At 38.3% G+C, this 461,373-nt stretch carries 370 protein-coding genes, 3 tRNA genes, 4 pseudogenes and 2 riboswitches (1 of these 379 only partly in view); of the genes and pseudogenes, 183 read left to right on the top strand and 194 right to left on the bottom strand.

Annotated elements, in window-relative coordinates; translation table 11 throughout:
• Positions 1–847: 847 nt before the first annotated feature.
• From CXF85_RS04550 to CXF85_RS04590, 9 genes are all read left to right on the top strand, one after another.
• Positions 848–1,234, top strand: a complete 387-nt coding sequence (locus tag CXF85_RS04550; protein WP_101227347.1) for an ATP synthase subunit I — start codon at positions 848–850, stop codon at positions 1,232–1,234.
• A 43-nt stretch (positions 1,235–1,277) separates the two neighbouring features.
• Positions 1,278–2,063 carry a F0F1 ATP synthase subunit A gene (atpB, locus tag CXF85_RS04555; protein ID WP_101227348.1) on the top strand — a complete coding sequence of 262 codons (786 nt, stop codon included), beginning with the start codon at positions 1,278–1,280 and terminating at the stop codon, positions 2,061–2,063.
• A gap of 96 nt (positions 2,064–2,159) precedes the next feature.
• Positions 2,160–2,396, top strand: a complete 237-nt coding sequence (gene atpE / locus CXF85_RS04560) for a F0F1 ATP synthase subunit C (RefSeq protein WP_011040932.1) — start codon at positions 2,160–2,162, stop codon at positions 2,394–2,396.
• 47 nt (positions 2,397–2,443) lie between these two features.
• Positions 2,444–2,914 (top strand): F0F1 ATP synthase subunit B, encoded by a 471-nt coding sequence (atpF, locus tag CXF85_RS04565; protein WP_101227349.1) that lies wholly within the window; start codon positions 2,444–2,446, stop codon positions 2,912–2,914.
• A gap of 12 nt (positions 2,915–2,926) precedes the next feature.
• Positions 2,927–3,460, top strand: coding sequence for a F0F1 ATP synthase subunit delta (atpH, locus tag CXF85_RS04570; RefSeq protein WP_101227350.1), 534 nt, complete (start codon positions 2,927–2,929; stop codon positions 3,458–3,460).
• Between the two features lie 15 nt (positions 3,461–3,475).
• Positions 3,476–5,017 carry a F0F1 ATP synthase subunit alpha gene (gene atpA / locus CXF85_RS04575; RefSeq protein WP_101227351.1) on the top strand — a complete coding sequence of 514 codons (1,542 nt, stop codon included), beginning with the start codon at positions 3,476–3,478 and terminating at the stop codon, positions 5,015–5,017.
• A 38-nt stretch (positions 5,018–5,055) separates the two neighbouring features.
• Positions 5,056–5,919 (top strand): F0F1 ATP synthase subunit gamma, encoded by an 864-nt coding sequence (gene atpG / locus CXF85_RS04580; protein ID WP_101227352.1) that lies wholly within the window; start codon positions 5,056–5,058, stop codon positions 5,917–5,919.
• 101 nt (positions 5,920–6,020) lie between these two features.
• Entirely contained in the window at positions 6,021–7,406 is a 1,386-nt protein-coding gene (gene atpD, locus CXF85_RS04585; RefSeq protein WP_033080509.1) for a F0F1 ATP synthase subunit beta, read from the top strand.
• 58 nt (positions 7,407–7,464) lie between these two features.
• Complete coding sequence (locus CXF85_RS04590; protein WP_101227353.1) at positions 7,465–7,887, top strand: F0F1 ATP synthase subunit epsilon; 423 nt, start codon at positions 7,465–7,467, stop codon at positions 7,885–7,887.
• A gap of 217 nt (positions 7,888–8,104) precedes the next feature.
• On the opposite strand, the gene CXF85_RS04595 is transcribed toward CXF85_RS04590, so the two are convergent.
• From CXF85_RS04595 to CXF85_RS04610, 4 genes are all read right to left on the bottom strand, one after another.
• Positions 8,105–9,016: a phosphotransferase gene (locus CXF85_RS04595; protein WP_101227354.1), complete on the bottom strand. Its 912-nt coding sequence runs from the start codon at positions 9,014–9,016 to the stop codon at positions 8,105–8,107.
• 13 nt (positions 9,017–9,029) lie between these two features.
• Entirely contained in the window at positions 9,030–9,674 is a 645-nt protein-coding gene (gene pnuC / locus CXF85_RS04600; protein ID WP_101227355.1) for a nicotinamide riboside transporter PnuC, read from the bottom strand.
• A complete protein-coding gene (locus tag CXF85_RS04605) occupies positions 9,674–9,940 on the bottom strand; it encodes a hypothetical protein (protein ID WP_101227356.1) in 267 nt (88 codons plus the stop codon). The genes pnuC and CXF85_RS04605 overlap by 1 nt, the downstream gene beginning before the upstream one ends.
• Before the next feature lie 63 nt (positions 9,941–10,003).
• Positions 10,004–12,163 carry a TonB-dependent receptor gene (locus CXF85_RS04610; RefSeq protein ID WP_101227357.1) on the bottom strand — a complete coding sequence of 720 codons (2,160 nt, stop codon included), beginning with the start codon at positions 12,161–12,163 and terminating at the stop codon, positions 10,004–10,006.
• 350 nt (positions 12,164–12,513) lie between these two features.
• On the opposite strand from CXF85_RS04610, the gene CXF85_RS04615 reads away from it, so the two are divergent.
• The 3 genes from CXF85_RS04615 (at position 12,514) to CXF85_RS04625 (ending at position 17,933) form a co-directional block, all read left to right on the top strand.
• Positions 12,514–15,996, top strand: coding sequence for a hybrid sensor histidine kinase/response regulator (locus CXF85_RS04615; protein ID WP_101227358.1), 3,483 nt, complete (start codon positions 12,514–12,516; stop codon positions 15,994–15,996).
• Positions 15,997–16,164: 168 nt separating this feature from the next.
• Complete coding sequence (locus tag CXF85_RS04620) at positions 16,165–17,691, top strand: FG-GAP repeat domain-containing protein (protein ID WP_101227359.1); 1,527 nt, start codon at positions 16,165–16,167, stop codon at positions 17,689–17,691.
• 35 nt (positions 17,692–17,726) lie between these two features.
• Positions 17,727–17,933 carry a DUF3565 domain-containing protein gene (locus CXF85_RS04625; RefSeq protein ID WP_101227360.1) on the top strand — a complete coding sequence of 69 codons (207 nt, stop codon included), beginning with the start codon at positions 17,727–17,729 and terminating at the stop codon, positions 17,931–17,933.
• A gap of 51 nt (positions 17,934–17,984) precedes the next feature.
• Here the strand turns inward: CXF85_RS04625 and CXF85_RS04630 are convergent, their stop codons facing one another.
• Genes CXF85_RS04630 through cyaY form a run of 5 tightly spaced genes read right to left on the bottom strand, consistent with a single transcriptional unit; the run spans position 17,985 to position 22,721 of the window.
• Complete coding sequence (locus CXF85_RS04630; RefSeq protein WP_101227361.1) at positions 17,985–19,196, bottom strand: heme biosynthesis protein HemY; 1,212 nt, start codon at positions 19,194–19,196, stop codon at positions 17,985–17,987.
• Positions 19,193–20,563 carry a uroporphyrinogen-III C-methyltransferase gene (locus CXF85_RS04635; protein ID WP_101227362.1) on the bottom strand — a complete coding sequence of 457 codons (1,371 nt, stop codon included), beginning with the start codon at positions 20,561–20,563 and terminating at the stop codon, positions 19,193–19,195. The genes CXF85_RS04630 and CXF85_RS04635 overlap by 4 nt, the downstream gene beginning before the upstream one ends.
• Before the next feature lie 24 nt (positions 20,564–20,587).
• Complete coding sequence (locus CXF85_RS04640) at positions 20,588–21,442, bottom strand: uroporphyrinogen-III synthase (RefSeq protein ID WP_101227363.1); 855 nt, start codon at positions 21,440–21,442, stop codon at positions 20,588–20,590.
• On the bottom strand, positions 21,423–22,376 hold the full coding sequence (gene hemC, locus CXF85_RS04645; protein WP_101227364.1) for a hydroxymethylbilane synthase: 954 nt from the start codon (positions 22,374–22,376) through the stop codon (positions 21,423–21,425). Before hemC ends, CXF85_RS04640 begins: the two co-directional genes overlap by 20 nt.
• Before the next feature lie 24 nt (positions 22,377–22,400).
• Complete coding sequence (gene cyaY / locus CXF85_RS04650; protein WP_101227365.1) at positions 22,401–22,721, bottom strand: iron donor protein CyaY; 321 nt, start codon at positions 22,719–22,721, stop codon at positions 22,401–22,403.
• A gap of 156 nt (positions 22,722–22,877) precedes the next feature.
• Here cyaY and lptM point away from each other — a divergent pair, with 156 nt between their 5' ends.
• The 6 genes from lptM (at position 22,878) to CXF85_RS04680 (ending at position 29,274) form a co-directional block, all read left to right on the top strand.
• Positions 22,878–23,219: an LPS translocon maturation chaperone LptM gene (lptM, locus tag CXF85_RS04655; RefSeq protein ID WP_101227366.1), complete on the top strand. Its 342-nt coding sequence runs from the start codon at positions 22,878–22,880 to the stop codon at positions 23,217–23,219.
• The gene (gene dapF, locus CXF85_RS04660; RefSeq protein ID WP_101227367.1) at positions 23,219–24,049 is read left to right on the top strand and encodes a diaminopimelate epimerase; all 831 of its coding nucleotides are present in this window, start codon (positions 23,219–23,221) and stop codon (positions 24,047–24,049) included. Before lptM ends, dapF begins: the two co-directional genes overlap by 1 nt.
• A 39-nt stretch (positions 24,050–24,088) precedes the next feature.
• Positions 24,089–24,802: a DUF484 family protein gene (locus tag CXF85_RS04665; RefSeq protein WP_232771078.1), complete on the top strand. Its 714-nt coding sequence runs from the start codon at positions 24,089–24,091 to the stop codon at positions 24,800–24,802.
• Positions 24,803–24,841: 39 nt separating this feature from the next.
• Positions 24,842–25,609, top strand: coding sequence for an HAD-IA family hydrolase (locus CXF85_RS04670; protein WP_101227369.1), 768 nt, complete (start codon positions 24,842–24,844; stop codon positions 25,607–25,609).
• Positions 25,610–25,773: 164 nt separating this feature from the next.
• Positions 25,774–27,948 carry a DNA helicase II gene (gene uvrD / locus CXF85_RS04675; protein WP_101227370.1) on the top strand — a complete coding sequence of 725 codons (2,175 nt, stop codon included), beginning with the start codon at positions 25,774–25,776 and terminating at the stop codon, positions 27,946–27,948.
• 66 nt (positions 27,949–28,014) lie between these two features.
• Positions 28,015–29,274 carry a diguanylate cyclase gene (locus CXF85_RS04680; protein ID WP_101227371.1) on the top strand — a complete coding sequence of 420 codons (1,260 nt, stop codon included), beginning with the start codon at positions 28,015–28,017 and terminating at the stop codon, positions 29,272–29,274.
• 68 nt (positions 29,275–29,342) lie between these two features.
• On the opposite strand, the gene rarD is transcribed toward CXF85_RS04680, so the two are convergent.
• Positions 29,343–30,245, bottom strand: a complete 903-nt coding sequence (gene rarD, locus CXF85_RS04685) for an EamA family transporter RarD (protein WP_101227372.1) — start codon at positions 30,243–30,245, stop codon at positions 29,343–29,345.
• Between the two features lie 251 nt (positions 30,246–30,496).
• On the opposite strand from rarD, the gene recQ reads away from it, so the two are divergent.
• On the top strand, positions 30,497–32,344 hold the full coding sequence (gene recQ / locus CXF85_RS04690) for a DNA helicase RecQ (RefSeq protein WP_101227373.1): 1,848 nt from the start codon (positions 30,497–30,499) through the stop codon (positions 32,342–32,344).
• 340 nt (positions 32,345–32,684) lie between these two features.
• On the opposite strand, the gene CXF85_RS04695 is transcribed toward recQ, so the two are convergent.
• The 5 genes from CXF85_RS04695 to CXF85_RS04715 all read right to left on the bottom strand — a co-directional run bounded on the left by CXF85_RS04695 (position 32,685) and on the right by CXF85_RS04715 (position 39,375).
• Entirely contained in the window at positions 32,685–34,856 is a 2,172-nt protein-coding gene (locus CXF85_RS04695; protein WP_101227374.1) for a prolyl oligopeptidase family serine peptidase, read from the bottom strand.
• Positions 34,857–35,053: 197 nt separating this feature from the next.
• Positions 35,054–37,441: a fatty acid cis/trans isomerase gene (locus CXF85_RS04700; protein WP_101227375.1), complete on the bottom strand. Its 2,388-nt coding sequence runs from the start codon at positions 37,439–37,441 to the stop codon at positions 35,054–35,056.
• A 126-nt stretch (positions 37,442–37,567) separates the two neighbouring features.
• Complete coding sequence (locus CXF85_RS04705; RefSeq protein ID WP_101227376.1) at positions 37,568–37,984, bottom strand: VOC family protein; 417 nt, start codon at positions 37,982–37,984, stop codon at positions 37,568–37,570.
• 316 nt (positions 37,985–38,300) lie between these two features.
• On the bottom strand, positions 38,301–38,696 hold the full coding sequence (locus CXF85_RS04710; protein WP_101227377.1) for a VOC family protein: 396 nt from the start codon (positions 38,694–38,696) through the stop codon (positions 38,301–38,303).
• A gap of 46 nt (positions 38,697–38,742) precedes the next feature.
• Complete coding sequence (locus CXF85_RS04715; RefSeq protein WP_101227378.1) at positions 38,743–39,375, bottom strand: NAD(P)H-dependent oxidoreductase; 633 nt, start codon at positions 39,373–39,375, stop codon at positions 38,743–38,745.
• A gap of 180 nt (positions 39,376–39,555) precedes the next feature.
• Here CXF85_RS04715 and CXF85_RS04720 point away from each other — a divergent pair, with 180 nt between their 5' ends.
• A complete protein-coding gene (locus tag CXF85_RS04720) occupies positions 39,556–40,173 on the top strand; it encodes a helix-turn-helix transcriptional regulator (RefSeq protein WP_101227379.1) in 618 nt (205 codons plus the stop codon).
• A gap of 97 nt (positions 40,174–40,270) precedes the next feature.
• On the opposite strand, the gene CXF85_RS04725 is transcribed toward CXF85_RS04720, so the two are convergent.
• The 4 genes from CXF85_RS04725 to CXF85_RS04740 form a co-directional block, all read right to left on the bottom strand.
• Entirely contained in the window at positions 40,271–41,293 is a 1,023-nt protein-coding gene (locus CXF85_RS04725; RefSeq protein WP_101227380.1) for a Gfo/Idh/MocA family protein, read from the bottom strand.
• Positions 41,294–41,405: 112 nt separating this feature from the next.
• On the bottom strand, positions 41,406–43,187 hold the full coding sequence (nrdD, locus tag CXF85_RS04730; protein WP_101227381.1) for an anaerobic ribonucleoside-triphosphate reductase: 1,782 nt from the start codon (positions 43,185–43,187) through the stop codon (positions 41,406–41,408).
• Positions 43,174–43,677 carry an anaerobic ribonucleoside-triphosphate reductase activating protein gene (gene nrdG / locus CXF85_RS04735; RefSeq protein WP_101227382.1) on the bottom strand — a complete coding sequence of 168 codons (504 nt, stop codon included), beginning with the start codon at positions 43,675–43,677 and terminating at the stop codon, positions 43,174–43,176. Before nrdG ends, nrdD begins: the two co-directional genes overlap by 14 nt.
• A 241-nt stretch (positions 43,678–43,918) precedes the next feature.
• Positions 43,919–45,256: a GAF domain-containing sensor histidine kinase gene (locus CXF85_RS04740; RefSeq protein WP_157829020.1), complete on the bottom strand. Its 1,338-nt coding sequence runs from the start codon at positions 45,254–45,256 to the stop codon at positions 43,919–43,921.
• A 162-nt stretch (positions 45,257–45,418) separates the two neighbouring features.
• On the opposite strand from CXF85_RS04740, the gene CXF85_RS04745 reads away from it, so the two are divergent.
• Positions 45,419–46,147, top strand: coding sequence for a GGDEF domain-containing protein (locus tag CXF85_RS04745; protein WP_101227384.1), 729 nt, complete (start codon positions 45,419–45,421; stop codon positions 46,145–46,147).
• A 57-nt stretch (positions 46,148–46,204) separates the two neighbouring features.
• Here the strand turns inward: CXF85_RS04745 and CXF85_RS04750 are convergent, their stop codons facing one another.
• The 6 genes from CXF85_RS04750 to CXF85_RS04775 form a co-directional block, all read right to left on the bottom strand.
• The gene (locus CXF85_RS04750) at positions 46,205–47,137 is read right to left on the bottom strand and encodes a mechanosensitive ion channel family protein (RefSeq protein WP_101227385.1); all 933 of its coding nucleotides are present in this window, start codon (positions 47,135–47,137) and stop codon (positions 46,205–46,207) included.
• Positions 47,138–47,295: 158 nt separating this feature from the next.
• Positions 47,296–47,961 (bottom strand): YceH family protein, encoded by a 666-nt coding sequence (locus tag CXF85_RS04755; protein ID WP_101227386.1) that lies wholly within the window; start codon positions 47,959–47,961, stop codon positions 47,296–47,298.
• 175 nt (positions 47,962–48,136) lie between these two features.
• Entirely contained in the window at positions 48,137–49,000 is an 864-nt protein-coding gene (locus tag CXF85_RS04760; protein WP_101227387.1) for a YicC/YloC family endoribonuclease, read from the bottom strand.
• Between the two features lie 100 nt (positions 49,001–49,100).
• The gene (locus CXF85_RS04765) at positions 49,101–50,822 is read right to left on the bottom strand and encodes a GMC family oxidoreductase (protein ID WP_101227388.1); all 1,722 of its coding nucleotides are present in this window, start codon (positions 50,820–50,822) and stop codon (positions 49,101–49,103) included.
• On the bottom strand, positions 50,819–51,583 hold the full coding sequence (locus CXF85_RS04770; protein ID WP_101227915.1) for a gluconate 2-dehydrogenase subunit 3 family protein: 765 nt from the start codon (positions 51,581–51,583) through the stop codon (positions 50,819–50,821). Before CXF85_RS04770 ends, CXF85_RS04765 begins: the two co-directional genes overlap by 4 nt.
• 87 nt (positions 51,584–51,670) lie before the next feature.
• Positions 51,671–52,210, bottom strand: a complete 540-nt coding sequence (locus CXF85_RS04775; protein ID WP_101227389.1) for a thioredoxin family protein — start codon at positions 52,208–52,210, stop codon at positions 51,671–51,673.
• 201 nt (positions 52,211–52,411) lie between these two features.
• On the opposite strand from CXF85_RS04775, the gene rph reads away from it, so the two are divergent.
• From rph to CXF85_RS04790, 3 genes are all read left to right on the top strand, one after another.
• Entirely contained in the window at positions 52,412–53,125 is a 714-nt protein-coding gene (gene rph, locus CXF85_RS04780; protein ID WP_101227390.1) for a ribonuclease PH, read from the top strand.
• Positions 53,126–53,143: 18 nt separating this feature from the next.
• Positions 53,144–53,797, top strand: a complete 654-nt coding sequence (gene pyrE / locus CXF85_RS04785; protein ID WP_101227391.1) for an orotate phosphoribosyltransferase — start codon at positions 53,144–53,146, stop codon at positions 53,795–53,797.
• Positions 53,798–54,115: 318 nt separating this feature from the next.
• Positions 54,116–55,504 (top strand): alpha/beta hydrolase, encoded by a 1,389-nt coding sequence (locus CXF85_RS04790; RefSeq protein WP_101227392.1) that lies wholly within the window; start codon positions 54,116–54,118, stop codon positions 55,502–55,504.
• 190 nt (positions 55,505–55,694) lie between these two features.
• Here the strand turns inward: CXF85_RS04790 and CXF85_RS04795 are convergent, their stop codons facing one another.
• Complete coding sequence (locus CXF85_RS04795; protein WP_157829021.1) at positions 55,695–56,015, bottom strand: hypothetical protein; 321 nt, start codon at positions 56,013–56,015, stop codon at positions 55,695–55,697.
• A gap of 500 nt (positions 56,016–56,515) precedes the next feature.
• Here CXF85_RS04795 and CXF85_RS04800 point away from each other — a divergent pair, with 500 nt between their 5' ends.
• The 6 genes from CXF85_RS04800 to CXF85_RS04825 all read left to right on the top strand — a co-directional run bounded on the left by CXF85_RS04800 (position 56,516) and on the right by CXF85_RS04825 (position 64,418).
• Positions 56,516–57,772, top strand: coding sequence for an efflux RND transporter periplasmic adaptor subunit (locus tag CXF85_RS04800; RefSeq protein ID WP_101227394.1), 1,257 nt, complete (start codon positions 56,516–56,518; stop codon positions 57,770–57,772).
• A gap of 115 nt (positions 57,773–57,887) precedes the next feature.
• Positions 57,888–58,604, top strand: coding sequence for an ABC transporter ATP-binding protein (locus tag CXF85_RS04805; protein ID WP_101227395.1), 717 nt, complete (start codon positions 57,888–57,890; stop codon positions 58,602–58,604).
• 9 nt (positions 58,605–58,613) lie between these two features.
• Complete coding sequence (locus CXF85_RS04810; RefSeq protein WP_157829022.1) at positions 58,614–61,043, top strand: ADOP family duplicated permease; 2,430 nt, start codon at positions 58,614–58,616, stop codon at positions 61,041–61,043.
• 136 nt (positions 61,044–61,179) lie between these two features.
• The gene (locus CXF85_RS04815) at positions 61,180–62,568 is read left to right on the top strand and encodes a sigma-54-dependent transcriptional regulator (RefSeq protein ID WP_101227397.1); all 1,389 of its coding nucleotides are present in this window, start codon (positions 61,180–61,182) and stop codon (positions 62,566–62,568) included.
• Between the two features lie 3 nt (positions 62,569–62,571).
• Entirely contained in the window at positions 62,572–63,876 is a 1,305-nt protein-coding gene (locus tag CXF85_RS04820) for a sensor histidine kinase (protein WP_101227398.1), read from the top strand.
• Positions 63,877–63,995: 119 nt separating this feature from the next.
• Positions 63,996–64,418, top strand: coding sequence for a hypothetical protein (locus tag CXF85_RS04825; RefSeq protein ID WP_101227399.1), 423 nt, complete (start codon positions 63,996–63,998; stop codon positions 64,416–64,418).
• 145 nt (positions 64,419–64,563) lie between these two features.
• Here CXF85_RS04825 and CXF85_RS04830 read toward each other — a convergent pair whose 3' ends face one another.
• Both CXF85_RS04830 and waaA read right to left on the bottom strand, forming a co-directional pair.
• Positions 64,564–65,328, bottom strand: a complete 765-nt coding sequence (locus CXF85_RS04830) for a 3-deoxy-D-manno-octulosonic acid kinase (protein ID WP_101227400.1) — start codon at positions 65,326–65,328, stop codon at positions 64,564–64,566.
• Complete coding sequence (waaA, locus tag CXF85_RS04835) at positions 65,325–66,680, bottom strand: lipid IV(A) 3-deoxy-D-manno-octulosonic acid transferase (RefSeq protein WP_101227401.1); 1,356 nt, start codon at positions 66,678–66,680, stop codon at positions 65,325–65,327. Before waaA ends, CXF85_RS04830 begins: the two co-directional genes overlap by 4 nt.
• A gap of 74 nt (positions 66,681–66,754) precedes the next feature.
• Here waaA and CXF85_RS04840 point away from each other — a divergent pair, with 74 nt between their 5' ends.
• Positions 66,755–67,657 (top strand): hypothetical protein, encoded by a 903-nt coding sequence (locus CXF85_RS04840; protein ID WP_101227402.1) that lies wholly within the window; start codon positions 66,755–66,757, stop codon positions 67,655–67,657.
• A gap of 151 nt (positions 67,658–67,808) precedes the next feature.
• Here the strand turns inward: CXF85_RS04840 and CXF85_RS04845 are convergent, their stop codons facing one another.
• Positions 67,809–68,237: an Lrp/AsnC family transcriptional regulator gene (locus CXF85_RS04845; protein WP_101227916.1), complete on the bottom strand. Its 429-nt coding sequence runs from the start codon at positions 68,235–68,237 to the stop codon at positions 67,809–67,811.
• A 443-nt stretch (positions 68,238–68,680) separates the two neighbouring features.
• On the opposite strand from CXF85_RS04845, the gene CXF85_RS04850 reads away from it, so the two are divergent.
• The 4 genes from CXF85_RS04850 (at position 68,681) to glpG (ending at position 72,337) form a co-directional block, all read left to right on the top strand.
• Positions 68,681–69,889: a glycine C-acetyltransferase gene (locus CXF85_RS04850; protein ID WP_101227403.1), complete on the top strand. Its 1,209-nt coding sequence runs from the start codon at positions 68,681–68,683 to the stop codon at positions 69,887–69,889.
• Positions 69,890–69,985: 96 nt separating this feature from the next.
• Positions 69,986–71,011: an L-threonine 3-dehydrogenase gene (tdh, locus tag CXF85_RS04855; RefSeq protein WP_101227404.1), complete on the top strand. Its 1,026-nt coding sequence runs from the start codon at positions 69,986–69,988 to the stop codon at positions 71,009–71,011.
• A gap of 63 nt (positions 71,012–71,074) precedes the next feature.
• Positions 71,075–71,437 (top strand): thiosulfate sulfurtransferase GlpE, encoded by a 363-nt coding sequence (gene glpE / locus CXF85_RS04860; protein WP_198555494.1) that lies wholly within the window; start codon positions 71,075–71,077, stop codon positions 71,435–71,437.
• 6 nt (positions 71,438–71,443) lie between these two features.
• Complete coding sequence (glpG, locus tag CXF85_RS04865; protein WP_101227406.1) at positions 71,444–72,337, top strand: rhomboid family intramembrane serine protease GlpG; 894 nt, start codon at positions 71,444–71,446, stop codon at positions 72,335–72,337.
• Positions 72,338–72,340: 3 nt separating this feature from the next.
• Here glpG and CXF85_RS04870 read toward each other — a convergent pair whose 3' ends face one another.
• Positions 72,341–72,730, bottom strand: a complete 390-nt coding sequence (locus tag CXF85_RS04870; RefSeq protein WP_101227407.1) for a flagellar basal body-associated protein FliL — start codon at positions 72,728–72,730, stop codon at positions 72,341–72,343.
• Positions 72,731–72,911: 181 nt separating this feature from the next.
• Between CXF85_RS04870 and CXF85_RS04875 the strand changes: the two genes are divergently transcribed.
• Together CXF85_RS04875 and ubiA are read left to right on the top strand one after the other, a co-directional pair.
• Positions 72,912–73,520, top strand: coding sequence for a chorismate--pyruvate lyase family protein (locus tag CXF85_RS04875; RefSeq protein ID WP_101227408.1), 609 nt, complete (start codon positions 72,912–72,914; stop codon positions 73,518–73,520).
• A 90-nt stretch (positions 73,521–73,610) separates the two neighbouring features.
• Complete coding sequence (gene ubiA, locus CXF85_RS04880) at positions 73,611–74,474, top strand: 4-hydroxybenzoate octaprenyltransferase (protein WP_101227917.1); 864 nt, start codon at positions 73,611–73,613, stop codon at positions 74,472–74,474.
• Between the two features lie 9 nt (positions 74,475–74,483).
• Here ubiA and CXF85_RS04885 read toward each other — a convergent pair whose 3' ends face one another.
• Together CXF85_RS04885 and CXF85_RS04890 are read right to left on the bottom strand one after the other, a co-directional pair.
• Positions 74,484–76,313 carry a putative bifunctional diguanylate cyclase/phosphodiesterase gene (locus CXF85_RS04885; RefSeq protein ID WP_101227409.1) on the bottom strand — a complete coding sequence of 610 codons (1,830 nt, stop codon included), beginning with the start codon at positions 76,311–76,313 and terminating at the stop codon, positions 74,484–74,486.
• 13 nt (positions 76,314–76,326) lie between these two features.
• Entirely contained in the window at positions 76,327–77,466 is a 1,140-nt protein-coding gene (locus CXF85_RS04890; RefSeq protein ID WP_198555496.1) for an FIST signal transduction protein, read from the bottom strand.
• A 281-nt stretch (positions 77,467–77,747) separates the two neighbouring features.
• On the opposite strand from CXF85_RS04890, the gene CXF85_RS04895 reads away from it, so the two are divergent.
• From CXF85_RS04895 to CXF85_RS04925, 7 genes are all read left to right on the top strand, one after another.
• A complete protein-coding gene (locus CXF85_RS04895; RefSeq protein ID WP_101227411.1) occupies positions 77,748–78,839 on the top strand; it encodes a TRAP transporter substrate-binding protein in 1,092 nt (363 codons plus the stop codon).
• Between the two features lie 142 nt (positions 78,840–78,981).
• Positions 78,982–79,503, top strand: coding sequence for a TRAP transporter small permease subunit (locus tag CXF85_RS04900; protein WP_101227412.1), 522 nt, complete (start codon positions 78,982–78,984; stop codon positions 79,501–79,503).
• Complete coding sequence (locus tag CXF85_RS04905; protein ID WP_101227413.1) at positions 79,503–80,783, top strand: TRAP transporter large permease; 1,281 nt, start codon at positions 79,503–79,505, stop codon at positions 80,781–80,783. Before CXF85_RS04900 ends, CXF85_RS04905 begins: the two co-directional genes overlap by 1 nt.
• A gap of 304 nt (positions 80,784–81,087) precedes the next feature.
• A complete protein-coding gene (locus CXF85_RS04910; protein WP_101227414.1) occupies positions 81,088–82,332 on the top strand; it encodes a hypothetical protein in 1,245 nt (414 codons plus the stop codon).
• Positions 82,332–82,766 carry a hypothetical protein gene (locus CXF85_RS04915; protein WP_101227415.1) on the top strand — a complete coding sequence of 145 codons (435 nt, stop codon included), beginning with the start codon at positions 82,332–82,334 and terminating at the stop codon, positions 82,764–82,766. The genes CXF85_RS04910 and CXF85_RS04915 overlap by 1 nt, the downstream gene beginning before the upstream one ends.
• Positions 82,759–84,351, top strand: a complete 1,593-nt coding sequence (locus CXF85_RS04920; RefSeq protein WP_101227416.1) for a sensor domain-containing diguanylate cyclase — start codon at positions 82,759–82,761, stop codon at positions 84,349–84,351. The genes CXF85_RS04915 and CXF85_RS04920 overlap by 8 nt, the downstream gene beginning before the upstream one ends.
• Positions 84,351–86,261, top strand: a complete 1,911-nt coding sequence (locus tag CXF85_RS04925) for a putative bifunctional diguanylate cyclase/phosphodiesterase (protein WP_101227417.1) — start codon at positions 84,351–84,353, stop codon at positions 86,259–86,261. The genes CXF85_RS04920 and CXF85_RS04925 overlap by 1 nt, the downstream gene beginning before the upstream one ends.
• Positions 86,262–86,281: 20 nt before the next feature.
• Here the strand turns inward: CXF85_RS04925 and CXF85_RS04930 are convergent, their stop codons facing one another.
• Together CXF85_RS04930 and plsB are read right to left on the bottom strand one after the other, a co-directional pair.
• Entirely contained in the window at positions 86,282–87,070 is a 789-nt protein-coding gene (locus CXF85_RS04930) for a hypothetical protein (RefSeq protein ID WP_101227418.1), read from the bottom strand.
• Between the two features lie 120 nt (positions 87,071–87,190).
• A complete protein-coding gene (gene plsB, locus CXF85_RS04935) occupies positions 87,191–89,626 on the bottom strand; it encodes a glycerol-3-phosphate 1-O-acyltransferase PlsB (protein WP_101227419.1) in 2,436 nt (811 codons plus the stop codon).
• Positions 89,627–89,991: 365 nt separating this feature from the next.
• On the opposite strand from plsB, the gene CXF85_RS04940 reads away from it, so the two are divergent.
• Entirely contained in the window at positions 89,992–90,465 is a 474-nt protein-coding gene (locus tag CXF85_RS04940) for an NYN domain-containing protein (protein ID WP_101227420.1), read from the top strand.
• Between the two features lie 37 nt (positions 90,466–90,502).
• Here the strand turns inward: CXF85_RS04940 and CXF85_RS04945 are convergent, their stop codons facing one another.
• The 3 genes from CXF85_RS04945 to CXF85_RS04955 form a co-directional block, all read right to left on the bottom strand.
• On the bottom strand, positions 90,503–91,168 hold the full coding sequence (locus CXF85_RS04945) for a TVP38/TMEM64 family protein (protein ID WP_232771080.1): 666 nt from the start codon (positions 91,166–91,168) through the stop codon (positions 90,503–90,505).
• Between the two features lie 100 nt (positions 91,169–91,268).
• On the bottom strand, positions 91,269–93,413 hold the full coding sequence (locus CXF85_RS04950; RefSeq protein WP_101227422.1) for an SHOCT domain-containing protein: 2,145 nt from the start codon (positions 93,411–93,413) through the stop codon (positions 91,269–91,271).
• A 68-nt stretch (positions 93,414–93,481) separates the two neighbouring features.
• Positions 93,482–94,180 (bottom strand): single-stranded DNA-binding protein, encoded by a 699-nt coding sequence (locus tag CXF85_RS04955; RefSeq protein WP_101227423.1) that lies wholly within the window; start codon positions 94,178–94,180, stop codon positions 93,482–93,484.
• A 341-nt stretch (positions 94,181–94,521) separates the two neighbouring features.
• Here CXF85_RS04955 and CXF85_RS04960 point away from each other — a divergent pair, with 341 nt between their 5' ends.
• Positions 94,522–95,334, top strand: a complete 813-nt coding sequence (locus tag CXF85_RS04960) for a class I SAM-dependent methyltransferase (protein WP_101227424.1) — start codon at positions 94,522–94,524, stop codon at positions 95,332–95,334.
• Positions 95,335–95,684: 350 nt separating this feature from the next.
• Here CXF85_RS04960 and CXF85_RS04965 read toward each other — a convergent pair whose 3' ends face one another.
• Positions 95,685–96,767 carry a TonB family protein gene (locus tag CXF85_RS04965; RefSeq protein WP_101227425.1) on the bottom strand — a complete coding sequence of 361 codons (1,083 nt, stop codon included), beginning with the start codon at positions 96,765–96,767 and terminating at the stop codon, positions 95,685–95,687.
• Between the two features lie 278 nt (positions 96,768–97,045).
• Between CXF85_RS04965 and CXF85_RS04970 the strand changes: the two genes are divergently transcribed.
• Positions 97,046–98,998 (top strand): methyl-accepting chemotaxis protein, encoded by a 1,953-nt coding sequence (locus CXF85_RS04970; protein ID WP_101227426.1) that lies wholly within the window; start codon positions 97,046–97,048, stop codon positions 98,996–98,998.
• A 27-nt stretch (positions 98,999–99,025) separates the two neighbouring features.
• Here the strand turns inward: CXF85_RS04970 and CXF85_RS04975 are convergent, their stop codons facing one another.
• On the bottom strand, positions 99,026–100,018 hold the full coding sequence (locus tag CXF85_RS04975; RefSeq protein ID WP_198555498.1) for a recombinase family protein: 993 nt from the start codon (positions 100,016–100,018) through the stop codon (positions 99,026–99,028).
• Between the two features lie 254 nt (positions 100,019–100,272).
• Here CXF85_RS04975 and CXF85_RS04980 point away from each other — a divergent pair, with 254 nt between their 5' ends.
• Both CXF85_RS04980 and ftnA read left to right on the top strand, forming a co-directional pair.
• Positions 100,273–100,746: a peroxiredoxin gene (locus CXF85_RS04980; RefSeq protein ID WP_101227428.1), complete on the top strand. Its 474-nt coding sequence runs from the start codon at positions 100,273–100,275 to the stop codon at positions 100,744–100,746.
• Between the two features lie 240 nt (positions 100,747–100,986).
• Positions 100,987–101,514 (top strand): non-heme ferritin, encoded by a 528-nt coding sequence (gene ftnA, locus CXF85_RS04985; RefSeq protein ID WP_101227429.1) that lies wholly within the window; start codon positions 100,987–100,989, stop codon positions 101,512–101,514.
• A 125-nt stretch (positions 101,515–101,639) separates the two neighbouring features.
• Here ftnA and CXF85_RS04990 read toward each other — a convergent pair whose 3' ends face one another.
• Entirely contained in the window at positions 101,640–101,969 is a 330-nt protein-coding gene (locus CXF85_RS04990) for a winged helix-turn-helix domain-containing protein (protein WP_101227430.1), read from the bottom strand.
• A gap of 5 nt (positions 101,970–101,974) precedes the next feature.
• A complete protein-coding gene (locus CXF85_RS04995; protein WP_101227431.1) occupies positions 101,975–103,498 on the bottom strand; it encodes a DUF4397 domain-containing protein in 1,524 nt (507 codons plus the stop codon).
• Between the two features lie 277 nt (positions 103,499–103,775).
• Between CXF85_RS04995 and CXF85_RS05000 the strand changes: the two genes are divergently transcribed.
• Complete coding sequence (locus CXF85_RS05000; protein ID WP_101227432.1) at positions 103,776–104,960, top strand: NAD(P)/FAD-dependent oxidoreductase; 1,185 nt, start codon at positions 103,776–103,778, stop codon at positions 104,958–104,960.
• 45 nt (positions 104,961–105,005) lie between these two features.
• Positions 105,006–106,538, top strand: coding sequence for a phospholipase D family protein (locus tag CXF85_RS05005; RefSeq protein ID WP_101227433.1), 1,533 nt, complete (start codon positions 105,006–105,008; stop codon positions 106,536–106,538).
• A 73-nt stretch (positions 106,539–106,611) separates the two neighbouring features.
• Here CXF85_RS05005 and CXF85_RS05010 read toward each other — a convergent pair whose 3' ends face one another.
• From CXF85_RS05010 to CXF85_RS05030, 5 genes are all read right to left on the bottom strand, one after another.
• The gene (locus tag CXF85_RS05010; RefSeq protein WP_101227434.1) at positions 106,612–107,550 is read right to left on the bottom strand and encodes a hypothetical protein; all 939 of its coding nucleotides are present in this window, start codon (positions 107,548–107,550) and stop codon (positions 106,612–106,614) included.
• Between the two features lie 279 nt (positions 107,551–107,829).
• Entirely contained in the window at positions 107,830–109,308 is a 1,479-nt protein-coding gene (locus CXF85_RS05015; RefSeq protein WP_157829023.1) for a serine hydrolase domain-containing protein, read from the bottom strand.
• A gap of 259 nt (positions 109,309–109,567) precedes the next feature.
• Positions 109,568–110,428, bottom strand: a complete 861-nt coding sequence (locus CXF85_RS05020; protein ID WP_101227436.1) for a hypothetical protein — start codon at positions 110,426–110,428, stop codon at positions 109,568–109,570.
• A 21-nt stretch (positions 110,429–110,449) separates the two neighbouring features.
• Positions 110,450–111,301 (bottom strand): HEAT repeat domain-containing protein, encoded by an 852-nt coding sequence (locus tag CXF85_RS05025; protein WP_101227437.1) that lies wholly within the window; start codon positions 111,299–111,301, stop codon positions 110,450–110,452.
• Positions 111,301–111,849: an RNA polymerase sigma factor gene (locus CXF85_RS05030; RefSeq protein WP_101227438.1), complete on the bottom strand. Its 549-nt coding sequence runs from the start codon at positions 111,847–111,849 to the stop codon at positions 111,301–111,303. Before CXF85_RS05030 ends, CXF85_RS05025 begins: the two co-directional genes overlap by 1 nt.
• 453 nt (positions 111,850–112,302) lie before the next feature.
• Between CXF85_RS05030 and yghU the strand changes: the two genes are divergently transcribed.
• A complete protein-coding gene (gene yghU / locus CXF85_RS05035; RefSeq protein WP_101227439.1) occupies positions 112,303–113,160 on the top strand; it encodes a glutathione-dependent disulfide-bond oxidoreductase in 858 nt (285 codons plus the stop codon).
• A gap of 38 nt (positions 113,161–113,198) precedes the next feature.
• Here the strand turns inward: yghU and CXF85_RS05040 are convergent, their stop codons facing one another.
• Positions 113,199–114,152, bottom strand: a complete 954-nt coding sequence (locus CXF85_RS05040; protein WP_101227440.1) for a sensor domain-containing diguanylate cyclase — start codon at positions 114,150–114,152, stop codon at positions 113,199–113,201.
• 381 nt (positions 114,153–114,533) lie between these two features.
• Between CXF85_RS05040 and CXF85_RS05045 the strand changes: the two genes are divergently transcribed.
• The 3 genes from CXF85_RS05045 to CXF85_RS05055 all read left to right on the top strand — a co-directional run bounded on the left by CXF85_RS05045 (position 114,534) and on the right by CXF85_RS05055 (position 117,046).
• Positions 114,534–114,956, top strand: coding sequence for an organic hydroperoxide resistance protein (locus CXF85_RS05045; RefSeq protein ID WP_101227441.1), 423 nt, complete (start codon positions 114,534–114,536; stop codon positions 114,954–114,956).
• A gap of 59 nt (positions 114,957–115,015) precedes the next feature.
• Entirely contained in the window at positions 115,016–115,945 is a 930-nt protein-coding gene (locus CXF85_RS05050; protein ID WP_101227442.1) for an NADP-dependent oxidoreductase, read from the top strand.
• Between the two features lie 213 nt (positions 115,946–116,158).
• On the top strand, positions 116,159–117,046 hold the full coding sequence (locus tag CXF85_RS05055) for an alpha/beta fold hydrolase (RefSeq protein ID WP_101227443.1): 888 nt from the start codon (positions 116,159–116,161) through the stop codon (positions 117,044–117,046).
• Positions 117,047–117,095: 49 nt separating this feature from the next.
• On the opposite strand, the gene CXF85_RS05060 is transcribed toward CXF85_RS05055, so the two are convergent.
• The 7 genes from CXF85_RS05060 to CXF85_RS05090 all read right to left on the bottom strand — a co-directional run bounded on the left by CXF85_RS05060 (position 117,096) and on the right by CXF85_RS05090 (position 129,865).
• The gene (locus CXF85_RS05060) at positions 117,096–117,695 is read right to left on the bottom strand and encodes a cold shock and DUF1294 domain-containing protein (RefSeq protein ID WP_101227444.1); all 600 of its coding nucleotides are present in this window, start codon (positions 117,693–117,695) and stop codon (positions 117,096–117,098) included.
• 29 nt (positions 117,696–117,724) lie between these two features.
• Complete coding sequence (locus CXF85_RS05065) at positions 117,725–118,999, bottom strand: leucine-rich repeat-containing protein kinase family protein (RefSeq protein WP_101227445.1); 1,275 nt, start codon at positions 118,997–118,999, stop codon at positions 117,725–117,727.
• Between the two features lie 275 nt (positions 119,000–119,274).
• A complete protein-coding gene (locus tag CXF85_RS05070) occupies positions 119,275–121,893 on the bottom strand; it encodes a glycosyl hydrolase family 18 protein (RefSeq protein WP_101227446.1) in 2,619 nt (872 codons plus the stop codon).
• 99 nt (positions 121,894–121,992) lie between these two features.
• Positions 121,993–123,585 (bottom strand): lytic polysaccharide monooxygenase, encoded by a 1,593-nt coding sequence (locus CXF85_RS05075; RefSeq protein WP_101227447.1) that lies wholly within the window; start codon positions 123,583–123,585, stop codon positions 121,993–121,995.
• A gap of 86 nt (positions 123,586–123,671) precedes the next feature.
• Entirely contained in the window at positions 123,672–126,830 is a 3,159-nt protein-coding gene (locus tag CXF85_RS05080; RefSeq protein ID WP_101227448.1) for a glycosyl hydrolase family 18 protein, read from the bottom strand.
• 582 nt (positions 126,831–127,412) lie between these two features.
• A complete protein-coding gene (locus tag CXF85_RS05085; RefSeq protein WP_232771081.1) occupies positions 127,413–128,936 on the bottom strand; it encodes an aspartate ammonia-lyase in 1,524 nt (507 codons plus the stop codon).
• A gap of 32 nt (positions 128,937–128,968) precedes the next feature.
• Complete coding sequence (locus CXF85_RS05090) at positions 128,969–129,865, bottom strand: LysR family transcriptional regulator (RefSeq protein ID WP_101227450.1); 897 nt, start codon at positions 129,863–129,865, stop codon at positions 128,969–128,971.
• A 401-nt stretch (positions 129,866–130,266) separates the two neighbouring features.
• Between CXF85_RS05090 and CXF85_RS05095 the strand changes: the two genes are divergently transcribed.
• Both CXF85_RS05095 and CXF85_RS05100 read left to right on the top strand, forming a co-directional pair.
• Positions 130,267–132,567 carry an Ig-like domain-containing protein gene (locus CXF85_RS05095; RefSeq protein WP_101227451.1) on the top strand — a complete coding sequence of 767 codons (2,301 nt, stop codon included), beginning with the start codon at positions 130,267–130,269 and terminating at the stop codon, positions 132,565–132,567.
• 245 nt (positions 132,568–132,812) lie between these two features.
• A complete protein-coding gene (locus CXF85_RS05100; protein WP_101227452.1) occupies positions 132,813–133,283 on the top strand; it encodes a hypothetical protein in 471 nt (156 codons plus the stop codon).
• A gap of 18 nt (positions 133,284–133,301) precedes the next feature.
• Here the strand turns inward: CXF85_RS05100 and CXF85_RS05105 are convergent, their stop codons facing one another.
• From CXF85_RS05105 to CXF85_RS05115, 3 genes are all read right to left on the bottom strand, one after another.
• Entirely contained in the window at positions 133,302–133,487 is a 186-nt protein-coding gene (locus tag CXF85_RS05105; protein ID WP_101227453.1) for a hypothetical protein, read from the bottom strand.
• 67 nt (positions 133,488–133,554) lie between these two features.
• Positions 133,555–135,483: an alpha/beta hydrolase family protein gene (locus tag CXF85_RS05110; RefSeq protein ID WP_101227454.1), complete on the bottom strand. Its 1,929-nt coding sequence runs from the start codon at positions 135,481–135,483 to the stop codon at positions 133,555–133,557.
• A 213-nt stretch (positions 135,484–135,696) separates the two neighbouring features.
• Entirely contained in the window at positions 135,697–137,880 is a 2,184-nt protein-coding gene (locus CXF85_RS05115) for a winged helix-turn-helix domain-containing protein (protein ID WP_101227455.1), read from the bottom strand.
• Positions 137,881–138,259: 379 nt separating this feature from the next.
• On the opposite strand from CXF85_RS05115, the gene CXF85_RS05120 reads away from it, so the two are divergent.
• Entirely contained in the window at positions 138,260–141,355 is a 3,096-nt protein-coding gene (locus tag CXF85_RS05120; RefSeq protein WP_101227456.1) for a TonB-dependent receptor plug domain-containing protein, read from the top strand.
• Between the two features lie 164 nt (positions 141,356–141,519).
• On the opposite strand, the gene CXF85_RS05125 is transcribed toward CXF85_RS05120, so the two are convergent.
• Complete coding sequence (locus tag CXF85_RS05125) at positions 141,520–141,822, bottom strand: hypothetical protein (RefSeq protein ID WP_232771082.1); 303 nt, start codon at positions 141,820–141,822, stop codon at positions 141,520–141,522.
• A gap of 166 nt (positions 141,823–141,988) precedes the next feature.
• Here CXF85_RS05125 and CXF85_RS05130 point away from each other — a divergent pair, with 166 nt between their 5' ends.
• From CXF85_RS05130 to CXF85_RS05145, 4 genes are all read left to right on the top strand, one after another.
• Positions 141,989–142,768 carry a SapC family protein gene (locus tag CXF85_RS05130; RefSeq protein WP_101227457.1) on the top strand — a complete coding sequence of 260 codons (780 nt, stop codon included), beginning with the start codon at positions 141,989–141,991 and terminating at the stop codon, positions 142,766–142,768.
• A 145-nt stretch (positions 142,769–142,913) separates the two neighbouring features.
• Complete coding sequence (locus CXF85_RS05135) at positions 142,914–144,725, top strand: hypothetical protein (protein WP_157829024.1); 1,812 nt, start codon at positions 142,914–142,916, stop codon at positions 144,723–144,725.
• Positions 144,726–145,334: 609 nt separating this feature from the next.
• Positions 145,335–145,970, top strand: coding sequence for a YjaG family protein (locus CXF85_RS05140; RefSeq protein WP_101227459.1), 636 nt, complete (start codon positions 145,335–145,337; stop codon positions 145,968–145,970).
• A 117-nt stretch (positions 145,971–146,087) separates the two neighbouring features.
• Positions 146,088–147,668: a serine hydrolase gene (locus CXF85_RS05145; protein WP_101227460.1), complete on the top strand. Its 1,581-nt coding sequence runs from the start codon at positions 146,088–146,090 to the stop codon at positions 147,666–147,668.
• Between the two features lie 119 nt (positions 147,669–147,787).
• Here CXF85_RS05145 and CXF85_RS05150 read toward each other — a convergent pair whose 3' ends face one another.
• Together CXF85_RS05150 and rsmD are read right to left on the bottom strand one after the other, a co-directional pair.
• On the bottom strand, positions 147,788–148,336 hold the full coding sequence (locus CXF85_RS05150; RefSeq protein ID WP_101227461.1) for a methylated-DNA--[protein]-cysteine S-methyltransferase: 549 nt from the start codon (positions 148,334–148,336) through the stop codon (positions 147,788–147,790).
• Positions 148,337–148,387: 51 nt separating this feature from the next.
• Complete coding sequence (gene rsmD / locus CXF85_RS05155; RefSeq protein ID WP_101227462.1) at positions 148,388–149,041, bottom strand: 16S rRNA (guanine(966)-N(2))-methyltransferase RsmD; 654 nt, start codon at positions 149,039–149,041, stop codon at positions 148,388–148,390.
• A 188-nt stretch (positions 149,042–149,229) separates the two neighbouring features.
• Between rsmD and ftsY the strand changes: the two genes are divergently transcribed.
• From ftsY to hemB, 12 genes are all read left to right on the top strand, one after another.
• Entirely contained in the window at positions 149,230–150,684 is a 1,455-nt protein-coding gene (gene ftsY, locus CXF85_RS05160; RefSeq protein ID WP_101227919.1) for a signal recognition particle-docking protein FtsY, read from the top strand.
• A 399-nt stretch (positions 150,685–151,083) separates the two neighbouring features.
• Positions 151,084–151,791 carry a cell division ATP-binding protein FtsE gene (gene ftsE, locus CXF85_RS05165; RefSeq protein ID WP_101227463.1) on the top strand — a complete coding sequence of 236 codons (708 nt, stop codon included), beginning with the start codon at positions 151,084–151,086 and terminating at the stop codon, positions 151,789–151,791.
• Complete coding sequence (gene ftsX, locus CXF85_RS05170) at positions 151,775–152,749, top strand: permease-like cell division protein FtsX (protein WP_101227464.1); 975 nt, start codon at positions 151,775–151,777, stop codon at positions 152,747–152,749. Before ftsE ends, ftsX begins: the two co-directional genes overlap by 17 nt.
• Before the next feature lie 225 nt (positions 152,750–152,974).
• Positions 152,975–153,832 (top strand): RNA polymerase sigma factor RpoH, encoded by an 858-nt coding sequence (rpoH, locus tag CXF85_RS05175; protein ID WP_101227465.1) that lies wholly within the window; start codon positions 152,975–152,977, stop codon positions 153,830–153,832.
• Positions 153,833–154,128: 296 nt separating this feature from the next.
• A complete protein-coding gene (locus CXF85_RS05180) occupies positions 154,129–156,588 on the top strand; it encodes a TonB-dependent receptor plug domain-containing protein (protein WP_101227466.1) in 2,460 nt (819 codons plus the stop codon).
• 286 nt (positions 156,589–156,874) lie between these two features.
• Positions 156,875–157,132: a twin-arginine translocase TatA/TatE family subunit gene (gene tatA / locus CXF85_RS05185; RefSeq protein WP_101227467.1), complete on the top strand. Its 258-nt coding sequence runs from the start codon at positions 156,875–156,877 to the stop codon at positions 157,130–157,132.
• A 3-nt stretch (positions 157,133–157,135) separates the two neighbouring features.
• Positions 157,136–157,600, top strand: coding sequence for a Sec-independent protein translocase protein TatB (gene tatB / locus CXF85_RS05190; RefSeq protein ID WP_101227468.1), 465 nt, complete (start codon positions 157,136–157,138; stop codon positions 157,598–157,600).
• Positions 157,597–158,364: a twin-arginine translocase subunit TatC gene (gene tatC, locus CXF85_RS05195; protein ID WP_101227469.1), complete on the top strand. Its 768-nt coding sequence runs from the start codon at positions 157,597–157,599 to the stop codon at positions 158,362–158,364. The genes tatB and tatC overlap by 4 nt, the downstream gene beginning before the upstream one ends.
• The gene (locus tag CXF85_RS05200; RefSeq protein ID WP_101227470.1) at positions 158,357–158,845 is read left to right on the top strand and encodes a hypothetical protein; all 489 of its coding nucleotides are present in this window, start codon (positions 158,357–158,359) and stop codon (positions 158,843–158,845) included. The genes tatC and CXF85_RS05200 overlap by 8 nt, the downstream gene beginning before the upstream one ends.
• A 41-nt stretch (positions 158,846–158,886) precedes the next feature.
• The gene (locus tag CXF85_RS05205; RefSeq protein ID WP_198555500.1) at positions 158,887–159,699 is read left to right on the top strand and encodes a TatD family hydrolase; all 813 of its coding nucleotides are present in this window, start codon (positions 158,887–158,889) and stop codon (positions 159,697–159,699) included.
• Complete coding sequence (locus CXF85_RS05210; RefSeq protein ID WP_232771083.1) at positions 159,700–160,581, top strand: GGDEF domain-containing protein; 882 nt, start codon at positions 159,700–159,702, stop codon at positions 160,579–160,581.
• Positions 160,582–160,611: 30 nt separating this feature from the next.
• Entirely contained in the window at positions 160,612–161,658 is a 1,047-nt protein-coding gene (gene hemB / locus CXF85_RS05215; RefSeq protein ID WP_101227472.1) for a porphobilinogen synthase, read from the top strand.
• 61 nt (positions 161,659–161,719) lie between these two features.
• Here hemB and CXF85_RS05220 read toward each other — a convergent pair whose 3' ends face one another.
• Positions 161,720–162,376, bottom strand: a complete 657-nt coding sequence (locus CXF85_RS05220; protein ID WP_101227473.1) for a glutathione S-transferase family protein — start codon at positions 162,374–162,376, stop codon at positions 161,720–161,722.
• Positions 162,377–162,521: 145 nt separating this feature from the next.
• Between CXF85_RS05220 and CXF85_RS05225 the strand changes: the two genes are divergently transcribed.
• Together CXF85_RS05225 and CXF85_RS05230 are read left to right on the top strand one after the other, a co-directional pair.
• Positions 162,522–163,091, top strand: a complete 570-nt coding sequence (locus tag CXF85_RS05225; protein ID WP_101227474.1) for a TetR/AcrR family transcriptional regulator — start codon at positions 162,522–162,524, stop codon at positions 163,089–163,091.
• Positions 163,081–163,374, top strand: coding sequence for a hypothetical protein (locus tag CXF85_RS05230; RefSeq protein ID WP_101227475.1), 294 nt, complete (start codon positions 163,081–163,083; stop codon positions 163,372–163,374). Before CXF85_RS05225 ends, CXF85_RS05230 begins: the two co-directional genes overlap by 11 nt.
• Before the next feature lie 23 nt (positions 163,375–163,397).
• On the opposite strand, the gene CXF85_RS05235 is transcribed toward CXF85_RS05230, so the two are convergent.
• Both CXF85_RS05235 and rhlB read right to left on the bottom strand, forming a co-directional pair.
• Complete coding sequence (locus CXF85_RS05235) at positions 163,398–164,378, bottom strand: Ppx/GppA phosphatase family protein (protein WP_101227476.1); 981 nt, start codon at positions 164,376–164,378, stop codon at positions 163,398–163,400.
• A 9-nt stretch (positions 164,379–164,387) separates the two neighbouring features.
• A complete protein-coding gene (rhlB, locus tag CXF85_RS05240) occupies positions 164,388–165,674 on the bottom strand; it encodes an ATP-dependent RNA helicase RhlB (RefSeq protein ID WP_101227477.1) in 1,287 nt (428 codons plus the stop codon).
• Positions 165,675–165,838: 164 nt separating this feature from the next.
• Between rhlB and trxA the strand changes: the two genes are divergently transcribed.
• The 4 genes from trxA to fre all read left to right on the top strand — a co-directional run bounded on the left by trxA (position 165,839) and on the right by fre (position 170,254).
• On the top strand, positions 165,839–166,165 hold the full coding sequence (gene trxA, locus CXF85_RS05245; RefSeq protein ID WP_101227478.1) for a thioredoxin TrxA: 327 nt from the start codon (positions 165,839–165,841) through the stop codon (positions 166,163–166,165).
• Between the two features lie 253 nt (positions 166,166–166,418).
• On the top strand, positions 166,419–167,678 hold the full coding sequence (rho, locus tag CXF85_RS05250; RefSeq protein ID WP_101227479.1) for a transcription termination factor Rho: 1,260 nt from the start codon (positions 166,419–166,421) through the stop codon (positions 167,676–167,678).
• An 89-nt stretch (positions 167,679–167,767) separates the two neighbouring features.
• Positions 167,768–169,249 (top strand): 4-hydroxy-3-polyprenylbenzoate decarboxylase, encoded by a 1,482-nt coding sequence (gene ubiD, locus CXF85_RS05255; protein ID WP_101227480.1) that lies wholly within the window; start codon positions 167,768–167,770, stop codon positions 169,247–169,249.
• Positions 169,250–169,534: 285 nt separating this feature from the next.
• A complete protein-coding gene (gene fre / locus CXF85_RS05260) occupies positions 169,535–170,254 on the top strand; it encodes an NAD(P)H-flavin reductase (RefSeq protein ID WP_101227481.1) in 720 nt (239 codons plus the stop codon).
• 220 nt (positions 170,255–170,474) lie between these two features.
• Here fre and CXF85_RS05265 read toward each other — a convergent pair whose 3' ends face one another.
• The 4 genes from CXF85_RS05265 to coaBC all read right to left on the bottom strand — a co-directional run bounded on the left by CXF85_RS05265 (position 170,475) and on the right by coaBC (position 174,832).
• Complete coding sequence (locus tag CXF85_RS05265; RefSeq protein WP_101227482.1) at positions 170,475–171,134, bottom strand: response regulator transcription factor; 660 nt, start codon at positions 171,132–171,134, stop codon at positions 170,475–170,477.
• Positions 171,135–171,401: 267 nt separating this feature from the next.
• Entirely contained in the window at positions 171,402–172,865 is a 1,464-nt protein-coding gene (locus tag CXF85_RS05270) for an aminoacyl-histidine dipeptidase (protein WP_101227483.1), read from the bottom strand.
• Between the two features lie 88 nt (positions 172,866–172,953).
• Positions 172,954–173,550: a nucleoid occlusion factor SlmA gene (gene slmA, locus CXF85_RS05275; RefSeq protein ID WP_101227484.1), complete on the bottom strand. Its 597-nt coding sequence runs from the start codon at positions 173,548–173,550 to the stop codon at positions 172,954–172,956.
• A 73-nt stretch (positions 173,551–173,623) separates the two neighbouring features.
• Entirely contained in the window at positions 173,624–174,832 is a 1,209-nt protein-coding gene (coaBC, locus tag CXF85_RS05280; RefSeq protein ID WP_101227485.1) for a bifunctional phosphopantothenoylcysteine decarboxylase/phosphopantothenate--cysteine ligase CoaBC, read from the bottom strand.
• 134 nt (positions 174,833–174,966) lie between these two features.
• Here coaBC and radC point away from each other — a divergent pair, with 134 nt between their 5' ends.
• From radC to mutM, 8 genes are all read left to right on the top strand, one after another.
• Positions 174,967–175,704, top strand: a complete 738-nt coding sequence (radC, locus tag CXF85_RS05285) for a RadC family protein (RefSeq protein WP_101227486.1) — start codon at positions 174,967–174,969, stop codon at positions 175,702–175,704.
• A gap of 96 nt (positions 175,705–175,800) precedes the next feature.
• Positions 175,801–176,112, top strand: coding sequence for a PilZ domain-containing protein (locus CXF85_RS05290; protein ID WP_101227487.1), 312 nt, complete (start codon positions 175,801–175,803; stop codon positions 176,110–176,112).
• Between the two features lie 108 nt (positions 176,113–176,220).
• Positions 176,221–176,889: an AAA family ATPase gene (locus tag CXF85_RS05295; RefSeq protein ID WP_101227488.1), complete on the top strand. Its 669-nt coding sequence runs from the start codon at positions 176,221–176,223 to the stop codon at positions 176,887–176,889.
• Complete coding sequence (locus tag CXF85_RS05300) at positions 176,876–177,313, top strand: hypothetical protein (RefSeq protein WP_101227489.1); 438 nt, start codon at positions 176,876–176,878, stop codon at positions 177,311–177,313. Before CXF85_RS05295 ends, CXF85_RS05300 begins: the two co-directional genes overlap by 14 nt.
• A gap of 258 nt (positions 177,314–177,571) precedes the next feature.
• Positions 177,572–177,808, top strand: coding sequence for a 50S ribosomal protein L28 (gene rpmB / locus CXF85_RS05305; RefSeq protein WP_011041083.1), 237 nt, complete (start codon positions 177,572–177,574; stop codon positions 177,806–177,808).
• 24 nt (positions 177,809–177,832) lie between these two features.
• Complete coding sequence (rpmG, locus tag CXF85_RS05310; RefSeq protein ID WP_011041084.1) at positions 177,833–177,988, top strand: 50S ribosomal protein L33; 156 nt, start codon at positions 177,833–177,835, stop codon at positions 177,986–177,988.
• Positions 177,989–178,182: 194 nt separating this feature from the next.
• Positions 178,183–178,683 carry a hypothetical protein gene (locus tag CXF85_RS05315; RefSeq protein ID WP_101227490.1) on the top strand — a complete coding sequence of 167 codons (501 nt, stop codon included), beginning with the start codon at positions 178,183–178,185 and terminating at the stop codon, positions 178,681–178,683.
• Positions 178,684–178,769: 86 nt separating this feature from the next.
• Positions 178,770–179,585 carry a bifunctional DNA-formamidopyrimidine glycosylase/DNA-(apurinic or apyrimidinic site) lyase gene (mutM, locus tag CXF85_RS05320; RefSeq protein WP_101227491.1) on the top strand — a complete coding sequence of 272 codons (816 nt, stop codon included), beginning with the start codon at positions 178,770–178,772 and terminating at the stop codon, positions 179,583–179,585.
• Here mutM and coaD read toward each other — a convergent pair.
• Positions 179,582–180,061: a pantetheine-phosphate adenylyltransferase gene (gene coaD / locus CXF85_RS05325; protein WP_101227492.1), complete on the bottom strand. Its 480-nt coding sequence runs from the start codon at positions 180,059–180,061 to the stop codon at positions 179,582–179,584. The two genes, mutM and coaD, sit on opposite strands and share 4 nt — an antisense overlap.
• A gap of 236 nt (positions 180,062–180,297) precedes the next feature.
• Here coaD and CXF85_RS05330 point away from each other — a divergent pair, with 236 nt between their 5' ends.
• The gene (locus CXF85_RS05330; RefSeq protein WP_101227493.1) at positions 180,298–180,954 is read left to right on the top strand and encodes a TetR/AcrR family transcriptional regulator; all 657 of its coding nucleotides are present in this window, start codon (positions 180,298–180,300) and stop codon (positions 180,952–180,954) included.
• Between the two features lie 6 nt (positions 180,955–180,960).
• Here the strand turns inward: CXF85_RS05330 and CXF85_RS05335 are convergent, their stop codons facing one another.
• The 3 genes from CXF85_RS05335 to bioH all read right to left on the bottom strand — a co-directional run bounded on the left by CXF85_RS05335 (position 180,961) and on the right by bioH (position 183,230).
• Positions 180,961–181,974, bottom strand: a complete 1,014-nt coding sequence (locus CXF85_RS05335) for a putative metalloprotease CJM1_0395 family protein (RefSeq protein ID WP_101227494.1) — start codon at positions 181,972–181,974, stop codon at positions 180,961–180,963.
• A 37-nt stretch (positions 181,975–182,011) separates the two neighbouring features.
• Positions 182,012–182,314, bottom strand: a complete 303-nt coding sequence (locus CXF85_RS05340; RefSeq protein ID WP_101227495.1) for a hypothetical protein — start codon at positions 182,312–182,314, stop codon at positions 182,012–182,014.
• Positions 182,315–182,408: 94 nt separating this feature from the next.
• Complete coding sequence (bioH, locus tag CXF85_RS05345; RefSeq protein ID WP_101227496.1) at positions 182,409–183,230, bottom strand: pimeloyl-ACP methyl ester esterase BioH; 822 nt, start codon at positions 183,228–183,230, stop codon at positions 182,409–182,411.
• Positions 183,231–183,301: 71 nt separating this feature from the next.
• On the opposite strand from bioH, the gene CXF85_RS05350 reads away from it, so the two are divergent.
• A complete protein-coding gene (locus CXF85_RS05350) occupies positions 183,302–184,114 on the top strand; it encodes a ComF family protein (RefSeq protein ID WP_101227497.1) in 813 nt (270 codons plus the stop codon).
• A gap of 154 nt (positions 184,115–184,268) precedes the next feature.
• Here the strand turns inward: CXF85_RS05350 and CXF85_RS05355 are convergent, their stop codons facing one another.
• The gene (locus CXF85_RS05355) at positions 184,269–186,881 is read right to left on the bottom strand and encodes a M14 family metallopeptidase (protein WP_101227498.1); all 2,613 of its coding nucleotides are present in this window, start codon (positions 186,879–186,881) and stop codon (positions 184,269–184,271) included.
• Positions 186,882–187,077: 196 nt separating this feature from the next.
• Here CXF85_RS05355 and nfuA point away from each other — a divergent pair, with 196 nt between their 5' ends.
• From nfuA to CXF85_RS05380, 5 genes are all read left to right on the top strand, one after another.
• Complete coding sequence (gene nfuA / locus CXF85_RS05360) at positions 187,078–187,656, top strand: Fe-S biogenesis protein NfuA (RefSeq protein ID WP_101227499.1); 579 nt, start codon at positions 187,078–187,080, stop codon at positions 187,654–187,656.
• Between the two features lie 39 nt (positions 187,657–187,695).
• A complete protein-coding gene (locus CXF85_RS05365) occupies positions 187,696–187,956 on the top strand; it encodes a hypothetical protein (RefSeq protein WP_101227500.1) in 261 nt (86 codons plus the stop codon).
• Entirely contained in the window at positions 187,953–188,315 is a 363-nt protein-coding gene (locus CXF85_RS05370; protein WP_101227501.1) for a VanZ family protein, read from the top strand. The genes CXF85_RS05365 and CXF85_RS05370 overlap by 4 nt, the downstream gene beginning before the upstream one ends.
• A 113-nt stretch (positions 188,316–188,428) precedes the next feature.
• On the top strand, positions 188,429–188,704 hold the full coding sequence (locus CXF85_RS05375; protein ID WP_101227502.1) for a hypothetical protein: 276 nt from the start codon (positions 188,429–188,431) through the stop codon (positions 188,702–188,704).
• A 158-nt stretch (positions 188,705–188,862) separates the two neighbouring features.
• The gene (locus CXF85_RS05380; RefSeq protein ID WP_101227503.1) at positions 188,863–189,936 is read left to right on the top strand and encodes a polysaccharide deacetylase family protein; all 1,074 of its coding nucleotides are present in this window, start codon (positions 188,863–188,865) and stop codon (positions 189,934–189,936) included.
• A gap of 39 nt (positions 189,937–189,975) precedes the next feature.
• On the opposite strand, the gene CXF85_RS05385 is transcribed toward CXF85_RS05380, so the two are convergent.
• The 10 genes from CXF85_RS05385 to lexA all read right to left on the bottom strand — a co-directional run bounded on the left by CXF85_RS05385 (position 189,976) and on the right by lexA (position 200,195).
• Positions 189,976–190,644: an SCO family protein gene (locus CXF85_RS05385; protein ID WP_101227504.1), complete on the bottom strand. Its 669-nt coding sequence runs from the start codon at positions 190,642–190,644 to the stop codon at positions 189,976–189,978.
• A gap of 96 nt (positions 190,645–190,740) precedes the next feature.
• Entirely contained in the window at positions 190,741–191,694 is a 954-nt protein-coding gene (cyoE, locus tag CXF85_RS05390; protein WP_232771084.1) for a heme o synthase, read from the bottom strand.
• Positions 191,687–192,748 carry a COX15/CtaA family protein gene (locus CXF85_RS05395; RefSeq protein WP_101227505.1) on the bottom strand — a complete coding sequence of 354 codons (1,062 nt, stop codon included), beginning with the start codon at positions 192,746–192,748 and terminating at the stop codon, positions 191,687–191,689. The genes cyoE and CXF85_RS05395 overlap by 8 nt, the downstream gene beginning before the upstream one ends.
• Positions 192,749–192,752: 4 nt before the next feature.
• Positions 192,753–193,400, bottom strand: a complete 648-nt coding sequence (locus CXF85_RS05400) for a hypothetical protein (protein WP_101227506.1) — start codon at positions 193,398–193,400, stop codon at positions 192,753–192,755.
• 57 nt (positions 193,401–193,457) lie between these two features.
• Positions 193,458–194,276 carry an SURF1 family protein gene (locus CXF85_RS05405; RefSeq protein ID WP_101227507.1) on the bottom strand — a complete coding sequence of 273 codons (819 nt, stop codon included), beginning with the start codon at positions 194,274–194,276 and terminating at the stop codon, positions 193,458–193,460.
• An 11-nt stretch (positions 194,277–194,287) separates the two neighbouring features.
• On the bottom strand, positions 194,288–195,172 hold the full coding sequence (locus tag CXF85_RS05410) for a cytochrome c oxidase subunit 3 (RefSeq protein ID WP_101227508.1): 885 nt from the start codon (positions 195,170–195,172) through the stop codon (positions 194,288–194,290).
• Between the two features lie 27 nt (positions 195,173–195,199).
• A complete protein-coding gene (locus CXF85_RS05415; protein WP_232771085.1) occupies positions 195,200–195,793 on the bottom strand; it encodes a cytochrome c oxidase assembly protein in 594 nt (197 codons plus the stop codon).
• Positions 195,794–195,798: 5 nt separating this feature from the next.
• Positions 195,799–197,364, bottom strand: a complete 1,566-nt coding sequence (ctaD, locus tag CXF85_RS05420) for a cytochrome c oxidase subunit I (RefSeq protein ID WP_232771115.1) — start codon at positions 197,362–197,364, stop codon at positions 195,799–195,801.
• Positions 197,365–197,438: 74 nt separating this feature from the next.
• Positions 197,439–198,938, bottom strand: coding sequence for a cytochrome c oxidase subunit II (gene coxB, locus CXF85_RS05425; RefSeq protein WP_198555534.1), 1,500 nt, complete (start codon positions 198,936–198,938; stop codon positions 197,439–197,441).
• Between the two features lie 642 nt (positions 198,939–199,580).
• Positions 199,581–200,195 carry a transcriptional repressor LexA gene (gene lexA / locus CXF85_RS05430; RefSeq protein WP_101227923.1) on the bottom strand — a complete coding sequence of 205 codons (615 nt, stop codon included), beginning with the start codon at positions 200,193–200,195 and terminating at the stop codon, positions 199,581–199,583.
• 885 nt (positions 200,196–201,080) lie between these two features.
• Here lexA and CXF85_RS05435 point away from each other — a divergent pair.
• From CXF85_RS05435 to CXF85_RS05475, 9 genes are all read left to right on the top strand, one after another.
• Positions 201,081–203,912: a TonB-dependent receptor gene (locus CXF85_RS05435; protein WP_101227924.1), complete on the top strand. Its 2,832-nt coding sequence runs from the start codon at positions 201,081–201,083 to the stop codon at positions 203,910–203,912.
• Between the two features lie 144 nt (positions 203,913–204,056).
• On the top strand, positions 204,057–205,646 hold the full coding sequence (locus CXF85_RS05440) for a tryptophan halogenase family protein (RefSeq protein ID WP_442871862.1): 1,590 nt from the start codon (positions 204,057–204,059) through the stop codon (positions 205,644–205,646).
• Positions 205,647–205,712: 66 nt separating this feature from the next.
• Positions 205,713–206,441, top strand: a complete 729-nt coding sequence (locus CXF85_RS05445; RefSeq protein ID WP_101227512.1) for a SapC family protein — start codon at positions 205,713–205,715, stop codon at positions 206,439–206,441.
• 39 nt (positions 206,442–206,480) lie between these two features.
• Positions 206,481–207,191, top strand: coding sequence for a DUF6445 family protein (locus tag CXF85_RS05450; RefSeq protein WP_101227513.1), 711 nt, complete (start codon positions 206,481–206,483; stop codon positions 207,189–207,191).
• A gap of 141 nt (positions 207,192–207,332) precedes the next feature.
• Positions 207,333–207,902 (top strand): RNA polymerase sigma factor, encoded by a 570-nt coding sequence (locus tag CXF85_RS05455; protein ID WP_101227514.1) that lies wholly within the window; start codon positions 207,333–207,335, stop codon positions 207,900–207,902.
• A complete protein-coding gene (locus tag CXF85_RS05460) occupies positions 207,902–208,951 on the top strand; it encodes a FecR family protein (protein WP_101227515.1) in 1,050 nt (349 codons plus the stop codon). The genes CXF85_RS05455 and CXF85_RS05460 overlap by 1 nt, the downstream gene beginning before the upstream one ends.
• Positions 208,952–209,140: 189 nt before the next feature.
• A complete protein-coding gene (locus tag CXF85_RS05465; RefSeq protein ID WP_232771086.1) occupies positions 209,141–210,577 on the top strand; it encodes a sugar porter family MFS transporter in 1,437 nt (478 codons plus the stop codon).
• A 124-nt stretch (positions 210,578–210,701) separates the two neighbouring features.
• Positions 210,702–211,679 carry a glucokinase gene (locus CXF85_RS05470; protein ID WP_101227516.1) on the top strand — a complete coding sequence of 326 codons (978 nt, stop codon included), beginning with the start codon at positions 210,702–210,704 and terminating at the stop codon, positions 211,677–211,679.
• 140 nt (positions 211,680–211,819) lie between these two features.
• Positions 211,820–212,725 carry a hypothetical protein gene (locus CXF85_RS05475; protein ID WP_101227517.1) on the top strand — a complete coding sequence of 302 codons (906 nt, stop codon included), beginning with the start codon at positions 211,820–211,822 and terminating at the stop codon, positions 212,723–212,725.
• A gap of 31 nt (positions 212,726–212,756) precedes the next feature.
• Here CXF85_RS05475 and CXF85_RS05480 read toward each other — a convergent pair whose 3' ends face one another.
• Positions 212,757–213,368 carry a HutD/Ves family protein gene (locus tag CXF85_RS05480; protein WP_101227926.1) on the bottom strand — a complete coding sequence of 204 codons (612 nt, stop codon included), beginning with the start codon at positions 213,366–213,368 and terminating at the stop codon, positions 212,757–212,759.
• Positions 213,369–213,751: 383 nt separating this feature from the next.
• Positions 213,752–213,849: riboswitch (TPP riboswitch) on the top strand.
• Between the two features lie 117 nt (positions 213,850–213,966).
• On the opposite strand from CXF85_RS05480, the gene thiC reads away from it, so the two are divergent.
• The 6 genes from thiC to CXF85_RS05510 all read left to right on the top strand — a co-directional run bounded on the left by thiC (position 213,967) and on the right by CXF85_RS05510 (position 220,677).
• A complete protein-coding gene (gene thiC / locus CXF85_RS05485) occupies positions 213,967–215,940 on the top strand; it encodes a phosphomethylpyrimidine synthase ThiC (protein WP_101227518.1) in 1,974 nt (657 codons plus the stop codon).
• A 16-nt stretch (positions 215,941–215,956) separates the two neighbouring features.
• Positions 215,957–217,207 carry an FAD-dependent oxidoreductase gene (locus CXF85_RS05490; RefSeq protein ID WP_101227519.1) on the top strand — a complete coding sequence of 417 codons (1,251 nt, stop codon included), beginning with the start codon at positions 215,957–215,959 and terminating at the stop codon, positions 217,205–217,207.
• Complete coding sequence (gene thiS / locus CXF85_RS05495; RefSeq protein ID WP_101227520.1) at positions 217,191–217,403, top strand: sulfur carrier protein ThiS; 213 nt, start codon at positions 217,191–217,193, stop codon at positions 217,401–217,403. The genes CXF85_RS05490 and thiS overlap by 17 nt, the downstream gene beginning before the upstream one ends.
• A gap of 5 nt (positions 217,404–217,408) precedes the next feature.
• Positions 217,409–218,203, top strand: a complete 795-nt coding sequence (locus tag CXF85_RS05500) for a thiazole synthase (protein ID WP_101227521.1) — start codon at positions 217,409–217,411, stop codon at positions 218,201–218,203.
• A gap of 408 nt (positions 218,204–218,611) precedes the next feature.
• On the top strand, positions 218,612–220,192 hold the full coding sequence (thiE, locus tag CXF85_RS05505) for a thiamine phosphate synthase (RefSeq protein ID WP_101227522.1): 1,581 nt from the start codon (positions 218,612–218,614) through the stop codon (positions 220,190–220,192).
• A gap of 20 nt (positions 220,193–220,212) precedes the next feature.
• Positions 220,213–220,677, top strand: coding sequence for a methyltransferase family protein (locus CXF85_RS05510; protein WP_232771087.1), 465 nt, complete (start codon positions 220,213–220,215; stop codon positions 220,675–220,677).
• A gap of 102 nt (positions 220,678–220,779) precedes the next feature.
• On the opposite strand, the gene CXF85_RS05515 is transcribed toward CXF85_RS05510, so the two are convergent.
• Positions 220,780–221,631, bottom strand: a complete 852-nt coding sequence (locus tag CXF85_RS05515) for a delta-class carbonic anhydrase (RefSeq protein ID WP_101227524.1) — start codon at positions 221,629–221,631, stop codon at positions 220,780–220,782.
• A gap of 494 nt (positions 221,632–222,125) precedes the next feature.
• On the opposite strand from CXF85_RS05515, the gene CXF85_RS05520 reads away from it, so the two are divergent.
• The gene (locus tag CXF85_RS05520; RefSeq protein ID WP_101227525.1) at positions 222,126–222,833 is read left to right on the top strand and encodes a lipoate--protein ligase family protein; all 708 of its coding nucleotides are present in this window, start codon (positions 222,126–222,128) and stop codon (positions 222,831–222,833) included.
• Between the two features lie 60 nt (positions 222,834–222,893).
• Here CXF85_RS05520 and CXF85_RS05525 read toward each other — a convergent pair whose 3' ends face one another.
• On the bottom strand, positions 222,894–223,481 hold the full coding sequence (locus CXF85_RS05525) for a peroxiredoxin family protein (RefSeq protein WP_101227526.1): 588 nt from the start codon (positions 223,479–223,481) through the stop codon (positions 222,894–222,896).
• Between the two features lie 119 nt (positions 223,482–223,600).
• Positions 223,601–226,414, bottom strand: a complete 2,814-nt coding sequence (gene prsT, locus CXF85_RS05530; RefSeq protein WP_101227527.1) for an XrtA/PEP-CTERM system TPR-repeat protein PrsT — start codon at positions 226,412–226,414, stop codon at positions 223,601–223,603.
• Between the two features lie 375 nt (positions 226,415–226,789).
• Between prsT and CXF85_RS05535 the strand changes: the two genes are divergently transcribed.
• From CXF85_RS05535 to CXF85_RS05545, 3 genes are all read left to right on the top strand, one after another.
• Positions 226,790–227,575: a PEP-CTERM sorting domain-containing protein gene (locus CXF85_RS05535; protein ID WP_101227528.1), complete on the top strand. Its 786-nt coding sequence runs from the start codon at positions 226,790–226,792 to the stop codon at positions 227,573–227,575.
• Positions 227,576–227,750: 175 nt separating this feature from the next.
• The gene (locus CXF85_RS05540) at positions 227,751–227,975 is read left to right on the top strand and encodes a cysteine-rich CWC family protein (protein ID WP_101227927.1); all 225 of its coding nucleotides are present in this window, start codon (positions 227,751–227,753) and stop codon (positions 227,973–227,975) included.
• Between the two features lie 123 nt (positions 227,976–228,098).
• The gene (locus CXF85_RS05545; RefSeq protein ID WP_101227529.1) at positions 228,099–229,571 is read left to right on the top strand and encodes an FAD-dependent oxidoreductase; all 1,473 of its coding nucleotides are present in this window, start codon (positions 228,099–228,101) and stop codon (positions 229,569–229,571) included.
• Positions 229,572–229,588: 17 nt separating this feature from the next.
• Here CXF85_RS05545 and CXF85_RS05550 read toward each other — a convergent pair whose 3' ends face one another.
• A complete protein-coding gene (locus CXF85_RS05550; RefSeq protein WP_101227530.1) occupies positions 229,589–230,269 on the bottom strand; it encodes a phosphoglycolate phosphatase in 681 nt (226 codons plus the stop codon).
• Positions 230,270–230,543: 274 nt separating this feature from the next.
• On the opposite strand from CXF85_RS05550, the gene CXF85_RS05555 reads away from it, so the two are divergent.
• Both CXF85_RS05555 and CXF85_RS05560 read left to right on the top strand, forming a co-directional pair.
• Positions 230,544–231,884, top strand: a complete 1,341-nt coding sequence (locus CXF85_RS05555) for a LysM peptidoglycan-binding domain-containing protein (protein WP_101227531.1) — start codon at positions 230,544–230,546, stop codon at positions 231,882–231,884.
• A gap of 260 nt (positions 231,885–232,144) precedes the next feature.
• Positions 232,145–232,798, top strand: coding sequence for an XRE family transcriptional regulator (locus CXF85_RS05560; RefSeq protein ID WP_101227532.1), 654 nt, complete (start codon positions 232,145–232,147; stop codon positions 232,796–232,798).
• A gap of 7 nt (positions 232,799–232,805) precedes the next feature.
• Here CXF85_RS05560 and CXF85_RS05565 read toward each other — a convergent pair.
• The 3 genes and pseudogenes from CXF85_RS05565 to CXF85_RS05575 all read right to left on the bottom strand — a co-directional run.
• Positions 232,806–233,903 (bottom strand): annotated as a pseudogene (locus CXF85_RS05565) (PepSY-associated TM helix domain-containing protein); the annotation flags it as partial.
• A 134-nt stretch (positions 233,904–234,037) separates the two neighbouring features.
• Positions 234,038–235,303, bottom strand: coding sequence for a DUF4374 domain-containing protein (locus CXF85_RS05570; RefSeq protein ID WP_101227534.1), 1,266 nt, complete (start codon positions 235,301–235,303; stop codon positions 234,038–234,040).
• Positions 235,304–235,320: 17 nt separating this feature from the next.
• Entirely contained in the window at positions 235,321–237,486 is a 2,166-nt protein-coding gene (locus CXF85_RS05575; protein WP_157829025.1) for a TonB-dependent receptor, read from the bottom strand.
• Between the two features lie 268 nt (positions 237,487–237,754).
• Between CXF85_RS05575 and CXF85_RS05580 the strand changes: the two genes are divergently transcribed.
• The 8 genes from CXF85_RS05580 (at position 237,755) to CXF85_RS05615 (ending at position 246,153) form a co-directional block, all read left to right on the top strand.
• Entirely contained in the window at positions 237,755–240,151 is a 2,397-nt protein-coding gene (locus CXF85_RS05580; RefSeq protein WP_101227536.1) for a TonB-dependent receptor, read from the top strand.
• Positions 240,152–240,198: 47 nt separating this feature from the next.
• Positions 240,199–241,488, top strand: a complete 1,290-nt coding sequence (locus CXF85_RS05585) for a hypothetical protein (RefSeq protein ID WP_101227537.1) — start codon at positions 240,199–240,201, stop codon at positions 241,486–241,488.
• A 315-nt stretch (positions 241,489–241,803) separates the two neighbouring features.
• On the top strand, positions 241,804–242,124 hold the full coding sequence (locus tag CXF85_RS05590; RefSeq protein WP_157829026.1) for a DUF3649 domain-containing protein: 321 nt from the start codon (positions 241,804–241,806) through the stop codon (positions 242,122–242,124).
• Positions 242,124–243,791 (top strand): PepSY-associated TM helix domain-containing protein, encoded by a 1,668-nt coding sequence (locus CXF85_RS05595; protein ID WP_101227538.1) that lies wholly within the window; start codon positions 242,124–242,126, stop codon positions 243,789–243,791. Before CXF85_RS05590 ends, CXF85_RS05595 begins: the two co-directional genes overlap by 1 nt.
• The gene (locus tag CXF85_RS05600; RefSeq protein ID WP_101227539.1) at positions 243,791–244,114 is read left to right on the top strand and encodes a DUF3325 domain-containing protein; all 324 of its coding nucleotides are present in this window, start codon (positions 243,791–243,793) and stop codon (positions 244,112–244,114) included. Before CXF85_RS05595 ends, CXF85_RS05600 begins: the two co-directional genes overlap by 1 nt.
• Before the next feature lie 104 nt (positions 244,115–244,218).
• Entirely contained in the window at positions 244,219–244,977 is a 759-nt protein-coding gene (locus CXF85_RS05605) for a TSUP family transporter (RefSeq protein WP_101227540.1), read from the top strand.
• A 253-nt stretch (positions 244,978–245,230) separates the two neighbouring features.
• Entirely contained in the window at positions 245,231–245,719 is a 489-nt protein-coding gene (locus tag CXF85_RS05610) for a hypothetical protein (RefSeq protein WP_157829027.1), read from the top strand.
• A gap of 188 nt (positions 245,720–245,907) precedes the next feature.
• Positions 245,908–246,153, top strand: coding sequence for a helix-turn-helix transcriptional regulator (locus CXF85_RS05615; RefSeq protein ID WP_101227542.1), 246 nt, complete (start codon positions 245,908–245,910; stop codon positions 246,151–246,153).
• Positions 246,154–246,183: 30 nt separating this feature from the next.
• Here CXF85_RS05615 and CXF85_RS05620 read toward each other — a convergent pair whose 3' ends face one another.
• The 5 genes from CXF85_RS05620 to CXF85_RS05640 form a co-directional block, all read right to left on the bottom strand.
• Positions 246,184–246,609 carry a CBS domain-containing protein gene (locus CXF85_RS05620; protein ID WP_101227543.1) on the bottom strand — a complete coding sequence of 142 codons (426 nt, stop codon included), beginning with the start codon at positions 246,607–246,609 and terminating at the stop codon, positions 246,184–246,186.
• 152 nt (positions 246,610–246,761) lie between these two features.
• A complete protein-coding gene (locus CXF85_RS05625) occupies positions 246,762–247,058 on the bottom strand; it encodes a cytochrome C oxidase subunit IV family protein (protein WP_101227544.1) in 297 nt (98 codons plus the stop codon).
• Between the two features lie 9 nt (positions 247,059–247,067).
• The gene (locus CXF85_RS05630; protein WP_101227545.1) at positions 247,068–247,688 is read right to left on the bottom strand and encodes a cytochrome c oxidase subunit 3 family protein; all 621 of its coding nucleotides are present in this window, start codon (positions 247,686–247,688) and stop codon (positions 247,068–247,070) included.
• An 89-nt stretch (positions 247,689–247,777) separates the two neighbouring features.
• Positions 247,778–249,184 (bottom strand): cytochrome c oxidase accessory protein CcoG, encoded by a 1,407-nt coding sequence (ccoG, locus tag CXF85_RS05635; protein WP_101227546.1) that lies wholly within the window; start codon positions 249,182–249,184, stop codon positions 247,778–247,780.
• A 169-nt stretch (positions 249,185–249,353) separates the two neighbouring features.
• Entirely contained in the window at positions 249,354–250,778 is a 1,425-nt protein-coding gene (locus CXF85_RS05640; RefSeq protein WP_101227547.1) for a sigma-54 interaction domain-containing protein, read from the bottom strand.
• 163 nt (positions 250,779–250,941) lie between these two features.
• Between CXF85_RS05640 and CXF85_RS05645 the strand changes: the two genes are divergently transcribed.
• The 3 genes from CXF85_RS05645 (at position 250,942) to CXF85_RS05655 (ending at position 253,963) form a co-directional block, all read left to right on the top strand.
• The gene (locus CXF85_RS05645; RefSeq protein ID WP_101227548.1) at positions 250,942–252,117 is read left to right on the top strand and encodes a winged helix-turn-helix domain-containing protein; all 1,176 of its coding nucleotides are present in this window, start codon (positions 250,942–250,944) and stop codon (positions 252,115–252,117) included.
• A gap of 219 nt (positions 252,118–252,336) precedes the next feature.
• Positions 252,337–253,197: a DsbC family protein gene (locus CXF85_RS05650; RefSeq protein WP_101227549.1), complete on the top strand. Its 861-nt coding sequence runs from the start codon at positions 252,337–252,339 to the stop codon at positions 253,195–253,197.
• Between the two features lie 109 nt (positions 253,198–253,306).
• Positions 253,307–253,963: a thiol:disulfide interchange protein DsbA/DsbL gene (locus CXF85_RS05655; protein WP_101227550.1), complete on the top strand. Its 657-nt coding sequence runs from the start codon at positions 253,307–253,309 to the stop codon at positions 253,961–253,963.
• 190 nt (positions 253,964–254,153) lie between these two features.
• Here CXF85_RS05655 and CXF85_RS05660 read toward each other — a convergent pair whose 3' ends face one another.
• Positions 254,154–255,128, bottom strand: coding sequence for a methylenetetrahydrofolate reductase (locus tag CXF85_RS05660; protein ID WP_101227551.1), 975 nt, complete (start codon positions 255,126–255,128; stop codon positions 254,154–254,156).
• A gap of 407 nt (positions 255,129–255,535) precedes the next feature.
• Here CXF85_RS05660 and CXF85_RS05665 point away from each other — a divergent pair, with 407 nt between their 5' ends.
• The gene (locus tag CXF85_RS05665) at positions 255,536–256,273 is read left to right on the top strand and encodes a helix-turn-helix domain-containing protein (protein ID WP_101227552.1); all 738 of its coding nucleotides are present in this window, start codon (positions 255,536–255,538) and stop codon (positions 256,271–256,273) included.
• A gap of 176 nt (positions 256,274–256,449) precedes the next feature.
• On the opposite strand, the gene CXF85_RS05670 is transcribed toward CXF85_RS05665, so the two are convergent.
• The 10 genes and pseudogenes from CXF85_RS05670 to CXF85_RS23400 form a co-directional block, all read right to left on the bottom strand.
• Complete coding sequence (locus CXF85_RS05670; protein WP_157829028.1) at positions 256,450–258,282, bottom strand: methyl-accepting chemotaxis protein; 1,833 nt, start codon at positions 258,280–258,282, stop codon at positions 256,450–256,452.
• Between the two features lie 194 nt (positions 258,283–258,476).
• Positions 258,477–260,729 carry a xanthine dehydrogenase family protein molybdopterin-binding subunit gene (locus CXF85_RS05675; protein ID WP_101227554.1) on the bottom strand — a complete coding sequence of 751 codons (2,253 nt, stop codon included), beginning with the start codon at positions 260,727–260,729 and terminating at the stop codon, positions 258,477–258,479.
• Between the two features lie 2 nt (positions 260,730–260,731).
• The gene (locus tag CXF85_RS05680; protein ID WP_101227555.1) at positions 260,732–261,280 is read right to left on the bottom strand and encodes a (2Fe-2S)-binding protein; all 549 of its coding nucleotides are present in this window, start codon (positions 261,278–261,280) and stop codon (positions 260,732–260,734) included.
• 34 nt (positions 261,281–261,314) lie between these two features.
• A complete protein-coding gene (locus CXF85_RS05685) occupies positions 261,315–261,965 on the bottom strand; it encodes a nucleotidyltransferase family protein (RefSeq protein ID WP_101227556.1) in 651 nt (216 codons plus the stop codon).
• Positions 261,955–262,974 (bottom strand): XdhC family protein, encoded by a 1,020-nt coding sequence (locus CXF85_RS05690; protein ID WP_101227557.1) that lies wholly within the window; start codon positions 262,972–262,974, stop codon positions 261,955–261,957. Before CXF85_RS05690 ends, CXF85_RS05685 begins: the two co-directional genes overlap by 11 nt.
• Before the next feature lie 103 nt (positions 262,975–263,077).
• Entirely contained in the window at positions 263,078–266,185 is a 3,108-nt protein-coding gene (locus CXF85_RS05695) for a PqiB family protein (protein ID WP_101227558.1), read from the bottom strand.
• 87 nt (positions 266,186–266,272) lie between these two features.
• Positions 266,273–266,878, bottom strand: a complete 606-nt coding sequence (locus CXF85_RS05700) for a paraquat-inducible protein A (RefSeq protein ID WP_157829029.1) — start codon at positions 266,876–266,878, stop codon at positions 266,273–266,275.
• A gap of 1 nt (position 266,879) precedes the next feature.
• Complete coding sequence (locus CXF85_RS05705; protein WP_101227560.1) at positions 266,880–267,515, bottom strand: paraquat-inducible protein A; 636 nt, start codon at positions 267,513–267,515, stop codon at positions 266,880–266,882.
• Between the two features lie 107 nt (positions 267,516–267,622).
• Positions 267,623–268,192 carry a c-type cytochrome gene (locus CXF85_RS23395; protein WP_442871864.1) on the bottom strand — a complete coding sequence of 190 codons (570 nt, stop codon included), beginning with the start codon at positions 268,190–268,192 and terminating at the stop codon, positions 267,623–267,625.
• Positions 268,193–268,306: 114 nt separating this feature from the next.
• A pseudogene (locus CXF85_RS23400) lies at positions 268,307–268,576 on the bottom strand (c-type cytochrome); the annotation flags it as partial.
• 245 nt (positions 268,577–268,821) lie between these two features.
• On the opposite strand from CXF85_RS23400, the gene yihA reads away from it, so the two are divergent.
• Positions 268,822–269,487, top strand: a complete 666-nt coding sequence (gene yihA / locus CXF85_RS05715) for a ribosome biogenesis GTP-binding protein YihA/YsxC (RefSeq protein WP_101227928.1) — start codon at positions 268,822–268,824, stop codon at positions 269,485–269,487.
• Between the two features lie 150 nt (positions 269,488–269,637).
• On the opposite strand, the gene CXF85_RS05720 is transcribed toward yihA, so the two are convergent.
• The 11 genes from CXF85_RS05720 to CXF85_RS05770 all read right to left on the bottom strand — a co-directional run bounded on the left by CXF85_RS05720 (position 269,638) and on the right by CXF85_RS05770 (position 289,008).
• Positions 269,638–271,455 carry an ABC transporter ATP-binding protein/permease gene (locus CXF85_RS05720; protein ID WP_101227562.1) on the bottom strand — a complete coding sequence of 606 codons (1,818 nt, stop codon included), beginning with the start codon at positions 271,453–271,455 and terminating at the stop codon, positions 269,638–269,640.
• A 584-nt stretch (positions 271,456–272,039) separates the two neighbouring features.
• Positions 272,040–273,194 (bottom strand): response regulator, encoded by a 1,155-nt coding sequence (locus tag CXF85_RS05725; RefSeq protein ID WP_101227563.1) that lies wholly within the window; start codon positions 273,192–273,194, stop codon positions 272,040–272,042.
• Entirely contained in the window at positions 273,191–273,646 is a 456-nt protein-coding gene (locus CXF85_RS05730; RefSeq protein ID WP_101227564.1) for a response regulator, read from the bottom strand. Before CXF85_RS05730 ends, CXF85_RS05725 begins: the two co-directional genes overlap by 4 nt.
• Positions 273,627–277,091 (bottom strand): hypothetical protein, encoded by a 3,465-nt coding sequence (locus CXF85_RS05735; protein WP_101227565.1) that lies wholly within the window; start codon positions 277,089–277,091, stop codon positions 273,627–273,629. The genes CXF85_RS05730 and CXF85_RS05735 overlap by 20 nt, the downstream gene beginning before the upstream one ends.
• A gap of 181 nt (positions 277,092–277,272) precedes the next feature.
• The gene (locus CXF85_RS05740; RefSeq protein ID WP_101227566.1) at positions 277,273–277,908 is read right to left on the bottom strand and encodes a nuclease-related domain-containing protein; all 636 of its coding nucleotides are present in this window, start codon (positions 277,906–277,908) and stop codon (positions 277,273–277,275) included.
• 33 nt (positions 277,909–277,941) lie between these two features.
• The gene (locus CXF85_RS05745) at positions 277,942–278,658 is read right to left on the bottom strand and encodes an NYN domain-containing protein (RefSeq protein ID WP_101227567.1); all 717 of its coding nucleotides are present in this window, start codon (positions 278,656–278,658) and stop codon (positions 277,942–277,944) included.
• Positions 278,659–279,149: 491 nt separating this feature from the next.
• On the bottom strand, positions 279,150–282,476 hold the full coding sequence (locus tag CXF85_RS05750) for a ligand-binding sensor domain-containing diguanylate cyclase (protein ID WP_232771088.1): 3,327 nt from the start codon (positions 282,474–282,476) through the stop codon (positions 279,150–279,152).
• A 306-nt stretch (positions 282,477–282,782) separates the two neighbouring features.
• Complete coding sequence (locus tag CXF85_RS05755) at positions 282,783–286,085, bottom strand: ligand-binding sensor domain-containing protein (protein ID WP_101227569.1); 3,303 nt, start codon at positions 286,083–286,085, stop codon at positions 282,783–282,785.
• 302 nt (positions 286,086–286,387) lie between these two features.
• Positions 286,388–287,239, bottom strand: a complete 852-nt coding sequence (gene fghA / locus CXF85_RS05760) for an S-formylglutathione hydrolase (RefSeq protein ID WP_101227570.1) — start codon at positions 287,237–287,239, stop codon at positions 286,388–286,390.
• Positions 287,240–287,336: 97 nt separating this feature from the next.
• Positions 287,337–288,467: an S-(hydroxymethyl)glutathione dehydrogenase/class III alcohol dehydrogenase gene (locus tag CXF85_RS05765; protein ID WP_101227571.1), complete on the bottom strand. Its 1,131-nt coding sequence runs from the start codon at positions 288,465–288,467 to the stop codon at positions 287,337–287,339.
• 214 nt (positions 288,468–288,681) lie between these two features.
• Positions 288,682–289,008, bottom strand: a complete 327-nt coding sequence (locus CXF85_RS05770) for a DMT family transporter (protein ID WP_101227572.1) — start codon at positions 289,006–289,008, stop codon at positions 288,682–288,684.
• A 171-nt stretch (positions 289,009–289,179) separates the two neighbouring features.
• Between CXF85_RS05770 and CXF85_RS05775 the strand changes: the two genes are divergently transcribed.
• Positions 289,180–290,046: a LysR family transcriptional regulator gene (locus CXF85_RS05775; RefSeq protein WP_101227573.1), complete on the top strand. Its 867-nt coding sequence runs from the start codon at positions 289,180–289,182 to the stop codon at positions 290,044–290,046.
• Positions 290,047–290,350: 304 nt separating this feature from the next.
• On the opposite strand, the gene CXF85_RS05780 is transcribed toward CXF85_RS05775, so the two are convergent.
• Positions 290,351–291,415, bottom strand: coding sequence for an SPFH domain-containing protein (locus CXF85_RS05780; protein WP_101227574.1), 1,065 nt, complete (start codon positions 291,413–291,415; stop codon positions 290,351–290,353).
• Between the two features lie 29 nt (positions 291,416–291,444).
• Positions 291,445–293,148, bottom strand: a complete 1,704-nt coding sequence (locus tag CXF85_RS05785) for a TIM44-like domain-containing protein (RefSeq protein WP_157829030.1) — start codon at positions 293,146–293,148, stop codon at positions 291,445–291,447.
• Positions 293,149–293,457: 309 nt separating this feature from the next.
• On the opposite strand from CXF85_RS05785, the gene CXF85_RS05790 reads away from it, so the two are divergent.
• Both CXF85_RS05790 and CXF85_RS05795 read left to right on the top strand, forming a co-directional pair.
• Complete coding sequence (locus CXF85_RS05790) at positions 293,458–293,859, top strand: hypothetical protein (RefSeq protein WP_101227576.1); 402 nt, start codon at positions 293,458–293,460, stop codon at positions 293,857–293,859.
• A gap of 668 nt (positions 293,860–294,527) precedes the next feature.
• On the top strand, positions 294,528–297,794 hold the full coding sequence (locus tag CXF85_RS05795; protein ID WP_198555501.1) for a collagenase: 3,267 nt from the start codon (positions 294,528–294,530) through the stop codon (positions 297,792–297,794).
• Between the two features lie 91 nt (positions 297,795–297,885).
• Here CXF85_RS05795 and CXF85_RS05800 read toward each other — a convergent pair whose 3' ends face one another.
• The gene (locus CXF85_RS05800; protein ID WP_101227578.1) at positions 297,886–298,647 is read right to left on the bottom strand and encodes an MBL fold metallo-hydrolase; all 762 of its coding nucleotides are present in this window, start codon (positions 298,645–298,647) and stop codon (positions 297,886–297,888) included.
• 187 nt (positions 298,648–298,834) lie between these two features.
• Between CXF85_RS05800 and CXF85_RS05805 the strand changes: the two genes are divergently transcribed.
• From CXF85_RS05805 to CXF85_RS05815, 3 genes are all read left to right on the top strand, one after another.
• Positions 298,835–299,926, top strand: coding sequence for an HDOD domain-containing protein (locus CXF85_RS05805; protein ID WP_101227579.1), 1,092 nt, complete (start codon positions 298,835–298,837; stop codon positions 299,924–299,926).
• A 305-nt stretch (positions 299,927–300,231) separates the two neighbouring features.
• A complete protein-coding gene (locus tag CXF85_RS05810) occupies positions 300,232–301,191 on the top strand; it encodes an ABC transporter substrate-binding protein (RefSeq protein WP_157829031.1) in 960 nt (319 codons plus the stop codon).
• Positions 301,192–301,198: 7 nt separating this feature from the next.
• Entirely contained in the window at positions 301,199–304,120 is a 2,922-nt protein-coding gene (locus CXF85_RS05815) for a response regulator (RefSeq protein ID WP_101227581.1), read from the top strand.
• A 494-nt stretch (positions 304,121–304,614) separates the two neighbouring features.
• Here the strand turns inward: CXF85_RS05815 and CXF85_RS05820 are convergent, their stop codons facing one another.
• The 8 genes from CXF85_RS05820 to CXF85_RS05855 all read right to left on the bottom strand — a co-directional run bounded on the left by CXF85_RS05820 (position 304,615) and on the right by CXF85_RS05855 (position 312,874).
• The gene (locus CXF85_RS05820) at positions 304,615–307,713 is read right to left on the bottom strand and encodes an efflux RND transporter permease subunit (protein ID WP_101227582.1); all 3,099 of its coding nucleotides are present in this window, start codon (positions 307,711–307,713) and stop codon (positions 304,615–304,617) included.
• 12 nt (positions 307,714–307,725) lie between these two features.
• Complete coding sequence (locus tag CXF85_RS05825) at positions 307,726–308,847, bottom strand: efflux RND transporter periplasmic adaptor subunit (protein ID WP_101227583.1); 1,122 nt, start codon at positions 308,845–308,847, stop codon at positions 307,726–307,728.
• Between the two features lie 126 nt (positions 308,848–308,973).
• On the bottom strand, positions 308,974–309,708 hold the full coding sequence (locus CXF85_RS05830) for a TetR/AcrR family transcriptional regulator (RefSeq protein ID WP_101227584.1): 735 nt from the start codon (positions 309,706–309,708) through the stop codon (positions 308,974–308,976).
• Between the two features lie 304 nt (positions 309,709–310,012).
• Positions 310,013–310,471, bottom strand: a complete 459-nt coding sequence (locus CXF85_RS05835; RefSeq protein WP_101227585.1) for a GNAT family N-acetyltransferase — start codon at positions 310,469–310,471, stop codon at positions 310,013–310,015.
• On the bottom strand, positions 310,471–310,863 hold the full coding sequence (locus CXF85_RS05840; protein WP_101227586.1) for a DUF2750 domain-containing protein: 393 nt from the start codon (positions 310,861–310,863) through the stop codon (positions 310,471–310,473). The genes CXF85_RS05835 and CXF85_RS05840 overlap by 1 nt, the downstream gene beginning before the upstream one ends.
• Before the next feature lie 132 nt (positions 310,864–310,995).
• The gene (locus CXF85_RS05845) at positions 310,996–311,700 is read right to left on the bottom strand and encodes an energy transducer TonB (protein ID WP_101227587.1); all 705 of its coding nucleotides are present in this window, start codon (positions 311,698–311,700) and stop codon (positions 310,996–310,998) included.
• Positions 311,697–312,257, bottom strand: a complete 561-nt coding sequence (locus CXF85_RS05850) for a sigma-70 family RNA polymerase sigma factor (RefSeq protein ID WP_232771089.1) — start codon at positions 312,255–312,257, stop codon at positions 311,697–311,699. Before CXF85_RS05850 ends, CXF85_RS05845 begins: the two co-directional genes overlap by 4 nt.
• An 8-nt stretch (positions 312,258–312,265) precedes the next feature.
• Entirely contained in the window at positions 312,266–312,874 is a 609-nt protein-coding gene (locus CXF85_RS05855) for an energy transducer TonB (RefSeq protein WP_101227588.1), read from the bottom strand.
• 533 nt (positions 312,875–313,407) lie between these two features.
• On the opposite strand from CXF85_RS05855, the gene ubiE reads away from it, so the two are divergent.
• From ubiE to ubiB, 3 genes are all read left to right on the top strand, one after another.
• On the top strand, positions 313,408–314,247 hold the full coding sequence (ubiE, locus tag CXF85_RS05860) for a bifunctional demethylmenaquinone methyltransferase/2-methoxy-6-polyprenyl-1,4-benzoquinol methylase UbiE (RefSeq protein WP_101227589.1): 840 nt from the start codon (positions 313,408–313,410) through the stop codon (positions 314,245–314,247).
• A 2-nt stretch (positions 314,248–314,249) separates the two neighbouring features.
• On the top strand, positions 314,250–314,918 hold the full coding sequence (locus CXF85_RS05865) for a ubiquinone biosynthesis accessory factor UbiJ (RefSeq protein ID WP_101227590.1): 669 nt from the start codon (positions 314,250–314,252) through the stop codon (positions 314,916–314,918).
• Positions 314,919–314,990: 72 nt separating this feature from the next.
• On the top strand, positions 314,991–316,559 hold the full coding sequence (ubiB, locus tag CXF85_RS05870; protein ID WP_101227591.1) for a ubiquinone biosynthesis regulatory protein kinase UbiB: 1,569 nt from the start codon (positions 314,991–314,993) through the stop codon (positions 316,557–316,559).
• 316 nt (positions 316,560–316,875) lie between these two features.
• Here the strand turns inward: ubiB and CXF85_RS05875 are convergent, their stop codons facing one another.
• Together CXF85_RS05875 and CXF85_RS05880 are read right to left on the bottom strand one after the other, a co-directional pair.
• A complete protein-coding gene (locus tag CXF85_RS05875; protein ID WP_101227592.1) occupies positions 316,876–317,082 on the bottom strand; it encodes a cold-shock protein in 207 nt (68 codons plus the stop codon).
• A 607-nt stretch (positions 317,083–317,689) separates the two neighbouring features.
• Entirely contained in the window at positions 317,690–318,169 is a 480-nt protein-coding gene (locus CXF85_RS05880; RefSeq protein ID WP_232771090.1) for a hypothetical protein, read from the bottom strand.
• A gap of 174 nt (positions 318,170–318,343) precedes the next feature.
• Here CXF85_RS05880 and CXF85_RS05885 point away from each other — a divergent pair, with 174 nt between their 5' ends.
• On the top strand, positions 318,344–319,330 hold the full coding sequence (locus CXF85_RS05885) for a WD40 repeat domain-containing protein (RefSeq protein WP_101227593.1): 987 nt from the start codon (positions 318,344–318,346) through the stop codon (positions 319,328–319,330).
• 147 nt (positions 319,331–319,477) lie between these two features.
• Here the strand turns inward: CXF85_RS05885 and CXF85_RS05890 are convergent, their stop codons facing one another.
• On the bottom strand, positions 319,478–320,890 hold the full coding sequence (locus CXF85_RS05890) for a sensor histidine kinase (RefSeq protein WP_101227594.1): 1,413 nt from the start codon (positions 320,888–320,890) through the stop codon (positions 319,478–319,480).
• Complete coding sequence (locus CXF85_RS05895) at positions 320,880–322,313, bottom strand: sigma-54-dependent transcriptional regulator (RefSeq protein WP_101227595.1); 1,434 nt, start codon at positions 322,311–322,313, stop codon at positions 320,880–320,882. Before CXF85_RS05895 ends, CXF85_RS05890 begins: the two co-directional genes overlap by 11 nt.
• Positions 322,314–322,578: 265 nt before the next feature.
• Here CXF85_RS05895 and CXF85_RS05900 point away from each other — a divergent pair, with 265 nt between their 5' ends.
• The 3 genes from CXF85_RS05900 to CXF85_RS05910 all read left to right on the top strand — a co-directional run bounded on the left by CXF85_RS05900 (position 322,579) and on the right by CXF85_RS05910 (position 327,264).
• Complete coding sequence (locus tag CXF85_RS05900; RefSeq protein WP_101227596.1) at positions 322,579–323,889, top strand: efflux RND transporter periplasmic adaptor subunit; 1,311 nt, start codon at positions 322,579–322,581, stop codon at positions 323,887–323,889.
• Positions 323,890–324,026: 137 nt separating this feature from the next.
• Entirely contained in the window at positions 324,027–324,719 is a 693-nt protein-coding gene (locus tag CXF85_RS05905) for an ABC transporter ATP-binding protein (protein ID WP_101227597.1), read from the top strand.
• Positions 324,720–324,753: 34 nt separating this feature from the next.
• Positions 324,754–327,264 carry an ABC transporter permease gene (locus tag CXF85_RS05910; protein ID WP_101227598.1) on the top strand — a complete coding sequence of 837 codons (2,511 nt, stop codon included), beginning with the start codon at positions 324,754–324,756 and terminating at the stop codon, positions 327,262–327,264.
• 139 nt (positions 327,265–327,403) lie between these two features.
• On the opposite strand, the gene CXF85_RS05915 is transcribed toward CXF85_RS05910, so the two are convergent.
• The gene (locus CXF85_RS05915; RefSeq protein ID WP_101227599.1) at positions 327,404–328,288 is read right to left on the bottom strand and encodes a LysR family transcriptional regulator; all 885 of its coding nucleotides are present in this window, start codon (positions 328,286–328,288) and stop codon (positions 327,404–327,406) included.
• Positions 328,289–328,518: 230 nt separating this feature from the next.
• Here CXF85_RS05915 and CXF85_RS05920 point away from each other — a divergent pair, with 230 nt between their 5' ends.
• From CXF85_RS05920 to CXF85_RS05940, 5 genes are all read left to right on the top strand, one after another.
• The gene (locus CXF85_RS05920; protein WP_101227600.1) at positions 328,519–329,526 is read left to right on the top strand and encodes a YeiH family protein; all 1,008 of its coding nucleotides are present in this window, start codon (positions 328,519–328,521) and stop codon (positions 329,524–329,526) included.
• A gap of 182 nt (positions 329,527–329,708) precedes the next feature.
• Entirely contained in the window at positions 329,709–330,491 is a 783-nt protein-coding gene (locus CXF85_RS05925; RefSeq protein ID WP_101227601.1) for a DUF4097 family beta strand repeat-containing protein, read from the top strand.
• 384 nt (positions 330,492–330,875) lie between these two features.
• Positions 330,876–334,040, top strand: a complete 3,165-nt coding sequence (locus CXF85_RS05930) for a two-component regulator propeller domain-containing protein (RefSeq protein ID WP_101227602.1) — start codon at positions 330,876–330,878, stop codon at positions 334,038–334,040.
• 316 nt (positions 334,041–334,356) lie between these two features.
• The gene (locus CXF85_RS05935) at positions 334,357–334,737 is read left to right on the top strand and encodes a hypothetical protein (protein WP_101227603.1); all 381 of its coding nucleotides are present in this window, start codon (positions 334,357–334,359) and stop codon (positions 334,735–334,737) included.
• A gap of 67 nt (positions 334,738–334,804) precedes the next feature.
• Positions 334,805–335,869, top strand: a complete 1,065-nt coding sequence (locus CXF85_RS05940) for an MBL fold metallo-hydrolase (RefSeq protein ID WP_101227604.1) — start codon at positions 334,805–334,807, stop codon at positions 335,867–335,869.
• Between the two features lie 23 nt (positions 335,870–335,892).
• Here CXF85_RS05940 and CXF85_RS05945 read toward each other — a convergent pair whose 3' ends face one another.
• The 10 genes from CXF85_RS05945 to CXF85_RS05985 form a co-directional block, all read right to left on the bottom strand.
• Positions 335,893–336,252, bottom strand: coding sequence for a hypothetical protein (locus CXF85_RS05945; RefSeq protein ID WP_198555503.1), 360 nt, complete (start codon positions 336,250–336,252; stop codon positions 335,893–335,895).
• Positions 336,253–336,677: 425 nt separating this feature from the next.
• Positions 336,678–338,228 carry a M56 family metallopeptidase gene (locus CXF85_RS05950; protein WP_101227605.1) on the bottom strand — a complete coding sequence of 517 codons (1,551 nt, stop codon included), beginning with the start codon at positions 338,226–338,228 and terminating at the stop codon, positions 336,678–336,680.
• A gap of 39 nt (positions 338,229–338,267) precedes the next feature.
• Positions 338,268–338,648 carry a BlaI/MecI/CopY family transcriptional regulator gene (locus CXF85_RS05955; RefSeq protein ID WP_101227606.1) on the bottom strand — a complete coding sequence of 127 codons (381 nt, stop codon included), beginning with the start codon at positions 338,646–338,648 and terminating at the stop codon, positions 338,268–338,270.
• Between the two features lie 315 nt (positions 338,649–338,963).
• Positions 338,964–339,128 (bottom strand): hypothetical protein, encoded by a 165-nt coding sequence (locus CXF85_RS22745; RefSeq protein WP_157829032.1) that lies wholly within the window; start codon positions 339,126–339,128, stop codon positions 338,964–338,966.
• Positions 339,129–339,254: 126 nt separating this feature from the next.
• Positions 339,255–339,911: a Qnr family pentapeptide repeat protein gene (locus CXF85_RS05960; protein ID WP_101227607.1), complete on the bottom strand. Its 657-nt coding sequence runs from the start codon at positions 339,909–339,911 to the stop codon at positions 339,255–339,257.
• A gap of 449 nt (positions 339,912–340,360) precedes the next feature.
• Complete coding sequence (locus tag CXF85_RS05965) at positions 340,361–341,716, bottom strand: sensor histidine kinase (RefSeq protein ID WP_101227608.1); 1,356 nt, start codon at positions 341,714–341,716, stop codon at positions 340,361–340,363.
• A gap of 111 nt (positions 341,717–341,827) precedes the next feature.
• Entirely contained in the window at positions 341,828–343,189 is a 1,362-nt protein-coding gene (locus CXF85_RS05970) for a sigma-54-dependent transcriptional regulator (protein ID WP_101227609.1), read from the bottom strand.
• A gap of 191 nt (positions 343,190–343,380) precedes the next feature.
• Positions 343,381–345,816: an ABC transporter permease gene (locus CXF85_RS05975; protein WP_101227610.1), complete on the bottom strand. Its 2,436-nt coding sequence runs from the start codon at positions 345,814–345,816 to the stop codon at positions 343,381–343,383.
• Positions 345,813–346,532 carry an ABC transporter ATP-binding protein gene (locus CXF85_RS05980; protein WP_101227611.1) on the bottom strand — a complete coding sequence of 240 codons (720 nt, stop codon included), beginning with the start codon at positions 346,530–346,532 and terminating at the stop codon, positions 345,813–345,815. Before CXF85_RS05980 ends, CXF85_RS05975 begins: the two co-directional genes overlap by 4 nt.
• Before the next feature lie 40 nt (positions 346,533–346,572).
• Positions 346,573–347,820, bottom strand: a complete 1,248-nt coding sequence (locus tag CXF85_RS05985; RefSeq protein ID WP_101227612.1) for an efflux RND transporter periplasmic adaptor subunit — start codon at positions 347,818–347,820, stop codon at positions 346,573–346,575.
• A 413-nt stretch (positions 347,821–348,233) separates the two neighbouring features.
• Here CXF85_RS05985 and CXF85_RS05990 point away from each other — a divergent pair, with 413 nt between their 5' ends.
• The gene (locus CXF85_RS05990) at positions 348,234–348,758 is read left to right on the top strand and encodes a GNAT family N-acetyltransferase (protein WP_101227613.1); all 525 of its coding nucleotides are present in this window, start codon (positions 348,234–348,236) and stop codon (positions 348,756–348,758) included.
• Between the two features lie 26 nt (positions 348,759–348,784).
• On the opposite strand, the gene CXF85_RS05995 is transcribed toward CXF85_RS05990, so the two are convergent.
• Positions 348,785–350,392, bottom strand: coding sequence for a GMC family oxidoreductase (locus tag CXF85_RS05995; RefSeq protein ID WP_101227614.1), 1,608 nt, complete (start codon positions 350,390–350,392; stop codon positions 348,785–348,787).
• 390 nt (positions 350,393–350,782) lie between these two features.
• Between CXF85_RS05995 and CXF85_RS06000 the strand changes: the two genes are divergently transcribed.
• On the top strand, positions 350,783–352,384 hold the full coding sequence (locus CXF85_RS06000; RefSeq protein WP_101227615.1) for a methyl-accepting chemotaxis protein: 1,602 nt from the start codon (positions 350,783–350,785) through the stop codon (positions 352,382–352,384).
• A gap of 105 nt (positions 352,385–352,489) precedes the next feature.
• Here the strand turns inward: CXF85_RS06000 and CXF85_RS06005 are convergent, their stop codons facing one another.
• Positions 352,490–355,261 carry a methyl-accepting chemotaxis protein gene (locus CXF85_RS06005; protein WP_101227616.1) on the bottom strand — a complete coding sequence of 924 codons (2,772 nt, stop codon included), beginning with the start codon at positions 355,259–355,261 and terminating at the stop codon, positions 352,490–352,492.
• 233 nt (positions 355,262–355,494) lie between these two features.
• On the bottom strand, positions 355,495–356,397 hold the full coding sequence (locus tag CXF85_RS06010) for a LysR family transcriptional regulator (RefSeq protein WP_101227617.1): 903 nt from the start codon (positions 356,395–356,397) through the stop codon (positions 355,495–355,497).
• Between the two features lie 122 nt (positions 356,398–356,519).
• Here CXF85_RS06010 and CXF85_RS06015 point away from each other — a divergent pair, with 122 nt between their 5' ends.
• The 8 genes from CXF85_RS06015 (at position 356,520) to CXF85_RS06050 (ending at position 366,966) form a co-directional block, all read left to right on the top strand.
• On the top strand, positions 356,520–358,247 hold the full coding sequence (locus tag CXF85_RS06015; protein ID WP_101227618.1) for an L-lactate permease: 1,728 nt from the start codon (positions 356,520–356,522) through the stop codon (positions 358,245–358,247).
• Between the two features lie 85 nt (positions 358,248–358,332).
• Entirely contained in the window at positions 358,333–359,142 is an 810-nt protein-coding gene (locus CXF85_RS06020) for a (Fe-S)-binding protein (RefSeq protein ID WP_198555505.1), read from the top strand.
• On the top strand, positions 359,139–360,632 hold the full coding sequence (locus CXF85_RS06025) for a LutB/LldF family L-lactate oxidation iron-sulfur protein (protein WP_101227619.1): 1,494 nt from the start codon (positions 359,139–359,141) through the stop codon (positions 360,630–360,632). The genes CXF85_RS06020 and CXF85_RS06025 overlap by 4 nt, the downstream gene beginning before the upstream one ends.
• A 16-nt stretch (positions 360,633–360,648) precedes the next feature.
• A complete protein-coding gene (locus CXF85_RS06030; RefSeq protein WP_101227620.1) occupies positions 360,649–361,350 on the top strand; it encodes a LutC/YkgG family protein in 702 nt (233 codons plus the stop codon).
• 13 nt (positions 361,351–361,363) lie between these two features.
• A complete protein-coding gene (locus CXF85_RS06035; RefSeq protein ID WP_101227621.1) occupies positions 361,364–364,195 on the top strand; it encodes an FAD-binding and (Fe-S)-binding domain-containing protein in 2,832 nt (943 codons plus the stop codon).
• Between the two features lie 397 nt (positions 364,196–364,592).
• Positions 364,593–365,048 carry a cytochrome C gene (locus tag CXF85_RS06040; protein WP_101227622.1) on the top strand — a complete coding sequence of 152 codons (456 nt, stop codon included), beginning with the start codon at positions 364,593–364,595 and terminating at the stop codon, positions 365,046–365,048.
• A 29-nt stretch (positions 365,049–365,077) separates the two neighbouring features.
• Positions 365,078–366,472, top strand: a complete 1,395-nt coding sequence (locus CXF85_RS06045) for an MBL fold metallo-hydrolase RNA specificity domain-containing protein (RefSeq protein WP_101227623.1) — start codon at positions 365,078–365,080, stop codon at positions 366,470–366,472.
• Between the two features lie 41 nt (positions 366,473–366,513).
• Positions 366,514–366,966: a universal stress protein gene (locus CXF85_RS06050; protein WP_101227624.1), complete on the top strand. Its 453-nt coding sequence runs from the start codon at positions 366,514–366,516 to the stop codon at positions 366,964–366,966.
• A gap of 41 nt (positions 366,967–367,007) precedes the next feature.
• Here CXF85_RS06050 and CXF85_RS06055 read toward each other — a convergent pair whose 3' ends face one another.
• The 7 genes and pseudogenes from CXF85_RS06055 to CXF85_RS06090 all read right to left on the bottom strand — a co-directional run bounded on the left by CXF85_RS06055 (position 367,008) and on the right by CXF85_RS06090 (position 375,768).
• On the bottom strand, positions 367,008–368,057 hold the full coding sequence (locus CXF85_RS06055; protein ID WP_232771091.1) for a GGDEF domain-containing protein: 1,050 nt from the start codon (positions 368,055–368,057) through the stop codon (positions 367,008–367,010).
• 444 nt (positions 368,058–368,501) lie between these two features.
• Positions 368,502–371,579: a ligand-binding sensor domain-containing diguanylate cyclase gene (locus tag CXF85_RS06065; RefSeq protein ID WP_101227932.1), complete on the bottom strand. Its 3,078-nt coding sequence runs from the start codon at positions 371,577–371,579 to the stop codon at positions 368,502–368,504.
• Between the two features lie 389 nt (positions 371,580–371,968).
• Entirely contained in the window at positions 371,969–372,952 is a 984-nt protein-coding gene (locus CXF85_RS06070) for a glutathione S-transferase family protein (protein WP_101227625.1), read from the bottom strand.
• Positions 372,953–373,006: 54 nt separating this feature from the next.
• Positions 373,007–373,341, bottom strand: a pseudogene (locus CXF85_RS06075) (DoxX family protein).
• A gap of 491 nt (positions 373,342–373,832) precedes the next feature.
• A pseudogene (locus CXF85_RS06080) lies at positions 373,833–374,446 on the bottom strand (sulfite exporter TauE/SafE family protein).
• A 106-nt stretch (positions 374,447–374,552) separates the two neighbouring features.
• A complete protein-coding gene (locus tag CXF85_RS06085; protein ID WP_101227627.1) occupies positions 374,553–375,248 on the bottom strand; it encodes a pirin family protein in 696 nt (231 codons plus the stop codon).
• Between the two features lie 73 nt (positions 375,249–375,321).
• Entirely contained in the window at positions 375,322–375,768 is a 447-nt protein-coding gene (locus CXF85_RS06090) for a DoxX family protein (RefSeq protein WP_101227628.1), read from the bottom strand.
• 107 nt (positions 375,769–375,875) lie between these two features.
• On the opposite strand from CXF85_RS06090, the gene CXF85_RS06095 reads away from it, so the two are divergent.
• A complete protein-coding gene (locus CXF85_RS06095; protein ID WP_101227629.1) occupies positions 375,876–376,775 on the top strand; it encodes a LysR substrate-binding domain-containing protein in 900 nt (299 codons plus the stop codon).
• 91 nt (positions 376,776–376,866) lie between these two features.
• Here the strand turns inward: CXF85_RS06095 and CXF85_RS06100 are convergent, their stop codons facing one another.
• Entirely contained in the window at positions 376,867–377,079 is a 213-nt protein-coding gene (locus tag CXF85_RS06100) for a hypothetical protein (protein ID WP_198555512.1), read from the bottom strand.
• Between the two features lie 352 nt (positions 377,080–377,431).
• On the opposite strand from CXF85_RS06100, the gene CXF85_RS06105 reads away from it, so the two are divergent.
• The 5 genes from CXF85_RS06105 to CXF85_RS06125 all read left to right on the top strand — a co-directional run bounded on the left by CXF85_RS06105 (position 377,432) and on the right by CXF85_RS06125 (position 384,864).
• The gene (locus CXF85_RS06105) at positions 377,432–378,688 is read left to right on the top strand and encodes an efflux RND transporter periplasmic adaptor subunit (RefSeq protein ID WP_157829033.1); all 1,257 of its coding nucleotides are present in this window, start codon (positions 377,432–377,434) and stop codon (positions 378,686–378,688) included.
• A gap of 75 nt (positions 378,689–378,763) precedes the next feature.
• Entirely contained in the window at positions 378,764–379,486 is a 723-nt protein-coding gene (locus CXF85_RS06110) for an ABC transporter ATP-binding protein (protein WP_101227631.1), read from the top strand.
• A 13-nt stretch (positions 379,487–379,499) separates the two neighbouring features.
• Complete coding sequence (locus CXF85_RS06115; RefSeq protein WP_232771092.1) at positions 379,500–381,917, top strand: ADOP family duplicated permease; 2,418 nt, start codon at positions 379,500–379,502, stop codon at positions 381,915–381,917.
• Positions 381,918–382,030: 113 nt separating this feature from the next.
• A complete protein-coding gene (locus tag CXF85_RS06120; RefSeq protein ID WP_101227632.1) occupies positions 382,031–383,416 on the top strand; it encodes a sigma-54-dependent transcriptional regulator in 1,386 nt (461 codons plus the stop codon).
• Between the two features lie 92 nt (positions 383,417–383,508).
• Positions 383,509–384,864, top strand: coding sequence for a sensor histidine kinase (locus CXF85_RS06125; RefSeq protein WP_101227633.1), 1,356 nt, complete (start codon positions 383,509–383,511; stop codon positions 384,862–384,864).
• A gap of 22 nt (positions 384,865–384,886) precedes the next feature.
• Here CXF85_RS06125 and CXF85_RS06130 read toward each other — a convergent pair whose 3' ends face one another.
• From CXF85_RS06130 to CXF85_RS06150, 5 genes are all read right to left on the bottom strand, one after another.
• Positions 384,887–385,579, bottom strand: coding sequence for a DUF2306 domain-containing protein (locus CXF85_RS06130; RefSeq protein ID WP_157829034.1), 693 nt, complete (start codon positions 385,577–385,579; stop codon positions 384,887–384,889).
• Positions 385,580–386,099: 520 nt separating this feature from the next.
• The gene (locus CXF85_RS06135; RefSeq protein ID WP_101227635.1) at positions 386,100–387,302 is read right to left on the bottom strand and encodes a GGDEF/EAL domain-containing response regulator; all 1,203 of its coding nucleotides are present in this window, start codon (positions 387,300–387,302) and stop codon (positions 386,100–386,102) included.
• A 262-nt stretch (positions 387,303–387,564) separates the two neighbouring features.
• Complete coding sequence (locus CXF85_RS06140; protein WP_198555514.1) at positions 387,565–389,829, bottom strand: ATP-binding protein; 2,265 nt, start codon at positions 389,827–389,829, stop codon at positions 387,565–387,567.
• 76 nt (positions 389,830–389,905) lie between these two features.
• On the bottom strand, positions 389,906–390,463 hold the full coding sequence (locus CXF85_RS06145) for a transporter substrate-binding domain-containing protein (protein ID WP_157829035.1): 558 nt from the start codon (positions 390,461–390,463) through the stop codon (positions 389,906–389,908).
• Positions 390,464–390,503: 40 nt separating this feature from the next.
• A complete protein-coding gene (locus CXF85_RS06150; RefSeq protein ID WP_101227638.1) occupies positions 390,504–390,836 on the bottom strand; it encodes a hypothetical protein in 333 nt (110 codons plus the stop codon).
• A 307-nt stretch (positions 390,837–391,143) separates the two neighbouring features.
• Here CXF85_RS06150 and CXF85_RS06155 point away from each other — a divergent pair, with 307 nt between their 5' ends.
• Both CXF85_RS06155 and CXF85_RS06160 read left to right on the top strand, forming a co-directional pair.
• On the top strand, positions 391,144–391,422 hold the full coding sequence (locus CXF85_RS06155) for a hypothetical protein (RefSeq protein ID WP_157829036.1): 279 nt from the start codon (positions 391,144–391,146) through the stop codon (positions 391,420–391,422).
• Between the two features lie 29 nt (positions 391,423–391,451).
• Positions 391,452–393,797 (top strand): TonB-dependent receptor plug domain-containing protein, encoded by a 2,346-nt coding sequence (locus tag CXF85_RS06160; protein WP_101227640.1) that lies wholly within the window; start codon positions 391,452–391,454, stop codon positions 393,795–393,797.
• Positions 393,798–394,093: 296 nt separating this feature from the next.
• On the opposite strand, the gene CXF85_RS06165 is transcribed toward CXF85_RS06160, so the two are convergent.
• The 12 genes from CXF85_RS06165 to CXF85_RS06220 all read right to left on the bottom strand — a co-directional run bounded on the left by CXF85_RS06165 (position 394,094) and on the right by CXF85_RS06220 (position 410,667).
• Positions 394,094–394,170 (bottom strand) — tRNA-Pro (locus CXF85_RS06165).
• Between the two features lie 234 nt (positions 394,171–394,404).
• Complete coding sequence (locus tag CXF85_RS06170) at positions 394,405–395,061, bottom strand: methyltransferase family protein (protein ID WP_101227641.1); 657 nt, start codon at positions 395,059–395,061, stop codon at positions 394,405–394,407.
• A gap of 3 nt (positions 395,062–395,064) precedes the next feature.
• On the bottom strand, positions 395,065–397,230 hold the full coding sequence (locus tag CXF85_RS06175; RefSeq protein WP_157829037.1) for an efflux RND transporter permease subunit: 2,166 nt from the start codon (positions 397,228–397,230) through the stop codon (positions 395,065–395,067).
• On the bottom strand, positions 397,169–398,239 hold the full coding sequence (locus CXF85_RS06180; protein WP_101227643.1) for an enolase C-terminal domain-like protein: 1,071 nt from the start codon (positions 398,237–398,239) through the stop codon (positions 397,169–397,171). The genes CXF85_RS06175 and CXF85_RS06180 overlap by 62 nt, the downstream gene beginning before the upstream one ends.
• Positions 398,229–400,676, bottom strand: coding sequence for a GH3 family domain-containing protein (locus tag CXF85_RS06185; RefSeq protein WP_157829038.1), 2,448 nt, complete (start codon positions 400,674–400,676; stop codon positions 398,229–398,231). The genes CXF85_RS06180 and CXF85_RS06185 overlap by 11 nt, the downstream gene beginning before the upstream one ends.
• Positions 400,677–401,038: 362 nt before the next feature.
• Positions 401,039–401,115: transfer RNA gene (locus CXF85_RS06190), tRNA-Pro, on the bottom strand.
• Positions 401,116–401,160: 45 nt separating this feature from the next.
• Positions 401,161–401,236, bottom strand: a tRNA-His gene (locus CXF85_RS06195).
• 251 nt (positions 401,237–401,487) lie between these two features.
• Positions 401,488–404,607, bottom strand: coding sequence for an efflux RND transporter permease subunit (locus CXF85_RS06200; RefSeq protein ID WP_101227645.1), 3,120 nt, complete (start codon positions 404,605–404,607; stop codon positions 401,488–401,490).
• Entirely contained in the window at positions 404,607–405,965 is a 1,359-nt protein-coding gene (locus CXF85_RS06205; protein WP_101227646.1) for an efflux RND transporter periplasmic adaptor subunit, read from the bottom strand. The genes CXF85_RS06200 and CXF85_RS06205 overlap by 1 nt, the downstream gene beginning before the upstream one ends.
• Before the next feature lie 2 nt (positions 405,966–405,967).
• Positions 405,968–407,386, bottom strand: a complete 1,419-nt coding sequence (locus tag CXF85_RS06210) for a TolC family protein (protein WP_101227647.1) — start codon at positions 407,384–407,386, stop codon at positions 405,968–405,970.
• A 178-nt stretch (positions 407,387–407,564) separates the two neighbouring features.
• Positions 407,565–408,215, bottom strand: a complete 651-nt coding sequence (locus tag CXF85_RS06215; protein ID WP_232771093.1) for a substrate-binding periplasmic protein — start codon at positions 408,213–408,215, stop codon at positions 407,565–407,567.
• Positions 408,216–408,516: 301 nt separating this feature from the next.
• Positions 408,517–410,667 (bottom strand): S9 family peptidase, encoded by a 2,151-nt coding sequence (locus tag CXF85_RS06220; protein ID WP_101227649.1) that lies wholly within the window; start codon positions 410,665–410,667, stop codon positions 408,517–408,519.
• A 193-nt stretch (positions 410,668–410,860) separates the two neighbouring features.
• Between CXF85_RS06220 and CXF85_RS06225 the strand changes: the two genes are divergently transcribed.
• On the top strand, positions 410,861–411,403 hold the full coding sequence (locus tag CXF85_RS06225) for a DUF1285 domain-containing protein (protein ID WP_101227650.1): 543 nt from the start codon (positions 410,861–410,863) through the stop codon (positions 411,401–411,403).
• A 31-nt stretch (positions 411,404–411,434) separates the two neighbouring features.
• Here the strand turns inward: CXF85_RS06225 and CXF85_RS06230 are convergent, their stop codons facing one another.
• The 10 genes from CXF85_RS06230 to moaA all read right to left on the bottom strand — a co-directional run bounded on the left by CXF85_RS06230 (position 411,435) and on the right by moaA (position 418,567).
• A complete protein-coding gene (locus tag CXF85_RS06230; protein WP_101227651.1) occupies positions 411,435–412,184 on the bottom strand; it encodes a HesA/MoeB/ThiF family protein in 750 nt (249 codons plus the stop codon).
• 28 nt (positions 412,185–412,212) lie between these two features.
• On the bottom strand, positions 412,213–413,382 hold the full coding sequence (modC, locus tag CXF85_RS06235; RefSeq protein WP_101227652.1) for a molybdenum ABC transporter ATP-binding protein: 1,170 nt from the start codon (positions 413,380–413,382) through the stop codon (positions 412,213–412,215).
• The gene (gene modB / locus CXF85_RS06240; protein ID WP_101227653.1) at positions 413,375–414,097 is read right to left on the bottom strand and encodes a molybdate ABC transporter permease subunit; all 723 of its coding nucleotides are present in this window, start codon (positions 414,095–414,097) and stop codon (positions 413,375–413,377) included. The genes modC and modB overlap by 8 nt, the downstream gene beginning before the upstream one ends.
• Entirely contained in the window at positions 414,094–415,023 is a 930-nt protein-coding gene (gene modA, locus CXF85_RS06245; RefSeq protein WP_101227654.1) for a molybdate ABC transporter substrate-binding protein, read from the bottom strand. The genes modB and modA overlap by 4 nt, the downstream gene beginning before the upstream one ends.
• A gap of 1 nt (position 415,024) precedes the next feature.
• Positions 415,025–415,507, bottom strand: coding sequence for a molybdopterin synthase catalytic subunit MoaE (moaE, locus tag CXF85_RS06250; protein WP_101227655.1), 483 nt, complete (start codon positions 415,505–415,507; stop codon positions 415,025–415,027).
• 3 nt (positions 415,508–415,510) lie between these two features.
• A complete protein-coding gene (gene moaD / locus CXF85_RS06255) occupies positions 415,511–415,759 on the bottom strand; it encodes a molybdopterin converting factor subunit 1 (RefSeq protein WP_101227656.1) in 249 nt (82 codons plus the stop codon).
• Positions 415,760–415,785: 26 nt separating this feature from the next.
• Entirely contained in the window at positions 415,786–416,280 is a 495-nt protein-coding gene (moaC, locus tag CXF85_RS06260; protein ID WP_101227657.1) for a cyclic pyranopterin monophosphate synthase MoaC, read from the bottom strand.
• Positions 416,280–416,822, bottom strand: a complete 543-nt coding sequence (moaB, locus tag CXF85_RS06265; protein ID WP_101227658.1) for a molybdenum cofactor biosynthesis protein B — start codon at positions 416,820–416,822, stop codon at positions 416,280–416,282. Before moaB ends, moaC begins: the two co-directional genes overlap by 1 nt.
• 90 nt (positions 416,823–416,912) lie before the next feature.
• Positions 416,913–417,593 carry a molybdenum cofactor guanylyltransferase gene (mobA, locus tag CXF85_RS06270; RefSeq protein WP_101227659.1) on the bottom strand — a complete coding sequence of 227 codons (681 nt, stop codon included), beginning with the start codon at positions 417,591–417,593 and terminating at the stop codon, positions 416,913–416,915.
• Positions 417,594–417,595: 2 nt separating this feature from the next.
• Positions 417,596–418,567, bottom strand: coding sequence for a GTP 3',8-cyclase MoaA (moaA, locus tag CXF85_RS06275; RefSeq protein ID WP_101227660.1), 972 nt, complete (start codon positions 418,565–418,567; stop codon positions 417,596–417,598).
• Positions 418,554–418,746: riboswitch (molybdenum cofactor riboswitch) on the bottom strand. (Overlaps the previous gene by 14 nt.)
• Positions 418,747–419,054: 308 nt before the next feature.
• Here moaA and moeA point away from each other — a divergent pair.
• Both moeA and CXF85_RS06285 read left to right on the top strand, forming a co-directional pair.
• On the top strand, positions 419,055–420,287 hold the full coding sequence (gene moeA, locus CXF85_RS06280; protein ID WP_101227661.1) for a molybdopterin molybdotransferase MoeA: 1,233 nt from the start codon (positions 419,055–419,057) through the stop codon (positions 420,285–420,287).
• A 100-nt stretch (positions 420,288–420,387) separates the two neighbouring features.
• Positions 420,388–420,789, top strand: coding sequence for a hypothetical protein (locus CXF85_RS06285; RefSeq protein ID WP_101227662.1), 402 nt, complete (start codon positions 420,388–420,390; stop codon positions 420,787–420,789).
• A 110-nt stretch (positions 420,790–420,899) separates the two neighbouring features.
• On the opposite strand, the gene hemL is transcribed toward CXF85_RS06285, so the two are convergent.
• From hemL to CXF85_RS06315, 6 genes are all read right to left on the bottom strand, one after another.
• Positions 420,900–422,183 (bottom strand): glutamate-1-semialdehyde 2,1-aminomutase, encoded by a 1,284-nt coding sequence (hemL, locus tag CXF85_RS06290; RefSeq protein ID WP_101227663.1) that lies wholly within the window; start codon positions 422,181–422,183, stop codon positions 420,900–420,902.
• Between the two features lie 316 nt (positions 422,184–422,499).
• A complete protein-coding gene (locus CXF85_RS06295) occupies positions 422,500–423,513 on the bottom strand; it encodes an aspartate carbamoyltransferase (RefSeq protein ID WP_198555515.1) in 1,014 nt (337 codons plus the stop codon).
• Positions 423,514–423,656: 143 nt separating this feature from the next.
• Positions 423,657–425,756, bottom strand: coding sequence for a trypsin-like serine protease (locus tag CXF85_RS06300; RefSeq protein ID WP_101227664.1), 2,100 nt, complete (start codon positions 425,754–425,756; stop codon positions 423,657–423,659).
• A gap of 114 nt (positions 425,757–425,870) precedes the next feature.
• Positions 425,871–426,248 (bottom strand): hypothetical protein, encoded by a 378-nt coding sequence (locus tag CXF85_RS06305; protein WP_101227665.1) that lies wholly within the window; start codon positions 426,246–426,248, stop codon positions 425,871–425,873.
• A gap of 32 nt (positions 426,249–426,280) precedes the next feature.
• Positions 426,281–426,727, bottom strand: coding sequence for a CopD family protein (locus CXF85_RS06310; RefSeq protein ID WP_198555517.1), 447 nt, complete (start codon positions 426,725–426,727; stop codon positions 426,281–426,283).
• Positions 426,727–428,451 carry a chloride channel protein gene (locus tag CXF85_RS06315; protein WP_101227666.1) on the bottom strand — a complete coding sequence of 575 codons (1,725 nt, stop codon included), beginning with the start codon at positions 428,449–428,451 and terminating at the stop codon, positions 426,727–426,729. Before CXF85_RS06315 ends, CXF85_RS06310 begins: the two co-directional genes overlap by 1 nt.
• A gap of 23 nt (positions 428,452–428,474) precedes the next feature.
• On the opposite strand from CXF85_RS06315, the gene CXF85_RS06320 reads away from it, so the two are divergent.
• From CXF85_RS06320 to CXF85_RS22945, 5 genes are all read left to right on the top strand, one after another.
• Positions 428,475–429,194 (top strand): DUF6776 family protein, encoded by a 720-nt coding sequence (locus tag CXF85_RS06320; RefSeq protein WP_101227667.1) that lies wholly within the window; start codon positions 428,475–428,477, stop codon positions 429,192–429,194.
• Between the two features lie 124 nt (positions 429,195–429,318).
• Complete coding sequence (erpA, locus tag CXF85_RS06325; protein ID WP_101227668.1) at positions 429,319–429,660, top strand: iron-sulfur cluster insertion protein ErpA; 342 nt, start codon at positions 429,319–429,321, stop codon at positions 429,658–429,660.
• A 197-nt stretch (positions 429,661–429,857) separates the two neighbouring features.
• Positions 429,858–431,018 (top strand): efflux RND transporter periplasmic adaptor subunit, encoded by a 1,161-nt coding sequence (locus tag CXF85_RS06330; protein WP_232771094.1) that lies wholly within the window; start codon positions 429,858–429,860, stop codon positions 431,016–431,018.
• Positions 431,019–431,026: 8 nt separating this feature from the next.
• Positions 431,027–434,194 (top strand): efflux RND transporter permease subunit, encoded by a 3,168-nt coding sequence (locus CXF85_RS06335; RefSeq protein WP_101227670.1) that lies wholly within the window; start codon positions 431,027–431,029, stop codon positions 434,192–434,194.
• Positions 434,195–434,582: 388 nt separating this feature from the next.
• The gene (locus tag CXF85_RS22945; RefSeq protein WP_198555519.1) at positions 434,583–438,380 is read left to right on the top strand and encodes a leucine-rich repeat domain-containing protein; all 3,798 of its coding nucleotides are present in this window, start codon (positions 434,583–434,585) and stop codon (positions 438,378–438,380) included.
• 256 nt (positions 438,381–438,636) lie between these two features.
• Here the strand turns inward: CXF85_RS22945 and CXF85_RS06345 are convergent, their stop codons facing one another.
• Complete coding sequence (locus CXF85_RS06345) at positions 438,637–439,806, bottom strand: HD-GYP domain-containing protein (protein ID WP_101227671.1); 1,170 nt, start codon at positions 439,804–439,806, stop codon at positions 438,637–438,639.
• 279 nt (positions 439,807–440,085) lie between these two features.
• Here CXF85_RS06345 and CXF85_RS06350 point away from each other — a divergent pair, with 279 nt between their 5' ends.
• The 3 genes from CXF85_RS06350 to rlmB all read left to right on the top strand — a co-directional run bounded on the left by CXF85_RS06350 (position 440,086) and on the right by rlmB (position 444,070).
• Positions 440,086–440,712: a tetratricopeptide repeat protein gene (locus CXF85_RS06350; RefSeq protein ID WP_101227672.1), complete on the top strand. Its 627-nt coding sequence runs from the start codon at positions 440,086–440,088 to the stop codon at positions 440,710–440,712.
• A 77-nt stretch (positions 440,713–440,789) separates the two neighbouring features.
• Positions 440,790–443,258, top strand: a complete 2,469-nt coding sequence (rnr, locus tag CXF85_RS06355; RefSeq protein ID WP_101227673.1) for a ribonuclease R — start codon at positions 440,790–440,792, stop codon at positions 443,256–443,258.
• Between the two features lie 56 nt (positions 443,259–443,314).
• Complete coding sequence (gene rlmB, locus CXF85_RS06360; protein WP_101227674.1) at positions 443,315–444,070, top strand: 23S rRNA (guanosine(2251)-2'-O)-methyltransferase RlmB; 756 nt, start codon at positions 443,315–443,317, stop codon at positions 444,068–444,070.
• 92 nt (positions 444,071–444,162) lie between these two features.
• Here the strand turns inward: rlmB and CXF85_RS06365 are convergent, their stop codons facing one another.
• Positions 444,163–445,131: a class 1 fructose-bisphosphatase gene (locus CXF85_RS06365; RefSeq protein ID WP_101227675.1), complete on the bottom strand. Its 969-nt coding sequence runs from the start codon at positions 445,129–445,131 to the stop codon at positions 444,163–444,165.
• A 516-nt stretch (positions 445,132–445,647) separates the two neighbouring features.
• Here CXF85_RS06365 and CXF85_RS06370 point away from each other — a divergent pair.
• Entirely contained in the window at positions 445,648–448,236 is a 2,589-nt protein-coding gene (locus CXF85_RS06370) for a zinc-dependent metalloprotease (RefSeq protein WP_101227676.1), read from the top strand.
• Between the two features lie 73 nt (positions 448,237–448,309).
• Here CXF85_RS06370 and CXF85_RS06375 read toward each other — a convergent pair whose 3' ends face one another.
• Positions 448,310–449,224, bottom strand: coding sequence for a DMT family transporter (locus CXF85_RS06375; RefSeq protein WP_101227677.1), 915 nt, complete (start codon positions 449,222–449,224; stop codon positions 448,310–448,312).
• Positions 449,225–449,356: 132 nt separating this feature from the next.
• Between CXF85_RS06375 and CXF85_RS06380 the strand changes: the two genes are divergently transcribed.
• Genes CXF85_RS06380 through CXF85_RS06395 form a run of 4 tightly spaced genes read left to right on the top strand, consistent with a single transcriptional unit; the run spans position 449,357 to position 454,859 of the window.
• Complete coding sequence (locus tag CXF85_RS06380) at positions 449,357–450,829, top strand: aminotransferase-like domain-containing protein (RefSeq protein ID WP_101227678.1); 1,473 nt, start codon at positions 449,357–449,359, stop codon at positions 450,827–450,829.
• Positions 450,829–452,145 (top strand): multidrug effflux MFS transporter, encoded by a 1,317-nt coding sequence (locus CXF85_RS06385; RefSeq protein ID WP_232771095.1) that lies wholly within the window; start codon positions 450,829–450,831, stop codon positions 452,143–452,145. The genes CXF85_RS06380 and CXF85_RS06385 overlap by 1 nt, the downstream gene beginning before the upstream one ends.
• 2 nt (positions 452,146–452,147) lie before the next feature.
• Positions 452,148–452,804, top strand: a complete 657-nt coding sequence (elbB, locus tag CXF85_RS06390; protein WP_101227679.1) for an isoprenoid biosynthesis glyoxalase ElbB — start codon at positions 452,148–452,150, stop codon at positions 452,802–452,804.
• A 12-nt stretch (positions 452,805–452,816) separates the two neighbouring features.
• Complete coding sequence (locus CXF85_RS06395) at positions 452,817–454,859, top strand: glycoside hydrolase family 3 protein (protein WP_232771096.1); 2,043 nt, start codon at positions 452,817–452,819, stop codon at positions 454,857–454,859.
• A 324-nt stretch (positions 454,860–455,183) separates the two neighbouring features.
• Here the strand turns inward: CXF85_RS06395 and CXF85_RS06400 are convergent, their stop codons facing one another.
• From CXF85_RS06400 to CXF85_RS06415, 4 genes are all read right to left on the bottom strand, one after another.
• Positions 455,184–455,909 (bottom strand): potassium channel family protein, encoded by a 726-nt coding sequence (locus tag CXF85_RS06400; protein ID WP_101227680.1) that lies wholly within the window; start codon positions 455,907–455,909, stop codon positions 455,184–455,186.
• An 85-nt stretch (positions 455,910–455,994) separates the two neighbouring features.
• Positions 455,995–456,243, bottom strand: coding sequence for a hypothetical protein (locus CXF85_RS06405; protein WP_101227681.1), 249 nt, complete (start codon positions 456,241–456,243; stop codon positions 455,995–455,997).
• Positions 456,243–457,091, bottom strand: a complete 849-nt coding sequence (locus CXF85_RS06410) for a VOC family protein (RefSeq protein WP_101227682.1) — start codon at positions 457,089–457,091, stop codon at positions 456,243–456,245. The genes CXF85_RS06405 and CXF85_RS06410 overlap by 1 nt, the downstream gene beginning before the upstream one ends.
• 74 nt (positions 457,092–457,165) lie before the next feature.
• Complete coding sequence (locus tag CXF85_RS06415; RefSeq protein ID WP_232771097.1) at positions 457,166–459,649, bottom strand: DUF748 domain-containing protein; 2,484 nt, start codon at positions 459,647–459,649, stop codon at positions 457,166–457,168.
• 244 nt (positions 459,650–459,893) lie between these two features.
• Here CXF85_RS06415 and CXF85_RS06420 point away from each other — a divergent pair, with 244 nt between their 5' ends.
• Positions 459,894–460,730: a mechanosensitive ion channel family protein gene (locus tag CXF85_RS06420; RefSeq protein WP_101227684.1), complete on the top strand. Its 837-nt coding sequence runs from the start codon at positions 459,894–459,896 to the stop codon at positions 460,728–460,730.
• A gap of 336 nt (positions 460,731–461,066) precedes the next feature.
• A protein-coding gene (locus CXF85_RS06425; protein ID WP_101227685.1) for an MFS transporter crosses the window boundary here: on the top strand, positions 461,067–461,373 show its 5' end (the start). Its footprint extends 971 nt past the window's final position; only the first 307 of its 1,278 coding nucleotides appear in the window; its start codon is at positions 461,067–461,069; its stop codon lies off the right edge, out of view.

A 461,373-nucleotide genomic window follows, 5' to 3' on the forward strand; every position in this document is an offset into this window, starting at 1 on the left:
TTGACGTTTAGTAAAAGCGGGAATACTTTCTTTGCAAAATAAGCCGCCTACCTATTGAGGACCCACTTAATTATAATCGTCTTCTTTGTCACTGTGCTTTAGAAGTGAAACGAAGTTGTGCCGGAGGTTGTGTGACTGATGTTAGCAAAGACCGTGTGAGAGTATGAAATTGCTTGTTTGTATTTAGAGAAGCCTGTTTTGAGTTTGATGTTGTTATGAATATAGATATTTGTAGCTGCAGAGTAAATACAGGCAAGGATTAGTGGCGTTTCTTTCAGATAACAGGAATCCACTTCGCCAAATTTATTTGTACTTAAGAACATTCCCGTTTAAATGATTAAGGCGTTATAACAGAAAAATGTACATTGTTTTTATTTGATAATGTAATTTCTACGTTTTTCGTTAATAGATTATCTAGTCATGTCGTATTAAATTCATCTATAGAGGCTAATAATAGTGCGCTGTAGAAATTGATGAGTTTAAAAGGCTATTTATTTGAGATAAGCAAGACACAAAGTTGTTATTTTTTGTAATTAGCCATGTGTTTGCTATGGATAGATTTTAAGGCTAAAAAATATCAATTAAGGCTAATACATTATTAACTAGTTTTAATCGCTAAATTTACTTCTACGAGGCTTATGTTGTATCTATTAAATTCTATTAATACAAATTACTATTTCTTCGGTGAATATGAAATATTCGCACAAATATAGTGCGTGTAACGCCCTTATATCTTGCAAAAAAAGACAAGTTAAGTATACTTGCGCAAACTTTTTAGACTTAAAGTTTTTACTTTAAAAAATCAGTGTGTCGTACGAATTATCTCGTATAAGAAACAAAAAAAACTATGAGAAATGAATTAACAAAGCCAGGGCGAAAATTTGCCTACAATCAAATTGCTTTAGTTACTGTAATTACCCTCATTTGTTCACTGATAATATATTTTATTTGGGGATTTGAATCCGCCAAATCAGCTGTGTTAGGCAGCGCGATTGGGATAATCCCTAATCTACTATTCGCATATAAAGCATTTAGATATGCTGGTGCGAGGTCGTCAAAGTTGGTTGTAGAATCATTCTTTAGTGGCGTGAAACTTAAAATGGCATTAATGGCGTTACTTCTTGGTATAACCGTTAAGTTTGTGGTGATAAGCCCGTTACCATTTTTTAGTATGTTTTGTTTAGTTATGGCTCTGCCAATAATAACTCCGTTTATTATTAAGCAGCAGCGGTAATTTACTTTTTTATTTTTTAAACTTTAATTATTGGGAAATTAATATGTCATCAGGCGCTGAGTTAACCAGCCAAGAATATATTACTCACCATCTAGCTAATTTGAAGGTAGGTGACGGTTTTATGGCCGTTCATCTAGATTCATTAGGATGGTCTGTATTCTTGGGTTTAGTATTTTTAACGATCTTCCGTTCCGTTGCTAAAAAAGCGACTCCTGGTGTGCCGGGTAAATTGCAATGTGCAGTTGAAATGGTAGTAGGTTTTGTTGATGATAGTGTTAAAAGCACTTTCCATGGTAAAAACGAGTTAATTGCACCACTAAGCTTAACTATTTTCGTATGGGTTCTATTGATGAACTCTATGGATTGGGTTCCAGTTGACCTTTTACCACATTTAATTCATTGGGCTACAGGTATGCCTTTAGGTGATATCTACATGAAGCCGGTACCAACAGCTGATCCAAACATCACTTTTGGTCTTGCGTTAGGTGTATTTATCTTAATTATTTTCTATTCAATCAAAGTGAAAGGTGTTGGTGGCTTCATGAAAGAGCTTACTACACAACCTTTTGGTCACTGGTCTTTATACCCAGTAAACTTTATCCTTGAAACGGTAACTATGCTAGCGCGTCCTTTATCACTAGCTTTACGTTTATTCGGTAACTTATATGCAGGTGAGTTGATCTTCTTACTTATCGCAACAATTGGTTTATTCCAATTACCAGTACACTTTTTATGGGCAGCCTTCCATTTGTTGGTAATCCCATTACAAGCGTTTATTTTCATGATGTTAACTATCGTATACCTTAGTTTAGCGCATGAAGATCACTAAATTTGTCGAAGAAAGTTACTAACCTAAATAGGTAAATAACTTTCTTCATCAAAAAAGAAATCTTTAAACTTTAACTTTAAACAATCGGAGATAAAAATGGAAAACTTTGGCTTAATGTATATTGCAGCGGCTTTACTAATTGGTTTGGGTGCTCTTGGTACTGCTATTGGTTTTGGTCTTTTAGGTGGTAAATTCTTAGAATCTGCTGCTCGTCAACCTGAACTAGCACCACAACTACAAGTTAAAATGTTCATCGTAGCTGGTCTAATCGATGCTATCGCTATGATCGGTGTTGCTATTGGTTTATACATCTTATTCGTTAAAATTGGTTAATTTTACCACTTTTTTTTTAAACGAATAATTGATAGGAGGTACGCACAATGGATATTAATATGACCCTAGTTGGCCAATTAATTGCGTTTGTCGTATTTGTAATATTCTGTATGAAGTATGTATGGCCACCAATTATTGGTGCTATAGAAGAACGTCAAGCAATTATTGCTGACGGTCTTGCTGCTTCAGACCGTGCTGCGAAAGATCTTGAGCTTGCTCAAGAGAAAGCGAAAACTCAGCTTAAAGACGCTAAAGTTCAAGCTGCATCTATTGTTGATGCTGCTAAAAAACTTGAAGCTAAAATTGTTGAAGAAACAGCCGGTAAAGCACAAGTTGAGAAAGATAGAATCTTAGCTACTGGTCATGCGGAAATAGAAACAGAACGTAACCGAGCTAGAGAAGATTTGCGCAAAGAAGTCGCTATTCTTGCTGTTGCCGGTGCCGAGAAAATTCTTGAGCGTTCAATTGATGCCGCTGCACACAGCGACATCTTAGATAAACTCGTCGCTGAACTTTAAGAGGAAAGAGCTATGTCTGAATTGACAACTGTCGCTCGTCCTTACGCTAAAGCAGCGTTCGATTTTGCTGTTGAAGCTAAAGCAATTGATAGCTGGTTAACCCAGCTGACATTTGCAGCTGAAGTAGCCAAAGATACAACTGTTAAAGGTTATATCTCTGGCGGAGCTTCAGCAGAGCAAGCACAAACATTATTTTTAAATGTTTGCGGTGAACAAGTAGATAGCAAATGTCAAAACTTTTTAAAAGTGATGGCAAGTAACGAACGTTTGTTGGTGCTACCACAGGTTCTTGAACAATTTATAGCGTTAAAAGCTGATTTTGATCAAGAAGTTTCTGTGGATGTAACCTCTGCTGTAGAAGTAACTGCAGAGCAAAAAATAACATTAAGCGCCGCGCTTGAAAAGCGCTTGGCACGTAAAGTAAAGCTTAATTGTTTTGTTGATGCGAGTATCGTTTCCGGTTTAGTAATTAAAGCTGGTGACATGGTAATAGATGGTTCTATCAAAGGTAAACTGAACCGCTTAGCAACAACACTACAATCTTAGATAAGGGAACAGAGCATGCAACTGAATTCCACTGAAATCGCTGAACTGATCAAGAATAGAATTGAACAGTTCGCCGTTGTCAGCGAAGCTCGTAACGAAGGTACTATCGTTTCTGTAACAGATGGTATCATTCGTATTAATGGCCTTGCCGATGTAATGCAAGGTGAAATGATCGAACTTCCTGGTGGCCGTTTTGCTATCGCGTTAAACCTTGACCGTGATTCGGTAGGTGCGGTAGTAATGGGTCCTTACGCTGATTTAGCGGAAGGCCAAAAAGTTAAAGGTACTGGTCGTATTTTAGAAGTACCAGTAGGACGTGGTTTATTAGGCCGCGTTGTAAACACTCTTGGTGAACCAATTGATGGCAAAGGCCCAGTTGATAACGATGGCTTCTCTCCTGTAGAAGTTGTTGCACCAGGTGTAATCGAACGTAAATCAGTAGACCAACCAGTTCAAACTGGTATTAAGTCTATTGACTCTATGATTCCAATTGGTCGTGGCCAGCGTGAATTAATCATTGGTGACCGTCAAATCGGTAAATCAGCGATTGCAGTTGACGCTATCATCAACCAAAAAGACACTGGTATTAAGTGTGTTTATGTTGCTATCGGTCAGAAAGCTTCTACTGTAGCGAACCTTGTTCGTAACTTAGAAGAGCATGGCGCGTTATCAAACACTATCGTAGTTGTTGCATCGGCTTCTGAAGCTGCAGCATTACAATACTTAGCACCATACGCTGGTTGTTCTATGGGTGAATACTTCCGTGACCGCGGTGAAGATGCACTAATCGTATATGATGATTTGTCTAAGCAAGCAGTTGCTTACCGTCAAATTTCATTACTTTTACGTCGTCCGCCAGGCCGTGAAGCATACCCAGGTGATGTTTTCTATCTTCATAGTCGTTTATTAGAACGTGCTGCTCGTGTAAACGAAGCATACGTTGAAAAATTCACGAAAGGTGAAGTTAAAGGTAAAACAGGTTCTTTAACTGCATTACCAATTATTGAAACGCAAGCGGGTGATGTATCAGCTTTCGTACCAACAAACGTAATCTCAATTACCGATGGTCAGATCTTCTTAGAATCTAACCTATTTAACTCAGGCATCCGTCCTGCAGTTAACGCTGGTATTTCAGTTTCTCGTGTTGGTGGTGCTGCGCAAACGAAGATCATCAAGAAACTTGGTGGCGGTATTCGTTTAGCTCTAGCCCAATATGCAGAATTAGCAGCATTTGCTCAATTTGCATCAGATTTAGATGACGCGACTCGTGCTCAATTAGAACATGGTCAACGCGTAACTGAATTGATGAAGCAAAAGCAATACAGCCCATTGTCAATCGCTGAAACAGCAGTGTCATTATTTGCCGCAGAAAAAGGCTATTTAACTGACGTTGCAATCAACAAAATTGTTGATTGTGAAGCGGCATTACATACTTATGTAAACAATGAGCATGCTGAGTTGATGGCTACTATCAACGAAAAGGGTGACTACAGTAAAGATATTGAAGCCAATTTGAACAAAGCACTTGAGTTATTCAAGTCAACTCAATCTTGGTAATCGAGTCTTTAATTAAGTAACGTTTTCGGAGAAGAGTCATGGCCGTTGGTAAAGAAATAAAAACCAAGATTGCGAGTGTTAAAGGCACTCAAAAGATCACAAGCGCTATGGAAATGGTTGCCGCTAGTAAGATGCGCAAAGCGCAAGATGGCATGGCAGCCTCTCGTCCATATGCGACAAATATACGAAATGTGATCGGTCATATCGCGCTTGGTAACTTAGAATATCGTCATCCTTATATGGAAGAACGTGAAGCTAAGCGTGTTGGCTACATTGTTGTCTCAAGTGACCGTGGTCTATGTGGTGGCTTAAATATTAATTTATTTAAGAAAGTACTTGCTGATGCTGCTGAAAAGCAAACATCAGGTGCTGAAGTTGAATTTTGTGTGATTGGCTCAAAAGCCGCATCATTTTTCAACAATATGGGCGCTAAAGTATCTGCAGAGATATCGGGCTTAGGTGATGCTCCTTCACTAACTGACTTAGTTGGTAGTGTAGCGGTAATGCTTAAAGCTTATGATAACGGTGAAATTGATAGGCTACACGTTGTGTATAACAAATTTGTTAATACTATGACGCAAGAGCCAACAATTGATCAATTGTTACCTTTACCTAAATCAGATGACGAAGCAATTAGTCATCGTTGGGATTATATTTACGAACCGGATGCTAACTCTTTGTTAGACCAATTGTTAGTTCGTTATATTGAATCTCAAGTATACCAAGGTGTTGTTGAAAACATTGCTTGTGAACAAGCATCTCGTATGGTTTCGATGAAAGCCGCAACAGATAATGCTGGTGACTTAATCGACGACCTACAATTGGTATACAACAAAGCGCGTCAAGCGGCAATCACTCAAGAATTGGGTGAGATTGTTGCTGGTGCAGCTGCGGTAGGGTAAATAGACTAGTTCGGTAACGAATTAATCTGATAACAATTTTCGTAATTTAACAAAAGTTAGCTATAGCGAAGCTTAGCTAACTTAAATTAAGAGGAATAAACATGAGTACAGGTAAAGTCGTCCAAATAATTGGCGCAGTTGTGGATGTTGAATTTCCACAAGATGCCGTACCTCAGGTATATGACGCAGTAAAAGTAACTGAAGGTGACCTTGAAGGTTTAGTACTTGAAGTTCAACAGCAGCTTGGTGGCGGCGTTGTACGTACTATCGCAATGGGTTCTTCAGACGGTTTGCGTCGTGGACTGAATGTAGAAAATACAGGTCAAGGTATCCAAGTACCTGTTGGTGTTGAGACTTTAGGTCGCATCATGAACGTACTTGGCGAACCAATTGACGAAGCTGGTCCTATTGGCGAAAAAGACCGTTGGTCTATTCACCGTGAAGCACCTGCTTATGCTGAACAATCAATGTCTAACGAATTGTTAGAGACTGGTATCAAAGTAATCGATTTAGTTTGTCCATTCGCTAAGGGTGGTAAAGTTGGTCTTTTCGGTGGTGCTGGTGTTGGTAAAACAGTAAACATGATGGAACTTATCCGTAACATCGCTATCGAACATAGTGGATACTCAGTATTCGCTGGTGTTGGTGAGCGTACACGTGAAGGTAACGATTTCTATCACGAAATGAACGATTCTAACGTACTTGATAAAGTATCGTTAGTATACGGTCAAATGAACGAGCCTCCAGGAAACCGTTTACGTGTTGCCTTTACTGGTTTAACTATGGCTGAAAAATTCCGTGACGAAGGTCGTGACGTATTATTCTTCGTAGATAACATTTACCGTTATACACTTGCAGGTACTGAAGTATCAGCACTACTTGGTCGTATGCCGTCAGCTGTTGGTTACCAACCAACGCTTGCTGAAGAAATGGGTATATTACAAGAACGTATTACTTCAACAAACAAAGGTTCAATCACTTCAATTCAAGCGGTATACGTACCAGCAGATGATTTGACGGATCCGAGCCCTGCAACTACTTTTGCTCACTTAGATGCAACTGTTGTATTAAGTCGTGATATTGCTTCGCAAGGTATTTACCCTGCGATTGACCCACTAGATTCATCTTCACGTCAACTAGATCCATTAGTAGTTGGTACTGAACATTATGAAACTGCTCGTGGCGTTCAAACTGTATTACAACGTTACAAAGAACTTAAAGATATCATCGCCATCTTAGGTATGGATGAGTTATCTGAAGAAGATAAGCAAACTGTATTCCGTGCACGTAAAATACAGCGTTACTTATCTCAGCCGTTCTTCGTTGCTGAAGTATTTACTGGTTCGCCAGGTAAATATGTATCATTAAAAGACACCATTGCTGGTTTTAAAGGCATTTTAGCTGGTGAATACGATGATATGCCTGAGCAAGCGTTCTACATGGTTGGTGGTATCGAAGAAGCTATCGAGAAAGCTGCTAAGATGTAATCAACTAGTAAGCACTTATGCTTTGCGTAAGTGCTTACAGTAATAGAGGTCGAGTCAAATGGCATTATTAACTGTTAATCTTAATGTAGTAAGTGCAGAAGAAAGCTTATTTTCTGGTAGCATTAAATCATTACAGATCACAGGTAGTGAAGGTGAGTTAGGCATTATGCCTGGTCACGCACCTTTACTGACCTCACTAAAACCTGGTATGGCATTAATCACCAAGGACGATGGTACTGAAGAAGTAATCTATCTTTCTGGTGGTATGTTAGAAGTTCAACCAAATAACGTTATCGTGTTAGCAGATGTTGCTACGCGTGCTGCGGACTTGGATGAGCAAGCAGCTCTTGAAGCGAAACAACGTGCAGAAGCAAACATGAACGCCAATGGCGTTGATGTTGACTATGCAGCTGTTTCTGCTGAATTAGCTCGTGCGGAAGCGCAATTACGCGTTATCCAAGCGACTAGCAAGAAAGCTTAATAACTCGCTATTTTAGTAACGAGTTATACCAACAGGTCTAGTGATTTCTGAGCTTTGTTTTACTTTTCTTTAAGAAGATAAGTGAAAAGAGTTAAGAAGTGAACACAGAACAGAATTAGAAAGCCGCTTTACTATTTAAGTACAGCGGCTTTTTTGTGTCTGGAATATTATTAATCTAAGTGTAGGAAAAGCTTTATAGAAATAAGTTAGATAATTACTAATATATTATCGGTAGTAGTTTGGGGAAGTCTACTACTTGCTTAATCGCGTAGCTATCGAATGCGGACCATTGCTCAATAGCCAGCGTCCGAAAATCGCAATCAGCTTTTGGATCATTGATATTATCTAAATACCATAAACCATTAATGAAGTAGCTATAGAGAACATAATAATTCAGTAGTTTATAATCTACACGGTAACTTGGAGCTAATGTACTATAAACACTTACTACTTTACTTAGTTGATTAGGGAGTATGTTATTAACCGCAGTAAACATCGCTAAGTCAAATTCCACAGGTGCCAAATGGGTACATTCGAAATCTATTAACCAAGGATTTTGGCTATTATCGATGAGGATATTAGTGAAATTGAGATCACCGTGGCAAACCACGTTAGGGATATCACAGTGAGCTATTTGAGCGTTAATATCATTAGTTAGCGTCTCTGTTACACTTATCAAATTAAGCCTTTCATGCTTGTTAAACGACGCTGGATTAGTGAATAAGCGATTAACAGACTTAGCCGTGTCTAAAGTAGGAAATGACTGATTATTCTGTGGAGGCTCTAACAGATGTATTCTTGCCATGAGCGTAAGTGCGGTTGATATTTGTGAACTACTCTGTAGTTCTGACTTTGCTAGCGAAGTACCAGTAATAAATACAGTCACTAACCATTCAGTATCATGATAAATAACGGTAGGGCTCAATCCACTAGCAGAGCAGGTAAGTGCACTAAATACTTCTGTATTAGCCGTGTCTTTATTAAGTTTCTTTGCTAAAAAGTCTTGTTCAACTGTGATTACTTTGACGCAGGTATGGCTCATGCCATCTGTCAACAAACGAACCTCTACAATGCCATTGAAGCAAGGTAGAGATTTAAGTGAGTTAAGGTCTGATTGAATAAGTGTCATTGAGCTTCACAGCTTAATTAATAGTAGAGGGTTGTAGGTTAAGCGATGCTTTCTTATATACTTTTAACCACTTAACATAACCATAGCAAGCTACAATCACAAAGACGACGAATAAGACTGTGGTTGGTATTAAGCCTTTCTCAATATACAAATAGATAGAAGCTAGATCAATCACAATCCAATACAGCCAATTTTCTAGTACTCTCTGTGCAACAAGATAGGTAGCAAATACCGCATAAACGGTGGTAAATGTGTCTAAATAAGGGAAGTGAGCAGGGGTAAAGTTATCCATAAGATAACCTAAACCAAGGACAAGTAATGCTAAAGCCAAACATACTTTTACGTGCCAATTAAGCTGCCAGCTAACTACAGTTAGTTCCGAAGTACTCTTATGACTTTTATCTGTTTTTTTAGACCACTGCCAGTAACCATAAACCGCCATAAGCAGATAATAAGCATTTAAAGCGCTGTCCATTAACAGTAAAACATCATAAAAAATAAACGTGTACAGCGCTGTACTAATGAATGCAGCCGGCCAACACCATAACGAGCCTTTAGCTGCTAAAATCACATAGGCCAGTGACAGCAGCATAGCAATGAGTTCAAGCCATGGTAGTTGTTGGAAGTAGACCAGTACACTGTTTAAAACTTCTGACATTAGGTTTCCGCTTCAACTTGTGAACGATCACCATTAATAAACTTACAGACAAATACAGCAGCACCAGTTGTTTGATGAACATGCTTGATTTCAGCCATTACATGACTAACTGCTAGGTCATAATCGCCGAATACTTGCGTGCTCATGCCATTAGTTATTACTTGTAAGCCTTCTACAGCTCTAAGTCTTTTTATAAAGGCCCAAATTTCAGTTTTGTACTGTTCTTCTGCTAGCGGATAAAAGCTCAGCTCAATGGATATTTTCATAATGTACCTTTCTAGTCTGTTCGGAAGAGGTACGAACTCCTCCGAATCTAATTTAAGCAGTGATTAAAATTGATAGTCTAAACTTGCACCAAATACTAATGGTTCAGATAGCTGAGTGTACTGTTTTGGGGTATAACCATCACGTGGGTCATTACCAAAGTAAAAGCCTCGGTTGGCGTAATCTTTGTTAGCCAGGTTACGACCCCATACTTTAAGCTGCCAATTATCTTGTAAATAACTGATAGAAGCATTTAACAATGCCACCGCTTCTGATTTGATATCATCTTCCGGAATTGGTTGGCCATCATAATAGCGAGTATCCGAGAAATAAAATTCATCTTTACCATCAACAGAGATATTAAATAACCATTGGTCAGTTGGTTGATAATTTATCCCTACATTAAATTGATAACTTGGCGCATGTGCCTGTTCTTCGCCTGTTAAGGAATGACCATCAGCATCAATAAAATCATTAAATTCAGTTTTAAGTAAACCTAATGAACCATAAATATTAACGGCATCATTTAACTGCCAGGCAGCTTCAATTTCAGCACCATAATTACTACCGGTTGCTGCATTACCTAAATAGCTAATAAATTCAGCACTGCCATCATCACGAACAATTGTTTTAGAGCTTTTAACTTGTACATCTTCACGATCCATATAAAACACAGAACTACGTACATAAGCACTATTATCAAGTAATGACACTTTATAACCAAGTTCATAATTCAATAAATACTCAGGCTCAAAGCTACGCAAATCAGCTGGTAAAGTACCATCGGTATTATGCCCGCCTGCCTTATAGCCTCGGTTGATTGAGCCATACCAAAAGCTATCATCAGTCTGCTGGTAACTAAGAACTAATTTACCACCAAACATAGTGTCAGAAATATCGTCATCAAAAAGATTTGAATTGGTATATTCAGCACTACGGTTTTCAATACGTAAGCCTGAAGTTAATGACCAACGTTCATTTAACTTAGAATTAAGTTGTCCGTATACGGCAATACTTGTGCTTTTGTTAACGGAAGTAAAGTCACTCTCTGCATAGGTGTATTGGCGTAAAAGGTCTTCGTCGTCTTGTTTAAAGAAGATTCCGGTAACCCATGAGGTAGTTCCATTGAAAATTTCTTGACCTTCATTAGATATCACACGTAATTCAGTTGTTAATACTGCTTTATCGCGATAATAATGATCGGTAGATGTGTATTCCCAGTAGGCATAATCAGGATTTTCGATAACGTCAGGGTCGGATATGCCGACGTAAGCCCAATCTTCATCATAGCCATAGGCTAAATCTGAGTCGGCATTGCTAACAATAGCAAGAACAGTAGCACTGTCAAAGCCTTGGTAAGTAAACTTGGCCGAGAAGGCTGCCGTTTTTTGTTGGTCAAAACCTGGTTCGTCGGAGTATGTCTCTCGAGTATTATCTAAAGAATATGCATCGTAGCCATTGTCGAAATCAAAATAGAAACCTGCAAGGTCAATAGTAAGATCATTACTTGCTTCAATAGCTAATTTTCCGCGTATGCTTAATTCATCTCGATTGTTAGTATCATCACGCTGTAAATGGATATTTTCTATATAGCCATCACTGTTGCTTTGATTAACGGCTAAACGGTAATTTACCGAGTCGCTGGCAGGGCCAGATAAAGCGACCCCTAAATCATAGGTATTATAATTGCTAACACCAAACTCTAATGCGCCCTCAAAGTCTTCGGTTGGCTCATTAGTGGTAATGTTTATCATACCAGCTATAGCATTGGCGCCAAAACGGGTACCTTGTGGACCACGAAATACTTCTGCTTGTTTAACATCAAAAAGTGAAGCAATACTACCGATACCGGTAAAATCGACGTCATCAATAATCATGCCTACTGACGGATTAATTGGCTCTTGGAACTGACTGCGTTCACCAATACCACGAATTTGATAATAACGCGCACGTTGAGAGCCACTAGCAAAGTTAACATTAGGGCTTACTGCAATTAACTCTTCTAGATGTTTAGCATTACGCTGCTTAATTTCGATATCGGTTAATACAGACATCGACACAGGGGCATTTTGTAAGTTCTGCTGGCGAAAGTCACTGTTAACCGTGATGGTTTCAATGTGGTCAGTATTGCTAGTGCCATTACTCACTTGCTCTTCAGCAAAAGCGGAAACGTTAAAGATACTTGTAGTGATCGCTAAACAGATAGCGGATTTGGAGAACGTCATAAAATCTCATCAAAAAAATAAAAGTAGGGGCGTGTACAAGTAGGATAATTTTGATGAATGTTACACCAGTGGCACTAATTTATTGCTAAGTGGTCAATTAATTAATGCTCTTGATAGTAATTTTATCTATAACCATCCCTATGCCAGAAAATTATTAAAGATAACTTCCTGCCCAGGTTCAAAGAGTATGTATCTCAGCGGCAAATCATATAAATGACAGCGCACCCCTTGGTTTGACACTATTCTAGCAAATAATTTCACGATAATCTTACTATTGTTGAGTAGCTTAGGTATATTGTTTAATCAACATTGTGTTGATTTCCTTATAAGAATTAAAGTAGTGAGTATTTATGTTTCCTAATTGGCAATTAGTGCTGTTAAGTTTGGCCTATATTGGCTTGTTATTTCTAATTGCGTTTTTGGGTGACCGATATAGACATCAGTTGGCGAAGAAAGGGCAGAGCATTATTTATGCGCTTACCTTAGGTGTTTACTGTACCTCTTGGAGTTTCTTAGGCACGACAGGGCAAGCATCAACCAGTTTACTGTCGCACCTACCTATTTATTTAGGTCCCATTTTACTCTTTGTTTTTGCATGGCCATTTATCCAACGCATTATCCGCGTTAGCTTAAAACTTCATTTAACTTCAATTGCTGACTTACTGGCAGCTAGGTTTGGTAAATCACACAATCTCGCTATTATGGTCACCATCGTTGCGCTAGTAGGTACCATGCCTTATATCGCATTACAGCTGAAAGCAATGGTGTATTCTTTTCAGCAACTTCAAATGGATCAAAGCTTAAATAGCTGGCACATAGGTTTAGTTGTCAGTCTCGTTTTAGCTGTGTTTACTGTCTTATTTGGGATTAGGCACATTGATGTTACTGAGCGTCATCCAGGTGTCATGCTAGCTATCGCCTTTGAATCATTAGTGAAGTTATTTGCTTTTTTAGCGGTAGGTATTTTTGTTTGTTTTGTATTGTATGATTCACCAGCAGATATCTGGCAACAAGCTAATGCTAATGAATTATTAGAGCAGCAACTGACGGTAGACAATGTAACGTCAATGTTTGCCATGCTCGTGATTGTTATGGCGGCGTTCCTGTCTTTGCCGAGACAATTTCAAGTAATGGTCGTTGAGCTTAAAGATCAAAAAGATACTTGGCTGAGTCGTCGAGTATTCCCGTTATATCTCTTAGTTTTTGCCTTTTTTGCTGCGCCTCTGGGTTTGGCTGGTCAAATGTTGCTTGGTAATACCGTACCATCGGATACTTACGTACTGTTTCTCCCTGATGTTACCGAACAAACGTGGTTGACCCTGTTTGCCTTTTTAGGTGCAGTCTCTGCGGCAAGCTCTATGGTTATTATTTCTGCCATTGCATTAAGTACCATGCTGAGTAATGAAATTGTTTTCCCACTACTTTATCGTCGTCAAAAAGTAGCACAAACAGATTATGACAATTTCCGCAAGCGGCTGTTAAATATTAGAAAGCTACTGGCGTTGTTTGTTATTCTGTTAGGTTATGGTGTGTTCATCATGGCTTCGCCTGATACGTTGTCTTCATTAGGTGAAGTAGCCTTTGGCGCTTTCGCACAATTAACTCCAGCCCTAATCGCTGCCTTTTATTGGCGTCGCGCCAGTTTAGTGGGGGTTTATGGGGGGATTTTAGTTGGCTTTATTCTGTGGCTTACGCTTAATTTTCTCCCTCAGTTTGGTTTATATGCCTCGCCTTTTGCTGAAGGCTTTTTACCGGTAAAAACCACAGCGACTTTATTTAGTTTAGGCGCTAATATTATTGTGATGTGGGCCTTGTCTCAAATAAGCAGACAAAGTGTACAAGAACGGGTACAAGCATCTTTGTTTTTAGAATGGAAGTCACCTAAGCTATTAAAAGTAGAGAAAAAAAGACAGCTCGATGTACGTGAGTTAGAGTTATTAGCTTCGCGTTTTGTTGGTTTAGAAAAAGCGCGCACCAACTTTAGTCGCTTTTTATCGTCACATGATAAAAAGGAGCTAGGCAATGTTATTTATAACCAGCAATTACTGCAACATACCGAAAACACCCTAGCAACGGTTATGGGATCATCTTCCGCTCGACTGGTGCTCTCTTCTGCATTGGATGGTCGTGATATTGCCCTTGATGAGCTGGCGGTACTCGTTGAAGATGCCTCGAGTCAGCGACAAGAATTTTCTCAAAACTTACTACAGAGTGCCATAGAAAATGCCAGCGAGGGCATTTCTATTGTCGATGATGAGTTGCGCTTAGTTGCTTGGAATAAAAAATACTTAGCCTTATTCGAGTATCCCTCGGAGTTGGTGTATGTGGGCAGTCCTATATCAGGGCTTATTCGTCATAATGTACAACGTGGCTTGTGTGGTTCCGGTGATATTGAATCGCAGGTCGATCGTCGATTAGATTTTTTACGTAAAGGCAGCCCGCATAGTTCAGAACGCCAACAAGCGAGTGGTCAAACTATTCGTATTGAAGGTAATCCGTTACCCGGTGGTGGCTTTGTTATGATGTTTTCTGATATCACCGCGTATCGACAGGCCGAACAAGTATTGAAAGAAGCAAACCTTGATCTTGAAACCCGTGTTTATGAACGAACCTTAACTTTAGCCAAAACTAATGAAGCGCTGGCGAAAGCACATGAAAAAGCAGAGCAAGCACATTTAAAGAAAAGTCAGTATTTAAACGCTTGTAGCCATGATTTGATGCAGCCACTTGAAGCAGCGAGATTATTTACTTCGGCATTATCAGAACAAAGCAATTTAACCACGGTTCAGCAAAGACAAGTAGAGAATATCGATCGTTCCCTGAAAGCGGCGAATGATTTATTAGGTGATTTAGCTGAAATTGCACGTTTAGAAAGTGGCAATATAAAAGCCAATGTTCAAGTCTTCGCCCTTAATGACTTATTTGAAGATTTAGCTCAAGAATTTGCGGCTCTTGCTATCGAGCAGTCAGTAGAATTTCGTTTGGTGGCGAGTAAAGTATGGGTTAAATCAGATAGGCACCTACTAAGGCGTATCATTCAAAATCTCGTTGGTAATGCCTTTAGATATGCCAGTCCAGGTAAGGTTTTATTAGGCGCTCGCGTATTTAATAACCAAGTAATCATTCAAATATTAGATAATGGCCCAGGTATTCCAGTTGAGAAGCAGGTGTTGGTGTTTGAGCAATTTACCCAGCTTAATACCCCAAATAACCATGCAGGCAGGGGGTTAGGTTTAGGGTTGAATATCACGCAAAGTTTGGCGCAGTTATTAGGGCATACCTTAAGTTTGCAATCAAAGGCTATGCAAGGTTGTAAATTTTCTGTGCAAGTCGAGCAAGTTGAAGCCCAAGTACAAAGTCGTATTGTTAATAACCCAGGTTTTGTTGTGGCGTTAAAAGATATTACCGTTTTATGTATTGATAATGATCCTGATGTACTCAGTGGTATGGTTGAGCTACTTTCTGCATGGCAATGTAATATCTTAGCGGCGGATTCTAGAGAAACAGCCTTGTCGGAGTTTGCCAACCACAGTAATGAAATTGATATATTGTTGGTCGATTATCAATTGGGTTACCGAACAGATAGCCAAACAGATGATCCGCAAATCAAGCAGGTTGATGGTTTAACGTTAATTAAAGATCTACGTAGCCAATGTCACCATTCATTACCGGCAATATTAATAACAGCGACAACTGAGTCTGGTATTGAGGAGAAGGCCAAAAGCTATGATGTTGGTTATATGAGAAAGCTTGTTAAACCAGCCGCTTTACGAGCAATGATGAGTGCAGCACTTGCTAAGAAACTTCAAGCTGATTACGTCGGTTATAGCTAGGTTTTCCTTAAAGAACGTATTGCGAGTGAAAAGCTGTTACATAATATGTAACAGCTTTTTTAATGCCCTTGCACCCAGCTATGTTATATATACTAGGGAACTCTAACTACTTTTAGTGTTCTACATTCATTCGAACATAGTTATTATTCACGATACGGACCTCACTACATGAAGACAACTTACAATAAAACCTTGTTTACCCTACTGGCTACATTAGGCTGTGCAACATCTTTAACGACGTTAGCGAGTAAATCTAGCGCTGTCGAGTTTAGTGAAGTTATTATTAGTGCTCCGTACAAGCTCAGCCAAGAAGTTATTGCCGCAGATATACTACCCACTAAAGGTAAAGAGCTCGTTACCTTTTCTGTCGATGAACAAAGTAACCGTTGGTTAATTATTTATCAGTTAGATCAGGAACAAAATCAGTATGTTGTCGCGGAAAAAACCATCATACCTAAACAATTTTATCGCTTTGATTTAAGTGAAGCGAAAGACGAACAAAAACAAAATCTCTATTTTCTTTCTACTGATTCCCTAAGCCTCTATCAAAATAAAAAATTTAAGTCGCTAGCAAAGATAGAGTCACTCTATATACAAGAGCAAGCCGACTTCCTTAGTCGAGGCGACTTTATTCAAGATCTAAATAATGATGCGTATGATGATGTCATTATTGCAGACTTCAATAAGACTCATGTTTTTATAGGGCAGGGAATGAACAGTTTTGCTAGGCAAACACTGCCGATAAAACCAGAGGTAAGTGTGTTATCGGCAGGCGCGAGTTACAGCCAAACTAAGTTGTATTATAGTGATGTTAACTTTGATGATAAAACAGATATTTTAGTGATCGGTGATGGTGAAATGATTATTTATCCACAATACGGAAATAGTCAGTTTACGCGTAAGCCAACACGCTTAGCGATTAATGAAGCCATCAGTGGCACTGATTGGTGGAATAAGCGTGATGAAAGCGGAGAGCAACTGGACCAAAGCGATTTGGAATATCGGAAAATAGAAGAATTACGCGATGTGAATGCCGACGGCATTATCGATATGGTAGTGCGTTATACCAAGGCTTCCGGTGTACTTGACCGTGTTAATGATTATGAAATATTTCTTGGACAGAAAAACAAAGACGTTTTAAGTTTTTCACCACAGGCTGACAGTGTTATTCATGCGGAAGGTACGTTAACGGGTTTAGAGTTTGTTGATATTGATAATGATGACAAACTGGAGGTATTACTTGCGGGTTTTGACATTGGTTTATCGCAAATTATTGGTGCTTTAGTTACTGGTGGTATTGATCAAGATGTTTACGTATTCAAAATGAGTGAACAAGATAAATTTCTAAGTAAGCCGGCGATTAAAAAAGGTGTAGAGCTGACTTTCAGCTTAAGTTCAGGGCAAAGTGGTAGTGCAGTTGTTAAATTAGCAGACTTAAATGGAGATGGTTTAAAAGAGCTGGTGTTGTCGGATGATGACGATGAGCTGAAAATATACCTAGGTAGAAAACCTAACAAGAAGAAAAAATCATTTAAAAAACGCAGTGTTAGTTACAGCACTGAGTTACCCAAAGATGGTAAATTGGTTATGGTGGAAGATTTAAATGGTGATGGTAAAGACGATTTGTTAATGAAATTTTCTCGTCTAGACGGTGAAGATAAAGCTAAAGAATTTAAAGTACTTTTTTCGCTGTAACATCAAACTAGCGATACTAACTTAGTGAATTAATAATGAAACAAGCGATTTGTGGTTATCATCAAGACGAAGAGCATCATTGGGTGGCACAGTTAGTCTGTGGTCACTTTCAGCATGTTAGACACAAACCACCTTTTATTAATCGGCCTTGGGTGATCTCACTAAGTGGACGTCAAGGTATGTTAGGTCAGCTATTAAAGTGTAAGAAGTGTGATGAAGGCGCACCAAAAGATATAGCCTAAACTGCTAGAAGGTTATTGCTATGCCAAGCAATAACCTTAGTAACCATTACCTTATGATGTACTCGCTTTAGACCACATAGCATCAGCTGCCTGATATTGTCCTTGCTGGCTGTGAACATGCGCTAATGCTTGTAAATCTTGACGGTCATATTGCTTACCATATTCAGCATCTTCTAGCTTTATTAAGCTACCAAAGGCTTTTTCAGCCATAGAGTATTGCTGACTCTTCAAGGCTAAATGACCTAAACAACTAAGCCATTTACCACTATGAACGTTCTTATGAAGCTGCTTCTGTACTATCGCAATTAACTCTTCAGCATGTTTGATAGGTAGGTCACGAATCTGCTTTAAAAAATCGCTACTTGGTGACTTCTTAAAAAGCGGTACCAATAATTTATTGAGTGGCTCGATGACTTCGTTTTCGGCTAATACTCTACAATAAGCAAATAATATCGCTTCTCGTTGTTTTATTTTACGGCTCAAACCATTCCAATTATCGTGTAAAGCTTTGCTATCATGCAGTTTGATACTTTCATTAAAGCTACCGTAATAGGCTAGTTGTTCCCAAGCTTGAACCGTGACATCTGTAATCGTTTTTTCTTTACGAGCAGCAGCTAAGTATTGTACTGCTTGGGCGAAACGTTGTTCAATGATGCATAAATCTATTTCAAGCGCCAACAAACGAGCGTCATGGCCAACTTGTTTGTGATTTTCATCAATTAACGCACGTGCTTTAGCGTAGGTTTCAGCCTTATCTTGATTCATCAACAGTTTAATATTAACAATGACACTTTCTAAACCAACGTCTTTCAGTTTAACTGTTTCTTTTTCAAGTAATGCTAAATAGTGATTAGTGTTACTGTTTAGATCTAACTTTGCCGATGCAGAAGCAGCAAGCAGGTAAGCGCTTTGTTTTCTTTTTGATGGTATTGCACTCTTGGCGAATAACTCTTCTGCTTGACTATAATCCTCGAGCATATAAGCAGCAAGACCTTTATTGAAATTGGCAATACCACGACGCTGTCCGGCGAAAGCAAGCTTGTTCCAAGTACCAAAGCTAAAATTTAAGCCGCCACGTAATAGCTTTAAGCTAATCACGAGCGCAATGAATAGCAGTGTTAACATGATACCAGCAGACAGCACGGTTAATTCTATGGTGGTATTACCCATCGCAATAAGAATGTAGCCTTTCTCATCTATCAAGAAAGGACTTATTGCCATCACGCAGAGAAATATGATTAAGGCGATGATAATGCGGATCATAACTGACCTCCACTCACTTTTTCGCTGTCAGCTTTAGGTTTGTCTTCTGTTGTTGGCGTTGATTCTGTTTTATTACTTTCTAACTGACTTGGTTCTAAAGGCTTATCATTTGGTTTGGCACTTTGCGTTTGTGTTCCTTGCTTTGTATTTTCAAGTAAACGTTTTATTGCGGCTAATGAACGTAAATCACTTGGGTAATCATAATAAATGGTCTGTTTTTTGAGTTGCTCTATCGAGTTATAAAAGCGCTTATTTTCCGGTAGGTTCATATCAAAAAATTCATTTAACCATTGCTGAATATCAAGTAAGGTTTGTTGGTAAACTTCTTCTTTTTGTTCGCTAGCAGCCCATTGCACAAGTTGTACTTTTAGACTTAAATTTTGCTTTAAATGTTGCTGTTGTTCAGGAGCCATTAAAGGCTCGACCATGCCTGTTCTTCGGCGAACGGTGATAAAGTCTTTAAGAAATTTATGCCAAGTTTTTGCTAAGTTTTCTTGCCAGTCACCGATATCATCTGACAAAACGAAGTCTTCTTTTGTTTTATCTAGTGCTTCAGTTAAATTAACACCCGCTAATGCTAAAGTTGGCACTTGTTTGTTAAGTGCCATTAAAGTCAAAATAGCTTCTTGATTTGTTAACGTAGGCATTAACGCTAAGTGTTCAATATCTTCATTAATTAATGCCCGTACAGGTAAAAATTTAGGATGGTCTAATTCTTTTAGGCGATTATCAGCATCACGTAATAAGTTGATAGCCGCTTTAGTATCTCGCTCTAACCACATGGTGCGCGCAGCTACGCGAACTAGGTATTCTGCTTCATGTATTAACCAATCACTAGGTTGGCGCTGACTTACTTGCTGATCTAACTGACTTATTTGTGTGGCTAATAGCTGTATTTGATCATCACTATCAAGATGTTTTTGCTTGGCGCTTTGTTGTGATTGACTTGTAGCTCTATGCTGTTGTTGCAGTTGTCGGTTAAATTCTGTCGTTAAGTCGCTTTTTAGCTGTATTTGACTCTGTTGTATTGCTTGATTATTTTGTTTGTTCAGTGTTAAAAGTTGCGCGCCAATTTGTTGCTGTTGCCAAATATAATGGCCAATAGAAGCGAAAATACTCATTGAAGCAATCACTAGTGCAATAGTCGCGGTTTTATTCGATGACTTTTCAACGGCTACACGCGTGCTTGACGGAGAAGGTTTATTCGCTACCGTTTTATTCACCTGAATGTTCTTGGCATTAGGTGTAGGGTTTGCTTTGGCATTACTACCTGATGAGTGTGTAGCGGCCTCTTTTTTCTCGGTGTCGCTATTATCCGATAGGTTGTTCTTAGAGACTTCGTTATCCGACATAATTCTATATTCCATCGTTATTTACTATTCTAAATAGGCTTACGAACAAGAGAGTGCTTGTAAGGTATTACAGAGTACTGTTGAGCTAGCGCTATGGGTATTTATTACCTGTGTTAAACCTAAGGCTTTGGCATTTTTCTCAATACGGTCACTGACCACTACCCATAGGCATTGTGATTGCCAATAATTATCTGTGTTATCAGTGTTATCAGTTATATGGGCTAGGTATTTTACTAATGTTACTAATATATCGTTACTGGTAACGACAATACAGTTTATTTGTTGTGCTCGCCATTGCTCAGCAATATTTATCGCTAATGTTCGCCATACACGTTGGTAACTTTCGACATAACTTACGTTAGCACCGCGTAAAGTTAAGCTATCGGCAATATGTTCTCGTCCACCATTACCGCGAAATATGACTACATTTCTCCCTGTTACTTTCGCCAGTTGTGGCAATTTAAGTAAACCTTCACTGTGTTCATGCTGGGGATCGGGCGATATAACACCAGTAATGCCAATAGCTTGTAATGCTTTTTTTGTGGCATTACCGACAGAAAAAATGGTTTGGGGTAAATTTTTTTGTAGTGGGTAGCTGGCGTGGGTAAATTCTACGGCTGCAACACTAACAAAGATAAGAATATCGGCGTGTTCTATCGCTATGGCGATATTGTCAGCGCTGGCGTTACTTTGGTAATCGAATAGGGTTTGACGAGTATTAGCTATGCCTTGTTGATCAAGTAACAAGGCAAGTTGCTGAGCTTTGGCTTTAGGCCGAGTAATTAGGACCTTAAGTGGTTTACCTAGAATAGGTAAAACCAACTCATTTATAGGAGTCTCAAGTGGTATCACTTGAGACGTTTTTTTGGCAGGTTTAGCTATTTTTGATATCATTTTCTGAATAAACTTGCTGTAAAATTTTATCTGCACCTCGGCTTAGTAATTCTTGCGCGAGTTTATTGCCGAGCGCTTCACCTTCTTCAACAGGACCGGTGATTTCACTTTCAATCATTTCACTACCATCGACAGCGCCAACTAAACCACGTAAGTGGATATTTTTACCATCAGCAGAAATAACACCGTAACTACCGATAGGAACCTGGCAACCGCCTTGTAATGCTCTATTCATCGCACGTTCTGCGAGCACACGAATACGAGTAGTTGCACATTCTAATGGTGCTAATAATGCTTTGATTTGTTCATCATCATTACGACACTCAATGCCAACAGCGCCTTGGCCATTTGCCGGAAGCATTTCTTCTGGTTCGATAAATTGTGCAATACGTTCACTCATCTCTAAGCGAATTAGGCCCGCAGCAGCTAAGATAATGGCGTCGTACTGACCTTCATCTAACTTTCTTAAGCGAGTATTTACATTGCCACGTAAATCACGAATGTCTAAATCAGGGCGACTTGCTTTTAATTGACACTGGCGACGTAGGCTTGATGTACCAACAATCGCACCTTTTGGTAAATCGCTTAATGATTTGATGGTATTAGAAACAAACGCATCACGGGGATCTTCACGAGGACAAATAACTTCTAATCCTAGACCCTCTGGAAAATCTACTGGAACATCTTTCATTGAATGAACAGCTATGTCAGCACGATCTTCAAGCATCGCTACTTCAAGTTCTTTAACAAATAAACCTTTACCACCGACTTTAGCTAAAGGTGTATCTAAAATGATATCGCCTTTCGTGGTCATAGGCACTAATTCAACGTTTATGCCGTCATGAAAATGCTCAAGTTGAGCTTTAACATATTCAGCTTGCCATAAGGCGAGGGCGCTTTTGCGCGTGGCAATTCGTACTGTCGTGTTAGTCATTCAATCTATCCAAATATATAAAGGTTACTGTGCTGAAAGTGTTAATTCAGTTTCAGCTTGAGTGCTAACAGCATTTGATAAAAACTGCCAAAATTCTTCACCGCTACGTTTATCTGTCCAACTATCGTTGTTCAAGACAAAATGGTGACCGTTGAATTTTGTTGCTACCCATATTTCATGCAAGGGTGCTTGCTTGTTTATAATCACTTTGCTGTTATTTTTAAAAGTTAGCGTTAATAATCCGCCAACTCCTTCGTAATCTATGTCGACACCAGAGTCTTCAATCGCCTCTTCTATAGTGAGAAGAAGCGCTTCGGCGATTAAGTTGTATTGGCTATCGTTCATTGCCTATCCTTTAAATATCATTATTTGTCTAAGTGAGTATTATTGTTGATAAGCATGTGAGTATAATAGCAATCAGACAAAATAAATATAGATATAGAGTGGTTAAGTTACGCTAAAAAGCTTGATTTAAACGACTTTCATGGCAAAAAAATCATCATGCGTACCAATAGACTTCATTACTTACATCAAATGCCAGATAGAAAATTAAATTTCAAATCGATTTTACTGGCTTTTATTACCGCTATTTTGTTATCTGCTTGTGGTATTAAAGGTGATTTATACCAAACACCAGAGCAAGCGGTTACTCCACAAGATAAAGTGGTAGAGCAGGGTGATGCGGCTCAAAAGACAACGATAAACAAAAGTGTTGAGCCACAAGACTCAGCAGTGATTCCAGTTGATGACTCAGAACAACAGCAAGCCATTCAGCAGCCAACTGAGCAAGCACCTACTCCACTAGTTAAACAGCCAACAGACCAAGTTAAAGAGCAACAATAATGCTAGTCAATTTTTCTAAAATGCATGGTTTAGGTAATGACTTTTTAGTGCTTGATAATGTCACGCAAAATGTTTTTTTATCGCCAGAATTAATCACTAAATTTGCCAACAGAAACTTCGGCGTGGGCTTTGACCAGCTGTTAGTAGTGGAGCCTCCTTATGATCCAGATTTAGATTTTCATTATCGCATTTATAATGCTGATGGTAGTGAAGTTGGCCAGTGCGGCAATGGCGCTCGTTGTTTCGCAAAATTTGTCCGTATGAAAGGCTTATGTAATAAACATAAGATTAAAGTTTCAACCAGCACAGGTAAAATGAATTTACACATCGAGCGTGATGGTAATATTTCAGTCACTATGCCAGTGCCACAATTTGAACCAAAAAAAATACCTTTTAGCGCACAAAAAATGGAAGGCACTTATATTCTGCGTAGTGAAAGCGAAACTGTTTTATGTGGCGTTGTCTCAATGGGTAATCCCCACTGTGTTGTTACCGTAGATAGTGTTGTTGAAGCGGACGTTGAATCGCTTGGGCAAGAATTATCGATACATGAACGTTTCCCTGAAGATGCTAATGTCGGTTTTATGGAAATAGTTAGCCCTAATTATATTAAATTAAGAGTGTATGAACGTGGCGCAGCAGAAACTTTAGCTTGTGGTAGCGGCGCCTGTGCTGCCGTTGTGATTGGTTATATGCAGAAAAAACTAGCCAAGCAAGTTACGGTAGAGCTGCCTGGTGGAAAACTACGTATATTTTGGCAAGGCCCGGGTCATCCAGTAAAAATGTCTGGTCCGGCAACGCACGTATTTGATGGTCAAATATCCATATAAACCGCTACTTTCCCAATCCCCTATTAGCGACGGCACCTAATGAAAAAAGAAATAAATAAGATGAATGATGTGCAACAAAGTATCAATAGTGACGATATTCCCTTAACGGATGAATTAGTGGTTAGTTACTTACAAGATAATCCTGAATTTTTTAATCGTAATAATAGCTTAATGACCAGCTTGCGCTTAGTTGATGAGCAACGTGGTACGGTTTCTTTAGTCGAGCGTCAACAGCAACAGCTTCGTCATAAAGTACATGGACTAGAAGATGAGATTACTCAGTTAATGTCGATTGCTACTCATAATGAGCAGTTATTTGTACTGTATAGTGACCTTTATCTACGCTTACTTGATTGTCAATCAGCAGAAGAGTTACTCGATTGTTTACATCAGGTGACCACTGAATTGTTATCTTTATCTTCATTTAAGTTGTGGTTAATTCCGGCAAATAATATTGAAGTTGCGCACCATAGCTTATCAACCAATGATTGTGCAGGTGTGATGCAAAACCGGTTAACGAATGATGAATACTATTTTGGTCGCTTGCAAGAAAGTGAACAAACATTGATTTTTTCTAAGCCATGTTCAGGATCAGTCGTCTTGATTAAGCTAACACATGATGAAAAACCCGTTGGCTTCTTAGCCATTAGTAGTGAAGATGCTCACCACTTTGACCCGCGTATGGATACTTTGTTACTTAATCAATTCAAACGTTTAGTTGCTAAGTTATTACATCAGCAACTAGCTCTGTAACAACAAGTATTATAAGTACTTTCAAGGTTATATAAGACTATGCAAATCTACCGACGTTTAAGCATGATTAAAGCCATCAGTTTTGATTTAGATGACACCTTATATAACAATCGTCCGGTAATGCTGGCGATTGAAAAAAAGATGGAGTGCTACTTTGTTGAAAAGTTTGCCATTCTATTACCGAAGTTACTATCTGAACCTAAGCTAGTTTTTAATCGACGTTTTTGGGCACCCTATCGCCAACAAGCGATCAAAGCACATCAGGATATTTCTCACGATGTGGTAAGGCTTCGTTTTGAGACTTATCGTTTAGGTTTGCTAGCGCATAATCTCTCATTTGATGAAGCAACGAAAGAGGCGCAGGCGGGTCTAGATTACTTTATTCACTTACGTAGTGACTTTACCGTACCAAAAGCAAGTCATGAACTTTTAGCGAGTTTAAGCAAAGTATTTCCGTTGGTAGCCATCAGTAACGGCAATGTCGATACCAAAGCATTGGGCCTTCATCACTATTTTCAACACATTTATCACGCTGGGTTTCAAACCAGTGAGGGTAATAATGAAAGTGAATATTTATTAAAGCAAAAGCCTGCGGCAGATATGTTTACTTTGGTGTGTGAACAGTTAGCTATTCCCGCAGAGCAGTTATTGCATGTCGGAGATTGTGGTGTTGCCGATATCCACGGAGCATTAAATGCCGGTTGCCAAACCGCTTGGTTACCACAATACGGAGTGGGTAAAAAGTTGCGACAAATCCCTCATATTGAACTAGCCCAAGTCAGTGACCTGTCACAACTATTACCCTAAAAAATTTAAGTGCCTCATTCAGTTATCTTAGCTAAACGGGGTACTGTAAAAATAAACAGCAAAGCACAACACCTATCTATAAATGGTGGTATACTTTTGCTTTTTGTTTAGCACTATTATCTGCCTAACCTAGCTAATGCCACCTCAATAAAGGTTTTAACCCTATGGACGTTTCAGAATTACTCGACTCTCTTAATGATAAACAGCGTGACGTTGTTGCTGCCCCAAAACAAAATATGCTGATTTTGGCAGGCGCAGGAAGTGGTAAAACTCGAGTATTAGTGCAGCGTATTGCCTGGTTAATGCAAGTTGAGGGTGTTTCTTCGCACAGTATATTGGCCGTTACCTTTACCAATAAAGCCGCAGCAGAAATGCGTGCTCGTGTAGAGCAAGTAACGAATGGCAATACTCACGGCATGTGGATAGGCACCTTTCATGGTTTAGCGCATCGTTTATTAAGAATGCATTTCCAAGAAGCCAATTTACCGCAAAGCTTTCAAGTACTTGATAGTGATGATCAACTACGCTTAATTAAACGTATTGTTCGTTCATTAGAGCTGGATGAAAAAAAATGGCCACCGAAACAATTTGTTTGGTACATCAATGGTAAAAAAGATGAAGGTCTTCGCCCACAACATATTGATTCTCAGTTCGATCCTACTGAAGAGTTATTTGTTAAAGTGTATAAAGCCTACCAAGAAACCTGTGATCGTTCAGGCTTAGTTGATTTCGCTGAGTTGTTATTGCGTGCTCATGAGTTGTGGTTAAAAAATCCGGCCTTATTAGATCACTATCAACAGCGTTTTGGTCATATTTTAGTGGATGAGTTTCAAGATACCAACGCGATTCAATATGCATGGCTTACTATGCTAGGTAAAGCCCGCAGCAAGGTGATGATTGTCGGCGATGACGACCAATCTATTTATGGCTGGCGTGGCGCAAAAATTGAAAACATCGAACGCTTTCTAAAAGAATATGATGATGCGAAAACCATTCGCCTTGAGCAAAATTACCGCTCAACTGCTAATATTTTGAAATCAGCTAACCAACTCATTTGCAACAATACTAACCGCATGGGTAAAGAGTTGTGGACCGATGGTGAAGCGGGCGAAAAAATATCAATTTATACTGCGTTTAATGAAATTGATGAAGCACGATTTATTGCGGGTCGTATAAAACAATGGCGTGATGATGGCGGTAAATTGGATGAAATCGCGATATTGTATCGTTCAAATGCGCAATCACGTTTACTTGAAGAAGCATTATTGCAAGGGCAGCTACCGTATCGTATTTATGGTGGACAACGATTCTTCGAGCGACAAGAGATAAAGGATGCGCTTGCCTATATGCGCCTTATGAATAATCGTGATGATGATGCGGCCTTTGAACGTGTTATCAATACGCCTACTCGTGGTATTGGTAATCAAACCTTAGCATTGGTAAGAGATGCTGCCCGAGGTATGGAAGTCACAATGTGGCAGGCTTGTAAGAACATGATCCAAGCTGAGCAACTAAAAGGTAGGGGTGCTAAAACGATTACAGCGTTTATGCAACTTATTGAACAATTAGAAGATGATACGGCTAACTTAGATTTAGACCAACAAGCCAACTTTATCATTAGTCATAGTGGCTTAAAGGCGATGTATCAAGCTGAAAAGGGTGAACGTGCCGCTCAGCGTATAGAAAACTTAAATGAATTAGTAACAGCTTGTCAAACGTTTGAAAGTGATCCCGAATTAGCTGAAGAACAAACACCGCTAACCGCATTTTTAACCCATGCAGCATTAGAGTCAGGTGAATCACAAGCTGATGAGTTTGAAGCTGCGGTTCAGTTAATGACAATGCATTCGGCTAAAGGCTTAGAGTTTCCTTTAGTCTTTATTGCAGGCCTTGAAGAAGGCATGTTCCCTTCACAACAATCGGTTGAAGAGATAGGCCGCTTAGAAGAAGAGCGCCGTTTATGTTATGTCGGCATGACAAGGGCAATGAGTAAGCTATACTTATGCCACGCTGAAAGTCGTCGCTTATATGGGCAAGAAAAATACCATAAAGCGAGCCGTTTTTTACGTGAATTACCTGAAGATTGTATCGAAGAAATTCGCATGCAGTCGCAAGTGAAACGACCGAGTAAAGTCGGTAAGTTCTCCAATACCTTTACACTTGAAACCTTTGAAAATACTGGTTTTAAGTTGGGGCAGCTGGTTAAGCATGCTAAGTTTGGGGAAGGTGTAGTACTTAACTATGAAGGCAGTGGTGCTCAATCACGTATTCAAGTGAATTTTTCCGATGTAGGTAGTAAATGGTTAGTGGTGGAATATGCTAACTTGCAAGCGGTTTAATAGAATATGTATTAGGTATGAAACGAACAGCCAGAAAATAGTCCATTTAAAATAAAAGGTGTTGTGATGTCTCAACGATTATTAGTAGTAGAAGACAGTAAACCTATAGCGACCGTTATCAAACAGATAGCCCGCTCGTTAAAGTTTGAGGTGGTTATTGCCACTGATTTAGCCCAGGTGGAAAATATTCTATCGTCAGATACTGATTTTTTTGCGGCGACTATTGATTACGCCTTGCCTGATGCACTAGATGGCGAGGCAATTGCTTGTGTGTTATCCCATGGTATTCCAAGCATAGTCATGACAGGTAAAATGGATGATGAAACTCGACAGAAAATTTTATCACAGCCAGTAATTGATTATATTCCGAAAGAAAATAGCCAAGCTTTTCTCTATTTAAAGCGTGTTTTACATTGGCAGCAAACTAATAGTCAAAATACTATCTTAGTGGTTGATGATTCATCTGCTGCACGAAACCATATTGTAGAATTATTAAAACGTCGTAATTTTAATGTAATAACGGCCAATAATGGTGTGCAAGCCCTAGAAAAAATTGCTCAACATAAAAATATTAAAATGGTTATCACCGATTTAGAAATGCCGGCAATGGATGGTATTGAGCTAACGAATGAAATTCGCCGTATGTATACCCGTGAGCAAGTTGCCGTGATAGGTATTTCAGGTGCAAGTAATGGCATTCACTCAGCACGTTTTATAAAAAATGGCGCCGATGACTTCTTGCGTAAACCTTTTTGTCCTGAAGAATTTTATTGTCGTATTACTCAAAACATTGAAAGTTTGAATAATATCGCCAAAATTCAGCATGCAGCTAATACTGATTATTTAACAGACCTTGCTAATCGCCGTTCTTTTTTTCGCAATGCTGAATTACGTGTTAAAGAATATATTAATAAAAAAGTACCTTATTGTTTAGCAATGATTGATATCGATTTCTTTAAGAAAGTAAATGACAGCTATGGTCATGATGTTGGTGACCAAGTCTTAAAGGTAGTGGCACTTTATATGCGTAAGCACTTTGGCACAGGCCTTACTGCACGATTGGGCGGGGAGGAGTTTGCGGTATTATTACACGGCATAGATCAAGACAACTTATACAATAAGTTAGATGATTTTAGACGAGAAATTTCCGTGTCGACTATCCCTGCAGGTGATGCGTCTATATCAATAACCCTGAGTGTCGGCGTAGTTTTTGATAGCCAAGACGAGTTCTCTACGCAAATGAATGAAGCGGATAACGCCTTATATCTAGCGAAAGAAAATGGTCGTAATCAGGTGGTCATCTTTGGCGCAGAATTAGAAGACTAGCTAGTTTCATTGCTAATAAAATAAAAATAGCGCTTTAAGCGCTATTTTTTTGAACTTAGATAAGTTATTTAAGCACGCTTTTTAAATGAGTCCAGACTATAAAGTACTAATGCAGCCCATATGAATACAAAGGTAATTAACTCAGCACTTTTCATGGTTTCTTGATAATAAAAGGTCGCCAATAAAAACATAATACTTGGGCCCAAGTATTGAAAGAATCCTAAGGTCGACAGTGCTAATCGTTTAGCTGCGATAGTAAAAAACAATAGCGGTGCTGTTGTCACTATGCCTGCCATGATCAAAGTAAAGTTCAAGCTAGCGGTATTTATTGCCATATTACTTGTACTGCTTTCGACAAAGAAATACCAATAAATGAGTGCTATAGGCAGCATTAACAGAGATTCAATAAATAATCCGATGAATGAATTAATAGGGAGTTTCTTTCTAAGTAATCCGTAAATTGCAAAGGTACTAGCTAAAGCAAGTGAGATGATGGGTAACGTACCTAAAGCAATGAGTTGTACCAATACACCAAGTAGGGCTAAACCAACCGCTATTAACTGGTTACGACGTAAGCGCTCATGAAAAAATATCATACCTAATATCACATTAAATAATGGATTAATGTAATAACCTAAACTGGCATCAAGCAAATGATTGTTGTTTACCGCCCAGATGAACAAGAACCAATTCACCGCAAGAAAGCTAGCCGATAAACACAATTGCAATAATACTTTAGGCTGTTTGAAAACCTCGACTAATTGCGACCACTTCTTCATGACAATGATCATCACCAACAAAAATACCGTTGACCAAATCACTCTATGCATCATTATTTCACCAGGTTCAATGGCGGTGAGTAATTTGAAGTATATTGGCGCAAAACCCCATAAGAGGTATGCACTTAATGCACTAAAAGCACCGTTACGGCTACTATTGGCTTCAAGTTGATTTGTGGCTGTTGCACTCATTATTTATTTGTTCAACTGTAATAGGGATGAAAGAGCGTGGATAATAACATGACATTAAGTGGTTAAAGAATTATAAAGCTCACGAATTATGATCAACACTGTAAACTTGTTAATACTGGTATTGTAACTTTAGTGATAAGTATCAAGGTAATTTAGTAGGGGTTAAAAATATATTTTTCTGTGCTAGGTTTTCCCTGTGTCGCTGAGTTAAAATAACAATATTATCCATAAGAAAATTAGTCGACACCTTCTTGAACTCCTCAGTAGCTAACGCCCAAAACAGTGCAGAAATCAGTACAGAAAATAGTACCGAAAATGATGCCTTATTGCTCGATACTTTAAAGCACCATTTCGGCTATGAAAGTTTTCGAGAGGGGCAAGCTAAAATTATTAATAGCTTGTTGCAAGGGCAAGATTCATTGGTGTTAATGCCTACGGGCGGCGGTAAATCATTATGTTATCAGTTACCCGCTGTAATATTACCCGGTGTGACTGTCGTTGTTTCGCCCTTGATTGCCTTAATGAAAGATCAAGTGGATGGTTTAACCCGGCAAGGCATATCAGCTGCATTTATTAATTCTAGTCTTGAGCAAAGCGAAATCAGCGATATCTTTGCTCGTTTAGGTCGAGGTGAAATTAAATTACTGTATGTTGCACCTGAGCGTTTAACCAATTATTACTTCTTGCAAAGCTTGAGCCAGTTGCAACTAAGCTTGTTTGCTATTGATGAAGCGCACTGTATTTCTCAGTGGGGTCATGATTTCAGACCCGCCTATACTAAGCTGCAATGTTTAAAACAAAATTTCCCCACAGTTCCGGTTATGGCATTAACGGCGACAGCTGATGTTACTACCCGTAAAGATATTTTGAATCAACTTGCGCTACCTAATCCTTATATTCATCTTGATAGTTTTGATCGACCTAATATTCGTTTTACCTTAGCTCCTAAATATAATGGCGAAAAACAGTTACTGGGTTATATCAAAAAGAAGGGTGAAGATAGCGGTATTATTTATTGTAATAGTCGTTGGCAAGTCGAGAAATTAGCTAAGTACTTAGCTGCAAGTGGTGTAAATTGTGCGGCTTACCATGCAGGACTAGAAAACGAAATTCGTTCACTAGTACAAGAGGGTTTTACCAAGGATAATATTCAAATAGTCATTGCTACCGTCGCTTTTGGCTTAGGTATCAATAAACCTAACGTGCGTTATGTTATACATTTTGAACCACCACGTACTCTAGAGTCTTATTATCAAGAAATTGGCCGTGCGGGTCGTGATGGCTTAAATGCAGAAGCCTTATTTCTAGTAGATGAAAAAGATGTCGCGCGTATTAAGAAGCGTATTAGTGAAGGTGATAATCCACAGCGAGTAAATGTTGAAATGCAACGCTTTGCTGCTATGGATGCCTTTATTGATGCACAAACCTGTCGTCGACAGGTAGTGTTAAATTATTTTGCTGAATATACCGAAAAAGGCTGTGGTAATTGCGATATTTGCTTAGACCCACCAAGTCAGTTTGATGGCACGATAGAAGCGCAAAAAGTATTGTCATGTGTCTATCGTATCGAACAACAAGGTGATATTAACCATGTAATTGCCGTTTTACGCGGCGAACTTACCGATAAAATTAAACAATCTGAGCACGATAAGGTCTCTACCTTCGGTATTGGCAAGGGTAAAACCGCCGGTTACTGGTTCTCGATTATTGGTCAGTTAATACATTTAGGTTATTTGCAGCAAGATATCGAGCAACAATCTATTTTATGCTTAACACAAGCATCGGGCGTGGTATTAAAAGCGCAAGAGCCTTTGATGTTAGCTAGCCCGCGTCTGCAAAAAGCCAGTTACTGGCAGGAAAAAGCACCACAAAAAAGCTATGATCGGGTGTTATTTGCAAAACTACGCGAACTTCGTAAAGCGATTGCTGATGGCGAAGACATTGCACCCTTTATTGTTTTTAATGATGCAACTTTATCTGAATTGGCGCGTGTACAACCGAAAACATCACGTGAAATGCTTAATATCAGTGGCATCGGAGATGTGAAGTTATCCCGTTATGGCCAACCGTTTCTCGCGTTGATTAAAGAGCATAAATAACTATTTCATTAATATAGATTTGCACAAAAAAAATGCCGATTAACTTTGATAGTTAATCGGCATTTGTACAAAGCACGCTTGATAGTGAGTAAATTACTCTTTCTCAGCTACTTCAGTTTGTTCTGTTGTTTTATCTTGAGCTTGTTCTTGCTCTTTTTTCTCATCATGACCTTCGCCACCGCAACCACCACAACAACCCATAAATCACTCCAAATATTTAAATTCATGTATTAAGACTTGTTGAAATAGTACCTGAGTAATTTACTCAAGTACTTGATCGAGATCAGCATTACTCATTTAAAATAAGCGTTAGCTAAAGTTTAGCTAACGCTGAAACCTATTACTTAGGTAATGCAGTAAAGCCCATGTTGAACAGGGTAAAGGAAAATAAATCTGCGTAGAGATCAATAGTTTTTGCTACTGGCGTACCAGCACCGTGACCACCGTTAGTTTCAATACGGATTAAAGTTGGTGCCACGCCCGCTTGCTTGGCTTGTAACTCAGCAGCAAACTTAAATGAATGTGCTGGAACAACACGGTCATCGTGATCGCCTGTCGTTACCATTGTTGCTGGGTAGCTAACACCGGCTTTAACATTGTGTACTGGTGAATAATTGTTTAAGTAAGTGAACATTGCTTCACTTTGCTCAGAAGTGCCGTAGTCATATGCCCAACCTGCACCAGACGTGAACGTGTGATATCTAAGCATGTCTAATACACCAACAGCTGGTAATGCAACTTTCATTAGATCAGGACGTTGTGTCATTACAGCGCCAACTAATAAACCACCATTTGAGCCACCTTGAACCGCAAGATAATCACTTGAAGTATAGCTTTGGTCAATAAGGTATTCACCTGCCGCAATAAAATCGTCAAATACATTTTGCTTGTTTAACTGTGTACCCGCGTCATGCCATTTCTTACCGTACTCACCACCGCCACGTAAGTTAGCTACAGCGTAAATACCGCCTTGCTCCATCCATACTGCGCGAGATACGCTAAATCGTGGTGTTAAGCTTACATTGAAACCGCCGTAAGCATATAAAAGCGTAGGGTTTTTACCGTTTAACTCAATACCTTTTTTGTAAGTGATGATCATCGGTACTTTAGTGCCATCTTTTGATGGGTAGAAAACTTGCTTAGACTCATAAGCATCGCTGTCAAACTTAGCGCCGGACTTACGGTAAACGTCACTTTCACCTTTATCTATGTTGTAGCTATAAATAGTGCCAGGTGTTTTGTAATTGCTAAAAGAGTAATACAATTTATTTGCATCTTTATCACCTGAAAGGGCGGTAGAGCTACCTACACCAGGTAAGGCAATTTCACGAATTTTATTACCTTGATAATCGTATTGGTAAACCTTCGAAATGGCATCAACCATGTATTCAGCGAAGAAGAAACCGCCACCCGTTGACGCGCTCAATACGTTTTGTGTTTCAGGGATTAAATCTTTCCAGTTTTCTTGTGCTGGCGCTTTAGCGCTAACCGTAACTATTTTTTTGTTTGGTGCATCAACGTTAGTGACTAAGAATAACTTGTCGCCTTCATTTTCAATAACGTAAGTATCACCAAGAAAATTATCAGCAATTGTTACCAATGGGCTGTTTGGCTTCGTTAAGTCTTTCAAGTAAAGGTTGTTACCAGATGTTGATACCGCACCAGAAATTAATAAGTAACGGTTATCTTCAGTTACATCACCACCAACATAGCGATGCTTCTCTTCAGCAGTAGCACCAAAAATAACTTTGTCGTCTTTTTGTGCTTGGCCTAGCGTATGGTAATAAAGTTTGTGTTGATCAGTTTTTGCTGAAAGCTCGCTACCTTTTGGCTTATCGTAGCTTGAGTAATAAAAGCCTTCATTTTTATACCAAGAAATGCCTGAAAACTTGACATCAATTAATGGTGTTTCTAATACGGCTTTAGTTTCAGCATCAATAATGATGATTTTACGCCAGTCACTGCCTGCTTCTGAAATAGCGTAAGCGGCAATTGAACCATCTTTAGAAAAACTTAATTGACCAAGAGACGTTGTGCCATCTGTGCTTAAAGTATTTGGATCTAAAAACACTTCAGCTTCACCACCATCTTTTTGACGATAAACGACATATTGGTTTTGTAGGCCGTCATTTTTGTAGAAGTAAGTGTAGTCACCCTCTTTAAAAGGAGCGCCAATTTTCTCATAGTTCCATAATTCAGCTAAACGAGACCTTAATTGGTCACGGTATGGAATTTGTGCCAAGTAATCGAAAGTCACTTTGTTTTCAGCTTTAACCCAAGCGCCTGTTTCTTCACTACGATCGTCTTCTAACCAACGGTATGGGTCAGCAACTTCAGTACCAAAGTAATTATCAACCACGTCACCTTTGTGGGTAACAGGGTAACTAATTTTTTGTGTTTGTTGCTGAGTTGAAGCAACAGTCTCTGATGCTTGTTCAACACTGTTACCAGTACAACCGGCTAATACGCTAGTGACCAATATACTGGTCAAGAAAAGGCTTTGTTTCTTCATTTGAGTCTCGCTTGTTGAAGTGAGTATTATGTTTGTTAATCCATCGGGACTGACAGTACAAATTCACATTTATTTTACAAATATTGGGGCAGTGTAGCAGAAGAGGCTTGAGCAAGACTATGGCTTACCTCATTGAGTATTGAGGTAAGCGGCAGTATTTTGTTACAGAGTATTACTAATCGCCTTTAGCTATAAATTTAGCGGTTTTCTAGACGATTAAAATCAAGCAAACCAGATGATTTAGGTTGGTTGGTTTTATACCAAACATGCAATTCGTCGGCAAACTTCCAAAAGTCTGGATTTGTTCGGCGAATGGCAAACTGATCTTTAAGCTGACTGTAATCTTGCTCTGTTCTTATTGCGATCAAGCGTTCAACAAATTCAGCGAGTTGTACTTGTTCTACTTTAAAAAAGGCATTGGGATAGGTACCTACTATACCCCGTAAAATCGCTAAATTATCTTCTGCAGGTAGACGTCGATTTTCTTCAGAAAATAAATGCGCAACATTACTGTGAGCAGAGTTATTAACCAAGCTATAGGCTTGTAGCTTATCGCCATTTGATACCATGACATAACTCACCTGTGGTAACAGAGCAACGCTATCATTAGGTATATTGCTTATATTTCCCATAAGCTTATCGGCTTTACTTCGTGCTAATGAAGAAATATTAAATTGGCTAACGTGCGTATTTTTTGTATGTTTAGCTACTTTTTTAAATAGTTCGTTTTGTGGCTTGGCAGTTTGGTATTTAATGCCTGTTTCAGGTAACTGATAAAAATCATCAGAAAAAATATAATCCTTAATGTCACTGTTGGTGCCTCGATACCAATATTCATGTATCGGCTTTCGCTGAGCTTTAGGCAGTAAACTAATAAAGTTACTTTCGGCTTCCATGCGCAGAAAATCCATATACAAACGTGTTTTTAATTGATGGCCAACATTGCCATAAACATCGAAACCAGCGACTAATAAATAATGAATACGCTCTAGTAATGGGTAACTAATTAACCAAGCTGTTTTAGGTGTAGGGCCAACAAAGCCTTGTAAAACAGAAGCACTATCATAATGCCTGAAGACAGTTAGGCTAGCATTGGGGTTGCCTTTACCGGACCAAATTAAATCTAAATTAAGCTCATTTGATTGTAAGTTAAGGTCCTTTATATAGGCTACTTTATTTTTTACATATTTTTGCTGACGTTTAGCATATTGTCGCCAATACAGTAATGACATCGTTTTATCACTGGTTGCCGCGGGAAGTTGTAAAAGGTCGGTATTGGCAGTAATGAAATCTTCACTAGGGTAATGATCAAAATTATCAGGGCTTAGGAAAAAAACCCAAAAATTATCTTCAATCACATTCAGTGCAATTTGACCTCGACACACAGGACCTTTGATAAAGTTCATAATAGAGAACTGCGCTTGGTCTAATAAAAATTGATAACGTGCTTTATCTGGAATTGCCTGAAATGTTTTAAAAGGATTAGAAGCGTTTATTAATTGGTAATCAGGTAGCGTAGTTACCGCGTAATTAGGTTGATAGAAAATCTCAGTGATGCGCGCTAATTTTTTCTCACCAAACGGATAGGGCATATGACGCTTAGCAATAATGGTATCGTTATGTTTAATCAGTCGGTAGTACACTTGTGGCTTATTGATAATGGCATTAACGCTGCCATCTGCATAAGGCGAATCAAAAGGGCGACGCGTATTAATCACCGCTACTTTTTCACCGCTAGCAGTGCTCGAACGCACGAGTTTAAAATAACTAGATCGTGTTTTATCAAAATATAAATTGGCTAGATATAAGTGTTCAAATAAATAGCGAGAAATCAGCTGTTCTTTAGCTGAACTGCCATTGAGTAAAGCTTCCCAGCGGGTGATCATTTTTTGCTCTTTCGCATTCGCTGGAATGGCATCAGGCATGATGGCACCCGATGCTAACCAACCGGTTAACTGAGTGTGCTCAGTTGTCGATAGGGCGGGTAGCGCATAAGGCATGCCGCCAAGAGGGAATTTATTTTTATATTGCTCAAATTCTTCTATTGTAGGACATTGCTGATTTCTATCGAGCGATACATCAAAATCATTACTCAATAGTGGCTCATTGGGTAATGGATGCTGTTGCTTTAACTGGATCATTTTATAGAACAAGCTGGCCTGAGTGTTAGCTTGCTCAGTTTGCTGGCGCTCATTAAGCACAGGGAAAAATCCTTGTTCACGCAGCGGCTGTAAACTCTCAGTTTTTAGTTCGGTTAACTTGCTTAGGCTTGCACTAATTTTTGCTGTAAGTAAGCGTTCACCATTATAAACCATGGCTTTATTCGCACCACGTTCAATACCAGCACGGCTTTCCATTTTTAATTGACAAGGGGCGTCGTAACAGCCGTGGCAAACGACACAACGGTTTTCAATAATTGGCTGTATATGTTCATTAAAATTAATGACTTGAGAAGTCGTGGCTTTAGGTTGCGCTAATCGATTATCAATATTGCTAGGGCCATAAAGTTTATCGAACTCCATTACGCCTAAAGTGGCACAACCCGAGAGAAATAGAAAAATAAATAGCCATTGAAACTTACGCATGGAAATCCTTAAATTGCTAAAATTAGCAGGTAGATTGCTGAGTTTAAGCGATGTTGATGAATACTGTAAAGTTACTCTGTATCCAGCAACATTGAATGGCTGATATAGTGAGGGCAAATAGTGAGACTAATAACGATTTCTTAGCTCTGGTACATCGGTATTGTATTGAACAAATTCTACTTCATAACCATCAGCATCTAGAAAATAGATATTTTCTCTATACTCATCAGGAGTACCCTCTTTATGAATGGGGAAGCCTGCTTGTGTGATACGCGCTATGGTGCCTTTGATATCGCTGGTGACATAAGCAAAATGCGCTAACCCCACTTGATGACCGGTTAAATCTCTATTGTCGCCAACGCCATTATCGGCCAAGGCAATATATTGATAATCATCACCAAAATGTAGCCAGTTTCTCGGCTTTCCTGACCATTCACCTTTATCGCCACCACGTACATGCCAATGAGGAAAAGCGGCCTGGTAAAAGGTTAAACTTTTTTCTATGTCAGAAACGACTAAGTTTATATGTTCTAAAGTAATCATAATTGCTCTCCGTTACGTTTGAAAACGTATTATATATACCCGTACCACTTGAAGATGCTCGTTTCAGGAAACCTGAGCGAATCATAATCGAGGTACATTTTTTGTTAATGGTTGTTCCCTTAAAAACAAATGTGACGACGAGTATGCTTTGCTCAGATTTCCCCCAAGGGCTGGTTTATAAACGCTTTATGCTACGTTATTGATTTCGACAATAGAATAACTATTCTATTCAATCAATGCCTTGCCTAAAGGCGTTTATAATTCCAGCTGAATCCTGCATCTTCAGGTGGAACGGGTATATATCTAGTGTAGTTGTTTATTCTGAGTATTTTCTTTCAACGCGCCATGGCGGATTTAAACGATTTTCACCTGCCCAATACAGTTTGATTTTATTACCGCTTGGGTCGCGTAAGATCGCTTCACGCCACAAGTAGGATTGTTCTATTGGTAACTGCTCAAATTGAATGCCTCGTTGTTGAATTTCAGCAACCCATGTATCTAGTTCCTCATATTCAAAGTAAATCACAGCACCATATTGATTGTTATCAGGTAAGTCTACTTCTAAGCTAAGTGAAAAGGTTGCACCTTCATCAGGGCAAGCAAAACGCGCGTAATGTGGTGTATCTACAATGTGTAAAAACCCTAAACGACGGTAGAAATCAGTACTCATTTCCATGTCTCTTACCGGTAATGTCACTTGATTTAAATTCATAATAACTCCTCGTTGTTTTAACTGATTTGTATTGTTTGTGCTTTATCTACATACCGTACGGGTATAAATGTTCGTTGTTATATACGTTACCTTGTAAGGTTTCGCGTAAACTTTTCATCGCTTGGCTGTAATGCAATAAGGTATGCAGGCTATAACCGATACGATGGCGGATACTTTTATCTCGGCGAGTTATAGCGCTATCTTCTGGCTGATTGTCCTCATTCATAGTATTGAGGATCTCTTCAACATTTCTAATAATTAGGTGATCGGGAATAGCTACCAGTTTGTTATTAGAAAAAGCATTCATCCGTAATTCTGCTATCGGGTAAGCGCCACTAATACCATTAACCACAGACACTAACAGTACTGGTTTATGACCGATATCAGCCGCTTCCGCCATCATCAATAAATTTTTCAATAAAGGAGAAGCTGTTCCTCCCCATTCCGGAGTGATAAGGATTAATGCATCCATGGTTTGTAATTGGGCATTAATATCTTGCCAATCACTGGCATCATTTTGTTTACTGCTATCCTCGCCATCCCATAGCGGTAGACGTTTTTTACACAGCTCAAGATGACTGACTTTACTAAATTGAATGCTGTTGTCTGCAAGATACCCAGCGACTTTTGCGCTTTGTGATTGTGTGCGTTGGCTGGCACTGATAATTAATAAATTCATCATTATTCTCTTCATTTTCTTTAGTAAAGCGTTTTATTTATTTAATAAGGTAAACACTTTACCAAAGAAGATCAAGTTAAATATAAACAAAAAACTTTACATAATATTGAGCTAGACGATGAAATTATGCAAAAAGTGCGTAATAATAGGGATATATCCCGTTTCTTGGCTGTAGATCTAATGAAAACGCATGAAAAAATAATTCAGTTACTGAAGACCCAAGGGCCTTTAACCGCAAAAATACTGGCAAGTGAATTGGGTCTGACTACTATGGGTGTTCGTCAGCATGTTCAAGGGTTAGAGGACTCTGGTGATGTGATTTTTAAGGATGAAAAAGCGGCTCGAGGCCGACCTACTCGTTATTGGTCATTAACAGATAAAGGCAATAGCCGTTTTGCTGATCGTCACGATGAATTAACGGTGCAGTTACTTGACTCAGTTATCACTATTTTTGGTGATGATGGCTTGGAAAAGCTTATCAGCCACCGAGAAGAAACGTCGATGGCCAACTATAGATTGGCCCTTGCTGATCGCTTTGGCGTAGAGGAAAAATTACAAACCTTAGCTAAACTGCGCAGTGATGAAGGTTATATGGCAACCATTGAAGAGCATGATGGTGTATTTTGGTTAATAGAAAATCATTGCCCCATTTGTGCTGCAGCAACTAAATGTGTCAACTTCTGCCGCTCAGAGTTGCAAATGTTTCAAGCGCTAATGGACGAAGTCGCTACAGTGAGCCGAGAAGAGCATATTGTTGAGGGGGCACGACGTTGTGCTTATAAAGTCTTGCCTGTCTAATAGCTAGCAAGAAAATTAATTAATTTACGATGCTTCGTTAGATAAAGCATCGCTATTTTTAGTAGTCGTTTTACCTGTTATCCTTCAAAGAAAGCTTTTAATTTTCTGCTGGTTTATCTGCCGAGTAAATAATACCTTGTTGCTTTCTTGCCTGTTCTATCACAGTTAATACTTGCTGAGACAGTTGCCAGCTATTCACAGAAGACTCATTGTTGCCACTCACTATTAAATCAATGAAATGGCTAAGTTCGTAAGTCATTCTATTATCGGTTTGCGTTAATGTTAACGTTTGGCAACTACCATCATTTAAATGCAAAGAAACTTCATTGAACAATGATGAATGTTGCCACATTAAATAACCATTCTCGCCCTGTATTTCACAAATATTACTGCCATTACTGAGTTTCGAATAACTTATATGTGCTTGTAAGTTAGCTTGGTTATTATCTGTAGCGGGCAAGTCGTACTTCAATAAAATATCGCCATAACCATCAACCCCCGTTGGTAACTTATAACATTGACCTGTTATCTCTGTTGGTAAGCCAAATAAATCTATGGCCAAATATAGGGGATAAATACCAATATCCATTAAAGCGCCGTTACCAAAATCTAAATTAAAGGTATTTGGATTTTTACCCTGCAAGTAAGCGGGATATCGAGATGATAATTGGCAAAATGAGGCACTATATTTACGGATGTTGCCCAGTGCTTTTAACTGCTTTTTTATTTGGTGATAGTTAGGCAGGAAAGTTACTAACATTGCTTCCATAAAAGTCACATTGTTGGCTTTAGCGGCAACAACCATTTTTGTAAGTTCAGCGCAGTTAATGGCCACTGGCTTTTCACAAAGCACATGTTTTCCGCCATTTAGCAGGGTAATACTTTGTTGTGCATGAAAATTGTTTGGTGAGGCAATATATACAGCATCAACAAGATCACTGTTGGCTAATAAAGCCAAATCAGTAAAACAATGGGTAATATTATGCTTATCGGCAAAGGCTTGTGCTGTTTGTTGATGGCGTGAATAAACCGCCACTAAATTAAAGCGAGCATCTTGCCTCGCGGCCTCAATAAAAGCATCTGTGATTTTACTGGTACCGATAACGGCAAAATTAGTCATAGTAAAGCAGCCTTCAAAAAATATTTATGGCTGAAAAGTATTACATGCAGTGGTTGCAGAGTCTATCAAGCCATCTTGCTTTTTATTAACAAGATGGCGTGGGCTGAGATTTTTAAGCGCTTTCTTTATGGTAATGGCGTAGGGCATGTTCTTTTTGTCGGCCCTGACTAAAGGAGGTAACACGTTTTAAATAGCCAATAACCCGCGTGCCGTGATCTACATTGTCACTGCCGCAACTCGAACAAAGCTGCAAAGTACGTTTATCTATTTTTTCACATTCATTACAAATAGTTATCTTCACATTGATGCAAAAATAATTACACCCCGTGCTGGCGGCTACATTAAAGAGCTTCAAATAAGCCTCGGTAGAGAGTGCTTCATCTAAATTTAAATGCAATGCGGAGCCTCCATCTAGGTATTGCGTCATTTCTTGACCGTGCATGACAAACTTATCAATATGATTTGTTTCTTCGTCCTCAACCACATAAAAGTAAGAGTTATAACATTCACGGTTTACCTGATAACCATCTTTTTTATCCCATTTTGCATTTTTAATACCGAGATTTTCCGCGGGTACAAACTCAGTATTAAACATATAACCAAACTCTTTTTTAGCTGCCTGATTCGCTTGATAAATAACTTTTAAGTGCTGACTAACAAATGCTTTATATTCATCATTATTGCCAACAGTAAGGTTGTAGAATTCAGCTGCTTCAGCCATACCATTGATACCTATGGTAAGAAACTGTTTGTCTAATGAGATAAAACCAGCGTCATAGACTGATAAAGCGCCTTGCTCTTTGTACTCTTCCATTAATTTTCGATAAGCCACTTGGTATTTTTGTATCTTTTCAATTTCTATTTTTAAATCTCGGCCATCTTGCACTAAGCGGTTCATGTTAATGGTAATGACGTTAATTGAACCAGTAGCGACACCACCAGCACCTAAGGTATAGGAAAAAGTATTATCTGATATTTCATTACGCAGGCGGCAACAAGAGGCTAGGGAGTCAGCACTGTCAGATAAGTAGATAAAAAATGAGTTTCCTTCAGCTTTTTGCTCAGCTAACTTACGGGCAAATTCTTGATCTTTACACTGGCCATTTTCAGTTAACATAGCAGCAGTAACAACCGGAAAAGTTAATACTGCTTGTTCACGTTCTTTATTGAGCCAACTTAGGAAAAAGTGCTGTAATTTGTTAACCGTCTGCCAATTGGGTTTACTAAAATCAGGGAAAACGAATTCACCAAACATTGAAGAAAAATAGTGCTGATCAAACAATGATACATTCCAAAAAACACTTTGATAACCTCGGGCCGCTGCCGGTTGATTGATTGCATAAACTACATGCTGTAAGTGATTCTCTATCTCAGATTTATGGGTGTTTATATAATCATTACCATATTCAAGACGAGCAAAATAATCAAAATAAGTCAGGAATTCAACGGTAGCTACCGCACCAGCAAACTGCGCAGAAATAGCAAAAATTAGATTCACAAAAGAGCCACAAAATGATTCTAAATGTTTGGGTGCTTTAGATTCACCACCCAGTTTAGTTAAACCATCAAGCAAGAACGGGTACATACTAATTGAAGTACAGTATGGCTTTAAGCTGGTTTCATCATGCACATAAATTTCATGATCTTCAATTTGACGCATGTACTCTTTGGCCAAGTCAGCATCAAAAGTATCGCGAATTTTGTCATGTACTAAAGCGCGGTTAATTTGCACGAAACAGTCTTTTAATAACTCGGCCTCTAAAGTGGCAATGTTTTTGTGGCTAACGTTGGCATTGGCATCCATTTTTGAGCCATCAGCAGCATTTTGTGCCGAAAAGTAGTCTTTAATGAAGTCTTTTTTATTAGTGATTTGTTCTTCGTTAAGCCGCAACATTGTTTGCTCCTTGAGTGTCGATATTATTTTTAGTGAATAAGTAATTTAGTTTTTCACCCGTAGTTAGATCACGAAAAACTTGGTTAGTTGTAATGCTATCTAAGCCACCTAACTCAGGTTGCCATTTACCTGTTTTTAAGAAATCTAACTGCTGAGTGATTCTAAGATCTATATGTTTATCACCTGACTCTTTACCAGAGTAAAGGCAGGTTTTAAGGCCAAAGTTTTTAGCGATAAGCAATTTTTCAATTAAAGCACTTGGTTGCCATTCACCACCAAAAAATACTACGCAGCTGATCAAACCTTGATACTTTTTAAGCCACTGTATGAAGTTTTGGTTTGTTAGCGCTAGACCGTTTTTTGCATGCCATAGTTCTGTGCTATGACAACCGTTACAGCCTACTTTACAGCCGGTAATGCTAAAGCACAGACTAATTTCATTAGGCACTTCTTGGAAGACAATACTGGGAACTATGCAGTTAAAAATCACTAGATGCCTATATATAGATGTTATTATTTTAATAGACACAATATATAGTATTTCATCGGTAGGGTTTGTTGATTTAGATCATGAAAACTTGCAGTGACAATAATATAGAACACAATATATAGTGCTGAATACTGTTTTAATCACTAAATGTAGTGATTTTGTAGGAGGCAAGCGAATTAATAATGCGCTAAATGGTTGGGGTATAGAAAATTAACTCGTATGATGGCAGCGATTTTACGGCTTAATGATTGCAGCTGTTAGCTTTGAATTTATAATGAAAACAGGCTCCTTTGCTAGTTTTTCCTAGCTCAATGGATCCTTTAAGTTTCTGATTTATTAAGTTAAATACAATCGACATGCCTAAGCCAATACCACCTTGCTTGCGAGCAGTAGTAAAAAAAGGGTCAAAAACATGTTGTTGGGCTTCAGCCGATAAACCACGACCATTGTCACTGTATATAATTTCAACTTCATCATGTCCGAGTGATTTAACCTCAATAGTTATTTTATTTTCTTGGCTAGGTAGGTCAGCATTTTCATCGCTATCATTTTTATTAGCAAAACCATGCTTAACACTATTACTGATCAAGTTAGTTAATATTTGCGCATGAATGCCTGGGTAAGTAGCTAGTAGTATTTTGTCTTTACATATTATTTCTAAACTAACGTTTTGTGGTTTTAAAATGGAACGTAAGGTAGAAATAACTCGTTGGTAGTATTGCCCTATATCGAGGGTTTCTATTTCTAATTGATGTTGGTCTGCTGCTGTTTTTTTAAAATTTTCAATGAGTTTTTTCGCGCGATTTAAATTCTCACCTTGCATTGTTAAAGCACTATCAGAAGTGGAACGAAATTTTTCCATATCTTTCATACTTAGACTCTGTGAATCAAGCTTATCTTTCAGCTTTTTTAATTCATCTGCCATGATACTGTGCGTAGTGATTGCGATACCTAAAGGCGTATTAACTTCATGGGAAACACCGGCCACTAAGTTACCTAAAGCAGCCATTTTTTCTGATTCGACTAATTGTCTTTGAGTTACTTGTAACGTATTTACTGTGTCGGAAAGTTCTTTAGCACGTTTGGTTATTTTATCTTCCAGGGATTGTTCGTAATCAATACGTTCAAGTTCGGCAGCGATTCGGCCTGAAAATAGCTGGAATAACGATGCTGTTTCATCTTCATCAGTTTGTTCCATTTCATACAGAGCTACTATCAAACCTATAACTTGTTTTTTAGAATCAACAAGAGGTGTGCCAATGTACGCCTGAATTTTCATATCAGCTAAAAGTTGATCTTCGGGGTAAAAAGTACAAACATCTTTAAGGTGGAAACAGACACTGTCATCGGCAACATTAGCGCACGGAGTATTTTTAAGTGAATATTCAAAGTTTTCAGCTATCTCACCCTTAGCCACCAAAACTTCAGTTTTACAGCTGAAATCCAGTACATTTATGCGCGCAATAAAGGTGTAATCAGCATCAATGATTTTATGAAGTGCTAGCGTTACTTTAGTAAAAAATTCATCGCCATAGCTATTTGAAACGGCTTCAATCACTTCTTTAATATGAATTAACATGCAGATTCCTGAATACTGAATTACCTTAACTATGGCATAAGGGTGGCTATTTTTCATGCAGAACAGATTTATTGACCTTTTGTCCTAACTTGAGTGAAAACTACTCGCATTTAACGGTGATTTAGTTGATTATAAAAAGGTCAGTTTTTCAAGGTATCAACTATGTTGCATTATAAATATTTGCATAGAAGCACTTTCATCAGAGACGGTTTGTGGTTACTTGCAATCAATGCACTCTTTTTTGTGTTTTTTGCTAACTACGACGTTTTAGAATTGGTCGTGGCTTTAGTAAAAAAGCATGAGCATTGGGAGCTTGATGAGTTCCTACCGTTAGGGGCTACTTTAACCCTTAGCCTCGTTATTTTTGTTTATCGACGTTTGGTAGAGTTAGGTCGAATAACACAAGCATTTGAAGAGCTTGCGAAACAAGATCCCCTAACTCATGCGCTGAATAGGCGGGCAGGCCAAGCAATATTGTATCGCCGCTATAATAAGGCAGAACAACAAGATCAGGGCTTTAGTTTGTTACAGTTAAATATTGACAATTTTAAACGTATTAATGACACGTATGGCCCGAGTATTGGCGATGAAATATTAATTAACTTAGTGAAAATAATTCAGAAAAACATCCCTAAAAAGGCGCGTCTTATTCATTGGCACAGTGATAATTTTCTTATAATTCTACCTGCCGATATTAGCGCTTTATTTCAATTTTCCAATAACCTTAGAGAAACAATTGAGCAACAGCTTTTTACTACGGACACCATTACTTGCAGTATGGGTTTAGCCTCATGGCAAAAAGGTCTTTCTTTGCAGGATATGTTGCACAATGTTGAAGATGCTTTACTTGATGCCAAAGCTGCAAACAAAAATACCGTTAAGGTCGCTTAACGGTATTTTGATAAAGGCGGTTTTTACTTAGCCCTATTTTTGCAATAAAAGTAAACGTTATTTGTTTTGCGCAAGCTTCTGCTGCTCAATAATATGTATATCTTGTTGAGGGAAAGGAATAGTAATTTTTTCTTGCTCAAACGCTAAGTAAATCGCTTTATAAGCGCTATATTTAGCCGCGTACAAGTTAGTTGTGGGTATCCAAAGTCTAATGCCAATGGTTATGGCGCTGTCTGCAAAGTCATCGATACCTACCTGCATACGTACTTCTTCAGTATATATATCAAGCTTCGCTAAAGTGCGTTCAATAAGTGCTATCACTTCGATGGGGTTATCTTGATAGGAGATACCAACAGAGAGCTGTAATAAGGTATCTTTTCTTGAGTTAAGTACCACTTCACCGACTATATGTTTATTGGGAATAGTGATCTCAGCTGAATCTTCATTGTGGATGATGGTATAAGCTAACTGAACTTCTTTAACTATGCCGGTTACGCCTTGTACTTCAATGGTATCACCGACAACAAAAGGACGAATAATGATTATGTTAAAACCGGCCGCGTAATTAGCTAATAAGCCTTGTAAAGCTAAACCAGCACCTAATGAAATTGCGCCTATGGCAGCAATAAACGGCGTAACACTAACACCAATTTTACTCAGTGCAATGATGCTTATCATCACCATCACTACCATTCTGGTAGTGCTTGCAAGAAAGCGACTTAAGGTAACGTCGAGCTTTTGTTTCTCACAAAGACGTAAAACCGTTTTAGCGATTTTACCCGCTACAGAATAACCTAATAAAAATATCAATAAGGCACCAACTAGCTGAAAACTATAGTTGGTAAAGAAGTCGATAACTATTTGATAAATTTGTGAAGCTTGTTCAATTTCACTACGTAACAGCGCAGCAGGAAGATCTACGGCTTGTTGTGCTGTTTCGGTAAGAGTGGTAGTTAGGTTTTCAGTGTTGTCGCTTTTTGGGTCTGACATTTTAATATCCATTGAAATATAGCTAGGGTGTTTTCATCGAGGATTTTATACTGTTCAACTTTATTAGCACAGAGTTAATTCCATAACCAGCGAGGTTACATTCACCTCTCGGACAACACTACTCGCTGCTTAAGTCTTTATTTAGTGTTATTTAATGATTAGTCATCATTTAACAACTCAGTTAAACAGGCCATTTGTTCTGTTAAGGAAGCTATTTGTTGTTCTAACTCATCAACTCTCTGTGTTAGTTGAGCTTGATTCGCCAATGGGGCTGCATCAGTTCGAGTATTTGAGGGTGGAGCAAAGCTGGCTTCATCAAACTCTGATAGTAAATGTACGTAGCGGCAATCACGTCTGCCGGGCTCTTTTTCGAGTTTTTGTACCAATGTTTGGCCATTTAAATCGAGCAACTGATTTAAAGTCGCTTCAACCTCATTAACATCGGCAAAGTCAGCTAAACGGTTTGTACGCGTTCTTAACTCTCCGGGTGTTTGAGGACCTCGCAGGAAAAGCACGCAAATAAGCGCTTTTTGCTGAGGGCTGAATTTCAAATTACCAAATTCGGTATCACAAAATCGATGAAAGTACTTATTAACGCGAGTAGACGCTTTTTGGTCGACCATTAGTTGATTCATTTGTACTAGTTCATCAACGATGTTTTGTACGTCACTTTCTGACAACGCCATTACCGGTTCACGGCTGCTTTTTTGATTGCAACCAGTAACAATTGCGTTTAAAGAAAGTGGGCATTGCTCTGGCGTGGTGGTTTCTTTTTCTAACATGACGCCGATAACGCGGCATTGTTCTGGGGAAAGTGTGATCATCTTGACGATATCCTTATAAAATGGCTACTGATGTTATACCAAGCAATATGCCTCATTACTATGTTGATGTGTTTAATAGTTCATATCATGGCTAATAATGTAAGCCATAAAAAAAGCCATAGTTAAGTGGTGACTTAGCTATGGCTTTTTAAATGAATTGATATTCGTTGTAGTATTATTCTATATTCGCGATCTGCTCACGCATTTGCTCAATGAGTACTTTTAACTCTACGGCACTTGCCGTTATGTCAGTATTAATTGATTTAGAGCCTAAGGTATTGGCTTCACGATTAAATTCTTGCATCATGAAATCTAAACGACGACCTTGGGCGCCACCTTTTTTCAATATTTTCTTCGTTTCAGTAACATGGCTGTTTAAGCGGTCAAGTTCTTCGGCAACATCCATTTTCTGCGCTAATAAAACTAATTCTTGCTCAACACGTCCTGAGTCTAAATCAATTTTAGCATCAGTGAATTTTTCAATGATGCGATTACGCTGCCAAGCAATAACGTCTGGCATATGAGTTTGAACTTTCTCTGCTTCGGCAGTGATTGCATCAAGGCGTTGCTCAATCATAACTTTAAGGTTTTCACCTTCGCTGGCGCGAGCGGCAACAAAATCAATTAATGCTTGATCAAAAGCAGCAAGTAATTCGGCTTGAATGGCAGACATATCGCTTTCAGGTGCTTCCATCACACCAGGCCAGCGCATAACTTCTAAAGGATTAACTTTACTGTTCAGTGTTTGATCATTAATCCAATTAGCATGCTGAATAAGTTGCAGAGCCAAGTTTTCATTAAGCGCTAATTCGCTTTTGTTTGTTGGATTGGCATTAAAGCGTAAGTGACATTCTACTTTTCCGCGATTGAGTTGTTTACGGAAACGCTCACGTAACACAGGCTCTATACCTCGAAACTGCTCAGGTAAGCGAAAATGTGTTTCTAGAAACCTTTGATTAACTGAGCGAATTTCCCAAACGGCGTTGCCCCAATCGCCTTTAATTTCAATGCGAGAGAATGCCGTCATGCTGTAGATCATGTTAAATCCTAATAATAATGTCACTTAATTATTTGAATTATGCCTGAGCTTGATACATCTAGCCAGCGGTTCAGCGTTAAATGAGAGTCCTTATTTTATGCTAGCTTTGTAGTGTTAACCAATGTGCTTTTATTTTATCGGCAACCCGAAAGGCGTTGGCATAAATAGTAAAAGTATAAGGCACGCTGCCTCCTGTAGGCATAAATGAACCATCCGTAACATACAAGTTATCGACTTCATGGGCTTGGCAGTTTTTATTGAGCACAGAGGTTTTAGGATCATTACCAAAACGACAACCACCAGCCATTAAATTTGTGGAAGGATAGCCACTCACAGAAGAAGACACATTTTTTGCACCTAAGGCTTCAAGCAGCTTTTCAGCTTTTTTCGATAAGTACTCGCCTACTTCCAAGTCGTGATCATGATAACCAATACGTACTTTGGCTACTGGGTCGCCCCATTGATCAGTCACTTCGTTATCTAAGCTGACAAAACAGTCGTCAGTAGGTAGCCAGTCATTAAACACTTCAAAGCGTAGTGTTTTATAACTGGTGAATTCTGTTTTTAAACTTTGCTTTAAGTCTTCACCCCACAGTAACTGCTCATCACCGCTCTTGGTTACTCCCCACTGTGTGCCACGTGCTCTAGCAATGGGGTTTTGGTGGAATAAAAAGTCTATGGTGCCACCTTTGGCTTGGCCTTTGTTATTAGCGCCAGTAAAGCTTTTATCTGCTATTTGATACCAATCTTGCAGGGCACGATTAATAAACGGACCCACTTGCTTTAACTCATTAACTTTTTGCTCGGATAAGTCGGAATAATTAAAATCACCTTGTCCGGTACCGCCACCACTAAACAATAAATTTCTACCGACTTGACCACTATTATTTGCTAATCCTTGTGGGAATTTTTCACCAGTGGATGCTAATAATAAACGCGAAGTTTCTACCGCTTGGCAAGCCACGACATAAATTTTTGCACTAACAGATTTTTTACGTCCGACTTGATCGTAATAATGCACCGCAGTAATTTTACCCTCTTTATCACTGGCAATTTTGTAGACTTTTGCATTAGCTTTTATGGTGCAATTACCAGATGCTACCGCATGGTTTAATAGTGCTGCTCGACCGCTACCTTTAGCGCCAGAGGCACAACCATAACTGCTGCAATATCCGGAATACTCGCAACTGCGCCTGCCCATAGCCGGCTCAGATAAAATAGCTCTAGGTACGGGAATAGCATGATAACCAATTTCTTTCGCGGCTTTATCTATCCATGACGACATGGGTAATTCGGCAATAGGAGGGTAGGGGAAGTCTGTTGAGCGAGGCTCTTGGTGTGGGTGTTCAACCACACGACCTGATACACCGACTTCGCGCTCTACTTTTGCATAATAAGGTTCGAGCTCATCGTAGCTTATTGGCCAATCTTCAATATTGGCACCTGGTATCGCGCCAAATTCAGATTTCAATCGAAAATCTATTGGTTTTAAACGATGGAAATAACCACTCATGAAATTTGATGAACCACCGACAACATTACCATTCCACCAGCTCCAGCCTGAATCACTGGTTTTTTCACCTTGCCAAAAAGGTTTGTCATTTTCATCAAGGTACTCTTCTTCTATAACGTGCTGTTCATCAGTTAACTTTGGATTGTAAGCATCATGAATACTGATGGTTAGTTCATCTTTGAAGAATTCTTTTTCAGTTAACCAAGGGCCTTTCTCAAGGACTAATACTTTAGCGCCCGCTTTTGCTAATTGATGGGCAATAGGGGAGGCGCCAGCACCGCTGCCGATGATGCAAATGTCATAACTCATGATTTTCTCGTTCCTTGGGGCGATTTCTTACGGCTCGTTGCGGTGTGCTTAGTGTCGTTAGCTATGCGTTTACTGTCACTATTTATTTGTATATTGCTATGGTCAACTCGACTGATCAAATCAATACGGGCTCTGGTCGGTAATTCAAAATAACGTTGACCTTTTTCAGGCAAGGGGAAACCTGCTTGATGCTCTAGCCATTGCCAACCAATGCCGTCAGGATTGCCACCATAACTGGCAGGCGAAAGCATGGCTTGAAAAATATAGCCGAGTAACGTATTTAACCAATTTTGACCTGCGCTTGATTGGCTAATGCCACGAAGCAACTGCTCTTTATCGGAAAAACTTAATTTTGCAAAGTCGGCTGATTTTTCGCTGTTGGCATAACCATTTAGCCAACCAACACCTTTGAAGATAAATTCTTTTTCGTCTTGCTCTGTCGGTTGTACCGTCATCACTTGGTATAAATAAGCGGTCGCTCTAATTTCACTCGCGCTAGGACCTGTTGGTGAACTTGGTAATAATTGATTTAGTGTTGCATCAAGTGTTAACCAAGGCTCAGTTTTAACTAACTCACTAAGCGATGTCTGTGCTTTAGCGCTAACACTAAACGTGGGTAAACTAGCTAATGCGCCCATACCCGCGGCTGATTTAAGGAAATGACGTCGACCCTGTTGCGCTTTTTTCTTTTTGTCTTTAATAAATTCAGGCGTTTGATGATTTTTATCAAAAAAAGACGTACATATATTTTTATTGTTCACTAACATGCTCCACTAACCTAGTCGATTTTCCATGAGAAGGTTTGATATTTTGGCTACTTGGAATGCGCTTACAGTTTGAGCAAGCAACTATTCTACTGAGATAGTCGTTGCTAACTTTGTTTGAGCTGCAGTAGTACTAACAGACCATTCAGTTAAAAAATTTAACCACTGTGATTTTGAGTAATTATTACCAGCCAATAATTCAGCGGTATCTTTAGATAAAATCATTTTCCCTTGCGCTGTTGAAACATACATATGCGGATAACCCAGCACTGGAGGCAGTGATTTCATAAAATCATGATTTTCATTACTGTCACTGACACTGATTTTTAGTAACACATATTGGCTATGCAATGCTTTATATACGTCGGGGTTTTTAGCAAGAAAACTGTCCATTTTGTGACACCAACTACACCAGCTGCCACCAATTTCAATAAGTACTTGGCGATTGCTTTCTTTCGCTAAGGCTAATGCTGCTGCCGCGTCTTTAAAAGGGTCACGTTGGTCATCGTATACTTTGCTGTATGTAGGTAAGTTTGCTGTGATCGAAGTAGATTCAGTATTCGCTGTGGCAATACTGCTTAGCAGTAAGCTTAAACTGATAACCAAGATGTTAAAAAATTTCATAAAATGCTCTGATAATATTTATAACTAAGACAACTACATGACCTTGTATTTGAGAACTATATTTCAAAAAAGTGTTTTATACCCGTTATCATTCAAAGAGTGCTTAGAAACCTACATCTTGATTGGTAACGGGTATAAGCATTATAATAGCCGGAATTAATTTATCAGTCTTAACTTATATTTATTATAAAGGAACACACCATGCGTCCAAGCGGCAGAACATTAGGGCAAATACGTCCAGTAACGATCACCCGTCAATTTACTACCCATGCAGAAGGCTCAGTACTTATTGAGTTTGGCGATACTAAAGTAATTTGTACTGCGACCGTTGAAGTTGGTGTACCACGTTTCTTAAAAGGCCAAGGTAAAGGTTGGGTTACTGCTGAATACGGAATGTTACCTCGTTCTACTCACACACGTATGCGTCGCGAAGCTGCTTCAGGTAAGCAAAGCGGTCGTACGTTAGAAATTTCTCGCTTAATTGCGCGTGCATTACGTGCGGCAGTTGATTTGAAAGCCTTAGGTGAAAATACTATCTCAGTTGATTGTGATGTTATTCAAGCTGATGGTGGTACTCGTACTGCTGCTATTACCGGTGCTTGTGTTGCGCTAGTTGATGCACTTAACTACATGCGTGCTAAAGACATCATTAAAACTAACCCACTTAAGCATATGATTGCTGCAGTGTCTGTTGGTATTTATAAAGGCGAAGCCGTTGCTGATTTAGATTACCCAGAAGATTCTGCTGCAGATACTGATATGAACGTTGTTATGACAGATACCGGTAAGCTTATTGAAGTACAAGGTACTGCTGAAGAAGCACCATTTAGCTTTGAAGAAATGCAAGCGATGCTTGAATTAGCTAAAAATGGTATCAACGAATTATTCGACCTACAAAAAGCAGCATTAAGCTAAGCGAACAGGAAATTAACTATGAAAGATTATCAACGCGAGTTTATTGAATTTGCGATAGAAAAACAGGTATTACGCTTTGGTGAGTTCACCTTAAAGTCTGGTCGAGTTAGCCCTTACTTTTTTAACGCGGGTATGTTTAAAACCGGCGGTGATTTAGCACGTTTAGGTCGTTTTTATGCGGCTACGTTAATGGATGCAAAAATCGATTTCGATTTGGTTTTTGGTCCAGCTTATAAAGGTATCCCAATTGCGACTACAACCACAGTTGCGTTGTTCGATCACCATAATATTGATGTGCCTTATTGCTTTAACCGTAAAGAAGCAAAAACGCATGGTGAAGGTGGTTCATTAGTGGGCGCTGATCTTGAAGGTAAAATCATGTTAGTTGATGATGTTATCACTGCCGGTACTGCTATCCGTGAATCAATGGAAATTATTAAAACACATGGCGCACAGCTTTCTGGTGTTTTGATTGCCCTTGACCGTCAAGAAAAAGGTCAAGGCGAACTTTCAGCAATTCAAGAAGTTGAACGTGATTTTGGTACACAAGTTGCGGCGATTGTTACTTTAGGTGATGTTGTAACCTTCCTTGAAGAACAAGTAGCGAGTAAACCTGAATTAGCAGAGAACTTAGCAAGCATTAAAAAATATCGTTTAAATTACGGTATCTAATGTACTAACAGTCTTTAGTGAATAAAGTTTAGTGACTTACCTTTAAATAATACCAATTCCGATAAGTTTCTGATCTTGTTGTACGAAGTAAAAATATTTCAGGGTAAGGCGCTTGATTGACCAATAGCTGGCTATTGGGATTGAAAGCAACGCCGTCATGGAGAATTTTAGCCAGTACAAGTGGTCAATAATTTAACGGAATTGGTATAATAACGCCTTTGAAGCAAAATGTTTCAAAGGCGTTATTTTTTTGCGTAGTATAAAGCTTGTTACCTAATAAGCAGTCTATCGCCAACTTTAAATTAACAGGAAATCATCATGCAAAATGCCAATAAGTATATGTTCTTACTATTATGGTTGGTCAGTACGCTGTCATTTGCCCAAGGGCAGCAAGATTGCCTGACCATTCAAGGTGATTATGTATTTCTCATAGAATCGGGTAAGTATCGCTTCTCTAATGAAGTAGCTAATGAAACATCAGCTAAGTCTCTAGCAGCGGTTAACTTTAAAAACTTACCAAGTTACCAGCAATACCTTGCAGATGCTTACCAGGTCATTAGTAATAAAAATCCTAGGGCTAATATGCCTTGTCCTATTATTACTGATACCTACCAACAATTAGCGAAACAAAATCAATGGTCAAAAACACCGACAATAAGTCAATTGGTTGCTCCGTTTGAGCTAACGCAAGATAATAACGACAAAGCTATTTTACTTATTCATGGTTTAACGGACTCTCCGTTTTCTTTTCATGATCTTAGCCAGTATTTCTACCAACAGGGTTTTACCGTACGTACTTTGTTATTGCCAGGGCATGGCATAGCACCTTCTGAATTGTTGAATACGGATTATGAAGCGTGGCAACAAGCAGCAAAATTTTCCATTGAAGAAACGTTAAGTGATTATCAGCAGGTGTACCTGGGTGGGCTATCTACTGGTGGCGCACTTATCTTTGATTACTTGATGCAACAAAAGCATGTAGATGAAAAAATTAAAGGCCTGTTTATGTGGTCGCCCGCTTCAAAAGCAAAAAGTGACTTAGCTTGGTTGGCACAATATATTGATGCTATCCCTTTTGTTGATTGGATTGATTTAGATGCAGATATTGATTTTGCTAAATATGAGTCATTTCCCTTTAACGCTGGCGCACAAGTGCACGCGATAATGAGCCTTGTTGTTGGCAGTGAAGTTTTAGCGAGTCGACAGCTGCATAATATTCCATTATTTGTTGTTGCCAGTGAACATGATCAAACCATAGATACAGAACATACCTTACAACTCGTTCAGGAGTGGCAGCTAGCATCCCCTAAAGAACAGATGAAAAAGAGTATGTTGATTTATTATGGAGATGAGAAAAAACTGCCAACGAAGTTAACCGATGTAATGGCCGTGATTGTGCCAGAGTGCTCAGTTGAAAGCTTATGCAGTGACATTTTCGATGTTTCTCATATTGCTACAACCAATTCCCCTGATAATCCACATTATGGCGTTAAAGGCCAATATAGAAACTGTGGTCACTATGTGAAAGATGTGGAACGTTATCAAGCGTGTAAGCAGAATAAACAGGTTATTAAAGGGGAGGTTACAGAAATGAACCTAACTCATGACTTGCCAATACAAAGACTGACTTATAATCCTTATTATCAAGAAATGCTTGGTGAAATGACAACGTTTTTAAAGGCTACCCAGCTGTCAGTTAGTGATTAACGCGGGTATTTCAATCACTGCTTAAAAATACACAGAAAAGCCATGGGGATTTAAAAATTAACGATTAAAAGCTGGATGCTCGATCAGAAACTTCGAGCATGACGATTCATCCTGTCTATAAACCCAATGACCAAGAAGTGCATGGTGAAATGACAACGTTTTTAAAGGCTACCCAGCTGTCAGTTAGTGATTAACGCGCGTACTTCAACCACAGCTTATAAAAAACAGCATTACATGTTGGATTGTCATCCATTTTTCCATCTCTATCACAATCTGAACCGGTCAACGATTTAGCCACTTGTTGACCGTATTCCTCTATATCTGCTTTAGTTGGCATTACCGTTATAGTCACCTTCGGTGATTGATCAATAAAGTCCGCCACATCTAAGTAGCCAGTAAATACTTCTTTAGTAATCAAATGACTAATATCACGTGCGACTGGATTTTTTGCACTTAAAGTTAGTGGTGTTAAAGCTAAACTTGCTGCCAGAAGCAGAATTATAAATTTCATTAAAGTCATCAATATATATACCCGTTATCAATCAAGATGCATGTTTCAGAGTGCTTGAGCAATTTCAATTCAAGGCGCTGTGATGAAGTAATGGTTATTCCCTTATAAGTCACAGCAACGATGAAATGATGTTGCTCAAGCACTTCTTCGATGGGTTTAAAATGACTTTATACTGTGTTAAATAATCAAACCATAGAGTGACTATGCTTAAATCATTTGCCTTGCCTAAAGTCATTTAAATTCCCACTGAAATCCTGCACTTTGAATGGTAATGGGTATATGAGTAAACAAAGTATACCCTACTCAAGTTATAAGCCCAGATAAGCATCTGCTATTGCATCCCTGATTTGGGATGTATTTTCATTTTCCTCATCCCAAAAGTGGGATGAGGTTATTTAATAATTCCACCACTAAATGTAACGTACTGTTTTATATGCTTAATTATTGTGGCACAACTTTCGCTTAGTTAAGCTTATATTAAAAAACAATTTAGGTCTGTTATGGACATCATTAAGCAAACTAAAAAGCCCATTTATAAAAATAAAAAATTCCTTACCGCTGCGGGCGTAATTACACTGGCGGGTTTATTGATTGCCAGCTCACAAATACGTTTTGCTGGATTTTCTGTGCAATCGAATTCGGTGATTACTGCCGTGGTTAAGCAAGGTGATTTTGATATTAAAATTTCAGGGCCAGGTATTTTAGCGCCTAGGGATGTACGTTGGGTTGCTAGTACTGTCGCTGGCAAGGTTGAACGTATTTTAGTAAAACCCGGTGCACATGTAACCAAAGGACAATTAATTGTTGAGTTGCTTAACCCTGAGTTAGACCAAAAAGTACAAGAGTTACACTGGGAAGTCGAAGCCATGCAAGCACAAACTCGTGCATTAAAGGTTGGTCAAGACACACAAGTACTTGATATGAAGGCTAGTACTTTAGATACACAAATGCGATATGAAAAAGCCAAAATGCGATTAGATGCTGAAGCGCAATTAATCAAAGTAGGTAATTCTACAGTGTCAAAATTGGATTTTGCTTCATCAAAGCTAACGGTTAATCAACTAGTCAAAACCATTGAAATTAATGAAATGAGAGCAAAGCAATTATTGCTTAATTTAGCCGCACAATTTGAAGCGCAAACTGCCTTACTTAATAAGTTAAAAAAGATGTATGAAAGAGCACAATTTCAATTGGCCTCACTTAATGTTAAAGCCCCTTTAGCTGGAGTATTACAAGCGATGCCACTTGAATTAGGCCAACGTGTTGCGATTGGTGGCAATATTGCTAAGTTTGCTAAAAAAGGTGATTTAATTGCTGAATTAAAAGTACCAGAGCTTAATGCCGGCGATATCATTATCGGACAAAAAGTTAGCGTTGATACACGTTTCAATCAAATTCAAGGCAAGGTCATTCGTATAGACCCTGCGGTAGTGAATGGCACAGTACAAGTGGATGTTGAGCTTACCTCGATACTACCGGATGAAGCTAGACCTGACCTGTCCATTGATGGTGAAATATTTATTACCCAGAAGAAAAATAGCATTTTTGTTAGGCGTCCTGCTTTTTCTCAAGCAAACCGAACTATGTCCATATATTTACTTAATAGCGAGCAAAGCAGTGCTAGGCAAACAGAGGTGCAATTTGGCTTATCGTCGAGTATTGATATCGAAGTGACTAGCGGCTTAAAAGCGGGAGACCGAATTATTGTCTCAGAGCAAAGTAGTTTTGAACGCCATAAACAAGTTGCGCTGAATTAATAAGACAGTCAGTTCAAGTCAATAATTAATTGAATAACGAACTAACCAAGAACGAATATAAAAAATAATAAAACAATTAAAACTAACAACATCAAGATTAATAAAGGAATAACCAATGAAGACATTAATTAAATTAGCCAATCTAAAAAAAGTATTCTCTACCGATGAAGTAGAAACACATGCGCTGAGTGATATTAATTTAGAGGTTAAGCAAGGAGAGTACTTATCTATTGCTGGCCCTTCGGGTTGTGGTAAGTCGACATTATTGTCGTTATTAGGGCTACTCGATACCAGTTCTGGTGGCTGTTATACCTTAAATGGTCATGATGTTGTTGATATTAATCACAAGCAAAGAGCGGCAATACGTAATAAAGAAATCGGCTTTGTTTTTCAGTCGTTCAACTTAATTAGTGAATTAACGGTTGCCGAAAATGTGGCCCTGCCATTAACGTACCGTAAAGACTTAAGTAAAACTGAGCGTACTGACTTAGTAAAAGCAGCCCTTGAAAAAGTAGATATGGGACATCGCACCAAACACTACCCTTCACAATTATCTGGTGGTCAACAACAACGTGTAGCGGTAGCTCGTGCTATTGCTGGCAACCCGTCAATTATCTTAGCGGATGAACCAACGGGTAACCTTGATTCGAAAAATGCGGAATTGGTAATGGCCTTACTTGATAAATTACATGCAGAAGGCGCGACCATTTGTATGGTGACTCATGATCCAAGAGGGGCTAAGCGTGCCGATCGTATTATTGAAATTTTTGATGGCCGTATTGTCTCAGACTCGCCAACCTCAGAAGCTCATATTGAAGAAGCCGTTGCTTAAGGATTGATGATGAATATTTTATCAGATATAAATTTCACCTTGCGAACCTTGATTAAAAACCCTAGGTTTACCGCGTTAACGGTTTTTGTAATGACCACTGGCTTAACATTATGTATTTACATGTTTAGCTTTATCCATGGTTCATTAGTTGCACCACTGCCTTTTGAAAAGGGTGAGCGTATTAGGTCCGTGAGTACGATTTACAACGGTATGCAATATAATGGTGCTAGCTTTAGAGTACATGATTTTGAAGATATAAAAAAACGTGTACAAAGCTATGAAATGTTTGATGCTTATACTATAGGTACCGTTAATCTTAGTACCAGTGACCGCGCAGTTAAATATACCGGACATTATGTACAAGAAAGCTTTTTTGAAATATCTGAAGCCAAGCCACTATTAGGTCGTTTAATAACCAATGAAGATGGGTTATCAGGTGCCGAGCCAGTAACGCTTATTAGCCATACACTTTGGCAAAATATGTTTGCTGGCGATAAGGATGTTTTAGGAAAGAAGCTAAGAATAAATACTAAACCAACCACTATTGTGGGTGTTATGCCTGATAGTTATCAATTCCCGAGTGCAGGTCGAATTTGGTTACCTTATACCACCACGGCTAAAGGTGTTGCGCGTAAAGATGGTAAATATGTCGCTGTATATGGTGTGTTAAAGCCAGGTGTTAGTGATGAACAAGCGAATGTTGAATTACGCGGGTTAATGGCTGAATTAGAAGAAACTTATCCTAAACTTAACTCTAATACCTCGGCACATGTTTGGACATTACAAGCAGAGGCGATGGGCAGTGGCACACCTACTATCATACTTGCCATGGAGCTAGCGGTTGGCTTTATTCTATTACTTGCCTGTATCAATGTAGGTAACTTATTGTTTTCTCGTGCAACAGAAAAAGGTAAAGAAACAGCTATCCGTACCGCCTTAGGTGCGCCGAGATCAAGATTAATCATGCAAATGATGTGGGAATCTACGCTTATTTGTACTATATCAGGTGTTTTAGCGGTACTTTTTGCTGGTTTGTGGTTAGAAATCGCCAATAAAGATTTATTGTCTTCATTCCCTTTTGACGCACCTTTTTGGTGGAATATTCATATTACGCAAACCTCCATTATAGCGGCGATAGTAATCACTTTAGTCACTGCATTTATTACCGGCATATTACCTGCCTTTAAGGCAACATCAGGCGACTTTAATGCCACTTTAAGAGATGGTACTCGTGGCGCGCAAAGTAAAGCCTCGGGGAGATTAAGCAAAGTTATTGTGATTTCTGAAGTTGTATTATCTTGTGCTTTATTATTACTTTCAACAGGTATGGTCTATTCGGTAAATCAGCAAAATAATATTGATTATGGTACCAGTGTTGAGAATATATTTACTGCGCGTGTTGGCTTACCTGAAGCTGAATATAAAAGTGATGAAAAAAGATTACAATATTACCAAAACTTAAAGGCTGCTTTAATATCCGAGCCTGCAATTTCAGCGGTAAGTTTCACTAGAACAATACCGGGTAATGGTGCTAGCTATCAAAACATCTCACTTGATGGTGTTGATTACGGTAAAAAACCGCAATACCCAAGTTCAAGCTCTGTTGGGGTTGATCATAATTATTTCTCAGTCATGACTATGAACTTACGCGAAGGTCGACTTTTCGACTCAAGAGATAAGATTGGCAGCCCTTTAACGGCAGTAGTTACGGATAACTTTGTCAATAAATTCTTCCAAGACGGCGTAGCTTTGGGTAAGCGTTTTAAATTCATTGAAACAGATAAAGATTGGTATACCGTTATTGGTGTTGTTAATGATGTTATTCATGGTCAGCCGATGTCATTTAATATTGAAAAACCAACCGCGTTTATCTCTATAAAGCAAACCCCTAAGCGTTTTATGTCAGTGGTTATTAAAACAGTTGTAAGCGATGCGAAAAACGTGCCTGATTTAGCTAAAACAGTTGCCGATAGCATTCAAAAAATCGAACGAGATGCTCCTGCTTATGATGTTAAAACCTTGCGTGATTCTATTACGGGTCGTAATGCGGGTATGAACTTTGTTAGTGAGCTATTTCTTGTGTTTGCAGCTGCGTCTATGGTGTTAGCGTTTAGTGGTATTTATGGCGTGATGTCGAATACCATCATACAAAAAACCCAAGAAATTGGCATTAGAAGAGCGTTGGGTGCAGATAACAGTGATATTTATAAGCACTTCATTAAGCAAGGCTTAAAGCAGCTGGTGATAGGTTTGTGTATTGGTGTTCCAATGGGCGTAGTGTTAGTGACTATGTTAGAAGAATCTTCAATAGCGCAAGGCTCGCTTATGCTTTATGTAGGTGTACCGACATTTATCAGCTTGGTTATTTTACTGGCGGTGTATTATCCGGTAAGTCGAGCACTGAAGATGGAACCCTGTGCTGCGTTAAGGCATGAATAACATCATTTTCAACCAAGCGTACTTTAACTAAATTTTAAAAAGCCTTTTCTTAGAAAAGGCTTTTTGTCATAGTGTTTTCTCACTTATCAGAAAACCGTTAAGCAGAATTCAATTTACCTAATAACAGGAAGTTTTTGTGTCCCATATTCTTATTGCTGATGACGATGCCAGTATAGTTGCCGCTTTGCGTTTATTTTTAAAAAGCGAAGGTTTTCAGGTAACAACGGCTACCAGTCCTGCTGAAGTTGAATTTTTAATAAAATCTAAAGAAATTGATTTAGCGTTAATCGATCTCAATTATCAGCTAGATACTACCTCAGGTATAGAAGGGGTAGAGCTTACTCAAAAGCTGAAAAATTATGATGCGGACTTAGCGGTAGTTTGTATGACCGGGTGGGCTACCGTGGAAATTGCTGTACAGGTCATGCAGTCTGGCGCTGGCGATTTCATTCAAAAACCTTGGGAAAATGATCGGTTATTATCTGTTATTAATAACCAACTGGCGTTAAGACAGCAAACTAAAAATAATTTAAAACTAACTGAAGAAAATAATAACTTAAAGCAACAAATTGCGGTGTTAGATGGTAATGACATGGTGGCTGAATCCGCAGCGATGAAAAGTCTGCTCAGCACGCTTGAGCAAATTGCTAAGGCAGATATCAACATTCTAATTACTGGCGAAAACGGCACAGGTAAAAGTTTATTGGCGAGTCATATTCATCAATTGAGCCAACGTGCAGATAATACCTTTGTATCGGTGAATATGGGGGCAATCACTGACTCATTATTTGAAAGTGAAATGTTTGGTCATGTTAAGGGGGCTTTTACCGATGCTAAAGAAAATCGCATTGGTCGGGTTGAGTTAGCAGAGCAAGGCACGTTATTTTTAGATGAAATAGCTAATATCCCCTTGGCTCAGCAAGCTAAGTTACTCAGACTATTAGAGGAGCACCAATATGAAAAAGTGGGTGCGAGTAAAACTCAACAAGCAAATATTAGAGTGATCAGTGCTACTAATAGTGATTTACAACAAATGGTGCAAGAGAAAAGCTTTCGCCAAGACTTACTCTTTCGTTTGAATACTTTTGTGGTTGAAATTCCGCCATTAAGAACGCGCCTTGATGATATTTTACCCATGGCTGAAGCGTTTATAGTGAAATGTGCAGCTAGATATAACAAAGCTGTACCTAAATTGTCAGTTCAAGCAGAGCAACAGTTATTAACTTATCAATGGCCGGGAAATGTCCGGGAGTTAAGTCATACCTTAGAAAGAGCCACCTTATTAGCCGGAGATGAAATTTTTACCGAGCACTTAATGTTGGTTGAAGTCGTTAACGAAGCAGCCCAACAAACCTCATCAACTCCCCAACATGCTTTTGAAGATGAAATGACTATGGATGACATTGAAAAGGCAGTGATTGAGAAAAGACTAAAACTCAATAAAGGCAATGCTTCTGATGCAGCTAAATCCTTAGCTATGAGTCGAAGCGCTTTTTATCGTCGCCTAGATAAATTTGGACTTTAATTAATGTTTAATGGCCCTTTTGAAAAACGAATATTCACCACCGTATTATGGGCTATTTTACCTAGCTATTTTCTAGCATTATTTTTGTTGTGGTACATAGACAGCATTTTTTATTTACAAGCGCTGGTGACAATTTTCTTGTCGGCTATTGTTGGTTTTTCTTTTCATCATTTTTATTATGACCTGAAAGATCAATTTATTTCTCTCTCGAATCTAGTAGAAGCCTTGAATATTGGTGATTTCTCCTTGCGTGGTAAAGCAGAATCAGGGCAGAGCGGCCATAGTGACTTGATCAGACAAGTAAATAAATTAGCTGATTCACTCACTACCGCGCGTTATGACTTTAAAGAAAGTCAGTTACTGCTAGCCAAGGTTATTAAACAAATTAAAGTCGCCATTATTGCCTGTGATCAACAAGGTAAAATTACCATGGTAAACCCAGAGACAGAGTTGTTGCTGGGATTAAGTGAGTCGAAATTACGTCATAAAACATTAAAGGATGTAAATTTAGGGCAATTAACCGAATTGAAGTCTAATTCGATAGAAAAACTGACTGTCGGTTCTCGTACTGCTCGTTGGCATATTTTCAAAGATGGTTTTCGTGATCAAGGCCAGCAACATAGCCTATATATTTTTTCAGATTTAGATTTATTACTAAGCCAGCAAGAGCAAGAGGCATGGAAGAATTTGGTCAGAGTATTAAGTCATGAAATTAATAATTCATTAGCCCCTATTATCTCGTTAGCTTCTACGTTAGATAAATTAACCGCGCGAAGTGATATTGAACTCGAAGATAAAGAAGATATTCAATCAGGCTTAAAGATTATCCAAGATAGAGCCACCAGTTTAAAACACTTCCTGGCAGGTTATCGGGTACTTACTCACTTACCACAGCCGCAATGTAAACGTGTTGATATTATTCCTGTTATTGAACAATTAGTGTCATTATTGAATTACCCTGTGAATTTAAGGGTACCAGAGCAAGCGGAATTGATGATCGATATTGCCCAATTGGAGCAATGCCTAATTAACCTGTTAAAAAATGCTCATGAAGCCTCAGGGAAAAATAGCGAGATTGATTTACTGATAAAAAATAAAGCTAATCAGCTGGTCATTTATATTTTAGATAAAGGTCCAGGCATACAAAATTTAGATAATGTATTTGTGCCGTTATTTACTACAAAAACTCAAGGCACGGGTATAGGTTTATCACTGTGCAAGCAAATCATTGAAGGTCACCAAGGGCAGTTACGTTTATCTAATAGAGCTGAAGGTGGTTGTCAGGTAGAGATTAATTTACCGAAGTAAGAAATAATGATGCCTGTAAGCCTTTTGATTGCTTTAAGCGCGTTAATATAACGCTAAGTTGTGTAGTTTATTGGTATTCTGATTAAACTAAATTTATTGATGCTAAAGGGAGAAGGTGCGTGCACGAACCTGATATTTCACGTTGGATTTTGATTCGGGATATGCTCATATTCCAAGTTAAGTTGGCTATAGATGCTGGTCGAGACTTGTTGTTAAGCCCAGTATCAATAATATGTGGGCTGATAGATATCCTTAAAGGTCATTCTATTTCCAAAAGCTACTTTCATAAATTAATGGCTTTTGGTCAGAAAAGTGATACCTGGTTAAACTTATTTGGTAACCATAATCATAACAAGGGCGAGGAAAGTTTAAACATCATGAGTCGTAAACCAGCTAAGGTTGATGTAAATGTTGACCAATTATTTTCCCAAGTTGAATCTTTGTTAAAAGAGCAGCATGGCAAAGGCGGTTTAACCGCTTCAGCTAAAGCTACAATCGATCGTTATCTTAATAAAATAGTGGCAAATAAAGACTCCGAATGAGTAACAGAATCTAATGTTTTAATAAAGATCAAGGGCCGCTCTAGCACGAATAGATCGTCTCAAAAGACACATGATAAAAGTAGTCCTCAACTGGAGTGACTACCACTTAGCCATTACCTCTCTGTTATGTCTTATTTTCTGAACCTTAACCTTGATAACCTCTAAGTAAAGCTTGCCAATTTTTTTCAGTAAAATAAAACTGTTCTAGCTTCTTCAACTCTTTTAAAAATGAACGTTGTAAACGTGCCATGTTTTCTAGCTTCCAGCCAGTTTTTACTGGGTTAGTACGTAATTCACCACGGTCAAAGTCGATTAAAAACACTTGCTCTTTATCATCAAGTAAAATGTTATGGCTATTCAAATCATGGTGATAAATACCATGGTGATGAAAGCGCTTAATAGTGGCACCAATGCGTCGCCAAACATCTTCAGCTAACGCTTTTTCACTTAAAACGGCCACTAAATCTTGTGCGTGTTGAATACGACTGGAAAGTAAGTCAGCTTTGTAACTCAAGCCATGCTGAATCACGCGATAAGCCACCGGCTCAGGCGCAGGAAGTTGTAACGTTTGCATATGACGCAATAAGGCAAACTCACAAGCGGCGCGGGTACTTTCTAAGCCACTAAACCAGTAGGAATCTTTATTGATTTTACCCATTAAACCGCCACGGTAATAATGGCGTAATACCCAATCGTGTTGAATGTTATTGTTATCATTATAGGCGACAAACCAAGTGGTGCCACGCCCTTGCGCCGAGCCTGTTATCGCATCTTTTTGTTGCCAATAGTTTGGGCTAAGCATGTTGGCACTGAAATCAGTAATGAGAGTTTGATTGAAAAAACAAGTAACTTTGCCTTGTTCAAGCTTAGAAAATTTTGTGGTGTTTATCGTTTTAGTCGCTTGAGTCACGAGTTATCTCCTACCGGTTTTGGCGTAGTGTCAGTATCAATAGAGTTAGTATCAATAGGAATATTAGGCAGAAGCTTGATTACTTGAGCCAACGTTTTTTCACTGGCTCCCTGGTTAGCTAACACGACTTTTAACGCATTTTTACCGAACGTTTTCTGACGAATTGGTTGTTGTGATAAGGCACTAATTTCATTAACGAGTTGTTTGCTCGGTTCATTGTCGGAGAGCTCAATAATGGCATTTTCTTGTCTTAACTGTTGCATTATTTCATTGAAGTTACTCATGTTGTGACCAACGATAATGGGTTTATTAAATAATGCAGGCTCTAATGGATTATGACCACCCACCTCACTGAAACTACCACCCATAGTGACAATGTCACTTAAAGCAAAGGCCGCCATTAATTCACCAAGGCTATCGAGTAACCATACTTGCTCATCATTAATTACCGTGTTTTCACTACGCTTTGCTAATGATAAATCGTGTTCAAGGCAAAGGTTGGCGACTTGTGCAAAGCGTTCAGGATGACGCGGCACTAACACTAATAACAGTTGTGGGTACGGAATCAACAATTCTTTAAAGGCAGTTAATGCGATTGCTTCGTCACCATCATGTGTACTGGCGACTAACCAAATTTTTCTTCTTGCTTGATTATCATTAGCAAAAATCAGCTTGGCTAACTCTACCTTTTTATTGATCACTTGATCATTAACACTGATATCAAATTTCAAGTTTCCACTATTCAGGCAACGACTTTCATGTGCACCTAGTTGCACAAAGTGCGTTAAATTCTCTTGGCTTTGCGTGAGGATTTGGTCGAAACGATTCAAACAGGGCTCAATAAGCGAGCTGATTTTTTGATAGCTGAGCAAAGATTTATTAGATAAACGGCCATTGATTAATAACAACTTAACTTTCTTATGAGAACACTGAGCAATTAAGTTAGGCCATAGCTCTGTCTCCATGAAAATTATCATTTTAGGTTTGAGTCGATGCAGAAATAATGTCGTACAGGGAAATAGATCTAAGGGTAGGTAGCCATGTTGAACACGGTCACCAAAGAGCTTAGTTATTTGTGCGGAGCCTGTGGGTGTAAACGAAGTAATGGTGATAGGTAAATTAGGATAATTGAGTAGTAACTTTTCGATAAAGCTTTTTAGTGCGATAACTTCACCCACACTCGCGGCATGCACAATTATTCCGCCTTGTTTGTGAGGCTTTGGAAAGAAACCCAAGCGTTCCAATAAGCGTTGTCGATAAGCTTTATTATTTTTAGATCGAACGAGTAAAAAAACGAGTATAAATGGCAATAATAGCAACAGTAAGAGGCGGTAAATTAGCAAGGAAATCATATCGGAGAATATTGCTCTATAATAAGTTTATCGGTAGATTATACCAAAGGGTTTCCAAATAAGCGTTAGCAATTATGATAGTAAAAACGATGCATCAAAAATTAATGAAAATCGTAGATATCGCTAAAATAAAACAAGCTTGTTACTTGTGTCTATTGACGGCTTATAGCTTAGCAATGCCTGTCAATGCACAAAGTACTATACAAGATGCCACGTTACCGGAGACATTTGCTGAGAAATTATCAACAGCACAGATTAAAGCGAAGGCTAAAATTCAGTATCAAGTAAAATTTAAGGCTCGGGCGGACCATGATTTTTTATTAACGGCGGATTATCGATTTTTCCCCAATAAAGCGTCAGCTCAACATATGGCAGGTGTAATAGTTTTACATGATTGTCACAGTGAGCGAACAAAATATCAAACATTATCAACCAGTATCGCCCAACAAGGTTTACATACCTTATCACTTGATTTTCGCGGTTACGGCAACAGTGTTGCCCAAGGGTACTCACATTTAGCCGTGAAAAAGAATGCCACTGATATTATTAGTTATCAAACTGAAGTAGCGGTTTTGATGTCGTACTGGTCAGAAGATTTATTGGCCGCTTATAACTTTTTACGCAGTAAAGTTGATAATAGTCAGGGCATTTCAATTGTTGCTAGCGGTTGTGCGGGGGCTTATGCGGTAACGTTAGCTGAAGATATACACATAAACTCAATGGTGTTATTAACCCCTGAGATGTCTTATGCCGACAAAGAGCGCTATAAGAATCTGGTGGATATTCCAAGTTACTTTATTAGCTCTGCGCAGCATTCCATGAGTTATGCCACTTCCCAGGAGCTATTTACTTGGAGTGGAGCCAAACATTCAAAACACCAAGTATACAAAGGGGATAGGCTGAATTATCAGGTAATCAAAGCGAATAAAAATTTGGTTAATGATATTGCACTGTGGCTGAAGTTCACTTTACGTTAAAAGTAGTGAATCTCCCCTTAAGTCGTTTTAAAGGACACTAAACACTTTACAGTGAAATATCGCTCGGCTATTAGTTTCTTAGAAGATAAGTCCTATTTTTACATAAAGATGGCGCTACTCAGGATAGAGTCTAGCGTGTAAAATCCTAAGACTAACGCTCAAAAATGGTATCAAGAATAATTGCAGAGTTGGTCCTTTCCACACCTTCAGTAGAACATACCATATTTAGTACCTCACTCAGCTTTTCTAGGGTACTGGCTTGTATGGTTACCAATAAATCATATTCGCCGCTTATAGAATGGATATGACTTATTTGGTGAACTTTTCTTAAGGCGATACAAATGGTTTTTCGTAAGTTTGGCTTTACTTTTAACGAGACATTAGCAGAAATTAAGCCACTGGTATAAGCGCTGTCGAGCACGACGCTATAGGCTTTAATCACATTATTATTTTCAAGCTTATTGAGTCGATTTTGTATAGCTGTTCTAGAAACGCCTGTAGCTCTGGCGATATCTGAAACACTTGCTCTAGCATTTAGTCGTAATATTGACAGCAACTCTTCATCTTTTTCGGTTAACAAACTACACTCCACGTTCATGGTTATATTCATAATATAGTCACTAACTTACACTTTGACAGGTTCATATGTCAATTTAACTATAAAAAAGGTCATATTACCAAGTAGTGTCACTTTTATTGTAGGGCGCTCAGCGTTGATAATATGAATATTATACCAAGTACATTAATTTATTGACCACTTAGCGAGAATTAAAAGGCTTAGAGGCAAGGCATTGATTGAAGATAATGGTTATTCCCTTATCAAAATTAATAACGCCGCATATATGCCTTTTAAACTCGCCCTCGGGAGTTTATTAGCAAACTGATAACTGCACAAAATTAATAAAATATAGAATAACTATGTTTAAGTAATTTTGTTGGTTCTAAGCTCGCTAATATAACTCTAAGTTGATCAATAAATTAGTGTAATTGGTATTAACGATAATAATTATTTAAGGAATTTACATGACTGATACTGCATCTACTAAAGGTTTTTACTCGCACTTAACGGCACAAATAGAGCAAGTAAAAGAAGACGGCTTATACAAGGCCGAGCGTATTATTACTACTGCTCAGCAAGCTAAAATAGCCGTTGCTAGCGGAGAACAGGTAGTGAATTTCTGTGCTAATAACTATTTAGGTTTAGCCAATCATCCTGAATTAATCGCAGCAGCAAAAACAGGCTTAGATGAGCATGGTTTTGGTATGGCTTCAGTACGCTTTATCTGTGGTACGCAAGATATTCATAAAACCTTAGAGCAAGGCATCAGCAAGTTTTTAGGTATGGAAGATACCATTTTGTACTCTTCTTGTTTTGACGCTAATGCGGGTTTGTTTGAAACTTTATTAGGACCAGAAGACGCGATTATTAGCGATGCGTTAAACCATGCTTCAATTATTGATGGTGTGCGTTTATGTAAAGCGAAACGCTTTCGTTATGCCAACAATGACATGGCAGCTTTAGAGCAAAGCTTAATTGAAGCAGACGCTGCTGGCGCTCGTTTCAAGTTAATTGCTACCGATGGCGTTTTCTCAATGGATGGCGTTATCGCTAACTTGAAAGGTGTTTGTGATTTAGCGGATAAATATAATGCTATGGTAATGGTTGATGATTCACATGCTGTTGGCTTTGTTGGTGAAGAAGGTCGTGGTAGCCATGAGTATTGTGAAGTGATGGGTCGTGTAGATATCATCACCGGTACTCTAGGTAAAGCTATGGGTGGCGCTTCAGGCGGCTTTACCGCAGCGAAAAAAGAAGTTGTTGAATGGTTACGTCAACGCTCTCGTCCTTACTTATTTTCTAACTCACTAGCACCAGCAATCGTTAATGCTTCATTGAAAGTGCTTGAGCTATTGGCTGATGGTGGGGAGTTACGTAAAACCCTTAAAGATAACGCCGTATATTTCCGTACCAATATGGAAGCAGCTGGATTTACTTGTGGCGGTGCAGACCACGCAATTATACCGGTAATGTTAGGTGATGCTAAAGTGGCAAGTGCTATGGCTGACCGTTTATTAGCGGAAGGTATTTATGTAATTGGTTTCTCTTTCCCGGTAGTACCCAAAGGACAAGCACGTATTCGTACACAAATCTCTGCCGCACACAGTAAAGCGCAGTTAGATCATGCGATTGATGCTTTTACCCGTATCGGTAAAGAAATGGCAGTTATTTAATTAGAAATTACTACTTGTATAGCTCAGTGCTAACTTTGCTTTAGATTGGGTTATACAATTTGCAAGTATTTGAATATTAAAAGATAGAGAACAACAATGAAATCTTTAGCTAAATTAAAAGCAGAACCGGGCATCTGGATAACTGAAACCGAAAAGCCAACATTAGGTCATAACGATCTGCTGATAAAAATTAAAAAAACCGCCATTTGTGGTACTGATATTCATATTTATAACTGGGATGAGTGGGCACAAAAAACCATTCCTGTTCCTATGGTTGTCGGTCATGAATATGCAGGCGAAGTGGTGGGCATTGGTCAAGAAGTTAAAGGCTTTACTTTAGGTGACCGTGTTTCAGGTGAAGGTCATATTACCTGTGGTCATTGTCGTAATTGTCGTGGCGGCCGAACGCATTTATGTCGTAATACTGTCGGTGTTGGTGTTAATCGTTCGGGTTCGTTTGCGGAATATTTAGTTATCCCAGCTTACAATGCTTTTAAATTACCCGATGAAATATCTGATGATTTAGCAGCAATTTTTGACCCTTTTGGTAATGCAGTTCACACCGCATTGTCATTTGATTTGGTTGGTGAAGATGTATTAATCACTGGCGCGGGTCCTATTGGTATTATGGCTGCAGCGGTTGCGAAACACGTTGGGGCACGTCATGTTGTTATTACGGATATTAATGAATACCGTTTAGACCTTGCACGTAAAATGGGTGCTACACGTGCTGTTGATGTCAGTAAAGAAAATCTTGCTGATGTAATGACAGAATTAGGTATGACTGAAGGCTTTGATGTTGGCATGGAGATGTCAGGTGTGCCAATGGCATTTACTAGCATGTTAGAAAGCATGAACAATGGCGGAAAAATTGCCATGTTAGGTATTCCAGGTAGTGATATGGCTATTGATTGGAGCCAAGTTATCTTTAAAGGACTTACCATTAAAGGTATTTATGGCCGTGAAATGTTTGAGACTTGGTATAAAATGGCAAGTTTGATTCAATCAGGTTTAGATCTCAGCCCAATTATTACCCATCATTACAATATCGATGACTTTCAACAGGGCTTTGATATGATGCGCTCTGGTCAATCTGGCAAGGTTATTTTAGATTGGACCTAAATTCGTTATACTAGCACTTCAGAAATGCTATCTTCTAACAGGTAGCATTTTTATAAAACCTAAATGTCAGCTAAGACAGTAATTAACGAGGAATACACAGTGTCAGAGAATAGTTTTAAGCATATGTCAGTCAGTGATTTACAAGAAGTTATGGAAAATAAATCACATGTTGTTGTCGATATTCGAGATGCCAATTCCTTTGCCAATGGTCGTATCGCGGAAGCTATTCATTTAACTAACGAATCATTACCTGATTTTTTACGTGAAGCCGACCTTGATGCACCTGTTGTTGTTTGTTGTTATCACGGTATATCTAGCCAACAAGCCGCAGAATTTCTTATAAGCCAAGATTTTACCGAGGTCTACTCTCTTGATGGTGGCTTTACTCAGTGGCAAACACAATTTCCTGACAATATAGAGCGATAATTACTGATGACAAGTGAGTCTGCGGATAATACCGATATTTTACAGCCACTGGTTCAATTGAAAGATCACAATATTGCCTTATTATTCAGTAATTATCTGCAATCTTTAGGGATCCAGTCTCAGCTCAAATCAAGCCAAGATGAAGGCCATGTGATTTATTGCCCAGAAGATAACATTTCACAGGCAAAAGTAGAGTTTGATACTTTTATTCTGAACCCCCATGCTGACAAGTATCAACAAGCGGCATGGGATAGAGGTGAAGCAGTTACGTTAAATGCAGATGACTTCAGTTTAATAAATAATTTCAAAGAAAGTTTTTTAGCGCATGCGGGCATTGTTACCCTATTAGTTTTTGCCTTATGTTGGCTGGTTTTTCTAGGTAGTGAGCTTGGCTGGGCGCAAAATATTTTTAATACCCTTCAGTTTTATCCGCAACTATCAATTGATGCTTTATTATCAGATCCACTACGTTTAATTGGCCCAGCCTTTTTTCACTTCTCTTGGCTGCATATTGTCTTTAATACCATGTGGTGGTGGCAATTAGGCGGCAGTATTGAAAAAACGTTAGGTAAAGCAACGCTCATTAATTTATTGCTGATCTCTGCGATAGTTTCCAACGTAGGGCAATATTTAGTGTCAGGATCAAACTTTGGTGGTTTATCGGGCGTGGTATATGCGTTGGTAGGATTTGTTTGGTGGTTTGGTTATTTAGCCCCTGAACGAGGCTTGTCACTTGCTAAGCCATTAGTAGGATTTTTACTGTTCTGGCTAGTACTTGGCTTTGCCGATTTATTACCCGTTAATGTAGCTAATACTGCACATTTACTTGGTTTGTTATCGGGCTGTTTTTTAGCGTTGTTTACCGTGAAGATTATCGGGATAAACGCTAAAAATAACTAATATTTAGTTATCTAACCATTGAGTAAAAAGTAATTTTTTTATCAATGGTTGGCCAGTCTCTCTGATGAGTAATTCTTTTACTTGTTCTTCGCACTGTAACTGAATTTCCGCACGACCCTTCATCGATTTCACTTTAGCTTCAGCTTGCTGGCCGATGATATTAATGATTGCATCACGTAATAAAGGTGCATGATGTTCCACAATAGTTAAATTATCACCTTCAACCATCAATTCTACGGTTAGGCGCACATAGCCCATTTTCTTTTTCACCGCGACATAATTTGTGACAATGTCTGGTTCAAAACCAAAGTAAGCATAATCACTCGCTTTTGCTTGAGATACACTTGCGCTTAAAGTAAGTAAAAAAGAAAAAATAAATAAGTATTTAAACATAAAACAACTGTTGTCTGGGATGATTGAACTTACCCTTATCATAACCTGATTTTAGTCTTTTGCCTGAATAATTTTTATTAAATGGAGATTTTTAAATCCCATGGATTGATAAATGAGTTTACGGTTTAGGTCTGATACTATAGCGACGATTTTATATCTTATTATTCTATAAAGTAGCACTATGAAGCAAAAAATAGTTAATTTCCCAGTAACGTTAACGGGACAATGGCAATCAGAAAATGATGAGAATACATCCTTACTATCTGAAATACTTAAAGATTGGCTACTTGATGAAGGTTCATTAACAGCTCGTTTAAAAAGTAACTGTGAAAACTTCCAAGTCAAAGTGATTGGTGAGCAACAGCAGTTATGCTCAGAAACAGAAGCGTGTAACCATATTAAAGCTGGCGAACCTATATTGGTACGTGAAGTTATTTTATATTGCGATAATGTTCCGCAAGTTTTTGCTCGAAGTTTACTACCACTAGCGAGCTTAACCGGTAAAGAGCAAGTGCTTGCTCATTTAGGTGAGCAACCCCTTGGGCAAGTACTGTTTAATAACCCGTCATTGCAACGTTTACAGTTAGAGCTATCTATTTTCCCTAGCGATTCGAGTGTCGCCATATTAGCGACTAAATTAGGCGCTAAGTGCTCTAACGATAACTCATCGATAAATGTACCCGTAACGCCAAAGGAAGTGCTTTGGGGGCGACGTTCTATCTTTATGTTAGATAATAAACCCTTGATGGTCGCTGAGGTTTTTTTACCTGATGCTTTTGCTTATCAATAATTAACATTCGTTAACGTAATAAACAAAGAGTCTCTTAAAAGGCTAATTGAACTGTAACGATAAAAGAAACCTAATATGTCGAACAAAAATATGCTTAAAAAAATTCAACAAAAATTGTTAGCGATTAAGTTAATTACGCGTATGAATAAGCCCATAGGTACCTATTTATTATTATGGCCAACGTATTGGGCATTATGGATTGCGAGTGATGGTTGGCCGAATATGCACCTATTACTCGTTTTTAGTTTGGGTGTTTTTATCATGCGTAGTGCCGGTTGTGTGATAAACGACTACGCCGATAGAAAAATAGATGGCAAGGTTGAGCGTACTAAAAATAGGCCGCTTGTTAATGGCATGATGACACCGCCTGAAGCTATTAATTTGTTTGGTGTCTTAATTGGTATGGCACTTGGTTTAGTACTAACACTTAGCTGGCCAACCATTTATCTTTCTGTTGTTGCGCTGTTTTTAGCGGCTATCTACCCATTTATGAAACGTCATACCCAACTGCCACAAATATTTTTAGGAGCAGCTTTTAGCTGGGGAATGATAATGGCATTCTCCGAAGTGCAAGGTGAGATACCTTTAGTGGCATGGTTACTGTTTGCAGCTAACCTATGTTGGACGGTTGCATACGATACTATGTACGCCATGGTTGATAGAGATGACGATGTTAAAATAGGGGTGAAATCTACGGCTATTTTATTTAGCGATAACGATAAGCGTATTATTGGATTTTTACAGTTAATTACTTTGGCATTATTATGGACCGTGGGTGATATTTTAGCGTTTGGTTGGCCGTATCAATTGTGTCTCATTGTCGCAGCTGGCTTATTTAGCTATCAACAGTTATTGATCGTTAATAGAGATCGGGATGCTTGTTTTCAAGCCTTTTTGCATAATCACTGGGTTGGCTTGATCGTCTTTGTTGGTATTGCCATTGAGTATTTATAGCGCTGTATTTTATTCGTTGTTCGTTTTTAAGCTTAGTAGCTGCGTAAACTCATCAAAGGGTAGTGGGGTACTAAAATAGAAACCTTGGTAATGATAACAACCAAGATCTTTTAGAGAGTTAAACTCTTCTAGTGTCTCAACGCCTTCAGCCAGTATGTCCATTTTTAGGGTTTTCCCTAAACTGATGATCATGCTGGCAATGGCTGCGCTCTCTTTGCATTGGGCAATATTAGCGACAAAAGAACGGTCAATCTTGAGTACGCTCGCTGGAATGCGCTTTAAATAGGTTAATGAAGAATAACCAGTACCAAAATCATCAATAGCACACTCAATAGACTTTTCTTTTAGTGAAGCAATTAACTTGATCGAGTCTTCAATATTTTCTACCAAGAGATTTTCTGTTAACTCTAACCCTAAGCGTTCAGCAGGGATGTCATTCTGCTTAATAGCATTCAGTATTTTCTCTTGAAAATCAGCTTGCATTAACTGCTTAGCACTGATGTTAATTGATACTTTATTAAAGCTATTAGGTAGGGTAAATTTTTCTAATTTCTTAATGTCACGACATGCTTGCTCTAATACCCATTGACCAATAGCGAGAATGAGATCGCTTTCTTCAGCAATAGGAATATAAACCGCGGGAGACTCCATGCCATGTACAGGGTGCTGCCAACGTAACAATGCTTCTGCACCGATAATGTCACCATAATGGTTAAATTGCGCTTGATAAAATAATTTAAAATCGTCTTGCTCTAGCCCCTGTTTCATATCATCGACATAATCCAAGCGGTTTTTTATTTTTTCTGACATTGCCGCTTGGTATTTTCTACCACATTGACTTTTAGCTCGCTTGGCTTCGTACATGGCAATATCGGAAAATTTAATCAGGTTATTAACCGTACTGCTTTGCAGTGGAAAAAAGGCATAACCAATACTGCAGGTGAGTTTGTACGAATTAGCATCAATAACAAAAGGAATGGTAAGTAATTGGTTAATTTGTTCAATAAGTTGGTTAACCGTTTCTTGATAATCTATGCTGAGATTTTTCAGCAGGATAATAAATTCATCGCTACCAAATCGACCAATATCGATATACTCGCTGCTTAGTGAATGTAACCTGTTGGATAATGTCAGTAATATCTTATCGCCGACAGCATGACCCATTGAATCATTTATTGGCTTAAAACTATTGAGGTCGATAAAAAGTACACTACCAATCTTTCTGTTGATATGAGCGTCTTCTATTGCACTACCTAACAGATGATTTATATGTTGGCGGTTAAACAAGCCAGTTAAACCATCGTGTTGCGCCTGAAAGGCAACCTTTTCTTCAATAAGTTGCCTAGAATGCGCTTCTTTAACAAGGGAGTCATGCACTAATGAGGTGTAGCAGCTAGTGGCTAATTTTTGCAAAACAGGTTGTAGCGCTTTTTGTACTTCTTCGCCTAAAGCATAGTGAGTTTCAAAGGTGAGTAAACCATGGTTCGGGATAATAAAGCCAAATAGATATTGTCCATTTTCACACTGAAAAGAAATGTTTTTTTGATCATTATCAAGCTGTTCTACAAAGCTTTTAAGGGTAAGATTTTGCGACCAAGCTTGACCACGTTTATTTTTTGGAATACTTAAGAGGTGTTGATAGCTCGTGCTTTCAAGTGGTATTACTTTACTTGGCATACCGCTCTGATCACAATAGATATGGATATGGGCACTGGTTAAATCAAGGCGGTTAAAGCATACCTTTAAAAAAACTTTTAACATGGCTTTTAAGTCAAGCTTATTACCAATAGCCATGGCAAGTTCGTGTTGTAGTGAAATAATGAAAAGTGCTTTATTCATAATGACCTAGTTGCTACCAAGAGCTAATTACGATTGATTTATTGAGAAGGCGAATAGCACCACTTTGACTATTGGCTATTTCTCCTAGTGAGATTACGCCAAAAAGTGCAGGTGACGGGCAGTGCTTAGCGATGACATTAAGTTCTTTTTCGAATTCATCTTCCAAAAATAATACTCGACTGAGACAATCGAATACCATAGTCGTTGATATTGTTGTTTGAGATAGTTCAGGAAATGCAGTGAACGCTGCCTGCTCTGTTGCATAAATTAATGTCTCTGTATTACCTTCAAGTAAATATACCATTGAATTAATAGGAATATTACCAACACATTGCAAGTTATTGTCGTGCGCTAAAATGGGGTCGCGAACAATTAAATTATTGTTGATATCTTCAATGCCTAGCGGAAAGTACTTAGCAATATCAGAAAATTCAGCGTTGTTGAATTTGTGCTCAGAGGTACTTTCGATTGTTTGGCAATACACCTCATAAGCAGGTCGATAATCTAAACTTTTAACGGTTTGCCCTTGTGTTTCTGTGACTAAAAAAGGCCCTTGAAAAGTACTCCAACCATGCGCAACGCTGGTATTAAGTTTTCTTGGTAAGGTGACTAACAACACAGCATTACTATGAATACCTTGATTAGTAAAAATACATGGGCGCTGGATGAAATCTAAACTACCGGCTCCACCCCCTGCGATATTAATACCATGATCTAAGCACTCAAAAAGGCAATCGACAAATCCTTCCATGTTACCTATTAATGCGTCATAAAATATTAAAAAATTGTCATGGCCACTAAAGTTGTATTTTTGTTCTAGGGTAGATGTAATGAGTTTTTCTAAGCAGTCTTCATTGTTTACATGATTTAATTGTGAAAATAGTGTCACATCAAAATTGTCTTTAAAACCAATAATTAAAGCACCTTGCTTGAGTAAACTATCTTGAAGGGTAAGCATGGGGTAAATGCCACCAAAGAGCTTTAGTGGACAGTCACTTAATAGTGAACTGAGTTCTTTTTCAGGATAATTATTTTGGTTGCACGTTAGCACCAGTAGGCTTTTAGCTCCGCTATTTTGGGCGAGAGTTAAGCCGACTTTAAAATCATTTAAAGTATCGCTTTGTGTATGCCAAGTGAATAATTCAGTGTCCATCTTATTGTATCCATTGATTTTTATTATTATCATCACCTCACTGCGCTTAGCATAATGCCTAACTTATGAATAGAACACTAGTGTTAATTATTGTATTTTCGTCTAGATGCTTGTTTATTGATTAATTATCGTTAGGCTAGTCATTGTTTATTGAGTCTACTACTTATGTCTAGTTGCGCTGGTTAATAAAAGCACAGTACAACTAGTATGCTCAATTGAATCGGTACAACGTGAAGCTCTTATAAAAATAATTAATGACAATAAGTTAAAGGAAGGAACAGATGAAAAAATCAATTTTCGTAAAGGCGGCACTGGTGGTGTCGCTTGGTTTATCCTCGCTGGGGCTTTCTGCTGCAGTACAGGCTGATGATGATAAAAAATATCGTTGGAAATTAGCTGAAACCTGGGGACCTAACTTTCCTATTTTTGGTGACACCACTAAAAATATGGCCAAAATGGTCAAAGAAATGTCCAATGGCCGTTTAACCATTCGCATCGATTCTTCTAATAAGCATAAATCAGCACTGGGCATTTTTGATTTTGTAAAAAGTGGCCAATATCAGATGGGGCATTCAGCGTCTTATTACTGGAAAGGCAAAAACTTCAATACTATGTTTTTTACTACTGTGCCTTTTGGCATGATAGCGTCTGAGCAACATGCTTGGTTCTATTATGGCGGCGGCATGGAGTTAATGAAAAAGGTTTATGATCAATATGGCATTATGTCATTCCCTGGTGGTAATACCGGTAACCAAATGGGCGGTTGGTTTAAAAAAGAAATTAATAGCGTAGAAGATTTTAAAGGGCTGAAAATGCGTATTCCGGGTTTTGCTGGTGAAGTATTAGCAAAATTAGGCGCAAAACCGACCAATATTCCAGCGGGTGAACTTTATACCGCCTTAGAGCGGAACACGATCGATGCGCTAGAGTGGGTAGGTCCATCACTCGATTTACGCATGGGGTTTCATAAAGTAGCGCCATACTACTACACCGGTTGGCATGAGCCAGGCACTGAATTGCAGTTTATGGTTAATGAAAAAGCTTATAATTCATTGCCAAAAGACTTGCAGAAAATACTTACTGTTGCCATGAAAGTTGCTGCTTACGATATGTATTCTCAATCTATGCATGCCAGTGGCGTGAACTTAGCGTCGCTTAAGAAAGATTATCCTAATGTGCAAATGCGCTCATTTCCTAAACCAGTAATGAACGCGCTTATGGTCGCTAATGATGAGTTACTAAAAGAGTTTGCAGCTAAAGATCCTTTAACAGCTGAAATCCTTAAGTCATTGAATGATTATAAACATCAGGTACGTGCTTGGACTAATTTGTCAGACCGAGCTTATCTTGATAATTTTGATGCTAAAAAATAATTTTTAGTTCAGAACGAACAACGTTTGTATAAATATTTTATATAAAAAATAAAACCAGTGAGGTAAGTTAACTCACTGGTTTTTGATTATTTATCGAATGACTAAATTGCTTTACTAAAATGAAACTTAAGATGAGAATTCAATGGATTCAGTGTTAAAAATAACGGGAAAAATTATCGATGGTTTAGGTAATTTATGTAGCTTGCTCATGGTTTTAATGATCATGAATGTTTTTTATGACGTTATCATGCGTTACTTCTTTAATGATGTAAGTATTGGTATGCAAGAGCTTGAATGGCATCTGTTTGCTGCCATGTTTATGTTTGGCATTGCTTATACCTTTAAAGAAGATGGCCATGTACGAGTTGATATTTTTTACGATACTATGTCAGCTAAAAAACAAGCCTTAGTGAATATTTTTGGCTCGTTAGTTTTAGCGTTACCCATTACTCTTGTTATTCTTTATTACAGTTGGGATTATACCTTTGAAGCCTATCAAATGGGCGAGGGCAGTGGTGATCCGGGAGGCTTACCGCATCGTTGGATTGTCCGTAGTGTTATTCCTCTTTCTTCACTCTTTTTAATTCTTTCTATTTTCCATGTACTGATTGTCCAGCTAAAAACTCTCACGACGCCAACTCAAGCTGAAGCAGGGGAACAGTAATGACAGGTATTGTACTTTTTGCTATTGCTCTCGTGTGTTTATTTCTTGGCTATTCGGTCGCTTTTACTTTTGCTGGCGTGTCATTAATCGTTGGTACTATTGTGTTAGGCGCCGATTTATTTGCTTTTATGCCTTATCGCATTATGAGCATTATGGAGAACACCATCTTAATGGCTGTGCCGATGTTTATCTTTATGGGCATAGTGTTACAGAAAACAGGTCTCGCGGAACGCTTGCTAGAGTCTGCCGCTAAACTCTTTGGTGGTATTGCTGGTGGCGTTGCTATCTCTACCATAGTAGTTGGTGCGTTATTAGCTGCATCAACCGGGGTAGTAGGTGCTAGTGTTGTTGCTATGGGGGTTATTTCCCTACCGGTAATGTTAAAAAACAATTACCACCAGCCAACGGCCACGGGCGTAATTTGCGCTTCAGGTACGTTAGGACAAATTATTCCGCCATCAATTATTTTAATTATTTTAGGCGATGTGATGGGGGTACCCGTAGGAGACTTATTCCGCGCAGCGGCCTTACCTGGCATGTTGTTGGTTGTTGCCTATGTAATATATATCTTAATATTAGGCAAAATTAAGCCGGAGTTCGTCCCGCCGTTAGTGGTCACAGAAAACAAACGTGAACTGCTAGTACAAGCATTAAAAGATATTGTCCCGCCATTAGTACTTATTTTAACTGTATTGGGGTCCATATTTGCAGGTATTGCTACACCCACTGAATCTGCCAGCATAGGTGCGGTTGGTGCGGTTATTTTGTCGATTTTATATGGCACATTTTCTTTTAGTAAAATGCATGAAGTGTCCAAAGAAACAGTGAAAGTTACCTCTATGGTTTTTGCGGTGTTAATTGGTGCAACGGCATTTTCTATGGTGTTTAGTTATTCGGGTAGCGAATATCTCATTGAAGAATTCTTTATGGAACTGCCGGGTGGCAAGTGGACTTTTATTGCCTTAGCTATGCTCGCTATTTTAATACTCGGTTTCTTTATTGATTTCATCGAAATCGCTTTCTTAGTCGTGCCTATTTTACTGCCAGTCGCGATAGCGTTAGATGTCAATTTAGTGTGGTTTGCCATTTTAATATCGATGAACTTACAAACATCATTTTTAACGCCTCCGTTTGGTTTTAGTTTATTTTACCTCAAAGGTGTGGCACCAAAATATCTTAAAACCACCACCATATATAAAGGGGTAATTCCTTTTATTTTAATTCAAATTGCGGTGTTATTATTGGTATTGTTTTTCCCTGACCAATTGATTATTTCTTAGAGGTTATTAAGTGATCCGTTTGAGAACTATCAAATGGATCATTATAAAACTTTTAACTTTTAACTTCACACTTTACCTTCAGGAATAAATGTCCATAAAATATTTAATTTTGCTATTCATTGTTCAAATGTTTAGCTTTTTTTTAAACGCGATTCAATAAAAGTGTCTGTTAAATGTTATGACTGTGTAGTTAGTGATGTGATGTTAGTTATTGTTTTTGCTAGTGTTTGTTTTAATGGTGTTGCTTAATGAGCAATGTTGATATATATTTTATAGACAAACTATTATTTGGCTATCACCTTGTATGCTTCTAGTTCAATATAAAAAATGGCTCTGTTTACCTTTCTTGCTCTTTGCATCATATGCCTTCGCAGATGAAGCCGACGAAGATAAGCTACAATTTAGTGGTTTTGCCACGCTTGGTGTTGCCGTCTCTGATTCGGACCATCATGGCTATCGTAAAAATGTAGGTTCAGAAGGTGCGGTCTATTCAGGTGAAATTGACTTTAAACAACATTCACTACTTGGTTTACAAGCTGATTGGTCTATTGCACCAAATGTTGATGCCGTATATCAAGCGGTCATTAGAGACCTTCCTGAACCATCACTAGATAGATATACCACACTGGCATTTTTACGGTATGAAGTGAATATGAACTGGAGTGTCAGAGTTGGCCGAACCGCCCCTGACATTTTTTTATTGACAGAATACCGTGATGTAGATTTTTCTTATGTCTGGGCTACTGCACCCAATGAGGTTTATGGCATTATTCCTTATCGAAGTATTGATGGTCTTGATGTTACTTATCAACAACGAGGTTTAGGCGGTGTTTTTAAAACTAAGCTTTTTACTGGCTCTAGTGAGGCCGAAATATCAGGTAGTACAGTTGTTGAAAAGGTTAAAATTGAAGATGTGGTTGGTATTTCATTTACATTTGACCACTTTAACTGGCTAATACAGGCAAAACATACCCAAGTTACTATTGCGAACGAGCCTCAATCGAATACTTATGCAATCGATAGTATTAATCAAGTACCTGACTTCTTATGGCCTGATTCAGAGGTGTTTGCCGAATCATTACTGATGACAGGGCAAGAGGTCGACTATTCTTCAGTAAGTGCTCAGTATTACTGGGACAATTGGCTCGCTTCTGTCGAATTGTCACGTATAGTTTCAGACAGTGATGTAATACCTAAAATAACCAGTGGGTATGCGGCTCTGTCATATCGAATTAATGCTCATCAATTTTATAGTATCTATGCTTTTACTGACTCAAATACTTATGTTTTTGATGAGCCAGGAGTAAATGAAGTCGTTTTAGAAGAGCTTATTCATGGCATAACGGGACTCATGAATTTTTATTCAGCAAATCAGCAAACTATATCTCTGGGCTGGCGTTGGGATATTACCAATTATATGGCTTCATCTCTGCAATGGAATTATACCAAAATTGAAGATTCGGGTAGTGTCCTGTGGCTGAATACATCAGAACATAATGAAGCAGAAAATGTGAATACCGTTTTACTAACCTTAAGTACGGTGTTCTGATGGGGAGCTTTAAGCAAATAGCGACCCTACTAATATTGGCACTATTGGTTATATCAGTTAAAGCTGAGGAACCGCTTGTTGTTGTGGTTAATAAGCATAATCCTGTTGAGAAGTTATCTCGCACCGAACTTATTGATTTGTTTATGGGGAAATATGTGGCCTTCCCTAATGATCTTAAAGCGATACCGGTTGAGCTTAATGGCGAACATCAGATAAAAGTTGATTTTTATCAAAATCTTGTTGGTATGCCTTTATCACGAGTGAACGCTTATTGGTCAAGGTTACGTTTTACCGGTAGGAAGCGAGAAGCGGTATTTAAGCCAAACGAAACAGATTTAATTGCTTTTATCATCGCGAATGAACAGGCTATTGGTTATGTGCCACAGTCACTTATCACAGAAGATTTAAAGGTTGTTTATATTTTAAATGAATAAATCGGGCATCGTTATTCGATTGGCAATAGTTATTGTCTTTACAGCAGTGATTGTTGGGCTTATTACCACCCAACTTTTTTATCGTTTTACCTTTATTAATGAGCAAGCTCTTGGTAAACAAAGTATTAATCAATTGGCTAATACGGTTTCACCTACAGCATCGATCGCGAGTTATTTGGATGATGAAGAGCTGGCCAAAGAGGTTGTTAATGGCTTAATTAGTAATGATGTTATTACTTCTGCAGCGATTAAAACTGATACGCTCATGGTGAAAAGTGATAACTATCAGCAATCGGCAGATACACTTGAATTTGTCTTGTTTTCTCCTTTTCAAAAAGAGCGGCGTGTGGGGGTACTTTTTGTTAAAGCAAATGAAGTTCACCTTGGCGTTAAAGCAAATAATATTAGTGTAACCAATGCCTTCGTTGTTGCAATTGAAGCGCTAATTATTACCATTATTTCAATTTTAGTAACTTATTCTGTTATTACCCGACCTATTTTAAGTATTGGCAAAGCACTGCATCTCACAAATCCTGGTACGAGTGATCGAATAGATAAACCAGCATCTCACCAAAATAGTGAGATAGGACAACTAGCGGATGATGTGAATGTTTTATTAGCTAAAGCGGAACAACAAATGCTTAGGGAAAAAAGCCTTCGCAATGAGGTTCAAGTATTAGAATCAAGGTTTAGAATGCTGTTCGAAAATGCAACGTCGGCCATAGTCTTAATTGAACCTCAGGGCGATATCCTGCTTTATAATGAGACGTTTGAAAAGTTAACGGAACAGCTTAATTTACCGTTGAAAAAAAATTACGGAAACTATTTACAAGATCTCTTCATTATGAAAAAAGAGTTGCATGAGCAGATTCAAATTGCTTTTGCTAATAATGAGTCAGCGACGGCAGAGTTAGAGCTAATATCCTTTTATGAAGAAAAGATATGGATGCAAGTTGTGGTGACATTGTTAGTGACGGATGACTTCCAAGAGAACTATCAAATCACCTTACACGATATCTCAAAACGTAAACAGCAAATAACCTTACTTGATCAGAAAGCAAATTATGATGGTTTAACTAAATTATTTAATCGTCAGGCGGCAGAGCAGCATTTAAAACAGTTAACGACTACTCGGAAGCCTTTTGCATTAATCATGATGGATTTGAATGATTTTAAACCAATCAATGATATTTTTGGTCATGACGCTGGCGATGAAATATTGATTCATGTTTCCAGTCAATTATTAAAGAGCTTGCGAAAAGCGGATGTATTATCACGTTGGGGCGGCGATGAATTTGTCATTATTTTACCTGAGGCTTCTAGAGAAGAAGTGATTAATGTTTGTGCCAAATTATCGTCAAAACTGAGCAAACCACTGCATTTGTCACAGCATAATAAAAGCGTTTTCGTTACCGCAAGTATGGGGGTGAGTTTTTACCCGGATGACCAAGTTGAGTTATTAGAATTAATCAGATCGGCAGACAAAGCTATGTATCAAGTGAAAAAAGAAAAATCGAGTAATAGTGAAAAATACTTGGCGTTTACTAGTGATATAACCAGCTTAGCAAATGAAAGTAAACAGTAATGGTGGCACAACAAGATGAAGTAACTCGCTCTTCAATTACGCTATTTTCAGATCAAGCAAAAGTACATCGACTTAGATTGACCTTGAAGATATTGATTACTATTCTGGTATTATTACTTTTCAGTGACTTGTTTTTTAATGACTTTGTAATATCGACTTTAGCTTTGGCGATGTCTTCGTCAATTATCATTTTATTCTTTTTCTTCTTATGGGCTTCTCCGGATACTTGCAGCGTTATCTCAGGCATGGTGTTATGGTCAGTCGCTGTATTTATTACTTATGCTTGTTGGTTAGGTAATGGCATCTTTGATACCAGTGTCTTAGCCTTTCCTTGCCTCCTCATGTTGGCCATTGTCTTATCGGGTAAATTGATTTTTATTTCTCTCTTCGTTTACCTTATTAGTGCGTTGTGTTTCTTTGCCTTTGCACATAGCCAAGGCTTACTGACCGGGGCGTTACTCTTTCAGTCGTTGCCTCTGTGGGGGCGAGTTTTTAGTTACATCATCACGTTAACTTTTTTTTCGGTCGGTGTTTTTTATATTTTTTCAGACCTGAGAAAACGGTTTAAGAAAATCCTAGAAAAAAATGCTTCACTTGAACTAACAATTAATCAACTACAAAAGCGTAACCGTTACGATCAACTAACACAGTTACCTAATGAACAGGTCTGTAAAACAGACCTGGAATCAATTTTACAGCAGCAAAAATCGTCAGGTAACATCCTAGCTTTCATCACCTTGAATATCAGTAACCAGCACTCTATCAAGATGAATTATAGCCATAGTATTTGTGATGAATCATTAAAGCAGCTGGCTACTAGGTTAATGTCTTTTAATAATGACAATACCGCTATTTACCGGTTTCAGGAGAATGAATTTGTAATTTTAAAGCATTCTATGGATTATCGAGGTATTAGTAAGTTTGTTGAAAAAATACACCAAGTTTGTTGTCATACTTTTCATGTCACAGATTATGATGTGGTTTTACAGCCTGATATCGGCATTGCCCTAGCACCTTTTGACGGTAGTACCATGGCCGAGTTAAGGCATAATTCACACCTTGCTATGCACACCAAAACTGAAGGTGAGAAAGCTGATTTTAATTTCTTTGACCAAGCGATGGCAATTCAAGAACAAGAGAAATTACAGTTAACAAAAGCATTAAAAAGTGCCATTAGCAATAATGAATTTGTTTTACATTTTCAGCCAAAAGTAGATTTAATAACCGAGCAAATTGTAGGTGCCGAAGCACTAATTCGTTGGATTAGCCCTGAATATGGTTTTATACCACCGACGGTATTTATACCTTTAGCTGAGCAGACAGGGGTAATTACTGATATCACTCATTGGGTTATCGAACATTCTGTAAAAGCTTGTCAGCAATGGCATGGACTAGGTTTCAATAAATTATGCATAGCAGTAAATCTATCAGCAGAAGATTTTAAACGCGGTAACCTAGCTACGCACACCATAAACACCCTACATCAGGCTAACTTACCCGCACATTTTTTAGAGTTAGAGTTGACCGAGTCAATTTTGATGGATGATATTAATCATATTCAAAAGCAAATTAATGAATTGCGTGCTTTTGGCATCTCATTTGCCATTGATGACTTTGGTACTGGTTATTCAAACCTTGGCTATTTAACCAAATTCAATGTCTGCACTCTTAAGCTTGATCGCTCATTTGTGATGAATATTTCTCAATCAAGCAATGAATTACAAATCGTTAAAGCAATTATACAGATGAGCAAAAGTTTGAATATTACCAATGTCGCTGAAGGTATTGAAGATAAAGAAACAGCAAGCATACTGGCTAAATTAGGTTGCGAAGTAGGCCAAGGATATTTCTGGTCCAAACCTTTACCACAGCAGGACTTTATTGCTTTATTGTCTGACAATAATGACTAGTTAACTCGCTGCTAGTTTTACTACCTGCCTTTAGTCTTGAGTTTAGCCTGCACCTTCTTCATATGTTCGCGAAAGTTTTTATCAAATTTACTCTCACCACAGGCAAAATAAGAGGTTGTTGCTGGAATGGGACTACCATATATTTGTGCGCGATTAATGGTACAAGTACCGTCATCATTTTTGGTGATAGAGCCTGTATGAGATGTGCTGGTAGTCAGTTTATGCTGTTGCTCTACCGTCAGCGGCACGATTGTTTTTGGCACAGGGAAGGGCTCACCATCCATTACCGAGGCAGAACGCTTCTGTGTAAACTCCGCAAAAGCTTGCTCACTTTGTTGGTTGTCTAGCTTTTGTCTTAGTCGTGATAAACGGTCATAACTAGAAAAGTTTCCAAATCTCGCACCCGCCACTTTATTTTTAGTTGTCACCGTGTCACTTTTAACGGCATTAGTAACCTGTTTAGGCAGCGTATTAATGACTGCTTTATTTTGCGTGTTCTTTGGTAAATTATTTACGGGTATTGTAGCGGCAACTGTTAATGCTTCCGTATGGACTGGTTTTTTAGGTGTCGATTTTTTTGGCTCAACTTTTAGCAGCGACTTTTGTTCATTAATGTTTTTTTTAGCCGTGATTTCTGTATTAGGCCTTTTTTTGGGGGCTGAGTATAAAAAGCTTTTGATTGAAGTGATTTTAGGTTTATCTTTTTTGATTATTTTAGGTTGTTTTATCGCACTGTAGGTTAGGGCAAATAAAATTAATAAATGCAATAATACCGATATAACAATCGCAGTGTAACGTCCTTTTAACACAATCTATTCAGTTCTTTTAGCTTCAATAGGTAAAGTGATAGACCAAAAAAAACACCACAGGTTCAATGTACCTTGGTGTTTTTTTGTCGTTAAATTATTCTGTATAACTTAGTAAAGCGCTTAACGAGCGATGCTTTGTAATACTTCAATATCAACCAAGTTAATCACAGTGGCTTTTATTTCAGCCATGCTGTCACTAGTAACAAGCAAACCATCATCATTCATTTCAATATAGCCTTGCTCACGAATAGTCGCGATTAACGTAGATTGAGCACGTTTGTCGATAAATTCGGGGGCATTAATATTGTTTAATACCGATAAACGTTTAGCAATGGCCACTACTTTTGTTTCTAAATCACGCTTACTGATAGGCGCTAAACGACTTGTTAACGAGGTAATTATTGCGAGGCGTTGCAAGCTTTCATCAATACACTCAGCCATTGCGTGTACCTGGCTTAGCAGTTCACCATCATCAGTGAGTGACCAAAAGCCAGCTTTACTTTGTTTAGCAATATTCATATTTTCTAGTACGTTAAGAATTTTTAATGTTTGCTGTTCAACTTGTTTAGTATCTTGATATAGATATAAGTCTTCTTTCAGTAATGCCGTTAGCTTATGAACTTTGGTTACTAATTCGTCTTGATTTATTTTGCTGTGCTTATCAAGTAAACGACAAACCATAGCTGGTACCACATAGGTGTGCAAAATATTATTGCGATAATAGCGCATCTCTAAATTAGCGGTCTCAGAGAGGGAAACTAGGCTGCCAAAGCTGTCTTCTGTAATGGTTACCTTATTAAGAGATATAACATGCGTCAGTAGCTCTGCGCCTGTTTCTTCTGGAATAGTGAGTTGTTCACTAAAAGGTGCTTGACGCTGTAAGTTTAAGAAAAAATCGAGTTGTGTTTCTAACTCACGTTTAGATAAGGCTTTGTTTTTACTCGCTTGCAAAATCAAGGCTATTAACGCAACACCGTTTAACGCAGCGCTTTTATTAATGTTCTCCATGACTTGTCCAGCAAGCACATTTACCGTAGGTGTTAACCAGGTCGGTTTTTGTGGATCAATCGGATCAATCGAGTCTTTCCAGTCAGGTACTTGTTTATTCAAAAATTCGTTAATATTCATCGGCTCACCAAAATTCACATAACCATTACCATAGTTACGTAAGCTCTTAATCGCTTTTAGCACGCCAAAAATTGATTCGCTTTTTTTCTCACTACCACTTAATTCTTTGTGATAGGTGCCTACTTCCATAACGTGCTCATAACCCATGTAAACAGGAACGAGAGTCAGAGGTCTATCAATACCGCGTAATAAACTTTGAATAGTCATTGCTAGCATACCCGTTTTCGGCGCTAGTACTCTCCCTGTACGACTACGGCCACCTTCGGTGTAGTACTTAACCGCATAACCACGTTCAAATAACAGCCCTAAATATTCTCGGAAAATAGTTGAATATAAACGGTTACCGCCAAAGCTACGTCGAATGAAAAAGGCGCCGCCTTTTCTAAAAACAGTGCCTGCAGGCCAGAAGTTTAAGTTTATGCCCGCAGCAATACGTGGCATGACTAAACCTTCTTGTAAAATCACATAAGAAAGTAGTAGGTAATCCATATGGCTACGATGACAGGGTACATAAATGATCTCATGGCCATCTTGCGCTAATTTACGCAACACTTTGGCGTTACTGACGTTAATGGCGCTGTATAAGCGTTTCCATAACCAGTGCAAGATGATTTCGCCAAAACGAACCCAAGAAACACTGTAGTCACCAGCAATTTCATTCATGATGACTAACGCTTGTTTTTTAATTTCAGCTTCAGACACTTTTTTACTTTTTGCTTCGTCACTAATCATGCGCTTGACTGAAGGGTTGGCAAATAAAGCGGTAAACATCTGTTTGCGGTGCATTAATCTAGGGCCTTTAGCCGCAATAGTTTGACGATGAAAGTGGAAGCGAGCAACGCGTAAGAATTTATGAGCTGCAGTTTCATCGCTACCGTGATTGTCGGTGATATTACGGAAAGAAAAAGCTTCGCTAAAACGTACTAAAGTATCGCGGCCTAAGAACAATACGATGAATAGTTTCCGTAACCAGTTCGGGGATTCTTGATCCGCTATCAAGGTACCGATATTGAGGTTTTTACGTTCTTTAGTTGGCGTTCGGCCCCAAATTAAATTGGCAGGAATTAATTTTGCATCGAGACTTTCATCCTCGACATGTAGATTTAACAGGGCTAAACCTTGAGCCGTGGCTGTTGTTTTACGGGTTTTTCGCCATGAAAAAAGTGGTGTTGGTTTTGCCAAGCATAATGTGCGATTAAGGCTTTTACCGTTAATGGTTACTTGGCCAAGGGGATCCGGCAGATTTTGTTTTTTACAGGCATTTTGCAACGCTAAAAGGTCAGATGCAGATTGATGACGAACAATGTAAAAAATCGGCTGACTTGGCTGTTCGGTAATACTTTGACTGTCGGTAATTATTTTACAGCGAACCAGTAACTTCAGTGGGAGTTTTAATAATAAGTAGAAAAAAGAACGTAAGGCCAACATGTTGTATCGCTCGGATTAGTCATTAATAGCTATAAAAAGTGGATTTTAGCATCATTAGTTAAAATTGTCTTGGTTTGTAACTAAAGTGATAGCACACTGAAGTTATCAAGTTTGATCTTAAATAAAGACCTAATACCAAGTCCATTAAGCTAGTTTCCACTCGGAGCTTTCCAGCGGTTATCGAATTGCAGGAAAGCTCCCGAAGGGCGAATATCTAATAAAAGGTAAAGGCTTACATGCTGCGTTATTGATTTTAATAAGGGATTAACCATTATTTACAATTAATGCCTTGCCTCTAAGCCTTTTAACTCTCGCTGAGTAGGAAGAAGCTTATTGGAATTGGTATAACCATTAAGGAGTTGTCATTGAAAAAAATAGCCGTATTTGTTGATGTGCAAAACATTTATTATACCACCAGAGATGCTTTTTCTAAGCAATTTAACTACCGTTTATTATGGCAAGAATTGATGGCTCAGGGTGATATCACTATCGCTAATGCTTATGCTATTCAACGCAGTGATGACCAACAACATAAATTTCAAAAAGCGCTGAAACATATTGGTTTTGACGTCAAACTAAAGCCCTATATCCAACGTCGAGATGGCTCCGCCAAAGGCGATTGGGATGTAGGTATCACTATCGATATTATGGAAGCCGCAGCCGAAGTTGATACCGTTATATTACTTTCTGGCGATGGTGATTTTGATTTGTTGTTACGAAAGGTTCGTGAAAAATATGGCGTGACTACTGAAGTTTATAGTGTTGATAGTTTAACGGCAAAGTCTTTGGTAGATGCGGCAGATCTTCACCATAAAATAGAACAAAGTCTATTGTTATAATCAGCTGCGAGTGAATTTAAAGGGTATAACGTGCGGTTTAGCATTTTTTTACTTTATGTTTTTTAACTAAATATGCCGTTAATAAAAGTGCAATAACAAATAATATTGCGCTCGCAATGAGTTCATTTTGTGCACCTAAACGTATACCGCTTCCGGCTAATGAAAAAATGATCATTTGCGGGATAAAACCGACAAAAGAGCCACTAACATAGGCAGGCATTGATACCTTACTAACCCCGGCAATAATATTAGTTATAAAATTACTACCCAGTGGTAATATGCGAATAATAATGGCTTTTAAGAAGGTTCGCTCTCCTAGAAAGTCAGATAGTTTTGCTAGCTGAGTTGGGTATTTACGAGTGATTCTAGCGCTTAACAGGTAACGAGCAACGTTAAAGGTGATTAAGCAGCCTAATGTTGCGGCCAATGTGGCAACAATCACGCCGATGAAAGCACCTAAGTTAATGCCTGCAACTAAAGCGGCAATTTGTCTGGGTAAGCCAATACTGGTTGCCAGCGATAAAAAGAGAAACAGCAACAGCGTATTAAAAGCTGGTGAGCTGTCTTCTTGTTGCCAATTTAGTTTTTCCACTAAAGCGATTGTCCAATCACTTAAACTAAAACCAGCTTCTGTTGCTGTTGAAGAAAGTGCTGGGCTATGTGCGAGCCATTGATATAAGCTCATCACGATAATAATTATCATGATGAGGCTTGCTAGTATTTTAGTGGTACTTGCGCGGGAGGAATATAAGATGAACTTGGAAAGCATGGTTATACCAAATAGATTATTTAATTAGTCAGTGTTACTTAAATAACTTGGCTTTTGCCTGCTCAAATTCATCGGCAGTTAAAAAACCTTGTTGCTGTAGTTTAACTAATTTTTCTAATGTGTTCACTAAATCTGTTTCTCTTTTGGCTGACTCGATTACGGTGGTGTTTTGATGGTTCGATAATGTCTGACCATCGTTGGTTTCCTCAGAGTTAGTAACCTCTGCCATTTGTTCAGCTTCTACAGCATCGCTTATTGAATTAGGGTGTGTTGCCGGGCGAATATTAGCCGCTTGAGTATGCAGTGGCGTATCATCATGGATTTTGTGCTCGGCTAGGGCAATATCAGCGGCAGTGAGTATCGGTTTTAAAATGCGCTTTCCCGTTTGTTCGGCATTGATCTCATTGGCAATAAACCAACACCAATCAATAATATCATCGACTACTTCAAAGTAACTTCTTTTGGTTATTCTATCACTGCCTTTTCGTAAATATAAACAAATCATATACTTGTCATTCTCTTGAACATTGATCGATAAACTCATACGACGTACTTTGCCATCTACCATTTTAGCGATTTGTTCGGTATGAAATATTTCGCGTAACGCTTGTTCTTGCTGTTCATTAAAACCATGCCCTAAGGTGGTATTAATTGTCCCTATGACTAAGTCACCAAGTAATATTTGGCACTGCTTAATATCCGTTAACACAATGACTTTAGCTGCTTCATGTTGATGGCGCCTAAATAAATTTAGCGCTAATTTATCATCAGTGCATGCTAGATTAGAAAACTCCCTACGCACCAAGGATTTTGCCGACTGTTGTTGGATGTTTACTTGATAAAAAATATAAAAGCCAAATGAAGCAAACATGATAACGAAGAATACGGTGATACCACCTAAGCCACTTGACTCACTTTTGGGTGATCCTTGAATGATGTCTTGCTGAAAGAGCTGATATATAGCACCGCTATCTTCATTGAAAAATAAGAGTTCGTCACGATTATCACGATAGAGGCTTAAGTGTGTAGTTTGTAGTGCTTGTTGCTGTAATTGCCACTCTACTGTTGGTGGGGGAAGTACCCTTTGTTGTTTTGAGTTATCCGTTGACTCTGACGTTATGTCACCAGACAGAGAGTTAAGTTGCCAATACTGTTCATTTTTCGATAACAATAACAATTTGTTGCGCAAGGCTGGTGCATTTTGACCTCGGTATACTAATAAACTATTAGCAGATAGCGCATTTTCATTTTGATATAAAAACGCTTTAGGTGCCTGATTTCGCCAGTCTTCACCGCCCTCACTATACGAGAGCTTATGGCTTACCGTATCATTAAAGCTGTATTGGTGTGATATCAACAATCTTGTGGCATGTTTATCAGGCCAAATAAATTGTTTTATTTGGCCTGCGCCGAATAAATACAGTGTTTTATCAATCTTATCATTAGCGTAATAAGGATTACTATGAGGCACGGTATAACTTTCAGTGCTATTTTGTTGCGGATGAATACGTAAGATAGCACCAGAATAAAGCGGATGTTTTTTTAGCGTAGGACTCTGTGACAGTGAGATGTACAGCTGTGAAAAATCCTCATGCCACGATTTACTGTACGGATTAAAGCTTAATTGGCTAATGCCATTTTTTAAGGTGGGGATGGCAATTCTCAACACTTCTCGTTGCTTTGATTTATCGACTTTTTTGGCTAAATCCAGTTGCCATTCTGTTACCACGGCATCAAAAGCAAGTGGCATTGAGACAGATGAGCCGGCTAACCGTTTTGCTTTGTTATTGTCGGTAGTTTTTTCAATATGAGCAGTATAGAAAGTACTGAAGCCTGTTTGATCACGTAAAGAGAAATTAGGATGTAAAGTGAAAGCACTCAGCTGCAATACGGAATTTTTAACAGAAGAATTTTGTAAATCTACTAATAAAGAGGTGTTATCAGGACTATCTTGTTGCAGCTGATAAACTTTTCCTCCTTTATTTACTAGGTAATAATATTGACTGTTTCCTGGTTGCTCCATCAGTAACAGCCACTGATTTTTTTCAGTGTTTGATTGCGGAGCTTGCGCTATTTTTTGCAATAAATATTGGTTTTCGTTACTGGCACGGCTAATACTACTGGTGATCAGCAGGCACAGAAAAAAAATAAAAAACAGTGTGTTATTTACAGTAAGCATTAAGTTGAGTCATCCATAGTTCAGTTTTTTGCTAACAAATTTTGATATTGTATTTCTATACAGCGCTTTTATTTTTCCTTAAATAAATGCACGTTTTTTACCTCAATAAACTGATCTTTGTTTGCACCACTGGTGTAACTTAGTTTTCCTTCTAACATCAGTTCATCACCTATATCGCCATGTTCGGCTAGGTTTTGTGCTTGTTTTCCCCAAACGTGAATGGCACGTTCTACTGAAATTGTCTGCCATGCTTGCTTATCGGTATTATAAATATGCTGATTAATAATAATATTTGCTTGGGTAATGTTCTTATTTTGTTCAGTTAACATCAGTTTTGGTTTTGATATTAATTGGGCACTACAATGAATTTGGTTAATTGCTTGAGTATAACCCTTGTTGAATTTTTGCACGAAGTTGGCGTGTACAATACCTATGTGATTGGTACTTTTATCTGTTGCTTTAGGCTTAATATTACTTAAATAGCCATGCAATAAAATAATGTCACCTTTGTTAGCGTGAAGTAATGCCTGCTCTACCAACTCACCTTCAACTTTTACATGATGATAGCTAGTCCATTCTTTGTACTTACTGGTGCTTTTATCTAACCACTTGCTAGATGTCGCTAAAACAATTTCAGTGACAGCCGTTGCAGGGTTCGCACGATAACGAATATCTGGTGTTGCCACTAAATTTCCCAATAAAGTCACGGCACAAAGTTGCGGACTTGGTGTTTTTAGGTGTTTATTAACAGCATCTGATAAAGACAATTTTTTTCCTTTGAGATGCAAAGTAAACCAATTATTCAGTTACTTACTATCTCTTTGTGTAATTTAGGGCAGTGGTTATATTTTAGTATAAATGCAGTGCTGTTGTTAATAGTTTGTTAGGAATAATTAGTTAGAAACTTTATTAAAGTGCTTTATCTGCAATTAGCTCTGCTTATTAATTGTAAGTGAAAGGCAGGAAGATCATGGTTTCAATAGCTATGACTAATCTCGATGCATGTTTCAGAGTGCACTTTGAATAGTAACGGGTATATAATGTAGATAACATTTTAGCGTCAAATTAAAAAGATCTTGTCTTTCTTGGGCAAGCATATAGGAAGTTAATGAGCCCAACACTTGTCAGCGAGCACTTAAACAACATTGCCGTAGGTTACGTAGATAGTGTCGATAGCGAATACGCTAAACGACTTGCCAAAAAATGGCACCTCAACTATCTCGGGCATGTTGTTGCTGCCAGTAAACAGCCTCAGCTTGAATTTGTGTTGCAAATGCATCACCACGCACTTGAACTTTGTAAATTAGATGAGCCTAAATTGGGTGCTATCAAAGTAGACTTCGTTGAGGGTGCAGTCGCACACCGACGTAAATTTGGTGGTGGTCGTGGTCAAGATATTGCCAAAGCAGTTGGTTTAAAACATGGTTTTACTCCCCATGTTTTAGACGCTACCGCAGGACTTGGTAGAGATGCATTTGTATTAGCGGGTCTCGGTTGTAAACTGACCTTATTGGAGCGGATGCCTGTTGTGGCTGCACTATTAGATGACGGTATTGAGCGCGCTAAACTACATCATGAAGTTGCCGATATTGCCAATAACATGCAGTTATTTCACGGTACATCACTCGATGAAGTCGACTTAGATCTTGCTCCCGATGTGGTGTACTTAGATCCTATGTACCCACACCGTGAAAAATCTGCAGCAGTAAAAAAAGAAATGCGAATCTTCCAATCACTGGTTGGTGAAGATCTGGATGCAGATGATTTACTTGCACCGGCCTTAGCATTAGCAACATATCGCGTTGTGGTAAAAAGACCAAGTTATGCGCCACCACTAGCCAATAAAAAACCATCGATGAGCATCAATATGAAAAAAAATCGCTTCGATGTTTACGTTAAGTTGGCTATTCCTAAAGCCTAGTGTCTTCGTTGAATAGATAATTAACATTAGGGTCATGTTTTGACAGCTGACCCTAGGGGCTGTTGATCTTTCAGGGTTAAAATTTATTCAATTTAAAACGAATTTAATCGCGACGCGAGCTTTGTGTCATAGTCATTCTATTAAAAAAGCGAGCAACAATGAGTAAATTTGTTTTAAATGAACCCTAAAGGGCAGCACTTGTTTGAAATTTAGTCTACGTTATCGTCTGTTCGAGTAGCCAGCTACACGTCACATACTCTGCCTTGTCTAAATACCAAACAAGTTGCTGTAAAAATAATCTCGAAAGATCAACAGACCCTGATGTTTTACTCTAAAAAACAATTGATATTCTAGTTAATTTTAAAATCTAACTGGACACTTGCCGTTGTTTCCACCGCTTTTCCATTTTCAAACTTTGGCGCATAACGCCAATTTTCCATAGCAAGCAACGATTCTTTCTCAACCCCTTTCCCACCTTTAGACTCTAATATCTTAGCATTTTTAACAAAGCCAAAATCTGATATTGTAAATTCGATAACAGCATAACCACTTTTTCCTCTACGCGCTAAATTCATCGGATATTTGGGATTGACTCGATACAGTGGTGTAGGTTTTTGAGCATCATCCCAAGGAGTCATTGAGCCGATAGCGATACAATGCTTAGTTGCCTCTTCACTTCTTCCTTTGCGCTCTAGAGCACCGATTAGAAATGCGTGAGTACTAAGTTCTAATGGATGGGTTGGCCCATCTAATGCTTCAAATACAGGTAAATTGACTTCAAATGCGTCAATTGCTTTACTCAGATTTCCCTTGGCTAAATAATGTTTACCAGCAAAAAAATTGGCATTAACGACCCTTTTATCATTTGAGGCTAAATGCTTGGTAAAGTAATCCCTCGCTTCTAAAATGACTTTGCTTTTATTAGAGCCTATAGAAAGTAACTCAATCCCCACATCAAGTTGCATTTGAGCATTTAGCCTAGGATTTTCTTCTTTATAATTATCGGTAATATTCAATATTTCTCGATAATAATTAAGTATTTCTCTCTGATTTTTTCTTGGCGTCGACTTGGCAAGAGCAAAGTAGATATCAATTTGCTCTAGAGATTTTTTTCCATATTCTTTTTCATATACAGGAAGAGTAGGTAATAAAAGTGCATTAGCTTGAATATATTGCTGATTATCTATGTACAAAGAGGCTAAGTTAACGGCTAAACTTGCGGTATTAATATCAGACTCACCATAAACTTGTTTTCCAAGTTCATAAGATTGTTTTGCATATTTAGTTTGAGCTTCTTTATCATTCGCCTTAATAGCTGTTTGATATTGATGATAAGCGTCTTTGAATTGTGAATTTATACTTTTATTTTCTTCGGCTAACGAGCTAAATGATAATAAAAGTACCGTAGCCAAACTGAGCTTATTAATTTGCATTTTTCATCCCTGAATTCATGTTAATAAAAGACCTATCATGACTTTACTACATCATTACAATTAATAGGTAAGGTGCATAATCTTTATTGAACACAAACTATACACGAATGCGGGCAGATAAAAAATCGCTTCGATGTTTACGTTAAACAAGCCATCCCTAAACCTAATATGTAGTATCGTCATTAGGTAATGTTACATAAAACCGTCATATTTATGTAACATTACTGTCATGCCCATGAGTGATCATTGCCTTTATTTATCGTAAAGGCATTCATGTTATGCGCGTTTCTAGCTTTTCTCGTTTGTCTGTGACGGCAATCAGTATTTTTGCTGTGATATTTATGGCAACCATGTATCACGTAGGTGAATCGTTAAGTCAAAGTAGAGCGCAATATAAGGGCTATCAAGCACTTATTTCCTTAACAACGGTTAAGTTTAATCGCACTATTGTTGAGTATCTACAAACAGGTGATGCGGCGCTATTAAACAAGGCGCAAAAGCAACTTACCAATATTGTAAAACAAACCACTCGCTTAAATATCGATAAACTTTCTAAGAAAATAGACTCGCAAGCCAAAGCCCTCGCCCATAATATCGACACCAAATTTCGCGCTATGGGCAAACTCAGTGGTGATCCGTTAGTGCTCTTGCGTAATGGCGAACAAGAAATGCTCGCTATTAATAACGATTTAGCGCATTACGTACAAAAGACTCAAGTACTATCGTTAAAAAAGCAGTTTAACTACCTCATTACCACACAGGCGATAGGGAAGTTACTTGCCGATTTAGTCAGCGCCAGAGAAGCCATTTTTTCCCAGTCACAAGCCAATATTCAATCGATAAACCCTCTACTAATCGAACTGAAAAGCTTAGGTAATGTCTTATTAATAAAACCAGCCTTAGCTATTTATGAAGAAAGCGAAAACGACTTATTTGATGAAAGTGAAGATTTATTAGGGGATAGTGATGAAAAAGAAGATTTAAGTCTCGAAGCCATTAATGAATTACAGTCATTATTCAATCGCTATCAACGAGAATTAGAGAACACCCTAGCTCAGCAGCAGCAACGACAAATGGGCTTTGCCCTATTAGCTAAACAAGTGGGCAATATTGAAAAAGCCATCATGCAAGGTGAGGCTGATATTTCACAGCAGCAAGAGCAAATAAATGAGCAGCTTTATATCATTGTCATTGGGTTGTTAATTTTTTTGGTGGTCTTCCTCCTAGCAAATTACTGGTTACAGCGTAGTGTTATTCTCCAGCCATTACGTAATTTGCGTGATAGTTTTGTACAACTAATGGCTCAAGGCAAAGTAGACAACATTACTAATATTGATAAAAGAACTGAGTTTGGTGAAATATCTACCAGCTTTAATCATATGGTTAATAAGCTAGCGCAAGATGATAAGGATAAAGCCCTGCAATTAGACCTAGTGGCCAAAGCCTTAACGACGATGGAGAGCCAAGTTAAAAGCATTTATCAGTCATCGCATACCACCAGTGAACATGTTCAAGGGGCAAGAAAAATTATGGAAGCCTTAGGTGAGGCAACCGAAACAGTGAATACGCTATCAGGGCAAGTTGTTAATAATGCTCAGGCAACCAAACAAGCCATGGAAGTAAGTCAGCATCATGTGTCACAGGTACTAGCGGCAAGCGAGTCAACCAATTTGGCGGCAAAGGAAAGTAAAGAGGCTATTACCTCACTATTTCACTCGGTTGAATCAGTTACCTCGATTGTTGATGTGATTAGCGCTATTGCCGATCAAACTAACTTGTTGGCACTTAATGCTGCTATTGAAGCGGCCAGAGCAGGAGAGCATGGCCGAGGGTTTTCTGTTGTCGCTGATGAAGTACGCCAACTCGCCGGTAAAACGCAAGAATCGCTCAAACAAATTTCAGCGCGTCTAAAGCAATTACAAGGTGCGAGTAATTCTATTGAAGGCATCATTAATGACATTGAAAAGGCATCGTACAATCAACGTATTATCGTCGATGAATTGCAAGAAACCGCGTTAGCTGTAACTGGGCAGGCGCAAGTTTCTGCAACGGTTGCTCAAGATACACTTGAACAAATTACCCTGCAACGCACTCACTTTATTGCCTTTGAACAAGCCATGGCTAATGTAGATAAAGAAGTAAGTGACTCGCAGCAATTATCCAATGTCATTTCGGTTGATGTGAGTAATCAGGTCAACGATATAGGACTTACCCTTAAAAAAGCGTCTTAATAAGTTAATGTACTAAATAAACGTAGCTTATAACTCATAGCTCTTGTTTTTTCTCAACACTCTATTAAAGGGACTGTTCCTCATAAGATCACTGAAGATGGTATTCATTTTACTGGTTTTTTGATCATTTTGAGGTTGATTGAATGAAGCTTGAACTTCATTAAATAGTTGTTCATCAATTACAGACGGAAAGTAACCCTTGATTGGCTCTTCCGTTATTTTTTCAACAGCTTTACCATCCACAATGCTTTTGTGCAGTGGTTGCCATTCACCGATTAATTTTCGGTTCTGTAGCAATGTTGTTATTGAATCCGGTCTTAGTGGCACGCCACCAAGCATTAGCTTATTCTCGCCATGTAAAATAGTGATTATTTTATTGCAGGTCATACCCGATGCTTTCATCGTGAATAATCTTTCGATGAATTCGACTTCAAGCGGTTTAACGATAAATTTGGTCTGATCTTTATTTAACGCTAACCATCTTGGCGCCTTTTTCCCATGAAATGAAACTCTTTCACTCGCTTTAATTACATTACGGTGACTTTCAGAAAAATTGCGCTGTAATTTCTGTTCATTTTCCATGAATGATAACTGACAGCCAACGGTTAACAGTAATTCTGCTGCAAAATCGAGTTTATTGTCTTTGTTATCAATGACTATGCCCCACTTAACAATGGCAACCTTTACACCATAACTTAACAGACGTTGAAATAAGGCCTTTGCATCATTTGGCGGTATACTTGAAATTCTGTCGCCAACCTCGATGCAAAGCATGTCACCTGCTTTTATTAATCCGCTTTCGCAGTCTGATATGACGTTTCCTAATCCGGCATCGTCGCTAATGTTCAGCCCATGAAGATCCGAAGATTTATCGGTGTAAGCGGTATCTGATAACTTAAAGGTAGGATGTTGTTTTAAAAAGTCAGTGATGGTGTTTTGCTGGTGAGATAACCCGTTGTTTTCTTCTTTATCTTGAATTGAAGTTGAAACACGCTTGTAGGCATAAGCGTTGAATGTCATGTAATTATTCCGTAAGGCTATTAATTTCATCATTATAAATGTAACAACCGTACGGTACTGTAATGAGTTGTAGGCATGATGGCTTTTAATGTTACTTCAACTGATGTCTGTAATCAGGTCAACGATATCGAACTTGACCTTAAAAAAGCGTCTTAATAAGTTTAACTTTGTTAAGCTAGGCATAGTTAACTTCTACTAGTGTAAGTTGTTTGAAAATTTACGCTAACTTTTCACAAACTCATAAAGGTGTTTTCATGATCCAACAAAACCAACTAATGCCAGTAGGCGAACTACAAGAATTGAAAAACGGCGAAATGATCACGCATAATACAGCGGAACTTTTTGCGACTAAAAAGGTAGTATTATTTGCTGTTCCTGGCGCTTTTACACCAACGTGTTCTGCAGCACACTTACCAGGCTATGTAGTTTCGGCTGACGAATTAAAAGCCAAAGGCGTTGATGCAATCATTTGTGTATCAGTTAACGATGCTTTTGTAATGAATGCGTGGGGCGAGTCACAAAATGCTGAAAACATTATGATGTTAGCTGATGGCGATGGTAGTTATACCAAAGCATTAGGCTTAAGCATGGATACCGCTACTTTTGGTGGTGTACGCTCTCAGCGTTACGCTATGATTATTGATAATGGCGAAGTAACCAGTTTGCATGTAGAAGCGCCTAAATCGTTTGAAGTCAGTAAAGCTGAAGTTATTCTTCAACAACTGTAAGTTACTTTATATCAATGACAAATTAGCGAGAATATTAGTGTTAACGTACTAAAATCGTTCATTAAAATTGATACTAAAAGCAATCGATATAAGAACACGAATAAGAATGATGTACCTTATTAACCACTTGGTTAATAAGGTTTTTTTATGTCTTTAATGTTTAAATGATACAATTAATTGCTTGAATCAGTACTGATAAAAAGGCAGAATTCACCCAATTAAAATCTTTAAGGCAAAATCATGTTAAAAGCTGAAATGGTAAAAAAGTTAAACCAACAACTTAATCTAGAGTTTTACTCTTCAAACTTGTACTTACAAATGAGCGCATGGTGTGAAGAGAAAGGTTTTGCCGGCGCAGCAGAGTTTTTACGCAAACATGCCAATGAAGAGATTCAGCACATGAACCGCTTATTTACTTACGTAAGTGAAACAGGCGCATTACCTATTATCGGTTCTATTGATGCGCCGCCACATGAATTTGAATCGTTAGGTCAATTATTTGAAATGACTTACGACCATGAATGTTTAATCACTGAGCGCATTAATTCACTTGCTCATGAAGCCTTTACTAATCAAGACTATTCTACTTTTAACTTCTTGCAATGGTATGTTTCTGAGCAACATGAAGAAGAGACTTTATTCAAAGGTATTGTAGATAAAATCAACCTAGTGGGTAATGACGGTCATGCATTATTTTTCGTTGATAAAGATTTAGCTGAACTAGCCAAAGTTGGCAGCACTAGCATAATGACAGAAGCTGGCGCATAAGCGCCTAGCTATTCTGTTTAATGCTATCGTTTGATTAAATGTTCCCACTCAAAAGTGCATTACACCTTTGATGGGAACATTTTTAGTTTCTGTTTTAATACTCTAATGAAATAAGACGTTCAAAATTAGGCTGTTAAAAATATATATCCCCGTCCCTTAACTGTTTTAATCACTGGCCGTGAAGAAGCAGCCAGCAGTTTCTTTCTTAAATTAGCTAGGTGACTATTAATACTTTTATCACAGCTGCCAAGTTTTCGCTGGAAAATGCGTTGAGCAATAACGTCTCTTGAAACTAACGAGCCTGCATCGGCCATAAGTAGGGCCAGTAAATTAAATTCTAGTCCTGTAGTAGCAATAGGCTTTCCTAAAAAAAGCACAGAACGATTTAAAAAATTTAATTCAACCTGAGCAATAAATATTTTGTCTGCAGTTAAATGCTCTTCTGTCGTTAACATGCTGCTTACTCTGACTCTTGAGCACGTGTTTGCGCAAACATTGTTGTTTTATAACCAGTAGGTGAGTGCTCACTTGTTTCCAATATTAAAAACTGCTCGTTGGATTGCTCATTCAGTATCAATTCAAATGAGTTTAATATGATCGAGCTGCCATTATCTTTAGCGACAACAAAAACTTGATAGCTGTTGTTTTTTAGCAAGAGTGAACTGGTATTTTTGTAACTAATGTCACGATTATAAAGGGCCGATTCGATAGTTTCATCTTGTCTGACAAAGTACACCGCGACTTGAGCGAAGTCATCAGATTGAATTAAGTTAACGATTTCAATTTCATGTTCATAAATGCTACTCAATAAGCTATTTTCAACCATCAAAGAGAATAAATTCACTTCAATTTCGTCAATGATGCCATCACCATTTTCATCAATATTACCGTCGTTATCACTATCGACATATTCTTGTTCAGCATAGAAAAAGAGTGTTTTATTAGTGTTTTCAACTAAAGATAATAAATGATTGCTTAATAACGGTGTATTGTCCTCAGTATTGGTGATATCTACGCTGTAGTCACCACTTGCTACCGTTAATGCATTACTCACTTCGCCATATAATAGCGACGTGATAGCAGGGTTATCACTGACACCATTAACATGTAAATCAAAGGCAAGTTGGTAGTTGTTTAACTGTTCATGGTTAGCAACGGCATTATAAGCGCGAAATTGTGCTTCAGCATCAGTATCTACATATTCAATTACCGTAGAGTCAGACATTATATCTAACACATACGGTGAGGTACCAGCACCGGTGTTCTGCTTTACTATCATGATATTCTGAGAGCTATAAGCAAAAGTAATACTGTTTGATCTGAATAAGACCTCATCGCTACCAGCGGTGGTGATATAGAAAACATAGTCATCTTGGTCAAGCTTTTGGCTATCAGATAATTGCTGATAACTGTATTGACCCACTAAAACGGCCTCGTTAAAACTTTCATTCTCTTTAGAAAAATAAAAATCAACCGCTTGCTGGTTTGAATGCATATTTAGTACGCTAAGATTAAAAAGATCGTTGGTAGCATCATCTTCATCATCAATAACAGGGATACTGTGCACCATCACTTGTGGCGATAAAACACTATCGCTGAGCACTATCATATGGATTGTATCTGCAGTTATGGCTAAGCTATTCTCATAAATGACGGACAGATCATCGGTCGCTGTGCTGTCATCATCTTGCCAAGCTAGCTGATAGAAATAGTCTTGGTTTGTTAAGCTGATATTACTATTAGCATAACCGTAAGCAATGGCAGAGTAAGTTTGCTCATAGTGATCATCATCTTCATCGCTATCTTCAGTAAGGTTTTCATCAACGGTCAAATATATACTGGGTGAGTCTTTAGATAAGTTATAAAGTTTAACGTAGCCTTCTCCGCTACTATCGTCACTAGACTCGCAGCCGAGTAAAATAAATAATAATAGGCAGGCAGCAAGGCAGCTCTTTAAGGCTTGTAGGGTGTTAAGTGTGGTCATTTGTTTTCCATTATGTAAGGTTGCAACAGTTTGTTGGTGAATGTTATGCAGCAATAGATAACCACTTGCGACAAGAGTTCAGACCTTTACACAATCTTTGCATTTCTTTATTTTAGGAATAACAATCTTCGATATTAAAACGATTTATGGGTAATAAAGCCTTTTCATCAACCTTTTTGTATACGCACTATTTACATAAAGATTATAATAACGGCGAAATTTTCAAAGTCTTTTGAGCAGAATGTTCTCATAAGACTTTTACTCTTAAGGTATTACAGTGATCACAACAGACGTATTAATAATTGGTGCCGGCGCAGCAGGCTTAATGTGTGCAGCACAAGCAGGCTATCGCGGAAAGAGCGTTGTTGTGGTCGATATGGGTAAAAAGCCGGCGCGAAAAGTATTAATCAGCGGTGGCGGTCGTGCCAATTTCACCAACGAAGGCGCAAGTCCTGAAAATTATCTTTGTCAAAATCCACACTTTGTAAAATCAGCACTAAGTCGTTATAGCGCTCAAGATTTTATCGATTTGGTCGACAGGCATGGCTTGCAATACCACCATAAAACGCTCGGCCAACTTTTTTGTGATGACAGCGCACAAGATCTGGTTGATATATTGATGACCGAATGTGAATGGGCAGGTGTGCAAGTGAACCTGCGCACCGAAGTACTTTTGGTCACCAAAATTGCCGACGGTTATAGTGTGACAACGAGTGACAAAAGCTACCAATGTAAATCCTTAGTAGTGGCCTCCGGTGGTTTAACCATGCCAAAACTGGGCGCAACACCTATAGGTTATAAAATTGCCGAGCAATTTGATTTAAACGTACTTGAAACACTTGCTGCATTGGTGCCTTTTACCTTGCATGAGCACGACAAAGAACGCTTCGATGGTTTATCTGGCATCAGTCTATTAACTGAAGTCACCAGTGAAGATGGCACTAGCTTTAAAGAAAATATTTTGTTTACCCATCGTGGTTTATCAGGACCTGCAATATTACAAATATCGTCTTTTTGGCGTGCAGGGCAGGCGGTTACTATCAATTTATTACCCGAAAATAACCTGAGTGAAACCTTAATTCAGTGGCAAAATGACCAAGGGCAAAAATCGGTAAAAAACCTCATGGCGACCTTGTTACCTAAGCGTTTTGTTGAAGTTTTGGTTAAAGATGGCGTTATTGCAGACAAACCAATCAAACAACTTAATCACCCTGAGATTACCGCACTAAGTGAATACTTACATGCGTGGCAGATCAAACCAAATGGCACTGAAGGCTACCGAACAGCCGAAGTGACTTTAGGTGGAGTCAACACTGATGAACTATCAAGTAAAACCTTTGAAAGTAAAAAACAGCCAGGACTATTTTTTATTGGTGAAGTGATTGATGTGACGGGTTGGTTGGGAGGCTATAATTTTCAGTTTTGCTGGGCCAGTGGTTATGCTTGTGGGCAAGCAGTTTAGTAAAGTCAGAACCGGCTATTCAACGTTAAAAAGGAAAGGTAGTACATGCAGGAGCTCAAAAGTTTTAGTGTAATTATGCTTATAGTCTCCATTCTATCAGGGTGTGCGTCACTGCCTGAGGAGATTAAGCATCCGATTGAACCACTAGTCACCCAATCAACCAGTACATTGTCCGAATTGACGGACACTTATCGACCTGAGCAGCCTAGCCAAGAAACGAGTGCCGTTCTGTTGCAAGATACCGGCTGGGATGCATTGTCACAGCGGTTGGCACTTATAGAAACCGCTGAGCACAGCATCGATATACAGTATTACATTTGGAACTCAGACTCTTCGGGACACTACTTAGCCACTCGCTTAGTCGCTGCTGCCGATCGTGGTGTGCAAGTTCGTGTAATGCTTGATGATATTAATCTTAACGAACGAGAGAGTTTGTTAGCTGCACTTGATCTGCATCCTCAAATAGATATACGCATATTTAACCCGACCCCCAGTCGTAGAGGGGTAGCAAAGTGGTTAAGTTTCCTTAGCGATTTTTCTCGCCTAAATCGCCGCATGCACAATAAGTCATTTACCGTCGACGGTGTTCTGTCTATTGTTGGCGGCCGTAATATCGGCGATGAGTATTTTGACCTTTCTGATGAAATCAATTTTCGTGACCGTGATGTACTGGTAATGGGCACTGTGGTAACAGATATTCAAACTAGTTTTGTAAAATATTGGAATAGTCGCTGGTCTTACCCTGTTAATTTATTGGCTGATAAGGTCTCATCAAGTCTAAGTGTTTTAGATGAGGTGGCTGCTCCTCGTTACAAAAATTATCCTGCTTTACCAGAAGGACAGGAGAGTTCAAGTCGTCTCTTAAAAGATGTGATGGGCAAGATGATTTGGGTTAATGCACGTTTTGTTGCTGACCGACCAGTACCTATTGATGTCGACAATAGCAGCGAACCTAAGGCTACTGCCAGATTATTGGCCGAATTGGCTCAGCAGTCATCACATGAAATTTTATTTGAATCCGCTTATTTGGTGTTTGATGATCGCCAACTAAAAGCGCTGCAGAGGTTGACCAGCAATGGAATTCAGGTAAAAGCATTAACTAATTCAATGGCCTCGAATGACCTAGTCTCTAATCATTCTGGCTACGCAGGTCGACGCAGGGATATGCTTGACCACGGCATGCAGTTGTTCGAGTTGAAGCCAGATACGAACCTATGTAATGAGTCTACCAGAGACTTGTCAAAGTGCGCACCGACAGCAGCTTACGGTCTTCATGCTAAATCTATCGTTTTTGACCGAAAAATAGCAAGTATCGGTTCTTTTAACTTCAACTTACGTTCAACCTACCTCAATACAGAGTCACTGTTAGTGATTGAAAATCAGAGCATTGCTGAAAGTCTTGCCAATGATATTGAACAAGCAATGAACGAAGATAATAGCTGGCGTCTGAATTTACATGAAGGAAAAGTTCGTTGGTCTTCGGGTACAAAACACTGGGAAAATGAACCTGAAACGGGCCGTTCGGAACGAATTAAATCACGTTTTTTACAATTATTGCCAATCGAAAAATATTTGTGAAGTAAGTTATAAAGCTAACAAGGGTGTTCTAATACAAAACACCCTTACAATATATAACTGAATGATAGACAGATTATATTTTTAGACGGTGAATTGTTGCTACAACATTGGCTAATTCATTAAACATCTCAATATCATGATGTGATTTATGTTTCTTTCCCGTTCTTGACGCTAAAAAATCACCCATTGAATAGTTATTGATATCTAACGCTTTAATTTCTCTGATTAAGCTATCATCTAGCTTTAGCATTGCTAAAGCGATAACAGTGTTAGCTTGTTGGTTATATAAACCATAGTTGTTAATATTATCTATTGTGGCCTGATTTATATTGTATTGTTTAAGTCGTAATACCTCTTTTTTGTTGATTTGTGTTAAACCTAAACCTTCCATTTCATCAACAAATGTCTTGTTAATATCGAGAATACTAAATGCGAGCATTTCACCTGCATTAATGTTGATGAATCCAAGTTTGTTTACCTCATTTATTTTACTCGTATCAATATCATGTTCATCGAAAGCTATCATCTCACCTAATGAAATTGAATCGAATCCTAAGCCATGAATTTCTTCAATATATTTCGGGTCAACTCCTTGGGCCTTAAAAGCGATAACTTCACCAGCATTTATATTTGAAAACCCGAGCTGCCTAACTTCATCAACATAGTTCGCATCAATATTATGAGCGGAAAAGCCGATTAATTCTCCTGCTCCCATGTTGTTTAATCCAATCTTTTGAATTTCCTTAATATAAGCAGCGTTAATATCATGCTCCTTAAAAGCAATGAGTTCTCCATGGCTTAAATGGTCAAAACCAAGATTAGCTATGGACTTAATGAACTCAGAGGTAACACCATGGATATCATTAATTTGTTTACTGCTCATTCGGTCACGGTCGTACTCGTTTGCATTTAAGCCAGATACTTGTCCGATAAATAACAGACTGCCCATAACCGCGCTTTGTGTAAAAGAAGGTGTTATCGCTTTTATTTTTGTCCAGAAAGTAATGTTCATAGTAAATCCTATATTTGTATATTTCTAAAAAGATTATTTAAACGGTTAACTATAACTACGTATAAAAAATGAAAAGGTTGTCTAAATAAGAAATTTATTTTGAGTAAAGTCGATTAATTATCGAGGGGATTAGAGTGTGGAATATAAATATAAATATAAATATAAAAGGCAGCTTAAAAGCTGCCCAGAAATAAAGGTGGTTGATTAACCAAAGCTTCAAACAGTAACATCACACTTCGACGTTATTTTCAGATTACTTTCACATGACTTTCAGTTAAGTTATTTGTCAGGATAAGTGATGCGAGTATGGGTATTCCCTTCATTTTTAATTTTCATTACCCTGCCTTGTTCATCGCGATAAAAAAATATTTTCTCATGACTCAACTCACCATCTTTTACTAATTGGAAAGTATCACCGTCCACATGTTGATAGTATTGCAGTGCATATTTAAGCGATTGTGCAGGTAAGTACAATAACATCAGGCCACTTCCCCAACTGCCAACATAATATTCACTGTTCCAAGGGTTTAAATTATAAAATCCTGTATATTGAGCAAGCTCAAGCGTTTCTTCTTGTTTCAGTTCTGTATTAGGTTCTTCATTTAGTTCTGGCTCGATTGATTCGGCGCGACTTATGAGTTCGATTAGACCTTTCACATACGATGGTGTGTATACACGGTTCGCATTCACAAGTACGGCATAAGCCATTTTGTTGGTCACATCCATTTTAAGATAAGCCACATAACCTGGGCACGTTCCACCATGCATTACCCATTGATTACCTTCATCATCTGCTGTTACTTCGTAACCAAAACCTCGATCGTATTCGTCATCACTTTTACTTGTCGCTTGAGTGGTATACATACTTTTCAGCGTAGATGGTTTTAATATCTCGGCTGTTGCTGCATCGGCTAATCGAAACTGCCACATGGCAAATTTAGCTAGGTCAAGCGCGGTAGTTGATATGCCCATGGCAGACTGCATTGCTTTGGTTTGATAAAAATTAGCAGCATTACGCTTTCCGTTTCTATTGATCGCGCTATACGCTAGTGCATGTTTATTTCCATAAAGCGATTCCTGCATTTCTACTAATGAATTAGACATATTTAGCGGTTGAAAAAGGCTGTCTTCAACGTAATTTTTGTAAGTAACGCCGGACACTTCCTCAATAATTAACCCTAACAATGAGTAGCCAATATTACTGTAAGTGATATCTGCTCCAACAGGGCGTTCTGTTGCTTGAGTCGCTAAACTCTCGAACATTTCATCCTCCGTAGGGAAGGGATGTTCAGGAGCACTATAATAGCCATGATTAGTATCGCGTGGTAAACCCGACGTATGATTAAGTAACGACCGAACAGTGACAGAACCACCTTCGGGGAACTTCTGGTTTACTGCATATTTAGGTAAAATATTTTTCACCTTGTCGTCTAAGTTGATCTTACCTTCATCCACTAATTTCATAATAGCCGTTGCGGTAAAAACCTTGGAAATAGAACATATACTGCTCAGGGTATTTTCATTACTTGGTAATAAGTTTTCTCGGTTAGCCTGACCAAAAGCGCCGCTCCATAAAATCTGCTGATCTTTGACAACAACGCCCATAATAGAAGGTAAGTCTTGATAATCTTTTTGAGATTCTAACCAGACATCAATAAGTTTGGATACATCCTTATATCTAGCCGTGTCTTCTTGGCTGCTAGCGATAGCACTATGTAGGCATAAAAATGTTAGAAGAATTATATGGTAAATTTTCATAGTAGTGTGTGACTCTCGCATTAGTAATGAGGTGATGAATAACCACGGTCTTTAAGTGGTAATCCAGTTATTTGATAGTTACTAATACGTAATTTTTAGCAGAAGGTTGATAAATACATATTTATTTTTTAAAAATACTTTATGGGCTATTTGACGGTGAGAGGTGATGGAAAAGCGCAATGTCGAGAGGTGAGGGATGAAAACGAAAAAAGAAGCCCGAAAGCTTCTTTTAATGGACAAGTATTTTAGTGATACAACACTACTTTGCTTTTCGGATATACAAGTTACCGCTATAACTGGTTAATGATAACGCTTGTCCGCCACCATTAACTTTCGCCTGCATTATTCCACCAAGTACTATTTTTTGTTTTTTACCTTTTTTGTTTTTCTTGATTTCATCAATTACAACAAAGTCTTTATCTAGGCCAGAAAAAATTTCACCTTGGTAAGTTTGTACATTGACGTTAGCGGCGACTTTTTTTGCCAAGGTAATATCAACATTACCCATATGACTTGTTAATGAAGAAGGGCTGGTTTTGTCAAAATTAGAGAAGCTAACCACAATGTCAGTTTGCCCAGTTTCCGCAACAATTGGGCCTGAAATGTTTTTTGCCGTTATCATACCGCCATAGGCTTCAAGTTCTAAACTACCACTAATACCATCAATACTAATATCACCGCCTTTATGTAACTCCACTTCTATTGATGAGCGTTGCGGCACTTTAATTACTAAATCAACATGTTGATTTGAAAATTCACTGCTAATTTCTACGTCATTATTTTTTTCTTCAATCTCTAGTCGCGTCGACTGGCTTTTAACACTCTTTAGCCCTTTGTTAGACCTTGCTGGATTATTATTACTATTTTTTGGTGCTTTCACTTTTTTTAGGTCGTCATCTTTACCTGAAAAAACGGATGTTGTTGCACTTATTTCGATGGTGTCTCCTTTATAACCAACCAGGGTAACACTGCCTCTATATACCTCAACCTCAATTGAAACTGGCTCACCAGGCTTAGATAAAGGCAAGCTATAGGTTTTTTCTGCTGCGTTAGCTAATTGAATACTGCCCGCTAGCATCGCAATTAATGTTAAAGGTAAGGTTACTGATAATTTGTTCATGGGTTACTCCTAAAGATGAAACTAAATGTATGAAATCATTGATTGCGCTTTAATAAATTCTCGTACTTCGGGTTGTAAATAATGCATGTTTTCTTGTGCTGTTAATAAGGTTTTAATCTCGACTGAGCCATAGTTAAGCAACAAACGACACAACTCAATTTGTACTAATAAGTTTTCTTCTTTTGTGGTCATAGTGAGAAGTTGTTGCTCGAATGAGCCAAAAGATTTTAATTCGGCTAGGCTATTTATTATTGCAAGTCGTACCGAGGTAGATTTATCGCGTGCTAATAACTCAATGAGCTGTTCAACTAACAGCGGATTTGATAAATCTGTTTGCCGACTATAAGCAACACCTGAAAGGCGTTCACTGGCCGAGTCTTTTTTCAACATAGACATAGCAAGTACTGTTGTTAACGATGATATGTCTTCTTGTAATCCACTGTAGGCCGCATTATTTTTTTCATTATTAGGTGCTTGGTTTAAATTAAATCCAAGCACAAAAACCAAGGTTAATGTTGCAAACTGAGCAAGTGGTGTTGGCATAAACCAACTTTTAATTTTTTCCATTAAAGAGATCGTTTGCTCCTTAGAAGAGGAGTGATAGTTGTTTAGTGGCAGGGCTGTTTCTTGTTGAGAGCTATGTTGTTGCGTACTTTGCGCTCTAGATAACATTTGATAAAAATTAGCATCTACTCTGTCAGAAGGCATAACCAAAGGTTTAACATCATTGGTCCAGAACTGTTCAATAAATAACAATTCTTCTTGTAGTTGGCTGTTTTTCTCAAGATGACTTTGCATTTCTGCGCTTAGCTCGCTGCTATTATTATCGGCTAATGAAGCAATTTTCCAGTCGATTATTTCTTGGTTTGTCATTAGCTAATTTCTCCTACTAATTTTTGATAACTCATCTGTAATTTACTCACCGCATTACGCATACGAGATTTTAAGGTATTTAAATTGCAATCTAATAAGCTCGATATTTCTTGATAGTTCAATTGTTGAAATCGACTGAGCATAATGATCTCTCTATCTTCTGGCGAAATACTCGCCAAGGATTTATTAAAAATGGCATTTTGCTGCTCAGTTTCGAACTCTTCACCTAAGGTTTTCGCATTGGTTAATTCTTCATCATCCATGTCACAGTTCAGCGCTTGATTTTTATTTTTACGATAATGTTCAGCAACCGTATTTCTGGCAATACCATACATCCAAGATTTAAAGGTACTGCTACCGCTAAAACTGGTGCGATATGCAAGTATCCTCATAAAGGTTTCTTGCACTAAATCTTCACTTAACGCACGGTTATTACCTGTACGTAAAAAGTAATTAAATAATTGCACCTTATTTTTTTCAAAAAGTGTAGCAAGCTTATCTAGCTGACCTGCCTTGACTTGAAACATAAGTTCTTTTTCATCGAACATTGAGTTGTTGTTCCTATTGCTCAGCTTTAACGTTAAGTTTCACTGCTCATTTTTGTTTTCATAGTTATTAATACGTGATTTTTAACTAAAGGTTGATAAATACTTTATTTAATTTCAAATAAAGAGTTTTTATCGATTATTTGATGGGGGAACATGATGGAGTAAAACGGAAAAAGTGTGTCATCATTTAAATGTTACGGGTTGCTTTGGTGGCTATAACCTTCATGTCTACTGGGCCCATGGTTATATTGTTGGACAAGGAGGTTGGTTTTTCACGTCAACATGCTGCTTAGTAATTGATTTAATTGTAATTATCACTTAAGTAATAAAATGGGACTGTTCAATTACTTAAGTTGTGACTAGTATAATTAAAAGAAAATATAATGAATTTTATTTGTTGTGAATCGTTTACCTGAATCACACTTGAAAGTTAATCATGAGAAGAGGGAAATTATGAGTAATGACTATAAGCCAGCTAAAGTTTGGGTTAATGACACTATAGGTGGTAACCAATTTGCAAATATAAACAGTCCTGAGTCTGGGGCTAGGTATGAGAAGAAATTGCCTAAAGGTGAACATTCTTTACAGCTTCATTCCCTAGGTACGCCAAACGGACAAAAAGTGACGATTCTTTTAGAAGAGCTCTTGGCTTTAGGTATAAAAGCGGCAGAGTATGATGCTTATTTAATTAATATCGGTGAAAGTGAGCAATTTTCATCGGGATTTGTTGATATAAATCCAAATTCAAAAATTCCAGCTTTAATTGATAAATCTGGGGATGAAGAGGTTAATGTCTTTGAATCAGCGTCAATTCTTGTGCATTTAGCCGAAAAGTTTGAGCAATTTTTACCAAAAGAGGGTAATGCTCGAATTCAAACGTTCAACTGGTTGTTTTGGGCACAAGGCTCAGCACCATTTTTAGGCGGAGGATTTGGACATTTTTACGCTTATGCGGATGAAAAACAGGAATATCCTATAAATCGTTTTACCATGGAAGTGAAGCGCCAGTTAGATGTATTAGATATCCAACTCTCTAAAAATACGTTTGTTGCCGGTGAAGAGTATACCATTGCAGATATGGCTATATGGCCTTGGTATGGCTGTTTAGTGTTAGGCAATTTATATGATGCGGCAGAATTTTTACAAGTGGAAATTTATACTAATGTAGTGCGCTGGGCAAAAATGTTGGAAGAGAGAGAGACAGTACAACGTGGCAGCATAGTGAATAGATCTTGGGGTGAAGAATGGCAACAAGTGCTTGAGCGTCATTCTGCAGAAGATATTGATGCCGTGATGAAATTACGCGTGTAAATTAACTCTACAATTTAGCGCGCCATGATTGGTGCGCTTTATTTTGATTTCTTTAATCGATACATAAGCGCATCACCATCGGCCAATAATCCTTCAACAGTTTGGTGTTTTTCCTGATTGAACTCCACTATGCCATGGGAGTACGAAACAACGTAACCACGCTTCATTTCTTGATTATATTCTTCTAGTGAACGACTCAATTTATTAATGACGACTTCCGCTTGTTTCTTTGACGTACTGCTGAGTAATATGGCAAATTCATCGCCGCCCAAGCGAGCAAAAACATCTGAATTTCGGAATGTTTTTTTCATCAGTCCGGCAAAAGCAATTAATACCGCATCACCTTCGGCATGGCCAAATGTGTCGTTAATGGGCTTAAATTTGTCCAAATCAAGAAAAACCAGTACCACTGGTAAATCTTGTCTAATACACAGATTCAAACTGTGCTGAGCGATAGTCATGAATCCTCTTCGGTTTGATATATCGGTAAGCTCGTCCATGGTTGCCATTTGAATAGCAGTAAGTTCACGCTCTACCATTGCCGCAAGATCTTTTAATAATTGAACATCTTCCTCATCAAAGTCTCTTGGCGTTTGATCAATAATGCACAGTGTCCCCAGCTTTTGACCATTAACTTTGAGTGGACAACCGGCATAAAAACGGATGTTCGGCTCGTTCAACACCAAAGGGTTATCTGCAAAACGTGGATCCTCACAGGCATTCTGCACGATAAATACTGACTCTCCGAGTATCGCATGACCGCAAAATGAAATTTCCCGAGATGTTTCACTAACATCGACGCCTATAGAGGACTTGAACCATTGTCGATTTTCATCGATGAGACTAACCAGAGCTATTGGAACGCCAAACATGCGTTTTGCCATACGAGTCAATCGTTCGAAACGTTCTTCAGGTAATGTATCGAGTACATTGAGTGAATGAAGGGTTTCAATCCGTTCTGTTTCATCGTGTGGAATGTCAGGTGTTTTCAACGCAGTATCCTAGTTTTTATTTCATTATGCGGGAGATTAGTAATGTAACTCTATAGATCATAGTGCATAGAAGATAGACCGGCGATGTATGAACATTGTTTCAGTGTGTATTACTGATAATTATCAGTAATACGACTTAATTCACAAGGAAGCACTATAACGATATTTTGGAACATAAAAGAGAAGTTTATGGTTGATATAACATTGTATTAGGTACTTTTACTGCGTATTTCTGGTGATAAAATTTACCTTATTAAAATAAGTTGTGCACAATGTACTTGTGGGTTCTCTTTAATTCAGTTAATATTACCGTATAAGTATTGTGCGCAACTGAATTGCACATCATCAAAGTTAACAATTATACATTAACAGGATACACAAATGACTATTTTATATACTACATCAGCAACTGCAAATGCCGGCCGTAATGGACAAGTAACAACAGATGATAAAAAATTGGACCTTGCGTTAAGTTATCCAAAAGAAATGGGTGGCACGGGTGAAGCAACAAATCCAGAACAACTATTTGCAGCGGGTTACTCGTCTTGTTTTTCTAATGCTATATTACATGTAGCCAATGAAACTAAAGTGGCAATAAAGTCAGCGCCGACTACCGCGACTGTTGGCATTGGTCCAAATGATAATAAAGGCTTTTCACTTGCCGTTACCTTATCAATAGTATTAGATTTACCGCAAATTGAAGCGGTTCAACTTGTTAAAACAGCACATCAAGTATGCCCTTACTCAAATGCGGTACGCGGTAATATTGATGTGAAATTAATAGTAAATGGTGTTGCTTTATAATTAATACCCATCGGATTAATTAACACTTAATTTAACTAATAACTATCAAGGAATAAATTATGCGCGCAGTTCGAATTCACCAATATGGTAGTACTGAAACTCTACAGTTAGAGCAGGTTGATATACCGGTAATCAACGCCGATGATATTTTAATTAAAGTTAAATCTTCGTCAATTAATCCCGTTGATTGGAAAATAAGAGAAGGTTATTTACAAGATTTTATCCCCTACAAATTACCTGTAACCTTAGGTTGGGATGTGGCAGGAATCGTTGCTGCAGTTGGTGATTCAGTGACTGATTTTAACGTCGGCGATGAAGTTTTTAGTCGCCCCGAAATTAGTCGAGATGGCACTTATGCCGACTTTATCGCGGTAAAAGCTGATGAAGTTGCGTTGAAGTCAAGCAAGTTAGATTTTGGACAAGCCGCCGCTTTGCCTTTAGCAGGAATTACCGCTTGGCAATGTTTAGTCGATGTAGGTCAAGTGCAAGCAGGACAACGAGTCTTAGTTCATGCGGGCGCTGGTGGTGTCGGACATTTAGCGATACAAATCGCGAAAGCTAAAGGTGCCATTGTTATTGCGACTGCCTCGGCAAAAAATCAAGCATTGTTAACAACATTCGGTGCCGATCAAGCGGTTGATTATAATCAAGGTACCTTACTTGAGCAGATTGAACCTGTTGATTTGGTTGTTGATACGTTAGGTGGAGAAGTACAGAGCCAGTCTTGGGCATTATTGAAAGCGGGCGGCATGTTAGTTTCTATCGTTGAACAACCAAGCGAAGATCTTGCTAAAGAACATGACGTGAAGGGCGCATTTGTTTTTATCCAGCCAAGTAGTCGTATCTTGCGTGAGCTAAATACTTTAGTTGAAAAAGATCAGCTTATGCCCTTTATTGAGCATCGTTTTCCATTAGATAAAATAGCCGAGGCGCATTTACAGAGTCAATCTGGGCGTACACGCGGTAAAATTGTTATCGACGTAAGTTAACTTTATTAAAGTTGAATTAGTTGAACTTAAAAACCAAGGTCGCATACTTTATGCGATCTTTTTTAGATCTATATAAGGTTAAATAAATAGCCCTAAAATGATCGTTTAATCGACGTAAGACTTACCTTGCTGATATTTTATTTAACTGTATGCTAACAGTAAGTGGTCCGACCTTTGGTGTCAGTGACATATTATAGAGGCTATAAGTAAGTAATGAAGCAACAATCGTTATATATTCAAGGTGAAGATTACCAGTTACATCTTCGTCATATATCCAAAAATTCAGCTGGCACGCCTGTATTAATGATCCACGGAGCCATAGAGAATGGTTATATTTTTTATACTAAGAAAGGTAAAGGGTTAGCCTGCTATTTAGCTGAACAGGGTTTTGATGTTTATGTTGCTGACCTTCGTGGTCGGGGACAAAGCACGCCAATAATAAGTGCTAATTCTGACTTTGGTCAATTTGAAGCGATTAGCCAAGATATACCGATGTTTTTAGATTACATCACTAATAAGACCAACAAAGCTATGCATGTAGTTTCTCATTCATGGGGTGGTGTGTTAATGGCGAGTTGTTTAGCTCGTTATCCAGAACGTTTGTCACAAGTATTAAGTAAAACGTGTTTTGGCACAAAAAGGTCGGTCAGTGTAAAAAGTGTAGAGAAGTTTTTAAAAGTGAATTTATTCTGGAATAACGTAGCGATAAAGTTAGCTAATAAAAATGGCTTTTTAGATGCAAAAAAGTATGGTGTAGGCTCAGATAATGAAACGAAAAAGTCCCTTGCACAAAGTGTTGCTTGGGTTAAAAAAGGTGCTTGGATAGACCCCCATGATGGCTTTGATTATAATGAAGCCGCTAAAAATATAGTATGGCCGCCGTCGTGGCACTGTACCGGAGTAAAAGACAAGGTTTTAGGGCATGAGCAAGATGTAAAAGCGTTTATTGCTGAGTCATCGAATCATCAAGCTAAATTTAATTTACTTTCAAAGAAGAATGGTCATGCCTTAGATTATGATCATATTAATATTCTGACTCATCCACAGGCTGTTACCGATCATTTTCCGCTGTTGGCTGAATGGCTAAAAACTCATCAATAACATTACTCAGTTGGCCCCATAATAAGCTGCTAGATTTTTTCACTAATGCCTAAGTAAAGATACTTAAAAACGGCTCGCCGTGCGCTGACATCAACCAGGCTAATGCTGCGGAGTTAGCAACTACCGTAAACCAAAAAGCTACTCTGAATTCTGCTTTTTTAGATTTATGCCTCAGTATTTGTTGCGCCAGTGCAGCACCAGGCCAACCGCCAATTAATGCTAATAAGTGTAAGGTACTTTCTTGTGTACGCCATTTACCTCGTTGGGCTTTGGATTTGTCAAAAGCATAAGCGAGAAAAGTAATGAGACTACCCCCTAAGTAAATGAGTAATATTTTCTGGGGCAGGTGACCAAGAAAGTCGGCGGCGGTTAAACAGCCAATAAATAGTAACGCTAAATAGATAGAGAATTTACTGATGCTGTTAGCTGGCTTTTTCTTTAGCTTTTCACCTGAAAATGTCGCCTGTTCGGCACAATACCGACCTTGATTATCTTTTGTTACCTTGAAGACAATCACATCATTTATTTTGGGTATTCGATGGCGATTGGCTAAGGCCTTTTTGTGGATAAAAATGGAGTCACCGCCGCCATTTGGCGCGATAAAGCCAAACGCTTTATCGGCGTTCCATTTAATAATTTTTCCTTTCATAACTTTCTTGTTTTGTTTTGCCGTAATTTTTATGAAGTGAGATCTTTCAGTGCGTTAAAGTCGTCACTCGTTCTATCTTCTTCACTACAAACACTCAGTAAATCATCAATGAAATGAGTTAACGCTCTGTGTTCAATTTGTTGTACTTTTTCTTGCTGGGCAGGCGTTAGCATTTGATAACTTGTCGCAGCGCCAAAATCACCAAAAATAATGTTTCCTTGTACATCATATAAGGTGTTGTGGGCATATAAGTCACCGTGACAAACTTGCTTATTATGTAAGTGCGCGAACACATCTTGCATCTGACTTACGATGTTCTTAATAAGGCCGATGGATAAGCTAAAGTCTTGCGGAAAAGTATCGCGGGTACAGCTTTTAAAACAAGGCGGTAAACCAAGGTTTTGGTAACTTTCAGGAATAAGACTCATGATTAAGGCAAGGTAGTTTAGTTCAGTAACTTGCGCTAATGACTCGACCAAATTTGGATGTTTTCCTACTTGTAAGCAGGCCTGTAATTCATCTTGTGGATAACCATCACTAGTGACTTCACCTTTAAAAACTTTAACGGCAATATCTTCAGGAAATTGTGATTGCGGTGTATTCCAATGTGCTTTTGAAATTACGCCAGAAGCGCCTTGTCCTAAGACATTTTCTAGGGTGTAACTTGCCGATGATAGGTGCGGTACTGACTTCACTTCGGCTTGAATTTCGCTATTATTTTCGCTGAAAGTGGTCTGCTTAACTGCTGAAAAAGGGTTACCAGCAAAGGCAAACCAAGCCAACTTAGGCAGGTTTAATAACTGTTCAGGACATTCGGTTAACTTATTAGCAGAAATACGCACTAGCTCAAGGTTATTAGATTGCGCTAAGGTTTGCGGTAAATGTGTTAATTGGTTGCCAGCTAACGCTAACTTCTGCAACCGTGGTCGTTCACCCAAACTATCTGGCAAAGTTTCAATTAAATTATCCGTTAATATCAACCAACGTAATTGCGCAGGCAGTGATGCTTCAGCAACTGTTTTTATTTGGTTTGATTTAAAGCCAACCATTTCTAAGTTAGGCAATTGTCCTAATACTTCAGGCAGGTGTTCAAATTTATTTTGTGAAGCAAAAATTATTTTTAGTTTGGTCAGTTGTGCCAGTTCATCAGGTAATGAAGAGAGTGCATTATGAGATAAATCTAAGATCTCTAAACTGTCAGCTAACGTTAAAATTTCTAGTGGGAATGTGGCTAAGTTTTCAGATAATTTTAATTGGCTAATGCCGTTGAGTTCACCAGATTTAAGCTGAGCAAGAGTATGCACTTTAATGATTCCGTATATGAGAGATGAAAAGTGCGCTAGTTTACTGGAATTTCTGTTGTAAATCTTTTGTTATTAGTTCAATTATGATTCTAATGCGACAGGTATTGATATTTGAAATATAGAGGGGGTTAAGCAACAACAGCTTTTTATTTTTAAAAAAAGCACCTAGGGCGAACCTAGATGCAAAAGTGTGGGGAGTCAATTAATCGCCTTATAGCAAAATAGCTTTCCACTTCCTTGTGAGAAAAACGATTAATTATTTACAACATGTATACTTACTTTTTCCAAACGCCTGCAACACCCGGCTCTTCACCTTTAGTCCACCAACCTGCGGTATACGTTTCATTGTTATGTGAAACTTTATCGCCGCCGTTATAAACTAAATCTGCACGCCAAGCTCTAACTTGACCGTCATCAGGGATAACTTCAGACCAAGCACCGCTTTGATCTGGTTGTTCACCTTTAGTCCACCAGTTAGCTTTATAAGTGACTTCGTTATAAACAACGGTATCGCCAGTATTATAAACTTTACTGCTATCCCAAGTATCACTTCCGCCAGTGGTTTTATCCGTTACTGTTACCATGAAGTTTTGTGAAGTCACAGCAGTGCCATCACTTACATCAACACTTACGGTGTAGTTAGTATCAGCAGTTACATCACCTGCAGTTAACGTTACATTGGCGCCTGAGCCTGTTAACGTTAAACCAGTAGGTACTCGCCATGTGTAAGTTAATGAGTCGTTATCAACATCAGTAGCAGAAACAGCGATGCTAGCTTGCATTGTCTCTTCTATTGTTACGTCATTAATTGCAACAACAACAGGAGCGGTATTACCCGTAATTTCTGCAATAACCGTTAATGTTGTAGATTTACTTACCGTTGATTTTCCATCAGATACGCTAACTGTTACGGCATAATTGCTTGTTGTCGTTACGGTATTGGCAGTAATAACTACGTTAGCAGTGTTTGTTGCTGTCGCCGTTAACGCACTATCCATAGTCCAGCTGTAAGTTAAGTTATCGTTGTCTGCATCTGTGGCAGTCGCAGCAATAGTAATCATCTCGCCAGAATTAACTGAAAAGCTATTCGCTAAGCTAATAACTGGTTTTTTGTTGATTGGACCAACAACACCACCTAAACCTTCATGCATAGCATTAAGAATATCGCCATTATCTGCGTCAATTTCCCAAGCAAATAAACCACCTAAACCACTCGCGTTAACATATTGGCCTTTAGCGATAACAGATCTTGGGCTATCGTACGTTACTAACTTGCCTGATTGTTTGTTCCATACATAAGCCGCATCAGCCATTTCATCATAGCCAGCTTCAAAGCCATTAACACCAGTACCTGCAGCGCCAACCATATGTTGAGCAAGGCCTTTGTAGTCAATAATTCCCGCTTCCCAAACACCTTGAGCAGTAGAACCCGTAAGTTTACCCGTACCGTCAGCAGTCATTGGGTTATCTAAAATAGTGGTATTTTCTGGCATTACGCCTTCCCAACCACGACCATACATTGCTGTACCTACGACAATCTTTTTAGCGGCTACGCCTTGTGCTAATAATAAATCTACTGCATTAGTGATGGTATAAGCAGGACCTTTACGTGGTTCGCCTTTATCATCTAAGCCAGTACCGTTACATTCATCAACACTAATATGGCTACCACAATTCAAGCCAGTTTGATGACCGGTCACGTTGTTCCAACCGCCAAAGAAATCATAAGTCATGGCAAAGATGTAATCCATAAACTGCGCAGCTGCAGCGTAATCGACGTCTTCAATTTTGTCATAACCTGAGCCGATAGCTGAGGTAAGCTCATAGGTACGACCTGATTCAGCTTCAAGCTCATTTAACATAGTACGAAGTTCTTGCATCAAGGCAACATACGCTGGACCATCATTGATTGGATCGCCTAAGTTGGTAGAAGCACCGTCACCACCAGGAAATTCCCAATCAATATCAACACCATCGTAGAATTTCCAAGTTGTTAGGAATTTCTTCATTGAGGCGACAAACACATCACGATTGGCTTTTTGGGTAAAACCATAAAATGGGTCTGATAACGTCCAACCACCGACAGAAGGTAGTATTTTTAAATCAGGGTTACGTTGTTTTAGCGCCATTAATTGCGCGTAAGTACCACGAATTGGATCGCTTGCATCAATACCAGGTAATGCTTTTTGTACTGCAGCCCAAGGATCATGAATAACAACTTCATAATCTGCAGAGCCAGCACAAGCTTTTTCTAAAGCACGCCAACTATTACCATTTTCAATTTCTTTTAGTGACTCATTCGCACCACAGATTGGAATAAAGCCGTATAATAAATGCGTTAAATTATCTGCGGGTATTTGGCTTACATCATAACCACGACCGTAAATTCCCCACTCAACAAAATAAGCACCAACAACGTTATCTATTTGTGTTGGGTAGCTTTTATTATTTGGATCTATGTTCATGGTAAGTGGTGCTAAATGACCACCATCAGTATCGGCAATAATTATTTCTTTTTGCGCACTGGTTGCACAGACTGTGCCTTCACATAACTCAATAGTGAGTTGATGGCGACCAGATTGATCATAAGGAAAACTAATTACGCCGCCTTTGGTGCCTGCAGCGAAATTACCTTCATTAACCATAGTGTTATCAAAGTAAACTTTGTAGCTATCGCCACCAGAGCCACTCCAAGCATTCCATTTTATGCTGATGTCTACTAACTCTTTTGCGGTAACGATGTCTTTATAAGAACCTTGACCTTCAAGGTTTACCTCAACAAAGGAGTAACTTTGCGGTGTCCAATCTATGCTAGGCGCTGAAGGAGCTGCATCGACATTTTGTGATGATAATGCCGCACTGATTGCACACGCTGTGAGTAGTCTTTTATTCATAATTTCCTCTTCTTATAATATTGCTGATTGTTATACCAAAGGTATGGTCAGCTTCGTTTGTGGGGGATTTTTCCAAAAGTATTTGTAAAAATAAGCGTATTAACGCTTTTGCCAAACATTACTGACATCAGGTTGTTCACCTTTAGTCCACCATTTGGCTTGATAGGTTATTTTTTGATAGCTAACAACAGCACCTTGGGAGTATTCATTCTGGACACTCCACGTTGCAGTGCCTCCGTCGGTTGGAGAATCTAGTTGCCATGCATTGCTGTTATTAGGCGTTTGGTTTTTGTTCCACCATTTAGCGGAATACACCTTGTTTTCATAACTGACTTTATCGTTAGCTGAATAGGCTTGAGTACTTGTCCATAGGGGAACAGTTGGGTCTACCACACTATTTTTCACCGTGACGGTAAAGGTCTTGCTCGTGGTTAATAGTCCGTCTGACACCGCAACATTTAGGCTAAAGTCAGTATCGGCTTCAACTGCAGGAGCGTTAATAACGAGGTTGGCATCACTGCCGGTATAAGAAAGTTCATTCGGTATTTGCCAAGTGAAAATCAAATTAGCTTGTTCATCATCAAAGGCATGAACATGAATAGCTTCTGAAGCAGATTCGGTCATAACAATATTAGCTATGTCATGTACGATTGGCGCAGTATTAATTGGTGCTGCTTGGATGGTAAGTACAACAGTGTGCTCGTTATGGGTCACGTAGTTAATATTACTGAGCAAGTTGGCGGTATCAAAAGTAATATCACCTTGGCTATCTTCTACACCAATATTAAGTAAGTGGCTGTAATCAATATTTAATGATTGCGCAAAGTCGCTCGCCCACGTGGCATGGTTTAATTCGGTTATCGCGAGTTGTTGGCTGATTAACTCTTGGCCAGTGGCATCAAATAATCGTAAGCTAGCCGTTTCTCCAACAGCTGGTGTTTGTCCTTGTTTGAGGAAAAAACCTGCGCTAAACCACGTATCAGGCTCAACAGTATCTCGCACGATAGTAACGTCACTGCAGTTATAGAAACCTTCACCAACCACATCATCACGCTGCCAACGGCTATATAAAATGGCATCGCCAACCCTATCGGCGGGAATACTGACATTCATTTCATAGAAACGTTTGCCGTCAGCATCCTTAATGAAATCGATATTATCGTGCGACTGAACCAAGGTAACGTCAGACCAAGTAAGCGGCATGGTGTTACCGTCATAGCTTGGATTACTTAAAAAGAACTGCCAAAAACTTGGGTTATGTGGCGTTGTAGCCAGAAATTTTATATTGATATCACCATTGGCATTGGGCACTACTTCACTACGCTGCCAATGTGGAGAGGGTAAGTTCATGCCTCTTTTTTTGTTATCGCCACCGGCACATAAAGTACCGTCGGGTATATTGGCTTTTACCTCAACCAAGTTAGTGAAGTCACGTGTATTAACAGAAAATTCATGTGATTGCACAAATTGAAAATGACCAGAGCTTAAATACGCCGCTCGACAGGCAGCATTGGGAATATTTGAGCCATCTTCAGGCCACCAGTAACCTTGCTGTAATTCACAAAAAGCTTGTCGAGCCATAGGGCTGAACATATAGCCGTGTGCGGATACTTGATTACTCATGCCAGCTAATACGCTAGTTAATACTAGACTTAAGGCGGCAGACTTAACGTTGAGCTTAATTTTAGACATAGTTTTCCCCTAGCGATAAATACCGGAGTATTTATCGCTGGTTATTTGTTAAAAGAATTAAATGTTACGAATTAACTTGTCAGACGCTACAAAGTACAAACGTCATCCCAGTCTGCACCGCCTGGCTCTGAGCTTGTCCACCACTTTGCTTTGAAAACAGCATTGTTGTGAACAATCATATCGCCTTGGTTAGCATGGCTAGAATTACCTGCCCAATCTTTTTGAGGGAACTCTGGGTAGATAGACAACGCCGGAACATCAACACCGTCACAACCAGTTCCTGTACCGCCATCGCCACCACCACCGGTTCCACCAGAGGTTGCTTCAGGTAATTGTGGGTATTCAGCTTTGAAAGCGAAAATCTTACCGTCTTTCTCTATGGTGAAATTAGCAGGGCCACTAATTGGCATGTAATACATCACTTGAGCATTGACAGTTTGACCTTGGCTAAATGACTCAGCTTCGCCGCCCCACTCATTAGTTAATGTGATTGAGAAGCGATGGAAATAATTTTCAAAACCACCAATATTATGTCCTGCGCTATTAGAAGCATTTTGATCTATCGCCATTTTCAGTTTCTTGGTGGCACTCCAGTTGGACTTGAATATTGCAGATGTTGAAACAGGTACATCAAATGATATTTTGGCACCTGAAAAGTCGATGGCCGAGTTATTGGTAAAGGCAAATGTTGGACTAATTGGGTAGTTTTTATCACCACTTGGAAAGTCTTTTGCAACAAAACTTACATCAACCATTTCTGCAGGTTTAACAAAAGTTTTGTTACCTTTATCGATTCCGTATGGTGTACCACTTTGATTAAATTTATCATAAGCAATGGTGGTCATGGTTGAGCCCATGAAGTACTCACCTTTAGCTGCGTCATAATCAAAATCACCAGCAAGTTCCCAGAACATCACTCCACCTAAGCCATTATCAATAACATAATCTACTTTGGTCGCCATAGACTCTTCATCTTCTGTTGAAATAAAGACTTTTTTGCTGTCATTCCATAACCAAGGGGCAACGGCAACGCTGTCATAATGACGAGTATAAGACCCTGTTAAGGCATCACTTGGATCTGTTACTGGGTCAAGACCGTAAGCAGCAGAGTAACTACCGACAATACCCTTCTCTAAGTTCTTGATATGCCATAGCGGGTTAGATCCAGCAGGTACTTCACGATCATTCTCTGTATCGTGCCAAAGATTATCAATGCCTACAGCACCATTACCACAGCTATTTTTATCACCTACGCCGGTGCCATTTGGACAATTCGTTTGATCAGGAAATGCTGCCTGACCCCATAAACCATTTGTACCGCCAGTGACATCTTTAAAGCCACGGGTGTAATAAGGAATACCGATATTGATACGACCCGCTGATAAACCACCACGGAAGTACTTAACCGCCCAGTCGGTATTTAAATAACCAATGCCCTCAAATTCTTTAGTGCTATAAACATCCCAAGCGGCAAGTTCAGAGTCTAAACCGGTATCAAATAATGAAGCATTGTGGCCAACGTGTGAGTTCCACGCACCGTGCAAGTCGTAAGACATAATGTTCACGTAATCAAGGTATTGTGTTGCTTGAAATGTTTCCATGCCCCTTAATAAATAACCTGAAGACGGTGATGCGATAGTGAGTAAATAATGCTTACCGGCAGCTTCACCCGCTATATCAAGACTCTCACGTAGTGACTTCATCAGTACTTGGTATGAAGCATTAAGGTTGTCTCGTCGAGCATTTGAAAAGCTGAAGTCGTCTGGGTGACCAGCATCCTTCATCGATGATGGGTATTCGTAATCAATATCTATACCATCAAAGCCGTATTTTTCAATGAAATCAACCGCGCTGGCGCTAAAGGCAGAGATACCTGCTTGATTCACTGTGCCGTCAGCATTAGTGGTTAAGGTATAAAAGCCACCATCAGCAACGCGCCCGTTTTCACCAAAGTGTCCACCGGTTTCAGCCCAACCGCCTACCGAGACTAATGTTTTCACTTGTGGGTGTAACTTTTTATATTTATTTAATAAGTTGAAGTGACCTTTGTAAGGCAAGCTAGGGTCAAGCTCTGCACCGACAACGCCAGGCCATTCCATATTGGTGGCGGCATTGTTTGGCGAATTGGGATCACCAATGGATACTTTATGATTTTTGTCCACATGAGCAAAGGCGTAGTTAATATGAGTAACTTTGTCCCACGGAATATCATTAACCAAATAGCTTGGTTGGTCGTTCGCACCATTGCGCCAACTAGTGAAATAACCAATAACGCGACGAGGGTGGTCGGCGCCCATTAATTCACGACCATCTTGATCGTAAATCGTACAGTATGGCGTGTTTACCCCGGGTGTTTGATATAAACCTTCAGGGCGACAAGCATCAGCATCGTTACCTGTTTGTCCGTCATCAACTACTGCAAAATTAATTGCGTTACTGAGTGATGTTGCGCCTTTATCATCCATTGCTTCAACGGTGAAGGCTTGTTGACCTAAGGTCGTTGCTGTCCAAACAAAACTGCCTGAAGCCGCATTAATCGTATTAATCGCTACGCCATTTTCAAGTAATGATAATTGCGTGACTTGACCATCGCTATCAGTGCCTGAATATTCAAATGTGATTGTACTACCCACTAAAATATTACTAGGTAAAGTCGCCATAAGTGTTGCGATAGGCGCTGTATTGACTGGATCTACATCTTTGGCGGTCACTGTTACGGCAATGTTTTCAATGCTCGCTTGGGCACCTTTGTCATCAATTACAATAGCTTTTAAAACATGCTCACCAATGACGGCAGACCAAGTTAATTGGTAGGGAGCACTGGTTAATGTCGTTAGCTTTATAGTATCTAAATACAGTTCAACTTTTGCGACAGTACCATCTGCATCGGAAGCATTGACAGAAAAGACAACGCTGTCATTTTCAAGGAAAGAACTATTATTCGCGGGCGAAACTAAAGAAACTACCGGCGGTTTATTTTCAATGATTACGTGACCACAAGTGCCGAGGTTTTGCCATTCTTGCCACTCACCAGCATGAGTAACTGGATTGCTTTTGTTCCACCACTTAGATTTGAAAGCTTGATCAGCTGACTTAACAATAAGATCTTTTACAGATACTTGGCTTGTTTGCCATTCTGATAAGTTAGTACAGTCATAAGTTGCCGAATATGCAGAGTTACTAAGTAAAGCAATGGATATGGCCCCTAATTTAAAGAGTTTATTTGTTTTTATTATTTTTTTCATATTACGCCCTATTAACACATGATTAACGTTATTTTTATTACACCATTTAAAAATAACACAAAAGTTGTAAAGGTCAATATGTCGTCATTTGTATACATAAATGTACAGGTTAATTATTGATCTATTTAATCTCTTTTAAATCAATTGATTGTGTTTGGTTGAAGAACGACACTGAGCAGTTATAATTTTGAGCATATCAAGGGGGAATGCTGCAATGTTAACGTATTGTTAATTTTGGTGGGTGTTATTTAATAAGGGGTCTAGGTCAAAAAACGAACTAGATATTATTTGTTATAACATATATCTATTTGGTATATCTCTGGTTGGCCTTTATGGTCTAATTGGAGGGAATAGCTAAATCCAAGACTGTTTTTAGCTATTTTTTACATTAACTTTTGATGTTATACCAATTCCGTTAAATTATTGACCACTTGTACTGGCTAAAATCCTCCATGACGGCGTTGCTTTCAATCCCAATAGCCAGCTATTGCTCAATCTAGCGCCTTGTCCTGAAATATTTTCACTTCGTACAACAAGATCAGAAACTTATCGGAATTGGTATTATTTACGAAACCTTTAAATTTAGTCACTCGGCTGAGTCATTTTATCGGCTCGTAATATTTGCGATAATTGCTCATCAGTTAATAATTTTTGCTCTTTTATTAAGGTAATTATTGAAGCACCACTACTGAGCGCTTCTTTGGCTATTTTAGTTGACGTTTCATAACCTAAATAAGGATTAAGCGCGGTAACTAGGCCTAAACTATTATCGAGTAATTCTTTACAGCGTGTCTCATTCGCTTCAATGCCGCCAACGCATAAAAAATTAAACATATTTACCGCATTGGTTAATAGGTTTTGTGAATCAAGCAAGTTTACTGCGATTAATGGCTCCATCGCATTTAACTGTAATTGGCCGGCTTCAGCTGCCATGGTAATTGCCATATCGTTACCTACTACCTGATAAGAACATTGGCTAACGGCTTCAGGGATCACTGGGTTAATTTTCCCTGGCATAATAGAACTACCCGGTTGGCGGGCAGGTAAACTAATTTCACTTAAACCCGCTCTTGGTCCCATGCTTAATAACCTAAGGTCATTGGCAATTTTTGAAAGTTTTAATGCTAGACGTTTTAATGTTGCTGAATAAATTACAAAAGCGCCCATGTCTGAGCTGGCTTCAATTAAATCTTCAGCTTCTGAAAACTCAATACCAGTGAGTTCAGATAATTTTTTAATAGCGATAGTGCCGTAGCCTTTTTTGGCATTAATACCTGTGCCAACAGCGGTACCACCTAAATTAATTTCGGTGAGTAACTTACCGGTATTTTTTATTAATTTGATGTCTTCTCTTAAGGTAGAAGCAAAACTTTTAAATTCTTGCCCAAGAGTCATCGGCACAGCATCTTGCAGCTGAGTTCTAGCTAGTTTTAAAATAGTAGAAAATTCTTTAGATTTATGAGTAAAGCTTGCCACTAGTTGCTCAACAGCAGTTAATAATGACTCTTGGTTGAGTAAAACCGCTAAGCGTACTGAACTTGGGTAAACATCATTGGTTGATTGCGACATATTTACATCAGTATTCGGGTGTAAATAGTGATATTGGCCTTTTTCATGACCCAGTAGCTCTAAACTAATGTTTGCCAGCACTTCATTGATATTCATATTACTTGAAGTACCCGCGCCGCCTTGGATCATATCAATAGCAAAGCTATGATTAAAACGACCAGAATGTATAAATTCAGCGGCTTTAATGATGGTGTTAGCCTTGATATCATCTAACGATTTCTGCTGTAAATTGGCGGTTGCACAAGCAGATTTTACGTAAGCTAAAGCATTGATCAGTTCAGGGTAGTCAGTTAACTTTTTTCCCGATAGTTGAAAGTTATTTACTGCGCGTTGCGTTTGAATGCCATGGTAACATTCATGCTCAATTTCCATGGTGCCCAGTAAGTCTTTCTCTATACGGTAAGTGGCTTTTTCTTTGAATGATGTGATGCTAGCGGACATTATTGTTACGGGTAGATGGATAGTGGCGCTAAGGTAATAATTGTTAAGACTTATTACCAATGCCGATTTAAATGACCAGTTATGCAATGCTTGCATAACATTAGCTTGGACCTTTATTTATATGTGACTTAAAGCCTTAAATCGTTAAAGTGCTGCCATATTTTTTCTTGAAAAGAGTGGTTGTTATGCATTTTTTTAGCGCGATATAACCGTAACGCGAGTTCAGGTTGCCATTGTTTGTCTCCAGCAATAACCAACTGCTGGCTTGCTAATTCAGTTACCAAACTAAATTCAGGGATCCAAGCAACCCCTAAGCCTTTTAAGGCCATCATTTTTAAACTATCGGCCATGGGAGACATCAACATTTTATTGAAATTGTGTTGCTGTGTTTTATCCTTGAGTAGCGTGCTTACTACGCGGTCAAGGTAAATATTTTCTTGATAGGCTAAATAAGGCACGCTGCTTTGAGGCTGTGATAATTGATATATAGGTTCACCTTGCTCATTTGCCTGACAAACCGGTAATAACCTCACCTTAGCCAATAAAATAGAATCATGATGAAATGCATCAAGTAGCGGGTCGCTAAATGCTAATAAATAGTCACAGTGCTTTTGTTTAAGTAGATTGGCACAATCGTCGGCATCAGCAATTTTAAGCTGGGTATCTACCAAGAAAGGCAATTTATTAATGTGCTCAACAATTGAGGGAAAAACGCCAATAGACAAAGTATGAGTTGCTGAAAATATTAACGGAGTACGCAAGGTTTGTTGTTGTAATTCTTCACTGAGTAAATTCAGTTCAGCCAGTAAGTTTTCAGCACGATTTAGAAATATCTCACCAGATACTGTTAATTGCAGCGGCTGATGTAAGCGATTAACGAGTTTGCAATTAAGCTTATTTTCAAGTGCTTTTATTCTACGACTAAAAGCCGGTTGGCTAACATGTCTAATTTCTGCTGCCTTTGAAAAGTTACGGGTTTGAGCTAACACCACAAAATCTTTAAGCCACTTGGTGTCTATATTCATCTTTTTAAATTCATCTGAGTTTTCACTTGCTTATTTACATTCATTAATAGGTTTTGAGATCACGATAATTAGGGTGACAGCTTAACTTTTTCTGACTTAATAATACCTAATTTACCGCAACAAATATTCATCTAATCTTGCTCTACCTCAGCCAAATACGCAAAAAAGACTGATAAAGGATATTGTAAAGTAAAAATAGAGTGATAAAAGAGTTACGCTATCTTGTTTATTCGTCGTCAATTTTTAACACTGGTTTTGGTTGATAAATCATCAGTGTTACCGTTATTTTTTTTGTGAGTAAAGCACAAAATATACGAGCTTTCTTCTGAACTTTTATGGTTATCAATCACAACTTAAATTATTTGCAATAACTCTCATTCGACTAGACAGAGACCATAAAAATGAATAAAAAAATAATAGCAAAAAATGGCAAGTTGACTACACCGCTATTCTGCATACTTGTAGCAGGGAACTTAGTGGGGTGTGAGGTTGATAAAGAAGAACCAATATTTGATGCTGATAGTTTCAAAGTATCTAGTAATGTCAGTGAAGGCGGCAAGGTTGATGTTACTTCTAAACTAGTGAAAGACGGTGAAAGTGTCACTATCACATTAACGGCAGATGACGGTTATGAAGTAGAGTCTGTTGAGGGCTGTGAAGGCCAACTGGTCGATAATGTTTATACCACTAGCGCTATTACCGCTTCATGCGTGGTTGAAGTTGCTTACATGCTTGAGCGTTTGCCTGTTTCGATTAATACCGGTGCAGGTGGAAGTGCAGACTTACTTTCTCAATTAATTAATCCCGGCAGCAAAGCCATTTTTAATTTAACGGCAGATGAAGGTTTTGATGTTGGTGAAGTTACTGGTTGTGAAGGCACCTTAGCCGAAGGGAGTTACACCACATCGGCAATTAATTCAGCTTGTGAGATTAGTGCAACGTTTGTTGAGCAAGTTTTTGAAGTAACTACTGACGTCTCAGAAGGGGGCGCGATTGATTTAGCTACGCAAACCATTACTTATGGTAAAACAGCAAGCATTACCTTAACTCCTGATAACCTTTGGGAAATTGGCGCCGTAAGTGGCTGTGATGGCGGTTTAACAGATAACGTTTATACCACAGCAGCACTGACAGATGTTTGTCATATCTCTGTTGCCTTTGCTGAAAAAGATGTATTGCTTACTGGGCTTGTTATCGCATCGCCAGCTAATACAGTCGATGATGTCAATACTATGCAATATAGCGCAGCGGCAAGTTTTTCAAATAACAAAACGAAAGATGTTAGCGGTGATGCTGTTTGGACTTCTAGTGATCCCAGCGTAGCTAGTGTTGATGCCAATGGTTTAGTTACACCAATAAAAGCGGGCACAGTTACTGTTTCAGTAAATTATACCGATAACAGCGGCATGCTTAGTGATGATCTTAGTTTAACCATTACTCCTAGCTTTAAAATTATTGGTGATAAGTATGGTTACGCTTTTGCAGCGAGAAAAACTGATGGCAGTGTTGTTACTTGGGGCGATGCAAACTACGGCGGTAATACCGAAGCCATTGCCGATCAGTTAACCGATGTTCTTACCGTAGCGACTAGCCGTTATGCTTTTGCTGCTATTAAAAATGATGGCACTGTAGTGACTTGGGGCAGAACTGTTGAAAAAGATAAAGACGATAATGATGTTGCTGTTGTGATCGGAGCAGACTCAAGTGATGTAACGTCACAATTAACCGATGTTGTTTCTATTGCTTCTAGCAACTATGCCTTTGCTGCAATAAAATCTGATGGCAGTGTTGTTACTTGGGGCGATCCAGCTAGAGGTGGTGATAGTGATGCAGTGCAAGCCCAGTTAACAGATGTGGTATCAATTACTTCGAATGCCTATGCTTTTGCTGCTATTAAAAAAGATGGCACAGTGGTCACTTGGGGAGATGTTGCTGAAGAGAGAGGCAATACCACAGACTCGGCTATTTTAGACCAATTAGTTGGGGTGACTAAAGTAGTCGCTACTAACGGTGGTTTTGCCGCATTAAAAAGTGATAAAACAGTGGTGTCATGGGGAGATCTTACATCTGACTATATGAAGGCTTATGACGCTACTAAGTTAACGAACATCAGTGATATCACTTCAAACTACTATGCCTTTTTGGCAATTAAAACCGATGGTAGTGTGGTTGGTTGGGGCTATTCGAGTAACGGTGCTAATCAAACTGATGTAAATGCGTTAACTGATGTCGTTTCTATTGCCAATACCAAAGAGTCATTTGCGGCGATCAAAAAAGATGGCACAGTGATTACCTGGGGAGATGATGCTTTTGGATCCGATTCAGCGACGGTCAAGGATTCTTTAACTGATATTGTCAGTATTAAGGATAGTTATAAAGCGTATGCAGCTTTAAAAGACGATGGCACAGTAGTTACTTGGGGTGATGATGGTTACGGTGGTCTTAGCACGGCTGTAACGGCAGATTTAATCGATGTGGTATCTATTAGCTCAAACTATAGAGCATTTGCAGCCCATAGAAAGGACGGCTCAGTAGTTACTTGGGGATCAGATAGTTACGGTGCTGATGAAGGCATAGTAACGGATGTTAAAAGCTTAGTTGCTAATAAGTATGCTTTTGCTGCCATTAAAAATGATGGTACGGTTGTAACTTGGGGTTACACTGGTCGAGGTGATGATAGCAGTGCAGTAGACTTTGACTAACTTGTTATTGAATACATTGAGTATGCAGTAGTTAATTTCTACATAGTATAAAACTATAAATAAAGTATAGATAAAACGCCTAAACCGTCAGTGATAAGTAATTATCACTGACGGTTTTTTTATGGCTGAATGTTAGTTTTGTCGGTTAAGGTTTATCTTTACTTATTTGTTTGTCCTGAAAGCTCTCTTACTGTAGTTTAATTGAGGTTAATCCAGACTAATTTATTGAAATAAGGGAGGTATCAATGAAGTTATTTTTGCCAGCAGTAGTAGTAAGCAGTGTTGTACTATCAATTAATAGTGTATCGGCATGTACCTCTGGTCAGCTTATTGACTACGATTATCAAGCAAGTGAACTATTAGGTAATAGCTATGCAAGCTTTGGCCGTTTATGGTCACTTGATGGTGAAGAGGTATGTAGTACACCGAAAAAATATACGGCCTGTTTAACGGTTAACCCTAAGCCAGAAGGTACAGAATTACAGGTCAGAATGGTGAAAAATGATCAGGAACAAACGACTTACAAGCAGAGTATTAGTTACAATAGCAATGAGGTGGTGCGCTTTAGCTTTGAAGGGGTTGATGTATATTTGAAGTTATATGTCAGCAATACCATTGCAGATATGAAAATGGCTGGTAAGAACTGTAATGCGGGTTTTCCCAATTTACCTAGACAAATTACTCGGACAGAATTGAATAATATGTATAAGGGCTAGTAGGAGTGAATCGATTTTTTAGTTATAACCTAAAATACAGGCTGTCGTATCACCATCTACTGTAACTAAACAATTTTGTAATGCAGAGAACTGCTTAGCGGTAGAAGAAACTGCACTGGCCTTTTCAGCTGAAGTATTGGCGACTGTGATCAGCTTATTGGTAATATGCAGTGTTTTACTATTGTCTTTTGTTGTTCTTTGCATTTTATTTACGCCTTGATCATAAAAAAAGAGCGTGTAGTGAAACATGAAAACCTACACGCTCCAGGGATTAATTTGCAGGTTGGAGGTGCAAATTAATAAAAGCTAAGCTCTTTTGATAAAGCTCGAGTTTGTTTTTTGGGTTTCTATAACCATGACCTTCTTTTTCTTTATAAAGCCACTGGTATGATATATTTCGTTCATCTAAAGCTTCTTTTAAGTTCCAAGCACTTTGTGGCGGAACTCGGGTATCACGGCCACCAGTGACAATAAATAAGGGCGTCTTTAACTTATCAATGTAACTAAGAGGAGATGCTTTTTTCCAATGCGCTTCGTTATCACCATATTTCTTTTTAGCACCAACAGAAACCGAATCCTTACTCATATAATCGGCGTGACTCATTTGATAAACTAGGTCATAAGGACCATAGCGACTGACTGAGCATTTATATAACAAAGGTTCAATCAGAGGCGACATCAGTGCTGAATAACCACCGAAACTGCCGCCAATAATACATACCTTAGTATCATCAATATCTTCAAGCTGTTGAGCCCAGCGAGTTCCATCAATAATATCGTGCTGAATTAAAGTGCTACGTTTTTTATAGGCCACTTTCTCGTAGGACTTACCGTAGCCACCAGAGCCGCGGAAGTTAATTTGTAATACCGCATAACCATTATTAGCAAAAAACTGTGCGTCACTATTAAAGAACCAATCGTCTTGCACGCCAAAAGGACCACCATGTACATCGATAATTAATGGCAAGGGTTTGTCACTCTCTGGCATAGTTAAATAGCCATAAATGGTTTTACCATCTCTGGCGGTATATTGGATAAGCTTTTGCTCTACCATATGGCTTTCATGGAGCCATGGTTTTTTACTAATAAGAAAGTCTATTGATTGTTTTTCTCGATTATATAAATAGTATTCACCCGGATTCTTATCACTTTTTATGGTGATAACGGCTTCATTATCAGCGGTTGCATTGGCAGTAATGTTAATGTCATAACCTGGAAAAGATTGAGCGATTAATTGGTGAGTTTTACTAAACTTACCCTCTTTATCAATATAGTGATAATTAATGCCATCAAACATGGTTTTTACCCCAATGATGATGCCTGTACCGGGTTCTCTAATATAAGCTTCAATATCAACAATCGGATCATTAAAAAGCAGGGTAATTTTTTTACTGCTAAAGTCATATTCATAAAGTGCTTGGGTGCCGCTTTTTTTAGCTGTTTTGGATAAATAAAGTTTACTTTGATCAGCATTCACTGAAATAGCTGAATACTGTGTTAATGGGTTATCTTTTGCTATCTGCTGCCAAGTATCGTCTTGGTATAGGTATTTTATGAGCTTACCTTTTCTGTTTTTACCACTGGCAATGACAGGAGTACCGTCAATATTGAAAACTATTCTCATACTTCCTAATGGTGTTTTGGTCACTAAGCTACGTTTTTTGTTATTAATATTAAGTTTGTAGACCTTTACTGGCTCATCATAATCGCTGCCGCGTTTACTTGACTTAATTAGTATATGGTTAGCATCATTTGGCAACATATGAACAATTTTGGCAGTAGCATCTAGGCCTCTTTTACTTCTGAGTTTGCTTTTGGAATCACTAGAGCCAAATATTTGTAGCTGTTCTGTACCATCGACATTGGCAGCAAATAATTCACCTTTGTTGGTTTTTGTTTCTCGATCATTTTTTTGGTAAACCTTGCTATAAATTAGACGAGTATTGCTAGCCCAATAAAACTTGCCAATATGTTCATTTTTACCAAAAGTAAATGACATAGTTGGCTTCATTTTTTTTCGATCAACGATAACTAAATTTGTTTTATTTTGTTTAGGTACAGTAGCCGCAAAATATAAACCGTCAGGTGACAGCTTGATACTGCTGAAGTTTGACTGTTTAGTAAAATATTCAACGGGCAGTACTTCAGTATGTGCTGCGCTGCTGATGAATAACATAAGCAGGGTGATGATAGTTTTCATGGCGTACTCACTGTTGCTAGCTAATAGTTTCAGCTAATGATTTTTTCTAAAAGTTACACTAACAACAATTGGCAAAAGTGAAAATATCAGTTGATGAGAATAGAGTGAAAACTGAGGCAATAGAGTAAAAAACGATACAGAAATATAAGGGGATATAATTTCAGTATCGTTCTATGAAGCTTATAAAATAGGCTTTTGTGTTTTTAAGCCCATTTAATGCAGATGAAAATTTTCAATTCTCTTAATGTCAGCCTGAGGGAAGTGACTGGCGGTAAAAATGAGTTTGTTGTACTTGGCAATAAAGGCAATAGGACCTAAATTTTCAAATGTTTTTAAAGGCAGCCGAGCTAAAGACTTGCGTGTTTTACTAGCAAAGTCATAAAAAGCGACTTGCTGGTATTTAGATTTATTTTGACGGTAATAAATACCACCATCGTGATAAACCCAAGTATAAGTAGCACTGAATATTTTACCGCGAATGATATTTACTGAGGGTGATTCATCGTTGATGTTTTTTTGCCACAATCCACGTTTATCTCGAGTATAAAGTAGTGTGTCAGCAGAGATCATTACGCCATATTGCCCGCCGTTGTAGGTCAGTCTTCTACTTTCCCCTGTGGTGATATCTATCTGAAATAGATCGGTATAGTCGTGATCGAAAACCGCAGAAATAATACTCTTATCATCAAAGCTCCAAGTCGGTCTATTGAAGCGTTCGAAGTCACTTGGCAGTACGGATATTTTTTTAGAAGCAATATCTATTAAGTAAATTTTTTCTTTATCACCTTGCTCTGAAGGCGCGATAAAGGCCACTTTTTTACCATCAAAAGACCACTTAGGATAACGAATGGTTTGTTTTAAATTAGTCAGCTTCTCTCTATTTTCACCATTTATATCAGCGAGCCATAGTTCATAAAATCCGGACTCATTAGAAACATAGATTAGCTTTTGTGCCACTGCTGAATAATCAGGATAATGATGATTAAAGTCAGATTGAATGACCGGAAATGGACTTGCGGCAACAGTACCATTAAGTTGCAAGCTCGCAATATGATAATCTTCATCGCGCTGTTGATAAAAAAGCGCGGCGGATTTTTTAGAAAAGGCCGGGAAGCTAAATGTCTTTAACTGTAAGTTGGTAATACGCTTGTTGGAAATATGAATGGCGTAAGCATTACGGACGTCGGCATGCTGAGAGCCATACACAATATATTCACCAGAAGGATGCCATGTAAAGCCAACAATATCCTCTTCATCTGGAGTGAGTTGTGTGGCCTCTTTTGTTGCGAGATTTATCAAGAATATGTTTTCACTAAAACGGTTAAACCGACGACTAATCGCAATATGTTTCCCATCAGGTGAAAAAGCCATGTCAAGATCTTCATAGTCACAAGCTTGCAGGCAAGAAAGCCTTATTGGTTCGGCATTTTCATCATCTAAAAATAAAAAGTAGATACCCGTTTCATCAGGTGACTCGCTGTAACTATGATAAGCCAAAACCTTATTATCGGGGCTGATATCAATATAAGAATAGGACTTCTTAGTAATACAGTGGCTGAGCACCTTACTCTGGTTGGTCCTAACGTTGAGTCGAATCAAGCTGCAAGTATTTTTCTTGCTATCAATATTAATGTTCTTTTGGGGAAAATATAAATACTTTCCATCATTGCTCCATACAGATTGGCCCGCTTTTACTGCACCAAAAGTCAATTGTTTTGCTGGCAATTGCGGTTGGCTAATATCTTGTAAAAACAGATGCGAAGGCTTTTCAGGCTTCAGTGACTTATAAACAATAAACTTACCATCAGGTGAAGGTGATGCATAAAGCTCGCTGCCGGGCTCTTTGGTAATTCGACTTACTTCTTGTGCATCAGCCGTGTGATCTGTTTGATCTTTTTTATCAGTAAAAAATAAATAATTGCTCAATAGGGCAATGAATACAGCAACGACCGAAGTCATTATATAGTTCGAATATTTTGTTTTTACTGGTAATGCAGGTTCAGCTGAATTTTCAATAGTCGTTGTAGCTTGGCTTGATGCCGGTGAGTTTTCTTTAGTGGCTAATTCACCTTGCCACTGTGGTTCAATTAATAAACGGTAACCTACATTTCGAATGGTCTCTATGACTTCTTCATCAGGGCAGGCAGGTGTTAGATTTTTTCGTAAATTCCAAACGGCATTGGTTAAGGCTTTTTTACCGACATAACCATTACCTTGCCAAATTTCGTCGATTAATTCATCGCGAGGGATAATTCTAGGATAGTGGCTAGCTAAATAAGACAGCACATCAATGAATTTAGGTTGCATTGATTGTTTGTCATCATTGGCAAAAGTCACTGTATATTCCAGTGGATTGACCAGACAAGAACCTATTTGAAATGAGCGTGCTAACTTCATAAAACTTTCAGTAATCCCTTAAGTCGTATTCGGATAAATCAAAACATGACTAGTTATTTATTTTCTTATTCTTCTGTATTTAGCATACCGAGTCAGTTTGTTTTATTCAATGCTTCAGCTAGACAAATGTACTTTTATTTAGATTGTCTCATCACAATCAAAAATCATAACTAATTGATTATATATGACAATCGAAAAAAGATGTTGAGTAGATTGATAAAAGACCTGCTCAGCGTTGTAGTTGTTAATCATCTGTAATAGAAAATAATAGAGCAGATAAAAATAACCTCAAGCAGCTACTTTTTTATAAAAAGGCATCATCAAATGCCGTGGACGTAGCCTGATAAAAATAACTACAGATGAAACCAATGGAGTTGTGATGAACAAGAAAATTATCACCCTAGCAGTACAAAGTGCAATTTTTAGCGCGGCAACAATGATGACCCAAAGTGCTTTTGCACTTGAACAAGATAATCTAGCTGAGATAGAGAAAAAGTCGACTACAACCAAGGTAGCGGTAGCAGAAAAAGCTGAAGCAAAAAAAGAAGTACCAGAAAAAATAATCGTCACTGGCTCAAGATTGCGTCGTGATAGCTTTAGCGTGGCAACGCCATTAGTAACAATGGGCCGTGCTGAAATTGATGATACCGGTTTAGGTTCACTCTCTGAAATATTAGTGGATAACATTCCATCGGTTAGTGAGGGCAGTAGTAATAGCAACTCACAATCGAGTGTACAAAATACCGGTTTATCTACGGTTCAGCTTCGTAACTTAGGGACAAACAGAACTTTAACTCTCGTTGATGGTCGACGCGTGGTATCAAACAGTTACAGCGGTAATTATGTCAGTTTAAGTACTATTCCGGCGGGCATGGTTGACCGTGTTGAAATTATCAGTGGTGGTGCGTCGGCGACTTATGGCTCTGATGCTATTGCAGGAGTGGTGAATATTATCACCCAGCAAGATAAAGAAGGCCTAGAATTTAAGGTCCGAGGAGGCACAACGACTGATGGTGGTGGTGATGAGTTCACTTTAGATTTGAGCTACGGTAGCGAATTTGCGGGTGGTGATGGTTATATGTATATGAGCGCCAACTACGATAAGCAATATGGTATTGCTTTTGAAGATAGAACAAGAGCGCAACAAGAGGCAAGCTTTAGATATAACGCAGATAAAATGTGTAATGAAATGGACACTGAAAATGACTTTCAATGTATGAACCAAATTACCGCAGCTGATTGGCGTAATCGTAGTGATGGCTTACCGGGCGGTGTATTTTTAGAGAGTAGTAAAAATAGTACCCAGTTTTGGTATGACGAATCAGGTTTGCGTAATGACTGGTCACAAGCGAATGAAGAAAAATATGGTATTAATACCGAGCAGTTTGTTGCGATAAAAATACCTGATGAAAAAGCCTCGGTGGCAGTAAAGTTTGATTACGAGTTAACTGATTCGATTGGTAGTTATTTTCAGATCCAATACAGCGAAAACAACTCTGAAAATATTAAGTCGCCCGAGGATGAATATGAAAGTGCATCAGCATTAACTATTAACCCAGTAACGGGTGCTCCTGGCAGTGTAACACCGGGTTATATTCCTATTGATAACCCTTACGTTCCACAAGAAATAGTCGATAGTAATCCTTACAAAGATCGTATTTATTGGGACCGTCGTTTTAATGAAGTGGGTCCGGTAACTACTGATAATAGTCGCGCTACGGTGCGAACTTGGGCTGGTTTACAGGGCACCATGTTTGATGATAGTTGGGATTGGGATATTTCAGCAGGCTACGGTAAGTTTAAACAAGAACAAACCCGTTACAATGAACTCAATACGGTTCATGTAAATAATGCATTGAATGCTGAGTATGCTGCTGACGGTACTACTATTCAGTGTGCCAGTGAAGAAGCGAGAGCTGAAGGTTGTGCGCCACTTAATTTATTTGGCATAAACTCTATTTCAACAGAAGCGGCAGATTATATTCGCGCCAATCCAACTATTACTACTGACATTGAACAAATCAACGTTTTGGGTTACATCGCCGGTGACTTATTTGAGTTACCAGCAGGTGCTGTTTCTACCGTTTTTGGTGCAGAGTATCGTAAAGATTCACAATCAGTTAAGACTAACGAAGCACAGCAATATGGTGGTGTTACTTTTAACGTGGTGCCTACTTTTGAAGGTGATGTGGATGTAACTGAATTGTTTGCTGAAGCTGCGATTCCGCTATTAAGAGATGTAATTGCCGCTAAGCATTTGACGATTGAGGTTTCGGGCCGAGTTGCCGATTACAGTATGGATAACGTTGGCACTGTCGGTAGCTATAAAATTGGTACCACATGGGAGCCAATTGAGGGCTATATGTTTAGAGCGAATGTTGCAACGGCGCAGCGCGCACCAACGATTACTGAGCTGATGTCACCAGCACGTGGTGATTACGATAGCTTTGATGATATTTGTAAAGATATAACAGAGTCCTCAACCGGTAGTGCCGATGCTAACTGTCGTTTAGAACCTGCGATTACAGCAGCCATTGCAGCAGCTGATGATGGGATATTTGAGGGGTTTGATAATAACTATGCGCCAAATGCTGGTAATTCAGAGCTAAAAGAAGAAACTGCTAATACCTTTACCGCCGGTTTAACGTTAGCGCCATCATTTATCGAGGACTTTCGTTTGGCGGTAGATTATTACCAAATTGAAATTGAAGATGCTATTTCTCAAATCCCTAATGATGACATTATGAAAGGTTGTTATGACTCACCATCTGGCGCAGCTTGGGGGGCTGAAAATGAATTTTGTAATCTTATTAGTCGAAATACCGAGGGTGAAATAATTGAAATATTGCAGCCTGTTTATAACTTAGATGAAATTAAAACCCGTGGTATTGATATTGCCGCCGAATATAAGCTTGATTTAAATTCGTTTGGCCGTTTGTACTTCAAAGCAGATATGACTCACGTGATTGAGCACACATCATCGTTTGATGATGGTGGCGTGATTGTTAGTAATGATAATTTAGGCTATTTAGATACCGGTATATTTGAAGATAAAGCTTCTGCTTCATTAACTTGGTATAACGAAGGCTGGCGTGTACGTTGGAGTACTAAATTTAAGAGTGCTATGAAATACAGTCAGGCCGATGAAGAAGAATATTACGGTGCATTAGATACAGATGGTGATGGCGGTGTTTTCCCAATGAATGATGCACGTTGTGCTGAAGGCGCTGCTGAGTGTATTGAGAACCCAGAAGATCCAGAGTTCCTTAATATTAGCTCTTATACCAAACACAGTATGTCAGTCTCTTATACCTTTGAGCTGAAGAATGATAATGAGATTCGTGTCTCTGGCGGTGTTAATAACATCTTCAATAACTATGGAGACTTTATTATTAATGGTACGGGTAACTATTCAAGTAAATACGGTGGTGGAGAAGGGCGTTTTGTTTACTTAGCTGCGCAGTTTGATTTTTAGTTTCATCAGCGGGTAATGAACTAACGAGTTAAAGCTATCTCATAGGATATGGACGCTTTTGACTCGTTATATCTTTGTTACGGACTATTATTTGATGAATCGGCTGCCTTAGGGCAGCCTTTTTTTATACAAAGATCGGTTCTTAATGAATGAAATTTACTGGTTTAATTCTCTTGATATTTAGGGTGGAGTTTTAAATAATCGCACCAAACACTAAAATTACTATGGTTAAAGCGAATATCGGTTGCGGCAAACCACTTTGAAGATTCAATTGCTTTGAGACGAAAAAATATCTTATGGCCATCAATCGCAACATAACAAATCAAATTTTCCATCGTGCCGTTGATGACTTGTGTTTCGGCAAACCCCTTGATGTTACGTTGATTTTTTACTGTTATTTTAGGCATCGCTAAAGCACTGGTCGAGAGCAATAATACAATAAAAAATGTTACCGTCTTGTGCATCATAATTTTATTTTTTAAGATATTTAACAAATAATATTAAGTTTAGCATTGAAAGCTAATTAAGTGTCTCCATAACTTATAACAACGCAGTAATTTCATTCTAATACTAGAAACTCAATTACAATATTATAAAAATATGCTCAATAAAGCATTTACAAGAGATAAAATCATGGCTAATTTCGTACCGGTAAGAAAAGAACAACATCAAAACCTTAAGCTTGCTAGCAAACGCGATCTTGCACATGTTGCGGGACAACATATTGTTTCAGTAACTGCTGCTGAGTATGCACAAGCATCAGCAAGCTTTCCTGTAGTATTCGTTAAAAACCCAGAATCACCACGTTACCGTAGTGTTGCTATGTTAGGTTTAGAAGCAGGCGAGAACTTATTCTATAACGATGAAAAATGGAGTGGTTTGTCATTACCACAAAGTGTTGGTATGGCACCATTTGCATTAGGCCTAGATCCTGAAAAAGAAAATACCTTAACAGCCTGTATTGATATGGATAGTGCTTTAGTTGGTGAAGATAAAGACTTAGCGATATTTGCAGAAGACGGTAAAGAGACTGAATTATTAACTAACGTACAAAATTCATTAGGTCGTTTATATGAAAACGAAAAAATGACAGAGAATTTTGTTAAAGAACTAGAAGAAAATGATTTACTACAAGAGCTTGAGCTGAATATTAATTTTGCTAATGGTGAAAAGAAAAAACTTACTGGTATTTTCACAGTGAGTGAAGATAAAGTGAAAGCATTAGCAGATGATAAAGTTTTAGATTTCCATAAACGTGGCTTATTTGTACCAATTTACGCGATGTTAGGTTCTTTAGGTCAAATTAACCGTTTAGTACAATTACGTAACCTTACGGGTAAAGATCAAATCTCAGGTATTCAAATTTCACCACTAGCTAAGCAAGAAGTACCAGCTGAAACTGCAACAGCATAGCGTTAACCCTTAGGTTAAACTGACAGTAAAAAAGTTGTTAAAAAATAAAAAAGAGGCGAAAGCCTCTTTTTTTGTTTCATTTTGTTAAAAAAAGTTGCTTTTCATATTCCTGTGCTGGTGAACCTGTGGTAATTTAGAAGCAGTAGTGATTTATAATAACGAGAATAATATGGTCGATAAAAGTAAACTTTCTAAGGATGTAGAAGAGCAAATACAAAGCTTAGCAAGTGATGTTTACATTCATGTAGAAGATAAGATAACTAATTTGATAGCTGCAGCCGTCAAAGCAGAAATTAGCCAAACTACCGATCAACAAAACACCCGCCCATCAGAGAAAGAACTCATTCTAACCAGCGATATTAACTTACTTAAGCAACAACTTGCTGAAAGACAGGTTGATGCCGATGTTAATAAACAAAACTTCCAAGTAGAACTTACGCAAAATAGTATTAACTATAGTGAAACGATTGAGCGTTTAGAAAAAGATATTGTTAACTTAAAGAAGCAAGAAACACAACAACAAGACAATAAGCAAAGTAATAATCATAAGTTAGATGAGAAGTTACTGGAAACAGAACAAAAGCTGAATGATAAAACTCAAGCAATTGATGGTTTAAATGGCCGTATCATGGTGCTAACAGAACAAGAACAAAGCTTAACTATGCAACTTAATGTTGCTAAAGAACAGATTCAGCTAAGTGATAAGAAACAAAATGAGGCGTTGACTGCCATCAAGGCTCAAGTCGAAGCGTCAGCCAAGCAGCAAATTGATACGTTAACTGAAAAAATCAAGTTAACTGAACAGCAACAAAACGAAACAGTGACAGCGATCAAAGCGCAAGCTGAAGCAGCAGCGAAACAAAAAATTGATGCGTTAACGGAAAAAATTCAGCTCAGTGAAAAGCAACAAAACGAAACAGTGACAGCGCTTAAAGCGCAAGCTGAAGCGTCAACGAAGCAACAAACCGATGCATTAACGGAAAAGCTTCAACAAGTTGAAAGTGAAAATGTCCGTATTCAAGCTGAAGCATTGCAAAGTAGTGACAGTAAAGTTAAAGGGTTGGAGCAAAAGGTTTCTCAGTTAGCAGAGCAAGCTCAACAGGAGCAAAATGGCAAAGCTGAGTTGCAGCAGCAGTTATCCACACAGCAAAAATCTATTGATACAGAGCAAGATAAAAATAAACAAGCTGAACAAAAAAGCCAAGACTTTCAAGCAAAAATTATTAAGCTAACAGAGCAAGCTGTTATTGATAAACAGCAACTTCTTGATGAGATAAAGTCACTTAATGAAGGAGCTGACAAGGTAAAACAGTTGCACCTTGAAGAGATCAAAGTCATTCATGAGGGTACTGAAGCCGTAAAACAGTCACACATTGATGAGGTCAAAGTCATCAATGAGGGAACTGAAGCAGTAAAACAGTCACACCTTGAAGAGATCAAAGTCATCAATGAGGGAACTGAAGCAGTAAAACAGTCACACCTTGATGAGATCAAAGTCATCAATGAGGGAACTGAAGCAGTAAAACAGTTACACCTTGATGAGATCAAAGTGATCAATGAAGCGGCTGAGCAAGCAAAACAATTGCAAGCAACAGCGCAGCAAAACATTATTGAATTAGAAAAAGCTAACGAACAACTTAACAAACAAATTGAAACCGAACAAAATGATATAAAATTATATCAGCAAGAAGTAACTGTGCTGAATGACCAAGTAAAAATTGCCCAAGAGGGACAAGAAAACATCTTAAACCGCTTTAATACCAATCGTGATAAACAAGAAGTTGAAAACGATAAAGTGAGAGAAACGATTAAATTCTTACGCGATGAAAATCATCAGTTAATTAGTGATAATGGCGAACAAAAAGCACAGTTTATCGATCAAACTAATGAATTAGAGCATAAGTTAACTGAATACCGCTTGAAGTTCGAGTATGCTCAGAAGCAATTAACTAATTAGTTGCTCGATATATACACAAGATAGCCAACATAAAACCAAACAAGTCAGCCATATAAAAACCAAGCTTATTCGCATTTTGAATGAGCTTGGGTTAATACCAATCAGACCAATTAAGTACTCTTTTAAAATGGTTTAAATCTCCAATAACATCGTTGCTTTCAATCCCAATAGCCAGCTATTACTCAATCAAGCGCCTTGTTCTTGAAAATTTATCCACATTAAAAATTGACCATTTAATTAATCCGTTTGGTAAAATACCAATCAAACTAATTAAGTACTCTTTTAAAATGGTTTAAATCTCCAATAACATCGTTGCTTTCAATCCCAATAGCCAGCTATTACTCAATCAAGCGCCTTGTTCTTGAAAATTTATCCACATTAAAAATTGACCATTTAATTAATCCGTTTGGTAAAATACCAATCAAACTAATTAAGTACTCTTTTAAAATGGTTTAAATCTCCAATAACATCGTTGCTTTCAATCCCAATAGCCAGCTATAACTCAATCAAGCGCCTTGTTCTTGAAAATTTATCCACATTAAAAATTGATCACTTAATTAATTCGTTTGGTATAATCCCGTTAATTATCGTAACTGAGTATATATCTAAGTGGCTATTCATCTTCCTTTTGCCAAGTTAAGTCATTGGCATCAAATTGCTTTTTCTGCAGCGTTACTTGAGCGTATGTTACCTAATTATCAAATGTTTAGTGAAGCTGCTGACTTTGGTAATGCGAAAGTATTACGTAATCAACTCGATATTATCTGGCAATGGCTTGATAACAGTAATACGGTAAAAATTAATAGCGAAGCTCAATTACTCAAATTAGAAGCTGAAACTCCTGATCCTGAAGCGTTTGATTCTTTTGGTGTCTTTCCGGCACTTGATGCGTGTATGGCTTTTTCTGCTTTGTGGCAATTAATGCAAATTAAGCCGTCTAAGAAACAAAAAGTGTCAGAAATTGATACTGATGATATTCAAAGTATCAGTCGTCTCTCTCACAATAGTGTTAGTTATTATGTCGAGTTGCTTTTACTTGAAGAAGCTGACGAATCCGGTGATGAAGAACTTACCATCACTGCCGAGCAAATGGATGAACATCCGCTAATGCAATGGGAAAAGGACACTCAAAATGAGTTGTTCAATTTTCTAAAGTTTGCCGCTGCCGATAAGCGTACTTGCAAGCTCGCTAAGCAGATGAGTTTATCTGAAGGTTTATCTAATTTAGGCATAGAGATTGTTTAGTTGCTAAGTTAATCCGTTTGCTAGTAACCCTCGCCTAACATCCAACATAATCACAGCTTACCTATCTTATTTGAAACCAACATTTTCAAGCGAGACGGGTATATACAGGAAGCCAATATGAAGTTACTCAGTTGTACCGTCTTTTCCATGACATTACTTTTGTCATTTGTTGCTACAAGCTATGCAAGTAGCACGGCTGCAAAAAATAGTAAAATCGAACAAGCTGTTGCCCACGCCATGGATACTTTCCAAGTACCCGGCGTAGCTGTCGCTATTATTAAAGATAATAAAGTGGTAATGAGCCAAGGTTTTGGTGTTATTGAACACGGTAAATCAGCCAAAGTTACTGCTGATACCTTATTTGGTATTGCTTCAAACACTAAAGCGATGACCGCTGCGTTATTGGCCAACTTAGTCGATGAGGGTAAGTTAACTTGGAAAACTAAGGTTATTGATATCATCCCTGAATTTCAAATGCCGGATGCCTATGTAACCCGTGAATTTACCATTACGGACTTGTTAGCGCATAACTCAGGTTTAGGGCTAGGTGCTGGTGATTTAATGATTTGGCCGCATACCAGTTTAACGAATGCCGATATTCTTAAGGGCTTAAAATACTTACCTGAAGTTTCGAGCTTTCGCAGTGAATTTGCTTACGATAATTTAATGTACATTATTGCCGGTGAAGTGATAACACGTGTTACGGGTCAGCCTTGGAGTGACGTTATCCAAGAGCGCATATTTACTCCGCTTGGTATGAACAATACTCGAGCAACCTTTTCGTTGATTGAAAAGCAGAATAACAATGTCGCTAGAGCGCATGTACCACTTGATGATGAACTAAATGTTGTCGGTGGTAACTTCTTAGAGAAGTTTTCATCTGCGGGCTCTGTTGCATCAAGTGTTAATGATATGAGTTTGTGGTTACAGGCTCAGTTAAATAAAGGCGCGTACGGCACTAAGATTGATGATAAGTCTCCTCGTCTATTTTCAGCTAAGCAAAGCCGTACCATGTGGAAGGCGCAAACGTTATTATCAGTGTCAGATAAAGCGACTCAGCAAGACAAAACTCACTTTTCTGCTTATGGCTTGGGTTGGTTTATGAAAGATTATCACGGGGTGAAGTTAATTCATCACAGTGGTGGTATTTTAGGTATGGTCTCAAAAGTGGTACTGGTACCAGAAGAAGACCTCGCTATGGTGATTTTAACAAATCAGCAGTCGGGTTATGCCTTCAATGCTATTTATCAGCAAATCTTAAATGAGTATCTTGAATTACCGGAAAAAGATTGGATTGCGTATTATCACGATAAACAGCAAAAAAGTGCAGCCAAAGAAGAGAAACGTTTAGCAAAAGCGGCAGACTCAGTGCATAAAAACTCAGCGCATTCATTAGCATTACGTGATTATGCGAATACCTATGTTGATAATTGGTATGGCGAAATTAAGGTTAGCTTTAAAAATAATAAACTACATATGGAGTTCAGTAATACCGAAGACTTAAAAGGTACTTTAGAGCATTACCAGCATAATACTTTCATTGTTCGCTGGCATGATAGAACGCTTGAGGCTGATGCATTTGTTAACTTTAATCTAAATGAAGACGGTGGAATTAACTATGCCACCATGAAAGCAGTATCAAAGGCAACTGACTTTAGTTTTGATTTTCATGACTTAAAACTAAGACCCAAAAAGTAAGCACTAAATATTAATGATCTAGTATTATTTTGCTGAAAAGTAGATTTTAAAAAGGAGTACTGAGAAGTACTCCTTTTTTTGTGTTTAGTGCAGTGAACCTTAATGGAAATAGTCGTGGATTAGCGCAGAAACTGTGTTTTACCTTGGCGCTTATGAAGTACATTTTTGATATCTAATTGGTCATTTTCATCAGATGTTTTCACCTTGACCCCTTCATGATTTAATAACCATAATTTACGTTCAATGCCTCCCGCATAACCCGTTAATGAGCCATTGCCACCAATAACTCGGTGACAAGGGACAATGAGTGTAATGGGATTTCTGCCATTAGCACCGCCAACCGCTTGAGCTGCTTTTGGCTTATTGATCATTTTTGCTATTTCACCGTAGGATTTTACTGCACCAAATGGAATTTTTGCTAAACAGTGCCACACGGTCTGTTGAAATGGCGTACCTTTTGGATCTAATGGTATGGTAAAAACTGTGCGCTGCCCGGCAAAGTATTCGATTAATTGCTGTTTACACAATGTGGTAATGTCATTAACTTTACTTTGGCTTTGTTGCTCAGCAGGCGCTTGAACACCACAAAAGATGGCTTGGCAAATACCTTGCTCGGTTGCCATAAATTCAAATAAACCTAAGGGTGTGTCGAGGTAATCAATAAACATGCTATTTGTCTCCAAAGCTAAAATAGTACTAAGTTGTTGCTAAGGTTAATACTAAGCTTGGTACTGATAAAGTTGATAGATAACTTGACCTGCTAACTTCTCTTTAAGTAATTGCCAGTTTTCTGGTATGACTTGTTCGCTTTCTGCCTCCATTTCAACATAAATGAGTGCATCTTCAGCCAAACCACAGTGATTTAATAATTGCGCGGCTTGTTCTACTAATTGTTGTCTAAAAGGGGGATCGAGAAAAACTAAATCAAAGGGCTTAGCTGCAGTAGCCTGTAATTCATCTTTAAGAGAATCAGCTTTAGGAAAACCGTCTTTAAGAAAAGAAAGGGCGTCACTATGAACAACGGTAAGGTTATCAGCCTTGAGTAATTCCTTATTGGCGAGTAGTTGCTTTGCTGCGGATCTATTTAATTCCACCAAGGTCACTTGATCGGCACCACGAGACAAGGCTTCAAAACCCAAACCACCCGAGCCAGCAAAGCAGTCTAGGCAGTTGGCTTGATTGATATAGGGCATAAGCCAGTTAAAAACCGTTTCTTTCACCCTATCAGTGGTTGGGCGTAACCCTTCAGCCATTAATACAGGTAATTTTCTGCCTTTATACTTGCCAGCAATAATACGTATTTTACCGGCAGACTTACCCTGACCTCTTCCAGAAAGGAGTTTTTTACTTAGTTGTTTTTTTGCTTGATTCATATCACTGACAATTTTGCTATTAAGTGCTAATATAGCGCCAATTTTATCCTTGTTTACTCTTTATACCAAGTAGATTAATTAATCCTCGTGATATCCAGTAAACAAATTCAGTCTGTAATACCAATAGGGTTAATTAATCCGTTTGGTATAATATATTTAGGTAGCTAAAAGTGTCGAAGAAAAAAGGTATGTTGTCTTGGTTAGGCTTTGGTAAAAAAGAAAAGCAACCAAGCACTGAAGAAAGTAACAATGAAACTCAAGCTACTGTTGAAGCAGAACAGGCAACTGTATTAGAAGCAGTTGAACCCGTAGCTGAGTCAGTCGAACTAACTGTTGAGCCAACTATTGAATCAGCCATTGAATCAGATATGGAGCAAGCCGAAGAGCAAGAAACTTCCTCGGCGCCTGTTAATGATGTCAGTGCCCTTGATCCAAGTATCGAAGATGCCAGTGTCGATATTGTAGAGCAAGCAGCCGTTGAGCCAATAACCGAACCTGTAATTGAAGAAATTGTTCCGCTTGCTGAAACTGAATTAGCGAGTGAACTTGCCATTGAAGCGCTACCAGAGGCTAAATTATTAGCCGAAATGGAAGCTGCAGAGCAAGTTGAAAACGTTATCGTTGTTGACGAGCCAGAGCCAGAGGTTGTAGAGCCAGCGCAAATTGAAACTCCTACAGCACCAGAGCCAAAAGTCGAAGAGACTGAAGAGGTTAAAGCAGAAACTAAGCTTGGTTTCTTTGCTCGCTTAAAGCAGGGCTTAAGTAAAACCAGACAAAATTTAGGTGACGGTTTAATTGATTTGTTTCGTGGTAAACAAATTGATGATGACTTGTTTGAAGAATTAGAAACTCATTTGCTATTGGCGGATGTTGGTGTTGAAACCACCATGAAAATTATCGATTCACTAACGCAAAGCGCTAGTCGCAAGCAGTTAAAAGATGCTTCGGCCTTGTATGACTTGCTTAAAATAGAATTAAAGAAAATTATTGCTGATGTTAGTCAGCCGTTAGTTATTCCTGAAGGCGAAGGGCCTTTTGTTATGCTTATGGTTGGTGTTAATGGTGTTGGTAAAACTACCACCATTGGTAAGCTCGCTAAGCAATTTCAAGCACAAGGTAAATCAGTAATACTTGCTGCGGGCGATACTTTTAGAGCTGCAGCTGTTGAGCAATTACAAGTGTGGGGTGATCGTAATGGTATCCCTGTTATCGCTCAGCATACCGGTGCTGATAGTGCCTCGGTTATTTTTGATGCCATTAGTGCTGCAAAAGCACGTAAAGTTGATGTCATCATTGCCGATACTGCCGGGCGTTTACAAAATAAAGCGCATTTGATGGAAGAATTGAAAAAAGTCGTGCGAGTAATGAAAAAGTTAGACGTTAACGCGCCCCATGAAGTAATGCTAACTCTTGATGCTGGCACAGGTCAAAATGCCTTAAGTCAAACCAAGTTGTTTGACGAAGCTGTTGGTCTAACTGGTTTAACTATTACTAAGCTTGATGGTACCGCAAAAGGTGGTGTTATTTTTGCTGTTGCAGATAAGCATAGTATTCCTATCCGATATCTAGGCGTTGGTGAAGGCATTGATGATTTAAGACCCTTTGATGGTGATGATTTTATCGAAGCTCTTTTTAGCAAGTAGATTAAAGCAAGACTCAAACAGCTTCTAGCTTGATGAATTCATCCAATACAGTAAACATGAGTTTGAAGTCGTTTGGGTATATACCCAAACTCATTGAAAGTGCATGATTTCAGCGGGATTTTATAGGGTCAAATGCAAGGCATTTATCTTAAGCATAGTTATTCTATGGTTATTATAAATAACGCGGTAGTTGGCCATCTAAAACCCGCCCGTCGGGAGTTCCTCAGGCGAGTAATCACGGCGTAACATCAATTTAAAAGGCAATAAGCATTTATACATTGATGTATCTTGTGCTAACCCACCTGAGTAACTCTGAAACACGCATTATCAAGGAGCTTGGGTATATAAGAGTAATTGTGCTAAGTTAGCCAGCTTACTCGTGCAATAAATAAAAATAATATGATTAATTTCAATAAGGTAAATAAAACCTACCCAGGCGGTTTTCTGGCATTAAAACAAGTGAGTTTTAGTCTAGAAAGCGGTGAGATGGCGTTTTTAACAGGCCATTCAGGTGCCGGTAAAAGTACCTTGCTAAAATTAATCTCATTAATGGAAAAACCCAGTTCGGGCAGTATTCAAGTCAATCATACTGAATTATCCGACATTCAGTACAAGCAAGTTCCCTACGTCCGCCGTGGTATAGGTATGATTTTTCAAAGTCATAACCTCCTTAAAGATCGTACTGTTTTTGACAATGTCGCCTTACCTTTAATTATCGAAGGTGTTAGTCATAAAGAAATTAAAAAACGCGTTGCAACCGCTTTAGACAAAGTACATTTAAGTGCCAAGCTAAAGTGTTACCCGCATATGTTATCGGGTGGTGAGCAACAACGTGTTGGTATTGCCCGCGCTATTGTTAATAAACCGCCAATTCTGCTTGCCGATGAACCGACCGGAAATTTAGATCCTAAATTATCGTTAGACATTATTCGTTTATTTGAAGAGTTTAATGCCGCTGGTGTAACCGTATTAATTGCCACCCATGATTTAGGCTTAATTGCACGGATGAAATACCGTACCTTAACGCTTAAAGAGGGCACTATGATTAACGACGGTATTGTTGACGGACTTCAAGCACAGGGGGCGACTGATGAGCAATATTCATAGTAGTGGTTTAAAAGATCGCTCAAGCTTATTAACTCGCCTGTTAACGTTACCTATTCGACATGTTCAGCAAGCCGTAGGCAGTTTAGGTAACTTATGGCGCACACCCTTTACTACCGTGATGACCATTTTTGTCTTAGGTATCAGTTTGGCATTGCCAGCAACTTTACACCTTTTTGTTAAAAATGCCCAACAAGTCAGTGAACAGTGGGATAGTGCTTCGCAAATTACTTTATTTTTAAAGCTATCAACCACGGAAAAGAGCGCACAAAATTTAATACAACGTATCAGTCTTTATAATGATGTCGCAGATGTACGTTATATTTCGGCCAAACAAGCATTAAAAGAATTTAAAATTTTATCAGGTTTTGGTCAGTCACTTGAATATTTAGATAAAAACCCATTACCTGCAACAATATTAGTCACGCCTACACAAAGAGCCAGCCAAGCGCAGGCTGCGGATGCCTTATTAGCAAAACTGAGTAAAGAGCGTGAAGTTGAACAAGGCAAGCTTGATTTAGAGTGGCTAACGCGGTTAGAAGCGATGGCACGCTTAATTGAAAACATTGTCTTAGGCGTAGCATTATTACTCTGCTTATCTGTCGTGCTTATTGTCGGTAATACTATCCGATTAGCCATTTTAAATGAAAGAGATGCCATCGCGATTATGAAATTGGTTGGCGCAACCGATAGTTTTATCCAGCGACCTTTTTTATATTCGGGCATTTGGTACGGTATTTTTGGCGGTATACTGTCTTGTATCACAGTGACATTACTGGCTTGGTACTTAGGTTACGCTATCAGTGATTTAAGTGAGCTTTATCAAAGTAACTTTCGATTGCAAGGTTTGACAGTGAGTGAAGCATTAATGTTGATTGGCTTTGCTGTAGTGCTTGCTCTTGTCGGTAGTTACATCTCGGTAAGTCAGCATATTAAAGCGATAGAGCCTAATGCGGACTAATAACTAGCTGTTTATTAGTAATAATTCCAGATACTTACAAATAGTCACATTTAATTAATATAAAAATTGAAAGATCGGCTTGTGCGCCCCTGTCTATTAAGCTAATGTTCATATCGCTGCTATCGCCAAAAGTGTTGATATATGTTACTATCCGCGGCGTAAATGAACAATAAGTTAAAGAATAAATCATAGATCGAATTAAAGAAAAGAATGGAGAGAGTTTTTATGAGTCAAGCAATGCAACTTACCCTTCCACAAAGTGGCAGTATCGAAGCATACCAGCGTTCCGCGTACAGCATCCCTATGCTAACCGCAGAGAAAGAGCATGATCTGGCTACTCGTCTCTATAACGACAATGATTTATCCGCGGCACAAGAGTTAATTATGTCGCACTTACGTTTTGTTATTCATGTTGCTAAAGGTTACTCAGGTTATGGTTTACCCCATGCTGATTTAGTACAAGAAGGCAACGTCGGTTTAATGAAAGCGGTCAAACGTTTTAATCCAGAAGTAGGTGTACGCTTAGTTTCTTTTGCTGTGCATTGGATCAAAGCAGAAATTCATGAATATGTGCTTAAAAACTGGCGCATAGTTAAAGTAGCTACAACCAAAGCGCAGCGTAAATTATTTTTCAACTTACGTAAAAATAAGAAACGTTTAGGCTGGTTTAGCACTGAAGAAGTAAATACGGTAGCGGAAAACCTGGGCGTAACAACGAAAGACGTTATGGAAATGGAATCTCGCATGAGCAGCTATGACCAAGCATTTGAATTATCTAAAGACGATGATGACAATCTTGGCGCTAGTAATTTTTCACCGGCTCAATACCTGCAAGACAAACAATCAGATTTAGCGGTTGAAGTTGAAAATGACAATTGGGACAACCATGCGAACAAACGTTTATCAACAGCATTGGTGACTCTTGATGAACGCAGCCAAGATATTATTAAGACACGCTGGTTAACTGAAGATAAAACGACGTTACAAGAGCTAGCTAATAAATATCAGATATCAGCCGAACGTGTAAGACAGTTAGAAAAAAATGCCTTATCAAAATTGAAAAATACTATGGTATTCGATTAACGTTTAGTAATAACTTTTATTTAAAAAAACCGACTTAATGTCGGTTTTTTTATGTCTGCAATACTCACTTTTTTATATTAAACCTTTCTTTAAATGAACCCACCTCAGCGAACAAGCTAAAAAATAACCGTTTGGTTTACAGGTGGTCACACGCACGAGTGCTTCGGTCACACACTCATTACAGAGATAACTAAACTACAACACTTTAATACGAACTTCTTCAAATAAATCAAGCAGTATTGATGCAATTGATAAATATCAGTTTCCAATAAACTAACGATAAAAAGGTAGAAGTAATGAGCCTAAGAACAGCCAGAAAGAATATAGTTAACCGTGCAGTGATGATTGCCCTTGCCGCAACATCATTCACCTCAGTACAAGCAATTGCCGAAGAAGGCATTGAAGATGTAGAACGTATTGCAGTAACAGGTTCTCGTATCAACAGAACTGATATGGAAAGCGCTAGCCCAGTAACGGTTATTTCATCTGATTTTATTGCTAAAAGTGGTTTTACTTCAGTACAAGAAATTTTATCAATGCAGCCAGCTGCATCAGGTATGAGCTTAGGTTCTACCTCTAACAACGGCTCAGGTGGCTCTGCAACAGTTAACTTACGTGGCATGGGAACGCAACGTACGTTAGTTTTATTAAATGGTCGCCGTATGGTGGCTTCAGGTACCGGTGCTGACTCTTCAGTAGATTTAAATACTATTCCAGTTTCAATGATTCAAACGATTGAAATCTTAAAAGATGGCGCTTCCGCTGTTTACGGTTCAGACGCTATTGCTGGTGTTGTTAACATCATCACTAAAAAAGATTATGAAGGTACAGAAATAACAGCTGATGGCAGCATTACTGATAAAGGTGATGGCGAAAGTGGCGGTTTTAGTATTTTACACGGTAGTGAATTTGCCGGTGGTAACATAGTACTTGGCGCACAATATTCAAACCGTGGTGAAGTTATCCAGTCTGACCGTGATTTTGTACCTGCAGGCGAATCATCATTTGTTCCTGGCGGTTCTTTAGGCGGTTTGGTACCAGATGGTGAAGATGGTTGGAAAACTCGTGAAGAAAGCTATGATTACACTGACGATAGTTATGCACAAACACCAAATGAGCTATTAAGTTTATTTGGTAGTTTTAACAGTGAAATTGCTGATGACGCTGAGTTAAGTATTGACCTTATGTATACCCGTCGTGAGTCAAATCAACAAATGGCGCCACAGCCAGCAAACATTGACTTAACAGTTTGTCAGCCTACTTCTGAAGCTGGCACTTGTATTGATATGGGTGATGTTTTAATTCCTGAATTAGACACTCTAAATTATAGACGTCGTATGACTGATGCAGGACCACGTATTTATGGTCAAGAAACAGATACCTACCGTGCTTCTGTTGGCCTAGTTGGCTACTTAAGTAATGACACTCAGTGGGATATGTCAGCGACCTATGGCCGCAATGATTCAAAAGACAGTGTTGGTAACTCAATCCATGCTGGTAACATGGAGCAAAGTATCTACGACCATCAAGATGATTGGTTCAGTGGCGAGCCACTACCACAAGAATTCTTGATGAGTGAAGGTATTATGTATACCGAAGAAAATGAAGGTGGCAATGAGCAATTTACCTTAGCTGCTGGTTTTAGTGGTATTAATGAGTCTGATATTGGTTATGCTATTGGTGTTGAAAGTCGTTTTGAAAGTGGTTATTACACACCTGATTTAATTACACAAGCTGGTGAAAGTACTGCTGCACAGCAAGACCCAACAGAAGGTAATTACTCAGTACAATCTATCTATGGTGAGTTATCAGTACCGGTAACTGATTCTTTCACGGTCGAAGCAGCAACTCGTTACGATAACTACTCTACTTTTGGTGGCGCGGCTACTTGGAAATTAGGTGCTACTTACACTATCACTGATGGTTTAATGTTTAGAGCAGTAGCTGCAACAGGTTTTAGAGCGCCAAGTGTAAGTGAATTATACAGCGGTAACTCCGGTTCTTTTGATTACTTAAGTGACCCGTGGGAAAGAGAACTAGACGCTCAAATTAAAGTTAACTACATTGGCGATGCCGACTTACAGCCAGAAGAGAGTGAATCATTTACTGCTGGTGTAGTGTGGGAAGTAGCTGACGGCCTTTCAACAACGATGGATTACTGGTCGTTCGATATTACCAACGCAATTAGCCGTGTTAATGTACAAGCAGAAATGAATAAGTGTTTCAATGACGATCTAGCTGCCTGTGAAACTATTAACATTACTCCAGATGGTGACTTGTCAGAAATGACATCAACCCTAACGAACATTGGTAAGCAAAATACTTCTGGTATTGATTGGAATATTAGTTACGCGGCGGACATCTTTAGAGTAACACTTGATACCACTTATTTACTTGATTTTGAAGAAGATGATATCAGCTATGAAGGCACTATCGATGGTAATATGGGTGGTTACTCACAGTTAAAGTCTAACTTAACGGTTAGTGCTGACGTTACTGAAGATGTAAACCTTCTTTACACGGCTAACTATATTCAAGGTATGGAAGGCAATGGCTACACTACAGATGATGTGATTTATCATAATATCTCAGCTGCTTACCATATCAATGATGCTTGGCAAGTAACGGGTGGTATTAAAAACTTATTCGATACTGAACCTGAAGAAGTTCCAGATGGAAATGATATGAATACAGTACCAAACATCTATGATGTTGTTGGCCGTACTTTCTTCGTGAATACTTCTTATAAATTCTAACAAGTATTCATTGCGGCAATTCATTAAGTTGAATTAAAGCAAGTCAAACAAAAGGCGACTTAACAGTCGCCTTTTTTGATCGTGTTAATTGCTAAGTCTCAGGATTGCCTTTTTAAGCGATAAGGCTTTACCCACAAAAAAATGTTGTTTTAGCTCATCATTTACCAATTCATTTACTGCTTTTACTCGTTTCTCGGTATTATTTAGGTATATAATGTTGCTACTAAAACATGAGCTAGCGCATACGTTAGACATGTGAGCATTAAATAGCAGGAGTTAAATTATTATGGGTGGAATCGGAATTTGGCAACTAGTGATTGTTGCAGTGATTGTCGTATTATTATTTGGCACTAAAAAGCTGCGTAATTTAGGTGGTGATTTAGGCTCGGCTGTTAAAGGTTTTAAAAGTGCTATAGGTGAAGATAAAGAGCAAAAGAATAGCGCAGAAAAAACGTCGGATACTTTAGCTGATAACTCAACGTCTGCGACAGAAGACGTGAGTAAAACTACAGCAAGCAAAACTAAAGAAACCGATCAGGTCTAATTTATGTTTGATGTTGGCTTTTGGGAATTGATCCTTATTGCAATTATGGGCTTAGTTATTTTAGGTCCTGAGCGATTACCCGTGGCAATCCGTACTCTTCGTGGTTGGATTACAGGGGCTAGAAAATTTAGTGATACGGTAAAGTCAGAGCTTACCGAAGAATTACGCATACATGAATTACATGCTAATTTAAAAAAAGCAGAAGAAAGTAATTTAGAGAACTTAAGTCCTGAGGTTGCTGCATCGTTGAAAGCTTTGCAAGAAGCCGCTGACTCTGTAACCGAACCCTTCAAAAAAGTGGACCGTGGACCATTAGATTCTATGATTTCCTCGTCATTAGCTTCAGCACCGAGTGTTATTGCTGAGTCTGAGCAATCCCCTGATAAGGATGACTCAAAGGTATTGAGTGTGGTAACAGAAGACCCAGTAAAGCCAGTTAATCAAGAAAGTGATAAACCTCAACCATGAGTAATCCTCCAGTAAAAGCTGCCAGTCTTTTTGATCATCTTTTAGAGTTACGTGATCGTTTATTACGGTCGGTTTTAGCAGTATTAATTGTTTTTTGTAGCCTAGTGTATTTTGCACAAGACATTTATCAATATGTAGCACAACCGCTATTATCTGTGATGCCTGAAGGGTCTCAAATGATAGCGACCGATGTCGCTTCGCCATTTTTTGCGCCTTTTAAGTTAACCTTAGTTTTATCATTATTTATCGCCATGCCATTTGTCTTATATCAAATATGGTCATTTGTAGCGCCTGGTTTGTACAACAATGAAAAACGTTTGGTTGCCCCGCTAATGTTTGGTTCTACCCTACTTTTTTATGGTGGTATTGCCTTTGCTTATTTTCTTGTCTTTCCTGTGGTCTTTGCTTTTTTTACTTCAGTAGCACCCGAAGGTGTTGTTATTGCGACCGATATCAGTAGTTATTTAGATTTCATTTTAAAATTATTCTTTGCTTTTGGTCTCGCATTTGAAATACCTATTGCGATAATTTTAATGTGCTGGACAGGTATAACTACGCCTGATAGTTTAAGAGAAAAACGCGCTTATGTTGTTGTAGGCGCTTTCGTTATCGGTATGTTGTTAACACCACCAGATATTATTTCGCAAACTATGCTTGCTGTGCCAATGCTAATTTTGTTTGAAGTGGGTATTATTATTGCTTCGTTTTATCATAAAGAAGATGAAGACGAGTCAATTGATGTAAAGGAAAATTTAAATGACTAATAGAACAAAATTTTGTTACTACGCTGTAGTTACTAGCTTATTAATCTCACAAACAGTGCTGGCTAAAGAAGCTGAACTCGATGATAAAATAAAAGTTTGTAGTGAAATCAGTCAAGATGCAGCAAGGCTTTTGTGCTTTGATCAACTGATCGATGTAAGTAACAGTAAGTTAGCACCACAAATAACGGCATTGACAGCGGCACAAGTTGATGAGTTTTCTAAAGTTCATGTAAAAAAAACTGATAAAGAAATAGCTGAAGAAATAAACTCTATTACCTTAACAATTAGTACATTATCCAAAACAATACGTGGGCAGTGGAAGCTGACTTTTAAAAATGGTCAAAAATGGCAGCAAAAAGATACAACTAAATTAAGGTTAAATGAAGGTGATCTCGTTGTGCTAACAAAAGGAGCGCTTGGTGCCGTGTATTTGCAAAAAAAGAATACTAATAAGCGCATTAAAGTTAAAAGGCTTAAATAGAGCGTGATCGTTTTGAAGAACAATTTATTAGCAGACAAGTTTTGATAGATATCGGTGTCAATTTAACCAATAAACGATTTGATAAAGATCGAGAAGACGTAATTCGTCGTGCACAAATGGCGGAACTTAATGGTTTATTAATCACAGGTACTAATGTTGAAGAAAGCCAGAAAGCATTATTACTGTGTCAGCAATATCAGACAGAATTCCCCAAATTCTTATATAGTACCGCAGGTGTTCACCCCCATGATGCAGACCATGTCAGTATCGACTACCTAGAGCAACTCAAACAACTAGCACTACATGATCAAGTTAAAGCGATAGGTGAGTGTGGCTTAGATTTTAATCGTAATTTTTCAGCGCCAGCTCAACAACAAAAAGTGTTTAGTGAGCAGGTCGCTTTAGCTGCAGAATTGCAAATGCCATTATTTCTCCATCAACGTGATGCATTTGAGCCCTGGTTTGCTATCCTTACGCCATATTTGGATAAAGTCCCGGCTATGGTGGCACATTGTTTTACTGGCTCAAAAGCGGAACTCACTCAGTGCATTTCAGCGGATATGTATATAGGCATAACGGGTTGGTTATGCGATGAACGTAGAGGTCAGAATTTACGGGATATTGTTAGTACAATTCCTTTAAATCGATTACTGATCGAGACTGATGCGCCTTATTTAACACCGCGAACGATTCGGCCGAAACCTAAAAGTAGCCGTAATGAACCGAGTTACTTACCCTTTATAGTCAAAGAAATTGCTAGCATTACAGGTCTTGACCAAGAGCAGATAGCTTGGCAAACTAGCTGTAATGCCGAAAGGGTGTTTGATTTTCCATCAACGAAAGAAATGTTATAAATGAAGTCATTGGTTATCGCTAAAATTGCAGGTTTTACATCTTTACTGATGACATACTCACCTGTAAGTAATGCTATGACTGAACAAGGCGCCGATCACCTATGTTTTGGTATGGGAATTTTCTTAGGCTGCATAATTACTCTATTGTTAGGTTTCTATTTAAATCGACATTATCGAATAAAATACCACAAAATGTTACGACGGCTTAAGTCTGCTAAAAGTAACGCTCGAATAGCTGAACAAGCAATGAATACTTTGGCTAAAGAGCAAGAAGATAGTCAGGATTTATTAGAAGAAAGAGTACAAGAGCGTACTTTAGAGCTAAACATAGCATTACAAGAGTTAGAAAGTGCCAACCAAGAGCTTGAACGAAAAAATGTGTTAGATGAACTGACGGGCTTACATAACCGTCGTTTTTATGATCAAAAAATATTAGCCGAATACCGACGTAGTCGCCGTAATCTTACCGCCTTAAGTTTAGTACTCATTGATATTGATCATTTCAAATTAGTTAATGACAATCATGGTCACTTAGCGGGTGACCAGTGTTTAATTTGGCTAGCTCAACATATCAAAAAAAGTTTAAAACGAAGTGAAGATAAGGCATTTCGCTACGGTGGCGAAGAGTTTTGTTTAATCTTACCTAATACCGATGCAGACGGTGCATTATTATTGGCCGAGCAATTACGTCTCCTGTTAAGTGAGCAAGTTTTTAAATTTCAAAATGTTGAAATTTCGCTCACAATTAGCTGTGGTATCTGTACTTATCAGCAACAAGCTGATGTCGGACCCGAGCAAATATTCTCCGGTGCAGACAAAGCTTTATATCAGGCTAAACATAATGGCCGAAATCAAACCCAGCAATATACTTCTATTGAATAGTATTTTCACAGAATAATTTTAGGAATTCTTATGTCTCACAATAGCAATGCGGCTTTTGGCCAATATCCTGCTCGTCGTATGCGCAGAATGCGCGTAGATGATCATACTCGTCGTTTAATGGCTGAATCTCAGTTAACAGTAAATGATCTTATCTACCCAGTCTTTGTACTTGAAGGCGAAAATCAGCGCGAAGCAATTGCTTCAATGCCAGGTGTCGAACGTAAAAGTATTGATCTGTTACTAGAAGAAGCGCAAGAATTGGTTGATTTAGGTATTCCTGCCATTGCATTATTTCCAGTTACCCCAAGTGATAAAAAGTCATTGATGGCTGAAGAAGCATATAATTCAGAGGGCTTGGCGCAACGAGCAGTGCGAGCACTTAAAGCTAATTTCCCACAACTTGCAGTGATCACTGATGTTGCCCTTGACCCGTTTACTACCCATGGTCAAGATGGAATTTTGAGTGAAAGTGATAACAACAAAGCGGGTAAAACAGGTTATGTTGTTAATGATGTCACTAAAGATATTTTAATAAAGCAGGCCCTGTCTCATGCTGAAGCGGGAGCAGATATTGTCGCGCCATCAGATATGATGGATGGTCGTATTGGCGCAATCAGAGAGGCATTAGAAGAAAATGGCTTTGTTAATACCAAAATATTAGCTTACTCAGCAAAATATGCGTCTAATTATTATGGTCCATTTCGTGATGCGGTTGGCTCGTCAGGTAACATTAAAGGCGGCAACAAGCACACTTATCAAATGGATCCAGCTAATAGCAATGAAGCTATGCATGAAGTTGCCCAAGATATCGCTGAAGGTGCTGACATGGTAATGGTTAAACCGGGTATGCCTTATTTAGATATAGTACGTCGAGTAAAAGATACCTTTCAAGTACCTACTTATGCTTATCAAGTCAGTGGTGAATATGCCATGCATATGGCCGCTATTCAAAACGGCTGGTTAGCGGAGAAGCCTTGTGTGATGGAGGGGTTATTAGCCTTTAAACGTGCTGGAGCTGATGGAATTTTGACTTATTTCGCTAAGCAAGTAGCACGTTGGTTGAAAGAAGGCGCTTAATTTTTCACTTATTGAATTAATTTAAATGCGACTTAGGTCGCATTTTTTATGGGTCAAATTATTATAACTGCTTCGCTATGAGTACTTTTTGACATGATGGCCGAGTCATCAATTCAGCTAAGTATTGTTCTACTTTTGGAAAGTCAGCGAGTAAATTAAAACCAGCGGGTAAGCAGGATATGTAATGTAACATGGGCGCTAATAACGCATCGGCTATGGTGAATTCTTGAGATGATAAAGAAGTATCTTCATTTAGCAATTTCTCAATGATAGCAAGTGTGGCAGTAGCTTTGGGCTGTACTTCTTTAACTACATCAAAGCGTACACTCTTATCTTCTCCCTTGGGAAAAGCAAACTCTAGTAAATATTCACGTACTAGCACCCGATCAATATCAATTGAAATAAGTGCACAAAGTGAATCGTGTTTTGCATAATCCTGACTATTACTTGGCTGTAACTGTTTATCGGTATCAAGGTAACGACAAATACTAGCGGTTTCGGCTAGGGCTAGTTCAGCGTGTATATTACTTTCAATTAACACGGGGATTTTACCAAAAGGATGCCAGTTAAGATGCTGCTCGCCTTTAAAAGCAATTTCGCTGCCATCCACTTCAAAACCTACAGTGTAAGTAATCTGTTTTTCTTCGCATACGAGCATGACGCTACGAACAAAATTTGAAAATGTCGGTCCGTAAATGTGTACTGGTTTTATTGTCATATATTTTTCCTTTATTTATAAAATAGTGCAATTAGTTTATAACTTAGCCTGACTGACAATATGTTCAAGAACATATTGTCAAATTATGAAATACTGCTCTGAGAATTAAGTTTTTAACACCAACAATAATAAGTGGAGTTTTGTGATGGCTTGGCAAGAAACTCATAAAGAACAATCAAAAGATAAAATATTAAAAAGTGCAGCGATGCTTTTTACTCATCATGGTTTTGAAAAAATATCGATAGACCAAGTAATGAAGAAGGCTGAACTTACTAGGGGTGCCTTCTATAGCCACTTCAGTTCTAAAAGTGACTTGTACGCGCAAGCAATAAGTAAAGCGGGGATGGAGGCGTATAAGCGTAAACCAGTTAATTGTCCGCAGAATATGAAAGACTTTGCTAAATATTATTTAAGTAAGGAACATAGAGATAATAATTATCAGCAGCCTTGTCCACTCGCTTTTTTAGTCTCAGACATTAATCAGCAAGATGACCAAGTAAAGGAAGTTTATACTAAGACGTTAAAAGCTTTTATAGACCAAGCTCAATCACTAACCGTGAATAGAGAAATAGCCTTGCAAAGCGCGGTATTGATGATTGGTGGCTTAGCCTTATCTCGGGCGTTAAATGATGAAAAATTCAGTGATGAGCTCTTAGCGGCTTGTAAAGTAGGCGTTAATTCATTATCAAATAAAGAGGGCAGTGATGTCAGCTGAATTAAGTGTATTATTACTAAATGCAGTGATTATTGTCATTGCTTATACTTGGGTATATCCAAAACTTGCGGGTAAAGATATTAACAAAGTGGCGATATTTGATTGCGTAACTTCTGGGTTAGCACTTGTGATAGTGGCAAATAAATATTGGGGAAGTGGAATTGAATTAAACTTTCTACTGTTTGAGCTAAATTGGTTTTGGTTTACCTTGCTTAGTTACAGTGTTATTGAGATACCGGTAGCAATTTGGTATTTCAGGGCATCACTAACTAAAGATCAGTGAGCGAAAAATATCATGAGGTAAGTCTAAATAATTTTTGCGTCTGGAACTAATTCAAATAACAGCCCTTCACGAAGTGCGCCACTTGAAAGGCATAATGTTTCAATATTCAGACATTCAAATAAAGCAATTAAAATACTTAGACCGCTGGCTAATACCGCTTTGCGATCAGCTCTTAATCCGGCTATTTCGATATTGTCTATTGTCTTGCAACTTATCAGTGTTTGTTGAATTTCATTAAGAAATGCTAAGGTAATGACAGGTGCTTGTTGACGTTGTTTAAGTATTTCTGTCATAGCTTGCATTGTGCCTGAGCTACCAACAGCCGATTGCCAGCCTAGTTGGATAAATTCTTCTTTGACGGCATCAATAACTGCTGCTGCATTAGTAGTACACTGAATAAAGTTTTCTTTTTTTAATCGACCATCAGCAAAAAATTTACCTAAAAAACTAACGCAACCAATATTTAAACTGACCACTTTTTTCGCTTTACAGCCTAAGCCAACAATAATCTCGGTACTAGCACCGCCAATGTCGAGCACTAATGTTTTAGTATTTGTTGTCGGTGAAGTATGGGCTACTCCACAATAAATTGTTTTTGCTTCTTGCTCACCGCTCAATAATTTTATCTTTTTGGGCAAAATGTTTTTGGCGGCATCAAAAAACATCTGGTTATTCTTCGCAATCCGTAATGCAGCTGTAGCGACAATAAGGATATTATTTACTGGGATAGTATTAAGATATAAAGCGAAGTTTTTAAGACAATTTAGGCCACGTATTATGGCTTCATCACTAAGCAGATTATTATCATCTAACCCTGCAGCTAAGCGAACTTTTTGCTTAACTTTGTTCACGGTTATTATAGATTTATCGGTTGGAGAGGTAACTAATTGGGTAATAAGCAGGTGGAAGCTATTTGAGCCTAAATCGACCACAGCATAATGACTCTCATCATACTGTGGTATTGCCTTTGGTGTGGCTTGATTTTGGCTCGCTAGATCATTCAATGTGCTGAATTAACTGCGGTTTCCGCTATGGCTATTACCATTACGGTTATTCGGTCTTGTGTTCGAACGACCGCCTTGTCTGTTGCCACCTGGTCTAGGGCGACGTTGACGAGGTTTAGGTTTTGGCAAGTCAGTAAGTAAGGCATCACTGTCATACTTAGTTACCGGTAGTTCATGTTCAATGTATGTTTCAATTTCAGGTAAATTAAATACATACTGTTCACAAGCTAAACTAATTGCATGACCCGTTGCACCGGCACGGCCTGTACGACCAATACGGTGAACATAATCTTGACAATCATCTGGTAAATCATAGTTAAAAACATGCGTTACGCTAGGAATATGTAAACCACGTGCAGCAACATCGGTTGCTACTAAGATGTCTACAGTACCTTCAGTAAATTGTTCTAATATTTTTAGACGTTTTTTCTGTGGTACATCGCCAGTTAACAAACCGACACGAATATTATCAGCATTTAGATGGTCAAAAACTTTTTCACAAACATGTTTAGTATTTGCAAAGACAATCGCTTTTTCTGGCCAGTCTTCTTCAATTAACGTTTGCAGCAAAGTCATTTTATCTTCGTTTGAAGGATAAAATAGTTCTTCAGAGATGCGTATATTTGTTTTCTGTCCAGGTTCAACTTCTACACTGGTTGGATCATTCATATGGTCAAAGGCAAGCTCTTTAACGCGGAATGATAAGGTTGCAGAGAACAGCATGCTTAAGCGTTCAGTTGCAGGAGGCATTTTATCAAACATATAACGAATATCTTTAATAAAGCCTAAGTCAAACATTCTATCAGCTTCATCAAGCACGATGACTTCGATATTTTTTAGGTTGTAGATACCTTGCTTCATGTAGTCAATTAAACGACCACAAGTACCAATAAGTATATCAACACCAGCTTCAAGCTCTAAACGTTGACTTTCATAACCTTCGCCCCCATATACTACACCAAGGCGTAATCCGGTGCTTTCTGCCATCTCTTTAGCATCACGGTGAATTTGTATTGCTAATTCACGTGTAGGAGCCATGATTAAGGCGCGCGGTTGATTATGAGTAGGTGCTTCTTTTTGAAGCAAATGATGGAAAGTGGCAGCTAAAAAGGCAATAGTTTTACCTTCACCTGTTTGTGCTTGGCCAGCTATATCAGTGCCTTGCAAAAGAACGGGTAAAGATTTCGCCTGAATAGACGTACAATAGTCGAAGCCCATGGCCTCTAGTCCGGTAACGACTTGCGGAGCAAGATTTAGGTCAGCGAATTTAATTTCAGTTAAGTGTGTTTTTTTCATGGCGCTAGCTTAACAGTTTTGTTAGCAGAATAGTTGCTTAATAAATAATTAATTAATTCTAATGATTTAAATGTAATGAATGTTACATAAACAGTATTGGAAAAGTAGTGAATCACGGTATAATTACCGCAAAGGCGTTTTCGCCATAACGAACGGAGAATATGATGAGTGATAAAATTGTTCAGCTAACTGATGATAGTTTTGAAGCAGATGTATTAAAAGCATCGGGTTTAGTATTAGTTGATTTTTGGGCTGAATGGTGTGGTCCTTGTAAAATGATTGCCCCAGTACTTGATGATATCGCCACAGAATACGATGGCAAGGTAACTGTTGGTAAATTAAACATAGACCAAAACTCAGTAACACCACCTAAATATGGTGTACGTGGTATTCCAACATTATTACTTTTTAAAGATGGTGAAATTGCCGATACGAAAGTTGGTGCACTATCGAAAACTCAATTAAAAGAGTTTTTAGATAAAAACTTATAAGTTGTAAAAAAAGCCTGATAACTGATAGCTAAGTTATCAGGTTTTTTTGTTTTTAATTACCTAAATACCTTATTACATTTTTATTCTACCTTTACCTAATCAAATTTTAGTGCTAAATTTACCTCCTGAGTACAAAATAACATCGCTTTATCTCTATTCTTACTTATTGTAAACAATATAAAAACATTGAAAACACACTAGTGTCGGCAATCGCCCAAGGCACCATCACTTAAAATAGTTTAAGAAACCCCCTATGAACCTTACCGAACTGAAAGAAAAATCCATTAACGAATTGGTTGAACTTGCTGCGACAATGAAGCTTGAAAACCTTGCTAGAACACGTAAACAAGACATAATTTTTGCTATTTTAAAGGCACATGCTGAAGGCGATAATGATATTTTCGGCGGCGGTGTTTTAGAGATTTTACAAGATGGTTTTGGTTTCTTACGCTCTGCAGATTCTTCATACTTAGCTGGCCCAGATGATATTTATGTATCACCAAGCCAGATTCGCCGCTTTAGTATGAGAACGGGTGACACCATCCAAGGTAAAATTCGTTCTCCTAAAAAAGGTGAACGTTACTTTGCCTTATTAAAAGTGACTGAAGTTAACTTTGACCGACCTGAAAATACCCGCAATAAGATTTTATTTGAAAACTTAACGCCAATTCATCCAACCGATCGTTTCTCGTTGGCGCGTGGTAATGGTTCAACAGAAGATATTACTGCACGTATTTTAGATTTGGCTTCGCCAATTGGTAAAGGACAACGTGGTTTAATCGTTGCTCCACCAAAAGCGGGTAAAACACTATTACTACAAAACATTGCCCAAAGTATTGCGCACAATAATCCAGACGCAGAACTAATGGTATTGTTGATTGATGAACGTCCAGAAGAAGTTACAGAAATGCAACGCCTTGTTAAAGGTGAAGTGATAGCTTCAACGTTCGATGAGCCAGCAAGTCGTCACGTACAAGTGGCTGAAATGGTAATTGAAAAAGCAAAACGTTTAGTTGAACACAAAAAAGACGTGGTTATTTTACTTGATTCAATCACCCGTTTAGCACGTGCTTATAACACAGTAATTCCATCATCAGGTAAGATCTTAACTGGTGGTGTTGATGCCAATGCTTTACATCGTCCAAAACGTTTCTTTGGTGCTGCACGTAACATTGAAGAAGGTGGTAGTTTAACTATTATCGCTACAGCACTTGTAGAAACTGGTTCTAAAATGGATGAAGTTATCTACGAAGAATTTAAAGGTACAGGTAATATGGAATTACACCTGTCACGTAAAATTTCTGAAAAACGCGTTTTCCCTGCTATTAACATTAACCGTAGTGGTACACGTCGTGAAGAGCTTATTACTAAGCCAGATGAATTACAAAAAATGTGGATCTTGCGTAAAATCGTCCATGAAATGGATGAGATAGGTGCCATTGAATTCTTAATCGACAAACTTGCCATGACCAAAACCAATGATGAGTTTTTTGATTCAATGAAGCGTAAATAATCGCAGCATTAAATGATCAATCTTAATTAATGAAAACCAGTCAAGTGACTGGTTTTTTTATTTAATCTTATCTCAAATCGGTAACTTATATGAAATATAGTGATTTAAGAGACTTTATCAGTCAGCTTGAAAAAATAGGTCAACTTAAACGTATTACTCAGCCTATATCTACTCACTTAGCAATGACCGAAATTAGTGACAGAACACTAAAAGCGAAAGGGCCAGCATTACTTTTTGAAAATGCAGTCAATGAAAATGGCGAACCATACGGTATGCCAGTGCTTACCAATCTTTTTGGCACCCCTGATAGAGTTGCTCTGGCTATGGGGCAAAAAAATGTTAGTGCCTTACGCGATGTTGGTAAGTTGTTAGCTATGTTAAAAGAGCCGGAGCCACCAAAAGGTTTTCGTGATGCTATCGGTAAAATACCTGTTTATAAACAGGTATTAAATATGCCGGTGAAGGTCATTAAAAAACCGTTATGTCAGCAAATCGTGTTATCTGGTGATGATGTTGATTTGACTAAACTTCCGGTCCAAACTTGCTGGCCTGGTGATGTAGCTCCCTTAATAACCTGGGGTTTAACGGTTACTCGTGGCCCACATAAAGAGCGTCAAAATCTCGGTATTTACCGCCAACAAGTACTGAGTAAAAATAAAGTCATTATGCGTTGGTTATCACATCGTGGTGGTGCGCTTGATTTTCAAGAATTTAAAAAAGAACATCCAGGTGAGAGGTACCCTGTCTCCGTTGCTTTAGGTGCCGATCCTGCCACTATTTTAGGTGCAGTTACACCCGTACCAGATACGCTTTCTGAATACGCCTTCGCGGGTTTATTACGTGGTGCTAAAACCGAAGTGGCTAAATCAATAAGTAATGATTTAGAAGTTCCTGCGACGGCAGAAATCATTTTGGAAGGGTATTTAGACCCTGAAGAAACGGCGCCAGAAGGACCTTATGGCGATCATACTGGCTATTACAATGAAGTGGATAACTTTCCTGTAATGACAGTAACGCATATCACTATGCGTAAAGATGCTATTTATCACAGTACCTATACGGGTAGACCACCTGATGAGCCTGCAATATTAGGTGTTGCGCTGAATGAGGTCTTTGTACCTATTTTACAAAAGCAATTCCCTGAAATTCAGGATTTCTATTTACCGCCAGAAGGTTGTTCTTATCGTCTTGCAGTCGTGACTATTAAAAAGCAATATGCAGGTCATGCTAAACGAGTAATGATGGGCGTATGGTCATTTTTACGACAATTTATGTACACTAAGTTTGTTATCGTATGTGATGATGATATTAATGCTAGAGATTGGGAAGATGTTATCTGGGCAATGACCACACGGATGGATCCGAGCCGTGACACTGTTTTGATCGAAAACACGCCAATTGATTACCTTGATTTTGCATCACCAGTGTCTGGATTAGGCTCTAAAATGGGTCTGGATGCCACTAATAAATGGCCCGGTGAAACAAATCGTGAATGGGGAGAACCCATCGAAATGACACAAGAAATAAAAGATCAGGTCGATGAACTTTGGGATGACTTAGATATTTTATAAATAGATTGCTGACTATACTCAGATACAGTAGCAATCTTAACTTATTAACTCTTGTCACAACGATTAGTTTGCTGATGAGAAATCACCAATAATACCATTTGGATTAATTAAGGTTACAGCTTTCATTTTAAAATAAGCAGTGAGAATAAATTTTCAAGGACAAGGTGCCTGATTGAGCAATAGCTGGCTATTGGGATTGAAAGCAATGACGTTATTGAATATTTAGGCCATTTGAAAATGACCACTTAGTTAGTGCAATTGGTATAAAGTAAAAAAGGTTAAAGAATGAAGACAGTTAGTTGTCAAATACAGTCGTTATCATCATTAACGTCTCATGTTTATAAAGTACTATTAAAGCCTAGTGAAAAAGTTGATTTCATCGCGGGTCAATATTTAAACTTTGTTATGAGTGATGAGGATAAACGGCCATTTTCAATTGCTAGTTCACCAAATAGTGATTTAATTGAATTACAAATAGGTGCCTTTGCTGCTGATAGTTACCCTATGCAGGTAATTGAGTGCATTAAAGCGAGTTATGAGAGTGGCGAATCGGTAACAATTGAAATACCGGCAGGTAATGCGCAATTACGTACCGAGAGTGAAAGACCATTATTGTTACTTGCTGGTGGTACTGGCTTTTCATATATCAAATCAATGTTTGAATATTTAGCAGAGCAAGACTCACAGCGCCAAATTACGGTGTATTGGGGACTACGTGAAGAAAGTGCTGCTTATGAACTTGAAAAAACTATTGCCACTATTGGTAAGCTAGCGCATGCTAACTTTATTCCTGTTATCGAAAACGTTAATGAAAATGCAGAGAAACCATGGCAGGGTAAAACGGGTTTAGTTCACCAAGCCGCAATGCATGATATTGTCAGCTTTGAAGCCTATGATATTTATTTGGCTGGACGTTTTGACATGGTTGGTGCTATTCGTAGTGACTTTGTTGAGCATGGCGCGGTGTTAGAGCATATGTATGCTGATGCATTTGCTTATATTTAAATGGTCTAAATAAACAACTTCTGCGTTGTGCTCAATCCCAATAGCCAGCTATTGCTCAATCACACGCCTTGAATTTGATTATTTATCCTCATTACCATTTAGACCAAATAGTTAATCTGTTTGGTCTAAATGGTAATACAAGATTATAGAATTTAAAAGCACGTCTTTGAATGATCAAAGTCGTGCTTTTTTGTATCTGCTAATAAGGTAACAGAGCTTATTAACCTTTTTTAAATCCTGCTTCAGTTAAACTTAACTGTGCAATAGCAATAACCGCTTGGGTTCGATTGCGGACATCGAGTTTTCTAAAAATAGCCGTTGCATGCGCTTTGATTGTCGCCTCAGATACATTTAGGTCATAAGCTATTTGTTTATTAAGCATACCTTGAGCGAACATCATTAATATTCGGTATTGCTGCTGAGTTAAGCTTGCTACACGATCAGCGATGCCTTTATCATTATTATCTCGTTGCTTTTGCTCAAAAGAAGCGGGTAACCAGATATTGCCTGACAAGACCGCAACAATCGCTGAATAAATATCATCAACAGGTGTAGATTTTGGTACAAATCCCGCCGCTCCATAAGACATGGCTTTACTGATAGTATCGTGATCTTCATGAGCTGTTACTATAACAACAGGAATTTGTGGGAAGTGATTACGAACATGAATTAAGGTATTAAAACCATGAGCACCAGGAATATTGAGGTCTAGCAATAACAAGTCACTATCATTATGGTTAGTAAGTTGTTGCTCTAACTCTTCGATTGTTTGCGCTTCAAGCCATGTGGTATAAGTTAGCTTGGCTTTTAATGTCCCTAATAAAGCTTGTCTAAATAAGGGATGATCGTCAGCTATTATTATTTTTTCTGGCTGAATCATAACAAGTATCCTAAAGGGTGATTCATCCATTCTAACGGAAAAGTTTTCAATAACATAGCTTAGTTATGAATAGTCATTATAGTGCGCTAAAGCAGTGAATATGGAATAGTTCGTATTAATATTTGCACGTTAAAAATGATGAGTAAAATGCATAAAGCTAAACGTTAAAGAATAACGAGAGTTGGTGTTAACTGCGTAGTATTTAGATAGAAAGGAAACAATATAAACTGATAGCCAAGACTACCAGTTTATATTTATTTTCAGTTGTTATTTTTTCGGTATGTTAGCTAATACAGCAACTAATAATTGCCAGTATTGTGCAACGGTCGAGATTTCTATTTTTTCATCTGGGGAGTGAGGGAAGTTAATTGTTGGTCCAATAGACACCATATCCCAATGTGGGTAGGCTGTTTTGAATAAACCACATTCTAAGCCGGCATGAATAACCATTACCGCAGGTACTTTATTAAAGATGCTTTGGTAAGTATCTCGTACAGTCTGCATGATGGCGGAATCAGGGTTAGGCTTCCAACCTGGGTAAGCGCCTGAAAAAACAACATTAGCACCAGCAAGTTCAAAAACTGATTGTACCGTGCGTTGAGTTTCTAAACGGCCGTCATCATGTAAGCTACGTATTAAAACCATAGCATTAAGTTTACTGCCGCGAGTATTAATAACGCCTAAATTTAGTGACGTCTCAACAATGCCTTCAATATCATCACTCATGCGAACAACACCATTAGGACAAGCGTTTAGCGCACGCAAAATTGCCGCCTGAGTTGCTTGTGTCCAACACTGGTCAAAGTCTTCTGGTGAAATTAATAACATGTCGATATCAGTTTCGATAGCACCTAAGTTAACGCTAATCGTTGCTAGATAGTCTGCTAACGCGACTTTTAATGTCTCAATTTGATCTTTGGCAACGACGAAACTCGCATTGGCTTCTCGAGGAATAGCATTACGCAAGCTACCCCCATTTAGCTCTGTTAGCTTGATATTAAAGTCAATGCTGGCATTCAGTAAAAATCGTACTAATAACTTGTTTGCGTTTGCACGGCCAGTGTGAATATCAACACCAGAATGACCACCTTTTAAGCCGGAGATCGATAAGTTAAACGCTTGGTAATCGCTTGGAACATCTTCAAACGTTAGTGGGAAGTTGGCGTTACCATCAATACCACCAGCACAACCCATGTAAACTTCACCTTCTTGCTCAGAATCGGTGTTAATTAAAATATCACCATCAAGCCAACCCGCTTCTAGACCAAAAGCACCGGTCATGCCTGCTTCTTCATCAATGGTTACTAGTACTTCTAAAGGACCATGTGGAATATCATCACTGGCTAAAACAGCTAATGCTGAAGCTAAACCAACACCATTATCTGCGCCTAAGGTTGTTCCTTCTGCTGTAACCCAATCACCTGATTCAATAATATAGGGTTTAATAGAGTCCGTTAAAAAATCGTGTTTAGTATCGTTATTTTTTTGTGGCACCATATCCATGTGCGCTTGTAAAATTATGCCTTTAAGGTCTTCCATACCCTCTGTTGCTGGTTTTTTAATAATTAAGTTACCAACAGCATCTTCTTTAATGGCCAAGCCAAGCTCTTTAGCCCAGTCTTGTATCCATAAAGATATTTTTTGTTCATGTTTAGAAGGGTGTGGAATACTGCAAATTTTTTCAAATAATTGCCATAAGCGGGTAGGTTGTAATTGTGAGAGAGTACTCATCGTTTTCCTCGAAAAATTGTAAGATTGTTTGCTATAAGTCGCAGATATTACCGCAACATATAGCGAGATGATGACAGTTATACTGTAATTATTTGTCGGCCATTAAAAATTGCCATTGTTCACTAAAGTCAGCACTTGGCTTTTTACTATAGCCTGATCGAACATATTGACTGATTTTACCTTCAGCGAACGATACTAATAGGCTAGCCAAAGCGGCTTCACTAATAGTAAAAGTTTTACCTTCACGTAGTTTTCTTTCGCGTAATACTTGTTTAAATTGTGATTCTAATTTTTCAAAAAGCAGATGAACTCTTCCGCGTAAACGTTCATTTTCACCCATTAATGCATCACCAGCTAATATTCTACACATACCAGGGTTTCGCTCAGCAAAAACGATTAAAACATGCAGGATATGATGGCAACGCACTAAGGCTTCTTTGTGATCTGTTAGAATCAAATTAATACGTGAAAAAATAGACTCTTCAATAAAGTCGATTAAACCCTCAAACATACGTGCTTTTGATGGGAAATGACGATATAAAGCTGCTTCTGAAAAGCCGACTTCAGCGGCTAGCTTTGCGGTAGTGATACGCTGCCCTGGACAGTTTTGTAACATTAACGCTAAGGATTCTAATATTTGGTGTTTACGGTTTGGTTTCTGGTTTTTATTTTGTGTGGCGACCATATAAAAATATTCTCTACTGTTATTGTTCTGTCCAATAAGCTAGGTGATTTTAGCCTGCTCTAAAAGTAATTTATTACTCAGTATTTTTTGCTAAATAATGTTGATTGATTAAAGATACTAGCTGTTTGGCCACAGTTTTCTTATTGGCTAACGGTATTTCAGTCTTATCAATCGAACTATAAAGGGTTAAGGCATTATCATCACTGTTAAAGCCTTGTCCTGCTTTAGCAACATCATTGGCTGCGATTAAGTCTAAGTTTTTACGCATTAACTTACCACGAGCATAGTGTTCAACGTTTTGAGTTTCTGCAGCAAAGCCGACGATAAAAGGCTTATTAGTTAACTTTGCGACATCAGCAACAATATCATGATTTTTGATAAGAGAAAGTTGCATATGCTCATTATCTTTTTTGATCTTTTCATCGGCAATATCGGCAACTCGATAATCAGCTACGGCAGCACAAGCGACAAAGGTAGTTGCTGGTAAAACAGCAGTTAATGCTTGTTGGTGCATCTGTTCAGCACTGACCACTTGAATAAGCTCACAGCCTATTGGCGCAGAGATATTCACAGGGCCAGAAATTAACGTCACTTGAGCGCCAGCACGTAATGCCGCATGAGCAATGGCATAGCCCATTTTACCAGAGCTATGGTTAGAGATATATCGTACAGGGTCTATTGCTTCACGTGTAGGCCCAGCAGTAATCACCCAATGCTGTCCTTGTAAGTATTTGTCAGCAAAAAAGTCGCTAGTCAGAGTAACCAATTCATTCACATCTAGCATGCGGCCTAAACCTATATCACCACAAGCCTGTTCTCCAGCACCAGGGCCCCATATATGAAGTCCCCATTGCTTTAATTGGCTGATATTCGCTTGTGTTGCTTTGGCATGCCACATTTGTTGATTCATTGCAGGAGCTATAGCGATGGGGGCACTGGTTGCTAAACATAATGTTGACAGTAAATCATTGGCCATACCTGCGGTTATGCGGGCAATAATATCAGCAGTAGCTGGAGCGATAACAATTAAATCTGCCCATTTCGCTAATTCAATATGTCCCATAGCAAGTTCAGCCTGGCTATCTAGTAAGCTATCGCTCACATGATTACCAGATACCGCTTGAAGCGTTAATGGGGTAATGAAAGCTTTCGCACCATCTGTCATAACCACGCGTACATCTGCGCCATGATCTTTAAGTCGACGTACTAATTCTGGTGTCTTGTAGGCAGCGATGCCACCGGTAATACCCAGTACTATTTTTTTGTCCTGAAGAATTTGCATAACCTGCTAATCTTAAAGTAAGCAATATGCTCGATAAGATAACATTTATTGCCTTTATTTAGAAACAAGAGTTGCTAAATAGACAAGATTCCCAAGTGATAATAAACACAAAAATGTAAAGCAAGGATGCACTTATGTTAAAAGAATCTAGATTCAACGGATCAGGGTTAAATGAACCGTCTGTAAACCCAAACGTATTAAAAAACTGGCCAGAACGGGAAAGACCAAGAGAGAAATTAGTGCATTTAGGCTCAGCAAGTCTAAGTGATGCAGAGCTGTTGGCTATATTCCTACGTACGGGTGTAAAGGGTTGTAATGTTGTCGACCTTGCCCGTCAATTATTGAGCAGCTTTGGTAGTCTGGGCGCTATATTTTCGGCTAGTCAGGAAGAATTCTGTGCAAGGCATGGGCTTGGTACGGCTAAGTACGTGCAACTACAGGCTTGTTTAGAAATGTCTAAACGTTATTTAGCGGAGGAATTGCAAGAAACTGATTGTTCTTTAACCTCTTCAAAAGTGACCCGTGATTATTTGTTGAGTGAATTACGTTTAGAAAATCGTGAAATATTTGCCGTGCTTTTTTTAGATAACCAACATCAAGTTTTAACATTCGAACGGCTATTTTTTGGCACGCTAAATGCTGCTGCGGTGTACCCTAGAGTTGTGGTTGAACAGGCACTGAAACATCATGCTGCCGCGGTAATATTGACGCACAACCATCCCTCTGGTGTTGCGGAAGCGAGCCTTGCGGACAAACAAATTACCGAAAAATTAATTCAAGCATTGCAGCTAATAGATGTGCGGGTATTGGACCATATTATTGTCGCAGGAAATCAATGTTATTCCTTGGCTGAACATAATCAAATCTTTTAATTTTAACGAGTAAAGCGCCGATTATTTGCTAAAAATAGGAAAGGCAATTACTTTTAAATAAGGATCTTGGTAAAAATAAAAAAGAAGGAACGTCTGATGACTGATAGTAGTAACGAGGAAGAGGAACGCCGAACATCGTTTCGTTTAGATATGGAAAAAGAGTTGGTTGATATTGTTTGGACAGATGAAAAGGGTCAAGAGCACAATAAAAATATTGCCTGTTTAGACTTTGCTCGTGGAGGTCTGAAATTAGATTGCGATCAACATTTACCGATAAATACCGCAGTTACTGTGGTATTCAAGTCAGCGAATGCTAGTAATCAAAAGCTTTACGGCAAAGTGCTGCGCAGTATTAAGCAAGAGGGCGGCTGGTTTGAAATCGGCTTGATTCTAGATAAAGATGCTTAACAATTGAAGAAAAATGATGCTTATTGAAGTCAAAGCAATTTCCTGAAAGTGAACTACAATTAGCACAGTGAGATGTTAATTATATTGTGGTAAAGGACGGTACTAAAAATGATGATATTAGTGGGTGGCGAAAAAGGAGGCAGTGGTAAAAGCTGCTTGGCTCAAAATTTAGCGGTATATTTCGCCGGAAATAAAAAAGCAATTGTCTTAATGGTTGATTGTGACCCTCAAAGAACTACCTCAGATTGGATACAAGCAAGAAATGGTGATCCGTCACTACCCGCCATTAATTGTATTCAATTATATGGAAAAATTCGTAATGATTTATTAAGCCTAGTACAACATTATGACTATGTTATTGTCGATTGTGGTGGGCAAGATAACTTAGCCCTACGTGCGGCTATGTCTGTTGCAGATCACGTGATTATTCCCTTAAGGCCTAAAAGACGTGATTTGAAAACGGTGCCTCATATGGAAGATATGCTAAGTACGTGTAAAATGGTGAATCCGAAAATGATAGCGTCATTCGTTATTACTCAATGTCCATCATTACCAAACCAATTAGGACGAATTCTTGAAGCAAAAGAAGTGTGCAGCTCTTATGGAATTAATGTTTTAGATGCCGTAACCTATAATCGAAACGTTTATGATGATAGTGAAGAGCTTGGCTCTTCTGTTATTGAAATAGATCCTACAGGTAAAGCTGCCCAAGAGATGATGACTATCGCCGAAGAATTATTGGCGATGGAACCGGATAATTCACATGAGTTTAACTGATTTAAAAAAAGGCAAGGATAGCAAAAGCAGAAGGAAGAACTTCACCATTGATGAATTTATCTCCGATGCTGAAGATTACGCAAAAGGCGCGCCTAAAATTGTTAGTGAATTAACTAACGATGAGCAAGCGAGTCAAAAGCTCAATCTCAAACAAGCGATTAGTGAAGCTAAACGTTATGTTGAAATGACAGAAATAGAACACCAGCAATCAGCAGACGTGATCGCTGGAGTTAGAGCACGTGTTGATAAACCCTTTAGGCGAGCAACATTTACGCTCAGTGAAGAAGCGATAGATCAGTTACAAGATCTATCTCAAGGTTCAGATTTAGCGAAATCACATATATTACGTATTCTCATTGATGAATTGTGTAATAAAGAACAAAATGAACAATTAAAAAAATTACTGCAATCAAGAATTGGTTGATTTTATAAATTTTGTTGGCTTTTCACCCTTGAAATAGACAAATTTTAGTCGAATACTCACTGCCCAAGTGGAGTTTTTCTTTACCTTTCCTATCTAACTCTATGAAACTTAATGATAAGTGTTGTTTTTTTAGTATTTTATTATTAAGACTAGTATTAGTTATTCAGTTTCTCTATAATATGCCACCTTTTTCAGGATCCCGAGACGACGGTCTTGAGGAAAAATAGCTCGAGCTGAAATTAATATTGGAGTACTCATATGTCTAAAATTTGCCAAGTAACAGGCAAAGTGCCAATGGTTGGAAACAACCGTTCTCACGCAAGAAACGCGACTCGTCGTCGTTTTTTACCTAACCTTCAATCTCACCGTTTTTGGGTTGAGAGTGAAAATCGTTTCGTTAAATTACGTTTAACTCCGAAAGGAATGCGTATTATCGATAAAAAAGGTATTGATGTAGTTTTAACTGACATCCGTGCCCGTGGCGAAAAAGTTTAATAACTTTATTTTAAGGAAATTATTATGCGCGATAAAATTCGTTTAGTTTCTAGTGCTGGTACTGGTCATTTTTATACTACAGATAAGAATAAAAAGACTATGCCTGAAAAAATGGAAATCAAAAAGTTTGATCCAACCATTCGTAAGCACGTAATCTATAAAGAAGCTAAAATTAAGTAATTAATTTTGTTTCTACTAAAAAACCCGGTTTATCCGGGTTTTTTTATGCCTAAAATAAAGTAAATCTATAAGTCGTGCGGCTAAGTCTTCTAATTTTAGCTAAGTGAGCAATAAATTAGTCTAATTTGTATAATACGCGCTATTAAATAAAAAGATCAGTATGATATATCCATTAGCTTTATTGGAAGATGTACATGAAATTATCTCGAACAGGCTGGAACAACGTCATTATTTTTTCAGTGATGACGATAATTTTAGTCATCAATGCCACTAACGATAAACTCTTCCCTAACGAAGAAAGTGAAAATAATGCGGAGCGATTAATTCTCCCACAACATAGTGTTATTTTAACCTTGGCAATAGATCTAACAGAAAAGAAACATGTGTTATTAGAACGAGCGGGCCGCAGTTGGCAGTTAACCACTAAAGGGTTAATACTAGAGAAAACGGAACAGCAAATTGAGCAGATGATGTTTGCCTGGCAACAGAGCAGTGGTTTAATGCAGGCAGCGGAAATTGTCATTGATAGTGATCAAGGGGTAACCGTGAACATTTCCTTGGCAGGTGAGTCGCAAGGGCGAACATTTATATTATACCCGCTCAGTGATCAATTATTAGTTTATCAGCAACGAGATAATATTTGGTTAGCGTTACCTGCAACACTCGCGCAACAGCTTTTGCCCTTTAGCTTGTAAGTCTAAGCGGACCAATAAATTAGTCCGATTAGTATAATGCTTTAATTCAATAGACAGCGGTTACAATTGCCCTAAAAGAAGAAATCATGCCAGAATTACCAGAAGTAGAAGTGTGCCGCTTAGGTATAAGTCCTCATATCATCGCTCAGCACGTCAGTGAGGTGATTATTCGCAATGGAAGCTTGCGATGGCCTATCCCAGAGGAAATATGCTCTGTAGTTGGCTTACCGGTCCTTAATGTTGATAGACGTGCAAAATACCTCTTGTTACGCTTTTCAACAGGTACAATTTTAATGCATTTAGGCATGTCTGGCACCGTTAGGGTAATTGAGCCAGAGACACCAATCGCAAAGCATGATCATTTTGATTTAGTTTTTCAACACGGAAAGACCTTGCGATTGAATGACCCTCGACGCTTTGGTGCGGTTTTATGGTTAGCGAACGATCAAGATGAACTTGGCTTATTAAGTAAATTAGGGCCAGAGCCATTGAGTGATGATTTTGCTGAAGGTTATTTGTTTAGTAAGGCTAAAAATAGAAAAGTACCTATTAAGACCTTTTTAATGAACAATCATGTAGTAGTGGGGGTCGGTAATATCTATGCTAATGAAGCGCTGTTTCAGGCGGGTATTTTACCGACAACGAAAGCTGGAGAAATTGATGAGCAACGGATGAACCGTTTAACTCATATTATAAAAAAAGTACTGAGTGCCGCTATTGCTCAAGGTGGTACTACTCTTAAGGACTTCACTCAAGCGGATGGTAGACCAGGCTACTTTGCTCAATCACTTATGGTCTATGGTCGTGCCGGGCAAGAATGTATGACTTGCCAGAGCACATTACTTGAAATTAGACAGTCTAATCGTAGCTCTGTTTTTTGCCCTAACTGTCAACAGGATTAATCCTTAGCTTTTTCTAGTGCTGCTTTTACTACAGGGTGAACAAACTGGCTAACGTCGCCCTGATGAAGTGCTACTTCTTTTACTAAGGTTGATGAAATAAATGAATTTTCTTCAGCGGGTGTTAGAAATACGCTTTCAAGATCTGGGGATAAGCGACGATTCATGTTGGCTAGTTGAAATTCATATTCAAAGTCAGAAACCGCTCTTAAACCACGAATAAGTACTTTAGCTTGATATTGCTTAGCAAAATCAACTAATAGGCCACTAAAGCCAACGACAGTTACGTTAGTTAAATGTTGAGTCACTTGCTCAATCATGGCAACACGGTGGTCTAAATCAAAGCGAGGCTGTTTACTTGGACTTGCAGCAACACCAATAATTACTTCACTAAATAATTTACTAGCACGAACAATTAAGTCGCTATGACCATTAGTAACTGGATCAAAAGTGCCTGGGTATATTGCTTTTATTATCATGTTCTATTGTGTTTTTTGTCGATGGTTAACTGTTATTGTAATGGGATAACTAACTTAGTGACAAGTATTTATACTTTTAATATTGCCGCTAAGCCATGGATAATCAACAAAAATGAATAATTAATCATTATAAAAAGTAAAAAATCTTAAAGTATTTACTCAAAACACTTTATATCTACTGAATTTTGATAGTATTATTGAGCTAGTTTCAATCAAATAAAATAAGAAGTAGTTGCATGAAAACCCGTGATAAAATAATCCAAGCCAGTATTGAATTATTTAATGAGCAAGGAGAGCGAAATGTTACCACAAACCATATTGCTGCTCACTTAGCCATTAGCCCTGGTAATCTGTATTATCATTTCCGTAATAAAGAAGACATTATTTTATCTATTTACGAAGAGTATGCACGTAGTTTGTTGTTAGAGACCTTACCAAAAGTGTCTGCGGACTTAAAACCACTAGATTCACTTGTTTTATATATGGATTCTGTTTTTCAAACGACCATGAAATTTCGTTTCTTTTATAGCAATCTACCGGTGCTATTAGATAAAAATCCGATCTTACGGGAAAAATATGTTGAAGTGCAGCAATCTATTTCAGAGCGCGTTAGTCAACTACTTATCTCATTGAGAACAGCTGATTTTATTGACTTTAATGATGATGAATTGGCTGATATTGTCAGTATTTTACGTCTTATTAATACCTTTTGGGTAAGTTTTCATCAAACCCAAACCATAGTTAATGAAGTCAATGACTCGGTATTCTATCAAGGTGTACTTAAAATATTAGTTATATTACGTCCGTATACTAAAGTACATGCAATTAGTGAGCTTAATCAAGCGCGTGATGTGTATAAACAAAGGTATCAAAAAGAGAGTGAGACAGCTTAGACTGAGTTAAGCTGTTAATTCGAATTGAAAGTTATCGGGTTTTTCATAACCTTGACTTACATTGAAATAAAAACTTTCGATACGATTTATTCGCTGTAAGACCTCGTTAGATTGCAGGCTAGTAGTATCGTGATTTAAAGCGGTTTTTTGATCTGATGAACTAGCAATAATTACTTCTTGTGCAGATAATGTTTTATTAATTAGCGTATCAAACTCATTGCTACTGCCATGACTGCTATCATCGTTAAAAGTGGAGTTTGTTTTTATATTGAGATTGTTATTCGCAGGACTTGATTGAGTCGTCTCTTCACTTTTTAGTGCCAACAGCTCTGATTGCGCAGCGAGGATTTGTTGTGCTGCACTTGCCGCGACCCGAGTATCTTGTGTCGACGGATTTGCTGGCGCTAATGCAGCTGCGTGTACTTTTTGCATCTTAACTATGGTCGCTTTAGGATCACCAGCTATGCTACTTAAGTCGACAGCCACTTCACCACCAACAGCATATTTTTTTCCATCAGGACCAATTTCAAAAGTATATGAAGGGGAGCCTGTCGCAGCCCCCCCTGCAGTGGCGTGTGCTAATTCGTGTGTTCTTACTTCCTTATCTCTTTGTTGCAACTGACTAATAACTCTTGCATCAGCGGTATCAATTTCAGAAGTACTACTGTTAGTCTTTTCTTGTTGCTCTTCTTTACTTTGATCGCCTTGTTGCTCTTCTTTACTTTGTTTACCTTGTTGATCGCCTTGTTGATCGCCTTGTTGATTTTTTTGCTCAGAAATCGAGCTTGCATCATGTTCCGCTTGTTTTCTTAAATTAGCAAAATCTACTTGTTCGTTTACTTGGGCGGGTGTACGAGCGCGCTCCTTGTCTGAAGCGACACCTTTTTCGGCTGCGGATGGATTGGTCGCGGTAACTTGGGTGATAATTTCTCTTTGATTATTCTCACGACGCAAGCCTTCCGTAGGTGGGTTGACCACTGTAGCTAAGGGTAAGCTTGCTGTATGCGGGGTGATATTCATAAATAAAATTATTCACCAATAATTTAAAGGCTAATTGTTAAGCGGTTACATCGAGTAGGGTGCCAAGAGCATCATCAGCGCTTTTAATGACTTCTGTTGAAGCTTTTGCTTGATATTCAGCCACCTTCAAAGTCACAATTGCTTGGTTTAAATCAGGAACTTCTAAATTGCTATTAGGCTTACTCACCTCGGTGTTTACTTCACCTTCATTAGCTGGGTTTTTTTGTGACTCAGTACTTAAACTCGTACTGGAAAAAATATCAGTCGCAGCTTGGTCAGCAGTAGCTCTCGCATTTTGTAGGCCTTGTAAACCTGAATTCAGTGCTGATGGTATTTCCACAGGTACTCTCCGCGGTGAATAAATTGTATTGGTTAATTATTAGTCAAAAACACAAAAAAGTAAAGCTGTTATTGCCTTCAGAGCGTCTTTGATATTAGTTAAAACGTAAGTCTAACCAAGTTAATAACACCTGATAAAAATCATCAAGATGAGAAATAAATGGCGCATGAGAAGCATGACTAAATAAGTGCAAGTCACTGCTAGGCACTAAATAAGTAATTTTTTCGATCACTGCTTTCGGCACTAAGCTATCGTTATGTCCGTATAAACGTAAAAAAGGTTTGTTGATAGTTGATAAATTTAGACGTAAATCGCAGTGACTTAATAATGTGAGCGAATCGGATAACGTTTTTTGGCTCGGAAGCGGGTGTGCCATAACTAGCTGGGTGATCAGTTTCAAATCTTGTCGAATATGAGGGCTACCCATCGCTTGAATTTTTAAGAAACCACTAATTGTTTTGGCGGTATCCTTGGCCAATTGGCTATGAAAGCTATCGAGAACATTTTCCTTTATACCCGGCCAATTATCTAAGGTCTGTTCGACAAAATATGGACTACTGGCAACGGTAATTAATGCTAATACTTTTTCGGGATACTTGAGCGACATTTCCGTTGCGATTAGCCCACCTAATGACCAACCAAGGTAAATAGCAGGTTGGTCAATTACTTGCCCAATATGATGGCAAATATTGGCTAAAGAATAAGGAGTTATATCAATCCCACTATTGAGTCCAAAGCCAGGTAGATCAATCGTTATTATTTGATAGTTATTCTCTTTATTTTCATTGAATAATGCCAATAGTGGCTGCCAAACACCTGAATTTAAGCCCCAACCATGAAGTAGAACAATAGGAATTACTTTTTTATTGAGAGAGTTATTAGGAGGAAATGTGGAAAATGTTAAGCTTTTTGCCATGCTTGTTACTGCACTATAAATATCATGGTATTAGTTTATATCATATTGAACGATAGCTAAAGGTAAGCACAATGGCATGGAAGCTAGCTTTAATAAAGTTTAAGACGTGTTGTACTAATACCCTAAGTAGTATTAGTTGTTGTGACTTATGCGGTGCAAACGTTGGTAATAGTGTATTAGTCGGTTATTCACTGCCACAGGCATTACTCTGTCAATATTGTATAAACGACTTACCTTATTTTAATCAGAACCTAATCACGGGTAATTTATTAAGTTGGCCAGCGATTCATCGAGCTTTACCTCATATTCACTTTGACCAGCTATTTGCTTTATCGCCCTATATTTACCCATTTAATAAATGGTTAGGTCAAATGAAATATTTAGGTCGTTTCGAGTTAGCAAATTTGTTTAGTGCCTTGCTCTGTGCTCAGTGGCAAGCAATGTTAATGAAAAAAGCTGCAATATCTATTGAAATACGACCTATTGATTTAGTTATATCCGTTCCCTTACATGTCAATAAGTGGCAGATTCGAGGTTATAACCAAGCGCACCTCATAGCAAAGTCTTTTGCCGGACAATTGGCACTACCCTATGATGCTAATGTAGTGATGAGAGTAAAAAACAATGAGAGTCAGATGGGGAAAACAGGTAGCCAACGGCGAAAAAATTTAGCTGATGCCTTTTTTTTGCAAGAAAAGTTAGCAAGCCATATCAAACATGTATTGATTATTGACGATGTGGTTACCACGGGCACCACCGCTAGTGAAATAAGTAAACTACTAAAACAAGCAGGGGTTGAAACCGTTACTTTAGTAACGGTTTGTTTAACTTTACCTAATGCAAAGAAGAGTGGAGTCGTTATACCAATTCCGTTAAATTATTGACCACTTGTACTGGCTAAAATTCTCCATGACGGCGTTGCTTTCAATCCCAATAGCCAGCTATTGCTCAATCAAGCGCCTTGCCCTGAAATATTTTCACTTCGTACAACAAGATCAGAAACTTATCGGGATTGGTATTACTTAATCGTTTATACATTTATTTATATGACGCAGAAAACGCTTTACTGAAAAATAAACTATTAGCGAGTAATTTTGCACTACCATGCCAGTAACCTCTAAATGCCAATACCTCTGTTGTTGCTATTACTCTGCCTTTACCAACGTTGTGAGCAATAATCGCGGCATTATGTGCTAATCGATTAACTAAATTTTTGTCAGTATAGCCACTAAGTAATGGTGCAGGCGTATATTGAGCTAATGTAACAAACGGTTGCTTAGGATGTTCCATAATTAAATTACTATTACGAAACATAGGCAATAATGTTTGCTGGTAACCATAAGCTAGCGGATGACTAATATCTAGTTCTACTTGGAAAATCGCGCCTGCAATACGTTTACGGCTAGCAAGACCTTCTTTATCTTGATAGCTGAGACCCTCATTATCAAACAACTGATTTATTTGATCTTTACTAACAAATCGAGCTTGTAATATTTCTTGCTTTGCTAACCACCGAGCTGCACGTTTTTGGCCGATAATGACACCACCTTGTTCAACCCACTTTTTCAATTGCTTAGCGGTATGTTCAGTAACATGCTGGTAATTACCATCAACGAGAATGATATGCGTATAACTTGATAGATCGACCCGACTTAACTGAGCATGATCAATAATAGAGAGTGGAATGTTTAAGGTTTCATCAAGATAAAATCGGACTTCGCCTGCCTCATATTGAGACATACCGGAGCCACCTAATAAGAGCGTCTTAGCCTTACTAATTGGCTTTAATGAACTACTACCGATATCTACGCCTTTCATTGTTAAACCGGTACTTATACTGTCTAATTTAATACCTGTGCTGTTACTGGCGGCAAGTAAAGTCGCTTGCCAGTCTGGATTTTGTTGAATACCAGCGGGGATTACTATGCTGCCTGTTCTGAAATTCTTATTTTTACCGTTGATTACACTGGTAAAAGTCTTAGTTGCCACTCGTGCTTTGATATTATTAGCTAGCAGGTTATTAAGTAATTTTGGCGCCAAAAAATGATGCCATTCAAAAATATAGCCGTAAGCAGAACTACTTTTACTGTTTTGTGAGAACTCTGCTGGTTTAGTCCATGCTTGATTAGCAATTTTTAGCCCGCGAGTACGGTTTATTTGGGTCGATTCAATATTCATTGCTAACGGCATTGTCCAACCGGAAACATCATAAAAAGTATTATCTTTAAAATCTGTCTGTTGATTGAACAAAGCTTGAATTAGTCGAAATTGAGGTTGTGCAAGCGGTATATAATAGCTGTTATTCTTTTGATATTTTTTATCCTTAAATTCAAAGTCAGCATTCAGTGGATAAGCATTTATTTTATGCTGTGCAAGTTTTGATAACAAAGCATTGAGACGGAAGTGATCCTTGCTTTCATGTAACAAATAACCGGAGAAATTTTCTTTTTTTGCTAGTTTATCGCTTTGCTGATAAAAATCACTGCGGTATTGCTTTAATTGCTCTCTATTTTTCCAAGCACCATTGATGGTGGAAAGCGATGTGGTGACATGATTTTTTATACTAAATTCTAAAGTAAGTAAGCCATTGATTGTCTCTTGCTGCATTCCTCTCGCGCTGGCTTGCTCGAACAAAATACCAATACTGCCATTGATATCAGGGTAGGTTGAGCCTTTACCGTAATAGAAATCATCGAAATTCTCTTCACTATAATAAAGACGTTTTTGCTTATCTAATGCCGCAGCATGAAAGGTAGCTAAGGTAGTGGTTAATTCGACATTTCTCTTTGGAGTCAGAGGATGAGTACGACTTTGAATGCCGGGTTGAAAAAAGTAACTGCTGTTATGGCCCATTTCATGAAAATCACCAACAACATGGGGTTGGTATTGATGGAAATATTTTAATCTGTGCTGGCTTTCTTGTTGAGAGAGTAATAACCAGTCACGGTTTAAATCAAACCAAAAATGATTGGTACGACCGGTAACCCAGTCTTGATGGTGCTCAATGTGGTTGGTATCGCTATTGTCAGTAGAGTTACGATAAGTACTAACCCAATTAACAAATCTATCCATACCATCAGGGTTGATACTCGGCTCTAATACGATCACCGTATTGGCAAGTAACTCAGCCATTTTTTCATCAGTATTTGCCGCTAAATAATAGGCAACTATCATGGCAGCATTAGCGCCACTTATTTCATCGCCATGTACGCTGTAACCTAACCAAATAACTAAGGGTGCATTGCCAGCCATTTGTTTATCAAGTTGACGTTTCTTTAAAGAAGTCTTTTGATTAGCCTTTACAGAAGGCTTTTGTGAAAGAATATCTCGGTCATTGAGAATATTTGACAGATTAGCTAAGTTTTTAGCACTAGAAATGGTCACCAGTAGCTGCTCTCGCTGCTGGGCTGTTTTCCCCATCGAGGTGATACTGACACGTTCAGAATCTTTGGCCAGCTGATAAAAATAGTTTTTTAGTTGATCATGCCTGACATGGCGCTGGCCAATTTCAAAGCCTAAACTATTGCTAGGTAAGGAGATTTCGCTATTAAATTGACTACCAGTAGGTAAGTAATCTTGTACCGGCATAGCAATAAGCTTGGTAGAGCAGAGCAGAGTAATTGATAAAATTATAATTCGTATAAGTAACATCTAGATGGCCTCGTTTATAGACTCGTCTAAGGTATCAAACAAAAGCATAAAAATCATTAGCACATAACCAAATAGCAGCGTAAAATAGTCATACTTGAGTAAAACAGTCAGGTATTTTTTCAACTGAATATTCTAAAGTGACGTTAAAGTGATTTTAAAGTATTAAAAGTATCCGAGAGCAGAGAGAGCTAACACAATGATCACTATTTCAGAAAATGCACAAAAGCATTTTATCAAATTACTTTCGCAGCAAGCTGAAGGTACCCATATCCGTGTTTTTGTTGTAAACCCTGGCACCGCGAAAGCTGAATGTGGCGTTTCATACTGCCCTCCTGACGCGGTTGAAGCAGATGATATAACTCTGCCTTTTGAAGGCTTTTCAGCGATGATTGATGCTGATAGTAAAGGCTTTTTAGAAGAAGCTGAAATTGATTTTACTACCGATCAAATGGGCTCACAGCTTACTTTGAAAGCCCCTAACGCTAAATTACGTAAAGTAGCTGATGACGCACCGTTATTTGAACGTGTGCATTACTTCTTACAAGCTGAAGTTAACCCTCAGTTAGCAGGTCATGGCGGTGAATGTACTTTAGTTGAAATAACTGAAGATGGTTATGCTGTATTACAATTTGGCGGTGGCTGTAATGGTTGTGCACAAATTGATGTCACGGTAAAAGATGGCATTGAAAAGCAATTGATTGACTTGATGGGTGGCGAAATAAAAGGCGTTAAAGATGCTACAGAGCATGAGCGCGGTGATCATTCGTATTACTAAAATTTAGTTTATACGAGTAGTTAATATGATTAACTTCACATGATTAAATTATTAGATAAAATAGGCCAAAATCCACAATACAGTTTAACACTGTTCTTACGTGGACTTGGCCTTTTTGTTATTGGCTTGATCTTTGTTGCTTTGGGATATTTTTATCATCACCTTTGGCAAATTATTGGCATTATAACACTGGCACTGGCCTGCTTATTGTCAGCATGGGGCTATTTAGGCATCTTTGCCAATCGTTGGTTAAATATTCTTTATCGCTCTCGACCCGCTAACAAACGATCTACTAAATGAAACTTATCATTACCTTAATAAAACAATATTGGCTTATCCTTACTGTTTTTTTACTTACCGCTATCGCAGCCTTATCTTTATGGCCTGCGGAACATTTACCCCAAGTTCCAGGTAGTGATAAAACTCATCACTTCATCTCTTATGGCGCATTAATGTTGCCATTAGCATTACGTAAACCAAAACATTGGTTATGGATAGCGTTAGGTTTTGCTAGTTTTAGTGGCGCGATTGAGATAATTCAACCCTATGTTAATCGATATGGCGAGTGGCTAGATATGGCCGCTAATGTTACTGGTTTAGCATGTGGTATAATACTCGCTAGAATTATTGAGTATTTGGCTGGTGGTTACATTAAATAACCTTTGGTTACATAACGAATACAAGTGATTGAGTGTTAGTTGACCGGCATCAAGCTTGCCTCATATTAGCGTGGTAGTATTCTTTCACTTTACTCAATTAAGTCAATTACCTTATGTCGACAGAAACTCCTGCACATCATCTTCCGGTAGCACATCCACCCAAGCGGTTATGGCAAAAAGTATCCTCAATCATCGCAAAAGGCAGTTTTGGTTTGGCTGCCATTGGCGTTGTGGTGACAATAATTTACGGCAGTGATGTCGAAGCCGATATTAAAGCCGCACTTGGCGCAAGCACCTTTTTTTGTTTTGCTGTGGGTGTTGTTTGTCAAACTATGGGGGGCACTAGCATTCCAAATTTAAAGCCAGCGCCAAATAAAACTGATGATTAACAAAGTTATCTAATACTTGCTAAATAGTCATGAAATCGAACAGTAGTACAGGTATCTTAAACGAAATTACTAGTTTTAAACTAAAAACATTCTAAAGTTCTAGTGGTTTAAAGCAAAAGGCGTTATTTTATCTTTTCTGATTTTTAAAGGTATAGACCATGAAAAATATGTTGCGGACACTATTTTCAGTTTCACTATTATTGAGTGTTTCGCTCTGCAGTCATGCAGCAGTCATTCTACAATACCATCACGTTAGCGATAGCACACCCGCAAGCACTAGTATTTCTCCAAAGCAATTTGAAGTTCACTTACAATACCTTAAAGATAATAACTTTAAGGTGGTGCCTCTATCTGATTTAATTGAGGGTATTAAAAACCAGCAGCCCCTACCTGACAAAAGTGTCGCTATTACTTTTGATGATGCTTATACCGATGTATTAACGCAGGCCAAGCCCATCTTAGACAAGTTTGCTTTCCCGTATACCATTTATGTTAATCCAGGCATTATCAATCGAAATGAAAATAATGATGCCTCACATTATTTGTCATGGATACAACTCAAAGCGCTTTCCGATGAAGGTGTCATTATTGCGAACCATGGGTATGAACATGATTCAATGGCACGTATTACCGAAGGATTAACGCAAGCTCAATGGTTAACTAAACAAACGGAATTATTATTAAAAGCGGAAGCGGTTATTAAAGAAAATACCGGCCAAAGCTGGCGATATTATGCTTATCCTTATGGCGAGTATGATGTGGCAGTACAGGCATGGGCAAAAGAAAATGGTTTTGTTGCTTTTTCTCAGCAATCAGGCGCCATTGATTTATCAACCGACTTGACTAGCGTTCCGCGTTTTCCGGCCTCAAAACCGTATGACAAAATATCTGGTTTACGTGATAAATTAAACTCGTTGGCATTCAATATCAGTTTGAAAGACGAGCAAGCCGAAACAATCTTTAAACATAAAGAAGCTAAAAGCATTACTTTCGATATTGAAAGTGGTGACTTTTATAAATCGGCGTTAAATTGTTATATTTCTGGCTTAGGTAAGCAAAAAATCACCTGGCATGATGATAAGAGTTTTAGTATTAACTTTACTAAAGATCTTCCTGTTGGCCGAGTTCGCGCTAACTGTACTGCAGCAAGTATTAGCAAACCAGGTCGTTACTATTGGTATTCAAAACCATGGTTTATCTTAAAGTCTGATGGCAGCTGGTACCATTTATAAAAGGGTAAATTTTTACCCTTGTTTCCTATTCAGTAGACACTATTGATAAAGAGCGACTATTCTTTGATAGTCGCTTAATAATTTATCATTATCAATACTAGGTACTTCACCTACCGCTTGTTCAGGTCTAAAAATTGCAGAAATTTTTCCTGCTGGATTGATTAATACTAATGATGCGCTGTGATCAACCCAATAGCTTTCATCTCCTGCAGCTACATCAACCTCGTCTTTACTCGCCTCTTTGCTAGTGATGGCATACATCAATCCTAAATTCCGTGAAAACGGGAAAAGCACATCGTGATCTGCGCGTAGTGCTTTAAAATTAGGGTTGAAATATCCAATGTATTGTTCGAGTTTTTCAGTGGTGTCTCTTTTTGGATCAACAGAAACTAGTAATACTTGGCTATTACTGGCAATGGTCGTTAAGTCCTCATAGATAAAATTGAGGTTTTGCAGCGTTGTTGGGCAGACATCAGGACAAGAGGTATAACCAAAAAAAACCAGTGACCATTTGTCTAGTAACTGCGTATTATTAAAAGGTTGTCCTAACTCATCTGTTAAGCTAAAAGCTGATATTGGTCGAGCCTGTTTATAATGCAAAGCATATTCAGGTGGCAGCAGCTGCTTTGTTTGCGTAATAAGATGAAAGCCAACTGCGCCAGCACTGATTGAGATTAAGGCAATAATGCCATAGATAAATTTATTCATCGAAATCCTGTGTATCCTGCCATTGTTGCTAAGTTATATTATTAAGGCTTTATCACCACGTTATTGGTGACAAAGCTGTGCGATAGTTTTTGAATATTAGCCCATTGGTAGCCAATAATGATCGAGCAGTAATATAATGAAAAGTAACATCAAGTGTATGATGGAAAATTTGAATGTTGCCATTGCCGTCTCTTCTTTCGCATGAAATTTGAGTTGCCAAGCATAGCCAAAAAAGATCAAGTTCAAACTACAAGCACCGACTAAGTACAACCAATTGCTCATGCCAACTAAATAAGGCAACAAACACACAACAAACAGTAATACGGTATATAACAATATCTGTGTTTTAGTGAAACTCACGCCATGAGTTACTGGCAACATAGGGATATTCACTTTGGCATAATCATCTTTACGGTGAATAGCTAATGCCCAAAAGTGTGGTGGTGTCCAAGTAAAAATTATCAATACTAATAATAAAGCGTTAGGTGCTACTTCATTCGTCATTGCTGTCCAACCCAATAAAGGAGGGATAGCACCGGCTAAACCACCGATAGTGATATTTTGCGGGGTAGCACGCTTTAAATACATGGTATAAACAAAGCTATAACCCACTAAACCCGCTAAGGTCAAATATGCAGTCAGCGGGTTGACTAAGACATAAAGCATAATAAAACCTAACAAGGCTATGCTAGCTGCAAACACAATGGCACTAGTGACGCTAATTCTACCTTCAGGTAAAGGTCTGTTATGTGTTCGGCCCATAACGGTATCAATTTTTTCATCAACGATATGATTAATCGCTGCCGCTGCTGAAGACAATAAACCAATGCCTAGCATAGCAGGTATTAACCGTTGCCATGGTAAGGCACCAGGCACAGATAAACTCATACCCACTAATGCGGTCAGTACTAGTAAAGCGACAACTTTAGGTTTTGTTATATCGTAATAAGCCCGCCAATTAGCAAAAACACCACTAATAGAAAATGGCTGATGACCAGTATTAATCGCTGTTGGTATAGGTGACATTGTTTTATTAATAGCTTTACTCATTGAGAGACTCCTCGGAATTTTGTCTTAACTTATAAGCTAAGGTGATCAAACTTAGCATTAAAAAGGCGGCAACTAAATTGTGCGCAACAGCCACTTTAAGTGGCAAAGAAAACCAAATATTACTGACCCCTAAACTAATTTGAATGATTAACAAACTCAGTAAAATAATGGCGGCACTCTTTATAGAATGATTTCTTGCTTTGAGAAACACCATGATGGCTAACCAAGCGAGAAACACACCGGTAATGATGGCGCCTAAACGATGACTAACATGAATAGTCACTCGTTCATTATGAGCGAGGTGGCCAAATTCATAACTTTCTTTGGCTGGAGGAATTAAGTCAAACGACTGCTCAAAACTTAAATCCGATAACCAGTCACCCTGACAAATAGGTAACTCTACGCAACTCATCGCGGCATAATTTGAGGAGGTCCATCCGCCAAGGGCAATTTGTGCAGTCAAAATAGTAATGCCTAGGAGTGCAAAGCTGCTGTATTTTTTAAGTTGCCAATCAACTAAGTTCGCTCCTTGAGCATTTATTCCTTTAGACTTAATACGCAAATATAATAAAAACAGTAAGCACAGCGTGGTAAAACCGCCGAGTAAATGTCCCATCACCACAATGGGCATTAATTTCAATGTTACCGTCCACATACCTAGTGCTGCTTGGAAGATAACAACGCATAAAATACAGATCGGTAGCAAGACCGGATAGCGAACTCTTGAGCTTTTTGACAAACGTAATTTGATTGAAAAAAAGGCGATAGCAGCAATAAGTAAACCCAGACTACCGGCAAAATAGCGGTGAATCATCTCATTCCATGCTTTAGCAGGTTCTACCGGTCGTTGTGGGAAAGCTTGCTCTGCAGTGGCTATTTGTACACTCGTTTCAGGTACATCAAGTAAACCGTAACATGTTGGCCAATCAGGGCAGCCTAGGCCAGCATGAGTTAAACGCGTATAAGCGCCTAAGCCAATGACAACAATGGCTAACAATAAACTGGTTAGTACTAAACGACGCAGTGTCTTTGTGTTTTTGTTGTGTTCTGTCATTTATTTAGCCAACCTTAGAGTATTTCAAAAGCTTTTTCATATCGGCGATAATAGCTTTACCAAAAGCAGCTTGTTGATCTACTTTTTCTGGTAGCTGATGTCTTAAAATAATGTTACCTAAGGGATCGGCGATGAGCACTTGTGGCTCTAGCAGTAAATTATTCATTTGAGATGTTAAGGCAAGTATTTCCCACTGGCTCTTGGCAAGTTGTTCACTTTGTTGGGCAGAAAAAATATTTTTCTTGAGTAATACCGGAGTAACCCTTGGCATATCTTTTCCTAGCGCAACATAGCTGTTATGTACCGCTTCAATACTATGCAAACAGAGCTCAGGACATACGTTGGGTAGTCGATAAATAATAAGCCATTGTTTGGCAAATTGAGACTGATCAATACCTAATTCATTGAGCGTTAAAGGCTGCTCCAATAATTTACCTTGATTCGTTACTCCTAAGTCTAGCCACTGATTTTCTAAGGCTAATTTTGCTAATAATATCGGCAATATAAATACTGAAAGCAGTAATAGTAAACTACGACGGTTTCTATATTTGGAGCTATGAGTCGAAGTATGGTCTGAGTTATTAGTACTGTTACTTGTCAGGGAGACGGTACTGCCATCACTTGAATCGTTTGGGTTTATTGAAGTAGCCATACATTACCGCCTTATTTTCTTTTTATTATTATGTAGAGTGTTTTTAATGTTGTTCGTTTACGTATTTTGTAAAGCCTCGGGTGAATTATCAGCAGCATCGCGGGTAGCCTTGTGTGTTTTAATCCGCAAGCTAATCATCAATATTAACCAAGCGAGGGCTAAAGCGGCCCATTGAAATGAATAGCCAAAATGTTTTTCCGATGGCATCACCATGGGGTGCCAATTTTTTATATAACCAAGGGTTTCTTTTGGATCGACATAGATAACAAATGGCAGCAGAGGCTTATTTATTTTCGGGGATATTAAAGTAGAGAACTTATCTAATTCAATTTGCTGTACCCGTAAGGGCCAACTTGGCTGCGTAAAATCTTGTGCTTGCAGCATTATGCCTTGCTCAATAATGCGAACATGGCCTTGGAAGGTAAATTTTTCATGTAAAGCAGTAACATCAGGTAGTATATTTCGATCAATTGAGCCCTGTACCCAACCTAAATTAACTAATACTGCATGAGTTGGCGTTTCTACTACTTGTAATACCCGATAACCTAGCGAGCTTTTCTCCACTTGATTATCGAGTAGGAATACATAGTTTTCATTAAACTGACCATTAATGGTGACAGGGAGGTCATTAATACTTTCTTTACCGATAAACTGTTTATCGTTAGATAGTTTAACTATTTCGTTTAGGGTTAACGGCGATTCCTCATTGAGTTGCGTAATGCGGACCGTGCGCTGCTCTTTCTCGAAGCCTCGGTTAAATTGCCAAATAGACAATTTAACTAAACCAATAAAGACAATAAGTGTAAGCCCTAACCAAAGGGCATTTCTTACTACTGATTTAGCTAATGTTTTTTTCGGGGAATGAGCATACTGCAAAAAGTCAGACCTTATAATATATAGACAAAAACAAAAAGCATTACCCAAACCACATCGACAAAATGCCAATACCAACTTGCCGCTTGAAAAGCAAAATGATTCTCAGGGGTGAAATGGCCTTTTAATATTCTAAACCACATTACAATTAACATAATACAGCCCAAAGTAACGTGCATGCCGTGAAAGCCTGTCAATAAGTAGAAAGTATTACCGTAAACACCACTATCTAAAAATAAACGCATTTCTTCAGAGTAGCCGTGCGCGTATTCTAATACTTGAAAGCCCATAAACGATACGCCAAGTAATATAGTGATACCCAACCATATTTTTAGCGGCTTACGTTCATTTTTAATTAAAGCTGTGTGAGCAAAATGTGCAGTAATCGAAGACGTTAATAGCAGAACGGTGTTAATCAAGGGTAAGCCAAACCAACCCATCGATGTGGTAGTCGTACCGTCAGGCGTTGTTAGTAAAGGCCATTGGGCAACAAAGTCAGGCCAAAGTACCGCGCCAGTTGCAGCGTTATTACCTGCTCCACCTAACCAAGGCACAGAAAATACCCGTAAATAGAGTAAGGCGCCAAAAAATGCGGCAAAAAACATCACTTCAGAAAATATAAACCAACTCATACCTTGGCGGAATGAATTATCCATTTGGTGTGAGTACTTACCGGATAAGGACTCTTTAATGACATCACTAAACCAACCAACGAGCATATAGACAACAAGTGCAATACCCGCCAACAGTAAATAACCACCGTAACCACTTTGTTCATTTTTTAAATCGGTGACATAGTTAGCGGCGCCAAAGGCGATCATAAATAGTGCTACCGCGCCGACAATTGGCCAGTGACTTTGATCAGGTACATAATAACTTTCGTATTCTTTGTTAGTCATTTTCTATCCCTTTTTTCGAGTAGAACCCTATGACGACTTCTCGGTTATGTCATACAAGGTATAAGATAAAGTTAACGTTTTTATATCTGCAGGTAGTTCTAAATCTACATAAAACTGCAAACTCATCTCAACGTCAGTTCCCGCAGCTAGCGGTTGTTGAGTAAAACAAAAACATTCAATTTTATGAAAATAATTTGCTGCTAAACCTGGTGATACTGATGGAACTGCTTGCCCGATAATGTCATGAGAAGCATTATTCTTTGCATAGAACGACACTAATTTCATTTCACCCGGGTGAACATCAATTTCATTAATTACTGGCTCAAACTTCCACGGAATACCTTTAGCATTACGGGTAATAAACTGTACTCTTACCGTACGTGATTCATCGACGCTACTTGCCGTATAAGCCACTGCAGTATCATTAGTTTTGCCATTTAGGCCGGTAATATCACAAAACACATCATATAAAGGCACCAGCGCAAAACCAAAGCCAAACATAGCAACAACGACAAGCAGTAATTTTTTTACCGTTTTATTGTTATTACTAATACTAATACCCGTATCAGTATTAGTATTAGTTGCGTTATCTATGTTGGCTTTGTCTTCGTTAGTGCTCATATAAATTAGTGCTCGTGTTGGTCAGCGTTATCAATATCTTCTTGTGGTGGCGGTGTACTAAAAGTGTGATAAGGCGCAGGGCTTGCTACTGTCCACTCTAAACCTATTGCGCCATCCCAAGGTTTGGCTGGCGCTTTTTCACCACCGCGAATACATTTGATCACTACCGCTAAGAAAATAAGTTGCGATAAACCAAAGGCAAAGCCACCGATACTGACCCACTTATTAAAGTCGGCAAACTGCAACGCATAATCTGGAATTCTTCGTGGCATACCCGCTAAACCTAAAAAGTGCATAGGGAAAAATAGTAAGTTTACCGAGATTAAAGAACACCAAAAATGCCATTTGCTTAACGAGTCGTTGTACATGTGACCTGTCCATTTAGGTAGCCAGAAATAAGCACCTGCATAGATAGAGAACAATGAACCAGTTACTAATACATAGTGAAAATGGGCGACAACAAAGTAAGTATCGTGATACTGAAAATCAACAGGCGTCATGGCTAACATTAAGCCTGAGAAACCACCAATGGTGAATAAAATAACAAAGGCGATTGAAAACAGCATAGGTGTTTCAAAGCTTAACGATCCGCGCCACATGGTGGCTACCCAGTTAAAGACTTTAACGCCAGTAGGTACAGCAATTAACATGGTGCAATACATAAAGAACAGTTCACCAAATAGCGGCATACCTGTAGTGAACATGTGATGCGCCCAAACGATAAAGGACAGTAAGGCAATCGATGACGTTGCATACACCATTGAACTATAACCAAACAGTTTCTTACGAGAAAATGCTGGAATAATCGTTGATACAATACCAAATGCTGGCAAGATCATGATGTAAACTTCAGGGTGTCCAAAGAACCAAAAAATATGTTGGAACATAACGGGATCACCACCACCAGCAGCATCAAAGAAGCTGGTACCAAAATAGGTATCGGTAAGTAACATTGTCACCACGCCGGCGAGTACGGGCATTACCGCAATCAATAAATAAGCCGTGATAAAAAAGGTCCAAACAAACAAAGGCATCTTCATATAAGTCATGCCAGGAGCACGCATATTCATGATGGTAACAACAATATTAATTGCACCCATGATTGAAGATATACCCATGATATGCACAGCAAAAACGAAGAAGGCAGTACTACCATTAGAGTAAGTGGTTGATAACGGTGCGTAGAAGGTCCAACCAAAGTTAGGCGCGCCACTTTCCATAAAGAAAGAACCTAATAAAATAGCAAAAGCAAAGGGAAGGATCCAAAAGCTCCAGTTATTCATGCGAGGTAATGCCATATCTGGCGCACCTAGCATCATAGGCAACATCCAGTTAGCAAAACCAGTAAAGGCTGGCATAATGGCGCCAAATACCATCACTAATCCGTGTACGGTTGTTAACTGGTTAAAAAAGTCAGGCTCAACTAGTTGTAGGCCAGGCTGAAATAACTCAGCACGGATCACCATAGCTAAAGCGCCGCCGGTTAAAAACATAATAAAAGCAAACCATAAATATAAAGTACCAATGTCTTTATGGTTAGTGGTATAAAGCCAGCGTTTTACGCCAGTCATTTTATGGCTATGTTCATCATGATGTTCGTCGTGCGAATCTTGTTCTATAACGTTTGTAGTCATTTTATATCCCCCTACTTCGCACTAGCAGCATCAACAGCTGCAGGTTGTACTAAATCACCGGTATTATTACCCCAAGCATTACGCTCATAAGTTACAACGGCGGCTATTTCGGTTTTGGTCAATTGACTAGCAAAAGCAGCCATGGCAGCGTTTTTCTTACTACCGTTAATCACCATATCTAAATGGACCGCGATATCTCCTGTTGCAATCACACTGCCTTTAAGCGCAGGAAATGCCGGAGGCAAACCAGTACCTGTTGGTTGATGACAAGCAACACAAGCGGTCATATAAACTTTTTCGCCTATAGTCATTAATTCATCATGGCTATATACTTTAGTTAGGTCTTCGACAGGTGCTTCTTCTGTAATTTTTTCTACTGTTTCTTCAACGGCAGTGGCTACGGATGCTGTTGCATCTTGTGTTGTACCTTCAACAGAATCGTTTTCAACAGCAGATTTAACATCTGATGCTTGCACGGCATCTCCGGTATTATTACCCCAAGCATTACGCTCGTAGGTCACAACAGCAGCAATTTGTTTCATGCTTAATTGCTTACCATAACCTTGCATACCGGTACCGGCCTTACCATTAAAGACTGTTTTAATATGCGTTGCGATATCCCCCATCGCTACTGGACTTCCCTTAAGTGCAGGGAATGCAGGCGGTAAACCAGTACCAGAAACTTGGTGACATGCGGCACAATAAGCAACGTAGGTGGTTTCACCTAATGCCATTAATTCATCCATAGGCACAGCTGCATTTAATGAGGCTTTTTCAGCTTCTGCAGCTTGGGCAATCATTTGATGCTGTTCATCAAGCCATTTGGCGTAGTCCGCTTCAGACTTCACCTCAACAACGATTGGCATAAAGCCATGATCTTTTCCGCACAACTCAGCACATTGACCACGGTAGACTCCGGGTTCGTCCACTTTAGTCCATGCTTCATTGATGAAACCAGGGTTCGCGTCTTGTTTAACCGCAAAAGCAGGTACCCACCAAGCATGGATAACATCATCAGAGGTTATTAAGAATCTAACTTTTTTGTTGGCAGGAATAACAAGGGGTTTATCAACTTCAAGTAAATAGTTCTCGCCTTTAATGGCGCTAGTTTCTAGTTGATTTTCGTATTGTTCGCGAGGGGTCGAAAGCACAGAGTAATACTCGATACCTTGATCAAAGTATTTGTAATGCCACTTCCATTGAGAGCCTGTTATTTGAATGGTAACATCAGAATTCTCATTGTCTTCCATGGCAATTAAGGTCTGTGTTGCTGGAATGGCCATCGCTATTAATATAACAATAGGAATTGCTGTCCATAATACTTCAACCTTAGTGCTTTCATGAAAATCAGCAGGTTTTACTCCTTTAGATTTTCTGTGAAAAGCCATAGACCAAAACATAGCACCAAAAACTATTACACCAATAGCAGTACAAATGTAGAGTACTAGCATATGTAAATCATATACTTCTCTGCTAACGGCAGTAACCCCTTTCGTTAGGTTTAACTGCATATCTGCCCAGGCTGAATTGGTAAATAGGCTTACCAACAACAGCCAAATTAGCTTATGTTTCCCCACACGGCATCTCCTCTTTTTATTATAGAGAACAGATCTGCAGCAATGTACTTCATAACTCACTGAACTGAATATCTGTTGTTATTATTATTTTAATTAACTAACAAAATCTCGGTTTAGGCACTGTTTCGCGATGTAGAACGTTTCATGACGAATATTACATAATCCAAAGATCAGGTTAATTACCGACGTGAATAATAATCAGGCATGGCACTAGTAAACTAGTGTGACAGGATTAGCGCATCGACGTCTTTTTATTCTTTTTATGTTCGTTTTGTATGCGTTACTATTACTAGAATTACGCTAAAAATTGATCTAGGTCAAACCTTTTATGATTGATAAATCAGAAAAAAGTCATTTAATTCAATGGAGTATTAGCTCTAAAGTCTATGTGGGCTTTACTAGGTGTAGCTTTTGATAAATTCTAGCTGGGGATTTAAAAATAGCAGAAAATTGCGTTGAAATTTAGCAGGGGAAAATATAAGGAGACAAACAAAAAAGCCATATTTATTTTGTAATTTTTCGGTAATGATTACGTAATAAATATGGCGTAGGATTTAACTAGGAAATTGGAATTAGTTACATCCAACTGCCACTTCGAATAATACCGACGGCAATACCTTCAATATTAAATTCTTGATTAGTTAAATCGACTTTAATTGGGGAAAAATCTTCATTCTCTGCATGTAAATAGACAATGTTTCCTTCACGTTTAAAGCGTTTTACTGTGACATCATTTTCAACTCGAGCAACAACTACTTGACCATTTTGTACTTCAGTTGTTTGATGTACAGCAAGTAAGTCACCATCTAAAATACCAATATCTTTCATACTTTCGCCATTAACGCGCAAAAGGTAATCGGCAGCAGGATGGAATAAATTACCATCCATTTTATAATGCTCTTCAATATGCTCTTGCGCCAAAATAGGCTCACCAGCAGCCACTCGACCAATGAGCGGTAAACCTTCTGCTTCAAGCATTTCTTCAACTAAACGAATGCCACGAGAAGTACCGGCAAGCATTTCAATGTAGCCTTTTTTTGCTAAAGCTTTTAAGTGTTCTTCAGCAGCATTGGCTGATTTGAAACCAAAAAATGTCGCTATTTCTGCACGCGTAGGTGGCATACCTGTATCTTGGATTTTTACTTTGATTAAATCATAAATCTGTTGCTGTCGATTAGTCAGCGGGCGCAATTCGGTAGTCGAACCTATCATAGCTTTAGCCTGTAAATTTACACAGTGTTACTGGTAGTATATACAGGATTAGGTGAAAGGCAAGCCCCGCTTGGCTTTATCTAACTATTTGTTGTTTACGAAAATTGTAAACCTAAATAATCATTTCACAATGTGGTTTACCATTTATTTCACGAATCAGTTTTGTGTCGATTACCGTTTAATCTGTACGAATTATTCACATAAGAAATAAAAATTAAGTTTATGGTTAGTAAGCTATTAATTAAAAATTATGATTGTCTAAATGACAATATTTCCATTAACCCTAAATGTCTACAGGTGTACTAAAAGCCAGTTCATAACCGCTTCTAAATTTATCTCTTTTCATCTCGAACACTGACGTACAAATATTTTTATCTAGTAAATATAATTTAGTTTTGTAAGAATGACTTTAGCTAAAATTACACAATCGCACTAAAAAATAACAAAAGGTTACTGATGCACTGGCGGAAAAAACTTGTTCACTCGTCTTTAATATTTGTAAGTGAAAAACTTACTGTTGAAGGTATTGAACAACGAAAATTTAGTTCCGCTAGCTTAGCGTTAACACTCGCATTAGCGTGTGCACCTTATGCTCAGTGTGCCGAGTTAAATAATACTTATTCGTTCAATATTCCTCAGCAAAGAGCAGATCTTTCGCTCACTCAATTTGCAGAGCAAGCAGATTTAACACTTATTTTTTCATTAGATAAAGTAAGTGCGACGACTGCGAATAAGTTAACAGGCAATTATTCTATTGAACATGCCATTAATCTTTTGCTTGAGGGTACCGAGTTAGTTGCAACATTGAGTGAACAAGGTCTGCTTTCCATAAATAATAAAAATGATTTGGGGAAGACAGATAACATGTTTAAAAAAAATACATTATCAACAGCAATTATTGCAATTTTAGCTTCAACTGCTTCTGTGCAAGCCAGTGCTGAAGAAAGTAACATTGCCGAGAAAGACGTTGAAAAAATAACCGTTACCGGTATTAGAGGCGCTCTTGGTCGCGCTTTAGATACTAAGCGTGAGGCGAGTGGTGTAGTTGATTCTATTTCTGCTGAAGATATTGGTAAATTTCCAGATACTAACCTAGCAGAATCATTACAGCGAATTACCGGTGTTTCAATAGATAGATCAGGCGGCGAAGGTCAAAAAATAACCGTACGTGGTTTTGGTCCACAATTTAATACCGTACTGGTTAATGGTCGCCAACAAGCCTCTGAAGATCCAGGTCGTGATTTCAGTTTTGATACCCTAGCCGCGGAAATGGTAAAAACCTTAGATGTGCATAAAACATCTTCAGCCACTGTACAGTCAGGTGGTATCGGCGCTACAGTAAATATTGAAACCGCGAAACCTTTTGCGATTAATGGCTTTAAATTAGCGGGTAGTGTTAAAGCCACTTACGATGGAAATAGTGAAGAAACCTCTCCACAAGCATCGCTCTTGGTAAGTAATACGTTTAATGATGATACCTTTGGTGCTTTATTTGCCATATCGTATTTAGAACGTGAAACGAAATTAAACCGCGCACAAAGTGCTGGTTGGCGTGAAAATTCATCTTTTGGCAAAGGTGCTCCGGTAACTGAGTCAGGCGAAATTTATACCGGTAATATTTTTATTCCACAAAATTTTGATTCATTGGTTACCACAGAAAAACGTGAACGTACCAATGCCAATTTAGTCTTACAGTATGCGCCCGCTGATAACCTTATCATTACCGCTGATGCATTATATTCAGACTTTGATGTTACATCAGATACCACCTCTTATGGTCATTGGTTTACTTCTGACAATGTTGAAAATGCTGTGGTGGATGCCAATGGTACTATCACTTCAATGTATCAAGAGACAGGTTTAGCAACAGATTTTCACGCTAAAAAAGCCGATCGTTTAACTGATTCCCTTTCAGTTGGTTTGAACTTTGATTGGGATGTTAATGATAACTTAAACATGAAATTTGATTTAAGTAACTCAACGGCTAAAAGAGAACCTAATAATGGTCGTGGCGGTAGCTTAGCGTTATTAGGTTACGCTAACCGCGTACAATGGAATGTTGATGGTAATATTTTGCCTTATTATTCTGACTTTGCCACACCAGATGCTTCAATTTATAGTGGTCAACAAGAAGGTGATGGGGTTAATCAAGATCCAAATAGTCCTGATTATGTGCCAGCTCAAGGCGTTTCTGATTATTTAGATACCGCTAACAGTCGTGCGCACGTCATGATTCGAGATAGTAAAGAAGTTGAAGATGTTGTTACTCAAGTTAAGTGGGATAGTCTTTGGTTATCTGATGGCGATAATGGTTTCTCTGCTGCCCGTTTCGGTGCCATGTATTCTTCTGAAACCAAAACAGTGAACTCTTGGGATAACACCACTAGCGGCACTCATTGTAGTTATTGTAATTATCAAGACTTTCCTGATGTTAGCGCCTTTCCACAAGAAGTATTTGATGCCGGCAGTGATTTTTTAAGTGATGTGAGTGGTAGTGGTCGTACACCATCACAGTGGTTAACATTTGATGGCGAGGCATTATTTGACTTCTTAGGTGCTGTTGAAGGTGTTGATTTTGATGCCGTTAAAACTAATAACTCTTTTGAAGTTAAAGAAGAAACTGCTGCTTTTTATCTAGAGCTCGATTTTGAGGGCGAGATAGCAGGTATGCCTCTCTATACTACCGGTGGTTTTCGTTACGAAAGCACTGATGTGACCGTAGGTGCTACACAAGCTAATGTTCAGCGATTAGATATCCTAGATGCCACTGAAATGTTAGCCGTGTATGGCCCTGCTTCAGGCTTTGATGAAAAAAGTAGTTATGCGCAGATTTTGCCTAATTTTAGCACTAAATTAGAAATTTCAGATGAACTCGTTGCACGCGTTGCAGCATCAAGAAGTATTTCAAGACCTACCTTAAGTAGCTTGCGTCCAATTACGTCTTTAGACACTGTGCGCCAAGGTAACTTGCAGTCTTCTAGTGGTAATGCTGGGTTAGTACCTTTTAGTTCTGATAATTTAGACTTGTCACTTGAATGGTATTACGCAGATGCTAGTTATGTTTCAGCGGGTTATTTCAGAAAACATGTGGCTAACTTTATAACTAGCGGCAAAAACCCTAAAACTTTTGTTACTGCTGATGGTAGCTTGTTAACGGACCCTTCTACCGGAAGTGATGTTAGTGGACCTGATGCAGATGACCAAGTTGCCGTCTTTACCAATACAGCGCCAAGCAATGGTGAGTCAGCCGTTGTTGATGGTTGGGAACTAGCGGCACAACATACCTTTGATTCTGGTTTTGGTCTTCTTGCCAATGCTACGCTGGTTGATAGTGATACAGAGTTAGATAATACAGATATTACTCAAGTATTTGCGTTAACAGGCTTAAGTGATTCAACTAACCTTATCGCGTTCTATGAAAGTGGTGCATTCCAAGGTCGTATTGCCTATAACTGGCGTGATACTTTCTTGTACAGCCTTACGCAAGGCGGCGGTGATGGGGTAACTTATGTTGAAGCTTATTCTCAGTGGGATGCCAGCGCGAGTTATGACATTACTGATCAAATTACTGTCTTTGTTGAAGGTATTAACTTAACTGAAGAATATACACATAGTCGTGGTCGATTCTCTAATCAGATATTAGATGTTGTTGATAGCGGACGTCGTATTTCATTCGGTGTACGTGGTTCTTTCTAGTATATATTGACTAGTATATGAAGGCTTCTTTCTCAGGAAGAAGTCTTCTTTTCTGTATTTATAAGCAAGAAAATTTGTAGTTAAGTTTTTTTGCCTATGCGTATAACCCACTTATCTGCATAATAAAATACTTGGTTGTACATCATGAATAAATTAACAAAAAAAGTGGTTATTGTTGGTGGTGGTATTGCTGGTTGGTTAACTGCTGGGCGTTTAGCGGCTAAACATAAAGGTAATACCAAACAGGGCTTAAATGTTGTTCTTATTGAATCAGCTAACATTCCAGCGGTAGGTGTTGGTGAAGGTACTTGGCCAACCATGCGTAGTACGCTGAGAGCATTAGGTATTAGTGAAACAGATTTCATTCGTGAGTGTGAGGCTAGCTTCAAACAAGGCGCTAAGTTTGCTAAATGGTTTGATGGCACTGAAGATGACTTTTATTATCATCCCTTAGTTTTACCGCAAGGTTTTGGTAAAACAGATTTAGCGGCACATTGGTTAGCTAAGCAAGCACAAACAAAGCAAAAAAATAGCCATGTTAACTCATTCTCAAATGATGTTTGTTTCCAAGAAGCCATTTGTGAGCAAGGTCTAGCACCCAAAACCATTCGTCATGCCGAATTCGCTGATGTAGCCAATTATGCTTATCACTTAGACTCGGCAAAGTTTGCTGTATTTTTACAAAAACATTGTCAAGAAAAGCTCGGTGTCACTCATATTGTTGATGACGTCATTGGTGTTAATAGCATTGATACTGAAGCTGATAACCCTACAGAAAAGGGCGATATTATTTCCGTCAGCACTGAACATAATGGTGATATTGGCGGAGAACTTTTTGTTGATTGTACGGGTTTTTCATCACTTTTATTAGGCAAGCATTACCAGGTACCTTTCAAAAAGTGTGATGATATTTTATTTATTGATACCGCACTAGCCGTACAAGTTCCTTATGAATCAGTAGATTCACCTATTGCCTCGCATACTATTTCTACCGGTCAAGAAGCCGGTTGGATTTGGGATATAGGTCTGCAACATCGCCGTGGTGTTGGTTATGTTTATTCAAGTAAACACTCAACAGAAGCAGAAGCCAGAGCGAAACTTGCTGAGTATGTTGGCGATAAGTTTTCATCACTTAAGGTGCGTAAAATCCCTATCGTCAGTGGTCACCGAGAGACGTTTTGGCAAAATAATTGTGTTGCCGTTGGTTTATCTGCCGGTTTTTTAGAGCCGCTTGAGGCCTCCGCTTTAGTCATGGTTGAGCTAGCGGCTCAAATGATCAGTGAGCAATTGCCGGCTTCAAGAGAAGTGATGGATGTAGTTGCTAAACGCTTTAATGAAACGGCGTTATATCGTTGGGACAGAATCATTGATTTCTTGAAGCTACATTATATTTTAAGTGAGCGAACAGAGCCTTTTTGGAGCGATAATCGTGATCCAACAACCATTCCACAAAGTTTACAAGACTTGATGACAGAGTGGCAATATCGTGCCCCGGCAGATCATGACTTTACCAGTAATAATGAAGTATTCCCCGCGGCGAGTTATCAGTATGTGCTTTATGGTATGGGTTTTAAAAGTGATTATTGTCATACCCCATACGCGATTGATGACCGTGATTTTGCCGATGGTCAGTTTAAAAAAAACAAAGTTTTAATTGATAAAGCGTTATCGTCATTACCCAGTAACCGAGAATTATTAGATAAAATTAAAAGCTATGGCTTGAGCCGAATTTAGTTACCTTATCTGGTTCACTTGATTTAAGCGTTTGAAATTTTAGCATCACCTAAAGAGTAATAATAAATGGCACAGTTAGTTGCGATAGATAATAAAAATCACCTTAACTTAAAAGTAGATGCGGCTAAGGCCGAGTTACATGGCGCGGGCTTACATTTAGTGCCAGCCGTTATGTCTGAGTTTACCAATATGGCGGTACAGTATCCTTTAGTTATTACTAAAAATGCTGATACTGGGCAGTTTGTCGTTGCTGCTATGTTAGGTTTTGAGTCCGGAGAAAATTTATTTTGGCAAGCCGGACAATGGCAAGGGTTATACCTACCATTACAAATTAGACGACAGCCATTTTTTGTTGGTAACCCAGAACATAACAAAGCTCAAGCGGAATCGGGCGACTATGTTGTCTGCTTTGATAGTGAAAGCCCAGCAGTAACCTCTAATGAGGGCCAAGCATTATTTACTGAAGATGGTGCGGACACTGAATATTTTCAACAAGCCAAGTATTGTCTTGCACAGTTATTAGAAGGGGAGTTAGCTAATAAACAGTTACTTGAGCAATTAGAAAGGTTGCAGTTACTGCAAGTGATGCAAATGGAAGTGACTTTTGCTAATCAACAAAGTACCACGTTAAATGGTTTATATACCATTGATACGGAAAAACTTGCCGCCTTATCATCTGAGAACATATCAAGTTTGCACAAAGCTGGGTTGCTGCAAGCAATCTACACCTTAATTACCTCGCTTGGCCAAATCCATCATTTGATTGATTTGAAAAATAAACAACTGGGTTGTTAATTTTTACTCAAGTGCTGTTTAGCAGAGTTTAGCTTACTTATGTTTGATTTTAGCTTAAATAACCAAGCAATCTTAACAAAGCATATAATTGGTGCTGAGAAGATACCTTTACTGATTATTGATAACTTTGCCAACTCAGTGACTGATTTAGTAGAGTTTGCTGGAGACGGTTCGGCTTTTCGGGCGGATAAAAATAACTTTTATCCGGGTAAGCGTAAGTTAATGCCGAGTGAGTATGGTGAGCAGATATGTCGTCAATATTTGCCCCTATTTCACTCTTTTTTCGGCAGCTCACAAACGAGTGTTGCCAAAACCGTTATATCAGCCTTAGCCGTTGCAGATACACCAGTAACACAGTTGCGACCTATGCAAATGCTGCCTCATATTGATACACCACAAAGTAATCAATTTGCGGTAGTGCATTACTTATGTAATGAAGATCATGGTGGCACGTCTTTTTATCGGCATAAAGAGACCGGATATCAAACAATCACTCAAGACCGGTTGTATTACTATGCTAATCAAGTAAAAAAAGAGGCTATGGCTAATCAAATACATAAAACCCCCAAGTATATGCACGGTAGCGACAAACTATTTGAGCAACTATATTCAGTAGAGGCTCGTATGAATAGGGCTATTATCTATCCAAGTAATTTGTTGCACTCAGGTAATGTCAATGCAGCGTTAGGTTTGTCATCTGTGCCTCAAAAAGGTCGTTTGACTATCGGTAGTTTTATTTTACTTGAGTAACTTTTTTCATTATTTTTATCTTTTTGTTATTTTTTATTGAAAGCACTAGCGGAAAATTATTCGTCACTCGTCTTATAAGGTAAGCAATAGATAAAAAATAAAATTCACACTTAGCTAAACCTAAAAAGTGAAAACAATATTATGATAAAAGAAAGCACATTACACATCAGTTTTATGGCTGTAAGGCAGACAATGCGCAGGGTGATCTCGCGCATTGTACCACCACGAGAAGTGGAAGATATTGTCCAAGAAACCTATGTACGTATATGCCAAGTTGAGAATAAAGAAGCGATTAAGCAACCGCGCTCATTTTTGTTAAAAACAGCAAGAAATTTAGCCATAGACCACCTTAAACGAGCTGATGTCAGACTCGTTGATGCAGTAGACGACATGGCTGAATTTGAGCAGTTTGTCAGTGGTGATGATGCCATATATCAGCAAGTTGCAACGGATAAAGAGTTTGCACAATACTGCGAAGCCATAAGACAGTTACCAATACAATGTCGTAAGGTTTTTGTTTTAAAGAAGGTTTATGGTTATTCGCAAAAAGAAATCGCGAAAAAACTATCCATAAGTGAAAGCACAGTAGAAAAACATATTGGCCTCGGCGTTAAACGCTGTACCTATTTTATGATGCAGTTAACTAAAGAAGAAAGAACGGAAACAATGACAAATAGTAAAAAAACACATCAAGTAAAAGGGGATCGCTAATGACTAACGTTTATTCTCTTAATAATGACGATGATGCTATGTTTGATCAAGCCAGCATTTGGATAGCCCGAATGGATCGAAGCCTAACTGAAGTAGAGCAGGCAGAATTTAAGGCATGGTTGTCAGAAAATGCACAGCATCAAAAGTTGATCATCGAAATGGCTAGCATGTGGGATAAAATGGACTCACTTGATCGCCTTGCTGATCTTTTTCCTGCCTCTGATAAAGCAGAATATAAAACTAAGTCAGCAGCTAACACAACACAGTGGCCACTGGCATTAGCAGCCTCACTTGTCTTGGCGTTATCTGTGCTTTTCTTTACCGATATTACCTTGAACTCTTTATGGCAAGAAGAGCAACAGTTTGTTCGTTATGAAACAGCGGTAGGTGAAAACAGTACTATTTATCTACCTGATAATTCAAAAGTTTTACTCAATACCGATAGTGTTTTATTAGTACGATATACCGATGATTACCGCTTATTAGATTTACAGCGTGGTGAACTACATGTTGAAGTTGCCCACGATAAATCTAGACCGCTAAGCGTTGTTGCTAATCATAAAGTGATTCAAGCCGTAGGCACTGCTTTTAGCGTGCAAGTAAAGGCAAGTGAAATAGAGCTTATTGTGACTGAGGGTAAAGTAATTATTGGTCAACTCAATAAAATGCAAGAAGTTAATGAAACAGCGCTCGTCATACCATCGAGTTCTCTAGCGGTTTCTAAAGGTGAAATTGCCTCATTGGCCATTGAAAATACCGGAAAAGATACCGTCTCAGTTATTGAGACAAAGGCGATTAAACAAAGTTTATCTTGGCGACAAGGCAATCTAGTCTTTAATGGTGAAACCTTAGCGGAAGCGATGGAAGAAGTGAGTCGCTACACTTCGGTAACTTTCGAAATAGCCGATGAAGAGTTGAAAAAGATAAGAATTGCTGGCCGCTTTAAAACCGGTGATGTGAAAGGATTAATCGCCGTACTCAATCATAACTTTAATATTAAAACTGATCGGGTTAATAAAGGATTAGTGGTATTAAGAAAACAAAGTTGATTGCTATTTTTTTCAGCTAAGAAAACTCCCTTTGCCAAGTAGAATTCTATACTCACATTAAACTGAATGTAGGTTTTATTTGGCACTTTTACTTATTCATCACTCTTCTTAAACAACGATACTTTATATTTAAAGTGTCCTAGTCGAGTGCACTTTTAAAACCATATAATAATAACAGGATACAATGTAATGACCTCCTCTGAGCCTGATCATTCAATTCAAAAACTGCACGACACTGAAGAAGTTCAAACCTCATTTTTATACGTACTATTTATCTCCTCAGTCGCTGCTATAGGTGGTTTCCTGTTTGGTTTTGACTCCGGTGTTATTAATGGCACAGTTACCGCGTTAGGAAATGCTTTTAATGCGAGTGATGTAGCAAGTGGCTTTAACGTAGCATCGGTATTACTAGGTTGTGCTGTTGGCGCCTTGTTAGCAGGTCCTATATCTGATCGGTTTGGACGTAAACCCATTATGATCATTACTGCGGTTATTTTTGCTATTAGCGCATTTGGATCGGGAATTTCCAGCTCGTCTGCTGAATTTATTTTTTATCGTTTGATTGGCGGGTTAGGCATAGGGGCCGCATCAGTATTGGCTCCCGCTTATATAGCCGAAGTTGCTCCCGCGGCTTTACGTGGTCGTTTAGCGACTTTGCAGCAGTTGGCTATCGTACTCGGTTTGTTTGCCGCTTTTTTAAGTAACTTCCTTATTGCCTCTGTGGCCGGTGGCTCCGAAGCTATCTTGATGTTAGACATTGCTGCCTGGCGTTGGATGTTCTGGGTAGAGTTACTGCCAGCTGCACTATTTTTAGTGGGCGTGATATTTATTCCAGAGTCACCACGTTATTTAGTTGCTCAAGGTAAGATTGAGGAAGCCAGAGCCATATTCAAACGCATCGCAACAGGCGTTGAAAATGAGCAAATTGAAGAAGTTAAAAAATCACTGCAAGGCGATACAAAACCTAGCATCATGGATCTTTTCGTTGATGGTAAGAAAAAAATTCACCCTATCATTTGGGTCGGTATCGGACTGTCGGTATTCCAGCAATTTGTCGGTATTAACGTGGTATTTTATTATGGTGCTGAGCTTTGGCAGGCTGCGGGTTTTGACGAATCACAATCGTTATTTATTAACCTTATCGCAGGCACAACCAATATCATTTCTACCTTTATTGCCATTGCACTGGTAGATAAAATTGGTCGAAAACCGTTATTACTGGTCGGCAGTGTTGGCATGTTTATCAGCTTAGGTGCGCTGACCTTTATCTTTGGCACCGGTGGTTTAGATGAAGCTGGTCAGTTGGCATTAAGCGATACGACAGGCACAGTAGCCTTAGTAATGGCTAATTTATTTGTGGTGTTTTTTGGCTTAAGTTGGGGTCCAATCGTTTGGGTTTTATTAGGCGAAATGTTTAATAACCGTATCCGTGGTGCTGCTTTAGCTATCGCGGCAAGTGCGCAATGGTTAGCAAACTTTGCCATTACTATGACCTTCCCAATATTACTAGGCAGCTTTGGTTTGGCGGGTGCTTATGGTTTATACACAGTCTCAGCATTGCTAAGTATTTTCTTTGTAATCAAATATATAAAAGAAACCCGCGGCGTTCGCTTGGAAGAGATGTAAAAAGTAGTAAGAAATCACAGCACTATGCTTTGTAAACCATCATAGACTGAGATGATCATTAAGGACTGTATATGTATGACAGTCCTTAAATTAATCATATCCATTTGAAAAGTGATAAGTAAATATGAACGACCCTGTTAATCTTGTTGCCGATATTGGTGGCACCAACATCAGACTTGCCATAAGTGACAGTAACAATACGCTTATCGACATTGAAACTTATCAATGTCGAGATTTCTCTTGTTTACTCGACGTTATTCAATGTTACTTAACGGAAAAGAATATAACCTCAGCCAGTATTAATGCCTGCTTAGCTATCGCTTGTCCGGTAGATACTGACATTATTTCCATGACTAATTTACCTTGGCAGTTTTCTCAAACAGGGCTCAAAAAAGCACTAAAATTAAATAAATTAATACTTATCAATGATTATACAGCCATAGCCATGGCTATTCCGATGTTAACGGACGAGCAAAAAGTTCAAGTTGGTGGCGGTAAGGCACTATCAAATAAAGCTATTGCCGTTTGTGGGCCGGGTACTGGCCTTGGCGTGGCAAATTTATTACCTATCGCTAATAAATGGTACTGTTTTGGGGGTGAGGGTGGTCATGTTGATTACGGCCCCATAGATGAGAAAGAAATCAAAATATTACGACATATAAAAACCTTTAAAAAACGTGTCTCGTATGAACAATTACTGTCGGGATACGGCTTAGAGCAGATATATCAAGCATTATTAATCAATGAACATGGTGAAAATTTACCTGAGCAATCAACTACATTAACGGCCAAAGATATAAGTACTCAAGCGTTAACTCAAACGTGTTTATTCAGTCAGCAAGCTCTGGATTTATTTTGTAAGGTATTAGGAAGCTTTGCCGGTAATCTCGCCTTAACAATGAATACCCAAGGTGGCGTTTACATTGCTGGTGGGATCGTGCCTCGTTTTATTGAGTATCTGAAAGATAGTGATTTTAGGCAGCGTTTTGAAGCTAAAGGACGTATGTCACCTTTAAATAAAGACATCGCCACGTATGTGATAACAGAGCAACAGCCAGGGTTACTCGGTGCTGCAGTGTATTTGAATCAAGCTATGATTTAAACTAATTAAGACACAGAGTATTTTTCGTTTTAGGCATTTAATCACCATTAAGTGATAGCTCTTTAGTCAGCTGTGCTTGATGGAAGATTTTCAGTTTGTGCACTAATATTATAATCATAGATACGTATTCTGGGTTATAAATGGTATTCCAATTAGTATATAAAAAAACGATAATATTCTTAACTTTTATTGTGCTGTTTATTGCTCTTTGTTTGCCTTTAAAAATCCATGCTAATGATATTCGTATACTTGCGCCTCGTGCTAAAATTGACCCTGTGTTTGACTATTTTGTTGAACTAACACGTTTAGTTTTAAGTAAAAATGAACATTTATACCCGAAACGTAAACTTGTTTTTGTGGCGCATGATGACGTAACGCAAGGTAGAAGTTTAATGCTCTTAGAGCATAACTATGTCGATATTGTTTGGTCGGGTACTAATGCGAGGCGAGAGTTACGTTATTCACCTATCCGCATTCCTTTATTTCGAGGGTTATTAGGCTACCGCGTATTATTGATTCTAAAAGAGGATAAAGAAAAATTTCTTCAAATAAAAACGCCAGCACAGTTAAAAAAACTCAATGCTTGTCAAGGTGCTCACTGGCCAGATTCTGATATTTTAGAAGCTAACGGTTACCTTGTTTCGAGAGTTGTGCACTTTAATGCCATGTTTAAAATGTTAGCTAAAAAACGTTGTGATTATTTTCCTCGTGCAATATTTGAAGGCTATGCAGAACAAAAGATAGCCATGGAAACACAGCCTAATATTATTCTGATGGATGAGTTGATCCTTCATTATAATTTCCCTTTTTATTACTTTGTTGAAAAAAATAATAGCCGGTTAGCTGAGCGATTAGAAAATGGCTTAATGGCAGCCTTAGCGGATGGTAGTCTGATGAACTTAATGAGAACACATAGCGTTTCTAAGCACTTATTTCCTTTAGAACAATGGAAAGATAAGCGCTATTTTGAGTTATCAAATGACATATTGGGCAGTGACTTATCACTTGAAAACCAACAATTCTGGCTCAACCTTAAGACTCAGTAAATATAAATAATCACTACTTTGAAAAATGTAGCTACTTAAGTTTTAGCTGTATCACGATCATATTCTTACCTGTTACTTTCACTATGTTCTCTTCGTTTTTTTGATTTTCATTCATTGCCGAAAGCTTGATTAAATGACCAACAGGTACCGTGCAATAGTCTTCACTCTGAGAGCTATTCACACGCATTTCGTCAGTTAGACTGTAGGCAAAAAGTAAGCTATCTGCCAACACGGCAACAGTGACAGTTTGTTGCTCAATATAGCCGCTAACTTCAGGGATGAATGAGTTTTGATTAGTCATGATATTGAAGTCTTTAATACCACCATTAACTAAAGCACCATGGGTTTTACTCGCACCATCAAAGCGAGCGATATCCAGTAATTGAGCGAGTTTATCAACATCGCCATTACGGTGGTCTAGGGTTAAACCATTACCTTCTATTAAGACTAAATTACGTTGATAACCAGCAAAATTAGAGAAATCACCATCATTTAATACACTGGCAATACTCAAACGCCAAGCAAAGTTATCTAAACTGCCACCATCGCTAATGGCTAATTCAGTGGTGTGACCTAAACCATTTTTCCAAGGGACTAGTGTAAACTCGTCGGGTGTAGTCAATTTAATATTCAGATTAAGCATTGGTATTTCTCTCGCTAATTTTAGGCACATCTTACCGCCATAATGAGAGGTTGCAAGTCTATTCCATGGGTAATAATACCAATTTCGATAAGTTTCTGATCTTGTTGTACGAAGTGAAAATATTTCAGGGCAAGGCGCTTGATTGAGCAATAGCTGGCTATTGCGATTGAAAGCAACGCCGTCATGGAGAATTTTAGCCAGTACAAGTGGTCAATAATTTAACGGAATTGGTATAAGGCTTATCATTTTTTAGTTATATCATTGCTAATATAAGAGGACTTTAATTCTTAATAATATAAATCCTTGCTAACTGTTATCTGCTCACGTTAGAATCTGCCCGCGTTGTTAGTAACCAGTTAGCTATTTAACCGGTTAATAACAGCGCACACTTGTCGGAGTGCCAAAGGCTGAGATCGCGAAAGCGGGATCCGTAAAACCTGATCAGATTAATATCTGCGTAGGAAACAAGAGAGAGCAATTAAATCCTAATACTTAGGGTTAAACTACATTATTTGTGCCTCTTCTTTAGCTAAAAAAACTCCGCCTATTTTTATAATTTTCTTGCTTTGCTGCAGAAAAACAAAAACAAGGTGCGACCATGAGCGACCAAGCTACAAACGAACAAACCAAAAAACCACAGACCAGACGTGAAAAACGTGAATCGGCAGCAGCATTCTTAAAAAATGTTTCAGACCAGTCTTTCCCAAACTCTAAAAAAGTTTATGTGCAGGGTAAAATTCACAATATCAAAGTAGGTATGCGTGAAATTACCTTAACCGATACCCTAGTGAGCGGTAGCAAAGACACGCCTGTTTACGAAAAAAACGAACCACTTTGTGTTTATGATACCTCTGGTTTTTATACCGATGACAATATAGAAATAGATGTTCATAAAGGTATTCCTCGTTTACGTGAAGCCTGGATTGATGCTCGTGATGATGTTGAACTGTTAACCTCTACTAATTCACAGTTCGCACAACAACGTCTTGACGATGAAGTTGTTGACGAAATTCGCTTTGATAATTTACCTAAAATGCGTATTGCTAAAAAAGGTAAAAATGTTACCCAAATGCATTACGCTCGCCAAGGTATTATTACCCCTGAGATGGAATACATTGCGATTCGTGAAAATCTGAAACGTGAAGAAGTAAAAGATGCCACCTTACTACTACAGCACAAAGGACAATCCTTTGGTGCCAGTATTCCAGAGCAAATCACTCCAGAATTTGTCCGTGATGAAGTCGCTCGCGGCCGCGCTATTATCCCGGTAAATATCAATCACCCGGAATGTGAGCCAATGATTATCGGACGTAACTTTTTAATTAAAGTTAACGCGAATATTGGTAACTCAGCGGTAACCTCTTCTATTGAAGAAGAAGTAGAAAAGCTTGTTTGGTCAACGAAGTGGGGCGCAGATACGGTAATGGATTTATCTACTGGCCGTAATATTCATGAAACGCGTGAATGGATCATGCGTAACTCACCAGTACCTATCGGTACCGTACCTATTTACCAAGCGCTAGAAAAAGTAAATGGCGTAGCAGAAGACCTTACTTGGGAAATTTTCCGCGATACCTTAATTGAGCAAGCAGAGCAGGGTGTTGATTACTTCACTATCCATGCGGGTGTGTTATTACGTTATGTACCTATGACCGCTAAACGTGTCACCGGTATTGTTTCGCGTGGTGGTTCAATTATGGCTAAGTGGTGTTTAGCGCATCATAAAGAAAACTTCCTCTATACCCACTTTGAAGACATCTGTGAAATCTTAAAACAGTACGATGTATCATTCTCTCTAGGTGATGGTTTACGTCCAGGCTCAGTAGCTGATGCTAACGATGAAGCACAATTTGCTGAATTACATACATTAGGTGAGTTAACTAAAATAGCATGGCAGCACGATGTTCAAACAATCATTGAAGGCCCAGGTCACGTACCGCTTCACATGATTAAAGAAAACATGGAAGAGCAAATTGAGCATTGTGGAGAAGCGCCTTTTTATACGTTAGGTCCATTAACTACAGATATCGCGCCAGGTTACGATCATATTACCTCTGGTATAGGTGCGGCTAATATTGGTTGGTACGGTTGTGCCATGCTTTGTTATGTAACGCCTAAAGAACACTTAGGCTTACCAAACAAAGAAGATGTTAAAGAAGGTTTGATGACCTATAAAATTGCCGCGCATGCTGGCGATTTAGCTAAGGGCCATCCGGGCGCACAAATTCGTGATAACGCCATGTCTAAAGCACGTTTTGAATTCCGCTGGTACGATCAATTCAACATTGGTTTAGATCCAGAGCGTGCTCGTACTTACCACGATGAAACCTTGCCGCAAGAGTCAGGTAAAGTAGCGCATTTCTGTTCTATGTGTGGGCCGAAGTTTTGCTCAATGAAAATCTCACAAGAAGTACGAGAATATGCCGCTAACCTAGATAAAAATGCGATAAAAATTCAGCTACTTGATGAGACCATCACTTTAACTTCTGACGAAGCTATTGAAAAAGCGATGCAAGAAAAGTCTGCTGAATTTAAAGCAACGGGTAGCGAAATCTACCAATTAGCTGACTAACGGCGGCGGATAAACAATGAATATTGCCATTGTTGGCGCAGGATTGATGGGGCGATTACTCGCCCTGTCTTTGCTTCGTAATGAACAGCTTCGACAAAAACAGTCTCATAGCGTAACTATTACTTTATTTGATAAAGATAATAAACTAGCCCATAACAGTGCAGCTTATGCTGCCGCGGGATTGCTAACACCGTTGGGTGAATCACTTCATTGTGAGCCTAATATTGTTAGCATGGGTTTTGAGTCATTAGGTTTATGGCCGGCTTTGCTCGACAGTTTGCATGAACATACTTTTTTTCAACAAACTGGCGCCATCATGGTAAGTCATGAGCAAGACAAAGGTGATTACCGACGTTTTGTTAGACACCTTAGTAATAATTATCCTGAACATACGCTGCACTCACTAAACCGTGCAGAGCTTTTAGCGCTAGAGCCTGAAATAGGGCGAAGCTTTAACCAAGCATTATACCTTCCACAAGAAGGACAGTTGGGCAATCGCCGTTTATTAGTCGCCCTACGTAAGCAACTTGAAAAAGAAGCTCAACATCCAGTCACAGGAAATAGCTTGAATTGGTTAAGTGAGTGTCGAGTAACTGACATTGATGTCGCTGAGCACACCACTAAAATTAGCTATCAGCAAAATAATGTTAACCAAAGTCAGCAATTTGATTTAGTGATTGATTGTCGTGGTACGGGGGCAACCACTAAACAAAGTAATAGCGCCTGTGCACCAATGTCGGACTTACGTTCTGTCAGGGGTGAACTGTTTCAGTTATATGCTCCAGCGGTTAATATTTCAAGGCCAGTTCGCTTAATGCATCCAAGATATCAGCTCTATATTGCCCCAAAGCAAAAGGGTTTTTATGTAGTGGGTGCAACGGAAATTGAAAGTGATGATGACTCACCTATGACAGTGCGCTCAGCAATGGAACTACTCAGTGCCGCGTATAGCGTGCATCCGGGGTTTGCGGAAGCCAATATTCGACAACATGTCAGTCAGTGTCGGCCTGCCTTTAGTGATAACCAGCCTAAAATTACCGTGCAAGATTCACTTATTCAAGTAAATGGTTTGTTCCGCCACGGTTTTTTGATTGCACCTGTAGTGCTTGAACAAACCCTTGCGGTTATTGCCAATCTAATAAATAACACCGCAACAGCTTTACCATACACCGACTTATTACCCGTAGTTGTTGACGGTAACTATACTTGGAATACAAGTCAGCCAAGCAGAAATTTACAGGAGTCATCCTATGAACATTCATATTAACGGAAAAGCCTACCCTCTAAGTAATGAAACACATATTAGTGTCAGCTCAGCGTTAACGTTGCATTTTATTGAACCACAACAAAGTACCTTTGCCGTGGCGCTTAATGGTGATTTTGTCGGTAAATCAGATTACGACACGACCATGGTAAAAAATGGCGATAGCCTTGATGTATTACAACCTATTCAGGGAGGTTAAGTTTAATGTCATTGAATATCTACGGACAAAATTTGGATAGTCGTTTGCTCATTGGTAGTGCTTTATACCCATCACCACAAGTAATGAAACAAGCGATTCTGGCCAGTGGTTCACAGGTGGTAACTCTGTCGTTGAAACGTCAAAATCCGGCAGAGCAAGCAGGTCAACAAATATGGTCTTACTTACAAGAAATCGTAACCGAAGTGAACGGTCACTTACTGCCCAATACTGCTGGTTGTAGAACGGCGAAAGAAGCGGTAACACTGGCAAAAATGAGCCGTGAAATATTTAAAACCGATTGGCTGAAGTTGGAAGTGATTGGCGATGATTACAATTTACAGCCCGATCCCATCGAATTACTGCATGCCGCTGAGCAGTTAATAAATGATGGCTTTAAAGTCTTACCGTATTGCACTGATGACCTCGTTTTATGCCAGCGCCTTTATGATTTAGGCTGTGAAGTTATTATGCCGTGGGCATCACCAATTGGTACTGGCAAAGGTTTGATGAATCCTTATAACTTAGAAACAATTCGTTTACGTTTACCTGATGCTACCTTGATATTAGATGCAGGTATCGGTAAACCTTCAGATGCGTGTTTAGCCATGGAAATGGGTTATGACGGTGTATTGCTTAATAGTGCTGTAGCGCTGGCGGATAATCCAGTATTGATGGCGAAAGCGTTTGGACAAGCGCTGCAAGCGGGGGAGCATGGCTATGTAGCGGGGATAATGCAGCAAAGACAAACAGCACATCCCAGCACGCCCACACTTGATACTCCATTTTGGCACCAAAATTAAATTACTTATTGCTGTAATGCCAAATTAAGGCGTCAAAGGTACTCATTGACTAACGTCAACTCCGTGCAATTTCCTTGTAATTGGACATTACAACTTCAAGTAATGTAATTCACTTTAATAGTATGAAGCTCTTTATTTTAAGTAAAAAATATCGCCTAAAGCCATCTTTGTGCAAGTTATAGAGCATGGATACCCGATCAGATACTTCGGGTATGACAATTCATCGTTGGTTATGTGTTAGGCATAAATGAGTTAGTACCATTATTTTATATCGTCACTCCCGTGGTGTCTTAATCGGACGTGGCATGGATGCTACTTGTTAGACAATGCAGGATGCATATTGTCCTGAGTCCATAGTGTTTTGGCTGTTAGGGTTCGTTGAAAGTAAATAATTCAGAGAATAATCAAATGAAAACTGAACAACAAGTGTCAATCAAACCAATAATTTGGACTATCTCGGGTAGTGATTGCTCTGGTGGGGGAGGTATTGCTGCTGATATTAAAACGGGTCATAGCTTAGGGGTTGAAGTTTGTCATCTTATTACCGCCAATACCGTACAAAATTCGCAGAAACTGCTGTCTGTTAATACCATATCGGTTGATATATTACAGCAACAAGCGGCGATATTAATTGATGACAAACCACCATCGGTCATCAAAATAGGTTTAGTGGCTAACGTTGAACAAGTGTTGTGGTTAGCTCAGTTACTTGAGCAATATAAACAGTTCATGCCTAACTTAATCAGTGTTTATGATCCCGTTGGTCAAGCGAGTGTAGGTGGCAGTTTTAGTACTATTACTCTGGAACAGCTGACCCCATTATTACAGCAAGTTGATGTGATAACGCCTAACTTGATGGAAGCGAAAAGTTTAGCGAAATTAACTGATGAAACAGATGTGGAAGTGCTGGCGAAAAGAATATTTAAAGACTTCGCTATTAACAGCATTATTGTTAAAGGTGGGCATAACCAAGGTGATGAAAAGTATTCGACAGATTATTGTTATCATCAGTTAAATCAATTAAATGGCAAACAAGATAACCAAGATAAAACGCAAACAGCTATTAGTTACCAGTTAAGTGCCAAGCGTGTTGAAAGTCATTATAGTCATGGTGGCGGTTGTAGTTTTGCCACGGCATTATCCGCTTTCTTTGCTCAAGGTTACTTAGTTCGTGATGCTTTTACCTTAGCAAAAGCCTTTATCAGCGAAGGTTTAAAGGCTAGCAAGCAAGTAAGTCAATCATTCGGTCATCAATATTATGGTGCCTTTGAGCAACAAGGTTGGCCACGTAATGCTAAATTCTTCCCTAACATCAGTAGGCAATATCAAAATTTACCGGCATTTAACGCGTTAAACTTAGCAGGAAAAAAACTCGGCCTTTATCCCGTCATTGATTCATTATATTGGCTCAAGCGATTATTACCGCTAGGATTAGAAATCATTCAGTTACGGGTGAAAAACCTTAGCGAAAACGAATTAGAACAAGTGATAATGAAAGCGGTGGAGCTGGCGAAAGACTACGGTACTCGCCTATTCATCAATGATTACTGGCAGTTGGCAATAAAACATGGCGCGTATGGCGTGCATATTGGTCAGGAAGATTTACAAGATGCTGATCTCACTGCAATTCAGCAATCAGGCATGCGTTTAGGTATCAGTACCCATGGTTGTTATGAATTTTTATTAGCACAGCAATTACAGCCGTCTTATTTAGCTATTGGCGCAATTTTTCCCACCAAAACGAAAGACATGACCGGACAAATTCAAGGGTTAGATAACTTAAGGCAAGTTTTAGCGTTGCGACCTGAAAACAATGAGCTACAAATACCCGTAGTGGCTATTGGTGGTATAAGCCTAGAACGTGCAACAGAAGTTGTCGAAACAGGCGTAGAGAGCATTGCAGTAGTTACCGCGATAACTGAAGCGGAAGACTCTTATGGCATGTTACCTGAGCAGGCAGTCGTTAAGTTGCAAGCCATCATTAACTAATAACTAGAGGGTTAGGTAGCATGATGAAATTTTTAGAAAATAGGATCCCGCCACCTTTAGTGGCGATACTCATTGCCGCTGGCATGTGGTACTTAAGTACATTAACACCGGTAATTTTATTAACGAGTACAATAAAAATAACCTTGGTTATCACCTTTATTATTGCAGGTATATTTTTTGCACTTTCTGGCGCTATTTCTTTTCGATTAGCTAAAACTACGGTTAACCCACTAAAACCTGATACGGCCAGTGCTTTGGTGACCTCAGGTATTTATCAATTTACCCGTAATCCTATGTATGTTGGCTTCGTTGCATTTTTATTGGCTTGGACAAGCTATTTAGGCTCTGGGTGGGCAGTTGCTTTAATTATCTTGTATATGGCTTATATTCAACGTTTTCAGATAACCCCTGAAGAAAGAGCATTAACAACATTATTTAAAGATGAATTTATAGAATATAAAAAGCAGGTTCGAACTTGGTTATAACTAATGTTGGACAGGTATTTTCAAGGTGAACAAGTAAAAGCAAGATAGACTGGGGAATATCACTTGGTAATTCCCCAGTAAAAGGTTTCAGTTATTTTTATACTAGTTTGCAGAAAGTAACTTAGGGTTAGTTACTAGGTTTCTTACACCGTGAGCGTGATCTTCGTTAAAGGTATTACCTTTACACCAGTCACCAACGGTTTCAATACTCACTTTGGTAACTTGTGGTCGAACACTCCAGCTAACTTGGAATGGAGAACCTTTTTCATTATAGCCAGGGCCTGTCGTTGAACCAGTATATTGTACTGGCGTACCCATATTACTTGGAATGTTTAATGCTTGCTGATAGCCATTATTCACACCATGCTTGGTCAGTGTATTAAAGTCTAATGCATTTTTATCATTCACTAATACCATTACTTGTGTTTCAACACGTAGTTGTGGGTTACCAATAGCATCACTTAAACAAGCACCTAACGTTGGACCAGGAGTTACTTGAGCAGAAGAGTGAACAAAATGCACTTCGATAGTGTCACCCGAATTTAAAGCACCGTGTTTGCTAGGGCAAACAGCAGCTTTAGTGTTTTTTGTTTCTTGTGAAGTCAACTTGCCTGAGTATACATAACCTGTTTGAAAGCCATGTCCATCACCATTACCTGCATATTTAGCAAACTCACCACCTTTATGCTCAGCATTTTTATGGAAGTGGATATTGCAAAGATTCATTTCTGTATAGGCAGGTGCTGAATTAAAAGCACGTGTGTTTACACCACTAATAACATCGATATCACGAGGTGATTGTGGGCCAAAGCCTTTGCCATCAGTATTTGCTTCTAACATAGCACGTTGCTTTTCGATAACGCTATTTGAAACGTTGTCGTGACCGCTACCAGCAAGAACTGTTAATGGCACTAATGTCGTGGCGATAGCCAATGCAATCATATTTTTTTTCATATTTTACTCTTAAGGTTATTGATTAACTGGTTACTTACGGCAAATTAGTTAAATATTTATTACATCGTACGGTCAGTGTATGAAAATAAATCTACTTATCATTCTTGTTATATAGCTTGCTAATAGCAAAACTACAAGCCTGACTTTCTCTCTTATTGTATGAAAGTGCAATGTTTGGCTTTGTTTTTATTGATTTTTACCATAAGTTGATATCGAGCATGCTACAGTAAAATTGGGGGGCAGGCCTCTACACACCACGTTTAATATGTTAATAATTGTAATCGGTAGTGTGGGTTATGTAATTATTTTTTAATAAATCAATATTAGTAACTTGATATGATTAATTTTTTTAGTGCTAATTGGCAGAAATAATTTAAGGGCCGTTAATCGTTAACATGAGCTATGGATGTGCCTTGTCGATAATTTAATTGCTGAATCATTATAGTTGAGCTTAAAATACAGAGACAAGATTACCGTCAGTATAAGAAGTGAATATGAGCCGTAATAAACTCCTGCGTTATAAACAAAGTTCTGTCGCTAAGGTATTTGATAAAGAAACTGAGCTTATTGCGCAAATTCAAGCGGATGAATTTAAGCAATGTTTAATGCTGTGGCAAGCTAATGAGCCTACCTTGGTATTACCTGCAGGTAAAAAATGGCCGGAATCAGATGTACTTAAAGCTGGTTTATTGGTGGACGAATGGCAGCTACATTCGCGTAAAACGGGTGGTGCTCCCGTACCGCAATGTCCAGGTATTATAAATTTATCTCATCTGTATCTTTGGTCAAAAGAGACTCCTTATTCAATCCCCCAAGCCTACGAAAATTTATGCACAGTATTACATGGTTTTTTCCGTCAGTTTAACCTCGTTAGCCAAGCGCATGCGACAGAGTTCTCTTATTGTGATGGTGATTACAATATTAATATTAACGGTAAAAAAATAGTGGGTACTGCTCAGCGGGTGATATTAAAAAAAGGTGGTGGCAAGATAGTGTTGGCGCAAGCCTTTATTCTTATTGATGTGTTACTCGATGAGATAATAAAACCGGTTAACTTATGTTATCAACTGTCTGATAAAACGGAGCGGGTACAAGCGCAGGTTCATACTGCGCTTTTTGAAAATATTACCGAACGACCTACAATAGATCAGCTCTATCAGCAGTTAACTCAAGCTTTTGTCGATAGTGCTTTATACCCATAAAACAGATAACAATAAAGACTGCCATATCAAAGCGATATAAATACGGGAGGTAAGTATTATCTAACTAGCACTTTTTAATTGCAGATAAAGGTCGGCAAACTTAACGCGCTTTTTGTAACCTTTGAAAAAGTGTTTATGAATAACATTACCCTTGCTATCAATGACAACTACACCAGGATAAGGGATACCGTAATGATCACTGTCTGCAGCATATTCTTCATTAACAATATCGTAGGCCAGCATTGTTTGTACTTTCTGGTCAGAAAGTAATGGGTAACTTATACTTTTTTGCTGAGTAAAGGTTTTCAAAATATCAGTATTATCATAAGAAATAGCCGCTAAGCCGTAACCTAAGGTAGTAAATTGTTCAGCATGATTATTCAATTCTATTAGGTGCTTCTTACAAAAAGGACACCAATCGGCAGAGCGAAAAAATAAAATAATCAGCCCTTTATCACCACTGAGTTGTTTGATTTTAACTGGCTGCTTTAGCGTATTAATTACAGATATTTCAGGTGCTTGTTCACCAAGGGCTGGACCGACATCAATGTTGGCATTAGCGAAGGCGTTATTAGCGAGTAACAACAGCATCGAAAAAAGTGATATTGCTATGTTTTTCTTTATGGTTAAGTTTTTGATGTTCTTCATTGGTGTAACGGTCTTTTATGGATTCTGAATTAAAAGACCGTGTGATGAAGTAAAAATTTCAATATAAATTAACGCTATTTTTATTTAATAAACTTAGCTCAACATTTCATTACCGCGTTTTAACCCAACCACTTATTTAAAAGGGCTTTAGCGGCTTCTTTTTCAGGGAAAACTTGTTCACTATCTATCGCTTCAATTAAATATTTCTTAGCTTCTACTTTTCTTGATAGCGCGTATAAAGTCACTGCAATGTGATATTTCACTTCAGCATTATCAAAGTCTGTCGTGAGTGCTAAACGAAATAAGGCAATGGCTTGTTTATGTTCGCCCATTCGGCTTTTAATCCAAGCAAGCGTATCAATAATAACAACATTTTCAGGCAAGTAATCATAGGCTTGTTGGGCATACTGTTTGGCTTTTTTGGTATTACCCAAGGTAAATTCAACACTGGCGGCATTATTTAATAAAATAGGTAATGGGCCATATTTTTTCATCAGTTCTTGGTAATAGTCAGCAGATTTTTGTATTTGTTCACTGCCTTTATAGCTATCAGCTAAAGCGATAGCCACTAACATATCATTAGGATATTTCTTTAACCAATTTTGTAGTGGCCTTATCACTCTACTTTGTTTGTCCATAAGTCTGTAACTACGATACAAGCCAAGGATCGCTTGTTTTTGATCTGACTTTTTTAAAGCTTGCTGATAATAATTAATGGACTGTTTGCTATCCCCTAGCGCAAGGTACAAATCGCCTTTGAGTACTAAAGGTAAACTGGTTTTTTGGGTAATATCAGCGATGGATGAAATCAAACTTAATGAAAATGACTCATTTTTGTTTTTGATGGTTAGATTGACTAGTCCGAGATAAGCAGGCAAGTACTTATCATCAGCGATAATGGCTTTTTTATAAGACTTTATCGCGCCAGTATTATCTCTCGCTTTTAGTTGCGCCTTAGCTAGTACAATAAACGCTTTCGGCTTTTTACGCGATTTTTCAACATAATCTCTTAAGGCTAAAACCGCTTGCGGATGTTTATTTTGTTGTTGATATAACTTGGCGATAGTTAATAACGCTTGTGGCTGTTTTGGATTTAAACCAATGAATACATCGACTAAATCAATCGCTTCATCAAGTTTGTTTTGCTTAGCTAATATTCGGCTTAACTTTAGTACCACATAAAAATCATTCGGGTTTTGTGCATGTGATTTTTGTATCCAAATCAGCGCGTTGTCAATATCTTTCTTGAATAGGTAACTGTCTGATATTTCTGTCATCAACAAGATGTTTTTATCAAATAGTGCTAATTTAGTTTGTAAAAATAGCAGTGCTTTATCAAAGTCACCGGCTATATTATCCATACGTGCTAAATGCACCATAGCAATAATATTACTGTCGTTTAATGTCAATGCTTGTTCAAATGCAGTTCTGGCTTCAGGTATTTGCCTATTTAAGCCATAGAGCATACCAAGGCGCTGTTGGAAAAAACTATTTTGTGGAAACTCAGTGATTAACGACTTCGCAATATTAATAGCTGAAGAATATTTTTTAGTGTTTTGGTATGAATCAATAAGCAGTAGCTTGATTTGTGTGCCATTAATTTCATTGTCTTTAATCGCAGACAGGGCTTCGATTGCTGATTGGTAGTCACCTGATTGCATTTTACTGCGTGCTAGATTACTGACGCTTACCGTCGAATTTGGGTAGCTATCTACCACCTTTTCAAAATAAAACTGTGCTTTAACGCTGTCTTCTAATTGTAAGTAAGTCAAACCGAGTAAAGTGAGAATGTCAGGATTACCAGGACGTGCAACATTGGTTTTGGTCAATAGATGTCGTGCAGAATTTAAATCACCTTGCTCGATTTCAATACTGGCCAACATACGCACACTATCAATATCAAATTCAACATAGTTTAGGTAATAACTCAGGTAGCGATGCGCATCATTTAAGTTACCAAATTGAAAATTAGTGAGTCCCGCTAAAAAATAATAATCAGGGGTGTTTTTCATCACCTCAGGTGGAACGGCTGATAAAGTGGCAATAACTTCTGTTAATTTATTATTATCTGAAGTGCCATTTTTGTTATCACTACTAGGTAAGCTAACATTGATGATAGCTTTTAAATAACCGGCTCTAGGTTCGTTGGGGATTTCAGCAAGTATATAATCTACATGAGGAACCGCTTGTTGATATTCTTTCAGTTCAATATGCAGCATGGCTTTGGTTAATCGCGCTGATAGATGTTTTTCATTAATCTTTAGTGCTTTATCAATCGCCAATAACGCACCTTGGCGATCGCCTAACCGGTGTAAAATTTTAGACTTTAATACCCAACCATTAATGAAAGGTTTAACACTCGTTAGTGATAAATCAATATAAGTGAGTGCTTGATTAACGTTTGATTCTTGCAGAGCGATTTGTGCTCTTCCTAACAAAGCAATTTGGTTTTTAGGTTGTAAACTCAGTGCACTAATAAAGGCTTTGTCAGCTAATTTATATTGTTTTTTACCAATATAAGCTTGGCCTCTAATGAGTAATAATTCGCTTTCTATTTTCTCGTTACGTTGCCCTAACTTAGCTATTTTTAACGCTTTATCATATTGCCCTTGTAAGACATAAGCTTGCCCATACAAAGTAATTAATCGGTCATCATCGACCTTGCCATCTTTTGCTCTGTCTAACTCTATTTGTGCGGCAGAGCCATTGCCTTGTGTAATAAGTATTTGCGCCATTAAAACCCTAGATGGCATATGGGCAGGGTCTTCTTGAATAATATTTTTTAAATGGATAACGGCACTAGCAAACTCTTCATTTTGAAAAGCGATTAAGGCTTGTTCATAACTGTCATTAAGTTTTTCGTTAGCAAGTATTGAAGAGGAAATGAACAATAATGAGAGTAGGGAAGCACGTAAGCTATTTTTTATATTCATGTTATACCGATTTTAATGATGTGTTTCTGTATGACGACAATGATGTTTGATCTTACCAAAAAGCTAAATCGAATAAGAATAGATAGCAAAACAGTGGCAGATATAGAGCGATAAAATAGTAACACTGATAGTTACTTAGTTGATAAATATTTATCTTAAAATTGACGTTAAAGCTTCTCTCTTTAATGTCAGTTTTTTTTACAGTAGGTTACTTTACTCTACTGTATTAGCAACGTAATATAGCTAAGGTGTTGTTATATGGCGACAATGAAATAGTGGAACAATAATTGCTTGTAATCAGGGTAATTAGTGGTGAATGCTAATATAAGCAGTTCATCCACTCTCTTCAATTTGAAAGTGATAACGTATAAGACTATGACTTTATTTAAAAATGTATTTAAAATCCTTGCTGTAACGGCTTTATTTTCATCGGCTAATGTATTTTCTGCTGATTTTCTCGTTGATACAACGATTGATGATGCCAATGGTGATGCGATTGGTGGTTGGGAATATGAAATTGATAAAATGGATGTTCAATGGGCAAGCGATGGCTTAATTACTGTTGATATTTATACTAATTTTGTTGATTACAACAACCGATTTGATACGGGTACCGATTATTATGGTCGTAGTAACGGCAATATTGTTTTAGGCGATCTACTAATTGGCACCGATGGTGCAAACTCAGCTTTTGATTATGCATTCGTATTATCTGATGCAGATAGAGAGCGTTCTCAGTATTATAACCAAGACCACTGGGATAATACCGGTACTTTAACTGAAATTGATTCTACGATTACATCGAAGCAATACCATAACAATTCTAACAGAGTACAAAATGGTCAAGTTGTTGCGGGTAATACTGTTGGCGCAGGTCAGCAAAGTGCTTGGACTGTAGATAGACAAAATACAGGTGCCAATCACGATAACTATGATGTTATTAGCTTTAGTTTTAACGTAAATGGTATTGATGCATTTCAAAATGCTTCACAACTCGCGTTTAGCTGGGCAATGTCTTGTGCTAACGATGTAGTTGATGGTGTAGTTAGCGTTAACCGTCCTACTAGCGTGCCAGAGCCAGCAACATTATTACTTATGCTTTTAGCATTAGGTTTTATGGCTAAAAGCCGTAGCAAAAAAGCAAATGACTTTTCTGCTTAGTTAATTAATCTATAAGTTCATTCGTGTATTCACCGCGGTAGGTACACAATGAATATAAAAAACGACCTAAGGGTCGTTTTTTTATGCCTGAAAAACACCTGCTTACTTATAGATAAAGCTGTTAAAATGCTCTTTATCTTTGCATATCTATCACAATTAAATTTACTTAATGATTATGACTTATAAAAATGATGGCAGCATTTGTCCTTTATGCGAGCAAAGTAATCGCTGCGATGTTAAAGCAAGCAGTGGTTGCTGGTGTATGAATACTGAAGTGCCTAAAGCGCTTTTGGACAAAGTACCAACTCACCTTAAAGGTATTAGTTGTGTTTGTAATGCTTGTATTACTCGTTATCATGAGCAACAAGCGTTAGTTTCGGCCCCTAAAAAAGTCAGTTAAAACGATAATTTTTACTGATATAAAAAGAAAAGCACATTTAAATAAACTTTTTTACTCTCAGCCCCTACGCAAACCGTATACATCCAAGTAAAATGCCCTCACGAACAAATTTTCGAAACCTTTATGAATAAAATGTCACCTACACATCAGCCATTACTCAGTTCAGCTGCAAAAATTGCCATTATTGGTGGCGGAGTTGCGGGCTCGACTATTGCGCTGCGCTTTGCCGAATTAGGTCTTGATACTACGTTAATAGAGAAGGGCCCAAGCTTAGTTAATGGTCCGCCTATTTGTCATTTGCACGCGGGTGGTAACTTGTATCGCGAAATTTGTGATGAGCAATGTCTTACGTTATTAAAGCAATCGATAGATACGGTAAAGGTATACCCGCATAGTATTAATATACGGCCAACGGTTATTGCTTTACCTAAGACGGATAAAGGCCAACCTGAAGATTTATTGCCACGTTTAGAAAAATTACGGGCTAGATATAGTGAATTGGTTACGCAAGATATTCGCAATAAAGTATTAGGCGAACCTGCGGACTACTTCCGTTTTTATTCACGTGAAGAAATTGATGCGTTAGTTAATAAATCGATACCTAATAAAGCAAAGCAAGCCAGTGATTGGTTGATTTCATTTTCTCAACATGTTGATTTAGATAATCTTAAGTTTCCTGTGCTCTTGGTTCAGGAATATGGTTGGTCAGCTTTTCGTATGGCTGCTATTACCAGTTTAGCGATAGATCGTTTAGCAAGTTGCCACCTTCAAACCAACAGTCAAGTTGTCGCTATTACCCAAAAAGAAAATGATTCAACTTGGCAAGTAACGACAAAAAATGAAACGGGCAGTTCAAATCATCAGCATTTTGACTACGTTATTAATGCCTGTGGTTTTAAGAGTGGTGAAATAGATGACATGGTAAGTGCTAAACGCCAACGTATGGTGGAATTTAAAGCCGCTTATGTCGCGCATTGGCCGCAATGCCAAGGCTTATGGCCTGAAATTGTCTTTTATGGCGAACGAGGTACACCTCAAGGTATGGCGCAATTAACACCTTACCCAGATGGTTATTTTCAACTACATGGCATGACGCAAGACATTACGCTGTTTGATCAAGGACTCGTCGCCAGTTCACTAAAAAGTGCACAACCGCAATTAGCAGCACGGTTTATCGATAAAATTGATAAACAGTGGCCTGAGCAATTAGTGAATAACAGAACCTTAGGATCAATTGAACATATTGCGCAGTTTATCCCCGCCTTTACTCAAGCGGAGGTTGCCGCGAAACCCTTATTTGGTGCGCAGCAAATACCAGGAGAAGATGCGGACTTACGTGCTGCTGATGTTTCATTTCATGGTCGACACTATGCTCGAGCAGAAATTGTTAAAGGATCGTCGGCATTAGCTGCCGCAGATGCTATTTTAGCGAATTTAGTTGATTGTGGTTTAATAGCAGCGGAAGAAGTAGGTGATTACTTAACACAGCATTATTTTCCGGTAAGTCAGCAATGTTCAGACACTGAAGTCACTGAGCGAGCAATGGTCTTAGCCAAGCAACGTGATTATCCCATTGCTTTAGCCAAAAACCTTTAGCTAATAGTGTTAAATTTTTAGCGTTTCAATAAAGTTAGCAATTCTTTGAAGGTATCAAAACACCACTGCGGCTGATATTGATTGATATCTTCACCATAGTTATAACCATAAGTTAAGCCGACACTATCTATGTTGGCCGCTTTTGCCGCTAAAATATCATTTTTAGAATCACCTATCATCAGACACTGCTCAGCAGAAACCTGAAGTTGTTCCAAGGCATAATATAATGGCGCGGGATGTGGTTTTCTTTCTGCTAGGGTATTGCCGCCAATTAACAACTCAAAAATATTATCAATACCTAAGCCGGTTAAGATGGGTTGAATGAATTCAGCTGGTTTGTTGGTAATAATGGCCAAACGAAACCCTGCTGCCTTTAAGGTAAATAGGCCTTCTTTTACATCGTCATACAAGGTTGATTCAATACACAAACATTGCTGGTAATGGCTCAAGAAAATCGCCAAAGCATCTTGAGCGTAGGCCGCATCTAATTGTTCATTAATGTTAGCTGAGCCAGATAGTGCACGTTCAATCAAAACCTTAGCGCCATTACCGACCCAGTGATGAATTATGTCTTGGTCAAATTCAGTTTTACCTAAATCTAGCAGAGTCCTATTAACCGCTAAAGCAAGATCAGGGGCACTATCTACTAAGGTGCCATCGAGGTCGAATAACAAGACATTTTTTTCTTGAAGGGTCACAGCGTTCTCATTGGAATGAAGGGGGAAATACTGAGTGTTATTTTACCCTTCAATGGTGGGATAGCCAGCTATTACGTAATCAATCGCCTTTTTTCTAAAGTTAATTTTTATTAAAGTTTTAACCATTAATTAATTTAAAGGCGAATAATATATGCCTGTGGATAAATAACTGGGTATACTTGCCCGTTTAAATTAAGTACCTGGACCATGGGTATATACTCAGCCATTAATTGAAATTACCTTCTCAAATATAATAAGTAGTAATAAATTGATCATGAAAAAAATAGCTTTCGTCACCGTAGCGCTCTTATTGACCGCATGTCAGCAAGCCCCCAAACAAAGTAATGAACCGAAAATCGATAATCAAGCGTCTTCAATAAGTGCCATATTAACTGCAGAGCCAATACAGCCAAAGCAAAAAAAGCTCGAACAGGCTAAGTTACCTCATCAGCATGATGATGTATGGCAACGTATTCGTAGTCAGTTATCGATTACAGTGCCTGACAATGAAGAGGTGGCTAAATGGCGCGATTATTATTTAAGTCACCCTAACTTTATGGTGACTATTTCAAGTCGAGCAGAGCCATTTTTATACTATATTGTTGAGGAAATTGAAAAGCGTGGTATGCCGGTAGAGTTGGCATTACTGCCCATTGTCGAAAGTTCATATATCCCTTATGGTGTTTCGCATATGAGTGCTGCAGGTTTGTGGCAGTTGATGCCAGTAGCGGCAAAACGTTTTAAAATAGATCAAAACTGGTGGTATGACGGCAGGCGTGATGTTGTTGAGTCTACCCGCGGCGCACTTGATTACTTTCAATTCTTCCATGACAATTTCGAGGGTGATTGGCTAAATGCAGTGGCCGCCTTTAATTCAGGAGAAGGTCGGGTTGGTAGAGCCATTAAAAAAAATCAAAAGGCAGGCCTACCGATAGATTTTTGGTCACTAAACCTACCTAATGAAACCACCCATTTTGTCCCTAAGTTACTAGCTATTGCTGATATATTAAAACGCGCTGATGAGTTGAATTACAAATTTACACCGATAAAAAATAGTCCAGCAATAGAGATTGTTAACATTAATAGCCAGTTAGATATAAGCTTGGCTGCAACATGGGCTGATATGGATGCCAAAAAGTTATTTCTACTCAACCCTGGTTTAAATCGTTGGGCGACAGCGCCAGATAGCCAATATCAATTGATGGTCCCTTACGCCTCAGCAGAATCATTTAAAAATAAGTTGGCGAGCACCAAGAAAAAAGATTGGTTACGTTGGCATAGTTATCAAATTAAATCGGGTGATAACTTGGGTGCCATTAGTGAGAAGTATGCGACTAATGTTACCGCGCTTAAAAAATTGAATAATCTAAACTCAGATACCATTCGAATTGGACAAAGGTTAATCGTACCGTTGACTGATACCGATGCTTATCCATTGCAGCTGGCTAAAATAAGTAAGGCTAGAATAACGCATATAGTAAAAAGTGGTGATAACTTATGGGATATCAGTCGTAAATATAAGGTGAAGGTGCAAGATATCATTCGCTGGAATAAACTCGCCGCGAACAGTTTGCTACAACCTAAGCAAAGATTAAAAATTCGTTTAAAATCTTAGTTAAAACATTAGTTAAAACATACTTTATTTGCTCAAAGCACATGAAGATTCAGCATTACAGTGGTCGTTAAAAACCGTTAGTGATATTTCTCTTAGCTGTCAATTACCCTAGATGAGGCTATCTCAATATTGATAGCACCTAATCTAGGACAACTGACCAAGCTTTGCGCAAACACACTGTAATCGCTGTACAGCGGAGAAATTCCGTAGTAACGTGCGCTGCTTTCGCAGCTATACCAATCAAACCTAGGTAAAGATTTATGAGTAGTGCTTTTTCACGTCGTTTTGTTGAGTTAGTAGAGCAGTTTTCCGGTGGCAACAAGCGCCAATTTGCTGAACTAACGGGTAAGTCACCCTCACATATTTACCGTATTTGTCGTGGATTAAGTCGTCCCTCTATGGCTTATTTAGAACATATACACGGGCTGTTTGCACTCGACTTTAATTGGTTACTTACCGGTGAACGAGCCCTGGATGTGCCTTTTGGACACAACAGTGACGATCTATTATTAGTACCTAAACTTGATATTGAAGCCAGTGCTGGTTTTGGTGCTATCAATGGCGCCGAAGAAGTGACCGAACAATTTGCGTTAAATAAACGTTGGTTAAGCTCGCAGTTGGGCGTACATGGCGAAAGTCTGGCGTTTGTATCTGTAAGGGGTGACAGTATGTTACCAACCTTACACCATGGAGATATGGTTTTAGTGGATTTGAGCCAGCAACAACCAAGTAATGAAGGGGTATATGTGCTGCAAACCCAAGATGGTTTGATGGCTAAGCGATTAAAACAAAAGCCAGACCATCTTATTGTCATCAGCGATAATCCTGATTACCCGCAATGGACAATCACTGAAGAAAATGTTGAACAACATAGTGTCGCCGGACGTATTGTTTGGTGTGGTCGCAATGTCTAACTTGCTTTTAATAAGTGTTCTTTACTAGCAACACTCTGATTTTTATAAAAACATTACTGGTCGGCACTCTTCTTCGACGACGGTACCAGAATAGATATAAGCCTGTTATTGCTAATATAACAGGGCTTAAGCCGAGTATGCACCAAACCACTTTACTAGCTAAACCGGCAAAATGGCCGAAGTGAAGTTTACGAAAACTATCAACTGTAACGTGTAAGGCGCTGGCGTTTCTAACATCTTCAGAGCTAATAACTTCTGCTGAACTTTTGTCATAACTAATGTTACTGGCGTAATCACTATTTAATGGATTACTGGTATTTATTTTACCGTAGAAGGTAATGTGCATTTCAGGATCATAAGGCATTAACAAGTAGGTCGCTTCAAAGTCATTAATAGTGTCACTGGTCTTTTCATAAAGAGTCTGCAGTGAAATATCTTTGCTGTGTAGAGATTTAGTGAGGATATGGGGTGTTTTGATTACATGCTCTTCTATCTCGTGGATCACTTCGGCAATATTCCAATAAGCACCGGTGAACGCTAAAATAATAATAACTGGCGAGCTGGCAATGCCAATCATTTTATGGATGTCACTAAAGAATATTCTGGTGGCAGCTTTCACGCGCAAAGTAAAAAAATACAACCAAAATTTACGGTATAAAACCATGCCGCTAATACCAAGAAATAATAAGAGAAGTGAAACAAGCGCACCTAAAAATATGCCATTAGTCTCAAGTAATAACTTAAAATGTAGGTCTAATAACCAATCGGTGAAATTATCGGAAAGACCAACTGGGCTTGATAGTAGTTCCCCTGTATATTGATTTAAATATAACTTAGACCACTCATTAGTTTGGTGAGCAATAATATAAGCGGTGTCTGTCCTTTGGTGATCGGTAAACAGCTCCCAGCTACCTATTTCATGATCAGGGTACTTACTTTTAACAGAAGCCATTAAAGTATCTAATGAAACCCTTGTTGAAGGGGAGTCATCGGGAACTGACATCTTTGCTGGCATTAATAGCGTATCTAACTCAACTTTAAACACTAAAATACTGCCAGTGAGTGAGATGAGCAATAAAGGTAGCATAGCGATAAGTGCACTATAAGAATGCCATTGGTGTAATTTTTTTTCATCGTATCTTGGCGACTATTTTATACTGTGAATTAGAAAATCCTTAACATTATGGCTATAACGTTAAGGGATTATGTGTGGTATTAACTGTGGTATTAAATAAGTGACTAGTGATATAAGTCGTAAAAACCTTTAATGGTTTTACCTTTAATTTCTACGCCTTTAGTGGCAGTAGCACTATTGATATCAACAACATAAACAAACGCTGCGTCGACCGTTTCGATACTGACATAAACTTTTCCATCTATTATTTCAACAGGCGATGTCCAGCGCTTGTGGTGTAATGGTATGCCGTCTATGTCTGTGACTGTCTGGGCAACTAAATCTATAATGACAAGTTTATGGTTAATTTGATTTTTAGTAAAAGCACCCCATGAAGCAGCGCCGGTATCATCGGTAATAATACGGGCTATTGCCTTGTTATCACCAACATAATCAAACCAAAATATTTTGCCGCCATCGGTCGCTGCTTCTATATCAAAAAAGTAGTTAGCATCAAAAACTTCTTCATTATTGTTAATACGTAAAAGAGCAGAAGGTTTAGTAGAAGCTGGGCTAAAACCAACGGCAACAGAGCCGTTAGACATACTATATAAATCTCCATTAGCCGTTTTAATCAAGCCAATATTACCATTTACACCAATATTACTGGTTCTGGCATCGGCAATAATACTTTTGGGCGTAGCGCCTTCAACAAGCGGGTAATCGTAAATAGCGACAAAGGCATTGTCAGCTTCAGGTGTGCCCCAATTTCCGGCATCATCTAATTTATGAAAAGATAAAAATAATAAATCACCACGAACAACTAAAGCAGTGGGGTAACCAACGGTGCCTTCGCCTTTAGTACCGGTATCTACATCATGAATTGTATAATTTACTTTGCTAGTTACTAAACCTGTTTCAGCGTCAACACTATAAAGTGTGCGCTTGGTATGGTTACCATCTCTTGGTGCATCGGTGGCTAGTAAAACTTTATCATCTACTGAGGCAAACGTTTCTAAAGTATTGGTGAACTCAAAAGAGGAGAGTTTGGCCACTTTGTTATCCGCATCTACTTTGTATGATGTCGCTTCATTGTTTTCATAGCCAACCGTAAATAAGGTGTTTCCTACAGGGAAGAAATAGTTCCATTTTTGCTGCTCAATACCTTTGCCATCAGCCGTTAAATCTTCTGTTGTTATTGAATCTTGGGTAACTAAATATTCAGCCTCTATATCGCCGGTAATTTTAAAAGCGAAAGTAAATGGACCTGGTTCAACTATCACCGGGTCTACAACGACAGGTGGTATTACAGCTTCATCACTGTCGCTGCTGCCACAGGCGCTTAATGTTAAGGTTGCTATAAGCAAACCTAAAGTTTTCAATTTATACATGATTGTCCTTAAAAAGTTTAATAAAGGTAACGGAATTTTAGGTAGAAGGCTCTACCGGGTTTTTCAATTTTGAAATTGTCGAATACTTCAGCATCGAATATATTACGTGCAGATAACGAGACGTTATAACTGCCATCGGCAAAGCTATATTCAATATCAAGGTCGTGGGTTAGTTGTGTTGGGATAACTAATTTTTGGTCGGCATCGCCATTGCCCTCCCAGTTTAAGAAAAATTCATTTATAAGGGAGGTGGTCCAAAAAAGAGATAATTGGTCATTGTTGGCGACTTCAAAGCTTGCCGCTAAACGGGCATTGGCAAATAAATAAGGCTCGTTAGGTATACGTTTACCGTAATTGAGATCCTCAACCCCTTCGTAATCTTCTTTTGATTTATTGATTAAGTCTTGGTAGGTAGCATTAACTTGCAATGAATAATTGTCATAAAACCGAAGGTAATAAGAGCTTTCAATACCCGTGGTTTCTACTGCTTGTAAATTAGAATATATACCGTAAATAATACGGTCTGGTAGGTAGCGGATAAAATCACTGGAGTCTCGATAAAAAACATTAGCTTCAAAACGCTGCGCAGTATTTTGTGAGCTAAAGTCAGTTAATAAGCCAAAATTTAGGTTCTGGCTTTCTTCAGGTTTTAAATGAGGGTTTGGCCTGACATACTTACCCGTACCTAAAATCTCTTCTGCTTCAGGCATGCGGTAGGCCAGTTCATACGATGTTTTGACTAACCAGTTGGGGTGAACTTGGTAGCTGAGTGATGTGCCATAACCCATCTCACTTAAATCAACCTCGCTTTTTACATTTTGAAGGTTAAAGTCGACTGATTGCTCGGCATTAATTTCACCTTGAAAACCGTAATGTTTTGCAAAGACATTCCACTTTAATTCTTGCTGTAAGGCACTGGTATCGAAAGCTAAACCAGTGACGGCTTTTCTTATCCAATTAGGTAAACTAAACACAGTATTATTGAGGTTTACTGTATCGTTACCGGTCTTTTTTAAATAATTATTACTATGACTAAGCTGTATGCTGCTATCACTGGTCAATTGGTATTGTGCAGAGATGTTTGCTCTAAATACGTCATCAGTGACGGTAAATAAAGACTTTGTGCCTAGCTCTCCTTGTAATTCATCGGCCTTAATTGTGTATTCACCCAGCCAATTGTAATCTCGATTATAGGTATCATTAATTAGCTGTTCATTTTTACCGGTAAGCAGATAGGCAGAAATAGCTAAAGTATCGAAATTCTTTTTGTAAATGGCTGAGATAAGTTGGGTATCTGTTTCACTGTTAAGTTTGCCAAAAACATTATTTATTGAGGTGGTGGTATGCTGTTCGTTATTACGGTTTTTTGCGCCAGTAATACCTATTGATAATTCATCGGCAAAGTCTTTATTAATGACACCAAATTTTACGTTGATCATCGCTGCTGAGTATTGGTCATTAAAACGCTTGGCGCTCATGCTGCCAGTAATATTACCTAACTCGTCGGTGCTATTAACGTTATTCATTCGATAATCATTATCAGAATGCTCAATATTACTTGAGATACGTACAAAGGTATCATTGTCTAAAATTTTCAGAGCAAAGACGCTGGCTTTGTGTGTATTGAAAGAGCCATAGGTATAGGACAGGTCGAGTAAGTCTTGATCAAGGAAAGGGGTAATAACATTAATAGCGCCACCCAAGGCATCCGAACCAAGCACTATAGGAACCACGCCTTTATACACTTGAATTTGTTCGACTAAATTTGCGGGAAAAGTTAGCGCCGAACCAAAATCTTCCATGGGTATGCCATCAATAAAGTAACGTATTTGATTACCCGAAAGACCATTAAGCGATAAATTAAATTCAGCACCTAGTCCTCCACTTTGTCTGACATTAATGCCCGGTGAGCTTTGCAAAATTTGTAGCAGATTATAGTTTGAGTTTTTAAACTGCTCAGTGAGTAATACATCCACTTTAAAGCCTGATGAGACTAGCGCTTTTGTTGAATCACGGCCAACAACCTCAATTGTTTCTATTTCATTCCCATCACTTATATTTATATCAGCCTTATTTTTACCATCAGCTGAAAAGGCACTGTTGGGCAATAGTATGTTAAGTAATAGCGCGTAACCGACATGACTAAGTACTCGTGATCCATGAGTAGGTGTGGGGAAAAACAAGGAAACTCCGATAACTCCTAATAAGGAGTGGCTACATAGGTTCACAGAAGTTTGTAGACCTACCTATAATGGTAATGAGATCGATTATCATTTGTATTTACTCGTGTGTCAATATGTAATATTACGAGTTTAGTTTGCAGCTAATGATAAGAATGTCGGGACTTAGTTACTGTTTGTTAAAAATATGTGTACAGATGTTGCTTTTGTTAATGTGATAATATAACATCTTTCGAATTGTTATATTATCACATTAAAAGATGGGTTTTACATGAACAGGTTTACATTAATAGCGAGTGCTTTTGCATTGATGACTGCAAATAGTCAAGTGCTTGCTGAGCAAATTACGGGTCTCATTACAGATGAGAATGGACAAGTGGTTAGTGGTGCTAAAGTTAAAATTATGGGCACCAATATAGCTGTTGTTAGCGATAAATTAGGTGAGTTTTATCTTAACGTTCAACCCGGAGAGTATGAATTACATGTTACTGCAGCAGCATATGTTCACCAAAACATTCAGGTCAATTTAGCAAAAAAACAAACCTCTACGCTGGCGGTAAAATTAGATAAATCAGCGATTGAAATTATCGATGTCAGTGCGACACCTTTTCATAGTTCAAATATAGAATCGGCTCTACCTATCACAGTTTTGCATGGTGAAAAATTGCGTATGCGCCAAGCCAATACGTTGGGTGATACCTTAAGTAAAGAAGTGGGGGTGCATAGTAATTTTCATGGTGGTGTTGCTAGTACACCAATTATTCGTGGTTTAGATGGACCGCGTGTGCTCATTACACAAAATGGTCTTGATGCCGGTGACGCTTCACGCGTTGGACCTGATCATGCGGTCTCTACCGAAACATCAACCACAGAACGTATTGAAGTATTACGTGGTCCGGCGACACTATTTTACGGTAGTGGTGCTATTGGTGGTGTGGTTAACTTAGTTGATGAACGCATTCCTACAAGCATTGAAACAAAGGGTGAGTGGCTAGCGGAGCATAATACTAATAATGAGCAAACCTTAGTCTCAGGTTCAATCAATAGTGGTGTTGGTAATATTGCGGTGCATGCCGATGGTTTTTATCGTGACAGTGAAAACTACCAAATACCTGAAAAAAATGGCATTGATGAAGTCGCGAACTCAGCGGCTGAATCAAGCGGCTTTACTTTAGGGACGAGTTATTTACTCGACAATGGTTTTGTTGGTATTTCTTATCAAGGTATTAATCAAGAGTATGGTATTCCAGGTCACAGCCATGGTGATGAAGACATTGCGGTACTGGCTGATTTAACACAAAATCGTTGGCAGTTACTGAGCGAGCTTAATTTTGATAATAGTGTTATAAAATCACTTAATACTAAGCTAGCTTATACCGACTATCGCCATAGCGAAATAGAATTAGGTAGGATAGGCACAACATTCGACAATGAATCTGTAGAAGCGCGTGTTGAGTTATTACACCAAGACTTTTGGCAGTGGCGTGGTGGTTTAAGTGTTCATTACAAACAAAGTGATTTTACTGCCGTGGGTGCTGAAGCATTTACGCCGCCTTCTGAGACAAATTCAATCGCTTTGGCGTGGATGGAAGAGCGCCATTTTGGCGATGTGTTATTACAGTTAGGTGCACGTATAGAGCGTACCGAAGTAAGCGCAGCTAAAGTGCGTTTACCTGAACTTGAGTTATTTGAAGAACATGCGGAACACGAAGGTGAGCATGACTCACATGAAGATCACGGCCATGACGCTCATGCGGCGCAAAATGTCACTCGTAACTTTGAAGTTGAACATGTATTTACCCCGGTAAGCCTTTCTGCAGGATTAGTGTGGGACTTTACCGATGGTTATAACTTAGGCCTATCACTGTCTCATTCCGAGCGTGCACCATCGGCATCAGAATTATTATCTTTTGGTCCACATATTGGTACTGGCTCTTATGAAGTAGGGGCACTGTTTTCATTACATGACGACCACGGTGAAGTCGCACATTTTGGTTTAACTGATCATGATATTGTCATGGAAACCGCCAATAATATTGATTTAAGCTTACGTAAATTTAAAGGAAACTTTGGTTTTATTCTGAATGCTTTTTATAACCAAATAGACGATTACTACTACGAGCAAGCCACCGAGTTATCTGCGGGTGATGGCCACTCTCATGATGAAGAAAGTCATAGTGGTCAAGACCATGACTCACAAGGTGAAGCAGCACATACTTTACCCTTATTTATTTTTACTGCTCAAGATGTCACCTTGCACGGTTTTGAAGCGCAAGCTGTTTGGCAAGTTACCGATGAATTTACTTGGCGGGTACAGGGCGACATTATTCGTGCTCGCTTAGATAACGGTGGTGAATTACCTCGTACACCACCCGCACGTATTGCTACCGAGTTTAGTTACCAAAGCGAAGCTATTTCAGCTGACATATTTGTCAGTCACTACTTTGAACAAACCAATACCGCAGCACTAGAAAGCTCAACAGACAGCTATGTCATGGTGGATGCTAACGTTAATTATCATTTTACTTTAGGGCAGCACGACTTAGCTGTTTATCTTAAAGGCACCAATTTGACCGATGAATATGCGCAAGTGCATACCTCATTCTTAAAAGACTTAACACCACTAGCAGGGCGTTCAATTACTGCTGGTATTCGCGGCTCATTTTAATTTTTTGCCCTATCGCTTGGGTTCGACTCATTTATCAAAGGAAAACCATGAAAACATTTAATTTAAAGGCACTTGTATTAGCTTGTACTGCCACCGCGCTAGTCGGTTGTGGTGATAGTGAAACTAACATTACAGAAATAGATCCAACTGTAGTACCAGTAGTTGATGATCATCATGACGAAGAATTGGGCAAAGGCCGTTTAGCTATTGCCGATGCAGAACAAGCCGTTGTGCATATTTTTGATTTAGAAGATAACAGTTTGGTTGACTCTTTAACTATTGAGAATCCAGCAACAGCATTACATGCAAGTCCTGAAAACCGTTATGCGGTGGCAATACAAAAGGAGACAGGTAAAGTGCAGTTTATTGATGGTGGTTTATGGCAAGAAGCCCATGGCGATCATTATGATCAACACGTCGATGCGCCAGAATTAACAAGTTTTAGCATGCAAGGTGCTAAGCCAGCTCATTTTGTCTCACGTGGTGAACAAGTTGCCTTATTCTTTGATGGTAATGATGTAGGTGAAAACGCTGAATTAAACATATTAAGTGATGAAAGTATTAAAGCAGAAAAAATTATTGCTCATCATGACTTCGATACCTACATGCATGGAACGGCAGAAATACGTGGTGAGTATGTTTTAAGTACATTACGAGTAAGTGACGCCGAAGGCACATTACCTAACGAAGTTGCAGTATTTGAAATTCATGGTGATCATCTTCACCAAGAACAGGTTTTTGATACCAAGTGTCCAGATCTTCACGGTAGTTTTCAAAATGAAAATTACATTGCTTTTGCTTGTGACGATGGAATTTTAACCGTACAACAAGAAGGTTCAACTTTTACCGATAGTAAAATAGCTTATCCGGCAGATGTGCCTGAAAGTAAGCGTATTTGGACGATTAAAGGCAGCGAGCATAGTGCAACGCTTTTGGGCTTAACGCCACGTGGTATCTTTGTGATAGACCCTGTTAATCAAGGTATTAGCCTTTTAGAACGTCCAGCGGATGAAAATTCTTACTTCCCACGTTATACGTTTGATGCGCACCATGAACATTTATTATTACTTGATAAAAATGGCGCTTTAAATGCGTACAGTGCGGAGCATAATTGGGAACTTGAAAAAACTATTCCAGTACTTGAAGCACTTGCTGATGATGTTAGACCATTAATTATTGCTTCAAAAGCACATGAGCTTGTTTATATTATTAATGGCAAAGAAGTGACAACTGTTGACTTACATGAAGGTGAAGTTGTTGGTCACTTTGATTTAGACTTCGCTCCCGGTAAAGCCGCATGGTTAGGTATTGCAAGCGAAGAGGAGCACGTTCATTAAAGTTAAACCTTAACTTACTCGCATTTTGTTTATTCCTTTTTTGGCCACATTTTATGTGGCTTTTTTTTTGCAAAGTTCATTGAAAATATATAAAGCTACTGAATTAAAATCGAGGGATTATTTTGTAGAATAATCTCAAATTCACCATGCCACGTAAATGATAATGATTTTCATTACTTTGTGGTGTATCATGTTATTTTTACCGTGGTGATTTACGCACCAACATTAATTTTTAATTGTTTAGATCATCTTTGCACTTGTTAGGCAAACCGCATTGAAAATGTATCAAATAAGACTAAGTAACATGGAATAAAAGTGACTTACCTTTTCAATCAATTTAATCTCTCTAGCCCGAGCTGGGCTGTTTTCTCTCGATCGCTAGCTGCCATCTTTGGTGGTTATGTTTTAGCAACCTCTAGCTCTCTCTTCATTGGCCAATTGCTATTAAATAGCGTGGGTAAATATCAAGCTATTCATATTGGCTTATTGCTCTCTTTCATCGTCTACGCCTGTGCTGCCATGTGGGTATTTTCAGTATCAAGTGCCAGTAAAGCGTGGGGCGGACTAATAAAACTAAACGTTTTCCTTTTCGTCGCTACTTGGCTTTTAATGCAGCTTAATGGTGTGGCTAGCTAATGAAAGATAATTTTCGACAGTCAATGAAGTGGTTTCATACTTGGGTTGGCTTAATTGTTGGCTGGATCTTATTTTTCATGTTTATAACGGGAACCTTAGGTTATTTCTATCAAGAAATTACCCGTTGGATGGAGCCTGAAAGACCTTTTATCGAGCATAGTATTAGTAATGAACAATTAATCGATATTGCCCAAAATTACCTCACTAAAAATGCACAAGGTATTGATGAGTGGGATATATATTTGCCCACTGTACGTGATCAAAATCTACGAGTCGGTTGGCGGCATGCGCCAGAAGCAGGTAAAAAAAGAGGTCGATACCAAAGAGCGGTATTGGATATTAATACGGGTGCGAAAATTGACAGCAGAGCGACGGGTGGCGGAAGATTACTCTATCGAATGCACTATCGTTTACATTATTTATCAAGCAAAATCAGCTATTGGATAGTTGGATTTTGCTCTATGTTGATGTTGTTAGCGGTTATCACGGGCGTGGTTATCCATAAAAAAATATTCACTGATTTTTTTACTTTTAGAGCGAAAAAAGGCTTACCTGGTTGGTTAGATATTCATAATGTATTAAGTGTTATTGCCTTGCCCTTTCATTTTATGATCACCTACAGTGGCTTATTATTCTTCCTGTTTACTTACATGGCGTTAAGTACTAATTTACAAACTAATGAAAATGAATATAGTGAAATGCGCAAAGAGATATTTCCTCGTTCAGCTCATTTAGAAAGTGCTAACCAACCTTCGGCAATGTTAGATATTTCATCCTTATATCAGCAAGTAAAAATGAGTTGGAAAAATGATGACCTCAGCACTATTGAAGTGTTTGCTGCACACGATATTAATGCCCAAGTACTTTTTATTCGTCATGAAACGGATATAACGTATAACCCTAAAGACCAAGTGATGGTAAGCGCAATTACAGGTGACGTTATTCCACAAGCATCGAAAGAGTATACCGCAGCGGGTATGATTCATAATGGATTTTTCTCGTTGCACGAAGGGCAGTTCGCTGGTCCTGTTGCGCGTTGGATATATTTTTTTACCGGCCTTATTGGCACGGCGATGATTGCCTCGGGGTTGATCCTTTGGACAACCAAACGTAAGCCTCAACAAATGAAAAAAGCAAACGGACCTGATTTTGGTTACCGTTTGGTTGAGCAACTCAATATCGGCACTATTGTCGGTTTACCCATAGCTATTGCCGCATATTTCTATGCGAATCGTTTGTTGCCTATTGATATGATTGACCGAGTAAATTGGGAAGCGAATATAATGTTCATCAGCTGGGCATTACTGTTAATTTATCCTGCACTTCGCCCTGCTAATAAAGCGTGGTCTGAACAATTACAACTAGCAGCGCTGGTTTATATGGCACTGCCACTAGTGAATTTATTAACCACAGATAAACACCTTATTAATAGTTTGGTGCAGCAGGATTGGGGGTTTGCTGGCTTTGACCTGACGTTTTTGGCCGTGGGCGCTTGTTTTGCTTTTGCAGCCTACAAATATAAGACACTTCATGTTGATAAAAAAGTTAGAAAGCCGACAATAAAGCAAGAGGTTATAAAAGAAAGCGGGCAAGGAAGTAAACAGGGTGAAACATTCGGAAATGAAGGCTTATTGAATGCACCTCAGGTAAGTAAGGGTAATAGCTAATGTTATTACTCAGCAGTTTATGCTTTACCGCCATGGCACTGTTTTGTTTAGCGATGAGTAAACACCGACAACAAATAATAGCGCAAGAAGTACCTAAGCTTGTGGTGCGTTTTTTCCGACCTGCTGCTTGGTTGTTATTAACTTTCACCGCTTATTTAAGTGTTGAACTATTTGGCTGGTCTATTGGGCCTGCGCTTTTATTTGGTGCACTGACAATGGCTATTTTATTACTGACTTTGTTATTGACCTACCAAGCTAAAATAGTGCCTCAATTAGCCATCTTGTTATCATTAATTTCGAGTATTAGTCTTTTAAATAGTTAGTATTCGTATTGATTTATTGCTAATTCATCAACACTTGCTTAAAGTCCCCGTTATTGCTGATATAGCCCTTTTTATGGGGATAATTTAAATTTAGAGGAAGTGTTTTGGAGTTTGCTAATTTAACCATTGAAATAGCCTTATTTTTATTTACCATTGCCATTATTGCTGGCTTTCTTGATACCTTAGCTGGCGGTGGTGGCCTATTAACGTTACCCGCGTTAATGATGAGTGGTATCCCCCCGTTAACGGCTTTAGGAACAAATAAACTGCAATCAAGTATGGGAACTGCAACGGCCACCGTAATGATGTTACGTGCTAGGCGTGTGCGTTGGCATCAGGTAAAGCACTTAATGCTTGCAGGCTTTATTGGTTCAGCGATAGGTACAGTCATTATTCAGTTTGTAGATGCTCAAATGCTGACACTTATTATCCCTGTGGTGATTACTTGTATCGGTATTTATTTTCTTATTACGCCTACCGTTGATGAAGAAAATAAGTTGCCTAAAGTCTCATCTGAAAATTACAAAAAATACGTTATACCGCTAATTGGTTGTTATGATGGTATTTTTGGTCCTGGTACAGGTTCATTTTTTACCTTGGCAGGTCGTGCATTACGCGCTCAGAAATTTCTTCAAGCGACAGCTATCGCTAAAACACTAAACTTCTCTACCAATATTGCTTCGCTTATTGTTTTTATTTTTGCTGGGCAAGTGATTTGGATGGTTGGCTTAATTATGATGTGTGGGCAATTTATTGGTGCTTGGCTCGGATCGCACTTTTTGTTCAAAATACCGGTCAATTATTTACGCTATTTAGTGGTATTTATGTGTTTTGCTATGTTAATTAAGTATGTGTCTGCTTAGTCTTCGGTCGAGACTGTTGGTAAGACCCCGCCTTGTGCAACACTTCCCAAAGTTGTTTAGACACCATTGAGTCAAATTACAGCGAATACGATTCCAACCATATTAATGCTTGATACTTATATATTCCTACCTCTTTGATATCATGTTAACAAAAAACCACAGAGTTAATTATAATTAACCCTGTGTTAATAATATTTGACATGGTGATTGGTAGAGGATACTGTGTGTTAAGTTTTTTTAACATTGGAAGTGAATGATGATTTTTAAAGATAGTAATTTTAGTGAACAAACTGCTTGGATTAGCGTGACATTTACCGTATTCATAGCCTGGTTTTATGCCAATGGTATGAAACAACTTGAAGGAACGTTTTCTACCCATGCCGACCAAATAGTTGGTTTATGGGCTAAAACAATGTTTGCTAGTATCATTTTTGCTGTTATTGCCTTTTCGGCTTTAGCTATCATGAGGAAGTTCAGTGGCGATGATGACGATAATTTATTGATTGATGAAAGGGATGAACTCATTGAAGCAAGAGCGACTAGGTGGGCTTACTATAACTTGAGTACTTGCATTATTATTTTGTTTGTACATATATTCTGCCAAGGCGTTATTACTAATTACCCCTTTTTTCCTAACGTACCTCCTATCGACTTTCTTATTCACGGCGTGATGTTTTCAAGCTTACTGGTTGAGTTTATTTTACGTGCGTCACAAATCTATCGTTACCGAAAAGCAGCTTAGCTAAAATGATTAGTAATACCAGTTCTATTAAGTTTGTGATCTTTTTGTGCGTAGGAAGAATAATTTAAGGGTAGGCGCTTGATTGAGCAATAGCGAGTTATTGGGATTGAGAGCAACGCCGCCTTGGGGTATTTTAACCAGCATAAGTGGGCAATAACTTAATGGGATTGGTATAAAGGGAGAAAACCATGAGTAAACAAGTGAAAGGCGTGATTAGTAATCAATTGAGAAAAAAACGCTTTGAAAAAGATGAGATGACACAGCAAGAATTGGCTAAAGCGTTGGGCGTAACTCGGCAAACTATTGCTGCGATAGAAGCTGGCAAGTATTCACCCTCGTTAGAGGTAGCTTTTTGCTTGACCGATATATTTGAAACACCTCTTGATGAGCTATTTCAATGGCAAGTAAATGACAGTGAAACCAATAATGAATAGATAGATTAAGCATTAAAGGTGAAGTGTGGTTTACGGCTTAGGTGAATTAACCTTGCCATAAAGCCAGTTTATAATGTCTCGCCCCGTTATTATTCCAACAGGTTCATTATTGCTGTTTATGACGGGAAGACATGATACTCCGGTATCATGAAAAACCTTTATCGCTCCACTAAAAGGGCTGAATTCTTTAATAGCGACTAACTTCTTCGAAACAATTTGATGAACTCGTTTGTTTAACATTGCTAGATCTTTATCGCTTGCTGTGGGTAATTCTAGATTAGAGTTTGTTGCTTTTAAATAATCTCTTTCTGAAATAACCGCAACAAGCTTTTTCTTTTGGTCTATTACCATTAAATGATGAAATTTATGTTTAATAAATAACTCTCTAACAACAGATAATCTTTCATCTAAATCTATACAAGTGACATCTTCACTCATTATGTCTTCAATCTTCATATTTTATTATCTATTGTTGTTTTCAAAATAATGAGTCAGAAAACTCATCACTAAACGAGACAACGACCATTGGTGTCTCTTAGAAGACAGTAAGCCTTTCAATAAATCATGTCAACAATACGAAGATTCAAGCTGCGTGGTTTTCTTAAAAATTACAGTGCTGTCAAAGCGACAAGTTCCTCTGAAAACAAATCACTGAGAAAAATCAACGCGGGCAGTACATGGAAATAACCGCGCATGAACAATTGAATCGTTTTATTCGCATGATTTAACTCCATAAAGTAATCCATAATACGCCTGCCTTTATAGGCAATAGAACAACAAATAATGGCGGTAATCGCTAGGCTTGGTTCAGCGGTCTCTGCGACAAAAGCATTAGCCGTGGTGATTATCATCAATAAGACCCAAGAAAAATCTAATACATTGAGTGTGAAGGTATTTTTGAGCATGAGTATTCCCTATCGCAGTACATACAAGAGTGGAAAAATAATCACCCACGCTAAATCGACCATATGCCAATAACAAGCAATAGCGGTAAAGCCGAGATGATTTTGTTGGGTATAATTGCCTGCTTTTAGCTGACGAATGGCCCACAATAAACTGCCGCTAGCCCAAGTGACATGTAACAGGTGATTAAAGGTAAGGTAGTAATATACGGTATAAAAATTATTTGTATTGGTCGTTATGCCTTGATCTACATTCCAATGATATTCCCAAATTTTTATCACCAGATAAACACCACCACAAAAAACCGCACGCCATAACCAACGTATACTTTTTTCAGGATCATTTAAGCGAACAGATGCTAAGGCTTTGGCAACAAAATAACTGCTGCTGATCAGGGCAAAAGTATTGAGTGTACCTGCCAAAGTATTAAGCTTCAGCGGTCCTTGGTTAAATTGTTCTGGGTAGTGCGCTTTGGCAATAAAATAAACCAAAAAGAATAACGCGAATTCTGTCATTTCGGCGAAAATACCGACCCATACGGCTCTGTTACCCGGTATTTTATTTAATGTTTCAGGTTCTTTAGTGACTTCGCCACTACCATTTAAATGAAAATCAATTGCTGTAATGGTCATGTTACTACCTACTTAGCGCGACAAGTGACTAGGCTAGCTAACCACTTGTCTTTGAGTGACGTTATGTGTGAATGATCTGAGTTAAGCGATTAATTACGAAAGAACACGGTGTTTTTTTGCAATACAATATCGGGTTGTTCGATAGCTTGAATAATGAAGTTAAACTGAGTGATTTTCTTCTTCAATTCAAAACCATCAATAGCTAAAGTCACAGGGATCTCTTGCATAACACCCGCGCCAATAAGTACGTTTTTAGGTAGCGCTAGTGTCAGTTTTGATTCAGGGCTAATTAAGTTGTCGACATTAATAGTAAAGTGCATAGGTACTTGGCTTTTATTGAGAATTTTTAAGGTATAAGTATTTTCAACGACACCTTCAAAATTAACACGGTACAGCGCAGTTCTATCGCGAATGATGTTGGCTTCTAACGGAATTCTACTATTAATCCAAAACCCTAATAATATGACGAACAGTAAAGTTAACACCCCATAAGAGACGAGTTTTAGGTTGAAACGTTTAGTTTCTTTACCAGCGAGTTGTTGTTCACTGGTATAGCTAATAAGGCCTTTAGGGTAGTTAAATTTCTCCATGGTTTGATCACAAGCATCAATACACAGACCGCAGTTAATACATTCGTATTGAATACCGTTACGAATGTCTATGCCGGCAGGGCACACATCAACACATAAATTACAGTCAACACAATCGCCTAACCCTTTGTCATCTTTTAGTGTTTGTCTATCATCACTGCGTTTACGCGGTCCTCTGGTTTCACCACGCGTTGCATCATAGGCAACCATCAAAGTGTTTTTATCAAACATGGCTGACTGAAAGCGAGAATAAGGACATAAATGAATGCAGACATGCTCTCTCATCCAACCCGCATTAGCGTAGGTCGATAGGGCAAAAAACAACACCCAAAAAGTGACCGCTCCGCTCCAATCGAATGTAAGCATGGTGCTATAAAGCTCGCTCACGGGTACAAAGTAAGAAATAAAAGTGGTCGCGGTAAATAACGACATGAACAGCCAAATACTATGCTTGAGTGTTTTTTTGTAGGCTTTAGTTAGCGTCCAAGGGGCACGGTCTAATGCCATGCGTTTATTACGTGTGCCTTCAATGCGATGCTCAACCCACACATAGGCCAGTGTCCAAACAGTTTGCGGGCAAACATAACCGCACCAAACCCGTCCAAGCCAGGTGGTAATAAAAAACAGCGCAAAGGCTGCCACCATAAAAATCCCGGCAAGTAAGATAAAATCTTGCGGCCAGAACGTGAGGTTAAATATTCTAAATTCTTGCTTAACTACATCGAGTAATACCGCTTGTTGATCGTTAAATTGCACAAAAGGCATGGCAATAAAAGCCAACATAAGTAGCCAGTTAATATTACGGCGAATTTTTTGGTAAAAGCCCTTTTGCTCTCTAACATAGACAGATGTTTGAGATTTATACGGCTTAATGATGAGGTGCTCTTCTTTTATATCAAACTTCATTTATTACTACAGGGTCATAATTAAGTAATTACTCTATATCAATAAACGCGCCATAAATTATGGTTTTTAAGTTGTTGTATTTTATCATTAAATTTCAATGTGGAAGAGTTGTTGGCCACGATATATCGTGTAGGTGCGATATGTCGTGGTTTTGTGGAGGACTTTAGGATTAACGACGTTGGATATTTAGTTTCTGCATGCGAGAACGTAAAGTACTATCAGGTAAGCCTAGTATTTTTGCTGCACCATTTTGACCACCAATTTGCCAATGACAATCATTTAATATTTCAATAATGTAGGCTTTTTCAATGTCAGCTAAGGGTTTGTTGAGTGTACGTGTAGCCGATTGAGATTTATCGAATTTTTGTTGGATATGTAAGGTATGAGAGTTTGAAAGAATCACTTCTCGTTCGAGTATGTTTTGTAATTCTCTGATATTACCTGGCCAGTGATAATCTGCTAATTTAGCTAAACTCTTTTTACTTATTCCTTTGATGTCTTTGTTAAGCTTATGATTAAGTTGCGCTAAAATACTATGGCACAGTAAGGGAATATCTTCGATTCGTTCTCTTAATGCCGGCATCACAATAGGAAATACATTCAAGCGATAATATAAATCCATACGGAACTTACCTTGCTCTACCATGGCTAGTAAGTTTTGGTTGGTCGCGGCAATAATGCGGATATCTACTTTAATGGTTTTACTGCCACCAACGCGCTCGAATTCACGTTCTTGTAATACCCTCAGTAATTTACTTTGTGCATCAGGAGTGAGTTCACCTATTTCATCTAAGAAAAGTGTGCCTTTATCGGCGAGTTCAAAACGACCACGTCGTTTCTCACTTGCCCCGGTAAAAGCACCTTTTTCGTGACCAAATAGCTCCGATTCTAACAAGTTCGCCGAAAATGCTGCACAGTTAACTTTAACCAGTGGGGTATTTTTACGTTGACTCAATTGATGTAAGTTACGGGCGACAAGTTCTTTACCGGTACCATTCTCTCCCAGAATAAGTACCGTGCTATCTGTTTGCGCTACCAGCTTTATTTGTTGCAACATGGCAAGGAAATTTGGGCTATTACCCTCTAAACCAGAGCCATGCCAACTTTCGTTAATTTCATCTTGTAAATAGCTGTTTTCTGCTTGCAGCTTCTCAGTCAGGTCTTGTACTTTTTTTAAGGCAGAACGCAAATTACAATCGGCTAATCTTTGCTGGCTGACATCCCTAAAAACAGCGACGGCGCCGATGAGTTCACCGTCTTTAAATACGGGTGTTGAGGTATATTCTACTGGAAAGCTAGTACCGTCTTTTCGCCAAAATACTTCATTGGTAATTTTACGCTCCAACCCGTCACGCATAGTGTTATAAATATTACATTCTTCGCTAGGATAGGGCTCACCATTAGCATGAGTATGGTGATGATATTTATGGATGTTTTTACCCAATAACTCAGCTGATTTCCAACCTGTCATTTGCTCTGAAGCTGGATTGACAAAAACAGCATTGCCGTCTCTATCAAAGCCATAAATACCTTCGCCAACGGCGTTGAGTAGTAGTTGAGAGTCAGCTAAAAATTCTTTTATATCAATGGTCATACACTGTTTGCTCTTGCTAATAATCGGTTGCACGATATATCGTGGCGTAGTGTTAGCTTATCAGTTATCCATTAAAAAATCCGATGCATGTTAGGGCTTGGTGTAAGTAATTAATGATTAGTGGTATTATTTCCATAATTTCTTGGGTAGTTAGGGCACTACAATGTCAGCATATCAATTCTATAACTTTCAATTTAATCGTGATAAATATCAGTTAACTAGCAATGATATTCCGGTGAATATTCGCCCGAAAACAGCCTTGGTACTTAACTATTTAATTGAAAATAGACAAGCTATCGTCAGCAAGAATGACTTGTTTGAAGCGGTATGGCAGACCACTCATGTGCAAAATCACACATTATTTCAAGTGATTAGTGAGATAAGAAAGCTTACTAATGAAGATCTTATTCGTACTCAACCCAATAGAGGTTATCAGTGGGTAGCTCCTACCAAGGTAATAGCCGTTGAGCACAATGTAGAGATTGAGCAAGTAAAATTGTCTAGTGTGAAAAGCAATACAGTAAGATCAGGCCGTTTGCATACTATAGCTATGGCAGCAAGTATAACGTTGTTGGTTTGTGCTAGTTTTTATCTAGGGCAATGGTCTAAACAAGAAAATACTGAGTTTGTTAAAGCCAATTCTTTTAAAGGTAATATTATTAAAAATGCCTTGGTTAAAGGCGCTAACAGTCTTCCAGCAATTAATGCTTATGCTAAAGGCGTTGTGGCATTTGAAGAAGGGCACTATAGCCAAGCTAAACAATGGTTTGATTTTAGTTTGTTAGAAGACCCAAGTTCAATACAGAGTAAGTTAATGCTGGCAGAAAGCTATTTTAAACAAGAGAACTATATCAGGGCACAAGATGTCGCTTTTAAGTTACTCGATTCTTTGGATAAAAGCTCTTATCACTATTCTTCAACGGCTGATTTATTGAGCCGCATGTATGCACAACAAGGCTTAGTTTTTGATGCATTAAACTATGCTATTACTGGCGCCAATAGTTTAGAAAACTCAGGTTCTTTTTGTTCAATTGAAGTCACTGACCAGCGAATTGAGCAACTAGCACAACAACTGATTGGTGATAAAAGCTTACAAACAGATAAAGCTAAGTTATTGGCCGGCTATTATAAACAAGCACAACAAAATGCGTTGTCTTCCCCCGTGACTGAAAAGAAGGTATCGAAAGCTAATACTTTATGTGAAAAAGTGAATGAGGCAACAGAAACAAGGCAAATGATTATGGATGATACCTCGGCCTGTTTAAAACAAGCATCTACACCACTACTGTTAAGTTTTTATAATGATTATAGTCATTATAAAAATCAGCAAACGAGTTAAAGCATAACTAAACTATAGCTAAGCCATCGTTCGAATATAGCTAAGTTTCAGCTAGGATACATGCTTTCAAGTCTATGTTTATAAAGACTATATAGATAAATATAGTTAATAATAGAACTAATGACTAGGGTTTTATCCCTGAAGAAATTATCTTAGCCTAATAAAATATTGCCTATCAATCGGCAGTTTTACCTTAGGTATGAGTTAAAGGAAATCAGGATGAGATTACAGCGTTTTTCCCCCACGTTTTTGAGTATTATTACAATAACGATAACGATAACATCGTTAGTTTTTATGCAAACGAGTATTGCTCAGCGTAATAGCGGGCAACACCCTAGTACTCAAAATGAAAGCATTCAAAATGAGAGTGCTCAAAGTGATAACACTCAAAAAATTGATACCGCCAGTATTTCAGCGGATGCTTATCAAAGTATCCATGAGTTTTTTCAAAATACCCCTAACGTTTCTATTCAGCGATACAACGAGCAGTTACTTGAAGTAAATATTGGCGCACGTAGTTTTTTTGCGAGCAATGACGGTCGATATATTTATGTCGGTAAGGTTATCGATACCCATGAAAATGTTGATATTAGCGAACAGATAACACAAAAAAACCGTATTAAGGCGCTTGCTAAACTTGATGCGGAAAACCAGTTAACTTTCCCTGCAACGGTAGAAGAGTTATTTGCTGTGACATTGTTTACCGATATTGATTGCGGATATTGCCGACGTTTTCATAGCAACATGGCGCAATATAATGCTTTAGGCATTCGCGTTAATTATTTAATGTTTCCTCGAGCCGGTAAACGATCTGAATCTTATGATAAAACCGCGGCGGTTTTATGTTCTGCCAACCCACAAGAAAGTATGACCCTCGCTATGCAGGGGCAGTTTTCGGCCTCTGCCTCCTCGGTGAATAAAACCTGTCAGCACAATCTTGACCAACAAATGTCGGTAGCAGCTGAATTTGGCATATCGGCAACACCGACCATGCTTTTACCGAATGGTGGTGTTATCAAAGGAGTCTTAAATCCTGAGCAATTATTGGCTCAACTAAAAAAATCGGTATCGAGTAAATAAAATCTAATCGATTTAAAACTAATGATTAATATCTTTAAGTTATACCTTCAAACATTACCTTTAAATAAAACCTTTAAATAATATCTCCAATTCATACCCAAGGAAAACCATGAAAAATCAGATCAACTTTACCGTTATATCGACCTTCGTATTAGCTAGCTTTTTACTGTTGTCTAGCGCATTTGTCAGTGCCGCTGACTTTGAAGAGGGCAAACACTATAAGGTATTAAGCACCCCCATTAATGACAAGCTTAATTCAGCTAAGGAAGTACGTGAGTTTTTCTCTTTTTATTGTCCTGCCTGTTATCGACATGAGCCGATTATTGGCGAATTAAAAGCGCAACTTCCTGACAATATCATGCTAGTAAAGAACCCTATTGATGGTATGCCTGGACGTGATGTTGCTATTGAACATGCCTTATCTAAAGCGCTGTTAACTGCAAAGTTATTAAAAGTAGAAGATAAGATTTCTGCTGCCATTTTTAAATATATTTATGTTAATAAAGCAACATTTACCAATGAGAAAGACATTAAGAATATCTTTCTATTACACGGTATTGAAGAACAGCGTTTTGACAAAGTATTTAATGGTTTTAGTGTTAAAACAGGCGTGAATAAAATGAACAAAAATACTGAGATATTAAGGGATCAAGGAATATCGAGTGTTCCTACCATTATTGTAAATGGTAAATATAAAGTAGAAACGGGTGCTATTAAGTCGAAAGAGCAATACATTGAGCTAGTGCTGTATTTATTAAAGCAATAATTATTAAATCACTAATTATTGCTGTTGTATTAGGTTTATAGCCAAGTCATTTGAAATTGAATTTTCATGTGGCTTGGTTTTTTAATAAGCTCAAGGGCCTAGTTTGATAATGATCAGAACGATCTTGATTTGGCTAACTAAAAACATAACAAAGAACTCACCATAATGATGAGTTCTTCATAAGTCATTCTTATTTATTTAAAGCAGATAATTCTTTTTGTGCTAAAAAGTTATCCATTTTTGAACGTAATAATTTATACAGCAAAATAGATCCGTCTATTTCTTCTTTACGATTAGTTAAGCTCTCAATGTTTAAGCCTAAAGGTAAATCATAAGGAAGTATTGCATCTAAAATTTGCTGCAAACTATTTACACAGTTGCGTATTGATTCATACAAAGGGTTATCTGCATTAAGAATACGCAAGCTCGTTGCTTCAGGAACATTTACGCCCAACCATTCAATAAATTCTAAGGTCTTTTTACTGCCACAGGGAGAGAATGTTAAAATCAAGCGTTGTGGTTTTACCCCTTCTTTTTTGCATTCAATAGCATAACGAGTAAGTAAATCTATAGTCGCTTGTGGATTGTATATCGCTTGAGAAATAAAGAAGCTACAACCTTGTCGGTGTTTTGCTATTAAGCGTTCATGTTCATCTTTTTTACTCGCATGGCGCTCAGCAATGGTGACACCGCCGATAAAAAAATCATTTGGGTTATCGACTAAGGTTTTATAAGCATCAGCTAAAGGTAAAGAGATGTTATTGTCTTTTGACGGACTACCAACGAGTACTACATCTTTTACACCATACTTTTCCCACGCTTCGTTTGCCCACTCATTAAAGTCTTCGCTATTCGATTGAATAACACTTTTATAAGTAATAACAGGATGATTCGACTTTTTATTCAATAAAGAAGAATAAAGTCTCGTATCATGGGTTGATTTAAACGGGAAAGGTCTAGGTTTACTAATACGAGAATTTTCATCTTGAATGTCATAAACAATCAGGCCATCAAAGTCGATGTCACTGACTCGCTCAAGCAATTTTTCAGCAATCTCAGCGACTTTATCAAGTGGCGTATCGCTTTTTGGTGGTGTAGTGCCAATAAAGTAAACACCTCGATTAATGTCATTGTACCTAGCTTGAAGCTCTGATTGTGTAGTCAAAATATTTCTTCTTACTTTAAATAGATGTCTGTTCGGACGTTTAGATGGCTATATGTTCATTCAATTTACCTTTTTTGTCAACCATTGAGTGCTTTATATATAGAAGTTTTATTCACTAAGTAATTAAATTGATTCTGTGTGAAACTTTTCGAAGCATGGTCTTTTGTTTACTGTGATGTTGAAATTTTTTGTTATTCTTCTTTATAGTGAAATATTCTCTATTATTCATCTGGTTATTTTTAAAGGAATAACCAAGAATAACCTCACTTACTCAGTGATAACGTGGTCTGTACAATTTCACTATCATTACAGTAAGTACAAAGCAGCCGGCGCTTTGATTTGTTACTTAGCGTAAGTGTTAAGTAATCACTCATAAAAAACAGCAGTATTAAGAAAAGGAATTATTCATGACATTAGGTGAACAGTTAAAAAAATTACGCGCAGACAAAGGTTTGAGCCAGCCTGAATTAGCCGAGCTTGCAGGTATAGAACAATCTTATTTATCAAAGTTAGAAAATGATAAATCACTGCCTTCTAATGACGTTTTTAGAAAGCTACTCAGTGCTTTTTCATTAAACGTTGCTCAATTATTAGAGCCTATTGATACACATTATATAAAGAATAACCTGTTAGTGATCAGTGATATTGAACAGTTATATCAACAATCCAGTACTAAGCAGCTAAACCAGCAACGTACACTGCTTTACATGGCGAGTAGCTTAATCGTACTTGCGGTTACTTTGTTTTATATCGGTTATGCCAAGCAGGTATTTAATGAAACTTTCTATGAATATAGCTCTAGAGGGGTGGTGTTAGCTGGAGAGCCAAGCGATATATTTTGGCAGTGGCGTGACCTTATTGATATTAAAGACCGTAACGAGAAAGATGAAAAAATGCGCCAGATGAAAGTGGTTATGTCCCAGCGCAGTGATGTCTTAGTAAAGTTAATCTCTGAAAGTAAAGGTTACTCGTTTGAAGAGGAGGTTGAAGGTGGCAGACGTTATTTTCGAAAGTCGAAGAATACTTTACCGATAAAAGTACCTCAGGGCATTAATGCATGGCTGCAAGTTTTGGGGGTAATGTTATTAACGAGCGGAATTATGGTCTTTGTACTAGAGCGCCGGCTATGTAAGTTACCTCGATAGTTAGCTAGTCAGTGAAATCCTTGCTGAGTATTACTGACGATTTGGACGTAATAATGATTATCTGACATATGCGTTCATAAAAGACGAAAAAGCCCCTTAAATAGACGTTAAGGGGCTTTTTATTACGTAAATAGCTACTTATAAAATTATCAGAGTAATATTATAAAATAGCTTTATTAACTCAATTTATAGGATAGCAATTTATAGGTCTTTTCATTCGCGAGTGAACAATTAGAAACACTCGATCTCGCTTGGGCTAATAACTCTGTATTTTTATCTTTTATATTGGTCATACTCACGGCTATTTCGTGAATAGCAGCTGTTTGTTCTTGGGCAGAGCTTGAAATTGTTATGGTCATTTGATTAATTGTTTCTACATAGCTCATCACCTCAGTGAGTGAAATGCAGGATGTCTCAATATGACTTACATTCGCAAGGCTACTCTCCTTACATTGTTCAACTTGCGTGACAGCATGGTTAGTTAATGATTGTAATTCATTAATTATTTCAGTTATTTGACTAGTGGAAGATTGGGTTCTATCTGCTAATGATCTCACTTCATCAGCGACAACGGAAAACCCTCGACCTTGTTCACCAGCACGGGCGGCTTCAATTGCAGCATTGAGTGCTAATAGATTTGTTTGCTCGGCAATGCTTCTGATTTCAGTAATAAAGCCACCGATAGATTGGCACTTCGTTTGTAGCATACTGATATCGGCTGACGAATTTACCAAATTATCTGCATTTTCTGATAATGATGAGGATAATTGATCCAGCTGCCTTTTATTTACTGATACTTGAGTAGATATTTCTTGCGCGGTATCTGTCGTTAATTGAATGTTTTGGGCAATTTCTAGAGCACTTGCATCAAGTTGAATGGTTGCGGCTGATATTTGTTCACATTGGGCAGACTGATCAACGAGATCTGACTCAGTTAATTGAGCATTTTGTTCAACCTGCATGCTGACACTTTGTAAATCCTCTACCGCTATATTCATCTTATGGGTAAATTTAATAAAGCGATTTACAGCATCTACGACTTCGCCAAATTCATCATCAGTTTCTTTGGGTATTTGTAAGGAGAAATCTCGACTTTTCACCAGCGCCTCAATACTCGCTACGGCATTTTTAATGGGTAAGATGACAATATTAATAAGTTTGAAAATAAAGACGGCTAGCGCAGCTGAAATAATAATGAACAAGCTAAAAGATATTGTGGTGGCTAAGGTTTCTTTTTTATTTATGTGCGTGGTTGCACTCGCTACAGATATTTTTAATAGTTCTTCGGCGTTGTGAATCGCTGCTCGCATGGTGCCCATTATTCCCTGGGTAGGGGATAGACCTATGCCCTTATTCATTTGTGCATAAGTATTTATCGCACTTTGATAGTTGTTGATTAAGGCGTTTATATTTGAATTTTCAGGAAATCGAGCTTTTAATTCTGTAATGGTACTGGCTAGTTTGATGAGATATTTTTCATCATTCCTCAGCATATAATCTTTTTCATGTCTGCGCATTGTCAGTAATATTACATGGCTTGCTAAATCACCTTCAGAGATAAAAGCTTGCTCTAATTTATGAGTTTCGTTACGTAATTGTGCGTATTGCCCTGAATTTTTATCTAAACCTTTATCAACCATTAGCTTAGTAAGCTGGATAAAAGTCTCTCTATATTGTTCAAATGAATTTGAGAGTTTTGTTAATTGAATATCAACATTGATATTTTTATTTTGTCGCTCGATATCTTTGAGTTGATTGACCAGTAATAGATGGGTAGTGGAGAATTTATCTAGATATTTTAAATCCTTTCTAAGAATAAAATCTTTCTCATTACGGCGTAACTGCAGTGAATAAATGTTCAGTTGCTGAACATCGTGTTTGAGTTTTTCTAGTGCTGTAATTTGGCCATTGAAATAACTTGTGGTAGTTAGCAGTAATAATAATGCAAAAATAACGGCTGCTAATAAAATAAGTAATTTACGTTTAATTGATAGTGCTTGAGAAGGCATATAAAGCTCCATAGTGTTAATTATTCAACCTTGAATACACTAAAGGTAGCACAAATCAAAATAACCATTAATCGTAATAGTTATTATTTAGAATAAGGGCGTGATATACAATGTATCTGTATATTGAGTTTAGGTTTTTATCAAATGAAAGCTGCCATAAATGTTAACTTGGCAGCTATCGTTTTGTTATTCCATTAAACGGTAAAAACCTTATTAACAGGTAAGTCACGAATACGCGTTTTACTAGCATGAAAAATAGCATTAGTGATGCTAGGAGCTATTGGTGGTACTCCAGGTTCGCCTATGCCACCAGGAGGCGCATCAGACTCTACTATATGAACATGCATTTCGGGTACTTGGTTCATGCGGGTTACCGGGGAATCATGAAAGTTACTTTGTTGAACTTTGCCCTCTTTCACTGATATTTCGCCCATTAAGGCAATTGATAGACCAAATATCATCGCGCCTTCCATTTGCGCTTTCACCCTATCAGGGGTCACCACAATACCGCAATCTACCGCGGTATGCATTTCAAGCACGGTAACTTTATTGTTAACGACTTCAACCTTAGTTGCCGCGGCAACAAAAGAACCAAAGCTACGTAAAAAGCTTATGCCCCAACCTTGATTTTCAGGCAACTTTTGTTCAACCTTCGCTTTATCACTAATTAAGTTGATTAAATCTTTCATGCGCTTGGTATCAAGGGGGTGGTCGGCTAGATCTAAATTATAATTAGAGTATTTAAAACCATTTTTATTTGGATCTACATGGCGATCGTCACCCAATAAATTCAGCCACAGTTGTCTGGTGGGTAGTTTTGCTTTTACTGCTAATTCATCAACAAAAGAACCAAGGGCAAAGCCGTTATTGATACAAGCGACTGAGCGAACCCAACCCGGGCGAACAAAAGAGTCGACCGCATGCTTTTCAATACTTAAGTTATTTAAAGCAAAAGGGATATCACCAAAACCAAGAGCGAGTTGATTATCCGTCGGGGTTTTAGCCTCAGCATTCCATAACCAACCAATAGGCGGATAGGCATTACGACTTACCCAGTAGTCTGCGCTACCATTATCGGTTAACTCGGCTTTACAGTAATTGGCCGAAATAGAATGATAGAAACCATGTTGAATATCATCTTCGCGGCTCCAAATCACTTTAACGGGGCGTTTAGTTGCCTTTGCTAATTCAACTGCTTCAATTATAAAATCTGCTTTTGATTTACGGCCAAATGCGCCACCCATTAAGGTGACATTAAGCTCAATATTATCGTGTTCATCTTTCTTTAATCCTAGCTCACCAGCGACATTACCTTTAGCCCATTGTGGATTTTGTGTGCCAGCCCAAATGGTACATTTTTTTCCATTAACTATGGCAGTAGCTGCAGGTGTTTCCATTGGCGAATGATTTATATAAGGAACAGTATAAGTTGCTTCTAAAGTGTTTTTATCATTGTATTGATGGTTGTAAATATCTCCTTTTTTGGCAACCGTTTCACCTTGTTGATTTACTTGCTTAGCCAATTGTTTGCCAAATTCGTTACTGTTGTGAGACGCTTTATCGCCATGTTGCCATTTTATTTTGAGTTTTTTACGACCTTCTAGCGCAGCCCACGTATTATTGGCAAGTACGGCAATACCAGATAATGGGTTGGTGGTAACAGGAATACTACGCGGTTTTAAAGCAATCACATCAACCACGCCTTTTATTTTCAATGCTTCACTGGCATCAAAAGATAAAACTTTACCACCAACTACTGGCGGTCTTACGATAGTGGCGATAAGCATATCGGGTAGTTGAATATCTTGCGCGTATTGCGCTTTACCGGCAACAATATTATCTAAATCGACAAGTTTTACATCCTTACCTATGAGAGAAAAATCTGCGTTATTTTTGAGTTTAACTTTTTTTGCATCAGGTGGGGTAAGTTTAGCGGCGTGACTGGCAAGCTCTCCAAAACTAATTTTTTCACCGGTAGCTGTGTGAATAACAAAATGCTTTTCTGCTTTCACACTGCTGCGTTGTACCTGCCAAATGTTTGCGGCTGCTTGCTCTAACATTTCACGGGCTACCGCACCAATTTGACGAATACTGGTGAAATGATTACGAATAGAGGCTGAACCTGCCGTGCCTTGTGAGCCGTATTTTGAATCAGCTTTAGCTTGAACAACACTTACTTTTAGCCAATCGGCTTCTAACTCTTCAGCAATAATTTGTGGCACACTCGTGCGAATGCCTTGACCCATTTCACTGCGATGACAAACTAATGTTACCTGTGAATCGCTGGCAATACTCACGAAGAAGTTCAATTCGTGACTGAATGCTGCAGTGGCCGATTTTGCTTGTGCAGTGCTCATCGGTAGGTTCATACCCAATACAAAGGCACCACCTGAAAAACCAGCAACTTTTAAGAACCCGCGACGACTTACATTTTCAATAGAGTTCATGGTTAGGCTCCTTGATTCTTATTAGCAAATTGACGGGCATCAAAAATTTCTACACCGTTATGCTTATTTATTGAGTTAGCAGTTACAGTTAGATTAGTTGCAGCCGATTTTATTGCCGCTTTAATACGCTTATAAGTACCGCATCGACAGATGTTACCTTGCATGTGTTCAATGATTTGTTCATCGGTTGGTTGAGGAATAGCCTTTAATAATGCCGCAGCACTCATCATTTGCCCACTCTGACAATAACCGCACTGAGGCACTTTAAATTCACGCCAAGCAACTTGCACAGCACTTTCACCTAATTTACCGTTGTTATCAGCTAATCCTTCAATGGTGGTAATAGCTTGTTCAGCAATAGCTGAGATTGGTGTGATGCATGAACGCATGGCCACGCCATTTACATGAACGGTACAGGCACCACATTGTCCCGCGCCGCAACCAAATTTGGTGCCAGTGAGCTTTAACTCATCACGAAGGGCGTAAAGTAGTGGCATTTGTGGGTCAACATTAAGCTCAACAGGCTTATTGTTTAAGGTTATTTTTATCATACTGGTTCCAGGTTTTGTCAGTGTGAAAGTGTCTCTAGCTTAACTGCTCATTTACTAGGGAACGTTGTAAATCTTGTCTGACTTGCTCTAAATCAGACAAGGTATCAATATCGACTTTTGCATTTTCATGGCTTATCGCATCTGCTTTTTTTGCATGTTGTAGTAACAATTTACCCGCGCCTTTATCACCTTGTAGTTTTACCAAAAGAGGAAAGTATTTTTCAGGGAAAATAGCCGGTGCCATTAATTGATCGTCACATAGCGTAGCAATAACTTTATTAGGTTGGCTTTTGCTGGCGTCGAGTAATGCTTGATAATGCTCCGTGGTGATCAACGCTTGGTCAGCCAAAGCAATTAATACATGACTACTCTGCGCTTTAATAGACTGAACAGATTCTGCCAGGGTATGTCCCATGCCCTCAGACCAATGCTGACTTGCAATAACCGACACACCTTGCGGTAAAATCGCTTGTATAGCATTTTTATTGGCGCCTAGAGTGACATATAAATTGTTAACGAATGGATTGCTAAGTAGTGGCTGTAATTTATCTACGATATATGAAATCAGCGGTTTACCATTGATCTGAGCGAGCTGTTTAATCGTGCCACAGCCTATTTCATTCGGTGATGAAGCTTGAAAGCGTTGGCCTTTTCCGGCCCCTAATAGAATAATATTAACTTGCATGATTAACGACTTGTTTGATGTTGCTAGTGAAATAGCCTAATGATTTTCCTGAGGCTTGTTCAATTGCGGCATGAGCTTGCGATAAAACGGCTAGGGCAATCGATTCAGGGAGTTCACCACCAAGATCGAAACCAATAGGATTAGCCAGTTTACAGGGTAAATCTGTGGATAGTATTTGCGCTTGTGCTAACACTTTTTCTGTTCGGTGTTGAGGACCCAATAAACCTAAATAACTGGTTGTAGCTAGAGCAGCTTGCTTTTTGACTAACTGTAAAGCGCGCGTATCCAGTGAAACATTGTGGTGCATTATAACGATGGCGTCTGCTTTGGGTAAAAGCAAGCTTTGCTCTAGCTCATCGTAATCTTGATTGATAACTAAGTCTGCCTCTTTAAAATAGGCTGGTCTAGCATAGGCAGTTCTGCTATCAACTAAGCAAATAAACCAGCCTAAAGTATGCGCCATCTTAACGAGGGGCTGCGTATCGATACCGCCACCAAATATTACCAAAGCAGGAGCCGGTTTTATCGCAACTAAAGGTGCTAGTGAGCTGTCATCTTTGGATAACACCTGATTATTATTGCCAGAAGTGGCGTGTGTAGTGGACGTATCAATATGATAAAAACATGCATTACGGTTATCAAGTTGATTTTTTAAGGTGAGTAAATCGAGGTAATTATTATCGCGATTGATGGGTTGTAGTAGTACTCTGACTAAACCACCACAACCTATACCGAGTTGCCAGGCTATATCACTGTCATCTTGCATGTCGTAACAGACAGTTAGATTAGTTTCATCCTGCCAACATTTCTGTGCTTGGCGTTTTAAATCAGCTTCAAGACAACCACCGCTTAATAAGCCATAGCATTTACCGATACTATTAATAAGCATCATAGCGCCAGTTTTACGATAAGAAGATCGTTGCGTTTCAATAATACTAGCAAGTACCCATTGGCATGAGTCTTTGTCGGGAAACCAGTTAGCTAATAATGCAGCAAGGCGATTACTCATTTATTCATTGTTCACTTAAAAAAATATTAAGTTAACATAAATGAGAAATAGCCTAAATTAAACCACTGTAAGGAATTAAAATGTAAGCAATTAATTAACGTAATTACTCAACTGAAGAATTTTGATTGTTAATAGCTATCTTAGGTTGCCACTCTAACCAATCTTTATCGACATCTTGATGTAAAACAAAGCTTACCGGTAGGGATGGTGACGCTTCTTCAAGCGCTTTAGCATCATCTTCATCAACTGAAGGCGTTGCAAAGGCAATACCACCAGCAATCAGAGTTTCTATCGATTCAGAGTCAATATTAACGCCAGAGAAAATACTGGCTTCAATTTTGATACCACTGGTATTCCAAAACTGACTTTGGCCATTAACCAAGGGGGCGTAACGTTTGGCTATATTGATAAAAATATTTACCTGATCAGCGGTAGGCGATAAATCGTGTCCAATAACTCTACCGACCTTAATTTGACGATACAATACCGGATTACCTACCCGTACCGAGCCAAGACGATCCGCCGTTAATTTAATATTTAAGCCATAAGCCAATCGCTCAACCGTAGGAGCCAACTCAAGGGCTGTAAATTCACTTATCGGCTTAGCTTTTACATTATGTGACGGGAGTAAACCAATAAATGCACCATCAAGTAAAGCGGCAACATTTTTAGAACCCACTAAACCAATTTCAGGCTCTATTTTCCAAAACTTTGTTCCTTGGCGTGCGTATTGGCTACCTAAATCGTTTAATAATACTAGAGCGGTTACGCCGACTTTATCTTCACTGAAAAGTAAACGCTCAACTGTGCCGAGGGTTTGCTCTTGATAAATGACTTTGGTATCTACCTTTAATCCAGTGATATCATTAAATTGGATACTAATCGTTTGTCCCGCATTCTTTGCGTGTTCTGCATGATTAAATAAGGTGAAATTAGACAGCTCATCGACTTCTTTGCTTGTTATTTTTGAGCTTGTTAGCGATGACTCTGGATTATAAAAACTAATACCGCCGCGTAAAATGGCATCAAGGGATTCAGTTTTTACCACAAAGTCACTTAAACCTCCTGAGATACTAACGCCACCAGCATTGTAAAAACGGCTAGTACTTTTTAATAAATCTTGGTGCTCTTCGTCAATGGTGATACTGACTTTAATATCGTCATCGGTTTTATTTAAGCTAACATTGTCGACTTGCCCAATAGTGATGCCACGGTAACTAATAGCGCTACCCGGTGTGGCCACATTGGCGTGCTCAGTGGTTAAAGTCAGCTGTAAGCCAGGAGCGCTGGCAAGCTTTACTGGCGGTTGGTTAAACAAAGTAAAGTCAGTTTTAGCTTCACCTTGTCCAAGATTAAAGGTGATATAAGTACCGCCAAATAAAGCATCGGTATCACTAGCACCAGAAAGACTTAAACTTGGTTTAACTAAGTAAAACTGGGTGTTAGCTTTTAATATATGCTGATATTTAGGCAATAATCCTAACTGTAGTTGCTGGTAATCACCTTGAATATTCACTTGATGAACCGCACCAATTTCAACACCGCGATATAACACACGCGTATCGTTACTTACGTGTTCACTCGCGGCAATATTTAGGGTGAAATTAACCTTTTGCTTGGCTAGATTGTTATTCGCATAGAGTAAGAAGCTATCGCCATTTTGAATCAATTTCTTTTGTGATTCTTGGGTACTATCTTGGCTAATAAAAGCAATGCCACCGGTTAAAATACTCTGTAATGACTGCGCTTGAATATCGACACCCAGCAAACTAGCAGATATTTTGACACCGGAATTATTGTAAAAACGGCTACTATTATTCACATAATGGCTGAATTTTGGTTGTACATGAATATGTATTAAATGACGCTCTGGCGCAGTCGTTTCAATCGCTTGGATATTGCCAACGACTTGTTGTTTGTAATAAACATTACTGCCAACTTGCAATGAACTACGGTCGCTACTTGTTAACATTAAGTGCAAACCAGGCTCGGTGTATTTATAAGGAGGCTTGCTACTAAATACGTTAAATTTATTGCTGGCGTTACCAGCTAAAGATGGCCGAATACTAATATAACTACCCGTGAGTAACGTCTTAGCATTAGACAAACCAGAAAGGTTAATTTGCGGTGACACGATATAAAACTGCGATTGATCTGTTAGATAAGGTACCACACGCGGGTTAACTTTAGCGGTTGCGGTAATTTTTCGACTAACGGGGTCTATTTTGCTAAATGACTCAATGACACCAATGGTTAAGCCTTGATATAAAATAGCGGCATTGTGATCTATACCCGAATTCCACTCTAGCGTTAGCTCAACTTCATGACCCATTTCAGCGGCTTGAAAGTCAGCATGCAAAGCATACGTTTGACCGTTTTTAGCCGGTGCTAATTCTGTTTGATACGCTAAGGTATCTACTGATATACCGCCTGCTATAATCGCAGCCAATGAATCGGTATTAACTTTTACTCCACCAGAAAGCGAAGCCGTTACTTGCACGCCACTGGTATTATAAAATAATGAATTCTCTTTTACTAAGTGGGCAAATTCAGGACGGATGTAAATATTAATGGCAATTTTTTTACTACTTTCTATGTAGTGATAACCCGTAACATAACCAATAGGTATCTGCTTGAAACTAATGGGGGCGTTTTCACTGATAGAGCCTAATACATCGGTATGTAATGTGAGGTGTAAACCAGGAGTCGACATATCTAATGTCGGCGCTTCAGTTAAGGCGATAAAGTTACTTTGACTGTCGGCATCCTTATTGGTATCCGGCAGAATCGTAATATAACTACCTGAAATAAGCGTGTCTAATCCTGAGATCCCTTGCAGAGAAATATCAGCACTAACCAACCAAAAACGGGTGTTTTCAGTGAGGTAATCGGTAAAATCTTTAGAAATTTCTACTTCGGCAATAACGCTCTGTAAGTCATCAGATGGCACGACTTTTTTAACCAAGCCAGTCACTAAACCTTTATAGCGTACTTCTGTTTTATTGGGCACTATACCCGAGCCATTATCAAACTCTATGGTGATAAAGGTACCTTGTTCAGAAACCACTTTTACTGTTAACCATAAGCCAAAAATTAAGGCGATAAAAGGCACAAACCAAATAATAGAGATACCCTGACGCGGCACAACTTCAGCACGATTGTTGATTTTTTTATTTTGCTCAGAGGCAGCAATATTTGTTTTATCGGTCATTTATATTCCTTTTCTTCTAATAAAGTGCCTGATAGCTGGTCTGGTAAATTATCGGGCAATTGTCATGATGCTTGTGTGGCTATCTTCTTATTCAGCTTTTTTATCCCACAATAAACGTGGGTCAAAACTGTTGGCTGCAAACATGGTGAAAATTACCGTGATGGTGAAGTAATTTATCGCGGGGCCTGCGGCTACTGAGGTAACAAAGCCAAGTTCAACCACGGTTACCATTAACGCTACAACAAATACATCAAGCATTGACCATGGACCTAGAAACTCAAGCATATGGTAAAACTTACTATGCTTGTCTGGTTTTAAACGTATGCCAGTATGTACTTTATAAACTAGCACAAATAAGCCAATAATTTTTAGTAAAGGTACTATGATACTGGCGGTAAAAATAATAACCGCAATGGGGTATAAACCATGGTCAATAAATTCACCAATACCAGACAATATAGTTGCTTCATCACCAATACCCAATTGATAGACAATCATTATAGGGTAAAGATTTGCTGGAATAAAAGCGAGTAAAGCGGCAAAATTCCAAGCCAAAGTATACTGTAAACTGTTGCGTTTACGTTGATAAAAAAGACCATTACAACGGCTGCACTGCACTGGCTCTGTAACCAAACTATTGAGTTTTCGGCATTTAGGGCATAAAGCTAGGCCGAGTTGTTTAGCTGTGTTCATCTTATGCTTCATCCTTAGCAAAAGCTTTTTCTAGCTTGTCCCAAATATAATCTTGGTCGAGTGCGACTGCTGACATTGTCGAGCAAATTAACCAAAAAATAAAAGCCAGTAGGCCCAGATTAACTGATAGCTCAGTATCATCAATTAACTTGTACATAGACACGACAATACCCAGCATAAAGACATTGAGCATAGCCCAGTGGTCAAGATGATGATAAGCGCGAAAGAAGTTTAACAGCGACGGTTTTAATTTATTAAATTTAAAACAGTAAGATAGGTATAAAGCGCCAGAAAGTCGAACAATAGGTACGGCAATAGCGAAGAGGAAAACCAAACAGGCGATCATAAAGAAACCACGATCAATCAATACTAAAATACAATCAAATAAAGAAGCTTGATGAAATTGACCTGCCAAGGTAACACCCATAATAGGTAACAAAATTGCGGGCAGCATTAGCATTAAGCCAGCAAGAGACCAGTTAAAGCTACGTTCAATAGAGTCGACTTTTCGCTCTATTAACATGCTGCCACAACGATTACATTTGGCCAGTTGTCCCTGTTTTAATTGTGGCTTGTCATAGAGCGCATCACATTGCTGACAAGCGACAAATAAGGCGGTATTAATTTTGTTGTTCATTTAGCTATTTTATCCATTTACCTGCTGATTTTGCAAAAGTACAATGAAAAAAAAGCAGCGATAAACGCTGCTTTTAGAAACTTATTAATGAAGCAACCACATCATTATTATTTTAATGACGTGATGTATTGAGAAACAGCTTCAATATCGGCATCTGACAATTTAATCGCGATATTACGCATAATACCGTTGTTGTCATTACCACGACTTCCATCACGGAAGCTAGCAAGTTGCTTTTTCAAGTAAGTTTGGCTTTGACCAGTAATGCTTGGGAAGCCAGCTTGCTTCATGCCTTTACCGTTTACACCATGACAAGCGATACAAGCAGTAACACCTTTAGCAGCATCGCCGCCTAAGTATAATTTATGGCCTGCTTCATTTGACTCGCCAGTACCAGCGTTAGTGCTTTGCACTGCAAAGAATGCTGCTAAATCGTGCATGTCTTCTTCAGTTAGTGCTGCAACCATACCGGCCATTAATGGGTCTTTACGTTCAGCAGATTTGAAATCAGCTAATTGCTTAGCAAGGTAGTTAGCACTTTGACCAGCAAGGCTTGGGTACATAGGTACTAAGCTGTTACCGTCAGCGCCGTGACAAGCAGCACAAACCATCGCTTTGCTTTTACCTGCGGCTACATTACCTTTGTAAATTGCTGCTGCTGGCGTAGAAGAAAGAATTTCAACATTACCTGCTACTGCAGTTGTTGTCGCTGCATCTGTGCTTGAACCTGAAGTTGCTGACGCTGCAGCTTGTTCGATTGCACTTGGTAAGCCTGAGAAATGAGCCGCTAAATCAGCCATATCTGCTTCAGACAAGTTGGCTGCCATTGGCGCCATCATGGCATCAGTACGAGCACCTGATTTAAAATCTTTTAATTGCTTGATGATATAAGCATCATTTTGACCAGCAAGGTTAGGAAACATTGGGCTTGCACTAACACCAGTTGGACCGTGACAGGCGCTACAAGTACCCGCTTTTTCTTTACCTGCGTTTGCATCTGCGGCTTGTACAGCACTTACTGAACTTAAAGCTACAAATAGCGAAAAGATAATTTTTTTCATTGAGTTGCTCTCTGCTTGTCATTAATTACGTAGCTATTTGATTAATATAATCGCTATCTAATTAAAAAATGATAAAAAAGTATGATGGATGTGTCGGCATTTTACACGAATATTAGCGCCGTGTAATAGTGGATAAGTAAAAATCGAACAAAAAAAACCGTAATTTCACTGTTTTATGCATTTTTTTAATAATAAAAGTGAAAGAAAAACGCTATAATGGCGAAAATTTTAAACGAGTGAAGCCCTTGTCTTCTACAAAGATACATTTAACTAAAGCCGCCTTTACCATCAGCGCCCCAGATATCCGTCGTTTACCAGCTGATTCTGGTATTGAAGTTGCTTTTGCAGGGCGCTCTAATGCAGGTAAATCAAGCGCTTTGAATACGCTAACCAATCAACGTGGTTTAGCGCGCATTAGTAAAACTCCAGGTCGTACTCAGCTTATCAATGTATTTGAAGTAGCAGAGAATCGACGCCTTATAGATTTACCGGGTTATGGTTTTGCCCAAGTGCCATTAGCAATGAAGAAAAAATGGCAAAAAGCACTGGGTGAATATTTAGAAAAGCGCCAGTGTTTAAAAGGTTTAGTTGTTTTAATGGATATTCGTCATCCGTTAAAAGACTTAGACATGGATTTAATACAATGGGCCGCAGATAGCGACTTACCTGTATTAGCTTTATTAACTAAGTGTGACAAATTATCACAAGGTAAACGCAGCTCTGAAGTACTTGCTGTGAAAAAAGCGTTAGAGCCATTAAATGCCAATATTAAAGTGCAGGCTTTTTCTTCGCTTAAATATACCGGTAAAGAACAAGCTGATGCGGTAATTTGTGAGTGGCTTGAACAAGAAGCAGAAGAGTATGTGCTACCTGATACAGATGACTCAGATGAGTTTACTGAAGAAGAGTAGTATTATCGCAAAGTAAGGTTGTTATAAAGTAAGAGCAGCACAATGTGATATGAAAGTGCAGCAATAACACCCTACTTTAAAAACGGGAGAAAGCATTACGCTATTCTCCCTTTTTTGTGCCTGTTTTTTGGTAATTATTAAGTTAAATAATTACCCGTGATACTCGCTTAGCTTTTTGAACTGTAATTCCACTAAGCGTTGATACAACTCGCAGTTCTGCAATAACGATTGGTGATCGCCCATTTCGATTATGTTGCCTTGATCTAATACCGCAATGTGATCCGCATGTTGTATGGTTGATAGTCGGTGCGCGATTATAATGGTAGTGCGACCACGCATTAATTCTTCTAACGCCTGTTGTACATGATGCTCACTCTCACTATCAAGAGCACTGGTTGCTTCATCTAATAACAAAATATGCGGGTCTTTTAATATCGCTCTAGCAATGGCGATACGTTGGCGTTGACCGCCAGAAAGACGAACACCACGCTCACCTAAAAAGCTATTATAGCCTTCAGGTAATTGACTTATAAACTCATGAGCATGGGCTTTTTTAGCCGCTGAAATGACCTCTTCATCAGTAGCTTCAGGTCTGCCATAACGGATATTATGAAAGACATCACTACTAAATAACGCCGGTTGTTGTGGTACTAAGGCCATTTGTTGACGAAGATCTTTAGGATCAAGTTGACGTATATCTGTACCGCCTAGAGTAATACGGCCAGATTGAGGATCATAAAAACGTTGTAGTAATTCAAATAACGTTGTTTTCCCTGCGCCAGACGGACCCACTAACGCTAATACCTTGCCTTGTTCAGCTACTAAGTTAAGCATTTTTGTTGCCGCTTGATCCGGTCGAGAAGGGTAGTTAAAACTTACCGCTTCAAACGCTATTTGTGCGTTGAGATCTTTAGCTGAAATGGTATTTTCAACAGGAGGACGAATATGGCTTTCAACCTGTAAAATCTCAACTAATCTTTCGGTAGCACCGGCAGCGCGCTGTAATTCACCTAATACTTCTGAAATTGTTGCTAAAGAAGAAGCCACTAAAATGGCATAAAATACAAAAGCGCCTAAATCACCGCCGCTCATCTTACCTTGAATTACATCGCTACCGCCGACCCACAACATGCCGGTTATGGCGCCAAAAACAATAATAATAACGCCAGCTATTAAAGTGGCACGCTGCATTATACGATTGCGACCAATATTAAATGATTTTTCAACTTCCTCACCAAAGGCGAGTCTTTCATGTGGTTCGTGGGTATAACTTTGCACTGTTTTTATATGCTCAATGGCTTCACCAGCATAACTGCCCACATCGGCCATAGAGTCTTGGCTTTTACGTGATAGTTTTCTTACCTTACGACCATAAAATAATATAGGCACCAAGATAAAAGGCACTGATATTAAAACGACCAACGTGAGTTTAATATTAGTGGCGAATAGCATAACTAATGCGCCAATAAGCATTAATAAGCTGCGAATTGCCATAGAAAATGAAGAGCCAATAATACTCTGTAGCAAGGTGGTATCGGTGGTGATACGCGACATAATATCGCCACTACCATTGGTTTCAAAATAGCTGGGATGCAAAGTTATTACATGATTAAAAACGGCCAAGCGAATATCTGCACTGACGCGTTCTCCTAACCAAGACACCAAGTAAAATCGGGCAAATGTTCCCCCGGCAATTAATACGGTAATGGCCAGTATAAATAACACCGCGTGTTGTAACTGCTCAATTGATTGTTGGGCAAAACCCTCATCAATAAGCATTCTAACCCCCTGACCAACAGATAACATTACCGCAGCGGTAAAAATTAGCGCTATGAAAGCAGCTAATACGTGACCTTTATAAGGGCGAATAAACTGAATTAGCTCAAAGAGTATGGCAACTTTTTTTGGTTGTTTATCTTGGTCTAAAGCGGTTTTGGTAAGTGAGTCGGTTGAGGATTGTTCCGACATAAGATCCCTTATTCTTTAGCTAGTTATAATATGGGTCAAGCGACTAGCAGGTGAGTTATTGCCCGTAGTCTACGCTTTTCATTACCGTTGAACTAGCTAACATGATCTAAAGTTGAGGATCTTAACGAACAAATAACGCGCAAAGAGTAAAAAATCAGCGCTAAAAAGATAAGAGAGTAGTACTTTATTAACGGCAATGCTGAAAGGAATCAGTAGGGAAGGACACAATTAAAGGCTTGTGATGTAAAGGCATAAGGATAAAGCTGAGAGGTTATCACTGAATTTCAGGCATAAAAAAACCGATGATACTTCAACACTAATAAATAGTGAAGAATTACATCGGCATAAGCTTATGGGGAAGCTACAAAAAAATTATTACAATAAGTGTTCGCTTAAGAACAAAGTGATTATAGAGCAACGACTCTATATAAGTAAAGTCATTTATAGAGTAGTTACTCTTTTTATTTGATTTAGATCATTATTGGATCATTGGTGGTTGTGTGGAACGACATAAATAATGGGATCAGCGACAGAAAATGAGATTTTTTACATAATATTCAAATAGGATTTGTATTATTTGTTAATTAAAAAGCAAATATAGATGAGGCTAAAGCTAATATACCTCCCCAGAAATAAAATTTGATATTGTTGAATAGGTTCTCTTTTAATTCACTGAATATACCCTTATTTATTTTTGGAGCTTTTACAACCGTTAATTCATCCAAGATGGGTAACCAGTATGTATTGTAAAAGGTAGGTGATTCTTCAAAAAATGAATGGCCGCCTATATGAAACCTGTTAATAACAGATTCTGATTCAAATGTATAAAATCCTGTTCTACCTGCCATACCTAGTTTAGGTGTAAACAATTCTGAGAAAAGCAAAGCTTTATCTTTAATTCCGCAGTCATTCACAATTAAACCAATATTTAGATTCCTTTTTACTTCGCACCAAGGGAAGTTCCTTTTAAGCACACTACCAGCTAATACAACAGAGCGAATGCGAGGTGAGTTCTCAAGGCTCATGGTTCTGAGCTTATTACCTAGAAGATAGGTTCCAAAACTATGGCTAAAAAAATAAAAATCGCTATCTGGAAAAGCTAAAAACAGTGCATCAAGTTCCATTGAAAAAGATTGATATATTTTATCTTTCTGCTTATTCGACATAAGTTTTAATGCAGATATGTGAAAGTATTCAAATTTTCTGCATACGATATCAGGGTCATTATTTGGGAGGGAATCTTCAAGTTTGTCCTGCCACTTACCTGCCGTGCTTATGCCATGTACTGTTATAATTACTTTCTTTCCAGACGTTCTCTTTGAAGATTTGTTTGACCTTTTTAACCAGTTAATCTTTCCTTCTAATGCTAACTCCCAGTCGTCTGAAGAGGCACTGCTGTATAAGTTAAAATCAAATGATTTGAATTTAGCCGAATATTGATCTTTCAATTCGTTATAGGCTGTAACTCCTATAATACTCTTAGGAACTTGAAGATTATCATTTTCAATTTCATTTAAGATTGTTATGCCGGAATCAGGCTTCGATTTACCTTTGTTCCTTATTGGGAGGTTCATGTCTAACACAACAATGTCATATTGAATAAGCATCATTTCTTCAAGGGCATCACTAACAGATATTACTCTTTTTACTTGGTTTTTATCTATTCCACACTCTAAAGCGACACTTAATGCCATATCAGCTTTATCGTCATTATCTTCAACAATTAAAATTAAGATCATATTTCAAATACTTCCTTTATAAGCTTTGTTAAAGAGTCCTTCCAAAGGTCAGAGGTACTATCATAGATTACATATCCACAAAGAAAGTTAGAATATGTATCAAATAAATCATCATAAATTTCGCTTAGAGACATAATGTCATCATGCCTACCAAATTCACTGAATTGGGAAAAAATTATACATTTAGGTGGAGATATACTGTGATAGTTAAGTGTCGCTAATACGTCTTTCCCAGCTAATGAGCGCTTAGTCTTTTTGCTTTTTAATTTACTACTACTGGTGGGCATTGTCATGTCTAGCATCACTAAATCATACGTTTCACTTTCTACCTTAGAAACGGTCTCTTTAAAAGAGCCACTTACCCCTATCTCAACCCCATATTTCTTACTATTAAAAAACTCTGTAAGCTCATCAATTTTTTCTTCAGAATCATCAGCTATTAAGATCTTCATATTTTATTTTCTCTATATCAAAAATTTCTATTACGATGTTAAATCTATTATTCTCTAATAGTACATGCATTTGATTTCTAAGCTTAATACGGTTGTCGAGAATACTTTTTATTTTATATATTCCACTACCTGTGTCTTTAGCTGCTTTATCAATTATATTGCCAGCTAAGTTTTCATTAATTTCTTCTATTTTTGCTTTCAAGGCACATACTTTCGAAGGGTGAACATCATTAGAATATTTAATGTAAAATTTATCACCGTTACCTAGGAAGCTTTCAGTGATACTTAAGTGCTCGTCATAACCACAATGTTTAACTGAGTTTTCTTGTATTAGTGAAAATAATGTGGCAAAAGAAGTAAAATATGGACTACTTATAATGAATGTCGCTGTATCAATTATTTCATAATCAATTTTAATTGTTGGATATAATGAGGACACTAATTCTTTAGCTTTGTGGTTGGCAGCTCCTAATACAAATGGGCTTTTTGGATCACCTGACCAAGCAAACCAATTATCTAGTTTATCGAATCTATCTTCACATTGGGCTTTGGCAAGATTAATTTTTTTCTCAAAATTTCTAGGAACAAACTCCATGTTATCAATAAAGTTAGCGAATTTTTCTAATAAAATGTTTCTAAATTCAGGAAGGTTTTTGTTTTTGATTTTAGAAAGTATAAGATCTGTTTTGTCATCTAACATATCAAACACTTCTTCAATTATTTGTTGTAGAGAGGCTCCTTCTTTGTAGAGTTCAACTACAAAATCTAATAGCTTTGTTTTAATGGGATACCCAAATAATCTTTCCACATTAGTAACATCTTCCCCTGAATCGACATGGCAAAGGTTTCTGAAACCAATAAGAGTCTGATCTATATCTTTCAAAAAACTAGAATAGGAGTTTTTTATATTGTTCAAAACTTCGTGGTCATACAATTTGTAATCTTCAAAAATCGCCTCTACGTTAAAGGTGCCATCTTCTAATTTCCTGCCTGCTATTTTATTTGATTTAAGAGGTGCCCAAAAATGATTAACAATTTCGCCATGGCGGAAGCCTACATTTAAGCTATTATCTAAACCAAAGAGTTTATTCACTGTGTATTCTTTAAATATTTTAGCTATCATGTCAGTTAACTTGAGATGGAATTTACTACCAGAAATTGTAACTACGTTTTTATGGTCAGCTAAAGCTATTCTCTTAAAGTCTTCCTCTAAAATGTCCATATCCTTTAATAAGGAATAATCAGAATCTAGCTCATCTAATAACAGTACCTTTAAAGACTCTTTATCAACTTGGATTCTTCCTTCAATCTCATCGGAAGAACAAACATATAAAACCATCCTATTGAATGCTGAGTTATATTCATTAAGAATATATCTGTATAGAGTTGATTGTTCCTCGCTATCAAGATCCCGTAGTAAGTTACTGCATATTTTTATTCTGGCAATATATACATCTATATCGTCATCAAACAACCTAATAAACCCATCTAAAACATCTATGGTTAATACATGAGTTAAAATCAGAGGCTGTACAGGCCAGTCATTGATAGTCAATTTCTCTAAACTATCTAAACTATCAAAACCTAAAACTCTAATAAGGTTCTCTGATATATTTGATATTTCCTGAGAGATATCATCTTCTGAAAACTCCGTGTTATAGTAATGTAATATAACGGCGCAGGCCTCTAAAAGCTTAATGTCTGTATTATACTTAATATTAAATATTATGTACTTTGACACTTCTTTCAATGGAAAGAGTGATGGCTCAAAGCCAGCTAGAAGTACTTCTGATAATTTGTTTATTACTAAGTCATATTCAGAATTCAAAAAATAAGACTCTATTAATCTTGACTGAACTTCGTGAGAACAGAAATGAGGGCAGTCAATAGCTAAAAGTTTATTATAAAGCTCGGTTGATTCCTCATATTGACAGTTATGAAATGCATAATCAGCTTTTAACTTCAAAAAGCGCCATATAGGAATATTTTTGGAGATAGCCAAATTATCAGCATTAACCTTTAAGGACTCATTAATGAAACTATATTCACCATAGTATTCAAATAGTTCTTTTTTTAGTTCTGGGGTATTCAATAACTTCGTTATATTGTCTAAATCAAACGGGTTAAGGTTTACTTGTACCATATCTGCAAAATTATATTGTTTTGAAATTCCTTTTCTGTCACTTATTTCATACTTATAAACTTGTGCTTTCAAATGATATGCCCAATCACATTGTTTAAGGTTCAAGAATATTTTACTAAGTTTTTTTACGTTGTAATGAATCCCATATTTATTGTAAAGATTAGATATACATTCAATAATATCACTTAATGGACCTGTGACCTCTAGCTTTTCAGATGTGTAATTAATTGACTTTGCAACTATCTCATAGATAATCGAAAGGGAAGGTCTTTCGGTAAGCGCTATATTTGCTAAACGAATTACTTCATCAAAATTCTCTGCAATATATGCATCGAAAATTTCTGAAACTGTATTATCAATAGTAATACTATTTAGTTTTTCATTAGTATTGTTGAGTTGATCAAATTTCCCTAATGCTAAAGTTAATTCATAATCATTAAATTTAGAATCAGATCTTCTAATTTCTTTCAAGGTTTTATCTAAGTTAATCTGGTTTATGTAACAATAACGAAGAGTTCGAAGAAAAAAAGAATACAAATCACACAGCCTTGAATTTGCATATCCTCCGATGAATACCCTATAGTCGTTATAATTTTCAGATGGCTCAAAATTATATCTAAATTTAATTAAGTCTTCATAGGCTGATAAACCTTCAGCTCTGAGATCTTCTCTCTGCCGACTTAAAGAAGATAAGTAGTATTGATAGGTCGTGGAAGTCCTTGATTTAGCTACTTCAAATAATATACTAGTGCTGGAAGTAGTGTTAATATCATCAGGTAAATCACTTCTAAATTTTAATATCTCACTATCTCTATCCTCAAAAAAGTAGCAAGATAATCTGGTTGATACTCCCCAAAGACTTTCTCCACAGTTTACTTTCAGGTTATCAAGTAAATGATGCGCTTCTTCGAAATTACCTTTTAAGATTGCATTTTCAATATCAATTTTTATGTGAATAAAGAATGATAGCTCTTGAGAAAAGCAAGTTAACGTAGCAAAAATCCAGCTTAAGTTATCATCTATAGTTGAACTAGAGTTATACCCCAAAGGTATACTTCTAATATCTAAACTAGGGTTGATTATTGATGCTTTAACTGCTTTATAGAATGACTCTGTTTGAAGCATATCTCGGTATAAATGAACGGCCTGTATCTCATTTATGGAGTTCTCTCTAATGTGCTCTATTATTTGATAGAGTAATTCATTAGGCACAATATCCATCCCATAAATCAACTTTTTATAAATCAGCAACGCTGAATTCTTTTTAGAAGTTAAGCTAGTTCCTTTCTTCTTCTTTCTCACCAATTGATTCCCCTTTAGTCAGTAATGTACTAAGAATGCAAAATAGTATTAAGTAAACCAGAATATTAACAATGTACTAGCTATTATTCTTTATTAAATCCCCTCTAGTCAGTTCATAAAAAATTTGATGATTCGCTAGGGGAAATGGATTTTAACGGTCGTATTGTGCAAACTAAATTATTTAATTAAACCTTTTTACATGCTTAACGTGTTGGTGGTTGGTTTTGAAACCTCGGGCTAATCGTCCACTTTCTATTTGACCGATAATACGAATGACTTCTTGGTTATTAAAAAATATGCCTTTTTTATCTTTGATATATTCAATACCACCTCGTGCAAAACGCACGTTATCAGGCATTTTGGTTTTAAAGGTACTATCACCAATAAAGATAATGACTGAAAAAATGGTCTCATTCTTTATGTTCAAACAAGATTCTAACGTTTTGACATGTTTATAGTTTTGGTGCAATGGGTTTTGAAATTTAGATGTGTTTTTAAATATTTTTTGTGCCCACTGTTTTTGATTTTCGCTACCAAATATCCAACCTTTCATGTTCTTGGTTTCAACCACGAAAATTCCATATTTTGATACGATAATATGATCTATTTGGGTAGTGCCGTCATTCGTAGGTAGGGTTACATTCTTGATGAGGTGGTATTCATTCTTATCTAAGAAGAATTTGATAAGTAAGTTAACCTGCCACTCGCCAAGCACACCTTTAAACCAAGCTGATTTAATGACAGATGCGAATATAAACAGCGGGATAAGATACCAAATGCTACTAAGTAGCATATTAAGGTATATTGATAAGTCCATTTAATTTGTCCTTGCTTCCATTTAATAACGGTCTTAAGCCGCAGCTTTGCTCTTTTTCTTGTCTCTAACCCAAAACACTGAACCGTTGGTTTTCTTCATTTCAAATAAGTCTATTGCTGAAAATAACTCACTTAGTTTCTTAAAGCCGTAATTACGTTGGTCGAATGAAGCATGGTTGGCGATGTGTGTACCCACGGGCCCTAATCTTGCCCAGCCGTCATCTTCTTCAACTGCGGAGATTGCCTGCCTAAGTAAATTCATTAATTTAGTATCACTTTTAATGCTAGGAGTTTGGATTGGTATAGGTTTATCTTTAGTGTCAACTTCATCAAGAAACAGAAATTTAGAACAGCTATTCACAAAAGCTGAAGGCGCTTTTCGTTCACCAAAGCCTAGTACTGTTTTTCCGTCAGCTAGCGCACGGGTGACGAGTGGGGTGAAATCACAATCAGATGAAACGAGGCAAATAGTATCAACATCCTTCGTGTAGAGGATATCCATAGCGTCTATAACTAGTGCTATATCAGTGGCATTCTTGCCTTTAGTTAAGTCAAATTGTTGAATTGGTTGGATAGCGTATTCGTGGAGAACGTCTTCCCAAGGCTTAATGCACGGGCTTTTCCAGTTACCGTAGGCTCTACGAATGTTAACAACACCATAGCGTGCTAGTTCAGATAAGATGATATCTATTTTAGATGCTGGCGCATTATCCGCATCGATAAATAATGCGATTTTTTCCTTATCTTTCAAACGTAATTCCCTTTAAACGTGTGGACTATTCCATAATGGTACATTTATGCCATATTTATATAGAATAGCAATGTTTTTCATGGGGATATGTAAGGATTTGTTGTTTTAAAATAACTTTACTAGGCTTATTAACAAAGCCTTCACAACAAAAAATTATGAAGAAAACAGATGGGCAATAGCTAAATTTCAACTTCAAAGAAAGTTCTCCAGATATAATGCCAGAGAGTTATTAGGCCACCCATAATAATTATTCATGATGTTCGTTAAATAACTACTAACTATCACTATTTCAATGGCGTTAATTTACTAGAATATGAAAAGATTGAATACGCATTAGATGTAACTGTTTTAAGGTCTTTGTTACTGAGGTGTTCTAGTAACATGGCACAAGTGATTCATTAGAAAATATATGGAAAATAAATTTTGTCTAATGTCTCCAATTCGGCTTGCCGACATTATTTTCTAGCACTTTGTGAAGAACCACAGATAAATTAGTCCCACTTCAGCAGTGATTTATTTTTTATCGAGCTCTCTACGGATAATTGTTTTACATCAATTAAGCTTTGCGTCTTTTCTGTGATGTTTGTAAATAGGTGCTTTTCACTACAGTTAATATTACTCAAGCCAACCCATGCATTTCTATTGGATTTTTTAGCGGCATATAAACAATGATCTGCTATGTCTACAACATGCTCCCAATCTAAACACTCAGGCTGCTCTAGCAAAAATGGATAACTGGCATAACCGATTGAGCATGTTTTTGATATAACGTTGCCTTGCCCTATATCAAAGCTATGTTGCTCAACGCCGTTACGTAATCTTTCTGCAAGCTCTGAAGCACTATTTCTATCGGTAAAACGCGCAATGACAAGGAACTCTTCGCCGCCCCATCGCACTAAGTAATCTGTTGTCCGAAATACACTTGCCAGAATGTCTTTAATTTGAATTAGCACGGCATCACCGGCGCTATGACCATAAACGTCATTCACTTGTTTAAAATAATCTAAATCGATTAAAAAGAAAATAAGGTCGGAGTCGCTCCGTCTTTCCGCAATGTTGAGGCTCTTAGTTTTACTGTTTTGTCGTAAAATAAGGTTGATATCGTTTTGTAAATTATGGACTAAAAAATGTCTATTTCTCAAACCGGTTAATTGGTCTGTTAAACTGATTTCTTCTAGTTGAGCGTTTACTTTTTCTAGTTGATTATTTACCGCCGCTAAATTCTCATTAGATGACTGTAATTCCACTGTTCGCGCTACAACTTTACTCTCTAATTGCGCATTAAGTTGATGTGCTAAAAGTACTTTTTTCTGTTGAGAACGCATAAATGCCCAAACTAAACTCAGTAAGAAAAGTCCGTACAAGGTATATGCCCACCAGGTTTTCCAATAGGGGGGTAATACAGTAATCTTTAATGACGTGCCGGCTTCATTCCAGTAACCATCAGCATTGCTCGCTTTTACCTTAAAGGTATAATCACCGTTAGGAAGGTTGGTATAGTTCGCTCTACGGTTTTTATAGTCTGTGTGGACCCAGTTTTCATCCCAACCGACTAACTGATAGGCAAATTGATTCTTTTTAGCGTTAGTAAAATGTAATGCTGAAAACTCAAAAGCAATAACATTGTCTCTATGGGTCAATGTAATGGATTCGGTGTGATGGATCGCTTGTTTTAAGCTAAAGGCCGTACTATTTTGGGTTACAGCGCTTTCCGTTTGACTTTTGATTGCTTGTTGGTCAATTGGAATGATTAGCACTGATTTATTTACCAGCAGCATATCAGCGATAATGACCTTAGGTGGTTTAATATCATCGGTTATATTTTCAGGGAAAAATCGGTTAAAGCCATTAATTCCGCCAAAAAACAATTCGCCTGTTTTACTTTTAAATGAAGCACCAAAGTTAAACTCGTTACTTTGCAGGCCATCACCAACATCATAATTCTTAAACGTTTCTGCTATGGGGTCCATGCGTGATAATCCCTGGTTAGTACTTAGCCATATAAAGCCTTGATTATCTTCTTCAATTTTATAAACAACATTGTTAGCTAAGCCATGTTTAGTACTGTAATTTGTGAATTTTTTTGTTTTAGTATTAAACCTATTTAGCCCCATAGCGGTACTAACCCAAAGGTCACCTTGGCTGCTTTCTAAAATATCGTAAACAATGTCATGACTTAAGCTATTCGGGTCATCAGCTTCGTGCAGGTAATGGGTAAACTGTTGGGTTTTTGTATTAAAATGATTGAGACCACCACGTGTTCCAAGCCAAAGGTTATTTTGGTTATCTTCTAAAATGGTGTAAACAATATCATGACTTAAACTGTTTGGATTATTAGCTTGGTGATGGTATCGGGTAAATTTTTTACTTTTTGGATTGAAATGATTAAGACCATTATTTGTGCCAATCCATAGATTATCTTTACTGTTTTGAATAATGCTCCATACAGTATCGTTACTTATACTATTCGGCTCATCCGCTTGGTGGCGATAATGGGTAAATGTTTTATTTTTTGTATTAAAGTGACTGAAACCAATATATGAGCCAGTCCAAAGGTTACCTTGGTTGTCTTCCATAATGCTTCTAACATTATTATTACGTAAACTATTTGGGTTACTTCGCTGATGGTGGTAATGACTAAATTGTAGCTTTTTTGAATCAAAGTGGTTGAGACCACCGTCGTCAGTTCCCACCCAGACGTTACCTTTGCTATCCTCTATCATGCTCCAGATATCGTTAGACGTTAAACTATTAGCGTTATTGACCTGATGACGATAATGATTAAACACTATTTTTTTTGTATTAAAATAACTGAGACCACCAGCAGTGCCAATCCAAAGATTGCCGTTGCTGTCTTCGATAATGCTATTTATTTCGTTATCACTTAAACTGCTGGGATCACTTTTATTATGGCGGTAATGGGTAAACTTTTTATTTGTTGTATTAAAATAGTTGAGACCGGAATTTCTTGTGCCAACCCATAGATTGCCTTGCTTATCATCTGTAATGGTATAAATAATATCACTACTTAAACTATTTGGGTCGTTGGCCTGATGATGGTAATGACTAAACTGCTTAGTTTTTGTATTAAAATGATTAAGACCACCCTGGGTACCAAGCCAAAGGTTATTGTGACTATCTTCTACAATGCTATGAACAGTGTCGTTACTTAAACTATTTTGGTCGTTGGCCTGATGACGGTAATGAGTAAATTTTTTAGTTTTTGTATTAAAATGATTAAGGCCTGCGTCAAGCGTACCGATCCAAAGATTACCTTGATCGTCTTCTACAATAGATCTAACTTGGTCATCACTTAAACTATTAGCATAATTTTTCTGATGGCGATAATGGGTAAACTGTTTCGTTTCTTTATTAAAGTAATTCAGGCCCCCATCGGTACCTATCCACAGGTTACCTTGGCTATCTTCTATAATGCTCCTGACATCGGTATTACTTATACTGTTAGGATTATTGGTGTCAGGGCGGTAATGGGTAAACTGTTCGTTTTTTGTATTAAAATAATTAAGTCCACCACCACGAGTGCCAATCCAAAGATTTCCTTCTCTATCCTCGGTAATAATTGAAATGTAATTATGGGAGAGTGAACTGCTGTTATTCATCTTTTTTTGAAAAATCTTTAAGCTATAACCATCATATCTGATCAGTCCATCCTGTGTTCCCCACCATAAGAAACCGGTGCTATCTTGCAGCATATAGTGCACAGAATTTTGAGGTAAGCCATCTTCAATAGTGAAATGTTTAAAACGAATTGAAGGGGCTTGCGCGCTAACTAGAGAAGAATAAGTTAGCATCAACATTAGGATTGTAAGAGAAATAACTCGATTCATTTTTTGGAAAAGCCATCATCAACGGAGAAAATATTTATTACATTGAGTGTAACTTATGAGATTGTATTTAGAGCATAATTCAGGCCGAAATTACAAATTAGAACAGCTTCATTAACGGGTGGGTTACAGTGTTTACAGTCTGAGTTATAGGCTTACATTCACTTACTTTTTGAGAGCGAAAACGTTGTGGTGCGATTTGATCTATTCGCCTATTTTCTCTTGTTAGCAGGGGAGTATCTCATTACTGAGATATATAATGAGCCTATAACAGATAAATTAGTCCCACTTCAGTCGTGATTTATCTGTTATCGAACTTTCTACGGCTAATTTTTTTAACTCAATTAAGTCTTGAGTTTTTCCGGTGATATTTGAAAATAGATTGTCTTCACTACAATCAATATTATTCAATCCTACCCATGAATTTCTCTTCGATTTTTTAGCGGCATACATGCAATGGTCAGCTATATCTATAACTTGTTCCCACGCTAAACATTCAGGCTTATCTAATACAAAAGGAAAGCAAGCAAATCCTATTGAGCAGGTTTTCTTTAGGATCTCGCCTTGACCAATATCAAAATCATGCGCTTCAACAGTACGTCTTAATTTTTCAGCGAGTTTAGGTGCATAGTCACGATTTGAAAATCGAGCGACGACTAAAAACTCCTCTCCGCCCCATCTTACTAAATGGTCACTTTTTCTAAATACTTGTTCTAATATCGATTGAATTTGAATTAATACCGCATCACCAGCACTATGACCATGAATATCATTAACTTGCTTAAAGTGATCTAAATCGATTAAAAAGAAAATAAGATCTGACTCATTTGTCCTTTTATCCAAGTGATTAAACTTGCTAGGTGAGTTCATCCGTAAGATAAGATCTAGGTCGCTTTGTAAATTATTTTGTAAATAACGTCTATTTCTTAGACCTGTAAGCTGATCTGTTAAACTTAATTCTTCTAATTGAGTATTAGTAGACTGTAATTCGGCGGTACGCTCCGCCACTTTATTTTCTAGTTGCGTATTGAGGTGTCGCTCAAAAATCACTTTTTTTCGTTGTGAATTAATAAAGGCAAGCACTAAGCTCAGTAAAAAAAGCCCAAACAAAGTATATGCCCACCATGTTTTCCACGGTGGAGGTAATATCGTAATATGTAATGACGTTCCATCTTTATTCCAGTAACCGTCAGCATTGCTCGCTTTCACTCTAAAAGTGTACTCGCCGTGAGGCAGATTAGTGTAAGTCGCTCTACGGTTTTTATAGTCGGTGTGTACCCAATTTTCATCCCAACCGACTAACTGATAAGCAAATTGATTCTTTTTAGCGTTACTAAAATGTAATGCCGAAAATTCAAAGGCAATAATATTGTCTTTATGGGTCAATGTTATAGCTTCGGTAAGATGGATCGCTTGCGTTAAACTAAAGTGAGTGTTTTTTTCAGTGATTGGTTTGTCGATTGAAATAATAGGCACAGATTTATTTAATAACAGCATATCTGTTATAACTACAGTTGGAGGTTGGATGTCATCGATTATTTTCTCGGGAAAGAATCGGTTAAAACCTTTAATACCACCAAAAAACAACTCACCTGTTTTACTTTTAAAAGAAGCGGTAGAGTTAAACTCATTACTTTGCAGGCCATCACCTACATCATAATGGCTAAACGTTTCTGTTTTAGGGTCCATGCGTGTTAAGCCCTGATTAGTGCTTATCCATATATATCCTTGGTTATCTTCTTCAATACTATAAGCAATATTGTTCAGTAAACCATTTTCTGTATTGTAGCGTTTGAATTTTTTTGTCTTGGTATTAAATAAGTTTAACCCTCTAGAAGTACCAATCCATAGGTTGCTGTGGCTATCTTCCATAATATGATTCACGGTGTTATTACTTAAACTATTGAGGTCATCTTCTTGATGGAGGTAGTTAGTGAAAATTTGTTTTTTTGTATTAAAATGAGTCAGACCACCACCATCAGTTCCGATCCAAATGTTACCTTGCTTATCTTCGGCCATGGTAAAAAGGTTGTCATGACTTAAACTATTTGGGTCATTGGCCTGATGACGATAACGGGTAAACTGTTGTGTTTTCGTATTGAAATAATTAAGGCCACTATTTGTGGCAAGCCACAGGTTATTTTGCTTGTCTTTTAAAATATTCCAGACAACATCATCGCTTAAACTGTTCGGCTCATTGATGAGATGACGGTAATGTTTAAATTCTTGTGTTTTACGATTAAAGTGATTTAATCCACCACCCACCGTAGCAATCCAAAGGTTACCTTGCTTGTCTTCTATAACTCTTCGAATATTGTCACTGTTTAAACTATTCGGGTTATCAGCTTGATGACGGTAATGAGTAAATTGTTTTTGTTTGGTATTAAAATGATTGAGACCCCCACTACGTGTGCTAACCCAAACATCACCTTGGCTGTCTTCTGTAAGACTCCAAACATCGTCATCACTTAAACTATATGGGTCATTGGCCTGATGATGATAATGGTTAAATAGTTCGTTTTTGGTATTAAAATGATTGAGGCCAGCACCCGTGCCAACCCACAGATTACCGTGGCTACCTTCTATAATACTATTAACTACATCATCACTTAAACTGTGTATGTTATTACTCTGATTTTGGTAACGGATCACTTGTTCGCTTTTGATATTAAAGTGATTGAGACCACCCCCGGTACCGATCCAAAGGCTATCTTGGCTATCTTTTGTAATGCTATAAATCACGTCATCACTGAGACTATTCGAGTTATTGACCTGATGACGGTAATGGCTAAACTGTTTTTTTTGTGTATTAAAATGATTAAGGCCACCCTCGGTACCAATCCAAAGGTTGCCTTGGCTATCTTCAACGATGACATGAATACCGTTATTACTTAAACTATTCGAGTCATTAGTCTGATGGCGGTAATGAGTGAACTGTTGGGTTTTGGTATTAAAATAATTGAGGCCACCTTTACGTGTACCAAGCCAAAGATTACCTTGGCTATCTTCTACAATACTTCTCACTTCGTTATGACTTAAACTGTTTGGGTTATTGACCTGATGTGGATAACGGGTGAACTGCTGGGTTTTGGTGTTAAAATGATTGAGACCACCATCGGTGCCAAGCCAAAGATTACCTTGGTTATCTTCAATAATGCTCCATACATCGTTATGACTTAAACTATTAGCGTTATTGGCCTGAAAACTATAATGAGTAAATTGTTGGCTTTTGGTATTAAAATAATTGAGGCCACCGCCACGTGTACCAAGCCAAAGGTTACCGTCGCGATCTTCTATAATTATTGTAATGTAATTATGGGATAGGGAATTAACATTATTCAGTTCGTGCTGAAAAATTTTTAAGTTATAACCATCATACCTAGCAAGCCCATCTTGTGTACCTAACCACAAAAAACCCGTGCTATCTTGGAAAACACTGTATATGGCATTCTGAGGTAATCCATTTTCAATAGTGAGGTGTTGAAAGCGAATAGAAGGCTCTACCGCTGATGCTATTGAAGAATAGAAGAGTACACATATTAGAAGTAAAAGAGAGCAGGTAAGTGTTATTTTTTTAAACAAAAGATCATCAACGTAGAAATATATTTATTGCGTTAATCTTAACCTATTAAGCATAAAATTCGACCATGTATAAGGGCAAGATTACAATTTAAAACAGCCTTGGTAACGGGTTGGTTACATGTCTGTGGTTTTGTTTGCCGTTGAGCACCTAGTGTTTCTGATGTTAATACTTGGTGACTCTTTTGATGGGGACAGCTGTTTTTTCGCGGTTCTATATGGCAGTTGAGATTTACAAGTTTGATTAGAATTGATGATATGACAATACAAAGAACTACCGCCTAATAATTAGGCGGTAGTTGCCATTACTTACTTAAATGCTTGGCGTGAAAGCGCAGATGCTCTTCAATAAATGCTGAGATAAAATAGTAGCTGTGGTCATAACCTTCATGAAGGTTTAATTCCAATGGATAGTTACTGGCTTTTGCTGCCGCTTCTAACGATTCAGGCTTTAGCTGCTCAGTGAGAAAGTCATCCGCTAGGCCTTGGTCAACTTTCGCTGGAACAAGCTCGGTTGCGCGTCGCATTAATTCACTGGCATCATGATTAAGCCAAGTTGCTTTGTCTTTACCCAGGTAAGCGGTAAAGGCTTTTTTGCCCCAAGGCGCATTCACTGGATTGCAAATTGGGCTAAACGCCGACATTGAGCTATAACGATCAGGATTTAACATGGCAATGGTCAATGCGCCATGTCCACCCATTGAATGTCCGCTAATGGCGCGTTTATCTGATACAGGGAAGGTCGCTTCAATTATCTGAGGTAATTCATTAACCACGTAATCGTACATTTGAAAATGACGATTCCAAGGTGCTTGCGTAGCATTCACATAAAACCCAGCGCCTTGACCTAAATCATAACCTTCATCATTAGCGACTTCTTCACCACGAGGGCTAGTATCAGGCGCAACAATGGCAATACCTAACTCAGCAGCCATGCGCAGTGCACCTGCTTTTTGCATAAAATTTTCATCGGTGCAGGTAAGGCCAGAAAGCCAATACAATACCGGGACTTTTTCTCCGCTTGATACTTGTGGAGGCAAGTAAATAGCAAATCGCATAGTGCAATTTAACGTTTTAGATTGATGGCTATATTGCTTGTGCCAGCCACCAAAACTTTTGTTCATGCTTACGTTTTCAATTAAATGGTCAGTTGTCATGGTAAAACCTTAAGATGTTACCCCTGTTCATTTATGGTATGAAAGGGGTAACGGACTAATTATTACGATGGAATAGTGTTATTGATTGAAATGGATGCTATTTATCGAAGTGAATAACAGAACGAATACTTTCGCCTTTATGCATTAATTCAAATGCTTCATTAATATCTTCAAGACCCATGGTATGGGTAATGAAGTCACTTAATTTAAACTCACCAGCTAAATAACGTTCAACGTAATCAGGTAACTCAGTACGGCCTTTAACACCACCGAATGCAGAGCCTCTCCATACACGACCAGTTACAAGTTGGAACGGACGGGTTGAGATTTCTTTGCCTGCGCCGGCAACACCAATAACCACTGATTCGCCCCAACCTTTATGACAACATTCTAATGCAGAGCGCATTAAGTCGACGTTACCTATACATTCAAAAGAATAATCAACACCGCCATCAGTTAACTCAACAATCACATCTTGAATCGGCTTGTCGTAATCTTTTGGATTAATAAAGTCAGTAGCGCCTAATTTCTTAGCTAACTCAAACTTACTTTCGTTGATATCAATAGCAATAATACGGCTTGCTTTTGCCATGGTTGCACCGATAACTGCAGATAAACCAATACCGCCAAGACCAAAGATAGCTACCGTAGCACCTTCTTCAACTTTGGCTGTATTCATTACAGCACCCATGCCAGTGGTAACACCACAACCAAGTAGGCATACCTCTTCTAGCGGAGCGTCTTTATTCACTTTAGCTAAAGAAATTTCAGGTAATACAGTGTACTCAGAGAAAGTTGAACAACCCATGTAATGGAAAATTGGCTGACCGTCTTTATAAAAACGGGTCGTGCCGTCTGGCATCAAACCTTTACCTTGAGTTTCACGAATTTTTTGGCACAGGTTAGTTTTACCTGATAAACAGAATTTACATTCGCGACATTCTGGTGTGTATAAAGGAATAACATGGTCGCCAACTTGTACACTGGTAACGCCTTCACCAATTTGCTCTACAATGCCGCCGCCTTCATGACCTAAGACCACTGGAAAAATCCCTTCTGGATCGTCGCCTGATAAAGTAAAAGCATCGGTATGACATACGCCTGAGGCGATAACTTTAACTAATACTTCACCCTTGCGAGGTAACATTACATCGATTTCTTCGATTGATAATGGCTGATTAGGACCCCAAGCAATGGCGGCTTTTGATTTAATAAATTTATCTGACATATTCGTTCTCACTTTATATTGATAGATGTTTTAATTGGGTTGTAGCGTAGCGCTAGATGCTACATTTGAGTCTAGTCTACGCTATTTATTTCAGCATGATAATACGTTAATACGTAATTCACTGTTACTGTTTGGCAATAATCGCAATTGAATTATTACCAGTAAATTCATTTAGTTATACTTTTTTAAATGATTATACGTTAAGTCATTCACGTTAATGGCTATGCCCTTGAGAAAGGTTAATGGTAGCAATTCCTATTGCAACCAATCCCATGCCAAGCCATGTGGTTAAATCAAGGTGCTGGCGGTAAATAACGGCAGACAATAAAGTCACAGTAATAATAGCTAGTCCTGCCCAAAGTGCATGGACGATACCAATAGGCATGCCTTTCATTGCTTGTCCTAAAAACATGAATGCAGCTAAATGCCCGAGTAATACTAAAGCGCTTGCTAGTGGTTTAGTAAAACCATCAGTTTCTTTTAATGCTACATGAGACATTGCTTCTGCAGCGACACCTAAAAAAAGGAATAACCAACTCATATTTACTTCCTATACTGTTATGCAGACTATTGCAGTCTGCCAATGCTGAGTGAGTCATACATGGCTTGACTTACTCGCAGCGCGTTTTCTTGATGGATGCTATTATATTTGTTTCTGAATAAATGATAATATACTGATTTGGAAAATCACTTGTACATATAGGTAATAATCATGCAGTGGGATGGTATCAGCGAATTTGTTTACGTTGCGGAAAACGAGAGCTTTACCTTGGCCTCAAAAAAAATGGCGATATCGACAGCGCAAGTTAGTCGTCAGGTCAGTGCGTTAGAAAAACGACTTAATATCAAATTATTTTATCGTACAACGCGCAAAGTATCCCTAACGGAAGAAGGACGCATTTTTTATCAGCACTGTCGCAGTGTACTCGATGGTCTCGATGCTGCAGAACGTGCTATTACCAATTTACAAACTAAACCCCAAGGTAAAATTAAATTAACAGCGCCAGTAGCCTATGGTGAGAAACAAATATTACCGCTAGTGAATAATTTTCTAAAGCAATATAGCGATGTGGAAGTGTCCGCTTATTTAAGTAATCAACAAGTTGACTTAGTTGAAGACGGTTATGACTTAGCTATTCGTTTGGGTAAGTTAAGTGACTCGACCATGATGGCAAAAAAATTGGGCAAGAGAACAAACTACCTTTGTGCATCGCCTGATTATTTGGCCAAACACGGTGTACCCCATTCAATATCAGAGCTTAATAAGCACAGTTGTTTATTAGGAACATTAGACTATTGGCATTTTAGGGAATCAGGCCGAGAAAAGAGTCTCCGCGTAACGGGTAGATTACGTTATAACAATGGTTACAGTTTGACTGATGCGGCATTGAAGGGCTTAGGTATAGTGCAGTTACCTGATTATTATGTTGAAAAACAGATCGAAAATGGTGAACTGGTGACGCTATTAGATAATTATCGTGCCCCAGACGAAGGCATATGGGCGGTTTATCCTCAAAATCGGCATTTGTCGCCGAAAATAAGGTTACTTGTCGACTATTTGGCAGAACAGCTACTTTAATTTTGTCGCTTTCCTAATGCTATGGGAGGTAACCTCAACGGTTAAATAGTACTATCAAGCATCAAGCATCAAGCATCAAACCTCAGACGTCAGGGGCAGCCGACATCAAAGTTGCCCTAAGTAATCTCATTCTATTAGTTAATCTTACCCTCTAATGTTTACCTTCTGTGTATAAATATGGTGATTTTAACTGCCTTTTACCTATCCAACATCAAAGTACATGAACCATCTACCTTGAAATGTGATGGCTGAAGATACCTTAAACCAGCATAAGTACTCTATGCGCTATTGATAGGTAATTTACTTATTGCTTTTTACCACAATCAGGACAAAAATTGGCAGACTCAGGTGTTTTACCACCACATCCAGTGCAAAACTGACTCTTTTTGACTTGTTCGGTACCACAATCAGGACAAAAGTTAACACCAGCAGCTAATATTTTCTGGCAAGAGCAGCAACAATTACGGGTGTCGTTTGTGCTTGGTTGTTTAGTGTTTTTACCACTGTCCATCATATCAGCATTCATATTCATCATTTGATTGCCAATACCCATACCAACACCCATACCTACGCCGGCGCCAGCAACATTACCCTCAGATTCATTGGATGCCGCTTTTTCGGCAACATCGAACGTTTTCACGGTATTGTAATCTTCACCATAAAGATCAAACTCGGCTTTTTTTGCCAACATTTCTTTTAATCTAACTACACTATCATCATCTTGTGGAACATTGATTGAACTTAAATAAAAGTTAACAATTTCAATACCAAAACGGTTAAATTCAGCGCTGACATCATGTTTTAATGCGGCAGACATTTCATTAAGCTGGCTGCTTATCGTTAAGATAGAAACGCCGTCGTTAATAATTTTAGCGGAAATGAAGTCTTTAATGCGGCTCATTAAATGGCCACGAAAATAATCGCTAACTTGCTGCGCATCAAATTCATCAACGGTGCCAACTAGCTCAGCAACGAACTTTTTAGCATCAATGATTTTCATACCAAATTGGCCAAAAGCTCTAACAGGTACTAGCACTTTATAAACAGGGTCTAAAACCGGAATAGGCTCTTGCGTACCCCATTTCATATCTAGATTTACCGCTTTATTAACAAAGTATATCTCGGCGGCAAAAGGCGTTTCATTACCAAAGGGAATATTGACGATATGTTCTAGCAGCGGAATATTGGCTGTTTTTAAGGTATGACGGCCAGGCTCTAATACATCTAGGGCTTTACCATCCTTGTAAAATACCGCTTGTTGGGCTTGATTAACAATAACTTGAGTGCCCCAAACTAAGCCATCATGAGGCCAACGCCAAGCAAAAACATCACTGGGACCATCGTATTTTACGCGATCAATTATATCCATAGGTACTCCTAGTATTTATCACTGTTGAACTAACTTACATTACTCTCTGGGGCTAAGGCTAGTTTAGCGTCGAGATATAATTTAGTACGCGTTTCTTTAATTCTTATATCAATTTCTATGGCTAAAATATTAAACTTTTTACCAAATAATATTAACAACTCATGTTCTTTCTTTGAGATTTCACCGTCTATTAGGCACATTTCGATCATTTTAATGAGCCAAGCTGAAGCATCTAGTGCCTCATCGGGGGCTAACATTTTTAATTCGCCATTCTCACCGGCAAGCATTACTTCGTCTAAAACATGTTGAGGTATTTTACGTTTTCTGGAAAATTCACTTAATAAGGCTATTTCTTTGGGATGTGCCTTACCATCAGCAAGTAAAATAAGTACCAAGCCTGAAAGCAACGAAATAGGATCGAATATTTGTCCTCGTGATTTACCTGGCCCCGACTCTATTGAAAATGACTTTCCTTTTAACTGAACAACCCGATTTATATGGGGAGTAAAGCCGTTTAAAACCCAATCAAGTTCGCCATGATTAAAAGTACTGTGACAGTATTGGCAACTATCGTGATAGCTTTCAGATTGAGGAGCCCCACAACTATAACAATGCAGCGAATGTAATCCTTTTTTGGTGTTACTGAGCACACCATTTTTTCTGATTAGAGTTAAATGATGAGCATAATAACCGGTAATGCTTTTTACTTTAGCCTCAAAGGAAACTTTAGTCGCTTTCCATTTAACCAGTACAAAAACTTTATCAAATTCATCACCAAACTCAACACTACTGACTTCGCACAGACCTAATTCAACGTCATCAAAATAATGATTTTTCAATTCATTCTTATTAAAATAATCGACATAAGTGGCATGAGCAATTGGTTGTATTGGCGCTGAATTTTGTGATAACCATGCTTTTTGTAATCGCCAAAATATAACACTAACCCTATCTTCAATAACGGGTAAATTAAACGCGGCATCAACCACTTGATATTCAGCAACGCCTTTAATTTGTCTTTTAGCATTTTGAAAACGCCATTCCTCTTCCTGAGTGATTTTAGCTAATATCCAATCATATTCTCCAGATGTGACTAATGAATTACAGGCTTGGCATTGTTCAAATTTACTGAGTAATAAAGTAGCACCACAATTAGGGCATATACCTTCAATTAACCCCGGTTGTGAACGCGTTTTAACGCCTGGTAAACGGATATAAGTCCAGTATTCAACTGAGTAAGTATAAGGCGGTAATTTATGGGGATGTTTAGTGCGATTGGTTTTTTCTGTGATAAGTCGAGCCTGACTTGAAATTTTAAAGTGTAAGGTTTCAAAAAATTTGTCAGCCTCAATACCGACTAGTTCACAATGATTTATAGATAGATCGTCTATTTTTCGATGACGTTGATGCTTTTTTTGAATAGTAAACTGAATAACATAGCGTTGAAAAATACCGTCGGTTATGAAACCTCTAGCTGAGCTCATATCATGTTTAGACCAAGCCTCTTTGATAATAAAAAACGCTTTTTCAACACGAGTTATCATGTGATTTTTATCAAAGTCAGGGTCGAGCGCAATTATTTTATTATGCTGAGTTTGTTGTTTATTTTTATTCTGCTTTTTTACGCCACGACTAATGACTTTATGGACCACGTTATGTTGCTTTTTCTCACTTGATTTGTAGATTCTATAGATAATAAATGACAATGAGAGTACGAAAAAAAAAGTAAACATAGCATGCTTCTATTAAAAATTTCAGATAAAAAACCTTACGATAGAGTAGGGTGTTTTATTAATGACTAACAGTTTTTATTGATTAAATTTATATTTTTATAAGCAGTTATTACTATTTTTTATCTTACTTTATAATAATAGATGTTATTGAATACAATATACTTTATTGTTTATTTGATGATGATTAGTAGAGTAATGCTTTATATATTATGGCTTTATTGCTAATGAGCTTCTCATGTTCGAACCTTGAGCTTGCTCAAAAAGAGTGTTAGCGTCGCTGTAAATTCGTACTATTTTAGGTAACCACTTATGACAAAATTACAACTGTCAGCAGTTTCATTAATCATCATCGCCACAGCTGGCCTGACAATATTTAATCTTTCAAATGATGATACTAATCAGGAGGTAAACCCCTCAACAATCGAACAGAGTCAAAGCAAAATAAGCGTTGTACAAGACGATAAACCTCCGGTGAACGTAGCGAAAATAGATCGCAATGCATTACCTGTTGCTCATGGAGTTGCCGATGAAAATGGTAAACAAATACATGCAGATGATCAGCCTAGGAGGTTACCACCACCTCCGCTATCAGCACCAGACAGCCAATATAATAAAAAGCAAAGTGATACTGCTTCCGATCATGGCCATGAAAAAAGTCATTCATCAGACCACGAAAATTCTCCACCGCCACCAGTAGGGGCAAATAAATAATTAACTAAATTAAACCTCTTTATTGAGGTTTTTTTCACTAGCACTAGCAAATTTATTACTGAAGTTTGTTAATAATTAAAACCCTCCCGTTAATATTTCTAGTTAGTTACCTAAACTACTTAGCTAAGTGTAAAGCCTTTCTGAAACTAAAAACCATGCAAATAACCTCTTATTCATAAATAATTAACACAAATGTAAACAGATTGTAATAAATAAGTAAATAATTAATGATTGTTTTATAATTTATAAAACAGATACTTAGACGTTATAGAAGGCTATTTTCTTCTTTTAACTCACTGTTTACTAGCTCAAGCCCTGTTTCTTTTGTGTACAACGTAAAATGAGTAGGATATATTGCATACAATATATTGGTATTATTCGGCTACATTTTCAGTATTTAAAACAGGTTTTCGGTAGTAGATATAACTAGATAAATAAGGATATTAATAGATTTTAGCTTGGAAGGTCACTATGCATTTCTCTTCAGATACTTCTCCGACCAAACCAAAAGCTGGGCTAATAATTTATTAAGAAAAAATGCAATGCTAGCGCTTTTCTAGCGAGTAGAGATAACTTTATTTCTACTAAAGAGGTCATTCAAGAAGCAAATAAAAACAATAAAAAACGGGTAAACACTGCATAGTTTACTACGTCAAATGGGAAATCTAATGAAACATTCTGTCAGTAAAACGTTACTTGGCTTAGCTATTTTTGGTGCCTTTGCATCAAATAATGCTAACGCGAGTGATTGTGGTAGCACTACCGCATCGAGCGGTGCATTAACGGTAGGCCAAACTGAGTGTATCTCAGGTAATGGTTTATATTATTATATTGATGTTGAAGGTGATAACACTGCACTTGAAATTCAAACCTCTGGTGGCACAGGTGAAGCAGATATTTTAGTTAATACTGCTTCTTGGGCAACTGATTCTAGTTATACGCAAAGAACTAATAACTCTGGTACGGAAGAAACACTTGCTGTTACAGCTAACGCTGGGCGTTTATATGTTAGTGTTTTTGGTATTCACCAAGGGGTTACGCTAGATGTTATAGGCACTACTGATACTGGAGGTGGTGATACAACACCTACACCCACTATGTGTGGTACAAACACATTATCTGGTTATGAGTTAACCTTAAATTCACAAGAATGTATTTCAGGTAATGGTCAGTATTACTATATTGACGTTGAAGCTGATAATACCCCATTAATTATCGAAACTAAAAACGGCTCAGGTCAGGCTGACGTGTATGTTAACACCGGAAATTGGGCTACTCGAAGTGATAATATTGCTTCTGCGGTCAGTGAAGGTACTGATGAAACATTGAAAATAACAGCCAATGCAGGTCGTTTATATATCAGCATCTTTGGTCTTAATGATGAAGTGAGCTTCAAAGTTAGCGCTGATGACGGTACTCCACCAATAGTTACAAATCCAAATATTCCAACACTGCCGTCTAACCCTGGTTTGTGTGGTACTGAAACACCTGAAGAAGGTAGATTGACCTTTAACCAAGTGGAATGTGTTAATTCTTCATCTTATACCATTTATGTTCCTGCTGATGATATTGACATAACAGTATCAACCGGTGGCGGAACGGGTGAATTTGATTTACTAGTAAGCCAACAAGGTTGGGCTACTTCTAACAGTTATGACCATAAATCTAGTAATGTAGGTACGTCAGAGTCGATTACTTTTACAGCGAAAGAAGGTTGGTTATATTTAGCGTTAGATGCTGATACCCAGACATCATCAGAAGTAAGCTTATTAGTAGCAATTGATCCTGCTGATTTGCCTAGTACTAATCCTGGTACCTGTGGAACTATCGATGAGGATGCTTTCCCTACGGATGCTACACGTTTTACTGGTTTAAATGGATCTGATTTAGTTACCCGTATTGCCCTGTCACATCCACAAAATATTAGCCCTATTTATAATATTAGTGGCGCTGATGCGACACAAATATACTCAGAAGCGAACATGATTGCGATTGCCAATGCAATTAACGCTCGTGCACCAGGTTATTCAGGTGATGATAGGCTAGATTGTAAGTTTGATGCTGATACAACCTCTGGTTTAGAGTCATTATTTTACTTCTTACGTGGTTCATTCTATGTATCGTTTGCCCATCCTGATGATGTTCCTGTTTATAGTGATGCAGTAAAAGCAAACATTAAAACAGCATTACGTACTTTCTTTAATAACAGTAGTAGTTGGATTGCCAGTGAAGCAAACGGCAGTGTTTTAAAAGAAGCATTAATCACTGTAGATTCTGCAGGTTTAGGTGCTGACTTTAACGATGTGACTATTCGTGTATTAACGGATTACAATATTGATTGGCAGAATAGCTTTAATATGAATGCTGCAGCGAACAGTGTTTTCACTACATTATTCCGTGCGCAATGGGATGAAGCAATGAAAGCAGTATTTATTGCAGATGATAGTATTTTAGATGCTCTAAATAACTTTCAAAATACCCATCGTGATTTAATTGGTACTGATGCTGAATATGTATTACTCAATGCCGTTAATGAAATGTCACGCCTGTACCATATAGACGCTTTATTTCCACGCGTTAAAGTATTGGTTAAAAGAGTTTTAAATAGCACGAGTAAGACTGATAATACCAAAGCGTTATGGATTAAAGCAGCAAGTATGTCTGATTACTACGATCGAGCTGATTGTGGTTATTACGATATTTGTGGTTTTGCCTACACCTTAGAAGCTGAGACATTAGCATTTAACTATAAATGTTCTGATACTTTAAAGATTCGCGCACAGCAAATGTATAACGACCAAGCTGCATGGATTTGTCAAGTATTGGGCAACCAAGAGACAAACTTCCATTCAATCTTAGGTAGTGGTTACCAACCTGTTGCGGACGATAATAATGCCGCGTTACAGTTAGTTATTTTCAACTCACCTGAAGAATATAAAACGTATGCAGGTCAATTCTTCAACATGGACACTAATAACGGTGGCATGTATTTAGAAGGTTCGCCAATTAATGCAAAAAATCAAGCGCGCTTTATTGCTTATGAAGCAGATTGGATGCAACCTAATTTCCATGTATGGAACTTACAACACGAATACGTACATTATTTAGATGGTCGTTTCGATTTGTATGGTGATTTCCAACTAGGTATGACAGTTGATAGTGTTTGGTGGTCAGAAGGTTTAGGCGAATACATTTCTTATGGCGACGGTTACGAACGTGCTATTACTGTCGGTAAAGCTCAAGACGTTGCATTATCTGAAGTATTTAAGAATAACTATAATTCGGGTCAAACACGTGTTTATCAGTGGGGTTATTTAGCCGTCCGTTTCATGTTTGAAAATCATAAAAATGACGTTAATCAAATATTAAACCTAACGCGTACAGGTCAATACCCGGAATACCAAACCTTTATGAATAATATTGGTACTTCGTACGATGTAGAATTTAACAATTGGTTAGTAAATGGCGTAGTTTTAGGCGATAGTAATATCGTTGAAATTGGTCCGAACGATACTGATTCAGCAAGTTCAGGTACTGCCGGTAACTGGGCAGGTGAACCAGTTACAATCAGCACTGACTTCTCTCCATGTATTGTTGATATTCCAGCCAATGCTCACGATAAAGATAACAATAACCTAGTTGCAAACCAAATAGTTGAATGTGTTAACTCATCAAGCGGTGGGGCATCATTCATTATTCGTAACGAGGGTGCTTTAGCTACTCGTTTTGAATTAAGAACTACGGGCGGTTGGGGCAATGCAGACATTATGTTTAAAGCAGGTGGCTGGCCAACAGCGCAAGATAACAACGGTTATGCCAATGGTGACGGAAACTGGGATAGTTTAGTTATTGAATTAAACCCTGACGCTTACTGGCACTACATTACCCTAGACGGTGAATTTGGTGGCGTGAAAGTAACTATTAATAAGTTATAGTTATTAAGGCTTAATACGTTAGTTAACAGTAAAATAAAGCCCAGTGTAATAAAATACACTGGGCTTTTTATTGATTATGCCGTAAAAAATATTACCGTTTGTTCGGCATTAACGACCTTGGGTTTTTTAGCCTTTCTTTAACCGCACGCCAATGTGTTTTAGGTATTTTAGGTGCTAGTTGTAATAAGTGCTGGTAATCATGTTCGGTTAAAGTCACTTCGCCACCATGCGCTAAAATTAGGCTTTGTGGCTTTAATGTGATTATTTTATGCAGTGAGGCACGGTAACGATTGGGATAAAAAATAGGGAAAGGTGGAATGTATTTATTTTTCACTTTAACCATTAAATCAGCAACGTATACTTTATTGCTAGGTAAGTGATGTAACGATAAATCTCTATCGGTATGACCTTGAGTGGCTAAAGCAACCCACTCAGAAAACCCCGGCAATTGTTCCCCATCATTAAGCTTATAATCTGCGTCTAACTGACTAGAGTACCAAAAATTAAGGCGAGGCTTTTTCATACGTTTTGCTACCCACTTAGCTAAAAATATGTCGGTAAGGTGCATGAGTCGCCCCTCTAACCCTGAATACCATTGCCCACTGACATTGGCGGTAGCAATTTTACAGCCGGTTATTTTACGCAATGTATTAGCCGCACCAGCATGATCTGGATGCATATGTGTGACCACAATTAGAGCTAAATCACTGAACGGGCGTTGTAGAGTTTGGGTAATAAAGCGCTTTAACATAGTAACGTCTGAGCGACAGCAACCATCAAGCAATAACAGTTTATCAGGGTACTCTGCTAGCAAAATTGTTTGGATGTGTCCGTCTATGTGGTGTAGTTTCATAATGATAGAGCAGTTCAGTGAAAATTAAATAATCATCTTATACAGTAAAAGAAAAAGCTTACGGGTGCACTACTATAATCAATTATGACTAACATCATAAATAATTATAGTAGTTTTATAGGCTAACCTTAAAAGAGTGCACTTATTGTAAATTGTGACGACAAAGGTTTTCTAGGGAAATATTTATATGTTTAAAACTATGTTGAAGCACATTTTTCCCAGTATTAAGGCTAATAAAAAGCCGAATTACTTATATTTCGAAAAAGATACAGAGCCAGAAGAAGTACAGCAACAGACATTTGAAAGGGTTCGGACACCGGCCAAGCCGCTATCTTTGGCAAGTGTTGAAGAAAGACATCAGCAGGAATTCTATGACTTTTTATTTGGCCAATCACCAGCGACAACACAACATGATGAGCTATCACACTATGTTGCTGACAAGATCGAAGCGGTGTTGCGAAAACCTGATACGATAATAGAAGCAATGCCGGTATTACCTGCCTCGCTTAGTAAGGTCATTGAGCAACTAAGTGACAATAACTTTGATACTGATGCATTGCTTACTTTGATTAAGCAAGAGCCCTCTATTGCCGCTAAAGTAATTGAACTCGCTAACTCCTCCTTTTATAACCATACAGATAAAGAAATAGCGGATCTTAAATCAGCTTTTATGTTATTGGGTAGCAATGGACTTATAGAAGGTGTGATCAATGGCTTTGTGAGTAAATTGACTCCTCAATCACCAATATACTTTAAGCAATATGGTAATAAGATTTGGCATCATAGTTTGACCACCGGTGTTATTTCTAAAGAATTAATAAATAAATCGCCTTATAAAGACGAAGCCGCTCAAGGGTATCTTATCGGCCTTATTTGTAATTTGGGGGATATGATTATTTACCAGTTATTGATGGAGGCTTTTTCTTTTATCCATCCTGATTGTCAGCCTAACTCCTATGCCTTTAAAGAATTAATGCAGCAAAAGTCCAAACATTTAACATTTCATATAGCGAAAAATTGGCAGTTCCCTCAGTCAATTTTAGACGCATTAGCGTTACAAGTTAAAATAACCAACGCTTCGATGTTACCCACGGTTTTCAGCAAACGACCAATAGCTTGTTATGTTTATGAAGGTAATATCATTAGTGAACTAATGATGATGCTTGAACACAATGATAAAACCGAAGTCGAGATAAAAGAGGCGGCAGAAATATTACTTCATAGCGATGAAGCGAAGCAATATATAAAGGGGTTATTGGAAGAGAGGGATAATAAGTAGTACTGCCACTCCCTGCATCGTCTATTGGCGGAGTATTGTTTACACTGGTGGTAATTTCAACGAGGTCGGGCAAACTATCTACTGGTTGCTCAGTGACAAGCGATGACAGAGTAGATGTACCTTCTTTATCTACATTGAACATTGGTTTGCGGTCGGTTACAGAGTTAAGAGTCGTTTGGCTTCTTAGGAGCATTTGAGTAAATAGCCATAAATAGGTTATCGATTCTATAAACCTTTGTATTTAAAAGACCCTATCACTAGAAAGTGTTCTAGACTTGAAACAAACTACTTAAGAAATGTTGAATATGAAATTACACTTTACTGTCATCATCTTATCCCTAATCTTCCTTAATGCTTGTTCAAAAGTAGAGCCTCCACCGCTTATTAAAATTGCAACTAACCCGTGGCCAGGCTACGAATTTTTACATTTGGCGGAAAAAAATGGTTATTTCGAACAGGTCGGTTTAAACATAGAGTTAGTAGAATTAGGCTCCTTGTCAGATGCACAAACCACGTATGTTTCTGGTTATGTTGATGGTCTAACTTCCACATTGATCGAGGTCATACAAGCAGAGGCTTTAGGTGGGAAACCTCTGAAGGTCATTGCCTTTACAGATTACTCTAATGGTGGTGATGTCATCATAGGAAAAGGCGATATTAATGATATTATTTCGTTGAAAGGCAAACGTGTGGGTTGTGAAGTTTCTTCACTAGGTTTATTCATATTACAAAGAGCATTAGTTAAATATGGCTTAACATTAGACGATGTTGAGGTCGTTAATGTTGAACAGTCTGATGGGCTAAATGCATTTAAAAACGATCTAGTTGATGCCTTTGTTAGCTATCCCCCAATGTCATTAGACATTTTAAAGCATCAAGAAAGTCAGGTTATATTCGACACCAGTGAAATACCGTATGAAGTGTTAGATACTATTTCCGTTTCTACAGACATATTGATTAAAGCGCCAAATTTTCAACGTAAATTTTTGCAAGCGTGGAAAATGGCGATCGACTTCACTGCTAAGTATCCAATTAAAGCGTATGAAATAATGGCAAAGCGAGAAGGCATTACTAGTCAAGAGTTTCAAGACGCGCTAGCAGGTATGGTGATACTAGACGAGGAGAAGCAAAAAATACTGTTTGCAGACAACAGCAAGCTTAATGCTATGGCTGAAACGGTTTGCGATGTTTTAATTGAAGCTAACGCTATTTTTAGAGACTGCCAAAACTTGCCTAATTTATTTATAACAGAACAAAGTAAATAATCCTAAAATGCTTAAACTTACTAAATTAACACCCTCATTGTCATTAAAACTTAACGGCCTAGTACTGTTTATTTGTTTGCTAGTCTTACTTGGGTTATCTGTTTATTTAACAAATCTGTTCAATAAACAGATAGTCCAGAAAACACAAAGTAATACCAAGAACATCGTTGATACTCTAACCATAGCTGTACACAGTGGTATAAATACTAGAAATTTAACTCGAGTTGTGAGTACCTTAGTAGCGAATACCAACACTATACATTTGAGTATTATCAAAAATAATAACGGCGTGGTAATAGCAGATAATAATCATAGTTTTATTGGTCAAAAAACAAAGGAAGTATTCACTACCGCAGAGCAACAACGACTCATTAAACATCGAGAAAACAACAATAGTAATATACAGAATATAACAAATGACCTTTTATTAGAGGTTGTTACCATTAACTTGATAGACACCAATATAATGAGGTTAAGACCCCATATAGTATTATTTAGTTATGACATTAAGCCTTTAAAAATTATTGCAAAAAATGAATTAAACGCCTTATTACTTATCTCATTTGGCGCAATATTAGTGATTATGTTATTGGTCAACTTGACTCACCGATATGTATTATTGAAACCACTGAGTCTATTAATTACTACCATTAAGATGCAAAAGGACACCGATGGTATCTTATTGTCAAAACTAACAAGTAATGATGAGTTAGGTAAGCTGTCGGAAGAATACAATCAGCTTATTCAAATCAATACCCAAAAAGAGCAAGAATTAAAAGAGACGCTGAAATATGTAGATAGCATAACCGATGCCGTTCCGGTTTCATTGGCCTATATTGACATAAATAAACAATATAAATTTGTTAATAAAAAATACAAGCGCTGGTTTAACGTATCAATTAATGATTTTTCTGCGGAAACACTCCCGATAAACTTGAAAAACGCAGTAAGTGAAATAATTCAATCCAATATTGAAAAAGCCCTTGCTGGGAATTTAATTGAATTTGAATTCCGAGTACCTTTGTTTGATGGTTCTGAAAAGGATGTCGGTATAACTTTCACCCCGCATTTAAATGATGAGAGCCAAGTCCTTGGTTTTTTTGTCTGCATTGACGATATGAGTAAAATAAAAGAATCTGAGCATCAACTAGAGGTATACGCGCAAGATATCGAATTTAAAAACTGGGCGTTAGAAGACGAAAAAGAAAAAGCCGAAGAAGCGAGTAAAATAAAGTCACAATTTTTAGCAAGTATGAGCCATGAGATCCGCACACCAATGAATGGCGTGATAGGTATGTTAGGTTTATTGTCGGGCGGTAAACTAACTGATGAGCAGCAACATCACGTAGATATTGCCCAAGGAAGTGCACATTCATTACTTACTTTAATTAACGATATTTTAGACTTTTCTAAAGTTGATGCCGGAAAAATGGAGCTAGAAGCTATTGATTTTGATTTACGTACCATGCTGGGTGAATTTACCCAGTCTATGGGGCTACAAGTTCAAGAGAAAGGCGTTGAACTGGTACTTGATATAAGCCAAGTCGATGAATCTCTGATTAAAGGCGACTCCAATAGGCTGAGGCAAATAATCACTAATATTGTCTCAAATGCTGCCAAGTTTACCAAAGAAGGTGAAGTTGTTATTCAGGTAGCATTAACTGATGCTTGTGACGGGAATTGTCGAGTAGATTTCCGCATCAGTGATACTGGCATAGGCATACCTAAAAATAATTTATCGACACTATTTGATTCATTTAGCCAAGTTGACGCATCCACTACTCGCAAGTTTGGCGGTACAGGTTTAGGTTTAGCCATAGCGAAAAAATTATGTAACTTAATGGGAGGGGACATTGAGGTAACCAGTGTAGAAAATGAAGGTAGCCATTTTATCTTCCACGTTATGCTACAAATAAGTCCAGCCTCTACAAAAATTATTCCACCGGTAACGTTAGCTGACGTGAACCTACTGGTCGTTGATGATAATACGAGTAATCGAGCAGCTATAGCCACGCAATTAACACATTGGGGAGCGAAAGTTCTCTCCGTAGCAGGGGCTAATGAAGCGATTCAAGCTTGTGAAGAACGTATTAAAAACAACGATGGTAGTTTATTTGATATGATTTTCATTGATATGGAAATGGACAATATTGATGGTATTAAATTAGGTAAAAAACTTAATTCTGATCCACGTTTTAAAACAGTCAAACGAGTACTGATGACCCCTCTGAGTTACAGAGATGGGGCAAGCTGTATCACTGAACTCGGTTTTAGTGGTTACTTTGCAAAACCCGCTACAAGCTCAGATCTATTTTCAGCATTATCTCTTTTAAATAAAACGACAGTAACTCAAACGGATCAAAGTGTCGGTACAGACAAAGTACTCGCAATAACTGGAAATTCTTCGTCAGTACTAGAGAGTGAACCATCACAAAAATTAGGAGCTATAATCGAGTCTTCAGTATCCCGTGTTAGCTCTATTATCGACACTGCCAATAGCTGCGATTTGGAAAACTTACGTATTTTATTAGTTGAAGATAACAAAATAAATAGAATGGTCGCCAAAGGTATCCTTAATAAATTTGGCATTACCTCAATCGACTTTGCCTTTAATGGCTATGCTGCAATAGATTCGTTAAAAGAAAGCCAAAATAATCAGCCCTATTCCATTATTTTAATGGACTGCCAAATGCCTGAAATGGACGGTTATGAGGCAAGTAGAAATATTCGCGCAGGCAATGCTGGAGAAAGTAATAGAGACTTGCCTATTATAGCAATGACTGCCAATGCTATGAGCGGTGATAAAGAAAAGTGTCTCTCTGCAGGCATGAGCGATTATTTGTCAAAACCGATAGATCCTGAACAATTTTTGCAGATGTTGAAACTATGGGGGCTAGACAAAAAAGAAGTTAATTCTTCTGTGGATTAGATATTATTTAGGTTGAATATTACTCATACCAAGTTGATTAAGTTCTTTCCCACTCAGCGAGAATTAAAAGGCTTAGAGGCAAGGCATTGATTGAAGATAATGGTTATTCCCTTATCAAAATCAATAACGCAGCATGTAAACCTTTTAAACTCGCCCTCTGGGAGCTTTCTCGATGTTCACTAACATCGTTAAGTTTATTTGATTTAGAATGACTAAACCGAAACAAATTTGCCTTGTTATTGAACATCGAGCAGAGCTCTGAGTTGGGAAGAAATTTAATCAAATAGGTATCAGTTCTATTTTATTAAGCAGCAATGTTTTTTAGCACAAAAAAACCACCCGTAGAATTTATACGGATGGTTATTAAATTATTATTCACGTGTGTTGGTTAAATACCCCATGTCAGCGTTGTTTTCAATCCCTATAGCCAGCTATTGCTAATCGAACGCCTTTGCCTGATTTGTTTTTTTTGCAGAATAAGATGACAAACTTAATTAAACAGGTACAACTACTTTCTGCAAAGCAGCATCTGATACTTGCATATCATCACCGCTAATTTTTTGTCTCTTTTCTGCTAAGAGTAAATAAAAGCTAGGTAAAATAAACAAGGTAAAGATAGTACCAATAAACATACCTGCTACTAAAATAATACCAATACTATTTCGCGCTTCTGCACCCGCACCTGTCACTAACACTAACGGGAAATGGCCCAAAATAGTGGCGGCTGTAGTCATTAAAATAGGACGTAAACGTGTGGTTGCTGCTTCAGTTACAGCGGCTAGTTTATTCGCGCCAAGCTCTTGTGCGTGATTAGCAAACTCGACAATCAAAATACCATTTTTAGCAATCAAGCCTATTAAGGTAATTAAGCCTATTTGAGAGTAAATATTGATGGTAGTTAATTCCATATAAGGGATTAACAAGGCGCCTGATAGTGCTAGTGGTACACAACCGAGCAAGACAACTAAGGGGTCTCTAAAGCTATTAAATTGAATCGCCAATACTAGGAATACAATGATTAATGAAATACCCAATACCATGACTAAGGTATTACCCTCTTGGCGTAATTGTCTCGATTCACCAGCATAATCAATAGAATAACCTAAAGGTAATATTTCTTTTGCTGCGTTTTCAATAGCAGACAATGCAGCTTCTTTATTTGACCCTGGTGCGACGCCACCGTAAATTCTAAAAGACGATTGCTGTGCAAAGGTACCTAATTCTCTAGGTACAGTTTTCCATTTTAAATCGGCTACTGATGAAACAGGTAATAGTTCACCGGTAGGTAATTTAATATCCAATGACAAGATCGCTTCCGTTTTACTACGTACGTCATCATTAATAATAGGGATAACTCGATAAGCTTTACCCTTAGAATCAAAGCGATTAACAAAGTTGCTCGATAATAAAATACCTAATTGTTCGCTAATCTCTCCGACGTTCATGCCTAAATCGGCAATTTTCTCACGATTTAATTGCAACTCTACCTGCGGTAAATCAATTTTTAGATCGGTGTCAGCAAAAAGAAATTGTCCACTGCCAAAGGCCGCACCGACAAGTTGATCAGCATATTGCTTCATTTCGCTATAAGGGGCCGATGCTTTAACAATCATTTCTATTTCAAACTGACCTGAGCTTGGTAATGAGGCAGGTAAAATAGGAAACATGTTAAGGCCTGGGATTTGCGCTAATTTACCGTAAATTCGTGGGACTAGAGATTGTGCACTGTAATCTCGATCATCGGCATTGACCAACTCTAAACCGCCAAATCCGCCGCCACCAAAAATTATTTGCCAAATTTTCTTGCCGCCTTCAATTTCTTGCAAACTTTCAACAACAGGGTTCATTTGAGAGACGTTATAAATCATTGAAGCATCAGGCGGTGATTGAATGACAAACATCACCATGGCTTGATCTTCTACCGGTGCTAACTCTTTCTTTGAGTACAGGTAAAAAGGTACGGTGAGCAGTGAAACAACCAAAGCAATTAAAAACACTTGTCCTTGCCACTTAAAAATACGATGCAATAACTTGCCATAGCCTCGTTGTATTCTTTCAAAAAGGTGATTTACTTTTCTGGTTAACCAACTCTCTTCGCCACCTTTAGGTGAAACATAAGCACTCATAATAGGTGATAACGTTATCGCAACGATGCCAGAAATAATGACGGCAATGGCGAGAGTAAAGGCAAACTCTTTGAACAATACACCCGTTAATCCTGATAAGAAGCCAATCGGTGCATAAACGGCTGCCAGTGTTAATGTCATTGAAATGATAGGTACAAGCAGTTGGCGAGAACTAATGAGCGCAGCATCAAATTTTGACATCCCTTGACGCATCAGTCGGGCAACATTTTCTACCACTACAATGGCATCATCGACTACTAAGCCAACCGACAATACGATAGCGAGTACGGTTAATAGGTTTAACGAAAAGCCCATCATGGCCATTGCTGCAACCGCGCCTAAAATAGAGATAGGTATGGTAATTAACGGCACTATAGCGCTTCTAAAGGATCCCATTAGTAGCACAACCACCAGGCCAACTAAAATAACGGTTTCAATCAGTGTGGTGAAAATTTCTTTTAAGGCATCACGCATGTATAAAGTGCCGTCATAGGCGTAATCAATCGATATACCGTACGGTAGGGTTTTATTAAGCTCTGCCACTTTTTTATATACTTTATCACCAATGGCTATTTCATTAGCGCCAGGCAATGGCCAAATAGAAATATACACTGCATCTTTATCATTCAATCTAGCGGTGACACTGGTATCTTCTGCGGCCAGTTCTATTTTCGCGACATCTTTTAAATAAATATTAGCGCCATCGATCTGAGTAATGACAAGTTGCTGAAAATCTTCAACACTACTGAGTTGGGTATTGGCAACAATATCAATTTTTTGGCGACTATTTTCTACATAGCCCATAGTGGCTATGGTGTTGTTTTTTGCTAAAGCTTGATAGACATCACTCGCACTTAAATTAAACACTTGTAGGGCTTGAGCATTTAACCATACTCGCATTGCCGGTGTTCTAGCACCTTCAATACCTACGCGTTGCACGCCTTCAATCGCATTTAAAATAGGGTTAACTTGGCGATTTAAATAATCGGTAATACGTGATAAATCATTACCATTAGCTTGGACATTTAAATACATAACAGCGAAAGGTCTATCAGCACGACTTACCGATACCACAGGGTCTTGGGCGCCTTGAGGTAATTCGAAACGAATTTGTCCTAACCTAGCATTTAATTCAGCTAATGCCAGTGTTGAATTTTCGTTTAATTTAAGCCAAACCGTTACTTTAGAGCTGCCAGAAGTACTGACTGAATCAACGTATTCAACACCGGGCACTGTTGCAGCTGCTCGTTCAATAGGTTCGGTGATGAAACCTTTTACCACATCAGCGGAAGCACCAATATAATATGTTTCAATAACTAATGAAGCACTGTCAATCTTAGGGAATTGCAGCACCGGAATTTTACTTGCAGACCAGATACCGGCAATACAAATAATAATTGATAAGACAATAGCAACGACTGGTCGTCTGACAAAGATGTCCATGATGGACGATTTATTTTCTTGCATCATAATCCCTTATTATTGTGCGCTAACATCAGCAGCTACTGCTTGAGTTTTTGCTGGGTCAGCTTCTTCAGCAAGGTATACTTTCATGCCTGGAAATAACTTGAATGAACCTTTATTAGCAATAAGCTGTCCGGCTTCTACACCTGAAAGAATCATTACGTGATCACCTTGTCGTTCACCTAATTCAACTGGCATTAGCTTAGCGCGATAGGTTCCGTTGTCACCGGTTTCTAAAACAAAGACATAATTACCTAATGCATCACGTTTTATCGCTAAATCAGGCACGGTAGCGACTGTTGATTTTTTATCGATTGGTACGATTACCGAGACTAAAGTATTTGGCTTTAACGCTAACGTTGAAGCGGGTAGTTGTGCACGGTATTTTAAATGACGTGAAAGGCGTGATAACTGTGGATCGACAGCAATAATACTTGCTGCAAAGGTCGCATCTTGATTGATAGGGCTAATTTCTACCGTCGACGCTAAATCGAGTTCTTGATAAAACTGTGGCAGGTTAAAATCAATCCAAGTGAAATCATTAACACCAACAAGCTCAAGTACTTGACTGTTTTTATCTAAGTATTGGCCAACTTCTAGCGTATGAATACCGACAGTTGCGGTAAATGGTGCTGTTAATGTCTTTTTATCGATAGCGGTTGTTATGACGGTGATATCTGCTTTAGCTATTTGCACTGCAGCGCGGGCTTGGTCAACTTTTTCTTCACTTATACCACGCGTCTTCTGTAACTCAATATTACGATCTAAGGTCTGTTGATTTAGCATTAAGGTTGCTTTAGCTGCCATTAAGCGAGCATCTTCATCACGATGGTCTAACTCAAGTAATACTTGCCCTTTCTTAACAACACGACCAGAAGCGGCATTTAAACGGGTAATTTCACCAGCCAATTCATTATTAAGCATTAAAAATTTGAATGCTTGTACTTCGCCACTGACTTTAATATGTTTTTGGTAGCTAATATTACTGACAGTGACCGCAGTTACTGTGGCTGCCATCTCAGGCATCATAGCTGCTTGGGCATTGGCTGCTTCTTTCAGTGATGTTTTATAGCTATGTAAGCCAAAGACTGTGCTGGCTAAGATAATGATCACTATAAGCCATTTAGTTATATTCATGATTGTTAATTCTTCCCTTAATTTTTAATCACTTAATGACAAGGTTATTAAGCGTTTTGATATGATTTTTTGTATATAACCACTGTATTTTATTACAGTGGTTAGTGGTAGTCATGTCTTTTTATATTATCTAAGTCCGACATCTATTAAGTGTTTGCAAACGTTGACTATATCGTCGTTTGATATTTTGTTTCGCCAATCGTAGCTATTAACTAAGCGCGCCATAGTATTGATGTGCAGATCATTAGGAGCTAGTACTAGCGTGCTTTCTTCTGTGCTGTCATTGGCACTGACATCATAGTCACTCTGCAAATTCTTGTGCAAACGTACTGTTTGAAAATAGCCAACAGATAACGACCAAGTGCCTAAATTAATCTCTTCAATATCTCTACTGCCAGAGGTTAATTCACCGGAATCCGCAGCAGTTTGCAAAAATTGTTGAAACATAGTTTGGCATTGTTCTCCACACGCGCGCATTTGCGTTAACCAGCGCTCGGAACATCGTTTCATCATCGCTTCGGTATTAACAATACTTTCAAGCTGATTATCAAAGCTATACATATGTACTTTCGAAAAATCTAATAAACTGGTTGCTATGATGCGTTCTGGCGTTGTTAAGGGTAAAGCGAGCACTTTTTTGAAAACTGATTGTCGCTCTTTATACATACGGGTAGCTAAAGCAATAAGTACATCTTCTTTACATTGCACAAACTTATAAACCGACCCCATAGACAGGCCCGCTAGTTTGGCAATAGCAGACATCGAAAAGTCTAATAAACTACTTTCTTCTATTGCCTTAATCGCTGCGCATATGATTAATCTTTCTTGTTCTTCTGCACTAAATCGTGGAGCTGGAGCCATGGGAAACCTATGTAAAATTGTATTCGAATGTCGTTCAAATGCTATTTTAACTTACTTTCTGTTAAGTTCAAGTACAAAATCACTATGGTGGGATATTTAAGTATTCCGCTTAGTTTGCTGTGAGGTAATCAACGGACAAAAAATTTTCTGAAGCTTTTGGGTTCTGATGCTTGTTAATTATGGAGGGGAAAGGGGAGTGGTTTGGGAGTTATTTTTGGCTATATTGATAACGACAGCAATGTTGGCATTAACAGCGGCACGGTGTGCCGCTGTAGGTCTCTGGCGATTAGTTAATCTAGATCTGTTAGCGGATAACCTTAGACATAAAGGTGCTGTAGGGATCTTCTTGATAATCAGCAAAGGGCTGACAATGCTCAAAACCAAGCTGTTGATAGAGCTTTTGTGCCGGTAGAAAGGCATCCATAGTGCCTGTTTCAAGGCTTATTTTTTGATAACCACGAACAGTTGCTTGGCTAATCATGTGCTGCAAAAGTAATTTGGCAACGCCTTGGCGTAAAAAATTAGCGGAAGTTCGCATAGACTTAATCTCAGCATGAGAATCGCTTAATTCTTTCAAGGCTCCGCATCCTGCCAGTTCATTATTTTGCCAAACAGCCCAGAAGGTAATACCTGCTTGAGCTAATGCTGATAAATCGAGCGCATGCACACTTTCTGGTGGTGAGTGCATCAGCATATCTTGATGATGCTCCTCCAGCAGGGCAATAACTGCTGGGTGTGTTAGTGAGCCTATACGGATTTCCATTATTTTCTATTTTGCTTTTTAGTTTGTTTAAGTAAAGCTTCTTCAAACTCTTCAGGAAATAACACTAAACCTTGATTGTCTTGGTTGGGAAAAGTAACTAAAGCGAGCTCATCATCAGCTAAACCAGGACTCCAGTGACTGTACCATTTGCTTAATGAGATAGCCTCTGCCTTACAATGTTGCCATTCATCAGTTGCCCAGCGCTGTGCAAACTCCTCATTAGGCCATACGGGTACGCAATCTTCATCTTCGGTGTTTAGCATTACGCAGCCATGTTCATCAGCTAATATCCAAATTTCTTGGTTAATAACAACTTGTTGAAGCAAGTAGCTTAAACGCTTTTCTTCATCGTATTTTTCTATGGTGTTAAGTTGTTCGTTGCTGATTGACATAGTTGCCTAGGAAGTTTGTATAGATGAATAATATTTTACCGTGTTAGGGCTGAGCAAACAACTTGATTGAGTTTATCAATTCTATCTAAAATTATAGCCCTAACGGTTATTAGCATTTTTAATTGACTAATTTTAAGGAAGTGAAAATTTGAAAATCACTTGATAATATATGCCTAGTTGTAGTTCATTCGGTTTGTATTGCCATTGTGATAGCGCTTTTTTGGCTGAACGTTGCAAATCTCGATCTACACTGCTGGTGATGATGCTAATGTTTTTGATTTTACCGGCAGAATCTATCTGATAGTTTAGCTTTATCTCACCTGATTTAAGTTCTTTTCTAGCGTTAACCGAATATTCAGGTAGTACCTTATAGATTGGTTCAATCACTATTAGGGGTTCTGATAGTGATGGCAAAGTCATAACTGAGACGGGGCCCGTGGTGACTATGTGAGGTTTTAATTGATTACTTCTGCTTGCTAGTTCTGGTTGCAGTGTTTTTTGTGTTATCAGGGCCACACTCTCAGGTATTGGTGGTAATGCCTTTGCAGGTAAAGCCTTTATTTCATCTAGTTGATTAGGAACTAGTTCAATTAATTTTATTGGTTGCGGTGAGGTGCTTGCGATTGTTAAATTCTCTGGCAGGGTCGCGAAGTGACTAATAATTGCCATAATGCCAAAAGAAGCCATGCTGCCGGCAAAAAATATGGTGAGTAATTTTAGTGGTGCATATCTTGGCTGGCTAGACTCTTGGGCTAGTATTATTGTAGGCGCAACAACTTGCTGCTTTCTTTGTTGATAAAGCGAAGCTATTTCTTCATCAAAATTGTCGCGACTCATTCGTTGGTCCCTAGTATTTTTTTAAGGTTGTTTCTGGCGTAACGCAAACGACTTTTAACAGTCTCAAAGCTTTCATCCGTTAATTGACAAATATCCATAACAGAAAAGCCCTCTTGTTGAAAAATAAAAGCTTCACGCTGATAAAAAGGTAAAGTAATTACAGCCTCATTAAATTCGGCTAGTTTATCAGTATGCGCTAATTCACGAGATAAATTAACCGTAATGGTATGCTCATCAGCGAGCTCTTGCATTTGCCACTTTTTCTGATGCCGAAGTTCATCTATTAATGTGTTTCGGGCAATAGTGAAAAGCCAGCTTTTAACATTAGAATGTTCTTGGGATGTATTTCTCATTACTTTTAGCCAAGTAGTTTGTAGCACATCCTCAGCTAACTCTTTATTTGATTGACTTAAAAGGTAGTGATATAGAGGTAAATTAAATTGCTCTACCAGTAAAGTTAAATACTTTTTATTACCGGTAGAGACATAATCCATCAATAACTTTTCCGGAGTAATCGTGGGATTTAACCAAGCTTTTATCATTGATGGTAACTTCAAATTATCTCCTAACTTGGTTGCGCCATAGTAAAGTCTAACTGCACTGTAAGCTTTTGTTGGCTAATGTTTTTTCCATCAATAGATTTTGCTTTGTATTTCCATTTTTTTAACGCTTGCCTAGCTGCTTTATCAAAAACTCGTTTAGGTTGCGAGTCAACAATGGAAATATTGATCACTTCACCAATAGCATTAATATCAAAAACTAACACTACCCAGCCTTCAATTCCATCCCTGGCGGCACCAATAGGATATTTAGGGTTAACTCTTACTATGGGCCTCGCTTCTCCGTCGGCTTTATTACCTAAAGACAGCACACTAAGTGACCCACCTGTTTGCTGTATTTCTGGAGGCGTATAATTAAAATCAGTATTAACTTCGCCTACATTGGGTGTCACTCTAGTTATTGGCATTGGTGGTGGAGGAGGCGGTGGATTCAAATTAGGTCTTACTTTAATTTGAGCAGGCTTATCTTCAGGTAAGCTTACAATGTTTATAGGTACATGATCAGGGAGTAATACTAATTTCACCTGATCATTACTAATTAAAAACGCCATAAAAGCAAATAAGCTTAAGGTGATTGATGCTGATAACCCTGTAATAATTATTATTTTCTTCATTTTTATTCCTCGTTAACATTAAGATGAAAGAGGTGACGCCTCAAAGTAAGTAAATAATTACCTACATGTCAGTTAAACGATGAGCAAATAAAAAAGGGGTTAAATAAAGTTTATATTTTTAATTGAAGGTTTATTAAATGAATATTCAGAATGATTTTTAGGCAAAAAAAAACCGATGGCAAAGGCCATCGGTGAGTTAGCTATGAGGAAAGCTAGAATATTCAATTATTACAACAAGCGTCCGCAAAAGGGAACGAAGAGAAGTATAGAGTAGATGCTCTATGCTCGCAAGTGTATTTTGTAATTTTATTTCATTTTTGTTGTTTTATTACGTAATTATTGACTAAACCCATCGAATAATAGCTCAGGCGCGGTGAAAGCTGTATCTGGAAGGGGAAAGGCTATAAATAAGTAATAATTTAATGAAATGGGTATTAGATCAATAAAAAACCAGCAGGGTATTTGGTGATTTAGCATGCATACAGTAAACTGTCGGCAATTATTGTTTTAACATTGCTTTAAGTGAAAATACCATGTCATCCACAGATCAAAACTCTCCAGCCAGTGACTTATCTACAACGCCTAATACAGCAACCGATGTCGATACTTCAGTTGACACTTTAGCCGATGATAATAGCACCACACATTTTGGTTATAAAACGATAGAAAAAGACGACAAAATTTCTATGGTGGCAGGGGTTTTTCACTCAGTAGCTAAGCAATATGATGTGATGAACGATTTAATGTCATTCGGTATTCATCGTTTGTGGAAACGTTTTACTATTGATGCAAGTGGCGTACGCCCAGGTAATAAAGTATTAGATTTAGCGGGTGGTACGGGTGACTTAACGGCTAAGTTTTCACAGCTAGTAGGCCGAGAAGGTCAAGTCGTTTTAGCTGATATTAATAGCTCAATGTTAAATGTTGGTCGTGATAAATTACGCGATAAAGGTTTGGTGCAAAATATAGAATATGTACAAGCCAATGCTGAATATTTACCTTTTGAAGAAAATACTTTTGATATCGTCACAATCGCTTTTGGTTTACGTAATGTAACGGATAAAGATAAAGCCTTACGATCAATTTATTCAGTACTAAAACCAGGTGGACGTTTACTTGTTCTAGAATTTTCAAAACCAGAAAATGAATTATTGAATAAGGCCTATGATTTCTATTCTTTCAATATATTGCCTAAAATGGGCGAGTTGGTAGCGAAAGATGGAGAAAGTTACCAATACTTGGCTGAATCAATTCGCATGCATCCTGATCAAGAAACATTGAAAGGTATGATGGAAAATGCAGGTTTTGAACAAACAAGTTTTAAAAACTTAACTGGCGGGGTTGTTGCCTTACACAAAGGTTATAAGTTTTAGTCATGCAAGCTTTTACTAGCCTAAGCACTCAGCTGAGTAAGCGTTTCTTATTACCACAAGTTGCCACGGCGACCCTTGAATTAATTATTAATAAGGCATTGGCCTTAAATAATAATAAATCAGTATCCTTTGCTGCAGTCGCTCAAAAAACGTTAACTCTTGAACTTGCAGAGCTGCCATTCACCTTATGTTTTACGGTGAATACCAGTGCTAGCAAAACAGTGGTTATCGTTAGGTCTCGTAGTGAATTTAGTGATTGTACTATTAACACTAGCCTCAATACGCTTAACAAGTTGAAAGCCAATCAGTCTCTTACGCAATTAATAAAGCAAGATGAACTTGACGTAACGGGTGATATTAAAATAGCACAGCAATTTGCTAATATTGCTCAATCACTTGAAATAGATTGGCAAACAGAGCTTGCGAAACATCTTGGTGACGTACCTACGCATAAATTATTACAGTTTGGTAATAAAATTACCAAATCACTTGTCGGTAAAGGTAAGCAACTTGAAGCAGATATTGGCGAGTATCTTGTCCATGAAAAACGTTTAGTGGTCACCAATAGCCAAATAAATGCCTTTAACCAAAAAACTAAAGAGGTTGCCAGTAAGGTTGATACCTTGTCTGCGCGTATCGATAAACTCGTTGCCAATATAGCTAATAAATAACCTTCGTTAAGTTAGCGAACCACACTAGTAACACTAACTATCATTCATAAAATATAGGAAATAATAACCGCCGTGAGTAGCCAACGTCTTTATCAAATCGTTAAAACCTTTCTGAATTTTGGTTTAGATAAAATGGTACCCGCGGGACTATTACCTTGGTATGCCAAAGCCGCGAGACACAGCTTGTTTTGGTTGAGAAATAAACATAAAGATAAAACCCCAGAGCAGCGTTTTCGTTTAGCGATAGAAGCGTTAGGGCCTGTTTTTATTAAGTTTGGGCAAATGTTATCAACTAGGCGTGACTTATTACCGCCAGAATTAGCTGACGAACTCGCCTTATTACAAGATAAAGTAACTCCCTTTGATGGTGAGCAAGCAAAAGACATTATTGTTGCTGCTATGGGGGCAGATGTTTTTGAACAATACTTTAAAGACTTTGACCTGACCCCTTTGGCATCAGCCTCTATCGCGCAAGTTCATACGGCAACACTACTTGCTGGTGATACTGAAAAAAATATTGTTATTAAGGTATTACGACCTAATATCAGCAAAACAATTTTAGCCGACATCAAAGTCATGTCTTTGTTTGCTGGCATCGTGGCGCGCTGGTTACCTGATGGTAAACGCTTACGTCCAAAGGAAGTTGTTGAAGAATATCGTAAAACAATTTTAGATGAGTTAGATCTTAACCGTGAAGCTGGCAATGCCATCCAATTAAAGCGTAATTTTGAACAAGGCAGTGAGTACGATAAAGCGCTTTACGTACCTGAGGTTCATAGTGAGTATAGCTTTGAAAATGTTATGGTCATGGAGCGTATTTATGGCATTGGTGTGGGTGATGTAGAAACCCTTAATCAGCTTGGTGTGAATATGAAGTTACTGGCTGAGCGTGGTGTTGAGGTTTTTTTCACCCAAGTATTTCGTGATAGTTTCTTCCATGCCGATATGCATCCGGGTAATGTGTTTGTTGATGCCACTTCCCCTGAGGATCCTACTTGGATTGCCATTGATTGCGGTATTGTCGGTACCTTAAATCGAGAAGATAAGCGTTACTTAGCCGAAAACTTTGTCGCCTTTTTTAACAGTGATTATCGAAAAGTTGCACAGCTTCACGTTGATTCAGGATGGGTGCCAGCCAATACCAGTGTTGATGAATTTGAATTTGCTATTCGCACAGTTTGTGAGCCTATTTTTAACAAGCCATTGTCAGAAATATCCTTCGGCCAAGTATTAGTTAACTTATTTAATACTGCCCGTCGCTTTAATATGGAAGTACAACCGCAGCTTGTTTTACTGCAAAAAACCTTATTGTATATTGAAGGGTTAGGTCGTCAGTTATATCCGCAGTTGGATTTATGGCAAACGGCAAAACCATTTTTAGAAAATTGGGTCAAAGAGCAAATGGGCGTTAAAGCTGTCTTTAGTAAAATTAAAGCTAACTTACCCTTTTGGAACGAAAAACTACCTGAAATGCCTGACTTAATTTACGACTACCTCAAAACGAGTCGTGAAAACCAACATCAGCAAACGCAATTAATGCACACTATGTTGGCAAATCAAGGTACAAATAATCAACGAATCATCTATAGCATTGTTGTTGCCGCAATTATCATTGCCGGCGCTATTCTTCTAAGTCACTAAGTTTATACCAAACCAGTATTGTTTGACGCTTTTAATTAACGGTTTAACTCAGCTATTACTTACTAATGGTAAAGCGCTAAGTAGTGAGTTTTGACTTGGTCGAAGGGCAGTTTAAAGTGGCTATTAATGAAGCTTCACAGGTTTGCGTAGGTAAGACTGGCTTTTAGTTTAGATAGTACTTGAAGTATGTTGGATAAAAATTTTGATAGGATAATTTACAGCTAAAATATATGGCAGGTTTGCTGAGTGTTAGATAAGAAGTAGGTAAGCGAGCACGCGTAGCGCATCCGCTTACCTATTTGCTATATGCTAGTAATTAAACAGCTACAACTTTATTTGCGCATGGACCTTTTTGTCCTTCGCCTACTTCATATTCTACTGCTTGGCCGTCAGCCAAAGTAGCGTATTGACCGCCAGCTTGAATCTCTGAATGATGTACAAATAAATCTTTGCTGCCATCTTCTGGAGTAATAAAACCGAAACCTTTGTCTGCATTAAACCACTTAACTATACCTTTACTCATAACATTCTCTTTATTTTTGGTGAAAAAATTTAATTCTGATTTGCTATCACCATTACAAAATCAGAAATTGAAATTCGTTGGACACATAATTGCTAAACCGTATGTTGGCAGTACCTTATCGGTTGCCCTAGCCATAAATTTTATATGACCCCATACTAATAATACTAGCGCTAATAGAATTGTGCACCTTAGAAGGATATTGTATTGCTAAATAGCCAAAGAAACCAGCAACAACATACTAAAAACCAGTAATACTATATTTATTAGTCCAGATTACACAATTATTCTACTATATTGAATAAATAGATTAAGAAATAACTTAACGTTCAATTATTTTTTATAATCGGTAAATTATTCTCCTGGCTTAATATTTCGATATTTCGCCATACTCTTTTTAAGATCAACAATGTGCTTCATAATTGGTTCCATCATCCAAGCATGTGCATTGCCCTTATTTGCCCATAACTCATAAGCTCCTTTGGGGGCATTTTTAATATCAAACAATTGTGGGAAAATGAATTTTTGTACTACTGGTGATACCTAGGCAAAGGGTATTGATTAAAATCTTAAGTGAGTTAATCACAACCGTTCCTTAGTTACCGTGGGATCAACCTCCCACGGCAGCCAGCTGTAATTTTCTATCCATAGCCGCTTCTAGTTGGCCTTTTTTGATCGCTAAATCGACTTCAAGTGATTGTCGTTCTTTAACTGATTCTTTATCTTCTTTGTCTTGTAACATTTGAATTTTTACACTTAACTCGAGAATCTCCATCGATAACTCCCGAATTTGCTTATCAAGATCACTTTCTTGAGCTTTTTCTGCGGAGGCCGCTTCTTCTGCAGTCATAGCATTACTTAAGCTGCTGGCATCTATGCTATTTTTCTCTTCATCTTTTTCTTTAGTTTCAGCTGCCGCTGATTTGGCTTTAGCTTCTTCTGACAAAGCCACTTGGTCTGGTTGTAATTGTTTGCTTTTGGCTGGAATAGTCGTCATTTCTTCAGGAGGAGTACCTACAGTGGGTGGGCCTGCAACGGATGCTGAATTGTGATGTGATAAAAGTGAGGTTTGAGTTGTTATGCTTTCCATGGCGACTTCCTTATTGACCTAAAAATAACGACTTAACTCATCAATATACTTATTAATGGGAGAGTTATCTAATTCCTACATGCTAGCATGTTTCATTTTCCGACCAGACAATAATCGTTTATAGTCATTATTTATTTCTAATGTCATTGAACATTTATTAAGGAATAGTTAACTATGGTAAAAATTATCACGCTGATAAGTGCAATAAGCGCGTTAAGTATTTTCGGTTGTAGCCAGCAAGAAGTTCATACTGGTAAATCAGAATTAGCGTTAAGTTATAGTGATAACATTATTACCGCATCGGCGCTGTCTAAGGATGGTCAGTTTAATTTGGTTGCTGATGGTAAAACAGTGTGTTTATGGAATAAAAAACAGGTTGAATCACCATCACATTGTTTAACTGGCAAGGAAGCTGAGTTCATTGAATTACTTGATATTAGTGAAAACAATCAGTTTTACTTAGTCTCAAATCAAGTGTCTGTACGCTTGTATTCAGTGCAGGGTAATAAGCATATCGGTGAATGGCAAGTTGAAGGCAACATCATTAACGATATGGATATATCCGAAAATGGCAGTAAAATATTACTAGGTTTTCGCAGTGGTAAAGCCAGTATTATTGATGTTAAACGTAACAAAGTAAGCACTTTTGAAAAGCATAGGTTAGACATTAATTCGGTGAGCTTATCTGACAATGGTGAAATGGCATTTACCGGTTCAAGTGATAAAATTGCTCGTTTATGGCAAACAAGCTCAGGGGAAAATGTTCATGAATTCTCTCATGGTTCAAGAGTAAACCATGTCAAAATTAGTGCAGATGCCAAGATTGCTTTTACCCTAGATGCGATAAAAGATCGTACCTTTTGGGATTTATCAACGGGAAAAGTCTTATCTGAATTAGATACTAATTTACGTTTCTTCGAGTTTAATGATTCACTTTTTTCCAGTGACAATTCATTACTGTTAACGGGCTCTCCTAAGCAGGTAATTAAATTGTGGCGAGTATCTGATGGTGTATTAATTGCTGAATGGCAATCGACAATGACACGAGGCAGATCATCAATACTGAGTGTGGCTTATTTAGACCAAGATAAAGTTGTTACTGCTAATAGTGATGGACTATTTGAGCAATGGGCTTTACCTAAAGCGAAGGCTAATAATTAAATTTTAACGCTATGTAGTTAACTCAGTATATTGCTATAAACGTCATCTTCGAAGTCTTTGATTGAGGATCCATCACTTTTTAATTGGATCCTCGATTCAGACACTACGGTGATGACGTGCCAGAGCTTTGTAGATAAGCATGTTATATTAAAACGTTAAACTAAACGTTGCGCCGCCTTGGCTATTATTACGTACCGCAACTTTGCCGTTATGAGCCAGCATCACTTGCCTTGTTAAGGCTAAACCAACACCTGAACCTTCTTTTTTAGTGGTGAAAAAGGGCACGAAAATTTGCGTCATATTTTCATCTTCAATACCTTTACCATTATCCGCCACTTCAATAACGACATGACCTCTGACATTTAGAAAGGCATTTAGCATTATTTTTGAAGCAAGGTTCTGTTGTTCTATAGGTCTGTCTACTTTAGCTAGAGCGTGTTCGGCATTAAGTAGTAAGTTAAGTAGTATTTGCTCGATCATGTCAGGATCAACATGAATATCTAAGGCTTGAGGAACAATACTACAAGTTAATTCAATGTCACTTTGTTGCCAATTTTGTTTGGCTAACGTGCTTACATGATCAAACAGGGTCGCTACTGATACGGTTCTTTTATTGGGGCAAGGTAGGCGCGTTAAACGGCGATAACTAGTGACAAACTGCATTAAACCATCACTTCTTCTGGCAACGGTTTTTACTGCCGATAAAACATCATCTAATTCCTCGCTTAACTCCTCTGCTAATTTTTGAGGAATCTCTTCACTAATAGCTGATAAGGTCTGTGTTTTTTCTTGAACATCTTGTACTAGGTCGACTGCTGTTTTAGCCAATGAGGCTACCGGGGTAATGCTGTTCATTATCTCGTGTGTTAAGACACTAACCAAATCTTGCCAAGCTTGCAGTTGAGCTAAGGCGAGTTCACTTTGAATGTCTTGCATACTGAGTAAGGTTTCTCGATTTGTAGCGGTAATAATCTCAGTGGCTGAGATTATTAACTTATGTTCCATGTCATCAATAGTGATATTCACCAGCGTACGCTCACCAGCTAAAATACCTTGTAATTTTTTTGGGAAATCCTCATTAAACTTTGCCATATCATCGATATGGGTAACGGCATTAGTACCAAATAAACGTCTGACACTGTTGTTCCATAAAGTAATTTTACCCTTGTGGTCGATGCTTAATAGCGGCACAGGTACATGCTCAATAACGGCTTTAATGTGACGTAACTCTGCTTCTTGATTTGAACGTACCGCTTGAATTCGCTTTAAAATATCAGTAAAGGTTGAGCCTAATTCATCAAACCCAGTACCGAGGGACTTTAGCTCAAATCGCTGTGAAAAGTCGGCATGGCGTACGGCATCAAAAAAACGTACTAACTCAGCATTGGTTTTGGAAATAAAACGTATTATTTCAAAAAACTGAATAACAAGTACTGCAGTTAGCAGTAGTACCGTTGCGTGATATCCCTCATGCATAACTGCTTGCGTCAGAAAAATCAGCGTTAGCATAGCTAAAATTGTGCGCATGGCTATTAATAGTGAAAATCGTTTAAAGTCCATATTTTTCCATCCTACGGTAAAGTGCGGCACGTGTTAAACCAAGCTCTTTGGCTGTGTGACTAATATTAAAACGATGCTTCTTCAATGCTAAAGCAATAACGTTTTTTTCTATTTGCTCTAAATTGAGTTCCGTTGGCAGTGTCATATCAGCATCTTGAGTGATTGTCTGATCTACTGCTGACATTGATGAACTCGATTTAACAGGGCTAACAACATCAAGCTGAAAATCAGCAGCTGTAAGCATTTCAGACTGGCTTAATATCATTGCACGCTCAATGGCGTGGCGAAGTTCTCGAATATTACCTGGCCAAGCATAAGAAGAAATTGCCGTTAATGCCTCATTGCTTAGCTGTTTAGTGCTGTTACCTTGCTGTTGATATTTCTTGGCGTAAAACTCGACATAATGTTGAGCAAGTAGCGCTATGTCCTCGCTACGTTCACGTAAAGGCGGTAATTTAATTTCAACCGTATTAAGTCTAAATAATAAATCTTGTCGAAAATGTTGTTCATCTTTGAGGGTTTCTTTATTTAAGTTGGTAGCTGACACTACTCTGACATTAAACGCGACCGCTTTATTTTCACCCAAGGGCGTTACTTTTCGCTGTTCTAAGACGGTAAGTAATTTTGCTTGTAAGTGCAGTGGTAAATTTCCTAGTTCATCTAAGAACAATGTACCGCCATCTGCCGCTTGTAAACGACCCACTCTGTCGTGCTGAGCACCAGTAAAGGCCCCCTTTTTATGACCAAATAGTTCACTTTCAAATAAAGTTTCGCTAATCGCGCCTAAATCTACCGACATAAAAACTTGTTGCGCACGCGTGCTTTGCTGATGTATTTCTCTGGCAACCAGCTCTTTTCCGGTGCCATTTTCACCCAATATCATTACATTCGCTTCGGTCGGAGCAGAGCGAGCGATTAGTGATTGTATCTGCTGCATGGCTTGAGATTGACCCAGCATATTTTGCTGATTGGCCGAGTTACTGGCTTGTACTAATACCTTGTTGGTTTCTCGTAATGTTTGTGCTTCACTACGGCTTCTGCCCAGCAATACTGCGGTGGATACCGTCGCGATAACTTTTTCATTTTGCCAAGGTTTGGCAATATAGTCAGTGGCACCTAACTTCATGGCATCAACCGCAACATTAACGCCACCATGGGCGGTGATCATGATAATGACACTTTGTGGTTTGATCTCTAATATTTTTTGTAGCCAATAAAATCCTTGCGCGCCGGAGCTTTCACCCGGACCAAAATTCATATCTAAAATGATGGCGTCAAAGTGCTGATCGTTAATAAAACGGGGAATATGCTCAGGTACATTACAGGTGCTTACCTGGGAAAAATGACGTTTTAGCAGGAGCTTACCTGCAGTTAAAATATCTTCATCGTCATCCACAATGAGGATCTTACCTTCTTTTTTCACGCTTAATTGTCCTTTAAATAGGGTTAGTGCATTACGGTGATATCGCTCGTACCTAGCTTGTTTTTAGGCAGAGCTTAAATTTTTGTTAACAGTGTTTTAATCAATACTACTACACAAAGTGTTCATTAACGTACACCTACTGTTCATTAACGTACAGTTCAAATCAATGTTATTTTCAGTTGTGTTTTAAAGTCATATAAAAACAGTTAGTTACAAGTTGGAACGATTATTGGATTACTAAAGCTAATTAAAAGGTAAATTTATTATGGCTAAAGTTAATATGACAAAAAGCAGCACTCCACTTACTTCTGTCACTACCGCTGTTTCAGGCGCTGGTATGGATCGTAAAGTTAGCACTAATGTTAGCCCAATGAAAAAATGGCTAAGCTTTATATTGATAATACTAATCGTTGTTTTTGCTGGTTACATGATTGCTGGTAAAAGCACGGGCAAAGTTTTATCGGTAGATAATAGCCGCATAGTGATTTCAAAAGTGACTTCGGGTGTATTTGAAGATTTTATCCCCATTCGTGGTCGTGTTACGCCAGCAAAAACAGTGTATTTAGATGCCATTGAGGGCGGGCGAGTAGAACGAATTCTGGTAGAAGATGGTGCTAATTTAACGGCGGGCAATCTTATCGTAGAGTTATCAAATGCTTCATTGCAACTTAGCGCATTAGGTAATGAAACACGTGTAGCAGAGCAGCTAAACAATATGCGCTCAATTGAATTAAACCTAGAGCAAAACCGTCTACAACATAAGCGTAATATTGTTGATATTAAACACCAAATTAAATTACTAACTCGCCAAGTTGACCGCGCACAATCACTTATTGCTTCTGGCGCTATTACCAAGACACAAGTAGAAGATAGCGAAGATACCTTGGTTTGGTATAAAGAGCGTTTGGCGTTAACCCTTGAAAGTCAGCAATCAGATGCTCGTATGCAAGGTGAGCAATTAGCCTTTTTAAAAGACACCAGTAGCCGTTTAGAAAGTAACTTAGCTATTTCACGTCAAAACTTAGACAACATGAATGTCAAAGCGCCTGTAGCGGGCACGTTATCAGGCTTTAATGTTGAAGTAGGGCAAAGCATTGCCCGTGGTGAGCGTCTTGGCCAAATAGATACCCCTAACGATTATAAGTTAACAGCCTTTATTGATGAGTTTTATCTAGGCCGTGTTGATATTGGTCAAACGGCGACTTATCAAAATTATTCATTGGTTATTTCTAAAGTTTATCCGCAAGTACAAAACGGTCAGTTTGAAGTAGATTTCAAATTTATCGCTGAGCAACCTAAAGGTATTCGCCGCGGCCAAACTATTCAAATTAAGCTGACGTTAGGCGATGCCAGTGAAGCGCGGTTAATCCCTAATGGTGCATTCTTTCAAGATACTGGTGGCAAGTGGATGTTTGTTGTTAGTCCTGATGGCAGTAAAGCAGTGAAGCGTAACGTGCGCCTAGGTCGACGTAATAACCAGTTTATTGAAGTGATTGAAGGGCTTGAACTAGGTGAGGAAGTTGTGACTAGCCCTTATAGCAGCTACCAAGATATGCAAACACTTAACTTTAATTAAGGGCGATTAGCCGCACTGAGCCTATAGAAACGATTTATTAGACAATTATTTATACCTGAAATTTATAGCAAAAGATAAAAAACAATTAATAACTGAACAGCACATTAAAAGACTCATGAAGAGCAAAGGAATTTACCATGCTAAAACTACATAATTTAACACGCGTATATCAAACTGAAGACGTAGAAACATCGGCTTTGAACAATGTAAATATTGAAATTGCCCAAGGCGAGTTTGTTGCCATTATGGGGCCATCAGGTTGTGGTAAATCAACCTTACTTAATGCTATTGGTATGTTGGATTCACCGAGTAGTGGTGACTATATTTTTAACGGGGAAAATGTTGCGGGTTATTCAGAAAAACAGCTATCCGTTATTCGTAAAAAAAGCATTGGCTTTATCTTTCAAAACTTCAACTTGATTGATGAGTTAACCGTGGCTGAAAATATTGAATTAGCCTTAATTTATCACAACATCCCATCAGCAGAGCGCAAAGCTAAAGTTGAAAAGGTTATGGATAAAGTCGGTATTGCTCATCGCGCTAAGCACTTACCTAGTCAGTTATCGGGCGGTCAGCAACAACGTGTTGCCGTTGCTAGAGCCGTTGTTGGTGATCAAAAAATGATTTTGGCTGATGAACCCACGGGTAATTTAGATAGTGCTCACGGTCAAGAAGTGATGGAAATGTTACAAGCACTTAACGATGAAGGCACCACCATAGTAATGGTGACGCATAGCCCAGCACACGCTGATTACGCGAGACGTACTATTAATTTATTTGATGGTCATGTGGTTGCAGAAAGTGTTCGTGCCACCGAGCAAACGGCTTAACTTTAATTAATGTCATTAGCATTAGGAAAAAATTATGTTTCACAATTACCTTATTACCGCTTGGCGCAATATCATTAAAAACGGTATTTTTTCGGTTATTAACATTTTTGGTTTAGCCATTGGTTTAATGAGCTGTATTTTAATCATGTTATTTGTTCGCCAAGAATCAGGTTTTGATACCTGGATTAAAGATCATGGTCAACTAGTACGTACGCACACTGCTTATTCTATTCCTAATCAAGAACCGTTTGATTCTGTACGATCTGCGGGTAGCATGATGGAAGCAATTCGTGATTATGCTAAAAATGAAATTGAAACCGGCGTACGCTTTATTCAGTTTGATATGACAGTAAGACAAAATGAAAATGCCTTTCCAGAGCAATTTACTATGGTTGATGGCAGTTTTTTTAATGTTTTTGATTTGCCTTTTATTCATGGTTCTAAAGAGTCTTCATTTAAAAAACCAATGGATTTGGTTATCACTGAAGAGTTAGCTTACAAATACTTTGGCAAAAGTGATGTTGTTGGTGAAACACTTACCGTGTGTTGTGTTGCTGGCAATACGTCAACCTTGACTATCACTGGCGTGATGAAAAACTTACCTGATGCAACGCATTTGAATACTGATATGGTGATTTATTTACAGCCAGCCTTGTTTAGCGACGGTGATGGTATGTTGAAGACTTGGACTAGCTTGAACGTTTATACCTATTTTAAATTGAATCCAGGTATTGTACCTGAGCAATTACAAGAGCGTATTGATTTCTGGATGAATAATGAAAGTCCACTTGTTGAAATGCTCGTTAATATTTTAGGTGAAAAATCCTCAGGCAAGCAGGTGACTGATCTTGTTAAAATGCACGTAATGCCGGTATCAGACTTGCATTTACATGCTAAAAGCCAAGCGGGTAATGGTGGTGACTTAACGCCAATGGGTGATAGTAAAATGATCACTACCTTTATCATTGTTGCTAGCTTAGTGTTACTTATCGCTTGTATAAACTTCATGAATTTATCTACTGCAAAAGCCAGTAAAAGAGCGCGAGAAGTGGCTATGCGAAAAGTACTAGGTGCGAGCAGAACCCAAGTGGCCATTCAGTTTTTAGGCGAAGCCATTGCCTTAGTTTTACTGTCATTACTGTTTGCTTTAGTCGCTGTTGAGTTAGTGTTACCTATATATAATGAACTGTTAGGTAAAGAATTAGCCTTACATTTGTTTGATGATCCCAGTTTATTGTTCAGCTTAATTGGCCTTGCTGTCTGTGTCGGCATTGGCGCTGGAATTTACCCAGCACTGTATTTATCACGTTTTTTACCAGGACAAATTCTAAAATCAAGTAAAAATGTCGAGTCGAAAAATTCAGCAAAATTTAGAAGCGTACTGGTGGTATTTCAATTCACAACATCCATTGTTTTAGTGATTTCAACCTTGGTTGTTTATGGCCAAACGATTTTTTCTAATAACATGGAAGTGGGTTATGAAAGCGATAATAAGTTGGTGCTTAATATTCGTAACGCAGGCGATAACGTAGCAAGTTTAAAGCAAGAGTTATTAAACTTGCCTGAAGTGACGAGTGTCGTTGTCTCTTCTGAAGCACCATCTCAAGATTTTGAGAATAATAACAACTTCAAATTATTAGAGCCACATGCCAATGGCGGCGCTAATGAAGCTAAACTAATAAATTATCATAATATGGGCTATGGATTTTTTGAAGCTTATCAAGTGAAGCCGATAGCAGGTCGATTGTTTGATGAAAACTTTGGTTCAGACACTATTAAACAAGTTGCCAAAGATGAAGTGGGTAAATCAAGTGTGGTACTGAATAGCTCTGCCTTGAAAAAATTTGGCTTTAGCAGTGCAGAAGATGCTATTGGTAAAACATTGGAAAGTGATATCAGAGGGACACAGCATTTAACCATCATTGGCGTTATCCCTGACATTTACTTTCGTTCTATTAAATTTGGCGTAAGAGCTTCGGTATATACATTAAATCCAGAACGTTTTCGCGTAGCAAATATTTCTTTTACCACCAATAATATACCGAGTTTGATTCGTACAATTGAAGGTGTATGGAAGAATAGTGTACCGATGCAGCCGATTAACTTGCAGTTTTTAAGTGAAATGATGGCGGAGCAATACCATGATGAACTAACCACTGCGCAGTTGTTCTTGGTGTTCTCATTAATTGCTATTGTGATTGCGTGTTTGGGTTTATATGGTTTATCTGCTTTTACAGTAGAAAGAAGAACCAAAGAAATTGGTATCAGAAAAGTGATGGGTGCCACTGTTACAGATATTGTTGGTTTGCTTATTTGGCAATTTTCAAAACCGGTAGTGCTGGCGAACCTCATTGCTTGGCCTATTGCCGCTTACTTGATGTTAACGTGGTTAGAGTCATTTCCTTATCGCATAGGGGCTATTTGGCTAGTGCCAATCTGTTTAGGCGTGGGTTTGTTATCATTAATTATTGCGTGGAGCACAGTAGGTGGTAATGCCGCTAAAGTAGCGAGAAAAAACCCAATCAAAGCACTTAGGTATGAATAAAAAAGAGCATGAAAATAGTAATGATTTAGCTAAGTAGACATTCTGTTTAGCTGAGCGTTACTCATACTAAGATAGAGTAATAAAGGGCAATGAATAGTATTCATTGCCCTTTTTCTTGCTGGTCTTGCTTTTTATGGCACTACTTATTTGGACTTTCTTTTGTTAAGTAATCGATAAATTTTTGCACCAGTAAATTATGATGACTATCTTTATGGGTCACTAAAGAAAAGCGACGAGATAAATTTAACGGCGATTTTAGCGCCACTAAACTGCCATTTTTTAGCTCTTCAGTAATAGTTAGCTGAGACAAGCAACCTAAGCCTAAACCTGCTTTGACCGACTCTTTAATTGCACCTTGTCTCGTTAGCTCTATGCCTAAATTAATTTGTGCTCCCGCTTGCTCAATCGCGGCATCAAATATTGCACGTGTACCTGAGCCATGTTCACGCAAAACCCAAGCGTGTTGTTGAAGTTGTTCAAGGTTAATGACTCCTTTTTTTGCTAGCGGATGATCAATAGGACAAAAAATTTGCAGCTTGTCTTGTTGCCACGGAGTTATTTGTAAGTGCTTATGTACTACCGGCCCCTCTATCAAACCAATGGACGCTTTACCTTTAGCTAAATAATCTATCACCATTTGGGTATTACCTATGTGTATCTCAGGGACAACTTCAGGGTAAAGTTTTACGAATTTAGCAATTAACTTAGGCAGTAAATAAGTAGCGATGGTAGCACTGGCGACAATTCTTAATACACCACTCATGGTGTTTAAATTGGCAAGTTTTAAGCTATCGAGTAAATCGGCTATTTGACGTACTTTAGGCAGTGACTTAAGGCCATTTTCAGTGATCAATAAATCTCGACCAACGCGCTCAAATAGTGGGTAACCTAGGCTCTCTTCCAATTCTTTCAGCGCTTGGCTGGCGGCAGATTGGCTTAAAGAAAGCTCACTAGCAGCCTTAGTTAGTTTACCTAAGCGCGCTGTTGCCTCAAAAAGTTGCAGTTTTTTTATCGAGATACTCATCGCTTATGCAGCCTTAACTTTAGCTAGTAGTGTTTTAGTTGATTTAATTATAGTTCGGTTTTTTGAATACTATACATCCAATCAATCCATTATTCTTATTTAAAACTTTACGCTATATTATATTCCATAAAGTGATTACTGGTTGAGAGTGACTGGTAAACACATAGTCAGCGGCTAATTAGTTAAATTAGTCGTTCTTTATTCGCTATTCATTAGCCAAGAGGTGCGTTATGCCTACCTATATAGTTCTCCCTATTATTGCCTTATTGGCCATTGCCCTAGCAAAAGTAGAAGTTATATCAGCTTTTGGTTTGAGCGCACTGCCTTTAGCTATTGTCTTTGGCATGCTTTATGGTCATTTTTCATTAAGAGTTGAAGATGAAAGAGATCAGCAGTTCTCAACGTTTTGTAAACAAAAGCTACTAAGGGTCGGTATTGTATTATTTGGCTTTGGTTTGAGCTTTCAGCAAATTATCGCAGTAGGTTGGCAAGCAGTTGCTATTGATTTAGTCGTGATAACTACCGTTTTTTCTGTTGGCACTTTTGTTGGTATTAAAGTACTTAAACTACATCGTGATGTTGCTATTTTAACAGCGGCAGGTAGTGCTATTTGTGGCGCCGCAGCCATACTTGCGACCGAATCGGTACTTAAACCAAAACAAGAACACATTACTATTGCCATAGCTACGGTTGTGCTGTTTGGTACCTTAGCCATGTTTAGCTACCCATTTATTTATCAGTGGGTAGATATGACCGACCAGTCTTTTGGTATTTATATTGGCAGTACCGCCCATGAAGTAGCGCAAGCCGTTGCCGCAGGACAAAGTATTAATGGCGAAACCATGCAAACAGCAGTGGTAGTAAAACTCATTAGAGTGATGATGTTAGCGCCATTTATTCTCATGCTAAGCGCAGGACTTAATCGCATTGCTAACCGTGCAGATAACGGTGTTAGTAAAAGCGCTAAGCGTGAAAAAAGTGTTATTACTATCCCATGGTTTGTTTTTGGCTTTATGGCTACCGCTATGATTAATAGTATTGTTATCTTGCCAGAGTTTCTTAAAGTAGCATTCAGTTTTGCCAGCCAATTTTCTTTAGCCATGGCAATGGCGGCTTTAGGCGCACAAACTCAATGGGCGACTATTAAAGCCGCGGGGCCTAAGCCGCTAATATTGGCATTATTACTCTTTATTATTTTAATTTTTGGTGGTTTTTTCTTAAGTTCATGGTTAGTCTAGAGATTAAAGATAGGACGTTTTTTAGCTTTAATATTAGTTTTTAAATAAAAGTAAAAATAGTTTTAAACCTTTTATCTTTATGTTGCATCTCACTTAGTAATGCCCCCAATTATTGCTAAGTGATTAATAGATTAAGTCACTTAAAATTGAAATATTATAATAAAGATATATGGAGATACCCTATGTTAAACACGAAAAATACTTTTAAATATGCCCCAATTGCACTTTTGTTAATTGCAGGTGGTTTACAAGCAAAAACCTATAACGAAGAGTTTACTGTCGCTAGTGACGGTTTACTTAAAATTGTTACCGATGTTGGTGCAATAGATATTGATACCCATGCAAAAGAAACGATACTGGTTGAAGTAGAAATTAGCGGCAAAAATGAAGATGATATGAGCGTTCACTTCAATAAGAATGGTAATAATGTCAGTATCAAAGGTGATTTTGATCGTAGTGGTTTTGGCTTTGGTAATAATCATATACGCGTTACTTATAAAGTCACCGTACCGGAAAATTATAATCTAAACCTTGATACCAGCGGTGGCTCTATTGAAATTGAAAACCTGAAAGGGAAAGTTGATGCCCATACATCAGGCGGCTCAATTACATTAGAGGATATGGTAGGCGATGTTGATATTAAAACTTCTGGTGGCAGTTTAGATTTGGATAATATTATCGGAGAGATAAATGCTAAAACCTCTGGTGGTAGTATTAAACTTAAGTTACCAACAAACCCGACCAAAGATAGTAAGGTAAAAACCTCTGGCGGCTCTATTACCGCTTATTTAGCGAAAGATGTTGCGGTAAATCTTTCGGCTAAAACCAGTGGTGGACGTGTATCAAGTGAGTTTGCTGTTAATGGCACCACGAAGAAGCGTTCTATTATTGGTACTATCAATGGTGGTGGCCCTGAATTAGTACTAAAAACCAGTGGCGGTAGTGTACGTATTAAAGAAATTTAACTACTAAGCAGTAAATCATTCGCCAGAGGTTAGGTGTTTAAATTAAAAAAGCGTAATAAGTTACTTATTACGCTTTTTTAATTTATATCATTTGCAATACTCATTTTGGCTTAGTATCTACATTCATTAATAAATCTATGGCCTGTTCAGAGGGATCTTTGCAGTGTGGGTAAATAGCAATATAGCCAGTCCCTCCGCAATTAATAAGTTGCTATCAAATAGTCTAATCAGTAAATATTTATTTCGAACGTTTTGATTTTAAAAGCATCTACATCTATTATATAAAAACATATCAAATGGCTGTTTTTATTGGTTTAATCAAATAAAAATTATTCAGATATCTCAAAATTACCAGTATGAAGTAAAAACTAGAGAAAAAGGGCTATGCTACTAGATTTAAAATTGGTTAAAAACACAGGTAGTAAGCTTATCTTTTCATGGCTTAAGTTCTTTCTCCTTTCCGCTTTGCTTCCTTTTTCAACTTTTGCTCAAGATACCTCCTTTCGTTTTAAGAGACTAGGATTAGAGGATGGCTTGTCTCAAGTAAGTGTTAATTCCATAGCACAAGATGCAAATGGCTTTATCTGGTTTGCTACTCAAGATGGTTTAAACAAATATGATGGCTATAAAATAACAACATATAGACACCAACCGTCAGATCCTAATAGCATTATCAATAATCATATATTCGCTATTTTTAAGGATTCAAGGAACAACTTATGGATAGGTGGTTATGGTGGTTTGAGCAAATACGAACCGAAAACAGACAATTTTACTCATTATAATAGTCCATCGTTGAGTAATTCGAACGGAAAAAGTGCTTATATACAGGCTTTATTTGAAGATTCAGATGGTGAGCTTTGGCTGTCATCCAACATAGGACTTTATCGATTTAATATTGATACAAATACTTATACTTTATATTTACCTGACCCTAACACCTCTAATAGTCTAATTCATGACGAAATAAAGTCTATTGCCGAGGATGCGATAGGCAATATTTGGATAGGTACGACTATTGGAGTAAGTAAGTATAATAAGAGCGATAATACCTTTACTAATTATCAACACTCCCCGAATAATCCGCATAGTTTAAGTAATAATTTTGTATGGAAAATATATAAAGATTCCCAAAATAACTTATGGTTTGGTACTTTTGGGGGAGGATTAGATAGATACAATAGTGATACCGGAAAATTTATTCACCATAGGGCAAACACTCAAAAGAAAAACTCATTAGGTAATAACGATATACGAGCAATTCTTGAAGACAGTAATGGCATTATCTGGTTAGGCACCAATAACGGTTTATACGCTTTTGATTCAAGCAAATTCATATTTCGGCGATTCAAATATTCAGCAAATGACAGTTATAGTTTAAGCCATGATGTGATTTACTCATTATTTCAAGATAAAGATGGCTTATTATGGGCAGGAACATTAGGCGGTGGAGTCAACTCCTTTAGGCCAAATACCAGCGTATTTAAGCATTATCGGTCGAACCCAAATAATCCTGAAAGTTTAAACGCAAACATGGTCTATGCAATTTATGATGATGATGAAAATGTCTGGGTAGGCACTTCTGGAGGCGGACTCAATAAACTAAATAAAAGCACGGGAAAATTCTCTAACTTCACGAATTCTGAAATAAGTGCTGTTTTAGGTTCGCATAAGATTAGCTATATTATTGAAGCTTCAGCAACAGAATTGTGGTTAAGTACAAACTCTGATGGCCTAATAAAATATAATAAAAATACAGGTAACCTCACTCAATACAAACATCATTCAGATGATATAAATAGCTTGAGCAACGATAGAGCACGAGGACTAGCTAAAGATAAATACGGTAACTTATGGATTGGTACCGCTGGGGGAGGATTGAATAAGTTAGATGTTATTAGTGGTAAATTCAGCAATTTCATGCCCGATACAACCAATTCAAATAGTATCAGTACAAACTTTATCCGATGCTTACTTTATGACTCTAAAGGAAGGCTATGGACAGGCTCTTATGGCCAAGGTTTAAACAGATTCGACCTTGATACGCAGACTTTTATTAACTTTAACAAGAGCACTGTAAAAGAAACAAAACTGAGCAACAAATTTATACGCTCAATTTTTGAAGACAGTAGCGGTAATATATGGGTTCTGACTAATGGCGGTATTATTAAATATGATGAAAATAAGGGAAGTTTTCACTCTTACACCACTAGCGATGGATTACCCAGTAATGTTGTATACGGAGCATTAGAGGATCAAAACAACAATTTATGGCTAAGCACTAACAATGGCTTAAGTAAATTCAACCCTCAAAATATAACATTTGAAAACTATACCAAAGATGACGGCATTCAAGAGAGCGAATTTAATACTGGTTCATTCTTCCAAAATAAAAAGGGTGAAATGTATTTTGGTGGTATAAATGGCTTCACTTTGTTTCATCCTGAGAATATTAAAAAAGACAAAGAAATCCCAACAGTTACTTTCACCAATTTATTACTTTATAACGATGTTATCGAAGTCGGAGATTCAGATCACTTCTCTAGTCACATAAGTTCAACGAATAATTTGAATTTTTCTCACGATGATGACGTTATAACCTTCGAATTTTCTGCATTAAGTTATTGGAAGGCCCATCAAATATCTTATCGATACCAATTACAGGGCTTCAGTGATAATTGGATAGAAACAGATTTTAGCAACAGAAGAGCGACCTTCACCAACTTGTCAAAAGGTGACTATATTCTCAAGGTTAAAGCATCGAACAGAAATGGAATCTGGGGAGAAACAACTTCTGATTTAAAGATATCTATTGCAGCGGCATACTGGGAGACAACTTGGTTCAGAGGATTATTATTCGCTATGGGAATAATAATATGTATTTTTGCAATAAAATGGCGAGAAAACGCATTAAACAATCAAAACCTAGTGTTGGATATTATGGTTAAGGAGCGAACAAAAGAGCTTGAATCAAGTCAGGAATATTCTAATAAGCTCGAGAACTTAGTACAAGAACGTACCTTACATTTACAGAAAGCCAACGCAGCCTTAGAGAAATCATCAATTACTGATGCACTTACCGGAATTCGAAATCGCCGCTTTCTTGATCAACAACTTGCAAGTGATTGGTCAATACAATCTCGTAATAATTTGCCCTTATCAATTTTAATGATCGATGTGGATTTTTTCAAAAAATACAACGATTATTACGGACACCAACAAGGCGATGAGTGTTTGCAAAAAATAACAAAAGAAATTCAGTCAGTTATAAACCGCCCAACAGATAATCTTTGTCGATATGGTGGGGAAGAATTCGTAGTGATTACCTACAATGATGCTGAGGGTGCAAGGTATATTGCTAAACTTATTCTGAAGAAGATTGATAGCTTAGCCTTAGCCCACTTCAAGTCAGATAAAGGCATAGTCTCTGTCAGTATAGGAGTTGGCACTATGATCCCATCAACCGAAGTTGCACCTGCTCGATTACTTGCTTATGCCGATGATGCATTATACCAAGCAAAGGATAATGGCCGAGATCAACTATATTAATTTTCTTTACTTAAAGCGGATGATTTTGAGCCTGATCATCAAGTTTTTTATATAACTTACTTCCTCTTGGGCTTGATTAACAAGCTGACGGGCATTTTTCTGATAGCCCCTTATTCCCTATGGGAGTGTCAAAGCGGATGCGAATTGTTCCAGGTGTGAGTACATAGGATTGCAAAGCCATTGTTAATCTATTGCAGTTAATACTAGATCACATAAAGCGGTGATCATTTTCTTATACGGTTGCTATAAGCCAGATCAATTCTTTTATCGCTAATTGTGATATAAAGTAAGACGGGTTGTTGGTTAGGGGAAAAGCATGGTTATTGAACACGGTGAGGTTACTATAGAAGTTCAAGACAATATTATTATTGCGCGACTTGTGGGGGCTTTTAATGAATATGGAGCCCAGCAGTATACTAAGGGAGTAAAATCAATTATTGAAAACTTGCAAGGTGAGAGTTTCTCAATCCTAATTAATAATTTGCAGGTTCAGGGCGGAACTCCAGAAGCGTATCAAGAGCTGGAAAATTATAACCTCTGGCTGAACCAGCAAAAGCTAATTGGAAAAGCTATGGTTATCACCTCAAGCATAACCTTAGATGTTATCGATAAGCTGTCTCCTTCGCGAGCAAAGCAAAAAACTAAAAATTTTGATAATGAAAAAGATGCTATGAATTGGCTGATGAGCTTGAATTAATATCTGCTAAACTCAATCTCCTAACTATACTTATTGATCTCTCCTATCAATATACGTGAGCGTAGTTATGACTATTTCAACCTCCCCCAAGTCTATCTCTATCAAACAATTCTTTGATAGAGATAGTTGTACCTACACTTATTTGTTAGTTGATCCTCAAACCCACGAAGGCGCTATTATTGATGGGGTTAAAGAGCAACTAAAGCGTGATTTACAATATATTGAAGAGCTGGGCATTGAGCTGCTTTATGCTATTGAAACTCACGTTCATGCTGATCACATCAGTTCGGCAGGTTTGATCAGACAAAAAACAGGGGCAAAAATAGTTTATAGCCAAGCGGCAGGTATTAAGTCTATTGATATTGAGTTAAGCGATGGCGATGAACTTACCCTTGGTCAATATCATATTAAAGCGATAAGCACACCGGGGCACACTGCCGGCTGTATGAGTTATTACATTAGTGGTGAAGCTATTGGTGGTGTAGCTTTCACCGGTGATACCTTACTGATAAGAGGTTGTGGTCGTTCTGACTTTCAGCAGGGCAGTTCAGCAGTTTTATACCATAGTGTCACTGAAAAATTGTTTAGCTTGCCTGAGGAGACCGTTGTTTACCCTGGTCATGATTATAATGGCAATACCAGCTCGACTATTGCTGAAGAGAAGCAATGGAACGCTCGACTTGGTAAGCAAAAATCACTGGCTGATTTTATTGATATTATGGATAATCTGAATTTAGCCCTACCCAAAAAAATTAATGAAGCCGTTCCTGCCAATGAAGGCTGTGGCATTAACTTTAATCCCAATATTTATGTGCATGAAGACTTCTCTATGACATCGCTTTATCAAGTATGGCAACAAGAAGACCCTGATAATTTGATTGTTGATAACCGCACCGAAGAAGAATACTTAATTGGCCATATTCCACACAGTGAAAATATTCCGCTAGGCACAGAGCCTGATCACCTCGAAGCGCTTAAAGGCTTTAAACATATTTATATTTACTGTCATTCTGGTCGACGGTCTCAAACCGCGTTAACTAATTTGGCAATGATGGGACTAGAAAACATCACCTGTGTTAGTCATTCAGGTTTACCTGAGTGGCAAGCGTTAGGCTATCCGATAGAAAGATAGCCTAACTTGTTAACTCACACGTTTTATAAAACTTTTGCATACTGTTGAAGTAAGAAATCAGTGTAAGCAATATCACCGCGATAACGCGATAGGTGGGTGGTATCTCTATACATATCAGCATTGACCTCTTTTATGTCTTGATGATCTTTTATTTTGATACCAGTCGCTTGTTCAATTTGTTTTATTGCCTTTGCTAAGCGTACTTTTGCTTCAGGTGTGTAGTGAATATAGCGACTATTTTTTGGCAACATAACGACTTCAACATTGTCAGAAAAGCGTTGGAAATTCTTAACAATACCAATGAAGCTTTCTACCAATAAAGGTTCGAAGTGTAACTCTTCAATGTCAGCTGATTTAATACGACTTAACCGATCGTTTTTCATCTGTGCTTCAGTTTGTGTTACCGCATAATAATCATCAAATACTGCCAGCGTTTCAGCAGAACGTTCTTCAGGGATAGTACCTGCACCTTGCCAAGGGTAATACCAATCTTCCCCTTTATAATTCGGATATTCTTTGGTAAATGAATCCGTTAATTGTTTGCTTTAAGAAGGCAAAGCCATAAAATAAAAATACAGAAGAACCAGAAGAATATTGGTGTATTAAATATCATTTTGGCCTCCTGTACGTTGTTCTACCGCGTGTAGGTTAGGTAATAAATTCATGTTTTTCTCATTTTAAAGACGAGTTTGCTGAGCCTAAGATTTGCTAGGAAAATTTAGGAAAAGTTTACCGGTCTTGAGTTGTGTTAAATGTTTGTCAGCTAACGTTAGTTAATAACTAAGCTACTGAGTATTGATGAAAAGTGTTATTCAGTGGCACCATTGTCAATTAAGTAGTTAGTGATTTTATTACTAGCTGACATATTCAACGGGCTGCGTATTTTATTACCATCAGAGAATCCTGTTTTTACTGATAGATTAACATCAGCACCTTGGTCGACGAGTAGTTTAGTCATGGCAAAATACCCTCTTCTCGTGGCATTGATGAGTGGCGTTTCATCACGACGTACAACGGCATTTATATTTGCGCCATTATCAATTAACAGCTGCGCTAGCTGAATATTATTAGTCATCGCAGCAGTAATTAATGGATTACCGTCACCCAGTGATGATTGGTTTACATTGGCACCTAAATCAATCAATGCCTGTACCATTTGGCGATTATCTTTTTTCACCGCAATAATTAATGCGGTACCATCACCAATGGCAGGGGTATTAATATCAACACCTTCATTTTTCATTTGTTCAATAGTGGCGATGTCATTTCGCATCACAGCAGCAATCAACTTTTCGCCTTCTGAAGCGGGCAGCAATGAGTAATGTTGAGCGTTTTGTCTGGTATCACTGATACTAATTTTAGGTACAAATGCCTGTGAAACTTTAATTGTTAATGCAGACAAGCCTATACATACGGCGACAATGGCAAACATGTTTGGTGCTTTAATTTTTTTACTTTTAAGTACGGTAGTTACTCTGTTGTTGAGTTCTTTTTTCTGGCTAAATAATCCCATGGCTAAAACGCTCCTTTGTTGGGTAATCATTAATTTTGCACAATCAATCAGTGATTGGGCATATTGTTTATTGTTGTTTAGTTGTTTAACTGCGCGTAAATCACAAGCCAATTCTCTATCGATATGTATTTTGTTATTAAGTAAACGGATCACCGGACTCCACCAAAAAACCACGGCAATAAATTCTTGAAAGTGACTAAACCAAATGTCATTTCGTTGAATATGAGCCAGTTCATGCAACACTATTGGTGCTAATTGCGCACTACTCAGTTGCTGTATAATGTTCTCTGGTAAAATTATTTTCTGAGAAGCTAAACCCACCACCATTGGCGAGTTAATTTGCTCGGAAGAAAATATTTCAATGTCGATATCGGCTACTAGCTCACAGATGCTGTGTTGTTCAACGGGCTTACAGTTTTTTATCAACTTTCGTGTGCGTAAAAATGAGCCAAACACCATCAGTAAGCTGCCAATAAACCAAATAATAACCAGTGCAGTTAATACTTCACTGAACTGAAAAACAATTTCACTTGGCATATGCCATAACGATTGCTCTTTTGTTGATACTGCCACCTCGTTGATTGCTATTTGAGCCGTGTTACCGTTATTCAATGAGTTGGTTTGTACTGATGTCGTGTTGAGTGTTTCCGTTAAAGGTGGTGTTGTAGAAAGCAAGGTTAACGGCACCAAGGTTGAGGTGATAAAGGCAGTCATCAATACCCAGCTGCGCATTTCTGCACTGGACTCTAGTACTTTATGCAGTACTAAAAGTATTAGTATCAGCATGCCACCAATAACAATGTGGTGTAGTGCTAATGTAGTCAGGAGTGTGTATTGAGAAATCATAATGAAATACCTTTATCTAAGTGGCGTATTGAAATTTAATTAATCGTCTGCGCGATCAATTTCTTTTTGCAATGCCGCTAAATCGTCTAGTTCTATATCTGTTTCTTGCATTAAATGTTGAGCAAGTACTTCGGGTGAACCACCGAAGAACTTATTAAGTAATGAGGTCAAAGCGCCTTTTCTGGCTTCTTTTTGGGTCATTTTGGGGGTGTAAATAAAAGCTTTACCCTCTTTATGAAAATCGGCATAACCTTTCTCCGCTAAAATTTTACACATGGTTTGCACCGTAGTGTATGCGGTGGCTTTTTCTTCATTGAGGATATCGGCAATTTCTCGCACCGAGGCTTGCTCTTTTTTCCAAAGAATTTCCATGATGCTTTGTTCACTATCGGTGAGCTGGGTAGATTTTTTACGGGCCATTTTCTTTCCTACTAATTCATTAGTTTTAAATACTATAACGGTAGGTTAAATGTTTATCAACTAATTAATTAGTTTTTAAATTAAGGAAGGTGAATCGTATTAATAAAACACTGAAATAAATATTTATTTATGAGTAGTAAAGCGAGCTAACGGGGCTATGTATAAAGGCATGAAGCACGATATAGCTATTTTATTATTTTAAGGGATGATATAAGTAAAGATCACAAATAATTATAATTATTTGTTAAAGGATAGCTAAATGTAACGACAAAATTTAGTCTGCTTTCATATTTTAGTGCTAATGTTTTTACTAAGTTAAATCTTTATGCCTAATGACCTTGCATGGTGTAATGCTTTCTTATGGTCATCTTGTCTTGCCTCTCTCATTTTTCTGCTTGAACAGTTAACGATTGAATAAAGTAAGTTTTTTGTTCTATTTACATCTAATTTTGCGCTGGCAATTTTATCTTGATCTGACATAAAACGTCCTTATTAACAAAGTATCAATAGCTATTAATTTAATGTTGACGATTTTACAGATACCTATGTCCCTGTCTGTTAAAGCTATATCAAATCATGTAGCTTTTTGTGTTCTATTGTTAATAGTTAGCCAGGTAAAACGAGAATTCCTAATGCTGCTAGCAATTGCTCTTGTTGCCATTCGCAAATTTTCACTCCATCAAGTTTTACTCGTCTTATATTGAGACCATTTAATTCTATATGTGTTAAATCACAATCTTGCATTTGAAATTGCTCCCAAGCATCTTCTGAGAATTCACCTCGACTCAAATCTGAACCTATCAGTGAAGCACCGCGCAAGTTTGCGCCATTCCAGCGATTTTCAAATAGATCACATTTCTCAATGCGTACACCAGACAAATTGGCATAAGATAAATTACAATCAGTGATGTATGCCGAGCAAAAGTACACTAGGCGTGATACTTGATTTTCGAAACTAGCCTTCGAAAAGTTAGTACCTTTCAAGTCACATGATCTGAACTCAATACCTAAACAACTCGCGCCGATAAAGCTAGACATAGACAATCGGCATTGCTTAAAGCTAGCGTCTCGTAAGTTAGCGTACTCAAATTGACAGCCCTCAATACTACCTTGCTCGATGAAACTACATTCGATAAATATGGCATCTGTTAAATCGGCCTTATTAAAGTTGCAATGATAAAAATCACAGTGCTGAAAGTGCATAGCTTTAAGGTCAGTGTTAGAGAAATCGTGATTAATAAACTTTTTGTTAGTTGTCGGCATAATTGCCCTCCAAATGATAATAGGCGAAGATTACCACCTAAAGCCTTAAAAAGACCATACAAATAACGCCTTTAAAATCAACGGGTTACAACACCCTGTAATGGCCTGTTAAAGGGGGCAAAATGAGGCTGTCATCACTACAAAATCAGTTGTAGGTATGCGAAGTGGATGAATAAGTTTTTTCAAACTAAAAGAAACGACAGGGAGGGGAATAACCTTTGATAGCCTACTACCTATTAGGTGAAAATAGTCATGATTTTAAAACATCTTGTTATCGGTTAATAAAACGGTGTTTTTGCGAGTGCTTTTAGGTTTCGGTATAAGGTTAAAAAATGGCAGTCGTTAGCTTTTTCTTGCCTGGAATATATATCGGGTTTTCGCTTACAGAAATGACAAAGTAATCCCCGATGCTAACGTCCATTTATTTGAAAAATGAATATTATGCGGAACTATTTAAATAACAGCGGCAAGGTAATCGTAGCAATCGCACCAGGAGAATCAGTTAAATCAGTTCGGTTAGTTAGCGTCAATTCACCTTGATGGTTAGCTATTATTTGTCTGCTTAAGGCTAAACCAATACCAGAGCCAGTTTCTTTAGTGGTGTAAAAAGGTACAAATAAATTAGCCGTATTCGCTATACCACAGCCTTGATCCAGTACCTTAATAATCACCTGTTGCTCGGTGGCAAAAACCTGAACTGAAATATCCTTATTTGTCTCTGACGTTTGTGATGAGACTTTATGTACTTTTGCTTGTGCAAGTTGTGCTTCTTTGCCGTTTTTTATCAGGTTCAGTAATACTTGTTCAAGTTGACTCTTATCGGCTGTTATTATTAATGGTGTAGTTAGGTTAATTGTCACCTGTTGCACTAAGTTGGCAATATCGTGTAATAATTCAGCTAAGTCGAATTGCTGGGTATTAGGCAAGGGCAGTTTGGCTAAGTCTGAATAACTATCAATGAAGGCCAAGAGATTATTACTGCGGTTATCAATAATTTTAATCGCTTGTTGGCATTGCTCAGCAGTAAGGTCAGGCATTTCTAATAAATTTTGGCTCAGTGCTGAAATAGGTGTTAAAGAGTTACGTACTTCATGGTTGAGAATTCGGATAATATTTTGCCATGCTTCCTGCTCATTTTTTTGTAACTCTTGGCTAATGTTATTGAGCATGAGTAGTTGATAGTTATTGTTGTTTTCTTTGTACTCACTTTGTCTTATTTGCCACTTCTTGCCAACGTTTAGCGGATTATTTTCATCGAATCTCCAAAAGCCATTAAGCTTTGTTAGTCCTAATTTTTGTGCCGGGCTTTGTTTTAATGTTTGCCAAGGTACTGAGAATAATTGGCTTACTGCTGGGTTAGCATGTTGCAGTTGATCGTCTTGATTTAACACTAATACCGGTGATTCTAGCTGCTCAATTAAACCGTAAAGTAAAAACATTTGTTGGTCATAACGGGTTTTACTCACTTGCAAGTTTTGGCTAAGACTCGACAACTCGTTAAATAGTTTAGCGACGATACCCTGACTAAAAGGAGACTTAGCCCTAAGACTATAATCTTCCATCTTTAACGCTTCAGTTAAGCTGGTTAAACTGTAATAGGGCGTGATAACTAATCTGTAGAGCGCTATCACCAAACAGCTATAAATGATGGCAAGCAGTAAGCCTACTGTTGACCAGCCGAGTAGTTTGAAGTTAAAGGCAATGCCCATGGCAATAAACAGCACTAAGGTTGGTAATAAGCTGGCGAGTATAAGCCAGCTAAAGCGTCGCTCTAAACTGATGTGAGTATTAAGATTTTGAGTCAATTTGATATTTCTCTAATCGGCGAATTTAAATATAGCTTTATTTTTAGCTAACACTTTGGATCAATTTGATATTTTTCTAATCGACGAATTTAAATATAGCTTCATTTTTAGCTAACACTTTGGATCAATTTGATATTTTTCTAATCGACGATAAATAGCATTTTTACCCAGACCTAATAATTCACCTGCTTCGATGACTTTGCCTTGAGACTTTTGTAACGCTTGCCTAATTAATTGTTGCTCTGCCTCATCTAGGGTCATAAAGGGTATCTCGCCATTGCTTTTATGAGTGCTGTCTAGCAATTGGTCTGTTAAACCTGTTATTTCAATTTCGTTACTGTCACTCAATAGTACAGCACGTTCAATAACATGGCTAAGCTCACGAATATTACCTGGCCAATCGTAATGGTTTAATGCTTTTTGGGCTTGCTCAGATAGGAATAAATCAGACTTATTGTATTTCTGACTTTTCTCTACTAAAAAATGTTGAGCTAACGGCAATATATCTTCTTTTCTACGTCGAAGCGGCGGAATATCAAGCACGATTGTATTGATGCGATAATATAAATCTTGGCGAAAATCACCTAGAGCAATCGCTTGTTGAAAGTCGATATTACTGGCGGCGATTAACCTGACTTTTGCTTGTAATGTTTTGCTAGAGCCTACTGGCTCAAATTCACCTGATTCAAGCACGCGTAATAATTTTGGCTGCAAGTTCAGCGGAATGGTACCAATTTCATCGAGAAATAAACTGCCACCTTCAGCGGCTTCAAAACGGCCCATACGATCTTTTTTAGCATCGGTAAACGCGCCCTTGGTATGGCCAAACAATTCACTTTCGAATAATGTTTCAGGGATAGCGCCCATATTTACGGTGACGTAACTTTCATTGCTTCGAGCTGAATGTTGATGAATAAATTTAGCCAACATACTTTTTCCGGTACCATTTTCACCGGTAATTAAAATAGGTGTGTCTGTTACCGCAAGCTTTTTAGCTTGAGTAAGTATTAACTGCATTGCGTCAGATTCACCTAGCATAAATACATCGTTGGTTGGACGTTGTGCTTTTAGCCGTTTGTTTTCTAACTGCACAGAGCCTAATTGAAATTGTTGCTCAATTATTCGCACCAAACGTTGATTTTTCCACGGTTTCTCAATGAAGTCTTTCGCACCCAACTTAATGGCTTCAACAGCAATTTCTACCGTTGACCATGCGGTCATGACGATAACGGGGAAGTGATAATTTTTTTCTTTTAAGGTTTTCAGCATGTCCAAGCCTTCCTTGCCAGACGTGGTATCGTACTGAAAATTCATATCAAGCAACATTAAATCAACCGGTTGTTCGTCTATAACCTCAAGCGCTTGTAGGGGAGAGTCGGCTTCAATAACGTTATAGCCGTAGTTTTCTAAAATAAATTTAGCGGATAATCGTAAATCACTTTGGTCATCAACGACAATTATTGTTTTTTTCATTATGTTTTTCTTATGTGAGCTTATTATCGGCAACTATTTTCTTACCGTCACTCCCGAAGTGTTTGATCGGGAGTCTAGTGTTTTGAGCCTATGGATTCAGGACAATGTGCTCCTTGCATTGTCTCATAAGTGGTATCCATACCACGTCAGCTTATGAAACAACCTGAATGACGAATTTAAAGTATGGTTTGTTACTCGTTTCTCAGTGCCTTAATCGGATCGCTGGCGATGATCTTTTTAGCTGGAAAATAACAGGCCGCTAGCGCAATGGCGATTAGTGCAAGTAAGCAACTTGATACCATCACCCAGTCAAAACTCAACCATTGGTTAATATGCTGCTGTGCGAAACTATAAAGTATCACAGCTAACAACAGACTGAAGCCAAAACCTGCAGCAATGGGGGCAAATGACTCACCAATAAACTCAAGCAAAATACGTTTACTCTTTGCGCCAAGTGACATACGTATACCTAATTCATAGCGGCGCATTTGACTGTTATAGCTAATAACACCATAAATACCAACGGCAGCCAAGAGTAAAGCAAAAAGACCTAATACTAAACTTAACCATAAAGTGAGTTTTTTCTGGTAAACCAATTGTTCATGTATGTCTGAAATTGAGGTGAATTGCCATACTTTAACCTCAGCAAAGTGCTCATCAAGTAAATTAATAATCTGTGTTTTGGTTAACGCATTGCCATCTTGCATTCTGATAATGAAATTAGTGCGAGAAGACGAAAAGTACATCATAGCACCCTGAGTTTTTTCATGGTTATAAGGGTTATAAACATTGTCAACAACGCCAATGACCGTCCAGATATCACCGCCGGCGGAGTAAACCACCTTACCAATAATATCTTCAATTTTTCCGTTACCATCGCCTGTGCCAGCAATCACTTTTGTCGCAGCAGCTTTGCTTAAAATGATAGTCTCGCTATCATCTCTGATATCTTGTTGATTATAGCCGCGGCCAGCAAGTACTTTTAATCCAACGGTATTAAAATAATTGTCATCAATAGTGACAAAAGAGAAGTGACCTAACTTAACACTGTCATTATTAAAAAGTCCGGTGTTGTTACTGCCACGCCTAATGGGGGGATTACTAGCACGTGATATGTTTGATACACCATTTATCTTTTGCAGCTGTGCAAGTAAATCACGAGAAAGTTGCATTTTAGCTTCATCTTCTGGGTAACCTTCTCCAATATCTAACTTCAGGTTGTATAGGTTTTCATCTTCAAAACCTAGCGGGTGATTTAACACGTTAAGCGCGTTAGACATCACTAAGCTAGTCACTAATAACAATAGCGTTGCTAAACAAATTTGACTACCAACGAGTGCATTACGTACTTTAGCGTTAACTTGTGCGCCAGTACCTTTACCACTTGATTGAAGTTGTGAAATTAACTGTTTATGGTTAATCAGTTTTAAGGTAATAACTGAAAATATAAGTGACAAGGTTAACGTTAATACACCAGCAAAGGCGACGGCAGTTAAGTCTAATGACAACTCGGATAAACGCGGTAGTGCATGACTTGCGACACTACGTAATAGCTCAATGCTCCAGCCCGCAATAATCAAACCGATAATCATTGAAGCGGTACTTAACAGTAGACTTTCTAACCAAATATCGAAAAATAGATGTTTAAGTTTTGCGCCTAATGTTGCTTGTATCACCAAAGCACGCTGTCTTTGCGCTGCTCTTGAAAAGAATAAGTTAACGATATTGGCACAAGCAATGAGTAGCAATACTCCAGCACCCAAAAGCACCAATAAACCTATATATTTATTATCACCAATGATGGCCACTTGGAAATCTTGAAATTGAGCGACAATTGCCTGATGTTTCGCTTTACCCACTCGACCATTTTGTTGAAAGATAGGGTCAACAAGGGTATTAAATTCCGCAGTTACTTGCGCTATTGATGAAGTTGGCGCTAATTTTCCTATAGCTGAGGTAGCACTATATACATAGTTCCAGCTTTCCTCATCTTGGCCATGAAAATCCCATGGTAACCAGATTTGTGAATTGGCATCGTCAGCAAAGTTGCTTGGCTCAGCAAAGCTCGAAGCGACCACACCAACTACTTTATATTGCTGTTCGCCTAAGGTAATACTCTGACCGAGAATATTGGCATCTTTTCCATACTGTGTACGCCATAAATATTCACTAATTAGTGCACTGGGTTTATTGTTATCAATATTTTCTTGTTCGGTAAAACCGCGGCCAATAACAACAGGTACACCAAGCAGGTCAAAATATTCAGGGGTAACGTAACTGATCTCAGTTAACGGTTTATCGCGTAAACTTGCCAAGATTGCGTTATCACGAAAAACCAACGCCATGCTATCTAAGCTTTTTTGCTTTTGATACATTAACTTTTGCGCGACAAAATATTGCGAACCAGAAAATTTTCTATCACCTTCCTGTAATTCTTGCTCCATTAAAATTAACTTTTGAGCATCAGGATAAGGCAGCGCCTTAAACAGCAATAAATGATTTAAACTAAAGGCCGCTAATAAAACACCTAAGGTTAATGACAAGGTAAAAACAGTGGTTAAGACAAAACCAGGTACTCGAGATAAACTCGCAGCAGTGGTTTTTATATCGTTAATTAAAAACCTCATACTGCCTCCTGAAGGCCACTCTCTAGGGCAATGTTATTTAAAATAATACCGTCTAATAAATTCAATTTAATTTTGGCGTGATCAGCATATCTAGGATCATGGGTAACCATACAAATAGTGGTGCCTTCTTGATTTAAGTCATCTAATAAAGCCATGACTAAATCACCATTTTTAGAATCTAAGTTACCGGTAGGCTCATCCACCAATAAAATACTTGGCTTACCCACGAGTGCGCGGGCAATTGCTATACGCTGTTGCTGGCCACCAGAAAGTTGGTTTGGCTTGTGTGAACAACGGTGCTGCATTTCTACTTTCTTAAGACTGCTCATCACTTGCTCATCAACTTCTTTCGCTGATAACTTTGGCTCACGATATTTCAACGGCAAGGCAACATTGTCATAAACGCTTATTTCATCAATTAAATTAAATGCTTGGAAAATAAAACCGATATGTAAGTTTCTTATTTCAGCGCGATCGTCTGCGGTTAAGTTTGCCACTTCTTGGCCTTTAATTAAGTAACTGCCGCTTGTTGGTGTATCTAATAAACCTAACAGTGATAACAGGGTCGATTTACCACAGCCTGATGGCCCAGAAATAGATAGGTAATCACCCTCAAAAATTGCCATATTAATGTCACGTAGGGCATGCGTTTCCATGTCTATTTTTGAATAAACTTTTTGGATGTTTTTAAGTTCGATAAGTGCTTGCTTGGTCATAATTTAGTCCTTTTAATTCTTTACTAATAAAGAGTTACTATTAATCAGTTATTGTTAGGGTATGGTTTGGTGACCAACTAGAAGTATCTGAAACAATAAATTGTTCACCTTCGCTAGCACCAGAAAGTAATTCGATGTTATTACCAATAACGCGACCAAACTTCATGGTACGTAGTGTTGCAGTTTGTTGCTTGGCAAGTAAAGTAAAAACCTGACTACTTGAGTGAGCTTTAACACCAACAGGCTGTTTTATGTAAAGGGCATTGGTGAGCATGCCGATTTCAATTTTTCCTTCTACTTTCAGCTCTGGTCTGGCATTCACGGGTAATGCTTCGGTAATATCGATATCAATAACGACACTGCCGTTAGTAATCACGGGATCTATACGGTTCACTACACCGCTAACAAAGGCACTGCGGGTATTTATTATCGCTTGATGGCCAATGGCAATATCTTGTGCCTCATTTTGAGGGATTTTTAGTTGTGCAATCATGGTTTTATTACTGGCTACTAGCGCCAATTTCTCACCTGCGGCGACACTTTGTCCTAGGGTGACTGGCATTGATTGTAAAACCCCTTCAATATCTGCACGAATCACTAAGCCTGCTTGTAACGACAGCTTTAATGCTAAGTTGGCATCAAGTTGTTTAGCCCATTGCCCTTGCACGCTAATTTTCTCTTGGTGAGCATTTTGTAAATGGGCTAACCGTTGCTGTTCTATGTCTAATTGCTCAGCTAGTTGAGTTGCGGCAAGTTTAGAGCGTTTAAAGTCGAGCGACGATACGATGCCTTTAGCGGCCAAGCCTGATTGTGCTTCAACTTTTAATTCTGCCGCTGCTAGGTTTGATTTAATTTGTACTAGTATTGCTTGATGTGCCAAATAGGCACTTTTTTGATTAATCTTCAATTCACGCAAGCCAGCTTTGTGTCGAGCAAGTTCCATCTCGGCATTATTTACTTGCAGGCGTAAATCAGGATTACTTAATTTCATAATGACGGTATCAGCGTTTACCTGTGTGCCAGGTAATACTAAAATTTCTTCAACTGTGGCTACCGTTGGTGATGTTAATAAACGTTTATGCTTAGAAATTAATTTACCAAAGCCAGAAATGGTAAAAGGTAAATCACTTTTTTGTACTGCTGCTAGTCTCAATTCACTGCGCGATACCTTGGTATCCGAACTGGCTTGAGTGATTTGCCAAACACTAAAGACTAGGGCGCCAACAATAAAGACAGTAGGCTTTATCCACGAGCGTTTCTTCACTGGGGTGTTTTTTATGATATCCATGTTGCTTCTCTCCACGCTTTTATAACCATGCTGCTTTTTTATGACAGTTTCAGGCTGATAGCGATAATTTTTATGTAACTTAATCTCTATAGAGCGAATAGTGTGCCAGTTTTTAGTGTGCTGATTTTAAAGGGGTTATTATAAAAAGTCTGATTTTAGGGAAATAGTGTTTACCGAAAAGGGGAAGGTTTTCTGAAAAACGTGAAAAGGAGAGTTAAGCGGCTTATTTCTATTTTGAGCACGTAGTGAGGGAATAGTCATTTTTATTCATGGGTCATTAATCACTTTGCATATTAATGAGCTTTATGGTTTCTACAGCATTGAAACTATGGGATATTAAGGTGATGAGGTAACGTATGTAGCAGTCTTATTTGCAAGCCCACATAGGAATAATTAACAGCCAAGGAAATAACGTGAAACTAACCGGAAAAAGAATACAGCTATCCCCCCTTGATCATTCTGACTATGATCTATTTATCGAACTATCAATGTCTTTAAAGGTGATGGAACACGTATATACGCCATTTACTTATGCCGAGGCAAAGGCTGCTTTTGAGGTTAAATCACAGCCTTGGACAGCAACAAGTGAACATTGGCTTACGCTGGGGATAACCGAAATAGTTACCGATGAAAAGCTGGGTAGTATCGGGGTAAAAATTGTTAATCATCAGGCTAAAATTGCTGAAGTAGGTTTTATGATGAAACCCAGTGCCCAAGGTAAAGGATTTGCGAGCGAGGCGTTAAGTCTACTTAAAGAATACGCTTTTACTGAGTTGGGGTTGAATAAGTTAACGGCTACTTGTTCAGTGAATAATATCGGTTCATATAAGTTGTTAGAGAAATTAGGTTTTGAGCGTGAAGATTGCTTACGCCAAAACACTAAAATCAATAATAAGTTGGTTGACGATTATGTTTACGGACTTTGTTTAGCAATATAATCCTCTAAGTTGGTTAGTCATAAATATTAATTTGCTAAAATCATATCAGCGGCTTTTTCACCAATCATAATGGTTGGTGCGTTGGTATTGCCAGTGATTATTTTAGGCATAATGGAAGCATCTACTACTCTTAGATTTTCCATGCCGTGTACCCTTAGTTGTGCATCTACCACAGCCATATTATCGGATTTAGGTCCCATTTTACAGGTGCCACATGGGTGATATTGGGTATCTGCACGGTTGCGAATATCTTTCTCAAGTTGCTCGTCATTACCATTTTCAACAAAATAAAGCATATTCTTTCGAATGGAAGAAAAGGGCTTTCCTTCCAGAATATTTTGCATCTTTTTCGCGGCGCGTTTGATGATTTCCATGTCTTTATCTTGTTGAAAGAAATTAGGGTCTATCGCCAGCGAATCTTCAGGGTTACTACTGTTAAGTTTTACTTCACCAACACTCTCAGGGCGTAGCAGAGTAATATGGCAACTGTAACCATGGCCAAAATTAACTGTTCTTGCGTGATTGTCAGCGATAGCAGGCACAAATATCAGTTGGGCATCAGGGGCTACTAAGTCGGTTTCGGTGCTGAAAAAAGCGCCTGATTCAGCTAAAGAGCTAGTTACTTTTCCGGTGCGAGTCTTTCTCCATTCCGATATCCATTTAAGTACTCTAAAGCTGCCTCTAACAGAGAAGCCAAAAGTATCGTGACTACTATCCACTTTAAACGTTTGCACATAATCAATATGGTCTTGTAAGTTTTGACCAACACCAGGTAAGTCATGGACACCGGTAATACCTTTATCTTTTAGATGTTCGCTGGCGCCAACACCCGACAGCATTAATATTTGTGGTGAGCCAAATGCACCACTGCTGAGGATTACTTCTTTATTACAGCGAATTTCAATGGATTTTTTATTTTTTTTGTAGCGAACACCCACAGCAGTTTTACCTTCAAAAAGTACTTTTTCAGTTAATGCGTGAGTAATAATGGTTAAGTTTTTTCGCGCTGTATTGGGCGTTAAATAGGCCTTGGCAGCGCTACAACGCTCACCATTTTTTATCGTTCGCTGATATAAGAAAACACCTTCTTGCTCAGCGCCATTACAATCATCAGTATGTTTGATGCCTTGTTGTACGCATGAATCAATAAACATTTGATTGAGATCACTGGCATGACTTGCACTAGAAACGCCTAATGGGCCATCTACACTATGATACTTATCTTGAAAAACTTCATTTGCTTCTGATTTTTTGAAGTAAGGCAATATATCGTCATAGCTCCAACCGTCATTACCAAGCGCAGCCCAGTTATCGTAATCCCATTTATTGCCTCGAACATATAACATGGCATTGGTAGATGAACTGCCACCTAAGGTTTTACCTCTTGGTTGATAACCTTGTCGGCCATTCAAACCTGCTTGTGGGATTGTTTTAAAGGCCCAGTTATTCAGTTTAGTTGGCAACATTGCCGCTAAACCAATCGGCGCATGAATAAATACACTTTTATCGGGGCCACCTGCTTCTAAAAGGCACACTGATACATTGGGATCTTCAGATAAACGGGCAGCGACAACACAACCAGCAGAGCCGGCACCAACAACAATATAATCAAATTTATCCTGTGTGCTTTCCATTATTTAACCTTTTATAAAACATGACTGATTGTACCAGTTAGCTAAGTTAACGCTTTATCAACGAAATGGCTATAGGATAGTCGTTGTTTATTTAGACATAAATTAAGAAGCCGATGTCATATTCACTGTATTTTTAAACTGGTTTACAAAAGAAGGAGAAGTGAAGTATTAGTTGACTTAATTACTATTTAAAATTACTGGGTAAGCTTTAATCACGTTATTAATATGCTTTTATGCGGTTGTTTATTAGTTATTCAGGAAAAGAATTAAATTACTGTAAATATCTGAGAAAACTATTTTTTCATGGACAATATCTTATACTTGATTTCTTTTTAGTGTATAAGTATTTAAGTGTACTTTCATTCAGCGGATTAAACTCGGGAGAAGTTAATGGCTTCTATTAGTAAAAAAGTTTTACTCGGTTATTTACTCGTGTTAATGGTCGCTATAGTGGCTTCAGTGACTTTGTTTGGTGTTGCCAGTGAGGTTAAACAACGGACTAGCCAGTTCATTGGAGAAACCTTGCCTGAATTGAATGATTTACAACAAGTGAAACAATCTTTAGATACCATACAAATAGCCGCTTATGGTTTATATGGTACTATGATTGAGGCGAATGAATTTGCTAATGTGTTGAGTGAAAATAAACAACATTTTGAGCAATTACTTGTCGCTAATGGAGTCTTAGCATCCCACCAAGAACACTCTGCTATTGTTGAAGAGATTAATGCCTTAGTTACGGTAATGACTCGCCTTCAGAACGTTATGACCGTCGATGAAGTTGATTGGGACGGTGCGAGAGAGATTTTAGTTGAAGTTGATTCACACTCAAGAAGTATCTCTGAAAAGTTAACCCAAATAAGTAACGATGTCAGCCTTGATGCAAGTAATAGCTCAACAGCAATCCATACCGAAATTGCAGATATTCAACTATTGGTACTAGCATTACTTGCGAGCATAGTGACGGTAGCTGGTGTTGCTTACACCCTTTCTCATAAAAAAATAGCTTTACCGATTCGAGAACTTGCTGAAGAATTAGATCATGTAGCGAAAAGTTATGATTTAACGAGAGTAGTACCAACGCTTTCTAAAGATGAAATTGGCCTTGCTGCACAAAGTGTTAATCGCCTACTTAAAGCGTTTAATAGCGGTATTACCGATGTCAGAAATATCGCAAATAATATCAATGAGCTGGTTGATGTACTTGGTTCAACGTCTGAAAATGCAGACGTACAAGTTAATCTGTTGAATGAAAAAATAGAGCAATTATTATCAAGTATGATGACTTTAGAGACTCAAATAGAACAGGGTTTTGAGCAGTCAAATAATGCGTCAGAGCAAGCCAAAGAAGGTGCGCAAGCCGTTGAAAACGGAGCGCAACAAGTAGCTAAAACCTCGGCAAGTATCTCGGTATTGGCAAGCGATATTGAAGCCTCTTCTGAAATGTTAATAGAACTACGTAAGTCGGGTGATCAAGTGTCTACCGTAGTAAGTACCATTGCGAGTATTGCAGATCAAACTAACTTATTAGCGCTAAATGCAGCGATAGAAGCGGCAAGAGCTGGTGAGTCCGGTCGAGGTTTTGCGGTTGTTGCTGATGAAGTACGTACCCTTGCAACAAGAACACATCAGTCTACGATTGAAATTAATACCATGCTTGCAGGCATTGTTGGTGCCATTTCTCAAATCGTCACATCGATGGAAACTAATCAAGAACATGCTTATCAAGCGGTTTCTTTATCTCAAGAAACGGTTGAATCATTATCAGTAATTCAATCAAGCATATTGAGTTTAAGCAGTGTAAGTACTGAAGTTGCTAGTCAGGCTGAGCACTCACATCATCAAGTTGTTGATATGCGTTCGTGGGTAGAAGATTTTAAAGCTGTCGGTGATGCAGTTTGCCAAGGCAGTATGGAAAGTCGAGATACTTCCTTAAAAATGACTGACTTAGCGGTTAGCTTTAACAAATCAGTTGAACGTTTTCGTACTTAACCGCTGGGAATAGACAGCGGTAAATTAAACATATTAATTATTCAGTAACATAGTGTTGGTCCCAACACTATGTTACTTATATAGCGACTAAGTATGGTTTTTTAACTACACTTTAAAAAATGACATTTCACTTTCTAATTCACTAGCCAACCTGGCTAGTTCAACACTAGATTCGGCAATATTATCGGTAGCTTGACTTGTTTCTGTTACCCCTGAATTTAATGTTTCAACACTCTTCAAAATTTCCTCAACCACCACGGCTTGTTCTTCTGCGGCGCTGGCTATTTGTATACTTAAGTCATTGATATTTTGCATTTTACCAGAAATAACTTGATTCAATTCAGTAGCTTCTTTGGCATTCGCTTGGACTTCGTTGGCTTGTGTCACACTGTTTGCCATTATCTCCACTGATGAATTGGCTCCCAAGGTAATATTTGAAATCATGCCATCAATTTCCGTTGTTGCGTCTTGGGTGCGTTTTGCCAACTGACGCACTTCATCAGCTACCACAGCAAAACCTCTTCCTTGCTCTCCTGCTCTAGCTGCTTCGATGGCGGCGTTTAGCGCTAATAAGTTAGTTTGGTCAGCAATACTTTTAATGACATTTAGCACATTAACCACTTGTTCAAAATCGGACCTAACTTTTTGCACACTTTGCTCTGATTCTTGAATTTGTGATGACATTGCTACGATAGAATTATAGGTGCCATCTAACTTTTCTGAACCATCCACAACCATAGATTGAATTTCATCAACGGCAGATGCGGTGTTAGTTGTATTCTGTGCTACTTCACCAATGGTTGCTCCCATTTCTTGCATTGCTGTTGCTAATTGTTCTGATATCGATTGCTGCTCCGTTACCGTGGTACTTGTTTGTGTGGTGATTGCGGCCAGCTCTTCTGAGGTTGACGCTTGTTGCAGCGCAACGCCTGAAATATTTTTCACCATCTTATTAAGGTTTGAAATCATTTGCTGAATTGCCAGCTGCAATACACCTACTTCATCATTAGAAGTTTGTTTTACTGCTATATTAAGTTCGCCATTAGCCACTGCTTGAGCGACATTTGCTATTTCAATAATGGGCGTTGCTGTTCTTTTTGCCACAAATAGACCGATAAAGGCAACCACAGCGGCTAAAATCAACATTAATATAATCATAAATTTAGTGTTGCTGTAGATAGAAGCAAACGCTTCGGGTTCATCCATTTCAGATAATACCGCCCATTTGAAGTGACCAAAATCAATATAGTCAAAAGAGGATAAGACTGGGTTACCGTTATAATCGATGATAATGTCAGTATTTTTTTCTTTATTTAGTGCGCGTTTGGCTGCGTCGGTATCAACGCCATTTGTGGCAACAGAGCCAGCAAAACTGGCTTTTACCGTATGCCCTATTGGATCGAGAAATGAATTACTGCGCATTTTTAAATCTTCACCGACAAGGTAGCTTTCACCAGTTTCGCCCATACCTTCGCGAATACCCATGATCTTCTGTATTCCTTCAAGAGGAAGCTGCAAGGCAATATACATGTCTGGCTGATTTAGAGTGTTTAAGAGTGGTTGACCAATAAATGCAGCGGGATCACCATTGCTAGGAGCATAAGGGGCAAAATCAACAAAACCGTAATTATTATTTTCGCTGATTTCTTTGACTAATTTTCCCAAATTTGAACTTGAATAGATACCACTGAGGATATTGGTATTAAAGTCGGCTTCTTTGGTAACAGTGTAGAATATATGCCCGTCAGGGTTAATAAGGAATAAGTCATAATAACCATACTTTTCGATATAGGTTTGATAGAATTCTTTGCCATCAGAGGTCACCGGATTTAGTGCTTCAGTGACATCTATTTCGGAAATAATAGCCCATTTAACATTTTCTCCTACCTGAATATAATCCCAACTACTGATAACTGAATTATTGTTATAGTCTAGAATTATTGCGGTGCCTTTATTACCTTGCAGGGCATTTTTAGTCGCTGCGGTATTAACCTTGTTATCATCGGAAAATGAAGCTTTGACCGAATAATTTGTTGGATCTAAGAACGAATCAGAGCGCATTCTGTTATCAGCACCCACGAGGTAAGATTCTCCTGAAGTGCCAAGTCCTGTTCTATCCCCTAAAATAGCATTTATTTTTTCAAGGGGTTGTTGATAGGCGATGTAGCCAATGCGTTTATTATTGAGGGTCACCGCTTTGACTGAAAATGCCGCGGGTTCATTATTACTTGGAGGGTAAGGTAGGAAGTCAGCAAAGTTAACTTCATCAGACGATGATGATTTTACTCGTGTAAATGCTTGATTAAATGAAGTCTCACCAAGGTCATTAACGACGTTTTTACCTAAATCATTTTCACGAGTTACTGAATAAATAATGTCACCTTGATTATTTAAAATGAAAAAATCGTACCAACCAAAGTAGGTGAGTAGTGATTTGTATGACTTATCATTCTCACTTAATAACTTTTGCCACTTTTCTTTATTGGAGAAACTTTTATTTAGTTTAAGTAATGACTTTTGGAGTGAGGGCGCAGCAGCAAGTATTTTCAATTGGCTATTGTTATTATTGATGTAATCGAGAACTTGGGATTTCTTTAAAGTATTAACGCCAGTCAGCTGGTCAAATGCTCGTGTTTTTAAGGTATCGGCGATATTAACTAAAACACCCATGTCTCCTTGACGCTCTTCAAAGTAAGTAATAATCCCTTGTTTTTTAATTTGATTTATTGCGGTTAGTTGGTTGTAAACCTTGATAGTTACGTCACTTGAACTATTAGACGTAGATATCGTGGCAATAATGATTGCAGGCAGCAATCCAATTAAAATAAATAGTAATGTGAACTTCACTTTTAAATTTAAATTTTGAATATAATTCATTATCAACCAGATACTTGTGTAAGGTAAATGTTGTATAAGTAAGTAAAGTCTAATTATGTTTAAATATCAAATAAAAAACGAGTAAAATCAATCGTGTATGGGTTATTTGTTCGTTATTTAATCAGGTTTAACAATGGTTTATATGAATATTTTGAAGCTGAAAATTAAATGTAGCCAGAGATCCTGCTACAAAATACGAACATTATATTAAAACAAATATACAAGTTTGAGGTTTAAAAATACTCTGCCTTATGTTGATAGCAATCTTTTATATGTTCAATTAGCAGGCGGACTTTTTGAGATTGATGTTTTGTATAAGGGTATACCGCATAAATCCCCAATTGTCGGCCATGAAACTCAGGTAATAACTGTACTAAGTCACCCTGTTGCATATCTTCATAAACACTACAGCGAGGTATATAAACTATGCCATAGCCAGCAAGTGCTGCTTTACGTAATGCTTGTGAATTATTGGTGGCAAAATTTCCTGATATTTTTACATAATATTCTTCGTCAGCCTGACTAAAATACCAATCATAAGCACCTTTATCTTGGTAAGTGTATGCCATGCAGTTATGTCGTGAGAGTTCTTGCGGTGTATGTGGCGTGCCATATTTTTCAATATAACTCGGTGCACAACACACAATCCAATTTGACTGCAATAGAGGTTTTGCTATTAAACTCGAGTCACTTAACACGCCGGTTCTAATAGCTAAATCTTGCCCCTCTTTAATTAAGTCGACAAATTCATTTTCTAAGCGCATTTCAACACGTAATTTCGGATGCAGCTGGCAAAACTCAGCAACCGCTTGCGCAAGTATCAGCTCACCTGAAATAGTTGGCACTGTCATTTTAATGGTGCCGGACAAGCCTTCACTAAAACTACTGACCGCACTAACGGCATCATTTACTTGGTTATTAATTTCTTTAGTGTGGCTGTAAAGTACTTCACCCGCTTCCGTTAAGCTTAATCGCCTTGTTGTTCTGTAGAGCAATTGAATGCCTAAGGTTTTCTCAAGTTTCGAAATTTTCTTACTGAGTGCTGCAGGGGATATTTCAGCCAATTTGGCCGCTTTGTTAAAGGACTTCGCTTCAACAATTAATGAAAACAAAGCTAATTCGCTAGCATTAGGCATCTATTATGTCGCTTTAGTTAATAATGAATTCATTATAGCGCTATATATAAACAATGTCGTTAGGGGTAGATTGTATAAAAATGTAACAAAACACCTACTAAAAAGTAGGGGAAGGAATAAATATGTCAATTACACTGCAAGCTTTACTCGCGTTTATGCCCATTGCCCTTTCGGCAATATTACTTATAGGTCTTCATTGGCCAGCAAAAAAGGCTATGCCTGTTGTTTATACTGTCACAGCAGCTATAGCCTTTTTTGCCTGGGAAATGAGTTTTAATCGAATCATTGCTAGTTCACTTCAAGGGTTAATGATCACTATCTCTGTTTTGTGGATTATCTTTGGTGCAATCATGTTGCTCAATACCTTGCAGCACTCAGGTGCAATATTACGGATAAGGGCCGGTTTCACTAATATCAGCCCAGATCGTCGAGTGCAGGCAATTATTATTGCTTGGCTCTTTGGTTGTTTTATTGAGGGAGCATCAGGCTTTGGTACACCAGCAGCAATTGCCGCGCCTTTACTGGTAGCTATTGGTTTCCCGGCGATATCGGCGGTGATGATTGGTATGATGATTCAATCAACACCCGTGTCATTTGGCGCTGTAGGTACCCCCATTATTATAGGTGTTAGCAGTGGCTTAGATAAAAGTAATTTAACTGAGCAGTTAATTGCAAATGGCAGTAGCTGGGAGCAATTTTTACAGTTAATTACTTCTGAAGTTGCCATTGGTCATGCCATTGTTGGGACGTTAATGCCACTGTTCATGGTGGTGATGTTGACGCGATTTTTTGGTCAAAATAAAAGTTGGAAAGAAGGCCTAGAAATTGCGCCTTTTGCACTGTTTGCCGGTTTAGCATTTACTATCCCTTACGCATTAACCGGCGTTTTTCTTGGCGCTGAATTCCCTTCTCTTATTGGCGCATTAGTCGGTATGGCGATTGTGGTGCCCTTAGCAAAACGTGGTTTTCTTATGCCGAAGAAGGCGTGGGACTTCGCACCGAAAGAGCAATGGCCTGCGCACTGGTTAGGCAAAATATCCTTTACTCAAGATAAGAGCCAAGATAAGGACCAAGGTAATACCTCAGGCAACAGCCAAGCCCAAAAGTCGATGTCATTAACTCGAGCCTGGTTACCGTATTTACTTGTCGCAATAATTTTAGTGCTTAGCCGTGTTTCCACTGAGTTTAAAGCGTTGTTAAAGAGTATTTCCTTTGGCTTTAGTAATATTTTGGGTGAAGTCGGTATTAGCGCCAGTGTTCAGCCTTTATACCTACCCGGTGGTATTCTGTTTTTTGTTTGTCTCGTGACGTTATTTTTACATCAGATGAAATTTAAACAAGTCGTTGATGCGGCTAAACAGTCAACGACTACCCTAGTAGGTGCCGGTTTTGTGCTGGTATTTACCATTCCTATGGTGCGTATTTTAATTAATTCGGGTGTCAATGGCGCAGATCTAGCAGCCATGCCTGTTGCTATGGCAAGTTTTGTTGCGCAAACCTTTGGTGATCTGTATCCGTTATTTGCCCCAAGTGTTGGTGCACTGGGAGCCTTTATTGCGGGATCAAATACGGTCAGTAATATGATGTTAAGCCAGTTTCAATTTGAAGTAGCGAATGCCTTGTCTGTTTCAGGTGCTTTGTTAGTAGCTTTACAAGCGATAGGCGCTGCTGCGGGTAATATGATTGCTATTCATAATGTCGTAGCCGCTTCCGCTACCGTGGGCTTATTAGGGCAAGAAGGCAGAACATTGCGCAAAACCATATTACCCACTATTTATTATGTACTGGCCGTTGGTGTACTTGGCTTAATTGCTATCAACGTATTTAACATCAGCGATCCACTTATCTAACTAATAAGCTAGGTATTGCGATAATTTATGGCTTAAGTAATTAGTCATAAAAGTCTTAAATAAATTTATAAATAGAGAGCAATCTATGCAACAAGTCAATACTCAACATCTGCGTAATTATCCTAAAAAACCGAAGCAGGTTTATTTATTTGGCACCTGTATCGTCGATAGTTTTTTTCCTGATTCGGGCATGGATGCTATCGAGTTACTTGAGCGAGAAGGTATTGAGGTTATTTATCCACAAGGGCAAAGTTGCTGTGGCCAACCGGCTTATAACTCAGGTTATAAAGAGGAAGCCAAGGCGGTTGCTTTAGTCCAAGTGAAACAATTCCCTTTGGATATTCCAGTTGTTGTTATTTCGGGATCTTGTGGCGGCATGATGCGCCACCATTACCTTGATTTGCTAGGTGATTCAGTCGGTGATTTAGTCGGTAATAATGCAGAAATAACTAATTTTTGTCAGCGAGTTTTCGAGTTTACTGAATTCTTGGTGCATGTGCTGCGCTTAAAACCCATCGATCAAGGCCCAAAAGAGCGCGTTGCTTTACATACGTCTTGTGCTGCTAGAAGGGAGATGGGCGTTCATATCACCGGCAATAAGTTAATTTCTCAACTAGCGAACGTTGAATTAGTACTGCATGACTATGAAAGTGAATGTTGTGGTTTTGGTGGGACCTTTGCGGTAAAGCATGCTGATATTTCTGCCGCGATGGTGGCTGATAAAAGTAAGAATCTTGTCGCTAGTGATGTTGTTAGATATGTCAGCGCCGACCATGGTTGCATGATGAATATCAATGGCGCGCTTGATTATCAAAAAGAGTCCTTACGCGGCGAGCATATCGCCAGTTATTTACTTAAGCGTATAAAGGGTACATCGGCTAAGGCATCGCTATGAAACAGTTTAACGAAGAAGAAAGTAAATATGCCGCATCAGCTAAAGCCTTTCGAGCGAACGTAACACGAGATCTAGGTAATGAAGAGCTAAGATCCAATTTTAGAGGCGCGATGGATTATTTGATGGCTAAGCGTAAAGACGCTTTTTCATCAGAAGATGAACTTGAAGTCTTACGTGAGCAATGCAAATTAATTAAACAGCGTTGTTTGGCAAAGTTACCGCATTTACTCGAGCAATTAGAAGATAAGCTTGAAACAAATGGCATTAAGGTACATTGGGCTGAAACAATCACCGAAGCCAATGAGATTATTGCCCAGCTGATTGCCCAAAAAAAAGGCAAAACAGTGGTTAAAGGTAAATCGATGGTGTCAGAAGAAACGGCACTGAATGACTACCTTGAAGAGCGCAATGTAGAATGTCTTGAGTCAGATATGGGCGAATACATAGTGCAATTGGCCAAGCAACATCCGTCTCATATCATCATGCCGGCGATTCATCAAAACAAACAACAAGTGGCTAAATTGTTTGCCGATAATATTGACGGTTTTGAATACAGCACCGATGTTGATACCCTCATTCAGCAAGGTAGAACAATACTCAGAGACAAATTTTGTCAGGCTGATGTGGGTATTTCAGGTGTTAATTTTGCCGTTGCTGAAACCGGTACACTTTGTTTAGTTGAAAACGAAGGTAATGGTCGTATGTGTACCACCATACCGGATTTACATATTGCGATAACCGGCATAGAAAAAGTAGTCGAGCACTTATCAGATGTGCCACCCTTGTTAAGTTTGTTAACACGTAGTGCTACTGGTCAGGCTATTTCAACCTACTTTAATATGATTAATTCACCGCGAAAAGAGGGTGAAAAAGACGGCCCGAAAGAAGTGCACTTGGTGTTACTCGATAATGGTCGTAGCCAAGCCTTTGCTGATGAAGAATTAAGGCAAACTTTGCAGTGTATTCGTTGTGGTGCCTGTATGAACCATTGTCCCGTTTACACCCGTATAGGTGGTCATGCTTACGGTACCGTTTATCCTGGTCCTATTGGTAAAATTATTTCGCCGCATATGTTAGGGCTTGATGCGACCAGTAATTTACCTACGGCATCTACCTTATGTGGTGCGTGTGGTGAAGTATGTCCCGTTAAAATCCCAATTCCTAAAATATTATTACGTTTGCGCGAAGAAAGTGTAAAACCTAAAAGTGATAAACCTCAAGTGATGCAAGGGCAGGGAGCAGGTCGAAGCAATGTCGAAGCGCTTATCTGGAAAGTCTGGGCACTAGTGCATAAATCGCCAACACTTTATGCCTTATCAATGTGGGGAGTAACACGTTTTCGCTTTTTAATGCCGAAAAAATTGGGTGGCTGGACAAGTGTTAGAACAGCGCCTAAACCAGCAGCAAAAACCTTACATGAGCGGCTTAAGTCCAAACAAGAAAAGCGCGCTAAACAAGCAAAGCAATCAACAAATACAGCAAGCAGATAGTGGCCGAGGATAACCTATGACAAATAAATCAGCAGACATCAATGCTATTAGTAGCAAAGCCCGTGGCAATATTCTTGCTAAATTGAAAGCCGAGGTCAGCGGCGCGGATTATGATAAATTGCCTGAAGAAATTCCTTATATCTATCCTGAGTTTAGTCATGAAGAAAATCTTGCTCAGTTTATTTCTGAACTTGAGAAAAATCATGCACAAGTGATCCAAACAACGAAAGAGGGTATAGCTGAGGTTATTAGCGCGGAACTTGCGGCGCTAAATATCACAACATTACTTTGTGGTGAAAAATGTTATGGCGGAAACGATGTTCACCGTGACGTTATTAATGGATTAGATAGCAATATAGAGCTACAACCTTATGATTTTTCGATTGATAATAATAAAGAATTGCTCTTTAATGAATGTCCTGCGGCTTTATCAAGTTCACGCTGCTCCATTGCCGCAACAGGCACTATTGTTTTATGGCCTGATGAGAATGAACCAAGAAGCTTATCGCTAGTACCGCCAGTACACTTTGTGATAGTTGATGCTAATAAGTTACATGCAGACTTTGCTCGCTTGATGGCAGCGGAACAATGGCATGATAAATTACCCACTAACGTAGTGTTAATTTCAGGGCCATCGAAAACAGCGGATATTCAACAAACGTTAGCTTATGGTGCTCATGGCCCAAAAGCGCTGATTGTTTTATTATTGAATAGTTAATTTGAGAGATATTATGTTATCTGAGCATTATCAATTTTTTGCTAAAGAAGTTGCCGAGTTTATTCCCGATAAACGCATTATTACGGATTACACTCGGCGTTTAGCTTATGGCGTTGATGCCAGCTTCTATCGCTTAATACCGCAATTAGTACTCATTTTAGATAACGAAGCTGAAGTCGTTAGGGTTATTAAGGCAGCAGCACAAAAAAAATTATCGGTAACATTTAGAGCCGCAGGTACCAGTCTTTCAGGGCAAGCGCAGTCTGACTCCATTTTAATTATGCTGACCAATAATTGGCGTGACCATGAGATATTAGATCTTGGTCTAAAAATTAAACTTGGTCCTGGCGTAATAGGCGCTGATGCAAATAGGTATTTATTACCTTATGGCCGTAAAATAGGTCCAGATCCCGCTTCTATTAATACCTGTAAAGTAGCGGGTATTGCCGCTAACAATGCCAGTGGCATGTGCTGTGGTGTCGGGCAAAATAGTTACCATACACTGGATAATATTCGACTAGTTTTACATGATGGTAGTGTACTTGACACCGCTGATGCAGCTAGCATATCTGCTTTTGAAAAAAGTCACGTGCAACTACTGGAAAGACTGAAAATACTTGCTATTCAAACCCGCAGTGATGAAAAATTAAGTGAGCTAATCAAACATAAATATCGCTTAAAAAATACTACCGGTTATGCCATTAACGCCATCATTGATTTTGAAGATCCTATCGATATTCTTGCGCATTTAATGATTGGATCAGAAGGCACCTTAGGTTTCATTTCGTCCATTACTTATAACACTGTGGTTGAACATAAATATCGTGCGTCATCGATAGTATTCTTTCCTGATATGCAAACAACCTGCTCAGCGGTAAGCGCCTTAGCTGAGGCTAATGTCTCGGCGGTTGAATTGATGGATAGGCGCTCGTTAGCTTCAGTCAGTGATATGCAGGGCCTACCTGAATTTATCAAAACACTCGATAAGAATGTTGGCGCATTACTGATTGAAACTTGTGCTGCCAATAAAAATTTATTAATTGAGCAAGTAGCAGCAGTCGAAACCCTGTTAAATACTTTTGAGCAAACGAATGTGATTAAATTCACTGATGTTGCGAGTGAGTACTCACAACTATGGGCAATTAGAAAAGGTACGTTTCCAGCTGTTGGCGCGGTACGAGAAACAGGCACTACCGTTATCATTGAAGATGTTGCTTTTCCTGTTGAACAACTTGCAGATGCGGTTGCTAAATTACAGGCACTTTTTGAAAAGTATCATTATGATGAAGCCATTATTTTTGGGCATGCCCTTGACGGTAATTTGCATTTCGTTTTCACCCAAGACTTTTCAACGCAGACAGAAGTCGACCGATATCAATCTTTTATGGATGATGTTTGCCAACTTGTTGCGGTAGATTACCAAGGCTCACTCAAAGCTGAACATGGAACGGGCCGCAATATGGCGCCATTTATTGAATTAGAGTGGGGTAAGCAAGGTTTTGCCTTAATGAAGCAAATAAAAGCCTTATTTGATCCAAGTAACTTACTTAATCCTGGCGTTATTATTAACGACGACCCGTTAGCTCATATCAAAAATTTAAAAAATCTGCCTCCGGCTCATGACATTGTTGATAAATGTATTGAATGTGGCTTTTGTGAACCGGTATGTCCTTCAAAAGGCTTAAGTCTGACACCAAGGCAACGTATTACCACCTATCGTGAAATCAGTCGTTTAACAGCCTCAGGTGATGATCCTCAATTGTTAAGTGAACTTGAAAAAGACTTTAATTATTTAGGCATTGATACCTGTGCAGCTACAGGTTTGTGTGCAGACCGTTGCCCTGTTGGTATTAATACCGGTGATCTGGTTCGGGAGCTACGCCACGTTAACAATGCTAAATACCATGGGCTATCAAATAAGCTAGCCAATAACTTTGCCAGTATAGAAAAAATGACACGCGTTTCTTTAGCTGTTGCCGGCTTTAGTCAACGGCTGATTGGTAATAAAAGCATGGGTGGATTAACAGGCACTGTGCGTAAGCTGTCTGGAAACAATATTCCACTATGGAGCAAATACCTGCCAAGTAAAGCGAGCTATCAACCTAAAGCTGTTTCAAGCGACAAGAACAACAAGCCAAAAGTAGTTTATATACCCAGTTGTGCCAGCAGAAGTATGGGGCAAGCCCTTGATGCAGCCGAGCAACGTTCATTAACCGAAGTGACTTATGCTGTGTTAGAAAAGGCCGGCTTTGACATTATTAGCCCTGATTTTACTGGTGAATGTTGTGGCATGCCATTTAATAGTAAAGGTATGTTTGATGAGGCTAAGCAGAAAAGAAAATCACTGTTAACAATGCTAACTAAGCTGAGTGAAAACGGTCAACATCCTATTTTAATTGATACTAGCCCGTGTAAATCAATGTTACTTGAAGATATAGAAGCGACTGAAGGATTATCTCTATATGAACCAGTAGGTTTTGTAACCAAAGTCTTGGCAGAACACTTAACGTTTACCCCATTAAACGACACCATCATGTTGCATGTCACCTGTAGCAGCAGGCGTATGGGCTTAACCGATAAAATGCAGCAACTTGCTAAGTTGTGCAGTAACAATGTCATTATTCCTGAACATATTCAGTGTTGCGGTTTTGCCGGAGATAAAGGTTTTACTACCCCTGAGCTAAATGAAAATGCCTTAGCAACCTTAAAAGAACAAGTACCTAAAGATTGTTTGGTTGGTTATAGCAATAGCAGAACCTGCGAAATAGGTTTATCGCATCATGCGGGGATAGATTATCAATCCATTCTTTATTTAGTCGATAAGGCAACAGCGGCTAAAGAGTAACTCGATTTTTTTAGTTAGCTTGAGGCAATAAATAAAATTATCCTTCATGCTTTTATTGGACACTTTATTAGGACCTAACTTTGCATCGTTTGTCTTAATAGAGTGCCAGTTAATCTAATCACAGATTATTATTGATCTTGATCAATATTTGCTCACCTTGATTAGAGTTATTTTCCCCGCACTACTAAACTGAAAGTTAAGCCTATAGTGGGATAGGTAAACAATTTGTTCGGAATAGACTGGTTTTATATAACGTTGTGAGCTCAGCAGAAACAGCGCCACCATACCAAGAAAAACCCCTTACATTCTAACATTCCAGCTTCCCCACAGCTGCAGCGATAACGGCTAATTAACTTAGTTAATTATGCTAGCCGAAAAAGATAATCGAGGAATAATAATGAAATATATTATGCTCACTTTACTCATCGTTATGTCATTAACACTATTCAGTTGTGATAGGGGAGTTGATTCCACGCGAGGGTTTAGCTTACCAAAAGGCAATATTGAAACAGGAAAAATAGTTTTTTTAAAGTACCAATGTTTGGCGTGTCATTCTCTTAAAGGCATTGAGGATAACAATATTGAAAAACATCAGAATATTTCAATTGCCCTTGGCGGTGATAAAACACAAGTAGTTACCTACGCAGACCTGCTCACTTCAATAATCAATCCTTCTCATAAATCTTCTTATCCTTATTCGACTATGAAAACAACCGTAGAAGGAAGATCGAAAATGAAGATTTTTAATGATGTTATGACAGTGACAGAGCTTATTGATTTGGTCACTTTTTTACAGACAAATTATAGCTTAGCGCCTTATAAACCAAGAAAATATCCATATTACCCACAATAGTTCATACAGTAGATATCACAGGAGATTACATGAATATCAAATTTTTTGGCGCTACTCGAGAAGTTACGGGTTCTTGTTATTTGGTGCAAGTTAATAACAAAAATATACTGCTTGAGTGCGGCATGTTGCAAGGCTCTCATGAGAATGTGCGACACAACCATGATGCCTTTCCTTTTGATGTTGCAGAACTAGATGCAGTGATCGTTAGTCATGCGCACCTTGATCATACGGGTCGATTACCCATGCTGATGAAAGAGGGCTTTCATGGCGCTATTTATACCCATAATGCCACCGTAGATTTATGCGAAATTATGCTAGTCGACTCAGGGTATATTCATGAAAAAGAAGCGCGTTGGGAAAATAAAAAGCGTGAACGTAAGGGCTTAACATTAATTGAACCGCTTTATACAACGGCAGAAGCGGAAACAACATTACAGTATTTTAAAGGGCTTGCTTATGATGAAGAGTTGGAAATATGTCAAGGCGTTAAACTAACGCTTAGAGATGCGGGACATATTATTGGCTCGGCTATCGTTGAATTAACACTGACTGAAAATGGCGTCAGTAAAAAAGTCGTCTTTAGTGGTGATTTAGGTCATAAGAATGCGCCAATTTTACGAGACCCTTTTGAAGTTAAATATGCTGATTTAGTCATAATGGAAAGTACTTATGGTGATCGACTGCATCGCAGTTGGGAGGATACTTGGCAAGAAATGGGTGAGATTATTGCCAATGCTAAAAGTGGTAAAGGTAATATATTAATTCCCGCGTTTACTGTCGGTAGAACTCAAGAGTTGCTCTATGAATTTAAGCAACATTTTGATGAGTGGCAACTCGATGATTGGCAAATTTTTCTCGATAGCCCTATGGGGATAAAAGCGACAAATGTCTATGCTAAACATAGTGAGGTTTACGATAAACAAGCAATTGATGTTAATCAACAGAATGATGGACTATTCGATTTACCCAATCTTCATATGTCAGAAACTACTGAATACTCGATGAAAATTAATCAAATTAACTCTGGCGCTATCATTATTGCTGGAAGTGGCATGTGTACTGGTGGCCGAATAAAACATCATTTTAAACATAATATATGGCGTGAAAATACTCATGTGCTGATTGTTGGCTTTCAAGCCAGAGGAACATTAGGTCGGTCACTGGTTGATGGCTGTAAAAACATTAAATTATGGGGTGAAAAGATACAAGTGAACGCTAAAGTTCACACCATAGGTGGTTTTTCCGCGCATGCGGATCAACAAGGCTTATTAGATTGGTATCAACGTTTTGAAAATAAACCACCGGTAGTACTGGTACACGGAGAGGAAGATGCCATGGAAATACTCGCACAAAAATTAAAATATCAACATAAAGTTAATGTTGTGCAAGCAAGTTATAAGCAAAATATTGTTATACCACTTTAATTTAGTGAAATTTGTATTGTTTAAAATAGAAGGAGAAATTTATGTATAAACATATTTTATTTGCCACCGAACTTAATGAAACTAAAAGCTACATTGAGGATAAGGTCACGCAATTACAACAACTCACACAAGCTAAGCTTAGTGTTATACATGTAGTCGAGCCTATACCAAATGCTTATTATAGTGGGGTATATGGTGTTATTCCTGGCTTAGATTCTGCCGATAGCATTGGCACTACCAGAGTATTAGAAGAGCGAGCCAAAGAGGTTCTACAATCTTTGGTTAAAAGGCTCAATATTACCGAGCAAGATTTACATATACCTATAGGGCATACCAGTGGGGAAATATTAGCTTTTGCAGAGCAGGAGAATGTTGATTTAATTATAACGGGTAGTCATGGATTACAAGGTTTGCAGTTGCTCTTAGGTTCTACTAGTAATGCCATTTTACACGGGGCAAAATGTGACGTATTAGCCGTGCGTTTTAAAGACTAAATGTTTATATCCAAAATACTTTTAAGTGGCATGGGTATATATTAAAACTTTGGATAAATTTGATTCCTGCCCGCATTTTTTGCTTGATATAAATACTTGTCAGCATTGTTGATTACCTCATCAATGCTTTGATCACCATTGAATTGCTCAATGCCCATACTGACGGTCACCTTAATTTTTTCACCTTCATAATTAACAAGATGATTTTGTAGTGTTTCTTGAATTTTCTCTGCAAGTATATTGGCATTTTTAGCCAGTGTTTGTGGCAAAATAAATAAGAATTCTTCCCCGCCCCAACGTGCAATACAATCTTGTTCTCTGGTGTTTTTAGTAAAAATTTTGGCAAGCTCAACCAATACAGCATCGCCTGCATTGTGCCCATATTGGTCATTAATTTTCTTGAAAAGATCTACATCGCATATGATGATCGAGCAGGGTTGTTGGTTATGAACTATACATGCTTTTTTTTGCGTTAAAAGAGAGAGTGCACCACGACGATTAGATAGCTGTGTTAGGGGATCAAAATGAGCGAGTTGCTGATATTTCTTACTTAACTCAAGTGCTTGTTTATAAGATTTCTCTCTTGAATATTCATATAAGGCTGACAGAAATGTAACCGTTAAAAACGAAGTGAGTAAGCGTATTTTAAACTCAATGCTGTACTCAGCATGAGCAATAATAGTGGTTGGCATGAACATTATGGTACTAATTATTATTACGAATAGCGCAATATTAATCAAGCCACGCTTTAAGCCATGAATAAATACTGAAACAGGCGCAACAATATATATCCATAAAGGCCCGGTATTTTCAACACCACCGGTGTAGGTAAGGTAAAACATTAATAAATAAAGTGAATAGAGAACTATTGCGGAACTTAATTCTATATTGTTGAACTTCTGATAAGCGTAATAACCGAGTAAATAGATAAAACTTGCGAGGAATAAAGTACTGGCTAAAATAAAATCTCCGTTGAATAGGCTAATAAGTCCCATAACGGCAGTAATTGTCATACCGACTAAGGTAAACAAAGAAACAACATTCAGTTGTTGTAATTCTTCATTATCATTCAGGTAGGGTTGCTCTTGCAAAGAATATAATCCGATTAGTGAGAGAGTCTAATGTGAGCGGGTAATTTAGCATAACATTATTTTATAAAACACTAACATGTTCTTTTTTTATACAAAACAAGAGTGAGGATGTCACTTTATCCATGACTTCTACTCTATTTAGCAGCCCAAATGTCTGGTGTTTATTTGACTATACCCGCTCCACTTGAAGATGCTCGTTTCAGGAAGTCTGAGTGATTCATAATCAAGGCGCATTTTTTATTAAGGGTCATTCCCTTAAAAAGAAATGTAACGTAGAGTATTATTTACTCAGCCTTCCCCAAGGGCTGGTTTAGAAACGCTTTATGCTGCGTTATTGATTTCGACAATAGAATAACTATTCTCTTCAATCAATGCCTTGCCTAAAGGCGTTTCTAAGTCCAGCTGAATCCTGCATATTCAAGTGGAACGGGTATATAATAGGATTTAATCAGCTCGAACAACCCTATTTCTTCCCTTTGATTTACCTAGGTACAATGCTTTATCTGCACTTAATACAATCGAATCAACAGATGATTTTTGCTCTGCAGCAATAGTGACCACCCCTAAAGTCATTGTGACAAAGGCGCTGTTTTTAGATTTTTCATGGACAATATTCATATTCTCTATGGCTAAACATAAACGTTCAGCAACAATAGTCGATTCTTCCACTGATGTATTGGGTAGGATAATAGCAAACTCCTCACCACCATAACGACAATTTGAATCTGTCACTCTTGCTACGCTAGCCCCAATACATTTAGCTACTTGTTTTAGGCAAGTATCACCTTGCTGATGACCATAAAAGTCGTTAAACAGTTTGAAGTGGTCAATATCCCCAAGAATGAGCGACAATGGTTGCTTTTGACGATAATGTCTTTGGATTTCTTTGGTCAGTTTTTTATCAAAATAACGACGATTGTATAAACCAGTTAAGCCATCCTGATAGGTAAGCATTTCCAATTGCTTATTTGCTGCGATTAAGTCATTCGCTTGTGAGTTTAATGATGCTGTTTTTTCAATGACTTGTTCTTCAAGTGTTAATACAAATTGTTTTTGTCTAATAATTTCAGTTCGCTGTATACGCGTTCTAAAATAAATAAAAATGAACACAAAAAGTATTGTTATTAAAATATACAAGCTATATGCCCACCACGTTTTCCAGATAGGCGGAGATACTTGCAAATTAATTGACAATATTTTTTTGCTCCATTTACCACTACTATTAGTGGCTTTGACTAATAATTTATATGAGCCACCATCTAAATTAGTAAAAGCAGCAACATTACGATTTCCGAGGTCAATCCAATTATCATCATACCCTTCTAGCTTATAAGCATATTGATTTTTACTCGGGGAAATATAATCTAATACGGAGAATTCAAAAGAAAAAAAGTAATCACGGTAAGATAATTTAATGTCAGTGACATAAGAATAAGGCTTCTCAAGCATTACCGGCTGGCCCATCTTATTGAAGCCGGTTAAAACAACGGCATACTCACTATTATTTTCTTCTATAGCTGAAGTATTGAAGAACTCAATGCCTCTTTGACTACTGGTAAAAAGCGTTTCATTACCACCTCTTACCAGGCTATTTGCATAGTAATTTAAACCTAATAAGCCATTGTAGCTGTCAAAATTAGTCACCTCTCCAGAGGAGGGGTTTAGCTTTGAAATCCCCTTATTTGTTGTCAGCCATAAATGACCACTTTGATCGTCTTCAATGGCGCGTATTAAAGATGTCGGTAATCCATCTTTGCGACCAAAATGTTTAAAGCTCTTTGTTTTTGGGAGGTATAAGTTGAGACCTTTTTGCGTGGCAATCCAAATGCTACCATCCCTAGATTGATGGATATCCTGAACTATTTGTCCCAATAAACTATCTGTTTTAGTATTATCACTTTTAAATGAAATAAACTGCTGATTGGTATCATCCCAAAGGTTCACTCCATCGCCGGTACCCACCCAGATATTTTGTTCATCATCTTTAAATATTTCCCACACTTCTGGATGAGATAAACCTAAAGAATCATCTAAATGCATAAAAGAGCGAGTTGATGGATCGTAGCGATAGACGCCATTTTTATAAGTACCGATCCAAAGGTTTCCTTTTGTATCAATATTAAGCGCTCGTAACTCTCTAAATTCGTGATAGTTTGGATCTGATTTTGGGTATTTTAACAAATCAATCTGTTTAGTTTTTAAATTGAATTTTGCTAAACCGTCATCTTGTGCAACCCATAAGTTATTGTTGTTATCAGGAAAGATAATGGGCCTTTCTACTAACCGGTTGCCCCCATAACCATTTTTTTCACTAAAAATAGGTGGAGATAATGTTTCCAGTTTTTGTGATGATACTTGCCACTTATATAATTGAGATGCTGAAGAGATAATTAACAGATCACCGTTATCATCAACTGTTATGCCATTTGGGGCAGTCAGTGCAGCACTATTAATCGCTTTGAATTTACGATGTGGCACTATTTTATATATACCGTGAGTTTCGCTAGTAACCCATATTGTTCTCGAGCTATCTTCGAAAATTATTCTCAGACCATCATTATGTTCAAGCTCAAATTTTTCAATGTGAGCGTCGCTGTTCGACTGTCGAAACAAACCTTTGCTGCTGACAAACCAAATGTAGCCTTCCTGATCCTCAATCATAGAGTTCACTTGACCAATATATTCATCATCAGCAGTTTTTAATAGCGTGAAAAGACCATTGTGTTGGTTAAAATCAAATGGGCCTTTTTGTGTACCGACATAAAACTTATCTTCTGACGTTTTTAAAATACTTCGTATTTCGTTTGCGCCAGTCGGTGTGGAATTATCGGGTTCGGGGAAAAAATGCGAAAAGGTTTTATTCTTTTTATCATATAAATTTAAACCAAAGCTAGTGGCAACCCAAAGACTATTGCTATCGTTGTCTTCAATATCCCATATTCTATTATGAGATAAACTGGATTTTTTCTCAGTGATTTTCTCTATATGCTCAAAGCTGTTTTGACCAATATATCGGCTTAAACCATGATCATAGGAGCCTAACCAAATAGAGCCACTTTGGTCATGAAATAAAGATTGGATTCGGTTAGACGAAATGGAGTCATTGCGCAGAGGGTCATGAAAAAATTGTTGAAATTTACCTGTTTGTGGCTGATAAAGATTAGCGCCTCCTCCCCAAGTGCCAACCCATATTCTTCCGTCACGGTCTAACATCAGATTGCCAGCATCATTATGAGATAAACCGTTGGCACTCATACTATCAAATTCAAAGAGCGTTACTTTTCGGCCATCATAACGCATTACACCATTTTCAGCGGTGCCAAACCAAAGTAGTCCTTGATTATCCTGAATAATCGAATATATCTCAGAAGAAACAAAGCCATCTTCCTCTGTTAACATTTCCACAGAATATTCATTAGTAAGTTCAGATGAGCCATCATTACTATAAGCTGGAATAATAATGCCAACAGATAAGATAACAAAATACATAAAGCGATTAAACAGCAATAAACTACATTTCATAAGCTTCAAAGTTATCACAACTAAGGGGGCGTCACACAAACGTAACACAAAAGTAACAGTGCTCTTATTTTAGTTGATTTAACAGACTATATCTATGTGAAATGTGCTTCGTAAGAGGTAAAGCGCAACTAAGTGTTTTTACATCATTAGAGTTTTAGACTAAGGTCTAAGAAATAAAGTAAGGTCACGATATTAATGCGTTAGTTGAAATTTTATTGTCTGGCGTTTATTGCTAAGTGAGATAAAAGTTAGCTCTAAATGGCACAGTCAGCGTGCCATTATTACCGCTAGTTATCATCGTTCATTTTCCAGTAAAAAACTTACGTCGGGGTTAGCTGACCTAAGTTTGATTTATAAGGGGATTGTGACAGCACAACAACGACTTGAAACTAGCTAAACTGCTTATCTCTATTGTGTTTGGTTGTCCAATCTTGTTGATGAGAAATAGGAACAATGCCATAAGGGTTAATCGCTAAATGACTCGCATAGTAATGACGTTTGATATGCGCTTCATTTACCGTTTTGGCGACGTTAGGTACTTGAAACAGTTCCAACATATAATTGTAGATGTTGCTAAATTCTTTGATCAATTTTAAATTACATTTAAAATGCGTATGATAAACCGAATCAAAACGTACTAATGTTGCCCACAAACGCCAATCCGCTTCGGTAATTTCATCACCAGCTAAATAACGTTGTTTTGAGAGCTTCTCATCAAGCTGCTCTAATGCGGCAAATAACTCTGTTACATTTTTATCGTAGGCTTCTTGCGTTGTAGCAAAACCAGTTTTATACACGCCATTATTAATTTTGTGATAAACCAACTCATTTTCATGATCAATTTTTTCACGTAAGTGTTCAGGATAAAAATCTAATTCATTACCTGTAATATCGTTGAAAGCACTATTAAACATACGAATTATTTCTGATGACTCGTTATTTATTATCACTTTATCTTTCTTATCCCATAATACGGGTACACTATTAACAGCACTGTAATCAGGGTCTTGTGCTAGATATTTTTCAGAAATAAATTTACCATCGTATAAGTTATCTCCTGTTGTGCCATAAAGTTTTGCCGACTCTTCATCATGCTTAAAACTCCAGCCATTTTCATGCATGTCAGGATGAACAACACTCACGGTAATTAAATCTTCTAAGCCTTTTAATTGGCGGAAAATTAAGGTTCTATGTGCCCACGGGCAGGCCAGTGATACGTATAAATGATAACGACCAGCCTCAGCTTGAAAGCCACCACGTCCTGATATGCCAGCACTGCCATCAGCTGTGATCCAGTTTCTAAATTGTGATTCTTTACGTTGGTATTCACCATCTTTTATACTGCTGCCCCAACTGTTTTTTACTGATTTCATTGTAGTATCTCTCTGTTATATCTGAATAAATATTAAAAGGAATTATTTAGTTTATTAACCTAAGCGCTGCTTCAATACGTTATCCAGTGCTAACCTACCTGCACCACTAAGCATCAACGAAATTGATATAGCAAACAAAGCAAGTGCAAACTCATAACCGTTACTCGTCATAAATAGGCCATTGGCAAAATGCACACTAAAGATGGCTACTACCATGGTAATGCTAAGCATTAACGCTGCTGGGCGAACCAGTAAACCAATTAATAACGCTATACCACCAAAAATTCTGCACCATGCGCAATAAATATAATAGCAACAGGAATTCTAATAGCTAAAGCAGCGAAACCCGTATTAGTTGTTATCAGTTTTTTTATAAAAGATGTGTTCATTGTATTCTCCAAAGTTCGTCGTTAAAGTTCATTGTTTCTGTTTAATGAAGCTATTATATTTAAAGACACTAACGAAGAATAACGGTTAAATTTGAACAGTTAGTTCAAAAGGATTGATGTATTAGTTTCTCGCATAATATTTGATGCTCAGGCAGGTCTTATGTTATTAAAATGAAATGCTTTAATTTTTATATCAAATATTTAGGTCTGTACCTTTCAATCATCTCCATCAAATAAATAGACCTAATCGCGATGGTTGATAGCAGGTTTTTGATCGTAATAAGTAGAGCCGCTTATTTACAAAAAAGCAGAACATTGGCTTATGAGCATGCACTTATTGGTATTCGTTAATCTGGATGGTGGGGGGAATTGTTGTTGTTGTTGTTGTTGTTGTTGTTGTTGTTGTTGTTGTTGTTGTTGTTGTTGTTGTTGTTGTTGTTTTGATTACAGCCGAAAATTTTACATATTAAACAATAAACTTGATTTACACGTTATTTTGTCATGACTAACCAGCAGCCTAAGAGTAAAAGTAAGTAGTTCATTATTGTCAAAAATAATTGCTTATTTAACGAAGTATTAATTTTTACGCCAATCCAATTACCGACAAATGCCAGCGGAATAAATGCCATTGCGGTTAAAATAATTTCTCCCGTTAACATGCCCAAAGCTGTTACCCCAATGAGTTTAAAAATGTTCATTATGAAAAAAAATGCCGAGGCGGTAGCGATAAATTTAGCTGGGGCTAAGCCAATAGCACTAAAGTAAATAATAATAGGCGGCCCACCAGCGTGAACTAAGCTACTGGTTAAGCCTGAAAATATCGACATAATTAAAGCACCCGCTTTATTATTCAAAGCCTTGAGTGTTATTTGTTTTAAGAGTAAGTTCTTGAGTGAAAAAACAATACAGATGACACCAATAATTAATTGAAGATGTTCAGCATTGATAAAATCTATGATGAGATACGCGACACTAACACCAATCATAGCGCCGGGAATAAGTGATGGTCCCATTTTTTCCAATAACTGCGCACACTTAATATGTCTCCAACAATAAGTAATGGCAGCATTAAAGTAATGGCTGCTGTCGGTGGTAATTTCAGCATTAACAGGGGCACGGCGAAAACGCCAAGTGCCCCTGTTAAGGCTGATTTTTAAATACCAATAAGCAGAACAACGTTTGCGATTAATACAATCGTTATTATATCCATATTAGTACTTTGCAGGTAATTCAAACCACAGTGCTTCAAGTGTTGATATTGCTTCAACCTCTAATATTTCTGATGGTTCAACTGAAAACGCGTCACCCGCTACAAAAGAATGACCTTCGACCACTAGTTCTCCTTTAACAATATGTAAATACCCAGATTGTTTGATAGGGGCAAGTGTAAAGTTCTCTTTTTTCTTTAACACTAAACGAGACAAACTGGCATCTTGTTGGATTGATATCGACCCATCTTTGCCAGTAGTTGTTATCAGCGGTGTTAAAGCGCCTTTTTGTGGAATGTTTTTTTGTTCATAACTTGGTTTAATTCCCCTTTTGTTCGGTTCTATCCAAATCTGGAGAAATTTCACATAATCAGTATTAGATGCATTGTATTCAGAATGTCTTACTCCAGTACCTGCACTCATACGCTGAATTTCCCCCACGGATACGACATGTTTATTACCTTCGCTATCCTTATGTCTCAATGAACCTTGGGTAACGTAAGATATAATTTCCATGTCGCGATGACCATGTGCGCCAAAACCTTTTCCAGGTGCAACAGTATCGTCATTAATGACACGTAACACAGAGAATCCCATGTGCTTTGGATCATAATAATTAGCAAACGAAAAGCTATGTTTACTCTTTAACCAGCCATGGTTGGCAACACCTCTACTGATAGATTTTCTGATATATTTCATTTTTATTTCTCTCTTCTAAATTTTGTGCTTGATCGGTTGATGATGCCATCGGCCGTACCTATATTCGGTTTACTTAGCCTAAACGTTGCTTCAATTCGTTATCCAATGCTAACTTGCCTGCTCCACTAAACATCAACGAAATTGATATAGCGAGTAAGGCAAGGGCAAACTCATAACCATTGCTAGTCATAAATAAGCCATTAACAAAATGCACACTAAAAATGGCAACTAACATGGTAACGCTAAGCATTAGGGCTGCAGGACGAACCAGTAAACCAATTAATAAAGCGATACCGCCAAAAAATTCTGCACTACCGGCTAATAACGCCAGTTGGTAACCGGGCTCAAGCCCTATTGATGCCATCCATTGACCGGTTCCCTCTAAACCATAACCACCAAACCAGCCAAATAACTTTTGTGCGCCATGAGCAATAAAAATAATAGCGGTTGGAACTCTAAGGGCCAACGCAGCAAAACCCGCATTAGTTGTGATAAGTCTATTTATAAAAGATGTGTTCATTGTATTCTCCAAAGTTCATTGTTTTTGTTTAATGAAGCTATTATATTTAAAGGCTCTTACGAAGAATAACGGTTAAATCTGAACAATTAGTTCAAAAGGATTGATGTATGAGTTCCCCGATAACACTTGATGCGCTAAAAGTGCTTGATGCCATTGAGCGTAAAAAAAGTTTTGCCGCTGCCGCTGATGAATTATTTCGAGTGCCGTCAGCTATTTCCTATACAGTAAATAAACTTGAAGACGATCTTGGTATCGCATTATTTGATCGTAGTAAGCGCAAAGCAGAATTGACACCTGTTGGCATTATGCTAATTGAGCAAGGCAGACTGATATTAAAAGCCACCGACGATCTAACTCATATGGCAAAACAATCGGCCAAGGGCTGGGAGTTGGAACTGCGTATTTGTATTGATAGCATTTTACTGTTTCAACCCATTTACACCTTAATCGCACAATTTCAGCAGGAATACCCATGGATTAATATCCGTGTAACAGAGGAGGTGTTTGGTGGCACATGGGACGCATTAGTTGCAGATAGGTCTGACCTTATTATTGGTGCCACAGGTGAGCCGTACAATAGTGATTTCTCTCTTTATAAATTAGGAAACGTGGATTTTGTTTTCGCCGTAGCAAAAGATCATCCGCTAATTAAAGAACAACAGCCGCTTTCAAATGCAATTATAAAAAAATATCCCTCTGTGGTAGTGGCAGATAGCTCAAGAAATCTACCCGGTCGTTCCGCGGGTCTACTTGATGGACAATCACGTATTACCGTCTCAAGTATTGAAAAAAAGATAGAAGCACAGCAGCTAGGTTTAGGCGTGGGGTTTCTACCTATTCATCGCATTAAACCCCAATTAGAATCAGGGCAACTTGTTACCTTAGCTTTAGAAAAAACCGAAAACAGAAATAGCGAATTATGTATGGCTTGGCGTAATGATAATCAAGGTAAAGCACTGGCATGGTTTGTTAGCAATATCCAAAAAATGGCTGTTAAGTTAATCTGATAGAAGCATTGAAAAATTCATTCATATAGATTAAAAAACCAGCCTATATTTATAGACTGGTTCTTATGGGGATACTAAGTTATTTCGTTTTTTAAACAAACGCTGTTTTATTACGGGCAATAAAGTCTGTTAATGTTGTTAATGGGCTACCTAATAATTGCTCACCATCAGGGCTAACAACAGCCGCTTGATTAGTCGCGAATACCTCAAACAATTCTAGCATGGCTTTTGCTCGCCATTTTGACCAGCCTGTCGATAAAAGAGAATCTAACGCTTGCTCTTTTGTGGGGGAAATATACGCCACGGCTTATAACAAGCCTATTTCACCGTCTCTCTCATTCACCGTAAAGTAAGCTTGAGGAGTATTGGAGTCGCTTAATCTACTGTGCAGCCTAAAAATATTTATCGTGCAGATAATATAAAAACATATCCCCTCACTTTCGGTTTTGCAGCATTGCTAAATTATCCCTGCAAAGTAGTCATTCCATTTATGGGATTTTATGCTTTTTCTCTTTCCCTATAATGGAACCAATCACTTAGTAGCCACTCATTATTAACTAATAGTTAATAATATCAACAAGATAGTTGGTTGGCATGATGTCTGCACTACATAAGGCACTAACCAAACAATTAATTATTTTAGCGGAGCAGTCATAGTGGATATATCAATAGCTAAAGCCAAAAAAACAAACGTCAAAAGGTATGTGTTTTGGGGGGGCGTGATTGTTCTCTGCGCACTAGCAGGAAATTATTTACTGTTTCTAGGTAAAGCTGACTTTGCCGTTGACCGCGATACACTGGTTTATGATCAAGTAAAACGTGGCGAGTTCTCCATTTTAGTGCGAGGCACAGGCCTATTGATCCCTGACAATGTCGAATGGCTTTCTGCAAATGTTGAAGGGCGTGTTGACCGCGTCATCGTAAAAGCAGGGAAATTAGTAAAAAAGGGTGACCTTATTGTAAAGCTCAGTAACCCTAAGTTAGAGCAACTGCTAGAAGAAACGCATTGGGAATTAGAAGCGAGACTTGCTGAAGCTAAAGCTGATGTGGTTGAGAAAAAATCTGCATTACTTGCTCAAAAAGCACAAATGCTTGATGCCAAGCTTAATTACGAAAGCAGTAAACTCAAACAAGAAGCACATAATGAGCTTTTTCGAAAAGGTAGCGGTGTTATATCAAAAATAGATTATGAGCAGACACGTTTAGCCACGATTCAATTTAAACAGCGCTGGCAAATACAACAAGAAGTATTAACCACCATGAACGAAAACCTTCAGGTGCAAAAAGAAGCGCGTATGGCTCGTTTAAATAAAATGCGTAAAGAGCTTGAGCGTGCTCATCAGCAAGTTAAGCATTTGAACATATATGCCACTATCGACAGTGTGGTACAAGCGGTGGCGGTAGAGCCAGGTCAACGTATTGCTATGGGTGGCAATATTGCCATTCTCGCTCAACAAGATTCCCTTATTGCAGAGCTGCAAGTGCCTGAGCTGCAAATACGCAATGTAGCCATTGGCCAACATGTGGTTATCGATACACGAAATAGCAAAGTGGCAGGTGTTGTAACACGCGTAGATCCTGCTGTAGTGAACGGTAATGTGCAGGTTGACGTTAAGTTTGTCGATGAATTACCTGTTGAAGCGCGACCAGATCTCGCAGTAGAGGGTGAAATATCTATCACCGAAATTGCAGACACACTGTTTGTTAATCGTCCATTGTTCGCGCAAAGCCAAAGTCATTCATCGTTATACAAACTCAGCGAAGATGGACAATTTGCTGAGCGGATAAAGGTGAAATTAGGTCAAGGTTCAATTAGCCAGATTGAGGTTATTGAAGGTTTACATCTTGGCGAAAGAATTATCATCTCAGATTCATCTAGCTGGGATACCTATCAAAAAATACGTATTAATTAAGCCATTATTTTTTATTAACAGTATTAAAAGTATTAAAAGTCTACGACAATAAAATCAGACAATAAGGAAAGTATTATGAGTAACACATTAATCAAATTAGAGAATATCGAAAAAGTATTTTATACCGAAGATGTAGAAACACATGCGCTCAGTAATATCACCCTAACGATTAACAAAGGTGAGTATGTTTCAATTTCAGGGCCCTCAGGCTGTGGTAAATCAACTTTATTGTCTTTATTGGGTTTACTTGATACCAGTACAAAGGGACATTATCAATTAGCTAGTCACGATGTTTCTGATATATCTAAAAAAGAAAGAGCACGTATTAGAAATATGGAAATTGGTTTTATCTTTCAATCATTTAATTTAATTAGTGATCTTAGTGTTGAAGAGAATGTCGACCTACCACTGACTTATCGTAAAGATTTAAGTAAAGAAGAAAGAAAAACAATGGTAAAAAATGCCCTTGATAAAGTCGATATGGGACATAGAGCCAACCATTTTCCTTCACAGCTATCAGGAGGACAACAACAACGTGTTGCTGTCGCTCGTGCCATTGCAGGCAACCCTTCAATGATTCTGGCAGATGAACCTACCGGTAACCTTGATTCAAAAAATGCCGCTGCGGTTATGGCATTACTTGCAAAATTACATGCGGAAGGTGCGACTATTTGCATGGTTACCCACGACCCTAGATCGGCAGAGCAAGCAGAGCGTACTATCGAGATACTTGATGGTCAGGTTGTGGCAGATCATGTCAAAGCTCCAGCAACGAAAATTGCTAGCGCAGTCGCTTAAAGAGGTACTTATTATGATTATTCAAGATTTTAAATATGCGCTGAGGTTATTAGCTAAAAAGCCGGGTTTTACTGCGTTAACTACTTTAGTGATGGCGGTAGGTATAGGCTTAAGTGTTTATATGTTTTCCTTTTTTAACACCGTTCTTTATAAAGACCTTCCGTTTGAGAATGGTGATTCGATTATCACCATCAGCGGTTCACAAAATGGCACTAAAAGCGAAAGCAAAGTAAATATTCTAGACTATGAAGCGATAGAAAAAAGCATCAAGGGCTTATCGGAATTTGGCGCCTATTATAATCAGAGTATTAATGTTGCTGGCAGAGATGGTGCCAGACGATATAACGGGGTATTTTCACAAGCAAATATATTTGAAATAACACGGACAAAACCGATATTAGGCAGAGCATTTACCACGGCAGAAACGCTTGCAGGAGCAGAGTTGGTGGTGGTAATTAGTTATGATTTATGGCAAAACCAATTGGGTGGTGATGCCAAAGCACTTGATCAAAATATACAAATAAATGGTGATAGTTATCGTATTATTGGGGTTATGCCACAAGGGTATTTTTTCCCAAATGTAGCACAGTTATGGTTACCGCTTAAAAAGAACCTCAATGAGTTAACCCGAGAAAAATCATTATCAGTACGTGGTATTGCACACATTAATCCAGGGGTTTCTCTAGAAGAAATTGATACACAACTCTCCGTTATTATGACGCGTATAGCAGCACAGTACCCTGAAACTAATACGGGTATTAGCGCGTATGCGACTACTATTCCAGGTAGTGGGGCCGGTAATGGTCAAGGTGTTATTTATTCTATGCACATTGTTGCAGTATTCATTCTGGTATTGGCTTCTATCAATGTGGGAAATTTATTACTGTCTCGTGCGATAGAGCGCGGTAAAGAAACCGCTATCAGGGTAGCTTTGGGAGCTCCTCGTTCTCGGTTAATCAGTCAAATGCTATGGGAAAGTATCATTATTTGCTGTTTTGGTGGCGTTATTGGTCTACTCGTTGCTGCTTGGGGCTTAGAAATATCGGAAGCAATTACGGCGACCTTCTTTATTGACCCACCGGCCTTTTGGTGGAAGTTTGGCCTTGACGCCTACACCATCAAATTATTTTTAGCCATTGTTGTTGGCACTATATTAGTGACGGGATTGTTACCCGCATGGAAAAATTCAGGTGGTGATTTTAACGCCGTTTTACGCGATGGAACGCGCGGTGCGTTAGGGAAAAAAGCAGGAAGATTAAACAAGTTATTAGTGATTAGCGAAATATTTATTTCGATGGCTGTGCTCATTGCTGCCAGTGTAATGGTCTATGCGGCCTATAAACAGAGTAATTACGATATCGGTGCAAATATCGATAATACCTTAACTGCCAGAGTCATTTTATCTGAGTCGGATTACGATACTGACGAGAAAAAAGTACAATTTTCACAACAACTGAAATCCCGTTTAGAAAATGGCCTTGGCGTAGAAAGTGTTATGATCGCTAGCGCGTTACCGGGTGATTATTCTTTAAAAACATCCATAGCGATTGAGGGCAAAGAATATACCCAAAACAAAAATAACAGCTTTCCGAAAGTAAACTACATTTCAATTATGCCTGAGGCATTAGCCAAATTAGGGGTTGAACTAAAGCAGGGCAGATACTTTAATAATACCGATCACGGTTTAGATAAAAGCTCGGTGTTAGTCTCTGAAAGTTTCGCTCATGCAAATTTTGGTGATGAATCGCCTATTGGTAAACGTTTAAGAGTGACTAAGCATGACGAGGTAAAGTGGTTATCAATTATTGGTGTTGTTGAAAATACCATTCAAGGTAATCGTGAAACTATGGGGCTACCGACAGTATTTAGGCCCTTTACCCAATTGCCGCGTAATCAAATATCTATCGCAATTAAAATGAAAGCAGCTCAATCTGTTGTGACTAATACATTGCGTAAAACCTTGCAGTCTATCGATCCACAATTACCGTCGTTTAAAATAGAAACCTATGAGCAAAGCAATAAACGTTATACTGCGCCGATTTTATTTATTAGTAAATTAATTTCATTGTTTGGCTTAGCCGCAGCGTTTCTTGCCGCGAGTGGCATATATGGCGTGATGTCTAATACCATTAATCAAAGAACACAAGAAATTGGCATTAAACGCGCATTAGGTGCTGATGAAGATATTATTACCAAAGAGTATCTAATGACTGGGTTCAAACAATTATTGTGGGGCGGTATTCCAGGTATTTTGGCTGGTACAGGTATGGGGTTTGCGATGTCACAAACATTTGGCACAGGTAATTCTTCATTAATCATTATTGCTGTAACAACAACAGTTTTTATTGGTGCTATTGTTATGTACGCAACCTATGCACCTACTCAAAAAGCATTACAATTAGAGCCTAGTGATGCACTGCACTACGAGTAATTTATAAGAGCGGGGATATTAAGAAACTTAATATCCCCGCTAATTAATCACTTAGAAATAGATGACGTATCAATATATACTTACATAATAACGATTATAAATAAGTGGCCGTAATGAAAGAAAAAATATTATTAGTTGATGACGACACTGACATACTGTCTGCTTTAAAAATGCTACTGGTAAGTGAAGGTTATCTGGTTGTTTTAACGCAATCCCCTGAAGCAGCATTGGCCGCTCTACAAAGAGAAAATGTTGATTTAGCCTTAATGGATTTAAACTATTCAAAAGATACAACATCGGGTGCAGAAGGTTTAGCCTTAATTGAGTCAATCAGAAAAGTAGATGAAAACTTACCTATTGTGGTCATGACTGGCTGGGCGACAATAGAAGTTGCTGTCAGTACCATGCAAAATGGCGCTAATGATTTTGTGCAGAAGCCTTGGGATATAGATCGCCTTATCGCCATCATCAAAAACCAAATAAAATTGGCGCAAAGTGAAAAAAATTCCCAGAAACTTTCTCAGCAAAATAAATTACTACAACAACAAGTGGATAGTGAATTTAACGGTGAAATAATTGCTCAATCACCAGCGATGCAAAAAACAATGAATGTCATCAATCAAGTCGCTAAAAGTAACGCAAGTGTGTTATTCACAGGTGAAAATGGCACAGGGAAGAGTATGTTTGCACGTTATATTCACGAACATTCTCAACGTAAAAATGCCAATCAAATATCGGTGAATATGGGTTCGGTTACTGAAACATTATTTGAAAGTGAAATGTTTGGTCACATAAAAGGTGCCTTTACTGATGCGAAATCAACACGTATAGGTCGCTTTGAACTGGCTGATAGTGGCACATTATTTTTAGATGAAATCGCCAATACACCCTATTCGCAACAAGGAAAATTATTACGTGTACTCGAAGATAATGAATTTGAAAAAGTTGGCTCAAATAAAACGATCTCGGTAGATGTTAGGCTCATTTCGGCGACCAATGCTAATTTAACTGAAGCGGTTGAAAACGGTGGATTTCGGAAGGACTTACTTTATCGCATCAATACAATCGTGATTGAGATCCCTAATTTAAAGGATAGAGAAGAAGATATTATCCCGTTGGCTGAATCTTTTTTGGCAAAAAGTGCCGCGAAACAAAATATGATCAATACGTTGATCATCAGTGAGAATGCTAAAAAAGCATTATGCTCCTATGATTGGCCTGGCAATATTAGAGAATTAAGCCATGTGATGGAGCGGGCACAAATTTTATGTCAAAAAGATAGTATTAGTGCAGAAGACTTAGGGCTACCAACTCAACAAGAAAAACAGCTGACGACCCCAGTGGATACCTCAGTGCTGGCAAAACTAGCAGATATTGAATTAGACATCATTGACCAGCGACTTAGCTATTTTGATGGTAATGTATTAAAGGCTGCCAAATCCTTAGGTTTAAGCCGTAGTGCCTTTTATCGACGATTAGAAAAAATAAGTGAGTCATGATATTAGCCGATCCTTTTTATTACTCTATGTTTACCTAGGGAGTGTTGATCGTTCGAGATAACCTTTAACACCCCTTGAATAATGGACCATCGATGCAAACAAAAAAATCGTTTGAGTTACAATTAGTACATTTATCGTTATTTGCCTCTGTACCGTCATTTATCTTGTTAGTCATAGTGATGTTTGTTGCGGATATTTCAATTTTTTTGATTTTACTTGCGCTATTGTTGGGCAGTGTCAGTATTTTGTATTGTCATGCGCAAATACATCAAAAGTCAGCTTACCAATTTCGCAGTTTAAGTAACTTACTTGATGCGATGATCCGTGAAGATTACACTCTTAGAGCTCGATCTAGTCATGGCGATGTCGCTCTCAACGAGTTGGTTGCTTCAATCAATACCTTATCAAGCCGACTCCGTAAGCAGCGTCTTGAGTCGATAGAAAGCCAATTGCTCTTACATACAGTTATTAATCATATTGATGTCGCTATCATCGCGCTCAATGCTGACAGTGTGCCTGTACTCATTAATCCCACAGCGGAAAAACTTTTACATATTACGGAGAAATCTTTACCTGGGGCATCTCTAAATCAGTTAAAGCAACTGAGGCAACTCGTTAATGGGCACAGCAAAGTTATGTCATTAACCTTTGGCAACCAACAAGGAAAGTTCAATGTGCATGTTGAAGAGTTTAGGGAAGCAGGAAAACCCCATAAACTATTGTTCATCACTGACGTGAGCACTCTGTTGAGAAGTGAAGAACGAAATGCGTGGCAAAGTTTAGTCAGGGTTATCAGCCATGAAATTAATAATTCATTAGCGCCAATATCATCAATTAGTCAAACACTAAAGCGCACCTTAACCCGTGAAGAAAATCTTGAGTCTTGCAAGGGAGACTTGATCGAAGGATTTTCTATTATTGCTCAGCGAGCCACTAATTTGGCTAATTTTGTTGATAGTTATAAACAAATCGCGCATTTACCTGAGCCTAAAAAGCATCAAACGTCAATCGTCAGCTTGGTGGATAAAGTCATTCCGCTTTATCAAAATCCGCTTGATACAAACCCCGAAAATCAAAAGAATAAGATTACAGTGTCTCGTTCAGAAGATGTTGAGTTACTGATTGATCCCATTCAATTTGAGCAGGTCCTCATTAACTTAATTAAAAATGCGATTGAATCCATGCAAAGTAAAACGGCTACCGGTGAAGTAAACGTTAGCTGGCAAGTGAATGACAATGTTTTTAGGTTCATCATTAGTGATGAAGGGTCCGGCATTAGCAATAAAGATAATTTATTTGTGCCTTTTTACACCACTAAAAAGCAAGGCTCTGGTATCGGCTTAGTCTTTTGTCGACAGGTGCTTGAAGTCCATAATGGCCAACTAAACCTGATTAACAGAGCAGATAAAGAAGGTTGTTTAGCTATTATTGAATTGCCCCTTTCTTAAGCATTTACGCTAAGTGCTAATCTCAAGCTACCTTTGCCGTGCTTTCAAACTGCTTGGTGGTATTTTTGCTATACAATACCCGTATTATCCAATAAATCATTGATAACAATACGATCACAACAGGTATGGCAAGGTATTCAATTTTACGTACCGGCTCCGGTAGTAACTTAGCTTGGCCAAGAAAAAATGCTGCTGTTGCCATAAACATGGGAAAACACATGCGCCATAAATGACGGACAATACGATGACTGTCTCTAATGCCACCATCAACGATCATTTTTAAGTCCATTACGGCAGCAATCAAAGCAATTGTAGCGAAAAAATAGAATACTTCAGGACCAAAACCATTTAACTTTCCGCTGTCAGTTTGTGACGCTTCGATAGCAAAATTTATCAGCATTCCAAAGATAGAAAGCGCAACGAAAAAAGCGATCCATTCAAATTTACCTATTGTTCCCGCTTTACGTTTCACTGTCATCCATGCGGTACCAACGAAATAACACAGAAAAATACCGTTAACCAAAGACAGCATAATTGACCGAGAGTACGCGATATAAATCCCGGTTAAACCAAGTAATAAAATAGCTAAAACAAAAACATTACCAACAGTGCGATGTTGCTTTGAACTTTTACGTAAAGACAGCGCTGAAAAGCCAGAAAGTATGGCAATTGAACCTGCGATAGCATGAATCATTATTAACAAAAATGTAGTCACAGCTTATTCCTCAATAAATTTATATGCTTCCCTAGCTAGTGGTGAAATTTAATAGTTCCGGCAATAGATAGGCCAATAAATGAATTCATAGATTCTTTAAATCTCATCATAAATCTGTCCATAGCAGGATATATTGCAGGGACAATGCCAAATGTGTATCTATTTGTTTTATAGGGATATAAGTTGATTTGATGCTGAGGTTTATATCGGTATCCCAAATGCGGGAAAATAAAAATTGAATGAAATCCTATAAATGGGACAAATAATGTTGTTATTAAAAAAGGCTATTTTACCAAGATGATATGTATGTGTTATCGCTAGAAAAATATGATAAGACTAGGAGAGGTTACGTCGGTAAATCAACGGTAGTCAAAAATTAAAAAGCTGGCAGACAGTTGGTGATGTAGAGTGAAACCCATAGCAATTTACAGAAGCTGTTTAACCATTTAGGTGACAACTATCTTGAAAGACACAGGTACTGGTGAAGCTACAAAATCGCGGTTAATTTGACGTGTTCTTTTCACTGGTATTTATTTGTAATCTGATCTCCAGGTATAGGTCGACTAATAAAATACCCCTGAGCAATGTCACAATTCATTTGCCTCAATAGCTCCAACTGCTCTGCAGTTTCAACTCCCTCGGCCACAATTCTCATGTTGAGTTCGTGACCTAGAATAATGCAGGTTCTGACTATTGCACGAGCTTCTTCATCTTCTGTCATATTGGAGACAAAACTCTGATCTATCTTTAACTCTGTAAAGGGAACTCGGTGTAACTGGGAAAGAGACGAGTAACCTGTTCCAAAGTCATCGATAGAAAGCCCAAGCCCTTTCAAACGCAGCCGTGTAAGAGTATCCAGTGAAGTAACTAACTCTCCCATTAAAGTACCCTCTGTTACTTCCAGAGTAAGTAAAGTCGGATCTAATTTCTTGTTTTCCAATAACTTAGCGACATGCTCAGGAAGGGTTAAACTGGTAATGTCGACAGCAGATATGTTTACTGAAACTGGAATGTCTAACCCTCTACTTTGCCATTTTTGCCCTTGCTCAACCGCTTGTTCAATAACCCAATGTGTCAGCTCGCCGATAACACCACTTTGTTCTGCCATAGTAATAAAGCGGTCAGGACTTATTATGCCATGTTGTGGGTGGAGCCAACGAACGAGAGCTTCTACACCGACAAGCTCCCCTGATTTTATGTCAATTTGAGGCTGGTAATGCAGTACCATATTATGGTTTTTTATCGCTTTTTGAAGTTCATTACTATTAATGTCGTCATCAATAGACGTAGTCTCAACTTTCTTATGAGGTTTAAAATTAGGTGTTTTCTGTTCAATAATTTGTTGAAATTTATCAAGTGATATCGGTTTACTCAACGAAGCTATAATTTCTAAATTATGAGCATGTCCTAATTTTTCTGCAGAATGAAGTACACTCGTATCATGGCCACTCATGAGTATTAGAGCAGGGGATGTATCCATAGAAGATAAACGTCTCATGACTTCGATGCCATCCATTTCAGGCATATTCAAATCAAGCACTAAAATTGATGTTTGTTCAAAGGTAGAGACCTGTTCGAAGAACTGGTTTGCTTGGGTAAAACAGAGTGGCTTTAGACCTGATAACTCAACAGCTTGTCTTAAAATTTCAACCACTTGAGGCTCATCATCTAATAAATAGACTGTTGATTGCGGTATAACTAGACCAGAGCTAAAAGTATTCAATTACTTGTCCTTATTAAATATTATTTATGTATATCTCAAGAGCATACAGTTATAAAATAGTATAGCCATAAACTGATATGATTCCATTTTTCTGCTTTGATTTTCCACACAATACCCGACAGGATTCTAATCTAACTGAAGTGACAAATAACTTATTACAAATGATAAAAAATTCATAATAACCTCAAACCTCAAACCTCAAATACATTGGCTAAAAGAAACACACCTTCAATTATTACTTAGATCAATCTACACTTAAAAGTTAAGTTGATAATCCCTCCAAGACCTCTTTAACTTTATAGGCCAATGCTTTATTACCAAAAGGTTTCTGAATAAAATTTGTATTATCATAAATAACACCTTTATTGGCGATAATATCTGCTGTATATCCGGACATGTATAAAATTCTTATTTTAGGATATAAACCTCTTAATTTATCAGCGACTTCCTTACCGTTCATCACCGGCATAATCACGTCGGTCAAGAGCAGATCAATCTTGCCATCGTACTCACGAGCCAAAGTCTCAGCCAGGCTAGTTGTATTGGCGGACAACACTTTATAACCATACTGTTCAAGTGTGATCGTTTGAATATCTAATAACATCTCATCGTCTTCTACGATTAACACGGTGGCTTTACCAAAACAGTCTACATTTACCTTAATTTCATTTTTTTCAGTTAACATATTATTTTCACTGCGAAAATACATATTGAACGTAGTTCCTTGATTTAATTCGCTTATTACCTCAATGTAGCCTTTGTTTTGTTTAACCGCTCCAAAAATGGTCGATAAGCCTAACCCCGTACCTTTACCTACATCTTTAGTGGTATAAAATGGCTCAAATATATGTTTTATAACCTCTTTATCTATTCCTGAACCATTGTCAGATACTGATAACTTTACATAATGCCCTGTTGGAATGACTAGTTTTTCTGTAGATAACTCATTGATACTGCAGTTTTCAGTTTTTATTATTATTTTACCAAAAGTGTCTATTGCATCGGAAGCATTAATGCAGAAGTTGGCAAGCATCTGATCCATTTGAGAAGGATCTATCTTAACTAACCCTAGATTAGTACCTTGTTCAAAGGTGAGTTCAATATTCTCATCGATAAGTCTTTGTAGCATTGTTAGCATCGAAGATATTGAATCATTTAGATTGATGATTTTTGGTTCTATACTTTGTTTACGGGCATAGGTTAATAGCTGCTTTGTTAAATCTGCAGAACGATGGCCAGCAATAATTATGTCTTTAAGGTGTGAAGTGAGTGCGCTTGAGCCCTCGGACTCATGAAGGGCGAGTTCTGCATGACCAAGAATAACTCCTAGCATATTATTAAAGTCATGGGCAATACCACCCGCTAACTGACCCACAGCTTCCATTTTCTGAGCTTGTATTAGTTGACTTTCAAGTTTAGAATTTTCTTCAAGGTTCCGTTTATTCTCGGTGATATCACGTCCGGTACTTACAAATCCTATTAAATTATCAAATTCGTCATACTCCCGACGAATTGACCATGCCACATAGAATATTTGACCATCAATATTAACTTGACGATTTTCATGTAAAAATACGTCTTTTTTATTTCCTAACCAAAGAGAAAAATATTGTTGTGTTAGCAATTGATCATCGGGGTGGATAAAATCAAAAGCAAACTTACCAATACAATCTTTAGCCGATAGTCCAAACATAATGGTAGCCGCTTTATTCACAAATAATAAAGATCCATCAACACTTACTCTCGTGATGATATCCGGCATGCCTTCAATTAAATCATAATATTGTTTTCGACTATCAATCAGGGAAAGATTAGTTTTTTTCTCATCACAGATCGATTGGCGAAGCTTAGTTTCTGTATTTTTTATTGCGGTAGACATAAGATTAAAACTAGAAGCTAGACTAGTAAATTCATCATTACCCGGCATATCAATTTTAACATCCATCTTATTGGTTGAAAGCTGATGAGCACCCTCTTCCAATGCAATAATTGCCCGACTAATCCTGTTAGATAGTTTGAAAACAGCGATGAAAATTAATATTATGAATACTCCTGCCATGGCAGATGATATTTTCATTGCATCTTTGGAATATTTTAACAGCTGATTTTCATTAACAAAGCTAACAATAATCCAGTTCCAGTTAGGATATTTCCCATACTCCAGCAATGTAGTGACTTTTTTACCCGAGCCTAAGATAAAATCATATTCATGCGGTCCGATTAAATTTTGTTTTGTAATATTTTTGATATGTTCAACGGTCATTGACTGCCCCAATGCTTCATTGCCAACCAAATAGACGATTTCATTTAATTGGGTATCAAAAATGGCAACGGAAGTACCTGGAGTCAGATTTTTTTCTATATCTTGTACTACGCCTTTCTTTGTTGCATCGCTATAAAAAGCTACCTTCTCCATGCCTAATGCACTGATCGTTTTATAACCATGATCACTGTTTGAAATAATGTTGCTCACATTCATTCTTAACAATTCATGTTCCAGGGCATATATTTTATCAGCGGTTATCATAAAGTTTGCGTACATCATTAGTACCACAGGCACAACAATTGATGGGATGATTAATACAACCAGCTTGTGTCTAAATTTAATTTCTAGATACTCCCAAATTTAATACCTTCATATATTCAACGAATGTTACTCCATAAGAAATTTTCCAATATTTATCTAGAATAGCGTTTTCTTGAGCATATTTAATATACTTCCTTAAGATGGATTTCAGTATTTTATTTTTTTTGTTGATTGCCCACCCCATAAATTGAACTTCACTTATTGGCCATAAAATTGTTAGGTTATTAAACTTTTTCAAAGCAGCAAAGGCTCTATCACTATCATAAACAGTAAAACTTACTTGGCCTTCTGAAACCATCTTATCCATTAGATCAAAGTCATCAACGGTAATACAGTTGAAATCAATATTATTGAGGTGTTTTATTTTTTCAAGGTTTCGTGCCATAGAGGTATTACTTACCATCACACAAGACTTATTATTCAGCGCTGAAATCTGATCAGGTTTATTATCAACTCTTGCAATAAGCATTTGACGAGAAGGAACATATTTAACAATATCAAACATTTTTTCACGCCAAGCAAGCGCGGTTATGCCATCGATATAAAGATCAACTTCTTCGATAAGCGAAGGCACATAAGAATAACTGGGATCTATCTTAACTCTTGCTAAGTCTTCACCTTGCTAAGTCTTCACCTTGCTTATAAAAATAATCGTTCCAAGTCACTATTTTACCGTCAATTTTTATCCCTACAAGATTTGCAAATTCTTCAAGTACTTTATAGTGAAAACCAGAGTGCGAACCATCTTCATGTGGGACGTATACAGCAGAGCTTATTTTTGTAGCAACTTTAATACTGCCTTTTTGATTCATCGCTTTAATATAGGCAACTTCTTCCTTCGTCCAGTTAGCCCCCTCAATGGCTAATAGTGGAATATCAATTTCAAATGCTCCACAAGAAGATGAAGGTAAATATAATAATGCCAGCAAAACAAAATATGCTTTCACAATAAACTCCGGTATATCTAAGTTTTTGAACCACTCGCCAATAAAAATGGGTGATTAAAATATCTATCGATAGGTAATCAAAAGATAAAATTTAACTTTTAAAATGATGAGAACCCATGGCAGAACTGAAAGTAGTATTCATTGTCATTCAACGCAATTTATTGATAACACGACTATAGTGTAGTCTACAGAATAATTTGTGATTAATTATTGTTTTTAAAGACAATAAATTTTATCTAAAGCGCTGTTTATAACGCTTAGTAAGAGAATATATAATTTGAAAAATAAGATATTACTGCTGTTTATTATGACAATATTTAATATTTTGAGTTTATCAGCGGTATATGCACAATCTGAAGATAATGATGTGAAAGTGGTTAAGGATGTAGAAAAAGAAACCATTATTATCATAGGTACTCGCATATCCGGTCGCTCAGTTACTGATTCATTGGGGCCTGTTGATATTATTTCTGCTGTCGATGTATTAGATCAAGCGGGTAGTGATATGACAGATTTGATCAGTAAAATTGTCCCCTCTTACAATGTTAGGGCTACCGGTGATGCTGCCAGTCTGGTAGGCCGATAAGTCTACGTGGTTTACCTTCAGATGCCACTTTGGTTTTGGTCAACGGTAAACGGCGGCATCGTTCATCCGTTATATCGTTCATTGGTGGTGGGGTTTCAGATGGCTCACAAGGACCAGATATCTCGGTAATTCCAGCTATTGCAATAAAACAACTCGAGATTCTACGTGACGGCGCATCTGCGCAATATGGATCTGATGCAGTTGCAGGGGTAATGAACTTCAGGCTAAAGCAAGACTCAGACGGTGGCTCTTTGGATGTAAAACTGGGTCAAACTTTTGAGGGTGATGGTGATTTTTATCAGGTTGCCGGTAATATAGGAATGCCTTTAACTGGGCATGGTTTTATCAATGCCAGTATTGAATACCGCCAAGTAAAACCCTTTAGTCGCTCAGTACAAAAAAATGATGCCGCTGAACTAATTGCCAACGGTAACAACGCCGTTGCAAATCCTGCTCAAACTTGGGGGTCCGCCGAGGTGCTGAATGATGTTAAAACATTTATTAACATGGGCCTTGATTTGAAGAACGACAAAGAATGGTATGCCTTTGGCAATTACGCTGAGCGTAGAGTGGAAACAGGTTTTAGCTTTCGTAACCCAAACAAAAGAGGTGGTGTTTTTGGAAAAGCGCTGAATTTAGCAGGTGCAGACTTTGATGCCAATGGCAATGCAATTCCATTTCTAGTTGATAGTGATAACAACACCATAACTAGGGAACAAATTGTTGATGAAAATGATTTTATTCGGACAGACTTAGATGAGCAAGGATGGATACATAGATACGACCGCCTTGTCGCAGATGTAACTCCTGATGGCATGTCAGGAAATTGCCCACAAACAGATGCCAATAATAATGGTGGCTTGAATATCTATGATACCGAAGGACTTAACACTGTTATCGCTAACCCGAATTGCTTTGTTTATAACGATATGTTTCCTGGTGGTTTTACACCTCTGTTTGGGAGTGATCTCAGCGATTCTTCACTTGTGACAGGTATTCGCGGAATATTAGGTAATGATATGACTTGGGACGTGAGTATTGGCTTTGGTCGCAATGAGGCAGACTTTTATATTAATAACACTGTTAATGCATCGATGGGACCGTATAGCCCAACAAGGTTTCGGCCGGGAACCTATATTCAGCAAGAGCAGAACATTAACGCTGACTTCACTTACATCCTCAATACCGATATTGAACAGCACATAGCGGCTGGTTTTGAGTGGCATAAAGAACAATTTGAGGTACAAGCTGGTGAGGATGCTTCTTGGCAACCGGGGGTATTTGTTGATCAAGGTTTTAGTATTGGCTCAAATGGTTTTTCTGGCTTCAGTCCTAATGTTACAGGTAAGTGGGATCAGTCTAACACCTCACTCTATGCTGATTATGAAGCGCAAGTCACCAATGAGCTATTACTCGGGGCTGCCATACGTTGGGAAAATTACGATACCTTTAGCGCAGCCACTAACTATAAATTATCTGCCGGTTGGAAAGTAAATACAGTTGTTGCTCTGCGAGCGACTCACTCAACGGGGGTTCGCGCACCAACACCAGGTCAATCGAACATCAGCAACATTACAACGTTACTGGACAATGGCATATTGATAGACCGAGGAACAATTCCCCCTACCAACGCGGTTGCTATGCACTATGGCGGCGAAGCACTCACACCTGAAAAATCTAAAAATTACAATGTTGGTGCAGTTATAACAATGGATCGTCTACAATTTTTCATTGATGCTTATCAAATAGATTTTGAAGATAGAATAACCCAGTCAGCCGATATTCAACTCACGGCACAGGAAGCTCAAGCGCTTGAGGACTCTGGTTTTAGTGGTGCCTCAGGACTACGTTCATTCCGCTTTTATGTGAATGATTTCAATACGACTACCCAAGGGGTTGATATTGTTGCCACTTATCCTTTCTCAATAGCGGGAGGCCACAGTGAACTGAGCTTGATCTATAACTATAATACCACTGAAGTGACTTACTTTAATCCGGTAACCCTAGATGACTTACGTATACGTCAGATAGAAGACAGTATGCCAAGCCAGCGTGGCAACATTTCATGGCGTCATATACAGGGGGCGTGGCGAATACTATTACGGGGCAACTACTTTAGCGATTATTGGCTTGCTCATGTTGGCGATAGTAATCTGACACTTGAACCTTCAGCAGAACTGACTTTGGATGCAGAAATTGCCTACAGCTTTGGTTCTAATGGCCAATATAATTTTGTGGTAGGCGCTGAAAACTTGTTTAATAACTTTCCTGATACTAATCCTTATAGCGCTTTGACGGGGGCAAAATATCCTGAAAATAGCCCGATGGGAAATGCTGGAGGTACTTATTATATTAGGCTTGGATACAATTTTTAGTCATGGAAATGATTTAATAAAAATGTAAACTTACCTGCCAATAGCTGAAGGTAATTATATTCCGGCATGAAATAAAGGAATAAAACGTTTAAGTTGATTGATGAGTAGAGAAATTAGTCGCGTAGTCAGACAATAGAAATTCAAACCTCTAGAATTTAAGGTAGGCTAACGAAATACAGCGTTTTTTTGCAGCTAATACGATCATTATAGATTTACTAAAGTATAGGATATGGATAAGAGCAGTTTATGAAGTAAGAATTTATTCTGAATTTGAAAGAGGATATAGAAATTAAAAGTGGTCGGTGATGCAAGATTCGAACTTGCGACCCCTTGGACCCAAACCAAGTGCGCTACCAAGCTGCGCTAATCACCGACATTTTATAACTTTTTATTTTCTACTTCAGGGAGAAGTAAAAAATGGGGTGGCTAAAGGGACTTGAACCCTCGACAACCGGAATCACAATCACGTTGTCGGTATAGTATTTAGTTTGATTAACGTATATCAAGCTAGATATCACGAGTGTTATTCATGTTATAACTTGGATTGAAATGGAATTCATTAGTTTGGCAAACTCACAGAATGCTCACACAGTGAATTTTTCATTATCTAGTATAAAAAAGGTATTATTTTGTGCCTTTTCTTCAAATACTCTAGATATTCAGATCCCAAATGAATCGCCAAAAATGCTTCTTCAAATTTTATTCTTCGGTAAAAAGCATAAAACAATATCAATAAAGAAATGAACGCTGCGACCCAAGAATGAAACATTAAGCCTGTTGCAACATAAGTGAGTAACGCACCAGAATAACCCGGATGGCAAACATATCGGTAGGGTCCTGTATCAACCACCTTTTGGTTTTCTGTAACACTAATATGCCAAGTAAAGTAATGTCCAAGTTCCAAAAAAGCCCAACTACGAAATAGTAAGCCAAATATTGCTAAAGCAGCCCCAATGATGGAAATAACACTCCACTGCATGGATCCTTGGTAATCGTTGAAAACAAACTCAGCGAGTACGAATATTTGCGACAAATAGACAGCCCAAATAATGTGTAATGCGGTCCCCTTATCATGTTCGTCTTTTGCAGATTTAAACGGAGAATAGTCTGGTTGAAACAATGAAGCCAAAATGCTTATTACAATCATCAGCTTTACTTTAGCGCTCTCCAACAAGTCGGGTTGAAAGAATGAAAATGCCAAAACAAAAAGAAATGACAAGATGGTTCCCTTTATTAACTTAATACCAAAACCTTTAATGGTCATCTCCTACTTCCTTTTATGAATCAATAAAGCTGCTGGTAAGATCAATAAGTCAAACACTAAGGCGCTAATAAAAGTAATAATAGTTAAGCTAGCAAACGTTGTATTTAACAAAAAATCTGAGAACATAAAAACACTAAACCCAGACACGAGTGCAATTGATGTAAATATAATGGCTTGGCCAGCTAAATTTAAACTTACAGCTAGAGCTTGTGTTTTCGTCGTGTTTTTCTTATTGAGATGTTCTTGATAGTGAAAGAGGAAGTGCGTTGTATCGTCTACAATAATCCCTAGTGAGCAAGCAGCAACAATAGAAACGGCCAAACCAACTTGTTGATACAGTAAAGCCCAAAACGCAAATGCTATCAAAATGGGCAGTGCATTGGTAAATAGCGCTACGGCCCCAAGCTTTAAGCTTTTGAAATAAAATGAGAACAAAACAGATAGGGTAATTAACATGATAATGACACCTACCATCATACTTTTTATATTTCGCTTTACTATATTAGCGAATAAAACGGATGGCCCGTGTCCACCGTGAAAAGCAATTGAATCCGTATTTTCAATTAGGTATTGTTGAAATTGAGTGTTAAATGACTGTATATACGTAGAATCAGCGTCCTTAAATACAATTGACATTTTAAACAACTTGCCACTTTGATCAATTAAGCCTCTTGCATGTAATATTTCGAAGTTACTTTTTATTTTTTTATATGACTGAGTTGCATCGTGCTCTTTATTTATGATGGAATGAATAGAACGTACTTCCCAGACGTTATCGAATGTTTGAAAATGTGAAGCAACATTTGACATTTGAACAAAGAAATCACTATTCTCATTAGGCAGTTCATGTTTAGACTCCAGAATGAAATCAATTGAGTAAATGCCTGTTAAATTCTCAGAGACAAAATTAGCTTGGTGTTTGAACTCAGTTTTTGACGAAAACCAATCAGTGAATTTGTCGTTTACTTCCAGTTTTGAAACCAAACTGATGCTAATAGTAATTAATATTAGAGAAATGAGTAAAATGGCTATGCGAAATTTATCAATCCATTTTAAGTAAGCGACCCAGTTAAACTTAAGTCTTGATTCAAACTTGATTGGCTTGTAAGCAAGTATCCAGGGTAATAATACAAAGTGAATTAGTAGAACGGTTGCGACACCGAAGGCTGTAATATTTCCTAAATCTTGATAAGGAGGAGTATCTGTCAAATTAAGGCTTAAAAAGCCGATAAGCGTCGTTAGGCAGCCAAATAAAATGGGTTTTGCCGTTAACGCCGACCCTAACTTTAATCTTTGATGCCATGGTCCTTTTTGTTGCTCTATTGCTAAAAAAGCATGGAATGAACAAGCAATCGAAATGGTTAAAATAACAATTAACGACATTCCTGAAGGTGGCGTTAATTGAATGCCAACAAGCGTTGCCATACCTAATGAAATGATATTACTTACACCCGCAACAAAAATTACAATGCCAGCCACAAAAAAAGATTGAAATAACCAAGCGGTTATTAAAAATAATATTATATTACTAGCAGGTACTAGTTTAATAAGGTCATCTATTAAGTGGTATGCAAAAGCATCGTTCATCATCACAATGCCACTGGTATCAAATCTTAGGCTGGCGGTTCGTTTGCTAAAGATAGCCGCAGTTTCTTTAATAAAAGTGGCTGATTCTATGACTGCATTCGGATTGTGTTTAGGCATCACAATCCGCACTTCTACCCCTGTTGAAGTTAAAGATAAATTAAGTAGCGAAGGGGGGGATTGATTTGCGTTTTTTAGTTGCCCTAATAAACCTGTAGAGAAATTATTTGATTCTAGGTAAGGGTGGTTACTGAGAATAGAGGTGACAGATACTAGGTTTGGAGTCTCTAATAAATGTAAATGTATCTCTCGTAGTAAAGAGATATTACTTTCGTTCAATAACGTTCCGGAAACAGAAGAAATGACAAAGATAGCTGAGTCAGAACTCCCAAATGAATTTTCCATTTGAGTGAAGTCTTGCATGTCAGCGGTATCTTTCCCAAAGAACACGCGATAGTCAGAAGCAATACCAATGTCTTTAAGCCCCCAAAGGCCAACTATCAATAATACCAGCAGAAGTAGCCTACTTTTCATAATGTACCCCCCAGCCGAATAATACTTCTTTTTTGTTTTGTGGGTATACACCACCATAGCCAACTTTCAATTGAGGTTGAAAAGGATCTCGCTTTAACAACCAATTACTAAAACCACCTTCCACAGCTAAACAAGGTTGTTTACACGATTGAAATATAACTTGTTGTGCATTACCTAATAAACTACTTTCACCAACATGGGATCCCAGAATAAATGGAATATCTAACTCGGTTAACATCCTTATCGCTTGAATTGTTCTTAAAACGCCGCCCAATTTAGATATTCGTACGTTTGCAATAAACACGTCTTTATATTTACTTATGTCAGCTACATGTTTAGGTGTTATAAAACTCTCATCTAGTATTATTTTGCAGTCTAATGCATACGCTACTTTAACCATACCTTCATAATCAAATGGTTTAATCGGCTCTTCTAGTGCCCAAAACGCCCCCTTTAAATCAGATAAATTATCAATACAATCTTGCGGTGTTGTCCAAAGGTTATTAGCGTCTAAGCGCACTTTAGACGGATAAATTCTAAGTAGTCGCATTAACTTAATGACGATTTTGTTTGAATGAATAGAGCTGCCAATTTTTAATTTAAAGTCAGAAAATCCCATTAATTTAAACAATAACGCCTTTTTTAACGATTTATAGCCAACAATGGCCGAAAAATATTGTTGATGCTCATGTTGTTCAAGGCCTAAAATTTTACTGGCAGGTTGTTTCGTCACTTTGGCGAACACATCTATAATGGCCATTTCTAACGCGCACCATGCAGCGGGGTTAGTGTCTATTAATTTTGAATTTTCGTTAACCCATTGCATTAAATCGGTCATCGATTTAATGTGACTAATATTATCAGCGTAATGAGTAATAAACAGGTTACAGGATTTAATCGTTTCTCCAGTAACATACATTCGAGGGCAAGACTCACCAAAACCTACTTCATTATCTTCTGTTGCTTTTACAAAGAAGGACTCAGTGTGAGCACGTTCATAACTTGCATGAGAAAATTTTGATTTGAATGGAATAGAAAGGGGCAATATACTAATTTTCACACATCACCTCTTTTTCAAAATAGAGGGGTAACTCATGGTCGCTTATTAAGTGCATGTATTTAGATTGCCAATATCTTGATTGATTTGCTGTTACTGTTTTTTCGTACTTTATCCCGGAACCTGCTTTTAATAGAACGACCTCGATTGGTGGTAATCTGCCACTGTCGGTTTTATGCTTATATTCTTTATTACTGTCACACAAGTGGGAATGAAGTAACTCGCTGGAAACAGCGTTAGTGCTTTCATAAAATACTTTATATAGGCCTAATTGAGGGTAACAAACAGCCAAAAAGAATCGAACGTCACTTTGCTTTGCTAATGCAAAGAAACTGACAAAATCGTGCTCTGTGAGTTTCTCTCCCGTTATATTAGTACAGCCTCGGCCCTTTCTAACAAAATCTAATGAGTACGTTTTATTAACCAAGCTGCCAGTTCTTACTATGTCGTTTATAAAGTATCGGTATAGGCCAGTTCGTGTGGTTACAATAATATAATATTCAGTATTCGGACTAAGTTCGTGAATTAAGTTAGTCGTTTGACAACCATTATCATATAAAGCAGGTTCAATAAACTCGTAAAAATTCTCATTTAGCAGAGGAATACACAAATTATTTTTAGCATCTACATTCACGGTTGCTCTGTATTCACTGCTAACTAAACCAACTTCAACGACATGGGCTTTATTTGGTAGTTGCTTAATTACAGCGGCTAACGGATAACCGCAACTTCCTTTCATCCAGCAGAATATGATCCTTAAATTGGGGAAATAATCTTTAATCTTTATTGTGGTTTTTTGAAGAACCTCAATGGCACAATTTATAGTATTTGTAGATGTTTTCAGTAATAATTTTGCAAGGACTTGCTCACACTTATCGCTGTAGATAGGTCGTGAAGGTCTAGCTTGAAGAATTTGACATAACTCGTCACTGAACTTATTCATTGTTTCAGTGAGTTTAATAAGAGTTGATGGATTTGCCGTTGAAAATAAAGAGACGTTCGGGCTGCAAAGTGCCGTAGCGGCTAAAATAAAATATCGCTCGTGGTAATCACCCACCAAATATGTTTCTTTGATTACCGTATTTTTATTCTTAATTATCCTTGGCGATTGAGCATAAATTTTTCCCGACATAGAACCTGCTGGCGTTTGCTCTACATAGTCTTCAATTTCATTATCAACAAGTACGAAACTGTCGCCCCAAAATACTTCAGGGTAATTTGATAGTACGCTATAGACAGAGATTTGTTGAGATCTCGCTAAAGCCTTTAAACTTGATAATGTCGCCGGGATATTTTTGGGTTCACCTGTTGTTCCGCTTGATTTAGCTAAATAAACGATAGTTTCGTTAACGAGTTCTGACGGTGATGATTTAAGACTTTTTTCTATTAACGAACTAAAATCCGAAAAAACAGCAATGGGTACGTTTTTTTGAAAATCAGTATAAGAAGCGATGCCTTTAAAGGTATTTCTGATACCAAAAAGTGTTGTTTCGTTCTGACCTAATATTTCAGAGAGTGTTTTTTGTTGCTGTTTTAAGGGATCAGAGCTTGCCAATACCAACTGAGACCAATAGCGCTTAGTCTTCATTTTTATCAATAAATTAAGTAATCCCCATCGGGAAAGAGGATGAAAGATTTGTTTGATAAAGGTATTGGGGGCGATATCAAGTGTACCCACCTTGGTTACTTTGTTTGAATAGTGACGGTAACTTCCAAAGACATGATCCCAAATCATGCAATTGTTACCGTAATTACAATTTGCTTTGTGGTGATTAATATCATGGTGTAATCGATGGTTCTCTACTGTAGCAAATATATAATTCAAGTAACCAAAATTGAGCCTTAAATTAGCATGTTGCAATAATCCATTGACGGCGTAGAACACATAATAAAATGCGATAAGTTCACTAGTAGCACCGATCAAGACAAAAACGAGAATATCAGCAAAGAACTCCACTATTTTGTCGATAGGATGAAAACGACCCGTATTTAACGAGTAAATGTTTTTCGGTTGGTGATGAACATCATGCAACGCCCAAAGAACAGGGAGCTTATGGCTCAGACGATGCCACCAATACTGCATTAACTCGCCCAGTAAAATCATGACTAAAAACTGTAAAAATAATGGCCACTGATTAGGCCAAACATCGAAAATGATAGCGTTAGAAAAGCCTTTATTAACGAGGTAAGTAGCAAGCATATACTTTACTAATAGAATCAAAATTAGCTGGACACCAAAAAGGTAAAGCAAATCTTGTTTGAATTCATCAGCTTTAGGTAGCCAATTTTTTCTATAGGGAAAACGAAACTCTAGAAAGATAATTGATAAGGCAGGAATAACAACCGCGACGTACATAGCAAATTCATGAGGGATATTTAGAGATAGCAACCCTAGTAGGGATAGCAAGGTTAGCAATAATAATGAAAAGTATATAAACAAAAAAAGTCCATTTTCAGCTGAAATAAATTAAGATCATTTCGTCATCAAATAACCTAACAACTATACTTAAGCATATTCAACCTAAAGGTACCATACAGCAAATAGCTTTTAACTCAAGACTAGATAAATATATATTTAACATAAAATTAACAAGAGATTATATAACTAAACAAGTTTATAGCTTATAGCGTGGTTGTTTAAACAAAGACTATGAACTGATAGTGGGAGTATGGACTTCTTCATGGATAAATGTATAACAAATTAGACTTAATTAGCTTCAAATATTCACAGGGTATGTATAGGGGGTAGTTTATGAAGTAAGAATTTATTCTGAATTTGAAAGAGGATATAGAAATTAAAAGTGGTCGGTGATGCAAGATTCGAACTTGCGACCCCTTGGACCCAAACCAAGTGCGCTACCAAGCTGCGCTAATCACCGACATTTTATAACTTTTTATTTTCTACTTCAGGGAGAAGTAAAAAATGGGGTGGCTAAAGGGACTTGAACCCTCGACAACCGGAATCACAATCCGGGGCTCTACCAACTGAGCTATAGCCACCACTGGGGTGTTCTGATACACATTTAATGCAAAGAGCTATAAATCTGTATGCTGCTCTCTAACAGCGCGGCGATTGTATTGCATTTCCCCTCTACTTGACAAGAAAAATATGCATTTAATGCACTTTTTTTAGTAAATAATTAATAAAATTACAGGTTGTCTAACTAACGCACAATTTTAGTGTATTTACTTAGCGGAATTTCCGTTTAATCCTGCTCAACAATAACTGAAGAGCAGGCATGTCAGTAAACTTATGCTGTTACGTTTTGCTGCTCGTTTGAGTCAGGTGATGAAAATAGGTCTTTTAAGCGTTCAACAATTAAATAATTTACCGGTACTAATATCAAAGTTATACAAGTAGCGAATAAAATACCAAAACCTAATGATACCGCCATAGGGATTAAAAACTGTGCTTGGGTAGATTGTTCAAACAATAATGGCATTAGGCCGATAAAGGTGGTCAAGCTGGTTAACATCACCGGTCTAAATCGTGCAGCACCTGCTGTTAGCACTGCTTCCATTAACTCACCGCCCTCACTACGTTTTTTATTGATAAAATCAACGAGTACTAATGAGTCATTTACTACCACACCAATTAGCGCCAACATGCCAAGTAAGCTCATGATGGTTAATTCCATGCCCATGATCCAGTGACCAATAACAGCACCAATCATACCAAAAGGGATAATACTCATCACGATGATCGGTTGAATGTAAGACTTAAAGGGAATCGCTAATAATGCGTAAATAATAAAGAAGACAAAAACTAGCGCCCAACCAAGGGAACCAAAAGATTCACGCTGTTCTTTTGCTTCTCCTTCAAGGGAGTGACTGACACCAGGGTATTGCACGATTAACTCATCTAAATAATCTTTTAAATCAGCTTGTAGCACAGTCATATTGGTATTTAATTTTTCAACATCAGCACTAACGTTTGCAGTACGGTAGCGATCAATTCTGGAAATAGTTGATGGGCTCTTTCCTGGAATAAACTTAGCAACATGGGATAAGGGTACTGAGCCGCCAGAAGGTGTGATTACCAGGATATCTTCTAAATCAGCCATCGTACGACGTTCATCTATTGGTAGACGTACCATTACTCGTACATCGTCTCTGCCACGTTGAATGCGTTGTACTTCTGAACCAAAGAAAGAACGTCTAACTTGATTTGAAATGCTGACACGCGTTAATCCTAAAGCTTTACCTTGCTCTGTTAATTCAATTTGCAGCTCTTCTTTACCATTAGATAAACTGTCAGCAATATCAAATACTGTAGGGTAGGTGGCTAATCGAACTTTTACCTTATCCGTAACCTCTTTTAACGTTTCTAGTGAACTTGCTTTGAATTGCACGTGAATTGGGTCTGATGAACGACCGATTTCTGCTCTGAAGGTAATACTTTCAGCACCAGGAATCGGGCCAATCAAATTACGCCACTCACGAACTAACTCACTTGAGCTAATCGCCAGTTCGCGTGATTCTGGAGGCGTAATTTCAAAGCGAACACTGCCAGAGTTTGATACACCACCTCGGCCACCTGTGGTGGCTAATATATTAAGAATGACACTGCTGTTGGTTGATGGCTCAATATACTTCTGTTTCAACTCATCGGCTTTTTCGGCCATTTTAATAATGTACTTATTAGTGACTTCAAAGGGCGTGCCAGCAGGTAAGGTCAGCGTAGCTCTTACGGTTTCGCTTGGAATACGCGGAAAGAAAACAAACTTAGTCCAGCCACTCATAATAAGCGTAAGAATAACCAAGAAAACACCAACAAAGCCAACTAAGGTTGAGGTCTTGTTACTGATAGCAATTTTTAATAAGGGCTGATAGAAACGGATGATTGCTCGCTCAAACCCATCGGCGAACGATTGTTGTAGTTTGCTAAACTTTGATTGCTTTTCTTTTTCTGAGCGAAGTTTTAAGTGCTTTAAGTGAGAAGGTAAAACGAATTTTGATTCAATTAAAGAAAATATCAGTACCGGAATAACGATGACGGGAATTTGGGCAAATAAAGCGCCACGTGCGCCTTCAATAAAAGCAAGTGGCAGAAAGGCAGCTACAGTGGTTAACACACCAAAGGTCACTGGAGTAGCTACTTCTTGAGTGCCACGAATTGCTGCCATTTCACCTGATTCAGCGGTTTTTAGGTGAGTATATATATTCTCACCGGTGACAATGGCATCATCTACGACAATACCCAACACCAAGATAAAACCAAATAAGCTCATGATATTCAAGGTAACACCAAATACAGGCATCATAATAAAGGCGCCCATAAAAGAAATGGGAATACCAATAAATACCCAAAAGGCAATGGAGGGTCTAAGGAATAAGGTTAATAACGCTAATACTAATATACCCCCTTGTAATGCGCTAGTGGTTAGCGTGGAAATACGGTTTTTAACTATTTGTGAATCGTCATCCCAAAAACTTAATTCAACGCCAACAGGTAAGCTGCTTTGTTGGTCATCAATATAGGTTCTCACCGCATCGGCAACGTCAATGGCACTTTGCTGACCTATTCGATAAACATCGATGAAGGCGGCTTGTTTACCATTAAAACGCGTGCGAACTGGGGTCTCTTCAAAGTCATCTTTGATGAGTGCAATATCACTCAAACGAATGATCGAGCCATCTACGTTAGTTTTTATCGCTATTTTTTCAAACTCATCTTTGCGATAGGCTTGCCCTTTTGAGCGTAAGAGAATATCACCACCTTTGGTTTTTAAATTGCCAGCAGAAACATCCGTACTGGAATCTGAAATGGCTGACGATATTTGCGCGATGGTTAAATCATATTGGCGTAATTTGTCTTGCGGTACTTCAATTGAAATTTCATAGTCGCGAACACCACTTAGCTCTACTTGGGTAATAGCGGGGATATTTAATAAATCATCTCTGACTCGTTCTGCAAATTCACGGGTCTCTTTTTCGCTATAAATACTGGCAATTGTGACGGCAATCACTTCACGCTTACGAGTAGCTAAAGAGACTACTGGTTTGTCAGCATCAACAGGAAAGGTATTTATTTCATCCACACGGCTTTTTATATCGGCGAGCATCTCACGTGGATCATAGCCTGATTCAACTTCAATATTGACTGCAGAAGATCCTTCAGATGAACGGCTAGCAATTTGTTTAACTCCCTCTAAATCTTGCACGGCTTCTTCAATTCGAATGGAGATACTTTTTTCTACATCTTCAGGTGTTGCCCCGCGCAGTGACACATTTACGTTAATGCGGTCAGTGGCAAAAGAGGGGAAAACTTCTAACGGAATACGGTTAGATAAACTAAATAAACCCGCTATTAAAATGGTAATTAATAGTAAGTTGGCGGCAACATGATTTCGAGCAAACCAAGCAATCATTAGTTATTCACCTTAGCAACAGAGGCAGTGCTAACTTTTTTAGTTTTGCGCTCAGCAGTTCTTCGCTCAGCAATCAAGGCTTCCACGGTAATCCCTTTTTCAGCCGCTATTTTTTCTAATTTTTTTCTACGCTCTTCAGGCGATTTTGATCTCTTGGTCTTTTTACTGGGTGTTTGACCTGCAATAGCTACGGGTGTGCCTGAGCTAACTTGTCCTAACGAGGTTAACACTAATTCATCACCAGCCACTAAGCCCTGAATGACTATAGATTCTGTACCGTTTTGCCAACCTAATTGAACTTCTTTACGCATCAATAGACCATCTTTAACGATATACACGTAACTGCCTTGATAAATGGCACTGCTCGGTATTACTAAGGCATTCTCAACTTCTCGTCCGGTAATTTTTGCGGTAACGTATTGACCCATTTTTATTTGGGCACCTTGATTATATGCTCCATCGTAAGGGCGAATGATTTGCGCGACGACATAAAGTTGCTGCGACATTGTATCGATAGCACTCTCGGTACGAACGATCTTACCTTGCCATACTTGTTCACCCATTAAATCAGATGAAATAACCACATTACTGATACTATTTACCTCAAGTTGCTCATGAGCATTGCGATATTCTTCAGGTAATTTCATCAGTGGTAAGTCTTTGTTTTTTATTGGTAGGCGAATCTCGACATAATCAACAGCAAAAATATCGGCTAACTGAGTATTGCTTGAAATCACCTGACCAATATCAACATTTTTCTTTAAGATGCGACCGGCATAAGGCGCAACAATCTTGGTACGTTCAAGTGATAATTTCACTTTGTCGAGTTGAGCTTCAGCGGAAAGAACTTGTGCTTTAGCTGCTTCAAACTGCGGTTGGCGTAAGACTAATGCATTAGGCTCATTACCATTACCCAGTCTTTTCCAATCGGCTTTTGCTTGTTTTACTCGTGCGTCTTCTTCTTGCAAACTCTGTTTAGCTGACATTAAACTTGCTTGAGCTATTTTAACTTCAGCGCGGTGATCTCTATCATCTAGTCTAATTAAAATGTCACCTTGCTCAAAAAAACCACCCGCCCTAAATTGTTTACTGACATGATTTATTTGTCCTGAAACTTGCGCAAAAAGTACACTTTGAGTTCTTGGTTGAACCGTACCAAAACTTTGCACTATGATTTGATAGGTTTGTGGTGCCAGCGTCGTTGTGGCTACCGTCATTTGCGGTGCTTTTGATGGTTTACCACGCTTACTTGTTGGTGGATTGTTGAAAATAACCATAATTAAAACAATCGTGGCAATAATAATAATGACAGGCAGTAATATTTTTTTATATTTTGGCGAGGTCAGGGTATTAGACATGTTTATTTGGCCTTTGGTGTAGGTGATGGCGCAATTGACGGTGTGGTGAAGTCGCCACCCAAGGAAAGATGTAAATTAATTCGATTAGTAATGAGCTGGTTTTTAATTTTTATTAACGTTGTTTGTGCTTCAAACGAACGCTTTTGCGCATCAAGTACAGTGGTGTAAGTAACCAAACCACTTTGGTATTGTTCGAAAGATAACGTGGCGGCAATTTTTGCATTTTCTTGTGCGGCCAACATGGTGTAATAACTGTTCTTTAGGTTTTTTTCCGTGGTGATCGTATTTTCAACATCGCTAAAAGCATCATATAAGGTATCAAGATATAACTGTTCACCTTGTTTAAGCTCGATACGGGCTTTTTCTTCGTTCGCTTTTAGGCGTCCGGCATTAAAAATAGGGGCTGAAATACTGCCTAGTAAAGACCACGCTAGCGAAGAACCAGAAAGTAAGTCACCAATGTCGGCGGTAGAATCACCGATTGAACCTGACAATACAATGCTAGGGAAGCGTTGTTTATGTGCGTAAGCTAAGTTGGAATCTTGCGATAATAATTGATACCAGCTAGCTTTTAATTCCGGTTTTCGGCTAATTAATTCTGACGGTAAGCCAACAGGAATATCGTTGGTCAGTAGTGGTAAGTCTGCATTGACCAGTAACTCACCTTTCGGGTATTCACCAATAAGGCGTTCAAGTTGTCGTATTAATTTGGTTTTTTCAGTTTCTTGTTCTGAAACTCGTGTTAACTCATTATTCAAATCATTACGCGTTAAGTAAACATCAAGTGCAGCGGTTAATCCTGAGTTATATCCCGCTTCAATAATCGCTAAATTCTGTTGAGAGTTTTCCACTCGACTGCGATAAAGTGTCAGTAATTTTTCTGCTTCAATTACGCGAAACCAAGTTATGAGTACATTGACAACGAGTTGTTGCTTGTATTGCTCAAAAGTCGCTTTTTGTGCAAGGTAGTTATAATTACTCATACGATCGGCATCAGACAATTTGCCCCAAATATCCACTTCATAACTTAAATTTAAATTAACTGAATTACCGTTTGAGTAGCTGTTTGAATCGCTATCACCTTGATTACTTTTATTACGGCTACTGCTAAATGCCAAATCAAGTTCAGGCCAAAGTTGACTACCTGACACTATGAGTTGCTGCTCTGCTATTTCTAATGAGTAAGCTTGCATGGCAAATTGGTGATTTGCTGCTAAGGCTTTTTTCACTAATAGATGAACTTGTGGATTATCAAGTTCAGATAACCAGTTATGCTCAACGGATAAGGCTTGCTTACTGTCTTGCCAGTTTTGCGGAAGTGGCAGGTCTTTTAGTTTTTCATCTACTTGTGAAGTACTGCTACAAGCGAATAAAAACAGACTTAAAAACAGGGGTAGTAAGTGTCGAAATCGACGTGTCATAAAGCGATCAACTCATGTTAAAAAATAACTCTTATCAGTAGTGTAATCAAAGATGGTTCAAGGAGATAGGTGTTTTACAAAAGTTTACACAAGGGGGGGATTCAACAGAATAAAGCGAATTTTTTGAGGTGATACATCACTAATCATTAACTGAATTAGTGGCTAAAGTTAGCGGATATTATTGATACTTTTGTTGAATTTCTTTTAATTCACCATGGATCATCATTTGACGAAAAATAACCTCTAATTGCTTGGCTGAAATTTTATCATGACTTTTTTTTGATATTTGTAACCAAGGAGTGCGCTCTGAAACAATGAGCGGTCTACCAAAAAAACCTTTATTAAGACCTAACAATTTTGCAGCACTGATGATGGGTGCCATAGGTCCAATAATAGCGTCTACTCGACCTTTTTTTAACATTAATAGCCCTTGACGAAAATCACTGACTTTTTGTTTGATAATTTCAGGATTATTATCAACATCATCACTAAATTTTGCGCCACGCAAATAGGCAATACTCCGCTTTTCTAGCTGTTTGACCGAAGAAAAGTCTGTACCTTTACGACCAATAACGACATTTTTTAGGGAAGGCAAAGGATAAATATAATCGACATAGTCTACTAATTCTTTGTATTTGAACATTATCGTTAGATCTGTTTTTCCTATTTTAAGTTCATGTATTATTCGGCTATAGGGAAATATAAGATGCTCACTTTCTAATCCTGCCTTGCTGAGTAAATGATTAGCTAAATCATAATATATACCACTTAACTCCCCATGTGAGTCAATGCCGTAAGGCGAAATTGCGATAGTTCTTACTTGCAGCACAGTCTCTTGATGTGCTGAAACATTATGAGGACTGAAACATAGAAGTATAATAAAAAAGAGAAACCGGAGATTTTTCATTAAGGTTCAATTAAGGTAATGTTTAGTTAGTCTTAATATAGAAAAAATTTGATCGAATGTCATTATTAACAGATTAATAATGAGCCATTGAAAAGGCTTAATTAAATGAGATATTCCAATATAACGTAACAGAGTTCGTATTATTGAAATTATCCTCACCCAAATTTGGCTAAGGTGAGGATAATCTAGTCTGGTCTAATCTAGCAGGATTGGTTGACCTGTATTAACTCTTTGTATGTAAATCAATGAAGAAACTATACTGTAAAGCCGTATTATGAATGCGTTTAAAGCGTCCAGATGCGCCGCCATGCCCAGCTTCCATATCCGTTTTAAACAATAATAGATTGTTGTCTGTTTTATAATCACGCAATTTAGCGACCCATTTCATTGGCTCAAAGTATTGTACTTGTGAGTCGTGTAATCCTGTAGTTACTAGAATGTTTGGGTAGTTTTGCACTTTTACTTGATCATAAGGTGAATATGACAGCATGTAGTCGTAATAAGCTTTTTCTTTTGGGTTGCCCCATTCTTTAAACTCATTGGTTGTTAATGGAATACTTTCATCAAGCATAGTGGTCACTACATCAACAAACGGTACTGCTGCAGCAATACCTTTGTATTGCTCAGGGGCCATATTAATTACGGCACCCATTAATAAACCACCAGCACTGCCACCAGCAGCGAATACTTCATCTTTATCGCCGTACCCTTGTGCCGTTAAGTCTTTTGTAACATCAATGAAGTCCGTGAAGGTATTCATTTTTGTTAACTTTTTACCGTCTTCATACCAAGGGCGGCCTAACATTTCTGAGCCACGGATATGTGCAATGGCATAAACAAAGCCACGGTCTAATAGACTTAAGCGGCTTACTGAAAAAGAAGGATCAATGGTGTGGCCATATGAACCATAGGCATATTGGTATAATGGGTTAGTACCATCTTTCTTAAATTTATCTTTACGATAAACTATCGATACCGGTACTTTTTTGCCATCACGAGCTTTAACAAAAATACGCTCAGAGGCATAATTTTTACTATCAAAGTCACCCAAGACTTTAGTTTGTTTTAACTGCGTTTTTTTGAAGTTACTTAGGTCTACATCGTAATGCGTACCTGGCGTAGTAAAGCTAGCATAATGTAAGCGTAAGGCTTTATTATCTAATTCGTAATTACCATATAAGCTCAAGCTGTATGCACTGTCGTTAAAGCTAAGTTGCTGCTCCTGACCTGTGGATAGTTGTTGAATTGTTACTCGGCTAATACCATTCTCACGTTGCTGATAAACAAGGTGGTCAGTAAATAACTCATAACCTTCAAGCTTAACCGCATCATTAGCTGGAATAACCTCTTGCCATTGTGCTTTATCACCAAGGTGCACTTTATTCACTTTCATTAAACGAAAGTTAGTCGCTTGCCAGTTAGTTTTGATGTAGTACCAGTCATTTTTCTTAGAGATTGAATATTCATGACCTTCATCACGCTCAATAAACTTTTTAGGTTGTGCTTTGGCATCATTGGCATCAATTACTGATACACCACTTGCTTCGGTACTTGAATGCCAAATAAAGACACTGCTGCCGTCTTTAGATTTACTAAGACCGGTATAATAAGCTTTATTGCTTTCTTCATAGAGCATTTCATCCGTAGATTGTGATGTACCTAAAATGTGACGAAATACTTGGTAACCTAATAAGGTTTGTGGATCTTTTTTGATGTAATAAACGGTTTCATTGTCATTACCCCAAACTATGCCACCATTAGTTCCTTCAAGTTTGTCATCAAGTAAAGTATTACCCGCGATATCTTTGAACTGAATTGTATATACTCGACGACTAACGGTATCTTCTCCGTAAGCGAGTAGCTTGCCATTTGGGCTAGCTTTTAAACCACTAACTTGATAATAATCATGCGCTTTAGCTAACTCATTAACGTCAAGTATTACTTCAAGGTTACTGCCTTTGAAATCACTCGATCTAACGTAGATAGGGTACTCATTCTCGCCTTGCATTTGACGTGAGTAATAAAAATTCCCTGACTTGGTTGGTACTGAATTATCATCTTTTTCAATACGACCTTTAATTTCTTGAAAGATCTGTTCTTGCATCACTTCAGTATGCTTTAACTGTGCTGTTGTATAGTCATTCTCTGCATCTAAATGCGCTAAAATTTCTGGGTTGGTACGAGTATCATCACGCATCCAGTAATAATCATCGACACGGGTATGGTTATGAATAACCATTTTATGTGGTACTTTTTTAGCGATGGGAGCTGCCATGGTATTAGTTGCTTCATTCTGTTGGTTACTGCATGCTGCAATAAGCAGGGCAGAGGAGACAATTAAGCTTAGCTTAGTCTTTGTGAGAATTAGAGACATAGAGGTCCTTTTCCTTGTAGATAATGGATGATAATTACTATTAATCGATATGCATTAGATAGAGTAAATGTTAAAAAAATGTATCGAGCATTAAGTTAGCACGATAATAGTTATTATCAAATTTACTTATCGCTTAATATGGTTACCCTATCGTATTTAGTAAGTTTAAGTGTTTGGTCAAAGGTGGAACATAATGTCATTAGATAAAATTTCGACCCAGCTCGCGGGCAATAAAAACTCATTACCCCCAGTAGAGTCATGGAATCCGCCTTATTGTGGTGAGATAGATATACAGATAAAAGCAAATGGTGATTGGTTTTACGACGGTGGTATTTTCAAGCGTTTACCCTTGGTGAAGCTATTTGCCTCGGTACTTATTAAAGAAATTAACAATGATGTCACTGAGTACTTTTTAGTAACACCGGTTGAAAAGGTCAAAATCAAAGTCGATGATGCGCCGTTTATACTTACTCAGTGGCATTGGCTTGATAAAGAAGAAACTATCATGCAGGTAAGTACTAATTTGCATGATGAATTTATTCTTAATGCAGAACATCCGTTGATGGTGACTGAAAACGGTGATTTGTATGTAACTGTACGGAGAAATTTACTGGCGAAAGTACACCGTAATGTCTATTACCAGTGGGCTGATATAGCACAGGCAACAGAGACTGAAAACGGCACTGAATTATTACTTTCAAGTGCCGAGTGTCAATTTAGTCTAGGACGTTTTTAGGCGGATTTTAGATGCTTTAGAGCAATATGATCTAACTTGAACCACAAACAGTGCAGCTTTTTTGTTTTTTCATATTGAACTGTTGCCATTGATTGGCTAAACCATCGAGTAAGTTAAGTTGGTTTATTTGCACCTTATTACCCGTTAACAACTTAATCGCTTGTAAGCTTTGCATGCCGGCAATCATGGCTAAAACCGGGCCAATAATTCCGATAGTTTGACAGTTATTGGTTGGTGCTTTTTCACTGGCAGGAAAAAGACAATGATAACAAGCACTGCTTTCATCACGCGGGTCTATGGTCAGTTGCTGACCATCAAAGCCAGTTGCAGCACCTACTATGAGTGGTGTTTTATGTTGTACACATGCTTGATTGATTAAGTACCGAGTTTGAATGTTATCAGAGCAATCTAGCACTAAGTCAACTTGCGGAAGGTAATATTCACATAACTCTTCATCGAGCATTTCATCAATAGCTTCAATCGTTACATCTGGAAATTGTTGCTGCAACTTTTCAGCAGCGGCATCGGCTTTATTCTCATCAATATTGTCTTCACTAAACAGAATTTGTCTAGGTAAGTTGCTGAGTTCTATGCAATCACCATCAGCGATAAAAAGTGTGCCTACACCAGCGGCAGCTAAATATAAACTCGCTGGATTACCTAAACCACCAACACCTAAGATAAGTACTTTAGCGTTACGAAGTGCTAATTGCCCTTGTTTACCTATTTTGTCCAACATGATTTGACGGGAGTATTTGAGTTGCTCTTGATTGCTTAACACGTATGTTCCTAGTTTATTTTTAGCTATGCTAATGGATAAAAGTGCGCACGGCACTGGCTTTGAACTGCAAATAGACTTGTTGTCTGCTCGCTAACGATAACTTTTGCTGCGAGAAAGCACTGATAGTGACAAAAAACTCTTGCGAGCCACAACTAATGGTCAGTAGTACCTTGTTTTGTTTATTACTTATTTGTTTGATGGTACCAAAGAGGTGATTAACAATGGAACTATTATTTGGCTCTGTTAGAGCGATACTAATATCACTAGCTAAAATAAAACAACGTAATTGAGTTTGATTTTCAAAGGATTTATCACTGATTAGATAAATTTCTTGTTGTGCGTTTAGCGCTAATACGGTTAAACCATGGCCATTATTAAATTGTTTTATTGCTAATGATAAGCTGGTTTGCTGATGAATAAGCGTACTTTCACCAAAGTTATTTAGCTGATGAATCACTTGGTGAATATTACCAAAATTAACGACTTTACCTTGTGCTAATACTAATAAGGTATCGCACACTTGCTGTAATTCATCTAAAGAGTGGCTGACATACAGCATAGGTAAATTAAGCTTCTTTTGAATGTTAAGTATCATCTTCAATAGCTGGGTTTTGCTGTGTTGATCAAGTGCACTTAAGGGTTCATCAAGCAGTAATAATTTGGGTTCGGCCAGAATAGCTCTTGCTAAGGCGACTCTTTGTTGTTGGCCACCCGATAACTCACTGATTTGGTGTTCAAGCAAAGCGGTTAACTCGGTGAGTTCGATTACTTCATTCAAGTCTAGTCTTCTGTTCTTACAACGCTTAACAGCATATTCTAGATTACCTAGTACAGATAAATGTCCAAATAAACGGCTATTTTGAAACACTAAACCAATTTGACGTTCTTCAGGTTTTAGGTAAATGCCTTTCGTGGTATTGACTAAAACTTTATCTGCAATATTAGTATCGGTTAAGGTTATTTCACCAACAAGTTTTTTTTCTAAACCTGCAATAGCACGAAGTAAGGTAGATTTACCTGAAGCTGAATGACCAAATATACCTGCGATACCGTTTAATGGTATTGGCAGTTTTATCTCTAAATCGAATTGCTGATAGCAGACGCTAATATTAATATCGAGTTGGGAATGTTTATCATCAGGTACGATATTAAAACTACCTTTAGTCAACGGAGTCTTATCTAAAAGAACATTACTCATAGCTATTAGTCTGCTTTTGTTTGGTGTTAACAGATAATCGTTGACGACGTTTTTTTTTCGGTAAATTTAACCAATATATAGCAGCTAGCAGAATCATAGAGCCTATGAGTAAACTGATGGAGAGTAGATGTGCTCTGGCATAATCAAAAGCTTCAACGTGATCAAATAATGCGATAGAAAGTACTCGGGTTTCACCAGGAATATTACCGCCAATCATTAAAATAATACCAAACTCACCTACGGTATGGGCAAAACCTAAGCTCGCTGCAGTGATAAAACTCGCTTTTGTTAACGGTAATACGATAGAGAAGAATCGGTCGATAGGACCAGCACCAAGTAAAGAGCCAGCTTCTAACAAAGAGTCTCCTAATTGTTCAAAAGCTTTTTGTAGCGGCTGAACGACAAAGGGCAGGGAGTATAAAACGGATCCAATAACGATGGCTGAAAAGCTAAAGGCTAGCTGTTGTCCCGTCGCTTGTTGCCATAGTTGGCCAGGTAAATGCTCTGGCGAAAAAGCGATAAGTAAATAAAAGCCTAATACCGTTGGCGGTAAAACTAAGGGTAATGCGACTACCGCTTCAATGATTACTTTAAATCGACTGGTCATTTTTGCCAGATACCAAGCGAGTGGAGTGCCAATCATCAATAGGATAATGGTGGTTAATGCCGCCATTTCTAAAGTAGTGATTAGAGCTTGTAAGTCTGAATTTATCATCTAATCGTTAACTCGTTTAACTTTTCATCAGTATTATTTACTTGCTTATTTAGCGCGTAACCATAGCTGACAATTGTTGTTTGGCTCTGAGCAGAAAGTAAAAACTCACTTAATTTTCTAGCGTTAACTTGCTGCTTACTGGCGCGAATAATAATTAACTGTTGCTCAATGGGCTGATGATAACTACTGGGGATAATTACCCCGGGTAAGTTGTTTAATACTAATTGGCTATTCGCCACAATACCACGGGTAACTGCTTTACTACGTAATTGCGCAAAGGTTTGGTTAATATTGATGCCAGTGATTAATCGGGACTGATAACGTTGCCAAAAACCTAAGTGAGTTAAAACCTCTTTGGCGGCTTTGCCATACGGAGCGATATCAGGATTAGCAATGGCAAAACGTGCTGGTGGCTTTTTTAGTTGTTCAAGTACTAGCTGTTCTTCAATAGGTGATTTTTCTTTAAGAGATAAGTGCTCAAGGGGTTTTACATTAGGGCTTACATCAGGAATCTTTACAGATGAATACAATGCTAACTGACCAATCGCATAGGTTTTACGGCTATTTTTTACTGCATAGCCGGCTTTCTCAAGCTGTTCTGGGCGACGGCTATCAGCACTAAGAAAAATATCAAAAGGAGCACCATGTTTAATTTGCAAAAACATGGCACCACTTGCACCGCTGATTAGTTGACTTTTTATGCCTGTTTGTTTGCTGAAGTCTTTAAGTAATACTTTTAATACCGGGGTGAAATTAGCGGCAACAGCAATACGTAACGGTTTGCTGATGTCACTTTTAGCCATGGTATTAGTTTTTATCTTAGTCGCAGTATTAGTACTGTCGTTAAAGTTACCAGGTTGGGCTTGGCTACTACTGACACAGAGTAGACAAATAACAAAGGCTGAGACTAAAAGTAGACGTAACACTTTAGCTCCAAAGCTCGGCTTTGTCAGTATCACTATTTTTAGCATCTAACCAATTTTCAGAGGCTTGTCCTGCGTCGGTAATTTTTTCTTTTTTCCAAAAAGGCGCTTTAACTTTTAAATAATCCATGATGAATTCATTGGCAGCAAAGGCATCTTGTCGATGTTTACTGGTTACGCCAACAAAGACAATTTGATCACCTATGCTGAGCTCGCCAATACGATGAATAACTTTTACCCGACCAATATTCCAACGTTCTTTTGCTTGAAGTATAATTTTAGCGAGTGACTTCTCTGTCATACCTGGGTAATGCTCAAGCGTTAAGGTAGTGACTGAATTACCATTGTTGTGATTTCTCACTCTGCCGGTAAAAGTAACAATTGCGCCATCGGTTAGGTTATCTTTTTCAAGTAAAAAAACTTCATCAGCTAAGCTGAAATCCTCTGCTTGAATAGATACTTCGTTTAAATCACTGTTAGTAGACATCACTTATCCCCCAGTAACAGGTGGGAAGAAGGCGACTTCATCACCTGATTTCACCAAGTGACTTCCATCAACCATGTCATGATTTACTGCGGATAAGAGTGACGTATTGCTGAAGGTTTGTTGCCATTTCTCATTTTTATCACTTAATAACTGCTTAATATCATTGACTGTTTTAGCATCATCAGCGGCTAGAGATAGTTCAGCACAGTCAAGCTGTTCTCTGAGTGCAGCAAAAAAAACGATTTTAATCATAAGGTTTTCTCTAGAATTTAGTTAAGTTAAGCAGAAGGGCTTTGCCAATGACCTGACTTACCGCCTTCTTTGGTTAATACTTCAATGCCGTGGATCATCATGGCAGGATCTGCCGCTTTACACATATCAAATAAGGTTAAACAAGCAATAGAAACCGCTGTTAATGCTTCCATTTCAACGCCTGTTTGTCCGGTTAAGCGACATAAGCTATTCACTTGCACTTGGCTGTTCTCTGTATCAAGGGTGAAATCGACAGCCACTTTACTGAGCATTAAAGGATGACATAAAGGAATTAAATCGCTGCATTTTTTCGCCGCTTGAATACCGGCAATACGGGCAACCGCAAACACATCGCCTTTTTTATGTTTGCCAGTAGTGATTAGTTCAAAAGTCGCTCGATTCATTTTGATAAAACCTTGCGCTGTAGCGGTACGTGATGTCATGGCCTTTTCGGTGACATCGACCATATTCGCTTCACCTTGCTGGTTTAGGTGGCTTAGTTCTGGTGTATTAGTTGTCATTAGCCACGAGTCTCACATTGCTCTGCACTGATATTTAAGTGTGGTACAAAGTTACAAGGACGATGACTGGCATCTAACTGCTCTTTAATCACTTTATCCCACGCTGTTTTACAAGCGTTGGTTGATCCAGGTACACACAGTACAACGGTTTTGTTAGCAATGCCGCCAAAAGCGCGAGATTGTATAGTAGAAGTGCCAATTTCCAATAATGATACATGACGAAATATTTCGCCAAAACCTTCAACCGCTTTATCGAACAATGGTGTTAAGGCTTCAGGGGTATTATCACGTTCAGTAAAGCCAGTACCGCCAGTCGAAATAATGGCATGAATGGCGTCATCTGCTATCCATTTTGATACTTGGGCACGTAGTTGATAGACATCATCAATAACAATCGCTTTATCGGCTAAGTTGTGGCCTGATTCGATTAAGCGTTCAACAAGTGCTTGACCAGAGGTGTCGTTTTCTTCGGTACGTGTATCCGATACCGTTAAAACGGCGATATTTAAGGGAACGAAAGTTTTGCCGCCATGTGCTGACATAGGTTTATCCTTTACTAAATCTTTGATTTAAAAATATTGTGGTGTTTTTGCCATTGGTATTGATGTGTATTGCTACTTGATACCTTTGGCTTAAAACTGTTGTTGTGCTTTTTGCCATTGTTCAGGCGTATTGGTATTAAAAAGTAGCTGACTATTAAGACTTGAAATAGCCTGATGCGGAACTTTTTCTAACATACCCCTAACGGAAGGACCATTTTTAGCGTTATTTTTACTACCATAGCCACTATTCTCAGCTGTTTTTTCGCCTCGAAATGCCTGTGCTAAAAACATTGATAAGAATGCATTGTTGGGCAAGTACAAAGGAATATGGTGCATTTGCTTTTGACTGTCACTGAAAAAAGTCGCCTTCTGACTCAGCTCCCCTTTTAGTCGTAACTCAGCTAAAGCTGAGGCAGTCATTAAGGGTAAATCAACGGGTAATATTAATAAGGCTTTGGGTTGCAAGTGTTCAGGGCTATTTGCAAGGTAATGCGCAAGCACACTATAAATGCCACCAACAGGTCCTGCTTGTGCCACACAGTCTGGAATTTGATGGTTATCACCGCTAATGACGATATTTTTTATACCCGCATCAACCAACAGCTGTTTAGAAAAATCTAGCATGGAAACTTCAGATCTAACTGGTGAGTTTACAGGCCTATCTTGATGACTAAATTTTTGATGGATAAGCTGGGATTTATCTTGCCCCATGCGAGAAGATAAACCGCCAGCGAGCACTACACCTAGGCAATCAATTCTTTGAAAAGTCATGATTAACCTCCAAGCATGGCAAGGTGTTTAGTGGCACCTGTTAGTTTGTCATGCAAGTAGTGAGTCGCTTTTTTATCATCTAATAAGGTTAATATTTTTGCTTGTAACGGCTTAATATCATCACTTTGTAATTCTTCTCGTAATGACAAACCTTCTTCACCAAATAAGCATAAATGCAACTTGCCACTTGAACTTATGCGTAAGCGGTTACAGCTATTACAAAAATCTTTAGAGTAAGGCATGATCAAGCCGACTTTACCTTGATAATCTGGATGGTAAAATTCTTGTGCAGGGCCAGCTGATTTATTTTGAATAACGGGAAGCCAGCCATCGAGAATTAAGTTCTGCTTAATACGAGAGCCTTGTACATGCTGCGCATCAAAAAATTCTTGATTGTCACCAGTTTGCATCAACTCAATAAAGCGCAAAGTAATCGGGGTATCTTTTAGCCAATCAAGGTAGCTTTGAATCTCTCTACCGCTATGATCACGCATTAATACCGTATTAACTTTAACCGACGCTCTGCCGTCAGCCAATGCCATATCAATACCTGTCAGGATAGTTTTGAGTTTATCGTGGCCGGTAATAGCGTGAAATTGGCGCGGGTCTAAGCTATCGATACTGATATTGATTGCATCAATGCCAGCATCTAACCATTGCGGTAGGTGCTCTGGTAATTTAAAACCATTACTGGTAATTGCTACTGTTTTGATGCCGGCTGTTTCTTTACAGATCCGAATTATTTCAGGTAAGTCTTTACGTAAGGCGGGCTCACCACCGGTAATTCGGATCTTTTCAGTTCCGAGCTCGGCGAAAGCTTTTGTTATACGTTTGATTTCACATAGTGATAAAAAATCACGCGGCTGATCGCACTGATAACCATCAGGTAAGCAGTAATTGCAACTAAAATTGCAAACGTCAGTAATAGAGAGACGCAGGTATGAGAACCTACGGCCAAAGTTGTCTGTTAGCATGTCACCTTTCCAAATGTAGGGAGGCTAACGTGTTTCCTTGTTAACCCTGGCAACTAAAAACCATTATTATCATGGTTTTAGTTACGGCGTGTCACAACATGATTACTTAAAGTAAGTGGCTTGATTTAGCCAAAAAACAAAGCAAAGTTAGCTGAGATAGCTCGGTGTTATAAATAAAGTTCTGTTCAATAATTAGTATATACCTGCTCCCCTCCAAGATCCAATACTGCATCTTGAAGTGTAATGTGTATACGCAGTTATTATCGCGAGAGGGTAATGCTTTTTTCCAACCTCATTATTGATCACAATCAATAAAAAGACGGTTAAATGACTATTAATTTTATCGGTACTTAAGCGATACTAGCGTTAACGAATTTATCAATGATCATTTGGTCAGTATGTCTCTAAACAAGCTTATAAATTGAGTTGTTTTAGAGCTAAAATTATCGTATCAAATAATTGTACTATGTATTTTAAGAGAGTTTTTATGTCTGATTGTTGCTCAGCTCCAGGGCTTTTACCTTTTGAACAAGCCTTAGCGAATATGTTATCGCAAGTATCACCTATCACTGAAACGTTAACCTTGCCTATTGAGCAAGCGTTGCATTATGTCTTAGCGCAAGATATTGCTAGTCCATTAAATGTACCTCCTCATGATAACTCTGCGATGGATGGTTATGCTTTTGCTATTGAAAGTTTACGTGCCAGTAAAACGCTAACGCTTGTTGGCCGATCTATGGCGGGAGCGCCTTTTCAAGGAATATGTCAGCCAGGTGAATGTATTCGAATTATGACCGGCGCTAAAATGCCTGATTGTTGTGACTCTGTGGAGATGCAAGAAAATGCTAGCACTGATGGCGAACAAATCACCTTTTCACAAGAGAAGAGTTTTGGCTCTCATGTACGAAATGCCGGTGAAGATATTAAGATTCATCAACAAGTGCTGCATTCTGGCCATAAATTAACGGCGGTTGATATTGGTGTACTCGCGTCTTTGGGCGTGGCTGAAATTATTGTTTATAGAAAACTGAAAGTCGCGTTAATTGCTACCGGTGATGAGCTTAAATTACCAGGTCAAGCGTTGCGAGTAGGTGATATCTACGAGTCTAACAGTTTTGTTTTAGCGGCCATGCTTGAAACCTTGCATGTTGATGTTATTGATTTTGGTATTATTAGCGACGACTTCGAAGCGATTAAAGCGGCTTTTGTTAGTGCTGATGAGCAGGCTGATGCGGTTATTTCTTCGGGTGGTGTATCAGTAGGAGATGCGGATTACACTAAAACTGTTTTAGATGAATTAGGCGAGATCGGCTTTTGGAAAATAGCGATGAAGCCAGGTAAGCCTTTTGCTTTTGGTAAACTGCCTAATAGTGTGTTTTTTGGTTTACCGGGCAACCCTGTTTCAGCGTTAGTCACTTTTCATCAATTAGCTCTGGTCGCGCTAACTAAAATGCAAAATGCGCAACCTTTAAAGCGTACCCATTTAACGGTGAAATGTAGTACTGAATTACGTAAATCTCCAGGTCGACTAGATTTTCAACGCGGTGTACTCTCTGTTAACGACGAAGGTGAAAATGTAGTTAGCTCTACCGGCTCACAAGGCTCAGGTATTTTATCCAGCTTAGCGCGAGCTAACTGCTTTATTATTCTGCCAAGTGAGCAGGGTAAAGTAGCGGCAGAAGAGAAAGTTACCGTGCAACTGTTTGATGAATACCTTTAACTCCTTATAAACATTAAATAAGATTAAAGTGTACGTTTGATCTGTTTGGCATGTAGGTGTAGTATTGTTGTCTTAAAGTACAATAAAGTGGTAGAGCGTTATGATTACACACCAACTCAGTTTTGCTAAAATTAATCTTTTAAATAATAATGTTGCAGAAGTCATTGTTAGTGAAAATGTAGAGATATCTTTAGAAATGTCTGAAGAGTATGACGATTTTATGTCTAAAACATTTTCAAATGATTTTGCTATCTTGGTAAACAAAATCAATCAATATGATTTTTCATTTGAAGCGAAAATAAGCATGGCGTCACATGAAAATTTAACGGCTATTGCTGTTATTACTTATGATGACGAAAGCAAAAAATCGGTAGACAAAGTTGCAGCGATACGTGAATTTGATGGTTGGAACTTGAAAGTATTTAATGGTTTAAATTTAGGCTGGCAGGATGGCTTGGATTGGTTACAGAGCGAATTGAATGCTAAAAAATTAGATAAGTAATTTTGCCAAATGACTAAAAATAAAATTTTAGTCTGATTGCAATTAAACAAAAAACGCTGTCAGTATTACTACGGGCAGCGTTTTTTATTGATTAATTAATCGCTATTTTGTTATAACTGAGCGAAACACTTATCGGCAGCAACTAGCGTTTTTTCAATAATTTCATCGCTGTGCGCTGTTGATAAAAAGCCTGTTTCATAAGCTGATGGCGCTAAGTAAACACCTTCGGCTAACATCAAGTGGAAGAAGCGTTTAAACATTTCTCCATCACATTGAGTGGCTTGTTCATAAGTAGTGATAGTGTTTTTATCTTCAGTGAAGAAAAATCCAAACATTGCACCGACATAATTAACACTTAAGCTAATGCCATTTCGCTCAGCAGCGGCTTTTATGCCCATCGCTAGCTTCTCTGTAGAAGTAGTAAGCTGTTGATGTTTATTTCCTTGGGCTAACTCAGTCAGTGACGCTAAACCAGCCGCCATAGCAATTGGGTTACCAGATAAGGTACCTGCTTGATAAACTGGACCAACAGGAGCAATATAATCCATTATCTCTTGTTTGCCACCGAATGCGCCAACAGGCATACCACCACCAATAACTTTACCTAAGGTAGTTAAATCAGGCTTAATGTTATAAAGCGCTTGAGCACCACCTAATGCAACACGGAAACCAGTCATTACTTCATCAAAAATTAATACGCTGCTGTATTGATCACAAACATCACGTAAACCTTGAAGAAATCCTTCAACAGGAGGAATGCAGTTCATGTTACCGGCAACAGGCTCAACAATAATACAGGCTATTTCGTCAGCATATTTAGCGAAAATTTCTTTTACTTCTTCAATATTGTTATAGCTAACTGTCAGAGTATGTTTAGCGAAATCTTCAGGAATACCTGGAGAGTTTGGAACACCCATAGTTAACGCGCCAGAGCCTGCTTTTACTAACAAAGCGTCGGCATGACCATGATAACAACCTTCAAATTTTAATATTTTATCGCGGCCAGTAAAACCACGTGCTAAACGGATAGCGCTCATCGTGGCTTCTGTGCCAGAGCTAACCATGCGTAAAGATTCCATGGATGGTACTAATTCACGTACCTTTTCAGCCATAGTAATTTCAAGCTCCGTTGGCGCACCAAAACTTAAACCGTTTTTAGCGGTAGTAATAACAGCTTCAAGAATAGCAGGATGATTATGACCTAAGATCATCGGTCCCCATGAACCAACATAATCAATATATTCTTTATCATCGGCGTCATAGATATAAGCGCCTTGAGCACGTTTTATAAAACAAGGTGTGCCACCAACGCCGTTGAAAGCACGTACAGGAGAGTTAACGCCACCTGGGATAATCTTTTGAGCTTGTTCAAATAACTGTTCTGATTTATTCATAATTGCTTCTTCTCAAATCGTTACTAAGACCAATCGAACTAATAAAGTAATGCGTTTGGTCTTATAAGGAGTATTGCCATTAGGCGTTTTTATTTGTGAACCAGTTTACTGGTTTTTCATATTGCGTTAATTGATCTTCAACACTTAACGTTAATACAAGGAATGAGCCCATGCGTAGGCTAACATTCACAAAGTTCGTTAAGCGTTTTTATTTGTAAACCAATTTACCGGTTTTTCATATTGCGTTAATTGATCTTCAACACCTAACGTTAATACAAGGAATGAGCCCATGCGTAGGTTAACTTCACAATGTTCGTTAGGCGTTTTTATTTGTAAACCAATTTACCGGTTTTTCATATTGCGTTAATTGATCTTCAACACCTAGGGTTAAGGCAAACAAAGCCATACGTACTAAAACACCATTTTGTGCTTGTCTAAAAATGGCGAGGTTATCTAAATCATTTAAATCGGTATCAAGTTCGTTAGCTTCTGGACGAGAGTCGCGTGGTAAAGGGTGCATAATTACCGTGTTTTCTCGGCAATACTTTTGGTAAACACTCTTGTTTAAACTGAAATGGCCACGATATAACTCTGCTTCATCTTTGCTGGCAAAACGCTCTTGTTGAATTCTTGTTTGATAGATCACATCAGCGGATAAGTTACCTGCCATCGTTTCGGTCACAATGACTTCATGGCCGGCATCACTTAATGTGGAGATAACACTATCAGGCATTTGTAACGCTTTTGGCGCTACCATAGTAATTTTTACATTGTCATAGAGACTCAGTAATTTTGACAATGAATGGACTGTTCGGCCATGTTTTAAGTCGCCCATCAAGACAATATTTAAGTCATCTAAGCCTTTATTAAAATGCATCATTTCAGACTGAATAGTAAATAGGTCAAGTAAAGCCTGAGTTGGGTGTTCATTCGCTCCATCGCCACCATTGATAACCGGCACAGAACTACCTTGTGCAAATTGTTCTACCGAATGCATTTGTGGATGACGCATGGCAATAACATCTGAGTAGCCACTGATCACTTGAGCGGTATCAAATAAAGATTCACCTTTACTCAGCGAAGAGTTTTCCTGACCAACAGTTTCACGGACAAAGCCGCCCAGTAGATTAAAAGCTGTACCAAAACTAACACGGGTACGTGTACTCGGTTCAAAAAACAAGTTACTTAATATTGCACCATCGAGCACATGACAACGTTTTTGTCTTGACGCATAAGGCGCCATTTGCGCAGAAATTTGCAAAATTTTAGCGATAGCTTCACGGTCAAATTGTGAGACCGACAGAATATGGTTGCCTTGGAATTTCATCATCTTGATTTGTTACATTGAAAGGGAGAAAATTTGCCAGAATATAGCATAAAACCGCTACTTTGTGAATGTTAAACAGGATATTAACAGTCAGTGAAAATAAAAAAAGGCAGATGTTACTGCCTTTTATAATTAGTTGCTAGTTGCTAAATTCGCCGACGATTAAATATTAACAAGGTGAGAATGAATAAGACAAAATAGGAACTACTACCGCTGGATTTACTTGATGTTTGTGCGGGTGCAGGTGTTGGTGTTGTTGGAACTGAAATAGCTATGGGTGTAAAAATAACATTTTTTAAATAACCTTCATCTTTTCCTTCACTCGCACCGCCATCTTTCTTATATAGCCAGGTTACTTGATGCTCCCCTACGGTTAAATCATCAATGGTAACCTTGGTATAAGCTATTTCACCGGAAATAAAATTTATTTGTTCACCGTCAACAAGGAGATATAAAGCATCAAAAGGTTCATCAGGGTTATCGGTGTTCTCCTCAGAGGAAACTGACCAATCAAATGATAAGGATCCCGCTCCAGAAAAAGTCAATAAAACAACACTTTGTTGATTATTTCCAATAGCACCACTCATTACTGCCGCTTCGGTATTATCGATTAGCCACGGGCTGTCACCACCACTAAACCAGAGTAATTCTGAAGAGCCATTTGACAGTTGAGTGTTAATGTCACTATTCGCAGCAATAGCCTCAGCATTGATGAAATATGAGCTGGTTGGAATATTTATATCACCACTATTGATAACTATTTCCATGCTATGCTGACCGACAGTTTTAGCATCAAAATTAACTTCAATTTGGCAACTTTGTTTTGCCGCTAATGTGCTGCAATTATCGGTATTCAAACTAAAACCGGTACTGCCCACTTTGTTAGCTTCAAGTGTAAAAGTTAAACTTGCGGTTATATTACTATTATTGGTTATGGTTAGTTGTTTGGTTTGGGCGGTGTTTTGTGGGGTAATAGCAAAGTCCGGGCTAGGTTCAACGGCTATACCTTGGGTAATACTTTTGATCCAATCGGTAAAGTTACCCACGCGGGCATAAACATCGGGGAATGCAGCATCAGCACAGCCAACACCATAGCTGACTATACCTATTTGTTGCCAGCCTTGGTTAGTATTGACTAATAAGGGACCGCCACTATCACCTTGGCATGAACCTTTTCCGCCACCTAAAAATTCAGCGCAGATCATACTGTCAGTAATGCCAACCTGATTTGGTAAATAATCAATGCCTTCTAACTCAGTATAAGCTTGCGCTAAAGTATCTTTGCATTGTTCATTACTTAACAGGGACAACTCAACTCGACGCAATTTATCTGGTTGGCTGTTTGGCGGAGACTCATCATTTGGGCCGTAAGCATTTATGTTACCCCAACCTATAACCGTAGCTGAATTGTTAGCAAGGGCTAATTGTCGACTGGTATCGTAATCGAGTAGGGTAACGGCAGGGTTGTTAACAGTTTCTACTAGCTCAATTAAGGCTATATCGTTATTTAAAGAACTGCCCTCATTATACTCAGGGTGCATGTAAATACGCTTAATGGCTTTAGCATTAGCGGCGCCATCACTTAAGTCATATTCGCCAATATTCACTTTTAAAAAATTTATATTGGCTCCATCAACACAATGAGAAGCGGTCAAAACCCATCTTTCGCCGATAAAGCTAGCGCCACAAGTCGCTGTTTGGCTAAGCGCTACTTGTTCCGAGATATTAATAGTGGCAATGCTCTCAAGCTGATTGAGTAAAAGGGTCCCGTCATTTTGACTGATAGCGATGACAGGAATAGTACCTGAAAAATCTTCGCCTAAGGTGCCACTTATAACACCTGAAGTATTGTTGAAGATAACCGCACCGACACCTCCGCTTGTTTGGCAATTTTCAACCTTTACCGAGAAGTCTATTTCACCACGGGCTATTAAACATATTTTGTTTTCAGCTAAAGTACAAAGAGAATCACCAAGTCCACAATCAACCATAGTGGCACTGGCTTGGCCGGAGGGACTATTTGAAAAAGGTTCACTATCGTATTGAGTGCCAGCAACCTCTAAAGAAGTACTTACCGCATTTTGAGTGAAAACCAATGCAGACATCCAGGGCCAATCACCTTGGACAGCAAGCTCGCCGCCAACAATTTTGGGCTTGGCTAAAAGCGAATTTGATTGGTTCGTTGCGTTTATGGGAGACGATAATAGTATTGAGAACGCTAGCATAGCGAGTAAAAAGTACTTCATTACAATATTCCCTAATAAGGTCAGTTAAGCGGTTAATGCCTAAATTGCACCTAGTTAATCTTTGGGTAAGTTACCTTCTATTGATTATAACCGCAATGTTGGAAAAATGAAGTTTCAGGCCGTTTTGTCATGATTTGTAGAGAACCTTGTGATTTTCTGTTTGGCTAGGGGGATGTAGGCAACCAAGAAAAACAATAAAAAAACTATTGTGGTGCCGATGTTATATTGTTTATCACTCAATAAATTAAAGTAAGTTAAGCCATTTTCAATTAAAGCAATAATGATAGCTGAAAAAAATAAAGTTAACTTGTTACTATGACCGTGGGCACCGATGGCTTTAGCTAATGCATAACCTAAAATAGGAATAAATGACCAAATGACAAAGACAACTAAGGAGAAAAAGAGGGCACTCGCAGCAAGGGTGTTTTTAGAAAAAACACCGACAATGGCATAAAGTTGAATGACTACATAACCTAAGTATAAATACAGCATGAATACTCTTATTTTTAATGATAGAGAAGAAGTTACATAGGTTTAACATAGGCTAAGATAATGATAGCAAATAAGATCAGTACAGGGATCTCATTGAATATACGATAGAAACGTCCAGAACGAATATTTTTATCTAGGGCAAAGGTTTTAACTAATTTAAAACAGTAACCATGATAAACATACAGCACTGTGACTAAGCTTAATTTGATATGTAACCACTTAGCGGCAATAAACCAGTCAGACCCATAAGCATGAATAATTGCTAAACCAATTAACAGGTTAAAAATGGCAAAAGGCGTGACAAAATACAGTAAGCGTTTTTCCATGCCTTTAAGTTGCTCAGCTACCTCAGCCGAGGTCGTTTCGGCATGGTTGACAAATAAGCGTGGTAAATAAAAAATACCGGCAAACCAAGCCACCATAAAAATGACATGAAATGCTTTAAGCCAGAGAATATTGTTGATTAAAAACGTGTCCATTAATTAAGTTTTCCTTCTACTAAATAAATTCTAAGTTGTTCAAAAGTTACCAAGCCGATGCAGTCATTGATATCTTTATGGTAAATATATACTGCACCTGAACGCTGCTCTACTAACGCTAAATAGGCTTCTGCCAAAGTTGCTTGATGATTCAAGGGAATGAGCTTGTGCAGTATTAATTGTTTATCAAGCTTATGTTCAATATCTTCACCTTCATCGTCAGCTACATCGGTATCTAATTGCGCCCAATAATAATTATTTATCTTATTTTCTTCGATAGCCGCTTCTTTGTTAATAATTAATTGTGACTCATGGCTATTAATGAGTTCTCCAATAATAGTACGGGTACTTGCTTGTTCTAAAATCAATAAATTATCTTTCATCACCGCTAAGGCTCCAATATTTTGCAATGATTCTTCAATGGGAGGTTTGTTATAGAGCAAGTTTTGCGCATCTAATTGCATGGTAAAGATAGATTCATTCTTACAAAGCTGTCGGGACACTATACTTGCGATTGTAATGACGATCATGGCGGGAACAACTAACTCAAGTTGACCCGATAGTTCGACCACAGCAAGCAGGGCAGCAAGCGGGGCACTTAAGCTGGCAGCCATAAAGCCAGCCATGCCCATTAAAATAAAATCACTACCTAAATGCTCTCCAGGTAATACTTGTATAACAATAGCTCCAGCACAAGCGCCAGCAATAGCACCAATACCTAACGTTGGTCCAATAATACCGCCAGGTATACCTAAACCTAGCGCAAACATTGTCATTAATAATTTAGCAACAAGTAAACTAACCAGAAATCCTAATTGCGCATTACTTGTTAATGAAATATCAATTGCGCTAGTACCTGTGCCCATAGCACCAGGTACTAAATATCCGAGTGTGCCGGTAATAAGCGCAGCAAGCAGTAAGCGCGGTACTATGTGGTATTTAACGCTCTGCTTAATAATGAGAACCAAGTACTTATTAAATGCAGCGGCCAATATCCCTAACCCTATCGCTAATAGCGCTAAAGAAAGATAATGGTGTTGCTCAAGCGCTATGGTGTGGAAGTATTGAAAATTATGGCTGGTACCAAAAACACTACGGGTAATCAAAGAGCCGACAATTGAAGCGAGCATCACAGGGACAAAAATATGAACCTTATATTCGCGCATGATCACTTCCATAACAAAAATTACCGCGGCTATCGGGGTATTAAATGTTGCCGCTATACCTGCAGCTATACCGCAAGCGCATAACGTACGCACGCTGTTATAAGGTAATTTGAGTACACTGCCTAAATAACTACTGCATGCAGCACCAAGGTGAACCGCTGGCCCTTCACGCCCCACAGAAAAACCAGAGGCGAGCGCTACGGCACTACCCCAGAATTGGTTTAAGGTGTTTTTAAGGGGAATGACGCCATGGGCGACTTTTAATCGATGTAAAACAAAAGGAATGCCTGTACGTAGGTATTTATAACCAGTAAGCCAAGCAATTAAGAGGATTATAAGTGCGCCTATGATGGGTAAATCAAAACGACTTACTTCATCTAAGCTGTTATAGTTGTCGCGCTTTATTAGGTATAACTGCTGAATTCCTTCAATAGTTAGGGTAAATAGCACAACTAATAAAGCTGAAGCGCAGCCTCCAATAATGGCAAGTAAGCAAATTTGCCAAGATGTATTAGGCAAAGCTAAGTGTTTTCTTATTGCTGCGATTGATATCATCATTACAGGATTATAATACTTTACAAATGAAATGGTTAGCAAAAATAAATCTTGGTGTTGTTATTGAACGCTTAGGAACATTTAAATCGGCTTTGTTTTTATTAACAGTTATCAGCCTTTGTCTTTTTACTGGCTATCGTTTAGGAAATTATTATCACCATTTTCAGATAACTAATCTTGAACAGCAAAAGGTTAGGTTAGAGCAGCTTTATCAACAACAAGAGACGAATACAGCGCGAATTCACACCTTAGAAGTTGAATTAGCGGTAGAGCAATTGGCTAATCAAAAAGCGCAAGGCTTACTTAAATCGGCCGCCGAACAACAGTTTGAAGTAAAAAAACAGCTAGCCTTTTATGAAAAGGTCATGGCACCAGAAAAACAAGCAGCTGGTTTATTTGTTGAAAATGTAAAAATACAAGCAAGTAAAATCCCGAATAAATACCATTTTCAAGTGACTTTAGTACAACAACAATTAAAGCGTCGTTATAGTAAAGGTTACATTGAATTAATATTTGAAGGTCGAGAAGGTAACAAAGCAGTAAAGCTTAAACTTGAAGAAGTTGCCGAGTTAAGCAAAAAAGATTTGAAATTTAGTTTTCAATATTTTCAGATTATTAATGGTGAATTTACCTTACCCGTTAACTTTACCCCTGAAAATGTCCTAGTATCAGCCATTCTAACTAAGTCTCGCTGGCAAAAGTATGCCAAGAAAGATAAAAGCGTGTCATGGCAAGTTAATCAATAGCGGTAATACATGGCAAAGAATAATACTTGACTAAAATAGTCAGGTTTAAGATAATTAACCTTGTTGTTATCCATCCCACGTTATAGCGTATTTTTTTGTACTTTGTTGTACTAAGTAGAGCACCATGTCAGACCTAGAATTACCCATTAAATTTACCGATTCTGCCGCGAGCAAAGTGCTTTCGCTAATCACAGAAGAAGAAAATCCTGCTCTTAAACTACGTGTTTATGTTACTGGTGGTGGTTGTTCAGGTTTTCAATATGGTTTTACCTTTGATGAAAAAGTGAATGATGGCGATATGACCATTGAAAAACAAGGCGTTATGATGGTAATCGATCCTATGAGCTTACAATACCTTGTTGATGGTGAAGTAGATTATCTTGAAAGTCTAGAGGGTAGCCGCTTTGTGGTGAATAACCCAAATGCTAGCAGCACCTGTGGCTGTGGTTCATCTTTTTCTATCTAACTTTAAATTAGATAGCGTCAAAGTGCCGACAGTTTGTCGGCATTATTGTTTCTACCTCTGCACGTTTATCGAATATTCCTTACATACTTAGCTGTTAAAATTACAAAGATTGACAAAAAACATAACAATTTGTTGCAAGTTAGTTTATCTCCCCCTTATAAAACAAGTTATGATATTCGCCATAAATATGGAGATATATGATGAAACTTACCCTAAATTCTAGCTGGTTAGCACAACGCCCTTACCTTATTGCGACATTAATTACCCTGGTTTTAGTCTTATGGATGGCTTCTGGCCCCAGTGCCGCGGAGCAAAAGTCAGAGATAAAAGCAAAAATCCCTAGTCACGATGAAAAGCAAGTGACAGCAAAAGTCAAAGTTGAAACCCGGCTTGGACAAGATATTCATAAAACGATTGAGCTTTATGGCCGTACCGAGCCTGATCGTATCACCACCCTAAAAGCTGAAATACGTGGGAAAATTATTCAGGTCTTAGCAAAGCGAGGTTCAACAGTTTCTAAAGGGCAAGTTATTGCCAAAATTGCTTTAAATGATTTACCTGCGCAATTGACACGCAGCAAAGCATTGTTGAATCAACGTGAAGTGGAATACCAAGGCGCATTAAAGCTAAATGAGCAAGGCTATCAAGGCAAGGTACATTTGGCGCAATCATATGCGGCACTTGAGTCAGTTAATGCTGAAATAAAAAGATTAGAATTAGATATTGCCAATACTATTATCAAGGCACCTTTTGCCGGTATTCTTAATACGCGTTATGTCGAAGTAGGTGATTATGTTGCCTCTGGTGATGATATTGCCATGATTGCTGATTTAGACCCGCTTATTGTTCGAGCGCATGTGACTGAGCTACAAATAAGTCAGTTGTCTGTTGGTCAAGTGGCGCAAGTTAGCTTATTAAATGGCGAAAAAGCACAAGGCACGCTGCGTTATATAGCCAGTGTCGGCAATGATGCAACTAACACCTTTAAAATTGAAGTGGCTATTGATAATAAAAAAGCGCATCTGTTAGCTGGTTTAAGTAGTGAATTAATCATAGATTTAGCCAAAATGTCGGCGATAAAAATATCACCAGCGCTACTCGCTTTAGATGAACAAGGTAATATTGGTGTTAAATCAGTTAAAGAATCTATTGTTCAATTCACGCCAATTGAGATTATTAAAAGTGAAAGTGATGGCATATGGTTATCAGGTCTAGGCGATCAAGCCGATATTATTGTCTTAGGACAAGGTTTCGTGCGTGCTGGTGATAAAGTTGAAGCCATCTTCGATAACGTAGACGATAAAGCAAGTGATAGTGTTGATAAGCAAGCGGTTTCCACTAACGCTGTGCAAGACTAGGAGCTATTATGTTAACGCTTATTGAAGCCGCATTAACCCGCACTCGCTCTGTACTGATGTTATTTGTACTACTGCTTATTTCTGGTGCAGTTACTTATAACAATATTGCTAAAGAAGCCAACCCAGACATCACTATTCCTATTATTTATGTGTCTATGGTTCACGATGGTATCTCCCCAGAAGATGCTGAACGCATGTTAGTCAGACCGATGGAAAATGAACTGAAATCCATCGCTGGCATAAAAGAAATGCGTTCTAATGCCGGGGAAGGACATGCCTCTGTTACCTTAGAATTTATTGCCGGACTTGATCCTAAAGAAGCACTTGCTGATGTGCGCGATAAAGTGACTTTAGCCAAAGCTAAGTTACCGAATGAGACTGAAGAGCCAGTAGTCAATGAAGTCACCATGGCTAACCAAGAAGCAGCACTCACGGTCGTTTTATCAGGTGCTGTTACTGAGCGAGGTTTGATAACCATAGCGCGTAATGTCAAAGATAAAATTGAAGGCATGCAAGAAGTGCTAGAAGTTGAGATTGGTGGCGACCGTGAAGATATGGTTGAAATTATTGTCGACCCGTTATTAATGGAAAGCTACGGGCTTGACCAAGCTGATATTTATAACCTCGTTGAACGTAATAATCGTTTGGTGCCAGCAGGAACAATGGATACTGGTAAGGGACGCTTTGCCATCAAAGTACCTTCTGTTTTTGAAAATATTCAAGATTTACTTGAGCTGCCTATCAAGGTTGATGGCGATCGCGTGATTACTTTTCAAGATGTATCAACGGTACGTCGTGCTTATAAAGATCCTACTAGCTTTGCCCGGTTAAATGGTCATCGCTCTGTATCGATTGAAGTCAAAAAACGCTCTGGTGAAAACCTAATAGAAACAGTTGATAAAGTTAAAGATATTGTTAATGAAAGTCGTCTTAAGTGGCCACAACAAGTCAAAGTAGATTATGTCGGTGACCAATCAATAGAAATAAAGAACACCCTGACAGATTTACAAAATAATGTTTTTTCAGCGGTATTATTAGTCGTGATTGTTATTATCGCCGCCTTAGGTGGTCGTACTGCTTTATTAGTTGGTTTAGCTATACCAGGAGCATTTTTAACCGGAATATTAGTTATCGCTTTAGCGGGTATGACCGTCAATATTGTTGTGCTATTTGGTTTGATTATGGCTGTGGGAATGCTTGTTGATGGTGCGATTGTTGTCACCGAATTTGCTGACAGACAAATGAATGAAGGGCAGAGTAAAAGTGTCGCTTATGGCACTGCTGCTCGTCGTATGGCATGGCCGATCATTGCGTCAACAGCAACAACATTGGCAGCCTTTGCTCCCTTGATGTTTTGGCCAGGTATTATGGGTGAGTTCATGAAATACTTACCTTTCACACTGATCGCTGTGTTATCAGCCTCTTTAGCAATGGCGTTGATCTTTGTACCTACATTAGGCACTGTTTTGGGTAAAGCACGTGTCGTTAGTAAAAACGAACAGCAACAAATAGAGTATGCGGAAGCGGGGGACTTCAATAAATTATCGGGTTTTACCGGCCGTTATATTCGTGTTCTGACAACAGCGATTAAACATCCCTGGAAAATTGTTGCAGGTACCTTCGCCATCTCTTTTGTCGTGATGTGGTTATATGGCGCATCAGGTCTGGGCGTGAGTTTTTTCCCTGAGGTTGAGCCGCAAAGTGCCACTATGGTAGTACGCTCTCATGGCGATTTATCAGTAAAAGAAAAAGACGTCATTATGCGCTCTATAGAAGAACGTATCTTACCGCTAGAAGAAATCGAAACCTTATATACACGCACGGGTGGCAGTAACCAAGTGGGTACCTTTAAATTAAATTTTGTTGATTGGCAGATAAGACGGTCAGCGGATGACATCGTTGCCAATATTCATGAATTGACTGATGATTTAGCCGGCGTTGAAATTGAAGTACGAAAGAATGAAAACGGTCCGCAAAGTGGCAAGGATCTCAAACTTGAATTAAGCTCACGTTTTCCTGAGGAGTTAGATAAATCGGTAAAAATTATACGTGATGCTTTACAAGCTACCGGAAAATTCACCGATATTGAAGATACCGGCGCGAAACCCGGTATTGAATGGCAGTTGATCATTGATCGAAATAAAGCCGCTACTTATGGCGCCGATGCGGCGTTAGTTGGCTCAAGTGTGCAGATGGTTACCAACGGCTTAAAACTCGGTGAATATCGCCCCGATGATGTTGATGATGAACTCGATATTCGTGTTCGTTTTCCTGAAGAAAAGCGCAATATAAGTCGATTAGATTCTTTGCGACTTAAAACCGCTGCGGGTCTAGTGCCTGTTGGCAGTTTTGTTGAACGTAAAGCTGCACCTAAAGTTGATACTATTCGTCGTGTTGATGCGAAACGTGTTGTTACTGTGCAAGCTAACTTAATTGCCGGTGCGCAATTATTGAATGAGTTACCACTGCTAAAAGAGCAGTTACCGACATTAGGTTTACACCCATCAGTTGATATTGCTGTTAAAGGGCAAAACGAAGACCAAGAAGAATCAAAGGCATTTTTAGTGAATGCTTTTGCTATCGCGCTCTTTGTTATGGCGATGATTTTAGTGACTCAATTTAATAGTTTTTATCAGGCACTCTTGATTTTAAGTGCGGTAATATTCTCGACTGTGGGTGTATTTTTGGCACTGTTATTGGTGCAAAAACCGTTTGGTATTGTGATGGGCGGTATTGGCGTTATCTCGTTAGCGGGTATTGTGGTGAATAACAATATCGTGCTGATTGATACCTACAATGTTCTACGCAAAGAAGGTCACCGAGTCATTGATGCTATATTGCGAACCGGTGCTCAACGTTTACGACCAGTTATGTTAACCACTATAACCACCATTTTGGGCTTATTGCCTATGGTCTTACAGGTTAACTTAGACTTCTTTGAACGCACTATTGTTTTTGGTGCACCATCGACACAGTGGTGGACACAGTTGGCAACAGCGATTGCTGGCGGCTTAGCTTTTGCTACGGTACTAACCTTAGTGCTAACACCTTGTCTATTGGTATTAAGAGATAAGCGTAAAGAAGATAAACAGGCAACGGCAACAATTATGCTGCAAAAAGAAGCTAATGATATTACTCAAGTTAAGCAAATTAAAGAAGTCGGCAGCGCTGCTTAGCTAGTTCTTTAGTTGGCTCACATTCATTGCTTGAATAACGCACGACCTAACGGGAATTTGTTTTCGTTGGGTCGTGCGTTTCTATTTAAATGTACCCATCTCTGCCACAGTCACCTTAGGATTACTCATTTTAAACGGTCGATATTGTTTAAGCTAAACATACTTTAAATACCTAAAATCTCAACACTCTCCTCAATATTCAGCGCTTGAACTAAATACCGCTTTTGAATAAATCTCACTGATAATGCTTCCTTTGTGGGAGAGTTGTCGCAAACTTGGTTTATTTTGTTGCACATAGATAATAAAAACATTACCCTCACGTCAATTAATTGTTAATAACAATTTAATTTAATTGAATTCATAATCAAACATAAAATTAGGTGTCCAAATGGAAATTGGCAAACTCTCAATCATATCAAAAGCAATACTACTTTCATGCTCTGTCTCATTACTCTCAGCTTGTGGTGGTTCTTCAGATAAACCCGTTGAAAATACAGAAATAATAGAATCAGAAAAATCCTTCTTTGATATTACCGTTATTGACGGCTATATTCGTGGTGCTATCGCCTATATTGACTTAAACAGCAATAAAGTACGTGACAACGACGAACCTTTTGTCGTGACAACCGAAGGCGGCAAAGGGCAAATTGATATTACTGACTTAGGTCTGCCACCAGAGAGCATCAGCATTATTGTCGATATTCCTGCCGGCGCTATCGATGAAAGTACTATTACCGATGAAAACCCTGCTGGTATCGCTATTACTGATGAAACCGCATTTCAATTATTTTCATTACCCGGTCAAAATTTAGCAACACCACTTACCACACTGGTAGTGATTACCGCGCAAACGTCTGGTATCGATATCGCAACGGCAATTGCACAGGTAGCCGACAACTTAAACATTACTGTCGAGCAAGTGAACAGTGATTATATTGGTGCCCAAGATACTCAATTAGCAGTGCTTAACGAATTATTAATTGCAAATAATGTTATTCCACAAAATATTACTCAGGGCGTTGACGCCGCTGATGTACTTATAGCGACTCATGTGGCAAGTACACTGTCGAATGTTATTCAAGCAGCCAATACTGCCGGCAACTTTAGCGCAGAAGATAGCTCTGTTATCGATGCAGTGGCAAAAGTCACTACGACAGCGATAAAACGTTTTGTTGAAAATAATAAAGCAACATTCTCAACAGAAACATTATCAAACTTTGAAGTCATTATTGCAGACATTTCGAAGACCACAGTAGAGAGCTTTCAACCGTTAATTACCGCTACCGAAACAGTGAGTGAAGCGGACATTACTAATGCAGCTCTACAAGCTAACATCATGACTGATGTGGTTGAACGTTTATTGAATGGTTATGTTGCTGAAGGCGTAACTACCGACCTTACTGATAACATTCTTAATAATGTAGCTACTGTAGCTGCGACTGTTAAAACCACTATCGATAACATTATTGCTAATGATAAAGACAGTGAGCAACCGCTTGATATGAAAGAGCTTGCTGATATTGCCAAAGTAACAGCTGTAGCAGTCACTGAAACGCTAGCAAGCCTTGCAGATGAAACATTAACTGAGCAAGAAATTGCTAATGCACTAACGCAGAGCGCTCAAACAACGGCTGAGTATTTAGAGCAAGCTATTAGAAACGACATCGAAATAAATGATTTTGATGGCGATAGCATAGTAAATGACGAAGATTCAGATATTGATGGCGACAACGTATTAAATGCAGATGATGCTTTTGATTTTGATGCTACTGAATCCGTTGATACAGACGGTGATAACATTGGTAACAATAGCGATACTGACGATGATGGTGATAACGTTGCCGATAGTGACGATGCCTTTCCATTAGACAAAGATGAATCTGTCGATACTGATGGCGACAACATTGGTAACAATGCCGATACTGATGATGACGGTGATAACGTTGCTGATAGTGACGATGCCTTTCCATTAAACAAAGATGAATCTGTTGATACTGACGGCGACAACATTGGTAACAATGCCGATACGGATGACGATGGTGATAATGTTGCTGATAGTGACGATGCCTTTCCTTTAGACAAAGATGAATCTGTCGATACTGATGGCGATAACATTGGTAACAATGCCGATACTGACGATGATGGTGATGGCGTCTTAGATATTAACGATGAGTTCCCTGAAGACAATAGCCTTACTACCTCACTACGTGTTAGTGATATTGAATTCACCGATAAAGTACTGCGTTTATGTGTTATTGATAACTACAGTGGCAGCACTTACGCGGAACATGTTTATGAATTATCGTGTGAAGGTTCTGGTCCCCCTGTAAGGAGTGATAATACTTACTTTTACCAGCAAGGTGATCAATATGAAACGGGTCACTACCTAAATCGTTATTATGGTACGGACATTGCTGGTTTTAGTGGTATTTCTGCATTAAGCAACTTAACAACATTGGTTATGCCTAACTCAAACATATCTGATGTTGCTTTGTTAGCGAGCCTAACTAAGCTAAAAACACTTGAGCTAACCTTGGCTGAAAATACCGATATTTCACTACTCAGTAATTTAGTTAATTTAGAGTCAATTGCTATTTCAGACTATAAGCTTGATTATTTTGCTACTTTATCGGTATTACCAAAGTTAAAATCACTGACTACAACGATTGAGTACCCAGGTCCGTTCGACATCGAAGCAATTGTTTTAGCTAATGATGAAAAATTAGCAACTATTGCCACGCTGACGTCACTTGAAACACTTAATTTAGCAATACGTTATGGGATTTCAAGTGTAGAGCCCTTATCAACACTAAGTAATTTAATGCACTTAGGCCTAATCAACTCGGGTAAATTTTCCAACCTAACGGGTTTAACAAGTTTGTCAAACTTAGAGACACTGGTATTAACATCCCCTCATTTTGATAATGGCACATCCGATTTAACTGGCTTGTCTAATTTAACCTCATTAACCATGATACGTAGTTCTGTAAGTCCTGAAACTATTATATCACTGCCTGTAAGTCTTCAAAAATTGTCAATGCGAGATAGTAATCACTTTGAGTCGGTACAGTTTGAAGGATTAATAAACCTAGAAAGTCTTGAGTTATCTAATATTGGAAAATCCCCAGAAATTTCTGCTTTAGCAGGTCTAATTAACTTAAAAGAACTTGATTTATCAGGTAATAATTATTTTGACGATGTTTCCGTCATAGCAGAGCTCACTAACTTAAAGAAGCTGAACTTAAGCGATAATTTTAGTCTGAATAATATCTCAGCATTAGCTGACCTGACTAATCTCGAAACTTTAAACTTATCTGGTACTTCTGTGGATAATATCTCTGCTTTAGCTGGCCTGACTAGTCTTGAAACCTTAAACTTATATAACACAGGCGTAGCTGAACTATCAGCGATTAGTGCATTAACCAGCCTTAAGGTTTTGAATCTTGAAAGTCTAGAGCTAGGTGACATAACACCATTATCGAGTCTGATTAATTTAGAAGTATTGAATATTGCAGAGTCTGACGTATCTGATCTTGCACCATTAAGCAGCTTAACTAAGTTAGAGACACTGAACATCGAAGGTCTAGGAGTTAATAATTTAACGCCAATTGAAAATCTAATGAACTTAAAACATTTAAAATTTGATCACACAGATATTACAGATATTACAGGTATTAGCCCATTAGCATCGTTGGTTAATTTGGAATATATTAGTTTAGCCGATACTGATGTAGCGGATCTTTCGCCGTTATCTGGTTTAGTGAATCTTGAAACGCTACTTTTAAACGGTACTCAGGTTGAAGACCTAACGCCGTTAAGTGATTTAACTAACATTAAAAAAATAAATATAGGAAGTACCGGAGTTACCGATCTAACTGCATTAGTTAATTTCACTCGGCTTGAGTATTTGAACTCGTTTGGCCTTGATATGAGTGACTTAACCCCGTTAACTAACTTATCTGCTTTAAGGATACTAAGGGTAGACCATACCAATGTGATTGACTTAGCACCATTATCTAGACTACATAATTTAGAGGGACTGCACATGTATTATATCGATGTATCAGACTTATCTCCTTTATTTGAGCTGAACTCTTTATTGTTGATAGAAGCTTATGGCTTTGATGACGAACAGGTTGAACCCTTGGTGGAAAAGGGTGTGTTTTTCTTTGATGAGCCTAGATAACATTGTATTTTGAATGCAGTGAGTGTATTAAAGTTAAATTACTTTAATGTGCACGCAGTCAATAAAAAGAGGTTATGTTAATTCATAACCTCTTTTTTTTATGGGTTATATGTTGCTTATTATATTTGGGCTAGATTTTTAGAATGCACCTAACTAAGGTATTAGGTCACTCAGCATTACTTTCATTAGAGGATGTGATGGGAGCTGTATGAATAAAGGAACGTAAATGAAAAGCTAACTACAACAATTGCTTAGCCTAACCTTCCATTAGTAACATTTCGACAATTTGATTCATATCGAGATCGAACTCTTCTGCTCGAACACCTTTGACGATGGAATCTTCACTGTTTGATAGGTCAATTTCTTGCTTATCTAAAAAGTGCTTTTGTTTAACATGGTAAAAGGTGTGCACTTGCGGATTTGTTGGGTTTTTATCATTCCTAACTTTCACTAATGCTAATTTGTTTGATTCTAATTGCACCAATGAACCAACGGGAAAAACTCCAACACATTTAATAAACTGATCAACTAACTTACTGTCTAGCTGATTTTGGCTCGCTAACTCGCGTAAAATTGCAAAAGATTTACCGTGAGCAAATCCTTTTTTATAAACACGTGTAGCCGTTAATGCATCAAAGATATCGCAGATGGAAATCATACGGCCATACAGGCTTATATTTTCTCCTTTTACTTGGAATGGATAACCACAACCATTGAGCTTTTCATGGTGTAGGGTTGCCACTTCAAGACTAAGTGCGCTAATTCCAGGTGTTTCCTTGATGATATCTATGGAGTGATTTGCATGGGTTTTCATGATGGTAAATTCATCATCAGTTAATTTACCTGGCTTATTAAGGATTTCATTGGGTATCTTTATTTTGCCAATATCATGAAGGAATGCACCGATAGAAAGTTGCTCAATGATGTTCCTTTCTAAACCTAAATAGCGTGCGAAAAGGGTGATATAAACAGAAACTGCTACAGAGTGCTCTAAGAGGTAATGATCCTTTTCTCGAATATTTAACATACAGGCTAAGGAATCAGGACTATTAAATATTGCATCAATAGATTTATTGGTCACTTCAATAACAGGTGATAAATCTAAAGTACTGCCACTCAGTGCATCATTAAATAGTTTTTTTTGTATGCCTTTGGACTCATTAAATATTACTTGTGCTTCTTTAAGGTTTTCGCTGTTTATAATTGATGTTTTTGTTGGGACAAGGGTACTTTTTTTGTTGGTAGGCTTTAGTGTTTTACTACCGTCAATTAAAACACGGTAAACACTTTTGCTTTTTAGGTGGTTAATCACAGCGTTACTTTTGATGTGTCCAGCCGCCGTTAAAGAGAAGTTACCCTCTTGCTGAATAATTTTTACCACATAATGGCCAATTTTTAATTCAGAAGTATCTTTTTCAATTAACATGCTTAATACCACGATTAATAAATTCTTATTTAAAAAGCTCTAAAGTACTTATGTGTAATGTATGTAATATGTGCAATATGAGTAATTTTAGCGAGTGATTGACTATACGCTAAATAATGGTAAGCAAGTAAACTTCTAGTTCAGATTAATAATAGTTGTAAAATTCGGTGTTGGCGTCAAAATTGCTTTAATATGATTACCTGATTTAAATAATTTTAATACATACCGCTTACTTGCCGATACAGGGAGGTCAGCTGATTCAGCTTAGTTAGGATTCTTATGCGTACATTACTCTTCTTTTTTATTTTTTTGTTAGGCAGTTTTTCAGCATTCGCTATGCAGAAAAACATGCAAGCTGTGCAGATTTATACTGATAATCAATTACTGGATTTGATCAAAGAGAATAAACATTTAAGCCAAGTAGTTCTCGATGAGTGTCAATTAGTACAAGACATTGAAGCGCGCGCAAATAAAGCAAATATGCCCTCGTATCAATTTTTGTGGGGTGACATGTTAGCCTATGGTGTTTGCGTCAAAAAAGACATTGCCCTCGGTTTACATTATATGAGTCTAGCCGCTGATCAAGGCTTAGCAGAAGGCTTAGAGCAGCTAGGACGTTATTATCATATGGGTAAATTTATGCAGGTAGATATTGACCGCGCCATTGTTTATTTAAAAACAGCAGCAAGTTTAGGTAACTTACCAGCACAAATGCGTCTTGCTGAGATATACGAGCATGGCTACGGTAGTCCGTTAGACTACCCAGCATTATATTCTCAATTACATCACTCTATAACTGATGATAAAGTAATGCATAATAAAATCAGTGGCTTACTTTTAGTTCTTGCGAGTAAAATGCCAAGTAAAGTCATTGAACAAGCGAAAAGAACAAGTTATACAAATTAAGCAAAAGCGTTAGCGCGGTAAATAATAACTTTATGGTATACTGGCAGGTAGATATCCTTAAATACTGACCCATTATAGTGACCTATAACGATCCACACGCTAAACGCGAAGCCAAAAAATATGAAAAGCCAGTCGCCTCACGCGAATTATTGCTATCAATCATCGAAAAATGCTCGCCACCACCAAGTTTTAATAGCTTAGTCAAAACGTTAAAGTATGACGAAGAATATCAACTTATTGGTTTGAAGCGTCGTTTACGTGCGATGGAAAATAGTGGTCAGTTGATTTTCAATAAATTCAAACAATATGCATTGCCGGAAAAAAATAGCCTGCTAAGCGGCAAAGTTATTGGCCACCGTGACGGTTTTGGTTTCTTTTCCCCTGATGATGCTTCGATTACCGATAAAAGAGGTAAAGATTTTTATATCTCCTCTCATGAAATGCAGCGTGTTTTTCACGGTGATATCGTGCAAGCCATGTTGGTTGACCGTACGGATCGTAAAGGTCGTAAAGAAGTTAAAATACTTGAGGTCATAGAACCGAGAAAAGCACCTATCGTTGGTCGATTATATATTGATCATCATGTGTGCTCTGTTGTTTCAGAAGACAGTAAAATTAAACAAGAAGTGTTGATTGACCCACAAGCAAAAATGGGTGCTCGACACGGACAAATGGTCGTGGTTGAGTTAGTACAAAGACCAACTAGACGTTCACATGCTATCGGTAAAGTTATTGAGGTCTTAGGTGATCACTTAGCACCGGGCATGGAAATTGAAATTGCCTTACGTGCCCATGATTTACCGCATCAATTTTCGCATACTGTACAAGCTGAAGTAGCTAGTATTGCTGATGAAGTTGAAGAATCAGCCAAATTACCACGTAAAGATTTACGCGACTTACCCTTGGTTACTATTGATGGTGATGATGCGCGAGATTTTGATGATGCTGTTTATTGCGAACCGAAAAAATCTGGCGGTTGGCGCTTATGGGTTGCTATCGCTGATGTGAGCTATTATGTGCAACACGGCACCGCTTTAGATGATGAAGCGATATCACGTGGTAACTCGGTGTATTTTCCTAGCCAAGTTATTCCTATGTTGCCAGAGAAACTTTCTAATGGCCTTTGTTCACTAAATCCAGATGTAGATCGTTTATGTATGGTCAGTGAAATGACCGTTAGTGCCAAGGGTAAATTGACAGGTAGTAAGTTTTATCCGGCAGTAATGCGTTCTCATGCCCGTTTCACTTATACCAAAGTGGCTGCCATTCTTGATGGTGATGAAGCGCTTTGTCAAGAATACCAACCTTTGGTTCCTGATTTAAAAAATCTTGAAGATATGTATCACGCGCTAACCGATGCTCGACTTAAACGTGGCGCTATCGCATTTGAAACGCAAGAATCTATTTTTCTATTTAATGAAAATAAGAAAATCTCCGGTGTTGTGCCACTTATTCGTAATGATGCGCATAAAATCATTGAAGAATGTATGATTTTGGCTAATGTCGCGACGGCAAAATTTATTGAAAAGCATGAAAAGCCAGGATTGTTCCGTGTTCATGAAAAGCCTAATGAAGATAAGTACCGTAATTTTATCACTTATTTAAATGAGCTTGGTTTGTCACTACCATCTAAAGCAGAACCAGAACCAAGAGATTACGGTGATATTTTAGCGAGAGTCGCAGGTCGCCCAGATCAAGAGCTTATTCAAACCATGTTGTTACGCTCAATGCGCCAAGCTGTCTATCAAACTGACAATGAAGGTCATTTTGGTTTAGCACTGCCGTCATACAGCCACTTTACCTCACCTATTCGTCGCTATCCTGATTTAGTGGTGCATCGCGTCATTAAAGCTATTCTAGAAAAAGAAGCGACAAATGAGGCCAACGAAGGCAGTTATGATTATGCCTTACAGGAAGTGGTTGAGTTAGGCGAGCATTGTTCAATGACAGAGCGACGTGCTGATGAAGCAACGCGTGACGTTGCAGATTGGCTCAAGTGTGAGTTTATGCAAGATCACGTTGGTGATAATTTCACTGGCGTTATTTCAACGGTGACTAACTTTGGCATGTTTGTTCGCTTACAAGATTTACATATTGAAGGTTTAGTTCATATCACTTCTCTTGGTCGAGATTTTTATCATTATGATGATGTTCGCATGTGTCTGACCGGTGAACAAAGTGGTAAAAAATACCGCGTTGGTGATGAAATTCGAGTGCAAGTTGCCGCGGTAAATCTTGATGAAAAGAAAATAGATTTACGTCTTGAAGGCGTGGAAGTGGAAGAAAATAAAGGTAAGTCTAAAGGTAAATCTAAGGACTCATCTAAAGGCAAAAGCACAAGACGCTCAGGGTCAAAACCAGCGGAGGGTAAGTCAGAAAGTAAGACAGGCACTCCAGCTGCTACAGCCAAAAAAGAAAAACCTAAGAGCAAATCTAAAGGTGCATCTAAAGACAAGCCAAAAGAAAAGAGTAAAGCTAAAAAGCGTAGTGCACGTAAAAAACGCCCAGGTAAAAATGCCCGAAAAGGTACTAAAGACACTGCTTAAACAGTAGCTAAACATGGCTTGTAAGCCTCGTTGTTCATATAAAATAGAGAAAGATCATGGCGAAAAATGAAGAATTAGTTTTTGGTATTCATGCAGTTAATGCCTTAATGGACGCTGCTCCTGAGCGTTTTATTGAAATATGGTTATTAAAAGGTCGTGAAGATGATCGCATAATGCCAATTATTAATTTATCAAGAAAATACGGTATAGGTACACAATTGGCTAGTCGTAAAGCTCTTGATGAAAAAAGCGAAGGTGAGCAACATCAAGGCGTAATCGCCCGTGTAAGACCTGGAAAAAGTTATACCGAAAATGATATTGATGACATTATTCTTGCCGCAGAAAAAAAAGGTATTCCACCATTCTTTCTTATTTTAGATGGTGTTACTGATCCTCATAATTTAGGTGCTTGTTTACGTAACGCTGATGCAGCGGGTGTACAAGCCATTATTGTGCCAAAAGATAATGCCGCACAAATTACGCCTACTGTTCGTAAAGTTGCGGTAGGAGCGGTTGAAAGTGTGCCTTTAGTACAAGTAACTAACTTATCCAGAACGATGAAGCAGCTTCAAAAGCAAGGTGTATGGATTGTTGGTACAGCAGGAGAGACTGATACGTGTTTATATGATGTCAAACTTGGTGGGCCTATGGCACTTGTAATGGGCGCTGAAGGTAGAGGAATGCGCAGACTAACGCGTGAAAACTGTGATCAACTAGTGAAGCTTCCTATGGCTGGTACTGTTTCAAGTTTAAATGTATCAGTAGCAACAGGTATTTGTTTGTTTGAAATGGTACGTCAACGTTCAATCTAATTGCTATAGATTCTTGTATTAAAAAAGGCTTATTGTTTAAAACAATAAGCCTTTTTTATTAAGCTAATTTTACTAAGACAAGATTTTTCAGCTTACTTATAATAGCTTAAGCATTTCTCAACTTCGTTTTTAGAGCCCATAATAACTTCAACACGTTGATGGATGCTTTCTGGTTCTATATCCATAATACGGCCTTGGCTAGTCATTGCTAAACCACCGGCTTGTTCAAGTAAAAATGCCATTGGGTTAGCTTCATACATTAAACGTAGTTTGTATGGTTGCTCTGCTTTTCTGCTGTCTGCAGGGTAAGTGAAAATACCACCGCGACATAAAACACGATGAATATCACCAACCATGGCAGCTATCCAACGCATGTTGAAGTTTTTACCGCGTGGACCTGTATCACCCGCAAGTAAATCATCAATGTAATTTTGCATAGCTGGCTGCCAAAAACGCTGGTTAGACATATTAACTGCAAACTCTTGCGTATCAACAGGTACTTGTACATTACGTTCTACTAATAAGAAACCGCCATGAGTTCTGTCTAATACATAAAAGTGCGTACCGCTACCGGTAGTCATCACTAACATAGTTGATGGACCATAAAGCACATAACCAGCACATACTTGCTTGTCACCAGCTTGTTTAAACATATCATCATCACCAGCTTTAATATCTTCTGGTGCTTCATGAATTGAGAAAATAGTACCAATCAATGAATTGATATCGATGTTAGAGCTACCATCGAGGGGATCAAAAGAAACAATATATTTGCCATTTTCATCACCAGCAACTGAATGATCTTCTTCTTCTGATGAAATCGCTTTAACAAAACCCGACTCAAGTAAGATATCTTTGAATAATTCATTGGCAACCACATCTAGCTGTTTCTGAACTTCACCTTGAATATTTTCATCAAGGGTAGAGCCCATTACGTCGCCTAAATGGCCTTGGCTAACACGAAATGAAATCTCTTTCGTGGCAGCTAAAATAGTTTTTATTAATGAAATTAAATCAAGAGGTACATTATCTTGACGTAAAGCTGGGGCTAGTCGTTGCATTAGGTTACCTAAATTACTTTAAAGTTGATTGTATACTTTATAAAATTCGCCAATAATACTGGCCGATAGTAGTTTTATCATTAAGGCTGAAAGTTTTTATGAAACTATTCAAAATGATATTCATGATAATTATAGCAAGCTTATAGCTGATATTAGTAGCGTTTCCTTGTTATTTCGTTTGTGTTTATTGATATACCCGTTACCAATCAAAGTGCAGGATTTCAGTGGGAATTAAAATTACTTTAGGCAAGGCAAATAATTTAAGCATAGTTATTCTATGGTTTGATTATTTAACGCCGTATAAAGTGATTTTAAACCCATCAAAGAAGCGCTTGAGTAACATCACTTCATCGTTGCTGTGACTTATAATGGAACAACCATTATTTTATCACAGCGCCTTGAATTGAAATTAATCAAGCACTCTGAAAACTACATCTTGAATGGTGACGGGTATAGATATAGCAAGGCTATCATTTGTCGGATACTTTGTACTGCCCCCCATTTAAAGGAAATAATATGAATTTTGTTCGTGGCTTGATGCTTTTATGTATCTGCTTGGCTTTTACTACCAGCGCTGCTGATGTTAAGAAAGCGAATTTTGCTAATTTTATAAAAGATAAAACCTTACAGCAGGGCTATTTTTCTTTTTATCATGATGAAGAGGAAGGCAAAGTTTATTTGCAGATAGAGAAATTTGAGCAACAGTTTCTATTTCAGTCCAGTTTACCCCACGGCATTGGCTCTAATGACATTGGTTTAGATCGAGGTCAATTAGGTGATACCCGCTTAGTGCAATTTGAGCGCGTTGGTAATAAAGTATTTTTAAGGCAGTTGAATCCTTATTACCGAGCAAACTCTGACAATTCATTAGAGCAACAGGCGGTTGATGAGGCGTTTGCCAGTTCAATTATTTGGGGTTTCAAAGTTGTTGCGAGTAGTAAAGCTAGCAATAAAGGTAAGGGCGCGAGCAAAGTCCTAATAGATTACACCCCTTTTTTACTGTCGGACATTCATAATATTACTCAAAAATTAAAAAAGGGTAAGCAAGGAAACTTTAAAATAGATGAAAGTCGCAGTGGTTTGTATCACAAGCGCACTAAAGCTTTTCCAGAGAATACTGAATTAGAAGCAACGGTCACTTATAAGGGCACAGATGCTGGTAAGTATTTAAAAGCGGTGACTCCCGATGCCAGTGCTGTCACGGTAAACTTACATCATTCATTAATAAAATTACCTGATAACAATTATCAAACCCGCCAGTTTCATCCCTACAGTGGTTACTGGTCGATAGATTATGCTGATTACGCCAGTGCTATCGACGAGCCGTTAATAAAACGTTTAATTCCCCGCCATCGCTTAGCCAAAAAAGATCCAAAAGCATTAAGCAGTGCAGCCGTTGAACCTATTGTTTATTACCTTGATGCAGGTGTGCCAGAGCCTATCCGCAGTGCGTTAATTGAAGGCGCGATGTGGTGGCAACAAGCTTTTAGTGAGATTGGTTATCAAGATGCCTTTCAAATAAAAATATTACCTGAAGATGCTGATCCAATGGATGTACGTTATAACGTTATTCAGTGGGTGCATAGAGCAACGAGAGGTTGGTCTTATGGTAGTTCGGTTATTGACCCTCGCACTGGAGAGATAATCAAAGGTCATGTTACTTTAGGCTCTTTACGCGTAAGACAAGATTACTTAATTGCCCTTGGTTTGACTTCACCTTTTACTAATAAAGAAGGTGAAACAGGAGGAAAGGCCGATACTAGCACAATGCAAGCCATGGCATTAGCGCGTATTCGCCAGTTATCAGCACATGAAGTAGGACATACTTTAGGTATTGCGCATAACTTTGCCGCGAGTGTTAATGATCGTGCCTCGGTCATGGATTATCCGCATCCTTATATTACGTTAGATGAAGAGGGCGAAATAGATTTATCACAAGCCTATAAAGAGAATATTGGCCTTTGGGATAAGTATGTCATCGCTTATGGCTATGGCGATTATGAAAAATCAGAAAGTGTGAGTGAAGAGCAACAATTAGCAAAGCTTGTTAAAGAAACACAAAATAAAGGTTTTTTATATGTATCAGATGCCGATGCTCGTCCATCGTCGGGCGCTCATAATACCGGTCATTTGTGGGATAACGGCAGTAATGCCGCCCAAGAATTAAGCCGAGTAATGAAGGTGCGCGCTAAAGCATTAGAAAATTTCGGCTTGAACTCTATTGCGCCAAATACGCCCCTGTCGGAATTAGAGCAAGCGTTAGTGCCTATTTATAATTTTCATCGTTATCAGGTTGAAGCAACAGCGAAGCTTATTGCTGGCGTTGATTATGCTTATGAAGTGAAAAAGGCCTATGAAGTAAAAACAACTGATATAAATGAGGAGCTTGAAAATACTGCAGAAGTAAATGAGAGTAACAATGATATAGAAGAAGAGCTTCAGCGTGTACAAGCCGTTTCAGCGGCTATGCAGCAGCAGGCATTAACAGCGCTGCTATCAACATTGGATAGTGAATTTTTAACCTTGTCAGAGGATATTATAAGCCTTATCCCACCTAAGGCTTATGGTTATGCGCGTACCAGGGAGAGTTTCTCTTCACAAACAGGGCTTACTTTTGACCCTATTAGTGCCGCACAAGCCAGTGCTAAACATACCCTAACGTTTTTACTCAACAAGGAACGTTTAGCTCGTTTACAGCAACAAGCGGCGTGGTATCAGAAAAAAGGTAGTAGTGCTCAACAAGATAATGCCATTTTTTCAGTACAACAAGTGATAACACAACTACTGAATAGCACAATTAAGCAGAGCCCAGAAACAGGTTTGGCTTTGTTAGTACAGCAAAGAGTTAATCAGCAAGTTGTTGAGCAATTGTTAGCGCTATGGCATCAAACGCAGTTAGTAACTGAAGTACGTAGTGAGGTTTATGTTAGTTTAAAAGGGTTAACTGATTGGCTCGACGATAATAATGATAGTCGCCGATATTCGGCATTATCTGCTCAGTTTATATTACTTGAGCAGCAAATTAAGTTTAGCTTAGAGCAAAATAAACCAGCAGCACCCGCAAGCAAAATATCAATGCCTCCTGGCTCTCCTATTGGGGGGTAACCACTAGGGAATGTTAACTGAATACTATGACGAGCTTAGCAGCTAAGCTCGTCATCTTTCTTAACGATTAATATCAAGTTTCAATCGCTTCTGCCAAAGGAGATGCTTGTTTACGCTTTATTGGTTTAGCCAACACTACTAAGTTTCCTGCCAGCATCAAGCCTAAGCCAATGAAAGTATAACTATCCCAAGTGAACCCTTCGACAAAACTTGAAATAACCACAGCTACTGCAGGAAACATAATGGTTGCATAAGAGGCTTTATGTGCGCCAATTCTAGCCAATAACGTTAAATAGCAACCAAAAGCGATAACAGATCCGAATATTGATAAATACAATAGTGAGCTGATGTATTCAACCGTGAATGAAAAGTTAAAGGTTTGACCTTGAACAAGCGCCAGCACAAACATAAAACTACTGCCATACAACATGCCCCAAGCAGTGGCAGGTAATACAGCCATATTGTTATGCTGATTTTTAATTGAAATCATATTACCGGTAGAAGCAAACAACACGCCAATTAAGCACAAACCTAAGCCCAGCAAAGTACTATTACCAAAACTTACATTACTTATTTGTGGCCAAAATAAGGTAACAATACCCATTAAACCTAATGCACCGCCGTAATAGACTTGACTAGAAATACGGGTTTTAAACCACAGGCGAGCATTAATAATATTGACTATCATCAAAGTAGAAAAAGCAATACTGGTTAAAGCCGAGTTAATATGTGCTTGGGCGTTATAAAGTAAATAATAATTACAGCCAAATAAGGTTAAACCAAAAGCAAAGAGTTGCACATGCTGCTTAGCGGAAAACTTCAGTGGTAATTTCTTGAAGCGACAATAAGCAAACATACAGACAGCGGCTAAACCAAAACGGTAAACAATAGACACTTCAGCAGCGACTTCACCTAATTGATAATTAATAGCAATCCAAGTTGAGCCCCAAATGATGACGGTAATTATGTATAAAAGCGTATTGTTCATTAACTTTGCCACTCCATGAGTAGAACTAAATAGGATAAGGGTGACATTGTAATGATAATTTGATTTAATAACATATACAGAAATATGAAAATGTAACCTATACAGTTACTGTTGGTAATTAAAGGTATAAAAATGAAATTATTAGATAAGAGCTCTTCAGCATATTTATATCAGCAAGTTATCGACTTTATAGAGCACCAACGAAAAATAGGGGCTTTACAGGCGGGTGATAAACTCCCAAGTTTACGTAAATTAAGCCGTCAATTTGAAATCAGTGTGCCAACGGTTAAGCAGGCGTATATTGAACTGGAACGACAAGGGCAGGTCTGTGCAAAACCACAATCGGGCTATTACTTACAAGCCGCGCAAGCAAGAACATTAAAACCACGACCTGCTAAATGGGCGCAATGTGCGCCGGTAGAAGTGCAAGGTCGCAGTATGATTGAGCAAGTTCATGCCGCTGTGCATTTACCCGATACCGTCGCTTTAGGTATCTCCAATCCCATTCAAGCACATCCACCTGATAAAGCATTGGCCCGATTAATGCGATCTGTGTTGAGTAAGGTCTCAGAAAAGGCGGTTAGTTACGGTCCGGTAACTGGCGATGCCAAATTACGTATGCAGTTGGCATTTCGATATCAAGACCAAGGTGTTGAAACTAATCCTGACGATATTGTTATCACCAATGGCGCACAAGAAGCACTGTCTATTGCCCTGCAATGTGTTGCCAAACGTGGCGATGTTATTGCGATTGAATCACCCTGCTTTTTTGGCATTATTGAGTTGATTGAAACATTAGGTATGAAAGCGCTAGAAGTTTATACCTGCACAGAAGATGGTGTTTGTGTTGAAGACTTAGCTGAGGCGATTAATCAGCATGATATTACCGCCTGTTTGTTTTCTACGGCGATAAATAACCCATTAGGCTCAATGAAAACTGATGAGCAACGCCAAGCGATGGTGTCTCTATTAGAACAACATGATATTCCGTTAATTGAAGATGAAGTGTATAGCGAAATATACTTTACTGATAACAAGCCAAAACCTGCACAGCTATATTCTGAAAAAGGCTTGGTGATGACGTGTTCTTCATTTTCTAAAACAGCGGCACCAGGCTATCGTATTGGTTGGCTACTGCCTGGTAAATTTGAAGAGCAGGCAAAACGGATAAAACGAGCACAATCTAGTTCGACACCAATGCTGCAGCAGTGGACTTTAAATGAGTACTTACTTAGCGGAGATTATGATCGCCACCTTTGCGTATTGCGAAAGACGCTAGCGTATAACTGCGAGCGAATGCGGGCGTTGATAGCCGATCATTTTCCACCCGAAGTTTGTATCTCAAAACCCCAAGGTGGCAGTGTGCTGTGGCTGCGTTGTCAGTCTCACGTTAATACCAGTGCGTTTTTTCAAGAAGCGTTAGCACAAGGGGTAAGCTTTGCTCCTGGCGTTATTTTTTCACCTTCGGGTCGATATAAAAACTATATGCGCGTTAGTTTTGGCGTGTTATGGGGCACAGATATAGAAGTGGCAATTAAGGTCTTAGGACAATTGGTCTATGAACACACTAGCATACAAAAAACTGCACAACTGATGGAAAAGTAATGACAGTACAAAAACATAATACACAAATAAAGCATGAGAATATGGAACAAAAAACGACACAACTAAAGGTGTCTTTGAAGTTACTTTTACCTTTGCTGGCCTCTATTTTGGCGGTATCTCCTTTAGCGGTAGATATGTATTTATCGGCTATGCCAAGGTTAGCTGAGTATTTGAATACACCCATGTCTATGGTGCAAAATAGCCTAAGTATCTATTTGTTGGGTTATGCACTTGGCTTGATATTATTTGGTCCTATGGCGGATAAATACTCTCGTCGTACACTTGTTTTGATAGGCATAGGCGGCTTTTGCATAGCGAGTTTATTGTTACCTTTTGTTAGTAACATAGAGCAATTTCTTACCGTCAGGTTCTTTCAAGCTTTTGTCAGTAGTGCAGCAACCGTAGTAGTGCCAGGCGCAGTCCGTGAATATTACGGTAAAGATACCGCAAAAGGTCTTTCTTATGTCAGCATGATTATGATGTTGGCACCTATGATAGCTCCCAGTATTGGCAGTGTATTGTTGCTTGCTCATAGCTGGCAGCTCATTTTTTACGTACTAGCGGCTTACAGCTTTATTGTTTTGGTGTTAGTGATGAAATACTTACCCGATGCGGCCAATACTGATGCCTTTAAGGTAAGTGATTCAGCAACAGGACACTTGCCAGTTAAGGTAAAGGTGCAACTGAGCTTTATTCAGCGCTATAAAATTGTATTGAATAATGCAGAAGCAAGATTAGATATTTGTACTTCTATGATGATATCGCTGGCTTTCTTTACCTACATTACTGCCATTCCTTTTGTCTATTTAAAAGTTTTTGCAGTATCTGAATACAATTTTAGTTTTTTATTCGCGTTAAATGTTTTTGCTTTAATGATCGCGCACTTTACTAACACGCGTTTTGTCGTTCGTAAAGGCTCAAGAACGATGTTACGTTTTGGCTTAACGTTAGCCATAGTTGCTGCAACGGCTTTAATGTTGGTGAATGTATTAGCATTACCGTTAATTTATACTGTTATAGCAATATTTCCGTTAATGGGCAGTATTTCTCTGATTGCTGTTAACAGTGATGCCTTAGTTCTCACTAAATTTCCTGAACATTCAGGTACAGTTACCGCGGTAATAGGTACCTTTCGTTGGGGCATTGGCGCATTAGCAGGGCCTATTTTAGCGTTCTTTTATGATGGCAGCGCTAAGCCGTTTTCCTTGTTAATGTTCTTCGCTGTGTTGGTAGTATTATGCTGTCAGCTAATGGTATGGTTTCGTAATAAAAATAGCGTTAATGCTTTAGATATACAGATTAAAAGTAAGGAATAATAATGAAAAATATAGCAGTTATATTAAGTGGTTGTGGTGTTTACGACGGTAGTGAAATTCAAGAAGCCGTATTGACAATGTTAGCGATAGCCCAGCAGGGCGCAACTTATCGTTGTTTTGCGCCAAATATAGCTCAACACCATGTAATTAATCACCTTACCGGTGAAGTCAGTAAAGATGAAAGCCGTAATGTACTGGTTGAGGCTGCACGTATTGGTCGTGGTGATGTAGAAGACTTAACTGAACTGTATGAAAAAGAGTTTGATGCCATTATTTTTGTTGGCGGTTTTGGTGTAGCAAAAAACCTGAGCACTTTCGCGTTAGATAATGGTAATTATACCGTTAATGAGCAAGTACTCACCGCAGCTAAAGCCTTTGCTCATGTTGAGAAACCTGCAGGTTTTATGTGTATAGCACCAGCTCTATTACCTATGATTTATCCTGCGGGCGTAAAAGGCACTATTGGCAAAGATAACGATACAGCGAAATTAATTGCTGCTAAAGGTTTACTGCATATTGATTGTGAGGTGACTGATGTCGTGGTTGATGAAGCACATAAAATAGTGACTACACCCGCCTATATGTTAGCTGACTCAATTACTGAAGCTGCAGTGGGTATTAATAAGCTAGTAAAGTATGTTCTTGCTTTTAGTAAGTAGGTTTTGTTTTTGATGGATAATATTCATAATGACAGTCCTAGCTCTTTATTCGGTAACTTAGCTATTTCTATATCAAAAAACAAACGAGTCCACATAGTGCCAAGCGCGCTATTAATGATAATTTCCGTGGCGCTCAGCGCTTGTCAAAGTCAGGCAACAGAAAATAATATGACCCCTAAGCCAACTAGCACACATAAGCCAGATTACACCTCAGCGTTTACTGCATTTGAGCAGAAAATTGCTGAAAAAATGTCCCTCGATATACGTTATTTTTGTGCTGATATAAATGGTAAACCGAGTGTGCCAACGTCAAAGCATTGCCGACAACCCGTTACTGAGCTACCAGAAGAGCTGGCACAGCTGATTAGCAGTACTAATGTTGGTGGCATTGTATTGTTTGCTGAAAATGTTCAAGAAATAGCACAAGTCGTTAAGTTAACTGATGATATTCAACAAGCTTCAATAAAGTCAGTGCAGGGCAAACCTTTGATCATTTCAATAGATCAAGAGGGCGGTCGGGTCGCGCGTTTTACTCAAATGACTGGCTTTGCCGGAAATATGGCGATTGGTGCTAGCTACCCTGAACATGGTTCTCACTTTGCTACGCAAGTTAATGCCGTTATTGCTAAAGAATTAAAAGTCTTAGGTATCAATAATAACTATGCGCCAGTCGTTGATGTAAATACCAATGTTGATAATCCTGTGATTAATACCCGATCTTTTGGTGAGTCGCCACAGCAAGTTGCTGAGCTTGGTGCTAGCGCAGTTAACGCTATTCAGGCAGAAGGCGTTATGGCAACGTTGAAGCATTTTCCTGGTCACGGTGATACGCACGTTGATAGTCATCTAGGTTTACCTCGAGTTGACCATGATAGAGAGACCATAGACAAGGTTGACCTTGCCCCTTTTGTTTGGGCTATTAAGCACAGCCAACCAGCAATGATTATGACGGCTCATATTCAATATCCAATACTTGATAACAGTGTTTTTGTTAGTAAAAGTGGTGAGAAACTCATTCGTCCAGCAACGATGTCCCGTAAAATTTTAACTGACTTGCTAAGAGATGAAATGGAATTTGATGGCATTATCGCCACTGATGCTCTCGATATGGCCGGTGTTACTCACTTTTTTACTGAGGTTGAAGCGGTTGTTGAAACCTTTGTTGCCGGTGCTGATCTTGCAGTTATGCCGTTTAAGGTGAGAACGCCAGCGGACATTGCTGATTTTTATGTCTTTATCAAAGCAGTAGCTAACGCTCTGGCAATATGTATAGAACAAGGTGAATATCAGTTAGCTGAATTCGAACAATCTATTGCTCGGCTTAACCGATATAAGCAGCAATATATTGCCATAGAAAATGAATCAGTAGCGCAGCAGTTGCAATTAGCTAACGCGGTTATTGCTAATAAAAATCATATTCTTACCGAACAAGCCCTTGCCAATGCCGCGGTAACCTTACTGAAAAACAAGCAGCTTTTACCGCTTAATATCGCGGGGATAAAACAATTGCATTTTGTCGTTGCCAATCAGCAAGAGTTAGTCGCATTAACTTATGCGACCAAGCGTGTGTTAGCAAAAATGTTGCCAGCGAGTGATGTTGAAAGTATCAGCATTAGTCACTTTGTTGGTGATGGTGCTGATAGTGCAGCGTCGGATAAAAATATGAATGCACTGTTAAGTAAAGCTGATGTGGTGATTGCAACTGTCGATATTAAAACAGCGAGTTTAGTTGATTTGGGTGGTATGGATGATCTAACACCAAGTTATGGTAGTGCCGTTCAGCAGCAGACAAAACTGACCTATGCCACGTTATTGAAGCAGCAACTAATACTAGCAGGTAAGTTAAATACGCCTTCTATTCTCATTGCTAAAGGCTCGCCATTTTTAATCAATGAATACAGTGAACTTGCTGATGCAGTATTGCTAAATTTTGACGATAGAATCTATGAAAATGCTTCTCAGCAAGCTATCAGCCCAGGGTTTAATACCAGCATGGCGGTTATTCTTGGTGAAAGTCAGGCGTTAGGCAAGTTACCTGTTACCTTGAAAAATTAGCAGTCTTTAATCTATTTAATTGACAGGATTTCGTTAACCAGCACAAGTGAGCAATAAATTAACGTGCCTATGTAGTTAACTCAGGAGCTTGCTGTAACCGTCATCTTCGAAGTATCTGATCGAAGATCCATCACTTTTTAGTGACTGGATCCTCGATTAAGACACCACGAGGATGACCTCCCTGAACCCTATGTATAGGCATGTAAATTAATGGGATTGGTATAAACAGGCAGATAAAAACGGCATAACCAGTAATGGTCATGCCGTTTTTACTTATGTGATTAAGTATGTAATTGCAGTTAACTATCAAAGCAGTATGCTTAGTTACTTATTATCTTTATTTGTTGGTTTATCACTAGGTAGTTCATTAGCTTTATTATTGTTAAATCCATGATGGTTTGCACCGAATTTGTTCATATGTGAACCGACTAGACTAGCCACTAAAATAGCTAAATAAAACTGACCCACGATAGCTTCGAAATAGACTAAAAATCGTGAAATAGGTAATAGCGGTGAAATATCTCCAAAACCTAAAGTAGTGATGGTAACAAATGAGAAATAGATAAAATCAGGAAACAAAGTAAACCATTCATTACTATTGCTGATGTTATTAAAAGAGTTAGCGAAGCTGAGTTGTACTAAGGTGTATAGTACCGCCCAAATCAGTCCCATTAATAAATACAAACAGATGGCACCTAAAATTTTATTACCATCAATGTCACCGGTAAACATCACTTGTTTGGCCGTGCGTAGCGCACTAGAAATAAAAAAGCTCAACAGCAGCAGTAAATACACCTGATCAAAACCGGCATTATCGAGCCAAGCGGCAAAAAAAGAAAAGACTAATATGGCGATGGGGAAAATAAAGGTTTTACGCAATACAAAGTCTTTCGTATCAACGCCCCATACCGCCACTAATAAGGTTACTACGGTGGCAGATTGCACCAAACGCTGCACTGACCCTTCAAAAAACTGTTGAGCTAACGACGTGCCAAGCAATAACAAGATTAAGGCAAAGGTGAGATAAATAAAGTTATCTTGGCGAGTCATTGTTTTCAAAAGCGTTTCTCTTTAATCATAAGTAGGGACAAGTCAAATAATCTCCCCCTACTAGCTGATATAAGTTGAGTCTAGGTTATCTTCTTTTAGCTCTAGCGGGACGAGATTGTGTATTGCTAGGTCGTGAACGATGTTTTCTAGCGGGTTTAACCACAACCACACTACTATGACGATGGTAACTATTACCATAATACATTGGGTAGCCAGTACCATAGCCCATGCCATAACTAACAGAGCCGCTTACATGAGTATTTTCACAAGATGTTATGAAGAAGGTGGTAACAACGACGGTAGTTGCGAGTAATAGGGTGTTAATCTTTTTCATTACTCACTCTCCTGCTGTGTTAATCCAAGAAACGCGCCATTAGGATCACTAATAATAGCGACGCCTTTATCTTCTTGCTGATAAATAATAGTAGCGCCATTGAACGTGGCTTTTGACAAGGTAGTTGCTACGTTATTCACTTCGATAAAATTAACCCAGCGGTCTCTTTGCTCAAACGATTCAGGTAACTTTACAATACTAGCTTGAACCATATCAGCTTGAATTAAAAAGAAGCTATCTTCTTTAGCGTTAATTGGCTCTATCTTATAATCAAAAGTGTCTTGGTAAAACAAAGCGGCTTGTTTGGTATCGGTACTAAATAGTTGAGCCCAATCCCACTTATTACTTATTTTCTGATGATTCTTATTAGTAATATCTAACTCAAGCAAGGCAATAACGCCTCCTTGTGGATCAGCCAATACAGCTCTTTTACCATAAAGCTTAAATTCATGAGGTGCTAATATTATACTGGCATTGTTCTTGGCTGAGAGTTCACTTCTACTTGCTACATTATCAGTATCTATACTTCCTACCCATAAGGCATTATCTGTTTTATTTCGTTTAGAGTCACGAGCCAGAACCCCTGCAATAGCGTGTTCGCCTTGGTAAAATATATGGTATTTTGCGCTATCCTTTGCAAACGCTTTAACTGTCCAACCAAAAGTATCGCGGTAAAACTTAAGCGAAGCTTCAACATCACCAGTGTAAAGATCAGCCCATACTAATTTACCATGCTGGTTTGTTATTATGTCTTTATCGGTTGTTTCTGGTTGCGCAGCTAAAGAACCATTACTATGTAAAAGCAATGGTACCAATAGTGATAGCAATAACTTACTGAACCCTTTCATTACCTAATTTCCCTATATTTGTAATTAATGTCATTCCATTGAACTATGAATGATAGTTATTATCAAGTGTGTAATTAAACGGATATTGCAATACGTGGTATTGCTCCTTCATCGCTATCTATTTGTGGCTTACAGAATAAAATACGAGAAGAGTCGATTTTTCCTTGTTCAATTAAATGATCCTTGAAGGCATGTTCTCGTTCTTCACCCATGTCGAGTAAACGTTTTATGTCTGTTTTGTCTGTTACCGAAATACCGGCTTTAAGGCCTATATCTGCAGGTGTGCTGATCGCACAAATGGTTACGCGGGTTTCTTCCTTGTCTTGCATTAAGGCAATGAATTCTTTTAAGTAGGCACTTTGGCTATCATTCGGTTCAATTTGTTCTACCTGATATTCTAAATCATCAAAGCGTAGCTTTAAGGCAAATTCACCCGCTGTGATAGCGATAGATACAATATTGGCGTAAGGAACAAAAGTGGTCATCAGATAATCTTGTGTCGCCGAAATTATAGCTTTTGTGGTGATTAAGGTAACAACACTACTTAAGCCAAATTGTGGATCTGAGGTAGAGCCACTTAACGGGACATCAAGCTCTACATTACCATCACCATCTTTTAGCATACCTAGCGCCATATTTAATGGCAAGGCACCTTGGTCAATTAAGCTACCAGCTTCTTCACTATCAACTAAACCTGTTTCTAAGGCCTGTAGTAAGACCACAACGTTACCATCGAGCTCTTCACCTGTCAGTGTTAAATCTAAAGCGGTATTAAGTTGACCTGTTTTTACTTCAATACCTGTTGAAGCTTTCAAATATGAAGAAATGGCAGGCAATGAAAACTCTTTAAAGTCTCCTTTTGCATGATAAGTTGCTAGCTCTGCGAAAGGTTGTAGATAACCAGTTAGGTTAAAGTTGGCATATTTATTACTACGACCGGCTAATGTAAAGGGCGTTTTCTCTTGCTGTTTTTCTTTCTTGTTACTTAAAGCGCCTACATCAAGGGTGTCTAAATATAAGGTACGCTGATAAATAGGATCAACACTGAAATCGGTAAAACCGAATGAATTTTCATTAATAAAACGTATTTCATTGAGGCTAAACAAGAAGCTATCACTGTTGGCTTCAGCTTTATTTGGTTCGAGTTCTTTTTCAATTGCGGTTACTGCATTGGTTGACTTTGGTTCGACAGCATTGTGCTGGTCAGCTTGATTACCCAGAGCAACTAAATTGGCAAGTTCTTTATTTTCTTTAATAATAATATCGCCCGATAAGGTATCCAAAAGAATACTGTTGATGGCAATACTTTTTTCGTGGATATGTAGGTTATTCACTGTCAGTTGTTTTAACTGCATAACGGGCGGCAGATTGACTATCTCTTTGGCTGCGATATCAACACCGTCTTGAACCGAGATTTTGTTAATTCGAGCAATAACTTTCTTAGCTACTTCATCAGTTAAGCTCGTTTTTTTAGAGAAAAGTAAGTCATCAAGTACAACATTAGCAATATCTATACTCGGTTCATCATCTAAAATAAAATTAATTTCATCTAAACTAAGTTGTCTAAATGCGACGATTTTTGCTTTGCTTTCGGTATGGTTTAAAACGGCATCAGTCAACTTTACACTACTGTTGCCAGCTAAGTGAGTAATCACGTTGTCTTGTAAATCAATAGCAAGATCGGTGAAATTATATTGCAAGTCATTGAGGGTAAAGTGTTGTTTATCTAACCCGACTAACAAATCTTGTAACCTTAAGTTGGCCTTTTTAACCCTAAAGTTAATACTTTGTTCCGCTAAGGTAACTGTTTGCTGGCTATTAAAAGACAGTGCTCCCTTAAGTTCGGTTAGTTGCTCAACGTAACGGGCTAATTTTTCTATAGGGTAGTTTTCTAAACGAAGATTACTGTTTATATCGCCTTTACCTGCGATTAATCGTGTATTAGCAGAAAATGCTAAGTGAGTTTTATCAATTAAAGCCGTTAATGCTAAAGTTGCCTCTTGCTCCGTTTGAGTTGCCTTTATCTGGCTTAATACTAATTGTTCAATTTCTATGTGATGAGTTTTATTTTTTTGTTGCTGAGTATCTCTTTCTATTTCAATAGTAAATTGGCTTAATAGCAAGTCAGGCAGTACTAGTTGATAAGGGAAATCGCTGGCTGGTTCATCAACAGCTACGTTTGTAGCTTTTTTGTTCGTTTTCCCATCTTCATTAGCCGAGCTAGGTATCTCTATACCAGCGATAACTAGATGATTATTATGCTGAGTAACTTTTAATGTACCTTGTTCAAGTAAAAATTTACTGAGCAAAATTTTGTCAAAAGCTAGCTGCCACAATGCGACTTGAACTTCCATTTTTGCTAATGAAAAAACAGTCTCTTCAGTTTTGTTTTTGCTACTCACTAAGTCAATATCGCTGAGCGTGACGCGCATTAAAAAAGGATTAAAGTAAATGCTGGCGTTGTCTGATAAGTGTAATTGCTGTTCCGCTAGAATAGGGCTAATGAAATGCTTAATTAACGGTGATGAAACTAGCCAAATAAGTAGAAAGAAGCCCAAGTATAAGGCTACTAATACCTTAAAAAATTTGTGAGTAAAAAACGATAGCAAGCTTGCCATAATTTAGGATATTCCTTGTTAGGTTTGCATTTATTGTGTTGTTAGGCACGTGCTTGAGGGATAAAATAATGTGGAATGTAATTTACACTATTTTACAAAAAGTTTACAATTACGTTTTAAAGGTTGACTCTGAAGTGAAATCTGAAGTTAACTCTAATTTAACATAGCTTAGGATACCATTTCCATGGAAAGCAATATAGAAAAAATAGAACATTATATGCAAATGCTCGGTGAAATGGGACTGCAATTTGGCGTCCAATTTTTATTAGCGATAGTTACCTATTTCGTCGGTAATTTTATTATTAAAAGGGTGCTTAAGTTAGTTGAGTTAGCACTAGAAAAGAAAAAAGTTGAAATTACGCTACACCGATTTTTATTAAGTATTTTAGGTACTTTATTAAAAGCGGTTCAAATTATCGTCTTTGCTTCAATGCTCGGCATTCAAACCGCGTCATTTATTGCTATTTTAGGTGCAGCTGGTTTAGCTATCGGCTTAGCATTACAAGGTAGCTTAGCTAACTTCGCTGGTGGTGTCTTAATCTTACTATTTCGTCCGTTTAAAAACGGTGATGCCATCAAAGCCCAAGGCTATGTTGGTAGTGTAGAAGAGATTCAGATCTTTAATACCATCTTAAAAACCTTTGATAACCAACGTATTATAATCCCTAATGGTTTATTATCTAATGGTTGTGTTACTAACATTAATGTTAATGGTACGCGCCGTGTTGATATGGTTTTTGGCATTGGCTATAACGATGACATAGCTAAAGCAAAAGCGCTTTTACGTTCAATAATTGAAGCCGATGAGCGTGTATTGAAAGACCAAGCGGTAGATATTTGGGTTGGTGAACATGGTGAAAGTTCAGTGAATTTATTTGTACGTCCTTGGGCGAATGCAGAAGATTACTGGGGAATTTACTTTGATATGATGGAAAAAGTTAAAATTGAATTTGATAAAGCAAATATCAGCATTCCATTTCCACAGCGTGATGTGCATATCCATCAATCCACAAATACTTAATCTAAAGCGATAAACATATTTTTTATGTATTCAAAAGCCTACTTCAGTTATCTGAGGTAGGCTTTTTTATTGCGTTTCTCGTGCAATAATCGCTACTTTTAATACCGCTACTTATGCTTTAAATAATACCCTGCTGGTATGCCCATATACATTCGCTCTATCGCTAATTGACACAATACGGCCCTTTTTCATAGAAAAGTATTACAAGATGATAGAAAAGTGTAGCAATGAACTTTTTTTAAGCGGCACACTAGCCAAAGCCAAAAGAAAATTTAAACTAAATATAACAACAATCATTAGCTAGCAGCATAAAACGAAAAATAATAAGGGATTTACATGAAAACAAATATCATTGCGGTAATTTTGGTCTTGGTTATCTTTTTCGCCATTTCATTTATTACTAATATTATTGGGCCACTGTTCCCATCGTTAGTGAAAGACTTTGATATTAGCTTGGCGGTTGCCGGGTTTTTACCTTTTTCATTTTTTGCTGCTTATGGTGTTATGTCTATTCCTGCGGGGTTATTGGTTGATAAGTTTTCAGAAAAACCTGTGCTCATTGCCGCTTTTGTTATGTCAGCACTAGGCTCGTTATTATTCGCGCTAGCGCCTAGTTTCTTTATGGCTATGGTATCGTTGTTTT

The sequence above is a fragment of the Colwellia sp. 75C3 genome, from assembly GCF_002836255.1.
Lineage (GTDB): Bacteria > Pseudomonadota > Gammaproteobacteria > Enterobacterales > Alteromonadaceae > Colwellia.

Bases quoted from the DNA above. Each gene is read 5' to 3' on its own strand.
- CXF85_RS04625 (WP_101227360.1), top strand. From the start codon at position 17,727: ATGAAACAAGCGATTTGTGGTTATCATCAAGACGAAGAGCATCATTGG.
- CXF85_RS05070 (WP_101227446.1), bottom strand. From the start codon at position 121,893: ATGAATAAAAGACTACTCACAGCGTGTGCAATCAGTGCGGCATTATCA.
- CXF85_RS05145 (WP_101227460.1), top strand. From the start codon at position 146,088: ATGAAGTTACTCAGTTGTACCGTCTTTTCCATGACATTACTTTTGTCA.
- CXF85_RS05010 (WP_101227434.1), bottom strand. From the start codon at position 107,550: ATGAACATTACTTTCTGGACAAAAATAAAAGCGATAACACCTTCTTTT.
- pnuC (WP_101227355.1), bottom strand. From the start codon at position 9,674: ATGTCAGAAGTTTTAAACAGTGTACTGGTCTACTTCCAACAACTACCA.
- CXF85_RS04765 (WP_101227388.1), bottom strand. From the start codon at position 50,822: ATGAGTTATGACATTTGCATCATCGGCAGCGGTGCTGGCGCCTCCCCT.
- CXF85_RS04980 (WP_101227428.1), top strand. From the start codon at position 100,273: ATGATCCAACAAAACCAACTAATGCCAGTAGGCGAACTACAAGAATTG.
- CXF85_RS04620 (WP_101227359.1), top strand. From the start codon at position 16,165: ATGAAGACAACTTACAATAAAACCTTGTTTACCCTACTGGCTACATTA.
- CXF85_RS05210 (WP_232771083.1), top strand. From the start codon at position 159,700: ATGAAGTCATTGGTTATCGCTAAAATTGCAGGTTTTACATCTTTACTG.
- CXF85_RS05825 (WP_101227583.1), bottom strand. From the start codon at position 308,847: ATGAATATAACTAAATGGCTTATAGTGATCATTATCTTAGCCAGCACA.
- CXF85_RS05655 (WP_101227550.1), top strand. From the start codon at position 253,307: ATGAAAAATCAGATCAACTTTACCGTTATATCGACCTTCGTATTAGCT.
- ubiA (WP_101227917.1), top strand. From the start codon at position 73,611: ATGCTTAAAAAAATTCAACAAAAATTGTTAGCGATTAAGTTAATTACG.
- CXF85_RS06335 (WP_101227670.1), top strand. From the start codon at position 431,027: ATGTTAACGCTTATTGAAGCCGCATTAACCCGCACTCGCTCTGTACTG.
- ctaD (WP_232771115.1), bottom strand. From the start codon at position 197,364: ATGACTGGCGTAAAACGCTGGCTTTATACCACTAACCATAAAGACATT.
- CXF85_RS06035 (WP_101227621.1), top strand. From the start codon at position 361,364: ATGTTATCTGAGCATTATCAATTTTTTGCTAAAGAAGTTGCCGAGTTT.
- CXF85_RS05030 (WP_101227438.1), bottom strand. From the start codon at position 111,849: ATGTTCGATGAAAAAGAACTTATGTTTCAAGTCAAGGCAGGTCAGCTA.
- CXF85_RS04925 (WP_101227417.1), top strand. From the start codon at position 84,351: ATGGTGGCACAACAAGATGAAGTAACTCGCTCTTCAATTACGCTATTT.
- CXF85_RS05005 (WP_101227433.1), top strand. From the start codon at position 105,006: ATGCAGGAGCTCAAAAGTTTTAGTGTAATTATGCTTATAGTCTCCATT.
- CXF85_RS05560 (WP_101227532.1), top strand. From the start codon at position 232,145: ATGAGTAGTGCTTTTTCACGTCGTTTTGTTGAGTTAGTAGAGCAGTTT.
- CXF85_RS05960 (WP_101227607.1), bottom strand. From the start codon at position 339,911: ATGCCGACAACTAACAAAAAGTTTATTAATCACGATTTCTCTAACACT.
- CXF85_RS05885 (WP_101227593.1), top strand. From the start codon at position 318,344: ATGGTAAAAATTATCACGCTGATAAGTGCAATAAGCGCGTTAAGTATT.
- CXF85_RS05815 (WP_101227581.1), top strand. From the start codon at position 301,199: ATGCTTAAACTTACTAAATTAACACCCTCATTGTCATTAAAACTTAAC.
- CXF85_RS05265 (WP_101227482.1), bottom strand. From the start codon at position 171,134: ATGATTCAGCCAGAAAAAATAATAATAGCTGACGATCATCCCTTATTT.
- yghU (WP_101227439.1), top strand. From the start codon at position 112,303: ATGAGTAATGACTATAAGCCAGCTAAAGTTTGGGTTAATGACACTATA.
- trxA (WP_101227478.1), top strand. From the start codon at position 165,839: ATGAGTGATAAAATTGTTCAGCTAACTGATGATAGTTTTGAAGCAGAT.
- elbB (WP_101227679.1), top strand. From the start codon at position 452,148: ATGAAAAATATAGCAGTTATATTAAGTGGTTGTGGTGTTTACGACGGT.
- CXF85_RS06385 (WP_232771095.1), top strand. From the start codon at position 450,829: ATGACAGTACAAAAACATAATACACAAATAAAGCATGAGAATATGGAA.
- CXF85_RS06050 (WP_101227624.1), top strand. From the start codon at position 366,514: ATGTATAAACATATTTTATTTGCCACCGAACTTAATGAAACTAAAAGC.
- CXF85_RS05455 (WP_101227514.1), top strand. From the start codon at position 207,333: ATGATAAAAGAAAGCACATTACACATCAGTTTTATGGCTGTAAGGCAG.
- CXF85_RS06380 (WP_101227678.1), top strand. From the start codon at position 449,357: ATGAAATTATTAGATAAGAGCTCTTCAGCATATTTATATCAGCAAGTT.
- CXF85_RS05970 (WP_101227609.1), bottom strand. From the start codon at position 343,189: ATGAAAAAAACAATAATTGTCGTTGATGACCAAAGTGATTTACGATTA.
- CXF85_RS05595 (WP_101227538.1), top strand. From the start codon at position 242,124: ATGAAAGATAATTTTCGACAGTCAATGAAGTGGTTTCATACTTGGGTT.
- CXF85_RS05580 (WP_101227536.1), top strand. From the start codon at position 237,755: ATGAACAGGTTTACATTAATAGCGAGTGCTTTTGCATTGATGACTGCA.
- CXF85_RS05075 (WP_101227447.1), bottom strand. From the start codon at position 123,585: ATGTCTAAAATTAAGCTCAACGTTAAGTCTGCCGCCTTAAGTCTAGTA.
- CXF85_RS05835 (WP_101227585.1), bottom strand. From the start codon at position 310,471: ATGGAAATCCGTATAGGCTCACTAACACACCCAGCAGTTATTGCCCTG.
- CXF85_RS06220 (WP_101227649.1), bottom strand. From the start codon at position 410,667: ATGTCTCTAATTCTCACAAAGACTAAGCTAAGCTTAATTGTCTCCTCT.
- CXF85_RS05400 (WP_101227506.1), bottom strand. From the start codon at position 193,400: ATGGCTACTTCAATAAACCCAAACGATTCAAGTGATGGCAGTACCGTC.
- CXF85_RS05335 (WP_101227494.1), bottom strand. From the start codon at position 181,974: ATGAATATCACCCCGCATACAGCAAGCTTACCCTTAGCTACAGTGGTC.
- CXF85_RS05980 (WP_101227611.1), bottom strand. From the start codon at position 346,532: ATGACCAAGCAAGCACTTATCGAACTTAAAAACATCCAAAAAGTTTAT.
- CXF85_RS04710 (WP_101227377.1), bottom strand. From the start codon at position 38,696: ATGAATTTAAATCAAGTGACATTACCGGTAAGAGACATGGAAATGAGT.
- CXF85_RS04750 (WP_101227385.1), bottom strand. From the start codon at position 47,137: ATGTCAGACCCAAAAAGCGACAACACTGAAAACCTAACTACCACTCTT.
- CXF85_RS04760 (WP_101227387.1), bottom strand. From the start codon at position 49,000: ATGATCTACAGCATGACGGCATTCTCTCGCATTGAAATTAAAGGCGAT.
- CXF85_RS04720 (WP_101227379.1), top strand. From the start codon at position 39,556: ATGAAAACGCATGAAAAAATAATTCAGTTACTGAAGACCCAAGGGCCT.
- CXF85_RS04590 (WP_101227353.1), top strand. From the start codon at position 7,465: ATGGCATTATTAACTGTTAATCTTAATGTAGTAAGTGCAGAAGAAAGC.
- CXF85_RS05270 (WP_101227483.1), bottom strand. From the start codon at position 172,865: ATGAGTACTCTCTCACAATTACAACCTACCCGCTTATGGCAATTATTT.
- rph (WP_101227390.1), top strand. From the start codon at position 52,412: ATGCGTCCAAGCGGCAGAACATTAGGGCAAATACGTCCAGTAACGATC.
- CXF85_RS04800 (WP_101227394.1), top strand. From the start codon at position 56,516: ATGGACATCATTAAGCAAACTAAAAAGCCCATTTATAAAAATAAAAAA.
- CXF85_RS05315 (WP_101227490.1), top strand. From the start codon at position 178,183: ATGAAATTATCTCGAACAGGCTGGAACAACGTCATTATTTTTTCAGTG.
- CXF85_RS05510 (WP_232771087.1), top strand. From the start codon at position 220,213: ATGATGAAATTTTTAGAAAATAGGATCCCGCCACCTTTAGTGGCGATA.
- CXF85_RS04970 (WP_101227426.1), top strand. From the start codon at position 97,046: ATGCGCGTTTCTAGCTTTTCTCGTTTGTCTGTGACGGCAATCAGTATT.
- CXF85_RS22745 (WP_157829032.1), bottom strand. From the start codon at position 339,128: ATGTCAGATCAAGATAAAATTGCCAGCGCAAAATTAGATGTAAATAGA.
- CXF85_RS04795 (WP_157829021.1), bottom strand. From the start codon at position 56,015: ATGAAATTTATAATTCTGCTTCTGGCAGCAAGTTTAGCTTTAACACCA.
- CXF85_RS05460 (WP_101227515.1), top strand. From the start codon at position 207,902: ATGACTAACGTTTATTCTCTTAATAATGACGATGATGCTATGTTTGAT.
- CXF85_RS05440 (WP_442871862.1), top strand. From the start codon at position 204,057: ATGAATAAATTAACAAAAAAAGTGGTTATTGTTGGTGGTGGTATTGCT.
- hemC (WP_101227364.1), bottom strand. From the start codon at position 22,376: ATGACTAACACGACAGTACGAATTGCCACGCGCAAAAGCGCCCTCGCC.
- CXF85_RS04640 (WP_101227363.1), bottom strand. From the start codon at position 21,442: ATGATATCAAAAATAGCTAAACCTGCCAAAAAAACGTCTCAAGTGATA.
- CXF85_RS05445 (WP_101227512.1), top strand. From the start codon at position 205,713: ATGGCACAGTTAGTTGCGATAGATAATAAAAATCACCTTAACTTAAAA.
- CXF85_RS06225 (WP_101227650.1), top strand. From the start codon at position 410,861: ATGTCATTAGATAAAATTTCGACCCAGCTCGCGGGCAATAAAAACTCA.
- thiE (WP_101227522.1), top strand. From the start codon at position 218,612: ATGAAAACTGAACAACAAGTGTCAATCAAACCAATAATTTGGACTATC.
- atpD (WP_033080509.1), top strand. From the start codon at position 6,021: ATGAGTACAGGTAAAGTCGTCCAAATAATTGGCGCAGTTGTGGATGTT.
- CXF85_RS05020 (WP_101227436.1), bottom strand. From the start codon at position 110,428: ATGAACAAATTATCAGTAACCTTACCTTTAACATTAATTGCGATGCTA.
- CXF85_RS06405 (WP_101227681.1), bottom strand. From the start codon at position 456,243: ATGAAAAAGATTAACACCCTATTACTCGCAACTACCGTCGTTGTTACC.
- CXF85_RS05085 (WP_232771081.1), bottom strand. From the start codon at position 128,936: ATGCAAGCATTGCATAACTGGTCATTTAAATCGGCATTGGTAATAAGT.
- CXF85_RS05645 (WP_101227548.1), top strand. From the start codon at position 250,942: ATGTCAGCATATCAATTCTATAACTTTCAATTTAATCGTGATAAATAT.
- mutM (WP_101227491.1), top strand. From the start codon at position 178,770: ATGCCAGAATTACCAGAAGTAGAAGTGTGCCGCTTAGGTATAAGTCCT.
- CXF85_RS06030 (WP_101227620.1), top strand. From the start codon at position 360,649: ATGACAAATAAATCAGCAGACATCAATGCTATTAGTAGCAAAGCCCGT.
- CXF85_RS04885 (WP_101227409.1), bottom strand. From the start codon at position 76,313: ATGAATAAAGCACTTTTCATTATTTCACTACAACACGAACTTGCCATG.
- CXF85_RS05415 (WP_232771085.1), bottom strand. From the start codon at position 195,793: ATGAGCACTAACGAAGACAAAGCCAACATAGATAACGCAACTAATACT.
- rsmD (WP_101227462.1), bottom strand. From the start codon at position 149,041: ATGAATCAAGCAAAAAAACAACTAAGTAAAAAACTCCTTTCTGGAAGA.
- CXF85_RS05865 (WP_101227590.1), top strand. From the start codon at position 314,250: ATGCAAGCTTTTACTAGCCTAAGCACTCAGCTGAGTAAGCGTTTCTTA.
- dapF (WP_101227367.1), top strand. From the start codon at position 23,219: ATGCTAGTCAATTTTTCTAAAATGCATGGTTTAGGTAATGACTTTTTA.
- CXF85_RS05385 (WP_101227504.1), bottom strand. From the start codon at position 190,644: ATGAATAAATTTATCTATGGCATTATTGCCTTAATCTCAATCAGTGCT.
- lptM (WP_101227366.1), top strand. From the start codon at position 22,878: ATGCGTACCAATAGACTTCATTACTTACATCAAATGCCAGATAGAAAA.
- thiS (WP_101227520.1), top strand. From the start codon at position 217,191: ATGAACATTCATATTAACGGAAAAGCCTACCCTCTAAGTAATGAAACA.
- CXF85_RS05775 (WP_101227573.1), top strand. From the start codon at position 289,180: ATGCAGTGGGATGGTATCAGCGAATTTGTTTACGTTGCGGAAAACGAG.
- CXF85_RS05610 (WP_157829027.1), top strand. From the start codon at position 245,231: ATGATGATTTTTAAAGATAGTAATTTTAGTGAACAAACTGCTTGGATT.
- CXF85_RS05795 (WP_198555501.1), top strand. From the start codon at position 294,528: ATGAAACATTCTGTCAGTAAAACGTTACTTGGCTTAGCTATTTTTGGT.
- CXF85_RS05535 (WP_101227528.1), top strand. From the start codon at position 226,790: ATGACTTTATTTAAAAATGTATTTAAAATCCTTGCTGTAACGGCTTTA.
- CXF85_RS05380 (WP_101227503.1), top strand. From the start codon at position 188,863: ATGAAAAATATGTTGCGGACACTATTTTCAGTTTCACTATTATTGAGT.
- CXF85_RS06025 (WP_101227619.1), top strand. From the start codon at position 359,139: ATGAAACAGTTTAACGAAGAAGAAAGTAAATATGCCGCATCAGCTAAA.
- nfuA (WP_101227499.1), top strand. From the start codon at position 187,078: ATGATCACTATTTCAGAAAATGCACAAAAGCATTTTATCAAATTACTT.
- CXF85_RS05470 (WP_101227516.1), top strand. From the start codon at position 210,702: ATGAACGACCCTGTTAATCTTGTTGCCGATATTGGTGGCACCAACATC.
- rhlB (WP_101227477.1), bottom strand. From the start codon at position 165,674: ATGAAAAAAACACACTTAACTGAAATTAAATTCGCTGACCTAAATCTT.
- tdh (WP_101227404.1), top strand. From the start codon at position 69,986: ATGAAATCTTTAGCTAAATTAAAAGCAGAACCGGGCATCTGGATAACT.
- CXF85_RS05395 (WP_101227505.1), bottom strand. From the start codon at position 192,748: ATGACAGAACACAACAAAAACACAAAGACACTGCGTCGTTTAGTACTA.
- slmA (WP_101227484.1), bottom strand. From the start codon at position 173,550: ATGGTCGCCACACAAAATAAAAACCAGAAACCAAACCGTAAACACCAA.
- CXF85_RS04610 (WP_101227357.1), bottom strand. From the start codon at position 12,163: ATGACGTTCTCCAAATCCGCTATCTGTTTAGCGATCACTACAAGTATC.
- CXF85_RS05920 (WP_101227600.1), top strand. From the start codon at position 328,519: ATGCCTACCTATATAGTTCTCCCTATTATTGCCTTATTGGCCATTGCC.
- CXF85_RS05740 (WP_101227566.1), bottom strand. From the start codon at position 277,908: ATGGACTTATCAATATACCTTAATATGCTACTTAGTAGCATTTGGTAT.
- CXF85_RS04870 (WP_101227407.1), bottom strand. From the start codon at position 72,730: ATGTTTAAATACTTATTTATTTTTTCTTTTTTACTTACTTTAAGCGCA.
- moaD (WP_101227656.1), bottom strand. From the start codon at position 415,759: ATGATTAAAATCGTTTTTTTTGCTGCACTCAGAGAACAGCTTGACTGT.
- CXF85_RS06020 (WP_198555505.1), top strand. From the start codon at position 358,333: ATGCAACAAGTCAATACTCAACATCTGCGTAATTATCCTAAAAAACCG.
- atpG (WP_101227352.1), top strand. From the start codon at position 5,056: ATGGCCGTTGGTAAAGAAATAAAAACCAAGATTGCGAGTGTTAAAGGC.
- moaA (WP_101227660.1), bottom strand. From the start codon at position 418,567: ATGCTAACAGACAACTTTGGCCGTAGGTTCTCATACCTGCGTCTCTCT.
- CXF85_RS06375 (WP_101227677.1), bottom strand. From the start codon at position 449,224: ATGAACAATACGCTTTTATACATAATTACCGTCATCATTTGGGGCTCA.
- CXF85_RS06070 (WP_101227625.1), bottom strand. From the start codon at position 372,952: ATGAAATCAGTAAAAAACAGTTGGGGCAGCAGTATAAAAGATGGTGAA.
- CXF85_RS05685 (WP_101227556.1), bottom strand. From the start codon at position 261,965: ATGCAAGTTAATATTATTCTATTAGGGGCCGGAAAAGGCCAACGCTTT.
- CXF85_RS05515 (WP_101227524.1), bottom strand. From the start codon at position 221,631: ATGAAAAAAAATATGATTGCATTGGCTATCGCCACGACATTAGTGCCA.
- CXF85_RS06285 (WP_101227662.1), top strand. From the start codon at position 420,388: ATGATTACACACCAACTCAGTTTTGCTAAAATTAATCTTTTAAATAAT.
- rho (WP_101227479.1), top strand. From the start codon at position 166,419: ATGAACCTTACCGAACTGAAAGAAAAATCCATTAACGAATTGGTTGAA.
- CXF85_RS05475 (WP_101227517.1), top strand. From the start codon at position 211,820: ATGGTATTCCAATTAGTATATAAAAAAACGATAATATTCTTAACTTTT.
- CXF85_RS05720 (WP_101227562.1), bottom strand. From the start codon at position 271,455: ATGTCGGAACAATCCTCAACCGACTCACTTACCAAAACCGCTTTAGAC.
- CXF85_RS05060 (WP_101227444.1), bottom strand. From the start codon at position 117,695: ATGAAAGGAAAAATTATTAAATGGAACGCCGATAAAGCGTTTGGCTTT.
- CXF85_RS06395 (WP_232771096.1), top strand. From the start codon at position 452,817: ATGGATAATATTCATAATGACAGTCCTAGCTCTTTATTCGGTAACTTA.
- CXF85_RS04965 (WP_101227425.1), bottom strand. From the start codon at position 96,767: ATGCAAATTAATAAGCTCAGTTTGGCTACGGTACTTTTATTATCATTT.
- CXF85_RS05935 (WP_101227603.1), top strand. From the start codon at position 334,357: ATGGTTATTGAACACGGTGAGGTTACTATAGAAGTTCAAGACAATATT.
- rpmG (WP_011041084.1), top strand. From the start codon at position 177,833: ATGCGCGATAAAATTCGTTTAGTTTCTAGTGCTGGTACTGGTCATTTT.
- CXF85_RS04990 (WP_101227430.1), bottom strand. From the start codon at position 101,969: ATGTTAACGACAGAAGAGCATTTAACTGCAGACAAAATATTTATTGCT.
- CXF85_RS05790 (WP_101227576.1), top strand. From the start codon at position 293,458: ATGACAAAATTACAACTGTCAGCAGTTTCATTAATCATCATCGCCACA.
- CXF85_RS05945 (WP_198555503.1), bottom strand. From the start codon at position 336,252: ATGAAAAACGATCGGTTAAGTCGTATTAAATCAGCTGACATTGAAGAG.
- ubiE (WP_101227589.1), top strand. From the start codon at position 313,408: ATGTCATCCACAGATCAAAACTCTCCAGCCAGTGACTTATCTACAACG.
- CXF85_RS04995 (WP_101227431.1), bottom strand. From the start codon at position 103,498: ATGACCACACTTAACACCCTACAAGCCTTAAAGAGCTGCCTTGCTGCC.
- CXF85_RS04850 (WP_101227403.1), top strand. From the start codon at position 68,681: ATGACTGATACTGCATCTACTAAAGGTTTTTACTCGCACTTAACGGCA.
- CXF85_RS05540 (WP_101227927.1), top strand. From the start codon at position 227,751: ATGACTTATAAAAATGATGGCAGCATTTGTCCTTTATGCGAGCAAAGT.
- CXF85_RS05410 (WP_101227508.1), bottom strand. From the start codon at position 195,172: ATGACTAACAAAGAATACGAAAGTTATTATGTACCTGATCAAAGTCAC.
- atpE (WP_011040932.1), top strand. From the start codon at position 2,160: ATGGAAAACTTTGGCTTAATGTATATTGCAGCGGCTTTACTAATTGGT.
- mobA (WP_101227659.1), bottom strand. From the start codon at position 417,593: ATGACTTTTCAAAGAATTGATTGCCTAGGTGTAGTGCTCGCTGGCGGT.
- CXF85_RS04840 (WP_101227402.1), top strand. From the start codon at position 66,755: ATGATAGTAAAAACGATGCATCAAAAATTAATGAAAATCGTAGATATC.
- CXF85_RS04910 (WP_101227414.1), top strand. From the start codon at position 81,088: ATGCTTCTAGTTCAATATAAAAAATGGCTCTGTTTACCTTTCTTGCTC.
- CXF85_RS05230 (WP_101227475.1), top strand. From the start codon at position 163,081: ATGTCAGCTGAATTAAGTGTATTATTACTAAATGCAGTGATTATTGTC.
- rarD (WP_101227372.1), bottom strand. From the start codon at position 30,245: ATGAGTGCAACAGCCACAAATCAACTTGAAGCCAATAGTAGCCGTAAC.
- CXF85_RS05095 (WP_101227451.1), top strand. From the start codon at position 130,267: ATGAATAAAAAAATAATAGCAAAAAATGGCAAGTTGACTACACCGCTA.
- CXF85_RS06320 (WP_101227667.1), top strand. From the start codon at position 428,475: ATGAAATGGTTAGCAAAAATAAATCTTGGTGTTGTTATTGAACGCTTA.
- CXF85_RS06345 (WP_101227671.1), bottom strand. From the start codon at position 439,806: ATGTTAATTGAAAAAGATACTTCTGAATTAAAAATTGGCCATTATGTG.
- CXF85_RS05940 (WP_101227604.1), top strand. From the start codon at position 334,805: ATGACTATTTCAACCTCCCCCAAGTCTATCTCTATCAAACAATTCTTT.
- CXF85_RS05695 (WP_101227558.1), bottom strand. From the start codon at position 266,185: ATGACCGATAAAACAAATATTGCTGCCTCTGAGCAAAATAAAAAAATC.
- CXF85_RS06120 (WP_101227632.1), top strand. From the start codon at position 382,031: ATGAAAGAAAAAATATTATTAGTTGATGACGACACTGACATACTGTCT.
- CXF85_RS05570 (WP_101227534.1), bottom strand. From the start codon at position 235,303: ATGTATAAATTGAAAACTTTAGGTTTGCTTATAGCAACCTTAACATTA.
- tatA (WP_101227467.1), top strand. From the start codon at position 156,875: ATGGGTGGAATCGGAATTTGGCAACTAGTGATTGTTGCAGTGATTGTC.
- CXF85_RS05770 (WP_101227572.1), bottom strand. From the start codon at position 289,008: ATGAGTTGGTTATTCCTTTTTTTAGGTGTCGCTGCAGAAGCAATGTCT.
- CXF85_RS04820 (WP_101227398.1), top strand. From the start codon at position 62,572: ATGTTTAATGGCCCTTTTGAAAAACGAATATTCACCACCGTATTATGG.
- CXF85_RS06005 (WP_101227616.1), bottom strand. From the start codon at position 355,261: ATGAATTATATTCAAAATTTAAATTTAAAAGTGAAGTTCACATTACTA.
- CXF85_RS05915 (WP_101227599.1), bottom strand. From the start codon at position 328,288: ATGAGTATCTCGATAAAAAAACTGCAACTTTTTGAGGCAACAGCGCGC.
- CXF85_RS04895 (WP_101227411.1), top strand. From the start codon at position 77,748: ATGAAAAAATCAATTTTCGTAAAGGCGGCACTGGTGGTGTCGCTTGGT.
- CXF85_RS06090 (WP_101227628.1), bottom strand. From the start codon at position 375,768: ATGAACACATCTTTTATAAATAGACTTATCACAACTAATGCGGGTTTT.
- CXF85_RS06155 (WP_157829036.1), top strand. From the start codon at position 391,144: ATGACAATATTTAATATTTTGAGTTTATCAGCGGTATATGCACAATCT.
- hemB (WP_101227472.1), top strand. From the start codon at position 160,612: ATGTCTCACAATAGCAATGCGGCTTTTGGCCAATATCCTGCTCGTCGT.
- pyrE (WP_101227391.1), top strand. From the start codon at position 53,144: ATGAAAGATTATCAACGCGAGTTTATTGAATTTGCGATAGAAAAACAG.
- CXF85_RS04595 (WP_101227354.1), bottom strand. From the start codon at position 9,016: ATGACACTTATTCAATCAGACCTTAACTCACTTAAATCTCTACCTTGC.
- CXF85_RS04890 (WP_198555496.1), bottom strand. From the start codon at position 77,466: ATGGACACTGAATTATTCACTTGGCATACACAAAGCGATACTTTAAAT.
- atpH (WP_101227350.1), top strand. From the start codon at position 2,927: ATGTCTGAATTGACAACTGTCGCTCGTCCTTACGCTAAAGCAGCGTTC.
- CXF85_RS05810 (WP_157829031.1), top strand. From the start codon at position 300,232: ATGAAATTACACTTTACTGTCATCATCTTATCCCTAATCTTCCTTAAT.
- CXF85_RS05975 (WP_101227610.1), bottom strand. From the start codon at position 345,816: ATGAGGTTTTTAATTAACGATATAAAAACCACTGCTGCGAGTTTATCT.
- CXF85_RS05375 (WP_101227502.1), top strand. From the start codon at position 188,429: ATGTCGACAGAAACTCCTGCACATCATCTTCCGGTAGCACATCCACCC.
- moeA (WP_101227661.1), top strand. From the start codon at position 419,055: ATGTCTGATTGTTGCTCAGCTCCAGGGCTTTTACCTTTTGAACAAGCC.
- CXF85_RS05640 (WP_101227547.1), bottom strand. From the start codon at position 250,778: ATGACCATTGATATAAAAGAATTTTTAGCTGACTCTCAACTACTACTC.
- CXF85_RS05490 (WP_101227519.1), top strand. From the start codon at position 215,957: ATGAATATTGCCATTGTTGGCGCAGGATTGATGGGGCGATTACTCGCC.
- CXF85_RS05785 (WP_157829030.1), bottom strand. From the start codon at position 293,148: ATGTTTACTTTTTTTTTCGTACTCTCATTGTCATTTATTATCTATAGA.
- CXF85_RS04740 (WP_157829020.1), bottom strand. From the start codon at position 45,256: ATGTTAATTCATATTAAAGAAGTGATTGAAGCCGTTTCAAATAGCTAT.
- CXF85_RS04705 (WP_101227376.1), bottom strand. From the start codon at position 37,984: ATGATTACTTTAGAACATATAAACTTAGTCGTTTCTGACATAGAAAAA.
- CXF85_RS05675 (WP_101227554.1), bottom strand. From the start codon at position 260,729: ATGAACTCTATTGAAAATGTAAGTCGTCGCGGGTTCTTAAAAGTTGCT.
- moaB (WP_101227658.1), bottom strand. From the start codon at position 416,822: ATGTCAGCACATGGCGGCAAAACTTTCGTTCCCTTAAATATCGCCGTT.
- CXF85_RS05765 (WP_101227571.1), bottom strand. From the start codon at position 288,467: ATGTCAGATAAATTTATTAAATCAAAAGCCGCCATTGCTTGGGGTCCT.
- waaA (WP_101227401.1), bottom strand. From the start codon at position 66,680: ATGATTTCCTTGCTAATTTACCGCCTCTTACTGTTGCTATTATTGCCA.
- CXF85_RS04745 (WP_101227384.1), top strand. From the start codon at position 45,419: ATGTTGCATTATAAATATTTGCATAGAAGCACTTTCATCAGAGACGGT.
- CXF85_RS05955 (WP_101227606.1), bottom strand. From the start codon at position 338,648: ATGGCCCGTAAAAAATCTACCCAGCTCACCGATAGTGAACAAAGCATC.
- CXF85_RS04695 (WP_101227374.1), bottom strand. From the start codon at position 34,856: ATGAAGAAACAAAGCCTTTTCTTGACCAGTATATTGGTCACTAGCGTA.
- CXF85_RS06140 (WP_198555514.1), bottom strand. From the start codon at position 389,829: ATGATAACCGCTGATAAAATATATGCCCTGGAACATGAATTGTTAAGA.
- CXF85_RS05120 (WP_101227456.1), top strand. From the start codon at position 138,260: ATGAACAAGAAAATTATCACCCTAGCAGTACAAAGTGCAATTTTTAGC.
- CXF85_RS05520 (WP_101227525.1), top strand. From the start codon at position 222,126: ATGAGCCGTAATAAACTCCTGCGTTATAAACAAAGTTCTGTCGCTAAG.
- CXF85_RS05730 (WP_101227564.1), bottom strand. From the start codon at position 273,646: ATGAAGATCTTAATAGCTGATGATTCTGAAGAAAAAATTGATGAGCTT.
- CXF85_RS05370 (WP_101227501.1), top strand. From the start codon at position 187,953: ATGAAACTTATCATTACCTTAATAAAACAATATTGGCTTATCCTTACT.
- CXF85_RS05830 (WP_101227584.1), bottom strand. From the start codon at position 309,708: ATGGCTCCAGCTCCACGATTTAGTGCAGAAGAACAAGAAAGATTAATC.
- CXF85_RS05930 (WP_101227602.1), top strand. From the start codon at position 330,876: ATGCTACTAGATTTAAAATTGGTTAAAAACACAGGTAGTAAGCTTATC.
- CXF85_RS05875 (WP_101227592.1), bottom strand. From the start codon at position 317,082: ATGAGTAAAGGTATAGTTAAGTGGTTTAATGCAGACAAAGGTTTCGGT.
- CXF85_RS05910 (WP_101227598.1), top strand. From the start codon at position 324,754: ATGTTTCACAATTACCTTATTACCGCTTGGCGCAATATCATTAAAAAC.
- CXF85_RS04755 (WP_101227386.1), bottom strand. From the start codon at position 47,961: ATGATCACACTTTCCCCAGAACAATGCCGCGTTATCGGCGTCATGTTA.
- CXF85_RS05705 (WP_101227560.1), bottom strand. From the start codon at position 267,515: ATGAACAACAAAATTAATACCGCCTTATTTGTCGCTTGTCAGCAATGT.
- CXF85_RS06045 (WP_101227623.1), top strand. From the start codon at position 365,078: ATGAATATCAAATTTTTTGGCGCTACTCGAGAAGTTACGGGTTCTTGT.
- CXF85_RS05465 (WP_232771086.1), top strand. From the start codon at position 209,141: ATGACCTCCTCTGAGCCTGATCATTCAATTCAAAAACTGCACGACACT.
- CXF85_RS05090 (WP_101227450.1), bottom strand. From the start codon at position 129,865: ATGAATATAGACACCAAGTGGCTTAAAGATTTTGTGGTGTTAGCTCAA.
- CXF85_RS04615 (WP_101227358.1), top strand. From the start codon at position 12,514: ATGTTTCCTAATTGGCAATTAGTGCTGTTAAGTTTGGCCTATATTGGC.
- CXF85_RS06125 (WP_101227633.1), top strand. From the start codon at position 383,509: ATGCAAACAAAAAAATCGTTTGAGTTACAATTAGTACATTTATCGTTA.
- CXF85_RS05015 (WP_157829023.1), bottom strand. From the start codon at position 109,308: ATGAAAATTTACCATATAATTCTTCTAACATTTTTATGCCTACATAGT.
- CXF85_RS06015 (WP_101227618.1), top strand. From the start codon at position 356,520: ATGTCAATTACACTGCAAGCTTTACTCGCGTTTATGCCCATTGCCCTT.
- coxB (WP_198555534.1), bottom strand. From the start codon at position 198,938: ATGCAGTTAAACCTAACGAAAGGGGTTACTGCCGTTAGCAGAGAAGTA.
- CXF85_RS05045 (WP_101227441.1), top strand. From the start codon at position 114,534: ATGACTATTTTATATACTACATCAGCAACTGCAAATGCCGGCCGTAAT.
- CXF85_RS04975 (WP_198555498.1), bottom strand. From the start codon at position 100,018: ATGACATTCAACGCTTATGCCTACAAGCGTGTTTCAACTTCAATTCAA.
- CXF85_RS05900 (WP_101227596.1), top strand. From the start codon at position 322,579: ATGGCTAAAGTTAATATGACAAAAAGCAGCACTCCACTTACTTCTGTC.
- CXF85_RS05150 (WP_101227461.1), bottom strand. From the start codon at position 148,336: ATGTTTATTGATTACCTCGACACACCCTTAGGTTTATTTGAATTTATG.
- CXF85_RS04725 (WP_101227380.1), bottom strand. From the start codon at position 41,293: ATGACTAATTTTGCCGTTATCGGTACCAGTAAAATCACAGATGCTTTT.
- CXF85_RS04950 (WP_101227422.1), bottom strand. From the start codon at position 93,413: ATGCTTACTGTAAATAACACACTGTTTTTTATTTTTTTTCTGTGCCTG.
- CXF85_RS05350 (WP_101227497.1), top strand. From the start codon at position 183,302: ATGGCATGGAAGCTAGCTTTAATAAAGTTTAAGACGTGTTGTACTAAT.
- cyoE (WP_232771084.1), bottom strand. From the start codon at position 191,694: ATGAGTAAAGCTATTAATAAAACAATGTCACCTATACCAACAGCGATT.
- rlmB (WP_101227674.1), top strand. From the start codon at position 443,315: ATGGCGAAAAATGAAGAATTAGTTTTTGGTATTCATGCAGTTAATGCC.
- modB (WP_101227653.1), bottom strand. From the start codon at position 414,097: ATGATAAATTCAGACTTACAAGCTCTAATCACTACTTTAGAAATGGCG.
- CXF85_RS05435 (WP_101227924.1), top strand. From the start codon at position 201,081: ATGTTTAAAAAAAATACATTATCAACAGCAATTATTGCAATTTTAGCT.
- CXF85_RS05845 (WP_101227587.1), bottom strand. From the start codon at position 311,700: ATGAGTCGCGACAATTTTGATGAAGAAATAGCTTCGCTTTATCAACAA.
- CXF85_RS06305 (WP_101227665.1), bottom strand. From the start codon at position 426,248: ATGCTGTATTTATACTTAGGTTATGTAGTCATTCAACTTTATGCCATT.
- CXF85_RS05820 (WP_101227582.1), bottom strand. From the start codon at position 307,713: ATGCAAGAAAATAAATCGTCCATCATGGACATCTTTGTCAGACGACCA.
- CXF85_RS04945 (WP_232771080.1), bottom strand. From the start codon at position 91,168: ATGATAATTATTATCGTGATGAGCTTATATCAATGGCTCGCACATAGC.
- CXF85_RS04715 (WP_101227378.1), bottom strand. From the start codon at position 39,375: ATGAATTTATTAATTATCAGTGCCAGCCAACGCACACAATCACAAAGC.
- CXF85_RS06295 (WP_198555515.1), bottom strand. From the start codon at position 423,513: ATGATGAAATTCCAAGGCAACCATATTCTGTCGGTCTCACAATTTGAC.
- CXF85_RS04630 (WP_101227361.1), bottom strand. From the start codon at position 19,196: ATGATCCGCATTATCATCGCCTTAATCATATTTCTCTGCGTGATGGCA.
- CXF85_RS06315 (WP_101227666.1), bottom strand. From the start codon at position 428,451: ATGATGATATCAATCGCAGCAATAAGAAAACACTTAGCTTTGCCTAAT.
- CXF85_RS05115 (WP_101227455.1), bottom strand. From the start codon at position 137,880: ATGAAGTTAGCACGCTCATTTCAAATAGGTTCTTGTCTGGTCAATCCA.
- CXF85_RS05180 (WP_101227466.1), top strand. From the start codon at position 154,129: ATGAGCCTAAGAACAGCCAGAAAGAATATAGTTAACCGTGCAGTGATG.
- CXF85_RS05665 (WP_101227552.1), top strand. From the start codon at position 255,536: ATGACATTAGGTGAACAGTTAAAAAAATTACGCGCAGACAAAGGTTTG.
- CXF85_RS22945 (WP_198555519.1), top strand. From the start codon at position 434,583: ATGGAAATTGGCAAACTCTCAATCATATCAAAAGCAATACTACTTTCA.
- plsB (WP_101227419.1), bottom strand. From the start codon at position 89,626: ATGTTGGCCTTACGTTCTTTTTTCTACTTATTATTAAAACTCCCACTG.
- modC (WP_101227652.1), bottom strand. From the start codon at position 413,382: ATGAGTAATGTTCTTTTAGATAAGACTCCGTTGACTAAAGGTAGTTTT.
- hemL (WP_101227663.1), bottom strand. From the start codon at position 422,183: ATGAATAAATCAGAACAGTTATTTGAACAAGCTCAAAAGATTATCCCA.
- tatC (WP_101227469.1), top strand. From the start codon at position 157,597: ATGAGTAATCCTCCAGTAAAAGCTGCCAGTCTTTTTGATCATCTTTTA.
- ccoG (WP_101227546.1), bottom strand. From the start codon at position 249,184: ATGAAGTTTGATATAAAAGAAGAGCACCTCATCATTAAGCCGTATAAA.
- CXF85_RS05225 (WP_101227474.1), top strand. From the start codon at position 162,522: ATGGCTTGGCAAGAAACTCATAAAGAACAATCAAAAGATAAAATATTA.
- CXF85_RS06095 (WP_101227629.1), top strand. From the start codon at position 375,876: ATGAGTTCCCCGATAACACTTGATGCGCTAAAAGTGCTTGATGCCATT.
- CXF85_RS05750 (WP_232771088.1), bottom strand. From the start codon at position 282,476: ATGTTGATGCTAACTTATTCTTCTCTAGTTAGCGCGCAAGCCCCTTCA.
- CXF85_RS05905 (WP_101227597.1), top strand. From the start codon at position 324,027: ATGCTAAAACTACATAATTTAACACGCGTATATCAAACTGAAGACGTA.
- CXF85_RS06000 (WP_101227615.1), top strand. From the start codon at position 350,783: ATGGCTTCTATTAGTAAAAAAGTTTTACTCGGTTATTTACTCGTGTTA.
- CXF85_RS05805 (WP_101227579.1), top strand. From the start codon at position 298,835: ATGTTTAAAACTATGTTGAAGCACATTTTTCCCAGTATTAAGGCTAAT.
- CXF85_RS05925 (WP_101227601.1), top strand. From the start codon at position 329,709: ATGTTAAACACGAAAAATACTTTTAAATATGCCCCAATTGCACTTTTG.
- moaE (WP_101227655.1), bottom strand. From the start codon at position 415,507: ATGTCTACTAACAGTGATTTAAACGAAGTATCTATTCAAGCAGAGGAT.
- CXF85_RS06420 (WP_101227684.1), top strand. From the start codon at position 459,894: ATGGAAAGCAATATAGAAAAAATAGAACATTATATGCAAATGCTCGGT.
- CXF85_RS05050 (WP_101227442.1), top strand. From the start codon at position 115,016: ATGCGCGCAGTTCGAATTCACCAATATGGTAGTACTGAAACTCTACAG.
- CXF85_RS04680 (WP_101227371.1), top strand. From the start codon at position 28,015: ATGTCTCAACGATTATTAGTAGTAGAAGACAGTAAACCTATAGCGACC.
- bioH (WP_101227496.1), bottom strand. From the start codon at position 183,230: ATGGCAAAAAGCTTAACATTTTCCACATTTCCTCCTAATAACTCTCTC.
- CXF85_RS05080 (WP_101227448.1), bottom strand. From the start codon at position 126,830: ATGAAAAAAATAATAAAAACAAATAAACTCTTTAAATTAGGGGCCATA.
- CXF85_RS04700 (WP_101227375.1), bottom strand. From the start codon at position 37,441: ATGCGTAAGTTTCAATGGCTATTTATTTTTCTATTTCTCTCGGGTTGT.
- CXF85_RS04670 (WP_101227369.1), top strand. From the start codon at position 24,842: ATGCAAATCTACCGACGTTTAAGCATGATTAAAGCCATCAGTTTTGAT.
- fre (WP_101227481.1), top strand. From the start codon at position 169,535: ATGAAGACAGTTAGTTGTCAAATACAGTCGTTATCATCATTAACGTCT.
- CXF85_RS05780 (WP_101227574.1), bottom strand. From the start codon at position 291,415: ATGGATATAATTGATCGCGTAAAATACGATGGTCCCAGTGATGTTTTT.
- CXF85_RS06410 (WP_101227682.1), bottom strand. From the start codon at position 457,091: ATGAAAGGGTTCAGTAAGTTATTGCTATCACTATTGGTACCATTGCTT.
- CXF85_RS04900 (WP_101227412.1), top strand. From the start codon at position 78,982: ATGGATTCAGTGTTAAAAATAACGGGAAAAATTATCGATGGTTTAGGT.
- CXF85_RS06370 (WP_101227676.1), top strand. From the start codon at position 445,648: ATGAATTTTGTTCGTGGCTTGATGCTTTTATGTATCTGCTTGGCTTTT.
- coaD (WP_101227492.1), bottom strand. From the start codon at position 180,061: ATGATAATAAAAGCAATATACCCAGGCACTTTTGATCCAGTTACTAAT.
- CXF85_RS05840 (WP_101227586.1), bottom strand. From the start codon at position 310,863: ATGTCAATCAGCAACGAACAACTTAACACCATAGAAAAATACGATGAA.
- CXF85_RS05365 (WP_101227500.1), top strand. From the start codon at position 187,696: ATGATTAAATTATTAGATAAAATAGGCCAAAATCCACAATACAGTTTA.
- cyaY (WP_101227365.1), bottom strand. From the start codon at position 22,721: ATGAACGATAGCCAATACAACTTAATCGCCGAAGCGCTTCTTCTCACT.
- CXF85_RS05125 (WP_232771082.1), bottom strand. From the start codon at position 141,822: ATGATGCACAAGACGGTAACATTTTTTATTGTATTATTGCTCTCGACC.
- coaBC (WP_101227485.1), bottom strand. From the start codon at position 174,832: ATGCAAATTCTTCAGGACAAAAAAATAGTACTGGGTATTACCGGTGGC.
- CXF85_RS04810 (WP_157829022.1), top strand. From the start codon at position 58,614: ATGAATATTTTATCAGATATAAATTTCACCTTGCGAACCTTGATTAAA.
- CXF85_RS05200 (WP_101227470.1), top strand. From the start codon at position 158,357: ATGACTAATAGAACAAAATTTTGTTACTACGCTGTAGTTACTAGCTTA.
- CXF85_RS05700 (WP_157829029.1), bottom strand. From the start codon at position 266,878: ATGAACACAGCTAAACAACTCGGCCTAGCTTTATGCCCTAAATGCCGA.
- CXF85_RS05995 (WP_101227614.1), bottom strand. From the start codon at position 350,392: ATGGAAAGCACACAGGATAAATTTGATTATATTGTTGTTGGTGCCGGC.
- CXF85_RS05800 (WP_101227578.1), bottom strand. From the start codon at position 298,647: ATGAAACTACACCACATAGACGGACACATCCAAACAATTTTGCTAGCA.
- CXF85_RS05330 (WP_101227493.1), top strand. From the start codon at position 180,298: ATGAAAACCCGTGATAAAATAATCCAAGCCAGTATTGAATTATTTAAT.
- CXF85_RS05110 (WP_101227454.1), bottom strand. From the start codon at position 135,483: ATGAAAACTATCATCACCCTGCTTATGTTATTCATCAGCAGCGCAGCA.
- glpE (WP_198555494.1), top strand. From the start codon at position 71,075: ATGTCAGCTAAGACAGTAATTAACGAGGAATACACAGTGTCAGAGAAT.
- atpF (WP_101227349.1), top strand. From the start codon at position 2,444: ATGGATATTAATATGACCCTAGTTGGCCAATTAATTGCGTTTGTCGTA.
- CXF85_RS05555 (WP_101227531.1), top strand. From the start codon at position 230,544: ATGAAAAAAATAGCTTTCGTCACCGTAGCGCTCTTATTGACCGCATGT.
- uvrD (WP_101227370.1), top strand. From the start codon at position 25,774: ATGGACGTTTCAGAATTACTCGACTCTCTTAATGATAAACAGCGTGAC.
- CXF85_RS06200 (WP_101227645.1), bottom strand. From the start codon at position 404,607: ATGATTGCTTGGTTTGCTCGAAATCATGTTGCCGCCAACTTACTATTA.
- CXF85_RS05105 (WP_101227453.1), bottom strand. From the start codon at position 133,487: ATGCAAAGAACAACAAAAGACAATAGTAAAACACTGCATATTACCAAT.
- CXF85_RS06350 (WP_101227672.1), top strand. From the start codon at position 440,086: ATGCGTACATTACTCTTCTTTTTTATTTTTTTGTTAGGCAGTTTTTCA.
- CXF85_RS05680 (WP_101227555.1), bottom strand. From the start codon at position 261,280: ATGATAAAAATAACCTTAAACAATAAGCCTGTTGAGCTTAATGTTGAC.
- CXF85_RS05625 (WP_101227544.1), bottom strand. From the start codon at position 247,058: ATGCTCAAAAATACCTTCACACTCAATGTATTAGATTTTTCTTGGGTC.
- CXF85_RS05615 (WP_101227542.1), top strand. From the start codon at position 245,908: ATGAGTAAACAAGTGAAAGGCGTGATTAGTAATCAATTGAGAAAAAAA.
- prsT (WP_101227527.1), bottom strand. From the start codon at position 226,414: ATGAATATAAAAAATAGCTTACGTGCTTCCCTACTCTCATTATTGTTC.
- nrdD (WP_101227381.1), bottom strand. From the start codon at position 43,187: ATGTTGCGGCTTAACGAAGAACAAATCACTAATAAAAAAGACTTCATT.
- erpA (WP_101227668.1), top strand. From the start codon at position 429,319: ATGTCAGACCTAGAATTACCCATTAAATTTACCGATTCTGCCGCGAGC.
- CXF85_RS05670 (WP_157829028.1), bottom strand. From the start codon at position 258,282: ATGCCTTCTCAAGCACTATCAATTAAACGTAAATTACTTATTTTATTA.
- CXF85_RS06365 (WP_101227675.1), bottom strand. From the start codon at position 445,131: ATGCAACGACTAGCCCCAGCTTTACGTCAAGATAATGTACCTCTTGAT.
- CXF85_RS06310 (WP_198555517.1), bottom strand. From the start codon at position 426,727: ATGGACACGTTTTTAATCAACAATATTCTCTGGCTTAAAGCATTTCAT.
- CXF85_RS05220 (WP_101227473.1), bottom strand. From the start codon at position 162,376: ATGACAATAAAACCAGTACACATTTACGGACCGACATTTTCAAATTTT.
- CXF85_RS06330 (WP_232771094.1), top strand. From the start codon at position 429,858: ATGATGAAACTTACCCTAAATTCTAGCTGGTTAGCACAACGCCCTTAC.
- CXF85_RS05300 (WP_101227489.1), top strand. From the start codon at position 176,876: ATGAGTTTAACTGATTTAAAAAAAGGCAAGGATAGCAAAAGCAGAAGG.
- atpB (WP_101227348.1), top strand. From the start codon at position 1,278: ATGTCATCAGGCGCTGAGTTAACCAGCCAAGAATATATTACTCACCAT.
- CXF85_RS05025 (WP_101227437.1), bottom strand. From the start codon at position 111,301: ATGACAAACCAAGAAATAATCGACTGGAAAATTGCTTCATTAGCCGAT.
- CXF85_RS05295 (WP_101227488.1), top strand. From the start codon at position 176,221: ATGATGATATTAGTGGGTGGCGAAAAAGGAGGCAGTGGTAAAAGCTGC.
- CXF85_RS05100 (WP_101227452.1), top strand. From the start codon at position 132,813: ATGAAGTTATTTTTGCCAGCAGTAGTAGTAAGCAGTGTTGTACTATCA.
- CXF85_RS06065 (WP_101227932.1), bottom strand. From the start codon at position 371,579: ATGAAATGTAGTTTATTGCTGTTTAATCGCTTTATGTATTTTGTTATC.
- CXF85_RS05950 (WP_101227605.1), bottom strand. From the start codon at position 338,228: ATGATTTCTCAATACACACTCCTGACTACATTAGCACTACACCACATT.
- glpG (WP_101227406.1), top strand. From the start codon at position 71,444: ATGACAAGTGAGTCTGCGGATAATACCGATATTTTACAGCCACTGGTT.
- CXF85_RS04635 (WP_101227362.1), bottom strand. From the start codon at position 20,563: ATGGAATATAGAATTATGTCGGATAACGAAGTCTCTAAGAACAACCTA.
- CXF85_RS04960 (WP_101227424.1), top strand. From the start codon at position 94,522: ATGAGCCCAACACTTGTCAGCGAGCACTTAAACAACATTGCCGTAGGT.
- CXF85_RS05650 (WP_101227549.1), top strand. From the start codon at position 252,337: ATGAGATTACAGCGTTTTTCCCCCACGTTTTTGAGTATTATTACAATA.
- rpoH (WP_101227465.1), top strand. From the start codon at position 152,975: ATGAGTCAAGCAATGCAACTTACCCTTCCACAAAGTGGCAGTATCGAA.
- CXF85_RS04790 (WP_101227392.1), top strand. From the start codon at position 54,116: ATGCAAAATGCCAATAAGTATATGTTCTTACTATTATGGTTGGTCAGT.
- CXF85_RS05500 (WP_101227521.1), top strand. From the start codon at position 217,409: ATGTCATTGAATATCTACGGACAAAATTTGGATAGTCGTTTGCTCATT.
- CXF85_RS05525 (WP_101227526.1), bottom strand. From the start codon at position 223,481: ATGAAGAACATCAAAAACTTAACCATAAAGAAAAACATAGCAATATCA.
- CXF85_RS04875 (WP_101227408.1), top strand. From the start codon at position 72,912: ATGAAGCAAAAAATAGTTAATTTCCCAGTAACGTTAACGGGACAATGG.
- CXF85_RS05355 (WP_101227498.1), bottom strand. From the start codon at position 186,881: ATGTTACTTATACGAATTATAATTTTATCAATTACTCTGCTCTGCTCT.
- thiC (WP_101227518.1), top strand. From the start codon at position 213,967: ATGAGCGACCAAGCTACAAACGAACAAACCAAAAAACCACAGACCAGA.
- CXF85_RS05855 (WP_101227588.1), bottom strand. From the start codon at position 312,874: ATGAAGAAAATAATAATTATTACAGGGTTATCAGCATCAATCACCTTA.
- CXF85_RS04775 (WP_101227389.1), bottom strand. From the start codon at position 52,210: ATGAAATTTTTTAACATCTTGGTTATCAGTTTAAGCTTACTGCTAAGC.
- CXF85_RS05630 (WP_101227545.1), bottom strand. From the start codon at position 247,688: ATGACCATTACAGCAATTGATTTTCATTTAAATGGTAGTGGCGAAGTC.
- rpmB (WP_011041083.1), top strand. From the start codon at position 177,572: ATGTCTAAAATTTGCCAAGTAACAGGCAAAGTGCCAATGGTTGGAAAC.
- CXF85_RS06040 (WP_101227622.1), top strand. From the start codon at position 364,593: ATGAAATATATTATGCTCACTTTACTCATCGTTATGTCATTAACACTA.
- moaC (WP_101227657.1), bottom strand. From the start codon at position 416,280: ATGACAACTAATACACCAGAACTAAGCCACCTAAACCAGCAAGGTGAA.
- CXF85_RS06170 (WP_101227641.1), bottom strand. From the start codon at position 395,061: ATGACCATTAAAGGTTTTGGTATTAAGTTAATAAAGGGAACCATCTTG.
- ftsY (WP_101227919.1), top strand. From the start codon at position 149,230: ATGTTGTCTTGGTTAGGCTTTGGTAAAAAAGAAAAGCAACCAAGCACT.
- CXF85_RS05690 (WP_101227557.1), bottom strand. From the start codon at position 262,974: ATGAGTAATCGCCTTGCTGCATTATTAGCTAACTGGTTTCCCGACAAA.
- CXF85_RS05450 (WP_101227513.1), top strand. From the start codon at position 206,481: ATGTTTGATTTTAGCTTAAATAACCAAGCAATCTTAACAAAGCATATA.
- CXF85_RS06085 (WP_101227627.1), bottom strand. From the start codon at position 375,248: ATGAAATATATCAGAAAATCTATCAGTAGAGGTGTTGCCAACCATGGC.
- CXF85_RS04550 (WP_101227347.1), top strand. From the start codon at position 848: ATGAGAAATGAATTAACAAAGCCAGGGCGAAAATTTGCCTACAATCAA.
- fghA (WP_101227570.1), bottom strand. From the start codon at position 287,239: ATGACAACTGACCATTTAATTGAAAACGTAAGCATGAACAAAAGTTTT.
- CXF85_RS04915 (WP_101227415.1), top strand. From the start codon at position 82,332: ATGGGGAGCTTTAAGCAAATAGCGACCCTACTAATATTGGCACTATTG.
- CXF85_RS06010 (WP_101227617.1), bottom strand. From the start codon at position 356,397: ATGCCTAATGCTAGCGAATTAGCTTTGTTTTCATTAATTGTTGAAGCG.
- CXF85_RS04905 (WP_101227413.1), top strand. From the start codon at position 79,503: ATGACAGGTATTGTACTTTTTGCTATTGCTCTCGTGTGTTTATTTCTT.
- CXF85_RS06115 (WP_232771092.1), top strand. From the start codon at position 379,500: ATGATTATTCAAGATTTTAAATATGCGCTGAGGTTATTAGCTAAAAAG.
- CXF85_RS06300 (WP_101227664.1), bottom strand. From the start codon at position 425,756: ATGAAGTACTTTTTACTCGCTATGCTAGCGTTCTCAATACTATTATCG.
- tatB (WP_101227468.1), top strand. From the start codon at position 157,136: ATGTTTGATGTTGGCTTTTGGGAATTGATCCTTATTGCAATTATGGGC.
- CXF85_RS05985 (WP_101227612.1), bottom strand. From the start codon at position 347,820: ATGGATATCATAAAAAACACCCCAGTGAAGAAACGCTCGTGGATAAAG.
- CXF85_RS06110 (WP_101227631.1), top strand. From the start codon at position 378,764: ATGAGTAACACATTAATCAAATTAGAGAATATCGAAAAAGTATTTTAT.
- CXF85_RS05880 (WP_232771090.1), bottom strand. From the start codon at position 318,169: ATGGAAAGCATAACAACTCAAACCTCACTTTTATCACATCACAATTCA.
- radC (WP_101227486.1), top strand. From the start codon at position 174,967: ATGTTAAAAGAATCTAGATTCAACGGATCAGGGTTAAATGAACCGTCT.
- atpA (WP_101227351.1), top strand. From the start codon at position 3,476: ATGCAACTGAATTCCACTGAAATCGCTGAACTGATCAAGAATAGAATT.
- CXF85_RS05585 (WP_101227537.1), top strand. From the start codon at position 240,199: ATGAAAACATTTAATTTAAAGGCACTTGTATTAGCTTGTACTGCCACC.
- CXF85_RS05725 (WP_101227563.1), bottom strand. From the start codon at position 273,194: ATGATCTTAATTTTAATTGTTGAAGATAATGACGATAAAGCTGATATG.
- ftsX (WP_101227464.1), top strand. From the start codon at position 151,775: ATGAGCAATATTCATAGTAGTGGTTTAAAAGATCGCTCAAGCTTATTA.
- CXF85_RS06205 (WP_101227646.1), bottom strand. From the start codon at position 405,965: ATGTCTAATACCCTGACCTCGCCAAAATATAAAAAAATATTACTGCCT.
- CXF85_RS04805 (WP_101227395.1), top strand. From the start codon at position 57,888: ATGAAGACATTAATTAAATTAGCCAATCTAAAAAAAGTATTCTCTACC.
- CXF85_RS06210 (WP_101227647.1), bottom strand. From the start codon at position 407,386: ATGACACGTCGATTTCGACACTTACTACCCCTGTTTTTAAGTCTGTTT.
- CXF85_RS05290 (WP_101227487.1), top strand. From the start codon at position 175,801: ATGACTGATAGTAGTAACGAGGAAGAGGAACGCCGAACATCGTTTCGT.
- CXF85_RS06400 (WP_101227680.1), bottom strand. From the start codon at position 455,909: ATGACTCGCCAAGATAACTTTATTTATCTCACCTTTGCCTTAATCTTG.
- ubiD (WP_101227480.1), top strand. From the start codon at position 167,768: ATGAAATATAGTGATTTAAGAGACTTTATCAGTCAGCTTGAAAAAATA.
- CXF85_RS05600 (WP_101227539.1), top strand. From the start codon at position 243,791: ATGTTATTACTCAGCAGTTTATGCTTTACCGCCATGGCACTGTTTTGT.
- CXF85_RS04605 (WP_101227356.1), bottom strand. From the start codon at position 9,940: ATGAAAATATCCATTGAGCTGAGCTTTTATCCGCTAGCAGAAGAACAG.
- ftsE (WP_101227463.1), top strand. From the start codon at position 151,084: ATGATTAATTTCAATAAGGTAAATAAAACCTACCCAGGCGGTTTTCTG.
- CXF85_RS05620 (WP_101227543.1), bottom strand. From the start codon at position 246,609: ATGAAGATTGAAGACATAATGAGTGAAGATGTCACTTGTATAGATTTA.
- CXF85_RS05545 (WP_101227529.1), top strand. From the start codon at position 228,099: ATGAATAAAATGTCACCTACACATCAGCCATTACTCAGTTCAGCTGCA.
- CXF85_RS04665 (WP_232771078.1), top strand. From the start codon at position 24,089: ATGAAAAAAGAAATAAATAAGATGAATGATGTGCAACAAAGTATCAAT.
- CXF85_RS04920 (WP_101227416.1), top strand. From the start codon at position 82,759: ATGAATAAATCGGGCATCGTTATTCGATTGGCAATAGTTATTGTCTTT.
- CXF85_RS05055 (WP_101227443.1), top strand. From the start codon at position 116,159: ATGAAGCAACAATCGTTATATATTCAAGGTGAAGATTACCAGTTACAT.
- CXF85_RS05480 (WP_101227926.1), bottom strand. From the start codon at position 213,368: ATGCTTAATCTGAATATTAAATTGACTACACCCGACGAGTTTACACTA.
- CXF85_RS05890 (WP_101227594.1), bottom strand. From the start codon at position 320,890: ATGGACTTTAAACGATTTTCACTATTAATAGCCATGCGCACAATTTTA.
- ftnA (WP_101227429.1), top strand. From the start codon at position 100,987: ATGTTAAAAGCTGAAATGGTAAAAAAGTTAAACCAACAACTTAATCTA.
- CXF85_RS05130 (WP_101227457.1), top strand. From the start codon at position 141,989: ATGGCTAATTTCGTACCGGTAAGAAAAGAACAACATCAAAACCTTAAG.